The sequence below is a fragment of the Vibrio sp. TAP-3B genome (genome assembly GCF_057784735.1).
Genome location: NZ_CM173495.1, coordinates 749,731 through 1,211,103 on the forward strand (window position 1 = coordinate 749,731; position 461,373 = coordinate 1,211,103).

Consider the following 461,373-nt stretch of genomic DNA (forward strand, 5'->3'; position numbering starts at 1 on the left):
GTTTCGATATCATTCCAGATTACCGACAACAAGGCAAAGTCGAATACAAGTTAACTGATATCATTCTGTTAACAATTTTCGCTGTACTTTCTGGCCAAGATGACTGGAAAGCGATGAGTTTATATGGTGAAGCTAGGTTGGGTTTCTTGAAGTGATTTGGCGATTTTAGTCATGGTGTGCCTTCCACATCGACCATAGCCAGAGCGATGGGAATGATTAACGCGACTCGTCTACAAAAATGCTTTATTGAATGGATGAAGGATTGCTGTGAACTAACAAAAGGAGAAGTCATTACCATTGACGGTAAAACCGTTAGAGGCTTTTATGATGACTCTCGCGGTCTTGGCGCAATCCACATGGTGAACGCATTTGCGACTAAAAATGGCGTAAGTCTTGGGCAACATAAAGTTTACGAAAAGAGCAACGAAATCACTGCTATCCCAGAGTTGCTCGAGCTGCTTGATATTTCAGGCTGTTTGGTCACTATTGATGCGATGGGATGCCAAAAGAAAATTGCTCATAAAGTACTAAATAAAAACGCAGATTATTTGTTGGCGGTGAAAGGCAATCAAGGTCGTTTAGAGCAAGCATTCGATAATTATTTCGAGATGAGCATGCTACAAAACCATGATGGTGATTCTTACAGCACACAAGAAAAATCACGTGGCAGACAAGAAACCAGGTTGGCATTAACGAACACAGATTTGAGTGTTTTAGGTGACTTAGAGTTGGATTGGCCAGAGCTAAAAACAATGGGTATCGTCGTTTCGGTAAGACAAGAAAAAGCCGTGGCGAAAGAGTCAGAAATCAAGGGGAGATACTACATTAGTTCGAAGGATTTAAATGCTAAGAAATTGTTAGATTCAACGCGTTCACATTGGTTAGTTGAGTCGATGCACTGGAGTCTAGATACGACATTTGGCGAAGACGCTTGCCGAAAACGAGCGGAAGAGAGTGCTGAGAACTTCGCAAGGATCAGACAGATGTGTTTAAACATGCTGAAGAGTGAGACGACTTTGAAAGCGAGTATTGAACATAAAAGAGCGATGTGTGCGATGGATTCAGAGTACTTGTTGAAGGTTCTTGCGAGCCTTAATTTTTAGTGGTTGGTGCTCGTACAAATGCCTAAATCAACCTTACTCATATTATTTGTAAGACGGAGAAATATCATGTGTAACTTAAAAGAAAACAAAGATATGGATAAGTACTTTCACTTCGCGTGCGATGCCACTATTGAAGGTATGCGTGAAGGCACTGGGGGACCTTTCGGTGCGACTCTAACACGAAATGGAGAGGTTGTTTGTTCAGTTGCCAATACGGTGCTCAAAGACATGGATATTTCTGGTCATGCAGAGATGGTTGCGGTGCGTGAAGCGTGTAAGAAGCTGGATACCTTAGACCTGTCAGATTGTGTGATGTATGCGACATGCGAACCATGCCCAATGTGCGTGTCGGTGATGCTATGGGCAGGGATAAAAACATGTTACTACGCATCTACCCACTTAGACGCGGCCAAGCATGGTTTTTCAGATCAGCAGCTAAGAGATTATTTAGACGGCAGTGACACATCGACATTAAATATGGTCCATATTGAGGACAATCGTGACGATTGTGCAAAAATTTGGGCTGAGTTTCGTCAATTGAATGAAACAAAAAACGATGGTTAATTCTGTGGCATAACGAAGTATTAGGGAAGGTGGTCCTCATAGCTGAGAAGCTAATCATACAACCATTTTTTCAAACGCGATCTTTATTATAAAGGGCGTGTTTGTTTATTTTTTTGAGAAATTAAAGTGCTGTTAGCTCCATCGGTGACAACGTTGGTCCATAGAGGTGAAAATATTTATAGTATATGAAACAATGGTTTTCGACCTTCAGACAACATATAGGGAGAGCTAATGACAACGTTAAACAATAAAGTTGCTTTAATCCTCGCGGGTGCCGATGGTATTGGTAAAGCATGTTCATTAAACCTCGCCCAAAGCGGGGCGACAGTGTTTGTTGCCGATTGGGACAAAAAACTTGCTGAGCAAACCGTTGAAGAAATTAATCGGCGTGGCGGGACTGCCTACAGTCTATTTTTTAACGCTTTTGATAAGACTACCTATCCACCAATGATAGAGCAAGTCATTAATCAGGAAGGAAAAGTAGACATTCTTGTCAATAATTTCGGTGGTGTGGATCTGAAGAAAGATCGTGACCTCGCTCATACCGAAACGGAAGACTGGGAAAAAAACATGTTGGCAAATATTAACAGTGTTTTTATTCCGGTCAAATGCGTGGTGCCACATATGGTTAAGAGTGGAGCAGGAAGTATCGTGAACATCTCGTCTCTCTCTTCATTGAGTGCAGAAATGTCCAGTATTTCATATGGTACGGCTAAAAATGCGATTAACCATATGACTCGTCAAATCGCAATTCAATACGCTAAATATAATATACGCTGTAACGCCGTATTACCCGGGATGATTGCGACGAATGCAGTCAAAGAGAATCTAAACGACGAGTTCATCGATAACTTTTTATCTACTCAACCGATCAAACGGATGGGAGAACCAGAAGATATCGCTCATGCGGTGAATTTTTTAGCAAGTGATACTGCTAGCTTCATTACTGGGGTCTGTTTGCCTGTGACTGGCGGTATGGATATCGCGCCAGCACGTTATTACTTTGATGAAGATAAAGTCAGCTTCTAATTAGATAAAGGCCTGAGGCAACTTGTGATGTCACTCAATCAGTGAGGGATTAACCCTTTTATTGGTATATTCAATATAGGGGAATGCCACAAGTTGCCCTAACTCAAGTTTCCCCTCCTGCGTTACGGCGTCACTTATTCCGTATCCCTCCATTTATTAATGCTGCTTGAGTAACGACGGTTTGATCGTCAATAAATGTATATCGACCGTTACATCAAAGTCCAAGAAAAGATAAAGAGAATACTGCGGCAAATCGTCGAGATGTAACTATAGTTAATATTCAGCTGGCGCAGCCAATAGTCAACACATCTTTGCTTACTGAAAACATGGAATAAAACAAATTAAAAGGCTTAAACTTGGGGGAAAGTATGGCAATGAACAATCACCATTTTAGGGCTCTGATTGAGTCGCTCAAAGACTTAACACCAATGCAAAAAAGGTACTTACTTAATCATACCAAAATAGCACTCGATGACGAGCGCAGAATGCTAAGCGTCAGAGACATACTCACCCCAGAAGAGTTGGAAGCTCTGCTATCCCCTATACCCACAACAAATACAAAATAATATCTATCGTCAGGTCAACACTAAGAACCAAGTGAAGTGACACCACTTTATTTGGTTGTTAGATTTTCTCCTTCTCTCCAAGAAAAGCATTTCCGGCTCCTCTTTTAATAGAGAGTTATCAGGTTAATGGCGCGACTACCAATCATACCCTCGACCCGCACTGTGTAATTTATTATCACTATTGATAAACTTGAAAGCAATTTTTCTAGAATTTAGGTATATTAGAGACGATTATTATATTGTGATTGTTGCTATGCCATTATCGAAAGAGTCGTTAAAAACTATTCATATCATTGCCCATTCTGGCAGTTTTGCCGTCGCTGCTGAGCGGTTAAACCGAGTACCTTCCGCGGTAAGCTATACGGTGAAGAAGCTCGAGCAAGAGCTTGGCTTTACTTTGTTCGACCGTACGGGGCGACAAGTGAGGTTAACGCCAGCGGGGCATTACTTTATTGAACAAAGCCGCTGGATGTTAGATTCGTTTGAAGAGCTGGTACGTAACAGCACCATGATTAGCCGTGGTGTCGATGTCTCGTTTGATATTGCGATCAACAATATTATTAATCGCCGAGGCATTACCGAGCTGGTGAGTCAACTCAACCAACACTTCCCTGCGACACAAATAGGGATCAAAACCGAAGTGTATAATGGCTGTTGGGATGCTCTGTATGGACGTCGTGCTGATCTGGTTATCGGTGCGCCAAACTCCCCGCCTAAATTGGAAGGTATTGTTTATCATGCCATCGGCCTTGTCGAGTGGGATTTTATTGTTGGCCAAACCCACCCGTTAGCTTCTCATGTGGGCACTCTGACCACCGAAGAACTGCGCGGCTATCCGGTCGTGGTGGTTCGCGATACCTCGCAACATATATCACCACGAATCTCATGGTCACTTACTGGGCAAACCATGATCTACGCTCCTGAATTAACCACGGCAACTCAAATGATTGAGGACGGCATTGGGATTGGTTATATCCCTCACCATCGGATTAAAGAACAGCTCAACCAAGGTAAGGTACTGAAAAAAGCCATCATAGAGCATAAGCAACCGACGCAACTGTTTTATGCTTGGCATGCTCAGCGCGAAAGCCCCGTGCTGGAATGGTGTGTCGACTATCTGATTAAGAATGAACATAAGTTCAATTGGCATAGCTAGTATAGATGAGCGTACCAATTAACTAACTATCTCGCTCACTAGTAAAAGCCCATTTACGTTAAGTGTTGCTTTCTGCGGTGGTTGTCCAACCAAGCTCTCACTTTTGGCACTAAAATGACGCGAAATTTTGATGATTTGATGCAAAAACTTCGTTGAGTTATCAGTGGGCTTTACTATTTGTAGTGTTATCACCAGCAACCGTGTGGTTGATGTGATACAGGTCTTACCCCTCTATTGATTGGTCAATTATTTTGATGATTGAGCCCTTATTTTCTCACTTTTTTTGTTCTCACCGCCACTATACACTCCTTACGTACGCAAAAGAGCGTCAATAAACACTAATAACAAAAGGTATGATAGTTATGATTAAGTCATTTAATGCTGAACCCTTTGCCCTAGAATTTGATCCTAAAACAACAGCTCTTGTCATGATCGACATGCAGCGTGATTTCGTTGAACCCGGTGGCTTTGGTGAAGCACTTGGTAATGATGTCTCATTGGTACGTACTGCAATTGAGCCGTGCATGGCCGTTGTTGAAGCGGCCCGTGAAGCTGGCCTGACGGTCATTCACACTCGCGAAGGCCATCGTGCTGATCTAACGGACTGCCCAGCGGCGAAGCTAACGCGTGGTGGTAAGACATTCATCGGTGAAATGGGACCGAAAGGTCGAATTCTGATCCGTGGCGAACAAGGTCATGACATTATTCCTGAACTATACCCAATCGCTGGTGAGCCGATCATCGACAAACCTGGTAAGGGCGCATTCTATCAAACGGATCTTCACTTAATTCTACAAAATCGTAACATCAAAACGCTGATCGTTTGTGGTGTCACGACAGAAGTGTGTGTTACCACAACCGTTCGTGAAGCGAACGACCGCGGCTATGAATGCATCATTCCTGAAGATTGTGTCGGTTCTTACTTCCCAGATTTCCAAAAATACGCCCTAGATATGATCAAAGCACAAGGTGGTATTTTTGGTTGGGTATCAAACTCAAAATCGATCATGGAAGCGATTAAATAATCGTTAATTAGCGATGTTATTCGCTCACGATAAAGGGAACCTATACCCAGTACAGGCGTTTGATGGCTATATTCACAGTGTGTTTGATAAAGCCATCAACATTGTCACCAATGACCCAACTGCACCATGGGTTTCCTTACTTGATCTTTCTCTGCCAAATACGCCTTGTGGGTTAAAGGTAGCAATGGCAAGTCAGCCTATCTTTAAACAATGTCAAGCGAAGGATAGGGTCTATTATCGTGGCGGTATTTTGCGTTTTGAGGCTCAGCCTCTACTCACGATTGATAGCCGAAGCGCGAAATGGTGGTGCCATCCACCGAAGCCGAGAGAGTATCAAGAAAAACGGTTACTTAATAACATCCGTTATTTAGAAAGTTGTTTTACGCAACATATAAATAAAAATGAAAGTGATAACTTAAATATTAAAAGCCATCTTGAATACTTAAGAGAGAAAGCACTTTATTTCAATTTTGACTTATTTTCTGAGCCTGAGTTAATTACAGAGAATATTGGGAAAGGGCAGGGGTTAACACCATCTGGCGATGATTTTATATGCGGTGTGTTTGCTTTACTTACTTACGTAAGCAAAGAATTTGCAGAGTTAAGCCATACCTGTTCTGTGGTGTTATCTACGATGGTTAAGTCATGTCAGTCAAACTGGCAGAAGACAAACGAGGTGAGTCTTCATTATTTGCAGCAAGCGAGTAAAGGCGACCTTTCCCAACCCGTTTTATGGTTAGTTTATTCAATTTTTACTTCCACTTTAGAGAGTGAAGTGGAAAAAGCATTACATAATGTACTTGAAATAGGTTCTAGCTCCGGCTGTGACATTGTTTCGGGTATTTTATTTGGAGCTCATCAATTACAACTCAATCAATATTAGTCAATCGTATGCCTAATTAGTTATTGATCTATTATTGATGCCAATAAAAGTGGTTATTTATGACAGTTAAATATAAAGCATTTGAAAATATGTATCAGGACTCAGTCTCTTTGATGCAGTTATCAGCACAATTAAATAAACTCGACGGAATTGAAGATGCGTCGGTTGTCATGGGCACCGAAGCTAACTTGAGCCGCATGGCTGATGCAGGCTTTGGTTCTGACATTAGTGCGAAACCAAACGATTTAGTGATTGCGGTAAAAGGTGAAGAGGCAGCGTGCGATGAAGCGATCGCGTTAGCGGAAGAACAGCTGACATCACATAGCAACGAAGCGAGCAGCAAAAGCGATTTTGTTCAGCCTCTAACGAGCTTCGCTTTAGGTTTAGAGCAAAATCCAGACGCGAATTTAGCACTGATTTCAGTCCCTGGTGAATACGCGGCAGCGGAAGCCATCAAAGCGCTCAACCTTGGCCTTAACGTCATGATGTTCAGTGACAATGTGCCATTACAGGATGAGCTGAAAATTAAACAATTAGCACAAAAGAAAAACCTCATCGTCATGGGGCCGGATTGTGGTACCGCCATCATTAATGGTACGCCATTGGGTTTTGCAAACGTGGTTCGCCAAGGTGAGATCGGTATCGTTGCTGCGTCGGGGACCGGATTACAAGAAGCAACGTGTCGCGTACACCAACTAGGCGCTGGTATCTCTCAAGCATTAGGAACCGGTGGTCACGATTTGCACCAAGAGGTCGGTGGTATTTCAATGTTGACGGGCTTACAAGCATTAATTGAAGATGAGCAAACCCGCGTTATTGTGCTGATATCAAAACCGCCAGCACAAGAGATTGCCGAGCGTATTATAAAAGTGGCCCAGTCGACAGTGAAGCCTGTGGTGGTGCACTTCCTTGGTGCATCAGACGAGCATATTCAGCGCGATGGCGTTTACTCAGCGGAGACATTAGCACATTCCGCTGAAGTCGCGGTTGCACTACTGAATGATCAAACCGTTAATGCGCCTGAAAGCATCCCACCAACCACCAAAAGTACCGTGCTTGCCCATGCCGAAGCTTTGAACGCAGAGCAGCGTTATGTTCGTGGTGTTTTTGCTGGTGGTACCTTCTGTTTTGAAGCTCAGTTAATTTGCGATAAGGCAGACATTACGGGGTATTCCAATACGCCGGTGACCGCCTACCACTCATTAAATAACATTTGGGAAAGTCAGGGTCACACCATTGTTGATTTAGGAGACGATGAATTTACTCAAGGTCGTCCGCACCCAATGATTGACCCGACACTGCGCAACCAACGCATTATTCAAGAAGCTCGCGATCCACAAACCGCCGTCGTGCTATTTGACGTGGTGTTGGGTTACGGCGCATCGGAGCAGCCACTAGACGAGTTGATTGCAGTGATTGAAGGGCTGAAAAAAGAGCAAGGCCAGCTTCCGGTATTCATTGCGCATGTCTGTGGTACGGATTCTGATCCCCAATCACGTGAACTAATCAGCCAAATGTTAACTGAGCAAGGTGTCATCATTGCTGACTGCAACGCTCAAGCAGCAGAGTTCGCAACACTTATCATTAACCAGCAAAATCAATAAGGAAGAGCAGAATGAAAGCTTTATTCAATCAAAAACTGACGGTCCTTAACGCTGGTTTAACCAGCTTTGCAACCAATATAGACCGTGCAGGCGGCACCGCGATTGCCCTGAATTGGCAGCCGCCGGCAAATGGTGACATGGCAGGAGGCTTAGCGCTTGCTGAGCTGACCAATGCGGTTGATATTGAGCAAGCGAACCAGATCGCGATGGGGCGTTACTTAGCCGCCCAACCAACACTTGTTGATGTGATGTTAGCGGGTGAAGCGATTCCCACCTTAGCGGAGCGCAAACTGATCCTACATGCGGGGCCACCGATTGCGTGGGCTGATATGTGTGGACCAGTACAAGGCGCGATTCTTGGTGCGATTGTATTTGAAAAATGGGCCGAAGACATCGAACAAGCGCAAGCTATGATCGACTCTGGAGAGGTCGTTTTTGAACCTTGTCATCACTATGATGCCGTCGGTCCGATGGCGGGGATCATCAGTCGTTCAATGCCAGTTTGGGTGGTCGAAAACCAAACTGAAACGGGCACTGAGCGCGTCTTTTCCAACTTTAACGAAGGGCTAGGTAAAGTTCTGCGTTTTGGTGCCAATAACCGCGATGTGATTGAACGTCTTGAATGGATGGGAACTGAGCTTGCGCAAGCGATGAAAGCGGCAGTACGCCAAATGACTGGCCTAGAGCTTAAGCCAATTATGGCGCAAGCGCTGCACATGGGCGATGAAGTTCATAACCGTAACGCGGCTGCCACAGGGTTATTGTTGAAGCAACTGCTTCCAGCGTTGTTGTCGGCAAAGCTTGAGCCAAGTCAGCTTGAACGCGTGATCGGTTTTATCACTGGTAACGATCACTTTTTCCTCAACCTTTCAATGGCGGCGTGCAAAAGCATGTTGAAAGCCGCTGAAGGCGTAGCGAATAGCACCATGGTGACCGTAATGGCACGAAATGGCGTTAACTTCGGCATTCAACTTTCTGGGACGGGCAACCAGTGGTTCCAGGCGCCAGCCAATCCAGTTAATGGGTTGTTCTTTCCTGGCTTTAGCGTCGAAGATGCCGCGGCAGACTTAGGCGACAGTGCGATTACGGAAACCGCCGGTGTTGGTGGTTTTGCGATGGCTTCTTCTCCTGCAATCGTCAAGTTTGTTGGTGGTACGCCAGACGATGCCACTAATAACAGCCGCTCAATGCAGACGATTACGATTGGCAATAATCCTGCCTTTACCTTGCCTGCACTGAACTTTGCTCCCACTGCTGCTGGGGTCGATGCACGTAAAGTCGCAGATAGCGGCGTGCTCCCAATCATCAATACGGGTATCGCTCATAAACAGGCGGGTATTGGCCAAATTGGTGCCGGGATTACGAGCGCGCCAATGCAATGTTTTGTTGATGCACTGCGTGCATTAGACGCTCAACGTAATACAGAGGAATCACTATGAGTAAACGTCCTTTAGCTGTCATCGCTTTTGGTGGCAATGCGTTAATTGATGATAACGAGCACTGCTCGATTAACGATCAATACCATACCGTTGAGCAAAACGTCGGTTATTTGGTTGATATGATTGAGCGTGGCTGGGACTTAGTGATTACACACGGTAACGGCCCTCAAGTCGGTTTCATTCTTCGCCGCTCAGAGTTGGCGGAACATGAAGTGTCACCCGTACCGGTTGATTACGCGGTAGGCGATACCCAAGGTGCCATTGGTTATATGTTCCAAAAAGCCTTAGCCAACGAATTGAATCGCCGTAATCTTTCACGCCCAGTGGTGTCTTTAGTCACACAAACGTGTGTGGACCCAAACGATGCCGCCTTCGCTCAGCCTAATAAACCTATTGGTTCGTTTATGAGTCAAGAAGTGGCAGAAAAAAATGCTGAAACCTTAGGTTGGAGCATTATGGAAGATTCTGGACGCGGTTGGCGTCGTTGTGTCGCAAGTCCACAACCTCTTGAGATTGTCGAGCTTTCAAGCATTGAAAACTTAGTCGCAAGCGGTGCTTTAGTGGTTGCTTGTGGCGGCGGCGGTATTCCGGTAGAGCGCGATGCTCAAGGCAATCTCACGGGTCTTGAGGCTGTGATTGATAAAGACGTTGCTTCCGCATTATTGGCCGAAAAGCTCAAGGCAGACATGCTAATCATTCCGACAGGGGTCGAAAAAGTCGCGATTAACTTTGGGCAACCAGATGAGCAATGGCTTGATAACTTAACGCCTGCGCAAGCACAGACGTTGTGTGATGAAGGTCAGTTTGGAGAAGGCTCGATGAAGCCAAAGGTTGAAGCATTATTGAAATTTATCGCTTCAAACCCACAAGGCGCAGGTTTAATCACCCAAGCTAACACACTTTCACAAGCGCTTGACGGTACAACAGGCACTTGGATTCGTCAGTAATTTGATTTTATTTTGCCCAGTGCGCTGGGCTTTTTTGGAGAGCACCATGTCAACAACACAAACGACGCTACTAGCAGTAAACGGCACACTAATGCGTGGCTTAAAACTTAATCCTAACTTAATTAACGTTGGGGCAGAATTCGTGCGTGAAGATGTCACCGATAAGCATTATAGATTGTGGTCAATCAATGATGATCACCCAGCAATGATTCGTACCACCGAAGAGAACAACTCTGTCGATTTAGAAATCTGGTCACTACCAATGGACGCTTTTGCGACGGTACTGAGCAATGAACCTGCGGGTCTCTCGATTGGTAAAGTCATTTTAGCCGATGGCAGCGAGATACTCGGCGTACTTGGCGAACCTTGCTTAGTTGAGGGCCAACAAGAAATTACCCATACCGGTGGTTGGCGCAAATACACGCAAACATTGAGCTAACTTCCATCATCTGATTCCAGTCATCTCGTTAGCTTCATCGCTAGTCCCTACATTGAGATGACTGGAAACAATAATAAAAATCGAACAAAAGGTTTTGAATTATGAGTAATAATAGAAAAAGTGATGACGCTCCGACTACCGCTTCTGGTATTCAGATTGCCATGATTCTACTGGGTATCCTGATTACCCCTGTGCTGTTGGCTTCTTCGAGTTTGGGTAGCCAGCTTGAACTGGGCAACGCCGCGTTAATTATTGCTATCGGGAGTATTATCTTAACGGTTCTGGCGGTGATCAACATTTCTATCGGCCAAAAAGCACGGTTGCCGACTTACGGTATCGTAAAGTTTTCTTTTGGTAATCAAGGAGCCATCGCCATTAACGTGATCATGGCGATCAGCTTATTTGGTTGGATTGCCGTTACGGCCAATATGTTTGGTCACAGTGTTCATGATGTATTGGGTAGTTTTGGTGTGTCTGTGCCGATCCCGGTATTAGTCGCCATTGGTTGTGTTATTTTTGTTGCTTCCACGGCGTTTGGTTTTGAAATACTGGGCAAAGTGTCTAAAGTGGCCGTGCCTGTGATTGTTGTTCTTATGTTTGTGGTGTTGTTCCTGGCGACAGGCAGCGATGTAGTCGCAACAGAGAAACTGGGTCAACTCCCATTCGGTGCGGCAGTCTCTTCAGTTGTCGGGACGATTATCGTGTTAGTCGCGACTGCGCCAGATTTCGGTAGCTTTGTTCATAATCGCAAGCACGCAGCGATTGCCGGTGTATTAACCTTTGGCTTGGCCTATCCAGTGCTGTTCTTTGTCGGCGCAGTACCTAGCTCGCTTACTTCTGAGGGCTCATTGCTCGGCGCCATGGCGGTGATTGGAACGACGCTTCCTGCTGCTGTCTTACTGGTATTTGCTTGTATCACTGGTAACGCCGGTAATATGTTCCAAGGCACATTAGTGGTATCGACACTGTTAAGTAAAATTCCTAAGTGGAAGATCACCGTCGCATTAGGCCTATTAGCAACGGTACTCGGCAGCATGGAGATCATGGCGTGGTTTATTCCTTTCCTACTATTCCTAGGAATTGCGACGCCACCTATTGCGGGTATTTATATCGCAGATTTCTTTATGAATCGCCGCGAAGGCTACGACCAAGCTCTGCTTGAAACGGAAAAGGCAATCAAGCCAATGACATTCGTCGCGTGGGGAATCGGCTCTTTGGTTGGCTTTGCGACCGTTAATGACATGTTTACACTAACGGGCATCCCATCACTGGACTCAATTCTGATGGCATCACTGGGGTACTTTTTACTATGCCGTAATGGTGTGAAAAGCATGGCAACGCCTAAAAACGCGAGATAAAAGCTTTAATCCACCTTGTATGCGTCAATGACTTCAAGGTGTCTTATAGTAAGAGTGACTTGGTTTGCAGGTGCGACAATAATGTGAATAGCTAATATTCTTAATTAAAACTCGTGACAAACCCTGTGAGCCAAGGCAACTCATCCTTCGAAAGTGTGTTATTACACGATCTCATCATCAAATCCTTCGGAAATTCTCCGCCATTTCACTCACGAAACCACAGGCCTTGTTCACTTCAAAGTGGGGTTGAGTTTGCAAAAAACTCAAGCCAGAAACCCCATAGCCCACTGTGCAAACAAATGGCGCTGATTGAGCATCTATCTTTTATCCATTCTCAAAATACCGACTCTGGTTTACTTTAAACGAGGCGTCGATGTGGTTTGAGAATAACGGTTATTTTTCTAAATTTACTCCTTTCCCAAGCGTTGTTTGTTATCGTTTACATTGCCGTGTTGTGTTTTTCTACTTTGATAAATATATCAAGCTAAATAATTGTGATCATTCACGCATTGTGCGTCTTATTGCGAGATTGTGCTGATATCTGTGATTTATGTTGCATTTTGCTTTTGTGGTAACGTTTACACTAATCGACGTAAACAAACTATAGGATGAAACAAATGTCTAATGTAGAACATGGGCTAAGCTCCATCGACATAATGGTGTTTGCTATTTATGTCGCAATTATTATTGGTGTGGGACTTTGGGTGTCCCGTGACAAGAAAGGAGTGCAAAAAAGTACAGAGGATTACTTCCTTGCAGGTAAATCCCTTCCTTGGTGGGCGGTTGGTGCGTCACTGATCGCTGCAAACATTTCAGCAGAACAGTTTATCGGTATGTCCGGCTCTGGCTATTCGATTGGATTAGCGATTGCGTCATACGAATGGATGGCTGCCATCACGCTGGTTATCGTCGGTAAATACTTCTTACCTATCTTTATTGAAAAGGGGATTTACACCATCCCTGAGTTTGTCGAAAAGCGTTTCAATAAGCAGCTCAAAACCATTTTGGCGATTTTCTGGATCTCACTTTACATTTTCGTCAACCTGACTTCGGTACTTTACTTGGGTGGTTTGGCGCTAGAAACCATTTTAGGCATCCCGTTAATATACTCTATTGTGGGCTTGGCACTGTTTGCTTTGGTTTACTCGGTGTACGGTGGTTTATCTGCGGTGGTTTGGACCGATGTTATTCAGGTGTTTTTCCTGATCCTTGGTGGTTTCATGACGACCTTTATGGCGGTTAGCTATATTGGTGGTGATGACGGTTGGTTGGCCGGCATGTCAAAAATGGTCGACGCAGCACCTGGCCACTTTGAGATGATTCTTGATCAAAGTAACCCACAGTACATGAACCTGCCGGGTATCGCGGTACTGATTGGTGGCTTATGGGTTGCTAACCTATATTACTGGGGTTTCAACCAATACATTATTCAAAGAACCCTTGCTGCTAAGTCGATCGCTGAAGCACAAAAAGGTATTGTGTTTGCGGCATTTTTGAAATTGATCGTGCCATTCCTAGTGGTTATTCCAGGCATTGCTGCTTACGTCATTACTTCTGATGCCCAACTACTGGCCAACCTTGGTGAGGTGGGCGCAACCAACCTGCCAAGTGCAGCACATGCTGATAAAGCTTACCCTTGGTTGACTCAATTCCTACCCGTCGGTGTGAAAGGAGTCGTCTTTGCAGCACTAGCCGCTGCGATCGTTTCTTCGTTAGCGTCTATGCTTAACTCGACAGCGACTATCTTTACCATGGATATCTACAAAGAGTACATTGGCCCTGAATCAGGTGACCATAAACTGGTGAACGTGGGTCGTTCAGCTGCCGTTATTGCGCTGGTTATTGCTTGCTTTATTGCGCCAATGCTAGGTGGTATTGGTCAGGCATTCCAATATATTCAAGAGTACACTGGTCTGGTTAGCCCGGGCATTCTAGCCGTATTCTTGCTAGGTCTATTCTGGAAGAAAACAACCAGCAAAGGTGCCATTATTGGTGTTGTTGCATCTATTCCTTTTGCGTTGTTCTTGAAGTTTATGCCAATTGCGATGCCATTTATGAACCAGATGCTATACACGCTGCTGTTTACCATTGTGGTGATTGCTCTAACTAGTTTGAGTACTTCTGTTCACGATGATGATCCAAAAGGTATCAGTGTCACGGCATCTATGTTTGCCACTGATCGCAGCTTCAATATCGCGGCTTACGGAATTATGATCGTGCTGACCGTTCTCTATGCACTATTCTGGTAAGTAGACCGTTGATTAAGCTCCGCTATATACTGGCGGAGCTTTTTTATTTGTCTCGCACAATTTCTGAACATCTAGGGTATAAACGGAGTACCTATGGATTCTACCTTATTGCCTAATGTGGTTTCTTTTCTAAAAACGATCGCGCCATTCTCTAGCATTCCCGATGACATCCTAGACAGTATTGCCACTGATGCTGATATTCTTTATTGGGGAAAAGAGCAACATATTTCACTGAACGACTCGCAAGAGCGGAATCTTTATATTATCCGATCAGGGGTGATTGAGCAGCGCTTACCCAACGGGAACCTGAGGGCTCGATTAGGCAAAAATGATGTCTTCGGTTTTAACTTAGAACAAGACAATTATCAGATAGTGACCGTTGAAAGCTGTCTGATTTATAAATTTAACTATGCCAGATTACTGAGTAAAGTGGCTCACCTTGGGTCGGTTGCTGACCAGCTCGCGATTGACGCGAATCATCGGCTTAAATCCAGTGTGAATACTGAATTGCTTGAGGCTGAAAAGGGACTGTATTTTAAGACGGTAAAAGAAGTGGCACTCTCAGATATTGTTTTAGTCAGTCCGAATATGAGCATCCAAACCGTGGCAAAAAAAATGCGCGCTCATCAAGGCTGTTCGTGTGCGCTGATTGTAGAAGGTAGAGCATTAATTGGAATGGTCAGTGAGAGAAATATCACCAATCGTGTGGTGGCGGAGGCGATGGATGTCTCTCGGCCTATTGTTGATATCATGACCGCTGAGCCTAAAACGCTCACAGAGGATGAACTGGTTCTCTCTGCCGTTCACCTTATGATGAAACATAACATTCAACATGTCCCACTGATTAACCACGATAAACAGATAGTCGGCTTAATTACTCCGCAACAATTGATTCAAAAACACAGTGTTCAAGCCATCTTTCTGATAGAGAAAATTGGTTATTGTGACACATTAGATGCACTCACCGGCTTAACGAATGAACGTCAGTCTGTATTCGAGGCGATGGTCGAAGCGCATTTACCTGCTACTATTATCGGCCAGGTACTTAGCATGATTTATGATGCCTTCACATCACAATTACTCAAGTTGGCAGAACAAACGGTCGGGACCCCACCTTGTCGATACGCATGGTTAGCCGCCGGGTCGCATGCCAGAGGTGAAGTGCATTTAGGGTCGGATCAAGATAATGCGTTGGTGCTCGAAGATTCCGCCACAGAGGCTGATAGATTCTATTTTCAGCACTTGGCAATGTATGTCTGTAAAGGGTTAGCCGCCTGTGGATATTCACTGTGTAGTGGACGCTTTATGGCGGCCACTTCAAAATGGAATCAACCGCTATTTATTTGGAAACAATACTATCGTAAATGGGCGAATAACCCTGAATACGATTTGCTGCTTAACTTAAACGTCTTTTTAGAGATACGCTTTATCGCGGGGGATGAGAGCCTGTTTGATCAAATAGACCATTATCGTAACGAGTGTATTCAAAATAACCCACGTTTGATGTCGGCACTGGTGAGAAACTTGCTCACGGATCGCCCGCCTCTGGGAATATTTAACAACTTAGTCTTAGAAAGTGACCATAGTGATGGAAAAACGCTGAACATAAAAAAAGCGGCGATTGGCTTGCTGGTGGATATTGCGAGAATTTATGCGCTCAGCGGTGGGGCGGGAGGAACGCTCTCTACGGAGGATCGAATTCAGTTCGCGTTTGAGCATGGAGTTCTGAACGAAAACTCATATCAGGATTTAATTGGCACCTACCGTTATGTCACGCAAATGAGGTATTCTCATCACCTGAAGTGCCTGCGAGAGGGGCTCAGCGTGACAAACTTAATCTTTCCTGACCGGTTTGGCAGCTTTGAACGACAGCATTTAAAAGATGCATTCCGAATTATTGGCGGCTATCAAGATGCGTTAAAAATGAAGTTTGGTGCCTAATATGTTTCGTTCATACTCACGACATTTTGCGCAGTTAGAAACCGAGCGTAATAACCTTGAAACGGCGCATTTACCAGCATCTCTGAATGCGCTGTTGCGCACGCCGTTGCCCAGTGCCGTCGCTGATATCAAGTCCCTCAATACATTAGTCTTAGACTTCGAAACCACCGGCTTTGATGCTGAACAAGACAAAGTTTTGAGTATGGGGTGGGTTGAAGTTCGCCAAAATCAGATTCATTTGGGGAGTGCTCGACACGTTATTATCAATCAGCCAGTTGCCGCAACTGCCGACTCGGTAAAAATCCACCACTTAAGGCCTGAAACAATAGACACTTTCGGCATCGATGAACATGCGGCTTTTTTTCAACTGTTTGATGCGATGGCGGGAAAAATTCTCATTGCGCATGGCAGCGTAATGGAAAAACGTTTTTTAGAGAGCTATGTCAGAGCGCAGTTTGAACAACCGACATTGCCCTTAATATGGTTGGATACGTTAAAAATTGAGCAGTACCGTGAAAAATTACGGCCTGTCCGTTCTGATTGGCGCTTAAGCTCAATTAGGGAAGGGCATGAACTACCTGAGTATCAAGCCCATAACGCACTCAGTGATGCCGTTGCTACTGCGGAATTATACCTTGCGCAAGTTGATCGCTTGTTTGGCCTCGATTACGCCCCTCTGCACGTAATCGCCGATATTTCAAACTGAAATCAACGCTGTTTCCGCATGTGGTAAGACGCTTATACCGAGTTTCTGCGCACTAGCGTTGGACTAAATATAGCGGTTTCTTCTTCAATAATTTCACCACGTGATAAGGCTAAGGCGAGGTGTGCCGCACGTTCTGCCATCATCTCAATCGGGTAGCGAATCGTGGTTAAGCCAGGATGAACAAAACGCGCAATTAACCCGTCATCAAAACCGATCAACGCGACGTCTTCTGGCACTCTTATGTCATTTTCTTTCAACACCGCTAAAGCACCTGCCGCCATAAAGTCGTTGTAGGCGAACACGCCAGTAAATTCGAGTGATTTGGTTAACAGGTTAGTCATTGCAGCTTCGCCTCCGTCACTATTTGGCTCGCCGTATTCGATATAGCTTTTGGGTAATTCGATGCCATGTTCTTTGAGTGCGGCTTGATACCCTTGTTGACGCTCTTGGGTATCTTCAATGTGATGAGAGGACGCGATATGCGCTATTTTGTGATGCCCATGACGGATCAAATACTCTGTTGCTATGTACGCGCCTTTTTGGTTATCGAGGGAAATACAACGCTCAGCTAATTGTGGAATATGACGATTTATCAGTACCATGCCTTTTACTTCATTGGCGTAACTGACCAGCTCCTCATTCGATAAGGCTTTAGAATGAATGACAATGGCATCACAACGGCTATTAATGAGTAATTCGAGCGCTTGGCGTTCATCTTCTGCGTTGTGGTAGCCATTGCCTATCAAAAGATGTTTGCCGTTATTGTGTGCGATGCGATCGATGGATTTAATCATTGAGCCAAAAAATGGGTCGGACACATCGCCGACCAAAACGCCCATGGTCGTGGTACTTTGGCTGACTAATGCTCGAGCGGCAGCATTGGGACGATAACCTAACTGTTTCATTGCTTTGGTCACGGAGTCGATGGAGCGTTGACTCGCTTTGGGGGATTTGTTGATCACACGTGAAACCGTGGCGACAGAAACACCGGCTTCTTTCGCGACATCTTTGATCGTTGCCATAGAGAACCTTTACTGGCTAGAAAATTGAACTAAAGGTATTAAACACCGATTGTGTAACAAGTACAAATAGATAGAGAATTTGCTTTTGAAAATAAGACCTATACCACTGATATGTAAGTGAGATCTAAGTGATGTATACGTTAGTCACTCCATGTAATGCAATGAATGAAACCAACGTATAGTAATGAAGGCTAAATCTGAGTGTTAATAAACCCCAGCTTATTCAGTCAGCCGGGGTTTGTGGGGAGGGTGAATTGCGGTCGCGGAACTTATGACTTAAGCATATTGAGTTGTTTATCGAGTTCAGAAATTGAGCTTTCCATCTCTTGACTAATGGTTTCAACCTCCTCAGAGAGATGATTAAGTTGTCGTCCTGTATCCACTATCGCGGTGATATTGCGATTGATTTCTTCGGTCACGGAGCTTTGCTCTTCAGCAGCTGTCGCCACTTGCATTGAGTTACTTGTGATACTACCGATGATGCTCGTCATATCTTGTAAGCTTTGATTGCTGCTTTCGACATCTTTAACCGCACTCGATACTTTATCTCTATTTATTTCTATTTGATTTACCGTGCTATCAACTTCAGTTTGTAAGCTATGAATTAGCGCGTCAATCTCTTCGGTCGAATGTTGGGTACGGGAAGCAAGGTTGCGCACCTCATCTGCAACCACAGCAAAACCACGTCCAGTGTCACCAGCACGGGCAGCTTCGATCGCCGCATTCAGTGCTAATAAGTTGGTCTGCTCTGCAATATCTCTAATAACGTCCAATATTTTTGAGATATCTTCGCTTCTGCATGCCACTTGCGACATCCTTTCACACGCGGTATCCATATCTTTGGCAACCACATGAATATCTGAAAGCGTTTTAGTAAACATGGTTAAGCTTTTATTTAACAACCTGTCTGATTCATTGGCTTCCTGTGAGGTGTTTTGAGCGAGGACAGACACTTCCTGCGCAGTCGCAGCCATTTCGTTCATTGCTGTTGCTATACTGTCGGTTTCAGAAGATTGACTTTGTGCTGCTTGTTTTGAAGCATTGGAGGATTGCAACAGAGACTCGGAATTCGTGCCTATGTCTCTAGATTGACTTTTCATTATCGCAATCATGGCTCTGAATTTATCAATAAAGTTGTTAAAGCCGGTGGCCATTTCATCCAATTCTTTATGCTTCTGGCTAGGAATGTTTATCGTCAGATCCCCGTCACTGCTGGCAAGAGTTTGAAAGTGCTTACTCATATTGACCAATGGCTTAGTAAAGCTAGTGAGCATCACGCTAATCACAACAAGCGCAAGGATCAAACCAATGAGTGCTTGAATGGCTAATGTCGAATTAATCTCATTAAAGCTTGAAGTGAGTATCTTTTGATAGGTGATGGAATCGGCTAATGCGACAGACTTAGGCAGGAGATAAACTAAAGTCCATTTTGACGATTTTGTTAGTGTAATTTCACTCACCGATATCAATGAATCTTGAGTATTCCGCTCTCTTTGGTTATTGACGTCTTTTATTTGCGCCCATAATTTTGGATTCACCGCTTTGAGTGATTGCCCTGCAGCATTACTTAAGGCGCTATCAGCGATGATCGTCCCTTGCTCAGAAATGATGAGCATTTCGCCTTGGTTATTAAACAGGCCGTCAGAGAGTTGAGTGACTAACTTTTGTAATTCTGGCAAAAATATGTCAATGCCAACCATCCCCAAGAAAGTATTACCATCTAAAACAGGGTAGGTGATACTGGTCATCAGTTGGTAAATGCCATCGCTAACCTCTTCGCGGTAAGGTTCTAAGATACAGATATTTTTTGTCTCTAGGCTGCATAGGTACCATTCTGCATTGCGCTCACCAAACTCGTTAAGGCTACCGTCGTATTTTTCATCTGAATCGGTAATACGCTCTTGAATGACCTCTGAACCATCTCGATACCAATAGACTTCTAAAGAACCACTGTCCGTGCTGTGGCTTAAGCCACGAGAAGCAAACTGGTCGTCTAAACTGTCATAAGCATTAGGTTCAAAGTAGGTGTACAGAGCGCTGAATTCACGATGGTCAACGAGCAATTCTTTAGTGATGGCCTCGACTTGTTTCCTGTCGAGAGGGTAACCATCATTTTTTAACGATGTTGCTTCAAGAGTTGAAGATAAAGCCTCTGCGAGATTTAATGCGGAGTTGATGTACTGTTCTACTTCTTCTTCCGCGCTCTTTGTCGCGAACGCTATGGTTTCTACAGTGTTCTCTTCGAGCATTTTAGCCGAAAAATCGGTGGTTTTTGTCGTTACCTCTTTCAGTGATAACGTAATAGATAAAAAAATTCCCCCAATTATCACAAGCATTAAACAAGCGAGTGCGAGTAAAAGTTTGTTTCTGATACTCCAATTAGACATAAATAATTCCCATTGAGTCCTCTTAGTTTGGACTGTGTTTTTTATAAGAGATGCCCAATGCGCAGCATCAAGATAATCAGATGCTGATCAAAAAATGATAACTATCTATTTGCATTGCGCGATATTTATATTTAGATGCGAATGATAAAAGCAATAAAATATAAACTCATGAGCATGGTGGTTTGTTGCATACATGCAGGTGTTTATCTGGAAGTAAAACGATCTTACTAATTAATAATTAAAGATATTGAACTTTTTATATCACCGTAAATGTCTGAGTATGTGGTTAAGTTTGGACGGTTATTGGTTTTTGTCTTTGCTCATCATCAGTCGAATAAATGAGATTAAACGATATCTAAGTTACAAGTGCTATTGATATTTTTATTTTTAACGTTTTTGCCATTAATGTCTATAGTGATAGTGCCATTATGGGAATCTAATCCAAGAAAGTAAGGGCCCTCAGAGGTTCATTAGCATCAGGTTAACCATCAAAATCCAATTTATTATCATACTGGCAACAATAACCATGTCGGTTGTTTTTGTGATTTAGGTTGTGTTTTATGGGGCGGAAAAATAAACCAGTTATTTAAAGAGTAGGTTAATTCAGCGGTAAATATCCAAACAGGAATATTAATGAACGGGTGAGATATAAATCACATGTCTCAGTCGTTCAGTATGCGCTTCATTGATTCAATATATGGCATTTTTTTAATTATTAAACTTTAGTTGTAGTTATACCTCACTGACAAAACAGTTAGGCTGTAGACCAGTTGTTTTAAAAGCCGGAAATAAGGCATGACAAGGTCATTGGAGCCTGTATTGAACGAGTGGTATTTATAAATACACTTACTCGACTTATGCTGCTAATTTAAATAATTAATGCTCTTCATTTACTTATCAAATAACCTAACAAGCACCATCTCTTTTATTTTTGTGATTAAGTTCATGGATATAAAACGAATAACATCGACGGGATTATTTTTGAAATTTGTTCACTATCACATAAAAAACACAAATGCCGTCATTTTTGTTAATTAAATGTTAAGTGGAGTGGTGTTTGTTGGTGACTATTATTACTTCAGATAGCCATCATCCATTTTATTAATTTATAAAGCGTACCCAAACTTGCTAGCTTTAATGTTGCTTTAACGGTGTGAATAATAACGTTAATTAAATTTAGGGAAATGATTATGGATATGACTCAATTATGGCGAAAAGGCGACTGGGCCGCTTTTTTCGGCTTATTTACCAATAACTTAACTAACTTGTTAACCATGATGGGCTTGTTGCTTTTTGTGGTTGGTTTGCCCAAAGACTTTGTTATGGGGCAAGTTGCGCCTGCATTCGGCTTTGCCGTTATGTGTGCCAGTGTTTTTTATGCGTGGTTTGCTTACAAATTAAGAAAAGAAACCGGTCGTGATGACGTTACAGCGTTACCTTCAGGGCCAAGCGCTCCTTCCATTTTTACCGTCACATTTTTGGTTATCATGCCGGTATACCAAACCACACAAAATGCACAATTTGCTATCCAGATTGCTCTCGTGTGGTGTTTTGTTGAAGCGATGATTCTACTTATCGGCTCTTTCTTTGGTGACGCGATCCGTCGCATCGTCCCGCGTACGGTGCTGCTGTCGTGTTTAGCGGGGTTAGGTTTGACCTTGTTGGCTTTAAACCCAATGTTACAAGCCTTCTCAACGCCAGTCGTTTCGTTTGTGGTATTGGGGCTGATTTTTATTAACTGGTTTGGCTCTAGCCCACTGTTTCCTAAAATCCCGACTGGTTTGTTATTGATTATTGCTGGCACCGTGCTGGCTTGGGCATTTGGTTTGCAGTCGCCAGAAGCGATTGTTGCTGCACTGTCTGACGTAGGTTTTAACCCTCCAGGTTTGCACATCGATGATTTTGTCGAAGGTATTCCTCATGCTTTACCTTACTTAGCTTCAGCGGTGCCTTTGGGTCTTGCCAACTATGTGTTTGACTTAGAAAACATTGAAAGTGCTGATGCGGCTGGCGATGCTTACCCAACTCGTAAAGTGATGACGGTCAATGGTTTCTCTTCCATGATCGGGGCGTTCTTAGGTAATCCATTCCCTGTGACTGTATATGTTGGTCACGCGGCTTACAAACAGATGGGGGCCAGTATCGGTTATACCTTATTCAACGGTATCATCGTGTTCCTCGTGTCGTTGTTTGGTCTAGGCGCGCTGTTACTGAGTCTAATCCCGGGTGCTGCAATCGCGCCAATCCTTGTATACATCGGTATCGTTACTGCTAATCAGGTGGTACGTGAGTCTCCAAAACTGGAAGTTCCAGCTATCTTTGTTTGTTTATTCCCGTGGGTCGGATATTGGGCTCTGACCATGTTCAAAAACACTTTAGCGACCGCAGGTACTAACGCGCATGAAGTTGGCATCGATGCTCTGGCAGCTAAAGGTATCTATTACGAAGGCATGGTGGGTTTAGGCAACGGCGCGCCTCTGGCTAGCTTGTTATGGGGTTGTATGGTGGTGTTCTCCATCAATAATACGCCGCTGCGAGCTGTAGTTGCGGCACTGGTTGCGGCTTTCCTCTCCATTATTGGCTTTATTCACGCCAACGGTGTTGGCTTTGCACAACCTGAGTCAATGATGTTTGTGTACTCATATTTAATGCTGGCAGGGCTGTTTGGTGTTAAGCACTTCTACAACCTCAAAGAAAGTACTGCTGAAGAATTAGAAGCAAAAAAATTACAGTCTGAAACGGTGTAAAGGAAGCATTATGAATAGCAATATTTCACTATCACTGCACGATCTGGTTAAGGCGGGTTCACGAGATGATGTAACTCAACAGCTAGAGACAGGTGCATCAATTGAAAGTCGTGATGATAATGGCTGCACTCCGTTGATGATAGCGGTGCAAAATAACAATATTGAGATGGTCAAGGTATTACTGGAGCGGGGGGCCGACGTAAACGCGCGTGATGTCACCATGTTGACACCATATCTGTGTGCTGGCGCTAATGGCTTCCATGATCTGTTGTCACTGACATTGTTACACGGGGCGGATGTCACCAGTATTAACCGTTTTGGTGGTACTCCGTTATTACCATCCAGTGAAAAGGGCTTCTTGCGTACGGTTCAAGTGAGCCTCGCGGCGGGGATTCCGGTAAATCACGCGAATAAACTGGGTTGGTCTGCTCTTTTGGAGGCGGTCGTGCTTGGTGATGGCGGGTACTTGTACGGCGATGTGATCGACATGCTGTTATCCGCCGGTGCCGATCAACATCTTAAAGATCGCGATGGCATTAGCGCATTGCAACACGCTAAAGCACGACAACAAACTCGTGTGGTGGCGTTAATGACGGATGCCAAAGCAGTACGAGCAAGCGAAAGCGCGGCGCTGCGTGAGGTGAAAGCACATTTAGCGGCGTTTGAATATGAAGATGCTCTTGGCGTATTGACCGCTAAGCCATCAGAGTTTACCGACCGAACGGGCTACCATTATTACTGTGGTTACGTGTTGATGGAGTTGGGGCGTTACCAAGACGCGATTGACGCTTATCGCCAGGGGTTATCATTGAGCGATAATCCGGCAGAGTTTCATTTATATATTGCCAATAGTTATCGTTTAGCCAAACAAAGTGAGCAAGCGTTAGCAGAATTTGATTTGGGCATTGCAGCTAATCCTCGTTCGCCTTTTGTGCGTTATCACAAATCGAACTATTTACGAGAGTTGGGGATGCATCAAACGGCCGTCGAGACCATGTATCAGTTACTGGCCGCGGAGCCAAGTCGTTATGATTATTCGTTCCATTTGAGTAACAGTTTGCGTTCATTAGGACGACATAGCGAAGCCGTATGTGCGATAGAAAATGCAATTACTCATGATTATACCAATGCTCTTTATTATTTGCATAAAGGCAAATCATTAGAATTACTGGGTAAAAACAAGCAAGCATTAATGGTGATCAATTATGCAATTGATGTTTGTGATGACAGCAGTGAATTATTAGATGTTAAGCAACAATTGCTTAATTAAAAAATAATCATGTATTAACCGGAATAATTAAAACGAATTAATTAATTATTAAAACTTTGAGCTAATAGTGACAAAGTTAGCGTCACTATTATCTCAATAAAGTGGAAATAAAAAGAGGCGAACATGGTCGTTAAAGTAATAGTCAAAAAAAATAACTATTTTGATTCAGTGTCATTAATGGCATTGTCGACAAAAGTCAACGAATTACCTGATGTTGAACAGGCGTTTGTTGCCATGGCAACCGACATGAACAAGGGGGTATTGGATAATGTCGGTCTATTGGACGATGAGATTCGTACGGCCAATAGCGGTGACTTATTTATTGTCGTGAAAGCGGCGAGCGAAGAAGTGTGTGAACAAACACTGGAAGAAGTCGAAAAGTTATTAAAAGGCGGCGATAAGTCTTCAACTGGCCTCGGTGGCGCACAAGAACAGAAGTTTACAACGTTAAAAAGCGCGTTAAAACAACAACCTGATGCCAATTTGGCGATTGTTTCTGTACCTGGTGAGTTTGCCAAGCGCGAAGCGCTGATTGCCTTGAATAATGATCTGCATGTGTTGATGTTTAGTGACAACGTATCAGTAGAAGATGAAATTGAACTGAAAACGCTCGCTCATGACAAAGGGCTGCTGATGATGGGGCCTGACTGTGGTACTGCGATCATCAATAACGTGGGCCTCTGTTTTGCGAATAAAGTCCGTGCTGGCAATATCGGTATCGTGGGGGCATCAGGCACGGGTAGCCAAGAAGTCGCGGCGCGTATTCATGATTTTGGTGGCGGCATTACCCAACTGCTTGGCACGGGTGGTCGCGATCTGAGTGAAGCGGTAGGCGGTGTCATGATGTTAGACGGCCTGCGTGCTCTTGAAGCCGATCCTAATACTGAAATCGTACTGATTGTTTCTAAACCAGCAGCGAAAAGTGTTGAAGCCAAAGTGCTTGAACAAGTGAAATCCATGTCTAAACCTGTCGTGGTTTGTCTGCTAGGCGGGGATGAAGCGCCAGTGGTTGAAGCAGGCGCACACTTTGCTAAAACCACGAAAGAAGCGGCGTTGCAATCGGTGATTTTGGCTGGCGTGGATGAAGCTGGGATCAACAAACGTGCGCTTAACCTACCATTAATTGAAGAAATTAAAGCCAAATTAGCACCTGAACAAAAATACATCCGTGGTTTGTTCTGTGGCGGTACTTTGTGTGAAGAGTCCATGATGTTAGCTCGTGAACACTTCTCCGACGTTTACAGCAATATCGCGAAAAAACCAGAACAGCGTTTGGCAGATATTGACGTTAGTCAGGCGCATACCTTTATCGACTTTGGTGATGATGATTTCACTAACGGCCGTCCGCACCCAATGATTGACCCATCATCACGCATTGATCGCTTGTTGAAAGAAGCCGACGATCCCGAAGTTGGCGTGATATTGCTTGATTTTGTGATTGGTTACGGCTCCCACCAAGACCCAGTAGGCGTAACGCTTCCTGCCATTATTGAAGCAAAACAGAAAGCCGCAGAGCGTGGTCAACATCTGGAAATTCTCGGTTATGTCCTCGGAACCGATTTAGACACTCCGGACATGAATGAACAGATCGAGAAACTGGCGCAAGCGGGAGTCACTATCTCTAGCAGCAGCCAAAACACCGGACTACTGGCACGTGGATTTGTGAGCAAAGGAGAATAAGAGATGAGCAAAGTCGAACAATTGTTTTCAGGCCTGAATGTGATTAACGTGGGTTTGGAGTTTTTCAAGCAGGACATTCAGAAACAACAAGCGCCAGTAACTCAAGTGAGCTGGCAGCCAATTGCGGGTGGTAATCAAACGGTCATCGATGCTCTAGATAAATTGGCGCAACCTGAAATTGCCGCTAAAATCGAAGCCGCGAATGAACAAGCAGTCGATCGCATCATTAACTCACACCCTGTTCTAGTAGGGTACGAGCGCGCAATTGATGTGGTACCTGGCATGACCAAAACCACTATTTTACATGCGGGTCCACCGGTTGCATGGGAAGATATGAATGGTCCAATGCGTGGTGCGGTTACCGGTGCTCTGATTTTTGAAGGTTTAGCGAATAATCTAGATGAAGCCTTTAGACTGGCAGGCTCAGGTGAAATAACCTTCTCGCCTTGTCACGAGCATGACTGCGTGGGTTCTATGGCGGGTGTCACTTCAGCATCAATGTATATGCATGTTGTGAAAAACCAAGCGTACGGAAACGTAGTTTACACCAACCTCAGTGAGCAGATGGCGAAGATTCTGCGTATGGGCGCTAACGATGAAAGTGTCGTGGAGCGTCTACTATGGATGCGTGATTTGCTCGGTCCAATGCTCAAAGCGGCGATGGAAATCGGTGAGCCGATTGATCTGCGTCTGATGTTGGCACAAGCACTGCACATGGGTGATGAGTGTCACAACCGCAACAACGCTGGTACGGCTCTGCTGGCTCAAGCATTGACACCACGTATTCTACAGACTGACTTTACGACTGAACAGAAGCGTGAAGTGTTTGATTTTATTGCATCAAGTGACTATTTCTCAGGCCCGACTTGGATGGCGATGTGTAAATGTGCTTTGGATGCAGGGCACGGCATTGAAAACAGCACCCTCGTAACCACCATGGCACGTAACGGTGTGGAATTTGGTATTCGAATCAGCGGTATGCCAGGGTTTACTTGGTTTACTGGTCCGGCGCAGAAAGTGGTTGGCCCTCTATTTGCGGGCTACAAGCCTGAAGACTCCGGCCTAGATATCGGTGACAGTGCGATCACAGAAACCTATGGTATTGGTGGCTTCGCGATGGCAACGGCGCCCGCTATCGTTGCGCTGGTTGGCGGCACGGTGGCAGAAGCGATTGATTACTCGATTCAGATGGATGAAATTACAACCAAAACAAACCCTAATATCACGATTCCTTTGTTGAACTTCAAAGGTGCTTCATCGGGCATCGATATTCGTAAAGTGCTTGAAACAGGGATTCTTCCTATCATTAACACGGCGATTGCTCATAAAGAGCCGGGTGTCGGCATGATAGGCTGTGGTATTACCAATCCTCCTTTGGAGTGTTTTGAAAAAGCCTTATTGGCGTTCGCTAATAAGATCTAGTCAGACAAGTATTGACACTCAACCATTGCGCCAGTGATTCCACTGGCGCAATTCCTCCATGATTACTTTGGAGCACATTCAACGTGCTCTGGGTATCGATGGGGCTTATTAATCGAGGAATAACGATGAGAATTGTTTTAGCATTAGGCGGCAACGCATTATTAGAACGAGGTCAGCCATTGACGGCCGCCAATCAGCGTATCAATATTAAAAAAGCCGCCGCCGCAATTGCGGAAGTGGCCAAGCAGCATCAAGTGGTGATTGTTCACGGGAATGGCCCACAAGTGGGACTTCTGATGGAACAAAACAGCCAATATCAGCAGCAAAAGCCGGAAGTAACGGCCTATCCATTGGATGTGTTAGGTGCCCAAACCTGCGGAATGATTGGTTATATGCTTCAGCAAGAGCTGTTCAACGCAGACAATAACCTAAGTATTACAACGATGCTTTCTCAGACATGCGTGAATATTAATGACAACGCATTTGATGACCCAACTAAGTTTGTCGGTCCGGTCTACCGTGATGGTGAAATCGAAGCATTGCGCGCTGAAAATCCAGCGGCGATCTACAAGAAAGATGGTGACTATTACCGTCGCGTTGTGGCATCGCCTCAACCTCAAGATATCGTAGAATCGGCGCAAATTACTCGTTTGCTAGAAACTGGTAATACCGTCATTGCTTGTGGCGGCGGGGGGATCCCGGTATTCCAAGCAGAAGATGGGGCGCTGGTGGGTGTCGAATGTGTTATTGATAAAGATTTAACGGCAGAGCTACTGGCAGAGCAAACTGAAGCCGATTTGTTCATTATTCTTACAGATGGTGCGGTGTACCTTAATTATGGTAAACCTGATCAAAAAGCCATCAAATTGACGAGCCCACAAGAGTTAAGCAAATATTCATTTCCACCGGGGTCAATGGCGCCAAAAATTGATGCAGTTTGCCAATTTGTCTCTAAAGGCTTGGGGAATGCCGCCATTGGCGCATTAGATGAATTACCAGAAATCATTGCCGGCAGTTCGGGCACGACGATTACCAATTTAGTGAGTATGGAATACTATTAATATTCCTATCATGATTACCTGCAACACCACCTCTGAGAGGTGGTGTTTTTATATGCGACGCGTTCAGTTTGTCCATGTTTCTATACCAAATATTCCAAGATATCGGGCTTGATGAAAAACCTCGCCTCTCGCGTCGTTATATTAACATCGAGCTTGTTACCTTTCCTAAGCAGAGCGGACACTTGTCCGTTTTTTTTCATCTACAATTACGTAGAATTATGGGTCCGATATATACAAAAAAGGGATAGTCATGACTCCTCATATTAATGCACCACAAGGTGCTTTTGCTGAAACGGTTCTAATGCCAGGAGATCCGCTAAGAGCAAAGTTTATTGCCGAAAACTACTTGTCGGATGCTAAGCAAGTGAGCGACGTAAGAAATGTACTTGGATTTACGGGAACGTACCAAGGTAAACCAGTGTCAGTTTTAGCCTCTGGGATGGGGACACCATCAATGGCGATTTACGCCAACGAATTAATCAATGAGTATGGGGTCAAACAGTTGATTCGTGTGGGGAGCTGCGGTGCGATTGCTGAAGATATCGCGCTAAGAGACATCATTGTGCCTAATGCCGCCAGCACCGGAAACGCGATGAACCGAGCAAGATTTGCGGGATATGATTATGCGGCTGCACCTGACTTTTCTATGCTCAAAAATTGCTGGGATGTTTCTGAGTCGATGTCTATCGATGTGAGAGTCGGTAATATCTTTACCAATGATTTCTTTTATGAAGACCCTGATTACCTAATGCCAGCGCTAAAAACGATGAACATCCTCGCATTAGACATGGAGTCTGCTGCTCTGTTCTCTATTGCGGCGAAAAATCGTGTCAAAGCGTTAAGTATTCTGACCGTGTCCGATCACGTGGTAAAAGGTGGAGAGTTAACCCCAGAAGAGAGACAGACATCTTTTGATAATATGATGATACTCGCACTCGAAACGGCCACCAAGTAAAACTAACGCTTGCGCTACAAGCTACCCAAAGCCCCGTGGCGCAAGCATTACGCACTGCCTACAAAAGTCGTAGGCGGTGCGTAAAGTAAAGCTAGGCGATTTTAAACTGTACGACCATTTGGTTTAGTTGCTCAGCCAATCGCGCAATTTCTAAACTCGAACCACGGGTTTCATCCGAAGCCGCTGCATTTTCAGTTGCAATTTGTTTGACATTGACCAAATTTTTGTTGATGTCTTCAGCAACGGCGGTTTGTTGCTCAGCTGCACTGGCGATTTGCATATTCATGTCACTGATGACCCGGATGGCACCGTTAATCGTCTCTAGGGCATTATTAGCTTCACCAGCATGTTCGACACAGTAATCGGCTTGTGTTTTACCTTCACTCATTACCGCCACGGTTTCGCGAGTGCCTGTTTGTAGTTGAGAAATGATGTTCTGAATTTCTGCGGTGGACTCTTGAGTGCGCCCCGCCAATGAGCGAACTTCATCGGCAACCACTGCAAATCCGCGTCCTTGTTCTCCCGCACGTGCAGCTTCAATCGCGGCATTGAGTGCTAGCAGGTTAGTTTGCTCGGCAATACCTCGAATGACATCTAGAATCGTGCCGATATTCAGTACTTGTTTTTCTACCCCACCGAGTTTGAGAGCCGAGTCGTTTACATGCGCTGATAAGGTATGAATGGCATTGATCGTCTGATCGACCACCTTTGTCCCGGACTCCGCCTCTTTGTCGGCTTGCGTGGCCGCTTGTGATGCTTTTTGTGCATTATCAGCAACATCGTGAACGGTTGAGGCCATTTCATTCATGGCTGTGGCGACCATTTCGGTTTCAGATTCCTGTTGAATAATGCCTTTGGAAGTCTGCTCGGTAACGACCGCTAGCTCTTCAGCAGCCGACGACAGTTCACCGCTGGCGCCAGCCATGGTCATGATCATCGCTTTCAGCTGTTCGCTGCTGTTTCCGATCGCGGTGAGTAATTGACCCGCTTCATCGCTCCGAGTGCTCGTTACGCTGTGCGTCAGATCGCCCTCAGCCAAACGGTTTGCGGCTTGCACTGCCAAAGAAATAGGTTGGGTGATATTGCGGATAATGAAATACGCCACAACAATGCCACTGCCTAGCGCCACGAGAGTGATCATCAGCATCATTGCCAAACTATCATGATTGCTTTGTTCTAATTTAGCGACGTGCAGGTTCATTGCGTCGATGATGAGCAACTTAACCTGTTCAACTTCATCAGCGATGCGTGGACCAAGGATGTCTAATGTATTGGCTACGAGCTGGTTACGCTCAGTAATTAAGCGCTGCGCGTCTTGCATTTCGGTGATGTAGTTATCGTGCGCGGTAACAAACTCGTTAAAAAGTGAACGATGCGCACCGGAAGTTAATAGTGAAGAGAGCTGTTTGACTTTTTTATCCACCGAGGCATTCATCGCTTGCATCGCCATGGCAAAATCCTCGTTACGGTTGTTTTGCAAATATTTGACTAAGAACAAACGTCCGGTGAGAATGTGCTCCTGAATAGAGCGTGCCACATAGTAAGCTGGCATTTGGCCGCTAAGCCGAGTGGTTTCTAGCAGTTCTGCAATACGCTCCCGCATGACTTCACCGTCACGCATTAGCTCTGCGTCATTGACCACATAGATCTGACGGATTAAATCCGTCACTTGAACGAAGGCTTGGTCGTAATCTTTGAGCAAGCGAACCACATCTTGCAGTTCCTTTTCTTGTTCGGTGCCAGCCAATGCTTGTTGTGCTTGGGCTAACAATTGTTGTAGCGCCTTGAACTCTTTTTGATATTTGGTCAAGTCTTCTTGTTGATGACCTATCAGGTAGTCCTTAACACTCATACGTGCCAGCAGCAGGTGGGTTTGTACTCGCCCTTGCAAGTTACCTTGTATTGATAATGCACGGTAATCATCCAATCCATCATCGGCGCGTTTAAATGCGATCATGCTCATTGTCACTACAATAATTAAAAGCCCTAATACCAAGGCAAATCCAGCGGATATTTTATAGCCTAATCTTAAATTACTCAGCATATATGCTCTCCCCGCGCAAGCGGCTTAAATTGTTATATTAGTTTTTGTTATAATTAATTAATCCTGTGTATCTTACGACAGGATAACGGGTGGTATAACGGCATTTATTCTGAAGTGTGGAGCAGCGTCACTAAGGCGTGAGTGCAAACTGAGGTTTCATTAATGAGAAGCTTCTGTTTGGTATAAAAGCTCTACTAATCAATGATTTATTAGGGTTTATTGGGGGGGTAAGCTGGTTGTGTGCGAGTGGGGGACGGGGTGTTTATGTTTTAGTTTAGCGATAAAGGGAAGGTATTCACTGCCGCACTGTTACGGCGGCGTGTTTATATCCCTTATGAATTTATAGTTCAATTAATAATTTGTAGCGTTTTCCTGATTTTTCTAATATTCCCTCACTAATTAAATCATGAATAATTCGTCGATAAGTACGAGGAGTGATACCTAATTTTTTTGAATTCAAGGTTGAAGACAATTCAAAATAACCTTGACCTGCGAGGTTATGGGCTTGAAGAATTTGATTTTCTATACTGGTTCTTGTTGGTTGGGTGAGCCTTTCTATCAGTTTTTTGACATTGGTATTATATCTTTTAGTCATTAATTCCATTAGATCGGAAAAAACGTCTTGGTTTGATGATAAAACTTTTAATACTTGAGGTTTGGTGAGTTTATAGTAACTGCCAGGCTGATTAGATTTAACGTTAAATAAGGCGTGATTATCTTTCTGGAAAAACTCCATTTCCCCAATAAACCCGGTGTAATTCTCTTCAATCTTTAAAATAAATTCATTGCCGTTACTGTTTATATAAGAAATAGTTAGGTTAGCGTTAATACAAAAGATCAACGACGGAACCGCGACCGACTGTTTTAAAAGATACACATTTTTATCATAATTGTGTTTGTAAGCGCCAGATGATTCAAGCACCGAGACGACATGTTGCAATGTGACACTCCCTAATCTTAAAAATATGGGTAAAGGGGACATCATGCATATTCTCAAATAACCTCAAACCTGTGTATTGAGGTTATTTGGGCATTATTAACTCAATTGCTTAACAGCTCGGCCATTTACCCAGACTTTAATAATATGGTTTCTATCCGTATAGGCAATGATTTTTTCGAAAATATCTTGAGTACTATCAAGGCTAGGGAAGATGTTGAGCTCTTCATGGGTAGTATCGATGCATATCGCATCAAAAAGTTGACCGGCTTGGATTGTACCTGCATTGAGTTTTAGACTCTTAGCTCCACCAACGGTTGCCATCCAGTAAGCTTCTAGCAGTGTAATTCTGGCTTTTGGGGTGCCACGTTGGTCGCTCGATAAGGTGTAATCAACGCCATTTTCACGTGCTCTGGAATGCGTAACAGCATCGAAACATGAGCGAAACAGTGATGGATAAGGAGAGGCCGCGATATCTGATCCAAGGCCGACTTGGATATCGGTATCTAATAGTTCGCGACACGGTAGCGCTGCGTTGGCAAAAAACGTATTGGATAGAGGGCAGTGTGCAAGCGATGAGTGATGACGTTTTACAATATCCAAGTCATTTTTAGTTAAAAAGATTGAATGCGCTAATAACGTTCTTGGGCCTAGTAATCCGGCTTCCTCATAGAGTTCTACGTCTGTTTTGCCATATTTCTCTTCGCTAAAGTCTCTGGCCCAGTCACTTTCACTCGCGTGAGTTTGTACCGCACAATGGTACTTTTTCGCTAATTCACCTAGGCCACGCATCGCTTCTTTGGTACAAGTCGGTACAAAGCGTGGGGTAACGATAGGCTCGACGAGTCCATGATTTCCATCCAAGTTACGTACGTTTTGGATGAAGGTTTCTGTCAATTCGATTGAGGCTTGATAGCCATCGTCCATGTAGTAGTCGGGGCACATCGAGCTTTCATCCATCGCGACTTTACCCACAAAGGCTCTTTGACCTTGGCTTAAGCATTCTTGTGCTAAGTAAGTCGATGATTTCACATCAACCGTCGCGAAATAGACCGCGGTTGTTGTGCCGTGAGACAGATATGTATTGACCAGCCCTGGGTAAATACTTTTGCTGAACTCAATATCTTGATAGCGACTTTCGAGTGGGAAGGTATACGTTTGTAACCATTGATCAAGCGGTAAGTCTAATCCTTTGCCGGCTTGTGGCCATTGAGGGGCGTGAATATGCAGGTCGATCATCCCTGGCAAGATATATTGACCAGCCTTGAGTGTTTCAAGCCCTCCGAGGTTTTTAAAATGACGAATTTGAGCAGCGTAATCCGTGTGATCAGGGTTGGTTACGCTTTCAATCAATCCTGTTTCGCTATCAAAAACGATCAGAGCATTTTCTAATTGTTCGAACGAGCCGAGTGTAGGGGTGTGGTAAACGGAGCCGAGAATTGCACGTTTCATGGTGATTCCAAGTTATTGTTGTTGTCAAACTCAAACCAGAGACGCCGTAGCCTCTGGTTTGTGATAGAGAAACTTGTAGTGAGCTTACAGCGTAAGCGCAGTCTCTAATGCGATTTCAACCATATCGTTGAGGCCGGTTTGACGCTCATCAGAGCTAAGATGCTGCTGCTGGGTGATGTGGTCGGTAACGGTACAAAGGCCCAAAGCCCGGCATTTATGTTCTGCGGCAAGCGCATAGAGTGCGTTGATTTCCATCTCGACGCCCAATATTCCGTATTTTTCCATCAGGTGGTAGTAATCTTCATCTGGACGATAAAATAAATCGGACGAGAAGACGTTTCCGACTTTGTGCTTAACCGATTTAGACTGAATGACTTGGTAACAGGCTTGCAGCAATTCAAAGTTGGCTAATGCCGCCAAGTCATGATCACGGAAACGGATGCGGTTTATTTTTGAGTCCGTTGACGCGCCTTGCGCAATGATTAAATCTTTCAGTTCTACATCATCCGAGATGGCACCGCAGCTACCGACACGGATAAAGTTTTTGACGCCATAGTGAGTCATCAGTTCGTGAAAATAGATCGAGGCGGATGGGCCGCCCATACCATGTCCCATCACAGAGATGGGTTTCGACTGATAAGTGCCAGTAAAGCCGAGAATCCCACGCACATTGGTCACTTCACGAACGTCGTCTAGAAAATTCTCAGCAATGTATTTGGCTCTTAGCGGGTCGCCAGACATGATAATCGTTTCAGCAAAGTCGTTTGCGTTTGCATTGATATGAGGAGTAGACATAGTTGTTCCTTATTTAAAATCAGCCGAGAGAGATAAGTGTGCCCGCGATGGTGCCAGACATAAGATTTGCCAAGATGGAAGCGAGCAGTACACGTGGCCCAATAGACGAAATGAGATCGCGCTTATCAGGGCACATGGCGCTAATACCACCAACGACCATCGCAAGAGAGCCAATATTGGCGAAGCCACACAAACTAAACACGACGATGGCTTGTGTTTTTTCTGACAGTTGCTGCGCAATGTCTAAGTAATTGATGTAAGCAACAAATTCGTTGATCGCTATTTTTTGACCAATGATCGAGCCTGCCGTGATGGCCTCTGACCAAGGGACCCCCATCAAAAAGGTCAATGGAGCGAGGAGGTAACCAATGATGGTTTCTAGTGTGAGAGCGTCGATTCCTACCATTGAGCCGATACCGCCGATGATGCCGTTGAGCAGAGCGATTAACGCGACGAAGGAAATAAGCAGCGCGGTAACGACGATGACCTGATTCATCCCCATGCTCGAACCATCCGAAATGGCTTCTAACAAACCTTTTGGTTTATCGGCTGAGTTGATGTCAATTTGGTTGTTGACGAGGTCATGTTCGGTTTGAGGGCATAATAACTTGGCAAAAAGTAAACCTGCTGGTGCAGTCATAAAACAGGCAGTAAGAATGTACTTAGGATCAATACCTAAGTTGATGTAGCCAACCATCGTGCCACCAGCCACACTGGCAAGACCGCCGGTCATGACAGCGAATAGCTCTGAGCGAGTCATGTTTTTTACTAACGGTCGAACCATGGAAGGCGCTTCGATTGGTCCAACAAAAATATTGGCTGTGGCTGAAAGTGATTCCGCTTTGCTGGTTCCCAACACCTTCGATAACCCCCCACCAATGGTATTGATGACAAGTTGCATGATTTTTAAGTAATACAGGACGGAAATCAGTGCAGAAACGAAGATCACCACACACAGGACATTGATGACGAAGATAAAGCCGACTCTGAAGTCAGCCAAGTCACCAAAGACAAACTTAAGGCCTGCGTTTGAAAAAGCGATGATGTCGTTCACACCATGACTCAGAGACTCAATAATGCTCATCCCTATTGGGACGTACATGACAAAAGCGCCAAGCGCTATTTGCATAGAGAGTGCGAGAAGGATAGTACGGAAGTTGATACTGGTGCGGTTTTCTGAGCACAGATATCCTATCAGTATCAGCGAGGCAATGCCGATTAAACTCATTATTGTAGACATAGGGTTGTTCCATTTTCGTTATTGTTCCTCGCTATAATTTGATAAACGCAAACGAAAAGAGCGGACATTTTTCCCCTTAATTCAGCTTTATTACATTTTTTGAAAGGGATCACGTTTGGATGATGATAGGTTTGTAAGCAATTGAATGTATATGATCAATAACTTCAAGGGGCGGATTCAATGCGTTGTCTTTGGCTTGAGTTTTTCTTGAATTTTTCAGAAGTCAAAGATACGTAAGCACACATGATGGGTCATTTGCTTGGTGATGAAATATGCTGAAGGCATGTGTTTTTTTTTGGGGGGGAGGGGGCGAATTTATAACGGTAAGGTTTAGGTCTCAGACTTTATTAACGAGTGTTAATTTAAGCTCATCCGATGATTCGATCGTTGAATAAAGTAATTCTCGCGGAACCAAGCAGATTGAAATTAGTTGAGTATAAACCAAGTGCTCAGATATTTATCAATCGCAGTATTCGGTCGTATAACGCCACCTTCCTAGAAGGTGGCGATTGATTTAAACGATACCTTGTTCGATCATTGCATCGGCCACTTTTCTAAAGCCAGCAATGTTGGCACCAAACACTAAGTTACCCGGTTGACCAAACTCCTTACTCGTTTCATTTGCACTAGTAAAAATGTTTTCCATGATGGCTTGCAAATGGGCATCGACTTTCTCAAAAGTCCAGTTCTGCATACTCGCATTCTGAGCCATTTCAAGTTGACTGGTGGCTACGCCGCCTGCGTTTGCCGCTTTTGCTGGCCCATAAGCGATATTGGAATCGACAATGGCATTGGCCGCCTCTTGAGTACTTGGCATATTAGCGCCTTCACAAACCAATTGGCATCCGTTATCGATAAGGGCTTGTGCATCGGCCAACGTTAACTCGTTTTGCGTGGCACATGGGAACGCGGCATCCGCTCGATAGCGCCAAACAGCATGACCATCATTAGGGTAATCACCAGCGGGTGTATAAGCTGCTTCTGGGTAAGTGTGCAAATACTCTTCTAAGCTGGCACGTCTCACTTCTTTGATGTGTTTTAGCAGCTCAAGGTCGATGCCTTGTTCATGGTAAACGGTGCCTCTTGAATCACTGCAAGAAACCGGGGTCGCGCCCATATGGTAGAGTTTTTCAATCGCGTAGATGGCGACGTTACCTGCACCAGACACTAAGCATTTTTTACCTTTTAATGAATCTTGACGGTCTTTTAGTATACAGTTCGCAAAATAGACGGTGCCGTATCCTGTCGCTTCTTTTCTCGCGAGAGAGCCACCCCAAAGTAGGCTTTTTCCGGTTAATACGCCTTCGTAGCGACCGGTCAAACGTTTATATTGACCAAACATGTAACCAATTTCACGAGCGCCGACACCGATATCTCCAGCCGGAACATCCGTAACAGGACCGATGTGACGGTATAACTCATTCATGAAAGACTGGCAGAAACGCATAATTTCGCCATCAGATTTGCCTTTCGGGTCGAAGTTAGATCCACCTTTACCACCACCAATGGGTAAGCCTGTGAGCGCATTTTTAAAAATTTGTTCAAAGCCAAGGAATTTAATAATACTTGCATTCACTGATGGGTGAAATCTTAAACCGCCTTTATACGGACCGAGTGCTGAACTGAACTCGACACGGTACCCTTTGTTGACTTGAACATTACCAGCGTCGTCTACCCAAGGAACACGAAACATGATCTGTCTTTCAGGCTCTATTATTCTTTGGATTATGGATTGTTCTTGATATTGACGATTACTCTCAATCAATGGGGCGAGGGAAGTTAAGACCTCTTCTACGGCTTGATAAAATTCCTTCTGCGCAGGGCTACTGTGTTGCAACGCGACAATCGTGTCATGTATATGTGGCATTTGTCTTTCCTTGATATGTTTAAGAAATCTAACTGATCTAACTGATATAACTGGCATTATTTAATGACAATTTTCACTGAGACTCAATAAAAACAAGCCAGTGATTTGTTGAGAAGCGCTAAGCGTCGAATTATGGTGGATTGATAACAGATATTTGTTTTAGTCGTGAAATGATTGGTTTATTGGTTTATTGGTTTATTGGTTTATTGGTTTATTGGTTTATTGGTTTATTGGTTAACGGGTTCGTTTTGTTCATTCAGAATGAGCAATGTATTGTTAAAGTGAAGCTGAAGATACGGTGCTTGACGGCCTAATTGAAAATGAGTTCATCAACAATGGCAGGAAGAAACAGAAGTCAGACTACAAAACAGAGCGAGAGCCCTTTTTGTAGTCTACACCCGTTACGAGTTGGTCGGTCTCGCCCTTATTTTTAAGTAGAGCCAAGGCCAGACGCTGACGATCATCACACCGATTAAAATCAGTATTGCCCCCCAAACGAATCCCGCATGCGCCTTTTCGTTAAGAATGATAATACCGGCCAGTACGCCGATGACAGGAGTCATGAACGAGAGAACCCCCAGTTGTGATGCCTTGTATTTTCTAATTAAACTGAACCAAGCTAAGTAGCTAGCAAAGCTGACAAAAATAACCTGCAAAAACAAATTGATAGAAACAGTATAATTCAGAGAGAAGGTAAGTTGATCAGTCACGGCTGCATAGCTTAACAGCAATAATCCCGCTCCGCCCAGTTGAAAGAATAAGGTGTGCTCAGCGGAAGCAAGACCAAGACGAGTACAGCGAACAACAACCGTCGTCGCCCCCCATAGAGAGCCAGCGATAAGCCCCATGATATCTCCCCGCAAGATATCTTGCATCTCGTGACTATTCATCTCATCTCTTGATATAAACGCCACAGCAATACCGGAAAAGGCAAGCGCGATACCAAACCATTGCATTCCGGCAAGTGTTTCGTTTTTATTAAACAGCTGAAGACCCACCGCGGCGAAAATGGGAGCGGTGTATAAAAACACCGTCATATGCGATGCTGATGTGTATCTTAATCCTTCTGCAACAAATAAAAATTCGAGAGCAAAAAGAGTTCCAACCACGATTCCCGAGATAACATAGTCTTTGGATTGCTTAAGCGAGTTTCTTTTAACTGTCATCACTATCCAGACCAGCAGAGCGCCCAAAAAAGAACGAAATCCGATTTGCAGTACGGGGGCGACATCATCCGCGATAGATTTTATGGCGGTTTGTTGCATTCCCCAAATAAAGCAGACAACAACCATCGTAAGGCTTGCACTTACATCAACGTTAAGCCTTGAATCTGTCATATATACTCCTTTACATTATGATTTTTATAACATTTCTCTATGTTAGCTGCATTGGCTTGCAGACTTTATTCACTATTCCGGTTCAGAGAGATTACAACGTTGAACCGTTACACTGTTTGTCAATCATTCGTTTTGTTTCAACCAAGCACCTTGCGGTAATAGCCAGCGGTTTAATGGCATGATCGACATTAATAAAGCTTGTTGCTTCTGGATATCCACGTTAAAGAGAGCCGATTGGGCATATTTAGCCAACACCACCAGGATGCAGACCTTATTCATACTGGTTAACGAGGATGAATAAGAGTCAAACTGATCTTTTATATGTACGACAATTTAGTGATAGATGACGTTGCAATGATGTTCAACCAGCACCATGGTCTGCATGGTAGCAAGATAACTCATCAATTCAGCGTGTTAGGGCTAGCGCGTTCAAACTTTTCATCGTCTTTAAAATGACGATAGGCAGTGATTGGTTAGATCGGCAGCGCATGATAAATCATGGTGGTGCATAATCTTTAAGAAGCAAGCAGCACGGGCTTGATACGGTCACGAACGTTGTCATCACGAGTGGCGTTGTGCTGACGTTCAAACATTGTTTGGGTGCGTGATTCCGTATCATCTTCATGAGGTATAGCTTGACGCTCTTTCTCCAAAGAATCAAGCACCTCCAATGAACATCGGTATGCAGTGTAGATAGGAACATACTTAATATCCGGTTTAAACGGAGTATTAACAGTACTCGCAATTACAACCTGAAAAATAAAGCTATTTCATATAACCTATACACTCATTCATACGGGTAGTCATCAACGTTGGCAGTTAGCAGATGTCTTTTAGAAAAAAAATTAACCTTAGAAACCTGATTGTAATACTGTGCGTGTTTAGTGTGTTTGTTACTTTGCTCAACGCATTTTATTCAATTTATCTTGTACAGCGAGAGCTGATAGTCAATAACACGTTAGAGTCAAATCGTGTTTATGCACAAAAGATGTCAGAGATGACAGACTCTTTCATAGAAAGCTCAATGTCCCAGCTAAAATACAGCGCAAATCTGTTGAATGGGAAGATGCATGACACTGAGTTTATTGATGATGAAACCGAGCGATTGAGGACGCAAACAAAATCGTTTAATTCTGTGGTTATCGTTAATGCTAAGGGAGTGATTGTTTCGGTATCACCGGAGACGGTTCAGGTTAAAGGAGTTACATTGACTGGGGAAAGAAAACGTCAGTCTTTGAACGCCCAAGCGCCGATTATCACCGAGCCATTTATATCACCAGCAGGGAATTATCTGTTAACGTTATCGTACCCGATATTTTCGAAATCTAATCAGTATCTCGGCTATGTAGGCGGTACAATTTACTTAGAACAAAACAACATTCTAGGGACGTTGCTTAATCAGCATGCCTATAAAGATGGCTCCTATCTCTATGTTGTGGATGAGAATAAAACGCTGATCTATCACCCAGATAAATCTAGAATCGGCGAGGTGATTGACCATAATATGGCCATTAACGCTGTGGTTATGGGGAAGAGTGGCAACAAAACAATAACTAACGAAAATGATATAGAAATGCTTGCTGGCTATTCAACGGTTGAGGCATCAGGTTGGGGAGTCGTTGCTCAACGTTCGAAATCTATTACGTTATCAGTACTAGACGAGCAAATGTGGAACGTCTTTTTCAAATCGATTCCTATCGGTTTATTGACTCTTTTGCTGATTTGGCTTTTTTCTGTTCTCATCTCAAAACCATTATGGCAGTTAGCGGGGGCGGTAAGAGGAGTCGAAGAGCACTCTTCATCAATCGATGAACTTAAAAAGGTCAAAGCTTGGTATTTTGAAGCATCGAATTTGAAGAGCAGTTTTCTTAAAGCGTTTGGTATCGTCTCTAAAACCATAGATAAACTGCAGTTAGATACGCTTACTGATGCGATGACAGGGTTGTTAAACCGACGTGGATTAGAAAAACTACTTGAGTTATTTAGACAACAAAACAAAGCCTTCTCACTCTTAGCGCTAGATATTGACCACTTTAAGCGTGTTAATGATAACTATGGACACGATGTTGGTGATCATCTACTCAAAGAGTTTGCTCAGTTAATGAAAGAACAAGCCAGAGCGAATGACCACCTGTGCCGCTCAGGAGGGGAAGAGTTTATGATGTTCCTCGAGGATACAGACGTTCACCACGCGGTTGACGTCGCAGAGCGGATTCGAAAAACAGTAGAGCATTATGATTTTCAAGTGGTTGATAAATTGACGGTATCAATCGGAGTCTCCCATTGGAAGGGGAATGATATCCCCATCGCTGCTGTAATGAAAGACGCTGATAATGCGCTTTACAAAGCCAAACATAACGGAAGAAATAGAATCGAGTTAAGTCCTGACTTAAATTAAATGCGATTGATTAACGTGGCACTGTACACCCATGTTGTTGACGTATTGATGATCTCGCTTTTACTCGCTGGCGTAACCACTGCCAATCGCTCGAAACGGCAAGTCAAGTTCTAACTCTGGGATTTGCTTGCCAACCCAAGCAGGGAAGGTATTGCTATTGGGGCCAGGAAATAGTGTGTACTCTTCCGCCCAAGGGTATTGGCTTATTGCATTTTCTATTTGCGGGATAAGTTGCTGAGCTTTTTCGCCTTGTATCGAGAGGATTTTTTCTGGTTTAGCGCCATACCAGTAACGATCAGGTGTGCCTGTCTGGTATTGATATAACGCTGGTTGTCCTCGATTTACCCGCCAACCGATCACTTCATATACGGTATATTCAGTCGCATTTTGAGGTTTGATAGCGAACCATGTGTGTACGGCAAACCAACCACGCCACCCAAATGCATCTGCAGCATAAAACTCAATCACAGCCTGTTTTACATCTGATGGATTTGGCGCGATACCAGCAGGCTCTCGGCTTGCGGTACGCCAATCACCTTGAGTACAGCCACTCAATAAGGCGATGATCGATATCAAACCTATCTTGATAAAATGATTAGAAGAGAGAGTGTGTTTCATTTTAAGCTCCTAGATGAACGACCTTGCCAATGATACCAATAAGATATCAAACTCTCGATGACGAAGAGGTGAAAGGCTCGCACTACAATACGGTGTTGTACGTAATATCGGGATAAATGGAGTTATTAATAAAGTGTATCCCCCGTCGTCAGTTTTCTCACAACTGAATTCGTGCATTAAGAGCGTGCGCGCCTTCAGTTATTAGCGTTGTGGGATTTCCGCGATGATGAAACGAAAAAGTGGTTTAGCAGCATCACATCAAAATTAAACCATACGGTTGTTGGTAATGAAATGGTTGGTCAGGTAGAGCTGGCCGTCACTATAAAAAGGTGAGCCGAGGATTATCACGAAAACTATCTGAAAACCGCGGTAGAGTTTATATTTTCGCCAAACGATTCAAAGTTCGTGAATTTGTGCTTGCACCCTCGTTAGCTTATAGCTAATATCCCTCTCGTTCCAGAGAAATGCGTCCGTAGCTCAGTTGGTTAGAGTATCGCCTTGACATGGCGGGGGTCGGTGGTTCGAATCCACTCGGACGCACCATTCTGAATTGAATGGTTAGGAATTAAAATTTGGGTCCGTAGCTCAGTTGGTTAGAGTACTACCTTGACATGGTAGGGGTCGGCGATTCGAGTTCGCCCGGACCCACCAAATTTTATACAAAGCCCGCTTTTCAGCGGGCTTTGTTGTATCTTAAGCCAAACTTTCCTTTCTTGTTTACCGTCTTTACTGTTAGTAAGTTTCTGCTTTCTTGCCATCGCTCAATAGGCAGCAATACTTGCGTGTGTGCTATGGCTCACATGACATATCGAAAGCCTTGATAAGGTTCGAGCCTCACTTTTAGTGTGGCAAGTAGTGTGACAAGGCATGATGAGTGTCCACATCATTTTGTAAGTTGCCTACGATTGAGCATTAGGGGGAGACGTTGAAGACAAAGTTCTAGGGATATGTCATCGAAATAGCTTTAGACCAATAAATATCCCGCATAAAGTATCATGCCCAGAGGTGTGTCCAATCTTTAATAGATTGATTATCTTTCCCTCTATATCTCCACTATTACTGATAGCGGAGTACAGTTCGACGATCTCTTGGCTGTATTGTTGATCACAGGCTGAGAATAACATTGCACGACTAACGTCGGTCGTTTTATCAAGTGAATTGAGGCATGCGGAGCTTAATATTGAAAAATATGGGTGTCTGAGACTGTCTAATACAGACAGTAAGCCGACGAGTAGATCATCAGAGGAGGGGGTTAATCCAGAACCAAAGCCGAGAAAATTTGTTAAATCGATAGATGAGGATTGTATTTTTAGCGCTTCAATAAAGTCATCCATACGGGGTAGGAAGTAATTAAACAGCATGGGTGAATAATAGTTAACGCTTGAAGAAATAGGAAATTCTCTACTCTGACCTAATATAGAATATATCCCCATTTCTTTTTGATATTTATTTAAATATTCATAAACCATCTTATTTATTTGATTGGGGAAGGCTACTTCGCTACTTAGATAAGGTGAGAATAAAGTCACTGACTGAGGGGGGAGCAGTAGATGAAGACCATGTTGCAGGTGAGTATCTTGTTTAAAAACCACTTCAATGATCTGATTAGGTAGTAAGCTTTGAAACCATGCCTCGTCGTTGATCATCATCGCGCGAGGGTTCATTCGTTTATTCTTGCACACTACCGAAATCAAACCTAAGTCGCTGCTTAAATTACATGCAGAATTGAATATAGAGTGAACTTTGGTACAAAGTCTAGATTTGGCTTCTAGTTCTTTATACAGAGGGTCTGAAATTTTAATAACATCCATATGATTATTTACTGTATTTATATGTGAAATTTTCCAGAGTGTACATATTCCAGTTCAAATAATCGAACCAATGTAATTGCTATTTTATTCAAAACAGGACTGTGCATATCACTAATATACAGCCCTAGATATAGATCATCTGCTGGTGCCAAGGCTTGCAATTCATCGACTACGACATGTTCGTGAGTTTTGCACGTCTGTGGTAACAAAGTAACACCAAAGCCGACAGCGGACGCCGTCATTATAGCGGATAAATTACTACTGCAGTAATTGACTCGGTGGCTATAACCTAAATTGTCTAGTGATGACAGAATATGGTCGCGGTACAAAGCACCCGTTGGGAATAACACTAATGGGACAATAGGGTTATGAAAGGTAGGTGCAGAAGCACTATCAAGCCAAACTAAGGGCTCATGTCTATAAGCAAACGCGTTCCCAAGCATGGGTTGCTTTGCTAGAACAATATCATATTTTCCAGTTAAGAAGGATTGGTATAGATCGTTACTTAAGCCTGAAGTGAACTCAAATAAAACGTTATCTGTGCGCTGAAAAGACATAATTGCACGTGTAACGTCGACAGATAAGTCGTCAGGAACGCCAATTTTAATGATCGTTTGTTCGGATGTCGCATTTAAACTATCCAGCATGCTGTTATTGAGCTCAATAATGCGGTGCGCATAGCGTAAAACAAACTCTCCTTTCTCCGTTAATTTGACCTTTTGTGATGTTCTAATTAATAGATTGTCACCGATGATAGACTCTAATCTGTTAATTTGTTGACTGATGGTTGACTGAGAGTTATGGATTCTATCTGCTGCACGAGTAAAACTTCCAGTTTCACATACCGCGATGTAAGTCAGTAATAGCTGCGGGTGGATTAACTTCATCTCTAGGCTCCTTGCTAGTATCCACGATCAAATGGCTAAAAATAACACTATAACTAGCCTAGCTGCTTTATTCGTATGATACATGATGCTCATTATTTATAGTTTTTATCTTGTCATTGTCTGTAAAATTATCACTTTATGATAGAAAATAAAATATTATTCGATTTTTAAATGGCTGTTATTTAAAAAAATAATTTAATAAGATCAAGATCACAGCGTAAAATTTCGCGGTTAAAAAAAATCAGTAAGGTGTTTTTTTGAAAGTGCTCAGTAAATATACGTTTGATATGCGGTCTATAAAGGTTTTTGTTTTAGTCATATTGATTGGACTAAACTTACGACCATTTTTGGTGGCGATAGGCCCTGCAATTGAACAAATTGTTCAAGACACGGGGTTAAACTATTCCACAACATCATTTTTGACCTTAATCCCGATGGCTCTGATGGGGATGGGGGCGTTAATTATCACGCGATTTCCATTCTTAGCGGAAAAAATCAGTTATTTGTTGATTGCACTAATAACGTTAACACTAGGAAATATAATCCGAATTTTTGCCCAGGAAGGGTCGGTGTTAATACTCTCAACCTTCATTTGTGGTGGAGCAGTTGCAGTGATTCAGTCTTGTGTCCCACGCCTGATCAAGCAGCACTTTAAAAAAAATATGCCGATAGTGGTTGGTTGCTATTCAGCATCACTAATGGTTGGCGGGGCATTAGGGGCACTCGTCACGCAAGCGTTAATTACTGAGGGTATAACATGGCAACAAAGTATGGCTTGGTTAGCATTACCATGTTTGGTTGCATTCATATTAACTTGGCTGATACTGCCTCGCAGTAAACTCTCTCAAAGTGGAAGATCCAATTGGATATTACTTTTTTACCAACGAAGTACTTGGAAACTAGTATTTTTGTTTGGATTGGTCAACGGGGCGTATGCGTCGATTGTAACCTGGTTACCTCCTTATTATCAGAAGTTTGGCTTCACACCAGAGCAAAGTAGTCACATGATCCTTGTATTATCGATGGTACAAGCTGGTTGTGCATTAGCGCTTCCGATAATTATAAAAAAACAAGGTGATCGACGTGCGTGGTTGTTATTGATGCTGGCTTCTTTAATTGTAGGGATGCTGGGAGTTATGTTGTGGCCAACGCTCTATGCCTATACTTGGGCGGTACTATGTGGTGCTGGCTTGGGAGGAGCCTTTTCTATTTGCATGCTGCTTGCATTAGAAAGGTATGAGAGTATCGAGCATTCAAATGCACTTAGTGTGATCATGCAAGGTGGTGGTTTCTTATTAGCGTCATTGTTCCCTCTCATATTTATTCTGTCGGTCGAGTTGTCTAGGCAGTTCCAAACAGGATGGGGGGTACAAGTGTTCGCGTTGTTCTGCGCCGGAGCGATATGTCTTCAGCTTCCAAGTTCGCAAGAGAAGCAGCATTAACGCAAGGTGTGCGGATTCAAACACGCTTCTTATTTAGAGGCGTGTTTGATGAAGAAGGGGGCTCTGCGTCTGCTCAATAGGAAGAAATTTCAGAACGCCCGCCTTTATTCTCGGGCGTTAATATATTTTGTTAGGGAGACAGCACTTGTTTTTTGGTTCTTACAGAAGCAATCAGTTGCGGGAGCAATGACATAACAATCATGCCTAGCATCAAGCTGTATTGAAGAGGGGTGAAGGTCTCGCCTAGTAATAGTAGACCGGAAAAAATCCCAGCGATGGGGTTTGCTATACCACCAAATGTGAAGTCAACGACAGACATGCGCTGCAGTAACCACACATACATACCATAACCTAAAGCAGTGTTGAGAACGATAACCCATAGTAACCCTAGAATGTTTGTCATTGATGTATTTTGGACAGCATTCACATATGGGGCTGGGTTAGTTATCGCAAGCACACCCGTTGCGATGGACATGATCACTCCCCCCAAAATCAGCTGCCATGTCACCACCGTCCACCAATGCATTTTTGTCCCTAAGGACTTGGTAACGCTACTGCCTATTACGATACACATAATGGCTGATACCATCGCTAATAAGCCCATTGGATTTAACGTAATAGCACTCGGGTCAAATAAGAACCAAGCTAAGACAATCAACGTGGCTCCGCTTACGGCTTGAATAACAGTTGGCTGGCGTTTGTATACTGCCCAACCAAAAATCATAGCAAATACAGGTACCGAAACCATACCAACACCAGAGATAGCGGAAGGAAGCGTCAACGCCATCACAAAAATGAGGCCAAAGAAGCAAGCGATGTTGATGGTTCCCAGCACAAGCAGCACTTTCCACTCGCTTTTTTTCGGGAAAGACGGTTTTATTGCCAATAATAACAAACCTGCTGGTAATGCTCTTAGCGCGCCCAGCAAAACTGGGGGCCAGTCCGGTACCGTAAATTGTGTTACCGCGTAAGTGGTTCCCCAGAAAAAGGCAGGGATCATTGCAAGTAGAATATTCATGTCAAATATCTTTACATTGAGGTAATTAACTATAAAGGTATAGACAAGGTTGCTTTTTGTAAAGTATCTTTATGTTAAAATAAATATTAAGCAATACTTGGAGAGAAGTAATGGACGCTATTGATAAAGTGGTAGAGCAGTGGGCTAAAGAAAAGCCAGACCTCGACACAAAACCGATGGCAATAATGGGGCGGCTAATGAGGATCGCCAAGCATATGGAAGCTCGCGTTGCCGAGTTGCACAAGAAGTATGATCTTAAAATGGGTGAATTCGATGTTTTGACTACCTTACGTCGAGCTGGCTCGCCATATTGTCTTACTCCCTCTGAACTGATTGCGTCGATGATGCTTACCTCGGGAGCAATGACGAACCGCTTAGATAAGCTGGAACAGAAAGGGTTCATAACGAGAACACACAGCAAAGAAGATCGACGCAGTGTTACGGTTGAGTTGACCGATAAAGGCTTAATGCTAATCGATAAGTTAATCCTAGAACATGTTGAAGTTCAGCAGGCGCTGATTCAGGGCTTGGCAAGCGATGAGAAAGAGCAGATTAACCAAGCGTTAAAGCTGTTATTGCCCCAATTCGAGTGATACATGTTAGAGTCAAAGTGGAACCAGAAAAGAGAGAAGTGTAAACATTGCAGTGACTAAAAATTCGCACCTTTTTCAACCTCGGGCTATATAAAAAGAAGTAGGCCGAAAAAAGGAAGCAATATGCGAGCACTATCTGAATGGCTAAAGGACTATGGTGAGAGCCATCAAAACCCAATTAATCAAAAAATCCACACTGTTGCCGTTCCGGGTATTTATCTTTCTATCGTCGGACTCATCTGGTCAATCCCTCAAATCCCCATTCTTGGTTTCGAGCTTAATTGGGTCTGGTTAGCTGTCGTGCCCGTGTGGGCCTTCTATTATCGTCTTTCTCTCAGCGTTTTTATGATGATGCTAGGTTACACGCTAGCGTGCATTAGCCTGATCTGGTCATTGGAAATACTGGCGCTTCCGGTGTTACATATTTCCATGCTTTTATTTGGCGTGTTATGGATATTGCAGTTCATTGGTCACAAAATTGAGGGTAAAAAGCCTTCTTTTTTTGAAGACTTTCAGTTTCTGTTGATTGGTCCAATTTGGGTGTTTAGAAAGCATTAACACTGTTCCTTTACGCCATTAGGACGCTCTCAAAACTATCTGCCGCCTGAACAACCTGTCATTCTCGTAAACTCAGTATTTTGAGGTTATTTGGAGATATACTTACCTAACCGCGATTAGGTGATATCAACCTTTGTCCAAGCACTCACTTCTGATTCACACTATGATTAACGTGCGACGAAAGCATTTAACCGTAATGTTTATTCTGAGTGACATTGTCACTTTTCGAGGGGGGAGAAATGTACAACCGCGAACACAAGTACGTTTATTGGCGAGAAGAACGTAAGAAAGGTAAGTGGCATTACATCATGAAATCATTTTTTATGATTTTCTGTACATTATTGCTCGGTAAAGTTATAGGGTTGTTTATCTTTGGGGAGCTGCATTCATTTAATGACATATTCGAGCAGCTACCCGCGGATTTTTTTATCATGATGATCGTTGGTTTCCCTATCAGTGTTATCGGGTGGCATCACGAGGAATCAAAGTTTTTCCGAGCGTTACGACGTAGAGAGAAACAATTGAAAAATGAAGGTAACAATAAATCCAAGCCAAATTAACCACTTGATCCACAGGCTGCCAATATATACCCCAAACATCTTAGATTATTTGGGTATCGCTTTTCTCGTTGGCTAGAATTAAGACATCTGCTCTAACTGTTTCTGATATTTTTGCTCTAGTGATTCATTTCCTGCCGCACGCTCTAATAGAATCATTAGTTGTAAAGAGGGTTTCTTGATGCCATACGTTTGGTTAAATCTCAGCAATCTTATTCTTGCGTCAGTGTAGTTCCCTTCCTCAATCTCTAGCTTAGCAAGTTGTAGAATAGAACTGGGCCTGTGGGGATCGTGGTCAATCGCGCGAGCGAAGTAGTATTGTGCTTTATCTCTATTTTGCGATTTTAATGCGCAAAATGCGGCATTTTCGTAGCTGGCAGGAATGAGATAGTAGTAGGGTTGTTTAATCGCACGATTAAACATTTGATCTGCTTTTTGGAAGTCGCCTCGTTTGCAAAGGAAGGTACCATAATTATTTAGTACGTTGCCGTTTTTAGCGTGTTGGCGTAACGAGCGTTTATACATTTTTTCGGCTTTGGAATCTTCACCAACGGTTTCGTAGTAATGAGCCATGGATAATTGAGCTCGATAGTACTGTGGCGCGTGAGTTAAAGCTTGCTGTAGATTGTCATGAGCGCGAACCATATTACCACCCTCTAAGTAGCCAAGACCAAGAGCGATACGTGACTCTGCCATTTCCACCGGATCCGCTTTTGCTATGAGACCGCCATCTTTGTTTACAGTGACGCAGCCTACGAGTGCAACTTGAGATATCAATATAAGTGCACTTAACTTAACTGTTTTCATTCTTCGTCCCTACATCCCTGAATCTCACAGCATAATATGAATTACCCAGCAAAAGCCCATGGAGGAAAAATTACTATGCGATCAGGTTTGCAAACTAGTATAAAAAAGCCGTGATATGGCGGCTTAGTTCACATGCTTAGTAAAGCTCTAATCGTCTTTAGTGAAAGCCTCCTCACTAAAGTGGTCAAGGTCGTAAGGGGTTTGTTGGTAAACGCAGTAGTTAAGCCAATTTAAGAACAATAAATGTCCGTGACTTCTCCAACTCGCAATCGGAGGGTTATCTGGATTGTTATTCTGATAATAATTGACCGGAATAGCGGGTTCCATGCCTTCACTCAAATCGCGAACATATTCGTTGTGCAATGTGAGAGAGTCGTACTCGGGATGGCCGGTAACAAACACATTTCGCTTGTCTTTTGTTGTCGCTAAATAAACACCCGCGACATCTGACGTCGCGAGAATATCCAGATCGGTATGCTCTTCTAAAAAGTGCGGTGAAAAGTCAGCATAACGTGAGTGAGGCGCTAAGAAAGAGTCGTCAAAACCACGCAAAATAGGATGGAATTGATTGTGAATTTGGTGATGATAGACGCCAGACAATTTCTCTTTACGTGTTTTTTTTGGAAGATCGTAAAGTAATTTTAAGCCTGCTTGAGCTGCCCAGCACACATACAGAGTGGACGTGACATGATCCTTTGCCCACTCCATAATCGTTTTAAGGTGGTCCCAATAGATAACGTCTTCAAACTGAACTAATCCAAGCGGTGCTCCGGTGATGATCATACCGTCGAAGTTTTTACCCTTTACCATTTCAAATTGTCGATAAAAAGTATCCAAGTGTTCGGTTGGCGTGTTTTTACTTGGACGGTTGTCAATGCGAAGCAGTTCGACGTTTACTTGCAGTGGGCTGTTTGAGAGTAGGCGTAGAAACTGAGTTTCAGTTTCTATTTTTTTGGGCATCAAATTCAAGATCAGAACTCGCAAAGGTCGTATTTCCTGACTCGCGGCACGCGTCTCACTCATGACGAAGATGTTTTCTGTCCTTAGTACATCAGTAGCTGGTAATTGGTCTGGAATTCTAATTGGCACGACTTTCTCTCCCTAAGTCCCTAAGTGAAGCTATTGTAGACGTCTATACTTCTAAAGTTAACTTAATTAAGTTTAGATGTCGACACGAAATATGACTTTTAAATCGGGTCTTGATGCTATTAGGCTTCACCGTTCATGCGTGGTCATATGATTGTGATTAGAGCAGAGTTTCTGGTCAGATTTGTTTGAAAAGCCGTGAGTACTGTTTGATGGTGGTTATGAGATCAAGTTAGTATACAAAAGTAGCTTAAATAGCAACCTAGTCCCTCATTCATGAACCATAATAAGAAAATAGTCAGCGCATGAGTGTGCGCACATATAAATATCAGTCAACATCGTCAGTGGAGGACATTATGTTCGGTATTTTTAAGAGAAAAACAAAAATTCAGAGCATCGCTCAAGAGGTTCCTAACGTGCTACTGCGCTCGTTTGGCGATAAAGACACTTATGCGCCGAAAGAGATTGATCAAGCCCTTAAGGAGCTTGGTTATGATAAGAGTAAGGATCTGAGTCATTATCAGTATGCGTATGGAATGTTCGCCAATGAAGCATTGTACGTGCAGCTAGGGTTGACGGATGAGTTAGGTAACTATGGTCACTTTCAACGTGAAGTGGGTAAGATGTTGCTCAATACACCAGAGCCGATTGATATGCACATCTATTTTGCTATTTCTCAACAATACCAGAAAGTGCGTCACGCTCCATCTCGTCGAGGGCTAGGAGAAGGCGATGGCGCTTAATCACTGATATCGGTGTAGCATCATGAGATGAGTTGGGTATAATGCGCGGCTTAATATCCTGACATATTGTCAGTTACCATTTCCGTTGAGCGTTGATGCCTTATGTTCAAAATGCTTGTTTCTATGCCGCCGATGATGGCGTTATCGATAGCAATTGTGTGTGAAGTTATTGCTACTTCCTATATTCCCAAAACAGAGCAATTTACAAAATTGATGCCAAGTACGATTGTATTGGTCGGCTACAGCATTGCTTTCTTTTTATTATCTGTAACGATGAAATCGATGCCTGTCGGTGTCGTGTATGCGATATGGAGTGGGGCTGGGATTGTGCTTATCGCGACCGTTGGTTACTTTGTTTATGGGCAGCGGCTTGATTTACCAGCGTTGGTTGGAATTGGGTTTATTATCATGGGAGTAACGATAGTGAACCTGTTATCAAAAACAGTTGGACACGGATAGTGGTGTTTAAACAAATAGGGGACTTCTTTCCCACTGGATATATATCGTACGCAGTGTTCGCATTGTTCTGCCTGTAATTAGCGATTGCACTCCGAATCTTGACCTTATCCCAAGGTTAAGGCCTAGATTAACTTGAAATCGGTTGTAAAGTTGTCAGGAGATGAGCGTGGGGTGTTGTAATCAAGTGCCAAAAAGTGGCACTGGAAAACGGTCTTATTTACTTAAATTCATTGCGGTTTTTTTCTGATTATTTTTGTGATGGCGGCTCTTTGAGGATAAAAATTTAGCGAGGCTGATACTAAATTCAAGATCTGGAAAGCACTCGGTTATATCTATCCCAACTTTCACAAAGAGAGTAGATCAATTGCTCCAATCGATGTTACCGTGGCTGCTCATTTTTTGCCGCTTTTACATTTTCTACATGTTCCTGCAAGGTTCTTATTGTGTAGTGTGTCGAAGAACTATCAAACCCGCGCGCTTTAATTTATGCAGTAAGCGCTATCAATGATAGAAAGCTTAACAAATTATCATTACTTTTTAATTACTTATAATAGATGGGCACATCTGACGATACTCACATGAATAAATACAAAATGCCTAAATTTAAGGCTGAATTTCTATTGCCTCGTTATTGGGGAACCTTATCCATCATTGGAATGATGTACCTACTCAGTCTCCTTCCTTTCAAAATTCAATTAGCATTGGGTCGTGGTATCGGTCGTTTAGCCATGCGTATCATGAAAAAGCGTCAAGTTACGATCAGGCGTAACCTTGAGCTCTGTTTTCCAACCATGAAAGAAAGCCAACGCGAGGCGATTTTAAGAGACAACATCGACAACACCGGCATCGCGTTGTTTGAAACAGCAATGGCATGGTTTTGGCCCGATAAAAGAGTCAATAAACACGTTACGATTGAAGGGATGGAACACTTAGAAGCGTTAGAAAAGTCGGGTAGAGGCGTGTTAATGCTTGCTGTCCATTCTATGAACTTAGAGCTAGGTGCTCGTGCGTTTGGCATTAAAAAGTCAGGGACGGGGGTTTATCGCGCCAACAACAATCCGTGTTTCGATTACTTTCAATACAAAGGGCGTTCGCGTTCTAACCGTACTCTGATCGATCGTAAAAACGTTAAAGCGATGCTGAAGACATTGAAATCAGGCGGGCGTGTTTGGTACGCACCCGATCATGATTATGGCGCTAGACGTTCAACGTTTGCTCCTCTGTTTGCTGTTAAGAATGCTTGTACAACAACAGGCACCAGTATACTAGTAGATGCAACGGATTGCGCGATTGTACCTTTTACTATGGTAAGGGGTGAGAATGGGCATTATACATTGACCATTAGTGCGCCCGTTGACGGTTTTCCAAAAAATGACCTTAAGAGCGCTGCGATTTTTGTCAACAAAATAGTGGAATCGTCGATTATGGCTAGCCCGAGCCAATATATGTGGTTACATCGCCGTTTTAAAACGAGACCGGACGGTGAAAACTGCCTGTATAAACCCAAATTGATCCCCGTTCTGGCGCAATAAATACAGAAAAGCCCAAGGAGGAGATGCCTTGGGCTTTTTATTCCTATTTAATCAAATATTTACATCCAATTCTCTCTGTTTTCTATCACGATAAAAAAGGTGTTCGATTGCTGGAGAACCTGCTTTCAATTGTTTCCGAATTTATAGGTAACGACTTCTTAAGTGGGCTTGGAAGTGTTGCGCATTGAGCGTCTCCGCCGTCGCTTGCTTCACCAGTTCATCCGTTGTTAGCAAACTTCCTTTGCTCCAAATTTTCTCTGAAAGCCAAGTAAAGATCGGACTTAAATCTCCGCTTCTAATGGATTCATCGACATCCACCGTTTTATTCATCGCCGCCATAAACTGAGCTGCGTACATCGCACCGAGGGTGTAGCTCGGGAAGTAACCAAATGCTCCGTCCGTCCAGTGAATATCCTGCATACAACCGTCTCTGAAATTACTTTCTGTTGCTAGGCCTAAGTAGGCTTTCATCTTTTCGTTCCACAGCTCAGGCACGTCGGTATGTTTGATCACTCCATTCATTAGGTCGCGTTCTATTTCATAGCGAAGAATAACGTGTGCAGGGTAGGTCAACTCATCAGCGTCTACACGGATAAAGCCTCTTTCTACGTGTGTATAGATATTAGTTAGGTTTGCTTGTGAAAACTCGTTGCCTACAAAATGGCGCGATGTAAGCTTAGCAAGGTGTTCAATAAACGCGCGGTTTCGACCAATTTGCATTTCAAAGAATAAAGACTGTGATTCATGAATACCCATTGAGCGAGCCTGACCTGCAGGCGTTCCCGCGAAATCTTTTGGTAATCCTTGCTCATAGCGAGCATGACCCGTTTCGTGAACGATACCCATTAATGATTGTACAAATTCACTTTCATCATAACGAGTCGTGATGCGTACGTCTGTAGGTACTCCGCCACAAAATGGGTGGACACTCTCATCAAGTCGACCATGCTCAAAATCAAATTGGAGTAAGTTCATGACTTCTAAGCCAAGTTTTTTCTGTTTTTCAGCCGGATAATGACCATTAGGAAGCAAGGTATGATTTGATCTCTGTTTTTCAATCGCCTCATCAATCAGCGATGGAAGCCATGTTTTTACGTCAGAAAAAAGTTGATCTAATGAAGCCGAATCCGTTCCTGGTTCATAAATGTCTAGCATAGCGTCGTAGGGCGTTGTGCCATTGGCTTCTGACCGAATTTGAGCCTCTTCTTGCGAAAGTTTGACGACTTCGGCCCAGTTTTTTTCAAATCCTAGCCAGTCATTTTTTTTACGTTGTGTACGCCATGCATGCTCGCACTTTGATCCTGCGAGAGACTGAGCTTGCACTAACGATTCAGGTAATAGATTTGCTTGTTGCCATCCACGTTTCATTTCACGCAGAACGGCTGTTTCGTTGGCTGATAATGTTTCTTCTTCTGCTTGGTCGAAGAGATCACTAAGGTGTGGTTGAGTCATGAGAGAGTGGATATGTACGTCGAGTTCAGCCATCGCATTGGAGCGGGCTTGCGCACCTCCCGAAGGCATAACGGCAGCTTGATCCCAGCCAATAATGGCAGACAGATGGTCAAAATTGGCGACTTTTTTTGAATGTTCGACGAGTTTTGTAAATGCATTCATGTGACTACTCTTATTTCTTGTTTTCCTAACCCCTCTAACCGGCCACTAAATACTATTAAGGGGGCACTCAAGTTTCTTTTAGGTTGCGTTATCTAATTTACTAATTATTAACAAATAATGATGTCTCATTCTCCACAGATTCATCCAGTTGTATAGATCTCATAAAAAAGAAGCTTGCGAATAACCTAGATTGACGGTATTGGTATCCGATTACCAATCAATGATCACAATAATATGGATATTTTAAATTTTGAGGCATTTCTAATTGCCATCACAATTTTAACGCTGACCCCAGGCTTAGATACGGCTTTAGTTATTCGTAATACCAGTCGAGCTGGCTTAAAAGATGGCTGTACGACCAGTTTAGGTATTTGCTTTGGTTTGTTTGTGCATGCGTTCTTTTCAGCGGTAGGGATTTCAGCGATCCTCGCTCAATCGGCCGAATTGTTCCAAATCGTCAAAATGATTGGTGCAGCGTATCTTATCTGGTTAGGCTTAAGCAGCTTAAAGACACTGATGTCACCGAATAAAGGCATATCAGTGACAGATCAAATCCATGAGGTTTTTAATGGTAAACGTTCGTTCAGAGAGGGGTTTCTATCGAATGTATTGAACCCTAAAACCGCGGTATTTTACTTGGCTTTCCTACCGCAGTTTGTAAACCCAGAAGGGTCGCCTTTGCTGCAATCAATGATGATGGCGTCTGTTCATTTTATCATTGCGATGGTCTGGCAATGTAGCCTAGCGGGAGCATTAAACTCAGCGAAAAACTTACTAAAAAACGCCAGATTTATGAAATGGATGGAAGGGACGACCGGTGCTGTTTTAGTCGCGTTAGGCGTTAAGCTACTTATTGAAAAGCCCGCGGTTTAACTGCGGGCCTTGTTTTTTTACAGCTTCCAACTTGTTTGAATAGCAGCCAGTAACAACTGGTTATTGAATTACACTTTCACTACGTCAATGTCATCAGGTTGAGTCGATGGACTGAAGAACAGCTTTGTTTCTGCCAACACGACGTGACGTAGAGCGATCAAGCCAATGAGGTTAGGAATCGCCATTAGGCCATTTACGATATCAGCCAACAGCCAGATCATATCCAAGTGGAGGAATGCGCCTGAAGCAACCAAACCAACAAAGATTAGCTTATATGGAAGCACAGCTTTGGTACCAAAAAGGAAGACCACGCAACGTTCACCGTAGTAGTTCCAACCAAGAATGGTCGTAAACGCGAAGAACATGAGGCCGATAGACACCAGCATTGGTCCAAATGTGTCGGCGTTTAGGCCAACCGCAAACGCATGAGTCGTCATCGCTGCACCGGCGAAGTCACTTTGCCATGCATCTGTCAGGATTAAAGCAAGACCCGTCATCGTACAAATGATAATGGTATCGAAGAAAGTACCCGTCATTGAAATCAGACCTTGTTTTACGCAAGAATCTGTTTTCGCTGCCGCCGCCGCCATTGGTGCACTACCCAAACCGGATTCGTTTGAGAACACGCCACGTGCAATCCCCGATTGGATAGCCAACATGATGCTTGCGCCCAAGAAGCCACCTGTCGCTGCCGAGGATGTGAATGCAGATACCAATACCAACTCAACGGCGTTTAGCAATTGGTCGGCATTCATGATGATCACACTTAAGCACGCCAATACATAGAGCACCGCCATTGTTGGGACCACTTTACCTGCCACGTTTGCAATTGACTTAATACCACCTAAGGTAACGACTGCCACCAAAAAAGTGAGTACAAACGCAGACAGCTCACGGTCGACACCGAGAGATATCTCACTGGCGTCCAGAATCGCGTTCACCTGTGGAAACGTACCAATACCAAAGCAAGCGACACCCAAAGCAAATACCGCAAACATGATGGCAAGAGTTTTTGAACCAACGCCATATTGCAGGTAGTACATCGGACCGCCGATCATTTGGCCTTTATCGTCAATACGACGGTATTTTACCGCCAACAAGCATTCAGCGTATTTGGTTGCCATTCCAAACAGAGCAGCAAGCCACATCCAAAAAAGGGCACCTGGTCCACCAAGTTTGATTGCAGTTGCAACACCGACAATGTTACCTGTACCGATAGTTGCAGATAGTGCAGTACAAAGTGCTGCAAAGCTAGAAACATCACCTTGTTTATCAGATGATTTATCTTTACTGAATACCATCGCTAACGCAGTAGGGAGGTGTTTAAATTGGATCAAACCTAAGCTAAAAGTAAAGTAAACACTGGTGCCCACAAGCAAAATAAGCAGCGGTGGACCCCAGACAAGGTTATCTATGGTTTGTAGTAAAGATTGTAGGTCGTTCATGATTTCCCCTTAATAAAAACAACTAACTAAGGAGAAGAGGGAAAGGACGAAATCAATGATCTCTAATCGAACTGAGCTATTTATTGAAGGCGGGAGGGCCGAACAAAATAATCAGGTTGTAACTTTCCACTCCTCTGTCCTTTTGCCTGAGAGTTTCACCTTGCATGAGTGCAAGACTTGCTCCTTCGGCGACCGATTTAACGGTTCTCTCCAGAGGTTCCTCCAACAACAGTCCCCGCTACCTAAGTAGCACCTGAAATAGTTAATTCTTCGGCGAGTTATGCTAATCAAATGTTAACTTTTGATTGATAACTACTCTCCTGCAGTCTTCATCGGAACAATTACTCAATCAAATGAGTAAAGGCTAGTTAATGATGCTGGCCATCATTAACGTGTGAACTTTATCATGTTTTTGGGCTATTTCAACACTCTGTATTCATTTATTTCCAACGAATTCAACCAATGTGGTCGTTTGGGCTGAGTCAGCGCCGATATCAAGGTTATCGGCTGCATAAAGCACTCATTTGGGATAAAAATAACTAAAGAAAAACTTTCATTCCTATGAATGCATTACAGCAGGACAAAAATAAGTTATTCAGTTAAGACCACAAAATTGCTTAAAAGCGGAGCACTTACTTTAAAATCTACGCTAAGTTGACCTTATGAAGCGTACAAATAGGTTACAATGAATTTTTGCGGGATTGTCTATAGACTTAGGCAAATTTTCACAAATGGACAAGGAGGCTGTATGACCAGATTGTTAGTTATTGCGATGTTGATTGCAGTAGCGTTTGTGCTATTTCGTTATCGAACCAATGAAAAAGTTCAAAAAGCGACCGTCATAACATTAATTGGCGCATTCCTGATTTATACCGCATCGATTATGTTTGCGGAGTTGATTCGCTAGCAAAGCAAAAGCAAAGAACCCTTGGAGTAACAGACGGTGAGTTCTCAGAAAAATATGGAAGAACAAGACGACGTGGTTGTCATTGAAGAACGTGACAAACGCACTCACATCTATATCGCGATTGCTGCGATATTAGGCTTAGCATTTGGAGGTCTTGTCGGTTCCATAGTAACGGCGAATAAGTGGGAATCGACCTACCGCGTTTTAGAAGAAAAATACCAAATACTAACGCAAGATAAACAACAATTAGTTTCTCAAGTTACAGTACGTGAAGAAAGCCTAGATAAAGAACTTCAAGACAAACTAAATAAACTTCTTACAGCGAAAGAAGTAACGCACAAACAAGAGCTCAAGAAACTACAAAAGCAGTTAACTGAACTCGAGAAAGTCAATCTGTCACTGGAATCTCAAGTGAGACAACAGAAAGATAAAATCAATACCACAAAGATTGAAAACGAAAAGCTAAGTCGTCAGACTGATATGCAAGCGACTATTTTTGAGCGTTCACGTGAAGTGTTCCAAAAAGAGCTGAAAGTTTCACAACAGTTAGAGTCTCTCGAGAAAGAGCGTACAAAGTTACTGCCTAAAATAGAGAAGCTGAAAAAAGAGTGCGACGTATTCCTAGAAGGTAAGTCTTGGGATGTAAAATCAGATGCGTGTGATAAGCATGATGAAGCAAACTCGCGTTTAAGTCAGATTGATCAGATGATTGAAGTTTATAAACTTGACCTAAAGCAGATCAAAGCGCTCACAGAAGACATGGGTTTATAAGCAACTCTGGCTTAAGTGAGAACAAAAAGGGGCTCATTGAGCCCCTTTTTTACGTAAGATTAGATACGTGATGCATCATAACCCGATGCGAGGAGTAATTCTCGTTCACGCTTAATCAGCTGGGCGCGATCTTCAATTAGTTCATTTAATGCCTGAGATGGCCGGCGAGCGAGCGCTTTGAATGATTCAAAAGATTCAGCGTTGTCTATTTCTTCAATCATTGCGCTAATAACGTTGCGGGCTTCACAAGGATTGCTCGTGGTGGTGAAATACTCCACTTGTTTCGCCGCGACTTTCATCTCAGTGAGCAACTCAAGCGGGCTACTTTCTTTAGCCACCGCCATGTAGTTATCCAAGACGCGCTTGGCGTACAGAAGTTCTTGAAGAGGGATATCGCGTCCACTTTCGATGAGGGAGTCACTAAGGATCATACTTGAGCTCATGGGCATTCCTTTATTTTTCATACAGCCGCTGGTGTTTACTCGAGTCTAATTTATTGACGTCTGAATGGGAATGGTTGAGAAGCAATTCAAACGATATCGTAATGCAATGGGTCGGAGAACGGACTTACCCCCTGCAACTTAGGCCTCTAAACTCCAATGGTATTCATGTACTGGCATGAGCTTAGGTCATGTTATATCAGCGAATAAAAGGGGGTTAATTAGTATGTTTCGAAGAGTACCAGTTGTTTTGATACGCTTTAGAAGCAAATAGCGCGTGAGCTTTGGCTCTTTCAATTACAGATTCATCGACGTCCAATGGCTTCATTGTTTGGTTTTTAAAGTCGTACTCCAAGGTCGACACTTTTCCGCCCGGAGAAAGTACAACCAAGTTATCGCGCGTTAAATAACCAAAGTTTTTGTCGTATTGCATCATTGCTCGCTCATCCTCCCTAGCTATTGATTTGGTTAAATCGCGGCCAATCATTGGCGTTTTCGCATCGATACCAATTAAAGAAAGCAGCGTTGGCGGCATATCTATATTGCTTGCAAGACGGTCATCTTTGCGTGGCTGAATGTCTTTACCAATGATCAACGCAGGGATGTGGAAGTGCTTAACTGGAACAAGGCTAGCGCCAGAAGCACGAGCGTCATGGTCCGCAATCACAATAAAAATAGTGTCATCCCAGTAGGAGGATTGCTTTGCGTTGTCGAAGAAGGTGCCCAGAGCGTAATCTGAATACTTCACGGCGTTGTTACGGGTCATGTACTTTGCATCGTACTGATCGATTTTACCTTGGGGGTATTCGTATGGACTATGGTTGCTGGATGTAAATACTAAGCTGAAGAATGGTTTGTCGCTTTTTGAAAGGCGGTTAAACTCTTCATCCGCCTTGTTATAAAGATCTTCATCACTTACCCCCCAAGAGCCCACAAAGTTTGGTTTTGGGTAATCTTTTTCTTCCACAATTTGGTCAAAGCCATTGCCAAAGAAAAAGGTCTTCATATTGTCGAAGTTGGCCTCGCCACCGTAAATAAACCCGGTTTGATAACCTTGATCTTTCAGTAGCTGGGCAATGGTGAAGAAGCCGGTCTGACTTTTGCTCAGCTTTACAACTGCACGAGAAGGCGACGGTGGAAAGCCCGTTGTCACGGCTTCAATGCCCCGCACAGAACGCGTACCTGTGGCGTACATTTGGGTGAATTGCCAGCCTTCTGCCATTAACTCATCAAGATTGGGTGTAAGTGGTAAGCCTCCTAAAGAACCAATAAATTGTGCGCCTAAGCTCTCTTGCAGCAAAATCACCAAGTTTTTCGGCTTACCTTGATATATCGCGGGGTTACTGTTCATCGTTGGTAACCAAGTCAGGTCAAAGTCTGATTTAGTTGAAGAGGCTCGCACTAACTCCAACATCTTTTGGTTGTCCATCTTGCCGTAAAACTGTTCAGCGCTTTTTTCTGACTTCATGTTATTTATGGCAAACAATAATGAATATGAAGAGTTGAGTGCTAGGTCATTTAATAATGGATCGTTGGAAAATGCCACCATTGCAGGGTTGAGTGGACGATGACCTAGTGATGATCGCGCACCAGTAACGCCAAGAAGAACAACAAATATTGCTAATAGTGGCCGCCATTTCCAGTTGACCTGTTGTGCGCGGTCGGTCAGTTTTTTGCTCCATTTCCAACCAAGAAAAAGTGTTAAAACCGTACCTATACCACCAATAAAAAGCGTTAGTTTGTAACCAGCCCAAAGCATACTCATTACTTCTTTAGGGTAGATTAGATACTCAACGAATAGGCGATTTGGACGTAAGTCGTACTCCTGAATGAATGGTGCAGTCGCGAGCTCCATATACACAATCAGCCAAAGTCCAACAACCATCCAAAGGCGTAGAAGCCACTTCCAACATCCGCCAATCTTCTTATTTAATGGCAAAAGGGCTGAAAGGAGGGCAGGCAAAATAAATAACCAGCACAATGTAGCAACATCGACACGAATACCTTGAGCGAGTATATAAAAGAAGTCATTTAAAGTATCAATTCGTTCAAGTTGCCACGAAGCGAGAACAATGCGTGAAGCAGATAAAAAAACGAGTGAAAACAAGGAAAAAACAACAATAGGCTGTAATGGTCCCCAAATGGATCTTTTTGGCACGTTTCTCATAGTTATTCGAATAATTTTGTTATCTTGTGTTGTTTTTAACAAAGCAAGCGTGAAATAAATGTGAATTATAATGTGGGGCTACTCATCAACGAGGAAAGGTGGTTAGGTAATGCCTTGCATCATAAACTTCTTACGTGCTACCGGATTGATGGCGAATCAATACGCGTAATCTTGTGAGTAATTCTTCTAGTGCAAAAGATTTGCCCAGATAATCATCTGCACCACCGTCTAACCCTTGTACACAGTCACGTATGTTGTCTCATGCTCAATAACATTTTCCACAATGGGTGTGTGGAGTAGACAATTTCTAGTGTAAACCCCTTTGCTAAATTTGATGCATAGTGTTTCATTAGCGCTTCCTTTGTTTTGTCTGTTACCCGTAAGGTAAAGCGCAAAACTTAAGAAACTCTTAAGAAATGAAATTTAAATCGACAATTAAAGCGTTTGAATGTGGGTTGGTGGAGTGCCATTTCGCAAGTGGTGAGCGTAGAGAGTGGAAAGAGAAAATAAAAGAAGAGCCAACTGATGGTGTCAGTTGGCTCTAAAGTTTTTATAAGCAGAATCAGTTGATAGAGTTTACATCGCCGCTTTTTTCGCTTCTTCTACCCATGCATCAAATGTCTTCTGGTTTGCTTTGATCCAACCATTCACGTGAGATTCGATGTCTGCTGAGCTATTTTTACCTTGGCTCATCATCATGTTCTGTGCACTCACATCATTGATGTTAAGTTTGATGATTTCAAACAGCTTAGCTGCTGCTGGGTTGTTTTCGGTAAACTCTTTGTTCGCCACGATACTCATCGAGTTCATTTCGAAGCCGTAGTTTTTACCGTTCTTTAAGGTAGTGTCGATGTCTTTACGCTCGCCAGGCAATGAAGAAAATGGCACTTCTAACCAAACTACGTCTTTACCCGGAACCAATACACCACTTACCCAGTATGGTGTCCAAGTGTAGTAAAGAATCGGGTCACCTTTTTTATAGCGAGAAATGGTATCTGCGATGATTGCTGCGTAGTTACCTTGGTTATGAGTTACGGTGTCACGAAGGCCGAAAGTGTCAAGTTGATGCTCAACCACTAACTCACAACCCCAGCCTGGGTTACAACCGGTGAGATCTGCTTTACCATCATCATTCGCATCGAAGAGTTTTGCTAATTTTGGATCTTTCAACTGACCAATATTAGTGATGTCGTATTTTTCAGCGGTTTTTTTATCGATAAGGTAACCTTGGGCTGCACCACTGACATAGCGTCCTTTGCGGAAGAAACTATCATCACCACCAGACATGGTGTACTTGTCAGCGTGAAGAGGGAACCAGCCTACTGCTAGGAAAGTTGCATCCCCTTTGGCAATAGAGGTGTAACCGACGTTGTAATCCACTTCTTTGGTTGGTTTTACATCGTAACCAAGTTCTTCCAGCGCACGATTTACAATTAAAGTTTGAAACGTTTCTTCAGCAACAGTCGATTGAACAGGCTGAACAGTGACACCTTCTCCTGGCAATTCGCTTGCCACAGCATAAGTTGAAAATGCGACAGTGCTTAATGCTCCCATAGAGAGCGCTTTCTTCCATGAATTATTCATTGATGTTTCTCCTAAGTTTTAGATCGTCTTGGTTCGTCTTTGTTTTCAGTTTTAATAGGTATGAAACAGGACCTGTGTGATACCAACGGAGCTTGGTGTTACCCGCATTTACACCCAGAACTTGAGTAATGCGGTCCAATAAAATTGCGAGAATTACGATACCCAAGCCACCAACAGCGGCAAGCCCCATATCCAGTCGGCCGATACCACGTAATACCATTTGGCCCAAACCACCTACAGCAATCATGGACGCAATGACCACCATAGAGAGCGAAAGCATCAAGGTTTGGTTCACACCCGCCATGATAGTAGGTAGAGCTAATGGTAATTGAATTCGATATAGCATTTGTTTCTTGCTTGCACCGAAGGAGTGACCTGCTTCTATAAGCTCTTCAGGGACTTGTTGAATACCCAAAATCGTTAAACGCACGACCGGAGGCAGGGCGAAAATGATCGTTACAACAACACCCGGTACGTTACCAATACCAAATAGCATAACGATTGGAACAAGATAAACAAACGCTGGAGTCGTCTGCATGGCATCCAAAATTGGTCTCACAAACTTAGCTGCAGTGTTGCTTCTCGCCAACCATATTCCCATTGGTAACCCAATTAACAAACAGAAAAATACGGCGGTTAGCACCAGTGCCAGTGTTGTCATGGCTTGCGCCCAGGCGCCAATCAAGCCAATAAAGATAAGAGAGGCGAAGGTTGAGACACCAAGTTTTACGTTTGAAAATTGCCACGCTAACAAGAATAAAATTAGTACCATTATCGGCGCGGGTGTCGATACCAGCGCAGTTTCAAATGAGGTCAGAATAAAGTCGATTGGAATCCGAATCGCTTGGAAAACCGGACGACCATGTTCTACTAGCCAGTTTAGGCCTGACTCCACCCATGTATCGAGTGGCAATACTGCATCTTGGAACGGGTTCATAATATCGAATGGCGCTTGTTCCACGGTCTCTGAACTTAGCCAGTCATTGCTTGGCGTAGCTTCTGTACCTGTACCTTGCGACCAAGGATCATCTTGAGCAGGGGTAGTGTTCGACCAGGGATCATTATTAGTTTGTTCTGATGACATCGTGTTAATCCTTATCTAGTGTTTGCAGAAGACGTGATTTAGTCACGACACCAAAGTACTTACCTTGCTCATCTACTACAGGTACGGCATAAGGAACGCCAGCTACCAACCCCAAAATATCATTAACTGATTGGTCTGGCTGAAGAGTGACCTCGTCCGTTAATTGTGCACTGGTTAAAGAACGGTTTTCTTTATGAGCCAAGCGCAGTGAGTCGAGAGACACAATGCCGGAATATCGGTTAGATTTATCGACAACAATGCCGTAATCACGGTCATGATCCATCAGGAGCTGCATTGCAGAGCCTGGTCCATCATGCTCAGACTTTTTGAAGACTGCCGCTGGTTTTTTACGAGCGATGTCTTTTACTGTCAATACACTTGCTATGTTTACGCCACGGAAGAATGCTTCCACGTAATCATTTGCAGGCTTGTGTAATATCTCATCTGGCGTACCAACTTGGACAACTTCACCGTTTTGCATAATGGCAATACGATCACCGATGCGCATTGCTTCGTCTAGGTCATGAGAGATGAATACAATCGTACGTTTATCATCGTTTTGCAGTCGGATCAGTTCATCTTGCATTTCAGAACGAATCAGTGGGTCGAGGGCTGAAAATGCCTCGTCCATCAACAGAATATCAGGGTCGCAAGCCAAAGCTCTCGCTAAGCCAACTCGCTGTTTCATACCGCCAGAAAGCTCATCAGGGAAAGATTCTGCATAAGGGTCTAGGCCTACACGTTCTAATGCAGAAAGAGCATTTTGATTACGTTCATTAATATTGACGCCGGCAAGCTCTAAGCCGAATGCTGCATTTTCGATTACAGTCATGTGGGGCATGAGCGCAAAACTTTGGAATACCATCGAGATATTATTACGACGAACTTCTCGCAGATCATCTTCAGAGATGTGGGCAATGTCTTTACCTTTCAGGTAAACATTCCCTTTGGTAGGTTCAATAAGTCGGTTGAGAAGACGAACGAGGGTGGACTTTCCCGAGCCGGAGAGGCCCATGATAACAAAAATTTCACCTTCATTGATGGTGAGAGATACATCGTTTACGCCGACTGTTAAACCTGTCTGTTCAAATATATTGTCTTTATCGATACCTTGTTCGATAAGTGAGAAAGCTCTTTCAGGCGTTTCTCCAAACACTTTATACAGTCCCTTAACTTCCAGTATGGGATCCATGTTATTTGTCCTTTTTTGTGTGTTTATAACTGTCTAACGATTTGTACTCTAATTAATTTTAGTTCAAATTTCAACGAATGCGATGATGTTAATTGTATTGGAATACATGCGACGCATAAGTAAAGTCCCACATTTTTATTGATTTAATTTAATTTAAAAACAATGGCTTATAGTTTAAGTGTGGTGGTTTCAGCAGAAGCATAATAATAGGGTGAATTAATTTTGAATTTTATCAGAACATTTCAAGTCAGTATGGGTGCATATCTATAGAGAGGGCCTGGTCTGTGGTTTAGACTTAAAACTATTAGAGGTCTAATGGTTGGGTGGTGTTTTGTTCTACGAAATAAGTTAAGTATTGTTAATCTTAGATTTATTTATTGCTTGATTTAATTCTTGGTGATATTTATCGCTGTAGTTTAGGCAATGTATGGAATAAAGAATGGAAGCCGAACAGTTAGAAGTGCTCAACTTCATTAGCCAGTATCCACCTTTCGATGAACTACCAGAGGAGTATCTGAAGAACATCGCTCTCAATGCTGAAGTTGCGTACTTTCGGCAAGGGACTGAAATCCTTAACTCTGGAGACACGATTCACGACTTGTATATGGTCAGAAGCGGCGCGGTAGAGATCTATCGACGTAAAGGTGAGTTGTATAACAGAATTGATGCTGGTGGACTTTTTGGCCAGATGGGCTTGCTAATGAACAATCGTGTTCGTATGCCAGCCAAAGCAATAGAAGATACCTTGGTTTACTGTATTCCTGAAACTATCTTTAATGAGCTCTGTGATGAATTTGAAAACTTTGCAGACCACATGGAACTGGAAGACAGTGCGCGACTACGTACTGCTATTTCAAGCCGCTCTGAAGGTAATGATTTTACTACCGCAAAGGCACGTAAGATACTTGCCAGAGAACCGATAACGTTAGAAGTAACCGCGTCCATTCAGGAAGCCGCGATACTTATGGCAGAAGAAAACATCACGTCTTTGCTGATTGTTCGACCAGCTGAAGAGTTAACAGAAGAGGACGATGAACAACTGCTTGGCATTCTTACTGACCGCGATCTTTGCATTCGCGTATTAGCCCAAGGTATTGATACCAATGTGCCTGTTAGTGAGGTCATGAGTTATGACGTGGTTTCTTTAGATTATAACGCCTACGTTTTTGAAGCCATGTTGACCATGCTGCGCTACAACGTCCACCATCTTCCTATTTTAAAAGATAAAAAGCCGATTGGTATTATCGGCATGACAGATATCGTTCGTTATGAATCTCAAAGCAGTTTGCTGCTTGTCAGCTCCATATTTCAGCAAACCAGTGTTGAAGATTTGAAATTAGTCTCTGAACAAGTCAAAGATTGTTTTGTTCGTATGGTTAACGAAGATGCAAACGCCCATATGATTGGTCGAGCAATGTCCGTTATTGGGAGCAGCTTCAAGCAACGATTAGCAGAGTTGGCGGAGCAGGAGTTTGGTCCTGCTCCAATACCGTATTGTCTCGTGGCCATGGGGTCGATGGCCAGAGATGAGCAATTAATTGTGACTGACCAAGATAACGCGCTTATTCTCGACAATAGTTACGATGCAGAAAAACATGGTGAGTACTTCGAGAAATTTGCCAAATTTGTTTGTGATGGATTAGCGGCATGCGGCTATGCTTATTGTACCGGAGGTATCATGGCGACAAATCCGGAGTGGCGTAAAACTCGTGCAGAATGGGAAGAGTGTTTTGGCAACTGGATTGACAACCCAACGCCAGAAAGATTGTTGAATAGCAATATATTCTTTGATCTCTTGGGTGTGCACGGGCGTGTGAAGTGGGCCGAACAGTTGAGTAGTTTTATTGTGCGACGAGCAAAAAGAAATAATCGTTTCCTTGCTTGTATGGCTTATAACGCGATACGCAGGACACCGCCATTAGGCTTTTTCAAAGACTTTGTCATGGAAAAAGATGGTCGACACCGCAACTCTATCAACTTGAAACGAAGAGGTACGGCACCACTTGCAGATTTAATACGAGTACATTCGCTTGCTATTGGTTCCCGTGCACAAAACTCGTTTGATCGTTTGGATGATATTAACGATGCTGGGATACTGCCCAAAGGACGAGGAATGGACTTGAGAGATGCAATGGAGTTGATTTACATGGTTCGCATTCGTCACCAAGCGATAGACATCGAGAATGGCGATGAGCCTGATAATAATATAGAACCAGAAAACATGTCTGAGTTTGAGCGACGCAATCTAAAAGCGGCATTTCAGATCTTCAGTAATGCCCAGAACTTTATTAAGTTCCGTTACCAGAGAAGTGGTAAATGATGTGGTTCTCGACAAGTAGAACGAAAGAGCAACCGCTGCTGAATACAGCTCAAATACCGGAGTGGTCATGCTTGTTCAAACAACTCGCTGCACAGGCAAAAGACGAAAGGCTTAAACGTTACTACTCAACCCCTATGGTCAGTGGTAGCACTCCCTTAGAAGAAGTGCCGTTTGTCTCGGTCGATTTTGAAACGACGGGTCTGAATGCCGAAGAAGATGCGATTCTCACGATAGGTCTTGTGCCATTCAACATTGATCGTGTTCAATGTAATGGCTCAGCGCATTGGGTGATCAATCCTAATCGTGAGCTCAATCAAGAATCGGTTGTGATCCACGGGATTACAGATTCTGAAGTCAAAAACGCACCTCAATTGCCCCAAATTTTGGGAGAAATATTAGATGCACTCGCAGGCAAGGTTGTGTTGGTCCATTATAAAAACATCGAACGGCAGTTTTTTAATAACGCTTTAGTTAACTGTATTGGTGAAGGTATACAATTTCCAGTTGTTGATACACTAGATATTGAATATGCGATTCAGCGTCGAGAGTGCATGGGAGTTCTCAACAAATTAAAAGGTAAAAAGCCTGGCTCAGTGAGGCTAGGGCACGCTCGAGAGCGCTACGGCCTTCCAGCATATCAGCCTCATCATGCATTGACTGATGCTCTTGCAACCGCTGAGTTGTTTCAAGCGCAGTTGCAATATCACTTTGATCGAAGCATGCCCATTTCTTCGATTTGGCAATAAAAGTTGTTTATCATTAAAGAACAAAACGCAATGATTTATGGGGAGATGATTATGATTGTGACCTAGAGTAGCTAGGGTCTGTGACGAAGAAAAACAAACAAACCTTAATTTAGAATATGTTTTTTACTTGAATATGTGCTTTGTGCTTGGTAGTGATGCCAATGTTACATCACTCAGACTCCGACAAAAGTAATTTAAATTTGGTCACGTATTTTTAAGGAGATTATCCGTGAGCACCGATAATGATAATAACGGAGGCATTCAACGCCCCGATGGAAAGGTAAATGCGATAGACACTGACTACCAAATTGGTCAGGATAATGTCGCGTTAAAAGTAGGGCCTTTTGGTCTTGATATTCATAACCGTGTTTTTGCAATTTCTGGGATGGCCATCATCCTATTCGTTGTGGCGACACTGACATTTCGTCAACAAGTAGAACCGTTTTTTGCGGGCTTACGATCATGGCTGGTATCCAATTTAGATTGGTTCTTCTTGGCGTCTGGTAACGTTTTTGTGGTGGTTTGTTTACTGCTGATTGTTACGCCACTTGGTCGTGTGAGAATCGGTGGTACAGAAGCGACGCCGGATTATTCTTATGCTGGCTGGTTAGCCATGTTATTTGCGGCTGGTATGGGCATCGGTTTGGTGTTCTTCGGCGTGTCGGAACCAATGTCTCACTTTAGCTCAGCGATTGGTGGCGTGAGTGTCGAAAACGGCGTCCGTACTGACTGGGCTCCCCTCGGTGGTGCAGAAGGGGATGCAAGTGCTGCATCAACGTTAGGTATGGCCGCGACTGTTTACCACTGGGCGCTTCACCCTTGGTCAATTTATGCATTATTAGCTCTTGGTTTGGCTATCTTTTCGTTTAACAAAGGTTTGCCACTGACTATGCGCTCGATTTTCTACCCATTATTCGGTGAGCGCATATGGGGATGGACTGGCCACATCATCGATATATTGGCTGTTGTCGCGACCGTGTTTGGTTTGGCCACATCATTGGGGTATGGTGCTTCTCAAGCGGCGACAGGTTTGAACTTTTTGTTTGATATACCAATGACAAACACAACGCAAGTTGTACTGATCGTTGTCATCACTGCCCTTGCGTTAATCTCTGTTGTGGCAGGGCTAGATAGTGGTGTAAAGCGTCTATCAGAAATCAATATGGTCCTAGCTGCATTGTTGTTGCTATTTGTGATTGTTGTTGGCCCTACACTGGCCATCCTAACGGGGTTCTTCGAAAATATTGCATCCTATGTGACGAACATTCCAGCGCTTTCAATGCCGTTTGCACGTGAAGATGTAAACTACTCTCAAGGTTGGACTGCATTCTACTGGGCATGGTGGATCTCTTGGTCACCATTTGTGGGCATGTTTATCGCTCGTGTATCTCGTGGACGTTCTGTACGTGAGTTCATCATTTGTGTGATTTTGATCCCTTCTACCGTATGTGTATTTTGGATGACTGCATTCGGTGGAACGGCGATTAGTCAATACGTTAATGACGGATACCAAGCGGTATTTGAGGCCGAATTACCACTAAAATTATTCGCAATGTTGGATGTTATGCCTTTCGCAGAGATCACCTCTCTTGTCGGTATTGTTCTGGTTGTTGTGTTCTTTATCACTTCGTCAGACTCAGGTTCCCTAGTCATTGATACAATCGCCGCGGGCGGTAAGGTCGATGCACCAACGCCTCAGCGTGTATTCTGGTGTACATTTGAAGGCTTAGTGGCAATTGCGTTAATGCTTGGCGGTGGCTTAGCTGCGGCTCAAGCGATGGCCGTCACCACTGGCTTACCATTTACCATTGTATTGCTCGTTGCCACAGTTTCTCTGGTGAAAGGCTTAATGGATGAACCGCGGCCAAAAGTAAAAAGTAAAACTAGGAAAAAGTGAAGTAGAGTCTATCAATATTATTGATAAAAACGGCATGCGAAAGCATGCCGTTTTTATGTCATCAAGTTTTGATGACAATGAACGTGCTGAAAATTTATAGTTTATTGTGCGTTTTTTGTACGGTTTATTTAAATGACTTTTTAATAAGTTAGACATCGAACGATTTAAAGACTTGGCTGATTGGTTTGTTTTTGTGATCTAGATCACAAAAAAGCGGATAAAATGCCCGAATATTTGATTTTTAGTCGCGAGAAATGCCCATAATAAAAAGGAAATTTAATTAGACCTCAAAGGATATGTATTTGCACATGATCACATCAGCACCTTGGGTCCTTTATCCAGAGATTGGAGAGAGCCCAAGCAAAAAATGGATTTTTCGTGAACCTAAAATCTCTGATGGTGACGACATTTACAGCTTAATTGCAGACTGTCCCCCATTGGACATGAATTCTTCTTATTGCAATTTTCTACAGTCTACGCACTTTAGCAAAACCAGCGTTTTGGTTGAGCACAAAGGCGAAATCGCAGGTTTTATTTCGGGCTATCAGAAACCAAGCGAACAAGACGTTTTATTTATCTGGCAAGTTGCAGTCTCTCCTCGTTTTAGAGGTAATGGTTTAGCTATCCGCATGTTGAAAGAACTTCTCATTAGAGAGGAATTAAGCGGTGTTAAATCGGTAGAAACAACCATCACGGAAGAAAATAAAGCCTCTTGGGCATTGTTCAAAAAATTAGATGCGATGAACGGCAATCATGGCCAAGTAAGCACATTTTTGGATGAAGAAGCCCACTTTAAAGGCAAACACGATACAGAGTATTTGTATCGCATTCCTCTCAAATAAACTCAAACAATAGGAATTAAAAACGGTCTCATCATGGATATTTTCAAAAAGCAGGAATCCAACGTACGCTCATATTCAAACAACTTTCCAGTTATCTTTCGTAAAGCGAAAGGTTGCTGGCTGGAAACAGAACAAGGTGAACGCTACTTAGACTTCCTTGCTGGAGCGGGATCTCTAAATTACGGACATAACAATCCGGTGCTTAAGCAAGCGTTACTTGAGTACATTGAAATGGACGGTATTACTCACGGTTTGGATATGCACTCAGAAGCGAAGGCATCGTTTCTTGAAGCGTTAGATACTTACATCCTAAAACCACGTAAGTTGGACTATAAAGTTCAATTTACCGGGCCAACAGGTACTAACGCTGTTGAAGCAGCGCTTAAATTAGCGAAAAAAGTGAAAGGTCGAAGTAGTGTTGTTGCATTTACTAATGGTTTCCACGGCTGTACAGCAGGTGCATTAGCGGCAACAGGTAATCAACACCACAGACAAGGTAATGGTTCAAGCTTAAATGACGTTACTCGTATTCCTTTTGAAGGTTATGCAGGCGTTGATGGCTTGGCTTTATTCGAAACCATGCTTAACGACAACTCAGCGGGAATGGACAAACCAGCAGCTGTGCTACTTGAAACAGTACAAGGTGAGGGTGGTTTGAATGCAGCGTCGAATGAATGGCTGCAACGTTTAAGTAAAATTTGTAAAGCAAATGACATTCTTATGATTGTCGATGATATTCAGGCTGGTTGTGGACGTACTGGTACGTTCTTTAGCTTTGAACCATCAGGTATTCAGCCAGATATCGTGACCTTGTCTAAATCTATTGGCGGCTACGGTTTACCAATGGCGGTTGTGCTACTTAAGCCAGAGTTGGACCAGTGGAAACCAGGGGAGCATAACGGCACGTTCCGTGGCAATAATCACGCGTTCATTACGGCGGCTAAAGCATTAGAAATTTACTGGGCTAACGATGATTTTGAAACACACATCAAGCAATGTTCAGAAAAAGTAAGCGATGTTATTAATCGCTGTGTGCGCCGCTTCCCACAAATGTTCGTGCAGAAAAAAGGTCGCGGCATGATGATCGGTATTGAATGCATTAACGGCGATATGGCCTCAGAAATTGCGAAAGACTGTTTCGGCAACGGCATGGTTATTGAAACAGCCGGCCCAGACGACGAAGTCGTGAAATTCTTCTGTCCGTTAACGATTAGCGAGTCAGAGCTAGACCAAGGACTAAGCATTTTTGAAAGCGCAGTAGAAACCACCGCTGCGAAACATTTCAAACAAGCATCTTAATAGGGATTATTAACTATGATCGTTAGAACGCTCGATGAGTGTCGCAATAGTGAGCGACGTGTTGTGTCAGATAACTGGGAAAGTGTCCGTATGTTGTTAAAAGATGACAACATGGGTTTTTCTTTCCACATCACAACAATCTATGAAGATACTGAAACGCATATTCACTATCAGAATCACCTAGAATCCGTTTTCTGTATGAGTGGTGAGGGTGAGATTGAAGTCGTAGGCGGGGAAACTTACCCAATTAAACCGGGAACGCTATACATCCTTGATAAACACGATGAGCACTACTTGAGAGCATATAAGAATAAAGAAATGGTAATGGCGTGCGTGTTTAACCCGCCTATTACCGGCGCTGAAGTTCACGATGAAAATGGTGTTTACCCTCTCGTTGACTAACCGGCTGATGTGAGGCGCTTGTCGCCTCACATTCATATCTCTTTTCTTTTAAAATTATTAATCAAAAAAAAGGCTTATCATGACATTTACCGTAGAAAAAATCGGCGGTACATCAATGACAGCATTTGATGCTGTTCTCGACAATATTATTCTTCGTCCCAAATCGCCATACAATCGTATCTTCGTTGTATCTGCATACAGCGGTATGACCGACGCACTATTAGAATGTAAAAAAACCAGCAAACCAGGCGTATATCAACTTATCGCAAAGCGTGATGATAAATGGGAAGAAGCTTTAACATACGTAGAAAGCCGTATGTTATTAACGAATGAAAATATTTTTGCAGACCCAATGAGCCGTATGCGCGCAGATAAATTTATCCGCTCACGAATTGCTGAAGCAAAAAACTGTATTGCGAATATTCTAGAAACTTGTCAGTACGGTCAGTTTTCATTGCGCCAATATTTACCTCAAATTCGAGAGTTTCTCTCGTCTATTGGAGAGGCACACAGTGCTTATAACACCGCATTGAAGCTAAAAAATATGGGTATTAACGCTAAGTTCGTTGACCTGTCCGGTTGGGATAATCAAGCGCCAAGAAGCCTTGAAGAATCGATTAGCGACGCATTTGCTGATATTGATGTGTCAAAAGAACTGCCAATCGTTACTGGTTATGCTTACTGTAAAGAAGGGCTAATGCATACCTATGACCGAGGTTATAGTGAGATGACATTTAGCCGCATTGCCGCCATCACAAAAGCGGATTTAGCGGTAATTCACAAAGAATATCATTTGAGCTCTGCAGACCCTCGCGTCGTCGGCCCTGAAAAAGTATTGCCAATAGGTAGTACAAACTATGATGTGGCAGACCAACTTGCTAACCTTGGTATGGAAGCAATTCACCCGAATGCGGCAGCAGGTTTGCGTGAGAGTGGTATTGAGCTGCAAATAAAAAATACGTTTGAACCTGAGCATGAAGGTACATTAATTTCTTCAAGCTACCGCCCAGAAGAAGACAAAGTTGAAATTATTGCGGGTAAAGAAAAAGTATTCGCACTGCATTTATTCGACCAAGCAATGGTAGGGAAAGCGGATAATGTAAGTTATGAGTTAATGGAGATCATCTCAGATGCTTGCGTTAGTTTGGTCGGTAAAGAGATGAATGCGAACTCAATCACTTACTACTTAGTTGGCAGCACGGATAGCTTGAACAAAGTGCTTTATAAAGCAGAGAAACGTTATCCAAATGCTTCGATAAAAGGCCGCATGGTTGCGCTGATTTCAGCCATTGGTTCTCAAATCGACACCAACAAAACGTTGGCTAAAGGTGTACTTTCTCTAATGAATAACGGCGTGACTCCGGTTGCGCTGCACTCATCAATGAGAAACGTAAACGTTCAGTTCGTCGTAAGTGATAAAGAATATCAACATGCGATTTGTGCATTGCATGATGAGTTTTTCCCGCCAGTTCAAGGGAAAAAATCAATGGATGATGTTGCTTAAGTATTACATCTGTTTTCTAAAAGCACGGAACAAAAGGAGCCTCGAAAGTGGCTCCTTTGTTTTTTAGACCCAATATTTAGTCTGAAAGCTAGCTTATGCTTTCCGTCACAACTGGTTTAGAATTGCGTCTTGCAATCCAATATGCCGCACTTCCCCAAAGAACGGTCAGAGCCCAAAGCCCCGTCCAATGCTCAGCCACTTGTTGCCACGTAGCCCCCATTTGATTTAGTGCCAGAAAGCCTTTAATTGCCCATGTGCTTGGGCTTAAGTCGGCCAACCAAAGCAGTGGGGCAGGGATTGATTCCACAGGCCAGATAAAGCCAGCTAAGAAAATTAGTGGCATTGAACTCACTAATACTACGAAAGTCACTAATTCTCGTCTTGGTAATAAGTAGCCCAAACAAAAGCCTAGACCGCAGCATCCAAGCAAGAATGGCAACAGCATAGTGAGCAATTCACCTGCTTTAGCGATATGGTTAACGTTCAGACGTTCGAAACTGAACCCCAAGTAATAGGCACTCAGCAAGTAGTAGACCGCCACAAAGACAAGGGTTCGTACCAGTATCAATGAGCCCGTTGATACTTGAGACCAATATCCACGTCCGTGACGCTGTGAGCCGGTTTGTAATCCCACTGCCATTATCAGCGTTTGTTGTAAGATCAGCACAAACACTGCAGGAACCACATATTCGATGTATCCCATCGTTGGGTTGAACGTTGGTTTCATATTCAGCTTAACTGCGGAGTAGTTGTGGCTAGCCATACTCAGTGGTACGCCATTAATCACCATTTTACTGACTTTCACTTGTGCGCCTAACGTTCCGCCAGCTTGTGCTAAACCTTCAACTACGGTCCCGTAAACTAAAAAATAAGAAGCATCAGCAGCATAAGCGAGGGTAGGGCTTTTACCTAGCATCAGGTCTTTGTAAAAGTGCTCAGGGATGACTAAGAAGCCAGTAATATCACGATTAAAAAAAGCTTGCTTCGCATCTGCAATGGTATGAAACCGAGTCATCACTCGTACTTGTGGAGTCGCATCGACCATACGTTCAAGTGTCAAACTGGTTTGACTACCGTCCAAGTTTACAATTGCAATTGGCTGTTCACGTGGTGTTTGTTGCGCGTAAGGCAGAGGATATAAAAACGAATAGAACACCACCCCACCAAACACGGTTAATGTCACGACCGGATTCGTCAGAACGGATCGAATTTCCGCTTTAAGCAGTTGCCATAATGTCATACAGCCTCCTCGCTTCGACACTTAAGTGCAGCCGTTCTGTATTTACTCATTAAGGCGGCGGTTAGTATCAAAGGCACAACGTAGCCAATCATCGGGCATAAAGTACGTAAAGATTCTACTGTGGATTCGCCATAGCTGGCTTGGCCGATCTGCACTTCAATGTAATGGGTAATGGGTAATAATGACCGCCAAGCGTAAGCGAGCGTATTCATGTCAGAGACTGGGAAAGTAACCCCCATAAAGGCAAAACTAGGCGCAGTAAAGGCGCCTGCAAAACTCATAGCGCGGGCAGGATCCATTGATAAAAAGAAGAATAACGCTCCCATAATCATGCAGGCAATTATTGTACTTAACTGAGCCAGCAATATGACAATGAAGCTGCCCGCCATTGGCCAATCTAGTAAGAGATAAAACCAATAAAGAAAAAGTGCGCCTTGCAGCATAAATACAGGAATGTATCGACTCAAAATAAAAGCCAGCTTTGCGTATGGTTTGTCGCCTAGAAACTCAAACTGCGTTTTCCCAGCGTAAATACGAAAATGTGCCGCTAAGATCAAAATGGTGCTAACAACGATACCAATCTGCCAAATTGCTGGAACGATCGCGGTAACCAAAAACTGAGCGTAGTTGTTATTGCGGTTAAATAGGGCTGTGATCTGAGTTGTAACAGGTACGGCTTGGCCCGTGGCAGCAAGCGTTGTGGTATTCCCTTGCGCCAAATTATTCATCACCTCAAGCTGAGCATCGAAATATCCTTGTGCTTGTGCAACAGCAGAGTTGACCAACTTTGCGATCAAAATATATTGGCTGTTGTAAAATACAGAAAGCTGAGGCTGATGATGCTGAAAAATCTCCTGATCGAATTGCGGTGGAATCACCGCATAAGCGTAAATATCGCCTTCGATCATCGCGTTTTTTGCTTCAGTAGCACTGGTGTAGTGATAATTTACCGCTAAGCTAGATGAAGCATCTAAAAATTGGGTCAGTTTTCTGGACAGTTGGGAGTGTTGTAAATCTACGACACCTATTGGTAGATCCCGAGCAATACCTGCTGAGAATACGCCCCATATGGTAATAGCCAGTAAAAGCGGCACCCAAGTGATGCACGATAGTAACCACTTGTCTCGGCGCAAGATATGCCGTTGTGAAATCTTAATCGTCATAAAGTCCACCCGTTGTGATTAGAGTTCAACAACAACACTCATGCCCATGCGCAGCTTAGATTCCGCTTGAGTTGGACGAGCTTCTACTTCAAACGTGCGCAAATCAAAACCTTGAGACGCGTCGGTTGCTCTCCAAGTGGCAAAGTCACCCATTACGGCAATATGCATTACTTTAAACTCAACACTTTTGTCTAAAGCTGGGAGATATGCGTTAAAGGTTGAGCCTTTGTTGAAGTGCTTTAGATGATCTTCACGGACGTTAAGCGTTGCCCAAGCATCTTGCGTATCAATAACTGTAACGACAGGAAAACCTTGCGGTGCTAACTCGCCACTTTGAAGCAATATTTGAGAAACTTCGCCATCAAACCAGCTGTAGATTTGCGTATCTTTGGCATACGCTTCAACCTCTGCGACAGCACCAGAAGCCATACGAGCTTTTTCAGCCGCCGCGACTTTTGTTTCACTACGAGCGCCTTCTTTTGCCATCTCGTACATCTGGTACGCTGCGCTTTGTGTGTATTTCGCGGCTTGCCACTGGGTTAATGCTTCGTCGCGTTTTTGTTCTGCAACGACACCATCTTTATAAAGATTATTGATTCTGTTGTAAGTCTTCGCCATTAAATCCGCGGCAGATTTGGCTTTCAGCCATTGATCTTTGGCTGCTTGAATTTGTTGTTCACGGGCGCCTTTTTCTGCCTCTTGCGCTAAAGCATCTGCCGCCTTTTCACCAGCTTTTGCTTGCTCTAGCTTCGCTTCTATTTCAGGGCTATGAAGCGTAAAGATAAGTTGCCCTTTCTCAACTTTATCACCTTTGCGAACCATTACCTCATCAATACGGCCCGCCACTTTAGAAGAAATACTGTACTGCTGAGCCTCTATCAACCCTTGGAGACGAACGGGTGCTGGCTGATAGGCTTGATAAAATTGATAGCCAATCCAAGAGACGATACCCAAAGCACAAAGTGATAGGAAAACAGGTTTTAGTGATTTCGCTGCCATGGTTTATTTCACCTCTTTGGATATTGAAGCAGGGATATAAGCGGTATGTTGGTATTGTTCGAAGTTGTTCATTTCACTGCTAAGAGCCAACAGTTTTGTTAAAGAAATCAAATAGCGGAAACGCGCTGCTGAGCGTTGTGTCTCAATATTGGCGACATAAAGTTGTGCATCAACGACATCTAGAGATGAAGAAAGTCCTTGAGTAAACGCTTTTTCTCGTAGACGTAGGTTTTCGTTTGCCAGCGTAATACTTGATTCGAGCCCTTGAACTTCGTCGATGGCTTGTTGTGCTTGGAGATACGTTTTTTGCACTAATAACGACAAGTCTTGTCTTGCCTGAGATTTTAATGAATCAACTTGTGAGGCCACACTTTGCGCGGCTTTTACTTTTTCACTTCGACCTGTTGACTCAATCAACGGAATACTTACGCCGACACCAACTAACCAGTCTGGCTTCATTTGGCTTGCCAACGAGTCATCTTCATACAAGTTGTAATCGCCGTACAAATAAACCTCAGGATAATATTTTCCTTTTTCTGCTTTGATTAAGCTTGATGCTTGTTTGTGTTTGGCATCAAGAAGTTCAAGTCCAGGGTAGGTGAGCAAGGTTTGATCAATAAAAGCAGTGAGAGGTGGGAGATTCTCATTTATGAATAGCGACTCTATGGGTTCGATGGCATCGTCTTGAGCCAGAAGTTTACCCAACGCGGCTTGAGCAATGCTTAAGTCGTTTGCTGCTTTACGGGTTTCAACGGAGGCTTTATCTAGTGAGGCTTCTGCTTGTAGACGCTCTACATGCGCTATCTGTCCTTGCTCCTCGAGTTTAATTGCAAAATTTCGGTGTTTCTTTAATCCTGCCTCAACCGCTTTTCGTGTTGTTAACACTTCTTTTGCGAGTACAACCGAGAAGTAATATTTAGATAAATCTTCGAAACGCGCTTGTTGTTCCATCAAAAGCTGGCTTTGCGCTTCATCCGTCTTTCCTTCTGCTGCTGACTGTGCCGCAGAGATACGGCCACCAGTAAAAATCGGCCAAATTGCCCGAATAGAAGAAGAGAAAATATCGCGTTCAGTAATGGTCGAAGTCGTATTCGACAGTGTACCAAAAATAGGTTGAAAGGCTGGCGGAATAATAATATTTGCCCCGGTGCTATCAAGTATTTGCTTCCCTGACAGCGTGATGTCGGTATCTAAACGCGTGTAATTTGCACCAAGGGTCACTTGAGGCCAGTTAAGGTGGTTTGTCGCCCTCTGTTGGTATTGATAATTATCAACGTTTGAGCGTTGAGCCTTGAGAGAGTAGTTGTTTTCTAATAACAACTGCCATGCAGTATCAAAGGTGATAGGTGCCGCATGACAGGTAAAAGAAATGGAGCTGCTGAGTAAACCCAGAATCCAAAACTTTTCCGTTTTTTTCATAGTGGCTGCTTTGTTTGTAGAGTAATAACTCTAATATAAAGGATTCGACTCACACTGTTAAGTGGAGAGGGGAAGAATTAGGTGGAAAACCATGCGGCCAGCTCATGAGTATAGCGGGCCGCGTAGGAGTCAAAAATCATTTAATATATGGGTATGGACAGTGAAACTCTGCCCGCCATTCAAGTTGGCGAGAACCACGCATTGTATTCAATAAATCTTTACCACTCATTTGAGGGAACGATAACAATACTTTGAGTTCAGAAGTATTGCCTCCGTTATTTTCATAAGCTCTGACGTGTGTAAAAGTTGAATATATATTCTCTGACAGCATGGCCTTATTCAGGCAAATTCCAAATGTATCGCGTTCCATGTTCGGTATTCCTTTTAACTATAAATGTATCTATACCTATAGTTTTTTGTTCAGCTTTAGATGGTATCTAAGTCCTTGTCATATAGTCAGTATTTGTATTGTATTTTATTTTTATTCAAATAAATGACATCAAATATTGAGCGTTTAACAGACTTCCAGCTTAACTGCTTTCCATGTTGAAACTCTTACAGGCTTCTTTGACTAAAAAGTATACGTGGTAAAGTCTAAAAAAGCCTCAAAAACCCCTGAAATGACCGTGATTATGATCACGCTTTAAGGGGGCAATTATGTATGGGGTTTTAGGTTGGTAGCGAATGCTGAATTCAGTCAATAATGGTCGTTTTATGTTTCATCACGGCCATAAACTAACCGTTAAACTTGCTGTTGTTTGCATCACATCAACGGCTCAAGGAGCACTGAGTTATTCGCTTCGAGGAAGCAGAAATGTTCGATATGTAGGCCAGCATTAATGTGAGTTTTGAGCGGTGATGCAGTGAATAAAAGTGGTCATGAGTACACATAAAGAAGCTGTTTTCAGGATGGTTCCGCATTGATAGTATCGTCATTATGCTTAATTGAGTATGATTATCATATAGGCGAATTAAAAATAGGTTTTGAGTCGGTCTCGTTAACTTTGTAATGGGTTGCAAAGCTGGATAAATATTGCTCAAATTAGCGTTTTTGTTTAAATTTCAGCTAACTTTAATTAGGCTTTTTTATTGATTAAATACAATCGGTTATGATGTTATGTGTAACTTATTTAAACGTTTGCACTGGCAAGTGTTGATGTAAATCAAATAGTCGTAGACAATACTGCACCGTGTCGGACTCTCCTCCACTGAGTACAGTTTGTACTCTTGAGACATAAGTGACCCAAATGACCTCAATACGTCGTGACGTCGTGTTTTCGCAAAGACTCAAGAAGCGCCACTTTGAGGTTCTGTGGGCCTATAGACTTTACCTATCAACGTAATAGGTAAGGCCAATTTTCTATTTTGAGGTGCCATTGATAGGGTTGGCTTATCCTTTAGCCGTATCCAGGCGCACAATAAGTACCTAGTTTTAAAGGGAAAGATGATGGTAATACCAGAAAAAAGTAGCATCGTTATTTTTGGTGCTTCGGGTGACCTTACATACCGAAAGTTAATTCCTGCTTTATACCACCTCTACGCGAATAAGCAGCTACCAGAAAACTTTGCGATTCTGGGAGTAAGTCGCACAGAGTACAGTGACGAGTCTTATCGCGAGAAGTTGAAAAAATCACTTCAGGAAATGGAAAAAACTGAGCCAGAAACGCTTGATGCATTCATTAACCATCTGCATTACCAAGCTATTAACACTTCTGACACGCAAGATTACAGCAAGCTATCTTCTCGTTTAGACCAACTAGCCGACGAATACCAGTTTGAGCAACGTAATACACTTTTCTATTTAGCGACACCTCCTAGTCTATATAGTGTGGTTCCTGCAAGCCTTGCCGCTCATGGCCTAAATAACGAAGAGGACGGCTGGAAACGTCTGATCATTGAAAAGCCATTCGGTTATGATCTTGAATCTGCCCGTACTTTAGATAAAGAAATCCATGAACATTTCCAAGAACATCAGCTTTACCGCATTGACCACTACCTAGGCAAAGAAACCGTTCAAAACTTATTGGTTTTCCGTTTTTCAAACGCAATGTTTGAACCGTTATGGAACCGTAACTTCATTGATTACGTGGAAATCACAGGTGCGGAGTTCTTGGGCGTTGAAGAACGCGGTGGTTATTACGATAATTCTGGCGCGGTTCGAGATATGTTCCAAAACCACCTGCTACAAGTCTTGGCGATGGTTGGTATGGAGCCACCGGCACAAATCAATGCAGATTCAATGCGAGATGAAGTGGTGAAGGTACTTCAGTGTCTAAAACCATTGGACGAAGACGCCCTGCGTAACGACTTAGTGTTAGGTCAATACACGGCTTCAGAAGTCAGAGGACAAAGTTTACGTGGTTACCGAGAGGAGCCAGGCGTAGCGGACGATTCTCGTACTGAGACTTACATTGGTTTGAAAGCGTACATTAATAACTGGCGTTGGAATGGCGTACCTTTTTATGTTCGTACAGGTAAGCGTCTTCCGACTCGTGTGACTGAGGTGGTGATTCACTTTAAACAAACACCGCACCCAGTGTTTGGTCAAAATGCCCCAGAGAATAAGTTAATCATCCGGATTCAGCCAGATGAAGGTATCCAGATGAGCTTTGGTTTGAAAGAGCCAGGGGCGGGTTTTAAAGCGAAGGAAGTCAAAATGAACTTCCATTACGCTGACCTTCAAGAAACGCAAATGCTAACGGCATATGAGCGTCTTCTTCTTGATGCCCTAAAAGGGGATGCTACGCTATTTGCACGTAGTGATGCGGTGGAAGCATGTTGGCAGTACGTACAGCCAATTCTTGATTTCAAACAAGACCCGCAATCACTCTTCGGATACGCATGTGGAACATGGGGCCCTAAAGAGTCAGATAATTTGCTAGAGCGTGACGATCGCGCTTGGCGTTTCCCATGTAAAAACTTAACAGATACGGACTACTGTGAACTATGAACAACCACAAGATTTATCAAACTGCGGAGCGAGTAATAGAAAGCTTAGCGAACGACATGAAAGCGTTTAGCGAAATGGGCCGACCTGTTCACATTTCTCTTTCAGGCGGCAGCACTCCCAAAATGTTGTTTAAACTCCTAGCGTCAGACGCTTATGCGACAGCCATTCAATGGCAAAACCTACACTTCTGGTGGGGAGATGAGCGCTGCGTGGCTCCTGACGATGCGGAGAGCAACTACGGCGAAGCCAATGCGCTGCTTTTCAGCCAAGTAGACATTCCTGCGGAGAACATCCACCGTATCCGCGGTGAGAATGATCCACAAGTAGAAGCAGAACGCTTTGCCAAAGAGATGTTAGACGTAATCCCAACAGAAAATGGTACGCCAGTATTCGACTGGATCTTATTGGGTGTCGGAGCAGATGGCCATACTGCGTCTCTATTTCCTGGCTACACCAATTACGATGATGAAAATCTTGCCATTGTGGCATCTCATCCCGAATCAGGCCAATTGCGTGTCTCTAAGACCGTTCGCGTTATAGAAGCCGCGAAACGTGTGAGTTACTTGGTACTTGGTGCGGGTAAAGCCGACATCGTGGAAGAGATCAGCAATTCTATTACTGACACGCTCTCATATCCGGCAGCGAAGATCCACTCGAGAGAGGGATTAACAGAATGGTATTTAGATTTGGACGCAGCAGCGAAAATTGCGTAACTTGCTGCTCGTCAATGAAAGACAATTGGAGAGAAATAATGAAAGGTGATATCGGTGTAATTGGCCTAGCAGTTATGGGACAAAACCTTATCCTAAACATGAATGATCACGGCTTCAAAGTTGTGGCGCACAACCGTACTGCTGCAAAAGTAGACGAGTTCTTAGAAGGTCCAGCGAAAGGCACCAATATCGTCGGTGCTTACTCTCTAGAAGAACTAGTAGAGAAGCTAGAAACACCACGTAAAGTGATGCTAATGGTTCGTGCTGGTGACGTTGTAGACACGTTCATCGAAAACCTAATCCCGCTTCTAGACGAAGGCGACATCATCATTGATGGTGGTAACACGAACTACCCAGACACTAACCGTCGTGTCGCGCATTGTCGTGAGAAAGGCATCCACTTCATTGGTACTGGTGTATCTGGTGGTGAAGAAGGTGCGCGTTTCGGTCCTTCAATCATGCCAGGCGGCGCGGCTGAAGCGTGGGAAGCGGTGAAGCCTATCTTCCAAGGTATCTCTGCAAAAACAGACGCTGGCGAGCCTTGTTGTGACTGGGTTGGTAACGACGGTGCGGGTCACTTCGTTAAGATGGTACACAACGGCATCGAATACGGCGACATGCAGCTTATCACTGAAGCATACCAGTTCATGAAAGATGGCCTAGGTATGTCTGCTGACGAGATGCAAGCAGTATTCGCTGACTGGAACAAGACTGAGCTAGACAGCTACCTAGTTGAAATCACTGCTGACATCCTTGGCTACAAAGATGAAGACGGTGAGCCGCTAGTAGAGAAAATCCTAGATACAGCTGGTCAAAAAGGCACGGGCAAATGGACGGGTATCAACGCACTAGACCTAGGTATCCCACTAACTCTAATCTCTGAGTCTGTATTCTCTCGTTGCCTGTCTGCTCTTAAAGACCAACGTGTTGAAGCTGAAGCTTTGTTTGAGAAGACCATCACTCCAGTTGAAGGTGACAAGCAAGAATGGGTTGATGCACTACGTCAAGCTCTACTGGCTTCTAAGATCATCTCTTACGCTCAAGGTTTCATGCTAATGCGTGAAGCGTCGAACGAAAACGGCTGGGACCTAAACTACGGTAACGTAGCACTAATGTGGCGTGGTGGTTGTATCATCCGTTCTGCATTCCTAGGCAACATCCGTGATGCGTACGAAGCAAATCCAGACATCGCGTTCCTAGGTTCTGACGAGTACTTCAAAAACATCCTACAAGGCAGCCTAGTAGCATGGCGTAAAGTAGCAGCGAAATCTCTAGAGTCTGGTATCCCAATGCCATGTACGATTTCTGCGCTATCTTTCCTAGACGGTTACACAACCGCTCGTCTACCAGCTAACCTGCTTCAAGCTCAACGTGACTACTTCGGTGCTCACACTTACGAGCGTACTGACCGTCCACGTGGTGAGTTCTTCCACACGAACTGGACTGGTACAGGCGGTAACACAGCGTCTACCACTTACGACGTATAATACGTTTAAGTGACTTAAGACAATCTAAAAGGGTGCTCGCGGCATCCTTTTTTTTATCCATTATTTAGCGCCTAGGTGCTCTTTTTCACTGATATGGCTTTTATGTTGGTAAAGCTTATCTTTGAGATAGAAGGTGACACTAACAACAATCGCCAGTACGGAAACGGTAAAGAGCGCATACATGTTTAGAACCCATGCGAACGTTGCGGTCAAAAAAGCAATGAAGGAAAACATTCTGCTGAAAGTCATTACATGACCAAGTTTGTTGCTTTTCATATAGGCCTCCCAAATAGAGTGGGGATAGACAAGAGTGAGAACGCGTCAAATTGATTCATTTCACTTACATTTTATTGTCTACTTTTCTTCGCGATTACACCCAAAAAAGTGGCTAAAGATTTCTCAAAAAAGGTTAAATATTGAACCGGTAGACAGATTGATATGCTGTTTTATATGTATGTGCATTTAATTGTGTATTCGATAGAGCTTTTGACGACTCGTTAAGCGTTTTTTACCAAAAGAGAGAGTGAGCTAAGCGAGTTCTTTTTCATGTCTGTTGTAATGCTTGCACGTTATTAGGTTGAATCTCATCCCTGAGTATTAAAAATTATTATCCTTTATAAACAAAAATTTAGTGAACAATCGATATTGAGCCATTTCTAATAATGAAACTAAGGTGTATCAACGATGAAAAAGAGTGCTTGGTAAGCCGTTAAGCTACTCCTATAATTGGCCCGCGCATGTAGGATGTGTCATCAATAAACATCCTCTATTATTTGAAACCAGCGACAAGGAGCTAAGAAAACGTGTTTTCTGATGTTGCTTCCATTGACCAAGAAGGTGATTAATAGCAAATTGAGGTTCTAACGATGACTCTTAACAAGTACTTTGTTTTCATTCCAGAAGTATTGAATCAGGAAGTACATAAGGACAAACAAGTGATATCTGAGAAGGAAGCTCAACGACAGGTATTGGTAAAACAGGCGCAACAAGAAGGCGGCTTGTAAACTAGGTTTCAAATCAAAGAGCACCTGATATTGGTGCTCTTTTTGTGTCAAGTTCACGCCATTGAAGTCCGGTTAAGTACTAATATTTTTCATTTTTCTAGAAACGATACTGCAATAGCTAACATTAAGTATGCGAGGTATTTTGTTGATGTGATTTTGAGCCGCCTGATAGATTGCAGAGTTAACGAAAGCATACTGAGGTCAATGTTGCGAAATCAAACGTTATCAAATTGTTAACGCTTGCTATACTTAAACGGTCACAAACACAGGTAAAAGGATGTTCAATGTTTAAGTTCAAACAAATTGCACTTGCTGCATCGTTGGCAGCGTTAACTACAGGCTTTGCTGCGTCAGCTGAAGAGACTTTTGTCACGATTGGTACCGGAGGGGTAACGGGCGTTTACTATCCAACAGGTGGGGCTATCTGTCGCTTGGTAAACAAATCTCGTGAAGAGCATGGTATCCGTTGCTCGGTCGAAAGTACGGGCGGTTCAATATACAACATCAACACTATCCGTGCAGGCGAACTGGATCTGGGTATCGCACAGTCTGACTGGCAATACCACGCTTACAATGGAAGCAGTAAGTTTGAGAGCAGTGGACCATTTAAAGAGTTACGTGCTGTTTTCTCCGTACACCCAGAACCGTTCACAGTCGTTGCTCGTAAAGATGCCAACATCAAAACGTTTGATGACTTAAAGGGTAAGCGAGTCAATATCGGTAACCCGGGCTCAGGTCAACGCGGTACTATGGAAGTATTAATGAAGCAGTATGGATGGAGCAATGATGACTTTAAGCTTGTTTCAGAGCTTAAAGCCGCAGAGCAATCAAAAGCACTGTGTGATAACAAAATCGATGCCATGGTTTATACGGTGGGTCATCCAAGTGGTGCCATTAAAGAAGCAACCACATCGTGTGATAGCAATATCGTTACGGTATCGGGGCCTAATGTAGAAAAACTGGTCGCAGACAACAGCTTCTATCGCGTTGTCAGCGTACCGGGTGGCATGTACCGTGGTACGGATAACGATGTACAGACATTTGGTGTCGGTGCTACGTTTGTTTCTTCTACTGCCGTTTCTGAAGATGTGGTTTATAACGTTGTAAAAGCGGTATTTGAAAATTTTGATGATTTTCGTCGTCTTCATCCTGCTTTCTCTATCTTGAAGAAAGAAGAAATGGTCAGGGATGGTTTATCAGCACCACTTCATCCAGGTGCACTAAAATACTATAAAGAAATCGGTTTGATTGAGTAATCATTCCTCTTTGTTTACTTAATATAAAACGCCATCTACGAGATGGCGTTTTATGTGTTTATTTATCTAATTTAGGATGGAAGAGCGAGGTTAAGTGTACACATCAATGAAAAAGTAGATCGTGATGAGGATTGAAGAAACCGTGACAAACCCTTTCACATGAGTGGGGTTTAACTGACGAGAAACCCGCGCCGCGAGATACCCCCCCAGCAAAGTTCCTCCCATAACAATACTGCCTTTGCTCCAATCAATTGAACCGTTCGCAATAAAAATTAAGATGGCGATGAGCGATACACAAGTAGAAACAAGCAGCTTTAGCCCATTCATTAAGTTAATGTCTTGATGACCCGCCACCACTAAATAGCTCAGTACAACAACCCCTAAACTGGCATTGAAAAAACCGCCGTATGCGGATACTCCAACCAACAATAAGCCCAACGCTATCACGCCTAATACACCCGCGTGTTTGTGTTCTTTTGTGACGGCCTTGATCGTCATGGTTAACCGTGATCCGGTCAAAAAAAGCACAGTCGCAAACAAAAGCAGCCAAGGAATGGCCTCTAAAAATAGTGACTCAGGTGTATTGAGCAACAGGTAAGCACCAAACGCACCACCAATTAGGCTAAAAGATACCGTAAACAGTAACTCTTGCTTATTTTTAAGGATCTCTTCTCTAAACCCGATAGCACCGCTGATGTAACCAGCACATGCGGCATAGGTGTTCGTCGCATTTGCGATAATAGGCGGCACGCCAACGGCCATTAAGGCTGGAAAAGTAATAAAGCTTCCACCTCCGGCAATGGAATTGATGATCCCACCAACCACGCCCGCAGCGAACAAGAGGGCAAAGTCCATTTGCATACATGTTCCTTTGTGTGTTTTTTGTTCTAATGTTGTTAACGGTACTCAATTTGTTGGCGCAAAGATAGTAGCAAATGGTCAAATAAGCCTCATTGCTTGGTTCTGTAGACGGAGGCGAGCTCTGTTTCTATTTAAAGTTACACTTTGTCTTAATGACCACATTGTCGACAATTTTTTATTTGTCTCTATTTTTACGTAGTAGATAAGCAATTAATCGTCACTTAAAGCACTTTTATCTACGACCTTAGTCTAAATTGTCGACAGTTGGCTTGATTATCGACACTTCGATCGACTACTTTAAATGCAGGTTAAGAAATTGTAGACATTTTGATGTCGATTAAGTGAGTGTCTGATTATGAACGCTGAGTTGAAAGCTCGTTATAAAGTATTGGGTTCTGAGAAAGAGCACACCAAGTCAGAAACGCTGACAGAAACACTGATTGAAGTGATTGTGAATGGCGATGTGAAGCCTGGTCATAAAATATCGGAACCCGAACTGGCGAAGAAATATCAAGTCAGCCGTGGCCCTTTGCGCGAAGCATTGATGCGTTTGGAAGGGTTAGGACTTATCGAGCGTATTCCTCATGTGGGCGCAAGAGTGACGACACTTTCCCCAGAAAAGTTGATAGAGCTTTACTCGGTTCGCGAAGCACTGGAAGGTATGGCTGCAAGACTCGCTGCTCGTCATATCACACAAGAAGAGTTGTTGAGTTTAGAGATGCTGTTGTCGACACATTCAGAGCACATTGACCAAGTGGAAGGGGCGTCTTACTTCCATCAGCATGGGGATTTTGACTTTCACTATCGCATCATTCAAGCGAGTAGAAACCGTAAGTTAATTTCCCTGTTGTGCGATGAACTTTACCACTTGCTACGCATGTACCGTTATCAGTCGCCACGTGCGCAATCTCGCCCGAATGAGGCACTCACCGAACACAAATTCATTCTGGAAGCCATCCGTAATCGCGATGAAGAGCTTGCAGAAATGCTGATGAGAAGACACATCTCAGGAAGTCGAAAGCTCATCCAATCACAAATTATACATACAGAAAGTTTAGACAAAGACTAGAAGGAATTCGTCATGAGCCTAACACCGGGCGCGAAGTTCAGACTCGCCATTGAACAAAACAATCCGCTGCAAATTGTCGGCACTATTAACCCGTACTGCGCCATGATGGCGAAGAACTTGGGGCATCAAGCGATTTACTTGTCTGGCGGCGGTATCGCAAACGCGTCATACGGATTGCCGGATCTCGGAATCACTACGCTAAATGATGTTCTGGTTGACGTTGACCGCATTACTAATGCGTGTGATTTACCACTTTTGGTCGATATTGATACGGGTTTTGGTGGTGCCTTTAATATTGCTCGTACGGTCAAAGCAATGGAAAAGGCGGGCGCGGCAGCGGTTCATATGGAAGACCAAGTCGCACAGAAACGTTGTGGTCATCGTCCTAACAAAGCGATTGTGAGCCAACAAGAGATGGTTGACCGTGTAAAAGCCGCGGTTGACGCACGCAATGATGCAAGTTTCGTGATTATGGCACGTACTGATGCGCTTGCGGTTGAAGGTATGGACAGTGCAATTGCACGTGCGATTGCGTGTGTTGAAGCGGGGGCGGACATGATCTTCCCTGAAGCGATGACCAAGCTGGACCAATATCTTGAGTTCTCTAACGCGCTTGAACAAGCAACTGGTAAGCATGTTCCTATTTTGGCGAACATTACGGAATTTGGCGCGACGCCATTATATGGTTGTGATGAGTTAGCGGAAGCAAAAGTGGACATGGTGCTTTACCCACTTAGTGCGTTTCGTGCTATGAACAGAGCCGCAGAAACGGTTTATAAACACCTTTTAGAAGTGGGTAATCAGGAAGCATTGGTTGACTCAATGCAAACACGTAAAGAGTTGTATCAACATCTTAACTACCATGACTACGAAGACAAACTTGACCAGTTATTCTCTGACGGGAAATAACGGCGAAGCAAAGAATAAACGGAAACCCAAGAAATTATTTGAAGAGATAATCGGAATATATCTAATCCAATAACGTGAAATTCGTCTGGCTAAAAAACGCTCCAAAGAGAGCAAAGACAGACAGAAAAGGAGTTCAAACAATGTCTCAAGCTGCAGAAAAAGAAAGCAGAATTAGGCGGCGCAGGCCTTCGTGGTCAAAGCGCGGGAAGCACCGCTTTATGTACTGTCGGTCAAACGGGAACTGGTCTTACTTATCGTGGTTACGATATTACAGATCTTGCAAACAACGCTCAATTTGAAGAAGTGGCGCACCTCCTGTTACGCGGTCACTTGCCGAGTCAGCAAGAACTCGATGCTTATAAGACATACCTGCTAAGTCTACGTGGCCTTCCAGCCGAGCTTAAACAAGCGTTAGAACTGATTCCTGCAACTGCTCATCCAATGGATGTGATGCGTACAGGGTGCTCTGTGTTAGGGAACCTAGAGCAGGAGATGAGCTTCGATGAGCAACTGCATTCGACGGAACGTATGCTGGCGCTTTTTCCTGCCATCATTTGTTACTGGTATCGCTTCAGTCATGACGGCGTACGTATCGACACAGAAGATCAGACCGAAAATAGCATCGGTGGTTATTTCCTTAAACTGCTAACCGATAAAGCACCAACCGAGTTGCACAAACAGGTGATGCACTGTTCATTGATCCTTTACGCAGAGCATGAGTTTAACGCGTCAACATTTTCAGCCCGCGTTTGTGCATCGACATTGTCAGATATCCACTCTTGTATTACCGCAGCGATAGGCACGCTCCGTGGTCCTTTGCATGGCGGCGCAAACGAAGCCGCGATGGAAATGATTGAAGATTGGCACACGCCAGACGAAGCAGAGGCCAACATCATGAAAATGCTCGCCAACAAAGACAAGATCATGGGCTTTGGTCACGCCATTTATCGCGAAAGCGACCCTCGCAATGCACTGATCAAACGTTGGTCAGAAGAGCTGTCGAAGCAAGTGGGTGACACGCACCTATACGCAGTGTCCGAGCGCGTGGAATCGGTCATGAAGCGTGAAAAAGGTTTGTTCTGTAATGCCGACTTCTTCCATGCATCGGCTTATCACTTTATGGACATTCCGACCAAACTATTCACGCCCATTTTCGTCATGAGCCGTTTAACTGGTTGGGCGGCGCACGTGTATGAACAACGTGCCAATAACCGCATTATTCGTCCAAGTGCGGATTACACGGGCCCAGACCATCAGGATTGGGTGCCTATCGAGAATCGCTAGCGCGAAGGTCAATCAGAGTATGTATTTGCTTTGATTGACCGCCATCTCCTTCCTCTGTATTTCTCTCTTTGCAGAGGAAGGAGATCCTCTCATCACGACGTTTCTGGAGCAATGGAAAGCGATGGTGAAGGAAGATATACAGACTGGATGGAAGCAAACTATGAACATCAATATCAATACCCAATATCGAAAGTCGCTTCCGGGAACTCAACTGGATTACTTTGATGCCCGCGAAGCCGTAAACAGTATAACTCCGGGAGCTTATGAAACGCTCCCTTACACCTCACGAGTGTTAGCAGAGCAACTGGTACGCCGCTGCGCGCCAAACCGATTAACAGACAGCCTTAAACAGCTCATTGAACGCAAACGCGATCTGGATTTTCCTTGGTATCCTGCACGTGTTGTTTGTCATGACATTCTTGGGCAAACAGCATTGGTTGATTTAGCCGGCCTGCGCGATGCAATTGCAGAGCAGGGCGGCGATCCTGCAAAAGTAAACCCCGTGGTCGAAACTCAGTTAATTGTCGACCACTCACTTGCGGTAGAACATGCGGGCTTTGAAGCTGACGCATTTGAGAAAAACCGTGCGATTGAAGATCGCAGAAATGAAGATCGCTTCCACTTTATCGAGTGGTGTAAAACAGCATTCGAAAACGTGAGCGTGATCCCTGCGGGTAACGGCATCATGCATCAAATCAACTTAGAAAAAATGTCGCCAGTGGTGCAAGCGAAGCAGGGCATTGCTTATCCAGATACCTGTGTTGGTACTGACAGTCACACCCCGCACGTCGATGCGCTGGGTGTTATCGCGGTTGGTGTCGGTGGGCTGGAAGCCGAAACTGTGATGCTAGGTCGTCCGTCGATGATGCGTCTGCCAGACATCGTGGGTGTAAAGCTGACCGGTAAACGCCAGCCAGGCATTACCGCAACAGATATTGTTCTCGCAATTACTGAGTTTTTACGTAACGAGCGGGTTGTCTCTGCTTACCTCGAATTCTTCGGTGAAGGGGCACGAGATCTGACTATCGGTGACCGTGCCACTATCTCGAACATGACACCAGAATACGGTGCGACAGCGGGTATGTTCTATATTGATGAGCAGACCATCAATTACCTCAAACTGACGGGTCGTGAGGACCAGCAAGTTGAATTGGTAGAGAAATACGCGAAACAGACCGGACTCTGGGCCGATGATCTTGATACTGCGGTTTACGAGCGCTTTCTTGAGTTCGATTTATCATCCGTCAGTCGTAATATGGCTGGCCCTTCAAACCCGCACCGCCGTTTGCCAACGTCAGAGCTGGCACTGCGTGGTATTTCTGGGTCATGGGAACAAAAAGAAGGTGAGTTGCCAGATGGCGCGGTTATCATCGCTGCGATCACCTCGTGTACCAACACCAGTAATCCAAGAAATGTGGTCGCAGCCGGACTTGTGGCGAAGAAAGCCAATGAGCTTGGCCTTGTGCGCAAGCCTTGGGTTAAGTCCTCTTTTGCGCCGGGCTCAAAGGTGGCACGTTTGTATCTTGAAGAAGCGGGCTTATTAGCAGAATTAGAAAAGCTCGGTTTTGGTATTGTTGGCTATGCATGCACAACGTGTAATGGCATGAGCGGCGCGCTGGATCCCAAAATCCAACAAGAGATTATTGACCGCGACTTGTACGCGACAGCGGTGCTTTCTGGTAACCGTAACTTTGATGGCCGAATTCACCCTTACGCGAAACAAGCTTTTTTAGCATCGCCACCGCTGGTCGTGGCGTATGCATTGGCAGGAACCATTCGTTTTGATATCGAGCAAGATTCACTGGGCACGGATAAACATGGTCAGCCTATTCACCTTAATGATTTGTGGCCAACTGACGAAGAAATCGATGCCGTTGTCGGTGAGCACGTTAAACCGGAACAGTTTAATCAGGTGTACATTCAGATGTTCAAACTGAATGATCAAGAGCAAAATCCCAACCCGCTTTACGATTGGCGTCCAATGAGTACCTATATTCGTCGTCCGCCCTATTGGCAAAAAGAGGGGGAAGGCGCGCTAGCGGGTGAACGATCTTTATCTGGTATGCGTCCTTTGGCGATTTTAGGCGACAACATAACGACTGACCACTTATCGCCATCAAACGCGATCATGGCGAGCAGTGCCGCAGGTGAATACCTAACCAAAATGGGCGTTCCGGAAGAAGACTTTAACTCTTATGCGACTCACCGAGGCGATCACTTAACCGCGCAACGTGCGACCTTTGCGAACCCGAAACTGTTTAACGAAATGGTGAAGGAGAACGGCGAAGTCGTGCAGGGCTCTCTAGCGAGAATTGAACCAGAAGGCAAAGTGGTTCGCATGTGGGAAGCGATAGAAACTTACATGAATCGCAAACAACCACTCATTGTTGTGGCTGGCGCGGATTACGGTCAAGGTTCATCCCGTGACTGGGCGGCAAAAGGAGTTCGATTAGCCGGCGTAGAGGCGATTGTAGCGGAAGGTTTTGAGCGTATTCACCGTACTAATTTGGTTGGTATGGGCGTATTGCCACTGCAGTTTAAGCCGGGTATCAATCGTAATACGTTAGAGCTGGATGGTACTGAACTTTACGACGTGATTGGTGAGATTAAACCCGGCGCCGATTTGGCTTTGGTCATCACACGCAGCAACGGAGAAAAAGTTGACGTTCCTGTCACATGTCGCTTAGATACGGGTGATGAACTGTATGTTTATAGTGCGGGTGGTGTATTACAGCGTTTTGCTCAAGACTTCTTAGCGCAATAGGAGCGGGAGATGAATAACGTAAGCCAAAGCCAAATCAAGGTATCCGCTACTTATATGCGTGGCGGTACGAGTAAAGGTGTTTTTTTTAGTCTTGAAGATTTACCACAACAAGCGCAAGTGGCTGGTGAAGCACGTGACAAATTATTATTACGTGTTATCGGCAGCCCAGATCCGTATGCAAAGCAAATCGATGGCATGGGCGGCGCAACTTCTAGCACGAGTAAAGCGGTGATTGTTTCGCGCAGCAACCGAGAAGAACATGATGTTGACTACTTATTTGGACAAGTTTCGATTGATAAGCCATTCGTTGACTGGAGTGGTAATTGCGGCAATTTGTCTGCGGCAGTGGGCCCTTTCGCCATTCATGCTGGTTTGATTCCACAAGATCGTATTCCTGAAAACGGAATGGTCACTGTGCGGGTTTGGCAGGTGAATATCAGCAAAACCATATTGATTCACGTGCCGATTGTGAATGGTTTTGTGCAAGAAACCGGAGAGTTTGAACTCGATGGTGTTACGTTTCCTGCGGCAGAGATCCAAGTGGATTTTGTCGATCCTTCTGATGGTGAAGGCAGCATGTTCCCAACCGGAAACTTGGTCGATGATTTGGTGGTGCCGGACGTAGGTACGTTTAACGCCACTTTTATAAATGCGGGCATTCCGACCATTTTTATTGACGCTGAGTCGATTGGTTATCAAGGCACTGAACTGCAAGATGACATCAATAATGATCAGGCTGCATTGACGATGTTTGAATCCATCCGTGCACATGGTGCGTTAAAAATGGGGCTAATCTCTGACCTGAAAGAAGCGCAAACCCGCCAGCACACACCTAAGATTGCTTTTGTATCAACGCCGAAAAACTACGTTGCTTCGAGCGGAAAAGCAGTCAATGAATCCGATGTTGATGTACTGGTTCGTGCGTTGTCGATGGGCAAACTTCATCATGCCATGATGGGAACAGCGGCGGTTGCGATCGCGTCAGCGGCTTGTGTTCCGGGAACGTTGGTGAACCTTGCCTCTGGTGGCGGTGAAAAAGAGTCGGTCACTTTCGGTCACCCGTCAGGAACGCTGAAAGTCGGTGCAAAAGCCAAGCAAACTGAGCAAGGTTGGGTGGTAAAGAAAGCCATTATGAGCCGAAGTGCGAGAATACTGATGGAGGGCTTTGTGCGTGTTCCCTCCAATGTCTTTGAATAGAAAGAGTGTGATGTCAGGACATTCTGGAGGAAGCAATATGTCTCTATACGAAAAAGAATATCTATGGGCGCAAAACGAACCGGAGAGTTTTTGGCGTGCTCAAGCGGAGAGCATTGACTGGTTTGAATCGCCTAAGACCATTTTGAAAGCCGATGACAATGGGATTGAACGTTGGTTTCCTGATGGTGTGATGAATACCTGCTGGTTAGCACTGGATTACCATTGCGAGCAAGGTCGAGGTGGTAATATAGCCCTTATTTATGATTCGCCAGTCACGGGCAGCAAAAAGGCTTACACCTACCGAGAATTACGTGATCAAGTCGCCAAAATCGCAGGTATGCTAGCCAATCAAGGCGTAGAAAAAGGCGACAGAGTGGTCATCTACATGCCGATGATCCCAGAAGCCGCGATGGCGATGCTCGCTTGCGCTCGGTTAGGGGCGATTCACTCGGTCGTATTTGGTGGTTTTGCGCCAAATGAACTGGCTGTGCGCATTGAAGATGCAGAACCAAAAGTCATCATGACCGCTTCTTGCGGGATTGAGATCAATAAGGTTATCCCATACAAGCCAATGGTGGATAAAGCCATTATGGACAGCCGCTGGAAGCCTGAAAAAGTTTTTGTCCTGCAACGTCCAGAATGCGAAGCTAATCTGAGTCAAGAAAGAGACTTAGACTGGCAGCAAGAATACGGTCAAGCCCTGCCACATGCATGCGTACCAGTGTTAGCAACAGATCCACTTTATATTCTCTATACTTCGGGCACCACAGGCAAGCCGAAAGGGGTAGTGCGTGATAATGGTGGCCATGCAGTAGCCATGAAGTATTCAATGAGTGTTATCTATAATATTGCACAAGACGGCGTATTTTGGGCGGCATCCGATGTCGGTTGGGTAGTCGGGCATTCTTATATTGTTTATGCCCCACTTATTCACGGTTGTACAACGATTTTGTTTGAAGGCAAGCCGGTCCGAACTCCCGATCCGGGCGCATTCTGGCGCGTATGTGATGAATACAAAGTAGATGTCTTGTTTTCCGCACCGACGGCGTTCCGCGCGATTAAAAAAGAAGACCCTGAAGGTGAGTGTTTAAAACAGTATGACTTGTCGCATTTAAAAACTATCTTTATGGCCGGTGAGCGGTTGGATCCTCCGACGCTCGAATGGGTACAAAGTAAAACCGGCAAGCCGGTTATTGACCACTGGTGGCAAACAGAAACAGGTTGGGCTATCTCCGGTAACCCAACGGGTATTGAAATGATGCCTGTTAAAGCGGGTTCTTCAACCAAACCGATTCCGGGTTATCAGGTAGAGATACTGAATGAACTTGGCGAGCCTGTCGGACCAAACCGACAAGGTTTTGTTGCGCTAAAACGTCCGTTGCCACCAAGTTGTCTGCCAACGGTGTGGCGTAACCATGACCGATTTGAGACAGGGTATCTCAGCCAATTCCCTGGTTACTATGTCTCAGGTGATGGTGGTTATCTCGATGAAGATGGCTACCTGTTTATTATGGGACGTATTGACGATGTGATTAATGTCGCGGGGCATCGTTTGTCGACAGGCGAAATGGAAGAAATTGTGGGAGGGCATCCGGCGATTGCAGAATGCGCTGTTGTTGGTATTCACGATGAACTTAAAGGACAGCTCCCACTTGGCTTTGTTGTGTTGAAAGATGGAGTCAAAGTCGATGAACTAGACCTAGAAGGTGAATTAGTCGGTAAAGTACGTAACGAAATTGGAGCGGTAGCTTGTTTCAAACATGCGTTAGTGGTCGATCGTTTACCGAAAACGCGCTCCGGTAAAATTTTGCGTAGAACGATTCGTCAAATCGCTGATGGTGAAAAATACACCGTGCCATCGACGATTGATGACCCAAGCAGTTTAAACGAGATAGAAAGAGTATTGCGACGTTAAGTATGGCTGGGTAACTCGCCCCAAACTTCTAGCCAAAACTCTTATCCTCTAACTCTGTGATTTGGTTCTGCCTCTGTAAGCTCATTAAGTGCAGAGGCTTTTTTGGTTTTAACAGAACAAATTTTTGTGAGCGTGGTTTTGCAGCTTGCCAACCCGAGGTTTTGCTCACACACTATTGTCATTCAATCATTGGTAAACCTAAACCTGAGTATGTCTGCGTTCGTAATTAAATCTGCGTGCTTTAACGACCTTGAACCCCTTAACGATCTTATGTTCGATTTACATGATGAGCATCATATGCAATCACCTGAGCTTTTCAAAACCGCTGAGGACATTGAACAAGAGAAAAGCATTGCTCGCTATCTCGATAATCCGGAGTGTCTGGTTTATGTGGCGAAATGGAAAGACGAGGTCATTGGTTTTATCTCAGGCCACTTTTGTGAGTTAAGATCTACAGTCAGTAAACCAGTCATGATGGGAAGTGTGGATGAGCTCTATGTATCACCAGAGTTTCGTAATCAAGGGGCCGCGCAAGCACTTATTGAAAAAATCGAGTCGACTTTTATCGATTACGGTGCGAAACAGATGTATGTAGAGGTGTGGCATTTTAATCAAGGGGCGTTATCGCTTTATGCAAAGCATGGGTTTGGGCATCACATTCATTGCCTAAGAAAGCCATTAGCGGCGAATGAAAATCGGCATACAGAATTGCCTTATTGACCTTTTCCAATGATTAATCAAATTAGAACTTTTAGGTCTATCTCTTTTGCATCACTCGTTACTTGATTTTTGTCGAAAAAGATTGGTTTAGCTGTCATTATTCATTGGTCATGATTCTCTTTATTTAAGGCCATACCCTGTGTTGAGACAGTTATTTTCCTTCGCCCTTTTCTGTATTCTGTTACCTGTATCTTCAATTGCGGCAACGCAGTCACCCGCTGAAGGTGTAAAAGGCGCGCTATGTGTGGTGCGAACTGTTGATAAGCTTGTGTTGGTCCATGAGGTATTGACCAATAAAATCTCTTTGCCTGGTGGGACGGTTCTCGAAGGAGAGTCCCCGAAAGTTGCTGTTCAACGAGAAACGTGGGAAGAAACCGGACTGGTGGTTACCGTTGGTAAAACGTTAGGTCAAACAGAGACGGCTATATATTACGATTGTGTCTCGGATTCAGAGATCATTGCATTTTCAATGAATAACTCCTTGGGAGGGAATGAATTACCTATTTGGTTTGCACCTCACTACGGCGTTGAGGTTGCGTCCGCCATGCTGCTTAACCCAGCAGAGCTTTCTGCATCGTTATATCGTTATCCTGCCCAATGGCCTAAAGCAATTCAATTTTTTGAGCAAGCCACAACGCAACCTGTTTCTTACGTGACTCAGTTGATTGAGTCCGCACCGTCATTCCGTCAAATAGAGTTGGTATGGCTAGTTGGGTTACAAAGTTGGGTCAGGGCTCTCTCAGAAGAGAGTTATGAGACAGCGAGTCAAGTTGCTAACTTCGTTGTGGCGCTGACAAAACCGGTCATATTACTGGTTTTGTTTCCTTTCATCATGATGCGCTTTGACAGTCGATTTGTATACCGACTCTTTTTCGCTATTAGCGCAACATCCCTTATGGTACTCGTCGCGCAACAGGGCTTTTCACTTCCTCGGCCACATGTGTATATGCCAATGGCGAAGCTTGCACATAGTTTTGGATTTAGTTTTCCAAGTTTACCTATTGCGGTGTGGTTTTGTGTTTTTACCTTTTTGCTCCAAAGGACTCATAAGCTTGGTTTTAACAGTACAGCGGCGGTTGTGTCAGTTGCCACTCTTACGGTTATCTTATGCAAGTTTTTCCTTGGTTCGGCGTTCATTTTAGATATGTTGTTTGGCGCGCTATTAGGAAGCCTAGTGGCTTGGCACGTTTTACGTTTGGAAACAAACCAAGAGGTGAATGTTGATCAACTGCTGAGTTCTAAAGGGGTATGGTTCACAATGACGGCGATGACTGCGGTCATTGCTTTTATCTGGCCATTGCCTGTATTTAGTAGTTGGCTCGCTATTTTGATCACAGCCTCTGTGCTGGTAATGACGTTTAAAGAATCAAAAGTACAGTTAGATTCTCGTCAGATGATCTTTATCACACTATTGTTACTTTTAGCTGAGCAACTGTATGTGTATTTCACTGCGGCAATATCATATAGCGGCTTATGGTCGTTGGTATTATCGACGTTCCATTATCCATTGCTGATGCTGTTGTTTGTTCTGTTGGCGAGAAAGCTCACACATGAGAAACAGCAATCTATGTATTAGGAACATGATGATTTTCGTGTACTTCAAATAAAGAAAGCCTTGCTTACTTGCAAGGCTTTGTATCAATCGTAACAAGATTGTGAGGAGCGATTTCTAGATACTGAGCAAATCATACATTTAGAATGAACTTTTCAATCGCTTTGGCCACACCGTGGTCATCATTACTTGCTGTAATGTAGTCAGCGATTTTCTTAGTCTCATCCATTGCGTTTTCCATCGCGATTCCTAATCCAGCAAATTGTAGCATGTGGTGGTCGTTTTCTGCATCACCCATACAAATAACTTCTTCAGCTTTAATGCCCAAATGCTCTGCAATTGCTGAGACACCAATGCCTTTGTTGCTGAGCGGATTGAGAAACTCTAAAAAGAAGGCTGCACTTTGCACTATGGTAAATTCTTCACGGAGCTCTTGTGGTAACGCGGCAATCACTTCTTTTAACTTACTTGGCTCTGCGACCATCATTGCTTTGATGATAGGGTGATCATCTTCGAGAAATTCGAAGTTCATTTCAGTCACAGTCAGGCCGTTGATCTTCGCCTCAATGTCGGTGTATGGGTTGCTTTCATTAGTGATTAGTCCATGAACTTGGCTAAATGCATGCACATATGCACCTAGTTCTTTGGCTTTTCGCGCAATCAATTTTGCTGCTTTACCATCAATAATTTGCTGGTGGATGATGGCATTCGTACCTACGTTTTTCACCATGGAGCCATTGTAGTAAAGAACAAAATCTTTATCGGAGCGAATATCCAATTCATCCAATTTATCTTGCATTCCTTCTAATGGACGGCCTGAAGCCAGCACAACAGTAACTCCAGCTTGGCGAGCCTTAGCGATCGCTTGTTTGTTTTCTTCAGAAATTGCTTTGTCACTATTTAAGAGAGTGCCATCCATATCTAATGCGATCAATTTGTACATCATTTCTTACCTTAAACCTTTGGGAACTTTAGCAGAACTTAGCGTGGCCGAAATATGACCAACAAACTTAAGTCGACGGTGACTATGAAACTACAAAATGACCTATTTTAACAATTAATTTTTTGGTTTAAATTGACCTAGACACGCCTCTACATTATGGTCTTCGCCTCGAAGTATGATGAGTTGAGTGAGTTCACGTTGTATAAGCTAAATGAGATGTTTGAGACCATCCAAGGGGAAGGGATTTTCACTGGAATACCTGCCGTTTTTATTCGCCTTCAAGCGTGCCCGGTAGGTTGCTCATGGTGCGATACCAAACAGACTTGGTATGCTGATGAGAGTGACCGACGTCAGATTGGCGATATTTTGGTGAAGAAGGAAGACTCCCCAACTTGGTGTGTTGCATCTGCTCAGAGCATCGTAGAGCAATATAAAAAACAGGATTTTAACGCCAAGCACATAGTCATTACTGGTGGAGAACCTTGCCTTTACGATCTACGGCCTTTAACCAATGCGTTTGAAGATATGGGGTGCCAATGCCAAATCGAAACGAGTGGAACGTCAGAGGTGGTCACTTCAAAAAACACTTGGGTGACAGTGTCACCGAAAGTGGCCATGAAAGCTAAACTGCCTGTACTTAACAGTGCGTTGGAACGTGCTAATGAGATCAAACATCCCGTCGGGACTCATAAAGACATCGACCATCTGGATGCATTGTTAGCAGACGCGAATGTTGCCACGAATACGGTGATTGCATTACAGCCTATAAGTCAGAAGCCTCGCGCAACCCAATTGTGTATTGAGACATGTATTGCTCGTAATTGGCGCTTGTCTGTTCAAACTCATAAATACCTAAATATTGCTTAAGCCCGGAGAGAGAAATGAAAAAAGCCGTCGTTGTTTTCAGTGGTGGGCAGGATTCGACAACATGTCTGGTTCAAGCTCTTAAAGAATTTGATGAAGTTCATGCAGTCACCTTTGACTACGGCCAGCGCCACAAACTGGAAATTGAGGTCGCTCAACAAGTGGTGGAAGATCTGGGAGTGGTGGCACACAAAGTTATGGATGTCGGTTTGCTCAATGAACTTGCGATCAGCTCTTTGACGCGTGATGACATTCCTGTATCACATGAATTGCAAGAGAATGGTTTGCCAAACTCTTTTGTTCCTGGGCGTAATATCCTATTTCTTACCCTTGCGGGGATTTATGCTTACCAAATCGGTGCTGAGGCGGTGATAACGGGTGTATGCGAAACGGATTTTAGTGGCTACCCTGATTGTCGTGATGACTTCGTTAAAGCGATGAACGCGGCGCTAGTGAAAGGTATGGATCGTAACTTGATTATCAAAACGCCATTAATGTGGTTGAACAAAGCTGAAACTTGGGCATTGGCCGACCAATACGATGCATTGCAACTGATTCGTGAAACCACGTTAACTTGTTACAACGGTATTATCGGCGATGGTTGTGGGGATTGCCCAGCCTGCGACCTACGCAAAACAGGCCTCGATGATTATTTAAGTAACAAAGAAGCCGTGATGCAGTCGTTGGTTCAAAAGCAGGAAGTCGAAGGTCTGTAAAATTCAGACTAAAAACGAATGCCGCTACTTTCAAAGTTAGAACAAACTAGCTTACGTATAGCTTAGCGAGGTCTTGGGGTTCAATCTCTTTACCCTCTAGCTGTGCATTCCAATTTGTGCCAACAAGAACGCCATCTTCTGCAAGAGTTAGAAGCCAATCTTCAACAAAGATATCTAGCGGAATTTCTAGTACTGTAAAATCAGCCCATTCTTCAACATTATGTGTTTCTGCATCTTCTTTAGAAGACCAGAAAGGCATGACTTCACTGTTTTCGAATTCAGTTGAATCGCAAGATAGCCAACCTTCTTCATTACGTAGCCCCCAAACTAAGTGGCTTTCTTTCGTTTCTGCAACGAAAAGGTCAAGGTTTGCTTGGATATCTGATGTAAGTTTGCTCATTTCAAAACTCTCATTGTTATTACGCGGTTAGACTAACACTAAAGCGCCGATTCCTAAAGCATAATACGGTTAACAGAACCTAAAAAGAAAGGCCCAGTTGCTATGCAACGAGACCTTATAAAAAGGGAGAATTAACCTAAATTACATGCATTACGTTATGTGCTGACCTTTCTTTTTCACGGTATGATTCAATGTTTAGCTCTTAGGAAGAGTCGTAAAAACAGTCCACTCTTTTTTCACTTCCCCTTTATAGCCTATAACGGTTGCTGTTACTCGACGGTTTAATGCATGGCTAATTTCATCTGTGCCTTGTGTTGCTAGTACCGTATCTCCATAACCCACGATAGTCACTCTACTGCCACTGATGCCATTGCTCAACAGTTCTTTTCGCACATTCTCTGCGCGACGCTTGGACAAATCGAGGTTGTGTTCTGCACTACCTGTTTTGCTGGCATACCCTTGGATCTCAATTGAAGTATCTGGGTACTCTTTCAAGAAATTCGACAGTTCAAGAATTTGTTTTGAGAAAATAGGATTAATTTTGTCAGAATCGTTAGCAAACAAAACACGGATTTGCATCTCTTGTGATGAATCCACATAGGAACCACAGCCATCATTGTCAATCTCTGCTCCGAGCGGTGTGCCTGGGCATAAATCCCTTTCGTTGATCACGCCGTCACCGTCATCGTCTAAATGGTCAGCCCATTGTTCGGCGAGCGGAGTGGCCATGTACTCATATTCGTCCCCATTATTATTGGATGAACTACAAGCTGAAAGTACCAATGATAGTGCAATAATAGTTATATATTTCATCATTAATACTCCACTTCTTGTAGCCATTCTTTAGGCATTTCGACTCTCAAAGCGCTCAATAGCTGACCTGTTGCATTCATCACTCGATATTTTGCATACTGCTCAGCGTACTTTGAATCGACGTAACCCTTACGTGCTTCAAATAACTCATTTTCTGTATTCAACAAATCGAGTAATGTTCGTTTACCAATACGGTATTGCTTCTCGTAAGCAATGACCGTTTCTGATGCAGAATCAACATGATCGGATAAAAACTCTTTTTGTTGGAGCGTTAAATCCAGTGCACTCCAAGACAGCCTCAATCCTTCCTCAACATTTCGATATGCGCCTTCACGCAAGTCTTTTGCTTTGTTCAATTGGTATGCGAAGTTTTCAGAATTCGCCGCATCACTACCGCCGTTAAATAAGTTGTAACGCAAGCGTAGCATCGCAAGCGTTTCATCACTTCGGCCTTTGAGGCCATCAGCGTCGTCGCGCCATGTCTGAGACGCTTCAATCGAGATAGTTGGGTAGTTAACCCCTTTAGATTGTTTGTACTGAAATTTTGCGGAGTCTACATCAGCGAGCGAGACTTGAACGACAGGGTGCAGTTCAAAGGCTAGACTTACCGCTTCATCAACAGTGTATGGAATAAAGTTTTGATCGGCTCTAGGAAAGATCAGCCCTTGCGGAGTTTGACCCACCAAGCGAGTGAACATTGTATGTGAATCGTATAAATTATTTTGCGCTGCGGCTAAGTTACCATGCGCCTTGGCTAAACGTGCTTCAACCTGAGTTAAATCCGCTGTTGAACCAATACCTGAATTTACGCGTTTTTTAATGTCGTCATAAATATCTTTATGGACCGCAAGATTGTTTTCAGAAAGTTTCAAAATTTCATAGGCTTTGACCGCATCTAAGTACACTTGAGTAACTTCCAGTGCTTTGTCTGATGCGTCAGCCAATAGTTGGAACCTAACCGATTCTGCATCAGCTGCGGTTCGGTCAATATCATTTAAGGTTGCGCTGCCATCCCAAATGAGCTGGGTTAATGTCACAGAAGCTTCCTTCCGAGTGTAGTCGGTGTCCCCACGACCGACCTCATCGGATGGATCAAGTCCTTCATAGCCAATCCCTGCATCTAAATCGATGGAAGGCAAGTAAGCGCCAGAAGAAGCTTCATTAACATAGCGTCTACTAGTGAATTCGTTAAATGCGCTTTTAATATCTGGGTTATTTTTTAACGTCAATGCCACAGCTTGCTCTAAAGTTTGACCGAAAACGGGTAAAGACACTATTAAGCTACAGCAGCAAGCAATATTTAGTCGGTTCCATTTCACGGTAATTCTCCTAAAAATTTGTTTTGCTTTTGCCATTTCACCTCAGTTTTATCTCAAAAATGAGATGAAATATCGTAAAAAACAGTGTTTGGATAAGTAATATCTCAACCGACTGTTAAACCAAGACTTTTATTCAAAAAAAATCCAAAGGTTCTCCCTTTAAATCCTAGACCATGTGGAAAATATTGCTTAGCAACTCAGTGGGATTAAACAGAAGAAAAGCTTGAATTCTTAATATCATAGCGCTTCACGACCTGTGTAATTCATGGCTTTCAAATAACCTCACCCCTTGAGTTATTAATCGCTTTAACTATTTACAGTCACACATACAACGAAAATATAAATCACACATATAACGAAAATATAATGATTTTGACTAAACTATAGACGTAAATGTAGAAGTAACAAACTTTTAACTTGGTTTGAATTGGGGTGAGGTAGATATGGATCGACTAACTTTGAGCTCATTAATGGGCAACATAGTAGTTATCGGGCTGGATGGGGAAATTAGAATCTTAGAAGAAGGACAATTACCTCAACCCGGGGAATTAATTATTGAAGAGGTTTCAGACACTTCAGAGCTTGTCATCGAACAAGTGACACCGCAAGGCAGCGCGATAAATGTAACCGATGATATTACTGCACTGATTGAAGCGATAGCGAGTGGAGATGACCCAACTCAGCTTGGTGAAGAGTTTGAAACTGCAGCGGGTGAAAATATTGGGTCTAGCCCGCAGACAACGGGCGCGGTAGATCGAATTGGTGCCGAATCACTAGCAAGTACCAATTTTGAGACAAGCGGTATTGATGGTATTGGACTGTCAAGTACTCAAGCACTCTCTTTACTTGAATATATTCAAGCGAGAAACGCGCCATTACCCGAGACAAACTTTGTTCAGGATATCTCGAACCCGGTAGTTAATGAGGGTGATCGAGTTTTCTTTGATATTACGCTGAGCCAGCCAATTCAAGACAATACCAACATCAATTTTTCGTTATTAGATGATTCCGCTACTGGTGGTTTATCTGACCAAGTTGGTGTCGACTATATTGATGATACGGTACTTGTGACCTTTTCTGATGGCTCAACGGAGGAGGTTCAAGTCGATGAGAACGGTGCTTTTACTGTATCGATACCTTCTGGCGAGAGCACTTTTACCGTTTCTTTAGACTCTGTAGATGACTCCGTGCTCGAAGGTCCAGAAACCTTCACACTTTCAGGAAGTACTGATGAGCAAAATACCCCCGTTTTAGGCACGGCGACCATCGTCGATGACGGCAATGGCCCCGGTCAGGATCCAGATGATGACCGTCCGATGGTGTCCATCAGCGATGCAGGCACGATTAATGAAGGAGAGACGGCGAATTTTGTCGTGTCACTGACGAATGCCTCCGAAGCGGAGGTTCAAGTCGAATTAGGCTTAAACCTTGGCGATACCGAAGCGGGGGATCTCGGCACCTTGGAATACAACACTGGCTCAGGCTGGACCACGATGCCCGTCTCCGGCGTAGTCACGGTTCCAGCTGGCTTGACGGAATTCGATGTGCGCATTGCGTCGATTGACGACGAAGTGTATGAAGGCGCAGAAAACTTCAGTGTGGATGTCACGGGAGTGGGTGCGGTGCAAGGCAGCGACACCGGCACGGCGACCATCGTCGATGACGGCAATGGCCCGGGCGAGGATCCAGATGATGACCGTCCGATGGTGTCCATCAGCGATGCAGGCACGATTAACGAAGGGGAAACCGCCAACTTCAAAGTCACCTTATCGAACGCCTCCGAAGCGGAGGTTCAAGTCGAGTTAGGCTTAAACCTTGGCGATACCGAAGCAGGGGATCTCGGCTCCTTGGAATACAATACTGGCTCGGGCTGGACCACGGTGCCCGCCTCCGGCGTAGTCACGGTTCCGGCAGGCTTAACCGAGTTCGATGTGCGCATTGCGTCGATTGACGACGAAGTGTATGAAGGCGCAGAAAATTTCAGTGTGGATGTCACGGGGGTTGGTGCGGTGCAAGGCAGCGACACCGGCACGGCGACCATCGTCGATGACGGCAATGGCCCCGGTCAGGATCCAGATGATGACCGTCCGATGGTGTCCATCAGCGATGCAGGCACAATTAATGAAGGAGAGACGGCGAATTTTGTCGTGTCACTGACGAATGCCTCTGAAGCGGAGGTTCAAGTCGAGTTAGGCTTAAACCTTGGCGACACCGAAGCAGGCGACTTAGGCACCTTGGAATACAACACTGGCTCAGGCTGGACCACGGTGCCCGCCTCCGGCGTAGTCACGGTTCCGGCAGGCTTAACCGAGTTCGATGTGCGCATTGCGTCGATTGACGACGAAGTGTATGAAGGCGCAGAAAATTTCAGTGTGGATGTCACGGGAGTGGGTGCGGTGCAAGGCAGCGACACCGGCACAGCGACCATCGTCGATGACGGCAATGGCCCCGGTCAGGATCCAGATGATGACCGTCCGATGGTGTCCATCAGCGATGCGGGCACAATTAATGAAGGAGAGACGGCGAATTTTGTCGTGTCACTGACGAATGCCTCTGAAGCGGAGGTTCAAGTCGAGTTAGGCTTAAACCTTGGCGATACCGAAGCAGGGGATCTCGGCTCCTTGGAATACAATACTGGCTCGGGCTGGACCACGGTGCCCGCCTCCGGCGTAGTCACGGTTCCGGCAGGCTTAACCGAGTTCGATGTGCGCATTGCGTCGATTGACGACGAAGTGTATGAAGGCGCAGAAAATTTCAGTGTGGATGTCACGGGGGTTGGTGCGGTGCAAGGCAGCGACACCGGCACGGCGACCATCGTCGATGACGGCAATGGCCCCGGTCAGGATCCAGATGATGACCGTCCGATGGTGTCCATCAGCGATGCAGGCACAATTAATGAAGGAGAGACGGCGAATTTTGTCGTGTCACTGACGAATGCCTCTGAAGCGGAGGTTCAAGTCGAGTTAGGCTTAAACCTTGGCGACACCGAAGCAGGCGACTTAGGCACCTTGGAATACAACACTGGCTCAGGCTGGACCACGGTGCCCGCCTCCGGCGTAGTCACGGTTCCGGCAGGCTTAACCGAGTTCGATGTGCGCATTGCGTCGATTGACGACGAAGTGTATGAAGGCGCAGAAAACTTCAGTGTGGATGTCACGGGAGTGGGTGCGGTGCAAGGCAGCGACACCGGCACGGCGACCATCGTCGATGACGGCAATGGCCCGGGCGAGGATCCAGATGATGACCGTCCGATGGTGTCCATCAGCGATGCAGGCACGATTAACGAAGGGGAAACCGCCAACTTCAAAGTCACCTTATCGAACGCCTCCGAAGCGGAGGTTCAAGTCGAGTTAGGCTTAAACCTTGGCGATACCGAAGCAGGGGATCTCGGCACCTTGGAATACAATACTGGCTCGGGCTGGACCACGGTGCCCGCCTCCGGCTTAGTCACGGTTCCAGCTGGCTTGACGGAATTCGACGTGCGCATTGCGTCGATTGACGACGAAGTGTATGAAGGCGCAGAAAACTTCAGTGTGGATGTCACGGGAGTGGGTGCGGTGCAAGGCAGCGACACCGGCACAGCGACCATCGTCGATGACGGCAATGGCCCCGGTCAGGATCCAGATGATGACCGTCCGATGGTGTCCATCAGCGATGCGGGCACAATTAATGAAGGAGAGACGGCGAATTTTGTCGTGTCACTGACGAATGCCTCTGAAGCGGAGGTTCAAGTCGAGTTAGGCTTAAACCTTGGCGATACCGAAGCAGGGGATCTCGGCTCCTTGGAATACAATACTGGCTCGGGCTGGACCACGGTGCCCGCCTCCGGCGTAGTCACGGTTCCGGCAGGCTTAACCGAGTTCGATGTGCGCATTGCGTCGATTGACGACGAAGTGTATGAAGGCGCAGAAAATTTCAGTGTGGATGTCACGGGGGTTGGTGCGGTGCAAGGCAGCGACACCGGCACGGCGACCATCGTCGATGACGGCAATGGCCCCGGTCAGGATCCAGATGATGACCGTCCGATGGTGTCCATCAGCGATGCAGGCACAATTAATGAAGGAGAGACGGCGAATTTTGTCGTGTCACTGACGAATGCCTCTGAAGCGGAGGTTCAAGTCGAGTTAGGCTTAAACCTTGGCGACACCGAAGCAGGCGACTTAGGCACCTTGGAATACAACACTGGCTCAGGCTGGACCACGGTGCCCGCCTCCGGCGTAGTCACGGTTCCGGCAGGCTTAACCGAGTTCGATGTGCGCATTGCGTCGATTGACGACGAAGTGTATGAAGGCGCAGAAAACTTCAGTGTGGATGTCACGGGAGTGGGTGCGGTGCAAGGCAGCGACACCGGCACGGCGACCATCGTCGATGACGGCAATGGCCCGGGCGAGGATCCAGATGATGACCGTCCGATGGTGTCCATCAGCGATGCAGGCACGATTAACGAAGGGGAAACCGCCAACTTCAAAGTCACCTTATCGAACGCCTCCGAAGCGGAGGTTCAAGTCGAGTTAGGCTTAAACCTTGGCGATACCGAAGCAGGGGATCTCGGCACCTTGGAATACAATACTGGCTCGGGCTGGACCACGGTGCCCGCCTCCGGCTTAGTCACGGTTCCAGCTGGCTTGACGGAATTCGACGTGCGCATTGCGTCGATTGACGACGAAGTGTATGAAGGCGCAGAAAACTTCAGTGTGGATGTCACGGGAGTGGGTGCGGTGCAAGGCAGCGACACCGGCACAGCGACCATCGTCGATGACGGCAATGGCCCCGGTCAGGATCCAGATGATGACCGTCCGATGGTGTCCATCAGCGATGCGGGCACAATTAATGAAGGAGAGACGGCGAATTTTGTCGTGTCACTGACGAATGCCTCTGAAGCGGAGGTTCAAGTCGAGTTAGGCTTAAACCTTGGCGATACCGAAGCAGGGGATCTCGGCTCCTTGGAATACAATACTGGCTCGGGCTGGACCACGGTGCCCGCCTCCGGCGTAGTCACGGTTCCGGCAGGCTTAACCGAGTTCGATGTGCGCATTGCGTCGATTGACGACGAAGTGTATGAAGGCGCAGAAAATTTCAGTGTGGATGTCACGGGGGTTGGTGCGGTGCAAGGCAGCGACACCGGCACGGCGACCATCGTCGATGACGGCAATGGCCCCGGTCAGGATCCAGATGATGACCGTCCGATGGTGTCCATCAGCGATGCAGGCACGATTAACGAAGGAGAGACGGCGAATTTTGTCGTGTCACTGACGAATGCCTCTGAAGCGGAGGTTCAAGTCGAGTTAGGCTTAAACCTTGGCGACACCGAAGCAGGCGACTTAGGCACCTTGGAATACAACACTGGCTCAGGCTGGACCACGGTGCCCGCCTCCGGCGTAGTCACGGTTCCGGCAGGCTTAACCGAGTTCGATGTGCGCATTGCGTCGATTGACGACGAAGTGTATGAAGGCGCAGAAAATTTCAGTGTGGATGTCACGGGAGTGGGTGCGGTGCAAGGCAGCGACACCGGCACAGCGACCATCGTCGATGACGGCAATGGCCCCGGTCAGGATCCAGATGATGACCGTCCGATGGTGTCCATCAGCGATGCGGGCACAATTAATGAAGGAGAGACGGCGAATTTTGTCGTGTCACTGACGAATGCCTCTGAAGCGGAGGTTCAAGTCGAGTTAGGCTTAAACCTTGGCGATACCGAAGCAGGGGATCTCGGCTCCTTGGAATACAATACTGGCTCGGGCTGGACCACGGTGCCCGCCTCCGGCGTAGTCACGGTTCCGGCAGGCTTAACCGAGTTCGATGTGCGCATTGCGTCGATTGACGACGAAGTGTATGAAGGCGCAGAAAATTTCAGTGTGGATGTCACGGGGGTTGGTGCGGTGCAAGGCAGCGACACCGGCACGGCGACCATCGTCGATGACGGCAATGGCCCCGGTCAGGATCCAGATGATGACCGTCCGATGGTGTCCATCAGCGATGCAGGCACAATTAATGAAGGAGAGACGGCGAATTTTGTCGTGTCACTGACGAATGCCTCTGAAGCGGAGGTTCAAGTCGAGTTAGGCTTAAACCTTGGCGACACCGAAGCAGGCGACTTAGGCACCTTGGAATACAACACTGGCTCAGGCTGGACCACGGTGCCCGCCTCCGGCGTAGTCACGGTTCCGGCAGGCTTAACCGAGTTCGATGTGCGCATTGCGTCGATTGACGACGAAGTGTATGAAGGCGCAGAAAATTTCAGTGTGGATGTCACGGGGGTTGGTGCGGTGCAAGGCAGCGACACCGGCACGGCGACCATCGTCGATGACGGCAATGGCCCGGGCGAGGATCCAGATGATGACCGTCCGATGGTGTCCATCAGCGATGCAGGCACGATTAACGAAGGGGAAACCGCCAACTTCAAAGTCACCTTATCGAACGCCTCTGAAGCGGAGGTTCAAGTCGAGTTAGGCTTAAACCTTGGCGACACCGAAGCAGGCGACTTAGGCACCTTGGAATACAACACTGGCTCAGGCTGGACCACGGTGCCCGCCTCCGGCGTAGTCACGGTTCCGGCAGGCTTGACGGAATTCGATGTGCGCATTGCGTCGATTGACGACGAAGTGTATGAAGGCGCAGAAAACTTCAGTGTGGATGTCACGGGAGTGGGTGCGGTGCAAGGCAGCGACACCGGCACGGCGACCATCGTCGATGACGGCAATGGCCCCGGTCAGGATCCAGATGATGACCGTCCGATGGTGTCCATCAGCGATGCAGGCACGATTAACGAAGGGGAAACCGCCAACTTCAAAGTCACCTTATCGAACGCCTCTGAAGCGGAGGTTCAAGTCGAATTAGGCTTAAACCTCGGCAATACCGAAGCGGGGGATCTCGGCACCTTGGAATACAACACCGGCTCGGGCTGGACCATGGTTCCCGCCTCCGGCGTAGTCACGGTTCCGGCAGGCTTGACGGAATTCGATGTGCGCATTGCGTCGATTGACGACGAAGTGTATGAAGGCGCAGAAAACTTCAGTGTGGATGTCACGGGAGTGGGTGCGGTGCAAGGCAGCGACACTGGCACGGCGACCATCGTCGATGACGGCAATGGCCCCGGTCAGGATCCAGATGATGACCGTCCGATGGTGTCCATCAGCGATGCAGGCACGATTAACGAAGGAGAGACGGCGAATTTTGTCGTGTCACTGACTAATGCCTCCGAAGCGGAGGTTCAAGTCGAGTTAGGCTTAAACCTTGGCGATACCGAAGCAGGGGATCTCGGCACCTTGGAATACAATACTGGCTCGGGCTGGACCACGGTGCCCGCCTCCGGCTTAGTCACGGTTCCAGCTGGCTTGACGGAATTCGACGTGCGCATTGCGTCGATTGACGACGAAGTGTATGAAGGCGCAGAAAACTTCAGTGTGGATGTCACGGGAGTGGGTGCGGTGCAAGGCAGCGACACCGGCACGGCGACCATCGTCGATGACGGCAATGGCCCCGGTCAGGATCCAGATGATGACCGTCCGATGGTGTCCATCAGCGATGCGGGCACAATTAATGAAGGAGAGACGGCGAATTTTGTCGTGTCACTGACTAATGCCTCCGAAGCGGAGGTTCAAGTCGAGTTAGGCTTAAACCTTGGCGATACCGAAGCAGGGGATCTCGGCACCTTGGAATACAATACCGGCTCGGGCTGGACCACGGTGCCCGTCTCCGGCGTAGTCACGGTTCCAGCTGGCTTGACGGAATTCGATGTACGTATTGCGTCGATTGACGACGAAGTGTATGAAGGCGCAGAAAACTTCAGTGTGGATGTCACGGGAGTGGGTGCGGTGCAAGGCAGCGACACCGGCACAGCGACCATCGTCGATGACGGCAATGGCCCCGGTCAGGATCCAGATGATGACCGTCCGATGGTGTCCATCAGCGATGCAGGCACGATTAACGAAGGGGAAACCGCCAACTTCAAAGTCACCTTATCGAACGCCTCTGAAGCGGAGGTTCAAGTCGAGTTAGGCTTAAACCTCGGCGATACCGAAGCAGGGGATCTAGGCACCTTGGAATACAACACTGGATCAGGCTGGACCACGGTTCCCGCCTCCGGCGTAGTCACGGTTCCAGCTGGCTTAACCGAGTTCGATGTGCGCATTGATACTGTAAATGATGCAATATTTGAGCAAGATGAGGACTTTAGCGTTTCTGTTGTCGGCGTTGGCCCTGTATCAGGCTCAGATCTCGGTAACGCAACCATTATCGACAACGATGCACCTCCGACTATCTCTGATGTCATCGATGTTGTTGTTTCGGAAGAAGGTTTAACCGATGGTATTCCTGACAATACTGGTTCACCTACCGACACTGTAAATGCTGCCAGTTTCTCAGGAACATTTACGGTTGGAGACCCTGATACCGCAAATGTTTCCGTAGTTCTTTCTGGTCCAAATACGCTTACATCGGGCGGGGAACCGATCTCTTGGGTATGGAACAGTAATAATCAAACATTGACGGCTTCTACTGCGAGTTTGGCTGTTGTTGCAACAGTCGTCCTCACTGAACCTGCCGTCTCAGGACAAGGATCTTGGGGTTACACCGTCACATTATTTGAACCACTAGATCATCCGGTGAACGATGTTGAAGATATCATTGACTTTGATTTGCAGATTTCAGTCAGTGACGGTCAAAGCACAACGTCTGAAAGCCTAAACATTGTCGTTGAAGATGACCGCCCATCGGTTCCTAACAATGTACAAGCTGTAGATGTAACAAACCTGAATATCCCTGATGTTATTACTGGGCAAGTTAGTTTTATAGGTAATGGGTCAGACTCTTTCAGCCGATCTTTTGGTGATGTTGTAGTCACAGCTGAAGGTTTTCTTTCAGATGAATCGGTTACGCTTGGTGCTGCACAAATCAATCAGTCTTCAGATGGTATTGGTGTTAAAAGTTCAGGTGATAACGGCTTCCCATTGGATAACGAGATCGATTACCGCTTTGCTAACGAGCAAGGAGTATCTGAAAAACTCATTATAGATTTAGGCGATAAAGTTGCATTTGGTGCTGAAATTGAATTTGCCAAAATGTTTGGTGGTGAACTAGAAGAAGGGCTGGCGTCATTCTATCGAGATGGCGTACTGATTGCCCAGCAAACATTTAGTTCAGATGCTCAGAGTGGCGATTTCGCAGCAAACTTTAGTGTTCAACAAGGTGGTTTCGACCAGATCATTCTGGAAGCAACGGGTAATGGTAATGCTTCGAATATCGAAGATAATAGTGACTTTACTGTTAGAGCCATTACCTTTATTGGTTCTGATGGCGGCACTCCGATCGCGTCTGCAGAAGGAACGATTAGTTCTACCTACGGTGCTGATGGTCCAGGAACAACAGTATTAACAGGTGCAGAGTCTGGTTTAAAGACCGCAGATGGTGACGATATTACGGTCAGCGTCGATCCGCAAAACCTTAATCGCTTAGTTGGTTCAACGGATAATGTTGTTGCGTTCGAAGTGCAGTTTACGCCGAGTACAGGTAAGTGGGAGTTCGTTCAGTACGAGCCACTCAGCCAGCCAATAGGTGATGGTTATATCGACTTTGGGTATACAGTAACGGATGCCGATGGAGATAGTGTTTCTGGATCATTTGCGGTTAATCCAGCGATACCACCAACGATTTCTGGTGTAACGTTGAGCGTATCTGAAGAAGGTTTGTCCGACGCGAATGTCGACAGTGCCGCATTGGCAGGTTTCACTGATACAACAGATTCCATTAATGATACCGACACACTTAATTTAGATTCTACGGTTGAGAGTGTGACATTGGGTCTTCCAACGGCACTAATCTCAAGTGGTGGGGACACCTTAGTTTGGACATTATCGAACAGCGATAAAACACTAACAGGTTCCGCAAGCGGTCAGCCTATTATCGAGGTGTCGGTTGATGAACTAGGCAATTTATCGGCTGAGTTACTAGGAAAAGTCGATCACCCAGATGGTGGTGGTGAAGATGTGATAGATTTAGAAGTTCCTGTTATTGCATCAAATGCGTTCGGTGTTACTAGCTCAGCAACCGCTACAGTCGCCATTGAAGATGATTCACCATTTGCTGAAATGGTTGTCGAAGACGTTAATGCCATGCAAACAACTGGCTCCAATGTTCAGTTAATCTTAGACGTATCAGGTTCGATGGGATGGGACTCTGTCACGGGTTCGAGCTTTAATGTCGTTACTTCGCGTCTTGATGTGCTGAAAAGTGCATCGATAGCATTGTTATTAGAATATCAACTGCTTGGAGATACCAAAGTTCAAATCACGACTTTTAGTAGTAACGCGAATATTCTTGGTGAAAGTGGTAATGAATCGTCAGATAACAGTTTACCTAATGATTTAACGACAATTTGGATGGATGTTGATCAAGCTATCGATCTGATCAATGGTTTAACTGCAGGTGGTGGTACGGACTATGACGATGCCATTGCACTTGCTGTCGAAGATGACGTATGGGGTAATGTTGAGTTACTTGAAGACGCAAACAACCTCAGCTATTTCCTGTCGGATGGTAACCCTAACACTCCTGGGAATCAGATTAATGCGACAGAACAGGCGGATTGGGAAGCGCAGCTAGAGCAATACAATGTAACAGGACTTGCTTATGGTATTGGTAGTGGGGCGTCGACTCAGTTCTTAGAGCCAGTTGCCTATGATGCGAACAACCCTATAGATAAGCAAATTTCACCAATAATTGTTCCGGATATCAATAGCCTTCCAGCGATACTTATCCAATCGGTCGTTACACCAATTACAGGCGCTTTAGGTTCGTCTGGTATGGGTGGAAGTACGTCATTCTTTGGTGCTGATGGTGGTTATGTATCGTCGTTTAACTATGGTGGTGCAACAGGTATTACGGTGATGTTTGATGGCACAACCATTACGGTGGATGATGGTGCCAACAATACAGGAGCAACGGCGATTGTTGATATTGTTGAAGAAACAGTAACGCTTGTAGTAGATAGTCAAAATTCTGTGGTTATCGACTTGAATACTGGGGAGTACACCTTCTTTGCTTCATCGATTGCAGTTGCAACACAGTTTGATTTCGATTATGTACTAACAGACGGTGATGGAGATACTATTGTAGAAACCGTTTCGTTTGATTTAGAGCCAAATTCTGTCGAGGCCGTTGATGATGCTGCATCTACACCTGAAGGCACACCAATAGTGGTTGATGTGCTTTCAAACGACACCAATAACGACAACGCAGCCACATTGACATTAGCTGACGCAGTGGTTGATTCAAGTAAAGGTCAAGTGCTCATCGTAGACAATCAATTGGTCTTTATCCCGTCAAATAATTTGGATGATGGAGACAGTGCGAGAATCTCTTATCGAACTGAATCGTCAAACGGTGATTTTGATATAGGTGCACTTACTGTCTCTGTCACCGGCAGTGCTGGCAGTGTTCCAGGCGTGGGCGGAAATGATAACGATGCGCTTATCGGTACAGCAGGTGCCGATATCTTACTTGGTGGAGAAGGAGAGGATACTATTTCAGGTAATGCAGGTGAAGATATCATAATCGGAGGTTTAGACTACGATATCCTTACTGGTGGAGGCGATGAAGATACCTTTGTTTGGACTCAAATGGATGATGCTGTGGACTCAGTGACAGACTTTGATGCGTCAGAAGGTGATAAACTTGAACTAAGAGATCTATTTGATGATGTGTCTGGCACCGATATGTCGGCATTGCTTGATGACTTTGAGTCTGGTGATTTTTCTGGTCAAGTGAATAGCATATCCTTGTCTATAACTGAAGGCTCCGGGAACTCAACCTTAACCATCAACAAAGATGGACAACAGTTGGAGGTTAACTTTGATGGTGCTTCTGCAGCCGATATTGCCAATAGTCTGATTTCTAATCTTGAGCAATTAAGAGAATAATAGAAGAGAGAAAAAACGGAGCGAAAAGCTCCGTTTTTTCTTAACAACGCCATTGAAGCGGTGTCAAAGCACTTTACATGCAAAGCCTTTTAGGTAGAAACCTTCAGGATAAGCAGTATCAGTTGGATGATCCGCTGCTTGCTCAAAACGCTCTACAAACTTCACCTGGCGGTTCGCGTCTAAGGCAGCGTCTGCAATAATTTTCTGGAATAACACTTGATCCATTAGTCCCGAGCAAGAATAGGTTAGCAACGTGCCACCCGGTTTTAGAATTTGCATGGCTAACATATTGATATCTTTGTAACCACGGCAAGCGCCGTTGAGTTGCGCTTTACTCTCCGCAAATTTAGGCGGATCCATAATCACAACATCAAATTTTGTGCCTTGGTCACGATACTCGCGAAGCAGCTTAAATACGTCTGCGTTTAGAAACACGGCGCGCTTTTTCGAAATATCAAATTCGTTCAATTCTGCGTTGTGTTTTGCAGTGTCGAGTGCTGGCTGAGAAACGTCGGCATTAATTACGCGCTTTGCCTCACCTTTAAGAGCATAAAGGCCGAAGCCGCCAGTGTAAGAGAAGCAGTTGAGAACTTCTTTATTTTTCATGTATTTCATCGACTGTTGGCGACTATCACGTTGGTCTAGATAGAAACCAGTTTTGTGGCCACCAACGATATCAACACTGATTTTTACGCCATTCTCTTCGATAACGACAGACTTCGGAGGTTCTTCACCATGCAGAACACCAGTCGTTTCGTCTAAGCCTTCCTTTTTACGAACGGTCACATCAGAGCGTTCGTAAATATTGCTTTCCGGGAAGCATTCGATTAATGCTTCAATGATAGCGGGCTTATTGTATTCGGCTCCGGCACTCAACAACTGACATACAAAAAAGTTTTGGTAACGGTCGATAGTTACGCCCGGAAGGCCATCTGATTCTCCGGCAATTAAACGGTAACCAGTAAGGCCATCTCGCTCGATGATGTCTTCACGGAGAAGTTGTGCATGTTTCAAACGCTTAACGAAAAACGCTTTATCAATATTTTCTTTTTCAAAACTCCAAATACGAGCACGAATTTGAGAAACCGGAGAATACGCGGCTTTTGCTAGCCATTTTCCATCGTAAGTGAATACATCAACGGTTTCGCCAAGTTTTGGTTCACCCTCAACTTTATTGATACCTCTAGAGAAAATCCAAGGGTGCTTTCGCTTAACCGATTTCTCACGACCTTTAACCAAATAGATAGCAGCAGTCATTTCTTGTAGCTCTTGTTGAATTTTGAAAGGGGCGTATTGTCCGGGATGTTACTGGCAAAAGCAACATCAGCCAGCAGTCCAAGCCATTGCTTAAGCCTTAATTGTAGACTTATGGGAACATGTTAGAGGTAGACGATAAAATGCGAGCCATAAAAAAGGCCACCTAAGTGACCGTTTTTATAACTAGAGAGATAGGTTTTAAGCTTTGAGGCCTGTAAGGAGAGATTCCATCGTGTCACTTTGCGCACGAAGTTGCTCTACGTTTTGCGACGTCGTGCTGATCATATTACACACGTTGTTTGCTTGAATGCGGATATCTTCAACGCTAGACGCGATGTTGTCTGCCACGACACCTTGTTCTTCGGCCGCAGTCGCGATCTGGATACTACTGTCAGAGATGGTCTGATTCTTATCTGCTAGTGAGCCGATTTCATGGTTTACTTCTGCCATTAAAGTTTGGCCTTCATTGGCATTGTTTACCGTTACTTCCATCAGTTTTGTTAGAGATTGACTGTTACGCTGTAACGATTCGATCATTGCTTGAATTTCTACTGTTGCTTGTTGAGTTCGTCCAGCCAATGCTCGAACTTCGTCAGCGACAACGGCGAAACCCCGACCTTGCTCACCCGCACGTGCGGCTTCAATCGCTGCATTTAATGCGAGTAGGTTAGTTTGCTCTGAAATAGCGTTGATAGTGGTAACCACTTCATCAATTTGCGCAGCATTCGCGTCTAGCTCTTCTACCGCTTTAGAAGCAGATTGAATTTCAGTAGACAGCTCCGAAATGGAGTGAAGCGTGTTTTCAACTTTAACTTGCCCAGACTGTGCAACACTTCGTGCGTCATCTGTCTGTGTACTTGAGTCATGCGCTAATGTTGCAACCTCACGAATGGTTGATGCCATTTGTTCGGTGGCACTTGCCAGTGAGTTTAAGTGTTCCTGTTGGGTGTTCGATATATCAGAGCTGTGATGAATGGATTGGTTTAAGTCGGCACTTATCTGTTGCATCAACGCGACAGATTCTTGGATCGAGAGAACCATTTTTTGTTCACGCACTGCCACTTTGTCGATAGTAATAGCAATTTCACTAAACTCGTCACGAACAGGGAAAAAGTGCATTCGCGCGGTTAAATCCCCATCCGCTAACGTGTTTAAAGCCTTATTCATGGTAAACATAGCGCCACCGATGAACGTCATAATGTAGTAAACACCAAACGCTAAAATGAATAGGCCGACACAAATAAGGCTTATTTGAGTTACAGAAAGCGCTGACCACAACGAAAGTTCGTGATTGGCAACTAAGCTATATGCGCCGTTCAGGACTGACACTGAGTCTGAACCAGAGCCTAATCGAATGGTCTCAGAGCTAGCTAGTAAGTTGGATACTTGTGTTTGAGAAAGGTTACCTGCTTCGATTAGCCCTTTTATCAGCACGAGTTCTTCTTGGTACATTCCTGAAATAAGAGTATTTGCTGCACTATTGAGAACAAGAGTGAGCATAACGAGAGCGAGAACGGGAAGAAAAAAGAGTAAGTAGAACTTCTCTTGGATTTTTAAGTGAATGAGATACTTATCAATCCAACGAAATGGAATTTCTTTCATAATTATTATAACCGTACAAAAACCCACTATCCTTAGTGGGGTGAATAGATGAAATGAATATATCACTCAATAAAAAGAAGCGGTACAACGATGAATGTAAAGTGTGAGAGATTTATAGTAAAAGGTCATGTTCAAGGTGTTGGCTTTCGTTACCATACATCTCATCAAGGTTTAAAACTTGGTTTGACCGGTTACGCGAAGAATTTAAATAATGGTGATGTCGAAGTGCTGGCGTGTGGAACAGAGCAGCAAATTACTGACTTTTCAGAGTGGTTACAAGAAGGGCCGCGGACAGCGACCGTGGATAGCGTGACTCGAGAAGAGGCGTCGTATAAACCGTTCCGCGGCTTTAAAATTTTATAGTCTCATAAGCACTTAGCTGGTTTTGGCAAGCCTGCTAGTTTGGTTGCTTGTTTGGCAGGGCCTTTCTTGAATAGCTTGAATAGGTACTTACTATTGCCTTTTTCAGGTCCGTGCGCTTTCTCCATTGCTTTGACAAGCATGCGGACGGCAGGAGAGGTGTTAAACTCTTCATAAAAGTCTCGTACGAAATGTACGACCTCCAGATGAGCCTCGGTAAGATCAATGTCTTCTTCTTTCGCTAAAAGCTCAACCATACCTTCTTCCCATTGAGTATGGTCTAACAAGTAACCTTGAGCATCAGTTTCAATTTCTTTTCCGTTGTAAACGAACATAACGTTTATCCGCTAAGTGGTCATGGATGTTTATAGATTAGCTTACAGGTACGGATGTTCTCAACAAAAGAATTAGGACTTCTTGCCTGAGCGCAGAAAAAGCATACAAATTATGGTTTTAAATTATTCTTAGTCATAATTATGGGAAGTTATTCAGTCTGTTAGAAAATTATCGGGGTGAGTAATAATAAAAATGAATGCCTATGCAAAGGCGTTCACCTTTAACAGAGTTTTGATGGTAAAAATGAGGTAGCTGACGATATTTAAATAAAGTGGTAGATAACGGTTTATTTCTATTCTGCGACAAATAAAAAAAGCCCGAAGTATACCTCCAGGCTTTTTAGATTCACTCTGACAAGTTAATCATCATTCATGATGCCTAGAATGCTTAGCAGGCTGATGAAGATATTGTAGATTGATACATACAGCGTAATAGTCGCAGAAATGTAGTTATTTTCTCCACCACGAATAATACCTTGAGTTGTCATCAGAATCGCCATTGTCGAGAAAACGATAAACAAGCTGCTCATTGCTAGGTGTAGGATCGTTGATTGAATGAAGATGCTTGCAATCATACCTACAACAAGCACGACAAACAGAGACAGCATCAAACCACCCATCAGTGATAAGTCACGCTTTGTCGTTAGTGCGTACGCAGATGCGGCCATAAAGGACAGGGCAGTACCGCCAAGAGCGGTTAATACGACGTCGCCCATTCCTGCACCAATGTACATGTTTAGGATTGGCCCAATGGTATAGCCAAGGAAACCAGTGAATAGGAAAGTAAATACAAGGCCAAGGCTGTTGTTACGGTTTTTTTCTGTTAAGAAAAGTAGACCGTAGAAACCAACCAACATTAGGATGATGCCCGGATGTGGTAAGTTAAAAGCCATTGCAACGGCAGCAACGCCTGCGGACCATAAAAGCGTCATTGAAAGTAGAGCGTAAGTATTACGCAACACTTTGTTGGTTTGTAGAGCACTTTCTTGTGTTGAAGTGCGGGTAAACATTGGACTGTTCATAATCTTCCTCGATAAGAGACTTTCTTATAAGTACATTTATGGGATTGAAAGTTCAAAAAATCAAGCCCTAACCATGCATAACTAAGATAAAATAATAATAGAAATAAGGTGTTATGTATGTGGTAACTTGTAACACAATATTACTGTTAGGCAAAGTAAGCCGATTGTCACACAGTTTCTCGATTTTAGTAACAAAAAGCACTGATTCTATTGAAATCAGTGCTTCTATAGATGTAGATGTCATCATAAATTGCGACAAAATAAGGCATCAATGGTGCAGTATTTGTGCGAGGAAGTTTTGCGTTCTATCGGATTGGGGGTTTTCAAAGAAGTCGACAGGGTTGTTCTCTTCAATGATTTCTCCGGCGTCCATAAAAATGACTCTGTCGGCGACTTCTTTGGCAAAGCCCATCTCATGCGTTACGCAAAGCATGGTCATGCCTTCTTCGGCAAGCTCCACCATGACATCTAAAACTTCGCGGACCATTTCTGGGTCGAGAGCGGATGTGGGCTCGTCAAATAACATGACTTTCGGGTTCATGCATAAAGAACGAGCAATCGCTACACGTTGCTGTTGACCGCCAGATAATTGCCCTGGGTACTTATCTGCTTGCTCAGGAATTTTAACGCGTTGTAGGTATTTCATCGCAACAGCCTCTGCTTCGTCTTTTGGCATTTTCTTAACCCAAATAGGAGCAAGAGTACAATTCTCTAAAACGGTTAGGTGAGGGAAAAGGTTGAAGTGCTGAAAACACATTCCGACTTCGCGGCGGACCGCTTCAATGTTCTTTAAATCATCAGTCAGCTCGGTACCAGAAACATAAATGCTACCAGCTTGATGCTCCTCAAGACGATTAATACAGCGAATCATGGTGGATTTTCCAGATCCGGAAGGGCCACAGATAACAATTTTTTCGCCTTGTTTCACTTCGAGATTGATATTTTTTAGTACGTGAAACTCACCATACCATTTATTCATGTCCTTCAACTGGATCATATAGTCTTGTTGTTGAGTCATAATACGTCCTTGATCTTGATGAGTTATCGTTTGTGACCGGTATGAAGTTTGTTTTCAAGCCATATCGAATAACGCGACATGCCAAAACAAAATACCCAAAATACTAACGCGACAAATACATAACTTTCTGTGGCAAAGCCAAGCCAGTCAGGGTCGGTATTTGCAGCTTGCCCGATGCCTAGTACATCAAACATACCAATGATTAACACCAAACTAGTGTCTTTAAATAGGCCGATAAAAGTATTTACGATAGAAGGGATTGTGATCTTTAATGCTTGAGGCAAAATGATCAGCCCTGTTTTTTTCCAGTAGCTTAAACCAAGCGCATCTGCGGCTTCATATTGCCCTTTAGGGATTGCTTGTAAACCGCCACGAACGACTTCTGCCATATAAGCGGAGGCGAACATCACTACACCGATGAGTGCTCGGACCAACTTATCGGTTTCTGAACCTTCTGACATAAACAGCGGAAGCATCACCGACGCCATGAACAGAACAGTGATAAGCGGAACACCACGCCATATTTCGATGTAAATTGTACAAATACTTCGAATAATCGGCATGTCTGATCGTCTACCTAGCGCTAAGACAACACCAATCGGTAGAGACACAACGATACCAACAAGCGCAATAATTAATGTGACGAGTAATCCGCCCCATTTATGGGTATCGACGACTTCAAGGCCAAAGACACCGCCATATAAAAGGGCCGCGATAATGAAAGGGTAAACATTGACGAAGAACAGCCAAATCCAAGTTCGCTTTGGTGTTTTTTCATAGGCGAGCAATGCAGTAAAGATAGCCAGCGTGATGTAAAACAGGCGAGGGCGCCACAGCTCCGCTTCTGGGTAGAAACCATACATGAACTGTTCCCAACGGACACTGATGAATACCCAACATGCACCATCACGGCTACAGTCATCGCGCGTAGAGCCTAACCAATCGGCACTAATCAATGCCCAGTCGATAATGCTCCAAAGAGCTGTGACGACTACGTAAGCAAGAATCACTGTGACAAGAGAGTTTATGAGCCCATTAAAAAGATGTTGACGCATCCAACCTATCAAGCCGACAGTATTGGCGGGTGGTGGGAGATCAGGTTGAAACTTATGTGTACTCATATTATCTCTCCACCAGCGCGACTTTACGGTTGTACAAGTTCATTAACGCAGAAGTAATCAAACTGAGGGTTAAGTAAACGCCCATGGTCATTGCAATAATCTCAATCGCTTGACCGGTCTGATTCAGTGTTGTGCCAGCAAAAACAGAAACAAGATCAGGGTAACCAATCGCCATCGCTAACGAGGAGTTTTTGGTTAAGTTCAAATATTGGCTGGTTAATGGAGGGATAATGATTCTTAGTGCTTGTGGGATAACAACAAGCTTCAAGGTTTTTGAGCGCGGTAAGCCAAGAGACATTGCGGCTTCAGTTTGACCATGGCTCACGGCATTAATCCCTGAGCGTACTATTTCTGCGATAAAGGAAGCGGTATAGACACTTAATGCCAAAAGTAACGCCGCTAGTTCTGGAATAATGCTAATTCCACCTTGGAAGTTAAACCCTTTTAGGGCTGGGTATTCTAATGAAATTGGCATGCCGGCAAGGAAATAAACGACCAAAGGTAGCCCAATCACGAGCGCAAGAGCAATTTTTCCCGTCGGGGTTTGCTGCCCAGTTAAGCGTTGTTTGTTCTTTGCCCATTGAGCAATTAACAAGCTTGCAATCACACCACCGATAAATGAAGCGACAACGATACCACTGCCGTTTTCCATCACAGGGGCAGGGAAAAAGAGTCCCCGTACATTTAAGAATATCGCTTCGCCAAGGCTCATGCTTTGTCGGGGGGATGGCAGCGCTTGTAACACTGCGAAATACCAAAAGAAAATTTGTAATAAAAGAGGGATATTTCGGAACGTTTCAATATAGACAGTGGCGAGTCGGCTGACTAACCAGTTAGAAGATAGGCGCGCTATCCCCATTGTAAAACCAATAATAGTGGCTAAGATAATCCCTAAAAATGAAACGAGAGCGGTGTTTAACAGACCTATAATAAAAGTTCTGCCATAAGAAAAAGTTTCATCATATTCAATCAGAGTTAACCCAATACCGAACCCTGCTTCTTGGTTCATAAAGCCGAAACCAGTTGCGATACCTCGAGCATCTAAATTATTCAGGGCATTGCTTACAATGGTATAAAAGAAGAATGCCAGTGCAGTTATGGCAATGATCTGGAAAATAGCAGAACGAAAGGCGGGATTATAAATCAGGCTCTTGCTTCCGCTTGGTTTGGACATCGTACTTGGCGATGCATCTTTTGTCGGTTTCATACAGCGATAACCTCAAACCTTAATTATAGATATCACTCTGCACGAATAAGTGACTTCCGTGTCGGTTCAACCACTTTTTATTCACTTGCGATAGATGGTTCTAAATGATCAAGTTTCATCTATTTCAAATTCATTTGGTTAAAGCCAGCCAATGAGTGTTCCTTACTCATCCAGATTAATGTAATCAAGAAAAAGGGCGGCGTAACCCGCCCTGATTAACTCGTTTATCGGATTGGTGGCGCGTACATAAAGCCGCCTGCATTCCATAGCGCATTGACACCACGAGAAATTTCCAAAGGCGAGCCTTTACCGACCGTACGTTCGAAACTTTCACCGTAGTTACCTACTTGCTTGACAACTTGGTAACCCCAGTCATCACGAATACCCAAGCCTTTACCTTTAGGGCCGTCGACACCCAGAATCCGCTTAATGTTTGGATCTTTCGATTTCAACATCTCGTCCGCATTCTTAGAGGTAATACCGTATTCTTCCGCGTTCACCATTGCCGCCAGTGTCCATTTAGCAATGTTGAACCATTGATCATCACCTTGACGAACAACCGGGCCTAGAGGTTCTTTAGAGATAATTTCAGGAAGAACCGCTGCAGAAGATGGGTCTTCAAGGTTCAAGCGCAGCGCATAAAGACCCGACTGGTCGGTTGTTAGTGCATCACATCGACCAGCGTCAAAACCTTTGGAGGTTTGTGCAGCTGTATCAAATACGACAGGTTTATAAGACATACTGTTATTACGGAAGTAGTCGGCTAGGTTAAGCTCGGTAGTGGTACCCGACTGTACACATATAGAGGCGCCATCAAGTTCTTTCGCACTTGAAAGGCCAAGCTCTTTCTTCACCATAAAACCTTGACCATCGTAATAATTTACACCGACAAAGTTTAGGCCGAGCGCTGTATCTCGGTGAAGTGTCCAAGTTGTGTTACGAGAAAGTACATCGATTTCACCCGATTGAAGAGCGGTGAAACGTTCTTTCGCGGTTAGGGGAACATATTTAACTTTCGTTTTATCCCCAAGAACGGCTGCAGCCAGTGCTTGGCAATATTCTACGTCGATGCCTTCCCATTCACCTTTTGAATTAGGGTTGGAGAAACCAGGTAGACCGGTACTTACTCCACAAGTAATAAAACCTTGTGTTGTTACTTTGTCCAGAGTAGTGCTTGCTGCTTGAGCTGATGTTGCCATCATGGCAGTAGAAGCCGCTACGACGGAAGCAAGAACTGTTAGTTTATTTGCCATTTGTATCCTTCCTGTATGATCCATGTTTAATCAGGAGCGACCTGAAACAACGAGTCCAATTCGTTAGTATTATCGTCCTACGTGATTGATTTCGAAGAAACAGCAAATCGGTAAATCAACCAGTTATAAGCGTAGGAAAGGATCTGTAAATTCTCAAATATATAATTTAAATGGATTTTTGAGAAAATTCACAAAGTGCCTTGGGGATTAGAATGACGAAATGTTAATTGTTTGTAAATAGTGCAATTCAGGGCCAATTTGGTGCATCAGAACTATCAACAGAAAAGTGTCCAAAACAAGAGAATAAAAAGTTGTTATTAAAACTGTCATTAGTTGAGCTTGGCTGAGTTCAGTAAAAATTCGAACAAAAATTATTTGTAATATCGAAACAGGGTGATGAGCTTGCCCCATTTTTGGTAGCATAGTTTCTAATAGCTAATTAGAGTAATCATGGATTGAAATGCGATATTTTCCTCTGTTCTTAGATTTGATTAATAAACCCGTTCTTGTCGTTGGTGGTGGAGAGGTGGCTAGCCGTAAGGTGGAAGCTTTAATAAAGGCGGGGGCGGATGTCACTATCGTCTCTCCCACCTTGGTTGATTTTCTGTCTAAGTTAGCCTTTGAGCATAAAATTCGCTGGATTCAATGCTTCTACTCTAGTGACATTGTCACTCAAGGGTTCATTCAAGTATGGGCGACAACCGACAATCCGGAACTGAATCACCAAGTCTTTAAGGATGCAAAGGAGCTTGGAATTTTGGTTAATGTGGTTGACGATAAACCTTACTGTGACTTCATCACCCCCTCGATGCTCAATCGTGGCCGTATTCAAATCGCTATTTCGAGCGGTGGGGCATCTCCTGTCTTAATCCGCAATATTCGTGAAAAACTTGAATCCATCTTGCCGCAGAATATGGGCTTGATGGCGGACTTTGCTAACTCAAAACGCAATTCGATCAAAGAAGCATTACCAAGTGTTGATTTACGCCGTAAATTTTGGGAGCAGTTCTTTGCCAATCCTGACGTTGAAAATGCGCGCAACAATCGAGAGCTAGAAATGATTTACCAGCAAACGATGACAAGCCCACTGGATGAAAAAGGCAGTTGTACATGGGTGCAAGTTGGCAAAGATGTAGAAATGCTACCGATAAAAGCGGTTCGCTACATGCAGCAGACTGAGCTCGCGTTGTATTCGACGCGATGTGAAGCTGATGTTCTAGAATTGGTAAGAAGGGACGCCGAGCGACAAGGTTTTACTAGCGCGGCTGAACTTTCGGATATGTTGGCGAAAGCTAAAACCGAAAACCTCCGCGTTTGCGTGTTTATTCCTCAAGGGACAAGTGAATTTTTATTGTTGCAAGGGCAAGATTTAGTTATCTAATGATGTTTACATACGTACCTTCAAAAACGCCAGCGAATCTATCGCTGGCGTTTTTTATTACAATTCTTAGGCGGTGATTTCTAAATCTAAGAGTAGGAGATATTATTAATCACGGAAGTTATTGAACTGGAACGGCTGTCCGAGTTCGGCTTCTCGGATTGCTGCCATGGTTGCTTGCAGGTCGTCACGTTTTTTACCCGTTACACGAACTTTGTCACCCTGAATAGAGGCTTGTACTTTTAGCTTCGCGTCTTTGATCAACTTAACCAGTTTTTTTGCCGTTGGCGTATCAATACCTTGGCGGAACTGGAGGGTCTGGTGCCAGTTCTTACCTGTGACATCTGGCTCTTGTGCGTCCATCGAGTTTGCATCGACATTACGCTTGGCCAAGTGACTACGTAGAATGTCACGCATTTGCTTCAGCTGGAAGTCACCTTCCGCAGACATTTTTACGTTTTCTTCGACTAACTCAAAACTCGCATTTACGTTGCGGAAATCGAAACGAGTAGACAGTTCACGGTTAGCATTATCAACGGCGTTACGTAGTTCAACCGTATCGATTTCAGAAACAATATCAAACGATGGCATGAAGATTCCTTGATTATCGTGTTATAGGGACTTGCGGGATTTTACTGCGTCTGCAAGCATATCTAGCATTGTTGTGGTATCTTCCCAACCCAAGCATGGGTCAGTAATGGATTGACCGTAAGATAAATTATTAATATCAGTCATCGGCTGATTGCCTTCAATAATAAAACTCTCTGCCATAATACCCGCAATGCGAGTACTGCCTGACTGAATTTGATTACAGATGTCTTGAGCAACGTCAATTTGCTTTCTGTGCTGCTTTTGACAATTTGCATGGCTGAAATCCACAATCAAACGTTGTGGAATATCAAATTCCGCGAGCGCATCACACGCTTGCTTCACCGACGCTTCATCAAAATTAGGGCCTTTTTCTCCGCCACGCAGAATGATATGACCATAAGGGTTACCACTTGTGCGGTAAACCGTCATACGACCATTTTTATCTGGCGAGTAAAAGTAGTGCGGTGATTGAGCGGCACGTATTGCATCAATCGCAATTTTCACATTACCATTGGTGCCGTTTTTGAAGCCAACAGGACACGACAAAGCAGAAGCCATTTCACGGTGAATTTGAGATTCTGTTGTACGAGCGCCAATAGCCCCCCAAGTGATTAAATCTGCAATGTACTGACCCGTGATCATATCAAGAAACTCAGTGGCAGTTGCCAGACCAAGTTTGTTGATATCCAGTAGCAGTTTACGTGCTTTATGAAGGCCGGTTTCAAGTGCATAGGAGCTATCTAGGTTAGGATCAGTAATTAAACCTTTCCAACCAACGACGGTACGAGGCTTTTCAAAGTAAGCACGCATCACGATAAATAACTCATCTTTGTACTTATCTTGGATTGCACTCAGACGAGTGGCGTAATCAATGGCGGCTTCTGTGTCATGAATTGAGCACGGACCAACGATAGCAATCAGGCGATCGTCTTTACCCGATAAAATGTTCTCAATCTGACGACGAGATTGAGCGATACGGTCTGCAACGTCATCCGTAATAGGATGTACACTACCCAGTTCTGCAGGGGTAGGCATTGGACCCAAAGGTTGGGTTCTCAATTCATCTGTTTTTATTGGCATGTTATAGCTTTATTCTCTATTGCGAAGAGGTAAAGATAACGGAATTGAAGGCAGGAATAAACCGTTTCACGGGAATCTTCGCGATGAAATACCGAATTGTATACAAAGGTGTTGTATTCATTTAGAGCGCCTATGTGTAAAGAATCAAACCTGATCACTAAATCAATATATACAGTTGAATTTATAACCGTTAGTTCTAGGGTTACTTTAAAGCTCTGGCAAAGGATGGTGGCTCCATGTACGCCGGGCATGCTTTGTGACAACGTAGCGTGAGAAAGCATAATTAGCAGCGGAGATCGAGGTTTTATTAACATTTCTTTGACATTAGTAGGCTTGATTGATTAACTGGTCTGACTAGATTGGTAAGGAGACCAAAAATGTTATCAGTTGTACGCCGCGCAAACCTGTATCTGAATCTGTTTGGCTTTTCTAAAGTGCCTCTGATTTGGTTGTGCCATCCTAAGATCATTGCGATTGATAGTGAACATGTTGAAGTGCGCATTCCCCTGCGGAGAAGAACCAAAAACCATCTAAATAGCATGTACTTTGGTGCTTTAGCGGTTGGCGCTGATGTAGCTGGTGGTTTTCTTGCGATGAGCAAAGCGCAAGCAAAAGGCGAGGCGATCTCGTTGGCGTTTAAAGGGGTTAAAGCCGAGTTTTTAAAACGACCAGAAGCTGACGTGCATTTTGTTTGTCACGATGGTCATGTCATTGATGAAATGCTTGATCATACCTTGGCGACCGGAGAACGGGTAAATCGTGATGTTAAAATCATTGCGCTATGTCCAACCCTGCATGGTTCAGAGCCAATGGCTGAGTTTTCTTTGACGTTATCGATCAAAAAAGCAGCTCAACAAAAGAAGAAGGCTGCTTAATCGTTTTAATTCAGAGAACGATTTCTAATTGAGTTCGATTTTCTCGATAGATACGATTTTAGAACGGTTAAGTACGACTTTCCAGCGATAATAAACGGGCTCATCGGTGTGGTTGTCTTCTTTGACAATCACATTAAGCAGGTGACGCTTCTCTACCGATTCCTTCGTCACTTGACCTTCGTTTAGCCGGTAAACGCGGTTCGAACTTTTATCCATCAAACGGATGATAGGTCGTAAACTAATATTCAACGTTTCGCGAGTTTGCTCATAACCACTTAAAAATAGAGAAGTTGCCATCTCGGTTTTCTCGTGATAGTGCAGTATTTGCTCTTCTCGTTGAACGACACGTTTTTTACGTATAATTTGAATTTTATCCGGCAAGCTTGCAAGCGTTCGATAATCCAACCATTCTAATTTTTTCCCAACCACTTTTTTCGTCGTAGGATCCATGTACTTTTTACGCCACTTGGGTTTGCCTTTACGAATCCAGCGCCACATCGCATCGCGCAAATCATCTTTGAATATCTCGCGCAGAGCGTAAATAAAAGACAGTGCGATAATAAACGACGCAGAAATTTCCCCAAGGTAATCACGTGCTAAAATCACGGTCGATGTAACCACGACCATCACCAACCCTGTTGCAATTCCTTTGATTGCCCGTTTGATGTTGTTACCCATGGAAACGGTTTCTTCCCTAAGAATGATAGGGTGCTCTATTAAACGTCTTAACAAACGCATTTTGTTAGAGAGACGGGTAACGTCTTCGACAACTCTAGGTGAGTTGTACTTATTGAGTTTTCTGTGTGCCTGTTCTTTTTCACATAAGATAATTAAACGCTTTTTGATCGTGCTGTAATCGCCTTCGCGTGGAAGGTGAGCAACCAACGACAGAAATTTCTGTTCGGTATACCAAGACAGGTAATTATCGATATTAATGTAGTAACGCTTTAAGTTTTCTTCATAGGGGATAGAACGTCTTAAGCGTTTTAGTATTTCAAGCGTTAGCTCGATCACTTCATCTACTTCATCTTCTGTTACCGAGTTAACTTCTTGTTTATTCAAACTCGCGACGGCTTTATCTAACGCAATAACGTACTGATATGCGAATAAACTTAAACTCACGCGATATTGTTGATTTGATAATCGGCCACGTTTGGCCAGTCGGCTATGGACTAGCGGAAGAAGGATTTCGGTACTGTAATAAGATCGTTGCTGCGTAATAGAAGTGTAATAGAATTCGGACTCACTGATGATATCGGCGTTTAAACCAAGTTCACCAGGTAAAAAAAAGTAAATATCAAGGTCGACACTTTTGCTATTTGCGAGTGCGTGACTGATTTTTAACGTTATTGAGTCTTGTTTATCGACGGTGACCAAAGAAAGCTCCTGACTTTGCTAAAGCGTTCTTACCTCACTGTTTTATGGATAGGGTAAGAGAAATATTGCTAAGAGAGTGACTGGGGCAAATAGCTGAACGAGAACAGCATAACAGAGCGATTTGCTTTTCTCTCTGAATTTTTTGTTAGTTTAGGTATAATTCCACGTAAATTTTAAAAGAGACAAAATCAATGATTAAAATTGGTCAAATTAACAGCTTAGAAGTCATTAAAAAGGCTGATTTTGGCGTATTTCTGGATGGTGATGAATACGGCTCTGTCCTACTGCCCAACAAACATGTACCAGAAGGTACTGAAGTTGGTGACTACGTAGACGTATTTTTATACTTCGATTCAGAAAGTCAGCTTGCTGCGACCATTGACAAACCAATCGCCCAAGTTGGCGAATGGGGCCTGATGAAAATTGAGGGCGTGAACAGCACGGGTGCGTTTGTCAATTGGGGGATTAAAGAGAAAGATTTGTTGGTTCCTTTTAGTGAGCAACGAACTCGCTTTTCTGCAGGACAAACGATCTTAGTGTATGTCTATACCGATAAAGCATCTGGGCGCATTGTTGGTACAACAAAGTTCAATAAATGGTTGGACAAAACCCCAGCAAACTATGAGATAAACGAGCAAGTTGATTTGATTATCGCAGAGCGCAGTCAACTGGGTTATAAAGCCATTGTGAACGGAAAGCATTGGGGCATGATTTTCCCATCAGACGTTTTCGGTAAGCTTTACATTGGTAAAAAACTAAAAGGTTTCATTAAGCAAATTCGTGAAGATGGTAAAATTGACCTAGCACTACAAAAAGTAGGCGTAGCGAAAATGGACGATCTTTCAAGCAAGATTCTTGATTTACTTGAGAAGAAGGGCGGCTTTCTGCCATTAAACGATAAGTCGGCGCCTGAAGCGATATTTGAAGCATTTCGTACAAGTAAAGGAACTTACAAAAAGACGATTGGCACTTTGTACAAGCAAGGTAAAATCGTTATCGAAAAAGACGGTATTCGTCTCGCTCCATAGAAAATCAGAGTGCTGGAGCGCCTCTCGTTAGCTGGTGGTTTACCCAGTTACAACAGCAAAAAAAAAGCGGCCCAAACTCTTCCTTTTTTTGGGCCTAGGGGAAACGGCTCCGCAGAGCCTGCGCTAAACTTTCCAACCATGTGTTGGTTGGTGAATGTGTATATAGAGAGAAACGCCGTATCAAAGTACTCTTTTGATACACTCAGTTTAGTACAGCGTCTTCGGATAGCTAGTAAGCGCTGAGGTTTTCATGCCTCTGAACTAAAAAGCCATCGCAAATACGATGGCTTTTCATTTATTTATCGTTTTTCATTAAATTAAAATAAATTCTTATCTCGTACTAATTCGCGAGGAAGGCCATTTTTAATACGGGTACTGACCCATTTCCCAAGTCCAATAACAGCGCCTTGATAAGTGACGAGAACTTCACCTTTCCCTGTGTTTATTCCTTCAGGTATCGTTTGTGGGCGAACGTCACGGCCCATGTACCATTCGCGTGCTTCTTCAATGGTCAGTTCGATAGCGTTTTGCTCTGTACCAGTCGCTAAAGCGGTTGCGACCTGATGTTGCCAGCGATAGCCATTTTTATGGGTTTCAGCAATTTTAATTCCCATACGTGAGAAGCGCAGTTCGCCAATCATTGGCTCCAATGCATTAGGGAATAACCAGACATCTTTATCACGTAACCAAACTGAGCTGTCATTCGGTAGTTCAATACTCAATGCATTATAAAGCTGATGAGCAATGGCTTCGGATGTTTTCTTGGAGGCTTTGGCAAATGGGAATTTCCCCATGCGCTTTTTCACTTCTGGGGCTTCAACTGCGAAAAGTTTACGAATACGTGCGACAAAGAAGCCTTCACAATCGTAGACTTGAGGGAATACATGTAAAAAACCTTCCTCTGTTAGTGCTACGTTTGCGTTTTCAAACAAGTCTCTAAGGCTTTCAAACTCAACCGCGTCACCAAATGTCTCTTTGAGATGATGACACACTTGCTGGTTTTCTTCTGTACTCAGTGTACACGTTGAGTAGACCATTACGCCGCCCGGTTTTAAGGCGTGAAATGCGCTCTCGATAAGATCCTTTTGCGTATGTGCAATGTCAAAAACTGACTCTTGCGTCCAGTTTTTCATCGCATCTTCGTCTTTACGAATCGTGCCTTCACCAGAACATGGCGCATTGAGTAAAACGGCATCAAACTGTTCTGGAAGCCAACCGCCAAATACACGTCCATCAAAGTTACTTAAAGCCGAGTTACGCACACCACAGCGCTCAATATTGGCGTGCAGCACTTTGACACGACTCGCAGCATATTCGTTTGCAACTAATACACCTTCATTATTCATGAGCGCAGCAATTTGTGTTGTCTTTGATCCCGGTGCGGCGGCGGTGTCTAAAACCGCATTATACGATTCATCATTCATGAAGAGAGCGGATACAGGCATCATCGAGCTCGCTTCCTGAATGTAGAATAAGCCAGACATATGTTCAGCAGTATTACCTAAGGGAATAACCGACTCGTCAGCATCAATCCAAAAGCCGGCGTCACACCAAGGCACTGATGACAACTTCCATCCTTTATCTTCCGCTCGTTTGAGAAACGCTTCAACACTGATCTTAAGCGTGTTTACACGGATGCTTTTGCGCAGCGGTTTTTGACAGGAAACAACAAAGTCATCCATGTTGAGGTGAGTAGGAAGGATAGTTTGGATTTTTTCCAGAAATGCTTCTGGGATATAGACATTAGGATGCAAGGTGAAGCCTCGTATGCAAATTTGCCGCAAATGATATACGAAAGCAGGGCAGAAACGAATAAAAAAGAGCAGCGATGACTGCTCTTTGGAAGATGTTTAGCTGAAGTATTAAGGCTTTGGAATCGCCGTACGCCATTGTGTCCAACCTTCTTCTGCTCTTGGGTATAAAAAGAAAGATTGACCTGTTTCAGCGGCGGGTGGAATTTTGCTTTGTTCAGGTGTTGAGAACGCAATACCACCACGAACTAAGCTATCAATCGTTCCTGCTTTGATATTCGCGCCTGTAATACCGATAGACACATCAACGCCAGAAACATTCCAGAACACGCTGTTTTGGCGAACTAGGTAAGCATATTCAGGCTTGATCTTGATAGTGGTGACGATGCGGTCCGCAAATTCACCCAAATTTACCCCGGTGACTTGGCCAACGTCCATTTGACGATAAAGTATCGGAGTGCCGACTTGAACTGAGCCGCGCTGTTCACTTTGCAAAGTAAACATGGTGCCTTTTACATGGTCTGATCCTTTTTCCAGTGGGAAGGAAAATTTAGCTTGGCCTTTACCAGGTGCCACATTGATCGACTTCGAGACCAAAGCGCTAAGGTTTTTCACGCCACTAAGGCTAATCTCTGGTTCTGTCAGCCAAAAGCGAGAACCGCCTACCGCGATGTTGTCTACATATTCCGGAAGGATTCGCGCGGTGACTTCAACCATTTTGCGACGGAAGTTAGGCACAACCAGCGAGACTTCACCCACTTTCACGCCTTGGTATTTTATAGGTGTACCTTGCTCTACCTCTTGAGTTCCGTCGGTTTCGAGCGAGATTATTCGGCCAAATTTACGTGCTTCTTTCTGGTCTGGATAAACCTTCCACCGCGGGCCGATTTTATTTTCTACGCCCGGAACGGAATCAAAAGCAATGCCCCCTTCGACCAATGATTTCAAAGGATGAGCTTTAACACTTACGCCTGTGAGTGAAGCATCGATTTCAACGCCAGAACGATTCCAAAATACCGTTTGCGCGGTAAGAAGGTGGGTAAAGCGGTTGTCTATGGTTGCTTTGATCACTACGCCACCATCAACCAAATGGAAACTCGATACATTACCCACGGGCAGGTTACGGTAAAGCAGTGGACTGCCTTTAGAAATTGGCGGTAACTCAGAGGCAAATAGTGTTAACGATTTTGAGCCACTTTGATTGTATTGGGCAAGTGCTGCAAGGGATTCATTTTGGAATAATTGGTAGTTTTTTTGAATACTCTGTGAACCTTCACTCACAAAACTGATAGAGCCAGTAAGCAGTTGTTTGGCAGGAGGCACTGTTACGCTTAAGCCCGATTCGGTCAACTCGGCAGAAGCACTGCCTGTCACGTAGAAACGGTTATTCGATTTGATCAGGTGTTTGTATTCATGATCGACCAGTACATCCATAAATACATCACGTTGTGTTTTTTGGGGCTCATCGACCAAACCAACCTTGATAATTGAACCTACCACGATGCCCTTATAAAGCACATTGGCGCCGCTATCTAACCCAAACGAATTGTCGGATACGAGGCGAATCGCAATGGACTTTTCTTGTTGCTGATTGAACTCGTTTTTTCGAATAGCATTGAACTGGCGAGAGCGTTCGCCTTCCCCCGGAACGATCGTTAAAAAGTTTCCACGAACTAAATTCGCAATGTTTTCGACACCGGAGAGTGATACTTTCGCTTCTTCTAAAACAAAGCGAGTACCGGAGGTCAGCATGTCACTAAATGCCGGCTGAATCGCAGCAGATGCCAATATAGTTTGTCGGCCTTTAGTCAAGCTTAAGTCTGTAACTTGACCAATTTCGATACCTCGGTACATGATTGGCGCACCTTCACCGCTGATCTTACTATCGTCGGGCAGCGCTATTTTAACCGCGATACCTCGACCTGCCGTTTTTAAATCTTGGTATAGACGGAACTGAGTATTTTCTTCAACGGGTTCACCATCGTCAGGTGAGTCAACCGCGATCGCACCGCCGAGTAGGGCGCTCATACTCTCTAGTTGAACATCGACACCTTTAAATCCGATGCTTGCTCCAATCCCACTGACGTTCCAGAACCGACTGCGGTTATTAATGATGTGTCGATATTGCTCTTGAATGTTGGCCTGAATGCTGACTGATTTGGCATCTTCATCCAATTGGTAGCTATATACTTCGCCGATCGGAATTTTCTTGTAAACGATTTGAGACCCAACCGAAACGCCACCTAAATCCCGGCTTTTCAGCTTAATATTCAAACCTTGTGTGACACGTAAATCGGTAGGTGCAGAGTCAAGTGCATGAAAAGTCGTTTCGAAGTCTTGATCATCTCCAGGCTGGATCGAGATATAATTCCCCGACACGAGGGCATCTAGCCCAGAAACGCCCGTTAGACTTGCGGTTGGTTTTACTAACCAGAACCGAGTTTTATCGTTGAGTAGTTTTGTCGCTTCAGGGTAAATATCGGCATCAACATAAATACTGCCAAGATCTTCTGTGAGATTAATATCACGCACCATGCCCACTTCTAAGCCTTGATAGCGGATCGTTGTGCGTCCAACGACCAACCCCGCGGCATCAGAAAAGTATATTTGAACACGTTGCCCAGCATCGTGTATCGACTTAACCACAAGCCAACCGGCTAAAACCATCGTCAAAATTGGCAATAACCAAAGAGGAGATATACCTTTGCTCCGCTTTACATCCGGCACGTATGATGTTTGAGAATTGTTATGATCACTCATTCATTGACTCTTTTTCTGATTGTTTGTGGTCTTGGTCCCAGATAAGTCTAGGGTCAATACTTTCTGCTGCGAGCATAGTCAGCACAACCACCACTCCAAAAGCAACAGCGCCATACCCTGGTGTGAAATCGAGTATTTGACCGCGATCGACGAGGGTCATCATGATAGAAATAACAAACAAGTCCATCACCGACCATTTACCGATCCACTTTACCGCAAAATAAACCATCATTCGCTGTCTCTTAAACACCGAACGTTTGAATTGAATACACAGCATGATATAGGCAAGGCCAAGTATTTTGATAACTGGCACAATAATACTGGCGACAAAAATAATAATAGCAATGCCATACATGCCGCTTCTTGCTAAGGACGCTACGCCAGAAATAATGGTGTCTTCTAACTGCTGGCCATTAGTAATTAAAATTGAAATTGGGATTATGTTTGCTGGAAAAATCGCTATCGTGGCTGCGGCGAGGTACGCCCAAGTTTTCTGAATCGAGTTTGGCTTGCGATGGTATAACGCATGATGACAACGACGGCAGTTATCACCTTCAGGTTGGGATAAATGGCACTCGTGGCAATGCACATCCTTATGCTCAAACGTGTAAGTATTTTCCGGTTTCCATGCTTCCCAATAGCGACGCACACTGATTCGGGCAACTAACAGAACAGTAAAAACTTGCAGAAGAACCAAACCGATCAACCCAGGACCGACAAAAATATCCGAGTAATCTTGTAGCTTGAAACAAGAGATCGCGATGCTGACAAGAAAGACATCCAGCATCACCCATTGTTTAAGGTGTTGGATCAGCCACAGCGAAATTCTCAATCCTTTGAAACATCGAGTATGTAGTGATAAATGTGCGGTTACAACTGAGACACAAACGGTCAGTGGTGCTAACGAGCTACAAAACACGATCAATAATGAGAGAAGAACGAACCCTTCTTCCATCAGCGTGATCATGCCAGATGGCAGAGTCGCTGGGATCATCACGCCAAACAGCCTGATGCTAATAAAATTGAAAAAGTGAGAAGGAATAAACAGCAGAATACAGGTAACGGCAATGGCTAAATTACCCGAAAGACTAGGGCTGCCGCCGCGATATAACTGCGTCCCACAGCGTGGGCAGTAGGCATGTTTACTATTAGGTAAGTCGACAATATCGACAGGCAGTTCGCACCCTTGACACAAACGCACATGATTAGGTTGCATGGCGTGCTTAGACAGAGAGGTCATAACGACCTCTCTAGCTTGAACGATTTAAGCGTGGGACTGTATGCCCCCGTATAAGGTTTGATATAAGCCTTCTTGCTCAACTAACTCACCATGAGTTCCTGTTTGCGTTACTTTTCCATCTTCTAACACGTAGATCAAATCTGCTTGTTTTACAGCGGATAGACGGTGCGCAACGATTAATGTTGTTCTGCCACGTAAGAATTCCGTTAACGCTTTATGTAATGCAGCTTCAGTTGCAGTATCAAGCGCGGATGTTGCTTCATCTAAAATAACAAATTGAGGATTGCTCAGCACCATTCTTGCGATAGCAAGGCGTTGACGTTGGCCACCAGATAAACGAATCCCACTGCGACCAACTTGTGTATCCAAACCGTGGTTGAGTTGAGAAATAACATCATGAAGCTGAGCCACTTCGAGTGCTCGCCAAAGTGACATTTCATCAAAATCCGCTCCGAGCGTCAGATTATGCCTCAAGGTGTCGTTAAATAGTATAGGTTGCTGTAATACCACGGCAATTTTGTCGCGGATGACTTCAAAACCAATATCATCCGTTAACTCATCATTAAAGCGGATATTACCGGAGTTTTGACGGTAAACACCAATCAACAACTGAATCAAGGTTGACTTACCACTGCCACTTGCACCAACGAGAGCCACCTTCTTGCCGGCAGGGATATGCAAGGAGAGGTTATTCAGAATTTTATTTTCATTATTATAAGAAAAGTTCACGTTCTCTAATTTCACATCAACTTCTTGGTCTTCGCTGAAAGGATTCACTTTAGAGATGGGTCTGTGTTCTTCTTCAAGGACTAATAAATCGTTGATACGTTTTAATGCGGCTTTAGCGCTATACCAAGAAAATTGAATACCAAGCAATTCTTGAACAGGGGATAACATAAACCATAAGTAACCAAATACCGCAAAAATTTGCCCAATAGTGAGATCGCTGAACATAACCATCAGCATCGCGATTGCTCTAAATAGCTCAAACCCAATTAAAAAAAGTAGAAAAGACACTCTACCGGCCGCCTCGGATTGCCAAGCGTATTTGTCGGCATCGACACGAACTTGATCGGCGCTATTTTTAAGTTGCTGGAGAAATTCACGTTCTTTGTTTGCTGCACGTAGCTGATAGATACCATCTAGGGTTTCCACTAAGCGGTTTTGGAAAATCTCAAAAGAGTGGTTTTCTTTTCGCTTTAGATGCTTAACCATGCTACCGAGTTTACGTGAAAAATAAATCACCACAGGATTGACTAATAGAATAAACAGACCGAGTCGCCAATCGAGCCAAAGTAGCACAATTGCCGTGCCAATCACGGTCAGAAAACTGATAACGAATTTTGCTAACGTAGACCCAATAAATTTATCAATGGTTTCAATGTCAGTGATAAGGTGGGAGTTAATACCGCCACTGCCTTTAGTTTCGTATTGACGAATACTGATGCGACCCAGTTTGTCGATCATTTTACTGCGCATCTCGAACGTAATAGTCTTAGAAACGAGGGTAAATTGCCGACTTTGGAGGATATTTAATGCTTGACTGGCTGCACGCATCAATACGACCAAAAATAAGGTAAAGAAAATATAGCCTGTTGGGGTTTGCCATGCTTGAGGGAGAATGGCGTTCATCGCGGCTAAGCCTTTCGCTGGCTGATCCAATAAAACCTCATCGACCATTAAAGGCATGAGAAGGGGAATGGGAACACTAATCAAGGTTGCAAGAACGGCGACCAAGTTCGCTGCGATTAGCTTGGACTTGTGCTTTTTTACTTGTGTTATCAACCAAGAACGGTTAATAGTGTCATTTTTAAGAAGCATTGTAATTGAGAATAAGTCCTATTATAAAGTAGGCAGTATTTTAGCGCCATACCGTGAGAATGGAAGCTTTAATAGTAAGTAGGAAGTTAATATGAACATAGAACAATACCAAAGACTCACCAAACAAGCCGTTGCTCTTATTGAATCTGAGCCAGACTTTATTGCCAATTTAGCAAACCTAAGCTCATTGTTGTTCATGGAGCTAGAAGACATCAACTGGGCAGGTTTTTATCTGACGAAAGGTGATGAGCTTGTTCTTGGCCCATTCCAAGGTAATCCGGCGTGCGTACGCATTCCTATGGGGCAAGGTGTTTGTGGTACAGCAGCACAAACTAACTCTACACAAAGAGTATACGACGTTCATGAGTTTGAGGGTCATATTGCTTGTGATGCGGCCAGTAATTCGGAAATTGTGATCCCATTTTCTATCCATGGCGAAGTCGCTGGTGTACTTGATATAGATAGCCCAATTATCGGTCGATTTAATGAAACAGACGAGCAAGGTCTCACGCATTTTTTGGCTGAAGTAGAAAAGCTGCTTAATTCACACGCGAACGACATATAAATTAGCCCATGAGTGTGGTTTTTCCTTGGCATGTCACTATAATACGAGAATATTTTTCTTAATGCTTCGCGGAAATCCGCTCAAATCAGGACCCCTCATGACTGAAAAGTTAAAAAACAGCAAAGAAGTTATCGCATATATTGCTGAATGTTTCCCTAAGTGCTTTACTCTAGAAGGTGAAGCAAAACCTCTGAAAATTGGTATTTTTCAAGATCTTGCGGAACGTTTAAGTGAAGACGAAAAAGTAAGCAAAACACAGCTTCGTGCAGCGTTAAGACAGTACACTTCATCATGGCGTTACCTACACGGTGTAAAACCAGGTGCAGTACGTGTAGATCTAGATGGCAACCCTTGTGGTGAGCTAGAAGAAGAGCACGTAGAACACGCAAAGATAACGCTTGCAGAAAGCAAAGCGAAAGTTCAGGCTCGTCGTAAAGAGCAAGCACAGAAAGCTCGTGAAGAGGGTAAGGCGAAAGCAAAACCTGCGGCTAAGAAGCCTCAACAGCCTCGTCGTACGAACAAACCTAAAGAGACTAAGCCAGTCGAAACGCGTGCACTAAACGCTGATGAAATCACCGTTGGCAACACAGTAAACGTGAATATGGGCAAAGGAAACATGGCTGCGACCATTGTTGAGATCAATAAGGATGATGTACGTGTTCAACTTGCTAACGGCCTTCAAATGGTTGTAAAAGCGGAGCACTTGCGCGCATAAAGGAGATACTCCTACGCATGATACGCATGAATTGCCGTTCAAAAGTGACACTGATTGCTGCTAGCTTATTGTTAGCAGCATCAGCTCAGGCTCTTGAAGCCAAACTAAACAAAGATGACTTGCCGGTACTCGCGCCTGAAGTTCAGCACGAAACAGCCAGCAAACGAGTCACCTCGCGATTTACCCGATCTCATTATAAGCACTTCAGTCTAAATGACGATTTCTCCAAAGCGATTTTCGAACGTTATGTGGGACTGCTTGATTACAATAGAAATATTTTTATTCAAGCGGACATCGATTCATTTAAAGATAGGTCAATTGAACTCGATGACCAGCTAAAAGCTGGTGAGAACAAGATTGCATTTGATGTTTATAACCTTTCTATGCAAAAGCGTTTTGATCGCTTTGTCTATGCGCTCACTTTACTCGACGAAGAGATCAAGTTTGATACCGATGACGAGATTGAGTTAGATCGCTCAGAGGCTTCGTGGCCAAAAGACGAAGCAGAGCTCAACGAATTGTGGCGCAAACGCGTTAAATATGATGCGTTAAATCTAAAACTAACTGGTAAAGAATGGCCAGAAATTAAAGAAGTTTTAGAAAAGCGTTATAACAATGCGATGAAGCGAATCACTCAGACCAACAACGAAGATGCATTCCAGCTTTATATGAATGCCTTCGCACGACAAATCGATCCGCACACGAGTTATCTTTCTCCTCGTAATGCAGAACAATTTCAATCAGAGATGAATCTTTCCCTAGAGGGCATTGGTGCTGTTCTACAAATGACAGACGATTACACCGTTATTCGTTCGTTAGTCGTAGGAGGCCCTGCATCTAAAAGTAACCAGCTGGGTGAAGGGGATCGTATCATTGGCGTTGGACAAGATGGTGAAAAGATTGTCGACGTTATCGGATGGCGATTGGACGACGTCGTCCAGTTAATTAAAGGACCGAAAGGTACTAAAGTTAACTTACAAATCTTGCCTGAAGGGAATGAAGCTAAGAGTTACATTGTCACAATTGTTCGTGATAAAGTTCGTTTAGAAGATCGCGCGGTTAAATCTGAAATCATTGAAAAAGATGATAAAAAGATTGGCATTTTAGAAGTACCAAGTTTTTATGTTGGCCTATCGAAAGATACCGATAAACTGCTTGCGAAACTGAAGACCAAAAATGTGGATGGTGTGATTGTCGATTTACGTAATAATGGCGGCGGTGCACTAACCGAAGCTACGGCGCTAACGGGATTGTTCATCAAAGACGGGCCCGTTGTTCAAGTTCGTGATAGCTATGGTCGTATTAAGGTGAATGCCGATACTGATGGCCAAGTGAGTTACGACGGCCCACTGACCGTATTAATTAATCGTTACAGCGCATCTGCATCAGAAATTTTTGCGGCAGCACTGCAAGATTATAATCGCGCAATTATTCTTGGTGAAAACTCGTTCGGTAAAGGTACGGTTCAACAACACCGCTCACTGAATCACATTTACGATCTGTTCGATAAAGAGCTAGGTTATGTTCAGTACACGATTCAGAAGTTCTATCGTATTGATGGTGGAAGTACGCAAAATCGTGGTGTCGCACCAGATATTTCGTACCCAACGCCAATAGAGGCTTCAGAGACAGGTGAAAGCGTTGAAGACAATGCACTACCTTGGGATCAAATTGACAAAGCTAAGTATCAAACATTCTCAAGTCATGATGCATTAGTATCAAACCTGACGGAACTTCATAACAAGCGTATTACGGATGAAATGGAGTTTCGTTTCATCAATGAAGACATCGAAAAATATCGTAAAGACAAAGACAATAATATGTTGTCTCTAAACGAAAAAATTCGTAAAGATGAGTCGGATAAGGAAGAAGCACTTCGCTTAAAACGCATCAATGAACGTCAAGTCGCTTTAGGGAAGGAAGCATTCGAAACTTTGGATGATGTACCTAAAGACTATGCAGCGCCTGATGTTTATTTAGAGGAGTCTGTTGCTGTTATGGTTGATATGCTTAAAGCTCAAAATCAGTCATAACTACTGGCAATTCGTTATAAAAAAGAGCGGGTCATTAAGACTCGCTCTTTTTTTATGTCTTTTATTTTTGTTTTTATCCAATCTCAAGTGGGATATTTGCTTTTTTTGTACAAACAATTTAAGTGATCTATGTCAAAATTATCGCGAAAATAACGACTAATGCCTAAGCTAAAAGAAAACTAAGGATGCCGATATGAAATGGTTCTTTATTTTACTTAGCTTTTGTTGTTTTGCTGTGTTGAGTGGAGAAAACACAAAGGAAGATGAATTAAGTCACTTCGATACCCCGTTTCTCATCGGCGATTGGTATTTAATGAATCCAAACCCTAAAGAGTCGGCGGAAAACTTCCGTGCGATCAAGCTGACACTGGGTTCAGATTACACATTTTCCATCGATATACAGAAGAAAGACTACTCGGTTGATCACTGGCAAGGTCTTTACAATGTCAACGAAGATACGATTGTGCTTGGGTTGAATACGGATGAACCGCAGATTTATGCGTATCGGAACAATCACAATACACTCGATCTTAATGGGGTAACTTTTACTAAGGGATTGTCGAATACGCTTGCTGGTATTTGGTCAAGCTCTCATGTATCAGGCGACGGATTAATTGCGAATAATATTAATCATATGGATTTGATTCTCCAGCCTGACTTCGTATTTATGTTTAGAGTGTCTAACGAAGCAGGTGAAGAATCGGTAAAACAAGGTGTGTTTTATACGGAAGACGAATATCTAGTACTGTTGTATGAAAATGGAGAGCATGGAACGACATACCAACTCAACAAAAATAAATTAACGATTGAAGACTCGAACGGGGATATGTACGCGGTGCTGAACCGTGTGACACCTTAACAATAGTTAATCTATATAACATCAAGTCTAGTTGTTTAAATGTTGATCAGAAAACGGATCTAGAATACTAAAAGATCCGTTTTTTAAGCTAAAGACTTGTATTCTGGTACCACAATCCCTAAAAATGGCTTATATCGTAATACTAGCACTAAGTTTTTACCTAGTGGCTTGGTATTTTTGTTGTTCTAAATACAAGGATTTATGGACATGGCTCAAGCTCCTCAATCTAAATATCGTAAAGATTATCAAACGCCATCTCACTCAGTCACCGACATCGACCTCACGTTTGACCTCTATGATAACGACACAATCGTGACAGCAGTATCTAAGGTTGTTCAAAAAGGTGAATCAACAACATTAGAACTTGATGGTGAAGGGCTGGAGTTACGTTCGGTTAAAGTCAATGGCGAAGATTGGGCACATCATGAAGTGAAAGAAACCTCGCTCGTGCTTTTTGATCTTCCTGCAGAGTGTGAGGTTGAGATCATTACAAAGATTGATCCTGAAGCAAACACCGCACTAGAGGGGTTATACAAATCAGGTGGAGCATTCTGTACTCAGTGTGAAGCAGAAGGCTTCCGTCGTATTACTTACTACTTGGATCGCCCAGATGTTCTCGCTAAGTTCACTACCAAAGTGATCGCAAACAAAATGACTTATCCGTATTTGCTAAGTAACGGTAACCGTATTGCAGAAGGTGATGCTGAGAATGGTCGTCATTGGGTGCAGTGGCAAGATCCTCATCCGAAACCAGCATATCTTTTTGCACTTGTTGCGGGTGACTTTGATGTCTTACGTGATAAATACACGACGATATCGGGTCGCAATGTCGATCTGGAAATCTTTGTTGATAAAGGTAACTTAGATCGTGCGGGTCATGCGATGACTTCTTTGATCAATTCAATGAAATGGGATGAAGAGCGATTCGATCTTGAGTACGATCTTGATATCTATATGATCGTTGCCGTTGATTTCTTCAACATGGGCGCAATGGAGAACAAAGGGCTAAATATTTTCAACTCTAAGTATGTTCTTGCCAATGATCAAACCGCGACAGACCGTGATTATCTGGGTATTGAGGCCGTGATTGGACATGAATACTTCCACAACTGGACGGGTAACCGAGTAACATGTCGTGATTGGTTCCAACTAAGCCTAAAAGAAGGTTTAACGGTTTTTCGTGACCAAGAGTTTTCATCGGATTTAGGCTCTCGCGCCGTAAATCGTATTGATAACGTACGCATTATACGTGGACCTCAGTTTGCTGAAGATTCAAGCCCGATGTCGCACCCAATTCGCCCTGAAAAAGTAATTGAAATGAACAACTTTTACACTTTAACAGTGTATGAGAAAGGTAGTGAAGTGATCCGTATGTGCCACACGTTACTGGGTGAAGAAGGTTTCCAAAAAGGGATGAAGCTTTACTTTGAACGTCACGATGGAACGGCGGCCACCTGTGAAGACTTTGTATGTGCAATGGAAGACGCCACTGGTGTCGATCTACAACAGTTCCGTCTCTGGTATAGCCAATCAGGTACGCCAACCCTGCGTGTAAATAGCGAATACAATGCCGATGCAAAAACGTATGCGCTAAAGGTAGAGCAATTTACTGAACCGACATACGATCAAGCAGAAAAACAGGCGCTACATATTCCATTTGATATCGAGCTCTATGATTCGAAAGGCCAAGCTATTCCTCTGATGATCAACGGTGAAACCATTCACAATGTTCTAGATATTAAGCAAGACAAACAGACGTTTGTATTCGAAAACGTAGAAGAAAAACCAATCCCATCTTTGCTACGTGAATTTTCTGCTCCCGTTAAATTAGAATACGATTACAAAGATAGTGAGTTAATCTTTTTGATGAAGCATGCAACAAACGATTTTGCTCGTTGGGATGCAAGCCAAATGCTATTGGCGAAGTACATTCGCCAAAACGTACGCCGTATTCAAGCGGGTGGGGAGATTAAGCTTTCTGAAGAGTTGGTTGATGCGTTCCGTGGTGTGATTCTCGATGAAAAACTGGAGCCAGCTTTTATTGCTCAAGTCCTATCGCTTCCGTCGATCAATGAAATCACCGGTTGGTACCAACAGGTTGATATCGATGCTGTCGATAAAGTATTAAACAGCATTACCCTGTCACTTTCTTGTGAGTTGGAAGATGAGCTAAGTGCTACTTACCATACACTTAAGCAAGCGGATTATACCATTGACCATGCAGCTATTGGGAAGCGCGCGTTACGCAATCAATGCTTGCAGTACTTAGCGCATACTGAGAAAGGCAATCAGTTAGTGAAAGCACAATATCAATCTGCGAACAACATGACTGATACGATTGCAGCGATGAGTGCAGCGAACACGGCTCAGCTTGAATGCCGCGAAGCATTGATGGCGGATTACAGCGACAAATGGAAACACGATGGTTTGGTCATGGATAAATGGTTTGCACTGCAAGGTAGTAACCCAGCAAACAATGCGCTTGAGAAAGTGAAAGCGACCATGAGTCACGATGCATTCAGCTTAAAGAACCCAAACCGCATACGCAGTTTGATTGGATCTTTTCTAAATGCTAATCCAGTTCGCTTCCATGACAAGTCTGGTTCAGGTTATCAATTTGCCGGAGAAATTCTTTGTCATTTAAATGATTCCAACCCACAAGTAGCATCTCGTATGATTGATCCATTGCTTAAGTTCCGTAAGTACGATGAAAAGCGACAAGCTTTGATTCAAGAGGAACTTGAAAAACTCAAAAGTATGGATAACCTCGCTAAAGACTTATTTGAAAAATTGACTAAAGCACTAGACGAATAATCAACTAAACAATAGGGTGGTCATCACGAGCACCCTAATTTACTTTCTACTTAATTTTCTCATGACCCATTACTACTTTACCCTCAACATCTCCTATCAAGCTTTTTTATCTCATTACTCTGGTGTTGCAAGTGTTGTTCAAGTCATAACACATAATGGTTTACGCCTGCAGTTGCCCGCAGCTAAATTTAGACCATTTCTTAATCAACTCGGCATCAGAGGCCAGTTTAGACTAACAATTGACCAAAATAATAAGTTTCTAAAGTTAGAAACTCTGTGATGCCTCGTTTTTGTAGAGAGTTAATTAGGAATCTTAGTCACAGAATCAAAGATTGCACCTCTTATCAGTACGATTAGTTGTTAAACATTTGTAATTATGCTTTTACAATGGGTATATGCATTACCTATGCTTAGTTTTTAGGGTAACGACCCAGCGACTAAGTCCCTACAAAACAACAATTCTAATGTGGAGTGTGAATATGACCGCGCGTGAAAATGTAGTGCCGGTTTTGCTTGAAAAGGTTTACCAGCTGATTCATGACAAACTCGAACTACCTCACCAAACGCTTGTAACTAAACTTGCTCAACACTTATTCAGTAACATTGCTGATAATGACTTGATTCATCGAAATGAATCTGATCTTTATGGAGCCGTTGTCAGTCTTTGGCATCATATTAACGAAAAAAAACCTGAAGACATTTCGGTGCGAGTATTTAACCCGGCCGTTAGTCGACATGGCTGGCAATCCACCCACACAATTGTAGAAATCGTTGTTCCAGATAGTCCATTTTTAGTCGACTCAGTCAAAATGGCGCTCACACGCTTGGATCTTGTTTGCCACTTAATGCTAAACAATCCTACTCAGTTACAGCGTGATAAAAAAGGTCAAGTCACGGATATAAACGGTGAGGGGGGCGTACTTCAGTCACTATTCCACATTGAAGTAGACCGTCTTACCAGCAAAGAAAAAATGCAGGCGCTTAAAGAAGAGCTGCTAACAATCTTATCTGATACTCGTTTAGTGGTTGATGATTGGAAGCAAATGGTCGATAAACTCAAATTCGTTACCGACGATCTGGAAAAGAATAAAGATCGCGTTTCGATCCAAATGGATCGTATGGATGAAACCATCGCGTTTCTTCGTTGGCTTGAGAATCACAACTTCACCTTTATGGGTTATAAAGACTATGACTTAGCAGAGGTTAATGGCGAAACAGAATTGGTACCTGCAAAAGAAAAGGGGCTCGGTTTATTTGCTGATGACAAGCGTGTACGCAGCATTAAATTATCCGATCTATCCGATTCAGCAAGATTAGAAGCGAAAAAACCATACGCTTTAATTATCACAAAAGGTAACAAAGCATCTCGTATCCATCGTCCTGCTTATACCGATTACATCGGCATTAAGAAGTTTGATAAAAATGGTAAAGTCATCGGTGAGCACCGCTTTACCGGGCTTTACACTTCTGCAGTTTACAACCAAGCCGTGCAAAGCATTCCTCTGATCCGAGAGAAAGTGCATCGAATCTTAGAGGCAAGTGGATACCGCCACGGGTCATACTCATATAAAGCACTTCACAATATTCTAGAAAATTACCCTCGCGATGAATTGCTCCAAGCGAATGAAGAAGAGTTGCTGGAAGTTGGTATGGGTGTAGTGCAAATGCAAGATCGTGACTTGCTGCGTTTGTTCGTTCGTAAAGACCCGTTTGGTCGTTTCTTCAGCTGCATGGTTTATGTCACGAAAGATCGCTACAACACGGAATTACGTCGTCAAACTCAACGCATTCTTAAGCAGTACTTTGGCTGTGAACAAGAGGTTGAATTTACAACGTTCTTCTCTGAAAGCCCATTAGCGAGAACGCATTACATTGTTCGTGTAGACAATAACAATATTGACGTAGACGTAAAAAAAATCGAGCGAAATCTAATGGAAGTTTCTACCTCTTGGGATGACAGACTTGAAGAGTCCATCATCGCTAACTTTGGTGAAAGTAAAGGTCTGCCTCTTTCAAAAGAGTACATGAGGGCTTTCCCTCGTTCATACAAAGAAGACATGATGCCGGGTTCTGCGGTCGCTGATATTGAACGCTTAGAAGCACTCAGTGACGACAATAAATTAGGCATGTTGTTTTACCGTTCTCAAGAAGAGGGCGCTGATTCCAAAGCTGTTCGTTTAAAACTCTATCATCGTGACGAGCCAATCCACCTTTCTGACGTGATGCCAATGTTAGAAAACTTGGGATTGCGAGTGATCGGTGAATCACCTTACGAGATCGAGAAAAATAATGGACAGACGTCCTGGATCCTTGATTTCTCCATGCTACATAAGAGCGAAAGAACCGTTGATCTTCGTGAAGCTCGCGACCGTTTCCAACAAGCGTTCGCTGCTATTTGGGCTGGTAATCTTGAAAGCGATGGCTTCAACCGGTTGCTTCTAGGTGCTTCACTTTCTGGACGTGAGATTTCTATTCTTCGCGCTTATGCACGTTACATGCGCCAAGTAGGCTTCCCATTCAGTCAACAATATATCGAAGATACACTAACTCATTATCCAGATTTGGCTACTGGGCTAGTAAAGCTGTTCGCTAAACGATTCGATCCAAGACACAAAGGCAGCGAAAAAGGACAAAATGATCTTATCAAGAAATTAACGGGACAGTTGGATCGCGTGGAAAGCCTTGATGATGATCGTATCATTCGTCGCTATATCGATATGATCATGGCGACGCTGCGTACCAACTATTATCAAGTGGACGAAGATAAGCAGCCTAAGCCTTGGTTATCTTTGAAGATGAAGCCAAGCGAGATCCCAGAAATTCCGCAACCAGTACCAGCTTTCGAAATATTCGTTTACGCACCAGATATAGAAGGTGTTCACCTTCGTGGCGGTAAGGTTGCACGCGGAGGATTGCGTTGGTCGGATCGTCAAGAAGACTTCCGTACCGAAGTTCTTGGTCTCGTTAAGGCGCAACAAGTTAAAAATACAGTTATTGTTCCGGTTGGGGCGAAAGGTGGTTTTGTTTGTAAACGTCAGCCATCGCTAACAAGCCGCGATGAAATTTTTGCGGAAGGTCAACGCTGTTATAAGCGCTTTATTCGAGCGTTGCTTGATGTGTCAGATAACATCATTGAAGGCGAGGTGATTCCTCCACAGAACGTCATCCGTCACGATGAAGATGACCCGTACTTGGTTGTTGCTGCCGACAAAGGCACCGCAACATTCTCAGATTTAGCGAACTCAGTATCTGCTGAATATAACTTCTGGTTAGGTGATGCCTTTGCTTCTGGCGGCTCTAACGGTTATGACCATAAAGCGATGGGAATTACCGCGAAGGGAGCTTGGGAATCAGTAAAACGCCATTTCCGTGAAATGGGCATTAATTGTCAAACTACGGACTTCACTGCGATTGGAGTTGGTGACATGGCGGGTGATGTGTTTGGTAACGGTATGCTGCTATCGAAGCATATTCGTTTGCAAGTTGCGTTTAATCACATGCACATCTTTATTGATCCAAACCCAGACTCTGCCACCAGCTGGGAAGAACGTAATCGATTATTTAATCTACCAAGATCAAGTTGGGAGGATTACAACAAGGAGTTGATCTCCCAAGGTGGTGGAATTTTCTCACGCCGTGCAAAATCGATCCAATTGACACCGGAAATTCAGAAAATGTTAGGTACTAAGAAAGCCTCTTTAGCTCCTAATGATCTGATTCAAATGATCCTTAAAATGAAAGTGGATCTGTTGTGGAATGGTGGTATTGGTACGTATGTTAAAGCGTCGACTGAAACACATACCGATGTCGGTGACCGTGCTAATGATTTACTACGTATTAATGGCCGTGACTTAAGAGCAAAAGTGATTGGTGAAGGTGGTAATCTAGGTATGACCCAACGTGGCCGTATCGAATATGCATTGAATGGTGGCCGAGTCAACACGGATTTCGTTGATAACGTAGGTGGCGTTGATTGCTCGGATAACGAAGTTAACATCAAGATCTTTCTCAATGGATTGGTCGCAAATGGTGATCTCACCATGAAACAACGCAACCAAATCCTCGAATCGATGGAAGATGAAGTTGGTGAAATTGTATTAGATGATGCGTACCGTCAGTCAGAATCGATTTCTGTGACGGAACAGCAAGGCGTCGGCATTGTTAAGGAACAAATCCGATTCATCCATACTATGGAGAAAGCAGGATACTTAGACCGTGCATTGGAGTACATTCCTGACGACGAAACCCTGATCGAACGTGAAAAACAAGGCTTAGGACTTACGCGTCCTGAACTGTCAGTTTTGGTTGCTTATGGAAAAATGGTACTGAAACAACAATTAGCGACGGATGAAATCGCCAATGATGAATTCCATGCTAAACAGCTAGTTGAGTACTTCCCAAGTGCGTTACGTTGTAACTATAAAAGTCAGATGGTAAACCATCCACTGAAAGCAGAAATTATCGCGACAGCCTTAGCAAATCAAATGGTTAACGAAATGGGCTGTAACTTTGTCACTCGCTTGCAAGAAGAAACAGGGGCAAGCATAGTAGACATTGCAAATGCCTACAGTGCTGCGCGTGAAATCTTCGATTTATCAGACATTCTTAAGCAAACAAGAGAGCTTGATAATATCGCAACGGCACAAGCTCAATACGAAATTATGTATTATGTTCGTCGTGCGCTACGCCGTATTGCTCGTTGGCTACTTCGTAACCGCAGCAGTAAGTATACCGTGGGCGAGTTGATTGCTATTTATAAACAAGATGTCAATATTATCACCGAAGCACTAGATACCATGCTGGTTGAATCGGAAGTTGAAGAGCACAACGAACTCGCTCAGGTTTGGATAGAAGAGGGGTAGAAGAGAAACTTGCACACCAAGTTGCTCGTTTATCTAGCCTACAATCCGCATTGGATATTTCTTCTGTTGCGAGTGAAACAGGAAAAACCGTTGAGCAAGCATCAAGACTGTATTTCAATTTAGGAGACCGTCTATCGTTGCATTGGTTCTTGAAGCAAATTAATAGCCAAGCCGTTGATAACAATTGGCAAGCATTAGCAAGAGCGGCATTTCGTGAAGATTTGGATTGGCAACAACGTCAACTTACTGCACAAGTTATAACGTGTGGATGTGCCACCGATGACTTAGATGTCATCAAAGCACTGGATGATTGGATGATAACCAATAAGCAATCTTTACAACGTTGGGAAAGTATCCTAAATGAGTTTAAAGTAGGCTCAGTACATGAATTTGCCAAATTCTCGGTAGCACTTCGTGAGCTGGTGCTTCTAAACTTGAACTGTTCTTCGAAAGAATAGGTGAGTTAAACTTCCGATAAAAGCCCCGTAATAACGGGGCTTTTTATTCTCTATCGTTATTATAGATGACTTGCCACTATAAGGTTACACCGTAACTCAAGTTGAATTTTAAAGACATTGAAATCGATTACTTCCGAGTATTTACTATATACTTGGCGGTTGATATTTCATGGTAATTGATTGTTTTTAAATAAAAAGTATAAAAAATATATTGGATTTTTCTTAATACATTCATTTTCATTGAATTACGATGGAAAACAGTAAATAATATTGCCCCGTTTATACGGAGCTTTTTTTCTCTCGGAGGCACAATGCTTTACCGTTTAGCCAGAACTGGCTTTTTCCAACTTGATGCCGAAAAGGCACATGATCTTGCAATCAAGAACTTCCAACGCTTTAACGGCACACCACTCGATCTTCTCTATCGTCAGCAATTACCAATTCGTCCAGTTGAATGCATGGGATTAACATTCCGCAATCCTGTAGGCCTTGCCGCAGGTTTAGACAAAAACGGCGAATGTATCGAAGCATTTGATGCTATGGGTTTTGGTTTCGTTGAAGTCGGTACCGTAACGCCTCGTCCTCAACCTGGTAATGATAAACCACGCTTGTTCCGTTTAGTTGAAGCTGAGGGCATCATCAATCGTATGGGATTTAATAACCTCGGCGTTGATCACTTGATTGAAAATGTAAAAAAAGCCAAGTTCGATTGCGTTCTCGGAATTAATATCGGAAAGAATAAAGACACGCCGATAGAGAAAGGGACAGAAGACTACTTGATTTGTATGGAAAAAGTGTATGAGTACGCTGGCTATATCGCGGTAAATATCTCGTCGCCAAATACTCCAGGATTGCGTTCACTTCAATACGGTGAAGCACTTGATGCTCTTCTTTCTGAGTTAAAAGCTAAGCAAGCGGAACTTGCTGAAAAGCACGATAAATACGTTCCGCTTGCGCTAAAAATTGCGCCAGATTTGAGCGATGATGAAATCAACCAGATTTGCGACTCTTTACTAAAGAACAACATTGATGGTGTGATAGCGACCAACACAACACTTGATCGTACGATGGTAGAAGGCATGAAGCACGCTAACGAAGCTGGCGGTTTAAGTGGCAGACCTGTGCAATCTCGCTCGACTGAGGTAGTTCGTAAACTTCATCAAACACTAGAAGATAAACTGCCGATCATCGGTGTAGGCGGTGTGGACTCTTACATTGCCGCAAAAGAAAAAATGATGGCGGGCGCGCAGCTAGTCCAAGTTTACACAGGATTCATTTATCACGGCCCTGGCCTTGTACGCGATATTGTTAAGAATCTCTAGTATTACTTAAAAATTGCTGAAAAATCAGCACGTATTACATAAAAAAGAGGAACTTGTTTCCTCTTTTTTTTTGTCCGTTGGTTTGTAAAATCAAAAATAACGAGTAGGTAATTAAGCGTCTTACCTCTTAACCACTGATTTTACTAATCAAGAGAGAACGGAATAATGCTTAAACCCAGCGACAAATGGAATTGGTATTATGATGAGCAGAAAGCTTTCTTAATGCTGGATCTAGGGGAGGAAATGATTTTCCAAACCAATTTATCCCGAAAATTGTTGGTCAACTGCGCCTTCTCTAAAAATGAATTTACCGTTGATGACGCTAGTGCTTTCCAAACGTTCAATGAACGCATCCGTTGTCTCGATATCAATGAATACCGCCAAGCTGAATTAACACTGTATTGCGTCGCAGCTCAGCGTTTTCACAAGCCTGTACAACCTAAAAGTTGGTTTTTCGATGCCCAGTCAACTGGCTATGAGCCGGAAGAAGGGGGCATGGTATTTCTCACTAATCAATACTCTGAAGGTATATTTATCGTTTTAGAGCCCGGTGAAACATCAAGTTTGTGTGCTTATGCGGGTCAGAACGAGTTTGTTCTCGATGGCAGCAAAGTACTTCAGTTCGGCCAACCAATTAAAGTGATGCATGACCGTATGGCTTGCGCAAGCCATTTATTAGCGCTCACACCGATGGCAATGGTTGGCTAAATCAGTTTTATTTTTCTTTGTTTCGTTCCTATGTCTTCCTTAATCGACCGTATCGGTCGATTTTTTTTGTCTCTTTCTTTACTCCTCTAAGCCTAATTGCTCATACAATTGTGTTTTTTCTAAACATGTAAATATGAAGCTGGTCACTTTTATCTCACTTTTTTCATCTTAATAATTCCTAGGATTAGTCAACGCGACACTTATATTTTCGTCATTTATTCCTCTATATTGAGGAAATGTAAGTAAATTTCACCCACTCAATACTCTTGGTATAGTCCAAGAGTATTGAGAATAAGTATTCACTTCGCTTGCGCCCCTTGAACGTCGTTGATTGTGCAAAAGTGGTGAGAATCAAAAATGTTGAAACTTTCAGATTATAAAACTGGTGAGGGTTTGTTCTAACAGATAGGAAAATGCCTTTAAAAACGAGGCATTGATCCTAAAGTCAGGTATAATTGAAGCCATTTTTATCAGCGAAAGAACACTATGAATCAATATCTCGCGGTAACTTCAAATGGCATGGAAAACTTGCTTGTTGAAGAACTGACTAAACTAGGCATCGAAAATGCGAAACCAGTACAGGCAGGCGTAAAATTTAAAGCGACAAACGAACAAGTTTACCGCTGTTGTTTGTGGAGCCGTTTAGCGTCTCGATTTGTACGTGTTTTATCTGAGTTCACATGTAACAACGACATGGACTTGTATCTATCCACATCCGCGATTAATTGGGTTAATCAATTTCATAGCTCAAAACGCTTTGTTGTGGACTTTAATGGTACAAACCATGAAATTAGAAACAGTCAATACGGGGCGATGAAAGTCAAAGATGGCATCGTAGACTGTTTTGAAAACAAAGGACTACCGCGTCCTAATATCAGTAAAGAAAGCCCCGACGTTAGAGTTCATGTCCGTTTACATAAAGACAAAGCGCTACTTGGTGTAGACATGGTAGGAAGTGGGCTCCACCAACGTGGTTACCGCCCAGAATCCGGTCGAGCACCACTTCGTGAAACGCTTGCCTCTGCGATTATCATGCGCTGTGGTTGGGATGGTCACCAGCCATTACTCGACCCAATGTGCGGCTCGGGTACGCTGCTTATCGAAGCGGCCATGATGGCTGCGAATATGGCGCCTGGCGTTAAGCGTAAACAGTGGGGCTTTGAGGTGTTAGAGGATTTCGAGCCAGAAACGTGGGCTGAGATTAAATCGGAAGCGAGTGTGCAGGCTCGACGCGGCGTCAAAAAAGTTGACGCTAAATTTTATGGCTTTGATAACGATCCTAGAGTTCTTAAAGTCGCACAGGAAAACGCACGCAGAGCGGGTGTTGAAGAGCTGATAGAGTTTGCTCAAGGCGATGCTGCGACCATTACTCGACCAACAGGTTTCGAAAATGGGGTTATCGTTTCGAACCCACCTTATGGTGAACGTTTGGGTACCGAGCCGGGCCTCATAGCATTGTATACTGCATTTGGTGGACAGCTTAAATCTGAGTTCGGTGGCTGCAAAGCCTCGATTTTCTCTAGTTCCGATGAACTACTTAGCTGTTTACGTATGCGCGCTGAGAAACAATTTAAGTTAAATAATGGTGCGTTACCGTGTCACCAAAAAAACTACACAATTGCAGCTCGTAGTATTGAAGAAATCAAAGGAACTGATAATAAGCAAGTTCAAATCGCTCCCGATTTTTCAAACCGTCTTAAAAAGAACATCGGTAAGATTGGTAAATGGGCTCGTAAAGAGAAGCTAGACTGTTACCGAATCTACGATGCAGACTTACCAGAATACAACGTTGCAATTGACGTTTATGGTGATCACATCGTGATTCAAGAGTATGCAGCACCGAAAGATATTCCCGAAGAGAAAGCTAAGCGCCGTTTAACCGATATTATTCGCGCGACTATTCAAGTTACTGGTGTAGAAGCAAACAAAGTCGTACTCAAAGTTCGCGAAAAACAAAAAGGGCGTAGTCAGTACCAAAAATTGGGACAGGTTTCAGAGACATTAGAAGTTCATGAGTATGGTGTGAAGCTGATCGTAAACCTTCATGACTACCTTGATACAGGCCTTTTTCTCGATCATAAAATCACCCGTCGTCGACTTGGTGAAATGGCTCAAGGCAAAGACTTCTTAAACTTGTTTGCTTATACCGGCAGTGCGACAGTCCACGCCGCCGTGGGTGGAGCACGCTCAACAACGACGGTAGATATGTCTAATACCTACCTCAATTGGGCAAAAGACAACATGCAACTTAATGGCTGTGTGGGTCGACAACACCATTATGAACAAGCAGACTGTTTACAATGGTTAGAAGGTGCAAAAGGCGAGTATGACCTTATCTTTATCGACCCGCCTACATTTTCTAACTCAAAACGCATGGAAACATCTTTTGACGTTCAGCGTGACCATATTAAATTAATGACGAATCTAAAACGCCTTTTAAGACAAGGTGGCACGATTGTTTTCTCAAATAACAAACGTCACTTTAAGATGGATGAAGCAGCCCTAGCCGAACTTGGCTTAAAAGCTCAGAATATTTCATCTCAAACGTTGCCATTAGATTTTGCGCGAAATAAGCACATCCACAATTGTTGGTTGGTAACTCACGCAGATTAATAGGTAAAGATAAGGACATTAAAAGTGCTGATATTGTATAGCACAGAGGGATGCCATCTTTGTGAGATGGCATTTACTTTAGTGGAAAAGGCGGGGTTAGGAGAACAAACGGATATTATTGACATTGCGTTTGATGATGATCTATTTTCTCGTTACGGCGTCACGATTCCTGTATTAAAATATCAAGATTCTGAGTTGAACTGGCCGTTCGACTTAGAACAACTTACAAACTGGTTGGAAAATAATGGCATTACTTACCATTCATAATGCACAACTTGCGTTCGGAGATCATCCGTTACTCGACCACGCAGAGTTTGCCTTGCAAGAAAACGAACGAGTCTGTCTAGTCGGCCGAAACGGCGCTGGTAAGTCAACATTAATGAAAGTGCTGGCTGGTGAGATACTTTTAGACGACGGTAAAATTCAGGTCACTCAAGATGTTGTGGTTTCTCGACTGGAACAAGACCCGCCCCTTAATCAAGAAGGCACTGTTTACGAATATGTTTCTGGCGGCTTAACTGAGGTAGGCGAGCAACTTAAGATCTATCACGATCTTTTGGATCTTGTTGCTCAAGATCCAAGTGAGAAAAACATTAACCGTTTAGCGAAGACTCAAGAGCTGCTTGACCATTCTAATGCTTGGCGTTTTGAAGACCGAGTTAAAAATGTACTCGGAGCATTGCAGTTAAGTCCAGAGACCAAATTGAGTGACTTATCCGGTGGCTGGCAGCGTAAAGCCGCCTTGGCGCGTGCTCTTGTTTGTGACCCGGATGTATTGCTTCTGGATGAACCGACGAACCATCTAGACGTTACAACAATCGAATGGTTAGAAAATTTCCTAAAAGATTTTAAAGGTTCAATCATTTTCATCTCTCACGATCGCGCGTTCATCAAATCGATGGCGACACGCATTGTCGATTTAGATCGCGGTCAACTCGCCTCTTTTCCTGGTGATTACGACAATTACTTGATTGAAAAAGAAGAGATGCTTCGAGTCGAAGAAATGCAAAATGCAGAATTTGATAAGAAGTTGGCGCAAGAAGAGGTTTGGATCCGTCAAGGTATTAAAGCTCGTCGTACTCGAAATGAAGGGCGTGTTCGTGCATTGAAAAAACTTCGCGAAGAGCGTTCGAGTCGTCGTGATGTGCAGGGGAAAGTTAATCTAAATATTGATGATGGCTCACGGTCAGGGAAAATTGTTTTTGAAGCTGAAAATATTTCTTTTGCTTACGAAGGCAAAACCATCGTTGACAACTTTAGCTTTAATATCATGCGTGGCGATCGTATCGCACTTGTCGGCCCAAATGGTTGTGGTAAAAGTACAGTACTTAAATTGCTATTAGGTCAGCTAGAACCTCAATCTGGTCGTCTGCATTGCGGTACTAAACTCGACGTCGCGTATTTTGACCAATATCGAGAAATCTTGGATCCAGAAAAAACGGTGCTTGATAACTTGGCTGATGGTAAACAAGAAGTGATGGTTGGCGGGCGTCAACGTCATGCGCTAAGTTACCTTCAGGATTTCTTATTCGCCCCCAAACGCGCAAGAACACCGGTTAAAGCGCTGTCTGGCGGTGAAAAAAACCGTTTGTTGTTGGCTCGTATCTTATTGAAGCCAAACAACTTACTTATTCTAGACGAACCAACCAACGATTTGGATATCGAAACGTTGGAACTTTTAGAAGAAATGCTTGCCAACTATCATGGTACGTTATTGCTAGTAAGCCACGACCGAGAATTTGTTGATAATACGGTGACTACAAGCTGGATCTTCGAGGGCAACGGAATAATTGAAGAGTTTGTCGGCGGTTATCACGATGCAAGACAACAGCGCGAGCAAGCGAGAGCTGTTCGTCAATCGGTTGAAAAAACAACGAAAAATGAGAAAGTGGTTGAGGAAACTCCCAAAACAGCCCAACCTAAGAACAACACAAAGAAGTTATCATATAAGCTGCAAAGAGAATTAGAAGCTCTACCAGCTAAACTTGAACAATTAGAGTCGGATATTGAGAGCCTACAGGAGCAAGTGAACAACCCAGAGTTCTTCGCAAAACCTGTAGAACAGACTCAACCGGTATTGGAACAACTTGCTGCGCTAGAGCAGGAGTTGGAAATCGCATTCGAGAGATGGGAAGAACTCGAAGCAACGCAACAGGATAGTTAATATTTCAATGAATTGTAGTAATAAATTCAAATTGACCGCCATTGCGATAATGGTTGGCACCACAATGAATGCACATGCGGCATTGTATCAAGTTGTTGAGGTTTTACCTCAGGATCATGGCTCAAACGGTGACTACCAAACGGCTTACGGCGTTGCAATTCAGCAAGGTGATGCGGGTACAGATCCTTCAACAGGTTCACCTTTCACTTTAGGCTGCTTTGATGCTGCAGCGAACTGTACACCAGAGCAATTTAAACTAGCGCTTGAGACTCGTACAACGCCGATATCGGCAACGCAAGCAGTCGATGGTAACAGCTACCGTGAAGAAATCCCGTTTGCCATGGACGCGGGCTTTTATAACATAGAAGAGTTTGACGATTTTGAAAGTTATTGCTTCAACCAACTTGGTTACTCCACTTGTGAATCTTGGGCTGCAGTAAACTGGGCGCCTTGGAACAAAGAGCTAAATAAAGATTTCACTTCTAACGCATTAGCTTTTGTAGAAGGCAATGCTGACGCCTACACGAATGAATATAACAATGTTATTAATCATCTAACAGAAAGCGGCGCAGCGATTGGTAATCAAAGCGTTGTTAGCACATCAGACTCATCAACACTGGAAACACGAAATAGAGTTGTTTCGCCTATTAAGCCAAATATTCTCAGCCAAGCAAGTGTTGTACAAAGCCACGCGTGGAATACAGACGGTACCTTTACAGTAGGTAGTGTTTCCAGAACAGCAAGCAATACAAATGGCTCGCATCACACCTCAAAAGCTGCAATTTGGGATGCAAGTGGAAATGTCAGTGAAATAGCTTGGCCAAGTAAAAGTGCTAAAGACGGTGAAAAGCTTGCCCAAGGCAGTATGCGTGACCTTGTCACTGTACGTGATGATGTTACTGACAAGATTAAAGCCATCTATGGTGTGGGTTACAATACCTATGCTGATGAAAACTATTTAAACGCGACTGTCTTTGTTGCAACAGCGGACGATCAAGGTTCAGTTGCAAACTCAGTTTGGGAAAGCAAAGTTGTTGTAGGTGCAAGACAACGTGAGGGGGGGGATACTATTCACTCAAACTCACGCTTAACGAATGTCAACTCAAACTTTGTCGCGATCGGCGAGGCGAAACGAAGAATCGCTACTGCTGGTGCTTATCCAAATCGGTTGTTTATCGTAGATGATGTACGAGATACTTTAAACGCATTTTATCCAACCACTGGTATTTTCTTCAATGGCGCCGGCGGTAAGATGGGTGGGATTAACGCGTACAATGAAATCGTCGGTCAACTAGACGCTGAGACTACTCGTGAGGACGATGGAAAGCCGCGCCGTAAACGTGGTTTTATCTATCCATATGACTCAACAGGAACTGTAGCAGAGCGCAAAGCTATTTTTGATAATAGAGCATGGTTCTTAGATGATTTGACCAACGGTGGTGACCAATCCGAAGCAAATAACCAATTCCGTATCATTGACGCAACAGATATTAACGACGCTGGCGTTATTTCTGCTACCGCGATTAAGTGCGAAGGAGGGTATGACAGTACTGCGCATAACTCTTTGTGTAAAAGCGGTGAAGCGAATGCCGAGAAAGTAGTCGCGGTCAAACTGCTTCCGATACTTGGTGCAGATAAAGCAGATATTCGTTCTCGTTCTTTTGAACAAACAACGTCTGAACGTCAAGGCGCTGGACTTGATTGGTTGGCTTTGACCATGCTTGGATTGTTTGGGTTCCGTAGAAAATAGTCAAAGAATCGTCAGTAATTTTTAAATCAAGCAGAGGCTCACACATTTGAGCCTCTGCTTTTTTTGTGCCTTGAGAAAATACGTAATCTGATCGATTCTTATAGATGGAGTCATAAAAACTCCATCAAAGTTTCACTAAACAGCTTTACTTAGTAAATGGACCTGTATGAGGAATTAACTATGAAGAGACAAAAGCGTGATCGCCTAGAGCGAGCTCAATCTCAAGGCTATAAGGCAGGGTTGAATGGAAGGTCTCAAGAGGCTTGCCCGTATCAACAAGTTGATGCTCGGTCATATTGGTTAGGTGGTTGGCGTGATGCCAGAGATGAAAGACAATCTGGTCTCTACAAATAACTCTCCACATACAAATATAAGGATTCAAAAAGGCTCTCAGGAGCCTTTTTTACTCTTCTACAAAACTAAAAAAGACTCCCAGAGAGAGTCTTTCAAAAGATATTGAGTACTTATTGATAATTAAAAGTTTGAAGTATCTTGGAACAAGCCGACTTTCAAATCTTTGGCAACGTAAATCTCTTTACCATCAACATATACATGGCCATCAGCCAAACCCATCACTAATTTACGATTCACGACGCGCTTCATGTGGATTTCATAGGTCACTTTTTTCGCCGTTGGTAGTATCTGACCAGTAAACTTCACTTCGCCAACGCCTAATGCACGGCCTTTGCCTTTACCGCCAACCCAACCAAGGAAGAAACCAACAAGCTGCCACATTGCATCTAAACCAAGACAACCAGGCATTACTGGGTCACCAGGGAAATGGCAATCAAAAAACCAAAGATCTGGAGTAATATCCAATTCAGCTAAAATCAAGCCTTTACCAAAATCACCTTCAGTCTCGGACATTTTAGCAATACGGTCCATCATTAGCATATTCGGTGCAGGAAGCTGCGGGTATCCAGGGCCGAACAGCTCACCTTGGCTCGAAGCAAGAAGATCATCACGGTTGTAAGAATCACGTTTGTTTTGCATTATCAATTACTCCAAATTTTGACAGGTGCATCTTAGTGAACACGTGTACGCTAGACAACTCCGATCAGTACTAAACAAACCAGTTTTTGATGCGTTGCACAATTCCTTCTGTATGCTCATGTCTTTCAAAACTTTCAATACGTTCAGCAATTTTTCCAATAATGCTGTCGTCTTCACCTCTAAATGGTTTACCCATAATAATAGGAATGGCTTCGTCAACGGTAGAAACTGACCATATATGGAACTCGCCACTCTTGATACTTTCTATTACATCTTTATGTAAAGCAAGATGCTTGAGGTTGCTGGTTGGCATGACCACACCTTGGTTCCTAGTAAAACCTTGATGCTTACAGACCTGATAGAAGCCTTCAATTTTCTCGTTCAACCCTCCAACAGCTTGTACTCGTCCAAATTGATCGACAGCGCCGGTTACAGCAATTTGTTGATTAACAGGGGATGCTGATAAAGCACTGACCAAACAACATAACTCCGCAAGGGATGCACTATCACCATCGACTTCACTGTACGATTGCTCGAACACAATAGAGGCAGAGTAAGGTAACGGTTCGTCCAGCTTGAGCGCAGAGCTTAGGAATGCCTGCATAATCATCATGCCTTTGGCGTGCAAATTACCACCAAGCTCAGCTTTACGTTCAACGTCGGAAACATCACCGTCACCAAAGTGAATAACGCATGAAATACGTGCAGGTTCACCATAAGAAACTGGGTGACCTGACATATCAACCACCGTTAAGCCATTAATTTGTCCGACTTGTTCACCTGTTGTTTCTATAATCACTTGCCCGTCAAGAATGTCGTAAACAGCACGTTGTGGCAGGTATGATTCACGGTAATACTTGTCATCAATCGCTCTATCTATCGCGTCATAATCAAGCTCTTCATTTGAACTGTACTGACTCGCAAGACTCAATAATTGACAGTGCCACATTACCCCCAAAGGAAGATAATGTTGGTCTTCGGTATAACGCATTCCAGCCAAAAGCAATCTTTTAAATGCGCTGTCATCCAAACTTGGTAAGCAATACTCGGAACATATCCAGTTAACGAGACTAAGGTAATCAGCTAAGTTTTGTTGCGATAAGTGAATATCTTCCTCTACTTCTGTATACATAGTGAAACCTGAGCGGAAGTCTTCATCAATATACTCAAGCTCTGCCAACTGGCTTCTTTCTCCGGTTACGATAAGCTTGACATCATAGCGACATGACGAAATCGGAGAAGACGCAAGACGAGTAGGGCTCAAATTCAATGGATCGATGGGATGCTTTTGAACTGCTGATTTAATATTGGGCCAATATCCCGGATTAGCTAAAATTAAATTTGCAGGTACGATCAAATAACCATTGTCGGCTTTGGAAAGCAGCCCTGACTGGAAAACAGTCTCACCGTTTTCACCTACGCTATAGCGATCAAATAGAAGTTTGGCATCAAGAGATTCTGTGGTGACTACCGGCAATGAGGTTTCATTCTTTACAGAATCGCTTATAAAATCTCGGTATATAGAATTGTCCACACAATTGATAAGTAAAACACGTGTTAAACCGAAAATTTTTGAAAATCGCGATATTGTCGCCGCCATTCTCGGTTGAAGGTCTACAAATGTCTTTTTAGGTAGTGTACGAGTTGATTTTAAAAGCGTTTCGTATTGTTCGAGCGAAGGAGTAACGTCTTGCCAGTTAAGTTGGTTCATTAAAATTCATCATAATTCAATATTGCTACCATTATAACGAAATGAGCATTAACTCCCTAGCACCAATTTACGCTATCTAAAATGAAGAATACTCGGTGAATAAGGCTTAGACAAATAAGTGATCAGCATCGATACTTCTAATGTATTTGTTTGCCGAACTTCAACATCTGAGTTACGCTGTCACTAGGCTATCTTTGTAGGTGGAAACAGATGAAATATCAGCAGCTTGAAAATTTAGAGTGCGGGTGGAAATGGAAATACTTGATAAACAAATGGAAGGATGGGGAGGCTATTACTCGCCACATTGACACCAGTGCAGCCGAGTCTGCCGTTGCAGAGTTAAAGCGCCTAGAGCACGAACCTACACTTGTACTGGCCTGGATAGAAAACCATATGTCAGAAGAGATAGAGAACAAACTCAAACAGGCTATTCGTGCAAAAAGGAAGCGCCATTTCAACGCAGAACAAGTTCATACCAAGAAGAAATCCATAGATTTGGATTACAGGGTATGGGAAAAGCTTTCTAGTAGAGCAAATGAACTGGGATGTACGCTCTCTGATGCCATTGAATACTTACTTTCCGAGGCTTCAAGAAGCGAAAAAGCGAGCCAGAAAGTTACCTCTATCAAAGAAGATTTAAGTAAGTTGCTATCCAATTAGGTTAGGGAGCGTCATATGTTATACGTAATTTTAATTGCTGCTATTGTGATATTTTGGTTAATTGCGGTTGATCGACCGATACTCAAAGTATCTTTTGATAACGGGCACATTAGTAAAATAAAAGGGCACTTACCGCCATCATTTAAGCATAACCTAAAAGATATCGGTGAGCATAATCCGTTTACTGGCAAGATGAAAGTGTACAACCAGCGGACAGGGATGAGATTGGTGTTTTGTAAAAATGTACCTAAAAAAGTCCAGCAAAAAATTAGAAACGTTTTCCCTCATCAAGGATTTAAAGCAAGCAAAGGAAAGAAGCGCGCTTAATCTACATATCAATTACTGTACAGTGTTAAATGGGACGCAATGTTGCGTCCCATTTTCGTATTCATAGATAAGATAATTAAGATAGAAGACTCAATTGGATAATATAAATGGAATGAAAATGCGCTACGTTGTAACTTTAATAATTTTATTTTTTGTTAGCACGTCGCCAATAGCTTTAGCTGACGATGCGGAAACGAACCCTTTGGCGAAAAAAATCAAAACGAAACTCCAAAGAAAAGTGAGTAATAAATTCGACGATTATCAAGGCTACTGCGATGTTATGATAGAAATGGAGCACAAGAGTAAGAAAGCAGCCATAAAGCGAGTAACTAGCAATGGCGACAAAAAAGTATGTCGATATGTAAAATCTAACTTAAAGGTAGGAAAACGCTATCGCTATAATTTCCCAGAAAAGTATATTCGATTACACATATCTTCTAATTAATACATATCTAATCGTTCTCGATTTAAGAGCTTATAGAAACGGAATACACAAACACGGCTTTAAAGTTGATGATTGGTTCTAATCATCGTTATGATGAAAAGGTAGCAAAAGCCAAATATGGCCTAACTAATCTGGTCTTCTGACCCTTATGCCAAGTACGCATTATGTCACCTTATGTTGAATAATCATCAACTTACGTTATATACCAATTCGTTTAATAAACGAGGCGTATATGACAAACTTTCGAAAAATGAACAAGAATTACATTTTTCGTGAATTCGAATGCGGATTAAGCATAGAAGAGACGGCAAAACTTTGTTTTAAAAGTGTGACAACTGTCAAGAAATGGGACAAGGGGCAGAGCATACCGCCAGAGTGTAAACGATTGATGAGAATGACTAGTGGGAGGGAACTAGCCACCTCCGAGGACTGGGAGCTTTTCAAAATGCATAAAAACACATTAGAACTACCAACGGGGCAATTTGTTACAGCGCAACAAATACTAACGGGAATAGCACTACTTGAACTAGGGGCAGAACCTGATTTGATGATCGCAAAAGAGATCATGAAATACGTCAGAGCACTAATGAAAATAAAAAAAGGGCACTAAGCCCCTTTATTCAATTTCAGAGAGCGCGCTAAAAGCTGAAACGTACCTGTTAACTTTACTACGCAAATCATAAAGTTCACGCTGTAGACGCTCTCTTCTTTCCTTTTCATCTTTATACATCTGTTCATACCTTATAGCAGTATAACCACCTTCGATAAGAGCTTTTGATTTTGTTGATTGACGTGTCAATGAAGACAAGGTGGATAGCATTTCCTCATGCTTTTCTGTATCTCGAATTGTAATAGCCATCATTTTCCCTTTCTGCAGAATTTGCCTGGACAAGTAATGATAGCATTTTTAATCGATCGAGCCAGGTAAAAAATGGGTTAATGATAGCAAAAATAGTTTTGTTCCAGGAATACCGGTTCGCAATATGATAGCAAAACTCGCTAACGCTCAAACACTGGCGCGTTACACTTGCAGATACACGGAGAGAGTTGATAGTTCCGTGGAATTTACCCCCGTAATACACGCTTGAACTGCCAACAGGAAAAATGGTTACACCTCAAGAGATATTAACCGGAATAGCCTTACTTGAAATTCAATCACCGAGTGACAGAAATACAATGTCGAAATTAGTGAAATACGCTAGATGCATTGCGAAATTAAAAAAGAAATGAGCCAAAAAAAAGCCCTTAAAGGGCTTTTTTTTATTGGTTAAAGTATTGTTGTTCGTATCGTTACTTTAAGTTCTTTATCGACCGTATTGGTCTTTTCTGACCGAAATAGAGCACCAAGTAAAGGTACATCCATTAAGACTGGCACACCGCTTACCGAGTCGCGCTGCTCTTGGGAAATCAAACCACCTAAAGAGATCGTTTGGCGGTCTTTAACCTTGACCACTGTTTGCAGTGTTCGCGTATTGGTGATGATGTCGGATGCGATAGAGGAATCTGTTACCGAGTCGGACTTTTGCATTATCTGCAACACAACATGGTCACCAATCACATGCGGTACTACCTCAAGTGATACACCCACATCTTTACGTTCGATTTGCTGGACTCGATTACCGCCGTCAGTGACCTCAGACGAAGTGAGAAACGGCACGTTCTGACCAACCGTGATATAACCGCGCTCCCTATCCATAATGAACATGTTTGGTCGTGATAAGAGCTTAGTATTCTGATTTTTTGATACAGCTTTGATAAGCGCATTAAAATCACCGCCCTCATAGAAAAGAAGGTTATCAACGGCTTTCTTGATTGCTGTAGGCCGAGAAACAAAGCCAGCCTCACTCAGTGCTAAGTCCATATTTACGCCGACTTCCTGAGAGTCACCTAGCTCAGTTTCGGTAATTACTGCCTCGATAAAGACTTGCTTTTGTGGCCTATCAATACCTTTGATGAGCACATCAATGTGCTTCAATTGGTTCTTAGAGCCAGTCACGATAATGCTATTTGTGGTCGGTAGCACCTCAACCTTGTAATTCTTAATCGCTTTGTTGTTCAGCGTTTGATTCTGAGTTGCAGTAAGCATCGAAGAAATCAAATCAACAACCTTGGTATTTCGAACATTCTCAAAAAAGTACAGCTTTACTTGTGAGGGTTCAAACGTCTCCACCTTGTTAGCATCGGCAATGATGGTAAAAACGTCGTGGTCATGCGTAAGCTCGTAACCGTGCGCACGAAGCACGGAAAGGAAAAAGGCTGGATAGTCCTCATCTTTTAAATCCGGTGCGGTAAAGCTGACCTCACCAGTGACACCTTGACCAAGCACCACGGTGTTCCCAGTATGAACCGAGAACCAAGATGCAAAGTCTCCAATCGGTGTGTTTTTTGCCTCAAAGGGCGCAGAGCTTGCGGCAAAAGCAGGTGAACCGAATAGGGCGCACGTAAGCAGTAAAGCGGTAATGCTGGATGTGGAAAAGTTGGAACAAGCCGTTGTTTGTTTCTCAACTTTACCACAGCGCATGATTAGTAATGTGCGCGTAAGCAGTGAGCCTACGGCGCAATAAGATTCTTTTTGTTTTTTTGAAAGAAAAGATATGAGTTTTGCGATTATCCATGACATAAAACGCACCTTATTCCCTAGCACATGACTTTAAATGATTGACCGTTGCCACTAACCGTAATGGAGCAAGAGCCGTTAGATTGAGCCGTGTAGCCCTTTACGTAGAGTTGCGAAGACGAAAGGCGTACATCGTCCTTAACCAATACAAAAGACGGGGCGACATTTGGGGGATTCATTGACGATTCGATTCGATAGCCGTCGAGCAAGTCACTCAATGACTCGCGAGGTACCGCCGTTTGAGTCGTTTCGGGTTCCGTCGACATGTTCGGCGTGCCAACTAAGGTAAACACCGCAAACGAGACGGCGACACCTGCCGCAAACACACTGAATCGAGAGTATTTACGGAGATAGATTTTCGTAATGCGCATGATATTTCTCAACGTATACGGGACAGTGTAACGTCCGTGGGTATAATAAGGCGGTAATAATGAATAAACGCCGTCCTCATAGTTATTCCTAAACATCTGCTTAGTGTCGTAAGAGCTATACAAGTCCGTACCCCAAAGCATCCATTTATCAACGGTGAGTGAGTTCGCATTGTCACCATACTTGACGATTCCGACGTGTAACTTGGGCATTTTTAACTTGAGTTGACCGAGCGTCAAAACGGACACCGCAGTGGAGACGATAGGGACTTGAAGACGGTCTAAGCGGCGACAAAATACAGTGTGTTCAGCCAGTGCGAGACGTGCTTGTTTATCAACAATCGAAATATCTTGAACGATGAAAATGACATCCCAACCAAGCTTTCGAATATGTAAAAGGTGATCAATTAACTTTTGTCGATTTTTGTCGTTCCATGTGCGCGAGTTGAACCACGTTCCGCACTCGTCAAGTACAATCAAGCCGTCTTTTTTGGTGTCATAGCTTTTGTTTGCAGAGCCAATCACAAACAAATCTTCCACTTCAGGTTTGTCAGGAAGGCGATAAAGGCGAGTATTGCGCTTATCGCGTCCAAGCATTTCTTTCAAGTTAATATCGAGGTTTGTCGCCACAGGCACACCGCGAAGAAATGCTTCGCGAATTTTACCGACTGCCGTTAGCGTTTTACCTGAGCCGAGCTTTCCCGTAACAAAATAGACCGATGCCATTATGCCGCCCTCACAATCGCGTAAAACTTCCATTCCCACACCCAACGCAGAAGACGCGCCGAGTAAATAGCACTCACGCAAGGAATCGCATTGTTAGGGATAAACATACCCGCCGCTTGTGACCAAAACGGGGGTGTAATGTAAGAGAGCCCAGTCGCAAGCGTATAAATGGCAAGAGTTAGCGCGAGCGTTAGACCAATCAAGAGAGTAAGAATCACCAAGTTAATCGTGACATTGCGCGCTTTCGCAATGAAGAACCAACCAAACAATGTCGTCGCTATTTGTGCAATAAACGCGACTAAAGCAGGTAAACGCAATGCGGCAGAAATGCCTGAAACAATAGGTAACAGCTGAATCATTAATAATATCTCCCCGAACTTGGTTTATTACTTGGAACTGGCGTCACTTCAGTGAGCAATATTTCAACGAGCGTTTTAATCGTGTAGATGTAAATAAGAATGGAGAGAATCATTTTTAACTTATGAGAGAACTCACAAGAAATTGAAACGCTACCACCGTTGAGAGTTGGTAAAGAAAGCCGCATACATTCGCTAGGTTGTGGAAGCAAATTAATAAATGAATCGGAAACAGCGGTAATATGCGCCTCAGAATCAGCCGTAATATTCTTTTCTAACAAATCATTTGCCGCACCAACAACCGTCGACTCATAAGAGCCTAAAGCACCGGAAACAGTGGAATCAGCCTGAGTTAATACGTCACCTAAAAAGTTACTATTCAAGCCATGAGGGTTTTCACAGTATCTATTCTCAGGAGTGGGGACACATGGTTTTAAATCGTCTAATTTATCCGAAAGCTGACCAAAACCTTGCTCGTTGGTTTCCTGCAAATCGCCAAGGTCGCTAGACAGTTGACCAAACCCATTATTTAATAAGTTATTCGCAGACGTAAGCAATCCATTGGTTTTATTACCCACCGCCGTTAAAGTACTTGATTGGTCATCAATAGAATTTGCAACATGATTAGCACCTTCAACTATCGTTTGGGTATTTAAATCGGTTGATAATTTCAGCGCATCCAGAGCGGATTTTGTTTCCGCTTGGTTTTTATTTAAATCGTTATTAATACTCGTTAATTGTTTGTTCAAATCCTCATTGATGGACTTTATAGCAGCAAGAGAATCGGGAGTATCTTCGACATCAGGTTGCGGTTTATCAGGTTTTGGATTGCCAGAACCGCCGCCGTCCGGTTTGGTTGGGTCATTCAAATCACCACCAGATGGAGGTGAAATATCAGTATCACCGGAGCATTCAGGCCAGTTAGGTGAAAAAATCGTACAAGACTCAGGTGGAGGCACATCACACCAGTTATTTTCTGGTGAACAACACATCCCGTATTCTGGATTCCAATCAGGATGAGTTTCATCACATTTATTTTCATCATCCAGACAAGCAGGAAAAGAGGGAGAACCAGGTTCGCAAGTTTCAGGGGGAGGTGCATCACAAAACATTTCTAAATTTTCATCAACATTAGAACAGGAAACATCAGCAGTAAAACCATTTCCCATAACTAGACAAGATTGACGAAAATCATCCATTTGCTGGATGGTTTCGGGACGGTCGCAAAAAGGAAGGGGAGGCTCAACGTCGGCTAAATAAAAATGATTGCGTGAATTTCTTGTAGAGTTTAATTTAGTACAAGTCGAACCTGCATCAGAATAAGTATCATATTTAAGTTCAATATAACTCCCCCTATCAGTACCACCCGTAACTATAGCATTGCGCCATGAGCTAGAAATGCCTTTCAAGCAACTACCGGAAATAGTAGATATATAATGTGATGGACTATCAAAATAAGAGCCAGAATAAGGGCCGGATGTGATTTGTATACCAGAAAAAGCACTAAACGAAACACTCATAAGAACAACAAGTAACGCAATGCTTTGTTTAATACTCATTTGCAAACCTTTCTTGTAAAAAATAACGCCCCCATTCGGAGGCGTTGACCAATGGGTGTATAAAGCAACAATTAAAATTAAGTTGCTTTGTTTGCACCTTTCTTGAATAGCTTGATGCCAATAAAGCCAACCGTTAATGGAACAGCGATACCCCAAGTTGAAGCGAGCATGTCAGTAACGTAAGTACCTAAACTAGTAAACGCTGTGGCTGCCTCTTCCGGTAAAGCCGCATGTGCACCAGAAGCCGCCGTTAGAAGTGCACCACCAAATGCCGTACGTTTTGCTGTTACTACTGCGCCAGCCTTAACCATTGCTGCGCGTACTTTGCTTTGCTTTTCCATAGTTTATTTCCTATATGTTGTTTATGAAGTTGAAACCTCAGCCGCTTTCTTGAATCCGAGAATGTGGAAACCAATCGACAAGCCAAGGATAAACGCTGTCGCGAAACAGCCGAGCATGAACTCTGTTGACAGCATTTATCTTTGCCCTCCGACAATCCAACCGAGCGCAACTAACAAAAAGCAAATGCCTAAGAACACCATCAACTGAAAGTTATCGAGTCGAGCCATTAGCTCTGAAAATTGCGTCTCGGTCATGATTTAGCCCTTACTTTTCGTTGAGTTGAGGTAGGGCGTAAAGGTGGAAACCGTCGATAGAGACGTGTTTACCCTCATCGTTACCAAAGCTGAATTTCTTGTGTTCCACATCAAACATCATGCGATTACCCACACAGCGCTTGAGCAGCTCACCTGCTTTACCGTTTTGCCAAAGTTCAGGAGAAACACGCACTTCAATGGTGTCCGTTGGGTTGGTCGTGATAAGACGCAGCTTGCCGTTTTGCTTTTGTTCGCCGTTACGGTCTGTTTTGGTTTCTTGAACGATGTCCGAAGCATCTAGAATTAAACCTTCCATTCTCATAGTGTTTTGCCCTTATTTTTACGTTGTTTGTTAGTTAATTAAGAAAGCGGGAGTTATTGACACAAGTCCAAGGGAAATTAATGCATCATGTCGGGCGGGGCTGCGCCCACCAAACACGACGCATTAATTTCCTGAGGGTCAGTGAGCAACAGCGCTTCCATTTCGTCATAGAGCGCTAGGTGTTTTTCGTATTGCTCGTAAAGGTCGTCATACATACGCTCGTATTCTTTTTCACGTTCTAGCGCGTCGAAGTAATCGACCACGTTAGACATGATGCCTTGTTGAGCACGGATGAATTGCTCTTTGTTCTCGGTCTTCCAAGTACGGAAGCGAGTCGCGATAAAAATCTTATGGAACATCAAGCCATTCAAACGCGCTTGAGCCATATCGCCGTAGCGAGTCGATGAGTATTCACCGCCCGAAGCAATCAGTTTTTCGATAGAGGTTGAAACGGAGTATTCCGCTTTTACTGGTTGGTCTTTGCGCTTAACGAACACACCACCCATTGCGTAACAAAACGCCTTCCAGTCGCCCTCATCAGCAGAGCGGCGAACCTTTTCTAATAGAAAGTGTTCGTCTTGAGATAAATCTGTTAACAAAGCATCGTCCTCTTTGAATTCATCACGAAGACGACGAAACTCACGCCATACCGTGACAGATGGACCACCAATAAATTGAAATTGACGAATTTGATTCACTCGCGCCCAAGTTACGACACGTTCCGCCGCATCCGAGCCAGACAAAGACGAATCTTTGTCTGAATCAATATGTTGACCGTCGATGTTTTTGCTCAGGTATTTAGCGACATAACCAACGGCTGAACCTTGCGACCAGTCGATAACTTCCGCTTTGAAGCGGTATTTTGTTGCGCCTTTTTCGTCAGGAGAATCAGCCATAGCAAGACGACGAAACTCAGACGTCACAAATTTGCGTGCGGATTTCTCCATGAACAACAACAAGTGGTGATGCGGTGTGCCGTCTTGGTGAGGCTCGACAATGCGCATCCCGTAAACCTTGATTTTTTTCTTCGCAAGGACTCTTCCGAGAGATTGCCAAACACCCATCAAATGATGATGAGCCGTTTTAGCGTCAGGCTTGCCAGCCTCAAGCCATTTCGGGTTGATGTCGCCTTTAGAAACAGAGTGAAAACGAGACGGAGCCGTGACCGTGAAGAACACCGCATCGTGATTCGACTCTTGAGCGATTTCCTCAAAGCCACGCAGACGAACAAACATTTCAGCGCGACGAATCTCAGGGTTAGAAACCGACTTAGCGGATAGCTCACTGAGTGTGAAGTAGTTAGACGGGTCAGCTTCATCGTAAGCAATCGTGTTTTCTAGCGCGATACGGTTAGACGTATTGCGGTCACGTTGACGGCTTAGAGAAAAATCCGAGCAGTAAACTTGCTTACGGCGTTGAACAAGCGCTAAATCTCGCGCAGCACATTCAACCTCGTAAGCACATTTACGACGCAGTTGACGAACAAGCCAATGCTCATCAAGTGCACGGTTCACCAACGCGAAAAGCTCACAGTTGTTTTCTGCGTATTGAATTTGCTCAGGTGAGAATGCCAAGCCTAATGAATCAAGAAGCTGACACGCTTTATCAAAACGCGCTTGTGATTCTTCAAGCGGAATCGCACTTAACACACGAGAAAAATCACGTGATTTGCGCTTAGCTAGATTGGTAATTTGCTCATCAGACATAGCGTAGCTGTAGCCGTGCTCAGTCAAACGGGTGTGAGCATCATTAACGGCGCGAGCCGCTTCTAAAGCGTTGCGCGTTTTCAGAATGTCGGTGTAAGCGCGTGTCATGTGTCGAGTGAAATCACCGTGACGTTTGATAGAAAAGAATAAATCACACGGCGAACCGCTTTTCTCAAGACGATAAGAAACATCCCTAGATGGAATAAGCATTGAACGAGAAACATTAAAGTCCAACTCGATTTGTTCGTGATAAGTTGGCGGCGGCGTCCAGTGCTCAGGGTAGGGATTACGTGTGTGGTCGACGTACTCAAAACGATGGTCGAATAAGTTGTCAGGAATGTGCTCACAAGAAGCCCAAGAATGGACAGGAACAAAATCAATCCATTCCTGTTTACCTGATGCCAAATCAATAACAAGTTCACGCATGATTAAAACTCACCAACAAAAGCGGCAGTTTCATCAACAAGATTAAAACGAAACGTCCCATCAGAAAAAAACTCGCGAAGCAATCGAACATCATCACCAGATTCAAGTCGTAGAATGACGTGCTCAGCAAAACAAGAAATGTATTCAATAAAACTTTCTGCGGTGAAATCAGTTGGTGAAAGGCTAGGAACGAGAGTTAATTGAGGTTCACAATCAAATTCAAAATCAAAAACAATATCAAAATCACTACAATCGACAGCGACAAAAACTTGAGATAAATCCGAACCGGATTCTTTTAAAAGAGTTTTACAGTTTCCGACGGTTAACATAATTACACCTCCGCCTTTAAAGACTTAATGACCGAAAGTGATTTCTTTACATCACCAACAACGCCAGCATTTATAATTTTTGCTGCATCGGTATCACAAGAAGGACAGCCACAAAACTGACCACCACAAGAACAAAATTCTTCCTCAATATGACGAGCAACTGTAAATGGAAGAACATTAAGACAATCTTGACAGAGAACGTATTTAACTTGAGACATAACAACCACCTTGACCAGTTGAGAGCGACCGCCAAAGCCAAGCGCGAAAGCGTCAAGGGCAAACGCCCCAAGCTGAGGCGGTCTTAATTACGATTTGTCGTAAGTGTAATTACGGATTTTCGTAATTACTAGATGCGAATTTCCGTAACTAATAAGCTAAAATCAAAAAAACGGAGGTAGTCCCATGTATCAAAGTGAGCTGTTAGATGCCTACAAAAAGGCGAAAAACTACGTACAAGACAAGCAAATCGCACATGATTTGAATGTAAACGCGTCCAGAATCAGCGAAATGCGAAAAGGAAGACGCTATATATCTGATTCAGAAGCAGTTTTTCTAGCGGAGAATTCAGGAATTGACCCAGAGATAGCTTTGTTGGGATGTCACGCTGATCGCAACGAAAATCCACACATAAAAGGAATGTGGGAAAACATTGCAAAAAAGTTTAACGGGCTAGGATTGCCAAGTATTTCAATGCTTTATGGAGTGTTTTCACTGACCAATTTAGAGCAGCTCAAGTGCGCATTATGTATATTATGTTAAGTAATGAATAAATGAGTTTCACTTAACACACCTAGCTTAACCCCCTCCGCTCAGTGCTCCGAAGAGCAATTAAACATAATCGTTATTTACCATAAAATACTTAATATAGCTCTTAATAATCTATCGATTGTTAAGAGCTATATTAATGCTATTCACAAGACTGTATTGCGTTGAAGATATCTTGCCTTCGAACTGGCTTTGAAATGAAGTTGTTCATTCCGGCTTCTAAACATTTATCGCGGTCACTTTCTAAAGCATGTGCCGTTAACGCAATGATTGGAACCTGAATTCCTTTTTCACGAATTAACTTTGTTGCAGTAATACCATCCATTACCGGCATAGATACATCCATAAAAATAATATCAACCAAATTGCTGTTTTCTTCTAAGAACGTTAATGCTTCTTCGCCATGGTTTGCAATATGTACGTTATGACCAAGCTTACTTAAGATCAACTTTATGACCAACTGGTTGGACTCGGTATCTTCTACCACAAGAAGATCCATTGCTTTATTTGGTTGGTTAGGCTCTATTTTAACGGGACGACACTGATTATTCCTAGTTAGAACAGGAACTGTTATCGTGAATGTAGAGCCTACACTTTCTTCACTCTCAACTTGTATTGTTCCTCGCATCATCTCGACAAGGTGTTTTGTTATTGCTAGGCCTAATCCTGTCCCACCGAAACGTCTGGTTATTGATCTGTCACCCTGATAAAACGCCGTGAACAGATATTCCAATTTCGTTTTAGAAATACCAATACCAGTATCCGAAATGGTTACAATGAGCTCGTCATCTTGCTCAGAAACAGAAATGTTCACCGTGCCAAAATCGGTAAATTTAATCGCGTTACCAATCAAGTTAAAAAGGATTTGAGAGAGTCTTGTTGAATCAATCCAAAATTGTTTATCGTGTGAAACGGTGCAGCGAAATTCAAAATGAAGGTTCTTTTTCTTGGCCATTTGTTTTTGTTGAGACACAACAAAAGTGACAGTGTCTTTTAAGCTTATCCACTGTTCATTTAACTGGAAACTGCCTGACTCAATTTTGGATAAATCGAGTATGTCACTTATTATCGCCAGAAGTAATTCTGCTGAGCACTCCATTTGGCTAAGTGCGTCAATTTGCTCTTCTGATAACGTTGATTGCCTTAATATATCGAACATTCCAAGCACAGAGTTTAGAGGGGTACGTATTTCATGGCTCATCATTGCTAAAAACTCAGATTTGGAACGATTAGCGAACACGGCCTCTTCTCTTGCCTTAGCAAGCTGAGTTGTCCTCACCTCGACGATACGCTGTAACCTTTCTTTAGTTTCAATATCGATGACAGCGCGTTCGATTAAGGGTCTAAATCGCCTAAGCGTTTCTTTTTGTTCGATACTGAAGTGCCCTTTCTGAGCACCAACCAATAAGATAACAGTTTGTGTTACTTCAGAGCGAAGACCTGTTAAAACAACTGAATTGACGTGGCTTTTGACGAAGCTATTTAAATTAGCAAACTCATCTATTTTTGTTGGCTCAAATAGCAAGATACACTCACCATTCAGAGCCCTATCCATTACGTCACCTTGTAACCAATTAACCGAGTCAAACACGCTATTCGTCGTTATTAAGGTTTTGAATGGATAGTGTTCACCATCACGTGTAAGTACAATAAAGTCGTCGAAACTGATGTACTTCTTAAAAACGTTGGTTAATTCGGTAAATATCTCATTAATATTTTTGGCTTTGCTCATCGCAGATATTGCAGAGAGAATCGCTTTATTCTCTTCCACAAGTAACCGCTCTCTTTGCCTAGCTTGCTTGAGATCGACTAACGCCTCTTGCAACGCTTCCTGTTGAAATATATCGATGTATTTATCTTTCATAAGGTCTATGGAAGATTGCTGATGATATCATCAAGTTTCCGTGTCCATTTTCACCACCAATGAATCTCCCTTGCTCACCAAAGGTAAACGGGCAAATAAAAGGTAGGTGTTCTAGTTCCTGATTAATTTGTTCGCAGACGCTGTTTATGTCTTGCATTAAGTGCAACATAGGGCCTGCGCAGAAGATGCTTATCACACCTATTTTTCGAGATTCTTCTAACTTTTGATTGAAGGCTGCATTTACAACTTTGGCGGGACGCGCTACTAAGTGATCACGGCTCCCTTTCATTAGAGTCAGTTCTTCTCCCTCTTCTATTCTTGTAAAGAGTTCGATTCCACCATCATGGGTCTCGCGAATAGGATGGGATAATTTGTAGTATGGTCGTTCGTAAAGGTAACCTGCCACACGACCTAGCGGGTATGCGCTGGAGTTAGTAAATAAAAGGTCATCTTGATTTGTCTGATTATCTTGATGACTGGTCCACTTTCTATAAATATCTAACGCTGGGTGATGGTCAATCTCAAGTAAGCATCTATCATTAGTTTTGGTTGCTATCCCTTTGATATTTGTAGGTATGTGCCCTGCGCTGAAAGCGATATCGACAGGCTGGGAAGAGTAAAAAAGAGTGACGCTAATGCCCGATGTTTGATGACCTTGAGCAGTGATAACTGACCATTTACCTTCAATGTTATTATCTGCAGCAGAGCCGCCGATAATAGGAATAAGCGTGCCAAACCTCTCATCAATAGCTTCTATAATTGACTCTTCTTGACCTGGAGTTGCATGGAGAAGGATCAAGTTCGGTACTTCGCCGATTCGACCTGCACTCTTAAGCGCCATATCCAACGCAAAAGAGACGCTGTCACTTATGTTGTCTTTGGAAATCCCCGTACCATAAGCATGTGACTCTGAATCATAAATAGCAAACGCCGCAATAACGGGGCCAGAGTGAAATCCCTCCTCCGTCATAACGGCTTGGCAAGAGCTTGCGCCATGGAAAGGTACTCTAGGAAAATACTTGAGAAAAGCTTCACGAATGGACTTAAAATCATACTCTTCTGTGTAGTAAAGCAAGACATACGACAAGCTTGCCTGAGTCAATTCAGAACGAAGTTTGTCGATAGCTAAATGTTCATCGATGATATGAGTAAAAACTGTTTGGCAATGCATACGCTTTTATAATTGAATATCACGCTGTTGTTATACCATTCCGATCAATTTTCATTAAGTAAGACGGTATGTATTTCATCAAAAAGTTACAATTATCTCGTGGCAGTTCTGATTTAGAGCTGAACGACAATAATGTTTTTGTCTTTTTTAAAGCTAATTTTATTAGATTCCGAAATAGAACCCCATTTAATATGTTGGTCGGTTTCGCTAAGAACAACATATTCACCAGATTGATTTTGATCAACTTTCAGAGTGCTACTTTTTATCGTTTCGATCGAAATACCTGATGAGTCACGATTAATCGTGATTTTTTCTTCTCCAATTGTTACATCACATCGCTCTTTTTGTGAACAGTCGATGGTATTGATGGTCTCGTGTGTAAAGGTCCGCCAGAAAAAGGCTCCGATTAAAACACTGAGCATGATTAAGATTTGTGCAAGTCGCGCCTTTGTTAACTTTTGTGCCGGCATAATTACTAATATCCTTGTTACAAACTTCAAACTTTTTAAATAAAAAATGATTTCCAGAGGCCCTGTAAGGTTACTACCCTGTCATTGAATTGTTAATTCAAGTATAGTGCCATGCTGAAAATGCCACTTTTTATCAAAGTCAGCAATAGAAATAAGGTGATGATAACACTTAAATTCTTGAGTTTACTTGGGTGGTGTTACGACGCAAGTCGTGTTGAAAGTAAAGTGTAGTTAATTAGAAATTGGAAGCATGCAAATGAGCCAAGTAAAGCAGCTTGAACAAAACTACAACTATACAGTCGTTCGCCAATTTACCCTTGTGACCATTTTATGGGGCATAGTTGGTATGGCTGTTGGTGTTTTGATTGCCGCTCAATTAGTTTGGCCACAGCTAAACTTTGATACGCCGTGGTTGACGTACAGTCGTTTACGTCCGCTGCATACTAATGCGGTAATTTTTGCGTTTGGTACAAGTGCTCTGTTCGCAACGTCTTATTACGTTGTACAGCGTACATGCCAAACACGTCTTTTTGGTGGCCCACTCGTTGCCTTCACCTTTTGGGGTTGGCAAGCAATCATCCTGGCAGCCGCCATTACTTTGCCTCTCGGTTTAACATCGGGGAAAGAATATGCTGAGCTAGAATGGCCTATTGATATCGCAATTGCGTTAGTGTGGGTATCTTATGCGGTGGTGTTCTTCGGCACTCTGGTGAAACGAAATACGTCACATATTTATGTGGCAAACTGGTTCTTCGGCGCCTTTATTATCACGGTTGCAGTACTTCACATCGTGAACAGTATGGCTATCCCTGTTTCCCTTGGTAAGTCTTACTCGATTTACTCTGGCGCTGTGGATGCAATGGTTCAATGGTGGTATGGACACAACGCGGTCGGTTTCCTACTCACCGCTGGTTTCCTAGGTATGATGTACTACTTCGTTCCTAAGCAAGCTGAACGTCCTGTTTATTCTTACCGCTTATCTATCGTTCACTTTTGGGCATTGATCTCATTATACATTTGGGCTGGCCCTCACCACCTTCATTACACTGCACTACCAGACTGGACTCAGTCTCTAGGTATGGTGATGTCGTTAGTTTTATTTGCTCCATCTTGGGGTGGTATGATCAACGGTATAATGACGCTGTCTGGTGCGTGGCATAAGCTTCGGTATGACCCTATCTTACGTTTCCTAATTGTTTCATTGTCATTCTATGGAATGTCTACCTTTGAAGGTCCAATGATGTCGATTAAGACGGTTAACGCACTTTCTCACTACACAGACTGGACCATTGGTCATGTTCACTCTGGTGCGTTAGGTTGGGTTGCGATGGTTTCTATCGGCTCTGTATATCACTTAGTTCCTCGCCTATTTGGTCAAGGACGCATGTATTCAGTAGGCCTAGTTAACGTACATTTCTGGTTAGCGACAATTGGTACTGTGCTTTACATCGTTGCGATGTGGATCTCTGGTGTAATGCAAGGTCTGATGTGGCGCGCGGTTAACTCTGACGGCACGTTAACTTATAGCTTTGTTGAGTCTGTAGAAGCATCTTATCCGTTCTACTTTGTGCGTTTTTTGGGTGGTTTCATCTTCCTATCTGGTATGTTCCTAATGGCATACAACACGTACAAGACAGTAAGTGCACCTAAAGAAAGCCTAAAAGCTATTCCGCATCCGGCATAAGGAGATTTAAGAATGAGTAATAATTCTAATAATCGCCATGAAATTCTAGAACGTAATGTCGGTTTGTTGGCTATTTTTATTGTTTTTGCTATCAGTTGGGGTGCGCTAGTAGAAATCACTCCGCTGATTTTCCAAAAACAAACAACAGAGAGCGTAGAGAATTTACGTGTCTACACTCCTCTGGAAATGGAAGGTCGTGATATCTACATCCGTGAAGGTTGTAACGTATGTCACAGCCAAATGGTTCGCCCTTTCCGTTCAGAAACGGAGCGTTACGGTCATTACTCGGTAGCGGGTGAAAGTGTTTGGGAACATCCATTCCTGTGGGGTTCTAAGCGTACAGGTCCGGATTTAGCTCGTGTTGGTGGTCGTTATTCTGATGAATGGCACCGCGTTCACCTGCTTGATCCGCGAGAACTCGTACCAGAATCAAACATGCCAGGTTTCCCTTGGTTGGCTGAAAACGTACTAGATGGCAAGCTGACGCAGAAGAAACTTGAGGTGTTCCGCGACCAATTCGGCGTTCCATACAAAGATGAACAGATCGCGAATGCGGCTAAAGAAGTAGAAGGTAAAACAGAGATGGATGCAATCATCGCTTATCTTCAGTCTCTTGGTCATGCAATGAAGTAAGGGGGTAATATGGATTTCGGTACAATTCATAGCATTTATACCGTTGTGCTCTTTGCTAGTTTTATCGGCATTGTATGGTGGGCATTCGGTAAAAAACGTAAAGCACGTTTTGAGGAAGATGCCAACTTGGTATTTGCTGACGAAGAACAAACGACCCCAAATAACCAAGGAGTGAAGAAGTAATGACTACATTCTGGAGTCTCTGGATTATCGTGATTACTGTCGGTACGTTAGTGGGCTGTGCGATCCTCCTGACTTGGTGCGCTAAAGATAAAATGGGCGTCGAGGAAGGGGATGACATGGGCCACGAGTACGATGGTATTCGCGAGCTAAACAACCCTCTACCAAAATGGTGGACCTACCTTTTCGTGAGCACGTTTGTGTTTGCAGCGGTATATCTCGCTCTATTTCCAGGCTTAGGAAACTTCAAAGGTTTCTTGAACTGGCAAAGTTCGGCTCAAACAGTACGTTCACTGGAAGAGTCAAAAGAAGCGATCACTCAAGCACAAGAGAACAAGCAATTAAACCAATACGCAAAGGAACTGGATGACGCAGAGGCCTACTTTGGCGAAGCATTCCGTAAGCTTGCCCATAATGATGATGGATTGCGCTCAATACCTGAAATTGCGCAAGATCCAGAAGCTTTGAAGGTTGGTCAGCGTCTGTTCTTGCAAAACTGTTCTCAGTGTCACGGCTCTGATGCTCGTGGTCAGAAAGGGTTCCCTAATCTGACTGACGATGCTTGGCTATATGGCGGTGAGCCAACAGCCATCGTCACTACCATTATGGATGGCCGAGTTGGTCAAATGCCTGCGTGGAAAGATGCGCTTGGTGAGCAAGGTGTGCGCGAAGTTGTAAGTTACACACTGAGCCTTTCTGGCCGTAAAGTGAACGCACGTGAAGCAGCGGCAGGTAAATCGCGCTTTGTCGTGTGTGCAGCTTGTCACGGTACGGACGGTAAAGGTAACCCAGCAGTAGGTGCCCCTGACTTAACAGACCAGAATTGGCTATTTGGTGATTCACGTGCAGCCGTAACTGAAACGGTAATGAATGGTCGTTCTGGTGTTATGCCTGCGTGGCAAGACATTTTAGGTGAAGATAAAGTTCAGCTCGTTGCCTCTTATGTCTGGAGTTTAAGTAACTCCGAGAATCAGTAACATATCAATAAATACCAGCCCCTATGCAAGGGGCTGTCTTTCCTTTAGATTTAGAACCTTACATTTTTTCATTTAGCTGTTGAGAACATTTTTATGGTAAAGCCTTGGTATAAACAATTTTGGCCGTGGTTCCTAATCATTCTTCCTCTTACTGTTGTAGTATGGACGGTGGTTACTGTGATCGTATTTTCGAATAATTCCGTTTCTCTCGTTGCCGAGGATTACTATAAAAAAGGCAAAGGTATCAACATTGACATTAGCAAAATGAATGTTGCTCGTGACCTCGGTCTTAACGCTAATATCTTTTCAGAAAATAACGACGTGGTGATCGCTTTCTCCAAGGGCAAGCTGACTCACTACCCTGCTCTAAATGCAACATTTACCCATCGCACCCTTCCAAACCGAGACTTTACAAAGCTGGTGACGGCAGATGCTTCAGGTAACTACCGACTCACCGCAGAAGAGTCTATCCAAGGCCCGTGGTTTATAGAGCTTCAGCCCCATGACAAACAATGGATGATCCAAGGTAAAGTCGAATTCCCGGCCGTCTCAACACCATTAATGAAGTAAGTAAAGTCTATGTGTAAATCCTGTTATCACTGTGGTGACGATGTACCAGAAAACACGGATTTTAAAGTTGAGATACTCGGTGAAACACGGGACATGTGTTGCCCTGGCTGTGAGACCGTCGCGCAGACTATCGTAGACAGTGGTCTCACCTCTTATTACCAGTACCGCACGGCACCCGCAGAAAAAGCGGACTTAGTCCCAGAGCAACTTCAAGCGCTTATTCATTACGATAATGAAGACTTGCAATCAGAGTTTGTTCGTAATCGAGACAACACCTCGGAAGTGACCCTCTCTTTGGACGGAGTATCCTGTGCTGCCTGTGCTTGGTTGATTGAGAAGCAAGTTTCGAGTGTTGGAGGCCTTGTTTCGATTCGTGTGAATACAACAACAAACCGCGCATTGCTTGCTTGGGATAAAACTCAAGTTCGACTAAGTGAGTTACTCTCGGTGATCCATAAGCTTGGTTATAAAGCCGCACCATTTGAAGCCGATAAGCAAGAAGCGTCTTATCATCGTATGATGAAACAATACCTCTACCGATTAGGTATTGCGGGTCTGGCTACGATGCAAGTAATGATGCTTGCCGTCGCTTTATATCTCGAAGTATTTGGCGATTTAGAGCCTGAGTTTAAAAACTATTTTCGTTGGGTAAGCTTGATATTTGCCACGCCTGTTCTGCTCTATTCTGCTATGCCCTTTTACTTAAACGCTTGGCGCAGCATAAAAGGCAGAACTTTGGGTATGGATGTACCTGTCTCTATTGCCTTAATTTTTGCTTACGTTGCCAGTTTATTTGCTACCGTTACAGAGCAAGGCGAAGTATTCTTTGAATCAATTTCCATGTTCACCTTCTTCCTTTTAGTTGGCCGATTTTTAGAAATGCGCGCTCGACGCAAAGCAGCGGCGGCAAGTGGAAACCTATTAAAGCTAATTCCAGCTATCGCGACAACGTTAGACGGAGAGCAAATCCCAGTTAAAACATTAAAAGTTGGCGATCGAATTCGCGTTCTTCCGGGAGAGCATATTCCCGCGGATGGTCACGTCCTTTCCGGTCGAATTCATATTGATGAATCCATGTTAACTGGTGAATCAGTCCATGTGGTCAAAAGAGAGGGAGATGCGGTTTACGCAGGAACACTCAATGGTGATGAATCCTTTGAGCTTGAAGTCATGAGCTCTAAAGCTGATTCGATGATTTCCAACATTGTACGCTTACAGGATGAAGCCCAACATTCCAAACCAAAAATCGCTGAGATTGCAGACGTTGTGGCGCGCTACTTTGTAGGAGCTATTCTAATCATTTCTGCAGGGACTTGGCTTTATTGGCATCAGACAAAACCAGATGATGCATTCTGGATTATGTTATCTGTTCTCGTCGCGACCTGTCCTTGTGCTCTTTCCTTGGCAACACCTACGGCTTTAACATGCGCAGCATCCCGTATGGGGAACTTTGGCATTTTACTTCGAAAAGGTCATGTCTTTGAAACCTTATGTAAGATCAATCACTTAGTTGTAGATAAAACAGGTACTCTAACGAAAGGCGATATTGAGATCTGTGATACAAAAGTGCTGAGTGATCTTCCAAAAGAAGATTGTCTATCTCTAGCCGCAGCATTAGAAGCCCATGCTAACCATCCTATCGCTCGTTCTTTTGCAAGTTACGTCAATGATGACTTTGTCGTGTCTGAAGTACAAAACGTGATTGGTTCAGGGATTGAGGGAATATGGAATGGCAAAATCGTTAAGATAGGCAGTGCTGCTTTTGTTCAAGGCAAAGAAAGTGATGAAAGTCATGCGGTCTATCTTTCAGTTGATGGAGAGCATGTCGCTAGCTTTTACTACCGCGACCCAATCCGAAAAGAAAGTAAGGCCTTTATTCAACGTTTCGCTGACGCAGGAATTAAGACAACACTGCTAACAGGAGACTCTCTCTCAAACGCCCGACCTGTGGCGAATGAAATTGGTATCGATCACGTCGTTGCGTCAGCAAAACCAGAAGACAAACTCGCGTTTCTTAAGAGCCTAGATAAAGACAGCATCACGATGATGGTTGGAGACGGTATCAACGATGCACCTACTCTAGCCGGTGCTCACCTTTCTGTGGCAATGGGCGGTGGTACAGATGTCGCTAAAGCTTCTGCTGATATGACGTTACTTGGGGATAATCTCGAAAAGCTACTAGAGGCACGCTTGCTTGCACTACGTACAAGAAAGATTATTCGAGAAAACTTGGCTTGGTCTTTGGGTTACAACCTGTTAATTTTGCCTTTAGCGGTTACTGGTTTGGTCGCTCCCTATGTTGCAGTAGTCGGCATGTCTGCAAGCTCAATTATCGTCGTATCCAACTCTTTGCGCCTACTCAAAGAGAAATAAGTAGAGAAAGCAAACATGGAAAGCCTTTATATTTTAATTCCTATCGCTATTATTCTTGTCTGCGTTGCTGGAGCTGTCTTTATTTGGGCGGTACGAAGTGATCAGTTTGAAGATCTTGAGCGACAAGGACATAACATTTTGCTCGATGAAGAAGAAAAACCTGATAATACTAAAAGATAGCCAGATTATATGAATCCTGATTTCATCGGTGCTTTGATGGTTGGCCTCGTTGGTGCTGGTCATTGCATGGGAATGTGTGGCGGTATCGCGTCATTGCTCTCCATGGGTGCCCCAAAAAGTAAGTTCTCTTCTCTTATTCCTCTATTTTACAACATGGGTCGGCTGGCCAGTTACGTCTTAATCGGCGGGCTAGTAGGCGGCACCATCTCTAGTTTGTCTGAACTCAGCGGACTTACCCAGTCTCTGGCTTGGTTACGATTTGTTGCTGCCCTATTTATGATTATGGTTGCACTTTATATTGCTAAGTGGTGGCAAGGTTTACTGATTATCGAGAAAGCTGGCCAGTATATATGGAAGTTTATTTCTCCTGCAGGCAAAAATTTGTTGCCATTAAAACATCCTTTTCATGCATTACCGTTCGGCTTTATCTGGGGATGGCTACCATGTGGATTAGTATACTCTGCACTTACATGGTCGGCAGTCTCTGGAAGTGCTACTGACGGCGGCTTAATCATGCTGGCTTTTGGCCTCGGTACCCTTCCAGCTATGCTTGCGATTGGCTTCGGTGCGAGTTATTTCCAGAAATTACAAAAGTCGTTAATATTTCGAAATATTTCTGCATTAATCCTCATTGGCTACGGCTTTTACACCGCGGTAGGGGCCATGGAGTTACTCGGTTTCATATAACGTGAAACGCTTTAGAAGCGATATTTTTGCTATCCTTTGGGATTAAGCGATGCTAAAATATTGATGTATATCAAATAGTGAAAGGTTGTTATGATTTCTGAAAAACCTGCAACAAAGCGTGTCCAATCAGGCGGTTGCGCGATTCATTGCCAAGATTGTAGCATTAGTCAGCTGTGTATCCCATTCACTCTGAATGAGTCTGAACTTGACCAGTTGGACCAAATCATCGAGCGTAAAAAGCCTATCCAAAAAGGACAAGAGCTTTTTAAAGCTGGAGATGAGCTTAAATCTCTGTACGCTATTCGCTCAGGTACCATTAAGAGTTATACGATTACAGAGCAAGGCGATGAGCAAATCACAGCGTTTCACTTAGCTGGTGACCTAGTCGGCTTCGACGCTATTACTGGGGACTCCCACCCTAGCTTTGCTCAAGCACTTGAAACGTCGATGGTATGTGAAATTCCCTATGAGATCCTAGATGACTTATCAGGAAAAATGCCTAAGCTGCGTCAGCAAATTATGCGCTTGATGAGTAATGAGATTAAAGGTGACCAAGAAATGATTCTGCTTCTTTCTAAGAAGAATGCCGAAGAACGTCTCGCCGCTTTCCTCTATAACTTATCCACTCGTTTTTCTCAGCGTGGCTTTAGCCCTCGAGAATTTCGCTTAACCATGACTCGTGGTGATATCGGTAATTATCTAGGCTTAACGGTAGAAACCATTAGCCGACTGTTAGGCCGTTTCCAGAAGTCCGAGATTTTAAGTGTAAAAGGTAAATATATCACTATCTTAGACCATGACTCATTAATGGAATTAGCTGGTGTAACCAAAGAATAAGTAACGCTATTTATTGATGTGGCTCGAAAATGAGCCACATCATATTTCTTATAAATTCCCTGCAAAAGTCCTCTAAAATTTCCCCAAACTAAGCTACAGTAAGAATGTACAGTGAGTACCCCAAAATACTGATTTGATTTATATTCAGTAGTTGGTTTTGCAATATAAATGGGCTTAGCTATGAGCATATACAGTAAGATTCTTGTTGTTGCTGACATCAATAGTGATGAGCAACCAGCACTTGCAAGAGCCGTTCAATTGGCTCAAAAAAGTGTATCCAGAAGCCGAATCACTTTCTTTTTATCCATTTACGATTTCTCGTACGATATGACGTCAATGCTGTCTATCGATGAGAGAGATGCTATGCGTCGAGGGGTTATCCATCAACGTGCACAGTGGATGCGTAAGATTGCTCAACCATATCTAAATGATAGCTTCGACTTTGATGTGTGCGTTGTATGGCACAACCGCCCTTACGAAGCAATTATTGCTGAAGTTTATGCTGGCCATCACGACCTCGTCATCAAAGGGACGCGTAAGCACGACGTTCTTGAGTCCGTGATTTTCACGCCAACAGACTGGCACTTATTACGCAAATGCCCTATCCCTGTGCTTCTGATTAAAAATGCAGATTGGCCTGAACACGCGAATATTCTTGCTTCTGTTCATGTGGGATCGGAAAACTCAACTCATATTGATCTCAATGACGCGATGGTAGAACGATTAAAAGAGATGACTAGCCGACTTGATGCCGAGCCATATCTTGTTAATGCATATCCTGTAACTCCGGCAAACATCACAATAGAGTTACCCGAGTTTGATCCAACAACTTACACTGACGCAGTCCGTGGACATCACTTAACGGCAATGAAGGCTTTACGCCAAAAACACGGCTTAGATGAAGAGCAAACCATTGTCGAGCAAGGACTGCCAGAAGATATCATCCCTGCGGCGGCTGAGCGCTTAAATGCGGCAATGGTTATTTTAGGAACAACGGGGCGAACAGGTCTGTCTGCTGTCTTTATTGGTAACACCGCAGAACATGTCATTGATAAAATCAATTGTGACGTTTTAGCATTGAAACCAAAGGGCTACATTAGTCCGCTAGACCCTAATACTGCAACCTAACCAATTAGCACAAGCCTAATATTCATAAAAATCCCCCAATAATTAAAGAGCAACTAACTATTGAGGGGCTTTTTTAAGATTTAGTAGTTAAAGGAGGCCATTCGGCCTCCTTTTTTGTTGAAGCTTATCGTTAGATATTAGTCACGTCGATAAACATTGACTCATCAATGTTCGTTGAAGAAACAACAGCTTCATTGAACTGATACTCTTCACGCTCACCGTCACGATCCAATGGTAAGTTTACAAAATCGAACAAGTCACGATCTGCTAATTGGCTTGGACTTACATTTTGAATTGACTTGAAAATCGCCTCAACACGACCTGGTGTCTTCTTGTCCCATTCAATTAACATAGCCTTAATCGATTGACGCTGTAAGTTTTCTTGTGATCCACAGAGGTTACAAGGAATGATTGGGAAATCTTTATGTTCTGCGTATTTGATCAGATCTTTTTCACGACAATAAGTCAGAGGACGAATAACCACGTTGCGGCCATCATCAGAACGTAACTTTGGGGGCATTGCTTTTAAGCGAGAGCCGTGGAACATATTTAAAAACATGGTCTCTACAATGTCATCCATGTGGTGACCGAGTGCTAATTTAGTTGCACCAATCTTTTCTGCGAACGAATAAAGCGTACCACGACGTAGGCGTGAACACAGACCACAAGTGGTTTTACCTTCTGGCACCTTCTCTTTGACGACTGAATAGGTGTCCTTATCGACGATGTAGTAAGGAATGTTCAACGTTTCAAAGTAATCGGGCAGAATATGTTCTGGGAACCCTGGTTGTTTTTGGTCAAGGTTAACGGCAACAACTTCAAACTTAATTGGAGCGGCTTTTTGAAGATTCAATAGGATATCAAGCATCGCAAATGAATCTTTACCACCACTTATACATGCCATGACCACATCACCTTCTTCGATCATGTTGTAATCAGTAATGGCATTCCCAACATTTCTTCTCAGACGCTTTTGAAGTTTGTTGAATTCAAGGGTTTCTTTTCTTGGATCTTTTTGGTTCATTGCGGGCTCTCAAATCGCCGATAAATCGACGGTAGGACTTCCTAACGTGGTTTCTTTGGGGCGTGGATTATACGAGCTTTTACAACAGGATTAAATGCTTGCTTGATAGTTAGGTAATAAAAATATATTGAACAAACAGAAGTGTGTTGTTAAGTATCATTTAGTAGTTAGATACAAAAAGAGCTGCGAAAAAGCAGCTCTCACCGTACGAAAGAAAGTTTATTGCTTCGCATCTGGTAAGTAAGGCAGAACTCTCATTGTAGGTTCTGGTAATGTCATCATCCCACCTACACCAATTTCACTTAAAGCCACTTGTATTTTACCATTTACTATCGGTTTTTCAGTTCCATCAGAGAAAATCACTTTCGCGTTGAGTCTATTTGCAAATTCCATCGTTACGCCTTGGACTTCAGGAGTAAACCAATCAGCGAACATACCTCCGAGGTCTTCCAGCATTGTCTGCATTTGAGGCATGATAGAAGAAAGCTGCTCGTACGATACATTACCCAGTAACGGTTCTTTCGTCATCACAACAAGAGAGTAATCACAACGTGTACCTGTTGGGGTATCCACAAAAACCAACGGATTCGCTGATTTAAGGTTCTTATCAACGGGTAAAGGAAGTTCTTGTGAAGCCGGAATTACAAGTTCTTCATAGTGCTCTTCTTTTTCCATCCACGCTTTTTCGATCGTACAGATCTGTTGGGTTTGTGAGTCGACAAAAAATACACCCACTTTAACGTCCTCGTGGCCTTCTTTAGTATTATTTTTTAGCTGAGTGTATAGCTTTGAGTACGTGAACATGTACTCTTGAGCTTGGGTTATTGGCGATACAAGTATTAGCGCCGCACTTCCCAATAGACTTAGGCTTAACTTTTTCATTTTATCCGTTATTTTATTGTGTCCAGTAGGCGTTATTATGACGAATCATAGCGCGAAGATCGTGTACATAAGCAATGCCACGTTCAGAATACGCTAGCAATCCATGAGTTAACTCTGACGCCGTTGCGACCGATAACAGGTCTTTGTTCTTTTCGGCTAGAGAAGCTCTGATTTCACGCAGTTCAGCATACGCTGGGTTTCGATTGACATTCATAAAGTAGCCATGAACCGACTGCTGTACAGAATCGAATTTTTTAACTTCATGAATTTTGCCAGCACCACGTTGCGCAGGAACAATTCCACAGCCCTGTTTATAACACCATTGACCAAACAAGTTGTTCGCTTGAGTAGCAAAACGAGAAGTGCCCCACGCAGATTCATTTGCTGCTTGAGTTAGAACCAATGCTTCTGGTAAGACATTCACTCGCACAAGCATTTCATCCAGCCACGCTTGATCAACCTTGTTGTCGCTCAAAGGCAAAGAATACAGAGCCGCTAATCGCTGTGCGTACTCTTCTTGTTCTTGAGTGATTCTCCCTAGCTTTAAAGAGGTAAGAAACGCTCGTTCATGGCGAATTCGTTGATTCTCAATTGCTATTTTAGGTCTCAAGAAATCAAAAAACGCCGCTTTTTTCTCTTTGGTGTCTTTTATTGCGTTGAAGTCAGGGATATCACCAATGTATGGCAAATGAGACAAATCGACATGCTTAATTGTCTCGGACAGCACATCAGGATTCTCAACATATTTAAACTGTTGCTCGTAGTGTAAATACGGACCTATGGAAATGAAAGTGGCGGCTATACAGGTCGCCGCCAATCGTAAACTCATTAATTTTAAAGATTTAGGCATCAAACACCTTTGAATCACCGTCGTGATCATTGTCATTTTTCTGTGCTGCTACGATCTTGAGCTTAATACCAAACATTTCGCGATAAAGCACCCCTTTTAAATGGAAAAAGAACGGCAATACAAAAATCAAACCAATACCGTAGAACATAGCTGCCACAATAAACATCAACATCACACCCAAGAAAAGCCCTGCAACAACAAAAATCTTCTTGTTGATAGCACGAAGCGAAAGCAATAAGGCTTGCATTGGGGGAATTCTTTTCTCACAAATTAACAAGATAGAATGACTAAATGCTAAAGATAGGTATAAGGATAATGGCGGTAAAATCATACCCACGACCCCTTGAAGCATTAAACTCATCAATGTGGCTAAAATGACTGGAACCGTAAATTGTAACCCTTTACCAACGTGACGTAACTTGGTTTTTAACCCAGCCACATGGCTCATCGCCATCAAACTGATGCCCGCATAGATAGGGGCGCTGATAACCTCATAGCTAAAGTTCGCGACATAAATAGCTGACACGATATCGCTTGTGAAAGACTCAGGATTTTCTATCGCGTCCAAAATAATACTTGGGTCGCCGAGTTGTAGTTGTAATGCAATGTAGAAAATCCCTAACTGGACAAAAAGCAGTACAATAATGGCGGGAGAAAATGATAAAAAGTGTTGAATCGTTGCTCGCCAAGCCTCACTGAAAACAGCACCTGCTTTCAGTTCGTAGTCGCCAGACAAAGCTCGTTCGACACTCCCCCCAAGATTGAAATCTTTCTCAAAATCGTCGTTCATATATTATCCAAGATTAACTTGTGAAATTTTTACTGGAATACCAGTCAATTAATTTGACCATCATTATAAAGAAATCTTTCCTCGTCTAACATCCATAACTCACACCCTATCCTTGCAATCTCTACTATGTGCTTGATAATTGACCACTCAGTAGGTATGAAATTAAAAACAATTGTTGAATAAAGCGTAACACTATCAAACAGAGCTTAAATACCAATTAATCTTATAAAACAGTATGGTAAGGAATAATTACTTTTTCCTGCAAAATTTTTTCTGTTTCAAGATGAGAAAACTCTTTAATTTCACAACTTTGGTGATTATGATGCGCGCCTCAAAGTGAATGGCTAGTGTCACATCAGTGGGAATAAGCCCAACTTGAACGTGGGGGAAATACAGACGTTGAACGCAAAACCGCAAGCAGGAAAACCAGTTATTCGTTTATCTGGTATTAGTAAAAGTTTCGATGGAAAGGAAATCATCGGTAATTTAAATCTGGATGTTAATCATGGCGAATTTCTGACGATTCTTGGCCCTTCTGGTTGTGGTAAAACAACAGTTTTACGCATGATCGCAGGGTTTGAAACGGCAGATAACGGTCAAATCATTTTGGATGACCAAAATGTAACACAGGTTCCTGCTGAACAAAGGCACGTCAACACCGTATTTCAAAGTTACGCACTGTTTCCACACATGACCGTATTTGACAATGTCGCTTTTGGTCTTCGTATGCAGAAAACGCCTGCCGCAGAGATTGAACCAAGAGTAATGGAAGCATTACGCATGGTTCGTCTCGAGAAAATGGCCCAGCGTAAGCCGCATCAACTTTCTGGTGGGCAACAGCAGCGTATCGCAATTGCACGTGCGGTCGTTAACAAGCCAAAAGTGCTGCTGCTCGACGAATCGCTCTCTGCGCTGGATTACAAACTACGTAAACAAATGCAGATCGAATTAAAGCAACTTCAGCGTCAACTTGGTATTACCTTCATCTTTGTAACACACGATCAAGAGGAAGCCTTATCGATGTCAGACCGCATTATCGTGATGCGTGATGGCGTTATCGAACAAGATGGCTCTCCGCGTGAGATTTACGAAGAGCCTAAGAACCTGTTTGTTGCTCGCTTTATTGGTGAGATCAACGTGTTCAATGCAACCATGCTAGAGCGCCTCGATGACAAACGCATCCGCGCAGAAATTGAAGGTGTTGAATCCGTCGTTTACTACGATAAGGAAGCACAGAAAGACGACAAACTACAAGTACTACTTCGCCCCGAAGACTTACGTATCGAAGAAATCAAAGAGTCTGAAGAAAAAGGTATTGTAGGTCACGTAACTGAGCGTACTTATAAAGGTATGACGTTAGACTCTGTCATTCAATTAGATTCAGGTATGCGTGTAATGGTGAGTGAGTTCTTTAACGAAGATGATCCAGATGTGGACCACTCACTCGGCCAGAAAGTCGCTATTACTTGGGTTGAAAGCTGGGAGGTGGTACTCAATGATAAGCAAGAAGATTAATCTTCAGAACGCGATCATTGCCGTCGTAGTGGGTTGGCTAACACTATTCGTGTTGGTTCCAAATCTAATGATTATCGGTACCAGTTTCTTAACGCGTGATGAAGCAAACTTAATCGAAATGACATTCACTTTCGACAACTATCTGCGTCTGTTGGACCCATTGTATGCGAAAGTGCTGATGCACTCGTTCTACATGGCAATTGTGGCAACCTTGTTCTGCTTAGTGATTGGCTATCCATTTGCCTACATCGTAGCCAAAATGCCTGAAAGATGGCGTCCATTTATGTTGTTTTTGGTGATCGTACCATTTTGGACGAACTCTTTGATTCGAACTTACGGACTAAAGATTGTTCTAGGTACACAGGGCATTTTGAACAAGTCGCTGATGGCAATGGAAATCATCGATAAGCCGATGCGTATTATGTACAGCGAAACGGCGGTAATGATTGGCCTTGTGTATATTTTGCTTCCATTTATGATTCTGCCGCTTTACTCAGCGATTGAGAAGTTAGACAACACATACATCGAGGCGGCAAAAGATCTCGGAGCAAACAAGTTCCAAACGATAACCAGAGTGATTTTGCCTTTAACAATGCCTGGCATTATCGGTGGCTGCTTATTAGTTCTTCTGCCTGCTTTGGGGATGTTCTATATTTCTGACCTTCTAGGCGGCGCGAAGAACTTATTGATCGGTAACGTAATTAAGAGCCAAGTATTGAATGCACGTGACTGGCCATTTGGGGCAGCGACGAGTATCGCCCTCACCTTTGCAATGGCAGTTATGCTGTACGCTTACTATCGAGCGGGCAAGTTGTTGAATAAAAAAGTGGAGCTAAACTAATGGGACGCACAGTTAGATTTAGCTTTATGGCGTTGGTTTATGCATTTTTGTATCTACCGATCGTTGTACTAATCGTAAACTCATTTAACGCTAATAAATTTGGTATGAAATGGAGTGGTTTCACTACCAAATGGTATGAAACCTTAGTCAACAACGACAGCTTAATGCAAGCGGCATGGCACTCCTTGAACGTGGCGGTGTTTTCAGCGACAGCGGCAACCATCATTGGTAGCTTAACAGCCGTTGCCCTATTCCGTTACTCGTTCAAAGGTAAAGGGGCAGTAAACGGTATGCTGTTTGTCGTAATGATGTCTCCAGATATCGTCATGGCGATTTCATTACTTGCTCTGTTCCTAGTATTAGGCGCACAGCTAGGCTTCTTTACTCTGTTAATTGCTCACATCACCTTCTGCTTGCCATTCGTCGTGGTAACCGTATACAGCCGCTTAAATGGCTTCGATGTGAAGATGTTAGAAGCAGCAAAAGATCTTGGCGCAAGTGAATGGATTATCTTGAAACAGATTATCCTTCCTCTTGCAAAACCAGCAGTTGCGGCAGGTTGGCTGCTTAGCTTTACCCTGTCTCTGGACGACGTAATTATTAGTTCGTTCGTAACAGGTCCAACGTATGAAATCCTACCATTGAAAATTTACTCGATGGTTAAGGTGGGTATTTCACCGGAAGTGAATGCTCTTGCAACGGTCATGTTGGTGGTTTCTTTAATTCTTGTCGTAATTTCTCAGTTGCTCGCAAGAGAAAAAGTAAAGTAAAACCCATATCCGTTAACATCACGAAACAGAATGGTTACATGCCATTCTGTTTTTCTATCTACCGTCCAAAACGATTTGGACAACGTTTGGTTTGGAGCTAACGTCAATGAAAAAATGGGCTACTCTGTTCCACACGTTGTTGCGATTACAGGTCTAGCGATTAACGCAGATATGTACGATCCAAACGACTTCCAAAGCTGGGCAGATCTATGGAAGCTCGAGCTTGAAGGCCAAGTAATGCTGATGGACGACACTCGCGAAGTCTTCCACATCGCTCTGCGTAAACTTGGCTATTCAGGCAACTCAAAAGACGCTAAACAAATCGATGAAGCGTACGCTGAGCTACAAAAGTTGATGCCAAACGTTCTAGTTTTCAACTCTGACAACCCTGGCGCACCTTACATGTCTGGTGAAGTGGGTATTGGTATGCTTTGGAACGGCAGCGCTGCAGCTGCTCAAAATGAAGGCCTGAACCTTAAACTCGTATTCCCTAAAGAAGGCGGTATCGGTTGGGTTGATAACTTTGCTATCTCTTCCGGTGCGAAAAATGTAGAAGCGGCACATAAAATGACCGACTTTCTACTGCGGCCTGAAATTGCAGAGCAAATCTCTCGTGATACTGGCTATCTAACGGCCGTGGCGGAATCGAACGCTAAGTTTAAAGAGGTTGCACCACTATTCCCTGTTCAAGAAGACCTTGATCGAGGTGAATGGCAAGATGCGGTTGGTGACCTAACCGTCAAGTACGAAGATTACTTCCTGAAGCTGAAAGCGGGACAATAAGCTTACATAACAAGCCATCGACTGAAAGAAAATAGGTAGCAATACGCTGCCTATTTTTGTAATTGGCTGATATAATTGTACGTTGTTAGGTTTGTTTGGCTCTATTATCTCATAACGATTAGATAACCGTGTTCGAGCTAAATAAACAGATTTGTGCTTAATGCGATTTGGCTCAACTTGATAACTACCACTAGTATTGATTTATCCAATCGCGAAACAAAACGGAAAACAAATGAAAAGTAAATTCTACGCAAGCGCTCTATGTGCAGCGACGCTCATCGCTACCCCTGCAATAGCTGCTGATCAAGAACTGTATTTCTACAACTGGTCGGAATACATTCCAAACGAAGTTCTTGAAGACTTTACAAAAGAAACTGGAATTAAAGTTATTTACTCTACATACGAATCTAACGAGAGTATGTACGCAAAACTGAAAACCCAAGGTTCTGGCTACGACTTGGTAGTACCGTCTACCTATTTCGTCTCTAAAATGCGTAAAGAAGGCATGCTGCAAAAGCTCGATAAAGAGAAACTGTCTCACTTTTCCGAACTTGATACTAATTTCCTAAACAAACCGTTTGACCCAAATAATAACTATTCTATTCCTTATATTTGGGGGGCGACCGGTATTGGTATCAATGCAGATATGCTAGACAAGTCGACTGTGACTAAATGGGATGATTTCTGGGATAGTAAGTGGGAAGGTCAACTAATGCTAATGGATGACTCTCGTGAAGTCTTCCACATCGCATTGACTAAGCTTGGTTACTCTCCAAATACGACGAACCCAGACGAAATCAAAGCGGCGTACGACGAATTGAAGAAATTAATGCCAAACGTTTTGGTATTTAACTCAGACTTCCCAGCAAACCCATACTTAGCCGGTGAAGTTTCTCTTGGTATGTTGTGGAACGGCTCTGCATACATAGCTCGTCAAGAAGGCGCGAACATTGACATCATCTGGCCCGAAAAAGGCACTATCCTCTGGATGGATAGCCTTGCCATCCCTGCTGGCGCGAAGAACGCAGATGCCGCCCATAAGATGATCGACTTTCTACTACGTCCAGAGAACGCAGCGAAGATTGCTCTAGAGATTGGTTACCCTACTCCAGTTGGAACAGCGCATGACCTCCTCCCTAAGGAATTTGCTAACGATCAAAGCATCTTCCCACCACAAGAAGTGATGGACAACGGAACATGGCAAAACGAAGTTGGCGAAGCGAGCGTAATGTACGATGAGTACTTCCAAAAGCTAAAAGTGAACAACTAATTCGTTAGTTTTAAAGAGATGAAAAGCGGCTTATGAGCCGCTTTTTTGTTCTCATTTACAAGGCAAGCGCTCTCGCCTGTGGGACTTGTTACGTCCTTTCTTTTCCTTCTAGAGCCAATATCTCGTCAACTAATTTTGGCACCTCAATGCTCGCTTTTCCGTAGCGCTTTTCCTCAAACTCACTCTCTACTGCACTAGGCTCAAGGTTAATTTCAATCGTATGAGCACCATGCATTTTTGCGTCATGAACAAACCCCGCCGCCGGATATACCACACCAGAAGTTCCTATGGAAATAAACAAATCTGCCTCTTCCAGCGCAGCGTAAATATCCCCCATTCTTAAAGGCATTTCTCCAAACCAAACAATGTGGGGTCTCATTTGAGAAGGCATCTGACAACAATGGCAAAGTTCGCCAGTTGCAATATCACCATTATGCTCAATGACCTGATTCGATTCACTGCATCGGGCTTTTAGAAGCTCACCGTGCATGTGAATTACATTCTGGCTGCCGCCTCTTTCGTGAAGGTTGTCTATATTTTGAGTGATGACTGTCACTTTGCCTTTTAATTCAGCCTCAAGGTGACCCAAGGCCTTATGTGCCGCATTCGGTGATATGGTTTCGTCTTGGAGTTTTTTACGACGTAGATTATAAAAGTTTTGAACAAGGTCCGGATCGCGAGCAAATCCTTCAGGTGTTGCCACATCTTCAATTCGGTGATTCTCCCAGAGACCATCTTGAGCACGAAATGTTTGAATACCAGATTCGGCAGAGATACCAGCCCCAGTAAGTACTACAATATTTCTATACGGGAAATTCATAACTTATCCTTGTCGTTCTTTTTCATTAGCTTAACACTGAAATAATAGCAACAGTAGTAATATGGATTAGACTATGGTCGTAATGATCACGGTTAAAATTATATTTTTAGAGGAATCGCAATCCGAGAAGTATCTCTGGCACTTATATTACTTACGACTTTAGCGAGTTGTTAGCTAACCAACGCTGAAGGCGAAATAGATGATGTAAAAGTCAGCACGAATGACGATAAACACCGAGGCAATGGTGACTTTTGTCCTCCAGGGCAAGCGAAGAAAGGAAATTGCTAGAAGAGCGGAGCAATGCCGCTCACTTTAAGTGAACGGCATAACCATCTTTAATGGCTATTTTAAGTAGTATAGGTTAACTAAAGATTTGGCCCTGTCGACGGTCTATGTGGCTGATTATGACGTAGCTGCTGCATACCTTGGAACATACGAATCAACCAAACAAAGATGGCTAAAGTCGCAAACAACATTCCAACCCAAGGGATGAAGTACGCAATATTTTCAATCAACGTGTTTTGTACCCAATAGTCGCTAACTCCAATTAAAACACCATTAGAAGTTGCAACCGTTACAATTAGCACGACGAAAAACGTCAAATAAAGAAAGAAAGTTCGAATCAAACCATAATAGTGAGAAATCACTACCTCGCTGTCTTCTCCCTTATCTAAACGGTAACCAGCATAGATAATTGCAATAACGCCTGAGACCAAAAACGTAAACGGGGTCAAACAGCTCAGGATGTACGCAATCCAAATCCCGTTATGATGTTTGTTCATTCGTTTTCGCTCCTTTCTCTGCAGCTGGCTTTGACTCAGCTTCGCCCATCGCTTCTTTAGACTTCACTTCTTCGTACCAAAGGTCATGGTGTTCTTTTGCCCATGTCTCATCAACTTCACCGGTCACCATGCCTTCTAGCGCCCCTTCCATTCCAAACAAACCGATGTAGATATGGAAGACAAAGCCACAGATGAGAATTAGCGCTGAGATTGCATGAACTAGGTTCGACAGCTCCATATCACGGCGAGTTTGATCAAAAATGGGGAAGTCTAAAATCAAGCCGCTGACCGCAGCGATAATACCGAAGAAGATCAATAACCAATAGATTGCCTTCTCACCACCATTTGAGAACCCCGCAGAGGGGTGTGTGCCTTTGTGCTTACCAACCATACCGCCCATTTTCATGAACCAACGTACGTCAGTCATGTTTGGAATTGACTTACGCCACCATTTCAGTAGAACAAGTATCAGTAAGACGAAGAACAACGGCCCCATATAGTTGTGGTACTGTTTCGCCAACATGACAATAAAGCCCCAAAAATCAGTTGGAACATACGGTTTTAAGAAATGCTTACCGTAAACGAGCATCAAACCACTGAAGGCCAGCGTTAAAAAAGTAAACGCCATACTCCAGTGAAGAGCTCGATCCAAACGAGACCAACGCTTCACTTTTTTGCCAGTACGTGGCTTGCTTAGCATTAGCGGACCTACAAATACATAAGCCATAATTACCATTGCGATACTGCCGAAAATCGCGACAGCACCAGCAGGAGACATCCATTTTTCTTTAAGAATATACCAAGTTTCACCAGGTTTACTGATTAACACACCATGCTCTGGTGATTGTGATGTGGTATAGCCTTCTTGTCCCTCTCTGACTTGGCGCCAGTAATCTGCTCCTGCGAGCTGTGTCATCTCCTGCTGTACTATTTTAGAAGACTGCTCCTCTGCAGAAGCCGGTATTGCAAAAGTCAGAAGTAATGCCGTCATCATTGACAGCATTACTAGAGACGCACGTTTAAGCGTGTTTAACATGTGCCTCTCCCTACTTAGCTTTTCGTCGCATCGTAAGAAAGATCGTTACCGTCTGTCCAACCTGCGTTTTTCGCGCCGCGCTCAACAACACGTTGACGGAAAATGTCAGAGACCTTCTCTGCGTCACCGGCCAGTAATGCTTTCGTTGAGCATAGTGATGCACACATCGGTAATTTACCTTCTGCAATACGGTTCGCACCGTACTTTTGACGCTCTTCTTCAGAACCTGCTTCAGTTTCAGGACCGCCCGCGCAGAAGGTACACTTGTCCATTTTGCCGCGTTCACCAAATGCTTCTTGTTTAGGAAACTGAGGCGCACCAAACGGACAAGCAAACAAACAGTAGCCACAACCGATACATAAGTCTTTGTTATGAAGTACGATGCCATCTTCTGTATACTCAAAACAGTCAGCCGGACAAACCGCCATACAAGGTGCATCCGTACAATGCATACACGCTACAGAGATCGAGTTCTCACCCGCTTCACCATCATTTAGCGTAACAACGCGACGACGTTGAATGCCCCATTCAAGTGCATCGTCGTTTTCGTTCTTACATGCAGTAACACAGCCGTTACACTCGATACAGCGTTTGGTGTCACATAGAAATTTCATTCGTGCCATGGTTAGACTCCTTACGCTTTACGAATGTTACATAGGGTTACTTTGGTTTCTTGCATTAAAGTAACCGGATCGTAACCGTAAGTGGTTGCCGTGTTGGCAGACTCCCCACTTACATACGGTTGTGTACCTTCTGGGTATTTAGAGCGAAGATCTTCACCCTCAAATTCACCGCCGAAGTGGAACGGAATGAATGCTAAACCAGGTTTAACACGACGTGTCACCATCGCTTTCACTTTAATACGGCCCTTCTCTGCACCTTCAACCCAAACATCGTCACCATCTCTAAAGCCAAGATCGTTCGCATCTTTCGGATTCACCTCGACAAACATCTCTTGTTGAAGCTCAGCAAGCCAAGGGTTTGAACGGGTTTCATCTCCGCCACCTTCGTATTCAACCAAACGTCCAGAAGTGAGAACAATTGGGTACTCACCAGACTTGTCTTGCTCTTGAATAGATTTGTATAGCGTAGGTACTCGGAAAATCGCCTCTTTGTCATCCCATGTAGGGTAATCCGTGACAAGGTCACGCCTAGGCGTGTAGAGTGGCTCACGGTGCAGTGGCACACGGTCTGGAAATGTCCAAACAATCGCACGCGCTTTCGCGTTACCAAATGGGATACAACCGTGCTTAATCGCTACACGTTGGATACCGCCAGAAAGGTCAGTTTTCCAGTTTTTTCCTTCAGCTGCCGATTTCTCTTCAGCGGTTAAATCATCCCACCAACCGAGCTGCTTAAGTAACTTGTCAGTGAATTCTGGGTAACCATCTTTGATTTCAGAGCCTTTTGAGTAACTGTCTTCCGCTAGCAGATTTTTACCTTCAAATTCCACACCAAAGCGCGTACGGAAGTTGCCACCACCCTCTGCCACCGTTTTAGAGGTGTCATAAAGAATGTGAGTGCCTGGGTGTTTCATTTCAGGTGTCCCCCAACATGGCCAAGGTAAACCGTAGGTTTCACCGTTAACAGGACCACCCTCTGCTGCTAGCGTAGTGTTGTGGAATGTATGCCAGTTTTGTTGATGCGCTTTTAGACGCTCAGGGCTTTGACCAGTGTAACCAATCGTCCACATGCCGTTGTTGAACTCGCGAGTGAGATCTTCAATCAAAGGTTGGTTGTTTTCTACACGGATGTTTTTGAACAACAAATCTGAGTAACCCAGCTTTTTCGACAATAGATACATGATTTCATGATCTGGTTTTGACTCAAACAAAGGTTCGACAACCTGATCACGCCATTGCAGAGAACGGTTAGATGCCGTCACGCTCCCGTAAGTCTCAAACTGAGTCGTCGCAGGAAGCAAGTAAACATTATCGGTACGATCGCTCATTACCGCGGCCACTGTTGGGTAAGGATCGACAATCACCATCATGTCGAGCTTCTGCATCGCTTTTTTCATCTCAACACCACGTGTCTGAGAGTTCACAGCGTGACCCCAGTAAAACATGGCGCGAATGTTTTCACGCTGACGAATGTTATCTTTGTTTTCTAAAACACCATCCACCCAACGAGAGACTGGAATACCGGCGCTGTGCATTGGTTTTTGACCACTGTAAGCGGTATCATCAAAACGACCTTTCACCCACTCGTAATCGACTTCCCACACTTTTGACCAGTGGCGCCAAGCACCTTCAGAAAGGCCGTAGTAACCAGGAAGCGTATCAGACAATACGCCAAGATCCGTTGCACCTTGTACGTTATCATGACCACGGAAGATGTTCGCACCGCCACCGGATTTACCGATGTTACCCAGAGCAAGTTCAAGTACACAGTAAGCACGTGTGTTGTTGTTACCGGTGGTGTGCTGAGTCCCCCCCATACACCAAACAATACAGCCCGGACGGTTTTCAGAAAGCAGTTTTGCTGTTTGGTAAACGTCTTCTTCGCTTACGCCTGTTACGCGCTCAACTTCTGCTGGCGTCCATTTCACAACCTCAGCACGGATTTCATCCATACCGAATACACGTTGGCGGATGAACTCTTTATCTTCCCACTGGTTTTCGAAAATATGCCACAACACCCCCCAAATGAATGCCACGTCAGAACCAGGGCGAAGAGCAACATAGTGATCGGATTTTGCCGCCGTACGAGTACGACGAGGATCCGCGACTACGATCTTACAATTGTTCTTCTCTTTCGCGATCAGAATGTGCTGCATCGCTACTGGGTGCGCCTCTGCAGGGTTAGAACCAATGAACAGCATCGACTTACAGTTGTGCATGTCATTGAAAGAGTTGGTCATCGCACCGTAACCCCAAGTGTTCGCTACACCCGCCACTGTTGTTGAGTGACAAATACGCGCTTGGTGGTCAACGTTGTTAGTCCCCCAAAGTGATGCCATTTTGCGGAATAAATACGCTTGCTCATTGCTGTGCTTCGCACTACCCAAGAAGTAAACTGAATCAGGGCCAGACTCTTTACGAATGTCCATCACCTTGTTACCGATCTCTTCAATGGCTTGATCCCAAGAAAGCTTTTTCCACTTACCGTTTTCAAGCTTCATTGGGTATTTAAGACGACGCTCGCCGTGGCCATGCTCACGCAGTGCTGCGCCTTTTGCACAGTGACCACCAGCGTTAAATGGGTGGTCGAAGGCAGGTTCTTGACCCGTCCAAACCCCATTTTGAACTTCTGCGTAGATCCCACAACCCACCGAACAGTGAGAACAGATAGTACGTTTTACTTCTGTTTTCGCTTCTGGATCGATCGATTTCGCTTGCGCTTTTTTCATCATGCCCGGTGCGAATAGACTAGCACCAACCACGGCGCCACCAGCGGCAAGCGAAGTGTTTTTCATGAATGCACGACGAGAAACGCCAAGCTGATTCGTTTCTTTGCTCACACTGTCGGAGCGTTTGATAAGTTTCATCCGTTATCTCCTAAAGTGTGTCGTAGTAATCACGAATGTGCTGAGTTTCACGATACCCTGTCTTCTTCATGTCTTTTGTAGAAGGCTCAACCTTTTCTGAAGCGACGGCCACTTTCGTGGTACCTGCAACAACAGCACCAGCAACGGCAGCCGTTGTGAAGCCTTTGAGGATGTCTCTACGGCTTGTGTTTATTTCTTTATTATCTTTCATCATTGCTTCCTTACCTTACGGTAGATCTGTGGAGACTTATGCCTCTCTATCGATATGACCAAGTACTACCCGATTACTCGTAATCTGTGACGTTTTTCACATCAATTTTTAATTTGCTTTTACTACTTTTGGTATTCACGCTGAAGCGCACTTGTTCTAAGGTTAAAAATGCCTCGCAAAGTTGCGCGGCTGGCTTATAAAAATTCACACTTTCCGCGCTCTCTAGCTGACGCGTAAAAGATTGGAACCAAGGCGCGATGTGTTTGTTAAACACGGCTTGTTGTAATGTCTCTTCCTCGTCTGTCAGCATCGCCATTACTTCACAGAGAGCCGATATATGGTCTTCAGGCTCTTTCACGTTTTCTGCACGTTCAATGCCAAGCAGTTCTAGATCTCGACGAATTTCCGCTAACGGTTTTTCCATCATCGAGCCAGTACGATGCCAAGAACCAAATGGCACCACCTCTCCACGGCCGATACCAATGAAGAGTTCTTGATACTCGTCTTCAACCGCTCCACGATTTGCTTCATTCGCAGCTTGTTGTAGCGCGAGCCACGCTTTTTGCATGGCGCTTTCGGAGGGTTCAATTTTAAGTAACTTTAAGAATCCCAGCTCGTCCTCACTGGGCGCGCTCCGAAAAAGTGTAGAGAGCATGAGATAAATTTCAGTTCTCAGTGTTTGTTCTTGTTGTGTATCCACTGTGAGCTCCTAATATTTCAGTTGACTCATTGGGTCTTCAGCCATCGACTCAAACATGTCGACCACACGGCAGTCTTCACACATCGCGATGCGATTAATAGCTGCTTGATCGGAGAAGTGAGCATGCCCACGAAGCTTGTTTTGTAACATGTCGATCATGGACTGGGGCGCAAAAGGCTTGTGACAACGAATGCATTCCGCCGCCTTTTCTTCGTGAATCACCACCGCTTTCTGACGCTCTTCTTTTACCCAGTTCATTTGGGGAGTCAGCGTCAGCACATTTTCTGGACATGCTTTTTCACACAAACCACACTGGATGCAGTCTTGCTCGACGAATTTAAGCGAGGGAGATTGACCATCGGTATGCAGCGCGCGCGTTGGACAGACCGCGACACAGCTCATACACAACGTGCAGTCTTTGCTTTTGCAAGAAACCTTGCCGTAAGGCGCATTGGCAGGTAACTCCACCATGTTATCTACAGGAATACGAGATACTGATAATGCGTCTAATGCGGTGAACAAACGTTGACGCTTATTGCCTGGCAAATCACCTAAAGCCAAGTCAAAAGACTCAGTACAAAGGGTTGGTGCACCTTCGCGTAACGACTCTAGATACAGAATATCGATGGTTTCTTTTGCGATACCAAGTTGGTCAAGAAGTTCTTGAGCAATACCCACTTCAGTGTTGAGCACACGAATAATGGTTTGTGGCATATAACGCGAAGCCGCAAACAGAACCTGAGTGGCTCCGTTCACAAGTGCGGCAAACCAAGTATCGATTCCAATCGAAGGCAGTTCTTCTACCACAATTGGAATGACATTATCTGGTAGCGCTTTGAGTGCCATCACATTGTAGGTTTCATGACGAGAGCTACAAATCAGCACGATAGGGTCTAAACCGCCCGCCTGCTCATAATTCGCAAGCGTGCGTTCAATGAATTTTTGCGTATCTTGCGGGTTTGGTAATGCGTAATGAATCGCTTCTGTCGGGCACGCCGTTGCACACGTCCCTACGCCTTGACAAAGGTACGGGTTAATCTCAATGCGGTGGCCTGTTTTGTCACTGCCTTCACTCGATAGCGCGCCTGCCGGACAAGCATCGACACAACGCTCACAACCTTTCACGCCACGTGAACTGTGCGCACACAAATCAGTATCTAAACGGAAATATTTGGGTTTATCGAAGGTTCCCATCAGTGTTGGGATTTCTTCTAACGCTTCAGCCAGTTTTGGATAACCACGACCTACTGGATAATACCCCGGGACAGGCACTTCTTCCGACATACAACTGTTAAGGCAAAGATCAAGCACGATATCAAAACAGTCGTTGTTGATGGCTACTTTTGCTAGGTTGTTGATCGAGTCGTTATTTTCGATAATGACTTCGAACGTACCGAGGAACCCAGAAACCTGCACCGAGTTTGCATAGTAAAGACCTTGGGTCGTCCCTTTTTCACCATCGGTAGAAAGCAGCGTTAAGCTATTCATTTGTGATAATTGCGCCGCTGCACTCTCAATAATTGCAGTTGGGCCAACAATCAAGGTGTTACCGCCACTTTCATAACTAACGGTTGGTGGAATAAGGTTCATCAACTCTACGGTATTTTCGCAAGCGTAGTGCCTCGCTTTACCGTTATTGGAAGTCGCTTGTTCTAATAGTTTTTTCAACATTGCTCAATTCCATTTATAAATATGGATAGTCTTTTCCATCTATCATTGTAGTTAGCGCCAGAGATTCTGCTGATTAACTTATGGGTGAAAAGTCTCAGTGGCTCAGTGCTAATATCAATGAGATTGGTATTAAACAATGTTTAGCAAGTGCTGTGCCAATAAAATAAGCTTTTAATTTCAGCATTTTATACATTTGACGGACAATTTATAGGGACAAAAAAACCGGCTGAGACATTTTGTCTCAGCCGGTTCATTGAGTATTTAGTCAAAATGTACCTATTGTTTGTGTGGTATATTTTGTCCCACGTCTTCAGGCATCAATTTATCTTCTAAAGTATCACTTCTTGAAAGCGCTATATTTTTATCCGAATCTGTTTCACCTTGGTGAGTGGTGGCGCTTGGTTCGCCCTGTTTAATATCCTCTGATAAAACTTCCTTATCAGCATCAATAGCTTGAGTGAGCTCTTCCGGCGGTTCTTCTTCTGTTTGCTCTTTCACCCAATCACGCAAAGTCTCAGCGACCTCCTGAGACAGAGACTTCAAATTACTATAATCGTCATCGTAATCATCAAGCCCATCGCGGACATTAAACTCTTCAGACAAAAACAGCTTACGCAGTGCGGTTTTTTTTATGCTTTCAGACGCCTCAGAAACCAATAAACTTGCAATCGACACCTCTTCTGGTTGTTCATTTTCAATGTCAACGACTGTCGTTGTGTCTTGAGTGGCTTCATTGAATTCAGAGCTGTCTAGGGAAACAGTGGTACTCGGCGTTGGCGTTTCAGTCACGCTCGCTGGTGCTTTTTCTTCTTCAACCGGTGTGATTTCTTCATCACCTAAGTTTGAGGACTCTTCTAATTTACGTTTCGACCAACGGCTTAAAAAACTAGTTGCCATTTGCTCTCCCCGCTCCTTTACGTTTCTTGCGTCTTGTTTCTAACAACTCACCATGACGCCCTATAAAGGCTTCCATCCACGCTTGAACGGCTAATGGCATATCATTAGATAATACTAGGTTATCACCGTCCATGTATTGAGCCGCGACGGATTGCGAAGCCGTCAAGAGCTGTATTGTTGGCTTTTCACCAGACTCAACATTATCCATCACTAGGAAAAGCTTAGGTTGCTGAGAGCTTAAATTAAATCGGTAGTCGGTGCGTTCATCTTTGTGCAGTTGCAACCAACAAACGTGCGGTGTCTCTTCTGTCGGATTCAGCGCAAATCCCGTTAACTGCCATTGGGTGGTGACCCAAATCCCCGTACTGATTTCATGCTCAACAAGTTCAACACCAATCAACCACTCATCTTCAGTTTTCTTGTATTTTGTTTCAAAATTTTTCTTATCCGACATAGCTCACCCAGCTTTCTATTTTGGTCCAAAAACGGAGACGAAAAGGACACCTTGACCTTTGCTTTTAACCATTTCATGGTTTGATAGCAATATCCGAGCCAAAAATTATTCTCAGGACTCTCATATTCTCAGGACTCTCGTTAGTTAAGACCATAAATACCAAAGTAGTCGAAACTCTAATTCATTGATGTGTCATTACTGCGAACTCGCAGTTTTAATGCGCCGTGGATATAAAACTTCGCATTTTTTGTAGTAAACGCTATTTTGGAATGAGACTTGCTTTGTAAACCGTGAAATAAACGAAGATATTTGATGGGGTGAATCGCCCTCTCAACGACTAGGATAGGACTGTGCTAAAGCCAAATATTATTAAAACCAGTGAAAATCCCCTGCAAACCATTGAAGTCGACGTTTACGATGAATATGGAGAAAAACTTACCAAACAAATCGCCTGTGAGCGCCCTCTAACGGTAATGCTAAACTGGAGAGAAGTGGTGACATTAATGACGCTGGGGTCGCGTCCTGAAGCCTTGGTGCTGGGGTATTTAAAAAACCAGAGTTTCCTGTCTGATCCTGAAGCGATTGAATCGGTTATCATCGATTGGGAGACGCACTCTGCGGCGGTGATAACCAAAGAAAATACTGAGCACCTAGAAGGCGCACTTAAAAAGAAAACAGTCACATCTGGATGTGGTCAAGGCACCATGTACGGCAATGTCATGAAGCAGCTTGAGGATTATCAGGCTCCCCAAGTACCACTGAAACAATCGGAAGTTTATGCCGCTTTAGAAGCACTAACTCATTACAATGATACGTATAAAAAAGCCGGAGCCGTGCATGGATGTGCGGTTTGCAAGGGTAATGAAGTGTTATCTTTTGTCGAAGACGTTGGTCGTCATAATGCGGTTGATACCCTTGCGGGTGAGATGTGGCTCGAACAAGAAACCGGTGAAAATAAAATTTTCTACACAACTGGTCGCCTTACATCAGAGATGGTGATTAAAGTCGCTCAAATGGGTATTCCGGTGCTTCTTTCTCGCTCTGGGGTAACACAAATGGGACTCGACCTCGCGAAACAATTTGGTATTACGACCATCGCTCGCGCTAAAGGTCTACGCTTCCAAGTATTCACTGGTGTAGAGAAAGTTGAGTTTGATGTAAAAGGTGAGCAATAACGCCTTGCTAAATCATCAGATGATATAAACTAACGATACGGACTCACAAAGGATGTGGACGATGGACAATGACCAACTGTGGAATTTTTTGCTCACACCAAGTGGCATTATGCTTTCGATGATCATTACATTTGGTCTCGTTGGGATTTACGCTTACTTAACGGGCCAATTTAAGGATTAAAGCCACAAAAAAAGACCTCATAATGAGGTCTTTTTACTTTTACCTAATTCGCGATCACTCATCCACACTACGTGATTTCAGATACTCAGCATAAGTGCCTTTGAAATCGATGATCTTACCCTTACGGATTTCGAGAATACGTGTAGCTAGAGAATCAACAAAGACTCGATCATGCGATACGAAGAACAGCGTACCTTTGTATTCTTCAAGTGCATTGTTCAATGATTCGATGGATTCCATATCCATGTGGTTGGTTGGCTCATCCATCAGTAGCATATTTGGTTTGTGCATCATTATCTTACCAAGCAGCATACGGCCTTGTTCACCACCAGATAGGACTTTTACTGACTTTTTGATGTCGTCTTGACCAAACAACATACGGCCAAGGAAGCCACGAACCACTTGCTCGTCATCCCCTTCTTGACGCCATTGACCCATCCAATCAGTTAGGTTCATGTCTTCGGCAAAGTCGTGGGCGTGGTCTTGAGCATAGTAGCCAATATTTGAGTTTTCAGACCATTTATATTGACCAGTGCGAGGCTCTAGTACACCAGCAAGCGTGTTAAGTAGTGTCGTTTTACCCACACCGTTTTCGCCGATGATGGCAACACGTTCACCGACTTCAAAGATGGCATTGAAGTTAGTAAACAAATCGTTTTCAAAACCCTGACTTAGGTTTTCTATAACCAGAGCGTTACGGAACAGCTCTTTCGATTGCTCAAAACGAATGAATGGGTTTTGGCGACTAGATGCTTTAACTTCGTCAAGTTTGATCTTATCAATTTGCTTAGCACGTGATGTCGCTTGTTTTGCTTTCGATGCGTTGGCAGAGAAACGTGCAACGAAGGTTTGTAGCTCAGCAATTTGTGCTTTCTTTTTTGCGTTGTCGTTAAGTAGGCGATCACGGACTTGAGAAGCTGCAGTCATATATTCATCGTAGTTACCTGGGTAAATGCGCAGCTCACCGTAATCTAAGTCTGCCATATGGCTACATACTGAATTTAGGAAGTGACGGTCGTGCGAAATGATGATCATGGTGCAGTTACGTGCGTTCAGCGTATCTTCTAACCAGCGAATCGTGTCCATATCCAAGTTGTTGGTTGGCTCATCAAGCAGCATAACGTCTGGGTCTGCGAATAGGACCTGCGCTAAAAGCACGCGAAGTTTCCAGCCCGGCGCCACTTCACTCATTAGGCCGAAGTGTTGCTCCATCGGGATGCCAACCGCCAGCAAAAGCTCACCTGCTTTTGCTTCTGCCATGTAGCCATCCATCTCAGCAAACTGAACTTCGAGATCCGCGACTTTCATGCCGTCTTCTTCGCTCATTTCTGCTTGAGAGTAAATACGGTCACGCTCTTGCTTCACTTCCCATAGTTCTTTATGACCCATGATCACGGTATCAATAACTGTAAATTCTTCGTATGCGAACTGGTTCTGATTTAGTTTCGCCACACGTTCATTCGGGTCGTAACTTACATTACCACTGGTTTGCTCAAGCTCACCGCTGAGGATCTTCATAAAGGTTGATTTACCACAACCATTAGCTCCAATTAAGCCGTAACGATTACCTTCGCCGAACTTAACTGAAATGTTTTCGAATAACGGCTTTGCGCCGAATTGTTGTGTAATATTCGCTGTGGAGATCAAAACCTATACCTTAGTACTTTGGGTGTATTGAGAAAAACCGCGCAACGGTACTTGTTCGAGCTACAGACTGCAAGTGTTGTTTTTATTAATTCATTATTTGGCAACGTGACCTAAGCCTTCACGCAGAATGAAGCAGTCTGATCTTTAACTCATTTTTAAATTAAAAAAGGATCAGTATCGTCACTCATCCTTTTCTAGGGTTCATACTGTTGCTTATTCGATCTTCTAGCCGATATTCGTTACTTCCAACAACATTTCAGCTTTGTTCGGTAAGTAGATACTAAAAGTGCTGCCTTTCCCCCACTCCGATTCAACCTTAAGCTCACCGCCTGTTTGGCTAAGGGTACTTTGGGAGACAGACAACCCCAACCCAGTTCCATCACGCTTAGTCGTATAAAATGGTGAAAAAATCCGACTTAGATTTTCTGGCTTAATCCCACAACCCTCATCGGTCACGTGGATCGCTGCGCCTTTTATTTCTCCACCTTCGATCCAGTCTTCGCTCATGACGGTTAACTTACCTTTACCGTTCATCGCATGAATAGCGTTCATTTGTAAGTTGACCAAAATTTGCAGCAAGTGGTGACGATTGATCTCGACAGATGTATGCGCTCGCAGATCGGCCACAAACTCAATATCACGCTTCTTAGTCCCTGTTTTTACCAACGTAATACTTTCATCAATGATGGGGTTAATGTGCTGCCATGTGATCTCATCTTGCACTCCACCCTGACGACTGTATTGCAACAAACTGCGGGTAATATTTCGGATGCGATCAATTTGTGCGTGAATCGCATCAATCTCTTCCTGAACTCGGCTCGCATCCTCACCAAGTTCAAAATGAATCAACTCTATGTTTCCTAGGATTACCGCCGTTGGGTTATTAATTTCATGCGCGATGCCTGCCGTTAGCTCGCCTAATGCCGCGAGTTTTTCGTGCACAACTAATTTATGACGCGTTTGATTAAGTAATTGAATATGCAGCTCAAGCTCATTGGTCTTTTCACGTAGGCTTGCCGTTCGCTCTTGAACCTTGCCTTCAAGCTGTGTAGCAGAGCTTTTTAGCTCACTCTTACGTTGTTCTAACGCATCTAACATGTCATCGAATTGTCTCGCTAATTGAGCGAGCTCATGGTGTTCATCTAAACCCAGTGGGCCAATGCGCTTTTCTTTACCTTGTTGAACTTGCTTAACTACCTTGTGAATACGCTCGATTGGTCTAAACAGCTCTTGTGACCCCCGATAAACAATCACGCCCGATATCAATAGCAGCATCAGAGTGATCACGCTGATTTCAGCAATATTAGTCATGTACGCTTTGACAAAGGGCCACATCAAGTAGCCGGTGTAAAGCATTCCAATCACATTATCGTACTGATCTTTGATTGGCTGGTAAGCCGTGATGTACCACGCGTCATAAACATACGCCCGGTCGACCCACTGCTCACCTTTTGTAAGAACGTGGTTATAAACGTCGGTACTCACTCGCGTACCGACTGCACGCCCTAGACGGTGGTCACTATCCAACGGCACGTTGGTGCTGACTCGTAAATCGTCTAGGAATACCGTCAACGTTCCGACAGGGCGCAAACGATCATTATCGCTGAGATAAATTAAATCACGGATTTGATCAACCAATACGGTGCTGTTATTCAAGAGCAAGCCGCCATCAAGAAAACCGATTAAGTCGTTGGCTTGGCTATAAACAGGAATAACCGTCCGACTAACTAAACCGCGAGCTTCCACTCTTCCATCAGCGAGAATCGGCACCTCAGAACGTTTAGCCAAGTTGGGGTCAAGCCGTTCTAGTTCTGCTTTATTGAGCACATCAAAAAAGGACTCGCGCTTGGTGAGATCCATAAAACGAAACTTGTTTTCCATCGAGTTAACTCGTTGGAAAGAGAGAAAATCTAACCCGTAGCGTTTTTTTTGCTGGGTCACCCAAACTTGCAGTTGTTCTTGCGGCATCTCTTGATTAATACGAATGCGAAAATCGTAGGAATCGGCAAACGCGCGTACGTAATTTGCCTGCTTTTGCTGCAACAATGTCACACTGTTGTTCGCAACTCCCAATCGCTCTGATACATCAAGCAACGCATTTTGCCATGTGTAATGAATTGACCAGTAAATGGTGATGCCTATTAAGGCAATTAAAGTGAGGAAAATAGGCGCAGAGGTTAAGATCAATAAGCGATAGCGCACCATCGTTTTAAGGCGGTGCGTCCATTTCGACAGCCCTTTGCGCTGCTGGACGCTAGTTGTCATATTCCTCATCCTCAGAATCCCATTCTTTATATTTGCGCTCTAAGGTTTTGCGGGCCACTCCCAATTCACGTGCTGCGGCTGATTTATTGCCTTCATATAAGTTAACAACTTGTTGGATATGGGCCTTTTCGACTTCTTTTAATGTCCAATGGGTTGGGTAACCTTCACCCGTAAACTCTTTACCTTCCTTAAAAGTTGGTAGTTCAGCAGAGTGTGAGACGGTAATCGAAACATTAGGAAAAGACTGCCCACTGTTCAGTTCTCGCCAGTAATGTGCAGGTGGTTTACCGAGCAAAATACAACGTTCAATCAGGTTTTTGAGCTCACGAATGTTGCCCGGCCAATCGTATTCACTCATTGCTTCCATATCTTCATGCGCCCACTTTGGCGAGGACGTGCCAAGCTCGCGAGTGAGCATATTACTGAAGAAAGGTACTAACTCGAACAAATCCGTTTTACGTTCACGCAGTGGACATACTTCTATTTTCAACACATTTAAACGGTAATACAGATCGCTACGAAAGTTGCCCTGATTCACCTCGTCTTGTAAGTTTCGGTTGGTCGCAGCGACAATTCGTACGTCAATGCTGATTTCTTTTTCAGATCCAACGGGCCGGATCGTGCGTTGCTCTAACACACGTAGTAATGACGCTTGCATTGCTAACGGCATTTCACCGATTTCATCTAAGAATAAAGTGCCACCATTGGCGACACGGAATAAACCTTCACGAGCTTTCTTCGCTCCCGTAAAAGCCCCGGATGTATGACCAAACAGCTCGCTCTCTAATAACTCTGGCGCAATCGCCCCACAGTTTATTGGCACGAAGGGCCCCGTTCGTCCACTGACTTGATGGAGACCTCTCGCCACTAGCTCTTTACCTGTTCCCGATTCTCCCTCGATCAAAACAGAAGCTCGAGATGGCGCAAATTGAGTTATAAGCTGCTTGAGTTGACGTGTTTTCTCTGAACCTCCGATGATTTCTGACGTGTTATATCGTTGATAGTCACGTTTCATCGCATATTGCATGCGCTCATTCAAGCGACGATCCATACAGCGGCTCACCGCTTTTAACATCTGCTCAAGATTAAAAGGTTTAAGAATAAAATCTGAGGCCCCAAGCTGGAGTGCACGAATGGCGATTTCCAGATCGGCATAACCAGTCATGAAAATCACATCAGCGCGTTTATCGTCATCTTCAAAGGCTTCTTCCCACTCAATCCCTGAACGACCAGGCAAATTAATATCGAGTAAGATTAAATCATAGTGGCGAGAATTACGTAGCAACTCCGCTTCTTCGATACTGCCTGCGGTATCGACATGAGAAAAAAGCTTACCGAGTGCTTTTTTTAAAATGGCTTGCATGCCTAATTCATCATCAACAACCAGTACCGAAAAAGCGTTGTAGTGTTGGTTTGTACTAATATGGGATTGAGTAGACATATTTACCCTAGATGGATTCCGATGGGACAGAGTGTACCAAGTTAAAGCAGAGATACCCTACAAAAAGTGCGACATTTTGTACCAACTCAAATTTTTGTACAAATAAGTCCATGAATCCGCGCATAAATCGAACATTTTGGCCTTGTAATAGGTTGGCATCTTGTTTGCTATGTAAAAGTATCCAAGTCATCTCAGATATTCGAGTCCCCCTGAGGTAACTTGTGATTTAAGCCCGTAAGATGGCCTAGGACACTTCTTAATCATCATGATGTTAGAAGTCACAAAAATCATAAGAAAGGAACACTTAAAAATGAAAAAAATGGCGCTAACGCTGGCCGCAACGTCAATCACGCTTGTAAGCTACTCTGCATTTTCTGCTCTAGAAGCAGAACACGTTCGCTTAGCAACCACGACCAGCACTTACCACTCTGGACTACTGGATTACCTACTACCACAGTTTGAAAAAGACACAGGCTACAAAGTCGATATCATCGCGGCGGGCACAGGTAAAGCGCTCAAAATGGGCGAAAATGGCGACGTGGATTTAGTCATGACCCACGCACCAAAAGCGGAAGACACATTCGTCGAAAAAGGCTACGGCGTACTTCCACGCAAATTGATGTACAACGATTTCGTGATTGTTGGCCCTAAAGCCGACCCTGCCACCATCAAAGATGAGCAGTCTGTTCTTGATGTATTCAAAGAGTTCGCAAACCAAAATACGACCTTTATCTCTCGCGGTGATGACTCTGGCACACATAAAAAAGAAATGGGCTTTTGGGCACAAACCAAAATCGAACCAAACTTTGGCGGTTACCGTAGCGTAGGTCAAGGTATGGGGCCTACACTAAACATGGCGTCGGAGATGCAAGGCTATACGATGACGGACCGGGGCACTTGGTTGGCTTATCAAAACAAGTTGGATTTAGAGATACTATTCCAAGGTGATGCAATGCTGTTTAACCCTTACCAAGTGATTCTTGTGAACCCTGAACGTTACCCGACAATTAACTATCAAGGTGCAAAAGCATTCAGTGACTGGTTGGTTAACCCGCGCGGTCAGGAGCTAATCAATCACTTCCGTCTCAACGGTAAACAACTGTTTGTTGCTAATGCAGAAAGCAAATAACGCAATATGAACCTTGCTGATACAACAGTAGAAGCGCTTCGCTTACTGGTGAATTTTGATGCAAACTTATGGGAGATCGTGGCGGTCTCCTTTAGCGTTTCTATCACGGCGATATCCTTGGTGGTCTTGCCTGCTATTTTGATGTCTTTTGTTCTTGCTTACACAAACTTCCGAGGTAAGTGGTTCTTGCTTTCGATCGTCAATACCCTGCAAGCAATACCAACGGTGGTAATTGGTTTATTGCTGTATATGTTGCTATCAAGAGCAGGTCCTTGGGGTGGATGGCAAATGCTCTTTACGCAAAAAGCAATGATTTTCGGCCAAATGATCATTTGTTTCCCGGTGTTGGTGTCCATGATGCATGGAGCGTTGCAATCTAGTGACCGACGTGCAGTTGAAACCGCGATTACGTTGGGCGTTTCCATTCCTCGCGTTGCAGCGACAATGATTTGGGAAACTCGTTTTCCCCTACTTGCAGCCATTATTGCGGGTTTCTCACGCATCGTGACTGAGGTGGGCTGCTCAATGATGGTTGGGGGTAATATTATGGGTGTGACTCGCAATATTCCGACCGCAATCGCAATGGAAAGTAGCAAAGGCGCCTTTGCAGAAGGAGTAGCGTTAGGGATTGTATTACTATCTTTAGCATTGGCACTAAACTTTTTCTTATCCAGCATGAGAGGCAAAGGCTACCTAAGAACATGACCCCCACAATCGACTCGCTATCAAACCAACGTAAGGCCGTATTATGACGATAAAAATCACTGCCGAGCAATTGTCTATGCGCTTTAAAGAGCGTGTGCTTTTTCACATCCCAGAGCTCGCCATCGGACCAAACGATGCCATTTATCTCAAGGGTGACAATGGTGTGGGCAAAACGACCCTACTTAAAATCCTCGCGGGTCTGCTAAAACCTTCGACAGGTAACGTGGTCGCACCAAAGGATACGTGGCTGAAAAGGCAAACACGCCGCAATGGTCGTGTCGATGTGATTTACCTCCATCAATCTCCGTATTTGTTCGACGGTACCGTTTTTGAGAACGTAGTGTATGGTGTAAAATATCAACAAGACACACCAAAAGATAAGCGAGCTCAAGTTATTAACGCGCTACGCATGGTAGGTTTAGAGACTTTAGCAGATGAGCACATTTCTGTTCTGTCTGGCGGTGAAAAGCAACGCGTTGCAATGGCACGGGCATGGATTTTAAAACCCTCGATTCTATTGATGGATGAACCGAGCGCATCACTAGATAAAGAGTCGATTGAAAGATTAGTCGTCATGGCTAAAGATCTTTTAGATAGAGGATCGAGCATCGTAGTGACAAGCCATCAAGCCAACGCCCTCACCGACCTATGTAAAAAACAGTGGTGGATTAAAGACAAGACTTTGATAGAGTCTCCTCTGTTGTATGTCATACCAAAAGAAACATCCCAAGAGAACGCATATGCTTCAACCAACACAAACTAGTTGGGTCATTTTGGCTGGTGGCCAAGCCAGCCGCATGGGTGGAAAAGACAAAGGTCTGATCGAGTTAAATCAAAAACCACTCATCGAACACGTTATTGAACGATTATCGCCACAGACTCCACGTATTCTCATTAATGCAAACCGAAACCAAGAGGCTTACCAAAAGTTTGGTTTTGTGTTCAGCGATCAATTCAAAAATTTTCCTGGTCCTATGGGGGGCATCCACGCAGGCCTGGTCCATGCTGATACGGATTGGGTTGGCTTTGTGCCTTGTGATAGCCCTCAAATCAATACCGATTTAGTTGAACGCTTTTGCCAAGCGGCGAAAGAAGATAGCGATATTTTGGTCGCGCATGATGGCGATCATCAACAGCCAGTGTTCACGCTATACCACAAACGCGTACTACCAAAACTGACGGCATTCCTCGAGCGAGGTGATCGAAAAATCATCTTACTCTACAAAGAATGCAACACCAGTTACGTTGACTTCAGCGATTCACCAAACTGTTTCGTCAACCTAAACACTCCAGAAGAACTGGCACAATTTGGACAACTAGAATCATGAAATACACGTTAAATATTCCTATTCTTGGTTTTGCGGCTTATTCAGGCACTGGTAAAACTACGTTGCTAGAAGCACTACTGCCAACACTCACCGAAGCGGGGTTGCGTATTGGTATGCTGAAGCACGCACACCACAACTTCGATGTCGATCAGCCGGGTAAAGACAGCCACCGCCTTCGCAAAGCTGGCGCATCTCAAATGTTGATTGCATCTCGCAACCGATTTGCGTTAATGACAGAAACGCCAGAAGCCGAAGCCGAGTTTGAATACCTACTGACGCGCTTTGATGAAGACCAACTTGATGTGCTCTTGGTTGAGGGCTGCAAAAATATCGCTTTTCCTAAAATCGAACTACATCGCGAAGATGTCGGCAAACCTTGGCTCTACCCTCATGATGAAAACATCATCGCGATTGCTTCAGACAGCGGCCAACTCGATTCTGAACTGCCGCAAATGAGCATCAATGATTTGGATGCCATCGCTCAGTTCATTCTCCAATACGTTCAAGGTGCAAAAGCACCAGCATCAAATGAGAAAGAAAAAGAAGCCGCATGTTGTGACACTCTTTCTCCCGCATTCCTTTCCGTGCTTCAAGGCCAAGAAAAGATTCTCTCGTTGGTCAATCCCGTTGAAGAAGTCGAAGCATGCAAAATTGAAAATGCCTACGGCCGCGTTCTTGCGGAACATATCGTTTCACCAGTAAACGTACCGCAGTACACCAATTCAGCGATGGATGGTTATGCTATCCGCAGTGATGATGTTGACCGCGATAGCTACCAAATCGTCGCAGAAGTGATGGCTGGCCATGCCTATGATAAAGTTTTAGAAATCGGCCAAGCGGTGAAAATCATGACAGGTGCACCAACACCGATTAACGGTGACACCGTGGTTATGCGTGAACAAGCGACCCATAAGAGTGACAATGTCACCTTTGATGATGCGAGCATCAAAGTAGGTCAAAACGTGCGTCAAGCGGGTGAAGATCTCGCGATTGGCAGCGAGGTATTTACTGCTGGTACTCGCCTCAGCTCCCCAGAAATGGGCATGATCGCTTCGTTAGGTTTTGACAAAGCAAATGTCTTCCGCAAGTTGAAAGTGGCGGTGTTCTCTACCGGTGACGAAGTGCAAGCGCCGGGGACAGAGCAAAGAGCGAATTCTATTTACGATTCAAACCGTTTTACTATTATAGGTATGCTTGAAAAGCTCGGCTGTGAGATCTTGGATTTCGGTATTCTCGAAGATAATGAACAGCGAATGATTGAGGCGCTAGAAAGCGCTTCAGCGCAAGCGGATGTCGTGATGACTTCTGGTGGTGTCTCTGTGGGTGATGCTGACTACATCAAATTAGCGCTGGATAGGTTAGGCCAAATCGATTTCTGGCGTATCAACATGCGGCCAGGCCGTCCATTGGCATTTGGTCAAATCAATCATAAGCCATTCTTTGGTTTGCCAGGCAACCCGGTGGCAGTAATGGTCTCCTTTATTAACTTTGTTGAACCTGCGCTACGTAAGATGCAAAGTGAACAAAACTGGAAACCACTGAAAGTGAACGCAATTGCTACTGAGAACCTGCGTTCTCGTCAAGGTCGTACTGAATTCAGCCGGGGTATTTATGAATTAGATGAAACCGGCCGATTAACGGTTCGAACAACTGGCAAGCAAGGTTCTGGTATCTTGCGCTCAATGAGTGAGGCGAATTGTCTTATCGAGATATCGCCCGCTGTCGATAGCGTAAAAATGGGAGAAAGCGTGACAATTATCCCACTTCAAGGCAGAATCTAACTTTTAGTTTGACTAGAAAGTCGTTCGCAAAGGTCAGCATTGCTGACCTTTCGTTTTTAACAAAGCAATCTCGTTTATCACTGTGACTGGAAATCAACACCATTAACCATTGGCATTTTGATGGCCGATTGCTCACCCCATATTATGGTGAGTCACTTGCTTTGGCTAAAGACACTTATAAAATATATTCGAGAGATAACTATGGCTCGCACCATTCTTTACACATACAAAAACGAAGACAAAGAACTGACGTTTTCTTACCAACAGCACCGCAACATTCAGGAAGCCGTCGCTGAAGCTGAAGGGATCGACATTTCTGAATACCTAAAGATGGAACAGCAAATCGAAGCGGTTTCAGACACCAAAGCAGTCCGTAACTACCGCGACAACCACTTCAAAAAGCTTGGCTTTACTAAAATCACTCTCGCTCAAAAAGAAAACTTGGGTGTAGGTAAAAAGAACAAGTAAGTTCAGCTTAACAATCAAAACTAAAAAGCCCTGTCGTGATTCGACAGGGCTTTAAATTTTTGGCGCGATTGAATTTCAGCTCAACGAGTATTTATTTGATATTTAGGAAGGCAGCGCCACGTACACCGCCTGAATCACCGTGTTTTGCCTTGATGATTTTCGGACACTTCGCCACTGACAAAAGATGCTTTGGAATACGTTTTGGCATCTCTTCGTAAATCAACTCAAAGTTAGATAAACCACCACCAAGAACGACAACGTGCGGGTCCGTCGCAGTGAAAATATTCGCAAGACAGATAGCGAGCAGCTCCATAAAGCGCTCAACATGTTCGACGGCGTTTGCTTCACCCTCAGCATTTGCTTTGATGATATCGATCGCTTTTTTCTCTTCACCGTAGTAATGCTCGTACAGAAGCTCGAAGCCACGACCTGATAGGTAACTGTCTAAACAACCTTTTTTGTCACAACCACAGCCTAGTAACGGCGCATTGTCACCAAGATGGAACCAAGCATCGATAGGTAGGCGAGTATGACCCATCTCTCCCGCTACGTGGTTACGACCGGAAAATACTTTACCTTCGTAAATCATGCCGCCACCAAAGCCAGTCCCTAAGATCAACCCAAGCACAGAAGGCTCGTCTTGTAACTCTTCATCCCATGCTTCTGAAAGCGCAAAACAGTTCGCATCATTCTCAATTTTTACGCTGCGACCAATTTTAGCTTCAAGATCAGCCCGCAGTGGTTTGCCTTTTGCTGCAGGCACGTTAACCGTTAGAACGGTCGCGTCATCCGCATCTTCCATGCCTGGCAAGCCAAGACCAATAGTACCTTCGCAACCAAATTCGGCATCGTACTTGTTTACCAATTCTGCAATCGTTTCAACCAATAGAGCATAGTTCTCTGTTGGTGTCGGTACGCGCTCTGTTGCTACACGCTCAAGCTTATCGTTAAATGCACCAAACTCAATCTTAGTGCCACCGACATCAAAGCCGTAATACATGTACTTCTCTCCTAAAAATGCTTAAACGACTCCCAACATTAACTGGAGTCAAAAAGTATAAACTTTTGGCATTATCCATATCTGTACGCCTGCAAACCGTGACCAAATGCAGATTTATCTCCTCATCGAGGCAAGTTGAACAACAAGCCATCAACAAAAGTTCATTCCTTAGAGTCAGCTCTCGGTTTTGATCCATGCTTTGAAACGTTTCAGATGAGGCCGATTAGGGTCGGTTTTAACACGGGTTTTGGTCAACATGTACGTTTCACGAAAGGCTTCAAACCACAGCTGGAGGCATTCTGAAGCTTTATGCTCACCAGCTAACTTTAGAACTAAGGTTGCGACTTCTGCGGTGGAAAGGTGTTGCTCGTTATCAGAGCGACGCATGATGTATTCTGACAAAGATTCCGGCTCGATAGATAAGACAGGCAATGATTGCAAGAACTCTGAACGGCGAAAAATCTTTCTTGCTTCGCGCCAACTGCCATCAATGAAAATCAACAGCCATTTCTTATCCTGGTTTTGGTGTTTTTGTAAACGCTCGAAGTTTAAATCGTCAACTAAACGAGACGAGTCATCAACATAATCAGCCGGGAATACAACCACAGGTTGGAAACGATCATCGCCTAATAATGCGATCATTTCTTGTGAGGGGTCTGTACGGTTCCATTGATACACATGCGTTTCTTGAATCGTATCAGCTATCAAGCGGCCCGTGTTACTTGGCTTAAACACTTCATTTTCAGACACTATCAACATGCACGCTATATTTGATTCAATGTTGGGCTGTAATTCACACAGACAATGTTGCTCAGAAACCTGACAATATTGACATCGAACCACTTTACACCCTCGTGCATTAAAAGGTTTCGTTGAGATAGATTGTCGATACTGAAGTAAGCGATGGAAAGCGTGAATTCTCATGAGTAGTAATGCCACGTAAAAAATAGAACGCGATTCTACTGGGATAATGCGTTAGCCTCAAGGTAAGGTCTCAACGCCCCTCGTTTAATTCTGAAAGCATTTAACGAAATACTCGGTCTATGGCAAAGTAAAGAAAAAAGGAAACTCTCAATGACAGAAACGATGTTTGACGACCCATCATGGATAAGGCTAGGTTTTTTTATTGGGGTATTGCTGCTTTGTACCTTTTGGGAAAATGCGCTACCACGGAAAAATCTTAGCGTGTCACGGATTTTTCGTTGGGCTAACAACCTTTCTCTTGTGGCTCTCAATAGTATTATTATCGCCGTTGTGATGCCGATTGCTGCATTTCAATCAGCCATAATTACAAATGAGAACCAGTGGGGATTGTTTAACTTACTTTCCCTACCGAGTTGGCTGAATATCATCTTGTCGGTATTATTCCTCGATTGCATCATTTACCTTCAGCATATTGTTTTCCACAAAATAAAACCGCTTTGGAAGCTCCATCGCATGCATCACGCCGATTTAGATATTGATGTCACTACTGGTGCACGCTTTCATCCCATTGAAATACTTTTATCGATGGTAGTCAAAATAGGAGCTGTTTTTGCTTTAGGTGTCTCCCCGCTGGCAATCGTGGTGTTTGAAATAGTACTAAACGCCAGTGCCATGTTTAATCATAGCAATGCGAAGTTGCCACTTCCTGTTGATGCATGGTTGAGGAAGCTCGTTGTTACGCCAGATATGCACCGCGTACACCACTCTGTGATTGCCAAAGAAACTCATTCCAACTTTGGTTTCTTTCTTTCGGTATGGGACCGCTGGTTTGGCACCTATCGGGCACAACCAGAATTAGGTCATGATGGCGTAGTGATTGGAATTCCGGAAATACGAGATAAGCAAGAACAAAGGCTTGATAAACTGCTCACTCAACCCTTTCGCTATCGTGAACAGCGACAGAGTGAAAAGGAATCAAGCAGAGTGGAGAAATAAGGATAAGTAACCAGTACAGTTGGTGTTCAGCCTTGGGAAGCTCATCCGTATTATTCTAACCCTCGCTCAATTGGCGCTTTTTATTCAACTGAGTGACACCAATAAGTAATCCAATGCTTCCCAGTACAACACAAATTAATGCATTTATGTTTAATTCTTGTTCCGTTTCAAGCGAGGTATATACAAAAACAAGACTAAAAAAGAGAGTACCAAAACTTAACCCTGTTAATGCACTCAAGGCGGCGAAACTGGCCAAGTCTTTAAAGTTGTTCATAACGAATCCCTGTTAATAATCCTTAATTTATATAAATGAGCACTAAAAGTTAACGAAATATCTGGCGTGACTGTTGGTGCTTACGTGCGCTCCATAGCCAAATGGAGACACCGATCGAGAAGCCCAAAAACAGTGTTTTCATTTGCAAAGCGGTATTGTTATCTAAAACTTCCAATGTGTATTGCGCATGAGAACTGAAAATAACATTGGTCACTAGGAGTAATAGCATTAAGACCAGTCCTACTCTACGATGCCTGATAAGAAGGTAAGCTGCCAACAAATCCAAAATGCCCAATACACTCCAATAGATATTTAACCAACGCGGGGCAAAATCATACGGTAAAAAACCATCGACAACGTTGTCATAAATATGAGCCACACCACCGATTGTTAAAAAAAGGCATAAGAGAAACACTACGAATTTATCCATCTTCGTTTCCTTATTTTAATTAATGGCGAAGAGCATATAGAACTAATCAACCAATTTATAATCTTGTCGCCATTTTTGAGAGCAATCATGCCTTTATGTCGACAATCACAAGGTCTCTGTCGTTTTATTAACACAGAACACCCTCGCCGCTTAAATCATCAAAGAAGAAAAATGAAGACTATACGCCTCGCTTTATCAATAGTTAAGTACAGATTACATTTTATGTTTAATGCAGCTGGTTTTTTATATAACATCGCTTGTTAATGCCCTGCGAGCTGCTCAACTAGTGAATATATTGAACGGGCACGATAAACGTCGATTTAACATCATCGCTCGATTGCAAAGCAGGAAGCATCTCTTCTCTTGAGTTACTTAAGAAAGAATACTGTTTTGGCCCAGTGAGTTGTATTCGATAGTTCAGCATCTTAATCATTTCCAAATTTTGGGTTAGTTTGTGCTGGCAGCGCTTTTTGAAAGAGGCCTTCAAATTACTCTCCAATCTGATCCATTCCTTTGAAACTAGAAACAGAAAGAAATATAACAGTACTGATAGTTAAAATATTGCGCTGACAGCGTGAATCTGTGAGAGTGAAAAAACGTATTTTTTTGCGTTACTATTGGGAGTGCGTCAGCTTTGTGATGCTTCCATTACAGAAGTGGAACAAACCATAATTTTCAATGCATAGATTGCTTATGGCATGAATACTTCAGTTATGAACCATAAAGATGAAGGCGGATGATTTGCATCGTATATATTTTCCTTTGATACTAAGTGCTCTATTAACAGCCTGCTCGTCAGGACCTGACTTTAGTGAACGAGATCAAATGATAACGCCAACTCACCAACTATTGTCCGATAATCCAGATTTATTCCAATTTTATAATGAGTGGCATGGCACGCCCTATCGCCTTGGTGGCACTCAAAAATCTGGTATTGATTGTTCCGCATTTGTTCAAAAGGCCTTTGTCGAGGCTTATCAATACTCATTACCGAGGACAACAAGGCAGCAATCAAAACAAGGTGTTGAATTGAGTTGGATAGACGCTAAGCAAGGTGATTTGGTTTTTTTTAAGACAAGACGAACGATATATCATGTTGGAATCTACTTAGGTAATAAGCAGTTTATGCATGCCTCAACGTCAAAAGGTGTGATTATTTCGAGAATAGATAACCCTTATTGGGCCTCTAAGTTCTGGCAAATAAGAAGAGTGACATTGTAACTCTTCTTATTTAATCGACGAGAAAGAGTTTTGTTTTAAGCCGTTTTAATCCAATAAAGATCGGTCGTACGTTGCCACAGCGGTATCAAACAGATTTTTTACCAAAGAGATATACTCATCTAAGAATGCAATCTGCTCGTTAGTTGCTTTTTTATTCCAAACACCAGCAAGGACTTCGCCAAGGTCTTCAACTACCGCATCGGCTTCTTTCAGTAATTTAAAGCGTACGCTTGAGTGAAGCTCTGGGTTCTGTTCAAAAAGAGCCATGATGTTCGAAGCTACCATGTCGGTTACTACATCTTCGATGCTTTCAGTTCCAATATCGCCAATTTCAGTCGTAAAAATATCTAGATTTAGCGACAAGTGCTCGATAAGAGCGAGATATCCATCGGTTTCTACAACCACTGTTTTTCTCCGTTTATTGCAAGCCTTCGAAGCTGAAAGCGAAATAGTTTCAATAGTAAGACATGCCGAGAAAATTTCATTAACTTATTTCATATTAATAAACATTCACAAACTAACTGGATGATTTTCGACCTGGTATGCGTTAATTCAAAAAATTGAAAGCACGGAATGTGTAGTGAAACCGTCTGTTATTCAGTCGCTTTCATGCACGCAGGTTTGATTACGACCATTTTCTTTGGCACGATACAAAGCAGCATCGGCATTCTCAAGCCATTGAGTATGAGTTTCAAAATAAGGTTTATATTCGCAAACACCAATACTTATCGTGTAATTAATCAAAAAATCTTCCACTTTCACGATCTCTTGCTCAATTCTTCTACGTAAACGTTCGGCAAAGTAGCAAGCTTGCTCTTGGTTCGTATGAGGAAGCAGCACCGTAAACTCTTCACCGCCAAAACGGCCACATACGTCGCTGCTCCTTGCTGTTTTTCTCAACAAAGAAGATGTACGACGAATAACTTCGTCTCCGGTCGGGTGGCCATAAGTGTCATTGACCTTTTTAAAATGGTCGATATCGAAAATGACTAGTGAGCATCGCGAGTCGATTACTTTTAATTGAGCGAACTCTTCTTTTAAGGATTGCTCCCAGTAAGCACGATTGAATAAACCTGTTAAACCGTCTTTGCGACTGATTTCTGACAAATGTTGATTTGTTTCTTTTAAGTGAATACGGCTTCTCGCTGTTTCGGAAACATCATTTATTTGTATCGCGATATGACTCACCTCCCCAGAAAGCGCCCTTAAAGGGGTAATAACGATGTCTTGATACATGAACTCTATGCTGTTTGAAACCGGAGAAAAGTTGTTAAATTTAAAAAGGTAACGTCGGTTTTCCCAACTAGAAAATGAACGAGTTTCGAGATCGGCGGCGGTTTTAATTTTGGTTTCTAGCCAAGCTCTAGGTAACTCTTCAAAATGGTCAAATAGACTTTCACCGAGAATATCTCGAGACAACACCCCACTGTATGACTGCATAAAGCTGTTCCACACACAGACTTTATGCTCTTGGTCGAGTACGATCAGTCCTGAGTCCATTGTATCTAAAATTTGTGTAACCCAATGAAAGTCGGCTATGTCCAGCGCAATATCGGACATTATATTAACTCCATGATTTCATAGATAATTTCTACAGATGGCTTGTCAATTAAAAACAGAACCTCGCACTCAAAATCAAGTGCTTCTGCCATATAGGTATATTCGATAGTAAAGAGCTCGCCTGACTTACCTTGGTCTTCATTATATGGAGTTAATGTGTCAATGATGTTTGGCTGGCGAAGTGAGAATTGCTTATCAAGTTGACTGCCCAGTGAAGTGAGAAAAGAAGAAACCAAGAGATTAGAGACGTTCAGAATAATTTCATTATGTGGCGTAAACTCCAAACGATAACCTAACTTTTCGCCGATTTGGTTGATGTCTTTACCTCGAAGGCAAACTAACGCTTCTCCGTGAATCCCACCGCCGACAAAACGTTGAGCGACAGCAACCGAGCCATCTCGGCCAATCACATCCACCAACATCATATGAAGTTCCCCATAAGATAAAGGGCCTACATGGGGAACAGGCAACTGAATGAACTCTTGTAAATGATCAGCCATAATTGCTGCGCCTTTACCGAGCGATATATTAGCAACCTCTCGAAACTTTGCTAACGAAGAGATCTCTTCTCGTGATTGAGTCTCTGAGCTAAGAGTAACGATGGGTTTAAATGCGTAATGGAGCCCAAGCTGCTCATAAAGCGGTATCACCTGCTCTTCTGACAAGGGCTTAGCAATAAAATCGAGCGCACCTAGATCAATACAACGTTGTTTCGCTTCTTTTTGAACATCGCCGGAAATGATGACTATTTTAGTGGGGTAACTGCTGACAGGTAGCAACTCTAGAACCTCAAAACCATCCATCATAGGCATCGTCAAATCGAGGAACAAAATATCAACATTTTGCTCTGCGAGAATATTAAGCGCCTCATGCCCGTCTTGAGCTTCAAGAAGGTGCAATGATGTATCTTGTACAATGGAGCGAGCGATCAGCTTCCTTGCAACCGCCGAGTCATCACATATAAGTATTTTCATGTCACCATGGAACTAATGTCAAAAAAATAATAATACCTGTTGTATACGTACAGCTCCATATGCTAAGTCGATAAATCATAGGCTTATAAGCGATTTGATTCACATTTATATAAATTGACTAGCAAAATAAAAACTTTCTTGCTCAAGTATGCTCAACTTAGCGTCAACACTTCGCTATTTATCCTAAACTATTGGTGGTCAAATAGATTCGCGAGGTTTTGTATGTGGCAAGCAATATCGCAACAGCTTTCTGATACGTTGTTATTCGAATATCAAATCGCCGAAAAAGTAAGGCTGTCTGGTGGAGATATCAGTGAAAGCTATATGATCAATGACGGTGAACAACGGTATTTCGTAAAAATTAACGACCGTGAGTTCTTATCTAAATTTGAAGTTGAAGCAGAAAGTCTGCACTTGTTACGAGAAACGTCCACTCTTTTTGTCCCAGAAGTTGTTCTAGTTGGTAAAACCAAGAATAACTCTTTTCTTATCCTTAATTATCTCCCTACTAAACCACTAGAAGATGTCAAAAGTAGCTTCGCATTCGGGCAACAACTGGCGCAACTCCATCAATGGGGAGAGCAAAAAGAGTTTGGGTTTGATACCGATAACTATCTTGGCTCGACCCTACAACCAAACAAATGGCATAAAAAATGGTGCGTGTTCTTTGCTGAGCAGCGAATTGGTTGGCAGTTACAGCTACTCAAAGAGAAAGGCGTTACCCTAATTGATATCGAAGAGTTTATTGACGTCGTGAAACAGCTTTTGGCAAATCATAACCCTGCCCCCTCATTACTACATGGTGATTTATGGAATGGTAATGCGGCATTAACGGCTTTCGGTCCTATTTGTTATGACCCTGCTTGCTATTGGGGCGATAGAGAGTGTGACATCGCAATGACGGAGCTTTTTGGCGGATTCAATACTGCATTTTATCAAGGTTATGAGTCTGTTATGCCACTATTGCCAGGTTATCAAGACCGTAAAGACATCTACAATCTTTATCATATTCTTAATCATTGTAATTTATTTGGAGGCCATTACTTGGAACAAGCACAACAGACGATCAATAAAATTATTTCTTACTGATTTGGAAGGCATTAATCATTTCAAAATGTAAAATATCGAGGCATATCACTCCTGATATTGACCCCAAGTTCAAGGTTGAGTTTGGGGTCAAGTTTTGTACTTATTTCGACTCAATTAGCAACAACTCCACCTAATATCAAAGAAGACTTAACTTTAGATTGTGCCTCTTTCCTTGTAGGCAAAGTAAGTCTAGGGCTGTACTTCTATAACAAGTTTGCCAAGCCCTGCGAGACTAGGAGTTGTTGCATGAAAAATTATACTGAAAGACATGTGAAGTGTCCGCACTGTGGGCATTCGATCGGCATCACATTAGATGCGAGTAATGGTGATCAAGAGTTTTATGATGATTGCCCAGCATGTTGCCACGCAATCCACTTAAACTTGCGTGTAGATGAACTACAAGAGAAGGTTGAATTGTTTATTGATGATAATTACGAATAAAAACTCAAATACAACCAAAATAAAAATGACAGAAAATTAAATTCGAAAAAGGAGCGACATCGCTCCTTTTTCATATTCTAACGTTGTTTCGCAGCCAGAACTCGCTCAACCGTATCAACTATAGCTTGAGTCTGTGGATCAAATTCAATGTTAACGCGCTCTCCCACATTTCTCATGCCAAATAATGTTCTTTGTAGCGTTTCTGGAATCAGGTGTACCGAGAAGCGGCGCTCCTCGACTTCACCAATCGTGAGTGAACATCCATCCAGACCAATGTAGCCTTTGGCGAGTACATACTTCATTGCATCTTGCGGTAGTTTAAACCAAATCGTGCGGTTATTTGGCGTATCGACAATGTCAACAATATCCGCCATCAAACTAATATGGCCCGACATATTGTGGCCACCAATTTCATCACCAAATTTTGCTGCGCGCTCGATGTTGCCTAATTAAAGTCTAATCATGGTAGTATGATTAAAAATGATGAGGGCTTTATGAGAACACCGAAGATACACGTTTATGCGCGTGTAAGTACATTAGGACAGGTCGAGTCTGGTTTATCGCTTGGTTTGCAAACTGACGACGACATGATAAACGAATACTGCCAGCGATACGGGGCAGAACTTGGGAAAGTATACTCCGATCACGGTCGAAGTGCTTTTCATCAAAAAAATCTCGCTGGTAAGCTCGGTGACTTCCTGACCGATATGGCTGACAAGAATAATCTCGACGTTCAAGCTGGTGACTATCTACTGGTTCGTGCTCTAGACCGTATCTCACGCGCAAACCTAGACGATGCATTTTGGTTATATCTTCAGATCATGCGTAGCGGTGTCTCAATATTAACGACAATGGACAACCGTGAGTACAAGCCGAATGACTCTGTTAGCCAGATACTCGCTACTCTTAGCTTCGATCTAGCAGGCGAAGAATCGCGTAAAAAACAAGCCATAACGCTTGCTGCTATGCGTAAACGTATTAAGCAGTACCAAGCTGGTGAGCGTGCGCCGTGTGGCAACCCTTACAACGTCTCAACTGGACTCCCCTTCTACGCTTACGCAAAAGACAACGTTTGTTACATCGATGAGCAAAAATTTCAACTTGCTAAAGACATCTGCCAAATGGCATTAGATGGCAAAGGCAATGTAACGTGTAGAAACTACTTAAGAAAAAATGGTGTTGATCTAACCGTTGATTCTGTCGCGAGCATATTTAAAAGCGAATGTCTTTATGGCGACAGACAAATAACGTTACTCGACTTAGATGCAACCAATAGACACCCCGAAAAGAAGAAAATCTACTCTACCTTCATATTGAAAGACTATTTTCCCGCAGCTTGTACCAAAGATGAGTTTCACCGAATTCGAGCTATCAAAGACAGCTACAAAATTCATGACAACCGTCGTGTTAGCTACTCAATACTTGGTGGTATCAGTCGTTTGTATTGTAAAGGCACAGTTGCTATTGGTTCTCGTGAAAGTGGCGGTGTTTATAAGTGCGCTTCACCGGAGTGTGCTTGTGGCTTCTATACCAGACAACCACTTTTAGACCATTTAGTACTGTCGTGTTTGTCTGAACACCAGATAGTACCCGTAGAACCAGACAAGAAGAAAATTGAATCTATTCAACAACAAATCGGTGCTTACCAACATCAGCTTTCAACATTGAAGAAGATAATGTTTGATAACCCACTTGCATTCGATCTAGCTGATCAAGACCGTCTCAGTGAACTATCAACTAAAATTCAAGAACTTAATGATCAATTAACTATCGAACAAGAGAACCATGCTCATTCAAATTCATTCATTTCTTTAGACGACGTTAAGAACTGGCGTAAAAAGAAAGAAGCTTATATTAACGGTTCAGATGAAGACAAGTTGGAAGCACGAGAAGTTGTTCAACGGCTGGTCAAAGAGATAAGAATTGTAGAAGATACAGTAACCGTTAAAACCATTGATAATAAAGTACATTGGTATTACATCCCTACTCCGTTAAACCGTAGAAAGAAAGCGTATGTAAAGCTATTGGTCACTGACCAAGCTCTAGACATGCGTTCAATTAACGAAGCCTTGGACAAAGTCTGTTTTACCGAAGAAGATATTAAAAACGGCAAGCATCATTACCCACTTGAAGCGTATGCACCCGACTTGGTTACTGTAGCAATTAAAGCACCACCAAGAGAAAAAGATGAATTTGAGATACTGCTAGAGACCGTAACCGAACCGTTCGTCTTCAAACGTCGTGTCCTTCTCTCTATGGGCTTATCAGCAAATCAATACCAAAGACACGCTTCTGTTGAAAAAGCCATTAAGAGCGGCTTTCATGCTGTTTCTGTCGAGTACACAAGCAAAAACTACAAATACCCGACTGACATAATCGTGTCACCACGAGAAATCACCATAGGTGATATACAGCGGCTACTTAGCGTACGTAAAATATCACAAGTCAAAAATATCGCAGATCATTAACTTCTCGTTGTTGCAAAACATCGATATGCATAACATTATAACCACAGAGTGTATTTGACATTTAACTATATTGAACAGGGATTACATGAGCAGGAATAATAACCAAATAATACTGGATCAAATAGTGAGTGCTGAGTTCAATGAAATGAACTCACACGACTCTATAAACACATTCTTCGAATTCTATTCAGGAATGCAAATTCTCAAAGATTATGAGCTTAGTTATGATGAAATCTCATCGGGCATATCAGGTGACAGCTTAGATGGTGGTGCCGATAGTATCTACATTCTAGTCAATGGTGAACTTATAACAGACGCAGAGTCACTTGTTAATGTAAAGAAAAACCCTGACATTGAGTTAATTCTAATTCAATCAAAATACGAAAATTCATTCAAAGAAGATCCTTTACTAAAGCTTAGTCGACTTACAAAAAATCTACTCGACCTTGAGTTTGAACGAAGTAATTTTGAGGGTCGATATAATGACCAAGTACTTACTGCTTTCGAACTGTTTCGCGATGTATATCTATCACTAGTTGCCAAACGACCAAAACTCTATGTCCGAGTCTATTACGTTTCCAAAGGCACTGAAAAGCATCCAAATGTATTAAAACAAGGTGATGACTTAAAAACTGATATTGAGGCAAAGCTTACAAGTGCAATTGTTAGTGTAGATTTTCTAGGTGCCGATGAACTATTAAAACTAACGCAAGAAAGAGTTAATAATAGTTTTAAACTTGTTGCCTCTGAAAGTCCACTTTCAACGTCAGAACAAGTGTTTATAGCTCTTACTAACTTAGTCGAGTATTTCAATTTCATAACTGATGATGAAGGAAAGCTAATTAAGCATATATTCGAATCCAATGTTCGTGACTACCAAGGCAAAACAAACGTTAATAAAGAAATACAAGAAACACTACTTGAAGTAGGGAAAGAAGAGTTTTGGTGGTTAAACAACGGAGTAACTATATTAGCTAGTGAGATTACGGCTCCTGGGGGTAAAGAGCTCATCATTCACAACCCAGAAATTGTAAACGGACTACAAACTTCGTCCGAGATACATCGATTTTTCTCTACCAACCCAAATAGAAAAGAGAAAGAACAACGCGATATACTTGTGAGGGTAATTGTTCCTGAAAATGATGAAAGTCGCGACAAAATAATTCGTGCGACCAATAGTCAAACGCCAATTCCAAAGTCCTCTCTCCGAGCTACAGATGAGATCCATCGCCAAATTGAAGAATACCTAAAGCCCAGAGGTTTATTTTACGACAGAAGAAAAAATTTCTACAAAAATGAAGGAAAGAAACCAAGGGAGATTATCAGCGTTCCGTTTATGTCTCAGTGCTTAATGTCTACTCTAATGCAAAGGCCGGACGCAGCCAGAGCACGACCTTCAACTTTACTAGAAGATGATAGGTCTTATAACACTCTCTTCCACAAAAACAATGATTTAGATTGCTACTATAAAGTTGCTAAATTGGCTAGAGTGGTAGAAGAGCATCTCCGTAGCTTAAAATCATTAGAAACAAGTACAATTGCCGATGTTAAGTTTTACATTCTATATTTCGTTGTGTGTATTGAAGCTGCTTCCCTTAGACCTAACCAGAAAAACATTTCACAACTCGATTTGAACAATATAGAACAAGAAACATTGAAAGAGTCTACTGAGATTGTTCTAAATGAGTATTACACTTTAGGCGGGACAAACAAGGTTGCTAAGGGTAAAGAACTAAAACAAGTAATAGAAAAAGAAATTGAATCACAACTTGATAAGATCAGAACTGGATCATCAAGTAATTAATAATCATCAATTCAATTTGGACACAGTTATTAAAGTCGAAAATAATTGTGTCCATTACTTAACTAAATATCTTCAACACGGGAGATATTTAAATGAAACCAACACCAACCACCCTGACATTCGACGAATTCCTTGCTGAATCTCGTGCTATCGACGCGGCTCGCAAATGGTTACGAAAGAACACAGCTAAAACAGGTAAAGTACTCAACAAAAGACTGAACCTACTGCTTGAACGCGCTTTATCAAGCTTGTTTGAGCCAAGTGAAGCAACTAAGTTAAGTCGCCAGATCAACTCATACACAACAGCTCTCGTTGCTTCATTTGAAGAACTGCAACAACTTGCGAAAACAGTCGTTAGCGACACCAACGATCAAGCCAATCAATCTAAGCAGCTTAAAACTCTTGCGATAGAAACAAGACAACTGACCAGCCAGTTTTTAACGACTCTAGAAGACTACCGACGTTCAAGCACTAAAGGCGGTAAATTAACTCTTATTAAAGGCAAGATCGATAAGGAGCTATACGCCGAAGCCATTCGCAAGCTTGAAGCAATAGAAAAGCTCTGTGACCAGACATCAAAGGCAGCGGCATTTCTAGCAATAGACAACGTAGAAGCCGCTAGTAAACAACTACAGTTCATCATCAACGCTAAACTTTAATCCCTCTAGCCCTCGCACCACGTCGAGGGCTTTTTCATGCTCAAAAATCCCTGCTCAAAAACTCGATATAAATACTTGCATATGAGAAATGCATCTTCTCATGCACCGAATGATTCCAATTCCTGCTAGTTTGCTGTGCTAGTTGGTGCGAAAGACAGCAATTCTAAATTTACAACATAGAGGCAATAACATGAAGAAAGGCGGCAGACCAGAACGGTTTGATGAGATAGCCAGTGCCGAACTGGCTATCTTGTCCTGCCTAGGTATCAAATCGATTAGTTCACTTGCTCGTGACAATAAATGCTCACGCAACACCGTAACCAAGTACGTTAATCGATTTAAAGCACGTTTAGGAGTACTTGGGTATGCAGATTAACTTGAACCACGTTCAACGTGACACGTCAAACCGTTGGCTGTTAAGTGCTGTTCTTGATGCTATTCAATATCAAGCACCGGAAGCGGCGTTTCAAGCTTCTTGTCGTGTTGCTGGTGGACTTAATCAATGGTTAGATGAAGAAGAGCTTGAAATACTCTTATCTGCTCATTCAAATGAACTAGAGCAAGTTTGACGTTATGCTGAAAAGCCTTGAGATTACGACGCTGAGTGAATACGAACAAGACCAAAAGATCAACGTAGAACGCGCGGCAAAAGATGGTGCTGAAATTGGTGGACACCCACTATCAGGACATGTTGATTTCAAGACCTCAGTGCTCGACGTTCAGCAAATCGATGATAACTACCGCGTGCGTATCAATGCTCCACGCGAATGGTTAAAATATATTTTCCCTAAAGGCTACATTGCTTTGAATGGCGCAAGCCTTACTGTGTCAGACGTTGACAAAAAAGAAAGCTGGTTTGATGTTTGGCTGATCCCAGAAACTCGCAGAATGACTACTTTCGAAGAGAAGCAAAGCGGTTCAAACATCAACGTCGAGATTGAGCGTGGAACTCAGGTTATCGTTGATACTGTGCGAGATGCTATTGACGAAAAAATGGGAGCTTTAATGCCGCTGTTTGAGAAGTTTCTAGCGACAAATAACGCAGACATTGACTCTATCGGTCAAGCAGCACAAAAGGCTCTCTCAAACTCTGATAACCAATAATACTTTGCGTCATGAGCTAGGGTAACACGCCCTAGCTTCAGCGTTTACTGAAGTAGTAGCACTCAAATAACATGAAAAATCAAAAACTCACTTTTTTAATCACAATGCAATGATTTAAGCTTGATAAGTGTTAACGCTGTCACCTTCCACCAAAGCCCCTAAATTGGTTAATGCTAACGTCGCTTGCATCAAATCAAAGTGGATGAGGTTTCCCACTATTTGGGTTACGGTCAAGCAACAGCCATTGTGTGCAACTGATGCGCCAATCTCTAGTCCCTCACTCAGTTTGCCATTTAACTCGACTACGTGCGTTTGAAAGCGCTCTTTCCTATCAATCTGGACAACCTTAGCCGTACCTTGAACTATTCCTGTAAACATTATTTTTTACCTATTAATATAAACGTATCATGAACTAAGCAAACGTTTATTCAGTGTTCTTCACTATTCGCTGTCTAACTATAGAATATAGACATACAATTGTTTATCATTCGCGCGGAGTTTCTCCGAGGCATTTTTTCACCTTATAGTGATTAAAATCAACCATCAGATCAGTGCATCACGTCTTTTGTCTTCGAGCACTCCTTTCTTTTAACTTATTGTTCCGCTCTGGAGTATTTTCGTGCATCGCTATAAAGAAGAAGCATCAAGTCTTATAAAACTGGCGACTCCTGTATTGATCGCTTCTGTCGCTCAGACAGGCATGGGGTTTGTCGATACCATTATGGCTGGTGGCGTAGGTGCCACAGATATGGCTGCGGTTTCTATCGCTTCAAGCATTTGGCTACCCTCCATCTTATTTGGTGTGGGTTTATTAATGGCATTGATACCAGTCGTTGCGCAGCTAAATGGTTCCGGTCGTCGAGCAAAAATCCCATTTGAAATACAACAAGGAATTGTTTTAGCGCTGTTGATCAGTATTCCGATTATTGTTGTCCTGCTTCAAACCCAGTTTATTCTCGGGTTCATGGCCGTCGAAACGCTCATGGCAGAGAAAACGGTGGGTTACATATATGCCGTCATTTTAGCCGTTCCAGCATTTTTGCTCTTCCAAGCCTTAAGAAGCTTTACGGACGGTATGTCATTAACTAAACCAGCGATGGTCATTGGCTTTATCGGCTTGTTACTCAACATTCCTCTCAACTGGATTTTCGTCTACGGAAAGTTTGGTGCGCCAGAACTAGGTGGCGTTGGTTGCGGTGTTGCAACAACGATCGTTTATTGGGTAATGCTTGCGCTGCTTCTTATGTATGTCATCACGTCAGAACGTTTAAAGAGTATCAACCTTTTTGGTGAATGGCACCGCCCACAGTGGAAGGCGCAAGTTCGACTTTTTAAACTTGGTTTCCCTGTTGCTGCCGCACTGTTCTTTGAAGTGACGCTATTCGCTGTTGTTGCACTCTTAGTGTCACCATTAGGTCCGATTATCGTTGCCGCTCATCAGGTCGCGATAAACTTCTCCTCTTTGGTGTTTATGCTGCCGATGAGTATTGGTGCTGCGGTTAGTATTCGAGTTGGTCACCGACTTGGCGAAGAAAACGTAGACGGTGCACGTGTTGCATCTCGAGTGGGAATCATGGTCGGTTTAAGTTTATCTGTACTAACAGCTGTGTTAACCGTGTTATCTCGAGAACTGATCGCCGAACTCTACACCAACAACCCCGAAGTCATTACGCTTGCCATGCAGTTATTACTGTTTGCAGCGGTTTATCAATGTACCGATGCCTTTCAGGTGATCGCAGCAGGTGCGCTACGCGGTTATAAAGACATGCGTGCCATCTTTAACCGTACATTCATTGCCTACTGGGTCTTTGGTTTGCCTATGGGTTATATCCTTGGTCGAACGGACTGGATAGTTGACCCAATGGGCGCACAAGGTTTTTGGCTTGGTATTATTATCGGTCTGTCTTCCGCAGCGATAATGCTAGGAATAAGGATGCGTTGGATGCACCGTCAAGATCCAGAAATACAGTTAAATTTTTCCGTTCAATAAAAGATGATTTAAGGTACAAGGTTTAAGCTCCTTGAGATTATTTCAATATAAAAGCCAGCAAATGCTGGCTTTTTTAATCGAATAACAGTGATACGGGTATACTTTTTTACACAAATAAAGATAGAGAAGTAAAAAAGGATTTTTGTGCGACTCATTTTATTATTCTCAACATTCCTTATTGGCAGCTGTAGCAACTGGTTTAACCCAGAAAATGCCGTGTTTGATAAATATCACCATCGTTTAGCCAATGTGTTGGACTCTCCAACCATTCCAATGGTAGGACAGCCGGCAATTACCATCCCTTCAAAGCGCGCGTTATTCGAGCCACTTCCAAGGTTATCAATAGGTCTGTTAGAGAGTTATCAGCTACGCCAATGTGGCCTATTCAATCTACTAGCAGAAAAAAATTCACAACTTGGCAAAGTTCAGGACGCGTTTCACGACTTTGATTATCAGACTTCGCTATTAAGAACACTGAATACCTGCCTAACGGACTTTAATCTTAGTAATGACGAGCGCGTTATTCTGGAAGAGCTGTATTCAAAAAAATGGCAACACTTCTATACGCACCTCGATAACGTATTACTTAGTAGTGATGCAATGCGAAAGCAATTAACGGCTTCTGATTGGTTATCAGTCGAAGACGTAAGTGATGTGGCACACATCAGTGATGCGTTTAGCCTTTTCAGCGAAATGTACGATGTGCCTCTTCAAACGATTTCCCGCCTACCCGATGTCGCACTTATTCAGTATCAGGAAGAGATCGAAAAATCTCGCTTGCTGGGTCGCCTTTATTACTCAATGGTTAACGCCTCTCATTGGTTGAATGTCACGACACAATTGCTCGAACAAAACCAAAGTAATGTGCAGTGTGGGGAGAACCGTGACACTACTCAGTTTCGTTATTTAAACAATGTTTTTAACTCAATTTACGTTGAAGAAGTACAACCTTACTTGGCTTACTTAGACAGTACTTACCAGCAAATCAGCAGCGGTATTCAACTGGTCGAGTCGCGAATGCAACTTCATGGACATCCATATGGAATAACAGACGCACATAAAGCTTTTAGAACACAGATCCTAAAACATGTTCAGTTCTGGCAAGCTCTCTTCAAGCGGTGTGGTGTAACTGTTGGCGGTCGGTCTACTCTTTAACGCGCTCGCGCAAGAACCTTGCAAAACGAGGCTTGCCAGTGTGAGTAAAACCGTTATATCTAAAAGTCACCGTTGCCCCAATTTTTGGTGGCTTACGACGAACTTCGTCGGTGAGCCCACTACCTATATAAAACTCTGTTCCATCTGATAAACGCACTAATAATGCCCCTACCATACCTAACAACCGCCCTGTTCCCGGTTTATGGCCAATCACCAAGGCTTCATCATCAGCGTATCGCTTTAATTTTAGCAAATCACTACCACGGCCAGCTTGGTATCGACTGGAAACCTTACGTAACATTACTCCTTCGCCATCGGATATCAATATCTTATCTAACTGGTTAAACAAGTGAGCTTCATTTTTAATCGTTCTGTGTTCAACATATTTGATGTGGGGCTCATCAAGCTCAAACACTAAGTCCTTAATATTGTAATAGCGTTTACGGTAATCTCCTGCGGAATACGGCATATCAAAAATCATAAAGTCGATTGTTCGCCAAGCAGACTCGACCGGTGTTTTATCGAGTACGGTTTGTTGTACCAGATGAAAGTTACCTCGGCCAGCCCAAAGCTCACCATCTAACGGGTAGTCTGGCAAAGACTCAATAAACCACTTTGGTGCATATATCCTATTTCCGTTTCGAGTCACAAAGTGATGACCAGTCCAATAAGCGCGTATGCCGTCCAGTTTTTCGCTGTACCAGTACTCAGAGACATCAATTCCATCTTGATACGTCTGAGCCAATGAAACCTGTGGAATGAGAGATGTATCAGCCTGAGACTGAGCAGACGCCGTCAGGACAGCAAGCGCGATCAAAGTCATTTTCAATGGCATAAGGAAACCTTATTCAAAAAACTTTATTGAAACGCAACTGCCCTCGATGACCTATTTGTCATTATTTATTATTCGACTCAGCACAATAACATAAGTCATCAGTTACAAAGAAAATCATAAAATTTAGACAAGATGTACATTTGTTCTGAAAACCATCCTAAGCAACGTCGACATGAATCTGTAGCGCGTCCAGTTTTCTGGTTTTTATGAGATTAATGTCTTATAAAATCATCCATGGACGACCTTAACGTTGAGCTTTCTATCCAAAGTCAGATTTGCTCACAGCTACGTACTTAATAAGCTCGTTCTACTTTGGGATCGTCATGGTTCTTTCAGTCATGAAAGACATTGGTGGTGAATGGTGGCGGGGACAGTGACTTTTTAATTCTGCCATTGGCGACGCATTTTCTCTATGGTCGCTGGTGGTACATCATGAACGCTCTTATATTCTTCGCGACACACTCTGATTTCCACTTCAATCGCCTTTTTGCTGCAGTAATCTAGGTAACGTTGCATTTCCCAACGACATACAAATGTATTGCTTACGATGACCACTTTGTTCTTGTTGAGCCATTTTCGAGTTTGTTGAAAACACCACTCATGCGCTTGAGGCAATTGAACCGGATTGAAGTGGTACTCTCCGCTCTCATCCTCAAAAAACATATCAGCTTCAAAGTGCTTAGCGTCCAACTCTTTCATTAATTGTTTTGCTAAGGTTGTTTTACCAGAGCCGGGAAGGCCTCGAATTAGGATCAGTTTAGCGATAGACATATGTTCATCTGAAATTGGGGTAACTAAGGTAAATGGAATTTCTTAAAAAGAAAAGTAAAAAAAATGCCGAGCGCATTACGCTCGGCATTACACTTAAAGAATAAGTCTTGCCGTGTTATTTATAAGCTGAAAGCTCAGTTCTTAGACCTTTAACCAAGCTTACACACATCACCAACAGCACAAAAGTGAACGGTAGTCCTGTGGCGACAACACCCGACTGCAATGCTTGCAAGGCTTCTTTACCGCCAATCCAAAGCATTACTGCGGCAATAGCACCTTCGATACACGCCCAGAAAATACGTTGTGGTATTGGTGCATCAATCTTACCACCAGCGGTAATACTGTCGATAACGAGTGAACCAGAGTCCGAGGATGTGATAAAGAAAACCAAAATTAACACAATTGATAGAATCGAGATCACCGAGCTGTATGGAAGCACATCGTATACATGGAACAACGTCAATGAAATATCAGTAAGACCATTCGCACCCAACTCACCGACATTATTCACAACTTGGTCAAGCGCAATACCACCAAATACAGACATCCAGATAAGAGTGACTATCGTTGGAATTACAATCACTGCAAATAAGAACTGTCGAACGGTACGCCCTTTAGATACGCGGGCGATAAACATACCGACAAATGGTGACCAAGAAACCCACCAAGCCCAGTAGAACACTGTCCAACCGTGCATCCAGGTTTCATCTTCGCGGCCATGAGGGTTACTCAGCGGAATAATATTTTCGATGTAAGCCATAGTCGTATCACGCAGAGAAACCAATGCCGTATCGGAACTAATAAAGATAATGAAAACAAGTAACGCGAAAGCCACCACCATGTTGACATTACTTAATAGCTTGACACCGCCATCAATACCGCGAATCACAGATAGCACCGCGATAAAGGTAACAAAGGTAATCACAATCATTTGTGTACCAATACCACCTTCTAGGCCAAACACATGATTAATACCACTGGTTGCTTGTTGAGCACCTAAACCAAGCGAAGTAGCAAGACCAAAAAGAGTTGATAAAACGGCAAGGATATCGATCACATGTCCTAACCAACCCCATGCACGGTCACCAAAAATTGGGTAAAACGCCGATCGTAACGAAAGTGGTAAACCTTTGTTAAAGGCAAAAAATGCGAGTGCTAAGGCAACAAGTGCGTAAATACTCCAACCATGAACACCCCAGTGGAACATGGTGGCCCCCATCGCAAGAGATTTCGCTTCTTCCGAATATGGTACGGCATTTAATGGCATTCCCCACCAGTCGGTAAAGTATGCGGTTGGCTCAGCTACACTCCAGAAGAGAAGGCCGATCCCCATACCTGCGGCAAAAAGCATCGACAACCAAGAAACAGTTGAGTGATCCGGTGTTGCTTCTTTACCACCTAGGCGTATCTTACCTAGCGGAGAGAAAAGTAGAACAACAGCGAACAATAAGAAGAAGTTAGTCGACCACATAAAAAACGCATCAAACTGTTCGATAATTCCGTTTTTAAGGCCGTTTAATACGTCACGAGCAGTGCTTGGCTCGACAAGAAGAAGTGAAATGAGACAGAAAGCTATGAGACCTGCACTGATACCAAAGACGGGGTTATGTATATCGAATCCCCACTTTTGAACGTTATCTTGTCCAACCTGATAGTCTGTTGTGTCAATACTATATTTTTTAAATGCATTATCCATAAATACAAATTTAACGTTAATTTGAAACGCTCCTCAATTGAGAAGAACTCCAATACCGCCCTCCATTAATTTGAACTCTAAAGTTTTAAAGCGGACGAATACTAGCAACAATCACAGTATTTTGCAAAAGCATCATATTTATTGCATTTTCAAGACAAATGGAGACATAGATACACAAAGCAATCAAACACAGAAACTACGACGTCTAATGATTCTCTCATTACCTATAAAAGTAATAAAAACGAAGACGACTTGCACTCAAATCTAGCTCAAACGCCCATTTTTTATCGGTATTCAGTAAGCGAACGTTAATGTTTAGCGAAACGCTTCGTGGCAATGCATTGGTCGAGCCTATCAGGCATCATGATAATGGAAGTCGTAGGCATTTTAAGACTAATCAATCAATAGGTTAGATTCGACTGTTGTTTCTCTGAGTTACAGACAAAAAAACACCAGCGTGTTGCCAGTGTTTTTTCAAATAGACTTGCGAAAGAGGGTGCTTATAGGAAGTGCAGTGTCGCGTTTAGAGAGAATGTACCTATGTCCTCTTTGTCAGCGGTGTAGTTGGTATAACTTGCACCAACAGACATCGGGCCAAAGACGAAGTATTCTGCACCTACACCATACATTAGATCGAAATCGTCATCGTTTTGACCACCTTTCACTTCTTTATCCCACTGGTGGAGGCCACCTTTCGCATAAATATGTAGTGGACCGAAATCGATACTAGGTTTAAGTGCTGCATAGTAAGACGTCAACTTAGTGTCTTGACCATTTACGTTAAATTCACCATGTTGAGTGACACCAGCTTCAATACCGATGAGAGGCAGAATACCAGTACCAACATGTACAGAGTAAGACGTATCAGTCTCACCTTTGTAGTCAGACTGACCAACGGTTGCACCACCGTAAACCCAAGAATCTGCCATTGCCGCAGAAGATGCGCCAAGTAACGCCACTGCTAATAGAGTTTTTTTCATCATCTACCTTTATTTACTCTTTATTATTACCAACGCCTGCTTTATTCAGCCGTTGGTATTACAAATATAAGAGAGGCGAATTATTGCCTCCCAAGCACTAGAAATACGCTTAATATGTTACTAGCAATTACTGTACCAGCCGATCATCAACCGTTTAAAACACACTATGCGTCATTGTACATATTGATTAACAAGCATCAATCGCGTTTTTGATTCGTTTATCAGAAACCGGATAAGGCGTACCTAACTGTTGAGCGAAATAGCTCACTCTCAGCTCCTCGATCATCCAACGCACTTCTTTAACGTTCTCCGGTATAGCCATACCTTTCGGTATTTTGTTCAGCAACTCTTTATAGTCATTCATTACCGATTCAATCTTTAGCATGTGCAACCGGTCTTTGTTTGGATCGATTGGTAACTTCTCCATACGACGCTCAATCGCACGCATATAGCGAAGGATATCTGGAAGACGTTTCCAGCCACACTCTGTCGCAAAGCCCTTGAAAATCAAGCTTTCAATTTGTGCCTTAATATCAGAGAGTGCAAACGCCATGGTGAAATCAATTTTCCCTTTCAATTTCTTATTAATGTTAAAGGCAGTCGTAAGAATGGTTTCCACTTGCTTGGCAATGTCCACCACCGTATCACCCAATTCAGCACGAACGTGTTCTTTCAGCGTTTCAAACTTTTCTGGTTCCCAAACTAAACCGCCCTGCTCTTCGATCAATTTATCAACGCCACACGCGATACAATCATCAATGAGATCAAGTACCTTACCATAAGGGTTGAAGTACAGACCGAGCTTAGATTTATTTGGTAAGTTGGCATGCAAATATTTGATTGGCGACGGGACATTCAACAAGATTAAACGTCGCTGACCTGCCCGCATAGCAGACACTTGCTCATGTTCCGTTTCGTACAGTTTGATCGCTACGCTATCTTTCGCATCCACCAGAGCAGGATACGCTTTTACCTCGTAACCACCGCGCTTTTGCTGGTACACCTTTGGCAGTTCGCCAAAGCTCCATGTGTGCAAACCTTGTTGTTCAATATCATCATCCGCGACTTTAGAAAGTGTTTCCTGAACTTTCTCTTTCAAGCTTTCTTTCAATTCATGAAGATCTTTGTTTTCCTTCAATTTACGATTTCGATGATCCACCGCGCGGAAGGTGACTTTTAAGTGCTCTGGCACCTGCTCCATGTTCCAATCTTCACGCCGTATTTCGGCACCAGTCATACGTCGGAGTTCTTTCTCAAGGGAGTCAAGCAGCGGCGCTTCCATTGGTGTAACACGCGCTAAAAATGCGTCCGCATAATTTGGTGCTGGCACAAAGTTCTTACGGAGTGTCTTCGGCAGCGATTTAATCAAGCTCACTACAAGCTCATGACGCAAACCCGGGATCTGCCAGTCAAAGCCCGCTGGTTCCACTTGGTTTAAGATGGGGAGCGGCACATGCACTGTGACGCCGTCACTATCATCGCCGGGTTCAAATTGGTAACTCAACTTGAGCTTCAAACCATTTTGATGCCAGAAGTTCGGGTAATCCAAGTCGGTGACATGGCTGGCGTCGCCCTTGAACAACATCTCCTTTTCAAAGTTAAGCAGTTCAGGATTTTCTTTTGATGCCTTTTTCCACCACGTATCGAAGTGCTTACCAGACACCACTTCGGTACCAACACGTTGGTCATAGAAATCAAACAGCTCATCGTCATCCACCAAAATGTCACGACGACGGGATTTGTGCTCAAGCTCTTCGACTTCTTCAAGTAACTTACGGTTTTGCTTGAAGAATGCATGTTTAGTCTCCCACTCACCTTCAACCAGCGCACTGCGGATGAAAATTTCACGACTAACAGAAGCGTCGATACTTCCGTAATTTACCAAGCGCTTGGGTACAATTGGGACGCCGTATAACATGACTTTTTCATGAGCCATAACAGCAGCGCGCTTCTTCGACCAATGTGGTTCACTGTAACTGCGTTTAATTAAGTGTTTAGCCAGCGGCTCAATCCACTCTGGCTGGATTTTCGCAATAACACGACCCCAAAGCTTTGAAGTTTCTACCAGCTCAGCAGACATGATCCATTTTGGCTGCTTCTTAAATAAGCCTGATGCTGGGAAGATATGGAAGCGCGCATTACGCGCACCTTGATATTCATTCTTCTCCTGATCTTTCATGCCGATATGAGACAGCAAACCAACCAAAATAGCACTGTGCACACTATGGTAAGACGCAGGCTCATTATTGAGCTTAAACTCCATTTCACGCATGGATTGGTGAATCTGGAAGTACACATCTTGCCACTCACGTACGCGCAAATAATTTAAGTAATCTTGCTTACATTGTTTACGGAATTGGTTACTCGATAACTCTTTTTGCTGTTTTTGGATGTAATCCCATACCTTAACAAAGGTTAAGAAGTCCGACTCTTCATGGAAGAAGCGACGATGTTTGTCGTCTGACGCTTGCTGCTTATCTGACGGGCGCTCTCGCGGGTCCTGAATCGATAGGGCTGCGGCAATGACCATCACTTCTTTAAGTGCACCATACTTGGGCGCTTCCAAAACCATGCGCGCTAAACGCGGGTCAATAGGTAAACGCGCAAGTTGTCGACCAATTGCCGTCAAACGTTTCTTCGGATCTTTTATGTCTGCGTTAATCGCCCCCAACTCTTCTAGAAGACGCACACCATCTTGAATATGACGCTTATCCGGTGCTTCAACAAATGGAAACGCTTGGATATCACCTAGGCCCAATGCCGTCATTTGTAAAATAACCGACGCTAGGTTGGTGCGTAAAATCTCCGGATCCGTAAATTCTGGTCGTGATTCAAAATCTTCCTCTGAGTACAGACGAATACAAATCCCCTCTTCCACACGACCACAACGACCTTTACGTTGGTTGGCACTTGCTTGAGAGACGGGTTCAATTGGAAGACGCTGAACCTTAGTACGGTAACTGTATCGGCTGATACGTGCCGTACCCGGATCGATCACGTATTTGATGCCGGGAACGGTTAACGAGGTTTCTGCCACATTGGTTGCCAATACAATACGGCGACCTACGTGAGGTTGGAAAATCTTGTTCTGCTCTCCCGCTGACAAACGCGCATAAAGCGGGACTATTTCCGTGCTCTTTAGGTTGCGCTTAGACAATGCATCTGCGGTATCACGAATTTCACGTTCACCATTCATGAAGATCAGAATATCGCCTAAGCCTTCATCGCACAGTTCGTCAACGGCTTCAAAGATGCCTTCTAGTTGGTCGCGGTCGTTATCATCATCGCCACTTAGTGGACGGTATCGCGTTTCTACCGGATAGGTACGGCCAGAGACTTCAATAATTGGGGCGTTATTGAAGTGTTTTGAGAAACGTTCCGGGTCAATGGTTGCCGACGTGATGATCACTTTTAAATCAGGACGACGCGGCAGCAATTCTCTCAAGTAACCCAAAATAAAGTCGATGTTTAAGCTGCGCTCGTGCGCTTCATCAATGATGATTGTGTCGTATTGGTTCAAGAAGCGATCGTGCTGAATTTCTGCCAGCAAGATACCGTCGGTCATCAACTTGATTTGCGTGTTCTCTGAGATCTGATCGTTGAATCGAACCTTATAGCCGACGAACTCACCCAGCTTAGTTTCCATCTCTTCCGCAATCCGGTTTGCTACCGAACGAGCAGCAAGACGACGCGGCTGAGTGTGGCCAATCAAACCAAATTTTCCACGACCAAGTTCAGCACAGATTTTCGGCAATTGCGTGGTTTTACCCGACCCGGTTTCACCCGCGACAATAATGACTTGGTTTTCTTCTATCGCTTTGGCGATATCGTCCCGTTTCTGGCTGACTGGCAGAATTTCTGGATATTCAATTTTTGGCTGGAAGCTGCCACGTTGCTCCGCAACCATCATGGATTGCGCAATATCTAATGCGATCTCATCAAATACCGCATTACGCGCCGCGTCTTTCTTGATTTTACTCGCACCGGAGATCCGTTTACTTAAACGGAAGCGGTCACGCATCATGCATTGATTCAATGCTTTGCGTAGTGATCCCGCACTATTCACTTGAGCATGAGGAGCTTGAGCTTTTTTTCGCCATTTGTTGGCGCAGATTGCTCTTCAGCGGAAGTTTTTTTTGTGGGCTGTGACGAAGTCAAAGCGTTTCCTATTCTTTCCATTACATAAAACTGCGCGAATTGTATCACACTAGAGTCACAACAAGATAACCGAAAGCCAATTCGACTTTTTCGAACAACTTAAGCAGATAACTAGGCTTTTTAACAAAGCGGGGTTGCTTATAATAGTCGCCATAGTCAAAAGTACTTATTTAAGGAATACCCATTATGTCTCGTATACTCGCTTTAAAATCAAGCATCCTTGGCGATTACTCTCAGTCAAATAAACTGGTTGAAGAATTCATCAAAAATGTCGACAAAGATACACTCACTCTTCGTGACTTAGCGGCGGAACCTTTACCGGTTTTAGATTTCACGGTAGCAACAGCTCTTCGCGCAACAGAAAACCTTTCACTGGAACAGCAAACCGTGGTGAATTTGTCTAATACCTTGATTGAAGAGGTGAAAGCAGCAGACACGTTGGTTATCGCAGCGCCAATGTACAACTTCACGATTCCAACTCAGCTTAAAAACTGGATTGATTTGATTGCTCGCGCGGGTGTGACATTTAAATATACCGAGAGCGGCGTTCAGGGTTTGATTGAAGGTAAGAAAGCAATCGTTATAACCACACGCGGTGGCATCCACAAAGGTTCATCAACGGACAACATTACCCCTTACTTACGCACGGTACTTGGTTTCGTTGGCATCACCGATATAGAGTTTATTTATGCAGAAGCGCTAAACATGGGTGAAGAAGCCGCAGCGAAAGGCATGACTGAGGCACAAGGCCAACTTGCTACACTCGCATAGTCATAAGTTAAAATCGCATGAAAACGATGAGTGGTTGGTGAACGCCAATCGCTCTTTTTGTGTTGCTCTTTCTATTGAAAGTGCATGATATTAACGACGAGGCGTTATTTTCTTTCGACTTAAGCGATGCACTTTATCCAAGCGATGTAGGCCATCCAAGTAGAGTTTCTCTAACGCTTGGTTTCCCTCACTCACCAGCTTTTCTATCATCGCGTTAAAGGCCAAATCGCTCGGGATTTCTATGTCGTTCCCTACCTCGACCTTTAAAGAGTTACCGTAAAGCACTAACCAGCCGTCGCCCTCAAGGTGTCCTTCCCCGTGAATAAGGAAAAAACGCTTGGCAAATTCCTCGTTAGTACAGTTCATTGCCTCAATTTGAATATTATATGAGGAGTCGATGCTCATGTGGCTAACACTGTTTGCGCCATCAGATGCATCACAAACGGCTTTCACTTTTGCACGATAAACAAAATTGAGTGTGGATAGTAACGTTGTCGTATTCATCACTATTCATGATGGGTGAAAATCAAGCAAGCAACAAATCCGACCTTTCGCGTCTATTTTTTTCTATACCCCATGTTTTTTTTATTTCACACTATCACTGTTGATGTGACCATCACGAGAGATAGAGCGAGAGTAGTTAGAGTTAATCTCTTCATAAATGACGAATAAAACTGGTTAATAAAAATGCAAACATCAATGAATTGCGGTTTTAAGCTTATGTTCTTTTGATTCTGGCCGTTACAATGATAAATGTTGTCATACTCGTGACAGTTTGAGTCCCATCATTTTATAAAATGACTCAATAACTTGTTAGAGTTAATCGCACTTTTCAATACACCCTAACTTAGTTCAACATCAAACATAATGAAGTAAAAAGTGAAAGCATCAGAACTTATCTCTCATCTCAATAACCTGCCAACCGAAGCCGACCCAGATATTGTCATGGGAGAAGCATGGCTACCTGAAAGATTAGTAGAGACTCAACTTGATGGCGATATGTTATTTTTACACTTTGATAATGCGCCAGAAGAAGATCAGGGGGAGGAAGAAGGCCGTGGTTTTGTGGAGCATGAAATTGACCTAATTCGAGCTCGACTTCAACAACTCCTCGACGAGGACAGTGACAATGCTTCAAAAGCAGATGCGATGTTAGGATTATTTCTTATGGGACATGAACTTAGTAGTTCTCAAGTTATCGAAATATTAGAAGAAGCATCCAACGAATAAGGAATTACATTGCCAGCTTTGTTGACTACGACTGAAAACTCTCCACTTCCTCTTATTATTGCGGGTCCTATCCTACGCAAAGTAACGGCGACTGAAATCAACATTTGGCTTGTCACCACCGAACGATTAGAAGGCATGGTGCAAATCACCGATGAAAATGCCGATATCCTTTATCAATCTTCGCTAAATGAACAACCAGAACAGTTTCAAATCGGTCGAAACGCTTGGGTAAACTTACTCACGTTGAAGGGCAAGTTTCCTACTCATCAACCGCTTCGTTATCAGATTATCACCCAAAATGGTTCGCTGGCAGACTTGCTCCCGCACCTCATTTATGAACAAGATGACAACCCAAATCAAGGCGTGACATTTTTCATCAGTGAAAAGGCCGACTATGTTTTGCATGGTTCTTGTCGTAACCCACACCATTTTAGTAAAGATTCTTTAGTAACAGCAGATGACAAAATAGCCTCTCAAGCCATCGAAGATCGTGCAGACATGCTTATAATGAGTGGCGACCAAATCTATGCTGACCATGTTGCCGGTCCAACACTCGATGCAATTGAGCAGGTCATCGCATTATTAGGTTTACCCGGTGAAAAGTTTGAACAAGCGCCAATAGCAGATACCACCGCTCTTTATCAGCACCCCAACTGCTATTATGGACGCGATAAGTTGTTGCCCCGCTATACCAGTGATGGCCGTTTACTCAACAAGTTTTTCCCTCATCGTGGCACACCAATCTTCAGCGCAAAAGAATGTGAGAACCACCTGATAAGTTTTGCCGAATGTTTCGCCATGTACTTATTGGTTTGGTCTCCTACCTTGTGGCAGCTTATTCAGTCAGATCGTTTGCTAGAAAGTGGATTCACTGTCGGTGGGGAAACGCTCGCTCCAAAATGGCAACAACAGTGGCGCGACGAAAAAATTCAAATTGAAAAATTCATCGCGGGTTTACATAAAGTTCAGCGATTACTAGCGCATATTCCAACTTACATGATCTTTGATGATCATGATGTCACTGACGACTGGAACCTCACAATTGGTTGGGAGCAAGCGGCATATAGTAACGCTTTTGCAAAACGTATTATTGGTAATAGTCTTATCGCTTATTGGCTATGCCAAGGATGGGGAAACGCCCCTGAAAAATTCAATGATGAATTTATGAACATCGCGCAACGTTTTTTCAGCGAGAACTCGTCACAAGATCAGGATGCGTTTATCCAATATTTATACCGCTTTGAAAATTGGCATTACACCATCCCTACTACTCCAAAAGTGGTGGTTTTAGATACTCGTACTCGACGTTGGCGTTCTGAGTCGAAAATGAACAAGCCGTCAGGATTAATGGATTGGGAAGCCATGATTGACTTCCATCAAGAGCTTGTCCATCAAGATAAGGTCATTATTGTTTCTGCAGCGCCCATGTTTGGTGTGAAGTTTATAGAAGCCTTACAACGAGTGGTCACTGTGCTTGGAAAACCTTTGATGGTCGACGCCGAAAACTGGATGACACATCCTGGAAGCGCGAATACTCTGATCAGTATTTTCACTCACACGAAAACACCGACCAACTTTGTCATTCTGTCAGGCGATGTGCATTACTCGTTCGCGTATGACATCAAACTGCGCTATCGAAAAAATAGCCCAAACATCTATCAAATCACTTGCAGTGGGATTAAAAATCAATTTCCAACGCAACTGCTGAACATCTGCGATGGCCTAGACAGAATGCTATATAGCCCTCGCTCACCGCTAAACTGGTTCACAAAGCGTAAGCGTTTGAAGATTTACAAACGCGCCCCAAGCTCCCACAACTTTTATCGCTTGGTGAATCACAGTGCCATCGGTGAACTGCGCTTAGATGAGCAGGGAAAACCAAGTCAAATTAGTATCCTAACAAGTGACAACGAAGAAATTCATTTCCCGCCAACTCGTGCCGAAGGTCGAGATAACTGAGTTTTTATTGACCTTTTGATTGTTCCTAAGGAGTGAACGGTACGCTAAATTTGATACTACACCTTGAGATTTTCCGTATCTATTACCATGTTAACAAAATAGACAATAGCTCGGTGTTCAGTATGTTTAATTCTCTAACCTCATTATTCAAACAACTCATTGATGGCGCAGACCTAAGCCAAAACAACACATTTTCTCCTAACATGGCTATCGCCTGTTTGCTGTGTGAAGTGTCAGGGGCCGATTATAAAACCGATGAAAAAGAGTATGAAACCAAACGCTCTTTACTGATGAAGCTCCTCTCATTAAATGAGGAACAGTCGAATCAGCTCTTGGAACAGGCGCAGCAAAAAGTCCAAGATTCTGCTTCGTTGTACGACTTCACATCTCAGCTAAGAGAGTTGACTCAAGAAACTCGTTACAGTTTGATTCAGAGTATGTGGGAAGTCGCCTATGCCGATGGTGAAATTGATCCACTAGAAGAAGCCGTTATTCGTAAAACAGCAGAATTGCTCTATGTCGACCACAGTGAATTCATTCGTGCGAAACTTCAATCTCAGTAGTTACGCAGACACATCAAATAAGTACGAGATTGAATTTCAATCCAGCTGGGGTAACGAAGCGGTTATAAAAACGCGCTGACAGCGCGTTTTTTTAAGCCAACAGTCGTATTATAAAAATACGTGCATTCAACGACACTTGAACTCGCTACGCACTGTGACAAAAAAATAATATAAGTTAAATGGAAACTTTGTTACGAACGAAGAGTTATATCAGTGATTAAAGCATCGTCAAGGCAAGCTTAGCCAAGTTGTACGCATCCACATAACCTGAGTGCTGGCGACCTTCCCAATCAATACCTTTGGCTTCTTGTGCAGCTCGATGGCCAATACGCTTATCTTTAAGGCGATTTTGAATTCGGTATAACGTCGCTAAGTTAATGAACTCTGAAAACGGCGCTTCAATGCCTTTCTGCTTACACTCTTCCAATAAAATCATATCGTCACGACCCCACGACGCGTAAATCTTATTGCGACCACCGAAGTTCTTGATCATAGATTTAAGCACTTCTTCTAATGGGCGACCCTGCTTTTCGATTTTACGTGGCGATATACCAGTTAACTCCACACAAAACAATGAGACTTCATCGAACTCAGGCTTTACATAGTATTGAGCTCGCTTGACTATTTCGCCTTTAGACAAATCTATTTCGGCTAACCCAACTTCGATGATCTCACCCGTGCTGCCAACGCCATTCTCGTTCCAGCAACACATTTCTAAATCGAAGCATACAATACGGTTATGGTTCATAGTTTGTCTTGATCCCTAACATAAATTTCAAAGCGTTAAATTTTACCGTAATGCCATATAAAACTCGAATTTAATCACCTATCGACACGCTATGCCGACCGTTTTTCTTACTTAGGTAAAGTTGGTTATCCATTTTATGGTATAAGCTTTCAAGATCTTCATCTTTACTGAAATACAGCTTTAGTAACGAGCAAACATCAAGCAACAACTATAATGGTTAGTCCAATTGTTGATTTTTCACCCTGTCCATGCGGTATATCCACGAATTATTACAGCCTTAAGTCTTGAATATGCTACCATCCGTCATCATTTTAATGTCTAAACTTGGTGCAAGATCGCAAAGACGATCGTTTTAGTGAACACATATGAGCCAATGCTGAGCACCAATCATCAATAGAAAGAGAAAATGTCATGAACATTGATTTGAACCTAATTCCTCAAACGTTCGATATGCTCCACGCTGGCCTAACGGCATCGAGCGTTTTGCTTCTTTTGATCGCGGTATCTCGCAAGTCTAAAGTGATTGAGAAAGTGGTAGAAAAACCGGTCGAGAAAATCGTCGAAGTTGAAAAGCCAGTTGAGAAGATCGTTGAAGTTGAAAAGGTCGTTGAAGTAGAAAAAATCGTTGAAAAAGTCGTGGAGGTGGAATCGAAACTCGCAACCGCTTCAACAGCTTCTGCAATGCAGCTGCTTTCTATCATGCAACAAGAGGCGCGCCTTATCGATTTCTTAAAAGAAGACCTCACTTCATTCTCTGACGAAGAAGTCGGTGCCGCTGCTCGCGTTATTCACACTGGTGGTCAAAAAGTATTGAACGACTATGTGGCACTGACGCATGTGCGTAACGAAGACGAAGAAACTCGCATTACGATTGAAAAAGACTTTAATCCACAAGAAATCCGCTTAACTGGCAACGTAACTGGTAGCGCGCCGTTCCACGGTACGCTCGTTCACAAAGGCTGGAAGGCAACATCGATGACGTTACCTAAACTGGCAGAGAACTACGATCCATCAGTGATCGCACCAGCTGAGGTTGAGCTGTAATGGAACACATGAACCAAGAAAACGTTTCACGCCAACAACACCTTCAAGAAACGGTACAAGAACACCTGCCTCCTAAGTTCAGTGTGGGTATCGACTTAGGCACAACGCATTGTGTGATGTCTTTTATTGACACTCACGATGAAGATGCTCGTGTACAAGTGATGCCTATCCCACAATTAACAGCGCCTGGCACGGTAGAAACTCGCAGCCAACTCGGCTCGTTTCTATACCAACCGCACGAACACGAGATGAGCCCACAATCACGCGTGCTACCGTGGTCAAACGAGCCAAAAGCACTGGTTGGAGCTATCGCTCGTAACTTGGGTTCAAAAACACCGATTCGCCTTGTTGCTAGTGCAAAATCGTGGCTTTGCCACGGTGGTGTAAACCGTCGTGATGCATTTCTTCCTGCGGGTAGCCCAGAAGACGTAGAAAAAATATCACCGCTTCGCGCAACTGAGCTTTACCTCGAGCATTTAAAAGACGCTTGGAACCACGCGAACCCAAACCATAATCTTGCTGAGCAAGATGTGACGATCACCGTTCCTGCATCGTTTGACCCTGCGGCTCGCGACCTAACAGCAGAAGCTGCACGTAACGTTGGTTTTGTGCACCTAACGCTTTTAGAAGAGCCTCAAGCAGCACTTTACAACTGGATTGATAACAGCAACGACAAGTGGCGTGACGACGTTGAAGTCGGCGATATCGTCTTAGTCGTCGATATCGGTGGTGGTACAACAGACCTTTCTTTAGTGGAAGTCACTGAAGAAAACGGCAACCTAACACTCAACCGTATCGCTGTAGGTGAGCATATCCTGCTCGGCGGTGACAACATGGACCTTGCTCTTGCCTACCGCCTAAAAATGAAGCTAGCGCAAGAAGGCAAAGAACTGCAACCATGGCAAGTTCAAGCCATGACGCACGCCTGTCGTGATGCGAAAGAAGCGCTATTGAACGACAGCGAACTGCAAGCGGTGCCAATCGTCGTGCCTAGCCGTGGTTCTAAACTGCTTGGTGCAACGTTAAAAACAGAACTGACTCAAGAAGAAGTACAACAAACACTGGTTGATGGCTTCTTCCCTCAAGTGGCGATTACTGATCACCCTGTTCAGCGTAACCGTGGTGCACTAACGAAAATGGGTCTACCTTACGCACAAGATGCGGGCATCACTCGTCACATTGCCGCGTTCTTGTCTAAGCAAGCAAACGCGCAAAGCGGTAGTGAGTCAGCACCGGCTCAAGACTTTGATCCGTTTGCGAATATGCCGGGAATGCCGGGTTCAGAGGCAACTCAATCGGCTGACTTCATCAAACCAACTGCAATCTTATTCAACGGTGGTGTTCTTAAGTCGACGCTTCTTGCGACTCGCTTAGAAGATACGATCAATGAATGGCTACTTGAAGCCGACGCGGAAATGGCGAAACGTCTGACAGGCGTGGACCTAGACCTAGCGGTAGCGAGTGGTGCAGCTTACTACGGATCGGTTCGTCGCGGTCAAGGCGTCCGTATCCGTGGTGGTATCGCGTCGGCTTACTATGTAGGTATCGAAAGTGCCATGCCAGCGATCCCGGGCATGGCTCCACCAATGGAAGCACTGTGTATCGCCCCATTTGGTATGGAAGAAGGTTCAAGCGTTGATGTGCCAAGCCAAGAGTTTGGTCTGGTTATCGGTCAGCCGGTCAACTTCCAATTCTTCGGTTCAACTGTGCGCCGTGATGATCTCGCGGGTACGCACCTCGATTATTGGGCGCCAGACGAGCTTGAGGAACTACCTGAAATTCAAGTCACACTTCCAGTTTCTGAAGGTCGTCGTGAAGGTGACGTAGTTCCGGTCACCTTAGCGTCTCGCGTAACAGAGCTGGGTACACTTTACTTAGAAGCCATTGCTGCTGATAACGGTCAAAAATGGCATGTTGAGTTCGATGTGCGCGAAGACGCGATAAGCGACTCAAATGAAGAAGAGTAAGTAGAAATCAAACGGCATCCAACTGGGTGCCGTTTTTAAATATACGAAGGTTTGTATGACATCTCCTCGTTTTCTTGTTGGTATTGATTTAGGCACTACAAACACTGTGGTCGCGTATTGTGAAATCACCGACAACCTTGAACAATCTGAAGTCTCCCTATTTGAAATAGACCAATTAATAGGTCCTGGTGAAGTGGTTCGTAAGCCGCTGCTGCCCTCTTTTCGCTACCATCCAGCAGAGGGGCAAATCTCCCCTTCTGACTTAACACTCCCATGGGAAAACCAACCAGTTTCTGGCGATATCAAAAACGTGATCGTCGGTGAGTGGGCGCGTGAATTAGGCGCGAAAGTAGAAGGCCGTCAGGTCTCCAGCGCGAAAAGTTGGCTATCACACCAAGCGGTGGATCGCCGCTCAGACATCCTTCCTTGGGCTGGTGCACAAGACGTTGATAAAGTATCACCGGTTATCGCCAGTGCAAGCTACCTAAACCATATTCGTCAAGCGTGGAACTACCGCCATCCAAGCAACAAACTGGAAGATCAAGACGTCGTCGTCACCGTTCCGGCATCGTTTGATGAAACAGCGCGTAAGTTGACGCTAGAAGCTGCAGAACTGGCTGGCTTAAAGAAAATCATCTTGCTCGAAGAGCCACAAGCAGTGTGTTACGACTGGTATTCGCGTCACCTGAAAACGGTAGCTGATGAGCTCAAGGAACTACCGCTCATCCTAGTTTGTGATGTTGGCGGTGGTACCACTGACTTAAGCTTGATTGAAGCTCGCTTTACTTCAAATAATGACAATAGTGGCGATTTAACCCTTAATCGTATCGGCGTTGGTGAACACTTAATGCTGGGTGGTGACAACCTAGACTTAGCACTCGCACACCTGGCAGAAAGCCGCTTCAATCAAAATAAAAAACTTACCGCTGCGAGCTTAACTAAACTGATTCAACAAACGCGTAAAGCGAAGGAAAACCTGCTTTCAGCACGCGCACCAAACGAAGTGAAAATCACGATGCTGGGTAGCGGCTCTAAGTTACTTGGCGGCACGCAAAGTATTGCGCTAAGCAAACAAGAGGTGCATCAAATTGCTCTGGATGGTTTCTTCCCGCTTTCAGATTTCAGAGCCATCCCAGACAAACGCCGCAGCGCAGTGGTTGAATTCGGTCTTCCTTACGTTGCAGACCCTGCCGTGAGCAAACACGTTGCCGAATTCCTCACTCACCATCAACAAGTGTCTCGATCCGCACTGGGCATTGACGACGACAAACAAACCGCCATTCCTGTTGGTGTGCTACTAAACGGGGGGGTATTCAATAGTGACCTTGTCACAGAACGCATCACTGCCCTACTTTCCGCTTGGCGAGGCGCTCCTGTTACCGTATTAGACAACCCACATCCGGACTGGTCCGTCGCACTTGGTGCCGTTGCGTTTGGTAAAGCACGTCGGGGCGCACAGCTAAAAATCGGTGGTGGCGCCGCTCGTTCTTACTTCTTGCATCTGCAAGAGAAAAACAAGATGGGTAAAGCACTGTGTCTACTTGCAAAGGGAACAGAAGAAGGGCATGAGATTCGTTTAAGCGGTCGCCGCTTTTCTTTAACGCTTGGTGAGCCAGTTCGTTTTAACCTGCTGACTTCGACACACGATACATTAACCAACAACACCACGATTCAAAATGGCGTAATGGTCGATGTCGACCCGGATTTTTTTGCTCCTCTTCCTCCTTATATCACCACACTAGAAGGTGACGGTGCACTTCTACATGCCAACCAAAAGGAGCGTGTAGAAGTGCAACTCGCTTGTCAGTTGACAGAAGTCGGCACACTTAAGATGGAGTGTGTCAGCGCCGAAGACGACAGCAAACGTTGGGAACTGGAATTCGAAGTGCGTAACAAACAAACGGACGACGAAGAACAATTTCAACTTCACCCGAGATTGAACGAGTGTAAGGCATTAATTTCTCGCCTATACAGCGGCAACAAGAAAAGTGCAGAAGGCAAAGAGATCAAAACCTTAGCCAAAGATCTTGAGAAGAAACTCGGTAAACGCGATGAATGGGACTTTACGACCCTACGTCAACTATTCGATACTTTCGCACAAGGTCGTAAACGTCGTCGCCGCTCAGAACAACATGAAAAAAACTGGCTTCGTCTCGCTGGTTTTTCACTTCGCCCAGGCTTTGGTGATCCCACAGACTCTTGGCGTATTGAACAAGTTTGGGGACTGTATCAACAAAACATTCAATTTAAGAACCATCAAGGCTGGACAGATTGGTGGGTATTTTGGCGTCGCATCGCTGGCGGGTTGAACCAAGAGCAGCAAGAAACCATCTTGGCTGACATCGCCAAATACTTGCATCCCGGCGCAATGAAGAACCCTCAATCGGCAAAAACCGCGCAGGAGATGGGCTATGAATCAATGGTGCGTTTGTCAGCATCTCTTGAACACTTAGAAGTGGACGACAAAGTACTACTGGCGACTTGGTTTTTAAGTAAAGCCACTAACCACAATCAGTTCCAACCAGCGCATTGGTGGGCGGTGGGACGTTTGGCGTCTCGTACTCCGTTATATGGTAGTCAACACAACGTCATACCTCGCGAACAAGCGGAACAATGGTTGCCTAAGCTGTTGGGGCAGAATTGGCAAAAAGAACCCATGGTCGCATTCGCAGCCGTAATGATTTGTCGCAAAACGGGTGATCGTCTATTCGACATTTCAGACGAGTACCGTGAGCAAGTCCTAGCGAAACTAAAACAGAGTAAAGTGCCTGAATCGTGGGTTTCGTTGGTTGAAGAAGTAAAAGAGCTGTCTGAAAGTGAATCGAAACGTGTATTCGGAGATGCACTGCCAAATGGCTTAACTTTAGTTCACCATTAACTTTACAGACTGCCTAATGCCACAAAGCCCTTAACGAAGGGCTTTGTTTTATCCATTCAGTATAAAAGAGTTAGTTCATCTCTGTGGTAATCACAATATCTCTAGTTTCGTTATCCATATCACTGATGCCAACCACCGACACTTCTCGATCTGATAGGTTTTCAATCAATCCATCTTCCAACCCGCCATCAGCAAGCCAATTATAAAATTTTTCAGCGACACGATCCGAACCTTCACCAACAAACGTTAATGTAACCTTCTTCATTTGTGACACTCCATCAATTTACGATTCAGCCACTTAAGCGTAGTATGTATACCCCATATCGACATCAAATAAGGCTAACTTCTTTTTTATGAGTATCGAAAAATTTGACGCTATTTATCAACGGGCTGCCGAGCGTAAAGGCGGTGAAGATCAACTTGAATCGCTACTCTCTCATCCTTTGAGTAAAGAAGATTTAGCTGCAATTCCTGATGACCGATGGTTAGCAGCATTTTCGATGAAAGTATTTCAAAGTGGCATTTCATGGCGTGTTGTGCGAAATAAATGGCCAAACTTTGAAGCCGTGTTTTTCGGGTTCAAAATCGAACCATTGTTGATGCTTTCTGATGAGCAGTGGGAAGCCAAAGCGGCAGACAAACGAATTATCCGTCATCTGACTAAGGTCATGTCGATTCCTGCGAATGCCCACATGATCCACGCAGCAACATTCGAATACGGCTCATTTGGAAAAATGATCGCGGATTGGCCTCAAGAGCAAATCACTGACCTTTGGGCATACTTGAAAAAACACGGTAGCCGCTTGGGTGGCAATACAGGCCCTTATACTTTACGTCAAATGGGCGTCGATACCTTTATTCTCTCTCATGACGTAGAAGCCTATTTACGTAACTGCAAAATTATCGAAGGTGGTAAAGAAACGAAAAAGTCCCTCGCCAGCGCTAACAAAGCATTTATTCAATGGCAAAAAGAGTGTGGTCGAAGCCTAAGCGAAATCAGCCAGATCATTGCGTTTAGTACTGGCGACAATCGAATTTAACAGGGCCCGCTCATAGAAGATTAACCTGAACTTCGAACATCCATTTTCGTTGTCTAAAATATCGCTGACGAAAGTCATCCTAACCGAATAGAATTCAACATCAAAAGTGAAAAAACCCAGCTTTTTGAACCAGTTTCTTATTACTTTCACTCAATTCTTCAGTCATTTTGTTCTAAACACCGCTAATCACATACAACATCGTCCAAAATCATCATTTCGACAAATTATTTTTCTTAATCAATATATTTACTTATCAAAAGGTTAATGCGAACTAACTACTTTTGGGTACTAAATATTGATTAACCTCAATTGCATTGCTCTAACAAACTGACTAGGATACACGCCCTTTCTGAGTGAAGTGTCAACAGATATGATTGCGATTGAGAAGTTCATTCAAATTTCTCAACACTTCGTGATCACTCACAACTATTGCACTCATTTTTATATGTTTGAAGATCGCATGGTCTTCAGCACCAATATTAGAGTACTCCTGAGTGCTGATTAGAACAGCCATGACTCTATGCCGCAATGGTGGCTATTTTCGTGGTTTTTCCGCTGGGAGTTACCTATTCATCAAGGCTGGTCAAAGGATGAGCGCCTTGGATGCATTTACTGGAGGACAAAAAATGCCAAAAGGTCTAATGCTGACTGACTTAGCCATCGCTGGCTTACTGTTGATCACAGCAAAAGTTATCCGCGTACACATGCCTTTGCTGCAACGTATGTACATTCCGTCTGCTGTACTGGCAGGATTACTCGGCCTGATTTTTGGCCCTGCTCTACTTAATGTATTGCCATGGACAGAAACCTTTACCGCAAACGCAAGCCTGTTAACTGCTGCACTTTTTTCTGCGTTAGGTTTAGCTACAGACGTCCCATCACCAAAAGTAGTGGCTCAAAGAGCCGGTTCATTATGGGCTTTCAACCAAATCGCATCCGTGTCGCAATGGCTGTTTGCTGGCATGTTTGGCTTAGCGCTAACCACATTCTTCTGGCCTGATATCAACCCGGGCTTCGGAATTACCATGTCTGCTGGGTTTATGGGTGGTCACGGTTCAGCTTCTGTCGTAGGAGAAATCTTCACCGGGCTTGGCTGGGAAGATGGCTTTACCTTAGGTCTAACCTTTGCCACGGTTGGAATCTTCATTTCAATTTCCGTCGGCATGCTCATGCTTCAATTTGCGTTGAAAATGGGATGGATTCGTAGCTTTACGACTTTCGATAGTATGGATGAACATGAACGCAAAGGGTTGGTTAAGCCAGCAGAGCAAGAGCCAGTAATGAAAGATACCATGTCGTCGCTGTCTGTGGATTCATTTGCGATTCATGCCGCACTTGTGGTTGTCGTGACGGGATTCTCATACGTTGCGGCAAACTATCTTTCCGCCTTCCATGACAAAGTACAGATCCCAACGTTTGTAACTGGATTTTTGGGAGGCATGTTGGTTCGTATTATTGCAAAACAAACCAAAGCGTCTCGTTACCTTTGTGATGGCGCATTTAAACACGCCGCCGGCATTAGTACGGATTACTTGATTATTTTTGGTATCTCTGCCATCAAAATCACAGTGTTAGCACAGTACTTAATGCCAATGGTTGTACTTGCGACTGGTGGTATTGCGTTTACCTTGTGGCTCATTTTTTGGGTTGCACCTCGCATTATGGGAGATAATTGGTTCGAAAAAGGCATCTTCTCTTGGGGGTGGCTCACGGGCACGGTAGCAATGGGAATCGCCTTGTTACGTATCGTCGATCCTAAAATGCGCAGCAAAGTATTGGATGACTATGCCATTGCTTATGTTCCGGGATCAATTACTGACATTTTCATCATCTCCCTTATGCCAATCGCTATGTATAATGGCCTGCACTGGCAGGCTTTGGGCGTCGGTTTAGCCTACATTGCTGTTGTCCTATTTATCTGGCGATTCGTATTTAAACGTAGTGGTCAAGCCGCCACTGACGCTTCCTAAATCACTAAAATTCGGGAGGGCACAGCCTCCCGAACTTAATTTTCAACTCACTCTCCAAAGTGGGAAGATACTTACCGCGCTTCAACCTGTTCAGTCTTCATTGAATCTCCATTCCTTCACAATCTAAACTAATTTTTCATTTCTTACCGATTATTGACATAACTCCTCGCTATATCACGCAAGGTCGTTGTAAAATCTCCATTTACTTCAGTCTGATACTCAGGGCTACTTTCTCATAATACATATTAATCTCATGACCCAAGTCCATGGACAAAGATAAGTTTACTAACATCTATCGTTTACCTGGTTCGATTCAAATTCGTATCGGTAAATGGCAAAAGACGTTCCGAGGCACTTCTGATTTGGTTTTACATCAGGCATTAATGGAGCGTAATAAACAATTTAAGAAGCCAGACTTTTTTCCTAAAGGCTGGTGTGTCACTCCTATTGATGAAAATGACATCACCATTACGCACCATGGTAAGTATATCCAAACCGTCATGCGTACAATGCTGGATAGAAAAGTGTCTTATAAGCGGCTATTCCTCTCTCGAATGAGTGAGGATGAAGGTAAAAAAGTACTCCACCAATACAAATTAGAGTGGGTGAGAAAACACAACCAAGTCGCGAAAAAATACAACCACATTAAGAAAAAACAGTATATGAACTTTGCGAGAGAAGAAGAGGAAACTCTCTACCCTTCAATTCCAAAGGCTGAGTTTGATAAAATACTGTGGAACAAACTCGTCGTGTCATCGTTTGGCCCGCCCAAAAAGTACAAAAACCCTCACTTTGTTCGCAAAGCAGATTTCTAAATCAATACCCCGCAATACAACAGAGCTGTTTATTTATACGTTAATACCATCACTGATCGTTGGTTTAGATGGGCGAGAGCAATGTCGTCACATTGCCCTCACATGATAGACAACTTGTTTATGCTATGGCGTATGAGCATAAGAGCAAAGCCAAAACTGAGTCATTAATGCCGAGCATCAGCTCCAAACTCGACTTCTTTATAAATATCCGCCAGCGGTTTTTTACCCTGCTTGTCTTTAGTTGAACGCTTTTTCTTGGTTTGAGAATGGCATTCTTGCTCCTGAAGTGCTTGTTCATGCTCTTTGGCTGCTTGAACAAAATCAGGGTTAGCAAGAGCTTGTTGGCGTAAGCGGTTTACTCTTTCAAGGGTTTCCCACAACATACTTCACCTCCAAACTTTAGCTGTATATAAAAACAGTATTGTTTATGCATTCCTTTCCGTCAATATTTCAGCTCCTTTATTCTATTTCTTAACATTATTCTCGGCCTGTATAGTGCTCTGGATGCTTAAACGCATTAGGCTGAACAGAGTTCAAGAAAACAAAGCCAGTAAATGCTTTTTGGTCATAACAATAAGTCGCCACTGAAGACTGATAACCCTGTTTCAATAAGGTTTGAACCCGAGAGCAATAGTTCATATTGCGAAGATCATCAACGATACGAGGTAACGCATTTTTCGATGCAATGTTGAGATGAGGCAGTTTACGGAAAGACGACACGTGATGAGCTAAACACCCAGTGTCGAACTCACTTTCTGCAAAGGATTTGATCACATCTTGAGCAAGGTGGTATTTTGCAAACGACCCCCAGTCAATGCACGGTAGGTATACCTGCATTCTATCTTTCAGCGTTTGCAGTTGTTCATTGATCGGCTTAGCAAACAGATAAAAACGGCTGTATGCCATACTTCACCTCCATACTAAAGCAGAGAGACAAGAAGAAAGCGCTCATGAATGTCAGAAATTTTAATAAGTTTTGAGCGGTTTTCTCTACTTAAATTATTGATATATTACAATTTAAGTGTACGAAACAATGGTAGATTTTCACCAATTTTTCCTTGGAAACCTTACGGTAGTTTGATCCAGATTAAAAAAGCCAATGAGCAAAACTCATTGGCTTGATAAAAGACCATATTTTTTGAAAATAGCTCTAGCCAAGCGCAGGGAGAACACCAAGCGTGATCAATACCTGAGCCAATACAATGCCTGTACCTGCAATACCTGTCATTACCAACGCTCCCTGCCCGCCAGGCACACGGTACTCGCCATTAAATTCACCGGAACGACGCACCTTGATCACCATGGCCAAAGGTAAGAAAATCGCCAGAATCGCTAAAGCAATGGCTGCATAGCCAAGCGCCATAATAAACCCTTGCGGATAAAAAAGAGCAAATCCAAGTGGTGGTGTGAATGTAATTAAAGCGGCGACTAAACGATTGGGTTTATCGTGATTGCCTTTGATCGTATCGCCTAAAAACTCAAAGAGACCAAGACTTACCCCTAAGAAAGAAGTCAGTAACGCTAAATCTGCGAAAACACCAACAACGTTACCTAAATTGGATTGATGAACCGACTGAGATAATTGACCAATTAGCGCGCTCAAGCCGCCATTTTCGATTAAGACATTTTGACTTACGACACCCAAAGTGACGATCTGCCAGAAAATGTAAATCACTAATGGAATTGTAGAACCGATAATGATCGCTTTGCGCAAAGAAGACATATCTCCATCTAAGTAGTTTACGATGGCAGGAATACTTCCGTGAAAGCCGAACGAAGTAAAAATAACAGGAATAGCAGCGACTATCAGACCTTGCTCTATCGGCATACTCAATAAGTAAGACTCGGTTACATTCGGAGCTAAGAAAGACAATACCACGACCATCACCACCAGCTTCATCGCAAACAGCACACGGTTCACTTTATCTACTGTACTCGTACCAACGGTAACAACCAAAGTCACAATCAACGTAAAGATGATGGTCGAGGTCGAACCTGAAATATCAAGATCAAACCATTGCGTGAGTCGATCACCAAACTGAGCACCGCCACCAGCAATATACGCGGCACACAATGAGTAAAACAAAAACAACATGGCGAAACTCGCCACCCACTTACCTTTTTGTCCAAGGATCTGCTTAGCTAATGTATGCAGCGTGGCACTGCTTTCAGCATGCTGATGCAGTTCGAGCATGAGCAAGGCAGTAAATGCCATCAAAGCCCATAAACTCAACATAATGATGAGAGAGGTAGAAAAACCAATGCCCGCAGAGGCAATAGGGAGAGCCAGCATACCAGCTCCAATTGTAGTTCCCGCAATAATTAAGGTGCTACCAAATACTTTAGAACGACTCATTGTATAGTTATCTTTACATATTATAGAAATTATCAGCATTAGATCGGGCAAGAGCGTACCGAAACCAATACCATCTTCGTAATGATACCGATACTGTAAGATATTAAGCAGAAGATCAAGCAATGTGTAAGGATAAAAAACCACAAGTGTAAATAAATAATTACAGATCGCTTATATCTGATAATAACCGAGTGCATTCTTGACGGTTCATAAACTTAGGAACAGGATAATTCCAATGCGCTTCTTTCAGTATCAAGCGAACAAGAGATGTAACATCTTCATGCTTGATAACACTAGTGGCCTGTTCAATCTCGATAGCAAAAAACAAAGACTCTATCTTGTTTAAGAAGCGCTGGGCGCTCTCGCCTCCCGCTTCTTTATCTCCTGTCATTGCATCAAGTGTTTTTAGTTGAGGTTCAATTTCTGATAATGAAAAGCGTAACACGGGCAGTAATGCCAAGCCGTTCGCCATACCGTGAGGTAAACCATATTTAGCGCCTAGTGTATGAGAAAAAGCATGAACGTAACCTAAACTCGCCTTGGTAAACGCTAAACCAGCGTAATAAGAAGCCATTGCCATTTTGTGCCGAGCTCGTATATCGCTTCCCCGTTCAACAACCATAGGAAGGTATTTAAAAATCAACTTGATTGCGGCAATTGAGTAAGCTTTTGTTTCTTGAGTAGCATTACGGGAAACATACGCTTCGATCGCATGAGTCAACGCATCGACTCCTGTATCCGCAGTCATTTTAGCAGGTAAACCAACCAATAGATTTGCATCTAAAGCTGCCATTAAAGGAACCAGTTTTGGATCCATTAACGGGGTTTTAAGATGAGTATCAGGGTCTGAGACTACGGCAGCAATGGTTACTTCAGAGCCAGTTCCTGATGTCGTTGGAATTGCAAATAGCGGTGCTGGCGTTCGCCACACTTTGAATAACCCTGCGAGTGTCTTGACAGAACGTTTATTGGTCACTTTTGCAGCAATTACCTTTGCACAGTCTATTGCAGATCCGCCCCCTAATGCCAATATCCCTTCACACTGAAAATGTTGATACGCCTTGAGTCCGCTCTCCACTTGATCGTAAGTAGGGTCTGACTCTACTTGCGAGAAAACCTCTAGCCTCAAACCAAATTTAGCCGCCATCTCCACGACTGAATCTGACATTCCTATTTCCATTAGTCCTTTATCTGTGACTAATAATATTCGCTCAAACCCCAACTCAGTCATCGATTCCAATAACTCATTCGTCGAGCCAGGTCCAGAAAAGAGTGTTGGTCTCGGCATTGGTAATACATGCGCCGCTAATTTTAATCCATTAGTGTAAGTCCGATATAAAGCGTGCTTAAACATACGAAATCCTTTTTCATCTAGAGCTATTATTCTAGCTGCTTTTGGCGCCCGTGATTATTTTTAGAATCTCATGTTATCAATAAGGTAGAAACGAACAACGCGTCAACCAGTCTGGTTATCAAGCAAAACACTCGCTTTTTAAGCGATAAAGTGAGCCAAATAGCAAGCAAAAAACTTTGCTCTGACGTCTATGCGGTATTAGGAATAACATAACGGAGTGTTACGAGCTCGCCGCTATCTTTTAGTTCAGAAGGGGGAATATTTGCCCCTGATGGATTCACATAATCAGTAGATTGTATTGATCTCTAAGAGAAAGGCGCGCTATTTTTCAAGTCGAACATAGTGACATCGATATAACGTTTATATTTACGGGGTAAAAAACATTTTACTTCTGGTTTCAAAGGTTGAGAGGGGTTTGGTTGAGTGATTTTGTCCGCGACAGGTTTGAAGCCCCCTTTGTTCGGATAACGTTTGCTCCACCCCAACATATTTCACACCACTTGTGTCAAATTTTTTAATACCTTCAGCGGTCTTGATTAAATTTTAGGGTCGTAATCCATAACGTAACATTTGCTACACCTAAATAGTGACGAGAACATTATAAAAGCTCCCAGCTCTTAACCTGATAAGCATTATAAATTGGTTACAAATAATGGGAATTCTGTCGATTAATACGTCGATTTACATATTAAATCCTTTATATTAGTATGGATTAAGCTCTAATAAATATATAATTCTTCAAAATAATTTATACCTGAGGAGTGCATTAATAATCGGTGTTTATAAAATCATATTAACTATTGACTAATTTTTATAAATGTCGATGATTAGCCGCCTAATCTTAAAATGCTATTAACTCAATAACCCATAAAATGATAGTCACCCGATTTGAATACACCTTTTTGTGATAGTAATGTGATCCTACACATCAACTGTATGTTATCCGACCCCACACTCATCTATGGTGCCAAATGGTACGAGGAGGAAATGTCTTGACCACTCGTTTTGACCAGCATGCCTCAGAGAATGACCGAGAGTTCCTAAAAATCGTTGAAGAACGATTCATTCATATTTTTGATGTATTCAACGAAGGTCTCTTCTACATGGATGAATTTGGTACCATGGCCTTTTACAATAAAAGCTTTTATGAGCAGTTTGGTATCAGTGCAGGTCGGATCAAACTCGAACACTGGCTAGATTTAGTGCATCCATTAGATCGAGAAAGGCTGTCAAAAAGAGTGGATGCTCATATCAAAACGGATAACAATAGGGCCACCACCACCTATCGCCTTCGTAAACCCAATGGACAATATGTCTGGATAGAAGGCGTGGCAATGACAAAAGAAACAGAACATGGCCACTATATGGTGGGCAGCCATCGAGATATTTCTGAACGAAAACTGATGGAAAGCTACATCCACCAAGTCGCGTTTCATGACAATGCGTCTGGAATGGCAAACCGTGCTCGTCTCCTACTCGACATTGAAGATGGTGTACGAGCTGCCGACTCTTGCGCATCTATTTGCTACATTCAAATTGAAGAAATAAAATCGTACCTCAATCAATATGGGAGCGAGTTAGTTGATGGTCTGGTTGAAAAGTTATTGCAAACACTGAGTCATTTGCCCTCTCCGAATAGCTCCGTTTACCGAGTACACGATGATGATTTCGCCATCTTAATTCACGATGAATGCTCAACAAAAACCCTTCAGCGCTATGCCGAGAACATTAAGCAAACCTACCATGAAGCCGTGATTGAAGAAGGCCAGTACCTCGGTAGTAATCTAAGCATCGGGCTATACCCTTGTATCGACCGAACACACTCAGCTGACGAGATCTTACGTAAAGCAGCAAGAACCTGCCAGTACGCCCGTGAACAAAATAAAGATCGCGTTGCTATTTATAGTGAAAAAACGCGATATGCGGTTGATCGATACTTCTTCATCGAACAGGGCCTGAAAAGCGCTCTAGAAAACCAGACCTTAAGCGTTAAGTTTCAACCTATCGTTGATGCAAAAAATGCTGAAGTGGTCAGTTTTGAGTCTTTAGTTCGTTGGCGTAGTAAAGAGTTTGGCGAAATTTACCCAGACGAGTTTATTCCTGTCGCAGAGAACAAAGGTTTGATCGTCGAACTGGGCTACCAAGTGTTCGAAAAAGCTTGTCAGTTCATCAAAAACTACCGTGAACGATACCAAAACCAGGTTCGTGTTAACGTTAACGTCTCTGTCCTTCAGCTCATGAATAGTGAATTTCCGGCACAGATTAAAGCAATGGCAGACAAAGCTGGCGTAGCACCAGAATCCATTGTATTAGAACTAACAGAAACCTTCATTTTAGATAATAACCAAACGGCTATTGCACCTTTGAGCACACTTAGAGAGCTAGGGTTTGCGCTTTCACTCGATGATTTCGGCTCAGGTTATAGTTCATTAAACAGCTTTTTCGATCTCCCAATGACACAAATAAAGATTGATAAGTCGATGGCATGGAAAACACTGACCAACCGCTCTTCTCAAGAGTATTTGAAGTTTCTTATTACAATGTGTCAGGAGAACAATATTGAGGTGGTCATTGAGGGCATAGAAGACGCAAAAATGTATGACTTTTTCGCTAATATGGGGGTCGACTATTTACAAGGTTTTTGGTTCTCCAAGCCATTGTCTGTAGCGAGTGCTAGTCGCTATTCACTGAGTTAACTTCTCTTAATATTCCGCACAGCCACGTTCAATTGTCTGCCCTCTCTAAAAAGTAGGCTTCAGAACTGAGTGGCTGTGGCGAAAACAACCTGACAAACCTTGGCTAACGTAGACGTTCAAACACCACGCTTTGATCTAAGTGTTCATGGTATTGCGTGTAATCCAATCCCATATCGAAAATGAATAGTGTCACCAAGTTTCTAACGCATTCAACTAATTGGCTAGCTTGCCACGGTTTTTCAAAGTAGCGGTCAATCCCCGCCGAGTTAATTGCATTGATGGTATCACTATGAGTGGCTTGTCCAGTAAGAAGCACTTTTCGGGTGTGGACAAAACGGCTGTCTTTTGACACCTCCGTCAGTAACTCAACCCCTGTCTTACCCGGCATCACATGGTCAGAAATGATCAACGCTATCATGTCTCCTTCCGCATCTAACTCATCCATCAACTCAAGCACTTCATCGGCAGACTCACAGTCTTCAATATTTAACCACTGACTTAACGGCTCTAAATCTTGTAGAACCGCGCTTAACACCTCTCGTTGGTCATCAACGCAAATTAAATTAAGCTTCTCCATGTTCATCCTCTACTGGTAACTTGATTCTAAAAATAGTTTTGTCGCTATCGCTCTTTACCACAATTGAACCGTTATATCCGGCTATGATGCGTTTAACAATCGATAACCCCAGCCCTAACCCAAACGACAATCCGCCTTTTTTCGTGGTGAAGTTGGGTCGGAAGATTTTTCTGCGTGTGGCTTCATCGATTTCGGGACCGTTATTGGCAATAGTAACCAAAACCTTGCCTTTACTCTCTCTGGTATGAATTTCAATACCAGGCTCATCACTCTCTCCCAGTGCATCGCATGCATTCTTCAAGATATTGACCCAAACTTGCACCAATTCGGTTTGAGACCCAACAAATGTCGGTAGCTCCGCTGGACTAAAACGAACACTCACTCGCCTCAAATCACTTTGCAACAAAGCAAGCGCCCGATTGATGGAATCGTTAATGTTAAAAGCTTCATCTAGATCGATATCGGTTCTGCCAAGCTGCTTTACTGAACGAACAATGCCGACTGTATGTTTTGATGCGATACGCAGATCGTGAAGATCTCGGCCCATCTGCCAAAACCGAATCGCTTCCTCTGGCCTTTTTAGCCAATGTTCAGAAAGGCTATTATTTGGAACTGCACGCGCGAGATCTCGTGCTAAGTCTTTAGGTAAACCATAATATTTCTCGAAGTGACGGCCTCGCTTTCTCGCTTCACTCGAGGACACCTTCTGCCCTTGCATTAATCCGAAATCAAAGAACTGGCTGGCTTCTGGGTGGACCTCTTCCAGCAATTCCATAATCACTGACTCCAAGCGCTGGGATTTACTGCTCACCACACCAATTGCATTATTAAGCTCATGCGCAATACCAGCAGCGAGCTGACCTAATGTCGTCATTTGTTCAGCGGTATGTAGCTTTTGTAATGCTTCTTCTTTAGCCAGCGCCTCCTGCATTGCTCGGCGCTGACGACGTGATAGCTCATTCACCATCACCGTCATAAACTGCGTGGTCAAAGGGCCGTATTTATCTTCTTCTATCGCGGGCGTATCACGCTCTATCCATGCTAGCTCGACATCTGTTTGCGCAATGACCGTCGATGATGCAGTCCATGTTCCTGAAAAGAAACTATGCACACCGATAAACGCACCTTGAGACGCAGAGAACACTTGAATCGGCTTTTGTTCATCATCGGCATAATAACCGGCCAACTCGCCCGACAATACGTAATACAAACGCTCGTTGTAACCCGCTTGCTCAATCAATACCGTTCCAGCCGAAACCGTCAACTGACGTTCAAAGTGATTAAAATAGCGTTGCACTAACGCATCTAACTTCGTTTCGTACATGATTTATCCAATGCGCCCTACGGTGTGCAGAACCCAAACCATTACAAAACTGAGTAATACCCCAACAACACCTAACACCACACCAATACGAGCCATTTGGCTACTTTCTATATGGCCGGTGGCATGAGCCAAAGCATTTGGTGGAGTACTGATTGGTAACGACATACCGAGTGATGCTGCAAACGTGACCACTAAGATCAGCGTGACCTCCCCGCCTAAAGGTGTCAACGAAGTCATCGAAGTACCAAGCGCCGCCATAATCGGCATTAATAAGTTCGCCGTGGCCGTATGTGACATGAAGTTCGCCATCACTAAACACAATAAAGCCGCGCCAAACAAAACCACATATGGAGAAAATTCATCAAACGGAATGCTATGAACCATCAGCTTTGCTAACCCTGTTTTATCAAGGGCCAAACCCAGTGCAATACCGCCAGACACCAACCAAAGCACGTCCCAAGAAATTTTCTTTAAATCCTCTTTGTTGATGATGCCTGTCAAAGAAAAGACAGCGACAGGTATCAACGCCACTGTGTATGAGTTCATGCCATGCACAGAACCCATCAACCAAAGAGCTATCGTACCGGCGAATGTGACGTACACGATCATCGCTTTTGGCGTTTTCAAAAACTTGCTCTTAATGTTTAGGTCGATGGTCGTTTGCTCTGCTTTGTATAAGAAGCCAATAAGAAACCAAGCCAACGCCATCATCACAATCACGAATGGCACGCCAAATATCATCCATTCACCAAAGGTAATCAAGTTATCACCAACCAAGTACTTTAACGCGATGGCGTTTGGTGGTGTGCCAATAGGCGTACCTATGCCACCAATATTTGCAGCAACGGGAATGCATAACGCAAAAGCAATCTTGCCGGGATCTTTAGGGCCAAATACCGCAATCACGGGGGTAAGAATAGAGAGCATCATTGCGGTTGTCGCAGTATTAGACATAAACATTGAGAAGATAGCCGTAATCAACATTAACCCTAGCATGACAAATTTAGGTTGTTGCCCAAACGGCTTAAGCAGTACTCGCGCTAAGTTGACATCTAATCGATACTTGGTTGCCGCCATGGCCAAAAAGAACCCGCCAAGAAACAGCATAATAATTGGACTGGCGAACGTAGCCATGATCTCGTTATATTGCAAAAGCTGCCCAAAATGGGCCTGTCCTTCTTGTAAACGGAATAGCACGATACTTTTGTTTGAGACGAGTAACAGCTCGAGCACAATGATAACCACCGAAGTGGCGTAAATCGGAATGGGCTCAAACACCCAACATAAAGCAGCCAACAAGAATATCGCAATAACTCGCTGTTGGACGATCGTCATGCCGTCAAATGGGAAGGCAGATAAGGGCATTAACCAGATAAGCAATGGAATGAACGTTGGAATAATGTATTTGAGATAAGGGCGCATAATACTACTTCTCTTCCTGAGATGGTTGGCCATAAAACATTGGCGTTAGGAGTCTTATCCCCCAGCCGCAGTGATACGCCTTTTAACTGTTTCTATATGTTCAAAAAAGACGAACCATACCGTAGATAAGTACTTCAAGAAAAGATTATGCACATTGTTTCGAAACGAAATTTTGGAGTTAGATCAATGATTTTGTGTTCATATCAAAAAACATGTTATATCTGTGTTCAAGCTCACTAAATGCCCTAGTTAATAGTTTCCCTCACCACTTTTGTTAAATAATCCCCATAACTTCAACATGTTGCTGAACTTTAGTGACCCCACCCATTTCTTCTAAAAGGGCCGTTCACTTTGAGTGATTGCCAAATCCCCCTTTCCCTTTACTTAATTATCATAAGGCACTTCACTCAACATCCATATTTGTAAGGTTTGCGATACGTTAGGGCAAGAACCAAATAAAATCTGGTATTTTGGCTCAAACGGCTTGCCGATATAAGTAGTGCGAATGAGCTCTCCTGTTTTTACATCGACCTGAGTACTGACTCGTCCTTTAAAGTTTTGAAAGATGACAAACTGCTCGCTGTGGTAAACCATTTGCTCGCGATAAAATAAGAAGTGATCTTGCGGTGTTTCTATTAACTCACACTCCAACGGCTTTAGGTTAGGTATCGCGCTGGCATTGAACGCAATTAACAACGCTGAAAGAATCCATTCATATCGCATGGTGCTTGCCTACTCTGTTTGCTTTATCAAAGTATAGGACCGGATACTGGCCATCGTAAGCTACAATCGCATTCTCATGAATGTAAAAAGGCTTTGATTTTTGGAATCAAAGCCTTTTTTGTATGGTGATGCACCCTATTATTCATCGTCGGGCTCAAACACCACATTATAATTTTCAGTGTACGTACAATTAGGTTGGCGACTGCACGTGAAGAAACGTCGCCCTTTAAACTCGCCTTGAGTGGCCGTTTTGATTGTCATCGGGCTGCCACATTTCTTACAAAATCGAACTTCTTTATCTGGCTCAATCAAGTCAATGTGCGCGGCAAGCAAGCGTCGCAAGCGCCCTACTTGGTAGCTGTGTTTTATCGATACCCCCATTAAGGGCAAATTAGCGGTTTTGCACACATGAATCAGTAGCTTCTGACGCTCGACCTTGCCTTTACTTAACTCTTGTCCATTATCTAGTTCAAGAATCACACGCGGCTCTAACGTTCTAGGATCACAAATGACATAATCAAAGTAGCTTCTGGAGATGCGATTATTCGCAACAAAAAACTGCTTTTTGTCTTTAGTGCTTTTCGGGGCTACCAAACTCGACATATTGACTTTGGCAAACACCACCGCATGTTCACCCACTGCTGCTCTTAAAGCATTATAAAACGCGCCTTCTTGACCTCTTAACAAAGGCCCTTTTGAGCGATATGGATAGTCTCGCGTATCATCATTTTTAATGACGTACTTTTGAATAATAAAGAAGAAAACAACCAGAAGAACAACGATGATAAAAATGTTGGTCATAGATAAAGTGTGCCCAAAAACAACTAGTTGCTCAAAGCGTAAAGGGAAACCACTATTAGAGCAACTAAAGCTATCGATTTTAGACCGTAATAATGACGAGATTTTTAGAGCATAAATGTGTACAGAATAAAGCGAGCCTCGTCGCCTGAGCTAAATTAAATTCGTTTCATGTACTTTTACTTTTATTGGCTTGCGTCAGGCTGGTTCTCTGGCATCGCATCAATAAAAGCCGGTAGTTGATTACATGCTTGCACAACAGCGTTAATGGTTGAGTAAAGAGAGGTATCTATACCAAAGCGCTGTGCGTTATAAAATTGTGGTACCAGACAAACGTCGACAATAGATGGCGAGCTTGTCAGGCTAAACTTACAATCGCCATGCAATTTGCGATGCTTTTGAAGTTTCTCTTCTAATGCAGCAAAGCCTGTGTGAATCCAGTGATGAATCCACGCTGTTTTTCGTTTCTGCTCGCAGGCTAATTCTCTTTCTAGATACTGTAACACTCGTAAGTTGTTTAAGGGATGGATCTCCATCGCGATATCTTGAGCCATGGCTAACGCTTGGTAACGCAGTGGTGACTGTTGTGGGATAACCGCAATATCAGGGTAGTTTTCTTCAAGATACTGAATAATCGTCAGCGATTGATTCAGGTGTAAGTCTCCGTCCACCAGTACAGGCACCAACTCACACGCATTAAGGTGGTGATAACGCTCACTGTGCTGCTCACCGCCATTACGCACTAGATGTACCGCTTTGGACTCATAATTCAGTTGTTTTAAGTTCAACCCAATACGCACTCGATATGTCGCGGAAGATCGCCAATATCCGTATAAAATCATGCCGTCGCTCATTTGCTATTCCTAAGTCCTGTTGACCCGTCGAGGTGTCTTTTAGCGTTTTAAATATTGACTGACTTGCTGATCAATGGCACCAAAGAGAGTGTTACCTTCTGCGTCGAACATCTCTAACTTGATGGAGTCGCCAAACGACATAAAGTTGGTCAATGGTTTTCCATCGCGGATGGTTTCAATCATACGCACTTCAGCAATACAGGAATAACCGACGCCCCCCTCGACAATAGAAGTGCCGTATTCCGTACCTTGCTTGTTTGACACCGTGCCAGAACCAATAATGGTACCGGCTGATAACGGACGCGTTTTCGTCGCATGAACAATTAAATCGGCAAAATCAAACGTCATATCCACCCCTGCGTTCGGGCACCCAAAAGGCTCATGATTGTAAGTTGACACCAGTGGTAAGTGGACTTTGTTTTCGTACCATGCCCCGCCTAATTCATCTGGCGTTACCGCAACAGGAGAAAAGGCCGAGGAAGGTTTGGATTGGAAGAAACCAAACCCTTTGGCTAATTCCGCAGGAATCAAACCGCGCAATGACACATCATTCACCAACATAATGAGTCGGATCGATTCTTGCGCCTCAGCGATACTTGCGCCCATTGGTACATCCCCCGTGACAACAGCGACTTCCCCTTCGAAATCAATACCCCACTCATCACTGGCAAATTCGATATTGTCACAAGGACCAATAAACGCATCAGACCCTCCTTGGTACATTAATGGATCGGTCCAAAAGCTCTCAGGCATTTCTGCACCACGTGCTTTACGAACCAGCTCAACGTGATTGACGTACGCGCTACCATCCGCCCATTGATAAGCTCGTGGCAACGGAGATTCACAATAATGCGCCTCGAACTCTTCAAACCCAGCAACAGTACCGTTATTCAGTGCGGTATATAAGGCTTCTAGCTGCGGCGCTAAAGTTGTCCAATGATCTAGGGCAACTTGCATGGTTGGCGCTAAGTTCATCGGGTGAAAAACTTCCGTGACAGGGATACAGCGGGTTAAATCTTTGCTTACGACCATCAACAAACCGTCACGAGTCCCATTTTTTTTGGTTGCTAATTTCATTCTTGCCTCTTACTTCTTTTGCCAGCTATGGACGTATTCTTGGTTTTCTACTTTCTCCAACTCATCCGAAAACTGAAGTGCGTGGCGCGTATCTATCATTACCGCCACCTCGTCAGTAAACTTCTTCCTGTCTTCTCGTCCCGCTTTGAATGCCTTAGGGTGAGGGCCGTGGGTAAAGCCGGCTGGATGGAATGTCACCATGCCCGCCTCAATGTTGTCACGACTAAAGAAGTCACCTGCGTGGTAAAACAAGACTTCGTCATAATCGTCATTGTTGTGGTAAAACGGTACTTTGAGCGCTCCGGGATCACTCTCAATCGGACGAGGAACAAAGGTACACACCACAAATCCTGCTCCTACAAATGTAGTATGTGCGGAAGGCGGTAAGTGGTAACGATGTGACATAAGTGGACGAATATCACGCCAGTTCACTTTTACCACGGCCAAATCCCCATGCCAGCCAATGGCATCCAGCGGATTAAACGGGTAAGTGATCACACTGACTTTATCGTGACGTTTGACTTGCACCTGTGTTTGATTTTCCGAATATTGAGCGCGGAACGGGTCGTTGATGGACGGGATTTCCAAAACCGCCGGGTCAAACACCGCGTGATTTCCCACGATGCCCTTTTCAGGCAAGGTATAAGCCGCATCGGTGTTTTCTATCATCAAAATGAACATCGGTTCACTTGGCTCTAAGCGCCAGCTGGTTGAACGTGGGATCATCACATAATCCCCTTCACTCACCTGCAAGTGCCCGTAGTCACAGTAAAGGTCTGCCGTCCCTTGGTGGATAAATAACAACTCGTCACCATCGGCATTTCGCACCAAAAAATCCATCTTTTCATCCATGCGCCAAACACGAATCTTACAATCGTTGTTATGCAGTAAGCGTGGCACCGCCCAAGGCGTAATGTGATTGGCTTTTTCGACCAGATTGAAGTCGAAAGCGCGTGGACGCAGCTCACCTTCCCACTCCGACCATCCTGTCGGCGCATGTTGATGATGGAAATGTGCCGCCGGACCAAAGAACCCGCTTCGGCCTGCTTCGCGCTCAAAAATTGCCTCTTTCGGGAAATCTGCATGTGCTTGTTTAGAGCACACTCCCTCCCGATGAGGAAATGTGATCCATTTATGCATCGTTCAGTACTCCTCGGCGAATTTGGTCTTCTTCAATCGATTCAAATAGCGCTTTGAAGTTACCTTCACCAAAGCCCTCATTCCCTTTACGCTGGATAATTTCGAAGAACACAGGACCAATAACAGTTTGGGTAAAGATTTGCAGCAAAATGCCGTCTTTCATTGGCGCGCCATCAATAAGAATTTGCAAGTCACGCAACTTATTTACGTCTTCACCATGGCCTTCCACACGTTGGTCTACTTTCTCGTAATAGGTATCTGGCGTTGGCATAAAGTCCATACCACGCTGACGTAACGTTTTGACGGTTTCATAGATATCGTCTGTTGCTAACGCGATATGTTGAATACCTTCGCCATTGTATTCGCGAATAAACTCTTCGATTTGCGATTTGTCGTCAGACGACTCATTGATAGGAATACGGATCTTGCCACAAGGTGCAGTCATCGCACGGCTTACAAGGCCAGTGAGCTTCCCCTCGATATCGAAATAACGAATTTCGCGGAAGTTACCGATCCGCTCATAAAAGCCGGACCAAACATCCATATTGCCCTGTTTGACGTTGTGCGTCAGATGGTCAATCTCGTAAAGGCCAACATCCGCTTGCGATAAGCGCTCATCGGCATCAGCATAAAAACGGAAATCGACATCATAAATGCTCTGTTTTCCATAACGGTCAACAAAATAAAGCACGCTTTCGCCAATGCCGTAAATCGCCGGAATACTGAGTTCCATGGGACCAATTTCAGTCTTATATTCCTGACCGCCATTGTCCAGCGCATGCTGCATTGCCGCGGTTGCGTCTTTGACTCGAAACGCCATCCCACATACTGATGGCCCGTGCTCTTTCGCAAACTCTTCGGCTTGGCTATGCGGTTGTGCGTTGACGATAAAACTGATTTCACCTTGTCGATACAACCACGCTTTCTTTGAACGGTGCTGGGCAATTTCTGCAAAACCTAACGAGACAAACAAGGTTTTGAGTTGCTCAATACCTTTGCTGTCTGCCGCCGTATATTCAACAAACTCAAATCCGTCTGTGCCTAATGGATTATATGTGGCCATTATGACTTCTCCTTGTCTCACTCATTTTTTTGACCTTATTTCTCTAACTTGGCGCAGACAGTAAGAAATTGAAATACGCGAACGTAAATCTCTATTTTCGTGTTCATCACATCTAATTGTAAATTATTTGTTACGCTCACTGTGCGTATCTATACAACTGCAGCAAAAGCCAAATAAGTGAAATACTTTCAATTAATTAGGTCTCTATTTTTGCCTTTACGTCGAGATAAATATGTAAACAACTTGTTACCAACAGATTTTCTATGGCAACGTTGTTCTAAAAATAAAAGGACGCGGTGAGTCGATGGCGACTGATTTCCACTCCACCTACTTCCCCCAAAAAAAAGTGACGTTAAGTTTTCGTGATGACTTAAGCAGTTTGTGAGACTCACTGGTCAGAATCATGTCAGGGACACCCCTTTATTGATTCACCTCAGTTCCCTTAAAAATTAGCTGTGTCATAAGTAATGACCTGTTCCCTCTCGATCTCGTGCCACAGCGCAGCGATCTCGACCAGAAAAAGAGACATCCTAATGACACACATCAATCAAAAACGTCTAATTGAACACTTCTGCCAATTAGTACGCATTGACAGCGAATCAACAAACGAAAAACAAATTGCAACAACGCTGGCTGAACAACTGGGCGAATTAGGCTTTACGGTTCACAAACTTCCCGTACCTGAACACATTTCGAACGGCTTTAATGTGTATGCGCGTTTAGAAGGTAAAAAAGAAGGCTCTATCTTAATGAGCTGCCACATGGACACGGTGACGCCGGGCATCGGTATTGAACCTATTATCGAAGACGGCATCATTCGCTCCAAAGGTAATACTATCTTGGGTGGTGACGACAAATCGGGTATTGCAGCCATCATGGAAGCCGTTCGCTGCATCCAAGCCGAAAATCTAGAACACAAAACACTGGAGCTGGCCTTCACCGTCTATGAAGAAGGAGGCCTATTCGGCTCTCAATACTTCGATATGACACACGTAATGTCAAAAGAAGCGATCGTGCTCGATACTGGCGGCCCTATCGGCACCATCGTGACGGCAGCACCGGGCCAACAGAAAATCGTCGCGACGATTAAAGGCCGCCCAGCGCACGCTGGTCTTGCACCAGAAGAAGGCATCAGCGCCATCATGGTCGCAGCAGATGCCATCAGCCAGATGAAGCTGCTTCGCATCGACGAAGAAACCACAGCAAACATCGGGATGGTAAACGGCGGACAAGCGACCAATATCGTAATGGCAGAACTCAAAATAGTCGCTGAGGCGCGCTCTCTGAATGGCGATAAGTTGGATGCTCAGGTCAATCATATGATCTCAACGCTAGAGTCCGTATGTGAAAAACACGGTGCTGTGGTCGAAATCGAATCTAGCCGAGCCTACGACGCGTTTGTTATCGAAGAAGACAACGCACACGTCAGCGCCATCAAAGCCACTTTCGCCGAGTTGGGTATCGAAGCGTTTACCAAAGGCACTGGCGGTGGTAGCGATGCAAATAACTTCAATAAGAAGGGGCTTACAACCGTTAACCTCTCTACTGGCATGGCAAAAGTACACACAACCGAAGAGTTTATCGCCGTTGATGATATGGTGAAGATTTCAGAATTTGTGAAGTATTTCTTAGCGAAATAGTCACACTGGCTTAGCCGTTTTTACCTGCTCCCCTTCTTGAGTACGAGGGGAGCCATTGCCTTCAGTTGATCGTCTACATCAATTTTTATTTTATTGCTGAATTTTAAGCTACCGCAAGTGACTCCAGTCATATTCGATTTTATACTTTACTGGCAATTTTTGGTGTTTGTCTCAAATCGATATAAACTAGGCTCTTTTCTTCTTTTATGACTCACCACTATGTCCGACGCCGATATCGAACTACAACACATCTGGCTAGAAGTCCAAGCCCAACGATGGCAAAACCTTTCGCGATTTTTATTTAGCTACTTCTGCTACCAACACAACCTCGTCAGCAAAACCAACAAAGCCTGTTGGGAAACCGCACGTGCAAAACTGCCCACTTCAAAGTCCATCAAAACACGGAAAAATGCGGTTATTGAACCCTTGATTGCTGAAGAAACAATCGTTGGGTTGTTGAAGACCATGAGCAAAGATGGAGAGATGAGCTTTGGAGCAATGCAAGCAACAATTAATGAGTTTTTGCACTATGTTGTGATAAGCAAACAAGAAAAAAACCAGCTAAAATTGAACATGCCAGCAAGCTGGTATCAGCAGCAGCACAAACCTATCATGGCACGTTTTGCACAAGCCGGAATTGTAATTTAAGAGAGTCAACAAATGCCCCTACCTGTGGAGGGACACTTTCGAAGATCAATGGCGTTATTTCAACTCAATCCAAGTTTTGCGCTGTTGCTTGTCCATGTATGACCATGCCATAAAACGACTGACTTTCTGCCCTTGACTCATTTCAACCTCACGGATCGCTTTTACACCTAGTTTCTCTAACTGTTGGCGCATCGGACGGACGTTGTCTTTCTTGGATATAAGCGTGGTAAACCACAATACTTGAGCAGCAAATGCTTGGCTTTCGTTGGCCATTTTACGAATGAAAGCGGCTTCTCCACCTTCACACCATAGTTCGGCGTTTTGACCACCAAAGTTCAACGTTGGTTTGCTCCGCTTCACTTGGTCAGCTAGAGGTTTCACGCCTTTTTTACGCTGATTCGCTTTTAAATTGTCCAGCTTGCGTTGACTGCCCATCGCCGCCTCTTCTGCAGAACGGTGGAATGGCGGGTTACATGTCGTCACATCCAAGCGTTGAGCGGACCGAATAATACCGTGGAAAATGTTGGTTTCACTGGTTTGCTGTACCAGTTCGATCTTGCCGTTTAAACTGGCGTTACGCTCCACAATAGCTTGTGCCGACTCGATGGATTTCGGGTCGACATCACTTCCCATATAGTGCCAACTATATTGAGTAACCCCCACGATGGGATAAATGCAGTTAGCCCCGACACCAACATCAAGCGCACGTACTTTATGGTGTGGATATTTACCTTTGACTTCGCCATCAAGCAATTCAGCCACACGGTGAATGTAATCTGCACGGCCAGGGATTGGCGGGCACAAGTAGCCTTCTGGAATGTCCCAAAACTCAATATTATAATATGCAGCGAGCAGGGCTTTATTCAGCATTTTGACTGCGTTGGGATCAGAGAAGTTAATTGAATCTTCCCCTCTCGGATTCTTGATCACAAATGGCTTGAGCTTGGGTTCACTTACAATGAGTTTTTTGAAATCGTAACGACCACGGTGGGCATTGCGCTCATGCAATCCACTTTTGGCAATTTTAATAAAGTCCACTTCGCTTTTTTCTAGTGGCGATTTCACGTTGGCGGGTGCTTGACTTGCTTTTTTACCCTGCTTCGCCTTAGCCGCTTTTGGTGTGTGTTGTTTCACACCACGGTTATTATTCTTCATTCGAGTTCACTTTTAAATCGAGGAAAATCATAAACAGTCGAGCATCAAACTCCAATTGGTGATACTCCGGCTCCATATAACAACACAACTGGTAAAATGCTTTGTCGTGGTTCTTCTCCCGAGTATGCGCCAATTCATGTACCACCAGCATTCGTAACAATGGTTCTGGTGCATCCTTGAACACATTGGCAATACGGATCTCATTTTTAGACTTGAGATTACCACCATGATTTCGGCTAATTATGCTGTGCAATCCGAGCGCGTTGTTCACTGCGTGAATTTTTTTATCGTAGACCACTTTACTGATCGGCGCGGCTTTCTTCATATAGCGATTTTTAATTGCCATCGCGTACTCATAGAGTGCCTTGTCACTTTTGACCTGGTGCCTAGTGGGGTAGCGTTTTTCGAACCAAGAAATAAACTTCCCACTCTTTATCAGTGAGTTTACCTGTTCGGTGATGTTCTTCGGATAACCTTGAATATATCGAAGTGACGGATGCATAGATGTAACGTCTGCTATGACAAAAGAAAGGCGCTAAATATACCTGAGATAAGCCATAGTTTCACCTTGGGTTCATCTTTCATTTATCACGAAAGGTGGTTAAACTTCGCCTCCCAAAGATAATGGAGAGAAGGTGTATGCGTAGACTTGTTTTGTACGTGACAGACAAATGCCCTCATTGCAAAGATGCACAAAGGTACTTAGATTCAAAAGGTTACAAATACCGCTTAACCAACGCTAAGATGCAACGCGGTAGAAAAGAGTTAGACGCGATTGGCGCACGCTCACTTCCAGTACTAAAAATCGGCGACCAAGTGATGATCGGTTGGAATCCGAAGAATTTTGAAAAACTATACAATCGCTCATAGGAATACATGGACAACGCAATAAATGATTCGATTCGCTATAAAGAAGTGAGTGGAAACTCAACATGTTCCACAATCATGCTATATCAAAGTCTTGTAACAGATTATAATATAAAGAATATCAGCATAAGCAGAAACGACTTTCCCTCTTTCACCCTATGAAAGCCGTCCTTCCAATATGAGCCGAACGCGATGAGCGAGGAAACTTCCAACATGAACCAGCCATTACATTATAAAGAGATTTCTTGCGAACAATGTGGCAAATGTACAGAGCTTGATTTCGACTTTACAATGGCATTTCAACCCATTGTTCAATGCTCGTCTAAACAAATATTTGGTTATGAGGCGCTGGTTCGAGGCTTACAAAACGAATCTGCTTTTTCTATCATTTCTCGAGTCAACGACGAGAATAGATACCGCTTTGATCAACTCTGTCGAATAAAAGCAATTTCTTTAGCCTCGAAACTCAACATCACCACAATGGTGAGTATCAATTTCCTACCTAACGCTGTTTATCGTCCCGAACGTTGTATCCGAACAACACTACAAACTGCGAACGAGCACCACTTCCCTCTCTGTCAAATTATGTTTGAGTTTACTGAAGTTGAAAAGGTTGAAGACAACCAACATATAAAGCATATCGTTGACAGCTATAAAAAGTTTGGCTTTAAAACCGCTATAGATGATTTTGGTTCTGGTTATTCTGGGTTAAATCTGCTTGCTGACTTTCAAACGAATATTGCTAAGTTAGATATGGAATTAATTCGTAATATCGATACGGATACGGTACGTCAGGTGATCGTTAAAAATTGTGTCACTATGCTCCAGGAGCTGAATATTATACCTTTAGCTGAAGGCATTGAAACTCGAGGAGAGATGCTATTTTTACGCAGTATTGGGGTCGACCTGATGCAGGGTTATTACTTTGCAAAACCTGGCTTTGAATCATTGCCAGATGTGGACTTTAACCGCTTATAATTCAATTCTTTCAATGACACTGGGTTATCTCCCCTTTAAGTCAGGCCACCCTGTCAGAATTTTCTAACGCTCTTATTGATGGCAGAATCACGCTATACGTAGCGCTTAATAAACTCGATAAATGTTCGGTCAGCAATAGACAAATATCCCTGCTTTCTCCATGCCAACGCGAGATCAAGCGTTACTGGCGGATCGAATGGCACTCCGACCACTCCCTGTTCATTTTGCGTCACTAACTCAAGTAATGCGGTAATCGCAAATTCTTGCTTCACGATACTTAGGATCAAAGGCAATAAGTTCGTCTCAAATGATGATTTCATGGTAAAACCGTGCTCTTTACTCACTTGATCTAAAAACTCACGATGGAAATAACCGTGCTGAAACATAACCAAGTCGTGCTCAAAAAACACATCAAAAGACAGAGATTGCCTTTGAGCCAATTGATGCTCGGGTGACACCACGGCCACCATTTGATTGGTAAATAAATGGTCGATTTCCAAATCATCCGGCACATCCTCACAGCTGATCACACCGATATCCAGCTGTCCATTAAGCAGCATTCGACGGATAGACTGGGTTCCCGCTTCAACCAACGTCAGCTTTAAATTCGGAAATTGGCTTTTAAATGCCATCACGATACGAGGAAAAAAATAACTGCCCATCATCGAAGGTGTCCCTAGACGGACCTCTCCTTTTTCCAGACCTTTAAGCTCATCAATGGCAAGTTGTGCGTCGTATAGCTGTTGAATGACGCGTTTAGCATGCACCAACAAGGTTTCACCCTCGTTGGTTAGACTGATTTTTTTATCATCCCGACGAAATAACGTCACGCCCAAAGACTGCTCAAACTTTTTAATAGAAATACTTAGAGCAGGCTGAGCGATATGTAAAGCTTGAGCAGCATGAGTGATATTTCGATGCTCTGCGACCGCCAAAAAGTGTTTGAGTTGCTTCGATTCCATTAGATCAAAAATATATAGTGTTCATATTTTTAATATATTTTTTTTATTCAAGATGAACTGATAGATTGATCACAATCTCTCTTATTTGCTCCGATTAGGCAGAATTCATGGTCACTTTTGGTACGCCGGAATACAAACGTATTACGCTCTCTCTTGCGCTTGGCTCCTTTTTAGTTTTCTCCAATTTATACCTATTGCAGCCAATGCTGCCTGCCTTTGCGCGAATTTTCGCCATTTCAGAAACGCAAGTGAACTGGCTATTCGCAGCGTCAACACTGGCACTGTCATTCAGTCTCGTTCCCATGGCCGTATTGTCTGAATCGATAGGCCGTAAGCCCGTTATGATGGCTGGCTTGTTCTCTATTCCTGCTCTTTCTGGCCTAATGTTACTTGGCGATTCATTTTTATTTTTAGTAGTGTGCCGCGCACTCATCGGGATAGCACTTGCGGCCTTTGCGGCTGTTGCGGTTGCTTACATGGCCGAAGAGCTCGACAAACACGCATTCTCTATGGCAATCGGGACTTATATTGCAGCCAACTCGCTCGGTGGTATCGCGGGACGTATCAGTGGGGGGTTATTGACAGACAACTTCAGCGTCGATACTGCGATTAAGGTCATGATGGCTATCACCCTTATGGGAGTGATCAGTGTTTACTATTTACTTCCCGCACAACACAACTTCACGCCTTCATCAAGTAGCTTACGTCATCAAAATCGAGCCCTCATTGGTCACTTCCGAAACCGACGAGTGTGGTTCGCGATGCTTATCGGTGGCCTTAACTTCGCTTTGTTTGTAAACCTCTATTCTGTGATGGGGTTTCGACTGGTTAGCGCACCTCATAATGTGCCTGTCGGCTTAGCATCATTGATCTTTATCTGTTATTTGGGAGGGACATTCTCCTCTCGCTGCGCAGGCCACTGGAGTAAGCATTACTCGTCCATTTTCGGCATGTTTTTGGGCGCGATTGTGAGTATGTCAGGGATGTGGATTGCCGCCGTTGAAAACCTCACGGCAATGTTTATTGGTTTGTTATTAATCAGCTTTGGCGCCTTCTTTACTCACACGCTCAGCCTACGGCTGGGTAGGCAAAAGTGCGACACAAGCAAAGGCAACAGCAACCGCTCTCTACTTGGTTCACTACTATATCGGCGGAAGTTTTGGTGGGTTTTTACTGCTCTACTGTTGGCAGCATGGTGGCTGGTCCAGCGTTCTCATTGGCGGAAGCGTAGTCTATCTTGCAATGTTTGCCGCTATCGCATACTTAAAACACATTACTGAAAGCAAACGCATGGGTAAAACGACCGATCCGGCCAGTTTTAAGAGCAGTTAAACCGTCGCTCAGACTACAAAGTAGAATAAACATCTCGTGGTTACTTGGATCACCGACTCTGCTATGCTTACGCTACTTAAATAAAAACCAGAAAGTCGTATGTCAACGCGTTCAACACACAACACACCTATTACCGATATCGAGGCGATCACTCAGCAGGTCGAACAGTGGCTAAATGATGTGGTAATCGGGCTCAATCTCTGTCCTTTTGCCGCCAAACCACAGCGCAATAAGCAAATCAAAATCTTGGTAAGTGAAGCCGAACAAGAAGAAGCACTACTAGAAGATATTTTATTGCAGCTGATTGAACTCAGTAATACAGGACCAGAGAAGCTTGAAACGACGTTGGTTGTAGCCCCAAACATGTTGCAAGACTTTTGGGACTACAACATGTTCATTGATTGGATAGAAGGCTTGATAAAACAGCAAAACTGGGAAGGCACCTTCCAACTCGCGACCTTTCATCCTGATTACTGTTTTGGAGGGGCTGAACCCGAAGACGACGAGAACTTAACCAATCGCTCGCCATATCCAATTTTTCACTTGATCCGTGAAGAGAGTATGGAAAAAGTTCTCAAGCACTACCCTGACCCAGAGTCGATTCCCGATACCAATATCGCGCGCGTTTCAGCGCTGTCGGAAGAAGAACGTAAACACCTCTTCCCTTATCTGTTTCGCTAATTAGAGCATGCGCCTCCAAGAAGCAGATTTATCGTCAGTTAAAGCCTCATCTCTTGGGGTTCAAACTACGGTTTGGTATCATTGCCGCCTCAATCGATTCAATGGAAATTAGAATGCAACTGTCAAAGCTAACCCAAGAGATTTTTGATCACTTATACCGTGACATCACCGAATTCCGCAGCACGTTTGATCTACAAGTCGCAGACGCTGCTAGCCTAGATGCACAAGCAGACACGCTACACACATCTTTAGCGATCGAAGAGCTGACCGAGTTAGCTGAAGCAGACTGCAAAACTGAGCAAGCTGACGCAATTGTAGACAGCGTTTATGTCCTTATGGGCCGCCTAGTCCACCTTGGCCACTGCAAAGTAGAAGACAACCTAGCGATCAGCTACCTCATCGACCTGCTATTAAACGTGGCCGTAAACCGTGGTATCGAATTTATCCCGTGCTGGGACGAAGTACACTCAAGCAACATGAGTAAAGTGTGTCGTAACGAACAAGAATACGCTGAAACTGAGGCATTCTATGCTGAACAAGGCATCAAGCTGATGGCAGTACAAAAAGGTGAATACATCATCGCGAAATGCGCAGAAGACTTCGTATCTGAAGGTAAAACCGTTCGTAAAGGCAAAGTACTGAAATCCGTTTACTACCGTCCAGCCGACCTAAAACCGCTGACTCAATAAGCGTTCAATTAGGTATGCAAGATAAAAAAACGACCTCTCGTGGGTCGTTTTTTTATTGCCTACTTTGTATTAATGGGCGCTCGATTCACATCAACGCGAAATCTTAATCGAAGATCAAATATGGTCTGTCTTCGACCATGATTTTTTTGACTTGGGTTTTGAACACTTCCCCTAGCCCCTCCTCTGTTAATACCTCACTGGCATCACCAGAAGAATGAAGTACACCATTATTAAGTAATAGTACTTTATCGGCATGTTTTAATGTTCGATTGAGATCGTGATTGGCAACCAAAACACCAATACCCTGAGCCGCCATTGTATTTATCAAGTGATAAAGTAAACCTTCTTGTGCAATATCTAAGGGCGCGGCAGGTTCATCCAAGATCAAAAAGTGCGAATAAGGATTGATGCTTCGCCATACTTGCAAACACACCCCAGCCAACCGCACCCGTTGCCACTCACCGCCAGAGAGAGTTTGAATACTACGATGCAGTTTATTTTGTAATTGAACAAGCTCAACCACCATGTTCACCGCATCACGTACTTTACTGTCCGTTATGTTAGCACCACTTGGTAACGATAGCGCAAGGCATTGAAATACATCTACATTGAATACTGGTCGAGATTGCTGACACAAATAGCCGCGAATGTGCGCTTGTTCTGAAAGAGGTAAAGCAAGCAAGTCTTTATCACCAAGGATCACTTCCCCACTCATGCCATCCCTTTTGGTTAAGGTGCCAGAAATAGCGGACAGCAACGTACTTTTACCTGAACCATTTGGCCCGACAACGTGCACTATTTCGCCTAATTTGCATTCAAATGAAAGTGGCAATAGTCGGCGACCTACCGCAATGTGCTTAACGTGCATCATGACTCTTCACCAACATCCAGATGAAAATAGGCGCGCCGATAGACGTCGTCATTACACCCAACGGTAGTTCGGCGGAATCTAACAACAATCTCGCGCCGATATCTGCAAACACTAATAGAGCTGCACCAGACATCGCCGAGAGCGGCAGTAAATAACGATTTTCCGTGCCAAAAGCCAAACGTAACAAATGTGGAATGACCAACCCCACAAAGCTGATGATCCCACCTAAAGCCACAGCCCCACCGACCAAAACAGAAATAGCCAAAATCAATTTCCAGCGCATTTGATGCACATCAATACCAAGCTGAGTGGCATGGGTTTCTCCCAGCATGAGTTTATCGAGCGGTTTGCCTTTGCAACACAGCCAGATCAAAACTGGCAGCATCACTAAAGTAACGGTGTGTTGATACCAACTTGCACCGCCAATGCTTCCCATCAACCAGTACATCAATTGACGCAGACTGAGGTCGTCACTAAAGTAAAATGCCCAAGTAACAATTGCACTTGATAAAATACCTAATGCGACCCCGACCAAAAGCAATCGAGCGGTGGTGAGATGCATGGCCCGAGCAATGACCACCAAAAGAAACGTAAATACCATAGAGCCGGCAATCGCCGCCAACATAAAAATGATGGGTGTAGGCGAAACTGGTAATACAAACATGACCAGTACCATCGCCAAGCTCGCACCACCAGAGATACCAAGCACTCCAGGCTCAGCCAAGACATTGCCAAGCAATACCTGTAATGTAGCCCCAGAAACTGCCAATGCAGCACCGATGATCGCCGCTGAAACCAACCTTGGTAAGCGCAAATCGAATAATAGCTTCTGTTCGAATGCGGAGAGGGTGTGAAGAGGAGAAAGAAAAATCTCTCCAACCATTAAATGAATGGCAGAGAGCAATGCGAGCACCACTGACATAATCAAAAAATTGCGTTGCCAGCGTCGCTCCTTGTTTAGGATAAGTTGTTGAAAATCCATAATGACCGATAAATACGAACGAGGCCTAACCTTACAGTTAAGCCTCGGTAAATTGCAATTGTTTCGTGTCTTGGGGCTGAGTTAATCGTAAACCAACTCACCATCTTCAAAACGAGTTTTTACTTCACAAACCATTAAAGCCGCCCGTTCACCAATGCCAACATGGCGATTTGGAAATACAATCGCTTCGTTTTCATTCTTTGCCATCAGAGGTTTGTCACCATCGTGACCAAATACTTCACCGTGAACGAATGACGTAAAGTTTTCGACGTTATCATCAAACATGAAGTCGAAATCTTCATTCAAACGCACGATCGTACGACTCACGCGATATTTAATACACGGCTTCGGCAAATGTTCAGCTTGAGTTTCTGCAATCAAGTGACGCAAAGCCAAATCAAACGCGGTCAATTTATTTAGGGCATTGTTCCCAATGCGCGCCACACGACCAAGTTCCATTGTCAGCGCTTGTGCGCCAAAGTGCTCAGCACTGTACCAGCTAAATGTGCTCGACGGTGCGTTTGATAACAATACTGACTCAATATGTGCACTATCCAAGAAATCCATTAACGCTTTGCTACGTATTGGATGACGCGTCTTCGGACTTACCGCAAACGTATAATGCTTCGATTGACGAATGGCACAATGTAAGTCGAGATGCCAACGTGTTGTAGGATCGGTTCCCTGATAAAAGTCTCGGACTAACAGCTTAAGTATGTCGGCAATCACCAATTCTTTCGTCTGTTTGTGTTCTTTTTCATCGAATAGACGGTTGAGGTTTTCTTCAAGGCATCGAGTATGCGCCAGAGTCGACTCTGGGTGAGCGATAATGAATAAACAACGAGCATCAACCGTCTGGAAGCCAGATTCAATGTCTTTAATCATTGAATCTACCAGTTCCATCGGCGCTGTTTCATCCCCATGAACCCCACAAGAGATGATGATATTCTTCGTCTCCTGAGTATAATTCTCAGGGGTAACTTCTAGCACACCACGTTGATAGAGTTTAAGTTTTACTCCGTTAGATAACACCTGTTCCGCTGGCGCAACATCGAAATGAATATCTAACGTGTCAGTTAAAAACGATTGGCGAAAGAGAGACTTCGTCATGCGTTACTCCTTAATAGCACGGCGGGTATGTTAATAAATTGTACAAAGGATTTTTGTTGCTGCGATCCCACTTATGAGTAGAACTCACCATTTCCCTCGAAAATCCGATACCTTTTCGCGCCATGCACTCAAACCAAGCATTGAGGCGTTTACTTTTTAAACAATTACAAAGTGTTAGGGCTGTGAACTTTACCACAGCCCTGACTTAGATCATTATGATTTGATCAAATTTTATCGTTATCAGGCGTGTGAATTATGAATACACCAAAAACTAGTTACGTTGTGCGAGTAATAACTCAAATTCATCAACTTTTTCTCGCACTAATTCAACGCTTTGTTGCCAAAAGTCTGATTTAGTTAAATCCATCCCTAAATGCTTTGCAACCACCTCTTCTGCCACCATATTGCCAGTATCACGCAACAAATTAAGATAATCGGTGTAGAAATTGTCCCCCTTATTGTCTCGTTGCGCGTAGATCCCCTTACTGAATAAGAAACCAAATAGATATGGGTAGTTATAAAAACTCACCCCAGAGATTGAAAAGTGTAACTTGCTCGCCCAAAAGTATGGATCTGGTTCGCTCATAACCTCGCCATACCAGTCTCGCCACGTAGTAGACATAAGGTCGCAGAGTTCTTGCGCGGTCAACTCACCGCTTTGCCGACGCTGATAAAATGCTTTTTCAAATTCATAACGAACGGGAATATTAACCATCAAGGCGAACGCTGACGACAACTCCTCCCATAACATTTCCAACTTATCATCTACGCTTTCTGCCTTAGAAATAAGATGATCACGGACAATATTTTCTGCGAAAATTGACGCCGTTTCTGCCAACGTCATTGGATAATAAGTTTGGCAAAGCGGCAAATCACGAAGCACCCAGTTATGAAAAGCATGACCAAGTTCATGTGCAAGTGTCATCAAGTTAGAACGACTGCCACTCCAAGTCATGAATACTAACGGCGTACGCGTTGCTGGTAACTTAGTGCAATACGCTCCAAGACGTTTATTGGCATTCGGCGCAGCATCAATCCAACCGTTTTGAACCATTAACCGGACAAAATCAGACATCTCCGGATTCACGCTTTCAAACGCTTCGCAAATAACATCAATCGCTTCATCAAAATCGTAGAGCTTCGCTTTCCCTTGTAAAGCAGGCATAGCCGCAAGGTGGTTCCATGGTTTCATCTCATCCAAACCGTGCACTTGAGCCATCAAAAAACCCGCTTTCTGGCCGATATCACGGTTGTCTTTTGCGACCGTCATCATGGCATCTAGCGTTTCGGCTTGGATTCGACTGGCATGTAAGCTCGGCTCTAAAAAATGTATTTCACGCTTGGTAGAGCGTTTTTTATTTTCGGTTAGACGCCAACCGGCAAGGGCATTCAAAATCGCTGCAAATGACTCTTGGTGCGTTTGCATCGCACTTTGCACCCCTCGCCAAGCGGCTTCTTGGCGATCAAACTCACTCCCATAAAGAATGCTCGCTGCCTGAGAAAAACCAAGTTCTTCGCTCTTACCATCGGCATAATTTAACTGTACTTTTAATGAGCCAGTCAGGTTGTCGTACAACTTCCCCCACGCAGACTTACCATCTACGCTCATCGCTGCTAACAGTTTTTCTTCTGCGTTACTAAGGCGAGTATCCGCCAACTTTCTCAAATTCAAAATCGAGAAGGCTTGTCCGCTAATATCTGGATTTTTGTGGTCTAACACACGCAAAACAAATGCTTCATCTGCGTGAGTCAGCGTTAGCTCAAACGGACTGAATGCTTGAGAAAGCTCAGAGAAAATACGCGTCATGCGTCCGAGCAACGCTTTTGCTTCGGTATTCGTGGCATCAACAGATGCATAACAATTAGCAAAATTAGCAATTGTGCCGGCTAAACGACTGGCTGCTTCACTGGTTAAAATCGCGTTTTGCATGACTTCAACATTGTCACAATCGGTCGATTGCTTGTTAAGTAGGTCGATGCATTGTTCAACCAGAGCAATATCATGTTGAATACGTGGGTCGGCAAGGTCGTTATAGACAATAGATAAGTCCCAACTCGGTATGGTCATTTGTTATGTTCCTTTGATTTAATTGAGCCAGCTTCCCTTTTTCCTGTTGGTAGAAGGTTGAGAACCGACGACTTCCGTGACTGGAGGCGTTTTTCTTCCTTGATTGTTTTTACTTTTAAAGGCAACCGCTCCTAATATTAACTTTCTAAAAGAGGTACGCCAATCGAACGAACAGAGGCGTAAATCTGGTCATCGATGGTTATGGTTATGTGAGTAACGGACGCATTCTCTATCGCTAACGTCGAATACCATTTCGGATTGCGCCAATCCACGCCTAAAACTTGAGCCAAAATCATTCGAATTACGCCACCATGTGTGACAACTAATAAGTCATCATTGATATCGTTGATGATTTGAGACCAAGCACAGTTAACACGCTGAGAAAATGTACTCAGGCTCTCGGCATTCGGTAGCGTGTGCTGAGATGGTGATTGCCAGAAGGCCTCAAGCTTTTTCCAATGATCAGTAAGCATATCAAAAGGCACACCGTCAAAATCTCCAAATGCCATTTCCTGTAATTCGTCTTTCGCGATCATCGGTAATAGCTGCGGCTCTGCGATAAGGTCAGCCAGTTCCTTGCAGCGCGAAAGTGAGGAAGACACCACCCCGCCAACCACACGGCCACTGTCTTGCCATGCCTTAGTAATGCGATGTTGCTCGGCTAATTTCACTTTAAAATCAGTTTGCCCGTGTAATCCCGGTGCGGCATCGACTTTGCCATGACGCATAAGGTAAATATTGAACGATTTCATTTTCCATCTCTAAGGCTGTTGCCGTTTCAAGTTAAAAGCACTTTCAGCAAGATAAGTCGATTCACGTCTCGGCTTTTAAAACTAGTGGCAAGCCTGCCGCAACAAACGTCACTCGCTGACAAGCTCTTGCTAATCGTTGATTCATTCGTCCGGCGTTATCTACAAAGTGGCGGCTGACAGTCCCCATTGGCACGATACCCATGCCGACCTCATTGGAGACGAAGATCAAGTTAGCACTTGACCCCATCACGACTTGTTCCAGTTTTTTAATTTCGGCTTCTAGCTTTTCATTGCAACAAGCATCGCCTAGCTCAAAAATCCAGTTGTTGAGCCATAATGTAAGGCAATCTATTAGCACAACATCATCACTATTAAAACCTGCAAGCAACGCAGCAAGGTTATGCGGACACTCATGTTCTTGCCACCCAGCTCCTCGCTGATTTTGATGGTGTGCAATTCGCTCTCGCATTTCTTCATCAAAGGGCAACGCCGTTGCGACGTAATGTAAAGAGATTTGGGTCGTTCTAGACAACTGTCTTGCGGTTTGTTCTGCAAACGTCGATTTTCCGGAGCGAGCTCCGCCTAAGATAAGTTGCTTCATGGCAGGTAATAAAACGCAATAAGAGTAAGATAAATAAGCAGCTCTGCTAATTGCTGCGCCGCACCAAGGCAATCCCCGGTGAAGCCGCCAATTCGCTTGGTTAACCAACGTTTGAAAATGCAACGAAAGACAACGAGAACCAACGTCATAACAATGGCCTGCGAGGTGCCAAGTAAAAGCATTACAACGCCACCAGTCAACAACAAGATCGCCACTTCTAAAGGTGATTGCCTACTCGCCAGAGGTTTACTTTTAGAGGTATCGCTATCACTGACGTAAGGCATATCATAAATAAGCGTAGCGGCTAAAGCTCTGCTAGCAGTATAAGCCACCACAATGATCAATCCAAAGGATGACAAATGAGCAAGCTCATTCCAAAAGATAAACTTGGCCAATAGTGCCATGACTAATGTCGCCGCGCCATACGTACCAATCCGGCTGTCTTTCATAATAGAAAGACGACGTTCCACTGTCATACCACCACCAATACCATCAGCCATATCAGTCAGCCCATCTTCATGGAATGCACCGGTAAGCAACAAGCTAAACATCATCGTTAATACTACAGCGACCGATGGTGGGAAAATCAGTGTCCCGAATGAGAATATTAGGGCACAAAGCACGCCAAGTATCAGGCCAACCAAGGCAAAATAGCGCCCAGCTTGATTCATGCGCTCTTCACTGTACGGCAGATCTTGAGGTACGGGTAAGCGGCTAAAAAAACTGACGGCCAGTAGAAGCAACTCACCTTGGTAACGTAATGAGGATTGATTGTTTTTTTCAGTTGCTGACACTACACCATTACTCCTGCACTCTCAAAACTGGCCATTTTGTTGTAGAACTGGGCTGCTGCTTTTAATAACGGCAATGCGAGTGCCGCTCCGGTTCCCTCGCCTAGACGCAGTCCAAGATCGAGTAAGGGCTCCGCTTTTAGATACTCCAACACAAACTTGTGGCCATTCTCTTCAGAACAGTGAGCAAAAAGCAGGTAATGACGCACATCTTCATCTAACAAGGTGGCAATATAAGCCGCGACAGAAACGATAAACCCATCTACTAAAACTGGCGTTTTCAGTCGTTTAGCTTCAAGAAAAGCCCCAACCATTTGTACGATTTCAAACCCACCAACTTGCGCTAAAATCGCTTTTGTACTGAGCCCTCGACATCGATTAACACCTTGAGCCACCAATTTATACTTACGATTCAACTGCTGTTGGTTAATGCCCGTTCCTAGACCAATACAATGATTAACCTCTAACGGACTCAACGCTGATAACAACGCCGAAGCCGAACTGGTATTTCCAATTCCCATTTCTCCGAACATCAGTAGGTTTGAACCAGATAGGATCGTTTTCTCTGCGATTTTCGTCCCATACTCCAACCCCAATGCCACTTGCTCTTGCGACATTGCGGTCTGTTTGGCTAAGTTGCCCGTGCCATTGCCTAAGCGTCGCTCAATGAAGTTGGGGTGAGACTTAAATTCTGGGACAAGGACATTCATCGGCGTCAGCATGCCGCAATCTATCACTTTGAATTGAATGTCGTTGATGTCGCAGAAACAATTGATGGCCGCGCCACCGGTGAGAAAGTTGGCCACCATTTGCTGAGTCACTTCGCTTGACGCAATACTGATCCCTTCTTCGGCCACACCGTGGTCACCAGCGAACACCAACATACTAGGTTGATAAATTTCAATCTTTTCCACGGCTTTGTGTTTATCTTGGCTTTGAATAAGCGCGAGTTGTAACGCTACCTTTTCGAGTTGCCCCAGAGAACCAACGGGCTTGGTTTTATTGTCTATGCGTGCTTGTATTTCTGCAGCAAAAGCGTAATCCATTTTTAGTTCCTTTGATTTATTCAGGGTGTGCGCCTGTTTAATCTAGTTAACGAGTACGAGTCACGTTTTTATATCGTAATCTATACATAGATAGTCTTTTGAATAAGCAGATTATTGTATACTTTAGCGCGCACGAGAGGCAGTGCTAATCAACCTTCTCTTTGAGAAGCGCCGTTATTCTTGCAGAAGCACTCAACTTGAGAGCATTTGAGTATATGTAACCCTATGAAATCAGATACAATAGCTGGGTACGTGTTCCAGATAGGAGAATGGCATGGATAACCACAACACCTGCGTGATTGTTGCTGGCGCAACTGGCTTAGTAGGTTCAAAAGTAGTCGCTAATCTTATTACTCAATCAGGTGTTGGTCCTTTATATTGCCTTTCTCGGCGCCCTATCAACAATGTCCCCGATCCTGCAAACAAAATCGTCCCTATCATTGACGCCGATCTATCTATCCATCAATGGGATGAACAGCAATCCCCCCCTCAAATCGGATTTATTTGCTTAGGAACAACACTGAAGCAAGCGGGCAATAAAGAAAATCTACGTAATGTGGATGTAGATTTAGTGTGTAAAGTGGCGCAGCAAATGAAAACAATCGGCGTAAAACGCTTAGCTGTGGTATCAAGCCTTGGCGCAAACAGCCAATCCCCTTCCCATTATCTCGCTTGTAAAGGACAAACGGAGCAAAGAATCAAAGCGATGGGCTTTGAGGAAGTGGTCTTTGCTCGACCGGGACCGCTTGTTGGGCAACGTGAAATCCCTCGTACCGATGAGAAGCTAGTGCAAGGTATTTTTAAAGTCATTCGCCCACTCATGCTCGGTAAGTTGTCCAACTTTTTACCGATTGATGCAGAAGATGTCGCCAAAGCGATGATTTATCAAATTTTCAGTTATCAAGAAGATTCGGTGGTTTATTTGCAAAGGCAGGAGATACTCAACTTACTGCACACCTACGAATAGCCATGAGTATAATCTGTATGCTAAGTCCTATTTACTCATAATTCATCACTGCTGTTTATATGCATTTTTGATCTAACTAATACCTGTTTGTCATTTTCAAAGTTATATCCAGAGCGTTATCTTACGCGCCAATCAATAACTCCAAAGAACAAACAGTCGGTCTTTTCGGCGGACTAATAAGGTCAGATTATGAATTTTGCAGTGATAGCCTCTCTCGCAGTTTTTGTTGGCGTATTATTCTTTCTTTTTAACCAACAACAAAAACAACACTCTCTTTCTCGCCTCGTGTTAATTGGCCTTGTTACGGGGTCACTTTTTGGTCTCGCCTTACAATTGCTTCACGGTGAAGGTAGCGACGCCATTTCTCAAACGCTTGAGTGGGTTGGCATCGTTGGCAGTGGCTACGTGGGTCTGTTGAAGATGGTTATCATGCCACTGGTGTTGGTGTCGATGATCTCTGCCGTGGTTAAACTAGAAAAAGGCGGCTCGCTGGGTAAGATTTCTGGCCTGACAATCTCGGTTCTATTGATCACGACGGCGATTGCTGCGCTCATTGGTATTTTAGTTACCACAACATTTGGCTTGTCAGCCGAAGGCCTAACCGAAGGGGCTCGTGAAACAGCTCGAATCGCTGTGCTGGAAAGCCGTGCAGGTACCGTTAGCGACCTGACCATTCCTCAAATGTTAATCAGCTTTATTCCAACAAACCCATTTGCGGATTTAACTGGCGCTCGTTCTACGTCGATTATTGCCGTGGTTATTTTCGGTGTGCTAATGGGTATTGCCGCTCGCAAAGTCATGATGGAGAAAACAGAGTTGGAATCACCGATTCGTACTTTCGTTGAAGCAGCTCAGTCTATCGTGATGCGTTTGGTGAAGATGATCATGGCCTTAACGCCATATGGTATTGCCGCACTAATGGCTAAGGTTGTAGCAACTTCAAGCGCGGGTGATATCCTTAACTTGCTTGGCTTTATTGTTGCGTCTTATGTTGCGATTGCATTGATGTTTGTCGTCCATGGTTTGCTTGTCTCTTTTGTTGGTGTCAGCCCTACGGAATTCTTTAAGAAGATTTGGCCAGTATTGACCTTCGCTTTTACATCACGTAGCTCGGCGGCAACTATCCCACTCAATGTGGAAGCACAGATCACCAAGCTCAACGTACCACCAGCGATTGCTAATCTATCGGCATCATTTGGCGCCACTATCGGTCAAAATGGCTGTGCGGGTATCTACCCGGCTATGCTTGCGGTAATGGTCGCGCCGAGTATGGGCATAAACCCATTAGACTTACACTTTATCCTTTCCTTGATTGGCATGATTACTATCAGCTCATTCGGTATTGCTGGTGTTGGTGGTGGTGCAACCTTTGCTGCATTGATTGTTCTTCCTGCGATGGGTTTGCCGGTGACTATTGCAGCGCTGCTTATCTCTATCGAACCATTGATTGATATGGCTCGTACCGCACTTAACGTATCAGGCTCAATGACGGCTGGCACGATTGCTAGCCGAGTGTTGAAGTCACCTGAAAGCGAAACAGCATTGGAAGAAACACGAGCGTAAAGCTCAAACTACTTCCCAAGCAATAAAACGTAAAATATTAAGCCGATGGTTCGCCATCGGCTTAATATTTTCAAAAATTCACCTTGCATCTTTCGTTGCTAGTCAAAGCGTTGAATGGTCTAATACTGTTATCGGTTCCGTAAACGGTAAGCAGAATGCACCAAGATAATCAGCCAACTTTTTTCTTCTTTGACTACGAGACTTGGGGAACTAATCCCGCAAAAGACCGCCCAAGCCAGTTTGCTGGCGTTCGCACAGATGAAAACTTTAACATCATCGGTGAGCCGTTAGTCATGTACTGCCAGCCACCCGCTGATTATCTCCCATCCCCAGAAGCTGCGCTTATTACCGGTATTACTCCGCAAAAAACAATTCAGGAAGGCCTTCCTGAACCTGAGTTTATCGCTAAAATTCACGCTGAACTTGCTAAACCCAAAACAACCAGTTTAGGTTATAACAGCATTCGCTTTGATGACGAGGTTACTCGTTATACTTGTTATCGCAACTTCATTGACCCCTACGCTTGGAGTTGGCAAAACGGCAACTCACGCTGGGATTTACTCGATGTGTTACGAGCGTGCCATGCCCTTCGTCCAGAAGGCGTTGAATGGCCAGAAAATGAAGACGGTTTTACCAGCTTTAAATTAGAGCACTTGTCTTTCGCCAACGGTATCGAACACAGTAATGCGCACGATGCGATGGCAGACGTTATCGCGACTATCGAAATGGCGAAAAAAGTAAAAGCGGCTCAACCAAAGCTATTTGATTACTTCTTTTCTATGCGTCAGAAACGTAGGTTAAACGAGTTAGTCGATATCGTTAATATGACGCCACTGATGCACGTATCAGGCATGCTGGGTCGCGAATGCCAATACACCAGTTGGATTGTACCTGTCGCGTGGCACCCGACGAATAATAACGCCGTTATTACGATTGACTTAGCCAAAAATCCGCAACCAATTCTTGAGCTATCTGCCGAAGAGTTACACGAAAGGCTCTACACTAAACGTGAGGATCTGGGAGAGTTATTGCCTGTTCCAGTCAAATTGGTTCACCTGAACAAATGCCCTATTCTTGCGCCGGCAAAAACACTGACGTCTGAAAACGCAGAAAAGATTGGTATCGATCGTCAGCAATGCTTAGCCAACCTGGCACTACTTCGTCAGCATCCTGAAATTCGAGAAAAGCTGATTAATCTGTTTTCTATCGAACGTAAGTTTGAAAAGAGTGATGACGTTGATACTCAACTTTATAATGGGTTCTTTTCTCCTGCAGATCGCGCCGCAATGGATATCATTCGTGAAACAGACCCGAATAACCTAGCCGCGCTGGATATTGAATTCGACGATAAGCGCATAAAACCATTATTGTTCCGCTACCGTGCTCGTAACTTCCCTGGAAAGCTAGATGATCAAGAACAAAGGCGTTGGGCTTTGCACTGCCGAGAAGTATTTGAAAATCAAATCGAAGAATACATGCTGAATTTAGAGAACTTAGTTCACGAACATGAAAGTGACGAAAAGAAGCTTACGATATTAAAATCCGTATACCGTTATGTTGAGAACCTCGCTTCCTAACTTATCCTGATACAAGCGCACCTTCTGGTGTGCTTGTCGTTTATATGCTGCCGAAATGATTAAAGACCGATTCTTACAACTGATCCAACTGCTCATCTCCTTCTTCCTCATTATGGGAGCTCTTGGCATCGGTATTGCCATTCAAAAGTTCACTGGCGTTTCCGTACCAGGAAGTGTCATCGGTATGCTTATATTGTTTTTCTCCATGACGCTGGGGGTTGTCAAAGTCGATTGGGTAAAACCTGGGGCTACGCTGTTCATCCGCTATATGATCCTGTTGTTCGTCCCGATTAGCGTCGGCCTGATGCAGCACTTCGATATACTACTTGCCAACGCACTGCCGATTATTGCTAGCGCTGTTGGAGGCTCACTCATTGTCTTAGTAAGCCTAGCTTGGCTGCTCGATTACCTGCTAAAAGAGGAACACTAATATGTGGTTAATTGTCACTGTGGTAGTTTTTCTGGCGGCTCGTCAGATCGCTATCAAGCTTAATACCCCAATAGCAAACCCTTTGCTGATCAGTATCGCGGTATTAATTCCATTATTAACCTACCTAAATGTACCCTATGAAACCTATTATACAGATAACAAAGGGCTCAGCTTTTTACTTCAACCCGCGGTTGTTGCTCTGGCTTACCCATTGTATGAACAGCTTCCACAAATTAAAGCGAACTGGCGCATCATCACATTTGCTTGCATGGTAGGCAGCGTGATGTCGATGATGACGACAACGTTAATAGCCGTTGCTTTTAAAGCAGATATCAGTTTAATCGCAAGCTTGCTGGGGAAATCTGTGACCACACCGATTGCGATGGAAATCTCTAGCCACCTAGGAGGCGAAGCCGCAGTGGCTGCAATCTTAGTGCTTATTGTTGGCCTCCTAGGCGCGATTTTAGCATACCCAATTTATAACCTGATTGGCATTAAACACCCAATTGCACGAGGTTTAACGATGGGTACCGTATCTCATGCGTTGGGCACAGCCACTTGCGCAGAGAAACAACCAGTTGATGCTGCGTTTTCATCGTTAGCATTAGTTTTATGTGGCATCATCACTTCTCTTTTAGCTCCAAGTTTTTTTGCCTTAGCAGTCTGGTTTTATCAGTAGTTGGCCTGTCCTCCTCTATCAGGCCTCCGTCCTTAGCTCTTTAACGTTAATCAACACCACCTTCCTGCGCACGACCAAATAGCGATTCTCTAAGCACTTTAGAAATAGACCTAAATCAAGCATAACCGTGGTCATAGCACATTGATGCTACTTGGAATATGAATATACGCTAATATACTTGATAGTGAGACTGAGTTAACGCTTCACGAGAATGCAATCGAATACATGTGTGAGCTCACTCAAACTGTGTAACAGAAAACTCAATTACACTCACCAGTGTGACGTGTAGCACAGAACATTTCTCTCTTTTACATAGAATAACTATCCATGCAATAACAAGGATTCAACATGAAAAGTCGCATTGAACAGGCGCTAGCGAGCGCTCCAGAAGCACTTTCCAAACAACTGGCTCCTATCATTCAAGCGGATGATTTTGATGCTACGCTTTCAGAGCAACAGTTTGAACAGTTGCTTTCAGCTACTGACTTATCAGATAAAGAGCTTCGTGTTGCTCTGCTTCCTTTTGCCGCTGCGTTTTCCTACGCTACAATTTCCGAATTCTATGTAGGCGCAATCGTTCGTGGTTTATCGGGTCGTCTTTACTTTGGCGCAAATATGGAGTTTCTCGGCGTTCAACTCGGACAAACGGTTCATGCTGAGCAATGTGCTATTAGCCATGCTTGGATGAAAGGTGAACGTGGTATTAAAGACATCACGATTAACTACAGCCCATGTGGCCACTGTCGTCAGTTCATGAACGAACTGACGACTTCAGCAGAGCTCAAAATTCAACTTCCTGAGCGTGAAGAAAAATCTCTGCATAACTATCTTCCAGAAGCATTCGGTCCTGGTGATCTCGGCATAAACTTGCGTCTTATGGATGGTAATAAACACAACTTTACCTACGATGAAGAGGATGCTCTTGTTCAAAAAGCAGTAGATGCAATGAATATGAGTCACTCACCATACACTAACAATATGAGTGGTATTGCTCTTGAAATGGTAAGTGGTCGTGTTTTCCAGGGAGCTTATGCGGAGAATGCTGCGTTCAACCCTAGCCTGCCACCACTGCAGGTAGCTCTAATCCAAATTCTGATGGCGAGCGATACCTTCGATAATATTAAGTCGGCCGCTTTAGCAGAAAGCGCTAAGGGGAAAATCAGTCACTTAGCGGACACACAATCAACACTAGAAGCAATCAATCCTGATATTCCTTTAAGCTTTGCAAACGTGTAACCCCTGTCTCTCCTAGCTGCGCCCAATAACCCTGCATATTTTGCAGGGTTATTATTATCAAAACCACAACGCAAACGTTTGCTTCGTTAAAAAAAATCAGTATGATCCCCTGCAATTTCTATCTCATCACTTTATTTTGTAAGGGAACACTATGTTTGGTACTGCAACCAGCGCAAATGCTACTCGTGTATTGCTTCTGGGTTCTGGCGAACTTGGTAAAGAAGTCGCGATTGAATGCCAGAGACTTGGATTGGAGGTCATTGCTTGCGACCGTTATGCCGATGCTCCAGCAATGCAAGTCGCTCACCGAAGTTATGTGATTGATATGTTAGACGGTCAAGCCTTAGAAAAAATTATTGATCAAGAACAACCCACTTATGTTGTACCAGAGATCGAAGCTATCGCTACTGATAAATTGGTTGAACTTGAAAAAAAAGGTTTGAACGTGGTGCCAACGGCAAAAGCAACTCAGCTCACGATGAACCGCGAAGGTATCCGTCGTTTAGCCGCAGAAACGCTTAACTTGGCGACCTCCCCTTACCAATTTGCTGATAACTACGATGACTTCAAAAGTGCAGTCGAACACGTCGGTATCCCATGTGTGGTTAAGCCTGTCATGAGCTCATCAGGTAAGGGGCAGAGTGTTATTAAGACCGAAGACGGCATTCAAAAAGCGTGGGAACACGCACAAGAAGGCGGACGCACAGGTTATGGGCGTGTCATTATTGAAGGCTTTATCGATTTTGATTACGAAATCACTTTATTGACAGCCAGAGCTGTTGATGGTGTTCATTTCTGTGCTCCAATTGGCCATCGTCAGGAAGATGGTGACTACCGCGAATCATGGCAACCGCAAGCCATGTCAGAAAACGCAATAAAAGCAGCAGAATACACGGCAGAGAAAGTGGTAAACGCGCTCGGTGGCTACGGCCTCTTTGGTGTAGAGTTGTTTGTTAAAGGCGATAAGGTCATTTTCAATGAGATCTCTCCTCGCCCACACGATACAGGCATGGTCACGATGATTTCTCAGGAAATGTCAGAGTTTGCTCTCCACGTACGTGCATTTACCGGAATGCCGATTAATAAAATTGTGCAATATGGTCCATCAGCGTCCGCCGTAATACTTGGTCAAGGGACTTCAACAAGCATTCGCTTTAACAATCTAACCAAAGCCTTAGCTCAACCTCAAACGCAAGTTCGTCTATTCGGTAAGCCTGAGATTGATGGTCGCCGCCGCTTAGGTGTTGTTCTTACTCAACGTAAAACGACCGAAGAAGCCGTTCAAGATGCTATTGAGAGTGCGTCAAAAGTGAATGTCACTTATTAAACGCGCTCCACTCCTACAAAAAATAACGCAGCTTTAATTGCTGCGCTGTTTCGCTTTACAAACCGAGGAAATCCTATTCGCTCTCGATTAAGTACACCTCTTCAGAGAAGCGACTTAAGCCTTTTTTGGCGATTTTAGGATGGTTTTCATCAGCTTCATCTACGTTCAAACAGGTAACTTTGTAACCTGAAAATAACTGCTCAATCTCTTCGACTGGCACACTAAATGGAGGCCCCGCCATCTCTTCTTGAGGATAGTTGAGTGTAACAAGCAAAATACGACCGCCTGGATTCAAAAGTTGCTTGAGACGCTCTACATACTCCTCTCGCATATCTTGCGGTAAAGCCACCAACGCGGCTCTGTCATAAATGATATCGGCTTGAGATACTGGCGCTGTAAAAAAGTCCCCAGTATAAATAGAGAGCTCATCAAACTGATACAGCTCGTGCATACCATTAAGCGGAGTCACCATTGGCGTATAAAGGTGCTCAGCAAAAAAGGATCGAACAGCAATATGGCTTAGCTCGACACCCTCTACCGAATCGTGCTTCATTGCTAACCAAATCAAATCTTCTGATTTACCGCATAATGGAACCAATACTTTATCTTCACGCTTTGGATGAGTGTGCGGCCAATAGGCAGGTAGTAGTGGGTTTACATCTTCCAAGTGAAATCCGATTTGATTACTGGCCCATTTGTTGTGCCAAAACTCTTGGTCTCTCATTTTATTTTCTACTTATCGGCTAATTTTCATTTTGTGGCGTAAGACTAACGATTTTCTCAAATTTGTCTATGTCGTTCATCTTTAGTTAATAGAGCGATGATAAGATGTCATCGTTCCTTAGTAGAGGGTGTCTTTACCCTAAACAACAGAATAAAGAAAAGAGAAATGGTGATCTAATGCACGATTCCACTTTAAGGTTAAAGTTAAACCTTGGGATCTTTCACAAAGGCCCCACTAATGAGTTAGAACCTAATTTGCCAATCTTAGCGACCTTTATGTTCCCTATTTTCTAAGTGAATGCAAGTTAAGGAGAGTGAATGAGCTTATTTCTACGTACTACTGCATTGATGCTTTTGGTACTCAGCCGTGCGCCGGCGTTCGCCGCACTTCCTATTACCCCCCCACCGAGTGACGAACAAAATCGTTCAGCTAATCAAGACGAAGTTTGCGCGAAACTCTTTAAACACAGCCTCAGCGGTTTATATGGCATTCAAAATATCGACTCAACACCAACACAGCCATACTCTGATTTCGACATCCTCTACAGTAAAGCACACCAAGCACAATTCGAACTTGAAACTATTTGTAAAAGTACGGCACTTCTTAATGATGCTCAGCCGTACTTTGCGGGTGTGAAATCCAAACAACGTGCAGAAGCAAAAATAGCCCTAGAACTGGATGGAAAAGTGGAGCGTATTACCGATCTTGCTCGTGCAACCATTGTTGCGGAAGATGTGGCTAGTTTGGTCTCAATTTATGAAACCTTAGAGCGAGAAACAACCATAGTAAAAGTTAAAAATCGCTTTAAAAAACCGAGTCCTTCTGGTTATCGCGATTTAAATTTGTTGGTTCGCCTGCCTAAAACTAATTTGGTTGCAGAAGTTCAATTGCACTTAAAAGCAATAGCTAATGTGAAAAATGGTCCTGAGCATGACCTTTACGAGAAAGTTCAGAAACTTGAACGTCAAGCCATGATAGAGAAACGTGAACTCAGCGAATTAGAACTCGCTTCAATTAGAAACATGCGTACCCAATCTAAGAACTTATATCAACAAGCGTGGCAACCTTACTTAACCACTCACTTAGAGGCGGCATAATCGCTATTTAGCAATATTGCTTGATAGGCTAAGGCGTGGAAAATAACTGACCCTCCTAGCTTGTAAAGCATTTAGACGCATCCCAAAAAATAACGTCAAGAAACAGAAAAACCACCGCGTTGCGATGGTTTTTCTTTGTATAAGACACGTGTTTTACGCCAAAAAGACCATGCTTTCGCGTGATCTATTTGTTCGGCTTACTGTACTTTCTTCAGGTTCTCTACACGCGCTTTTAACTTCTGCCCTGGGCGAAACGTAACTACACGTCGAGCAGTAATTGGAATATCTTCACCGGTTTTCGGGTTACGACCAGGTCGTTCATTCTTGTCACGAAGGTCAAAGTTACCAAAACCTGACAGTTTTACCTGTTCGCCACTTTCCAGTGCCTTACGAATCTCTTCAAAAAACACTTCCACCGTTTCCTTGGCGTCCCGTTTACTAAATCCTAATTTATCAAACAGGTTTTCTGCCAGTTCGGCTTTTGTGAGCGCCATAAAACTTTCCTCAAAGCTATTTTAAACAATGCTACTTAGTGTAGCGCCAGAGCAGTTTTACCCTACCAATTCAACAACATATCGGGGTTACATCGGTAAGTGTATGACAAGCTTATGATTTTCGCCAACTTTTTTATTGGTAAACAATGGAATAGCATTATGAAAATTATTGTTAAACACCAAGGTTTTAATATTTTTGTTTCTACTTCATCTTACAAAAGAAACCAACCTAGTCAAAACGGCTAATAAATTAGTTTATATCAACATTAATCACTATTTAACAAAAATGTCAGTGATGGGTTGTTTTACCAGCACTTGATACAAAACTTACCGTAATTTCAGTAATTTGTATGTAACTCGACACGTAATGCATGGACTTAAAGGTATGACTATCTAACGGTAAAAATGTACTTATAAAGCTTGATTTAACCCACGCTTCTCACTGGCCAGCGGTGACGCAATATACAAAGGTTGCTAATGTGGTCATTAGGGCTTCTTGAACTCATATCCTTACCTCTAATTAAGACGACCATGATTAATCAAATCATAAATATTCTTTTCCCTGTTTTTGCTCTCGTCGGAGTCGGCTATCTGGTAGGTCGTTACATCAAGCCTGACTTTCGTCCAATTAACCGCATTAATATTGAAGTTTTCACACCTGCGCTGGTGTTTTCTTCGCTCGCTAGCATGCCGTTAAACTCGAATCAGGGACCACTCCTTTTGGCAGCAATTGTCGCGGTTTTAGTTCCTGCTCTGATCATGATCCCTGTATGTCGGTTTACGTCACTCTCGTTTAAAACCTGGGCGCCGCCACATATGTTTCGCAATAGCGGAAACCTAGCCATTCCCTTGTTTACCTATACGTTTGGAGAAGTTGCGCTCTCATCAGCAGTGTTGTTATTTGTCGTCTCGGCGTGTCTGCATATCAGCTTAGGCGTGATGCTGCTTAGTCATGGGAACCCTTTTAAGCAGATAATCAAAATGCCGATCTTTTTAGCAGCTTCGTTGGCTCTGTGTCTGAACGTGTCGGCGGTGGGAGCGTGGATGCCCTTATACGAAGCGACTTTTCTACTTGGACAAGCGGCGGTACCCGTGATGCTTTTATCTCTAGGGGCGCAAATGTGTCATTTAAGATTGGACGGTTTAAAGATTGGCGTATTGTGTACCATACAGTCGCTTGCAACCGGGGCTGTTGCGTTTGCACTTATTTATTGGTTAATACCCCTTCCAACGATGCAATTGCAGATGATGGTGCTCTTCACAATGCTTCCACCAGCCGTCATGAATTACCTATTTGCTGAAAGACTGAATATAGAACCGATGAAAGTGGCATCAATGGTACTATTTGGCAACTTTTTCAGTATTCTTACGCTACCGCTTTTACTGAGCTACACCCTCTCACTCAGCTAATTATTAATAAACTGGCGTTAGCGTGTATTGGCAGAAAAAACGACAGGCCCGACTCTCGATTGAGGCGCTACCCTTAATTTGGTACAGATTTTTGAGGTTATCAGAGGTAACGTAAGCGGCATAGCACGTGAGCAACGATAAGGTAATCCTCAACATAAAAAACCCTACCAATTTGGCAGGGTTTTTAGTTTCTTAAAAGAGGTAGTTCGCCTAACGCTTAGTCACGCAGAGCTGCACCAAACTTCTCAGAAACGTGAGCAACGATAGCATCTACCGCGCCAGCGATATCTGCATCTTCAAGCGTACGCTCAACTGACTGTAGAGTCAGAGCGATTGCTAGGCTCTTTTTGCCGTCTTCAACGCCTTTACCTACGTATACGTCGAATAACTTCGCATCTTTCAGGAACTCACCGCCTTGTTCTAGACAAGCATTAACGATGTCGCCAGATGCTACCGCTTCATCCACAACTACCGCGATATCACGACGGTTTGATGGGAATTTAGAAAGCTGAACCGCTTCTGGAATCACTTTACTGTTGATTGCAGACCATTCAATTTCGAATACGATGGTACGACCGTTTAAACCGAACTTACGCTCAAGCTCAGGGTGAACAGTACCGATCACACCGACTTCTTTACCATCTACGATGATTGCCGCAGATTGACCTGGATGAAGTGCTGGGTTAGCTTTTTTGCTTTCAGGTGACAGTGCTGCGAAAGAGTACGCTTTTTCGTTCGCAGATAGCTCTAGAATCGCTTCTAGATCGCCCTTAAGGTCGAAGAAATTAACGGTGTTAGTTTCGATATCCCAGTGTTCTTCACCGCGAGTACCTGCGATAACACCTGCTAGCATAGGCTCTTGGCGCATGCCGTTTTCTGCAGATTCACATGGGATGAAACGTAGGCCGTATTCGAATAGACGAACGCGTGGCTGTTGACGTTTCTGGTTGTGAACAACCGTGTTCAGCAGACCTTGGATAAGACCAAGACGCATTGCTGACATGTCTGCAGAAATTGGGTTTGGAAGCACTAATGGTTCAACACCAGGTACAACTAGCTTTTGTTGCTCTGGCTCAACGAAGCTGTATGTGATTGCTTCGTGGTAACCACGGTCAACAAGAAGATCACGAACGCGTTTCAGTGGAAGATCCGCTTCAACGTGGTTGTGCATCTTAAGTGCTGCTGCTGGGTGTTGGTTAGGGATGTTGTCGTAACCGTAGATACGGCCAACTTCTTCAATCAAGTCTTGCTCGATAGCGATATCGAAACGCCATGTTGGCGCTACTGCGACCCAACCTTCTTCAGAAGCTTCAACCGTTAAACCTAGGCGCTCTAGGATTTCTACTACGTCAACATCAGCGATGTGATGACCGAGTAGGTTGTCTAGTTTGCTGCGACGTAGAGCAACTTTGTTTGGCTTAGGTAGGTCTGCTTCAGACTCAACAGCAACAACAGGTGCTACTTCACCACCACAAATTTCAACGAGAAGTTGAGTGGCACGCTCCATTGCGCTTACTTGTAGTGCGTAATCCACACCACGCTCGAAACGCATTGAAGAATCAGTGTGAAGACCGTAGCTACGCGCGCGACCACGGATGTGGTCAGGTGCAAAGAATGCACACTCTAGTAGAACGTCTTTAGTCTCAGTTGTTACACCAGACTCTTCACCACCAAAGATACCTGCGATTGCCAGTGCTTTGTTGTGGTCAGCTACAACTAGTGTCTCTGCGTTTAGTTCTGCTTCGCTGCCGTCAAGAAGTGTTAGCTTCTCACCTTGCTCAGCCATACGAACTACGATGCCACCTTCGATCTTCGCTAGATCGAATGCGTGCATTGGTTGACCTTGCTCTAGAAGCACATAGTTAGTGATGTCTACAACAGGGTCGATAGAGCGAATACCACAACGACGCAGTTTCTCTTGCATCCATAGTGGCGTTTCAGCTTGAACGTTTACGTTCTTAACAACACGACCCAGGTAACGTGGACACGCAGCTGGCGCTTTCACTTCAATAGACACTTTATCGTCGATTGAAGGGGCAACTGCTTCTACTGATGGCTCAGTCACGTCAGCACGGTTTAGTACGCCAACTTCACGAGCTAAACCACGGATGCTGAAACAGTCAGCGCGGTTTGCTGTTAGATCTACGTCTACCGTTACGTCATCTAGACCTAGGAATTCACGGAAATCAGTACCGATTACTGCGTCTTCTGCTAGTTCCATGATGCCGTCTGACTCAACATCAATGCCTAGTTCAGTGAATGAACAAAGCATGCCGTGAGATGGCTGGCCACGTAGTTTCGCTTTTTTGATTTTGAAGTCGCCTGGAAGAACAGCACCAACTGTTGCTACTGCTACTTTCAGACCTTGGCGACAGTTAGGTGCGCCACAAACGATGTCTAGAAGCTCTTCTTCGCCTACATCTACTTTAGTAACGCGAAGTTTGTCTGCGTCTGGGTGTTGACCACATTCAACAACGTGACCCACTTTAACGCCAGTGAAAGAACCCGCTACAGGAAGAACGTCGTCTACCTCTAGGCCGGCCATTGTAATTTGATGAGTGAGTTCGTCAGTAGTAACCGCTGGGTTTACCCACTCACGAAGCCATGATTCGCTGAATTTCATGTTGATGAACCCTCTGGATTACTTGAACTGTTTTAGGAAACGAAGATCGTTTTCGAAGAACGCACGTAGATCGTTTACGCCGTAACGAAGCATCGTTAGACGCTCAACACCCATACCGAATGCGAAACCAGAGTATTTTTCAGGATCGATGCCTACGCTACGTAGTACGTTCGGGTGAACCATACCGCAGCCTAGTACTTCTAACCATTTACCGTTTTTGCCTTTCACGTCTACTTCAGCTGAAGGTTCAGTGAATGGGAAGTAAGATGGACGGAAACGTACTTCTACTTCTTCTTCGAAGAAGTTACATAGGAAATCGTGCAGGATGCCTTTCAACTGTGCAAAGTTTACGTTCTCATCAACCAGCATGCCTTCCACCTGGTGGAACATTGGCGTGTGTGTTTGGTCGTAGTCGTTACGGTATACACGGCCTGGTGCGATGAAACGGAATGGTGGTTTGCCATTTTCCATCGTACGGATCTGTACGCCTGACGTGTGAGTACGAAGCATCAAATCTGGGTTGAAGAAGAAAGTATCGTGATCAGTACGAGCAGGGTGATCAGCTGCAATATTTAGCGCATCAAAGTTGTGGAATGCATCTTCGATCTCTGGGCCAGCTTCGGTGTTAAAACCAAGTTCGCCAAAGAACTTCTCAATACGCTCTACAGTACGAGTTACTGGGTGTAAACCACCGTTTTCAATACGACGACCTGGTAGTGTTACGTCGATTGTTTCTGCTGCTAGTTTCGCTTCAAGCTCTGCACGTTGTAGTGCGTCTTTACGAGCTGCGATAGCTTGTTGAACGACGCCTTTCGCTTTGTTGATCTCTTGACCCGCTTCACGGCGTTCTTCTGGTGGTAGTTTGCCTAGGCTTTGAAGTTGAGCAGTTAGCTCACCTTTTTTACCCAGATACTGAACACGCACTTCATCAAGTGCGACTAGCGATTCGGCAGCTTCAATTGCAGTGCTCGCGCTAGCAATGATCTCTTCTAGATGTTGCATCGTTTCCTCATCTACCTGCTGGTAGTGTCCATAAAGGAGTGATTGGTTTTTTGATAGCTGTACATAGTAGCCAAACCAGACACCAATGCCAAATTGAATTATGAAAAGAAGAGGTTATTGAGTAAAAAGAACACAAAAAGTATAAAGGCGGCGTCTCTTGGAATGGCGCTCATTTATCGAGACTATTTTACGAATCGACCAAATATAGTGGCGCCAGATTTTAAGAATAAGACAAAAAGTACGTTTCTTTGGTGATTAGCATTTGGAGGGATTATCTCCGTTGGATTAAGTTAATTTTGGACGGAACGAACACAGTTCTTACCATTCTGCTTGGCAAGATACACCCCTTTGTCCGCCACACGAATTAAATCTGTGTAGGTATCCATATCACCTCGGCGCTCCGCTACCCCCACACTGATGCTGCCTCGCCAAGATTCAACTGATGTTGATACTTGCATACCAGATACTTTTTTTCTTACTACTTCGGCAACATGCAATCCCCCCTCTAAACCAGTATCCGGACAAATCACGAGAAACTCGTCGCCCCCTAAACGGCAAACGATATCATCGCTGCGGAAATAGTGTGTCAGTGCTTGCGCGAGCGCTTGAAGGACCACGTCTCCAGCTTCATGCCCACAGGTATCATTAACCTGCTTGAAGTAATCTGCATCTATCATTACGCAAACAAGAGACCATTCTTTGCTGTCCTCATCATCCCACAACGTTTTTAGTATCTTGATCGCGTTTCGACGATTAGGTAGCTGTGTTAAAGAATCTGTTAATGATAACGATTCAAGCTGTTTATTGGCGTCGGAGAGTTGTCGCGTCCTTTCATCAACCTTTTCTTCCAGAACCAAATTAAGCTTGAGCAATTCTCGATTACGCTCAGACACTTGTGAAAATAGTTCGGTTAACGCCCTTAGCAAAGGTTCTGTTGAAGCATTTACTTGTTTTTCTTGATTATCATATGCTGCTTTCGGTGACATACCAGACTGTATAGCGGCTACTTGCTTCGCCATATTCTGATCAATTCCTAGAATGTGGTACGCCAGCCAATGGATAAGAAAATCCAGCAACTGCTTCGCTGCTTTTTTGTTTTCTTCATTGATGAAGCTTTGCATGCTGATAATATCACTCATAAACGCGCGATGAACTTGAATATGCCTATGTAGGTGCTCGGAATATATACCAGCCTCTCGCATCAAACTCTCTTCTTCCTTGAAGTGAAACTCGGCATATCGAGATAGATCAAAAAGCGCCAGTTGGATATCCGTTAAAGCAATACTGTTTTGCGTCAAAAGTTCGCCGTATTTATTGATAAAACCAACTAAGTATTGATGTTGCTCATCAACTTTTTCAATTCCAGTTTCGAAATATGTGTCCCAGTCAAATGACTTCAACGTAACGACTCCTGAGTAGAAACAGTAAGCAGTGATAGTTGCTCATATATATCTATCAATGCCACAATAAACATATCGGATAGTAACGATAAACTTTCCTTAACGCTCTAACTGTCAATCAAAACAATGAAGTCGATCTATCTCACTCGATCTTTTTGATTAATTTATCAACCAACCAGTTTGATAGCTTTATGGGATGGCGTTATGATGTCCGTTCGTGGCGTTTATTTATTACAAGTCATATCAGTTAGCAAGTTTTACAGCGGTACCAAAGGCTAAAATTTCAGAAGAACCATCCACAATTGAACTGGTTGTCAACCGGATACCGACAATCGCATCTGCGCCTTTATATTCTGCGTCTTGTACCATGCGTTGAATTGCGACGTTACGCGCTTCGCTCATCATTTCGGTATAACCACAAATCTCTCCACCGAAGATGCTCTTAATGCCTGCCATCAGGTCACGGCCAATATGTTTAGATTGAACAACATTACCTGTTACCACTCCTTGTATTTCTACGATATCTTTTCCTGGAATAGTCTCTGTCGTTGTGCAGATCATTTATAGTTCCTCAAACCGTTAATATTCAATTTACGTTATCATTTAAGTTGAGGAGATAAAACCAAGAAAGCGGAACTAGATATTAGGCGGGGGGAATGATGATGAGAGTGTGCCAATTATACGAAGGGAAAACCCTTGGGATGAGTTATGCGAAGATATAAAAAAGGAGAGCCTAAGCTCCCCCTTTTCTTAAACCTAAACTGCTAATTAAAGAGCAGCTTTTGCTTTTTCAACTAGAACTGCAAATGCAGATTTGTCGAATACCGCAATATCAGCAAGAATCTTACGATCGATCTCGATAGATGCTTTCTTAAGACCGTTGATGAAACGGCTGTAAGATAGACCATTTTGACGAGACGCAGCGTTAATACGTGCAATCCAAAGTTGACGGAATTGACGTTTCTTGTTACGACGGTCACGGTAAGCGTATTGACCAGCTTTAGTAACTGCTTGGAAAGCTACGCGGTAAACACGTGAACGTGCTCCGTAGTAACCTTTGGCTTGTTTTAGAACTTTCTTATGACGTGCACGAGCTTGTACACCACGTTTTACGCGAGGCATTATGCTTCTCCTAAACTAAACGATTGATAACTAAAAAGAATTAAGCGTATGGCAACATACGAATTACTGCAGCCACTTCACAACGTGGAAGGATTGCATTTGGACGTAGTTGACGCTTGTTCTTAGTAGTACGCTTAGTCAGGATGTGACGTTTAGTAGCGTGCTTGAACTTAATACCGCCAGCAGTTTTCTTAAAACGCTTAGCAGCACCTTTGTTGGTTTTCATCTTAGGCATGATGAATAACTCCGCATTGTAGTAGTTTAATTAACAATGTAATTAAGGCGAACAAAACCTAGTCATCGTGTTAAACGACTAGGTTTAAGTTACTTTATGAGCCGTTAATTACTTCTTTTTAGGGGCTAGCACCATGATCATCTGGCGACCTTCGATCTTCTTAGGGAAAGATTCCACTACAGCAAGTTCTGCAGTGTCTTCCTTAAGACGATTTAGAACGTCAACACCGATGCTTTGGTGTGCCATCTCTCGGCCACGGAAGCGAATTGTTACCTTCACTTTGTTGCCTTCTTCAAGGAAACGCGTCAGGTTGCGTAGTTTTACCTGATAGTCTCCAATATCAGTTCCAGGACGGAATTTTACTTCCTTGATCTGGACCTGCTTTTGCTTCTTCTTCTGCTCTTTAGCAGTTTTGCTCTTCTCGAAGAGGAACTTACCATAGTCCATCACACGACAAACAGGTGGCTCGGCGTTAGGGCTGATCTCAACGAGATCCATACCAGCTTCTTCAGCAGCTGCAATGGCTTCTTGAATCGATACAACACCAACTGAGTCACCGTCAGCGCCTGTTAGTCGAACTTCACGAACACCACGAATTTCACCGTTTATACGGTGCGGGTTTTGTTTTACCGGCTGTTGGCCACGTCTTCCGCCTTTAATAGCTTATTCCTCCAGATTGAGCTTACGGCTTGAGATCTCGTCTTGGATGTATGCAATGAAGTCATCCACTTTAAATTTGCCGAGATCTTTACCTTTACGGGTACGTACTGCAATTTCGCCAGCTTCCATTTCTTGGTCACCAACTACAAGCATATACGGTACTCGCTTCAAAGTATGTTCGCGGATTTTAAAGCCAATCTTCTCATTTCTCAAGTCCGCTTTGGCTCTAATTCCACTTTTTTGTAGTTTTTGTACTATTTCTTGAACATAACCTGACTGTTTATCAGTAATGTTCATAAGAATTGCTTGTTCTGGCGCCAACCAAGTTGGGAAGAAGCCAGCATATTCTTCGATTAGGATACCGATGAAGCGTTCTAGTGAACCTAGAATCGCACGGTGAATCATTACCGGTACAAGACGTTCGTTATTTTCACCTACATAAGTAGCGCCTAGGCGACCTGGTAGGTTGAAATCAAGCTGAACAGTACCACACTGCCAAGCACGGTCTAGACAGTCATATAGCGTGAATTCGATCTTAGGACCGTAGAATGCACCCTCACCTTCTTGAATCTCATATGGGATGTCCATTGATTCAAGAGAAAGTTTCAATGCTTCTTCAGATTGATCCCAGATTTCGTCTGAACCTACACGTTTCTCTGGACGAGTAGACAATTTCACTACGATATTATCGAAACCAAATGTTTGGTATGTATCGTATACCATTTTGATGCAGTTTGTTACTTCTTCTTGGATTTGGCTCTCAGTACAGAAGATGTGAGCGTCATCCTGAGTGAAGCCACGTACACGCATAATACCGTGCAGTGCACCAGATGGTTCGTTACGGTGACATGAACCAAACTCCGCCATACGTAGCGGTAAGTCGCGGTACGATTTTAGACCTTGGTTGAAGATCTGTACGTGACCTGGACAGTTCATTGGTTTAATTGCGTATTCACGGTTCTCAGAAGACGTCGTAAACATCGCATCAGCGTATTTGTCCCAGTGACCAGAGCGTTCCCAAAGAACACGATCCATCATTAGTGGACCTTTTACTTCTTGGTAATCGTATTCTGTTAGCTTGTCACGAACGAATGCTTCTAGATCACGGAAGATAGACCAACCATTGTGGTGCCAGAAGACCATACCCGGAGCTTCTTGCTGCATGTGGAATAGGTCTAGTTGTTTACCGATCTTACGGTGGTCACGCTTCGCCGCTTCTTCTAGGCGAGTTAGGTGCGCTTTCAGTGCTTTCTTATCGTGGAAAGCCGTACCGTAGATACGTTGAAGCATTTTGTTGTCGCTGTTACCACGCCAGTAAGCACCTGCCACGTTCAATAGTGTGAAGTGTTGGCAGAAGCCCATGTGTGGAACATGAGGACCACGACACATGTCGATATATTCTTCATGGTGGTAAAGACCCGGGCGATCATCACGAGATACGTTTTCGTCTAGAATTTCCACTTTGTATGGTTCACCACGTGATTCAAACGCATCACGCGCTTCCTGCCAGCTCACCTTTTTCTTAACAACTTCGTACTTGGTTTTCGCAAGCTCTTTCATGCGCTTTTCAATCTTTTCTAGATCTTCTTGCGTTAGAGACTCGTCTAGGTCGATGTCATAATAGAAACCACTATCTATCGTAGGACCGATCGCCATTTTAGCTTGAGGGTAAAGCTGCTTAATAGCGTGACCAAGGAGGTGAGCGCAAGAGTGACGAACGATTTCTAGACCGTCAACCTCATCTTTAACTGTGATGATTTCTAGGCTTGCATCTTCTTCAATCAGATCACTCGCATCTACGCGGTTACCATTTACACGACCAGCGATCGTTGCTTTGGCAAGACCTGGGCCGATCGATTGCGCAACTTCCATTGTCGATACTGGGTTGTCAAATTGACGCTGACTGCCGTCAGGAAGAGTAATTATAGGCATGCTATGTCCTTTACAGTGGTGTTGCACACCAAGCAACACATGTTATTCAAATTAGAAGCTATTTGTTGGAAAATAGTTGAGAGTCAATAACGGCCTCTCGGTAACACGAATACCGGACCATTATCAAAAGTGAGATTGTACCTAGCTCACATTTAGATTGCAAAGCGCGATTTTGTTTTATCATAAGAACTTAACCTTAGGCCTCGTCGCGACAATCTGATGATTCTTCTTAAGGACTCACATCACTTGTAAACGGAGTTACCCCCTCCCAATAGAACTTGAATACACAACTGGTATAATACTTCCTAATGCATATTGACTAACACAAGACCCTGCACACCTAGTTCCACCTCAAAGTGCAATTTAGGTATATAGTTGTTTTATTGAGTAGTTTGCATGTAGGTGTTCATCATGATCTATTTCAAATCGCGCTTTATGGTGCTTCTATGCACTTCGATATGCTGTGTACCAGCTATGGCATCAAATGACCTGTATGGGCCGCTACGTTCTTACGCACAATCACCAATGCAAGTGGTGAGTCACACCAATATACTCCGTTCTGGGCATAGCCTTCCTTCTGGTTTAGTAGAAGCCTACGGCTCAGGAACCGTGGCTAGTGTATGGGCTCATACTGATGAATACGCTCTTGATTACTACCATAATCAAATCGAAATTGGCAGCAAGTGGCAAATCAATAGCCGTTGGCAATGGGAACTCAATTATCGGTGGGTTTTCGCAGCCGATAACCATTTAGATGGACTGACTAAAAGCTTCCATAACCTTTTCGGTATCGGACAGAATGGGCGGGATAAAGTAGCCAGAGATCGTTTCTACATCTCAATGCCGCAATATGATGTACTGGAAGATGACTTTAAAGGGCAAACACTTGCCAATAACATCTCTACTTACGTGCAATATCAAGTATTACAGAATGAGCATCACGGCCTCTCGGTTGGTGGTAGTCTATATTTTAATGATGTTGCTCACGCAGCCTTTAAAGGCAGTAATTTTGAACAAGGCTTCCAACTGAATTACAGCTACTTGAATGATGCTCATGCTTTTTATTCGATGGTAGGCATGACTTTTCGTTCAAATGATCGAGCCTTGCTTGAACTGCCTTATCGACATAATACTGTTGCCACTGCGGTGGGATACCGTTATGCGTTAGAAGAAAACCATCACTTAGTGGTTGAGTATCATTGGTATCAAGGATCGACAGAAGGACCTGCAGAATTTGCTGATGCATCCAACGAGCTTGTACTTGGCTATCGATATGTAATGGAGAGCTCTGCTATTGAATTTTTAGCGGTAGAGAATGCAAGAAACATGGACAACAGTACCGATATCGCATTTACCTTGGGATATCGATACTTATTCTCACCAAACTCAGAAAGCTGAGAGAGTTAAAGGTTTAGCGCAGGTGCAACCGCTGCTGCAGCTTGTGCATCGGTTGCATTAATCGGCAAGGTAAATGAACGATATTGATCACCAGCCAGGCTCAACGAACGGTCGATCTCTGCCAAACAATGCATAACCTGCCCTTCTAAGATAAAGGACAGTTCAATTTCTTTGGTGGAGAGAAAACCATTATTGCGGAATTCAAGCTCTTGATAAATTCCTGAACGAGAGGCAAATGTGCTCCCACGCAAGAAGCCTTTTTCCACGTCCGCTTTCACCATGGTAAAGCCCGCCTGCTCGATCGCCTGAATAACACGTGATGCGCAAGGAAGTGGTTTCACTTCAATGTAATCACGATCACGAGGGTCAATTGCAAAATCAATATCTAGCGTTGTTTCTACCCATACATGACATTGATTCTTAAGCGCACTGACAGCCGTAATTGGTGTTTCATCATGCAATTTAAGCTCAAACGAAACTTGCTTTTCTTCATTTGCCTGAATGACAAACGGTTCAACCGCTTTTAATTGATCGATAGTGAATGTTTGATAACTCACATTATCATCCACTTCTACTTTCATTTCCGTATTTAGCTTAATAGTGATGGCATCAATTTGCTGTTCAACGTCCCCACCTTTGATATGAACATGCCCTTTCAGCGTCGAACCTTGATATACGCTCATTTCATCTAAAATTGTATCAACTTTGGCTGAGCCAATCCCCAGTGATGCTTTTAGTTTCTTAAACATGCCTTCCCTTTACGACCGTTTTATTGTAAATAGTTGCTCCTTTGTTTACACAATTGCGTTATGCACTGCAAGCAATAAACCATAAGGATATAGGCGAATTTCGTTATCACAACCCAACACACGTAATAAAACGAAGGATCAAGATTCTAGCCTTCAAATCAAACCTATCGATGCCGTTTGGAGAGAATGATTTGCAATCCGTACCTAAATTAAGCAATATTTGTATAGTCAAATAAAGGAATCATTATGTCTGTACCACTCTACATTCAAATCAAACAATTTATCCTCGATAAAATTGATGCTGGAGAGTGGATAGTCGGTCATCGTATCGCTACTGAGATTGAGCTTACCGAGCAATTTGGCGTCAGCCGAATGACAGTAAACAAAGCAATCAGGGACCTCGTGAACGAAGGAAAACTGCAACGCCGACCTCGGCTCGGCACGTTTGTTTGCGCTCCTGTAGAAAAATCACAATCTCCACTGTTAGATATTCGAAATATTGCTGAAGAAGTGAGTGACCGAGGACGACAATACCGCAGCAAAGTGCTCAAACAAGTGGCTATAAAAGCCGATGATAACATCGCGACCAAGTTGGGCGTCATGCTCGGTACTACAGTGTTTTATAGTGAGATCATTCACTATGAAAACAACACTCCCATCCAATTAGAGTTACGTTGGGTAAACCGCCAATATGCGCCACTGTATTTAACCCAAGACTTCACTCACATCACCCCTAACCAATATCTTTCAGATAACTGTCCACTTAACGCTATAGAGCATACTGTTGAAGCAATTATGCCAGATGGTCGTATTATGCAAGATCTAAAAATGCAGGCTCATGAGCCGTGCTTACTGCTCAACCGACGGACTTGGAGCCAAGACAAACTGGTCAGTACTGCATTGCTTTATCACCCTGGCAACAAATACAAGCTGAGCTCAAAAGTTCTCCTTTAAATAACATACCCACTTAACACCCTCTACGTTTTGATCACACTTCTGCAACACAACTCTTGTCATCATTTCTGTTTTGCCCTATTTATTTGTATATACATTTAAAAGTACAAATAAATAGGGGCACTCACATGGATTTGCTGATTCAAAACGCACGTCTGGTTACAATGCAATCAGGAGAACAAGGTTACCGCCCTACGCCTCTAGCTCGTATTGGTATTCAAACTGGAAAAATTGTTGCGATCAGTACTTGTGCCAATGGCGAAGACAATCCGCAAACCGAGTCTCTATTATCACCTCAACATTATCCTCAAACTATCGACCTCCAAGGCAAACTTGTACTCCCTGGCTTAATCGATTGTCATACCCACCTAATTTACGCAGGTAATCGTGCAAACGAATTCGAAATGCGCTTAAACGGTGTGCCGTATCAAGAAATCGCTAAGCAAGGCGGAGGGATTCTTTCAACGGTACATGCCACGCGATCGGCAACAAAAGAACAATTAGTTGAGCTTGCTCTCCCTCGCTTAGATGGTTTACTTGCTAGTGGGGTGACATCGGTGGAAGTAAAATCAGGCTACGGATTGACACTGAATGATGAAGTAAAAATGCTCCGTGCAGCCAAAATGCTTGAACAAGAGCGCAAAGTTAAAATCACCACTACACTTCTTGCCGCTCACGCCATTCCGCCGGAGTTCCAAGGCCGTGCAGATGACTATATTGAGCACATTTGTCAGGACATAATCCCTGTTGTCGCAAAGGAAGAATTAGCCACGAGTGTCGATGTTTTTTGTGAATCGATTGGTTTCAATCTTGAACAAACAGAAAAAGTGTTTGTAGCTGCAAAACGCCACGGCTTAAAGGTTAAAGGGCATACAGAGCAACTTTCGAATCTCGGTGGTACAGCCCTCACTGCGCAATACAACGGTCTGTCAGCGGATCACATCGAGTTTTTAGATGAGCAAGGTGTTAAAGCACTTGCTCGCTCAAACACTGTCGCCACTCTACTGCCTGGCGCTTTTTATTTTCTAAGAGAAACTCAGTTACCACCGATTGAGTTGTTGAGAGAGCATAACGTGCCGATGGCAATTGCTACGGACGTCAACCCAGGTACATCACCGTTTTCTGATCTCACACTCATGCTGAATATGGCGTGCACACTATTTCGCCTTACACCGCAAGAAGCACTGCGTGGTGTAACGCAAAATGCAGCCAAAGCTCTGGGTTATCAAAACTCACGTGGCACCATCAAAGTAGGGTTTGATGCGGACTTCTCTATCTGGGATATCGAAAGCCCTGCTGATTTAAGCTATCAAGTAGGAGCAAAACGTCTAGTAGGTCGTATAGTAAATGGTGAATACATTTCACACGGAGGCCAATAATATGTCTCAATTCGACCTACACTCTCCCCTATTTCATTGGCAAGGCCGTCATGATGCCGAGGACGGCAAGCTTGGTCAGCGAATTCATCACGTGGTTCAACGCCAGAAAGCAGATGAGTTGGGGGCCGTTGCGCATGGCGTCTCATTACTGGGTTTTGCTACGGATGCTGGCGTAGCGAGAAACAAAGGACGCATTGGTGCGAAAAAAGCGCCAGACTTAATCCGACGAGCACTCGCTAATGTAGCATGGCACCAAGAAGTCCCACTATATGACTTAGGTACCGTGGTGTGCGAAGACGACTTACTGGAAGAGAGCCAATCTCTATGTGCGGCAACCATTTCAAGCGCACTGCCTCATACGCCAGTCATCGTGTTAGGTGGTGGGCATGAGATTGCGTGGGCCTCTTTTTCCGGCTTAGCGGAGTATTTTAAAGCGCACCATCCAGAAAAGAAGCCTAAAATCGGTATCATCAATTTCGATGCGCATTTCGACTTACGCGCATTCGAGAGCAGCATCGCCGACATCAGACCAAGCTCTGGCACCCCCTTCAACCAAATTCATCATTTTTGCCAGCGTAACGACTGGGATTTTCACTATGCGTGCTTGGGGGTAAGCCGCTGCAGCAATACCAAAGCGCTATTCGAAAAAGCGGACGCTCTTAATGTGTGGTACGTCGAAGATAATCAACTCAGCTACTTAAACCATAGCTACCACCTAACCCAGCTTCAGCACTTTATCGACGACTGTGACTATCTCTACCTGACCATTGATCTGGATGTATTTCCAGCGGCAACCGCGCCAGGAGTCAGTGCTCCCGCGGCTCGAGGAGTAAGTTACGACACAATCGCACCATTTTTAGACCGAATTCTCCATTACAAAAATAAGCTCATGCTGGCTGATATCGCCGAATACAACCCGAATTATGACGTTGATAGTCAAACCGCACGCCTAGCTGCCCGCTTGTGCTGGGACATCGCTAATGCCATGGCGGAGAAGCAGCACAAACCATAACATATCCTCGATGCCACTTATTATTACGACTGAGCAAGGACTTGGTCATCACGAGAAACTAAAGGAGTCTGAAATGACACAGCGCCAGGGACAAGATCCACGACTTGATACAAGCAGAACAATTCGTGCACCTCACGGAGATAAACTGCGCGCGAAATCTTGGCTAACCGAAGCCCCTCTTCGTATGCTGATGAACAACCTCGATCCTGATGTGGCAGAACACCCACATTCATTGGTGGTATACGGCGGCATTGGCCGCGCAGCACGAAACTGGGAGTGCTACGACAAGATTGTTGAAGTACTTGAAAGACTCGAAGATAACCAAACACTTTTGGTGCAATCTGGGAAGCCAGTTGGCGTATTTCCAACTCATAGAAATGCGCCTCGCGTTCTCATTGCTAACTCAAATATTGTTCCACACTGGGCTAACTGGGAGCATTTCAACGAACTGGATAAACAAGGCTTGATGATGTACGGCCAAATGACCGCTGGCAGCTGGATATACATTGGCTCACAAGGCATCGTTCAAGGTACCTACGAAACTTTCGTTTCGGTTGCGAAGAAACACTTTAACGGCGAAGCAAAAGGCCGTTGGATTCTGACTGGTGGCCTTGGCGGTATGGGGGGCGCACAGACCGCTTGCTGGTACGATGGCGGGTTTCTCTATGATTGCGGTTGAATGCGATGAATCGCGTATTGATTACCGTCTACGTACAGGCTATGTCGACAAGAAAGCGACATCTTTGGATGAAGCGCTGGCCATCGTCAAAGAATCAAATACACCAGTGTCGGTTGGGCTATTAGGTAACGCAGCAGACGTTTTCTCTGAATTGGTAGAACGTAATATCACGCCTGATGTTGTAACAGACCAAACGTCTGCACACGACCCGCTCAATGGCTACTTGCCACAAGGCTGGAGCATGTCTCACGCGGCAGAAATACGTTTGCAAGATGAAGCAATGGTCGTTAAAGCTGCGAAAAAATCCATGGCCGTACAAGTTCAAGCCATGCTCGATCTACAAAACCGCGGCGCCGCCACGCTCGATTACGGTAACAACATCCGTCAGATGGCATTGGAAGAAGGCGTAGAAAACGCATTTGACTTCCCTGGCTTCGTTCCAGCCTACATTCGCCCTCTATTCTGTGAAGGTATTGGTCCCTTCCGCTGGGCTGCGCTATCTGGCGATCCAGAAGATATCTACAAAACCGACCAAAAAGTAAAAGAGCTGATCCCAGATAATCCACATCTACATAACTGGCTAGATATGGCACGCGAACGTATTCAGTTCCAAGGCTTACCAGCACGAATCTGTTGGGTTGGGTTAAGAGATCGTGAACGTCTCGGTCAAGCGTTCAACGAAATGGTAAAAAATGGTGAGCTTAAAGCCCCCGTTGTCATTGGTCGCGACCACTTAGATTCAGGCTCTGTAGCGAGTCCGAACCGAGAAACAGAAGGCATGATGGACGGTTCTGACGCCGTATCAGACTGGCCACTATTAAACGCACTACTCAATACAGCTGGCGGCGCTACTTGGGTTTCACTGCACCACGGTGGTGGCGTAGGTATGGGCTTCTCACAACACTCAGGTATGGTTATCTGCTGTGACGGCAGTGAAGATGCCTCACAACGTATTGCCCGCGTGCTACATAACGACCCAGCAACCGGCGTGATGCGCCATGCTGATGCGGGATACGATATCGCTAAACAATGTGCAGCAGAGCAAGGGCTAGATTTGCCAATGCTCAACGAAGAACTGAAGAAGCTCAAGTAAGGATGAAAGAGATGCTAAATTTAACGCTAAAGCCAGGTCATATTAGCTTAAACGAACTACGCCAAGTGAGCCGTTCACCAGTCAACCTTACTTTGGACCCTGAAGCCATTCCGGCCATTGAAGAAAGCACGCAAGTCGTGGATCGCGTCATCGCGGAAGATAGAACGGTTTATGGAATTAACACGGGCTTTGGTCTACTGGCAAATACTCGAATTGTGCCTGAAGATTTAGAAACCCTACAACGCAGTATCGTGCTATCTCATGCCGCTGGCATCGGTGAGTTTATGTCAGATGAAACGGTTCGTCTGATGATGGTATTGAAAATCAATAGTCTGTCTCGTGGCTTTTCCGGTATTCGTTTAACAGTCATTAATATGCTTATCGACCTAGTCAACGCGCAAGTTTACCCTTGCGTACCTAAAAAGGGCTCTGTTGGGGCATCCGGTGATTTAGCTCCCCTCGCTCACATGAGTACTGTGCTACTAGGTGAAGGACAAGCTCGCCACAATGGCAACATCATTTCTGGCCTAGAAGCCCTAAAAATTGCAGGGTTAGAACCAATCACACTTGCACCTAAAGAAGGCCTCGCACTACTTAACGGGACGCAAGCCTCTACCGCATTTGCATTAGAAGGCTTATTTATTGCAGAGGATTTATTTGCTTCAGCAACCGTATGTGGCGCAATGTCAGTAGAAGCAGCATTAGGCAGTCGTCGTCCATTTGACCCTCGTATTCATCGCGTTCGTGGTCATCGAACCCAAATGGATGCGGCTTTCGCATACCGTTATCTACTCGATACCACCAGCGAAATTGGAGAATCCCACACCAACTGTGAGAAAGTACAAGATCCATATTCACTGCGTTGCCAACCACAGGTAATGGGAGCATGTTTACAACAAATTCGCAGTGCTGCAGAGGTGCTTCAAGTAGAAGCAAACTCAGTGTCTGATAACCCACTCGTATTTTCCGAAGATGATGACATTATCTCAGGTGGTAACTTCCATGCTGAACCCGTTGCGATGGTAGCCGACAACCTCGCTCTTGCTATCGCTGAAATCGGCAGCTTATCTGAACGTCGTATGGCACTCCTTATCGATAGCGCTATATCGAAATTACCGCCGTTCTTAGTCGATAATGGTGGGGTAAACTCTGGTTTTATGATTGCTCAAGTCACCGCTGCCGCACTTGCAAGTGAGAACAAAACCTTAGCTCATCCCGCATCAGTCGACAGCTTGCCAACCTCTGCAAACCAAGAAGACCACGTTTCAATGGCGACGTTTGCGGCCCGAAGATTGAAAGAAATGGGCGAAAACACTCGCGGCATTTTGGCAGTGGAATACCTTTCTGCCGCACAAGGCTTAGATTTCCGTTCTCCAAAAAAATCTTCTGAGCGCATTGAAATTGCAAAGCAGATACTGCGTGAGAAGGTCTCTTTCTACGATAAAGACCGTTACTTCGCACCAGACATTGAACAAGCGAACACACTACTTAAACTGGCGGTTCACAACTCTTTAATGCCAGAGAACCTATTGCCAAGTGTCTCTTAATCCGACCCGGTGAATGTCTCATTCTAAAATAATTTGATAGGTTAAAGGCTCCACCTAAAACGTGGAGCCTTTTTGTGTCTATACTGCTATTCAGCAGTGACTGCTTTATACGTTATGTAGAATCGTTCAAGCCGAGTAGTACATTTATTCCTTCTACAAATAAAAGAGTCGCTTAAGCATGCGTTTTTTAAACATTTATCTGCCGAAATAGTGTCTCATTGTTAAGATACGGTGAAGTTTTCACTGGATGGACCATTGCTACTCAGATATTCGCATATAATCCCCTACAGTTTTGGTTACTACGTAAAAATTATGTTTCTAACACCTTATTTTTCAAGCACTAATCACCAGTTTCAATTCACTCGTGAGCAAGCAAGTCACTTTGCTAAACGCGTAGCGGGCGACTACAACCCCATTCATGATGAAGACAACAAACGTTTTTGCGTCCCTGGCGATCTGCTTTTCGCTGTTCTCCTCAGCAAAGAAGGCGTTAGCCAAAAGATGCGCTTCAGTTTTTCAGGCATGGTCAACGATGGTGTTGCACTTCATATTGAGAATAAGTGTGAAAAAGAAAGCGCCGTCGTTGACGAAGCAGGCAAAGAGTACTTGCGGATGTCTCGTGAAGGTGACATTAATCACGACCCCGAATTTATCGAGCATGTTGTCACAAACTACGTTCAGTTTTCAGGTATGAACTTCCCGCACATCATGGTGCCACTAATGGAAGAAAAGCAGATGATGATCAACTGCCAACGTCCACTGGTTATCTACGAAAGCATGGAAGTGGAGTTTTCTCACTTAAACCTAACGCATCCTGAAGTTGATTTCACTGGCGCAACATTCGATGTCGAAGGAAAACGCGGTGTTGTCACTCTAAACTTTGCGTTTAAAGAAGATGGCGAATTGGTAGGAAAAGGCATCAAACGCATGGTTGCAAGTGGGCTGAAACCCTACGACCAAGATGCGGTCGATGATCTGGTACAACGCTTTAATGAGCGTAAGGATGCGTTTTTAGCAAAGTGCGTTAAGGCCGCTTAATCTGTGGCAATCAAACAATAAAAAAGCGCCCAATAAGGTATTGTTGGGCGCTTTTTTATACTCAACATAACCTGGTTAGCGTCACCACAGATTACCTCGTTATATCTAAAAACTTTCGGATTCCAAACCAACTCTAAACCCAGCGTCGCACTTGATTCTTATAGTCGATATATTGTTCACCAAAGTGCCTCTCCAGCGCCCGCTCTTCCGGCTTTATCTGATATTTATTCATATAACACACAAACAAGGCGCCACACACAATCACACTTAAATGTTGCCACCACAGCCCTAAAGCAATGATGAGTAGCAGTAAACCGGCGTACATTGGGTTACGGGTATAGGCGAACACCCCTGTCCTCACAATAGAAGAAGCCGACTCCGGCTTTACTGGGTTAACGGTCGTTTTGACTTTTCGGAATTCATAGATTGCGGCAATACCGATCAGCCCTGACAATAAAATCAAACCCGCGACAACAAACTCAACAAAAGGGACATGGATCATGAAGCTAGGTGTTAGACCTTTCAGCCAGTACATCCCCAAAACCACGACCAAGAACACAGCAACAGGCGGAACTCTAAGCTCTAGTTTTCTCAAAACTGATATCCTTAACAATCGTACACACTTTACTATTACAACGTTCATAAAGCCCAGTTTAATGGGCTTTCGACACTCATGACAAAAGCGTTAGCAATGCTTGTATTGGGTGTTTGGGCGTTATACCTTCAAAACGTTTCACTTGGCTTCGGCATGAGTAACCAGTCATCAAACATCGCTCACTATCTAACGCCTCTAAGTTTGGTTTCCAGCTTAGATTATAAATGTCTTTTGACATTGATACTTTATCAACTTCATGACCAAAGGTGCCAGCCATGCCACAACAGCCGACGGGAACGGTATTGAGCACAGCGCCAAAATGAGAAAAAATCGCACCCCATTCCTTTTCAGCGTTAGGCATTTTGGTTTTTTCCGTACAATGCGCAAACAGATACCACGGTTCCTGTTCTGTTGATTGCTTACCTATTTCGAACTCTTCTAGTCTCGGGTATAACCATTCGTGAGCCGTTAGCACCTCGAAATCGCCTCGCTTACTGCCCAGTACTTCAGCGTATTCATCTCGATAACACAGCACTAAAGCAGGATCGACGCCAACTAATGGGATATCCAGATCCGCGACCATCGCCAAGAACTTCGCCGTATCGGAGGCAGTGTCTTTAAATTGACGTAGGAAGCCTTTAATGTGTTGCGCTTTACCATTCGGTTTAAATGGCAGAAGCACCGGCTGCATGCCCATATTTTTCAATAGCTTCACGAAATCTTCTACAACATCGGCATCGTAGTAGCTAGTGAATGGATCTTGAACAATTAAAACATGCTTGCTCTTTTCAGACGAAGACAAACCGCTGATTGCTTGCAGATCATAAGGCGTTGTCAGCGACTCTACTCGTTGTTTCAGGGTAGGTACTGATAACAACGGCGCATCGACATACCCAATCGTGGATGCCGTTAAGCTTTTCACCCACGACTGCTTCAAAACACCGTTTACGACACCTGGCGCTTTCGCCATCATCGGCAGCATAGTCTCTATGTTCGCAACCAGATAATCTTTCGCTGGACGTTGGTAACGAGAGTGATAAATGTTTAAAAAGCGTGAGCGGAAGCTCGGAACGTCGACTTTAATCGGGCACTGGCTCGCACACGCTTTACATGCCAAACAACCATTCATTGCTTCATAAACTTCATGTGAAAAGTCATAATCGTGACGACGGTTAATAGAGTGACGCACACGCTCAATCATGGTTTTTATCGGGGTTTTGTTTTCTAGCGTTTGCTTCTCTAAGTCAAGAATATCGATCCCTTGTTCAGTGAGCTGGCGCAACCATTCACGAACTAACCCCGCCCGCCCTTTTGGTGAGTGACGGCGATCTGCCGTGACTTTCATAGAAGGGCACATCGGAGAACTGGTGTCATAGTTAAAACACAGGCCATTACCATTACATTCCATTGCTTGCTTGAAGCTGTCACGGACCTGAACATCAATCTGACGATCGAAGTAGCCGCGTTTAGTGCCTGTCACTTTTACTAATTCTGCACCACTGTCTAGCGGTGTGCAGATTTTTCCTGGGTTCATTTTATTGTGTGGATCGAATGCCGACTTTACGCGTCGCAGCTCGGTGAACAACTCCTGGCCAAAGAACTCCGGGCCATACTCAGAGCGAAAGCCTTTACCGTGCTCTCCCCACATCAAACCGCCGTATTTCGCCACCAGTTTGACCACTTCATCAGAGATTTCATGCATCAGTGCTTCCTGGTATGGATCACATAAATCCAACGCAGGGCGCACGTGTAAAACACCCGCATCCACATGACCAAACATGCCGTAATTGAGTGACTTACCGTCAAGAAGCTCACGGAATTCAACAATGAAATCCGCCAAGTTTTCAGGCGGAACACAAGTGTCTTCAGCAAATGCGACTGGCTTAGCACGTCCTTTTGTCGCGCCCAGTAAGCCCACCGCTTTTTTGCGCATATTATAAATACGTCCGATACTCGCAAGGTCGCTACAGACTTGGTAGCCGATAATGCCCGCTTCTTCTGTTTCCAACATGGTATCGAGCTTGGCGGTCAGCGCCGCAACCTGCGCAGCAACTTCTTCTTCGTCCTGACCTGCGTATTCCACCATATTGATACCCAACATTTCTTTATTTGGAACATCGGTAAGTAAATCACTCACGGTGTGCCAGACGATATCTTGCTTCGCGAGATTAAGCACTTTAGAGTCAACGGTTTCGACAGAGAGCGCTTTCGCTTCGACCATGAATGGCGCGTTGCGCAGTGCTGAGTCAAAGCTACTGTATTTTACGTTAACCAACGTCCGCGCTTTCGGAATTGGCGTCAGGTTTAACTTCGCTTCAGTAATAAACGCTAGCGAACCTTCGGCCCCACACAGAATACGAGTGATATCGAAACTATCATCGTCTTCATTTAACGCATTTTTTAAATCGTAACCTGTTAAGAAACGGTTTAGGGCTGGGAACTTATCATTAATTTGTTGACGCTTTTCACGACATACCGATTCCGTAACGCGCAATGCAGTAGCGGCAAATTCACCGTCTTTCGGGTAACCATGAGAGAGATCCGATTCTAAAACAGAACCATCGGCAAAAACGGCTTGAAGCGATAAGACATGATCTGAGGTTTTGCCGTATTTTAATGAGCCTTGACCGGATGCATCCGTATTGACCATTCCGCCGATGGTTGCACGATTACTGGTCGATAAGTCGGGAGAAAAGAAATAACCGTAAGGACGAACAGCATCATTTAACTGATCTTTCACTACACCCGTTTGAACACGAACCCAACCCTCTTCTGCATTAACCTCAAGTACTTGGTTCATGTGGCGGGACAAATCAACCACAATTCCTTTTGTTAAAGACTGACCATTGGTACCAGTACCGCCGCCTCTTGGAGAAAAGGTAATTCTTTCGTACTTTTCTTTATTACTTAGTCTCCCTATCAGGGAAACATCATGAGTGGTTTTGGGATGGACAACCGCCTGAGGAAGTTGTTGGTAGACACTATTATCAGTGGCAACCGCTAATCGACTTGAATATTGGTTTTCTATATCACCAGTAAATCCGGCTTGTTCAAGCTCTTTCAGAAAACTAAGAACAAGAGGATCAACATCAGTTTGCGAGTGTAATCTTGGTAACATTTGCTTCCTGCCCCTACGGCGCTGATCCGATCAGCTTCGGGTTATCTATTGGTTTGCTCACTTCTATACAAGGTGACTATCACAAAGCAAGCCACCATAAAGAGTAAGTAGAGTAATATTTTTTGAATTTGGTCACTTTACAACATTTAAAAAGACGAGCAAATTAGAATCTCCATACAATAATTAAACTTATGCTTTATTTTTTAACGCTTAATGCCTTACATTGGGAGAAAATAGCGTTTCTAGATGAGCTTTCAGAATGAAAAAAAATAAAGTGGTTACAACCGAAGATATCCTTCTCAAACTTTGCCAGTCAGTTTCTGGCGTTCTTACTTCGGCCACCTCTTCTCAAGTCAATTATTCAGCAATGGTGCAAAAAATTAACAAAACTAGCCTCAAGCCAGATTTTGGCTGTTTTGTACTGTTTGATGGCGGGTTTACCGGTTTAGTCGTAATTAACTTTACTGCAAAAGCGGCTTTGGAGATTTATACCAACTACATGCGTGCTATGGGTATGCCAGAAGAAGAATTGGCTATTTCTCATACCTCTGATGAAGTTGGCGATATTCTCGGTGAATTGATGAATCAATTAGTGGGAGATTTCACCAATAAGATTCGCAAAGAACTCCAAACAAATATCACACAAAACCAACCTAAAATGCTCGCACTCAACAAGCAAGTCATTCTGCAGGTTGACACGAACCTTGACCGACCTCAAGCGCGTCGTGTGACGTTCTCTACGGAGAATAACAACATTTTCTACCTGGAGCTGGCGATGGATAAAACGGAGTTTATACAACTAGAAGAATTTGAAATCGCAGAGGACGAAAACCCTGACGACATTTTGGAAGCCACGCGTAAAAACATGGCAGAAAAGCAATCTAAACCTCAAAGTTCAACCGATAACACCGATGATTTACTCAGTCAGCTCGGTTTCTAAAACGTTTGGATGAACACTCAATTTTAACTAGCCTGTTCAAGATCACCTAAAAGCGCTCAGCCTCGCACATGCGAGGCTTGTTTTTATTTATGCCTCTGTATCCTTAATGACACCTTGTATTTCGTTTTTATATCAAAAAAGGTAATATGTCTGACTTCATGAATTTTCTGCTTTCGTTACTGGTTGTCGATGGATAAACAAAAAGCTCTGAAAAAAATTGCCAAGTGTTTAGAACTGGGCAACTCCGCCAACGTTAATGAGGCTGCCAACGCTATCAAGATGGCGCACCGCCTCATGCTCAAATATGGTTTGGATAAAGATGATATTGAGTTTATCAGAATGGGGAAAACACAATCTTCCCACCTGTTACCAACAAATATCAGTGCAACTATATTGCGTGTGATCCGTGGCATTAATACCAAATTCGGAGTTGAAGCCGTACTACTGAATCATAAAGGACTCAAACGTGTTGAGTTTATTGGTGAAGCTGACCGTGCGATTTTTGCTGCGTTTGCTTTCGATATTATTTATCGCGAAATGAACGAGAGTACCGGACAATTCCGGAACAGTTTTGCAGGCACTGGAACTTCCTCCCAAGAAGTGACACGCCGCGTAAACTCTTTTGTCTCAGGCTGGATAGAAGGCGCGATAGAGAAACTCCCTATCATCTCACCAGATGAAGAGTCAGCAAACAAAATCAACGATTATATTGATAAAGAATTCCAAAACATTGACCGAGAAACTTTTAAACAGCAGCTTAGAGAAGCGATGAAAAACCTAACTGAAGACTACGAAGTTGGTTTGAAGAAAGGTCGAAAAGTTTCGGTTAACCGTGGTGTTAGCGGCGAACAAGCAAGGAAAATGTTAGATAATCAATCTGAATAATCAGAATTTACTTTTAACTCGCTGCGCCTTAAAGAAATCGACATCGTTGGGGCATCTTGTTGATAGTGAAAATAAGTTTCTTACAAACTTCTTTTTATTAGCCTTGCTTTTACATAACACATATCAATAACAATTCATTTATAATTATTATCTAATCATGAGGCATGCTTTCGCCTCAGTTTTATACGGAGATTTCCCTTGAAAAAGATGTCTATTGCTCTGGCTCTAGTACTAGCTCTCGCTGGCTGCCAAGCCACTCAACGCCAAAACGCAACAACGGGTGAATACGAAACTAACTCAACCACACAAGGTGCGCTTATTGGTGCCATCACTGGTGCTGCTATCGGCCTAGCTACGGGCGATGACGCAAAAGAACGCCGCCAACATGCTCTCATTGGTGCTGCAGCCGGTGGGGCGACTGGCGCTAGCGTAGGTTATTATTTTGATCAACAAGAAGCAGAGCTACGTCGTGCTTTGCTGAACTCTGGTGTACAAGTTCAACGAGTTGGTGAAAAACAATTGTTACTGCGTATGGAAAACGGCATTGGCTTCTCTTCAAGCTCATACCAACTGAATGCCAGCATTCATAACACCCTTCGCGGAGTGGCTCGCATTCTGGTTGAGTACCCAGATACCAGCTTAGTGATTGATGGCTACACAGATAGTACTGGTAGCGAGTCTTACAACCAAACGTTGTCTGAGCGCCGCGCAGAAGCAGTTCGTCAATTTCTAGTCTCACAAAACGTTGCACCTGGGCGTGCAATTGCACGCGGCTATGGCGAACGTAACCCAATTTGCTCAAACCAAACTTCTGAAGGTCGTGCGTGCAACCGTCGTGTTGAAATCCAGATCTTGCCACTGAAGTAATTTGATAGCACCATAACGGTAATAATAACAATTATCGGAGCAGGCCTAACCATAACCGTTAGGCCTGACATATCAATGCCTTTCAGAATCACTGCCCTTATCTGCTTATTGAGCCTCTGTTTTTCTGGCTATATCTTCGCATCCCAAAGCCCTACAGACCCTGCTGAGCAATTCGAATACGCACAACAATTAGCAGCATCGACAAACTCAGTTCCCTCAGATATTCGTTATTGGTTAGAGCAATCCGCTAGCCAGAATTATATCCCTGCACAAAAACAACTCGCCCGAGACTTTTCTCAAGCCCAAAATGGCCCTATCGACGACACCCGAGCACTTTATTGGCTAGCATCCATCGCACTAAATGATCCCACTGATCGTGGTTTTCTCCTTGCCGAGTTTGTGCGGCATAATAAAGACAGGGTCACAACATCTCAATTAGTGGAAGCTTGGTATCAACTCGCTGCGGTTCAAAACCCCAAAGCCGAAGAAGCCTATAATCAATACTTGGAGCAGCGTTTCAATCAACTGCGGGCCAAGCAAGTGTCAGAAATAGAAGCGCTAGATAGACAGGCGGAATTCTTACCACAAGGAAAGCGCACGGTAACGACACGTTCTGACCAAAACTCATCAGTGTCACAATGGTTAATATGGTTTGGAGCGATAGTATTCATTGCAACCGTCAGCTTAGTTGGATTCAAAACACATCAACAACACAGAAAGACGCGCGAAACCCAAGAAGCAAACCTTATTCAACAACTTAATTCAAAGGTCAACGAGTTGGAGTTCACCAATAAACAACTTAAGCGACAACTAGAGAAAGTTTTCAAAGAGTTTAGGAAAATCCAGACTCATACCGACAATCATAAACTGGCGATTGCATGCGCTATGTTTGGCTACACACCTCAAACCATTCCTGGCATATCAGCAATTAAGCTACGTTACCGACAGCTCTCTAAGCTGTACCATCCTGACGCTAGAGGAAGTGAAGAAGAAATGAAACGATTAAATCAAGCCTTTAAGCTTATCTCACAAAATGTTACACAATCGTAAAAACCAGCATCAACCTAATGACAGCTTTATTCTTACCTCAGTAAAACAAAGGTCCGCAATCGATCTCCCTCTCAAATAAATTAACAGACATTTAACTTGAGTCTCTTTTTTATGCCATAATACTCGGCGAAAAATAACACCTAACAACGCTAAATAATCTAGGTGGGGAGAAAATCAATGTTCACTGAAGAAGGCACCTGTGATTGGTGTAAAAAACCGAGTCTTGTCATTCGTCACGATTATCTAGATGGTAAACACCATCATTCATGTAAAACTTGTTACGACATGGCAAAAATCGACGTATGCCTATTTAATCAAGGCGAATTGCAAATGCGCAAACGCATGCAACGTGCAAGTTAAGCAAGACTGAATCAACGGAACTGATTTTCAAAAGCGCCTTTTTTAAAGGCGCTTTTTGATCTTCTTTGCGAACTCTACTACTCCACCCATTATTCTTACCCCCACTAAAAAACACACTGTATACAACTTAGTAAGCACCTGTATAAAACACATTAAGATCCTAATCACTTCACATTTCTAATCTTTGTCATACATATTAAAAAAATAATTAAACCCAATAAATTCATAAACTTAAATAAAATTTAATTTATTTTTATAGATAAAACCGACAAATAATTTGAGAAAAACTGTTGATCAGCCATCAAAAACAAACTACTGTACAAGCATACAGCATGTATAAAGGAACAGTAAGATGCAGTTACATAGTCAATCTCATACATACTCTCGTCACAACGTATTGGCGCAAACAACTCAACCGATGGCGGTTTCGGATCAGTTTCTTTCTAAGCTGGCCGATCTATCACAACAGAAACAATGGATTATGTTTACTGCGGAGTGTCCTCGCCCTGACTTTGATCAACTTGCAGCCTCTAGCATTTGCTGTAGAAATATTATTCAAATTAAGCCTTCACAACATTTTTCTGAAGTCGAAATCGTTATTAAAGCCATTCAATCTGGTAATGCGAGCGCCGTTGTCGCATCAACCAAAATTGCACTGATGAATCAGTCAATGCTTCGCGATATTGCTCAGCGTTATCAATGCGAAGTCTTTTTCGTCGAAGGCAGAGTTAATAAGTACCATTAATAAGATCGACGTTATCCCCCCTCCATCGCCTCCTTCTCTAAGCTTTAAGGAGGCGTTTTTATCTTGCCAAACAAAGGCAAACGTTTGCTTTTTCTCTGGCGAGTAAAAATAGTTCTGGTATGATGCCCTCATTCGCTTTATTCAGTGCATACTTTCACTGAGTATCTTCTCTTTATGACGTTTGATTAAGATAATAGGAATGTCTCAATGAGCCTTGCTAATCAAGTACTTGCCGTCAATGATGACCTGCCAATTCGTACACAAAAACCCGTTCATAGCGGAAAAGTTCGCTCAGTTTATTGGTTAACTGAAAAAGACAGTGCCCGACTAATCAAAGAAAAAGGATACGATGTTGCTCCAGATGCGCCTCTAGCAATCATGGTAATCAGTGACCGCATATCTGCTTTCGATTGTATTTGGCATGCAGAAGGCGGTCTTAAAGGCGTCCCGGGCAAAGGGGCTGCTCTGAATGCGATTTCTAATCACTGGTTCAAACTATTTAAAGATAACGGACTAGCCGATAGCCACATTCTGGATATCCCTCACCCATTCGTCTGGATCGTACAAAAAGCCAAACCGGTCAAAATTGAAGCGATTTGTCGTCAATACATCACAGGCTCAATGTGGCGAGCTTACGCCAACGGTGCACGCGATTTCTGCGGCATTCAACTTCCAGAGGGTTTGGAAAAAGACAAAGCACTTCCAGAGCTGTTGATGACGCCATCCACCAAAGGGATTCTAAAAGGTATTCCTGATGTGCCAGAAGCGGATGACGTGAATATTACTCGTCAAAACATCGTCGACAACTTCGAAGCCTTTAACTTCTCAAGTGCAAAAGACATAGCGCAATACGAAAAGCTATTAAAAGAAGGCTTTAACGTTATCAGTAACGCACTAAAAGCAATTGACCAAATTTTCGTCGACACTAAATTCGAGTTCGGATATGTTCATGATGCGGCGGGCAATGAAAAGCTGATATACATGGATGAAGTGGGCACACCAGACTCTTCTCGTATTTGGGATGCGAAAGAGTATCAAGCTGGAAATATTGTTGAGAACTCGAAAGAAGGTTTCCGTCAGTTTCTCCTTAACCACTTCCCTGACCCAGATATTCTGCTGAATAAAGAGCGTATGCCGGAACGTGAAACGCTTGCTCGTGACAACGCTTTACCTATTGAGTCTTTGATGGATATTTCGAAGACCTACATCGGTATCGCTGAGAAAATTACGGGCAAACCCATACATTTAAGTGAAAACCCAAAAGCTGAAATTATTGAAATTCTGAGCAAAGAGTATGGGTTGATAGACTAACGACCTCTGATATTTGAACAGTAGTAGCCTAACCAGAACAGTCCGCATTCAAGCGGACTTTTTATTGGTCTCATTCTGGCACGTGTTTTCTCCTTAAGAACAGGACATCCGAACACAAAAAAACGCCCTTCATGTAGGGCGTTTTATTTGTTGCAAGAGTTTAATTTTTGTAAGTGCTAAGAAGACCGCGTTCAGAATTTAATATTAAGTACATCTTGCTCCGTCGCTTCTACTTTTGATTGACTTCGAGACTCTATGTACTCTATCTGTTTTATGTCTAACGCATATGGCATCACAATACGTAACTCATGTATTCCTTCATGTTTTGCTAACTGCATCAAGCGAACTAAATTAGACTCATCGCTCTGACGAGAAGACATCGATTTTAATGCGGCATCCCAAAGGCGATCTTCAGGTAGGCTTACCTCTGCGAGGTTGTGTTTCCACATCAAACCAAAAATGGGAGCGATAGTGGCAAACGCTTCTAAGAAGGTCCACTTCTTACTGCCAGTTGCCCCTAAAAAACTAGTGTAATCGAACTCAATACAAGCCTTACCTTGCTGAACCATTCTATGCCCCCCGACACTCGAAAATGAGATATATCAAATATCGTTCAACTATTTTGATATAGCAATGGGATATAAAACATTCGTCTTTTATTCCTTAATTTATATGCAAAAGGAAATATCAAAACCAGACTTGTAACAAGTAATGTACAGCTTTGCTATATAAGCATTCAATTGATTAATATTTCAGTCGGCAAACTAAAAAAAGCATCTAAGCGACATGAACAATATGAAATTCTTATAGATTCACCAACTTAATACCAAGACCAACTCGAGTCTGTGAATGATCATAGTCAATCAGTGTTTCACCGTAACCATGATAACCCTGAAGATATACGCCAAGAATATCATTGAAGTAAAAAGTATAACCCAGTTCTACTCCACCCTTATCGTCCGCAAAGTTATAGAATCCTCGAGTATTAAAAACGCCAGCGCCGGTATACACTTTTGCCCATAACTCGTACGGCGCGTAGTAGTTTTCCATATCATCATTTTCTGTCGAGATCACCCACCACGCGTGAGCACCATATTCAACGGGCCCAGAAAATCGTTCTGCGGCAATATATAATCGATCCCAACTGCGAGATAGCAAACTCGATTGGCCATTAGATTCGTGCTTATAACCAGTCTCCAAGTGATTGAACAAAAGCATGTTCGATTGATGTGCTAAGAAAACTTGTGGCTTGTAGTTGGTCTCTCTAAATGGAGAGGAAATATCAGAGTTTCCAAGTTGCCAAATCGATTTTTGAGTATAGGACCCGACCAACGCAGTAGCCGAGTTAAATCGATAAAATGGGATAGACGCAGATATTTGAAATTTGACTTCGAAGTCTTGTAAAGAAGAGTCCATTTCAGATACCACTTCCTCATAAGCACCTTGATTAATATTTGAGGTGTATGTGCCTAAGACGTAGTTATCTTCATAAGTAGAAATGTGAGTGATATTTTTCCCATACGCAAATACGGGGCACAACAATAATGGAATTACTTTATACTTCATCATGATCCTTTTGCCACTAAACCATCTGCGGCAATATCATTCCTTATCGTCTTCTTGTTCGACGATAAACAGCAAGAGAAAGCCTCCCCTAGCAATTCTTATTCCACTTTAAAAACATCTACTTTATATCGATAATACGACTGGCTTTTTTATATTGTACCTTCCAGCCAGCCCAACGTGGTAACTCCCAACGTTTTGGGTCTCCTTTGCGGTTACCACCTCGATAGACCACATGCACAAGCTTTCGGGATACAAAATATTTAACATCCAGCTTGAGTTCAGCAAGAAACAGCTCGAGCGGATACTGCTCAGCGAAGTCATCGTATTCCCATGCTGGAACACCATCAAACAACAAGTCATCTGGCTCAAATAAGGCCATATCATCGACACTTTCTATACCCAACGTTTCCAGTTGCTCGCTCAACCAGCTAGAAAAGGTCAGTGACGTAAGAGCTTGAGCACCTGAGGTTTGGTCATTAAGGCCCAGTGCGTTGTATAATTTCCAATGTTGAATTTGTTGTTGTCGTAGAGGTGCAAACCCCGGTAATAAGGTTTCCTTTTCAATCATTTCGATGATGGACTGAATGGCGATTTTGCCTTGTAATTCCTGGTATTCAGTACATATTGTTCTTCCTGCATAAACCAAGTGCATAGTTGCTCTAGGCCTTTCTTCGTCGTAGTTTGTTTCGCCTTGTTGCCATTCGCCAAGCTCTAGTTCGCGCAACAAACGCAGCGGTATCGGCACCATTACCGACGCAAGATTAAGCGTTTGCTTAACGCCTTTACCCGGCACGCTATGACTATCGAGCACTAACGCAGCTTCTTCTTTATCAGGGAAACGACTGCTGCGCCCTACCAACATTTCCAATGTGCCATTTCCTAACGCCTCTCTTCGGCGTGTTCGACGCACGAAAACAAGCTCGGAATGCAAAGCGGCAATGGCTTTAATGAACGCATCACGTTTGTATTGAGAGGCAACATCAAGATCGGGCAGTTCAAACACGTCTCGCATCTGTTTCGCCAAACCTTGCGATTCTTCTAATACGTTGGCATCAACAATAACCCCAGGGAATTGCTCTCCTCGAACCAGACGAATTATCAAAGAGGCATCGCAACCATACCGCTCCTCTTGAGCCAAGATCTCCGCAGATTCGCCACCTTGTAGCTGATAAAATTGCGCGGGAACAGACAATGCAGCGGCTAAATCTATCATTGCTTCTTTCTCTGATTTAGTTTGAATCCTAGAGACAAGATCGGCAAACAATGCATCAATCGGTAATGGATATACTTTTTGGCCGTGCTGTGTGACATTACCATCCTCATCAATGGCTTCCATAGAGAGTAAAGCGAGGTGTGAGGCATTGAGAGATTTTTCTGGGATTAGGTTAAGAAAAGCGAGCTCTGAAAGGCGGTACCCACAGCAAGCCGCTGCCAACATAGGTTCGACGAGCTCTTCTCTGTGCAATTCTGGAGGCGTCACTAATTCTAAAGGCGCATGTTCACCATATAGACGAATACAAGCCCCTTCGGTAACACGGCCTGCCCGACCCATTCGCTGCGCGGCACTGGCCTTAGAAACATGAGTGAGCGTTAGCGCGGTACGTCCATTACGCTGCATCGTTCGACGTTCCAATCCACTGTCAATCACGACTCGGATATTAGGAATCGTGAGCGAGGTTTCAGCGACGTTTGTTGCTAATACTACTTTCCTCTGTTTTTGTTTGGTTAAGGCCCGATGCCTCTCTTGATCACTGACTGAAGCATGGAGCTTCACTACCATTACATCGTCGAGACTCTGTAGCATCTGGGCACATTGAGTAATTTCTTTTCGGCCTGGTAAAAACACCAGAATATCGCCTTCTTCATCTACTAGTGCTTCTTTTACTGCTTTAACAATATCACTTTCACAGCCTTTCTTGTTCGGTAGGTAACGGCTGTCTAGAGAACGATGTGTCACCGTCACAGGAAAGCAACGCCCCTCAGAACGCAAACGCTTAGCATCAAGGTAATAAGCGAGCTTTTCTCCTTCTAACGTCGCGGAGGTGACAATCAAACGATGCTGATTTTCTTGCTTCAACATTGCCGTTAGTAGATCAATGTCCCAACGGCGCTCGTGAAACTCGTCCACTATCACAATATCGAAGCTTGCCAGCTTGTCTTCCGTAAACCATCGCAGTGCCACGCCCGGAGTGACAAATACGACCTCAGTATTGAGATCAAAGTAGGCATGAAGTTTAATCGCGTAACCCACTTTACAACCTATTGGCTCACCAGATTGCTCTGCAAGAAACTCAGCTAATGAGGTACAAGCGATTCGACGTGGTTCAATAACCAGCACGCGTCCGTATTTTGCCGCCCACATAGGCAAACGGGTGGATTTACCCGAGCCTGTTTCTGCTTCCACCACGAGGTGGCTGTGGTTCACATGTTGGTCAAACTCGGCTTGTAAGCTATCGATTGGTAGTTGGAACATAGAAATTGGATTTTATTTGGTGATGCAGAACATTATACCCAAGTAAAAAAATCCTGCTTTAGGTATCCCTAAACAACAAATATTGCCGATATTTTCGTCGGTATTTGAGTTTTTTTGCGACATTACCTTGATGTGCATCAACGTATGTTTACAACCAAATGGTGAACCCGTTAAAATTTAGTGCGCATCTTTCAACCCTACATAAGGCACCCAATGAACAACGATAAACGCCCACTATATATTCCATATGCGGGTCCAGCTCTTTTGGCTACCCCTCTTTTGAACAAAGGCAGTGCATTCTCTGCTGAAGAACGTAGTTCATTCAACTTAGAAGGTCTACTTCCAGAGTCCACCGAAACTATCCAAGAGCAGGTAGAGCGTGCCTACCAGCAATACAAGAGTTTCGAAAGCGATATGGATAAGCACATTTACCTGCGCAACATCCAAGATACCAACGAAACGCTTTACTACCGCCTCGTTCAAAATCACATTTCCGAGATGATGCCTATCATCTATACGCCAACCGTTGGCGCAGCATGTGAAAACTTCTCGAATATTTATCGGCGTGGTCGTGGTCTTTTTATCTCATACCCGAACCGTGACCGTATTGATGATCTGTTGAATAACGCAGCCAACCACAACGTTAAAGTTATCGTTGTGACGGATGGTGAGCGAATTCTTGGTTTGGGTGACCAAGGTATCGGTGGTATGGGCATTCCTATCGGTAAGCTCTCGCTTTACACCGCTTGTGGTGGTATCAGCCCTGCTTACACGCTGCCAATCGTCCTTGATGTGGGTACCAATAACCCACAACGTTTGGCTGATCCGATGTACATGGGGTGGCGTCATCCTCGTATTACTGGCGCTGAATACGATGCATTTGTGGAAGAGTTTATCCGAGCAGTGCAACGCCGTTGGCCTGACGCACTGATCCAATTTGAAGATTTCGCCCAGAAAAACGCAATGCCTTTACTAGAACGTTACAAAGATCGCGTGTGCTGCTTTAATGATGATATTCAAGGCACTGCCGCTGTGACGGTAGGATCTCTTTTAGCAGCATGTAAAGCGGCAGGTACTCAGCTGTCTAAACAACGTATTACGTTCCTCGGTGCAGGCTCTGCTGGCTGTGGTATCGCAGAAGCGATCATTGCTCAGATGGTATCAGAAGGTATTTCTGATGCTGAGGCTCGCTCGCAAGTTTACATGGTCGACCGTTGGGGTCTGTTGCAAGAAGGCATGCCTAACCTTCTTGATTTCCAACAACGTTTAGTGCAAAAGCACAGCAATACAAAAGAGTGGGAAAATGAAGGAAATGGCTTCTCACTATTAGACGTTATGCGTAACGCCAAACCAACGGTACTGATTGGTGTGTCTGGTGCTCCAGGTCTCTTTAGCCAAGAAGTGATCGAAGAGATGCACAAGCACTGTAAGCGTCCGATTGTCTTCCCACTATCGAACCCAACAAGCCGTGTAGAAGCAACACCAAACGACATCATTCGTTGGACAAACGGTGAAGCATTGGTAGCAACAGGCAGTCCATTCGAACCCGTGGTACATGAAGGCCGTTCTTACCCTATTGCGCAATGTAACAATAGCTACATTTTCCCTGGTATTGGCCTTGGTGTACTAGCAGTAAACGCTAAACGTGTGACTGATGAAATGCTAATGGAATCTAGCCGAGCGCTAGCAACTTGCTCTCCTTTAGCCATTAACGGCCACGGTGCTTTACTTCCACCTTTGGAAGAAATCCACTCTGTATCGAAAAAAATCGCGTTTGCCGTGGGTAAAAAAGCCATTGAGCAGGGGGTCGCTCTAGAAATCACGGATGAAGCATTGAACGTTGCGATTGAACAGTCATTCTGGCAACCGGTATACCGCCGCTATAAACGCACCGCGTTCTAAGATTTAGACATTTAGTTTAATAATTAGCCCCTATACTCTAGGGGCTTTTATTTTTTATCATCCTAACCAAATTTTGGCATAAATTGACTTCTCTCTTTTCGTTTCTATCAGATATGATGAGGGCTACATTTTTAGTTAAGGATATAAAACGTTTTGTTGTTTTCTCGCATAAGATCAAAGTGGAAGCTGAAATTTTCTTGGCCTCGGCTCGCTTTGATTTTGTCGCTCTCTGTACTTAGTCTGCTTGTTTCTGTTATTGCCATCGACCGATGGGTGGTCTTACAAGCCCAAGAGAGCATTTTCACAGATTACGACCAGATACCTCAACACGAGGTCGCTGTGGTTCTTGGTACCAGTAAATATATCGGTAAGATCCTTAACACGTATTATACTCATCGCATCAATGCAGCGATTGAGCTTTACAATCAAGGTAAGGTAAAGCAGTTTTTATTGAGTGGCGATAACGCTCATCGCTCTTACAACGAGCCTTGGACAATGAAACGTGATTTGCTCAAAGCAGAAGTGCCAGAAGGTGTGATTCACCTTGATTATGCTGGCTTTCGCACGCTGGACTCGATTGTCAGAGCAAAAAAAATTTTTGCTTCTGACCGTTTTCTGATTGTGACTCAACGTTTCCACTGTGAACGTGCACTGTTTATTGCTGGTGCTTATAACATTGACGCCCAGTGTCTTGCCGTAGCAGGTCCAGCAACAGGTAAACAAAAAACATCGATGCGCATTCGTGAACTTCTCGCACGCGTAAAGGCTTTCTTAGATCTTTACATCATTAACACGCAGCCAAAGTTTCTTGGACCTCAAGAGCCCATTATTGCAGTAAAAGAAATAACAAAAGAGCCAAACGAACCTTTGCAAGTTCCTGTCGAATAAAGGCCCAAACCTTTCGCATAATTAATAACATTTCTATAAAACAAATGGGTGGTATCCTACCCATTTCCAATTCTTAATATCACATTTTCTTATTTGCTCTACAATTCAGACAAAACTCCGACACACATTCCAAGTAACATTTAATCAATAAATAACTACAAGTCAGTTACTTTGCCATAAAAAAACCGACAAAAGGCAATGCAAAAGGAGCACAACCCATGACCGCACTCGCTGTAACATTGAAGAACTGGTTCTTCACTCGCAACAGCATGATTTTGAACGCAAATATAATACTGTTCATTATTTTGTTTAATACCCTACCCTTTGAGCCTCAAGTCGTAACCGGCCTAAGCATCTTAGTTTTTGTTGCTATTCTTTGGTTAACTGAAGCGATTCACGTCAGCATTACTGCGCTTCTCATACCATTACTCGCGGTATTCTTAGGCGTGTTTAACACGCAAGCAGCGCTGAACAACTTTTCAAACTCCATCATCTTTTTGTTCTTAGGTGGTTTTGCACTCGCAGCGGCTTTACATAAACAAAAACTAGACCAAGCGATTGCCGATAAAGTATTGACATTAGCGCAAGGGAAAATGTCGGTTGCCGTCTTCATGTTATTTGGAGTCAGTGCTGGTCTATCAATGTGGATTTCTAACACCGCGACTACCGCAATGATGCTGCCCCTCGTACTGGGTGTGATGACGAAACTGGATGCAAAGAAAAATCACAGTACGTTTTTATTCGTGCTACTTGGCGTCGCTTATAGTGCTTCAATTGGTGGTATTGCAACGCTTGTTGGTAGCCCACCAAACGCAATTGCGGCAGCTGAAGTCGGCTTAAACTTTACAGAATGGATGAAATTAGGCGTACCAATTTCATTGGTGCTAATGCCAATCGCAATCCTCATCCTCTACACTATGACGAAACCAGATCTAAGCCACACCTTCGAGCTTGAGCATAAACCTGTCGAGTGGACTAACGGAAAAATGATTACGTTGGCGATTTTTCTACTCACTGTAACGTTATGGATTTTTAGTAAACCAATCAACGCCATGCTGGGTGGCTTCGCCAAATTCGATACGCTTGTGGCGATTGGTGCAATTTTATTACTGGGTGCGTCTCGTGCCGTTGAGTGGAAAGATATTGAGAAAACGACCGATTGGGGCGTATTAATCCTATTCGGTGGTGGTATCTGTTTGAGTAACGTGCTGAAAGTAACAGGAACAAGCGTATTCTTAGCGCACAGCTTGTCAGGTTTTCTAGAACAAGCAGGTATCCTTCTGACTATTCTGGCCGTGGTTGCGTTCGTTGTGTTTTTGACCGAGTTTGCAAGTAATACCGCCAGCGCCGCTTTATTAGTGCCTGTATTTGCAACCATTGCCGAAGCGCTTGGTATGTCTCCGGTCATCCTATCGGCATTGATTGCCGTCGCCGCATCTTGCGCGTTCATGTTGCCAGTGGCCACACCTCCAAACGCAATTGTGTTTGGTACAGGGCACATCAAACAAAAAGAAATGATGAGAATAGGATTAGTCTTAAACATTGCCTGTATCGGTGCCTTAACCCTATTTGCTTGGATGTTCTGGTAAAAATCGTTAACTCGATGAGTACTACACTGTTGTTCACGGTAATCGAATTGACTACCTAAACGTTCATAAAGTGATGTTCAGCAGTTTCCTCTTGGTGGCCAGTCGGCCACCTTCTTATTCATGTAAAACTGCCTAAAATTGCTAGATTCAGATTTTCTCATCTTCGGAATATATGCCTCTATACGACATAAAAACAACAACGCCCTTTCAACCTAGCTAACCAAACGCCTAACGGCGACAGTCAGATACAAAAAAGCCGTCGTATTTTCTTTCACAAGCTCAATACAACGGCCCTTTTCAACAGAAACACTGAATATTTAAACTATTAGCGCATTATTTACGCTTACTTGGGGTAGTTAAGTAATCCGTAGTTCACTTCAACACGATTTCGACCATTACGTTTGGCTAGATACAATACTTCGTCAGCCCTTGCCATGGTTTCTGTTACGCGTTCATTCTGCATTTGCGCGACACCAATACTGCACGTTAATACTTCACCATGAACCCACAAGTGATTTGCTACATTTTTACGAATCATCTCAGCCCTTTTCACTGCTTGTTCGATATTAGTATCAGGGCAAAAAACCACGAACTCTTCTCCACCCCAACGAACAAGTCGGTCATCAGGGTAGATGGAACCCGCGACTACCATGACAAACTCTCTTAGAATATCATCTCCCATTTGATGTCCGAACTCATCGTTCAGCTTCTTAAATTTATCCAAATCTAAGTAAAGGATACTCAGTGTGTTATAACTCCAACGTACTTGCCTCGTTTGTTGTTCGAGCCAATGCTGCACGGCATGACGGTTCATCGCCCCTGTGAGTGCATCTCGATGAGCTAACTCTGCAAACTCGAAATTTTGGGCTCTGAGCGTTCCATTCACTTTCTCTAAGTGTCGATGGCGTTTTTCCGCTTTTTCATAAGCAGCTCTATTATTACGCAGTTCATGTAAAGAATAAGCCCCCCCCAGCGCCATCCAAGAAAGCAATAGCGCATATAACAACGTTTCTTTCTTAAGGTAAGCACCTTCAAACTCGATCTTATCAATAATGATTTTGTGCTCACCAAGAGCCGCCTCAGATCCAGTAGCTATATCAATACGAGTAACATTAGAGAATTCGGGGGCGGAGTGTTCAATGCCCACTTTATTGTCCGCCAACCACCAGGTCATCACCTGTAGATTTTTGATTGGAATTTCGATGACGTCATTTGAACCTGAGGAAGAAAACTGCATGCCATTGTATTTTATCGTGTACTCCTCATCAGGCTTCGAGTACTCAGGGTTATAATTTCTCAGATATAAACGAAGTTCATGACCCGGATTGACACCAATTCCGGCCTCCTCATATCGGATTTTTAGACGAATCGTATGGTAACTTGAAAGATTAATGCCCTGCGTTGGCGTTGCAGTATCGGTATACACAGAAATCCCACAGTAAGGCCAAGCGTAGGAGCTTTGTTTTAAGTCACAGTTGAGTATTAAACGTTGCTGATCATAAGTAATTTCTGCTTCACTCATCCCCCCTTCGCTCGAATCCTTGGTTGCATAAATTTCAAACTGGTCTGGTGTAATAACGAGCTGGCGCGTATCCCCAAGAACACTGTAAAGCGCAACCAAACTAATAGTACAAATCGAAAGGGCATAGATTAATTTGTGTATCCACTTCATGGACAAGTGACCTGCTAAGCCTATATACGGAACAATGTACTTAATAATATTTCTAACTTCAAATAAACCATTTATCAATAAACATGGCTTACTTTTTATTTGTGAAGCATTTCACAGCCGATCCGACTTTGTTTCGCGCATGCATATCACCACACCTCTCTCATTTTTTGAGTTGAAACATTTTGTTTTAATACCGCTGTCAACCCTGCATCTCAGTGTCAGTTCGGTATATACTGTGCAAAAACACAATAATGAGTAATGTCATGTCATTAAATACAACAGGTACGCTCAACAAAATGCGTGCGTCTTTGGATGGTGATGTAAGCTACCGTCTTCCCGTTGGTGATGAAGAGATCGATCTGTCACCATTTCTTGGTAAAACACTGACACTTACCCATACTGGCAATATTTTTTGTTGTTCATGTGGTAAGAAAACAAAGAAAAGTTATTCCCAAGGGCACTGCTTTTTATGTATGAAGAAGCTAGCGAGCTGCGACATGTGCATCATGAAGCCAGAGACCTGCCATTATGACCAAGGTACCTGTCGCGAACCGCAATGGGGCGAAGAAAACTGCATGGTGGATCACTTTGTCTACCTATCCAATACATCAAGCTTGAAAGTCGGTATCACCCGTCACACACAGATCCCAACTCGTTGGATTGATCAAGGCGCAACTCAAGGTCTGCCAATATTCAAAGTAAAAACTCGCTATATCTCAGGTTTAATTGAAGTCGAATTAGCAAAACATATCGCAGACAAAACAAACTGGCGCACATTGCTTAAAGGCGATGGTGAACCAATGGCTCTGCAAGATCGGTTTGCTGAACTATTGCCTTTGGTCGAAGATAAGATTGCTGAGATAAAACAGCAATTCGGTGCCGATGCAATAGAAACATTGAATGAGAGCACTACCGACCTTAGCTATCCGGTGCAACAGCATCCAACCAAGATCACTTCTCATAACTTCGATAAAAACCATGTTGTTACTGGTACTTTGCAAGGCATCAAAGGCCAATACTTGATTTTTGACACTGGCGTGATCAACGTACGAAAGTTCACTTCCTATGAAGTGGAAGTCAGCGCCTAATCGCTGATATAACTGATTGGTTCAAATAAAAACGAAAAAGCTCGAGTTTTACTCGAGCTTTTTTTTCTATCAGACAAAAATGGTCAGTTATGCATCAAGGATATTTTCCAGTACATCGAACAACATATCGACTTCTTCTATTGTGTTGTAATGCATGCAACCAATTCGTACCACACCACCCGACTCTTCTAGACTAAGTTGACGAACTAAGCCCAGCGCATAAAAATGACCGTTCCAAACACAGATGTTGTGTTCGCCTAGCGTTTTCGCGATAAACTCCGGTGAATAAAGGTCGAATGTTAGCGCAAACGTTGGTGTGCGGAGTTGGCTATCTTCCTTCGCAATACCAAATAGATTGACGCCATCTAGTGCACCTAAACGCTGTAAGAAGCGCGTACTCAAGCGTTGCTCATGTTGTTCATACAATTGGTAGCTTTGCTCCAATCGTTGACGAAGAGGTAAACCGGCTTCACCAAATTGAGCCAGATACTCAACCGCCGTAACCACACCAGCCAGACCTTCAAAACTTTGCGTCCCCGTTTCAAATCGGCCTGGGCCAATATTGGTTGCAGGCTCCACTTTATATGGACGAATACTGTGCAGCCACTGGTCGGCAATGTAAGCAATACCAACGTGCGGGCCGAAAAACTTGTAAGCAGAGCACGCTAAAAAGTCACAACCCAACGCTTGAACATCAACCAAGTGATGCGGCGCGTAATGAACGGCATCCACATAAACTTGTGCCCCAACGTTGTGCGCCATGCTGACTACTCGCTGCACATCCACGATAGAACCCGTCGTATTCGATGCATAGGTCACCGCGACAAGGCGTGTTTTATCAGAAAGAAGACTGCTTAAATGCTCCAAGTCCAACGTACAATCATCTTCGTTGATACGAACCTGATGAACGATAACGCCTTTATCTTCTGCCGCTTGCTGCCAGCTAGACACATTCGAATAGTGGTCCAAAGCAGAAACAATAACCTCATCTCCCTCTTGCCAATCTCGGCTAATCGCACGACTAAGCTGAAAGGTTAACGATGTCATGTTCGCGCCGAAGACAATATTGCCAGATGACGGCGCATTGAGCAGAGCTTGCGCTGACTCGCGTGCATTTTGCATCACCTCAACCGTCTTTTGGCTAGAAAAATAATGCCCGCCTAAGTTGGCGTTGAAACGACCTAAATACCCTACCATGCTATCTAGAACCGATTGAGGTACTTGTGATCCTCCTGGACCATCAAAAAACGTCACAGGTTTGTCGTTATGGTATTGAGCGAGTGCCGGAAACTGCTCTCTGATCAGATTAAGATTGAAGTTCATTACGCTTATCCGTAGCCGTGAGTACAAACACATCCATATGACCCGCCTCATCATCAATGACAGAACGGATTGGGCACGCGTTGTGCCACAGTTTACTGTCGGCCAATATTGCGACCTCACCTGTCTCTAACACCTTACGGAAAAATGGGGCTTGGTTATGACTGCTGTACAGCATGATGTCGCCACCAATGATGTTATGGCGTCCTACGCCGACCATTGCAATGTGATCAAAACCGTCTTGGTGCACACCTTCAGGTGCCACTTGGGTTTCTTCTTCTAGCGCAGTGATGCGGATTTGGTGAATTTCTATTTCCTGACCATTAGGCAGATGATTCGCATTGACAAACAATTCGCACATTTCTCGGAAACCATCGCTGGTGAGAATATCCTTCTCAATCGGCTCAAATTGTCTTACAACGTTACCTTGAAACCGGTTGATGTCAGACGATTGAACAAAGTTGTTTTTGTTTAAATCAATGACTTTACCGTTATCAAAACCAACCACAGAATAACGTCTTAGTCGATACTGACCATCTGCATGCTCGGTATGAGGCAGTTCTTCAAACGATGGGGAAAGTTGCTCAATGGCTGCCATGCTGAGCTGTGTTAAATGCAGAGTATTCTCACGTGAATGTAACATCATTGGCTCCTTTAATGAGGCACATTAATTAACATTTAGTTTACACACTAGGTTACGCAAATATCCTGCAATTGCCAGCTTTTAACGTTGATAGCTTCAACAGAACAACAAAAACAACATAACAGACCAAGCACTAGTTAAAACACAGAGCCATGTTTCAGTTTTGCGCTTTGGCGATATTTGAAACTAGACTTCTCTACTACGAATAGAATTTTATGCTAGAAGTCAACGTTCTTTATCAATCTTTAGTGGGTTCTAATCTATAACCAATTATTCGTTCACAATCGTTGTTTATACTTTTAAAGCACTAAGAATTTCCATACAATCGAAAAATATGTTCAGCCCTTTTTTGGAGCCATAATGAGCGACGTAAAACATTGTAAACTATTAATTCTTGGTTCTGGTCCAGCAGGATACACAGCAGCCGTCTACGCTGCTCGTGCTAACCTAAACCCTGTGCTTGTGACGGGAATGCAACAAGGTGGTCAACTAACCACCACCACTGAAGTTGAAAACTGGCCAGGCGACGCTGAAGGCCTGACAGGCCCTGCCCTCATGGATCGCATGAAAGAACACGCCGAGCGTTTCGAAACTGAGATCGTGTTTGATCACATCAACGAAGTGGAACTATCACAACGCCCATTCCGTTTAAAAGGTGACTCAGGCGAGTACACATGTGACGCATTGATTATTTCTACAGGCGCATCTGCAAAATACCTAGGTCTTGAATCTGAAGAAGCGTTTAAAGGACGTGGTGTATCTGCATGTGCAACCTGTGACGGTTTCTTCTACCGTAACCAGAAAGTGGCCGTTGTGGGCGGTGGTAACACTGCTGTTGAAGAAGCGCTATACCTATCTAACATTGCATCTGAAGTCCACTTGATCCACCGCCGCGACTCATTCCGCGCAGAAAAGATCTTAGTGGATCGTCTTATGGATAAGGTGGAAAATGGCAATATCATTCTTCATACCGATCGTACATTAGATGAAGTACTTGGCGACGACATGGGCGTAACTGGCGTTCGTATTAAAGACGTCAACACAGGTACGACTGAAGATCTTGAAGTGATGGGGGCGTTTATTGCGATCGGCCACCAGCCAAACACGCAAATCTTTGCAGGCCAACTCGACATGAAAGATGATTACATCATCGTTAAGTCAGGCCTAGAAGGCAACGCAACGCAAACCAGTATCGAAGGTGTATTCGCCGCGGGCGATGTTATGGACCATAACTACCGTCAAGCGATCACATCAGCAGGTACGGGTTGTATGGCTGCATTAGACGCTGAGCGTTTCTTAGACTCACTTGGTGACAAATAACTTTTCACATTTGTGTCATGTCCTTAAAACCCAGCGGTATTCCCGCTGGGTTTTCTTTTGTATACTACCGCCTCATTAAAACAATTATCATTAAGCCTTCACGATGGATAAGAAAAAGCAAAGCAGCTTGAATAAGTGGCTTAAGCAACAAAGTAAGTTAGCCAAGCGCTGGCTCATTATTGCGATAGGCCTAGGCGTACTTTCAAGCGTGTTTTTATTGGCTCAAGCAGCCCTGCTCGCCTCCATTCTTCACCAGTTAATCATCGATCAAGTCGACAAAAGTGAACTCCTTTGGCACTTTGTTGGGCTAGGTGGAACGGTTATCGGCCGTGCCGCTTGTACATGGGGCCGAGAGCTTGCCGGTTATCGCTGTGGTGAACAGATTCGAGTTTATATTCGCCAGCTCATTTTAGATAAAGTCCATAAACTTGGCCCTGCTTACATCAAAGGCAAACCTGCGGGTAGCTGGGCAACACTCATCTTGGAACAAGTGGAAGATATGCAGGATTTCTTCTCCCGCTACTTGCCTCAGATGTCATTGTCCGTGTTAGTGCCTTTCATTATTTTGGTTGTCGTATTTCCAGTCAACTGGGCCGCAGGCCTGATCTTCCTTATTACTGCCCCACTCGTGCCTATATTTATGGCACTGGTTGGGATGAAAGCCGCAGAAGCAAACCGTAAAAACTTTAAAGCAATGCAACGCTTGTCCGGTCACTTTTACGACCGCTTACAAGCGATGACGACGATTCGCCTGTTTGACAGAACACAATCTGAAACGGAGACTCTTAAAGGTGCTTCGGAAGTCTTTCGTACTCGCACCATGGACGTACTAAAAATCGCCTTCCTGTCTTCTGCCGTTTTGGAATTTTTCACGTCTATTTCTATCGCCATTACCGCCGTCTACTTTGGCTTTAGTTATATCGGAGAGCTGGATTTCGGCTACTACGGCACAGGTGTTACGCTGTTTGCTGGTTTGTTCATTCTGATTCTTGCGCCTGAGTTTTATCAGCCATTACGTGATTTGGGCACGTTCTATCATGCTAAACAGCAAGCGGTTGGCGCAGCAGAAAGCATCGTCGAGTTTCTGGATTTGGAAGTCGATCAAGTCAAAGATGGCACCCAAGCGTTAAATAAGAGCAGCCCTATCCATATTGAAGCGGACGAGTTAACCATTTTTAGTCCGGAAGGTAAGCAGCTCGCAGGTCCCCTATCCTTCTCTCTTGAAGCCAACAAAAGCACCGCGTTGGTTGGACCAAGTGGCGCAGGTAAAACCAGCTTGGTAAATACCATCCTCGGTTTCATGCCTTATCAAGGCAGTTTAAAGATCAACGGTTGTGAGTTATCTCAACTGGATCTTGCAACATGGCGTGAAGCCGTAAGCTGGATCGGGCAAAATCCGATGCTACTGCATGGCAGTATCCGTGAGAACATCACGTTAGGTAAGCACGACATTCAAGACGCAGATGTACATTCTGTATTGAAAGATTCTCATGCTGCTGAGTTTGTCGAAATGCATGGTCTGGATTATCCAATCTCTGACCGCTCTGGTGGTTTATCGGTCGGCCAAGCCCAGCGCCTAGCACTGGCCCGAGCGATGCTACAAGACGGCCGCTTTTGGCTATTAGATGAACCGACTGCAAGTTTGGATGCTCGCAGTGAAAAGTTGGTGATGGAAGGCATCAACAAATACACCCAAGCGACAACTAATCTGATGATTACTCACCAACTCACACCTTTACAAAATGTCTCACAAATTCTTGTTATGCAAGGTGGTCAGATCGTACAGCGTGGTGACTACGCAACTCTATCAACTGAGCGTGGTTTATTTAAAGCCATGTTAGACGCAAACCTCACTCAACGTGAAACAGACAAGGGGAACTTAGATGCGTGATTTACTCCCTTATCTAAAGCTCTATAAAAAACACTGGTTTGGTCTTTCTTTGGGCATGTTACTGGCCTTCCTGACCCTAGCCGCCTCGATCGGCCTATTAACATTGTCCGGCTGGTTTATTTCTGCGGCGGCCGTAGCTGGTTTAACGGTGGCTCGTGAAACATTCAACTACATGCTGCCAGGTGCCGGGGTACGCGGCGCTGCAATGGCACGTACTGCGGGTCGGTGGGGAGAGCGTGTTGTCAGCCATAATGCGACGTTTAAGTTACTGACTGACTTACGCCTCTTTTTCTTCAAAAAGCTCGCACCGCTTATTCCTGGCCGCGTTTCAACAATGCGTGATGCCGACCTGTTAAACCGTTTAGTGGCTGACGTAGACGCCATGGATCACGTGTACCTTCGACTTATCAGCCCTGTGGTGATTGGTGTGTTTGGTATTTTGAGTCTAACGGCTGTCTTGGCTTTCTTTGATTGGCAGTTGGCATTGCTATTAGGCTCTATTCTTACTGTCATGTTGTTTGTATGGCCAGTGCTGTTCTATAAACTAGGTAAAAGCAATGGTGAGAACCTCACCCATCATAAAGCGCAATTGCGAGTGGCGACTCTGGACTGGCTTCAAGGCTACAGCGAACTGAGTATCTTTGGAGCTGAAGAGCGTTATCGCAATCTCATTTTAGAAAAGCAAAAACAGCTCCTTTCTAACCAGTTTGTTAACGCTAACCTTACAGGTATGGCGTCTGGCTTGCTGATGCTCGTCAATGGCTTAACATTAATTGTAATGCTTTGGTTTGCCGCCGATGGCGTGGGAGGACGAGCTCCAGATCCATGGATTGCGTTGTTTGCGTTTGCAACCATGGCAAGCTTTGAGATCCTGATGCCGATCGCGGGAGCATTCCAATACCTCGGTCAAACATTAACTTCTGCTCGTCGTTTAAATGAAGTTATTCTGACTGAACCTGACGTTGTTTTCCCTGAACAATCGAAACGTGAAAACACAACGTTGGATATTGAATTCGACAATATTGACTTCACTTACCCTGACGGCCAACAAAAAGTGTTGAAAGAGTTGTCACTCTCGTTGCCTTTGGGCACTAAAACGGCCATTGTCGGCCAAACGGGGTCTGGTAAATCAACGCTGATTCAACTCCTATGTCGATACTGGGATGTTAACCAAGGTGAAGTTCGGCTTGGCGGCGCTAAACTCCAAAATTGGAGCGAATCTGACCTACGGGCTGCAATGACGGTGGTCAGCCAACGGGTTGATGTCTTAAACGGGACATTACGCGACAACTTACTGATGGCAGCTCCTGAAGCAACCGACGTGCAACTAACTAAGGTTTTGACAGACGTTGAACTTGGTAGCCTGCTTGAAGCACCAGCCTTGGATGCTTGGCTCGGTGACGGCGGCCGTCAATTATCTGGCGGTGAGAAGCGCCGTATCGGCATCGCTCGTGCGCTGTTGCGTGATGCCCCTATCCTACTCTTGGATGAACCAACTGAGGGCCTTGATAAGCAAACAGAACAAAAAGTGATGGCGCTGTTCAATAAGCACTTTGCCAATAAGACCGTGATATTCATTACTCACCGACTCATTGGATTGGAAAGTATGGATAATATTTGTTTAATGGAGCAAGGTGAGATCATCGAGCAAGGCCACCACCAAACTCTGGTGGCGCAGCAAGGTCGTTACCACCAGCTATTGCAATCTCTATAACCCAGAGGTTCAGATACGCAAAGGGCTCATCGTTCGATGGGCCCTTTTTGTGTATTTCGTAATAACGTTAAAATGCTTGGTTGAACAAGTACGGCTGACTTAACGGCCAGACTTCGCTAAATAAGCCGCCATTTCAGCGTCTGGCACCATGCCTCCGCCAGTCGCCCAAACTAAGTGTATCGCATTCTTCAATGTATCTTCCGTGATCGCCATGCGAGCTTGATACTCTCGGTCATTCGATACATGCACCGCACCAATCATGCCTGCTAATGCTGAAGGCTCTAAGCGGATCTCTTCTAACTCGCTCAATTCTCCCAAATGACAATACATACGCTCATCGGTGATGGTGTAATAACCATCAATTAACCTTTCCATCGCTCGCCCGACAAAGCCAGAAGCACGCCCTACTGCCAATCCATCAGCAGCGGTCATGTTATCGATGTCCAAATCTTGCACCGCAATCTCGTCATGCAAGCCGGTATGCACGCCCAGCAGCATGCACGGAGAGTGCGTTGGCTCGGCAAATATACAATGAACATGGTCGCCAAAAGCCATCTTAAGCCCAAATGCGACGCCGCCTGGTCCTCCGCCTACTCCACAAGGTAAGTAGACAAACAACGGGTGATTTTCATCAATCACAACGCCGAGAGCATCAAACTGCTGCTTCAGACGCTCACCTGCAACAGAATAACCCAGAAACAGCGTCTGCGAGTTTTCATCATCAATAAAAAAACAGTTAGGATCTTGCTCAGCTTCTTTACGGCCTTGCTCAACGGCAACACCATAGTCTTGTTGGTACTCCACCACGTTGACGCCATGCGATCGGAGCTTATTTTTCTTCCACTCCCGCGCATCAGCAGACATGTGAACCGAGACTGAAAAACCAATCCTTGCACTCATGATGCCAATCGACATGCCTAGATTCCCTGTCGAACCGACGGCAATATTGTATTGTCGGAAAAACTGACGAAACTCCTCACCAAGCAGTTTGCTGTAATCATCGCTTTCGCAGAGCAATCCAGCGTCAAATGCCAGTTTTTCTGCATGGGCTAACACTTCGTAAATGCCACCACGAGCTTTAATTGAACCAGAAATTGGCAAGTGGCTATCTTTCTTGAGCATCAAGCGCCCCAGAATTCGTGTGCCGTACTGCTTTTCCAAATGGGCTTTCATAGCTTCAATATCAACCATCGGTGATTCAATAATGCCATTCGATCTAGCCGTTTCAGGAAAAGCTTTCTCTAAATAAGGAGCGAAACGCGTGAGTCGCTCACTCGCAGCTCGAATGTCTTTCTCACCTAAGCCCACGTAAGGCAGCGCCTCAACCAAGGATGTGATATTAGGATTAAACCAGCAAACTTCTTTCAGTTCGATAAGTTGTTCTAGGAGTGGGAATTGCTTTGTCAGCGTTTCCATATTCTGCTTGATCACTTTACCTTCCCGATCTTACGCTAATTTGGATAAACAAAAGCGCCGCAAGTGCGACGCTTTAATAAATAACAGTGAATTTGATTTTACGCGTAGTTTTTCTCAAACTCTTGCATAAAATCCACTAACGCTTGGACGCCTTCTAGCGGCATTGCGTTGTAAATGGAAGCCCGCATACCACCGACGGCTCGGTGACCTTTTAACGATTTCAGTCCTTTGGCATCGGCTAGTTCAAGGAAGGTTGCATCCAGTTCTGGCTTCGCCAGTTGGAATGGCACGTTCATCAAAGAACGGTTCGCCGGATGAATACCATTACGGTAGAAGTCAGACTGATCGATGTAATCATAAAGCCGTTTTGCTTTTTCTCGGTTTACCTTCTCAATACTTTTAACGCCACCTTGTGCTTTTAGCCATTTGAACACTAGGCCAGATAAGTACCATGCGAAAGTCGGTGGCGTATTGAACATCGACTCTTTCTCTGCAAGCACGGTATAATCTAAAATGCTTGGTAAAACTTGCTTCGCCATCCCTAATAAATCCTCACGAACAATCGCGATTGCGATGCCGGAAGGACCAATATTTTTCTGCGCACCTGCGTAAATCACACCGTATTTCGATACGTCGATCTCGCGAGAAAGAATCGTCGAAGACATGTCAGCAACGATTGGTTTGTCAGTGATGGGTAGATCATTGATTTCGATACCATCGATGGTTTCATTTGGACAAAAATGCACGTACGCCGCATCAGGCGCAATCTTCCATTCACTGGAAGAAAGAACGGCCACTTTACCGTCGATTTTTGTTTTAGCATCAAATACGTCTGGTTTGCAGTATTTCTTCGCTTCAGCTACCGCACTTTCAGCCCAATAACCGCCGTCGATGTATGTTGCTGTCTCAGCATCACCAAGTAGATTTAGAGGAACAGCAGCAAACTGAGCGCGAGCACCACCTTGGCAGAACAGCACTTTATAGTTAGCTGGAATATTGAGAAGATCACGCAAATCTTGCTCCGCTTCCTCAGCTACTTTAAGAAACTCTTTACTTCGGTGACTGATTTCCATGACCGAAGTTCCTAGACCTTGCCAGTCAATTAGTTCCCTTTGTGCTTGCTGCATAACTGCTTTAGGCAGACCTGCTGGCCCTGCACTGAAGTTAAATACGTTGTCCGTATTTTGTTCCATGATGCTCATTGCTCCTGCTATGTAAATATTAAGAAATTAATATCATGTTTTTACATAGATAAAAACAAGAAAAGAGGTCTTACGACCTCTTTTTAAATGCTAAACGCCAAATAGGATAGAATCCGTAGCAATGCTTAAGCTATTGTTGTGACATCAGGGCAGGCATTAGCAATGCCACCAAAGGAAATTCATGTCCATTTTCGAACTTTAACTTTCCTTCACTGATCTTGGCTTTTAGTTCATAGCCGCCCTCTATTTTTTCAATCAGCTCCATAATAAGTAACTCATCAATGCCTTCTTGAATAAACGGATATTGATCGACCAGTTCATCTGAGAAGTAAGTATTTAGCTCGCCCGTTGTTACTGTCATCAGTTTCATAGGATCTTGAGTAATGTTATCGGTTCCTTGAGGGATTGATAATTTCCATTCGTTGCGGAACGTCCCCTCACCAAACGCGAGCGAAAGCTCATTCACGGATAAATTAAACCCTTTGCTGAATAAGGTATCAACGTGCGGTAGTAGGCTCGCAATATCTTGCTCATCTAGGATTGGAGAGCCTTGGTAGATCGACATGATTTGATCGAAGGACTGGCTATCAACATCGGCAATAGAGAAGTCTAATTGAAACTTATCAATATCCGTACCATCGGTTAAACGTATTTTCTTGGCGTTGAGGTTCAATTGGCTATTCAACTTGTCGCCAGATTCATTCATCATCGTGTTACCACGATAACTCGCATTCTCTATCAAAAAAACAGGTGTCAAGTTTGCGTCCACCACATCCAGCTTCTCTAAAGAAAAGGTTTGTTCACCTAACCAGTAACCCTTGGCCTGTTTACCCTTACCTTGTCCTGTCAATGTATTTAGGTGCAGCTCTTCACCGTTTTCAAAAGCCATTTGAACAGAAGGAACCGACACTTGGTAATTGATATCACCAAGTACGGTCACATCACCGGTCACTTTTGCAGGGCTGGTTGAAACAGAAACACCTTGAGCTTCATTACGATAATGCCAGCTATCTAAGTTAAGCGTGAATGCAGTATTACCGTTAAGCTGAGTTTGACTGTGCATCGTCAACGGCAAAAAGTCGTTATCCACTAACGTTGAGTCAGCGGTTAGACTGGTTACGCCATGGCTGACATCACTGGTCACATCAAACGTCGTCGGCATACCATCACGTTCTAACTGTAGTTTGAGTTCTGGATCAACAACTGAATACCGGGTAAGAACAACAGAAGACAGATATCCTCGTTGATACTCAACCACTTCTCCTTTGACCATTTCATCATTTATATCGGCGATACGATCTTCGATGATGGACTGACCCATTTGACCGACAGCAAGCGGCCAACACAGCGCTAACGCGATTGCACCACCAATGGCGCCGATTTTTTTAAGATTTTGCATAACGTCACTTATTAGGTATTTTCAGTCAGTCTACCCCAAACTTTCAATGTATAAAACATTGAAACAAATCAGACTATTGATGCTTATTCTAGTCCATTAATCAGGAATCATACCCAGCTCCCACTCATCGTGTGCTTTTATTGTTAAAGTTTGCGTGGCAAAGTTTTAACCGGAGCTAAATATCTGTGAACCGTTATGCTGTGTTGTGCCTCGACAACAATCCAATCAGTGCTGAACAGTTTCGGCTGGAGCTGTCTGCTTTCTCAAGTATGTTTGATATTCTTTCTGTCGAATCAATAGAAGAAGCGCAGAGCGCATTAGAGTATTTAGAACAACGAGAACAGACTGTCGCTTTAGTTATAGCCAGTCACCACACCCATTTTAACGGGGTTGATTTTCTTATCGGTTTAGACCGAACGCCTCACACCGAACAAGCAAGAAAAATTCTCATTAGTTGTTCCTCCGATATCGATGCCATTCTGACAGCCGTCAATGAAGGGCGACTTGATCATTGCCTTACGAAACCTTTGCCAGATAAAGTCCTGTTCAATACTGCGAAAAAAGAACTGACTCAGTTTATTTTGCGCAATGGCAGAGAAGACCTGCTCAGTTATAGTCAAGTGTTGGATCATCATAAACTGCTACGTGCTCACATCGATAACCAGATGAGCAGCTACCACGCTGGTTTTTTACACGACTATCATTCGATGTCTGATAGCGAACTTGCAGAACAAGTGATCTCTGCTTTACAGCAGTTTTTCACAGACAATGACGAAACAAGGGCTTGTCGCACTTACTCTCCGGAACACTTCTTAACCATAGAGGGTAAACCCAATAGCTTTTTGTGGTTTATTACCAGTGGTGAAGTTGCTCTCTATAAAAGAGATGAACAAGGTATGCAACGAGAAGTCGTACGCCACAACAAAGGAAACATCGTCGGCGGCATGTCGTTTGTGACTGGTGAGTGTTCTTTCTCAACAGCCCTGACACTAACAAGAACGGAGGTCATCAAACTCGACCGCAATGTGTTTCAAAAAGTAATGCAGAGTGACTCAAATCTATTACCTCTCTTTACCAACTTGCTGCTACGCCACTTCAATCGCCGCTTACAACGAAGCATCAATACCAAGCTCCAACTTCAAAAAACGCTAGAATCGTTAGAGTCCGCCCACCAACAATTAATTGAGCGGGAGAAGATGGCGATGTTAGGTCAGTTGGTCGCAGGAGTTGCTCATGAACTCAATAATCCTATCTCAGCCATATTAAGAGGGGTTGATAACCTTACCCATACACTTGAACAATTACTGAGCGAAACGCCTTCCCCTTCTGTTCAAATGAAAGGCTTGGAATTACTGACCAGCGCTCAAACCGCGAAACCTGCATCTACCGCGGAGCTAAGATCTCGAGTTAAGGCACTTTGTCATACTCTGCCTGACAGAGCCTTAGCTAAAAAAGTGGTGACTCTAGGGTTAGAATCCGACAACGAATTAGTCTGCCAGCTGGCTAAAAAACAAACCACGCCTTCTCACACGCTTGCATCACTTGAGCAATATCACAAAGTCGGTGCTTCTCTTCGCTCGATTAATGTTTGCGCGGCACGTATTGCTGATATGGTCAAAAGTCTTAAAGGTTATGCTCGTTCAGACGATGAGCGTCGCCACTATGCCGATATTCATGAAGGGATTGAAGATACGTTAGTGATCTTCGAAAACAAATTGAAACTGCATAAAGTTTCAACCAATTATGCAAATTTACCACCTATACTTTGCCAACCCATCGCGCTCCAACAGGTATGGACGAATTTAGTTTCCAATGCCATTGACGCTTTTCCGGACAAAGGGATCTTGAAAATACAAACAAGCTTAGTTGAAAAAGCAAACAAGAATTATGCGGTTATCTCATTTGAGGACAATGGGTGTGGTATCCCGGAATCGCAAAGAGATGCGATTTTTGAACTCAACTTTACGACAAAACGAGAAGGTAACTTTGGCTTGGGTATCGGACTTTCTATCTGCCAACAAATCGTCACGGCTCATAAAGGATGGATTGACGTCGAGTCGGTACTCAACACATTTACACGTATGACAGTCTGGCTACCCGTCATCGAAGAAGGAGATTAAATATGACGAAATACCTAATTTTATGTGTTGATGACGAAAGGGAAGTCTTGGATAGTGTTCTTCAAGACCTCGCGCCATTCGAAGAGCACTTTATTGTCGAGGGAGCGGAATCTGTGACTGAAGCAAGGCAAGTTATCGAAGACATGGCGGAAGAAGAGGTTCAGCTTGCGCTTATTTTGTGTGACCACATAATGCCGGAACAAACTGGGATAAGCTTCTTAATTGAACTCAGTCAAAATGGTGACACAAAAGCAGCACGAAAACTGTTACTAACCGGGCAAGCTGGATTGGAAGATACTGTTGAAGCGGTAAATCATGATAGCTTAGACTATTACATCGCGAAGCCTTGGAACGGTGAAGCGTTGAGAAAAGCAATTATATCTCAGCTTACTGCCTTCATAATAGACAATGACGATAACTTACTATCATGGACTCAATCTCTTGATTCAGAAGCGATACTTAACGCCATGGCTGAGCGAAGAGCAAGTTTTGGTGAGTGATACTCCCCACCAACAGATAGTCTTCTCATCAAGGTTCACGGTATAAACTAGTTATCAAGTTAGTTAAGTATATATGGCATATTTTTTGCTTAGCCAAAGCAACAATTAAGTTAATTGACAAAACATCGACACATTTTTGTTGGTCGTCGACCTTCCTTTTTATTATGATGTCGGACAAATCAGATTATGGTTCAAGTATTTGCTTGAATCCGTGGAAATAATGAATAAGGTTTATCGTTAGTTATGCGTAAAACACTATTAGCCGCTGCCGTACTCGTGGCATCAAGCCCTGCCCTAGCGGCAAACGACCCCAATTCGCCTGCAACTATGAGCAACTTTAGCTACGACTATTTCGAAGCACGTATTGGTGCAAGTCCTGTAACATTTGGCGCTGGATTCAGCAAATCAATTCACCCAAATGCCCACGTGATTGCTCGCATCGACTCTGAATTTGAAAGTGATTTTGACTCAGCTGCAGGTTTTGGCTTTCATTCTCCACTGAACAATTGGGCAGATCTCACTGGCGAAATGCTGATGCGCGTTGTACAACCCTCAAGCCACAGCAGCGCAGATGTAGGTATGGAACTGAACTTAGGCGTTCGTCAATGGCTAGGTCCTCAATTAGAGGTCGGCGGCAAAGCTGGCTACGTTTCTATTGATAACGATGATGACTGGACAGGTGCTGCGTACGCACGTTTCCACTCCACAGAGCTTTTCTCTTTGGGCGCAGAAGCACGTATCAACGATTTCTACGGCGATCAAGTGATGTTCACTACGCGCTTTAAGTTTTAAACAAGTACTTATAAAAAAAACCGAGGTTCTAACCTCGGTTTTTTTTATTGTAATGATTAACTCAATGAAGTGGTTAAAAACATCAACATCCTTTTCCGCTTTCAACGCTTGCTTTTACGACCCGCTGACCTCATAAAAACGAGTCCATCATAATGCGCCTAGCCTGCTCATTCACAGAGCGCAAGCAACTGTTTTTTACGTGGTTCTTGAATGAGCTTCCAGTGCACACCGTCAGTGGCACCAGCAAACTTCCAAAGCAACTTCACGTCAACATTGTTACCGTAAGCCACTTTCACTTTGTTGAAGACTTTAACAGGTCCAAGTTCCAAAAATGTTTCTACGTCATCAACGCCTGCTTTCTTGACCATACGCTCAAGTGTGAGCTGCATATTTGGCAGATCTCTTAACCGTTTACTGGCAGAGGACTTTTGATATTTTCGCTCCTTGATTGAGTAGTCAATTGATTTTTGTACCAATTCATCCAGCCCTGCATATCCGGACTCAAATAAATATGTTACATCGTAATAATTTACGGTTGCCGTCGTCTGTTTTTTAACGTGTTTGTATTTTTCACAGTTCAGTTGAGTAAACGTTTCGTCCAGTCCATTACCACCACGCAAGTAACAACAAGCATTGCTGACAAGCGCAAACATAGCATCATCGGTAAATAACCCGATACCACCAAACATAGAGCGTTTTTGATACTCATTAAAATTGCGTACATATTTAAAAAAAGCTTGGTCTGTCATGTCCATTGACCTCTTTAATCTGAATAAATTACCCCGATTAGCGATGTCACCAGATAAACAGCAGCTCATAGCGAATTGTAAATGTCGATTTGTTGGCGATATTTTTGTGAGTTGTGTTCACCAACCTTGTTTAATCATACTTAACGCTGAAAAATAAGTTAGGACATGAGTCACATATAAAAAAGCATAAACCGATCATACGTGATTAGTTTCACAATTATGTTGAATAGATGATAATTTTTTGACGTACTGTCTGCCGAAAACCATGCATCATTATGATCGCTATGGCATTTACGCGTACAAGCTGCGCATTTTATTGATAAAGAATACAGTGTAAGGGTACACTGTTCGAAAGATCTCAAGTACAGCGTTATAATGGAACATTTATCATTTTTTTGGCTGCCTGATAATAAAGATAAGCTTATAAAAGCATTAGAATCCGAGTTTGCTATATTAGTTGAGCAGTCCATTGCTACGGGTAAAATCGCTCTTCCCCCTATCCCTGATGTCGTGCTCAAAATTCAACAACTATGTTTAAAAGAGAATACGACGGTTTCAGACGTTGCCAACTGTTTGTTAGAAGATCCCGGCTTAGCGGCAGTTGTTCTGCGAGTCGCAAACTCTGTGGTTTTCAATCGCAGAAATATTACCTGCAACGACTTAACCACCGCGGTGTCTCGTCTTGGTATTCTTCGCGTGCGTGATATTGTTACCGCCCAAGCGATTGAACAACTCAAGCACTCTGTGAACTTAACTCAAGAATGCAACGCAATCTTAGTCAAAAGCGCGGCGGTATCACGAGAACTCGGTGCTGTAATGGTATTGCTGGTGCAAGCGTTCCGCAAACATGAACTTAAGACTTACAGTCATTTAGAACAAGAGAAAGCATTGCTCGTTGGGCTATTGGCCGATATTGGTCTGTTTTGTCTAATTAATGAGTATCACCTGTACTTAGATAGAGGCAACTACTTGGCTCCTGAGATTGCATTACAAATTTTCCAAACTCGTTGCGCTACGACGAGTAAATTGGTACTTGAACGTTGGGGGTTTGATAACGACTTTAGAGAAGTTTCTTCTAACGAAAAGTATGATCAAACACGCCCAGAAGTCAGCTATCTAGACATAGCAAGAATTGCCAATCACTTATTGATGTTCCGTAATCATGACGATCATATTGATGAACACGAAGTTGAGTTCAATTTAACTGGTGCTGAAGTCTTGTATGAATTTAGTAATATGAGTGATACTGATTTCAATAATCAAATTAGTACTGTGCTCAGTGCTAGTGGCTTATAACTCATATTCATCAAACGTCACTTACGGAAACGGTTCGCTCAAGGCTGAGCAGCGTTTTATCTGTAGTTAAGTGCCTCACTCTACCAATCAGATCGATAACCAGTCAGTTCCTTATTGGTTGGAGCTATCTAAAAAGGAATCATTGCGTTTTATGTTCTCAGGGATGCTATTCATTTTTTCCCCACTTGTAGTTGGGTATCTAATTCCTATTTCTCGCGCTTCACTATTGGAAAAGATTAATCAGTCCACGTCCTACCTTATTTACGTCATTTTGTCGTTAATGGGGCTGAGTCTGGCTGCGCTCGACAACTTAAGTAGCAACTTACAGAGTATTTTACTTTATGCTTTCACCTTCTTTTTATGCTTGAGTGTTTGTAATCTTTTGGCGTTGCCTATTATTGATAAAGTTATTCCTCTTCAAACTAACCAGAACCAAAAGAAACTGCCTTTATCATCCATGGCAATGGAGTCTGTAAAGCTGATTGTCGTCGTTAGTGCTGGCTTAGTGGCGGGGTTACTTTTACCTATTGATTTAAGCTGGGTGGATACCGCAAGTGAGTGGATACTGTTTCTGTTGCTCTTTTTTATTGGAATTCAACTACGCAACAGCGGCCTTACCCTGCGCCAGATATTACTAAACAAACAAGGAATGGCCATTGCCGCTATCGTCATAATGACGTGTATGCTCGGTGGCTTGATTGCCTCTATAATATTAGATCTCCCTCTTTACCAAGCGTTAGCGATGGCTTCGGGGTTTGGTTGGTATTCGTTAGCTGGTATTTTGATGGGCGACGCGTTTGGCCCAGTGTTTGGCGGCGCCTCTTTCTTAATCGAGTTAATGCGAGAGCTTGTGGCGCTCGTTGCTATCCCTCTGTTTATCCGCAGCCATCCGTGTACCTCAATAGGTTATGCTGGCGCAACCGCCATGGACTTCACTCTGCCAGTGATTCAGACTACTGGTGGCGTACGCTGTGTGCCGGTCGCAATAGTTAGTGGTTTTATTTTGAGTTTACTGGTGCCAGTTATGATGCTTTTCTTTGTATCACTTGCTAGCTAGATCTCAGGTTTTCACCTTAACATCCATTACAATACCGCAAAAATTCAAATACCCAGTTAATTTTAAAGTGGTCAATATATTAGTAAACTCTACATCCTGTTTTGTCATTGAGCCCAATGAATTATTACGACTAAACAGAGTCGAATATCACTTGATGCACTTTACGTTAATGAAGGAATAACAAACCAGAAGGAAGAAGAATGAAACGCTTTGTCGTTGCAGCGCTCCTCGCTACCAGCTCAACTTTTACCTTTGCCGCAGATCAACAGTGTCTCGCGAGCAAATACGATAGCTATGTCGATGCTTCATTACAATGGTATCAAGATCTTGTTGACTTAACCGTCACTCAATACCCAGAGCTAGACGAAGTTAGCCAATGGTTCCTAGATGGCCGTAAACACCACTTTGAACTCAATCGCGAAGCCGTTCACTATTTTCTAAAGAACGATCCTAGCCGTGTCGCGACAGAAAAGCCTATCGAAGCTTGGTTAAATCTGGAGCAACATGATGTTAAGCAACTGGCAAGCCGCAATGATGAGCTGGGTGAAGTAGCAAAACAAACTTTCAATGACCGTCAGTCAACGAATCACCCAAAAAACTACGAACTTCGTTCTGCTTTTGCTGATTTGCTTAGTCATCCACAGCAAATTGATTCTGCACTCAGCAAATATAATCAGTCCATTGAAAATATTGAAAAGCAAATGTGCAACTGATACCAATAAAAGCACCTATTTTGCAATCGTGTGGGAAAGTACTTGAACGCAAAACGAAGCTTTTCGATAAGTAGTGATTCTAAATCAGAATTAGAGCGCAGTTGCCGAGTGCTTTAACACACTAGAAGAAACCATTATTTACTGCAATTGGTATAACCTTCACTTTGATTTTTTCATTTCAGTAACATGGGGTTTCAACAATTAAAACGGGACTTTGCGCCCGTTTTAGTTTAGATTGTGCCGCTCGCATTACCACAATAACTACAAAGATTCTTTGCTATGGTTAAGGAACAAAAAACCGCTGACGTTAGCTTTGAGAGCTTGTTAAAGATCTTCACTGTGCCAGAAGGTCCAGAGTCAACGTTAACCAAAATTGACGAGAGCCTCTCGCGAAACCTAAATCAGTTTCTTCGTGAACACATCGTGGCAGAAGAAAAGCCTTTACGTGAAATAGAAAAAGATTTTTCTTCTGCTCAGATTCCTGAGCAACCTGAATTTGTATCAGACCATACTGAGCATTTGCTAGACACTTTGGTATCACACTCGGTTCATACCTCCGCACCAAGCTTTATTGGTCATATGACGTCGGCACTGCCTTACTTCTTGATGCCGCTGTCTAAGATCATGATCGCCTTAAACCAAAACTTGGTTAAGATTGAGACGTCTAAAGCTTTTACACCACTTGAGCGCCAAGTGCTAGGCATGCTACATCGCTTGATTTATGGCCAAAAAGATACGTTTTATCGCGAATGGATGCACAGTGCGAACCACTCTCTCGGTGCTTTTTGCTCTGGTGGAACAATTGCCAATATTACGGCACTTTGGGTCGCACGTAACAAAGCGTTAAAAGCCGATGGCGAGTTTAAAGGCGTAGAAAAAGAAGGCCTGTTTAAAGCCATGAAACACTATGGCTATGACGGTTTAGCCGTTCTAGTTTCTGAGCGCGGTCACTACTCGCTCAAGAAAGCAGTTGATGTTCTTGGTTTAGGCCAAGACGACTTAGTCGCGGTAAAAACAGACGCCAACAACCGTATTATTGTTGATGATCTTAAACAAAAGATCGTCGAACTAAAAAAGCATAACATCAAACCCATCGCTGTGATTGGCGTTGCAGGCACAACAGAAACGGGCAACGTCGACCCTCTGCAACAGATTGCTGAAATATGCCAAGAACATCACTGTCATTTCCACGTTGATGCCGCTTGGGGTGGTGCTACATTAATGTCTAATCACCACCGCCATCTTCTTAACGGTGTTGAAATGGCAGACTCGGTGACAATTGATGCACACAAGCAGCTCTATATTCCTATGGGTGCTGGGATGGTGCTGTTTAAAGAGCCAGACGCAATGAAGTCCATCGAACACCACGCTCAATACATTTTGCGCAAGGGTTCAAAAGACTTAGGTAGCCACACGCTAGAAGGCTCGCGATCCGGCATGGCAATGTTAGTTTATGCCGCGATGCACATCATCAGTCGACCAGGCTACGAATTACTGATAGACCAGAGCATTGAAAAGGCGCATTACTTCGCTCAGTTAATCAAGCAACAAGATGATTTTGAACTGGTATCTGAGCCTGAACTGTGTCTACTCACCTATCGTTACTTGCCAGCCAACATCCGTGAGGCTTTACTAAAAGCGCAAGGTACACAAAAAGAAAAACTGAACGAGCTCATTAACCAGTTAACGCAGTTTATTCAGAAACGCCAACGTGAGACGGGTAAATCATTTGTGTCGCGCACAAGACTAAACCCAGTGCAATGGCAACGCATGAACACGATCGTTTTCCGCGTCGTACTTGCCAATCCATTAACCACCAAAGACATATTAAGTGTCATCCTTGAGGAGCAGCGCGAAATCGCTCAACAAGCACCAAATTTGATAGCTAAAATCCAAGAAATAGCCATCGATATTTTGTCATCGTCACGATGACAAACATGAGTTACATCAATTTGAAATTTTTTTTCTTTTTGATGTAACTCAGACATCATTATCGTGCGACTAACCCAACAAGTCTTAGATTCCACATCCAATTCTGTAGTTTTTACAACATTTTGTTTGAGGCCTGTCAAATTATCACTAAATAGTACCCGTTATTGGTTTAGACTGATTGAAGATCAGGTTTATACTGATTCTATGGCGCTGGTTGTTTTCGTTAACGCCCTCTCTACTCTGGAATCTACGTGTTTCCTACCGTTAACAGAACCAGCGAGTTGTTCTCTATACCCTCGTGAACACTATGAATACATTAGAAAAAATTCAAAAAAACTTGGAGAATTTCAGTAAGTCAGAGCGCAAAGTTGCGGAAGTAATTATGACGTCTCCACAAACTGCAATTCATTCAAGCATTGCAACGTTAGCTAAAATGGCTGACGTAAGTGAGCCCACTGTAAATCGCTTCTGTCGTCGTCTGGATACCAAAGGCTTTCCAGATTTTAAGCTTCACTTGGCACAGAGCTTAGCCAACGGTACACCTTACGTTAATCGTAACGTGGAAGAAGATGATGGCCCAGATGCATACACCCATAAGATCTTCGAATCAACAATGGCTTGTCTTGATGTCGCGAAGAATAGCTTGGATCCAATGCAAGTTAATCGTGCTGTTGACTTGTTAACGCAAGCGAAGCGCATTTCTTTCTTCGGTCTCGGCGCTTCTTCTTCGGTTGCTAGAGATGCACAAAACAAGTTTATTCGTTTTAATATTCCAATTACTTGTTTTGAAGATATTGTCATGCAGCGTATGAGTTGTATTAACTGTAGTGAGAATGACGTCGTGGTTCTCATTTCTCATACTGGTCGCACAAAGAGCCAAGTTGAGATTGCGCACCTTGCGCGTGAAAACGGTGCTACCGTCATTGCGATTACGGCAAAAGACTCACCTCTAGAGAAGGCAAGCTCATTGGCGATTACGCTTGATGTCCCTGAAGATACCGACGTTTATATGCCGATGGCGAGTCGTGTGGTTCAAATGACGGTGATTGATGTATTGGCGACTGGCTTCACACTTCGCCGTGGCACTGGGTTTCGTGAAAACCTTAAGCGCGTCAAAGATGCATTAAAAGACAGTCGTTATGACAAATTGAGTCAATACTAAACACCCACGTTTATATTGACCATTGAGTAAAGGGGAGCTTTGGACTCCCCCTTTTTTCCATAAGCCTTAAATAACTGTTAATCATTCACACTCGATAAATCCGACCTTGACTCCAATACCTCGACTGAACTTACGTGCTGAGTGCTTTCTGCTGAACAATCTCCACTGCCATTACACACTTGTCGCAATATATATATCAAACGGTCTTGGTTAAGAGGTAAAGGGTTACCTTTAATTGCAACTGATTTGAGGGCATCGCTGGCAACCTGTTCAAATGACGTTTGACACACACCAAACTTTCCGAGTAAGGGCAGTTCTAACTTGTCTAGAACCATCGTGACCCAAAGCACACCATCATGTTCATTCGCATTCGCACGGTCTGTTACCAGTTGAGCAAGTTTACGGTAACGATTAATCACATCATTTCTACCCGCCAGCTTTGCTGCGTTGATATTTTCTTGCATAACATGTGGAGCAAGGCGTGCAGTTATGACGCTGTGAGGAGCATCTAACTTACCTCCCAAGGCAGAAGCTAATCCGTGTGCCGCCCCCAACTTGGCATTGGTGATAGCCATACCGCCAAGCAAGGCAGCGAACGACAGATCCGATCTTGCTTTGTGGTTATCTTGTTTACAACCTGCAATTACAGAATGACTTAAGCGTCGTAAACCTTCTTCACATACCATATCGGTTAAGGGATTTGGTTCGCCACAAACATACGCTTCCATCAAATGCGTGAACGCATCCATCGCACCACGTCCGGAGGTATATTGATCAGTGCCGTAGGTTAATGTTGGGTCAATAATAGCAACATCTGCCAGCATATCTGGGCTTCGGAGACTCACCTTCACTTTATCTTGACCAGATTTTAATACCGCGTTTCTAGTCACTTCCGAACCTGTACTTGCCGTGGTAGGAATAGCCATAAAGTATAGTGGTTTCGCTTTTAGTGGCACATTTCTACCCACGACTTCAACATAATCATAAACGTTACCTTGATTAGGGATAATCGCTGCTAACGCTTTCCCCATATCGATGACGCTGCCTCCCCCAATCGCGATCACCATGTCAGGTTGAAATTTTCTTCCGAGCACAGCGGTCTCTTCCACCATTGTGATGTAAGGCTCACCACTAATAGCGACGTGCTGATAGCGCATACTTTGAGCTTTAAGGTAATTGATGATGGGCATGGCTCTTTGGGTATCTTTCCCTGTAACCAGTAAAACACTGTAGCCAAACTGATTGATAACGGACAATGATGACTGTAGCGCACCTTCACCGAAAATAATCCTTGTTGCCGTCATAAACTGAAACATACATTTCCTCCCCAAACGATATACCCAAATAACCTCGAGGCGTGTGCTTTAACCAGAATGAGTTGGAAATTGCGGGGACGCTACGCAGGTCCTTTAAACTCGGCTCAGTGACAGCGCTCTTCATCCTACATTTGAAGTGATTTGGGTATAGCGATTATTAGATTGCTACGGATTGCAGTAAAAAAAATTGACCGAATCTACTTTGCAGTTATTAACCCTATAAAAGATATGCTTTTATGCGGTGCCTCACATTGTTTTGTGACTCTAAATCACAATGCACGTTTAGTTTTTATTCGATAGATTTTACCGATAGAACCAAGAGGCAATTGCCACTTTATTTCCGTACTTGGATCGGGCATAGTTACTGCAACAAAAGAGAGCGCACTCAAACGCTGTGTTTTTTATACGCTTTCAAAAAGAATAGATTTAGGAGAAATAAGATTATGTTCGTTGTTATCTTTGGTCGCCCTGCATGTCCTTTCTGTGTTCGTGCGAAAGAGCACGCAGAAACGCTAAAAGCAAAACGTGACGATTTTAACTACCGTTACGTTGATATTCATGCTGAAGGCATCTCTAAAGCAGATCTCGAGAAAACCGTTGGCAAGCCAGTTGAAACTGTTCCTCAAATCTTTATTGATCAAGAGCATATCGGTGGCTGCGATGAGTTTGAAGCTTACGCGAAAGAACACTTAGGTCTATTCGACGAGTAATAAACACTAGTCTTTGATAGAAAGCCGCTTTATGCGGCTTTTTTATTATTTATCAGAACGTTACTTCCCTACGTTAACTAATGGTAAAACCTAAAAAAATTCACTTATCTTTTTGCTATATTTAGTTACAATTCGTAGTTCTTAATCTTTTTGGCACACACTTTACCGAGCCACACAGTGAACATAGACGTCGTATACCTTCTTGAGCAAAACCCAATCCTTCTAATCTTCGTCGTATTAGCCATTGGCCTTGCCATCGGCAAAATCCGTTTTGGAAAGTTGCAACTAGGCAACTCCATTGGGGTTCTAATTACCTCGCTCGTTATGGGGCACCTTGGCTTTTCCTTTAACGCAGAAGCGCTGACCATTGGCTTTATGCTGTTTATATACTGCGTTGGCATTGAAGCTGGCCCTAACTTTTTTGGCATCTTTTTTAGAGATGGTAAGCACTATTTTATCTTAAGTATGACCGTACTGGTTTCAGCGGTGAGTTTAACTTATGGTCTTAGCCACTACTTTGGCCTGGATTTTGGGTTATCTGCAGGTATGATGGCCGGAGCCTTAACAGCAACCCCGGTACTTGTTGGTGCACAAGATGCACTTAACTCAGGCCTTGCCACTATACCGCGCAACATGGATTTTTCGTTGGTATTAGAAAATCTATCCGTTGGTTACGCAATGGCTTATCTGGTGGGATTGATCAGCATGATCATGTTCGCCAAGTTGCTCCCAAAGCTACAAAAACAGAACCTTTCTGATTCTGCGCAACAAATTGCACAAGAACGTGGCCTCGGTAACTCTAGCCAGAGAAAAGTATACTTACCTATTATTCGTGCTTATCGCGTTGGCCCAGAGCTCATTGATTGGACCGATGGCAAAAATTTACGTGAGTTGGGTATTTACCGTCAAACGGGATGTTACATAGAACGAATCCGCCGAAATGGCATCCTCGCCCACCCTGATGGTGACGCCATTTTGCAAGAAGGCGACGAGATTGCGCTTGTAGGTTTCCCTGATAGTCATGCCCGTTTGGATCCAAGTTTCCGTTACGGCAAAGAAGTGTTTGACCGAAACTTGCTTGATCTGCGCATTGTCGAAGAGGAAATCGTGGTAAAAAGCGACGCTATCGCAGGTAAGCGTCTATCCGATTTAAACTTATCGGAATTTGGCTGTTTCTTAAACCGCGTTGTGCGTGCCCAAATTGAAATGCCAATGGACTTAGATATCGTTCTCGCTAAAGGTGATGTCCTTCAGGTGAGCGGTGAGAAAAGCCGTGTGCATGGGCTTGCGGAAAAAATCGGTTTCATCTCAATTCATAGCCAAATGGCAGACTTACTCGCTTTCTGTAGTTTCTTTATTTTAGGCATTTTGTTTGGTCTCATTACTATGACGTTTGGGCAAGTGTCATTTAGTCTCGGCAATGCCGTTGGTCTTTTGTTATCTGGCATTACACTCGGCTTCTTACGAGCCAACCACCCGACCTTCGGTTATGTTCCGCAAGGGGCACTGAATATGGTCAAAGACCTAGGTTTGATGTTCTTTATGGTGGGAATTGGTTTAAGCGCTGGTGGTAAGATGTTTGAACACTTGGCTCAAGTTGGCCTACAGGTCATTGGCTTAGCCTTTATTGTCAGTGTTGTGCCAGTAGTACTCGCGTATTTAGTCGGCGCACACGTACTTAAAATGAACCGCGCATTACTTTTCGGTGCCATCATTGGTGCCCGTACCTGCGCCCCGGCAATGGATGTTGTCAACGATTATGCGAAATCGACAATTCCTGCGCTTGGTTATGCAGGGACATACGCTATTGCGAATATCTTGATGACCCTCGCGGGTACTATTCTGATTATTTTGAGCTAAGCTCAAGCACATCGAAGACAAAAAAGGCGCTCAACAGAGCGCCTTTTTGATATTGTTTATCTATCGAATAGATTGATTAGATTTGGATGAAGTCGGCTTCAACCGCTGGATTCACATCCGCTTCGTAGTCAACCCCTTCAACACCAAAACCAAATAGCTTCAAGAACTCTTCTTTGTACTCTACGTAATCAGTCAGTTCTTTTAAGTTCTCAGTCGTAATCTGAGGCCACAGTTCGCGGCAGTGTTGTTGGATATCTTCGCGAAGTTCCCAGTCATCTAGGCGCAGACGATTCATCTCATCTACTTCTGTTACACTGCCATCATCTTTATATAGACGCTGGCTGAACATGCGGTAGATCTGCTCCATACAACCTTCGTGCACGCCTTCTTCACGCATCTTCTTGAACACCATCGCAATGTACAATGGCATTACAGGAATCGCAGAACTTGCCTGAGTCACAACAGACTTAAGTACCGCTACGTTAGCACTACCACCTGTTGCAGCTAGTTTCTCATTTAACGCTGTTGCGGCACGATCTAGGTCCATTTTTGCTTTACCTAGTGCGCCATCCCAGTAAATAGGCCATGTTAGCTCAGTACCAATATAACTGTATGCCACTGTCTTACAACCTTCAGCCAGAACACCAGCTTCAGAAAGCGCATTAATCCAAAGTTCCCAGTCTTCACCACCCATAACGGTTATTGTGTCTCGGATTTCTTCTTCCGTTGCAGGCTCAACACTTGCTTCGATGATCACATCTTTATTGGTATCAACGGCTGTTGATGTGTAAGTTGCACCGATTGGTTTGAGTGCTGAACGTACAAGTTCACCAGTTTCTGGCATTTTGCGTACTGGCGATGCCAATGAGTAAACCACCATATCAATCTGACCCAAGTCTTCTTTAATCAGATCAATGGTTTTCTGTTTTGCTTCATTTGAAAAAGCGTCGCCATTAAGGCTTCTTGCGTAGAGGCCTTCTTCGCGAGCTAGCTTTTCAAAAGCAGCCGCGTTGTAGAAGCCCGCTGTACCTGTTTTCTTCTCTGTGCCTTCTTTTTCGAAGAAAACACCGATTGTTGATGCACCACCACCAAAAGCCGCAGCGATACGAGAAGATAGACCGTAGCCACTTGATGCACCGACAACAAGCACACGTTTAGGCGCATTTTTGATTGGGCCTTGTGCTTTCGTGTAAGCAATTTGTTCTTTTACGTTAGCTTCACAACCAACAGGGTGCGTTGTAGTACAAATGAATCCACGAATTCTAGGTTTGATGATCATATTCAACTTCCTTTAAAAAACCTTGCTAGGATAAAAGTTTCGTTCGGGTTTAGCATCTAATTTCTGTCAAAATGCTTAGAAAAGGCAAGTGGTTGGATCACTATCGCGCCAATTCTTGAATAAAAGATACAAAAAAGCACCTCAAAGAAGTGCTTTCGTTCTTAGCTTGATTTTTTTCCTATGCTGCCGGGTTCAAATGCGACTTTTTTGGGCAGTCAGTCCGCACTTCAGAAAAGTCGTGACTAAAGTGATCGACTTGAATCGCTTTGTAACGCAACTTGTCTGCAGCGATAATTTTATCAATTTCTCGCTCGGTTAAAACACCAGCCTCCAATGCTTGTTGTAAGCGGTCGTTTAACAGCCCTTTACGAGCCACTTTTCCATCCTTCGCTGCCTTCATAAGCTTACGCTCTAACGGTTTGATTTCATACATAGCAAGGAATGCATTTTCCATTAAGCCGACGCTATCGTCATCAGATTTGCCGATGTAACATAAATGCGTAAGTCGATCACGTTGCGTCCCCGGTGTCATCATGCTTTCCGCCAAACTCACACATAATTCATCACTTGGCTTGTTAAAGTGGTTACCTAGGGGGAATAACAACCCTTTCAGTACACCACCCACATATTTTACTGGGAAGTTAGTATAAGCTTCATTCAGCGACTTTGACGCATTGTATAGACAGTGTTGGATTGAGTAGTGAACAAAGTTCAAGTCACCTTGTTGACGACCTTCATCTTCGTACTTTTTCAGTACCGCAGAGGCCATATATAAGTAGCTCAAACCATCCCCTAAACGGGCCGATATCATCTCTTTACGCTTCAAGTCACCACCCAGTGTCAGCATGGCAAAGTCAGCGCTCACAGCAAGTGCTCGACTTAATCGAGAGATATCTCTGTAGTATGGTTGTGTCGGCCCGCTCATGTGTGCTTTAACAAAGCGAGAGCCAGTCAGTGCTGCGCCAAAGGCTCCAAAAGTATTCCCCATCGCATGCTTAATGTGTTTGAAAAGCAGTTCATCGAACTCTTTCGCACCTTGTTCTGAGTCCGGGTTAGCCGCGGCTTCCATTTCTTGAAGAACATATGGGTGACAGCGAGTCGCACCTTGCCCAAAGATCATCAAGTTACGTGTCAGAATATTTGCACCTTCAACGGTGATTGCAACTGGAATACCAACATAGTGCTTTGCAAGGTAGTTCATCGGTCCATCTTGAATCGCTCGGCCCGCATGAATGTCAAACGAATCGTTGAGAATCGTGCGCGCAATTTCGGTCATATGGTATTTGGCGATCGCCGTGACTATGCCTGGTTTCTCTTTCATATCGAGTGACGTTGTCGTCAGCGTACGAGTCGCTTCAAGAAGGTAAGTCAACCCACCAATGCGTCCCATGGCTTCTGCGACGCCTTCAAACTTACCGATAGACATGCCAAATTGTTTACGCACATAAGCGTAAGCGCCTGTTGTTCTCGTCGTTAAATGACCAATCGCAGTGCCTAGTGCAGGCAGAGAAATACCCCGACCTGCAGATAGACACTCTACCAACATACGCCAACCTTTACCGGCATACTCAGAACCACCAATTAACCAATCCATTGGAATGAAGACGTCTTCACCACGAGTCGGGCCATTCATGAACGCAGAACCCAATGGGTCATGGCGCTCACCAATCTCTACGCCCTCATAATCAGCAGGAATAAGTGCACACGTTATACCAACATCCTTTTTATCACTAAGAAGGCCTTCTGGATCTTGCAGTTTAAATGCTAAGCCCAGCACGGTCGCGACTGGCGCGAGGGTAATGTAGCGTTTATTCCAACTCACGCGAACCCCCAACACTTCTTGACCTTCGTGCATGCCGTAACAAACAACACCTTGATCAGGAATGCCCCCCGCATCAGATCCCGCTTCAGGTCCAGTCAGCGCAAAACATGGAATATCCGTACCATCAGCAAGACGAGGTAACCAATAATCTTTTTGCTCTTGCGTGCCATAATGTGAAAGAAGCTCACCGGGGCCAAGTGAGTTCGGCACCATAACCGATACCGCAGCACTAATGCTTCGCGTCGCAATACGCGAAACAATGGTCGAATTCGCTAAAGCAGAGAACTCCCGACCGCCATAATTTTTGGAAATAATCAGCGAGAAAAAGCGCGCTTTACGTAGGTGCTCCCACACCTCCGGTGGTAGGTCTCGATCTTCTTTTACAATTTTCTGATCATCAAGCATTTCCAACAGTGTTTCGAGCTCATTGTCCATAAATGCCTGCTCTTCTGCCGTCAACTTTGGCGTTGGGTAATGGTGCAATGTCGTGAAATTTGGCTGACCGGAAAATATTTCGGCGTCCCACCAAACACTACCTGCTTCCATCGCTTCTTTTTCAGTACTCGACAGCGGAGGTAACACTTTTTTGAAGACTTTAAAAGCTGGGTCACTAATCCATTTTCTTCGTAGAGAGCTCATAGTTCAGATCCTTTTGTTCACGTAACCGCTCAGGGCATAACTTTATTATTGGTTTAACTTGCTTATTTGTCTTGTGCTTGTTTTACGCCAACTATTACGCTGACATTCCAGCAGACAAATAAGGAATCAATAAATCGACAACAGACTTAGCGTCGACTTCCTGTTCAAATTTGCTATCCGCAAGCTCTAACAAAGCTTGACTTGAGGCCATCGTAAATACGCAAGTTCCTAGAGTGAAATGCAATCGCCAAAACAACTGCTCTTCAGATAACTCTGGGTTGGCCTTGATTATTGAGAAGGTAAACAGGTTCAATACTTCTTCATATCGAGTGGTAATAAACCAACGTAAGTGACCTTGTACATCTGTATACCCTCTACCAATCAGTAACATAAATAGCGCAGTGCCGTTTGGGCGTACCTCATTCAAAGTTCGTAACGGCAAACGAAGTGACTCAAACACTTCGTCCATGTTGTAGTTATCGCGTGTATTTAGCTCAACCAAAGAGCTTTTAATGCTTGGCATCAGAGCCTCTAAGTACCTATCCAACACCGCTCTGACTAGCGTTTTTTTATCACCAAAATGGTAGTTTACTGATGCCAAGTTAACGTTCGCTTTTCCTGTGATCGTTCTCAGTGACGTATCATTGAAACCATGTTCAGCAAAGAGTCCTTCTGCGACATCGAGTATTTTTGCTTTTGTTGATGTTCTCGGGGCCATTTTAATCACTCGTATTAAACAACTGTTTGAAATATACTCCCGAAATCCAAAATTAACAAATGATTAACATCACACTTTTACCAATTGGTCCGACCAGACCTAAGCAACTACCACTTAATGCTTTGAGTTTAGGGCGAATGTTTTTACGTTCTTTAGTCGATGGCATAGCAAGACGATGAATTAGAGTTAAATTATATTGGTAAGAAGTAAAGCTACTTTAGCTCTAACAGAAATCGAACTTAACCAGACGATCCGTTTCTGATAGAACTAAAAACAAACTTTTTTAAAATAAATGGAACTGTTTGGAAAAGGCTCGGTCTGAATATATGTAACAATCATGGCATTTTAAGTTTCACAGGCCGTCAAACTTTTTCTATCTGATTATTACACTGCTGCTTTTTTCTTATTAACTCCTATGTATGTATGTTTGTATCCGCCCAGTCAATTTTTCGGCTGGGCTTTTTTTCGCCTGTACCCCCTACTCTCAATAAATTCAATACATAAGGACAAGGTAGGAATCAGAACCTGTACGTTCTAATTCGTTGTTGTCGACTTCCGCCGTAGTAACACGAATTATTCACTTACTGATCACTGAACCAATCACCCTGAGAGGTTTTTAAAGGGCATAAAAAAAGCCTCCCAAATTAGGAGGCTTTTTTAATTAATCTCTTTCCTTATGCTTGTGCTTTCTTCGGTAAAGAGAAATGCAGTAAAACATAACCAAGAATGGCTGCAGTCGTTGACCCCATTAAAATACCCAATCGAGCGTAAGTATCAAATTCAGGACTCGCATTTCCAAATGCTAAAGAAGAAATGAAGATAGACATCGTGAAGCCGATACCACACAGCACAGACACCGCGAAGATATGTTTGAAATTTATCCCCTCTGGCAACTTGGCAACACCCAGTTTTACCGCCGCCCAGCTAAAGCTAAAGATACCTAGCGGCTTACCAATCAGTAAGCCCATTGCAATACCTAGAGGCAGCATTGAAGTCAAACTTGATAGAGAAACACCTTCTAACGAGATACCAGCATTTGCAAATGCAAACAGTGGCAAAATACCAAATGCTACGTAAGGGTGAAGCGCGTGCTCCATGTGTTTAAGCGGTGAATGTTCGCCCTTTTTACTTTTAAGCGGGATAGCAAAGCCAATGACGACACCTGCTAAGGTTGCGTGAACACCAGACTTTAATACGGCAAACCATAAAATTGCCCCAACTATCATGTATGGTGTCAGTTTCGTCACTTTCTTCGCATTCAACATGAACAGGATGCCCGTCATGATGAAACCAACAAGCAACGCCATTGACGACAAATCACCTGTATAGAAAAGCGCGATGATCACAACAACACCCAAGTCATTGATGATCGCCAAGGCCAACAAGAACACTTTAAGGCTAACGGGAACACGTTTACCAAGTAGAGCCATGATACCTAATGCGAATGCGATATCTGTTGCGGCTGGGATAGCCCAACCAGAAATCGCCTCGGCATCACTCGCGTTAAACGCAACATAAATAAGAGCCGGAGCCAACATACCGCCAACCGCTGCAATTGCAGGGAAAATAGCAGTTTCTTTTGATTTCAAAGCACCTTCTAGTAGCTCTCTTTTTACTTCAAGACCAACGATTAAGAAAAACACAGCCATGAGGCCGTCATTGATCCAATGAGAAACTGACATACCAAATAAATAAGTATGCAGTGTAGATTGATAAATTTCGCCCATAGGTGAGTTAGCAATAGTCATCGCAATTGCAGCAGCAATCACGAGAAGAATACCACCTGCGGATTCCATTTTGAAAAAGTCACGAATGACATCGTTCATGGTTTCGTCCTTATATTTATTATCTTAATAAACGATTAACAAGAGTAATAGGAGTGTATAGATGTCGCAAACTTTAGAATAATCGCTTCTTCAGAGCATAAGCTTCGGTTTTTCCGATGTTATTATTACTATACATCGCATTTTCCAACATAACACTCAGCTTTGATGTATCCAATCTCCTGTTATTATCGCACTAATAGTTAACCAAGATGATAAGTATTTCAGCATAGCACGGCATGTCCCGTCATGATAACCCCGTGTTTTTTAGAGAGAAGTAATGAAGGTCGCACACGAAAAAGCCACCCATTTGGGCGGCTTTTTCATGATCATCTAATAACCAGTGAGTTGCATAAAACCCCAAGCTTCATGAGAGCCTGAAGCTGAAGTTGGTCCTTCCCAATATGGAATGACAAATGGAAGCCACATCTCTGATTTGATAATATGGGTGGTTAGATCAATTTTGTGCTTAGGAACAATGATTTCCCATTGCAGCGGAAGTCTTTTCTCATTTGACAGGCTGGTCACCTGTATAGGCGTAATATGGACATCACTCTCAGTGAGCTTAATTACTTTTCCCGAACGCGTGGATAGCGTGCCAAAAATATACGGTGTTTGGTCATGATGACGATAACGACTAACCGTTAACGCTCGGCCATCATCTAAGTTGAAAACAAACCAATCCCAACCTTGTCGTCCTTCACCAATTAAACCACTTCCCCACTCTTTTTGAACCCATGCAGAGCCCGTAACAGAAAGTCGCTTACCATTTAGGTTTAAGCTACCTTTCACATTAAGAAAAGGAGCACTGAAGCTAAAAGACGCAACAGATTGCAAAGCGTGCTTAACTTGAAACCCTTTGTCACCATTCATCACAAAAGGACCATTTGTCATGGTATTAAGCGCCACGCTAAACGTATCAGTGGTGACATTCAAATTCCCTGGGAAAGGCGTTGCACCAAGTGATCGCCAAGTCCAGTTATCAATCCACAACCGGAATGGGCGATCAGTCATACCTGCCTGACCGATCCCACCACGGGCAACCCGTTGCTCTTTCCATACCTGCGAACCATGGCTAACGACAATATGTGATATATACAGTTGTGGACTTTGCCATCCACGAGTTTCACGCTCATCTGTCGCAACACGGAAGTAACTCCATTGGGCATTGTAAACCTGCCCTTGCTCATCTTGCAGTTTCGCAAAGTAGTGCCAAAACTCATGCTGATATTCAGGATGAGAACGAAAATCTGACGGTAATGAGACATGTTCATTTGGTAAAACAGGATCAAAGATCGTTGTGTCTTCACGCATCAAAATGGAGTTAAGATCACTTTCTTGGGTCGCTGTTGACTCTAACCAAAACGTCGAGTAAAAAACGAATCCCGTCAAAAAGACCAAAACAACAATCAATATTGAAACTAAGAAGCGTTTTTTAAAGCCCATCTTTTTCATTACAACGCATCCCTTAATGACTTCATCGGTGTGCTTTTGATCATTCGAATCACGGGTAGCGCACCTGCCGCCATGATGGCTAACATCGTCCACGCAATAGTCTGAGCATACTCCCAAGGAATCATCTGTAGTTCCAAAGACCAACCAAATGACTGGCGAATGACAATATCAACAATAAAGTGCGCTAATGCCAAGCCAAGCGGCACCGCAATAATCGTGGAGATAGCGCCAAATACGAATAGTTGAAGACCGCCAAGTGCTACTAACTCTTTGCCAGAAACCCCCATGCACCGCAATAATGCGAAATGTCGCTGACGCGAAAGCTCACCTGCTAATGTCGAGAAGAACAAGCCAAAGACGGCAATGATCAACGTTATGTTGCCTAATGTCCCTGCTATTGCGAAGGTATGGTCAAACACTCTCATGGCTTGGTTATAAATATTACCGTTATCGAATATGCGATCTTGTGGAAGTCGGAACACATTTTCTAGGCGGTTTTTTAAGCCATCTCCGTTAACATTGTCTCCTAGCACCACCCCCAAACCGACGTTACCCGTCCCAGCAAATCCGTAAAGCCAATTGCGATGCGACATCATCACTTGGTTGTATGGGTTACCGTAATCATAATAGACCCCGACAACCTGCCAACCTCCTCCAAGCGGAGTCTGAAAATCAATAACATCTCCTGGCCGAATATCCAACTTCAAGGCCATTGACTCACTGACCATTAAGCTCTTGGTTGAATGTAATTGATACCAATAATTCGGAACTCCCAGCTTAACCGTCAAGGAGTCAAGCTCGCCTTCAGAAGAGCCAGTACTAACGACTTGAAGCGCACCATACTCTGTTGGAACGTCTTTTTCCCAGCGCCACCATACTGATTCGACTTCAGGCTGGTCTTGTAACCATCCACTCATGCGAGCTGCTGAGTTATTAGTTGGATAGATATAGATATCCGCGGCTAACCGTTGGCTAAGCCATTTATCTGTTGTATCCCTAAAACTACCAACCATGGTTTCTACACCTATGTTGGCGGCTAACGCAAGCATAAAGGCCATAGTCGCAACGCCACGATAACTCATGCTTGCTGCCGCATCGGCGAAAAACCAGCGTACACGAACCCAGCGCAGCGAATAAGAAAGGCTCTGAAACATATGCCACATAATAAAGGGCATAAACAAGGCAACACTAATCAACATCAAGGCAATAATTGCAAAGCCTGTTTCTTGTGTTTTTGGCGCTTGGTACACCGCCACCGCCGCGACAAAAAATGCACACGCGGCCAGTGCTTGCCAAGAGAATTCGCGACCAGCAAAACGCATCAAAGACAACCGAGAAGACAGTCGGATTGGCTGCGACTTCAGCAGACGGATTAACGGCCACAGGCAAGAAATTAAAGCCCCCATCGCCGCCATGATCAAACTATATAGACTTGACTGCCAAGACCAGCCAATCGTTAAGCCAACATTCGCATCGTACAAATCACTCAAGCTAGACGACACCGCTGGGATCAGTTCATTGGCTAACATTAATCCGAAAAAGTTACCGCATGCCCATGCGACGAAGACTAGAATAGACAACTCAAGTAATAACGCCTGAGCCAATTGCGAACCATTGACACCGGTTTGACGCAAAATGCCAACCAACCTTTGACGCTGGATAAATGATAACGACATTGCTTGGTAAAAAATAAACAGCCCAACTAAAAACGATAACATCCCCATCGCAGTGAGGTTCATATGAAACGCTTTGGTAAGTGACTCTAGCTCTGTGCGCGTGCTTCGTACTAACGTCATGCCATTGGGCAGCATGTTTTTCAAAGCCAATAACTTTTCTTTTGGCATTTCGCCACACGAAATAGCCGATAAACCTGAGCTACGTTTCAACATTCGCAACAAAGAAATATCGGTAACCAACCTCGTGCCAGAAAGTAGCTTGTTTTTATCAACTTGAATCGGCCCGAGACGACTGCCGTCATTCATCTCGATAAAATCTCCATCAGTCCAATTCATATAAGAAGCTAAATCTTGACTAATTAAGACCGGATAAGGCGGCTTTATTAATGACAGAATAGACATTTCGCCCAAAGATTTACCTTGTTGCAACGGAATCATCGCCACAGGGTCAATGCCCACCAGCATTAGGCTCATATCTGTTTTGGCATCAAGATGCAGCACATCAAACGGCGCACATTGATTAAAGCCTGCGCGACGTAGCTGAATATAAAAGCCTTGAGGAATTTTATTGGCAGAATGCTTGGTGCGGATGCGATATGGAAGAGGATTAGAGAAAAGCTTCTCTCCAGCCGCGTAACTTTGCTTAGCATGTTGGTTAATAGAAGTCACGCCAACAAGGAGCGAAACGCCTAACGTTAATCCTAGCCAGACGAGAATGATTTGCAGAGGGTAACGACGGTAATGACCGAGTAGTGCTTTAACTACGGGCCATAACATGAAGCTGCCCTCCTTGAAGTCGAATTTTCCCTTCCATATGAGCCGCCACTTTTTCACTGTGGGTTACCAACAACAAAGTACATTCGAGCTGCCGAGCTAGGCTAGTCAACAAGCGCATTACCGCTTCTGCATTTCGTTCATCAAGACTCCCTGTTGGCTCATCCGCTAGGAGAATCTTGGGCTCCATATATAATGCGCGAGCGATAGCAGCACGCTGCTGCTGTCCACCAGAGGCTTCTTCTGGATAACGGCCGAGGAGCGGCATTAAATCGAGAGCAGAAAGAATTTGACGCAATAGTTCTTTGTCTTCTGGTAAAGCTTTTAACTGACGGCAAAAACGGATGTTGTCGGCAATATTCAACGTAGGAAGGAGGTTGAACTGCTGAAAAATATTACCAATGTTGTTACGGCGATAAAGCGTTCGCAAATGCTCTGGTGCATTATGCATTGCAAAGTTTGGAAACAGAACTTCTCCCGAGTCAACAGTATCAAGCCCTGCGATAAGGTTCAGTAAAGTACTTTTACCTGAGCCACTTTCCCCCATCAGAGCGACTTGATCGCCTTGCTGTAATGTCAATTCTGCCCCTTGTAATACCGGGTGAAATTCTCCCCCGTCAACATAGCCTTTACATAGGTCTGACAGTTTTAACATTGATTTCCGCTCAGATAATGTCTAAAAATTGGGATCAGAATCTACACTAAAAACCTGTTCGTAGAAAGCATTTTGAATGCTTGGTCACACTATGAGGGTACAAATGCAACTCGATTCACTTTTCACACGTATTTTTGTTGACGTTTCAAGCAATTTTTTGAAGACGTTTTGAAACGCTATTGACTATTACCCTCCGATAAGGTTTTTCATCCACTTTCGGCTTATTACCCGTGGTAAACAGATGGTCCACTTCACCACTTCCTCGGTTAAAAAGAGCAAATATACCCACTGAGGCTCCCAACCAAGCTGAATTGAGGCAAACGCCGCAAGCGGAATACCAATCACCCACTGGGCAACAATGTCCTGATACAGGCAAAACTTTACATCGCCACCTGCTCGTAAGACCCCCACAATGACCATCATAGGAACAGAACGCAAAATCACACCGAGCGCTAAAATCATCATGAACTGTTCTGCCAATTGACGCGTGTCAGTTGTTAGCGCGCTGAAGGCATTAAGGATCCACTGATTCGACACTAATAAAACCAATGCGACGATAAATGCAATAAGCAAATTCAAGATAACTGTTGCCCAAGCTTGGTAGTAAACAGACTCAAAGTTGTTTGCTCCGAGCTGGTTACCGACCAAGACTGCCGCAGCATTAGACAAACCAATCATCATAGCTAAAGCAATCGATTCTACCGGTGTCATGACAGATAACGCCGCCAAACCTTGCACACCTGCTTGTCCCATGATCGCGTGATAGGCGAATAACCCACCAGCCCACGCTAAAAAATTGAACGTGGTTGGTAAAGAAAGACTCAGGAAGCGCGTGATCTTGTCGATAACTAAACCTGCACGTATGTCATCCCAGCCGAAGGCAATAATGTGTTTTTTAAACCATAGATAACTAAATAAACAGCCGACTTCAATCGCCCCACTGATGACCGTCGCAATCGCGGCGCCTGTAATACCCAAAGCAGGAAAACCCAAGTGACCAAAAATTAACATCCAGTTTAGAAAAACGTTAGAAAGGATCCCTATTCCACTAAAAAACGTACTCAAACCCGGCTGGTGCATGGCTCTCAAGCCAACCGACATACTGGCCACGCATGCTACGGCAAACATACTAACAGATGAAATAACAAGATAACTGGCGCCTAAATCCATGACTTCTTGCGAGTCAGTCGTCAGTCGCATTATTGGTTGAGGGAAGAAAACAAACAAAGAAACCGCGATGGCAGCAAATACCATAGCGATCATCCATGTCAAGGCGGTACTTTGACGTACCCCTACTTTATCACCGGCTCCCCAATATTGCGCGGTGAGCAGTGCTCCCCCTGTCGTCACGCCCACTAACATGATGGTGGTCACAAAGGTCGCGCGTGCAGCAACACCTACCGCAGCGATCTCAGCTTCACCCAGTTGTCCCAGCATGAGCACATCAACCAGACTTCGGCTGGAGAACATCATACTTTGCAATGTAATTGGCAGTGCTATCGTAAATAGACGACGTAAGAACGCTTTATCTGCATGAATTGAGAGTTGGGAGAAAAAAGTCACAAATGCTCCGACGACAACTTATTGATAGAATAGAAAAAGTGTCTCATGATTATACTCTGTGGTGTTTATTCCACCAACGATAAAAAGGACAGATAATGAAAAAGGTGTTGGTGCTAGGCGCATCTGGTTACATTGGTTCTCAACTTCTTCCGTTACTCCTGAACGAAGGTTACGCCGTCACGGCAGCAGCGCGACACATCGATTACTTAGAATCAAGAACTCGCCCTCACCCTAATCTAACGCTGACATATCTGGACTTGGCTGATGCTGAAGCGACCACATCCATAGTGAACGACTTTGATCTGGTGTTTTTTCTGGTTCACGGAATGGCGCAAGGACATGACTTTGTCGAATATGAGTTAAATCTCGCGGAAAACTTCAAGAACGCATTGGCGAAAAGCCGTATCCAGCATGTGATATACCTTAGTGCGATACAACCACAAACAGGCAATTCCGAGCATTTAGCCGCGCGAAAAGCGACAGGAAAAATCATCCGCCAAGCTGGAGTCCCCGTGACGGAGTTGCGCGCCGGCGTGATTATTGGCCCCGGCTCCGCGGCTTTCGAGATCATGCGCGACTTTGTGTACAATCTACCAATATTAATTGCGCCAAAATGGGTCGACTCCAAGGCGAACCCGATAGCTTTGCCAAACCTCAACCATTACTTGCTTGAATTAGCCAAAGCCACGCCGCCTCAAGAACATGAAACCTATGAGGTGGGTGGGCCTGATACGCTAAGCTACCGAGAGCAATTTCAAGTCATTTGCAAAATGACCAATAAGCCTTATCGTTTATGGTCCACACCATTGCTCACCCCGAAAATGGCATCTTACTGGCTCGTACTGGTGACATCGGTGCCCACCAACATTGGTAAAGCGTTACTTGCCGGTTTAGAGCACGATTACATTGCTGACTCTGAAGCGATTAAAACTCGGTTTCCTCAAGTTTTGATCAGCTACGAACAAGCAGTGTCAGACACCATTCAAGCAGAAGGAACCTTCGTTCGCAGCAACGTCTGGGGCTTTGAGCCAGCCGCTCTGCATCGTTGGCAGCCTGGATATGGTTATTATCCTAAACAAGCAGGGGCGAGCATCAAAACCCAAGCTTCTGCTGAGGCGTTATGGCAGGTCGCACAAAAGATAGGAAGTCGAGAAAAAGGCTATTACTTTGCCAACATTTTGTGGCGCACTCGTGAGTGGCTAGATATTTTCTTTGGTGGAGAAAAACCGATTCGTGTCGCCCCTTCCGGACCTGATCTCAAAGTTGGCGACTATATTGATTCATGGAAAGTAATTCGCTGTGAAGAAAACCAGTTTCTTTCTCTCTTCTTTGGAATGAAAGGCCCCGGGCTTGGTCGATTAGAAATTACGATTAAAGACCATGGGGATGAACGTGAATTCGACATCACAGCATGGTGGCATCCGCAGGGTTTTCTTGGCCTTCTCTACTGGTTTGCGATGATGCCTGCGCACTTGTTTATATTTAAAGGCATGGTTAAAACCATCGCCAAAGAGGCCGAACGTTTAGAACAAAAAAAGCCCCAATCATGAGTAGTGGGGCTTCATCCAAATAACGTTAAAGTGGGTGAAGTGACTAGTCAACCTTGAAAGACAAAGGAATCTCAGCTAATTGGTTGCCTTCATTTGCAGGGAAGATCAGATATTCACCGTGGTATTTCACCTTAGATTTGTAATCCGTCACTTTATGCACCATAAAGCCCGCTTGCGATGCTTTTTCTACGAATTCTGCATGGTTGCCACGCACAAACCAACTCATTGGTTTCACGAGCAACTCGCCATCAAAACAGTTATCACACTGGTCAGCACATAGCGCTAAAGAGTTTTGACCAGCAGTAAAAAGCTGTACTTTGCCACAACCAACAAGCTGTTCTGACGTCGATACTTCCCAACCTGCTTGTTCCATCAAATCCAGAAATGTTTCGACATCTTGGTCTTTAATTGCTTTTGGAGCTTCACCTTCAGGAAAGAACTGCGCGTAATAAGCTGAGATGCGTTTAAAAAGAAACAGCAAACCTGCCTCATTCCCTTTCGATCGCCCCGCCTTTTGCCAACGCGTGAGGTCATCCCCCACCGCTCGACCAAAACTTTGATTCTTGAGGGCCTTAGTAACCCAGCGTACCAAATAGTGATTATTTGCTACAGGCGCATTGGCTAATTTACCTGAGCGATGTTCTTGGTCTAACTCACCTAATGCAGTGTTAACCAAGTTTTGAATTTCTTGGGGGTAATTCGACATTACGCCTTTCTTCCTAAAGTCCAATAAAACAGTGCCGATAGCACTGAACAAACAAACATAACGACAATCATCGGCCATGCCACGCCGCTAGGTAGCGAAGCGACTAATACACCAATCAATGAACCAGTACCAAATCTAAGCGTCCCCGCCAGTGATGATGCAGTGCCTGCCATCGCAGGGTAACCACTAAGTAACAAGGCCATAGAATTACTACCAATGGTAGACAAAGTACCGATGAACAGTACGACAAATGGTACGGTTCCCCATAGGCCAAGGTCCATTAACCAGCCCACAAACAGTCCGACCCCAGCTAAAAGCTGTATAAACAGTCCAAAACGAAGCATGGCATGGGAGCCAACTTTTCTCACCAAACGACCGTTAATGCTGGTCATGATGATCATCGCAACAATATTCAATCCAAATAAGTAACCAAAATGATCTGGTCGAACACCATATAAATCAATGTAAACAAACGAACCCGCCGTTAAAAAAGCAAACATGCCAGAGAAAGAGAACGCACCAGACAAGATCAGCCCCATCGCTTCCGAGCTAGAACATAAACGTGCATAGTTTCTTAATGTCGTACGAAAACGAAGTGGTTGTCGGTTCTCTGGCTTCAACGTTTCTGGAATTTTCCAAAACACCAGCAGAATGACAACCACCGCAAAAATAGCAAGAACCCAGAAGATCGAACGCCACCCAAACCAAATCGCTAAATGGCCACCTATCATGGGTGCAACCAAAGGCGCCATCGTAATCACCAGTGTCACAAAAGACATCGCGCGCGCAAAGTCCTCGCGATCAAACATGTCACGAACCACAGCTTGGATAATGACCGCCGCTGCCGCACCTGCAAAGCCTTGGGCGGTGCGCACATACGTAAGTGCGTCGATACCGTTTGTTGTCGCGCTGACAACCGCCGCTAAACCAAAGAAAAACACACCTAGAATGAGTACAGGCCGACGACCAAAGCTATCGGCTAGCGGTCCATGTATAAGCTGGCCAATAGCAAAGCCTGCTGTATAGGCCGTCAACGTAATCTGTACGGCACCAGGTGTCACTCCTAAATCTTTCGCAATCGTTGGCATCGCAGGTAGATACATGTCAATGGCAAGCGGAGTTAAAGCACCAATCGCTCCCAATACAAGAAACAATAAAAAACCGATTTGAGATTGGGGAGCAGTTTGAGCTTTTTCTGTCATTCTTTTACCTCTTGTTATAGTCCTGACACCGCACCTTTCAGTACAGTGAAAATGACTGATGTTTCTCACACCGTTAAATATGGAACCAAAGGCTTTAGTTTTATCAACGCTCGAGAGTCACAAGGACGAGTGTGTACCAAGTTGGCCTTGACGGATTCGACATAGAAAAGCGTATGGTAGCAATGCATGTTCATCCGGAAACAAACGTATTGAAACTAAAAATGATGGATTCTCTGACCCACCATTTCATTCTTTACGGACGGATACTTTTGCAAGACAAGTGCGTGCTCCAGCCAAAACACACTGGAATATCACCGAGATTAAGCAAGCAAAGCGACATTGTCTAGACAATAAACATTTAGTAGGAAACCTTATTTTGAGTCCTTTCCCACCAAAAGACGAGTTCCTACTGAGAACTCAGGAATTTCCATGGCGATGATTAATTCCAGATAGAATCAATTTCTTCTTGAGTAAGATAGCGATAATCACCGGGTTCTAAAGCCTCGTCCAGATCAATCTTACCGATACGCTCACGATGCAAGTACTCTACTTTATTGCCTAAAGCCGCGAACATACGCTTAACTTGATGGTACTTCCCTTCTACGATGGTCAGTAACACTTCATTCTCCGCCTCGTTTACGATGTCTAAACGAGCTGGCAGGGTCAATTCCGATTCATTACGAAGCATGATGCCTTGAGTAAACTTTTCAACGTAATCAGGTTGAATGGCATCAGCCAGCCAAACACGATACGTTTTCTCACATTTACGTTTTGGCGAAGTAATACGGTGGGACCACTTACCATCATCAGTGATCAACACTAAGCCTGTCGTATCAGCATCTAAACGACCTGCAAAGTGCAAATTTTCGACCTTAGGCTCGTCAAGCAAGACAAATGCCGTTTGGTTGTAGCTATCTTCATGTGAACAAACGAAATCAGCTGGCTTATACAACATGATGTAACGCGGACCTGGGGCACCAACAACACGGTCTTCCCATATGACTTCAGCCCCTTCAGGTACTTTGAACGCACCACTTTTTTGAACATTCCCATCGACGGTGATATCGCCACTTTTGATGATCTTTGTTGCCTGTTTGCGAGTCGCACCCAGAGCATCACACAAATATTTATCTAAACGCATGAATACCTCATTGAATTATACCCAAGTGACCTCTCATTCTCGCCGTAAAAACTCAGTCATCAGTGTGAATCTTACCAACAAAGGTCACTTGGGTATAAAAGTCAGGTATTATAACGTTCCTCGTTCGAATAGTTGAGCAATTTCACATATTTTCATGTACACACTTCGCCCTTATCAAGCCGACTCTGTCAAAGCAGTCATTCATTACTTTCGTAAACACTCCTCTCCTGCAGTCATCGTACTGCCAACAGGCGCAGGTAAAAGTTTGGTTATTGCAGAACTTGCTCGCCTCGCCAAAGGACGGGTTTTAGTCTTAGCTCACGTTAAAGAGTTGGTCGAACAAAACCACGCAAAGTACGAAGGTTATGGATTGAAAGGCGCGATTTTCTCGGCAGGCTTGGGAAGAAAAGAAATCGATCAACAAGTGGTATTCGCCTCTGTCCAGTCAGTCGTGCGTAACTTAGATTCATTTAAAAACCAGTTTTCCCTATTAGTGATTGATGAGTGCCACCGCGTACCAGATGATAAGACCAGCAGCTATCAAAAAGTCATTACCCATTTACGGGAAGTAAACCCAGGCATTAAAGTCCTCGGCCTCACCGCAACGCCATATCGCTTAGGGATAGGCTGGATTTACCAGTACCACACTCGGGGGCAAGTTCGTACAGAAGAAGCTCGCTTTTTCCGAGACTGTATTTTCGAGCTGCCGATTCGTTACCTGTTAGATGAAAAGTTTTTAACCCCCGCGCGAATGATGGATGCCCCAGTCTTATCTTATGACTTCTCACAATTAAAACCTGCCAATACTGGGCGATATAAAGAAGCAGAGATGGACATGATAATCGACAAAGCCAAGCGAGCCACTCCGCAAATTGTTGAGCAAATCATGCAATACGCGAAAGAGCGTCAAGGCGTCATGATCTTCGCCGCTACGGTTCGACACGCACAAGAGATCCATAGTTTATTGCCAGAAAGCGACACTGAAATCGTAATTGGAGATACACCGACACCAGAACGTGATGCGATCATCCAGTCGTTCAAGCATCGAAAAATTAAATATCTGGTCAATGTTTCTGTCTTAACCACCGGCTTTGATGCTCCACATGTCGATTTAATCGCCATTTTGCGCCCAACGGAATCGGTAAGCTTGTATCAGCAAATCGTTGGGCGAGGGTTACGTCTATCTGATGGTAAAACTGAATGTTTAGTGCTGGACTACGCGGGCAATAGTTATGACTTGTATCAGCCTGAAGTGGGTGATCCGAAACCAGACTCAGACAGTGAAATCATCACCATCCCCTGTCCCGCTTGCGGATTCAATAACAATTTCTGGGGAAAACTGGACAGTAATGGTTTTCTGGTTGAGCATTTCGGTCGCCGTTGCCAAGGTTACTTTGAAGATAAAGAAACGGGCGAAAGAGAGCATTGTGGGTATCGTTTCAGAGCAAAATATTGCGGCGAATGTGGTGCAGATAATGATATTGCGGCGCGTATTTGCCATGAATGCGATACCACTCTTGTTGACCCCGACAAAAAGTTGAAAGAAGCTCTCAATTTAAAAGATGCGTTAATCTTCGAGTGCACGGAGATGGACTTGTCAGTATTTAAATCCAATGAGGGTAAATCTCAGCTAAAAGTCACCTATTCTGGTGAGCCTTACCAAGGTGAAGGAAATGCCTTAGTGCATGAGTTTTGGTCTTTAAATACAAAAAAACAGAAGCAAACCTTCAAAGATCAGTTCGTCCGCCCTCACTTGGCCGATAAACATCGCCCATTTGAAGAAGCATCACCAACCCGTGTTGTTGCAAACCAGCATCGCTTCCGTTTACCGCAATTTGTCATCGCTCGAAAATCTGGGCGTTTTTGGAAGCTACGTGACAAAATTTTCGCAGATGAGCTCAAGTAGTATCCACTCGTTTTAGCTGGGCACGCGCAACCCGGCGTAAATGAACTAACCGACAGTTAAACAATGGTTCAGTTTCGGTTCATATACCGCTCGATATAATTTTGCCAACACTTCAAAAGAGGTTTGACCATGTATAAACCAACGACTTCACATTATTTCGCCTTACTTTTCGGCTTGGTTACGATGCTACTTTGCGCAGCAAGCCTAGCCAAACATGTAGACACTTATGCGCAGAAAAATGGTCATGCAATCGTGCGAGATGTTGAAAAACCAGGCACTCGAATCGAATTTGATGAAGACCAAGACGAGGTCTATCGTGCGGTACAAAAAGGTTATATTCGCCCATTTTCAGAGCTCTATGCTGCCGTCGAAAACGATCTATATGGTCGAATTATAAAAGTAGAGCTCGAAGAGGAACACGATGAGTGGGTCTACGAGTTGAAAATTCTCTATAACAATAGCGTGCTGAAAGTGGAGTACGACGCTGCAACACTGGAGATGCTCGAAATCAAAGGTCGCAGCTTTAACAAAGCGTTAAAACCACAAAACAACTAAAATAACCTCAGGCTCAATCTTTCCATACTTTGGCCCAACGCTCACACATAATAAGAGTCGCTACTATGAAAATACTTGTTGTTGAAGATGACCCTCGTTTAGGCGAGCAGATCATAGAAACCTTAGAAAATACCGGCTGGGTGCCAGAATTATCTCTAGATGGCATTGATGCATTGTATCGAGCCACATCAGAAGAATGGGACGTCATTGTGCTCGACCTAGGCCTACCAAAATTGGATGGCTTAACGGTGCTAAAAGGCATCCGAGATGAAAACATCAATACGCCAGTGGTGATCCTTAGTGCCCGCGACACCTTAACTCAAAGAGTTGAAGGTCTAAATGCGGGAGCGGATGATTACTTAACAAAGCCCTTTGAAATGGTGGAACTTATTGCTCGCATTCGCGCGCAGTTACGCAGAGCATCTGGTAACGCATCACCAGTAATGCAAATTGGCGACTTAAGTTTGGATACGCGTACGTCAAAAGTAATGTGGCAAGGGCAAGCAGTGAGTTTAACCGCTTTGGAATATAAAGTGGTTGCCTACTTCATGCACAACCCTGAGAAAGTGATTTCACGAACCGAGTTAGTCGAACATATTTATAAGCAAGACTTCGATCGTGACTCCAACACCATCGAAGTGTTCATAGGCCGTATCCGCAAAAAAATAGCACCACAGATCATCAAAACCGTCCGAGGGTTGGGATACCAATTAAATGCCGAATAAAAGCAGGCTACCACTTAACGTATTAAAACGACTCAGTATTAAGAGTCGCTTAGTCTTAGCGGCGGTCGTCTGGTTAACAGCCATGATCCTCGCTGCTGGCGTCACTATACCGACTCAGGTGTATAACTACATGGTCGACGATACTCGTTCGCAACTGAGCATCTTTATGGATGAAATTGCCGCTCAGCTAGAGGTCAATAGTACTGGTCGTCTCGATCTTGCTGCACAACTTTCAGACCCTCGCTTTAGTCGCCCATACAGTGGCTTATATTGGAGCGCGTCTACCGAAACCAGCCTCGAACGCTCTCGCTCTTTGTGGGATAAAAGAATCGAATACAAAGGCATGGATAAAAGTGCACACGGCGCAAGAGGTGAAAGGCTCATCACCATCGAAAAAACCTTGTATCTTACTGATTATGAAGGCCCTATTCATATCATCATTGGCATCGATGAAGAACCTATTAAAAACACATTGCAAACTCTGGTCGGACAACTGTGGCTTATTCTGGGTCTATTGTTCGCTGGTGTGCTTACCGTCATTCTGCTGCAAATCGCTTGGTCGTTAAGCCCATTAACCAAGTTACAAAAAGAATTGGCAGAACTAAAGTCTGGAAATAAAAAGAGCTTAGAAGAGACATATCCAAAAGAGATCTCGCCTCTTATCGTTGACCTCAATGCCCTACTTTTTCATTATCAAGAACTGTTAGAGCGCGCTCGAAACCACGCTGGCAACCTATCCCATGCACTGAAAACGCCACTTTCAGTACTGAAAAATGAAGTACAAGCATTAGAAACCGAAGATCAATCTCGCCTTCATGACCCAATCAATCAAATACAAGATCATATCGACTATCACTTGGGCCGAGCCAGAATGGCAGGTTCAATGAATATACTGTCCGTCAAAGCCAACCCAGCAGAGCGGGTTGATGCTATTTCAAAGGCATTCGACAAAGTGTATGCCCAACGTGGTATCACGTTAATCAACGAGCTAGATTCTGAGCTGAACGTAGCAGTAGAAAAAACCGACCTCGATGAAATGATCGGTAATCTGCTAGAAAACGGTTATAAATGGGCAACCAGTATGATTCGAGTTCACTCGACGCAAGACAATAATAATATTTACATTATTATTGAAGACGACGGCTTTGGCATCCCTAAAGAAAAGCTGACCCAAGTAACTCAAAGAGGGGTTCGGTTGGATGAAACAACGCCCGGCTCTGGACTTGGATTAAATATTGTCAGCGAAATGGCGCACAGCTATCGAGGCCAATTGATGCTCGAAGAAAGTCAGTTGGGCGGTTTGAAAGCCTCTTTAGTCTTACAAAGAAGTCGAACTTAACCTGTTAAGTCGACAATACCCATTCGTGTTAAGCACAGAGCAAACTGATGAAAATAGACGCAAAGTGCGCAGCTTTCATCCTAAGCAAACAAACCATAGCCTTTTGAGTAACAAATTCCTGTCTTTCTGTTGATTTAGGCGTTGTTTGAGTTGCCCAAATCAAACCAGAATGATAGTATCCGCGCTCGCTTGAACAGTTCCTGTTTAAAGCCTTACCACAAACGACAAGGTCGCATTGTTGATTGTGAAAATTCTATTTTACTAATTTGAGAGTAAATACTATGAAATTCGAAGCAGTAGTACGTACTGAACTAGGTAAAGGTGCGAGCCGCCGCCTACGCCACGCTGGCAAATTCCCTGCAGTTGTATACGGCGGTGAAGAAGCAGCAGTAGCTATCGTTCTTAACCACGACGACGTTGTTAACCAAATGGACAAACCTGAATTCTACGAAGGTCTTGTTCTCGTTATCGATGGCAAAGAAGTTAAAGTTAAGCCACAAGACGTTCAACGTCACGCGTTCAAGCCAAAAGTTGAACACATGGACTTTATCCGTATCTAATTCCCTACCAAGGAATTACTCAGATTAAATCCAAACCTTTTGCATAACAGATTATCGGCTTTACCAACCGAAATATCTAAAAAAATTCAAAACCCCGGAGATTTACCACCTCCGGGGTTTTACTATTTATAGCGTTCGAGAAACACTCATAGAATTTCCTTTTCAATCGAACAGCTCAAATTGTTGAATATTTTCCACTAACATTATGTGTTCGATACAAAAAGAATACATAACGCAAATATAAAAGCGCCATACCTTATTCAGGAACCTTTCCTAGTAATCGTAACCATACAAATTCATCGTACAATTTGTCGCTTACCTTGCGTTGACTTTTCTATTAATAATCGATTTTCATGAAAAGTCTGCCTGCTTATCCCGTCCCCTCACCTTCCACTTTAGAGATAATCTAAATTTTAACTATTTGTTTCATTGAGAATACAAATGCATGAAATTGGCAAAGTAGTACCCAAATAATGCTGAATTCCTTATTAAAATGCGCATTGATGCACACAAATCAAGCTCATTCAATTAACCGCTTCACAAAAAACACCCTAAATATTATGGAATTGATCCTAAAAACCATTTCTGTTTGTTTGTCGATATAGTTTGCAGGCTTATTAATTCGTTTCTCCGATAGAAGTATAAACAAGAGATGGATCACTAAAGTTTCACATTAATTGCGTATATTTCACGCCGTAACAATAACAAAATCACATAGAAAGGATCCCTTATGAAGTTTTACAAATCTCTCTTGGTACTTTCAGTCGGCGCTGCGCTAGCAGGATGCGGCTCAGATAGCGACAACTCATCAGTAACTTGTGAGACCGCAGATTCATGTACAAAATTTACAGTTCTTCATACTAATGATAACCATGGTCGTTTTTGGCATAACGATGATGGTGAATATGGCATGGCTGCGCGTCACACTTTAATCGAATCTATCCGCGCAGAAGTCGAAGCAAACGGTGGGGAAACGATCCTCCTATCTGGTGGTGACATTAATACCGGCGTACCTGAGTCAGATATGCAAAATGCAGTGCCGGACTTCGTAGGGATGAACCTTCTTGGCTATGACGCAATGGCAGTGGGTAATCACGAGTTTGACAACGCTTTAGACACCTTAGATATGCAAGCAGAACTCGCCGATTTCCCTATGCTTGCAGCGAATATCTACAAAAAAGATACTGCAGGCAACATTACTGAAGAACGGTACTTTGACCCATACAAAGTGATAGTCCTCAACGGCCTTAAGGTTGCAGTCGTTGGCTTAACAACCGAAGCGACAGAAAAACTGGTGAACCCAGACAACGTCGCAAGCATTCACTTTGCTGATCCTAGAACCGAAATCAAAAAAGTTCTGAAAGAAATTGAAGTGAACGAAAACGTTGACCTTGTGTTTGCCACGACTCACATGGGTCATTACCAAGACGGCAACAACGGTAGCGAAGCACCAGGAGACGTTAAGCTAGCCCGCTCTCTTGAAGAAGGCCAGTTAGATGCAATTATCGGTGGCCACTCTCAAAACCCTGTTTGTATGGAGCCTAATACAAATGAGTATGCCGATTTTAAACCTGGAGACGACTGCGCGCCAGATCAACAAAAAGGCACTTACATCATGCAAGCGCATGAATGGGGTAAATATGTGGGCCGTGCTGACTTCGAATACTACGGCGGTGAACTTCACTTGGCGAACTACGCACTGATTCCTGTAAACCTTCTCGACGACAACGATGAAGTTATCGGTGAGCACATTCGACAAGATGCAACAGTCAAAGCTTTGCTATTGCCTTACCAACAACAAGGTCAAGAGTTGTTAGATGAGAAGATATCTAAAACAACCGGAAAATTAGAAGGTGACCGTAACGTAGTTCGTTCTCAACAAACTAACCTAGGTCACTTATTAGGTGAAGCATACCGTACTTATGAGACGGTGAAGGCTGACTTTGGTGTAATGAACTCTGGCGGTGTGCGTGATTCAATTAAAGATGGCGACATCACTTACCGTGACGTACTGACAGTGCAACCATTCGGTAACTTCGTGACGAAAGCAACCATGACTGGTCAAGAAGTAAAAGACTACCTTGATGTCGTAGCAACGAAATCTGCAGGCTCTGGTGCTTACGCTCAACTAGATAACATCACTCTGGATGTAGATTGTGATGCTGGCTCAGTGTCCATCACCGACATCAACGGTAAAGGCTTTGCTCTGGACGCAACTTACACGTTTTCTGTTATCAGCTTCAGCGCTGCTGGTGGCGATGATTACCCTATCATTGATGTTCAATCTACACAGCTAACGGATGCATACGTTTTGCGTGAGTTCTTCGTAAATAACCCGCAAATTTCTGCGGCACACTACGACAAAAACTTAGACAACATCAAGTACTTCAGTAATAGCCAAGCAGTGAAAGGTTGCCCTGCAACTAAAAGCTAAAAGCTAAAAGCTAAAAGCTAAAAGCTAAAAGCACCTTATACTCTGACGGAATAACTCTGAGGAATGGTTCCGTCAGAGCTCCCTCTAAAAACCGAAGCTTGGTGCTTCGGTTTTTTATTTCTAGTAAATTGCTGAAATTATTAAGCTTCAAAAAGTGTTCAAAAATTATCCTTTTGTGTTGTTGACGCTCACCTGTTGAGCTTCTATGTTTGAAAGTGTCTTTCGAAAACACAGATTCATTAACTGACTTTAAACCATGAGATTTCATGGTACAGAGGATGATTCTAAGAAAGATATTAATGGCGTTACAAACACTGCTCTCAAACAATTTATCTTTTACCCAGAACGAAGGTGATTCGCCTCTACGCGTACACCAATGAGCAGCGATATAGACGCCAATATATTCAAACTGCTGCCATCGAGTTCTGGAGGTCAAAAATGAAACGAGCCAGCAATAGCTACAGACTGCAAATGATCAAAGAAGTGGTTACCCGTAGAGAACGTGAAGCCTGTACCGATCCCATGGCGAAATACATTCACCAACTGATGGATGAGCGTCCGACAAGTAAACTGAATGTTGAATTCAATCACCGGTTTTCAGGAAGCCACTTCGATGAACATGCTGGGGGATGGGTGAGTGATGATTGGTCAATGAAGTAAATCCCATAAACTATGGTTAAGCGCACAAAATCAAGTAATAATAAATAGACATCACCTTCCCGGCCATAAGAAACCAAGGGCTGGGGTGAAGAATGGCGAATCTGTTATTAAAAGAGAGTTTGCTGTGGTGATACGTCTTCCTGAGGCTCTCCTGACTTCGCCTTCCCTACCAAAACCTTTCTCTTGTAGCGCTGACGACATAACTTAATGACGTGCAATTGCTGCGCAGGCGTATAGTTGAGCCAATTAAATCGCTCTTCTCTTTTACGCATACACCCTTTGCAATACCCCTTTTCATCTACACTGCATATGCCGACACAAGGGTTAGGGACAGTAAAAAACTCCAATTGCTCCATACTAATACCGTGCTTTCATCGCGACTCGCAGAAAATCAATATTGGCTAAATCGATGGCAGAGTCTAATATACACTCTACCCTGATGCATACGAAACTATAACCGTATTCTGACAAAAACAGTGTTTTATTACCTATACTTATTACGTTTTTTAAAACGGAGTCTATAAAATGAAGCTTAGCCTAAAAACGTTCGTTACAGCAATCTCTCTCCCTATTCTCATAACTGCATGTACTAGCAACGGTGATGGTAATGATGTGAAAGAAATTACAGCTCAAGACTTAAAGCACCACAACTGGGAACTGGTTCAAATTGATGGCAAAAACATCGATCTTAAAGAGCGTCAAAAAACACCACGTTTAGAGATCGGTGAAAATCTAACCGCAAATGGCCATGCCGGTTGTAACGACTTCTTCGGTCAGGCAGAACTAAAAAACAATCAACTGCGTATCGAAAAAATGGGCATGACCATGATGATGTGCATGGATAACCAGATGGAAATTGAAAAAGCGATGTCAGAAACATTATCTAAGTGGAGTGACATCACGCTAACAAATGACGCTCTAGTGCTAAAAAACGCAGACCACGAGCTCACCTTCACATTGCGTGATTGGGTAAACTAGACCTGTACTCCGAGCACTCACTCTAAAAAGCAGCCATCACGATAGGCTGCTTTTCTATTTTAACAAGCAACAAACGCCTCCCCCCTCCTATCTAAAACTATCGGGCTTGAAAGAAATGGTTTAGCCTTCCGGTCCAATTCTACTTAAAATAAAGATCTAAACGACTTCAAACTCACGTTTGCTCCACTTCGCTTCACATTGATAATAATTGTTTGAATTAGTGAGTGATTAGGTTTGTAATTAACGTTGATAATAGAGTGAGATGAATTACTATCTTTTGAAGGAACGGAGTTTAGCTCCCTTTGGACATCAAAAACTCCTCGAACAAAAACAAAGAATCACAACACGGATTTGATATGAAAAAGCTATTTAGCACCATTGGTATGGTAGCCGCGACTTTCGCCACTTCTTCCTTTGCCGACAACTGGCAGAAAATCGAACAACAAGCGGAAGGCCAAAGTGTTTATTTTCATGCTTGGGGCGGTAGCCAAGAAATCAACCGCTATATCCAATGGGCAGGTAAAGAGCTTAAATCCCGCTACAACGTGACTCTGAATCACGTTAAAGTTACCGATATTTCTGAAACCACAACGCGTTTAATTGCGGAAAAAGCCGCAGGTAAAAATAGTGGTGGTAGCGTGGACATGGTTTGGGTTAATGGTGAAAACTTCAAATCTATGAAAGACAACCAACTGCTGTTTGGCCCCTTCGTTGGCGATTTGCCAAACTGGCAATACGTTGATAAAACCTTGCCCGTGGATGTGGATTTTTCAGAACCAACAGAAGGTTTAGAAGCACCATGGGGTGTCGGCCAATTAGTGTTTATTCATGATGAAGAAACACTGAAAAACCCACCGAGTTCTTTTTCAGAAATGTTGAACTATGCGAAAACATTTCCCAACCGTCTCACTTACCCTCGCCCGCCAGAATTTCACGGCACCAGCTTTATTAAAGCGCTATTAATTGAGTTGACCAGCAATGACCCTAAGCTGCAACAACCAGTGACGGACGAAGCATTTAAGCGAGTAACTCAACCGCTTTGGTCATACTTAAATGAATTTCATCGTGTTGCGTGGCGTGGTGGTCAACAGTTCCCGGGCGGCACAGCAGAAACTATCCAATTACTAGATGATGGACAAATAGATCTCGCCATTACCTTCAACCCAAATGCAGTATTTTCAGCGCAAACCAGTGGTACTTTAGCCAAAAGCACAAAAGCTTATGCGATGGATGCAGGCGCGCTTTCCAATATCCATTTTCTCGCCATTCCTTGGAATACAAATGCCAGTGCAGGCGCCCAAGTTGCAATAAACTTTTTATTAAGCCCTGAGGCGCAGTCTCGTAAAGGCGATATCAACATCTGGGGTGATCCTTCGGTACTAAGCCAACAGTACTTAAAAGGAACGGCAAAGAGCACACAACAATTCAAATCGATCGCTGAGCCGCACCCAAGCTGGCAAGTCGCGTTAGAAAAAGAATGGCTGAAACGTTACGGAAACTAATATTTACCCATGTTAAGAGCGCTATATCTCGTTATTATTGCAGTTTGTATTTTACCGACCATCCCTGGGCTACTCGGGGTGGTGGTTTCTGCGCTCGGCTATATTCCCCCTATCGGTCTGAATCAAGTTTCTCTCGGTGGTTTTACTGCGGTGTTTGATTGGGAAGGAGTGTGGACTTCTATTGGCCTCACGTTCTATTCCGCCATTGTTAGTAGCTACCTTGCTTGTTTAATGACGTTTGCGATCCTTCAAGCTTCTTGGGGCTGTAAATTTTGGCGCAAAGTTGAAGTGAGCCTCTCCCCCTACTCGCGATGCCACATGTTGCCTTCGCGATCGGTTTTGCTTTTTTATTTGCACCAACGGGAATGGGTGTTCGCATTCTTCACCAGCTGTTTGGCTACGACCCAAATGCGCAAACTGTGAATGACTTGGCGTTATTGATTAAAGACCCACACGCACTGGGCTTGATCCTCATGCTAGCCATCAAAGAAGTACCATTTTTGTTACTGATGAGCATTCCAATTCTTCAACAATTGAAAGTCGATAAAATTGAGAAAGTCAGTCATTCTATGGGGTATAGCTCTGCTCAAACGTGGTGGAAATGCATCTTCCCGCAATGGTTGGTGAAATTACGTTTTCCTATGCTAGCCGTGTTGGCTTATAGCCTATCGGTCGTTGATGTTGCTCTGATCATTGGCCCAACGAATCCACCAACCTTCGCTGTACTTGTGTGGCAATGGTTCAACGACCCTGATCTCTCGCTCCTGCCAAGAGCGGCTGCGGGCGCTGTCGTATTGTTTTTTATGGCCAGCACCTTAATGATCTTTGCTCGCCTTGTTGAATGGGGCATCACCCAAGGCTTTAGACATTGGCAATATTCTGGCCGCAGTGGCTTGTGTTTGCCGGGCAAAACGGTGTTTTCTCTGATCGCTCTATTGACATTGTTAATGTTGCCTTTGATGGTAATTTGGAGCTTTGCTCAACGGTGGCGCTTCCCTGATTTACTGCCAAGTCGTTATAGCCTGCGCTTTTGGGAATATGAGTGGCAAAGTATTCTCGGAACGTTAGAACAAAGCATGTTGATTGGTATTATTAGTGCGTCGATTGCGCTGGTTTTGGCGCTGATCGCTCATGAGTACCGTTTACGTTATCGCTGGCAGATCCCAGGGTACGTCATCGCAATTCCGATGTTGATTCCACCACTATCTGTGCTATTCGGCATGCAGATTGCGACACTTTATTTCAATAACAGTGCGTACTTCTTTTGGGTATGTTGGGCTCACGTATTCTTCGCTTTCCCATTTGTCTACTTGTCACTAGATGGTCCATGGCGCAGCTTTGATAATGGGTTAACTCGTGTTGCATTAAGCTTAGGCAAATCGCCATTTCAAGCGTGGTGGAAAGTAAAGTTACCGATTCTATTACCTGCCATTGCCTTCGCTTGGGCAGTGGGGATCAGCGTCAGCTTAACGCAATACCTACCAACACTCGTGCTCGGTGCGGGGCGTATTAGCACAATAACAACGGAAGCGGTTGCTCTATCCAGTGGCTTCGATCGTCGCGTCACTGCTATTTATGCCATTTGGCAAGCGCTCTTACCGTTCATGTTTTTCTCTTTTGCGATCCTACTTAGTCGTTTACACGTTAAGTATCGCCGATTGTCTATTAAAGGTTTATTACCGAATGAGTCTTTGCCTCAAAAACCTCGCCATCCGTAAAAACGATGGCGATACACTTTTCTCCGCATTCAATATGACGGTAGATAAAGGTGAAATTGTTACCTTAATGGGTCCCAGTGGCTGTGGAAAATCCATTTTGTTGGATGCTATCGCTGGACATCTACCGACTGAATTCAATTACTCTGGGTCTATCACGCTCAACGACCAACAATTAGATGCACTACCCGCACATAAACGTCAGATCGGCATTTTGTTCCAGGATGATCTGCTTTTCCCACACCTTACTATTTGGGAAAATCTCGCTTTTGCACTCCCCAATTCAATCAAAGGTGCAGAGCGTCAAAAAGTCGCGATGGAAGCATTAAAAAACATCTCGTTGCTCAAACTTGCTGATGCCTTTCCTGACCAAGTATCAGGCGGACAACGTGCACGTATCGCCCTCATCCGCATGTTACTCGCACAACCTAAAGTCGCGCTGCTTGATGAACCATACAGCAAGCTTGATAAAGATCTGCGCGCACAATTTCGCAGCTGGGTCGTCGAACAACTACACCACGCAAACATCCCAACGCTGATGGTAACGCACGATGAAGAAGACATTCCAGAAGGCAGCCGCTGTATAAACTGGCCTTGGGAGACGAACAATGCTTGATAGTTTTAGTCTTAAAGTCATTAAGAAGCCATTAACCCAAAGCGCCAGAGTCATCGACCAGTTCGGTATAACCGCGAATCAAACGACTTTTTTTGGGTTCATCATCGGATGTTTTGCGCTACCGTCTTTGATTGCAGAACAATACACACTTGCATTAGTGTTTATTTTGCTTAATCGGTTTTGTGATGGCTTAGACGGCGCGCTAGCGAGGATTCAGGGTATAACTGACGCGGGAGGCTTTCTCGATATCAGTTTAGATTTTCTGTTTTATTCCTTGATCCCATTTGGTTTTGTATTAGCAAACCCAGAACAAAATGCCATTGCAGGTGCGTTTTTGATTTTTTCATTTGTGGGGACTGGTAGCAGCTTTTTAGCGTTTGCCATCATGGCCAGCAAACGCGGTATCGATAACCCCGTTTATAAAAATAAATCTCTCTATTACATGAGCGGCTTAACCGAGGGCACTGAAACCATTGGCTGTTTGGTACTGTTTTGTTTGCTTCCACAACACTTCGCTGTCATTGCTTATAGCTTTGGTGCCGCATGTTGGTTTACCACCGTCACACGAATATATTCCGGTTTTCATACACTGAAGTCACAACCTTAATATTGGTTCGCGCTCAACACTTGCTAAGACGGACTGTAAGCAATCGGATTTACTACGTTGATTAACCTGAGACCAGCATTCGCGAATTTCAATGCAGATACTCAGACGTGGTTCTATACTCTGGAAGTATCGGAATCATTTGGAGGTTACATGGCAAAATACATCCACTTAGGCATCATGCTCGTTTTGTCCGTAATAACATTGGGTGGCTGTAGCTCTCCCAACCCATACGGTGATTCATACGGCTCAGCAGACACAAGAAAAGTGCAACAGGTCTATTATGGAACCATAGAGAAAGTGGAACCTGTCACTATTGATGCCTCCACCCAATCCAATGCCATTGGTACTATCGCTGGCGCAGCCGTTGGGGGGATATTAGGATCTAAAGTTGGTGGCGGTTCAGGTTCGGATATTGCGGCAATTGGGGGCGGTCTATTAGGTGGGTATGCTGGTAGTAAAACCGCGGAGACAACCGCTAAGCGAAATGGGGTCAACCTGACGATTCGCCTCGAAGATGGAAAAATCATTGCCGTCGTTCAAGAAGCCAACCCTAATATGATTTTCCAACCAGGCCAAGCCGTTCAGATAAACATGTATGGCAATGATGCGCGTGTCGTTCCTCGATAACCGGCTTCCACTGCTTTATTAATCCGCTGCGCAAACAAGCACTGTTTGCGCGGCCCTTTCACGATGTAATTTGATCGTGGTCAATAGAACATCAATCTCCACCTGCTTTCGATGTTCAAATGACATCAAGTTGCTAGCATGCACCCACTTTAGATAAATTTGGGCTTGTTATGACTCTTACTGTTGACCACGTACTCCTGAATATTGCGTTAAATCTTAGCTCCAATCGCTCCCATGAGCAGCAATACCAGAGCCTGATTGATGGAGTGGCTCAAGTCTTCCCTTGCGATGCGAGTTGTCTGTTTATCTTTGATGAAGATGGTTTCCTCACCCCAGTCGCAGTAAAAGGGCTATCTAGCTCAGTGCTAGGTCGTCGTTATTTTCCTAACGCCCATCCAAGACTAAACGCGATAATTCAGAGCCGAGATCCGATCCGTTTTGATGCGAATTGTCCACTGCCCGATCCGTTTGACGGTACATTGCTCACGGAAGACCAATGCATTGATGTCCACGACTGCATGGGCTTTAGCTTATATGTCGAAGGGCAACTTGTCGGTGCATTGACGATGGACGCACTGACCGTTGGTGCATTCAATCATATCGACCCATTAACAATAGAAACCTTTGCCGCTTTAGCCGCAGCGACATTGCGTAACATCTCACAATTAAACGCACTGAAAACCCAGAACCAAAAGCAGAAAAACGTCACGCAGACGCTCATCCAACAAGCTCGTTCTCAGCATGGTGAGATGGTTGGGTTAAGTCCGCAGATCAATCAACTGCGTAATAATATTGTGACGGTGGCTCAATCAGATTATGCAGTATTGATTACCGGTGAAACGGGAACAGGTAAAGAATTGGTCGCTCATTCTGTTCACGCGCAATCCCATCGCAGTGACAAACCGATGATTTACGTAAACTGCGCCGCTCTACCTGAAGGTCTGGCAGAGAGTGAACTGTTTGGCCATGTTAAAGGCGCGTATACCGGTGCAAACGGAAACCGAGCTGGTAAATTTGAGCTGGCCAATGGTGGGACAATTTTCCTAGATGAAGTGGGCGAACTGTCTTTGATTTTACAGGCAAAATTATTACGTGTGATCCAGCAAGGTGAGTTGCAGCGCGTGGGTAGTGACCAGAATTTGATGGTTAACGTACGCATCATTGCCGCAACGAATCGACAATTAGAAAAAGAGGTCGAAGCGGGCACCTTCCGCGCCGATTTGTTTCACCGTTTAAACGTATTTCCAATCCAAGTACCAGCGCTTCGTGCTCGTGAAGGCGATATTCCCGTCCTTGCGGGTTATTTATTAGAAAAAGTGCGCCTGCAATTCAATGCACCGAATCTGCACGTTCATCCAAAGGTGTTAGCTCGGCTCGAATCTTTACCTTGGTATGGTAACGTACGAGAATTAGAACACACCTTAACTCGCGCAGCCTTGCACGCCATTCAACAAGGTGCGAGTACCATTATATTAAGTCACTTTGATGCTTCACTCGCGCTGGACGATGTTAAAAGCACATCGCATTATTTACCCAAAGAAAGTCAACCAATGCGCGAGCTCGTCGAAAGCTACCAACGTGATTTGATTGAACATGCCTTGAGCCAAACAGGTGGAGTTTGGGCAAAAGCAGCCGAGTTTTTACAAATGGACCGCGGTAATTTATATCGTATGGGGAAAAAACTCGAGATCAATAAATAGGCACTTTTAAAAACACGATGTAATTAAGACATCACCGGCGTTGTCTTAGTTACATCATCCCTCTTAATCAAAACCTACAAAATCCTTAACTTTCAAAAAGATAAGCATTGGCACGCATTCTGCTCTCTAGTGATCAACATTACGACTATTAAAACAATCACTGGAGAACCCAATATGTTCTGTATTCAATGTGAACAGACAATTCAAACCCCTACTGTTAAAGGCTGTTCTTTTTCTCAAGGCATGTGTGGCAAAACTTCTGACGTATCCGACTTACAAGACGTGTTGGTTTATACACTGCAAGGGGTTTCTTTTTGGGCATTAAAAGCACTCGAATATCACATCGTAAACGATGAAATTAACCAATGGGCACCAAAAGCTTTCTTCTCAACGTTAACCAACGTTAACTTCGACCCTGAACGTATCCTAGAGCTGGCGAATCAAGCAGCAATATACAAAGCTCTGCTTAAAGACCAAGTTATCACTGCAGCAACAATGGCAGATAAACCACTGGCCCACATCCCTGACGTGGCGAACTTTGAACTTCCCAACAGCGCAGAAACGATCCTTACCTTTGCACCTCAAGTCGCGGTGAACCGTGGCAAAGATCAAGTCCATGAAGACGTAATTGGCTTGCGTCTGCTATGTCTATACGGCCTGAAAGGTGCAGCGGCTTACATGGAGCATGCTCGCGTTCTTGACCAAACCAACAACGATATCTACGCTGAATACCACGAAATCATGGCTTGGTTGGGGACCGACCCAGAAGATCTGAGTGAGCTGCTTGATTGCTCAATGCGTATTGGCCTAATGAACTACAAAGTGATGGAAATGCTCGACCATGGTGAGACCGAAACTTTTGGTCACCCAGAGCCAACCACGGTTAACGTAAAACCAGTAAAAGGTAAATGTATTCTGGTATCTGGCCACGATTTACACGACCTAGAAAAAATCCTGCAACAAACCGAAGGCAAAGGTGTCAACGTTTACACCAACGGTGAAATGCTACCTGCGCACGGCTACCCAGAACTGAAGAAGTATTCTCATCTAGCCGGTAATTACGGCAGTGCTTGGCAAAACCAACAGAAAGAGTTCGCCAACTTCCCAGGGGCGATTGTGATGACATCAAACTGCCTATTGAACCCAAATGTGGGTCAATACGCAGATCGCCTGTTTACCCGAAGCATCGTCGGTTGGCCGGGAGTAGAACACATTGAAGGCGATAACTTCAGTCAAGTGATTGAATGTGCACTTGCGCAAGAAGGATTCAAACACGATGAAATCGAACACAACATCACCGTTGGTTTCGGCCGTAATGCATTAATGAACGCTGCACCTGCGGTTATCGACCAAGTAAAACAAGGCAACATCAAACACTTTTTCCTCGTTGGTGGTTGTGACGGTGATAAATCTGAGCGCAGTTACTACACCGACTTTACCGCAGAAGCACCAGAAGACACACTCATCCTAACGCTAGCCTGTGGTAAGTTTCGCTTCAATAAGAACACGTTTGGCGATATCAATGGCATCCCTCGCCTATTGGATGTAGGTCAGTGTAACGATGCTTACTCTGCAATCCAGCTGGCACTAGCGCTGGCAAAAGAATTTGACTGTGACATTAATGACTTACCACTCACGCTGGTACTTTCTTGGTTCGAGCAAAAAGCAATTGTTATTCTACTCACGCTATTTGCACTGGGTGTGAAAGGTATTTACACGGGCCCTACGGCGCCAGCATTCCTAACGCCAAACTTAATCGCAATCATCCAAGAAAAATTCGATATGCGCAGCATTGGCAACGTTCAGGATGACCTAAAAACCATCCTAGCGTCTTAATCCTAACCCCTCTTATTCCGCCCCCTTCGTTGTGGGGCGGCTTTGCAACAAACCAAAGAGAAGATTATGTTTTTTGAATGGCAAGGCAACCAACCTGTTACGCTCCGCTGTATCGACAAATACTTCGAAACTCATGATACCGTCAGCATTCAATTAGCCGAACTAACAGAGTTACTCCTGTTTCAGTTTAAGCCTGGTCAGTTTATTAACTTAGGTGTTGAAATCGATGGGAAAATGGAATTTCGTGCCTATTCAATCAGCTCTATCAACGAAGACGATCATCTTCAGCTAACCATAAAGCGAGTTGCAGGTGGCAAGGTGTCCAACTTCATCATTGACTCTCTATTGCTTGGCGATACGGTACAAGCACTACCGCCTACGGGGGATTTTAACTGCATTGATCACCCTCCTGTTCAATATAATGGAACAAACAAAGCACTGCTCATTAGTGCCGGCTGCGGTGTAACTCCGGTGTATTCCATGGCGAAGCACTGGCTGAGTCATCCGGATGAGAACGATAACGACGTTGATATCGCGTTTCTGCATATTGCACGCAGCCCAGAAGAGACGATTTACTACGACCAATTGGAAACATTCGACGCCGTGTATCCCCATTTTCAGTTAACGCTATTGCTGAAAAATAACGGTGGGACATCACATCCGCAAGGTCGTTTGAACGCCGACTGGCTGCAAGATCTCGTCCCAGATTTCAAACAACGTACCGTTTACCTGTGTGGTCCAAGTCAATTCATGCAAGATGTGCGCGGCTATTTGAGTGAACTCGGTTTTGACATGGCGAACTTTTACCAAGAAAGTTTTACACCTGCTACCAGTGAGCAACCAGAAGCATTAGACGAAACGGTCAGTGTCTTCGTTCCCGATTTTGCTCAAACGATTGATGCACCAAAAGGTCAAGTGTTGGCTGATGCACTTGAAGGCGCGGGCTTGCCACTTATCGTGGCTTGTCGCAGCGGCATTTGTGGCTCGTGCAAATGCAAGGTTCGTAAAGGCAGCGTCTCTTCCACCAGCCTTGAAACATTGACGCCTGAGGAAATTGAACAAGGTTATGTCCTCGCCTGCTCATCAACCATCGAAGCGGATCTTGAAGTGCAGATTGGTTAGTTCTCCAAATACAAAAAGCGCCGCGATACGTCTGTCTAGATGTTTCGCGGCGCTTTTTTTTTGATTTTGCTTCTGTTGCGACAGAAGTCTTTTAGCTAAACAACAACACTTTTAATGCCGCTTCGCTGTCCACGTCCATAAATTCTGGCGGATTATCCAGACGCTCACGGAACGTCAGCTCTGGCGCCTCTTCTTGCATGCTTTCAATCAAGAAGTCACTCGTCACAGATGGCGAGTTCACACATGCCATCACTTGACCGCCCTCTGCCAACAAATCCGGCAATCGACGTAAAATCTTTTTGTAGTCTTTAGTAAGCGCAAAGCTGCCTTTCTGGAATGAAGGCGGGTCAATGATGATCAAGTCGTACTGACCAGACTTCTTGATCTTGCCCCAAGATTTAAAGATATCGTGCCCCATAAAACTGACTTGGTTGATGTTGTGACCATTGAGTTTATGGTTTTCACGCCCTTTAGCCAGAGAGGCTTTAGCCATGTCTACGTTGACAACTTTATCCGCGCCACCCGCAATGGCAGCGACAGAAAAACCACAGGTGTAAGCAAACAAGTTAAGCACGTTTTTATGTTTGGCATGTTCGCGAACCCAATCACGACCGTAGCGCATATCCAAAAACAATCCAAGGTTCTGATTACGGCCTATATCCAACTGATATTTCAAGCCGTTTTCTTCTACAACCGGACGCACGTCTAGTTCACCAAACAGAACTTCTGACGGCGCCCCATCAGCATAACGGTGCTGGAGTACCATGGTGCGACCTTGCTTATCTGCCCACAGTTGTGATTGTGCCAATGCATTTAGGCCGCTTTTGAGTTCAGCGAGAAACGCGTCGTCCACTTCTTTAAACAAGTTAATGATTAGCTGACCTTGTAACCAGTCACACGTGATTTGCTCTAGCCCCTCAAAACGACGGCCACGACCATGAAACAGTCGACGAATTTCATTCGGAGCTTGCGCGAGCTCGGTTTCTAAATGCTGAAAAAACAGCGGAAGTTGTGATGCTTGCATCGAGTTCTCTTAATCTATTTTTTTCAAATGTTTATTTGATGGTTGGCCAGTTCAATTCCCAAGGACTTAACCACGAGTCAATGCCCTGAGACACAACCTTGGAATGCCATTTACTCCCGAGTGCTTGGTAATCTCGTGGATCGCAGATAAAACGGAACAGTTTCTCTTGATAAGTGAAACACAGGGAGAACGCATGCAGATAGCCACGGTCGGCTTCGTTACCCGCATTATAAATAGGATCGCCAACAATACCCGACCCTAGCGACTTTAATGCCACACGAATTTGGTGCGTTTTACCAGTATGTGGTTTACACAAGAATAGGCGCTCACCCGGCTCAGCAACAAGAGAGAAAAACTGAGTCACTGCCGGGTTTTGTTTGCTGTTTAGCAGTTTCCATGAAGAACGACGTGAGCGCTCCATATCACCAACGACCAAACCTTGTTTCTTTTTAGGCTTTTTCGCACCAATCGCTAGGTAGAACTTTTCCACCTGGCGATCAGCAAAAGCTTGAGACAACAAACTCGCGGCTCTGGCATTGCGTCCGAGGAGCAAAATACCCGATGTCATTTTATCTAATCGGTGAACAAGATAAAGCTGATCGTCACCACTCTGCTTTGCCACTTCTTGCACCAGCATCGTGTCACCATCATCTTTGTGTACAGAGACATTAGGATGCTTATTGACGATCAGAAAATCTGGATGGGTATGTAGGATATCGAACATAAAAAACTGGCTCCATGTTTGGAGCCAGAAGTATACATAAGATATCGGACAAAGCCATCGAGGCTTACGCTATAGCTTCTTAGAAAGCACCCCTGCAAGGCCAATAATTGCGATACCAAGTACCATAATTTCGCCTTTACCGCTGTCAAAGCCAGACTTAATGCCCATGAAAGCGACAATAGCAATCGCGACAGGAATAACGAATTTCACGAGGTTGTACCATAAGCCAAATAATGGGAATGACACTTCACCATCATTCGTAATCTCTTTTTCTAACTCAGCGCGATTTAAGCGCCAGCCAGCAAAAATACACACCAACATACCGCCAACCGCTAGGAAGATTTTATCTGTTAATAAATCGAAGATATCAAACGCACCAGTTCCAAACAGTGTTGGCCCCATGCCTCCCAACGATAGTGATGCAAAGATACATAATGTTGCCATTACAGCACTTGCCGACAGAACCGCCTTCGAACGCTTCATGCCTTTCTCATCAATGAGGTAAGAAACAACGACCTCAAGCAGAGAAACTGAAGACGTCAACGCAGCCACAGTCAAACCAATGAAAAACAACAATGCCAATAATAACCCGATAACACCACCCATTTCTGCAAATAGCTGAGGTACCACGACGAACACTAAACCCGGACCTGCCGCTGGCTCCATGCCGAATGCAAACATCGCAGGGAACATAGCAACCCCCGCCAGAATCGCCACGCCAGTATCCATTGCGGTGACCATACCCGTGGTTTGTATCAGGTTCTCTTTCTTCTTCAAATAAGAGCCGTAAGTCATCATACAGCCCATTCCTAAGCTGAGAGAGAAGAAAGCTTGACCCAAAGCGGCAAGAACGACGTTACTGTCTACTTTAGAAAAATCCGGCATGAACAAGAATTCTAGGCCCGCCATTGCGCCTGGCAACATCAAGCCCTTCACAGATACAATGATCAGGATTAAGAATAAAAGCGGCATTAGAATCTTACCCGCTTTTTCGATACCACCAGAGATCCCCTTCATGACAATCAGCACATTGAAGACTAGATATATGCCCATCCACATCAGTGGTTGTATTGGATCAGAAATGAAGCCACCAAAACTATCTCCGATAGCTTCTGGGGTACTGAGTAGGCCACCACCCACTTTAAAAATGTAAGCTAATGCCCAACCGCCAACGACAGGGTAAAAGCCCATGATCAAAAGACCACTGCAAACACCAATCACGCCAGTAAATGTCCAGCGACGATCGGTTGTTTTAAATGCTCCTACGGCAGACAGGCCAGTTCTACGACCAATAGCGAATTCTGTCAGCATTACGCTAAAGCCGATAAAAAGAACAAAGAAAAGGTAGATCGCAACGAACGCACCACCGCCGCTCTCACCTGCTGTGTAAGGGAATTTCCATATATTGCCTAAACCAACAGCGGAGCCCGCTGCTGCCATTACGAAGCCTAGTTTAGACCCCCACGTATCACGTGGTGCTGCTGTATTAGTTGTAGCCACGCTTTTTCTCCAAAATTAGGTTGTTGTGTATGCATAGAGATAGGCGTCTAAAAGTTAATGTAAAAGTTATTGTACACTTTAAAAACAAGTGTTTGACGCACTATGTATAGCAAGTAAAGCAGTTAGCCATTAAAATTGGAACCCCAAAAAAGTATATTTATCGTGCTAATGTAACCTTACGCAGGTCAAATGCTGCTTTTTTGTTCGAAAGTTAAAAACTGGCCTTGAATTTCACATTAAAACAACAGAACCCCCTGTTACGAAACTCATCCCTCATGTAAGGTCAAACTCACTTAGTAATGGGAAATCTGTTTCCCCCAACCCACTTTTATGCTTAATATCCTAGAAGGGCATATTACTCTGAGCGTATATGGACAAGTTTTATCATTTCCTTACTCTAGCTAGCATCGGCCTATATTGGTTGTTGGTCGCTGGTATTACTATCCGAGTCGTTTTAAAGCGACGCGCTGTCAGCGTGTCTTTAGCTTGGCTCATGATCATTTATATTCTTCCGGTCCTTGGCGTCGCATGTTATTTCCTCTTTGGCGAACTAAATTTAGGTAGAAAGCGAGCTGAACGTGCAAAAAAAATGTTTGCCCCCTTCCAAAAGTGGTTCAGCCAACTGGATGATTGTAATGCCCACAAGCCAGAAACGATGGGCCGACATATCTATCGAATTGATGAGCTTTGTAACAACCGCCTTGGTCTTCCTGCACTTAGTGGTAATACCCTGTCATTACAGCATTCGCCCAATGAGATCTTGCATTCCATCATTGAAGATATCGAAAACGCCCAAACAAGCATTCGCATGGTGTTCTACATTTGGCACCCAGGTGGTTTGGCCGACTCTGTGGCTTCAGCACTAATACAAGCCGCAAAACGAGGTGTCGATGTTAAGCTCCTGCTTGACTCTGCTGGCAGCCCACGCTTCTTTAGAAGTCACTGGTGTAAAATGATGCAGGATGCAGGGATTGAGGTTGTCCAAGCGCTAGAAGTAAAAATGTGGCGTATTTTCCTGCATCGTCTCGATCTTCGTCAGCACCGTAAAATCATCGTGATTGATGATAAGATTGCTTACACTGGCTCAATGAACCTTGTCGACCCCGCTTACTTTAAACAAAATAGCGGCGTAGGCCATTGGGTTGATATTATGGTTCGTATCACTGGGCCAACTGTCAACGTTTTAAGCGCAATCCACTGTTGGGATTGGGAAGTCGAAACTGGCGAACGTCATCTACCTAAGCTGCCAGAGTGCAAAATAGATGAGCGAGAATTCCAGCACCCAATTCAGGTCGTCCCCTCTGGCCCAGGGATGCCAGAATACCTTATCTACCAAGTCCTCACGCTTGCTATTAACCAAGCCAATCGCTCCGTCAGAATCACCACACCGTATTTCGTCCCAAGTACTGATTTGCTGGAGACTTTAAAGATGACAGCGCAACGCGGGATCGATGTGGAGTTAATTATTCCGCACAAAAATGACTCCATGATGGTGCAATGGGCTTCACGCGCCTTTTACAGTGAATTACTGAGCGCGGGGGTGAAAATTTATGAATTCTACGGCGGCCTGCTTCACTCTAAATCAGTCGTGATTGATGAACAATTCTGTTTGGTTGGTACCGTTAACATGGATATGCGTAGTTTATGGTTGAACTTTGAAGTGACATTGGCAGTGGATGATGAAGAGTTCACTAAGCAGATGTCATGGCTACAGGATAACTACATCAAACAATCTCATTCCATTGTGCAAAAAGATTGGGAAAAGAGAAGTCTACTTTCTCGATTCTTAGAGCGGGTTTTCTACCTTTTCAACCCGCTGTTATAAAGTCTCTGTATCCAACCTTTTGAGCTTAAGACAAATCCCACACCGATCTCGTTTGTGTGGGATTTTTCTATCTTCTCTGGTGTGCCTACACCTAAATATCATCAAGGTGCTTAATTCAGTTTGCCGAGTTGTGTAAACCATAATCTTCGAGGCTCTATGGCTATATACGACTTTTCCCTTGCAAACGAACGATGGTCCATGTTTTAAATAAAGAAATCGTTTCATTTAGATAGGAAATCTTTATGTCAGAAGGAAAAAAAACCAAACTCATTACCGCTGGCCGCAATAAAAAGTGGACTAACGGTGTTGTAAACCCCCCAGTTCAGCGCGCTTCAACGGTTGTATTCAATACCGTCGCAGAGAAAAACCAGGCAACGATCAACCGTACAAATAAAACCTTATTCTACGGACGCCGAGGCACGAACACGCACTTTGCTTTTCAGGATGCGATGGTCGAGATCGAAGGGGGAGCAGGATGTGCTCTCTACCCATGTGGAACCGCGGCGATTTCCAACACCATTCTGTCTTTTGTCGAAACAGGCGATCACATTCTAATGGTGGATACGTGTTACGAACCGACGCGTGAATTTTGCAATACCATTATGAAGAAAATGGGCATTGAAACCACATACTACGACCCGATGATTGGTGAAGGTATCCGCGATTTAATTCAGCCAAACACCAAAGTGCTTTTCCTTGAGTCTCCGGGCTCAGTCACAATGGAAGTGCAGGATGTGCCAACGCTGGCTCGTATTGCTCATGATCACAATATTATCGTGATGTTAGATAATACATGGGGAGCGGGTGTGAACTTCTCACCATTTGCACACGGTGTCGACATCTCTATTCAAGCAGCAACGAAATACATTGTTGGTCACTCTGATGTCATGTTGGGTACTGCCGTCGCATCAGAGAAGTATTGGGACCAATTGCGTGAACAAAGTTACTTGATGGGTCAGTGCGTCTCTCCTGACGACGCTTACTTAGGCCTACGTGGTATCCGAACGTTGGATGTCCGCCTCCGCCAACATGCCGAAAGTAGCTTGAAAGTGGCGAAATGGTTAGCCGCTCGCCCAGAAGTCGATCATGTTCGTCATCCGGCTTTAGAAACCTGTCCTGGCCACGAGTTTTTCACACGTGACTTTACTGGCGGTAACGGTTTGTTTTCATTCATTCTCAAAACGTCCTGCCCAAAAGCCACCACGGCCCTGCTTGATGGCATGAAACACTTTAGTATGGGTTACTCTTGGGGAGGCTTTGAGAGTCTAATTCTTGCTAATGAGCCTAAGAGCTTTAATAGCTTGCGTACCGTCGCACACCCGCACTTTGAAGGGACACTTATACGGATTCATATCGGCCTAGAAGATGTGGATGATTTGATTTCTGACCTAGAGGCTGGATTTGCACGATACAATGCGCTAGTTCTTGAAAAAGAAGCCTCAATGTAATCATTCATTGAATCGCCCTGCCGTGCAGGGCTTTTTTATCATTAACGTACATTCTCTGTAATAACGTGCTCGTTACCAAATGCTATTGGTTTTGTTTCTTCGGGCACCCAACTAGATGGTCATCAACCATACCAACCGCCTGCATAAAAGCGTAGCAAATGGTCTCACCGACAAACTTAAAGCCTTTCTTTTTCAAGAATTTGCTCATGGCTCTAGATTGTTCAGTTGAGGCTGGCACCTCATTCATATCTTGCCAATGGTTTACGACTGTTTGGCCATCAACAAACTGCCATAAAGCTTCGGATAAACTGCCATATTCTGCTATTAACTCTTTTGCGGCCTTCGCGTTAGCGAATACGGAGTTAATTTTCCCACGATGTTTAACTACATCAAAGTTTTCAACGATGAATTCAGTTCGTTCCTCATCACGGTGAACTAACACATCCAAATCATAATGCTCAAATGCTTCGCGATAGCCTGTCCGTTTCTTCAAAATGGTAAGCCAACTAAGGCCAGCTTGTGCCCCCTCAAGCGTAATGAATTCAAATAATACTTTATCGTCATACACAGGCACTCCCCATTCAGCATCATGGTATTCTCGCTCTAAAGGGTGATTCATCGCCCAAGCGCAGGTTTTGTGCTCTGTCATTACTTGTCCTTATAAAAACGCCTCTAGCCCACCAGCTAGAGGCGCTCAAAATTTGCATTATGGTTACTGTGGCACTGCCACTTTGTGGAATAGACGATACAACACTGGCACGACAATAAGTGTCAGAACAGTCGCAAAACCCAAACCAAACATAATTGTTACTGCCATTGGCTTGAAGAAGATATCCGGTAGCAACGGAATCATCCCTAGAATGGTGGTGATTGCCGCCATACATACTGGCCGCACACGACTCACAGCCGCATCAACTACCGCATCATAGGCTTCTTTACCTGATTTCATCTCAATCTCAATTTGATCGAGCAACACGATACCATTTTTCAGTACCATGCCCGATAAGCTCAAGAAGCCCAGAAGCGCCATAAAACCAAATGGCGTATCTAAAACCAACAAGCCCGTCGTTACCCCTATCAGTGCCAAAGGCACCGTTAACCAAACGATTAGCGGCTCTTTGATAGAATTAAACAAGAACACCGTGACCAAGAACATGAACAAATAGCCCATCGGCATGGTGGTAAACAGCGACTCTTGGGCGTCTCCAGAAGACTCGTATTCACCGCCCCACTCCAATGAATAGCCTGGTGGCATTTCGATGGCTTCTATTTGTGGTTGTAAGCGTTTTTGCAGTGTTGACGCGGTTTCTTCACTGAGAATATCTGGATCAGCCATGACCGTTAGCATACGCTTACGGTTTTTACGCACGATGATTGGATCTTCCCAGCGCATATCGTATCCCATTGTCACCTGTTGCAATGGGATAAACTCGCTCTGTGCTGGACTCCATATTTTCATTCCCTCGATATTACGAATATCAATACGCTCATCTTCTGGTAATCGAGCCACGATTGGCATCAAGGTTGTACCATCGCGATAAATACCAATCGTCTTGCCAGAAAAAGACATGGATAAGAAATCATCCACATCCGACTTCGTAATGCCATAACGACGCGCTTGGCTTTCATTAAACTGAGGCTCAAGGACTTGAGTACGTTCACGCCAGTCATGCCTGATGTTCGTTGCCTCCGGATCGGCGTACATGATATCCATAATCTTAGCCGCGATAGTACGAAGAACCGTTGGATCAGAACCAATCACTCTCGCTTCAATTTTTGCGCCGCCACCAGGGCCTAATTCAATCTGCTTCAATTTGTAGTTAATTTCTGGGTAATTGGCTGTTAAGTGTTGTCGGAAATTCACCATTAACGGAGCCAACGCCTCGTAATTGTCCATGCGAGCAGTTATTTCACCGTATGAAGCATAACTTTTTTCAGGCGCATACGTTAACATAAAACGCTGTAAGCCTTTGCCTGCCGTTGTGGTGATGTGGTCAACATGTTCTTGCTTTGCCAACCAGCTATCCAATTCTTTCAACGTCGCGTTGGTAGCTCGAATATCAGAACCTTCTGGCAACCATACGTCTAATTGGAAGATCGGGGTCGTTGATGATGGAAAGAATGCTTGTTTCACAAAAGTGAACCCATAAACACTCACAGCAAGCCCGGCAACTAACACGACAACGGTGAACCAAGCTCGGCGCATGCAAAATTCGAGGAACTTTTTGTATAAGACAAAAACAACCCCATTGTAAGGGTCATTCTCCTCCCCTTCTCCTTGTTTAATTTTCTGACCTTTAAAGAAAATATCAGCGAAAAATGGTGTCAATGAGATCGCTGTAAACCAACTGAGCATCAAGGAAATAAGCAATACTGTAAACAGGGTGCCACAATATTCACCCGTCGAATCTTCAGATAGGCCTATTGGGGCAAATGCGGTTACCGCAATGACAGTTGCCCCAAGCAAAGGCCATTTAGTCTGGGTAACAATATCGGTGGCGGCTTGTAATCGAGTTCGCCCTTTTTGCGTGCCAATTAATATGCCTTCAACGACTACGATAGCGTTATCCACCAGCATCCCCAGCGCGATGACTAACGCACCTAAAGAGATACGTTGTAGATCAATCGCCAAGTATTTCATGAAGATAAACGTTCCCAGCACCGTCAGTAGCAAGATAAGGCCAATCAAGAGCCCAGAACGTAACCCCATGAAAAACAACAGAACGATAATAACGATCCCAACCGCTTGAGCGAGGCTAATGACAAAGCCACTGACCGATTTATCTACTTCTTTGGGTTGACTATAAATTTCCGATATTTCGATCCCTATCGGTTGCTGATATTTCAGCTCTGCTAGTCGATGATCAAACGCTTTTCCAACTTCAACAACGTTAACGCCTTCCGCAAAAGAAATACCAACATTGAGAGCTAAACTGCCATTAAAGTTGATGATATTACTCGGAACTTCGACATAACCGCGTTTTATTTCCGCCACATCCTTTAAGAAGATCAATCCCTGCGCGCCGGACTCGGTGATCAACAAATCACCCAGTTCATCAACGCTTTGAAACTCGCCCGTTGGCTGGATCCTGATATATTCATCACCGATTCTGATCGCCCCCGCATCAGAGACCACGTTTTGCGTCGAAAGAAGATTGAACACTGTATTTGGTGACAAGCCAATACTGCTCAGTTTCTTCATCGAAACTTCAATGAATACTTGCTCTTGTTGCTGACCAGAAACCGAAACTTTACTCACACCATTAACAAGTTCGAGCTCTCGACGTAAGTAGTCGACATAATCAAGCAACTCCTTATAGCTATAACCGTCACCAGTCACGGCCAGTAAAATGCCGTAAACATCACCAAAATCATCAATGACTTGGGGCTCATTTACGCCTGGCGGTAAGGTCCCTTTGAGATCATTCACTTTTCGGCGCAACTCATCCCAAATTTGCGGAAGATCATCTGGGCCATAATTGTTCTTCATTGTTACGGTGATTTGCGACAAGCCTCGGCTGGAGATCGAGTTCACTTCATCGACGTACGTCAGTTGCTGAACCGCTTTTTCTATTGGATAGGTAACCTCTTCCTCTACTTGCTGAGGCGTTGCCCCTGGGTATGACGTCACAACCATTGCATCTTTGATAGTAAATGCTGGGTCTTCAAGACGCCCCAAACCAAAGAATGCGGCAACACCGCCAATTAAAAAGATCAGCGCCACCATCCAACTGATCACTCGGTTTCGGATAAAGTACGCTGCAACGCCCGTTACGTCATCATCACTTTGAGGCGCAGTCTTATTTAGATCACTCATAGACCGGCCTCCTGTTTAGTCGATTCTTTTATCACTTCCACTTTCATGCCATCTCTTAGTCTAGAAATACCCGCAACAACTACTTCGTCATTAAGTTCTAGCCCCTCAAGGACCTGAATCGATGTTTTGGAGGCCTTGCCCGTACGAACCTGTTTGCGAGATATCGTCCTATCCTCATTCAGCACCCACACAAATTTATTATCGCGACCAAGCCCATCGCCGTCTGCATTAAAAATCGCTTCGATCGGGACGTTAATTCCAACGTCTAATTCGAGGCCGATGTTCTTGTCTTTTGATGTCACTTCCACGGCCATCCCATCTAGAATGTATTCTTGCTCCGGCATAGGCAGCGAAAGTGTGACGGTGAACGTTCCTGTGGCTGGCTCTGGTTCGGTAGTGAACTCTTTAACGGTAGCATTGTATTCATTACCACTTGGCACACGCACAACCGCGTTAATCGATGTAAGTCGATCTTCCGTCGGCGGCTGCTTCACATACAGTCGGTCAGCAAGTTGGATGAGGACTTCAACTCGCTCTAAGCTGTGGATATTCACAATGTATTGGCCGACCTGTACGTTCTCAAATTGATCGATATTCACTCGGGAAATGACTCCATCGACAGGGGCTTTTAATGTGGTAAACGATAAACGAAGCTTGGCCAAATCCAGCTCAGCCAAGGCGATTTGTCGCTGCGCTGCAATCTCATCAAACTGTGACTTGGCTAATAGACCTTTATCGACAAGAGGACGAGAACGACGATATTGGCTGTCCACAACCGAAAACCGTGCGGTAGCATTATCAACCACCAACTTATAGTCCGTTGGATCTAAAGTCGCGATAACGTCACCTTTGCTCACCTTGTCTCCTTCTCTAACCATGACGCGGCTGACTTCTCCGGCGACTCTAAAACTTAAGTGAGAGCGATCAGCGGCATTCGCTACCGCAGGAAAATACAGGTTATCGTCGACTTTACTTCCTTCTAATGAAGCAATTTTGACTCGTGGTGTTTCTACCTCTTTATCTGGCGCTTTTTCTCCACAGCCAACAAGCAACAATGCAAAGCAGAGACACAGGGAACTTCTGATTCCTTTCATACTATAATCCTCGCTCCTTGACCCACGCTCTTACTTTAATGCCAGGTTCAATGACATCCACTCCAGAAATGATGATCTGGTCACCATCATTCAGCCCTTGTTGTATCTGACGTTTGTCATTCACCTCAATCGCCGCTTTTGCAACAATGCCCTGTTCATCCACTCGCCAAACATAGGTTTTGCCATTCTCTCGCAGTAGTGCGGAATCCGGAATTTTCGTCACGTCAGCGTTTTGGGAAAGAAGGTAAGCATTACCAGACATGCCCGGGAGGATGCCTAAGTCCGATGGTCGTGCCATGACCATGGTTACTTTATAACTGCCCGTTTTAGGATCGGCTTCTGTATCTATTTCTTGGAAAGTCAAATCAAAAGATTGTTCAGGAAAGGCATCAAACACCATTCTGGCTGACACATCGCTACCTTTTGTGTAACGGTTTAATAAGTAATCGGGGATGTAAAATATCACCTTCATCACTTGATTGGACTGAATATTCATCACCCCTTCTTTCGCGGTAACATATTCATGATTTTCTGCTGGTACATAAGAAATGGTTCCGTCATACGGAGCGATGAGCTTGGTGTATCTCAAATTTGCTTTTGCTTGGTCCCACTGAGCTTTGGCTGAATTATGATTGGCTTTTGCTTCATCAAAATCTTGTTCTGAGACTACCTGATCTTTGCGCAGTTTTTTATAGCGTTTGTATTGCACATCGGCAAGGGCAAAGTTAGCTCTGGCTTGTTGTTCAAGAAGAGAATATTCATCTGGGTTTAGTGAGGCTAAGACATGGCCCTTGTTCACAACTTGGCCTTCATGCACCTCAATGGTTTGAAGCAAACCGGGCACACGAAATGTTAATACAGCTTTGTCACCAGCATCTGTTGTGGCAGGAAAATAACGTTCAAAATGGGCATTACCAACAGAAACAGTAAAAAGTTTAGCGGGACGAGATTCTGGCTCAGGGACGGGAGGAAGCTCTTTACCACAACCCGACAAAACAGCCGTAACAGCTATCGGAATAAGCATTTTTCTCATTATATTCATCCACAAGATTAGGGAGGTTACTTTTAAAGTAGATGAACAGTGGGTTAACTGCCAGATTATAACTAGTTAATAATGCTCTAAATTAGTGATTTGTGACAAGAAAGCAGGCGTGATGCCTGCTTTGTATTTGTTGTTCTTCGCGTGGTGTATTTAAAGCTTACTGAACTCTCGGTTTACCCTAAAGGTATCGGAAGTCACGTACGCTTCCATATTACGAATTTTGCTATCCAGGCGCTCAAAATCACGCTCTAGAACATTGAGTAATTGGTCAGGGCTTTGGCCTTTTTGCCACGGTTTGCTTTTAAGCGTGTGCTCTTGCTGCGCCTTTATATTCGCGGAGTAAGTTATTGGCTGCTTTTCTAACATAAACGCCATCGCAACGTACGCAAGTAAGATTAAAAACGTACCACCGAGAAGCGCTGCGGAAATAACAACAATACGAATCAACCAAACTTCCGTACCAAAGTAGTTTGCAATCCCGGCACAAACACCTGAGATTTTCCCATTTACAGGGTCACGGTACAGTTCTCGTTTATTCATATTTACGTCTCCACGTCGGCGATTCTGCGTCTAAGATGCGCTCCAGTGTATCAACTCGAGACTGCATCGCTTCCGCTTTTTCAGACAGTACCTGAAGACGCTCTAAATCTTGGCTCGACAGAGCACTATCTGTTTTTCGCTTGCTGCGATAGTGTAAAAAGAGCCATAGTGGAGCGACAAAGATTAAAAAGACAATCAATGGTCCAGCTATAAAAAATGTCGACATAAATGGCTCCTTTCTTATTTATCTTGTGATGACATCTGTTCTTTCAGTTTTGCCAATTCTTTTTCAATTTCATCTTGCGCTTGCAACTCTACAAACTCCTGATCTAGCGACTTAGCATTACCCGTTTGAGCGTATAGATCGGCTTCCGCTTCCATTTCATCCACTTTACGAGAGTATTGTTCAAACTTTGCCATCGCTTCGTGAGTTCGGCTAGTGTGTAGATGCTTCTGTACATCACGACGGTTAGATGCCGTTTGGTTGCGAATCGCCAGAGATTGCTGTTTGGCACGCGTTTCAGCAATTTTACTTTCTAGCTTACCAATTTCGCCAGTGAGCTTGTCAATCGTTTCTTCCACCAGAGTCTGCTCAGTGTGAAGACCTTTAATCACTTGCTCGAGCTTTTGCTTTTCGATAAGCGCCGCACGTGCGAGATCTTCACGTTGCTTCACTAACGCAAGGCTTGCTTTTTGGTTCCACTCACCAATTTGTTCTTCTAACGTGTCAACTTTACGAGCTAACTCTTTTTTGTCTGCAATCGCTTTCGCCGAGTTAGTACGCACTTCAACAAGTGTGTCTTCCATCTCTTGAATGATAAGACGGATCATTTTTTCAGGATCTTCCGCCTTGTCCAGCAATGCACTGATGTTTGAGTTAACGATATCTGCAAAACGAGAAAAAATACCCATAACGGAACTCCTATTTTCCAATTAAAACTCGACAAGGTGGTGCTTTACCTTGTGCCGCACTAAATATATTACAAGTAGCATGCCAAAACTTATTTCCATTAAAAATCATGACATTATGCGCATCATTGTCGTTATACAGCATTGTGCTATGATATTTTTAACCAACTGTTGGTGAAATTAACCAATACCATACGAATTAATGCCCACGCAGAAAAATAAGAAGGACTTTATGAAGCAAAACCTGATTGGTGAGTCACCCGTTTTTCTCGCTGTACTCGATAAAGTATCACAACTTGCGCCTATTGAACGCCCCGTCCTCATTATGGGTGAGCGAGGCACAGGTAAAGAGCTCATCGCCCAGCGTTTGCACTACTTATCAAAACGCTGGGATAAACCACTCCTATCGTTAAACTGTGCGACATTAAGTGAGGGACTGATTGATTCTGAGTTATTCGGTCATGAGTCTGGCTCCTTCACTGGCTCAAAAGGCAAGCATAAAGGCCGCTTTGAACGTGCAGAAGGAGGCACTTTATTTCTCGATGAACTGGCCACAGCACCACTTTTAGTTCAAGAAAAACTGCTACGCGTCATTGAATACGGTGAATATGAACGTGTCGGGGGTCATACCGCTTTAAATGCGGATGTGCGCCTAGTCTGTGCAACAAACACAGACTTACCTCTACTGGCTGAACAAGGCGAGTTTCGGGCTGACTTGCTCGACAGGTTAGCGTTTGATGTGATCATATTACCGCCGCTTCGTGAACGTAAAGAGGATATCCTGTCACTAGCTGAACATTATGCGATGAAGATGTGTCGCGAGCTTCAACTTGCGTATTTTGTCGGTTTTACCGCAAATGCACAGCAATCGCTTCTGGAGTATTCATGGCCGGGAAACATCCGTGAACTAAAAAACGTGATTGAACGTGCCGTCTATCGGCATGGTCTTAATGCAGCCCCAATTGATAAGCTCATTTTCAACCCGTTTGAAACAGCATGGAGCAATGCGCTGGGGCACGCACCTAACCAAGATACTCCTCAAAAAGATGCAGTAACCAATAACGCTCTTCATTTCCCATTGGATTATAAACAATGGCAACAAGAACAAGACATTAATCTGCTCAATCAAGCATTAGAAGAGGCCAAATTCAATCAGCGTCAAGCGGCGGAATTATTGGGGTTGAGCTATCACCAACTGCGAGGGATGGTGAGAAAGTACGGGCTCGTCGGACAAAGTTGATGAAATAAAGTGAACTAAGCAATAGTACTCGTCTATCCTCACGTGACAGTACACGAACGCGAACCTAGAGCTACAGTGGTAATTATGCGGTACTTTGATCTAACACCCTGCAAGCAAAAGATTTTGTGTTTGGAGCGAGTTCACAAAGGTGTTAAATTAACGAGATCATTTTCGCTTGTGAGTTCTAGGTGAGTAAAATCAGATGAAACAAGCAAGATCCAATGAACAGCTCATATTATGAATGCTTTTATAAGATTATCGCTGAGCCTTATCGGGGTTAGCTTACTAACGGCTTGTGGTGATAAAATCGACCACAATGAGATTCGCAAGGCTGGCTTTGTGTTTTGTGGGCAAGGTAAACCAACCACGTTCAACCCCCAGCTTATTGACAGCGGTATTACCGCAGAAGCGCTGAGTCCGCAGCTGTATGATACCCTGCTTACCCTCGATCCAAAATCACATCAACCTGTGGCGAATATTGTAGAAAACTGGTCTGTGAACCAAGCTGGAACTGAGTATACGTTTATCCTTAAACAGGGTGTTCAATTCCAAACGACACCGTGGTTTACGCCTTCTCGAGCACTGAACTCAAAAGATGTGGTATTTAGCTTTAAACGAATCATTGATGTAAACCATCCTTTTCATCAAGTAGGCGGTGGTTTTTATCCATGGTTTGCCGGTTTAGACTTTCAAAGCCTGCTAAAAGACGTTATCGCCATCGATGAGCACACCGTAGCATTCAAATTATCTCAGCCTAACTTTTCTTTCTTAGCCAATATTGCCACTAGCCATGCGGTGATCCTATCCGCGGAGTACGGGCAGCAACTGGCAGCCAAAGACCATAAAGAACGGATCGATCAATTCCCTATCGGTACAGGGCCATTTCAATTAAAAGAATATCAGTTGAATGACTTAATTCGCTTGGAGCGACACCCGAAATACTGGAACTCTCCCGCGAACATGGAGCAAGTGGTATTCGATATCTCGCACCGAGGAACAGGTACGCTAGCCAAGCTACTGAGAAATGAATGTGATGTGCTCTCTTCTCCTATTTCTAGCCAAATTCCGGTGATTAAGGAAAAGGAGAATCTGAAACTCACGGCTACACCAGCTAATAATGTGTCGTTCATTGCGATTAATACCGAAACATCTGCCCTCAACGATGCTCGCGTCCGACAAGCTCTCAATTTAGCGATTAATCGTCAGAATATTTTGGATTCCGTTTACTATGGAACAGGCTCTCAAGCTTATACCCTGCTTCCACCTAATTCCTGGGCATATCAAAAGGACAGCGTCAAAATTCGCTACGATCGCAACTACGCATTAGCGCTACTTCGCGATGCTGGCTATGAAGATGGGCTCGAAATCACAATGTGGGTGCCATTAGAGCCTCGAGCTTTCAACCCTAGTCCACGTAAGACCGCTGAGCTTATCCAGGCGAACTTTGCTGATATCGGGGTTGAGCTAACACTCTTAAATGACGACCGGTTTGAACGTGTCGACTTAGAGAACATCAACGATATTGATTTACTGTTGACGGGTTGGATTGGCGATACTGGCGATCCTGACAACTTTTTCCGTCCGTTATTGTCGTGTGAGTCAAACAAAGTCGGTCTGAACGTCTCCATGTGGTGTAACGATGACTTTGATTTCTTGCTCGATTTGGCGCTAGAAACGCAGGAACCACGCTATCGTTTGAATCTGTATCGCCAAGCACAAAATATTTTGAATCAGGAGTTTCCGGTGATCCCATTGGCACATGGTGTGCAATTCCGTGTTCATGACAAGTCACTGACAGGCTTCAAATCAAGCCCTTTCAATGCCCAACCTTTTGATAGAGTTGAGAGAATCCACTGATGTTTTGGTATACCGTTCGACGTTTTAACCTCTTTATCATCACTTTGATGATCCTCACCTTAGTGGGTTTTTCTCTGCTGCGTCTTGACCCATTGTCGCATTGGGCAAAGGTGGACTTTTGGTCAGGTTGGCAAAGTTATTTGATCAACCTTTCGCAACTTGATTTTGGCTTAAGTAAAAATGGCAACGCGATCTACGACGAGTTAGCCATGGTTTTCCCTGCGACATTAGAGCTGTGCTTTTTCGCCTTTTTGGTGGCACTTTTGATTGGTATTCCACTAGGAACCATTGCAGGGATGAAGCAAGGTAAATGGCTCGATACCAGCATCTCGTTTATATCCATGTTTGGGTATTCCGCGCCAATCTTTTGGGTCGCCCTCTTGCTGATCATGGTCTTTTCACTGGAGTATCAAGTGTTTCCAGTCTCTGGACGATATGACTTACTGTACCAAATTGATCACGTGACAGGTTTTGCAATTATCGATGCCTTTATGGCAAAAGGTGAATATCGTGCGCATGCATTACAAAGTGTGATTGAACATATGGTGTTACCATGTTTAGTGTTGGCACTTGCGCCTACCACACAAGTGGTGAGTCTAATGCGTTCCTCCGTTGCGGATGTAATGAGCCAAAACTACATTCGCGCAGCAAAAATTAAAGGCCTCTCTCAACGAGAGATTGTGTCTCAACACGTGTTACGCAATGCGATTCCGCCAATCATTCCAAAAGTCGGAATACAGCTATCCAGCATGATCACCTTAGCGACCATTACTGAATCAATCTTTAACTGGCCAGGCATTGGTCGTTGGTTGTTGGATGCATTAGCAAACCAAGATTATGCCTCCATACAGGCCGGAGTGATGGTACTCGCAACGCTGGTGCTAACCGCGAATATTCTATCGGATCTCATTGGCGCTATGATAAACCCTCTAGTGAGAAAGGAATGGTATGCTAACAAATAACGTTTATCAGGAAGAAAGCATTCCTACTCAATTTGAGCGATTCTGGCGAAGCTACCGTGCAAACGGATTAGCCATGTTCGGCCTGTGGTGCCTTGCTTTCATCGTATTGCTCACCATTCTTGGCCCACTGCTTGCCCCCTTTGACGCACAAGCACAATCAGGCGAATTGCTTGTTCCTCCATCTTGGGCTCCTACTGGTACGGTCGAATACTTTCTAGGGACTGATGACCTAGGTCGTGATATTCTTTCACGCTTAATTATAGGGTCTCAGCTAACGTTCGGCGCTGCGGTAGCCATCACCGCAATCGCTGCCGTGATCGGTTGCTTCATTGGGGTTCTGGCAGGTATGACGAAAGGCCTACTTTCGAGTACTTTGAACCACCTCCTTGATACCGTTATGTCAATTCCATCGCTTTTGTTAGCCATCATATTCGTGGCGTTTCTTGGATTTGGTGAATTTAATATTTTGCTCGCGATCTGTCTGGCATTGATTCCGCGTTTTATTCGCTCGGTCTACATTGCTGTACACACCGAAGTTGAAAAAGACTACATCATGGCCGCTCGTCTTGATGGTGCCGATAATTTCTACCTGCTCAGAAGCTCGATTCTACCGAATATTTTGACCGTCATTGCCGCTGAAGTCACGCTGGCACTTTCGGCAGCTATTTTAGATATTACGGCCCTTGGTTTTCTGGGTTTAGGCGCGCAAGCTCCAAGTACCGAGTGGGGGGCGATATTAGGTGACTCTGTAGAGCTCATTTATATTGCACCTTGGACGGTTACTCTACCCGGCCTAACCATTATGTTTACGGTTATTACCCTAAACTTAGTCGGTGAAGGTGTACGCCAAGCACTGAATGCGGGGATCGAATAATGCCGTTATTAGATATTCGACATTTGACCATTGAGATTGAAACCCCTCAAGGAATGGTAAAAGCCGTTGACCGAATGAGCCTGACCTTAAATGAAGGCGAAATTCGTGGCCTTGTCGGTGAGTCTGGCTCAGGGAAAAGCTTGGTTGCGAAAGCCATTGTCGGGGTGAGTAAAGACAACTGGCGAATCACCGCAGACAGAATGCGTTTGGGTAACATCGACTTATTGCAGCTCACCCCCAAGGAACGACGACGTGTCATTGCCCGTGATATCGCCATGATTTTCCAGGAACCGTCGACCTGCTTAGACCCTTCTGAAGAGGTTGGACGACAATTGATCGAGTCCATTCCATCTCGCTCCTTTAACGGGAAATGGTGGGAACGAATTAAGTGGCGTAAAAAACAGGCCATAGCGCTCCTTCATAAAGTTGGCATCAAAGATCACAAACGCTTGATGCGCAGCTACCCGTACGAATTGACAGATGGAGAGTGTCAAAAAGTCATGATTGCGATGGCCATTGCGACCAAGCCTAAATTGCTGATCGCCGATGAACCGACCAATGACCTCGACCCTATTACCCAATCACAAATTCTGCGTTTGTTGAGCCGCATGAACCAGCTCAACAACACCACAATTTTGCTTATCGGCCACGACTTAGCCACCATTACACAGTGGGCAGGCCGGATTACAGTGATGTACTGTGGTCAGTCGGTGGAATCTGCTGATACCAGTAAAATTATAGCCGCACCGAAGCACCCTTATACCGATGCTTTACTTAAAGCAATGCCAGATTTTAATGATTGGGTGCCACATAAGCAGAAGTTGCAATCCCTGCCGGGATCAATTCCTCCGTTGCAGCATTTACCGATTGGCTGTCGATTAGGTCCGCGTTGCCCCTATGCTCAAAAACAATGTGTAGAAATTCCACACACCAGACGTATAAAAAATCATAAGTTTAACTGCCACTTTCCATTGAACACGGAGAAGAAGTCATGAGCGCGTTACTTGAAGTCGATAACTTATCGAAACAGTTTGTCACGCGTTCTCGGCTATTTAGACGTCAAGTTTATGAGGCTGTAAAACCCGTAAGCTTCACCCTAGAGCCAGGGCAAACCATTGGCTTTATTGGGCAGAACGGGTCGGGAAAGTCAACGCTTGCTCGTATGCTTGCCGGAGTCGTTGAACCAACTTCCGGCGAAATCAGAGTTAACGGCGAGCGGTTAGAGCACAAAGACTACGCCACGCGCTGTAAGCTGATTCGCATGATTTTCCAAGATCCGAACACCTCTCTGAACCCACGACTCCAAATTGGTCGCATTTTGGAAGGACCGTTAAAACGGAATACGAATATGCCGTCTGATGCGCGTATGCAGCGGGTAAAAAACACGTTACTCCGCGTCGGATTGCTACCAGAGCACGCATACTTCTATCCGCAGATGCTCGCTGCAGGTCAAAAACAGCGAGTCTGTTTGGCTCGCGCATTGATCCTTCAACCATCCATTATTGTTGCAGATGAAGCGTTAAACGGTTTGGACATGGCGATGCGCTCACAGATCATTAACCTGTTCCTAGAGCTGCAAGAAGAGATGGGATTGTCGTTTGTGTACGTATCACAACATATTGGTATCGTAAAACACATCACCGACAAAGTCATCGTGATGCATGAAGGTAAAGTAGTAGAGTTCGGTGAAACCAACCAAGTGCTCACCACCCCTGAACATCCGATTACGCAACGATTGGTAGAGAGTCACTTCCATAAAGCGCCCAACCGTTAAATTCAACGACTTAGAAAACAAAAGCCTGCTTGATGAAAGCAGGCTTTTTTAGTTCTTGAACCCCTCAACTGACCAAGTATAAGGCAATGGGCTTAATAAGCGTCGATTTGATATTAGCGGCGGTTTGCCTGTTGACGCAGTTCAAAGTCAAACTCGTCCGGAAACAGCACCACACCTTCTTCATTCTGGTTTGGAAATACCACTACGGATAGCTCGTCGTCTTCCAATCCTGATGTCCAACGACTGTGCCATTTGTTGAGCGAGATCGCTTCTGGTTCACAATTTTCCCACTCACCATTCGCCCATTGCTGAGCAAACTCTTCATTTGGCCACACAGGTACACAATCGTCGTCTTCTGTATTCAACATCACACAACCATGTTCATCTTTCAGAATCCACACCTTGCGATTGACTACGATCTCTTTTACACAGTATTTCAATCGCTGCTCTTCATTGTAGCGATTGATGGTATCCATCTGCTCTTGGGTTAGTTGTTCAGACATGTTCGTCTCCACTTTCCTAGAAAAATGCCCACCTCTTGGGTGGGCATTTAAAGTATATGCTCGTAATTATGTGTTTACACTAGCTCCGTTTGAAGCCAAGGCCAGCCTTGTTTCTTACGGCTTAGTGTATTTTCCATCATCAGCACGCCATCTTTTTCGTGCTTAACAAGCTTCTCTGCCCACTCACCTTTGTATAGAAGACGAGTTTGAGCAGTCGTGATGTCAGTTAGCATAACAGCGGCAAACGCTAGGTTGTCTTTTGCACAACGCGCTGCTAAATCTGCTTCTAGTGCTTCAATCATGCCGTCAACCTGCTCTAGCGTTGCAAGTTCAACCTGACCAACCACCACGTCACGACCATTAAATGGGTAACCTTTTAAGTCTTTTTCTACTAGCTCTGCAGCAGATAAGCCTTCAATATTCGTCTTCGCAATTAGAAGATCTTTTGTAAAAGCGTCGACGTCAGCAACGCCTGCGATTTCCGCTAGCTCTGCTACTGCATCTTTATCTTTTTGAGTACAAGTTGGAGAGGCGAAGCCCACCGTATCAGAAAGGATAGCTGACATCATTAGCTTAGCGATTTGAGGAGTGATCACGTGACCTTCAATCTTGAACATGTTGAATAGAACCGTGTTAGTACAACCAACAGGCCAAATCCATGCTTCCATTGGGTTAACTGTCATCACGTCACCTAGGCGGTGATGGTCAACGATACCCGCGATTTCCGCTTCTGCGATGTCATCTGGTGCTTGTGCTAGATCTGAGTAATCGACCAGCCAAACGGTCTCACCTGCAACTGATGTACGAAGCTCAGGAACGTCTGCGTCAGCAACTTCTAGAATGTGCTGTGTTTCACGGTTAATTTCGCCTTGGCGAATTGGCATGGCCTCTTCGCCACGCGATTTTAGAAGTTCAGTGGCAACGAGTGCACTACAAATACTGTCGCTGTCTGGGTTCTTATGACCTACAACTAGAATCATGTTTCTTCCTATTCAAGTCAATTTGATACGCTGCCTAATACAGGAAATTAGGGCGTGTTTACTCACAAAGGCCGATACTTTACCTGATTTGAAAGAATTTGACACGAAGAAAAGTTCGGCGCACGGCGTTAAATATCTCACTTGAAACACAATAACAACCATGACCATTTTGGGTTGAGAGGCATTGGACGCTACCCGCTAGATTCCTTATAAGGGTGGCAACCAAAGCGGCCTAAATGGCGACCATCTATTCTGCTATTCCAACATTATCGTCCGAGTATTAATGCCTCTTTGCATTCTACTAGGCCGCCCCACAACAACAAAAGAGCCTACAGGGGCTTTCTCTTCGTCTTGTACTAATTTTACGCCCTTAGTTACACCGTCACTATCGCTTTGGCACTTAACCCTTCATCAACACTCACCATCAACAATTGGCAAGGCTCTTGATTTAGCTTCTCTCCGGTCCAATAATCATACCAATCCGTCGGCTGTTCGGATGTCAACGTGAATTCTATCGCCCCATCACTGGTGTAATTAAACAAACAGTGCAGATCATTATTCGTTGTCAATTTTAAAAATGCGTGATTCACACTCAACGCGGTAAACTTGGCAGACTCTTGGTTACGCTGTTGACGGAGGATGAGTTTTACCAAGGTTTTTCTCGCAAACGGAGTCATTTCGGGGAGTGGGTCTCCGGACAATAGTAATCCACCGCTTGCCAAAAGCACCGTACGGTGAAACTCGTACTCTTGTCTAGATGCAGCTTGATTCGCTAGTGAGGTGAAGGTGGCGCAATCAGGATCGATTTGCCAGAGTTTTCGGTGCTGCCAGCTTCGATAAAAGGTTTCTTTCGCAATTTGTTCAAAACGACGACTGTGTCGTTCAACATCATCTGAAACCCGCATTGCATCCACCAGCCCTAAAGAGGGCCACATTGGCGCATTACAACCTAAAAGCCATGCGTCCCCCGCCCCTTTTGCAATAGCTTCCATGCCCAAACGATACGCTTCTACGCCAGTAATCCCAGACTGATGGCGCACACCTTTTAATGTTCCCCAATAGTTAGCATCCAGTTTGAACAACTCAATACCCCACTCTTGGCGCATGACAGAAACAATATGCGTCAGATGATCTTGCACCTCAGGGTTCGAGGTATCAAGAATATACCAAGGAGTACAACGCCAACCGCCATAAGTTACGTCTTCGGCTTTCAACAAACGACCATCTTTATGACGAACAAACCATTCAGGGTGTCGCTTGAAGACGTCAGACTCCGGTTGAGCAATAAAGGGGGCCATCCAAATTGCCGGCTTTTTGCCTTTTGCACGGATACTTTGAATGAGCTCTTTCACGCCACCAGAAAATTTATCCGATGGGGTTAACCAATCGCCCATAAACGCTTGATAGCCGTCATCCAATAATACCCACTCCAGATCTTCTAACTGATCTTTCATGCAATCAACGTTTTGCAAAATATTCTGCTCAGTAACATCCGCGTAATAAGCGTACCAAGAGCACCACCCCACAGGCGCAACTTGCGTGACGCCTTTTCGTATTGGGTGATGCTGAGTAATCATATCGCTGTATTCTTGGAACAGCTCAGAAAGAGATGGACCACTGAGCACCGCAATAGACTCTAATTGATTGTTATCCCAATCCGCTACCTGAGTAAACTCACCATCAATCGCGGCAGACAAGATCCGATGTCCATCACGGAGCACAAGGTCAAAGTAGCCAGCAAATCGGTAACAAGAAGTAAAGCCAAACAAGGTGTAACCTGCCGAACTCTCTACCACCAAATAATTGTAGTAACGCTTAAGGGCATCTTTTGGATAAATACGATAAGACGGATTGTTATCTGGACAACGGCCTATATCAACCGGGTGGCTTATCGTCCCCGCCGTTTGCGCCAACATTTGAAAGCCATCGCCAATCACGTTGGCTTCCGGCTCGTATAAAAGTGGCACTTCGAACAGGGTTTCGCGGTCAGTAAAGGTTTTATTGTGCAGCCCAGCGAAGGAAAAGTGTATTTGGTTATCAACAACTTCGACTTGAAGATCGTTATCATTCACTGTGACTTCAGTGCGATTTGCCAATTGAATGGTCTGAACCATATAAAATCTACTCTCTTGATTTATTATTGTTTAGCTTCGTTCATTATCCTCTGCTTGTCTTACTCAATTCGTTATCAGCGTCACGAATCAGCTTCACGCAACCGGTTCAGCGCTGTTATTGAGATGGCTACCACTGAATTTTGATAAAAAATACCAGCTCGAAAGCTGGTATTTCATTTCTGGCTTATTGGGCGAATTAAGCCACTTCTATCGGTCCGCCGAATGCAGTCACTGGCGGAACTTTACCGGTGAACTTCTCGAAGTCGACGATACACGTGTTCGCCGAGGTCGCCTGAGCAAGCTCAGAGGTGCCGATATCTAGAGTCAGTGTGTTCGGGTCACCGTAAGTACAGATAGCTCCATCTTTCTCGTTTAGAGGGCCGTACCACGCACCTTCTTCGATACGGATGACGCCACGTGGGTAGCTGTCCGTCAATACAGCGCCCGCGAGGAGTTGACCACGACCATTAAAGACACGCACCAAATCGCCATCTTTAATGCCTTTCTCTTTCGCATCAAGCGGGTTGATGTAAACCGGTTCACGACCTTGTACCGCATAAGTTGCACGGAACTCTTCAGATTCACACATCTGAGAGTGTAAGCGCTTATCTGGGTGACAAGATTGCAACCAAAATGGATGTTTCTCTGAACCAGGGCCGCCGTGTGAACGTTCTGATTTTTCGAACCACATTGGGTGTTCTTGGCAATGTTCGTAACCGTAACGACCGATCTTACGCGACGTGATCTCGATGAAACCCGACGGAGTACCTAATGGGTTAATCTCAGGTTCGTTACGGAAGTCTGCGTGGCGAACCCAAGGCTTACCTTCACCGAAGTCTAGTACGCTCTTCTCCCAGAACTCTGCAAATTCTGGCATGTCGAACTTACCTTCATTCGACTGCTTACAATCGCTGTATAGGCTTTCGATCCACTCCATCTCACTCATACCACGAGTGTATTCTTCGCGACGACCAAAGCGCTGAGCCAGTTCACTCATGATTTCGAAATCTGGCTTAGATTGGAACAAAGGATCGACCAGACGATGCATCGCGATCAGCCCTTTGTTCGAGTACGAGCCGTATACGTCGATGTCGTTACGTTCCCACTGAGTACACGCAGGAAGAACGATGTCTGAGAAACGACATGTTGCCGTCCAAGCAAACTCAATAGTCACAACCGTTTGCAGCTTGCGGAACGCCTTCTTCATCCGGTTACGATCTTGATGGTGGTGCCATGGGTTACAACCGGAGATCACCATCATTTTGAAGTCAGGTAAATTAACTTTGCTACCGTTGTAGTTGATCTCTTTGCCAGGCTCTAGCAGGCAGTCAATCCAGCGTGCCACCGGAATGGTACGACTGTAACCGTTAAAGTCATTGTTGTCCCATTTTGGCTTCATACCTTGGTCAAGGTTACGCGGGAAACCACCAGGGCCGGCGAAACCGGTTGAAGGTACGCCGATACTTGAGTAATGGTGACCGTAAGAGATACCGCCACCAGGAAGACCGATTTGACCAATCATTGCTGCAACAACGGCTGCTGCCCAGTAAGGTTGTTCACCATGCTCTTGACGCTGGATACACCAACCCATCAGAATCTGAGTACGACCATTTACGAGCATGCGAGCAAATTCACGAATTTTGTCCGCTTCCACTCCGCAAATGGCTTCTGCCCATTCTGGGGTTTTCTCAACTTTATCTTTTGTCTTACCTTGAACGTATTCAATGAACTCTTTAAAGCCAAGGCAATAAGTCTTGATGAACTGCTTATCGTACAGGTCTTCGTTGTACAGAACGTGCGCGACAGCAATCATGAATGCCACGTCTGTCAGCGGGTTGATGTACAGGTGATCGTTTTCTAGGTAACGCTGAGTTTTGTTCTTAACAGGGTCAACTGACAGAACGTTGATCTCGCCTTTCGCTATTTTTTCTTTTAGCTGCGCTAGATACTTGAATGATTCGTGCGTTTCACAGTTCCAGCCCACCTGTAGGTTTTTTACTGGGTCGTTCGCCCACAAAATAATATTGTCTGAGTTTTCTAAAATTTCAGACCAAGAGGTACCTTGTGCATACACTTCTGTCGACCCAAGCACGTAAGGCATGATGGTTTGGCCCGCACCTGTCGAATAGTCACCAACTTTGGTGATGAAGTTACCATGCATACCGACGGCACGTTGCATGTGCGCGGTACAGTTGTTGAACGAGCCTGTTTGGTTCCAACCGGTTTGACCTGCGTGTAGCGCCCATGGACCGTAGTCTTTCTGAACACGCTCTAATTCGCGGTAGAACAAGTCTAACGCCTCATCCCAAGTGACACGAATAAAGCGGTTGTTACCACGCGTTTCTGCGCTGTATTTGTGTTTTTTCAGCCAATCTAGACGAACCATTGGGTAGCGAACACGTGAAGGGCTGTAAATAATCCCCTTGATGCCGTTCAGCATCTCTGTTGGGTTTTTATCTAGCTCTAGTGGTTTGATCTCTTGAACTTTACCCGCGTAGATATGGGCGCGAAATGCGCCCCAATGTGAACCTGAAACTTTCCAAGTGCCTGTCGTCTCCACTGCGTTTGCAGAAGCTGATGCCAATAAACTTGGACCAATCACCGACGCAGCACTTGTGGTTGCTACACCTTTAAGAAAACTTCTTCGTGTAATAGCCATTTAACTTACTCCAATCCGACGCTTATTAATGGTGACCTTCAGCATAATCTGAAGAGTGTTTCTGTAGATACTTCAAGATCAGTGCTTCACTGTCTGTATCTAAGTTAACGAACGCCAACATACCGTCGAACATACCTGGCCAGGTGTTCGCATCGAAGTGCGCTTCCGCAGGTTGCGTGTGACATACTGAACAGTTGGTCTTGTAAGCTTCACGAGATTTTTCCCAAACTGGATTAATGTCGTTCAGCATAGACTCTTTCTTGATCCATACTTTCGCTGCCACTTTTTCCCATGGAAGGCCTGTTAGCTCATCCACTTTTTTCTCACCAGTCGTCACAATGCTGCTGTCTGTCGCCGCTTCTTTCATTAAAGAAGCCGTCGCAATGTTCATACCAAAGTCTTCTTGGATCACTCGACCAAAGCCTTTGGCTTTACGCCAGCCATCAATTTCGATTTCAATGTACTCGTCTTTATCTTCAAGTACTTTAACGGTTGATGCAGGGTTTAGCAGACCGGCTTCTTTCGTACCTTGCGCGTCAAAGTAGATCGGTAGGTGTCGAATACTGACCAGCTGTTGGCCCACTGCGTAATCCGTATTTGATGCCATTTGTTCTAGTTCACCAACAATACCACCAATGCTGTCCATACCTGCTGGTAAGTTGTGTGCGATACCTTTATGGCAGTCCACACAGCTTTGATCTTTTTCCGCAGCCTGTTTCATTTGAATACGAGCCGTTGGAGACATCTGTTCGAAGTCCATCGATTCATAGTTGTGACAGTTTTTACACTCTAGGGATTTATTCGCAGAGAAACGATCCCATTCGTGTTTTGCGAGTTCGATACGGCGCTCTTCAAACACACCAGGTTCATCGTAATTGCCAAACACCTGTGCAAACACTTCTTTAGAAGCCTGCATTTTACGAGCGATCTTATCGGTCCAGTTGTGAGGAACGTGACAGTCAGGACAAGTAGCACGAACACCAGAGTGATTTTTCCAGTGCACTGTGTCTTGCAGTTCAACGTATACGTTGTCACGCATCGTATGACAACTGATACAGAATTTTTCTGTGTTGGTTACTTCTAGTGCGGTGTTAAATCCACCCCAAAAGATAACACCAGCAATAAAGCCGCCCATCGTCAGCACACCTAGGCTGATATGTACAGCAGGGCGCGACATAGTACGCCACAGTTTAATGATCAATGATTTCATTATTTGCTCTCTTAAAATCTTTTCAAAAGTGTGGTTGTGAGCTCACGGGCTTACATGCCATGTGCACCTGGAGGGCCGAGGAAGAAGACTTGCAACATCCAGACGATAAATCCGTAGCCTCCGACGAAAGCCACACTCAGAACTGGGAAGAGAACAACCGCAATGAAGAGGAACGACTTCCACTCCAGGGAGCGCTTTTCACCACTCTCAATTTTATTAACATCACTCATACATTTGCCTATTTTGTATCTCGTGTTATTGAAAAAGCCTGTCTAACCAAGCTTAAGTTTTTACAATCTCTAATAGAAAATTTTAGACCATACTAATAGTAAGGTTCAATTAAATCGACTCTTCAGACCTTGTAATTCAACACTTTTTTGAGCTCATACAGAGATATGAGGGATTGATTCTATTTGTTTAAAAACATGAATAGATATGAAAAAATAAGAAGTTTAAACCATTGTTAAATAAGCAACATTAATGAAACATTCATTACATTAATGCCGTAAAGCTTGGGCCTAAAAATCGCTCATATTTCAGAAAAAGATTGTCACTTGTAAAAAAAGTGATAATAAAACTTTTATTAAAGTACTCTCCGTTTTTCCTCTAGAATAGGCAAAAGTACACATTGATATTCATATAAAGGATATGCACAGTTACACTCCTTTATTTCATTCCAAGGAGCAATTATGAATGGTGTAGTAGATATCAGCTGGGCAAAACTGACGATGTTTAGTGTTATTCTATTAGTCCCGTTCATTATCAACGTACGCTACAAGTTGGGCATCGCGAAAGATACTGCAATCAGCGTTATTCGTATGACGCTTCAGCTGATATTGATTGGTATTTATTTAGAGTATCTCTTTCAATTAAATAACTTACTCGTGAATATGCTTTGGCTGACGCTTATGTTACTGGTCGGCGCAAGTTCTATTGCAGGAAAAGCTCGTCTACCACAAAAGCCTCTTATGCTGCCGCTGTTAACGGGACTGATTTGCAGCCTGACGCCAATTTTGATAGCGATAATCGTAGGCTTAGTGCAACCCGCGCCTCTCTATAGTGCGCAGTACATGATTCCGCTTGCGGGCATGCTGTTAGGCAACAGTCTGAGCAGCAACATCATCGCGCTTCAAAATTTATTTACGGCTTTTGAACAACGCAAGTCTGAGTACGAAGCGGCTATATCGCTTGGTGCCTCTCCTCGATATGCGTCATTTCCTTTTATTCAAGAGGCACTCAGAAAGTCGCTTGCCCCAATCTTGGCTTCTATGACCACAACAGGGCTTGTAACCCTGCCAGGCATGATGACAGGTCAAATTTTAGGCGGGGTAAGCCCAATGGTAGCAATAAAATACCAGCTGGTGATTATGCTCGCGATTTTCGTCATGTTGAGCGCGTCGGTCGCCATCACATTAGAGATGACGTTGAGCTGCGTACAAACCAGAGCCGGCCGAATTAAAATAAAAATTCAACAACCAGAACAAGTCAAAACCGAGAGATAATGAGAATATGTATTAGTGGCAACAATAAGTAGGTTACTGGGTATGTAAGCTCTTAATTTTCTGAAATTTTATTTTCATTATTACGTAAACACGAACTTTAGACAGTTATCCACAGAAAGTGTGGATAAACAGCCAAAACACATACGCAACTAAAAACATAACAACATAAGAAATCTGTTTAAACATCATGTCTTGGTCACTTGAATGGCATCTTGTCGTTTTAGAGTCTAACGCGCGAGTTTGATTCGAATTTACTGACCTGATACCGCATAAAAAAGCGGCGAGCTATTTAAGCTCGCCGCTCTTTTATTTATCTCAAATGTTTGTCTTCATCACGTAAGAAGATCATCCAGTACCACATACCGACAAACACGCCACCACCAATAATATTGCCTATTGTGACAGGAATAAGATTATTGACGATAAATCCAGTCATGTTTAAATCTGCGTAATTCCTAATATCTGCGCCCGTCATCTGCCAAAATGCTTCGGGAGCAAAATACTTAATACCAATCGCCATAGGCACTTGAAACATGTTCGCAATGCAATGCTCAGCCACTTGAGGCGGTAATAGTGAGTCACATTGATTGAAGTTCATTGCAGTGTAATTTTTAAAAACATTTAAAGAGGCGCGGATAATCGCTCCATTCCCATACTTTTTTAAGCGCTACTTGGCATGCTTACTAAAAATGTTGTTATCGGGAGGTTGATGCATAAACTTCCATAATAAATCGCTATCTTGTCTATCATTGATATTTAACAAAGATGATGGCGTTTGAACAAAAATCCTACGCTATATCAGCCTGGTAGCGCCACACTTAACACTTCTTATCGTTTAGTGTTGCCCAACCCGCCTTTTCCGACTAGTTTGGATAAAAAAGCGCAAAGGAATTATTTATGAAATATTCAGCTGAACATATCGCCGAATTGAACCTACTTCTTCAATTCGACCTTAGTAGTGCTGCAACCGGTATTAAAGTCCGTACAGATGCGTCACAAGAAATGCAAGCCGCAGTTGCTGGTCTATACGAAAAGAAATTGTGCACACAGCCTGATGGTGGTTATTTAACCAATGAGGGTATTGAAGTTGCAGAGCATGCAGATAAAATTTTACGTGTTCTTTCTGTGTAAGAATTACTAATACCCTAACAAAATGCCACCGACTCCGGTGGCATTTTTACTTCTCTCTATTTTTTGCTTGTCCATACCGGCTGCATCAATCGTTTTTTCATTTTCCCAAATGGCTGAACTTTATCGTATAACCAGTTAAAGCCCGTGGTATAAAATAAAAAGAACACTAAGAAGCCAGCTTCTAGCACCATAGCTTGGAAGAAAGTCATTTCTAAGAACCAAGCGATCACGGGTATAGTGATAATGATCAACCCTCCCTCGAAACCAATACTATGCCCAAGTCGCATCGCCAAGCTTCGCTCAGATCGATCACCGCCAAACCACTTGTCAAAATACCAGTTATAGGTGTAGTTCCATATTACGGTGTACACGCTCAATCCAACCCCAACTAACGCGAGATCACTAGAGCCCTTCCCTGTGATCAAGGAAGCCGCTGGCACAACAATCGCTAACGCTATCAATTCAAAAAGTACGGCATGAAAAATTCGTTCGTTACGAGTCATGATTACCCACCAAATAGTCCTACTCAATGTTTAGAATTTTATCTATTATTCAGATAACAAAAAGTTAGATACCATCGGTAAAAACGATATGTTTACCATCGAACAACTGCAAGCTTTCATTGCAACATCAGAAGCCGGTTCATTTTCAGGCGCGGCGAGAAAACTGGGGCGAGCTCAATCCGTAATCAGCCAACACATCATTAATATGGAGGTCGACTGCGGCGTTGAGCTATTTGACCGCTCTGGTCGATATCCAAAATTGACCGAGAGTGGCCATGCGTTACTGCCTTACGCACAAGCTGCCGTTAGCCAGCTCGACCGCTTAAACAATAGAGCCGCACAACTCTTTTCTATGCCGACCAATAAATTGGTTTTAGCCATCGATGAAGGGATCCCTCTCACGCGCTTAGCAGATGTTTTAACAAATTTAGAGCTGCGGTTTCCACACTTACAAGTTGAGTGCTTAACCGCTTCCAGTCCCGATATCATCGAATTGATCAAGTCAGAGCGCGCCACAACCGGGGTTATTTTGAGTGACTTACAAATGCCTCGACATATCGATTTCACTAATCTGGGTAACATTGCGTTCGATGTGTATATCTCTTCCAAGCACCCACTGGCCCAGCAGCATGTCACTCACATGGACCAGCTCAAACAATATCGCCAACTGGTAATACGCTCCAAAAGCGCTGAACCATCTAGCCTTAATCAAGCATTTAGCCCAGATATCTGGTACGCTGATAATTACTATATTTTGTTGGAATTAGCGAATAAAGGGTTTGGTTGGTGCTTCCTACCGACACATTTAGTAGCGTACTCACCAAACACATTAATAAGAGTTGGGGATGATTTCACAAAACTGGCTTGGCAAGTCAATGTTGACCTCATTCAACATCAAAGATGGCATTCCGATCCCCTTCATCAACAAACTAAAGCAGAGCTGCTCACCTTGTTCGGGCAGACATAAATAAGTAGGAAGACCCAAATGGCAAATACATTGATCGTAGGTGCAGGCTGGCTCGGAACTCCGCTAGCAGAAGCCCTGATGAAAGACGGACACCAAGTGGTCGTTACACGTCGAAGCCAATCTCGATTAGACGAATTACCGGCCTCATTAACTCACTCAGCGTTGTTCGACTTCAATCAACTTAACGCTGCTAACAAACTCGATGCGCTGCTCAAAGAGCATCAAATCACCCACATTATTGGCGCTTTTCCACCCGGCTTTCGTAAGGGGCACGGACAAGAGTACGCCCAACAATGGCAAGTACTGGCGAACGCGGCCAAACACAATGGCGTTGAGAAACTGGTGATGGTTAGCTCAACAACTGTCTATCCAAATCTCGCTTCAGATATGAAAGAAGAAGCTGCCTCTCTGTCTCTCGCTACAGGCAGCCCTTACTTTTCAGATAATGCGCGTATCATGCTTCAAGCAGAACAACATGTGATTGATTCTGGTGTTAACTTTGTAATTATGCGCTGTAGCGGCTTAATTGGACCAGACAGGCACCCATCTCGCTTTGCGATGAGGTTAAAACAAGTCAGTCGAAAAGCACCTGCTAATATGGTTCATCAAAATGATGCAGTATCAGCCGCGCTATTTGCTTTAAGTAACCTGAACAACCAAGTCATCAACGTCACGACACCGCATACCGTGAGTAAGGCGGAGTTTTATCAGGCAGCGATTAACAACAGTGATGCCAATATTGCTCTTCCGCCAGTTACCGATAAGGCAGATAAACGTATTTTGGCCGAGAAGCTAACTTCGCTGGGCTATCAGTTTCAATTCAACTCGACGCTGGACGCATTATGAAACTTTACCAACACATCGAAACTCTCTGGGATTACATGCAACTCAAACATGACCTAATACCTGCAGATTGTTTGTTTGTCATGTGCAGCAACGATGTACGGGTCGCTGAACATGCGGCGAAGCTTTATCACCAAAAGCTTGCACCATTGATTGTTTTCTCCGGCGGTAAAGGTCGATTCACAGACGGTCTATTTGAAAAAAGTGAAGCAGAGACATTCGCAGAGATCGCACGAATAGCGGGGGTTCCGAATAATGCGATCATTTTGGAAAAGAACTCGAGCAACAGCGGGGAAAATGTTCGTTTTACTGAGCAACGACTAAAAGATGAAGGTAAAGTGTGCTCGTCGTTCATTCTGGTGCAAAAACCGTTTATGGAACGTAGAGCGCTCGCAACCTTTGAGCAACAATGGCCGTCTCCCTACTCTCAACTTCAGGTAAGCTCAACGGCGCACCCGATTTTTGAGTACATTAATGAAGATATGCCATTGATGATGGTGTTAGACGCACTAATGGAAGACTTTTCTCGCATCAAAAGCTACCCAGAAAAAGGCTTTCAAACCGAGCAAGCGATACCTGAAAATGTCGAGTTGTCTTATCAAGCTTTACTTAAACAATTGGGTTATCACTTAGCCTAATTTAAACAACTCAAATAGAAATTAAAAAGCCACCGAATGCGGTGGCTTTATATTGACTGTCGGAATTATTTACCCAAGGCTTCTTTATAATGCTGACGACAAACCGATACGTATTTGTCATTGCCCCCGATGGCAACTTGGTCACCTTCTTTAATTGCCACTCCGTGCTCATCCGTACGAATAACCATATTCGCCTTACGGCCACAGTGACAAATTGTCTTCAGTTCAACAAGCTTATCTGCCCAAGATAGTAGGTACTTACTGCCTTCAAAAAGTTCGCCTAAAAAATCGGTACGAAGGCCATAGCACAATACAGGAATATGCAGCTTATCGACGACCTCAGTCAGTTGATAAACTTGCTCTTTCGACAAGAACTGGCATTCATCAACAAGAATGCAGTGACGCTTTTCAACGTCGTTGAGTGTTACAACCTCTTGATATAAATTGGTTTCCTGACGGAATAAATGCGCATCAGATTTAAGACCAATACGAGAGCTTACTTTCCCCACACCAAAACGATCATCCAGTGCGGCCGTAAAAATAACTGGCGTCATGCCTCGCTCTTGATAGTTAAAAGAAGATTGTAGAAGAGTTGTTGATTTACCCGCATTCATCGCTGAGTAATAGAAATACATCTGAGCCACAGAGCATTACCTAAAGTTAAAGTTTTAATCAATGAAAATGACAAATAAAAGGGCTGAATTATCAGCCCTTTTACATTGAAAATTCAATTATTTACGGCGCCACGCTGTGCCTTCTGGACCATCCTCAAGAAGGATGCCCATTTCTGTCAGCTTGTCACGAGCCATATCGGCATTTGCCCAGTCTTTCGCTGCACGAGAGTCATTACGCAGCTTGATCAGTGCTTCAATTTCAGCCACTTCATCATCATTACCTGCATCACCTTTAAGGAAGGCTTCAGGGTCTTGGTGAAGAATACCGATAACATCAGCCAGCTCACGCATCAGGACACCAAGTTCACTGGCTTTCTCTACGTTTTCTGTTTTCAGACGGTTTACTTCGCGCGCCATGTCAAACAGCACAGAGTAAGCTTCTGGTGTGTTGAAATCGTCATTCATCGCATTAGTAAAGAGAGAAACATACTCTTCACCACCAGCAGGGGCGACGGTTAGGTCAAGACCACGTAGAGATGTGTAAAGACGTTCAAGTGAAGCTCGCGCTTGGTTTAGGTTTTCTTCGCTGTAGTTAAGCTGGCTGCGGTAGTGACCAGACATCAAGAAGTAACGCACAGTCTCTGCGTCATAGTGACTTAGAACGTCACGGATCGTGAAGAAGTTACCTAATGACTTAGACATTTTTTCTCTGTCTACCATCACCATGCCACTGTGCATCCAAGTGTTTACGTAGTTGGTATCATGCGCACAGCAAGATTGAGCAATTTCATTTTCGTGATGCGGGAACTGAAGATCCGAACCACCGCCATGAATATCGAAGTGCTCACCCAAGATAGATGAGTTCATCGCAGAACATTCAATGTGCCAACCAGGACGACCAGAACCCCATGGTGACTCCCAAGTAGGTTCACCTGGCTTTGACATTTTCCAAAGCACAAAATCCAACGGGCTACGTTTTGCTGTTTCAATATCAACACGCGCACCAGCTTGAAGCTGTTCCAAGTCTTGCTTAGACAGTTTACCGTACTCGTCAAATTTACTTACTTCAAACATTACGTCGCCGTTATCCGCTACGTAAGCGAAACCACGCTTGATTAACGTTTGAACCAGCTCAACAATTTCCGCAATAAACTCTGTTGCACGAGGCTCAATATCTGGACGCTTCATGTTTAACGCGTCGAAGTCAGCGTGCATTTCACCGATCAGACGTTCGGTGAGTGAATCACAAGACTCTCCATTTTCCGCCGCACGTTTGATGATCTTATCATCGATATCGGTGATGTTACGCACAAACGTCAGGTCATATCCGAGGTAACGAAGGTAGCGTGATACGACGTCAAAAGACACAAATGTGCGGCCATGACCGATGTGACAGAGATCGTAAATGGTAACTCCACAGACATACATGCCAACTTTGCCAGCTGTAATTGGTTTGAATTCCTCTTTCTGTCGTGTGAGTGTGTTATATATTTTTAACATGATCTCTATCTATGATTGTGAATGAAAACAAGAGCGCCGAGTATATCAACTCAGACCTTGTTAGGTAATAGCAATTAACCGATAAAACGATAATCGGCTAAACTTCAAGCACAAAATAAAGAATTTATTCTTTCTGAGTTTTTAAAGCGTGAGAACTTAGGCTAGAATCTCGGGCTCAACACAACACAGTAAAGGAAAGTAGCATGATCACCCTTCACACTAATTTTGGTGACATCAAGATTCAACTAAACGACGAGAAAGCGCCAGAGACAAGCGCAAACTTTCTTCAGTACTGCCGCGACGGCTTTTACGACAACACTCTTTTCCACCGTGTTATTGATGGTTTCATGGTCCAAGGTGGTGGTATGGAGCCAGGTCTCCGTGAAAAAGCAACACGTGCCCCTATCCAGAACGAAGCAAACAACGGCCTAAGCAACAAAGTCGGTACACTGGCAATGGCACGTACGATGGAACCGCATTCAGCAAGCTCTCAGTTTTTCATCAACGTGAACAACAACACCTTCTTAGACTTCCGTAGCGAAAGCCTAGATGGTTGGGGCTACTGTGTATTTGCTGAAGTAGTTGAAGGTATGGACATCGTTAATAAGATTAAAGATGTGAGCACTGGTTCTTACGGCATGCACCAAGACGTACCACTAGAAGACGTGGTAATCACTGGTACAACAATTGAAGAATAATTCGTAAGAATTGTTCCCAAGAGATAAATTAGTGGGGAGGCAACGCCTCCCCTTATTTCTATGATGACATTATTTATTTCCGATCTTCACCTTACGCCATCTCGTCCAGACATTACCCAATGCTTTGCGACGTTCATGCGGACAGAAGCTATCGACGCCGATGCACTTTACGTGCTAGGTGATCTGTTCGAGTTTTGGGTTGGAGACGAAGACAACACCCCCTTCGCAAACCAAGTTCGAACTGAATTCAAAACGCTCACCGACCATGGCGTGCCCGTCTTTTTTATTCAGGGCAACCGTGACTTCTTGTTAGGAGAACGTTTTTGCAAAGACACAGGGATCACGTTACTTGATGAGGTTTGCACCATTGACCTGTATGGCACTAAAGCAGTCATACTTCACGGCGATACCCTATGCACGGATGACATCGACTACCAAAAATTCCGTAAGACCGTCCACCAGCCCTGGTTACAGTGGCTTTTCAAGCATATTCCTTGGTTTATAAAGAAAAAAATCGTTTCAAAAGTTCAATCCGATATTCGGGGGGATAAAAAGAGCAAGCCTCTCGATATCATGGATGTGAATCAAAACGAAGTGGAAAAGGTGATGTCCCAGAATGGCGTCAACCTCATGATTCATGGCCACACTCACCGTCCCGACACACACTTTTTTGACATCAACGGTACTAAAAAGACCCGTATCGTTTTGGGTGATTGGTACACTCAAGGTTCCGTTTTACAAGTCAATTCTGATACCTTTGAACTACAAACACGACCATTCGATACATAACCTCCACTTAGATGTTGAGTAGGTAGAAGATTCACTCACAAGTCGTAGATATTTTATAAAAAATCGCTATCATCATGAAAATAGTTGAACGGAACGAAGTGCCTCATTGAAGTATTCTTACGTAGCTCGCCAGCCAATATTGGACAGAGAAAAACGAACCATAGGTTACGAACTTCTCTTTCGCGACGGTCCCAAAAACACCTTCCCTGAAGTAGAGCCAGAGCTGGCTACGAGTCGACTGCTATCCGATCATTTTCTGTCGACTCATTACAACACATTAGGTGATAAACTGGGCTTTGTTAATTTCCCACACCAAAGCTTAGTGAACTTGGTGCCAACACTGTTTCCGAAAGATTCATTAGTTATTGAGGTTCTTGAAGATTGTGAGCCGACCAAAGAACTCCTAGACGCGATCAAACACCTACATCAATGTGGATACAAAATTGCCTTGGATGATTTTGTTCCAACCCCAGCTTGGAAACAATTTCTTCCTTATATTTCCATGATCAAGTTTGACATTCGATTGGTTCCGATTCAAAAAGCCGCCATTTTTATCCAAGCTCTAAGTCAATTCAATATCGACTTTTTGGCAGAAAAAGTCGAAACCTATGAAGAGTTTGAACAAGCACTCGAAGCTGGATTTGACTATTTTCAAGGCTATTTTTTCAGCAAACCAGAGATGATTCAGAAAAAGCGTATAAACCCTGCCTTCCTGACTGTCATCCAACTGTGTAAAGAGATAGCGGACAAGCCCATCAATTTTAATGAAGTCGAGCGACTGTTTTCTATTGATGTGACACTTTCATACAAACTGCTCACGTACGTTAATTCAGGCTACACGTTAGCGACAAAGATTAAGTCATTTAGACAAGCGCTTATTTACTTAGGTGAAGAGCGCTTGAGGCGCTTTATTTCACTCGTCGCAATTGCTTCTGTTCAAGAGGATAAGCCAGACTCGCTCTACTCGCTTGCTATTCAGCGCGCTAGGATGTGCGAGATTTTACTCGGTCAAATGGACACTAAGTACGATCCTGGGCAAGCTTTTTTGACGGGAATGTTTTCTCTACTGGACTCTTTGCTCGATCAGCCTCTTTCGGATGTCATTGAGGATATTCCCATTGATGAGGACATCAAACTCGCGCTAACTAGTCACAAAGGAGTGCTCGGTTACTTGCTTTGCATGATTATCGCGTATGAACAAGCGGATTGGGAACTGGCAGAACAATATTGCTCATCTCTCAAACTTACCGAGCCACAGTTGGCTGATGCTTTTAATCAATCGACCGCTTGGGCTCAAGCACTCCTTTCTCAAACGCCTTGAACCGCTATAATATCCCCCATAATACCGCCAACCTCACGATTATTGTGAGGTTGTTTGTTTTTACCGCTTAATTAAACGAGTTTTCATTTTATGGTTTTTTCTTGTCCTTGCGGCTCTAGCCGTACCTACAAACAGTGTTGTGAAATTGCCCACAATAATCATGCCGATGTCAGCACGCCAGAGCAACTTATGCGCTCTCGTTACAGCGCTCATGCTGTGGGTCTGGTTGATTACATCGTAAATACCTACCACTCTAGCTGCAATGCAGAAGCACAACGCGAAGAAATTGCGCAATCCATAGAGAGTGACTGGTGCAAGCTTGAAGTCGTAAAAGCAGAAGCGGGCAGCAATGAAGACGAAGGTTTTGTAGAATTCCGCGCCTACTTTAACGAAGACGGCAAGCGCTACTGTATGTCCGAGCGCTCTCGCTTTGTAAAAGAGAACGGACTTTGGTTCTACATTGACGGTACATTCCCAAAAGAAGAGCCAGAAGAAAAACGGTCCGAACTGGCTCCACGACTAAACCAATCAATCGATGGCTTAAAAGTTGGCAGGAATGATCCGTGCATCTGCGGCAGTGGCAAGAAGTTTAAGAAGTGCTGTGGATAAAGGCTTTGATCTCTGATCTCGTCTAGGCTTGTAGGAGTGACGTACTCCACCTTGCTATATAAAAAAGCCCACTTATGAAGTGACCCCGTAAAGTTGGACATTTCTGTTAAGCGGCTTTCAAGACCTGAGTTCGATATTCTATCGGAGTCAGGCCTTTTAGTTTCACTTTTATACGCTTGGTATTGTAGTACTCGATGTATTCTTTAATTTGTTCTATCAGAGCATCTGCATCTTCAAAGCTTTGGTTGTGATACATCTCTGTTTTGAGTAAAGCAAAAAAGTTTTCAGCAACAGCATTATCCAAGCAGTTACCTTTTCTCGACATGCTTTGCGTTAACCCATTCTCCGCTACCTTTTTCTGATACTGTCGATGGCGATATTGCCAACCTTGATCGCTATGTATAATTGGTTTTGAGTTGGGTTTAAGCGTTGATATAGCTTCCGTCAGCATATCCGTGACAAGCGGCAAGCAGGCATTTTTGGCCACTCTATAAGCAACCACTTCCTGAGTAAACAAGTCGACAACGGGAGACAAGTATACTTTCTGCTCTTTGATTTTGAACTCCGTGACATCTGTTACCCATTTTTCATCGGGTTGAGTCGCACTAAAATCTCTTTCAAGCACGTTAGGAGCTGCTGTTCCAGATTCTCCTCGGTATGAACGATACTTTTTAACCCTGACCGTCGATTTAAGGTTGAGCTGAGCCATAAGTCTTTGAACCGTTTTGTGATTAAGCATAACCCCCTGATTTTTTAGTTCCAAGTGAATACGGCGGTAGCCGTATCGACCCTTATGTTCATGATAAATTGACTTTATCAAACGCAGCTCACGTTCGTAGCTATTTGGGCGCTTACTCGTTTGAGCCTGATAATAGAAGACACTTTTTGCCAACTGTAGAGTGTGCAGTAAGTGCTTCAACGGGTACTTGCCTTTAAGAGTTAGAGCTATGACCGCTTTTTCTTTGTTCGACGGTTTTTTTCCTGCTCCAACTCTTCCAACTTTTTTAGAACGGCATTCTCAGTTCGTAAGTAGACCAACTCCTCTTTTAGCTCCTCAAGTGTCATTTCATTATCAGGTTTAGTGGTACGTTGAGGTTGCTGTTTCATTGAGGGTCTTCCTTTCTGGCGCATTTTGAGCCCTTTGATACCGAGCTCATTAAATCTTTTGAGCCAGACAGAGAGTATCCCCGGGGATGAGAGGTTTAATACTGCGCTAGTGTGCGTGAGAGACCAATCATTCGTCCACATTAAATTCAATGCTTTTCGTTTTTCCTGAGCAGTAGCATGCTTAGTTGGTAAAAATGAATCAGCACCATGGATGACAAAGACTTGAACCCAATACCGTATCTGTCTTGAAGACATTGAATATTGTTTTGCTAAATAGCGAGATGACGCACCATCTAAGCATTGTTTAGCAATGATACATTTTAGCTCGCGGCTATATTTGGACATAAAAAGACCCCCAATAATTGGTGTCCAACTATTGGGGGTCAGTTCAAAACTCTTAAGCTTAGGGGCTTTATCTTATCTTGAGTAACCTTATTTGTGGCGCTCTTTTAGCTTGTTCACCACATCATTCATCGATAAACCTTGGTCTTGCAATAACACCATCAAGTGATAAATCAAATCCGCAGATTCACACACTAATTCCGCCTTATCGCCCGACGTCGCCGCAAGCGCGACTTCAACGCCTTCTTCGCCCACTTTCTGCGAAATACGCTTGGTGCCACGAGCATAAAGACTGGCAGTATAAGAGGAGCCTGGATCGGCACTCTTGCGGGCAGCCAATAACTGCTCAAGTTGATGAAGCCACACCATCTGCGACTCTTCTTGTGAATCGCCGTCCCAACAGGTCGTGGTCCCGGTATGGCACGTTGGGCCTATAGGGTTTACTTTGACTAGTAGCGTGTCAGCGTCACAATCGAGCGAAATATTCACTAACTGCAGCACATTACCTGAGGTTTCACCTTTGGTCCACAAACGCGCTTTAGTACGAGAGAAAAACGTCACTTGACCAGTTTCACCCGTTTTTGCTAGTGCGTCTTGGTTCATGTAGCCCATCATCAACACTTGGCTTGATTGAAAATCTTGTACGACGGCAGGCACCAAGCCATCGACTTTGTCCCAGTTGATTCGCTCTGATAGCAAACTTACTTCGGCGGCTTTAAAACTCATAGTCGTACCTCAATGCCTTGTTGTTTTAAATACTGTTTTAGTTCACCAATATTGATGACTTGCTTGTGGAATACTGACGCGGCAAGGGCACCATCCACATTCGCTTTTTGGTATGCTTCGGCAAAGTGCTCTACGGCCCCCGCACCGCCCGACGCGATGAGCGGCACTTTACACACTTCACGAACCATATTGAGCTGTTCAATGTCGTAGCCGCTGCGCACACCATCTTGGTTCATCATGTTTAATACGATTTCACCCGCGCCACGTTTTTGCACTTCTTGCACCCAATCACGCGTTTCCCATTGAGTCGCCTTTGTACGCTCTTCATCGCCAGTGAACTGGTAAACTTGGTATTTCCCAGTTACTTTGTTGTAGTAAGAATCAATGCCCACCACGATACACTGCACACCAAACTTATCAGCGAGATCCGTAATCAATTGTGGATTCGCTAACGCTGGCGAGTTAATAGAAACTTTATCCGCACCAAACTCTAGAATCCGCGCCGCATCTTCTGCCGACTTAATACCACCAGCCACACAGAAAGGAATGTCGATCACTTCCGCTACTCGCTTCACCCAACTTTTGTCCACCACACGACCATCACTTGACGCGGTAATATCGTAAAAGACCAGTTCATCTGCGCCCTCTTCAGCGTAGCGTTGAGCCAGCGGAACAATGTCGCCAATGATCTCGTGGTTTCGGAACTGAACGCCTTTCACCACTTGTCCATCACGAACATCAAGACATGGTATTATTCGCTTTGCCAGCATGCCAATGCCTCCTCTGCTGTGAACTTTCCATCCAGTAAAGCACGACCGACAATCACGCCGGATACGCCTGTCCCTTTGAGCCTCTCAATATCAGCCAGTGAGCCAATACCGCCCGACGATTGGAATTGCACTTGTGGGTATTGTTTGCAGAGATCGACGTAAAGCTCTACGTTTGAGCCTTCTAGCGTACCGTCACGAGAAATATCCGTACAAAGCACGTGCTGTAGACCTACTGTTAGGTAATCATTAATAAGTGCTTCAATCGTTACACCCGAGTCTTCTTGCCAGCCCGAGATGGCCACTTTACGCGTGCCTTCTTGGTCGATGTTAATATCTAGTGCTAAGACAATTTTCTCTGCACCGTATTTTTCCATCCACCCTTTCACAAGCTCTGGTTGCTTGACTGCTGTCGAGCCAACCACAACACGCTGGGCGCCTGCCTCTAACAAATCAATCACGTCTTGCTCTGTGCGCACACCGCCACCGATTTGGATGTTCGCTGGCGTGCTTGCTAGTAGCTTTGCAATCAAATCAAGTTGGCGCGCAGAGGTATCTTTTGCACCTGTTAAATCCACCAAATGCAGCCAGTTAGCGCCCGCTTGGTGGTACAAGTTGAACTGCTCTGCAGGATCAACTTTGTACTCGGTTACTTGGCCGTAATCACCTTGATAAAGGCGAACTACCTGTCCTTCGATTAAATCAAGAGCTGGAATAATCACACTAAATTCCTTTTATAGTTCTAAGAAGTTTTGCATAAGCTTCGCGCCCGCTTTTGAAGAACGCTCAGGGTGGAATTGCACACCGTAGTAATTGCCGCTTTGTAATGCTGCTGTGAACGGGTTGCCATATTCACATTCAGCAATCGTATAATCGCCAACGGGCATGGCAAAGCTGTGTACAAAGTAGAAGTACTCCCCTTCTTCAATATCTTTGAACAGTGGGTTTCCAGCTTTTGCAGAAACGGTATTCCACCCCATGTGCGGCAGTGGCAAGTCGCCGGTTTGCATCAGTTTCACTTCACCTTCGCAAAGGCCAAGACACTCCACTGAGGCATCCGCTTTCTGACCCTTCTCCTGAGAAAACTTACCCAATAGCTGCATACCCAAACAGATGCCGAGCAATGGCTTTTCAACTTGTTTGACGAGATTGATAAGATCACGCTCTTCAAGGTTCTTCATCGCTTCGCTGGCGGTGCCCACGCCCGGAAGGAATAACTTGTCAGCCGACAATACAACTTGCGGATCTTTTGAAATAGTTACGTCATAGCCTAGGCGTTCAATGGCAAACCTTACCGAAGAAACATTGGCACACCCTGTATCAATGATGACAACTTTTTGTTCTGTCACTATTTTTTCTCCTATCCTAACGGAAGCCTTAAAGCACACCTTTACTGCTTGGCAATTCTGTTCCTTCCACTTTAATGGCTTGACGCAAAGTTCGACCAAACGCTTTAAACAAGCTTTCAACAATGTGGTGATCATTATTGCCCGCAGAAGAAAGGTGCAGCGTACACGCTAAGGTGTCAGTCAGAGAACGGAAGAAGTGCACCACCATCTCCGTTGAGAGGTCACCCACTTGTTCACGGCTAAACTGCGCGTCGAACTTAAGGTATGGGCGGCCAGACAGATCCAGCGCACATTGAGCCAAACACTCGTCCATTGGAAGGCTAAAACCAAAGCGACCAATACCACGCTTGTCACCTAGCGCTTCTTTCAACGCTTGCCCCAACGCAAGAGCGGTATCTTCTACCGTGTGGTGATCATCTATGTGCAGGTCGCCTTCCACTTTGCACACCATTTGGAATCCACCGTGCGTCGCGATTTGATCCAGCATGTGGTCAAAGAAACCAAGGCCCGTTGAAATATCGTTACCACCTTGCTCATCAAGGTTAACCGCAACTTTGATGTCCGTCTCTTTGGTGGTACGAATCACTTCAGCAACGCGAGCTTTAACCGTTAGAGTTTTCAGGATCTGTTTCCAACCCATGGTTTCTGGGTTGTATTGAATCCCGCGAATCGCCATGTTTTCCGCCAATTGCAGATCCGTTTGGCGGTCACCAATCACGACGGAGTGTTGGAAATCCACTTTGCCGCCTTGAAGGTACGCTTTCACCATGCCTAGCTTAGGCTTACGGCAAGAACAGTTGTCTTCTTCAAAGTGCGGGCAAATCAGCACATCATCGAACTTCACGCCTTGAGACTCGAAGATCTCCATCATCATATTGTGCGGCGCATCGAAGTCTTCTTGAGGGTAGCTGTCGGTACCAAGACCATCTTGGTTCGTGACCATCACTAGGCGGTATCCTGCATCCTGCAACGACAACAGGCTTGGGATAACAAACGGCTCTAGTTTTAATTTATCCAAGCGGTCAACTTGGAAATCAATCGGTGGCTCGACAATCAGCGTGCCATCACGGTCGATAAATAGGATTTTTTGTTGCTTGCTCACTCGAACTTCCTTATTGCTATTCTTTTTGACGCTCTCGCTATTTAGCAAGAGCGATTAACTCGATCTCTACTTATGAGTAGTAGTTTCTGATGAAACCCAGTGTTTTTTCGCACTCGTCGCGGTTTCCGACACTAATACGTACGCAATTCTCGATTGGTGAGTTACGAAGAATGATTCCCGTGTCCCAAGCCGCTTTGAATACTTCGTCGCCATCTGGGAATTTCACCAATAGGTAGTTACCCCACCCTTCAAAGACTTCCAGCCCTGGAATCATCGACAAGCCGACCTGCAGATAAGCGCGGTTTGCATTCAAGTCGAGGACTTGGAACTTCGCTCGCGCTAGTCCCGCTTCAGAAAGCGCCTGAGTAGCAATTTCTGCAACTGGAACGGGAACTGGGTACGGGGCGATCACTTTAAGAAGGATATTAATCAGTTCTTCGTTTGCTAGCGTAAATCCACAACGCAAACCAGCAAGCGCGAAAGCTTTCGACAGAGTACGCAGAATTGCGAGATTCGGGTATTGCGCCAGTAAATCTACTGTTGACGCTTCTGGACAAAAATCAATGTACGCTTCGTCCATCACTACGATTGCACGGTCTTTTGTCATCTCAAGCAGAGAGACAATATCTTCACGCTTAACCAAATTACCCGTTGGGTTGTTTGGCGAACATACAAACACCAGTTTTACGTTATCTAGGTTTGCTTCAATACCCTCAAGATCCAGTTGCCAATCTGTGGTTAACGGCACCGTTTTGCGCGCTACACCGATGGTTTCTGCACTGATGGCGTACATACCGTAAGTCGGTGGGCAATATAAAATCGCGTCTTCACCCGGTTCACAGAAAGCACGAATCAATAACTCAATACCTTCGTCTGCGCCACGAGAAGTCAGCGTTTGTTCTGGTTTCACTCCAGCATACGCGGCGTAAGCAGAAATCAATTCTTTAGGCTGACATTCGCTGTAACGATTAAGACGAGCAAAATCGGTTTTGTATTCATTATTGAAAGGTGATTCATTCGCGTTTAACCACACATCACCAGTACCACCAATTCGGCGAGCCGAAAGATAAGGTGTTAGTTGTTGGACTTGTTTACGCGCTAGCTTTTCCATCTCTTTACTCTCTTATTCTTACTTACTTGCTAATTTTTCTACACGGATAGTAACAGCACGTTTGTGGGCGTCCAGACCTTCCGCTTCGGCCATGGTCACAACCGTTGGCGCAAGATTTTTCAGACCGTCAGCTGAAAGCTCTTGAACCGTCATTCGTTTATAAAAATCAGCTAAACCTAAGCTTGAGTATGTCCGTGTGTAACCGTAAGTAGGAAGCACGTGGTTAGTGCCCGATGCATAGTCGCCAGCCGACTCCGGAGACCAATCACCAAGGAAGATAGAGCCTGCGTTATCTAATAAAGGCAAAAGCTCTCTCGGATTCTTAGTCTGTACAATCAAGTGCTCTGGGCCATAGTAATTAGAGATAGAAATAGCCTGCGTGATCGACTCTGCAATAATGATTAAGCTTGATGCCAGTGCCTGTTCAGCGATGTCGGCACGCGACAGTAGTTTCAATTGATGTTGCACTGCATCTGTCACTTGGTCGGCAATAATAGCGGACGGAGTGACAAGGACAACTTGAGAGTCAGGTCCATGCTCTGCCTGACTTAGAAGGTCCGCCGCAATAAAATCTGGGGCCGCTGTTTCGTCTGCGATCACAAGAACTTCCGAAGGGCCCGCTGGCATATCAATCGCGGCGCCACGGAAATCATTACTAACTTGACGTTTTGCTTCCGTAACGTAAGCGTTGCCCGGACCAAAAATTTTATCGACCTTCGACACCGTTTCTGTGCCGTAAGCCATTGCCGCAATAGCTTGACCACCACCGATATTGTAAACATCGTCAATACCACACAACTTAGCGACATAAAGGATCTCATCCGCGATAGGGGGTGGAGAACACAGTACGACTTTGCGACACCCTGCAATTTTCGCTGGTACACCAAGCATCAAAACCGTCGATGGTAATGGCGCACTACCGCCAGGAATATACAACCCCACTTTTTGAATTGGACGTGTTACCTGTTCACAAAGCACACCCGGTTGAGTTTCGACTTTAATTGGCTGTGGCTTTTGCGCTTTGTGGAATTTGGAAATATTGGCATAAGCTTGCTCTAGTGCGTTTTTCATTGATTCAGACAAGCGTTCTGAAGCGGCTTTAATTTCCTGAGAGGAAACACGGATGGATTCAGGTTTAACGCGATCAAACTTTTCCGTTAACTCCAGTATTGCTGCATCGCCCTCGCTACGAACTTGGCTAATTACTTTAGACACAGCGGCGGTAATATTTGCACCTTGAGCAATAGCGGGACGCTCTAGGATAGAATCTTGTTGTTGTTCACTTAATGATTGCCAAACGACTGTTCTCATGATGCTTACTCCATCATTTTTTCAATTGGTAATACTAAAATTGAGCTTGCGCCAAGTTCTTTAAGCTGTTCCATTGTTTCCCAGAATAAATTTTCTGTACTGACTAAGTGAACGGCAATTTTTTGTTTATCAGCTGATAGCGGTAATACGGTCGGGTCTTCAGCACCAGGAAGTAACGCCTTGATTTGGTCTAGTTTTTCAGCAGGAGCGTGAAGCATGATGTATTTGGATTCTTTGGCTTGTTGAACGCCCTGCATGCGTGTCAGCAACTTTTCAATAAGAGCGACTTTGTCAGCATCGAACTCCCCTGTACGCTGAATTAGCGTCGCTTTCGATTTGAAGATCATCTCCGCTTCTTTTAAGCCGTTCGCTTCTAGCGTTGCGCCAGTTGATACTAAGTCAGCAATCGCATCAGCTAGCCCAGCGCGAGGCGCGACTTCTACAGAGCCCGTTAACATACATGTGGAGAATGGAACACCTGCTTCATCCATGTAAGCTTTTAGGAGTTGAGGGTAAGTTGTGGCAATACGCTTACCAGCCAAGTCTTGCGGGCCGTTGTACTCTTCATCCTTGTCGATAGCGATAGACAAGCGGCAACCGCCAAAATCAAGTCGACGAAGTGGAACAAATTCACATGGCTCACCCAAAGCTTTACGATCTAAACGTACTTCCTCTAACTCGTTTTCTCCGATAAAACCAAGGTCAACAACGCCATCCATGATCAAACCAGGAATGTCATCGTCACGCACTAGCAGCAAATCGATCGGCATATTCTCCGAGTGAACAACTAATCGTTCCCCCATAATGTTAAATTTTACGCCGCATTGTTTTAGTAGAGCTTGGCTTTCTTTACTAAGACGGCCTTTTTTCTGAATAGCGATTCTTAAGCGTTGTGTTTGCATAACTTTGTCCCTGTGCAAGATTTGATATCTAAATATTTTTAAAGCTAAAACGAAAAAACCCTCGGGAGATTGTTCTCTCCCGAGGGTTTTAATCTGAAATTGCTCTGATTTAACCTCCGGGAGTTTCCTGCCTCCCGGGTATGCGCGCATCTCCCGAAAGACTAGATTGGGTGATGATGGTGATGAATGTTCATTACAAAATTGCGCATACTTATTTAAGGCTCTGTCGTATTTCTGGATTAGCTCCACACTAACTAAGGATTCTATTTTTTTCAATAGCGAATTTTAAATTTTCCAGCACTTTTTTTTAAACCATTAATTTTTAATAACTTATTTTTAATTTAATTGCGATAAGGTGCAAAAAATAGTGATTACCCATGAAACTGCGTAAAGGTAGCACTCAGCAAACAGCAGATTTCAGTGATGCTGCACTATACTCATTAATCGGTAATAGCGTATGTATTCAAGAGCGACGAAACGTGATTCAACGAGCCATTATTATGTGTGACGACAATACCCTACTCGTCGCCGACTTGAGCCTAGATAATAATGAGAGACAGCTGCTCCCTTCAGTAGACCAAATCGACCTCGATTACCTATTGTAGGCAATTGAGGAAAACAAACACAATATGAGTGCTGCTGCGCGTCATCTTGGGATATCGAGAACAACGCTCTACCGTCTCATTAAAAAGTACAACTTAAACGTCTAGTCACTATCACTATACAGGTGTAACGTAACACTGTGTAACAGACAACTCGCTATGTATCATTCACTTAAATTTTCAGCCTGAATACCCTAACTTTAGAACACTATAAATCAAAAGCTTATATCAGGCATATTCCTTGCTCGTTCCTTGCTAATAACTAACAGTAAGTCCGAGATGATTAGGTTATCCCCAAAAACGCGATTACCCCCTCACCTAAATCGCGTTAAAAAAAAGCTCCGCTAATTTAGCGGAGCTTCCTCTTTCTGTCAGTAAACTGAAACGCGTTATACGTTTTGACACGATGCCATCTTAGACTTCGACAACCAAGACAGGGCGAGGCATACCATAATGAAAATCACTGACGCAGCAATAAGCGAGAGTGCGATAGATGCCGTTATGCCCAAAGTAATAAAGCCAACACACGAGACTAGTGCCACCGATAATGCATAAGGTAACTGTGTTGATACGTGATCAATGTGATTACAGCGAGCACCAGTAGACGATAGAATCGTAGTATCTGAAATTGGTGAGCAATGGTCACCAAATACCGCGCCGGCTAATACGGCACTCAACATTGGCAGCATCAACGCGAGATCAGTCGCCCCCGCCATATCACCGGCAATTGGTAACATGATGCCAAACGTCCCCCATGAAGTGCCCGTTGAGAAAGCCATTAAACCTGACAATAAGAATAAAATCACAGGTAACCACTGCGGGTTAATATTACCTTGCGCCAAGGTCGATAAGTAAGACCCTGTCTTCATGTCGCCGATAACAGAACCAATGGTCCAAGCAAATACGAGTATGAGAATTGCCCCGAACATTGACTTAGCACCAATCCAAAGCGTGCGAGTAATCTCAGTCATTGGTAGGCCTTGTTTAATCACAGTAAACAAGGCGACGGCTAAACCTAGCAAACTACCGTAGATTAAAGACATACCTACATCGGTGTTTTCAAATGCGCCCAACAAAGCAAATTCTTTACCATCAGCGGCCAAAGCCTGACCACCGGTGTATAGCATCGAAGCGATCGTGGCAATAATTAGCGTGACAATAGGAAGTACAAGGTCAGAAACTGTGCCTTTTTCACTTTCGCGGATATCAAGCTCTTCATTGAGTTCATGCGCTTCTTGCGAATCATTCTCTTTGTCTTTATCAAAGCCACGACCTTGAGACGCCGAAATTTCGTGATCACGCATCTTACCGACATCTAGGCCAAACCAAGCAACCGCAAACACCATCAGTAGCGCAAAGACTGCGTAGAAGTTCATTGGGATCAAACGAACATAGGCACCTAACGCTGAATACTCGGTAATCCCATGAGAGACCAAAATGCCGCCAATGATAGTGATGATATATGCGCCCCAGCTAGACGCTGGCATGATCACACACATTGGTGCTGCTGTTGAGTCAAGAATATACGCAAGTTTGGCGCGAGACACATAGAAACGATCGGTCACCGGGCGAGAAATCGCACCAACAGCAAGACTGTTAAAGTAGTCGTCGACAAAAATGAATACGCCTAAGCAGGCTGCGAGAAGTTTAGAGCCGCGCTTACTTTTCACTCGAGACTGTGCCCACTCGGCAAACGCACGAGTACCACCAGACAGCGTCAACAAGGCCGTGGTCATACCAAGCAAAACGAGGAAACCAACAATACTCATATTCCAAGTATTAATACCACCATCTTCAACAAAGACAGAGGACACTTGAGAACTGACATAGCTAGCGGTGTCACCGATAGACCAGCTGTTTAGTAGAACCGACCCCAGTACGATACCAACGCCGAGAGAAATTAATACACGTCGAGTCAAAATCGCCAGAGTCAAAGCGACAATAGGTGGCAATAATGAAACAGGAGAATTGGAAAAATCTATTAAATTCATGATCTTCAAAAACCAAAGTTTGGCTAGAGATCTACTGCAGACAAGTCACGCAGCATACGATACGTGCTCATGTTGAACTTAGCGACAGGGAAGCGAACACTTCACCCAACCCTACAGTAGCGCTCCATAGTTTAATGTGAATATATACTATGGCAGTGTTGTTCCTTTCAGATACAACCCCAATAAGTAACGTTGATAGGCTACTTACTTCGGCAATCTTCGCCTTCCACTATTATTCATTGGCATCACCCCAATAATAGCTACTCTTCGAGACTGCACCTCTACGGCAACAGCAAACAATTAACCGTTCATTTTACAAATCAACAACAAATTATCTGCAATATTGCATCAGGTGGCAGCCATTGTACTTATGATATGAGGCAATGCAACACATCAAACTAAATTAAACCAATAAATAGTCACACCTCTAATTTATAAATCATGCCTACTTTAATTTTCCTTTGTGCAACTGAAATCACAGCAACTACGATATTTATGAAACATCATCATTACCTTAGGAATATCATGGTTTATCCGGATTCAATAAATTCAGAATATATGCTCGCTAGAGATAGTGAGACACAGTCTATTTCTAAGTACTAATTCTCACCTTTTTATACAAATTTATACAAAGCGATGCATTAATCATTATCAGCAATAATGGATAATAACTTTAATTCCCACCTCTTAAGATTTCTTTCGAGTTAAGTATTATTAATAAAGGTAAAAAACAGCTAAATTTAAACAAAATCATGATTTAGTATTTGCACATAAGGAGAAGATAAAGTTAAATATAAGGACTCTTTGTTTATTTGTAGACTGGCATTATTTAATCGTAACAATAAAAGTGCCCAACACATTAACCTATTAACAGGAATCGTTATGTCAGAGCTGACTAAAACACTTCTAAATATCCGTAGCCTTCGTGCATTTTCTCGTGAGCTGACTCTAGAACAATTGGAAGAAGCTCTAGATAAACTAACTACTGTTGTAGAAGAGCGCAGAGAAACAGAAGAAGCAGAACGTGCAGAAAAAGCAGAGCAAGAAGCGAAACTAGCAGAGATAGCAGAAAAAATCGCTCAAGATGGCATCGACGTTGAAGCACTAATCAGTGCTTTATCGGGCGAAGCTAAAACGAAGACAAAATCTAAGAAGCGCGCGCCTCGCCCAGCAAAATACAAATACATAAACGCAAACGGCCAAGAAAAAACTTGGACTGGCCAAGGTCGTACACCTTCCGCAATCCAAGAGCAACTGGATGCGGGTAAATCATTAGATGATTTCCTAATCTAATTCAGATTATTAAAAGGCTCTCGTTGGAGCCTTTTTTATTTGTATTGAACAAACTAAAATGGCGCACTCTCAAGTGCGCCATTTTAACATTAGTTATCGAACAGTTAATTAATCGATTATGTATTAACGTTCCCAGTATGCTTCTTCTAAGCTGTCTTCTCGCTCTGGAAGACCGCGTGACAGACGTGGAGAGTGCTGAACGAGAACTTCATAACTAGCACGGTTTGCATATTTGCAAACTTGTGAAAAAGAAGAGTAGGTTAAATACTCGTTACTGTGCTTGCTTGAATTAGGCACATTTTCTTTATGATATTTGTTTGCGGCCATATCATGAAGGACAGCTGATAATGCCGCGTCACCCGCACCATTAGTATTCTTTATCTTTTCAGGTCCCCCCATATATGGAGAAATATGTGAGTAAACCTTAATCGGATTCTCACATGCGTGTCGCTTAGCTGGGCGGCTAAATTCATAACGGTTAAACTCCGCGATTGAACCTGGAAGCAATGGTAAAGATGTTTCTCGCTTCGCACTGTCTTCTGTATAACCAGCCATAAACAAACCAACAGGACCTGCTGTACACAGCACCAAATCAGTCCATTCTAACGCCTTATCCGATGCAGCAAGAGGATCAGACTCACCTGTCAGGGCTTCTGCTTCATCTTCATTCATGGCGACAACAGAAACGTTGTCTCGAATAAACTCTTGCCAATATTTGGGATCATCTTGAATAACAAACTTTGTTCCTAGCGTAAGAACCACTGGTACATCATTCTTTTTCGCGTATTCAATTGCCTTCATCGTTGCTTCAGGCATTGGGTCACCCTCTTTACAACGTACTAAGTACGAAGTTAGTACCAACGCAGAAGCATTTTTGAAGATTTTTTCTGGAATACTATCGGGATGAAGTTGGTTCATCTGACCTTCACTAATTGCAAAAGTACGTTCACCATCTTCGGTAATAAGCGCGAAACAACGGCCAATCGCACCATCTACGCCTTGTAGGTAATTCAAATCCATCCGGCTCGATGTGTTACATAGGTAACGATAACCATAACTGCCGATTTTGATATCCTGACTCATAACACCAAGCAGCGTTGAGCGGTCATCGGCTAAAACAGAGTAGTTGTGTAACGTATTACCAATAGTACCGCCTGCATACTCATTGGTAATTAAGCTCTCTTCTTTTAACTGCTGATATAATTCTTCCGCTTTGGCGTCATCAATAACCAGTGAATGGCCTTTACTCAAACCGTACTTTTCAATCACATCCGTTGTAACTTTTGCTTCAATATCTACCAAAGTTTGGTCAATACCAATGATGTGAGTGCGCGTCATCATCTTGCTTTCTTGTGCTTGGCTCACTAGTGGGTCACGAGCATGAACAGGAAAATAGTGCTTCGATTTGCGTTGTCCAGGAAATTTCATATTGTCAGTCTGAGTAAGGGGATAATAAAGAGAACGGATTCTATACCGCGAATAATAAAGCGGCAATAAAAGCCATTATAGCAAACGATTGCTAGCCATTTTTTCTTCCCGAAGACTTATTCCCCCTCCATAAAGCTCAGATCTGGTAGCTGATCTAGGTGTTCACTGTAGCGCTTCAGATTGAACTCTCCTTCATTTTTCATGACATCAAATACTTCAATCGACATTGCGCACGCCAGCATAGCCACGGCATCTTCTCGTGGCGTTCCGGTCATCATTAAGCGCATTAACGTTTCTTTGGCTTGGATTGGATGTCCATCCTCTAACTGGTTTTCCACAATTTCAATGAGTTCTGCTTCTTGCATGAATTGATTTTCGGCTGTCATTTGTTCACTACCTCTTGGATTTTTGCCAACTATGCCATATATACCTTCTCTATATCTATGAAATAGCCCATTCGATGTTTTTGTTGTAGCAAATACAACAAAAAACGAAGTGTGATTTCAATCTCGGAACTGTCACCGGTCTGTGGATTCTGATAGAATCTGCGTCCCGTTTATTTAAGTGGTGTTTAGTAATGTCTGATAACAGCCAAAAGAAAGTCATCGTCGGTATGTCCGGCGGCGTTGATTCATCTGTTTCTGCGTACCTTCTAAAACAACAAGGCTACCAAGTTGAAGGCCTGTTCATGAAGAACTGGGAAGAAGATGACAACGAAGAATATTGCACAGCAGCAGAAGACTTAGCCGATGCTCAGGCAGTATGTGACAAGCTAGGCATCCATCTACACACCATCAACTTTGCCGCAGAGTACTGGGATAACGTATTTGAGTACTTCCTAGCGGAATACAAAGCAGGTCGTACGCCCAATCCAGACATTCTTTGTAATAAAGAAATTAAGTTTAAAGCGTTCCTTGAGTTTGCCGATGAAGTGCTGGAAGCAGACTACATCGCAATGGGTCACTACGTGCGTCGTTCTTTCCCAGAAAATTCATTACCTGGTGAAGAACAGAAGAAACCACAAATGTTACGCGGTCTAGATAGCAACAAAGACCAGAGCTACTTCTTATATACACTCAGCCACGAGCAAGTAGGCCGTAGCCTATTCCCGGTTGGTGATTTAGAGAAGCCAGAAGTGCGCCGCATTGCGGAAGAGCAAGGCTTAGTAACAGCGAAGAAAAAAGACTCTACTGGTATCTGTTTCATCGGTGAGCGTAAATTTACCGACTTCCTGAGCCGTTACCTACCAGCTCAACCTGGTAACATCGAAACGCCAGAAGGCGAAGTGATCGGCCAACACCAAGGTCTGATGTACCACACTCTGGGCCAGCGTAAAGGCTTACACATTGGTGGTCGTAAAGGCGGTGGTGGCAATGAAGAACCATGGTTCGTTGGTGAAAAAGACCTCAAGCGCAACGTTTTGATTGCCGTGCAAGGCAAAGACCATCCAATCCTGAAATCAGAAGGGCTACTTGCATCACAACTTCATTGGGTAGAACGTGAACCAATTCGTGATGTTATGAAGTGCACAGTAAAAACTCGTTACCGCCAACACGATATTCCTTGTACAATCATTCCTGTCGATGATGAAAACATTAAAGTGATCTTTGATGAACCACAAATTGCAGTGACTCCTGGTCAATCTGCCGTATTCTATAAAGATGACGTGTGCCTAGGTGGCGGCATTATCGAACAACGCATTAAATATTCTCAAGCTTAGGAGTTGTTACGTGGCGAATACACTTTATGACCGTACTATCGCTTTCGCTGGTATTTGCCAAGCCGTTGCTTTGGTTCAACAAGTGGCGCGAAACGGACATTGTGATCAAGATGCTTTTGAAACATCCATTAACGCCATTTTGAACACAAATCCAGCTAACACCGTTGGCGTATTCGGTTGCGAAGCCGATCTAAAACTTGGTCTAGAGTGCCTAGTTAAAGGCATTGATAGCACCCCATCTGGCAGTGAAATTACTCGCTATCTCATTAGCTTAATGGCTCTAGAACGTAAGTTAACTGCTCGTAACGATGCGATGTCACAACTTGCTGATCGTATTCAGATGGCCAAACGTCAAACGGAACATTTTGAATTGCTAGACGATCAAATGCTTAGCAATCTCGCAAGTATTTATTTGGATGTCGTTAGCCCTATTGGTCCACGAATTCAAGTCACCGGCACACCATCGGTATTGCAACAAACCTCTAGCCAGCATAAAGTTCGGGCGCTACTACTATCGGGAATTCGTAGCGCGGTGCTTTGGCGTCAAGTCGGTGGCAAACGTCGTCACCTGATCTTTGGCCGCAAGAAAATGATCGAACAGGCTCAGATCCTGTTAGCCCGAATATAAAATGCACCTGCTAGCTCGCGTTTATCGCGAGCTACTTTTTTTCGACTAAAACAAACTCCGCGCAAACGTTTGCGCGATATTCGTGACAATTGCCACCGTTATTGGTATAACGCTCACGAAATTTAGAAACTCAATTCAGGAGAACATCATGGAACTGTCAGCATTGACTGCTGTTTCACCAGTAGACGGTCGCTACGGAAGCAAAACCATTGCGTTACGCGAAATTTTCAGTGAATACGGTCTACTAAAATACCGTACCATCGTTGAGATTCGCTGGTTACAGAAGCTAGCAGCGACGGCTGAAATTGCCGAGGTGCCAGCATTCAGCGCAGAAGCGAATCAATTCCTAGACGACCTTGCTGCAAGCTTCTCTGAAGAAGATGCACGCCGTATCAAAGAAATCGAGCGTACAACTAACCACGACGTTAAAGCGGTTGAATACTTCTTAAAAGAGAAAGTGGCAGACGTTCCTGAACTGCACGCTGTCAATGAGTTCTTCCACTTTGCATGTACTTCTGAAGACATCAACAACACATCGCACGCTTTAATGCTTAAAGAAGCACGTGAGATGGTTATTCTTCCAGAACTTCGCAACCTCATTGACGCAATCAAAGCACTTGCTGTTGAGCACCGCGATATCCCTCTTCTCTCTCGTACCCACGGCCAACCAGCTTCTCCATCAACGATGGGTAAAGAAATGGCGAACGTTGCATATCGTATGGAGCGTCAATACAAACAAATCGAAAACGTTGAGATCCTCGCGAAAATCAACGGCGCAGTAGGTAACTACAACGCACACTTATCTGCTTACCCTGAGCTAGATTGGCACAAATTCAGCGAAGAGTTCATTACCGAGTCTCTGGGCGTCACATGGAACCCATACACCACTCAGATCGAGCCACACGATTACATTGCTGAACTCTTCGATGCAATCGCACGCTTTAACACTATCCTGATCGATTTCGACCGCGATATTTGGGGTTACATTGCACTGGGTCACTTCAAGCAAAAAACGATTGCAGGTGAGATCGGCTCTTCAACAATGCCACATAAAGTTAACCCGATCGATTTTGAAAACTCTGAGGGTAACCTCGGTCTGGCAAACGCCGTATTGGGCCATTTAGCACAAAAACTGCCTATCTCTCGTTGGCAGCGTGACCTAACTGACTCTACAGTTCTACGTAACCTCGGTGTTGGTGTTGGCTACGCAGTGATCGCCTACACGTCTACGCTAAAAGGCATCAGTAAACTAGAAGTAAACCGTGAAGCACTGCTTGCTGAACTAGACAGAAACTGGGAAGTACTTGCAGAGCCAGTGCAAACAGTCATGCGTCGTTACGGCATCGAGAAACCGTATGAGAAGCTAAAAGAGCTAACTCGTGGTAAGCGTGTAGATGGTGAAGCAATGCGTAACTTCATCGACGGTCTTGAGCTTCCTGAACACGAGAAAGCACGTTTGAAAGAAATGACGCCAGCTAACTACATCGGTCAAGCTATCGAGCTAACTGACAAGCTGTAACTTTTCCGTGATGGACTAGACA

At 44.0% G+C, this 461,373-nt stretch carries 392 protein-coding genes, 2 tRNA genes, 12 pseudogenes, 2 riboswitches and 1 other annotated feature (1 of these 409 only partly in view); of the genes and pseudogenes, 212 read left to right on the top strand and 194 right to left on the bottom strand.

Going from position 1 to position 461,373, the window contains the following annotated elements; genetic code table 11:
- The 15 genes and pseudogenes from AC3D28_RS03625 to AC3D28_RS03695 form a co-directional block, all read left to right on the top strand.
- A pseudogene (locus AC3D28_RS03625) lies at positions 1-1,103 on the top strand (ISAs1 family transposase) (it extends 34 nt beyond the left edge of the window).
- Between the two features lie 66 nt (positions 1,104-1,169).
- Positions 1,170-1,667, top strand: coding sequence for a nucleoside deaminase (locus AC3D28_RS03630; protein WP_488535568.1), 498 nt, complete (start codon positions 1,170-1,172; stop codon positions 1,665-1,667).
- A 231-nt stretch (positions 1,668-1,898) separates the two neighbouring features.
- Positions 1,899-2,696 carry an SDR family NAD(P)-dependent oxidoreductase gene (locus AC3D28_RS03635; RefSeq protein WP_488535569.1) on the top strand — a complete coding sequence of 266 codons (798 nt, stop codon included), beginning with the start codon at positions 1,899-1,901 and terminating at the stop codon, positions 2,694-2,696.
- A 374-nt stretch (positions 2,697-3,070) separates the two neighbouring features.
- On the top strand, positions 3,071-3,262 hold the full coding sequence (locus tag AC3D28_RS03640; RefSeq protein WP_098415918.1) for a hypothetical protein: 192 nt from the start codon (positions 3,071-3,073) through the stop codon (positions 3,260-3,262).
- Positions 3,263-3,515: 253 nt separating this feature from the next.
- Complete coding sequence (locus AC3D28_RS03645) at positions 3,516-4,418, top strand: LysR substrate-binding domain-containing protein (protein WP_098415697.1); 903 nt, start codon at positions 3,516-3,518, stop codon at positions 4,416-4,418.
- A 362-nt stretch (positions 4,419-4,780) separates the two neighbouring features.
- The gene (locus AC3D28_RS03650) at positions 4,781-5,443 is read left to right on the top strand and encodes a cysteine hydrolase family protein (RefSeq protein WP_098415696.1); all 663 of its coding nucleotides are present in this window, start codon (positions 4,781-4,783) and stop codon (positions 5,441-5,443) included.
- A 13-nt stretch (positions 5,444-5,456) separates the two neighbouring features.
- Complete coding sequence (locus AC3D28_RS03655) at positions 5,457-6,326, top strand: oxamate carbamoyltransferase subunit AllH family protein (RefSeq protein ID WP_488535570.1); 870 nt, start codon at positions 5,457-5,459, stop codon at positions 6,324-6,326.
- Positions 6,327-6,385: 59 nt separating this feature from the next.
- Positions 6,386-7,930 carry an acyl-CoA synthetase FdrA gene (fdrA, locus tag AC3D28_RS03660; protein WP_488535571.1) on the top strand — a complete coding sequence of 515 codons (1,545 nt, stop codon included), beginning with the start codon at positions 6,386-6,388 and terminating at the stop codon, positions 7,928-7,930.
- 11 nt (positions 7,931-7,941) lie between these two features.
- Positions 7,942-9,369: a YlbE family protein gene (locus AC3D28_RS03665; protein WP_488535572.1), complete on the top strand. Its 1,428-nt coding sequence runs from the start codon at positions 7,942-7,944 to the stop codon at positions 9,367-9,369.
- On the top strand, positions 9,366-10,316 hold the full coding sequence (locus tag AC3D28_RS03670) for a carbamate kinase (protein ID WP_488535573.1): 951 nt from the start codon (positions 9,366-9,368) through the stop codon (positions 10,314-10,316). The genes AC3D28_RS03665 and AC3D28_RS03670 overlap by 4 nt, the downstream gene beginning before the upstream one ends.
- 46 nt (positions 10,317-10,362) lie before the next feature.
- Entirely contained in the window at positions 10,363-10,755 is a 393-nt protein-coding gene (locus tag AC3D28_RS03675; protein WP_098415691.1) for an allophanate hydrolase-related protein, read from the top strand.
- Positions 10,756-10,856: 101 nt separating this feature from the next.
- Positions 10,857-12,113, top strand: coding sequence for a cytosine permease (locus AC3D28_RS03680; protein ID WP_488535574.1), 1,257 nt, complete (start codon positions 10,857-10,859; stop codon positions 12,111-12,113).
- A 617-nt stretch (positions 12,114-12,730) separates the two neighbouring features.
- The gene (locus AC3D28_RS03685) at positions 12,731-14,362 is read left to right on the top strand and encodes a sodium/sugar symporter (protein WP_098415689.1); all 1,632 of its coding nucleotides are present in this window, start codon (positions 12,731-12,733) and stop codon (positions 14,360-14,362) included.
- A 93-nt stretch (positions 14,363-14,455) separates the two neighbouring features.
- The gene (locus AC3D28_RS03690) at positions 14,456-16,303 is read left to right on the top strand and encodes a DUF294 nucleotidyltransferase-like domain-containing protein (RefSeq protein WP_488535575.1); all 1,848 of its coding nucleotides are present in this window, start codon (positions 14,456-14,458) and stop codon (positions 16,301-16,303) included.
- A 1-nt stretch (position 16,304) separates the two neighbouring features.
- Positions 16,305-17,009 carry a 3'-5' exonuclease gene (locus AC3D28_RS03695; RefSeq protein ID WP_488535576.1) on the top strand — a complete coding sequence of 235 codons (705 nt, stop codon included), beginning with the start codon at positions 16,305-16,307 and terminating at the stop codon, positions 17,007-17,009.
- 32 nt (positions 17,010-17,041) lie between these two features.
- On the opposite strand, the gene AC3D28_RS03700 is transcribed toward AC3D28_RS03695, so the two are convergent.
- Both AC3D28_RS03700 and AC3D28_RS03705 read right to left on the bottom strand, forming a co-directional pair.
- On the bottom strand, positions 17,042-18,031 hold the full coding sequence (locus AC3D28_RS03700; protein WP_098415686.1) for a substrate-binding domain-containing protein: 990 nt from the start codon (positions 18,029-18,031) through the stop codon (positions 17,042-17,044).
- A gap of 269 nt (positions 18,032-18,300) precedes the next feature.
- Positions 18,301-20,418, bottom strand: a complete 2,118-nt coding sequence (locus AC3D28_RS03705) for a methyl-accepting chemotaxis protein (protein WP_488535577.1) — start codon at positions 20,416-20,418, stop codon at positions 18,301-18,303.
- Positions 20,419-21,608: 1,190 nt separating this feature from the next.
- Here AC3D28_RS03705 and AC3D28_RS03710 point away from each other — a divergent pair.
- The 6 genes from AC3D28_RS03710 to deoD (AC3D28_RS03735) all read left to right on the top strand — a co-directional run bounded on the left by AC3D28_RS03710 (position 21,609) and on the right by deoD (AC3D28_RS03735) (position 29,553).
- Positions 21,609-23,165 (top strand): SulP family inorganic anion transporter, encoded by a 1,557-nt coding sequence (locus AC3D28_RS03710; RefSeq protein WP_098415684.1) that lies wholly within the window; start codon positions 21,609-21,611, stop codon positions 23,163-23,165.
- A gap of 10 nt (positions 23,166-23,175) precedes the next feature.
- Complete coding sequence (locus tag AC3D28_RS03715) at positions 23,176-24,435, top strand: ankyrin repeat domain-containing protein (RefSeq protein ID WP_488535578.1); 1,260 nt, start codon at positions 23,176-23,178, stop codon at positions 24,433-24,435.
- A 123-nt stretch (positions 24,436-24,558) separates the two neighbouring features.
- Positions 24,559-26,115 carry an acyl-CoA synthetase FdrA gene (fdrA, locus tag AC3D28_RS03720; protein ID WP_488535579.1) on the top strand — a complete coding sequence of 519 codons (1,557 nt, stop codon included), beginning with the start codon at positions 24,559-24,561 and terminating at the stop codon, positions 26,113-26,115.
- 3 nt (positions 26,116-26,118) lie between these two features.
- A complete protein-coding gene (locus AC3D28_RS03725; RefSeq protein WP_488535580.1) occupies positions 26,119-27,537 on the top strand; it encodes a YlbE family protein in 1,419 nt (472 codons plus the stop codon).
- 125 nt (positions 27,538-27,662) lie between these two features.
- Positions 27,663-28,598 carry a carbamate kinase gene (locus tag AC3D28_RS03730; RefSeq protein ID WP_488535581.1) on the top strand — a complete coding sequence of 312 codons (936 nt, stop codon included), beginning with the start codon at positions 27,663-27,665 and terminating at the stop codon, positions 28,596-28,598.
- Between the two features lie 250 nt (positions 28,599-28,848).
- Complete coding sequence (gene deoD, locus AC3D28_RS03735; protein ID WP_098415679.1) at positions 28,849-29,553, top strand: purine-nucleoside phosphorylase; 705 nt, start codon at positions 28,849-28,851, stop codon at positions 29,551-29,553.
- A 91-nt stretch (positions 29,554-29,644) separates the two neighbouring features.
- Here deoD (AC3D28_RS03735) and AC3D28_RS03740 read toward each other — a convergent pair whose 3' ends face one another.
- The 9 genes from AC3D28_RS03740 to AC3D28_RS03780 form a co-directional block, all read right to left on the bottom strand.
- Positions 29,645-31,597: a methyl-accepting chemotaxis protein gene (locus AC3D28_RS03740; RefSeq protein ID WP_488535582.1), complete on the bottom strand. Its 1,953-nt coding sequence runs from the start codon at positions 31,595-31,597 to the stop codon at positions 29,645-29,647.
- 340 nt (positions 31,598-31,937) lie between these two features.
- On the bottom strand, positions 31,938-32,537 hold the full coding sequence (locus AC3D28_RS03745) for a Crp/Fnr family transcriptional regulator (RefSeq protein ID WP_488535583.1): 600 nt from the start codon (positions 32,535-32,537) through the stop codon (positions 31,938-31,940).
- A 96-nt stretch (positions 32,538-32,633) separates the two neighbouring features.
- Positions 32,634-33,986 carry an amidohydrolase family protein gene (locus AC3D28_RS03750; RefSeq protein ID WP_488535584.1) on the bottom strand — a complete coding sequence of 451 codons (1,353 nt, stop codon included), beginning with the start codon at positions 33,984-33,986 and terminating at the stop codon, positions 32,634-32,636.
- Positions 33,987-34,070: 84 nt separating this feature from the next.
- Positions 34,071-34,781: a purine-nucleoside phosphorylase gene (gene deoD, locus AC3D28_RS03755; RefSeq protein ID WP_488535585.1), complete on the bottom strand. Its 711-nt coding sequence runs from the start codon at positions 34,779-34,781 to the stop codon at positions 34,071-34,073.
- 19 nt (positions 34,782-34,800) lie between these two features.
- Entirely contained in the window at positions 34,801-36,021 is a 1,221-nt protein-coding gene (locus AC3D28_RS03760; protein WP_488535586.1) for a NupC/NupG family nucleoside CNT transporter, read from the bottom strand.
- A 514-nt stretch (positions 36,022-36,535) separates the two neighbouring features.
- A complete protein-coding gene (gene gdhA, locus AC3D28_RS03765) occupies positions 36,536-37,888 on the bottom strand; it encodes an NADP-specific glutamate dehydrogenase (RefSeq protein WP_488535587.1) in 1,353 nt (450 codons plus the stop codon).
- Between the two features lie 401 nt (positions 37,889-38,289).
- Positions 38,290-39,225 carry a DMT family transporter gene (locus AC3D28_RS03770; protein ID WP_488535588.1) on the bottom strand — a complete coding sequence of 312 codons (936 nt, stop codon included), beginning with the start codon at positions 39,223-39,225 and terminating at the stop codon, positions 38,290-38,292.
- Between the two features lie 123 nt (positions 39,226-39,348).
- A complete protein-coding gene (locus AC3D28_RS03775) occupies positions 39,349-39,504 on the bottom strand; it encodes a hypothetical protein (protein ID WP_488535589.1) in 156 nt (51 codons plus the stop codon).
- A gap of 236 nt (positions 39,505-39,740) precedes the next feature.
- A complete protein-coding gene (locus AC3D28_RS03780; RefSeq protein ID WP_488535590.1) occupies positions 39,741-39,890 on the bottom strand; it encodes a hypothetical protein in 150 nt (49 codons plus the stop codon).
- Between the two features lie 161 nt (positions 39,891-40,051).
- On the opposite strand from AC3D28_RS03780, the gene AC3D28_RS03785 reads away from it, so the two are divergent.
- The gene (locus tag AC3D28_RS03785; RefSeq protein WP_488535591.1) at positions 40,052-41,623 is read left to right on the top strand and encodes a sensor domain-containing diguanylate cyclase; all 1,572 of its coding nucleotides are present in this window, start codon (positions 40,052-40,054) and stop codon (positions 41,621-41,623) included.
- A gap of 60 nt (positions 41,624-41,683) precedes the next feature.
- Here the strand turns inward: AC3D28_RS03785 and AC3D28_RS03790 are convergent, their stop codons facing one another.
- On the bottom strand, positions 41,684-42,241 hold the full coding sequence (locus tag AC3D28_RS03790; RefSeq protein ID WP_488535592.1) for a DUF3750 domain-containing protein: 558 nt from the start codon (positions 42,239-42,241) through the stop codon (positions 41,684-41,686).
- Positions 42,242-42,707: 466 nt separating this feature from the next.
- On the opposite strand from AC3D28_RS03790, the gene AC3D28_RS03795 reads away from it, so the two are divergent.
- Both AC3D28_RS03795 and AC3D28_RS03800 read left to right on the top strand, forming a co-directional pair.
- A tRNA-Val gene (locus AC3D28_RS03795) sits at positions 42,708-42,784 on the top strand.
- A gap of 31 nt (positions 42,785-42,815) precedes the next feature.
- Positions 42,816-42,892: transfer RNA gene (locus AC3D28_RS03800), tRNA-Val, on the top strand.
- A 299-nt stretch (positions 42,893-43,191) separates the two neighbouring features.
- Here AC3D28_RS03800 and AC3D28_RS03805 read toward each other — a convergent pair.
- Both AC3D28_RS03805 and AC3D28_RS03810 read right to left on the bottom strand, forming a co-directional pair.
- The gene (locus AC3D28_RS03805) at positions 43,192-44,052 is read right to left on the bottom strand and encodes an oxamate carbamoyltransferase subunit AllH family protein (protein ID WP_488535593.1); all 861 of its coding nucleotides are present in this window, start codon (positions 44,050-44,052) and stop codon (positions 43,192-43,194) included.
- A 17-nt stretch (positions 44,053-44,069) separates the two neighbouring features.
- On the bottom strand, positions 44,070-44,939 hold the full coding sequence (locus AC3D28_RS03810) for a LysR family transcriptional regulator (RefSeq protein WP_488535594.1): 870 nt from the start codon (positions 44,937-44,939) through the stop codon (positions 44,070-44,072).
- Between the two features lie 263 nt (positions 44,940-45,202).
- Between AC3D28_RS03810 and AC3D28_RS03815 the strand changes: the two genes are divergently transcribed.
- Positions 45,203-46,381 (top strand): MFS transporter, encoded by a 1,179-nt coding sequence (locus AC3D28_RS03815; protein WP_488536042.1) that lies wholly within the window; start codon positions 45,203-45,205, stop codon positions 46,379-46,381.
- Positions 46,382-46,511: 130 nt separating this feature from the next.
- Here the strand turns inward: AC3D28_RS03815 and AC3D28_RS03820 are convergent, their stop codons facing one another.
- Entirely contained in the window at positions 46,512-47,399 is an 888-nt protein-coding gene (locus tag AC3D28_RS03820; protein WP_488535595.1) for a DMT family transporter, read from the bottom strand.
- 110 nt (positions 47,400-47,509) lie between these two features.
- On the opposite strand from AC3D28_RS03820, the gene AC3D28_RS03825 reads away from it, so the two are divergent.
- The 3 genes from AC3D28_RS03825 to AC3D28_RS03835 all read left to right on the top strand — a co-directional run bounded on the left by AC3D28_RS03825 (position 47,510) and on the right by AC3D28_RS03835 (position 49,110).
- Positions 47,510-47,992 carry a MarR family winged helix-turn-helix transcriptional regulator gene (locus AC3D28_RS03825; protein ID WP_488535596.1) on the top strand — a complete coding sequence of 161 codons (483 nt, stop codon included), beginning with the start codon at positions 47,510-47,512 and terminating at the stop codon, positions 47,990-47,992.
- A gap of 123 nt (positions 47,993-48,115) precedes the next feature.
- Positions 48,116-48,550, top strand: coding sequence for an Mpo1 family 2-hydroxy fatty acid dioxygenase (locus AC3D28_RS03830; protein WP_098415663.1), 435 nt, complete (start codon positions 48,116-48,118; stop codon positions 48,548-48,550).
- A gap of 239 nt (positions 48,551-48,789) precedes the next feature.
- Entirely contained in the window at positions 48,790-49,110 is a 321-nt protein-coding gene (locus AC3D28_RS03835) for a hypothetical protein (protein WP_098415662.1), read from the top strand.
- Positions 49,111-49,188: 78 nt separating this feature from the next.
- On the opposite strand, the gene pilW is transcribed toward AC3D28_RS03835, so the two are convergent.
- Complete coding sequence (gene pilW, locus AC3D28_RS03840) at positions 49,189-49,914, bottom strand: type IV pilus biogenesis/stability protein PilW (protein ID WP_488535597.1); 726 nt, start codon at positions 49,912-49,914, stop codon at positions 49,189-49,191.
- 147 nt (positions 49,915-50,061) lie between these two features.
- Positions 50,062-51,003 carry a homoserine O-acetyltransferase MetA gene (metA, locus tag AC3D28_RS03845; RefSeq protein ID WP_098415660.1) on the bottom strand — a complete coding sequence of 314 codons (942 nt, stop codon included), beginning with the start codon at positions 51,001-51,003 and terminating at the stop codon, positions 50,062-50,064.
- Positions 51,004-51,356: 353 nt separating this feature from the next.
- Between metA and AC3D28_RS03850 the strand changes: the two genes are divergently transcribed.
- The 3 genes from AC3D28_RS03850 to AC3D28_RS03860 all read left to right on the top strand — a co-directional run bounded on the left by AC3D28_RS03850 (position 51,357) and on the right by AC3D28_RS03860 (position 53,734).
- Positions 51,357-51,743 (top strand): DUF6559 family protein, encoded by a 387-nt coding sequence (locus AC3D28_RS03850; RefSeq protein ID WP_488535598.1) that lies wholly within the window; start codon positions 51,357-51,359, stop codon positions 51,741-51,743.
- Positions 51,744-51,866: 123 nt separating this feature from the next.
- Positions 51,867-52,202, top strand: a complete 336-nt coding sequence (locus tag AC3D28_RS03855) for a DMT family transporter (RefSeq protein WP_488536043.1) — start codon at positions 51,867-51,869, stop codon at positions 52,200-52,202.
- 578 nt (positions 52,203-52,780) lie between these two features.
- The gene (locus tag AC3D28_RS03860; RefSeq protein ID WP_488535599.1) at positions 52,781-53,734 is read left to right on the top strand and encodes an LpxL/LpxP family Kdo(2)-lipid IV(A) lauroyl/palmitoleoyl acyltransferase; all 954 of its coding nucleotides are present in this window, start codon (positions 52,781-52,783) and stop codon (positions 53,732-53,734) included.
- A gap of 141 nt (positions 53,735-53,875) precedes the next feature.
- Here AC3D28_RS03860 and AC3D28_RS03865 read toward each other — a convergent pair whose 3' ends face one another.
- Positions 53,876-55,348: a carboxypeptidase M32 gene (locus AC3D28_RS03865; protein WP_488535600.1), complete on the bottom strand. Its 1,473-nt coding sequence runs from the start codon at positions 55,346-55,348 to the stop codon at positions 53,876-53,878.
- A gap of 234 nt (positions 55,349-55,582) precedes the next feature.
- Here AC3D28_RS03865 and AC3D28_RS03870 point away from each other — a divergent pair, with 234 nt between their 5' ends.
- Positions 55,583-56,221: a LysE family translocator gene (locus AC3D28_RS03870; RefSeq protein ID WP_488535601.1), complete on the top strand. Its 639-nt coding sequence runs from the start codon at positions 55,583-55,585 to the stop codon at positions 56,219-56,221.
- A 68-nt stretch (positions 56,222-56,289) separates the two neighbouring features.
- Here the strand turns inward: AC3D28_RS03870 and AC3D28_RS03875 are convergent, their stop codons facing one another.
- Complete coding sequence (locus tag AC3D28_RS03875; RefSeq protein ID WP_488535602.1) at positions 56,290-57,666, bottom strand: alanine/glycine:cation symporter family protein; 1,377 nt, start codon at positions 57,664-57,666, stop codon at positions 56,290-56,292.
- Between the two features lie 131 nt (positions 57,667-57,797).
- Positions 57,798-57,883: riboswitch (glycine riboswitch) on the bottom strand.
- A 531-nt stretch (positions 57,884-58,414) separates the two neighbouring features.
- Between AC3D28_RS03875 and AC3D28_RS03880 the strand changes: the two genes are divergently transcribed.
- The gene (locus AC3D28_RS03880) at positions 58,415-58,573 is read left to right on the top strand and encodes a hypothetical protein (protein WP_098415653.1); all 159 of its coding nucleotides are present in this window, start codon (positions 58,415-58,417) and stop codon (positions 58,571-58,573) included.
- A 36-nt stretch (positions 58,574-58,609) separates the two neighbouring features.
- Positions 58,610-59,344, top strand: a complete 735-nt coding sequence (locus AC3D28_RS03885; protein WP_488535603.1) for a chromosome partitioning protein ParA — start codon at positions 58,610-58,612, stop codon at positions 59,342-59,344.
- 59 nt (positions 59,345-59,403) lie between these two features.
- On the opposite strand, the gene AC3D28_RS03890 is transcribed toward AC3D28_RS03885, so the two are convergent.
- The 3 genes and pseudogenes from AC3D28_RS03890 to AC3D28_RS03900 all read right to left on the bottom strand — a co-directional run.
- Complete coding sequence (locus AC3D28_RS03890; RefSeq protein WP_179885658.1) at positions 59,404-59,787, bottom strand: hypothetical protein; 384 nt, start codon at positions 59,785-59,787, stop codon at positions 59,404-59,406.
- A 214-nt stretch (positions 59,788-60,001) separates the two neighbouring features.
- Positions 60,002-61,951, bottom strand: coding sequence for an LTA synthase family protein (locus AC3D28_RS03895; RefSeq protein ID WP_488535604.1), 1,950 nt, complete (start codon positions 61,949-61,951; stop codon positions 60,002-60,004).
- 139 nt (positions 61,952-62,090) lie between these two features.
- Positions 62,091-62,210: pseudogene (locus AC3D28_RS03900) on the bottom strand (DNA-binding response regulator); the annotation flags it as partial.
- Between the two features lie 157 nt (positions 62,211-62,367).
- Between AC3D28_RS03900 and AC3D28_RS03905 the strand changes: the two are divergent.
- The gene (locus AC3D28_RS03905) at positions 62,368-62,496 is read left to right on the top strand and encodes a hypothetical protein (protein WP_488535605.1); all 129 of its coding nucleotides are present in this window, start codon (positions 62,368-62,370) and stop codon (positions 62,494-62,496) included.
- Positions 62,497-62,527: 31 nt separating this feature from the next.
- Here AC3D28_RS03905 and proX read toward each other — a convergent pair whose 3' ends face one another.
- Genes proX through proV form a run of 3 tightly spaced genes read right to left on the bottom strand, consistent with a single transcriptional unit; the run spans position 62,528 to position 65,811 of the window.
- Complete coding sequence (gene proX, locus AC3D28_RS03910; RefSeq protein WP_488535606.1) at positions 62,528-63,535, bottom strand: glycine betaine/L-proline ABC transporter substrate-binding protein ProX; 1,008 nt, start codon at positions 63,533-63,535, stop codon at positions 62,528-62,530.
- On the bottom strand, positions 63,528-64,619 hold the full coding sequence (gene proW, locus AC3D28_RS03915; RefSeq protein WP_488535607.1) for a glycine betaine/L-proline ABC transporter permease ProW: 1,092 nt from the start codon (positions 64,617-64,619) through the stop codon (positions 63,528-63,530). The genes proX and proW overlap by 8 nt, the downstream gene beginning before the upstream one ends.
- A gap of 4 nt (positions 64,620-64,623) precedes the next feature.
- Complete coding sequence (gene proV / locus AC3D28_RS03920) at positions 64,624-65,811, bottom strand: glycine betaine/L-proline ABC transporter ATP-binding protein ProV (RefSeq protein WP_098415640.1); 1,188 nt, start codon at positions 65,809-65,811, stop codon at positions 64,624-64,626.
- A gap of 439 nt (positions 65,812-66,250) precedes the next feature.
- On the opposite strand from proV, the gene AC3D28_RS03925 reads away from it, so the two are divergent.
- The 7 genes from AC3D28_RS03925 to AC3D28_RS03955 all read left to right on the top strand — a co-directional run bounded on the left by AC3D28_RS03925 (position 66,251) and on the right by AC3D28_RS03955 (position 74,821).
- A complete protein-coding gene (locus tag AC3D28_RS03925) occupies positions 66,251-68,131 on the top strand; it encodes a DUF294 nucleotidyltransferase-like domain-containing protein (RefSeq protein ID WP_488535608.1) in 1,881 nt (626 codons plus the stop codon).
- A complete protein-coding gene (locus AC3D28_RS03930) occupies positions 68,128-68,877 on the top strand; it encodes a 3'-5' exonuclease (RefSeq protein WP_488535609.1) in 750 nt (249 codons plus the stop codon). The genes AC3D28_RS03925 and AC3D28_RS03930 overlap by 4 nt, the downstream gene beginning before the upstream one ends.
- Positions 68,878-69,106: 229 nt before the next feature.
- Positions 69,107-70,774, top strand: a complete 1,668-nt coding sequence (locus AC3D28_RS03935) for a BCCT family transporter (protein WP_098415638.1) — start codon at positions 69,107-69,109, stop codon at positions 70,772-70,774.
- Between the two features lie 308 nt (positions 70,775-71,082).
- Positions 71,083-71,616 carry a diaminobutyrate acetyltransferase gene (gene ectA, locus AC3D28_RS03940; protein ID WP_488535610.1) on the top strand — a complete coding sequence of 178 codons (534 nt, stop codon included), beginning with the start codon at positions 71,083-71,085 and terminating at the stop codon, positions 71,614-71,616.
- 33 nt (positions 71,617-71,649) lie between these two features.
- On the top strand, positions 71,650-72,915 hold the full coding sequence (ectB, locus tag AC3D28_RS03945) for a diaminobutyrate--2-oxoglutarate transaminase (RefSeq protein WP_488535611.1): 1,266 nt from the start codon (positions 71,650-71,652) through the stop codon (positions 72,913-72,915).
- 15 nt (positions 72,916-72,930) lie between these two features.
- Entirely contained in the window at positions 72,931-73,317 is a 387-nt protein-coding gene (locus AC3D28_RS03950) for an ectoine synthase (RefSeq protein WP_005377769.1), read from the top strand.
- A gap of 79 nt (positions 73,318-73,396) precedes the next feature.
- A complete protein-coding gene (locus AC3D28_RS03955) occupies positions 73,397-74,821 on the top strand; it encodes an aspartate kinase (protein ID WP_098415635.1) in 1,425 nt (474 codons plus the stop codon).
- Positions 74,822-74,909: 88 nt separating this feature from the next.
- Here AC3D28_RS03955 and AC3D28_RS03960 read toward each other — a convergent pair whose 3' ends face one another.
- From AC3D28_RS03960 to AC3D28_RS03980, 5 genes are all read right to left on the bottom strand, one after another.
- Positions 74,910-76,061: an ABC transporter permease gene (locus AC3D28_RS03960; RefSeq protein ID WP_488535612.1), complete on the bottom strand. Its 1,152-nt coding sequence runs from the start codon at positions 76,059-76,061 to the stop codon at positions 74,910-74,912.
- Complete coding sequence (locus tag AC3D28_RS03965; protein ID WP_488535613.1) at positions 76,058-77,224, bottom strand: ABC transporter permease; 1,167 nt, start codon at positions 77,222-77,224, stop codon at positions 76,058-76,060. Before AC3D28_RS03965 ends, AC3D28_RS03960 begins: the two co-directional genes overlap by 4 nt.
- A gap of 18 nt (positions 77,225-77,242) precedes the next feature.
- Entirely contained in the window at positions 77,243-78,223 is a 981-nt protein-coding gene (locus tag AC3D28_RS03970) for an HlyD family secretion protein (RefSeq protein ID WP_488535614.1), read from the bottom strand.
- 3 nt (positions 78,224-78,226) lie between these two features.
- A complete protein-coding gene (locus tag AC3D28_RS03975) occupies positions 78,227-79,642 on the bottom strand; it encodes a TolC family protein (RefSeq protein ID WP_488535615.1) in 1,416 nt (471 codons plus the stop codon).
- A gap of 136 nt (positions 79,643-79,778) precedes the next feature.
- Complete coding sequence (locus AC3D28_RS03980; protein ID WP_098415630.1) at positions 79,779-80,012, bottom strand: hypothetical protein; 234 nt, start codon at positions 80,010-80,012, stop codon at positions 79,779-79,781.
- A gap of 1,077 nt (positions 80,013-81,089) precedes the next feature.
- On the opposite strand from AC3D28_RS03980, the gene zwf reads away from it, so the two are divergent.
- From zwf to gnd, 3 genes are read left to right on the top strand one after another with little or no spacing between them, the layout of a single operon-like run.
- Positions 81,090-82,592, top strand: a complete 1,503-nt coding sequence (zwf, locus tag AC3D28_RS03985; protein ID WP_488536044.1) for a glucose-6-phosphate dehydrogenase — start codon at positions 81,090-81,092, stop codon at positions 82,590-82,592.
- Complete coding sequence (pgl, locus tag AC3D28_RS03990) at positions 82,589-83,305, top strand: 6-phosphogluconolactonase (protein ID WP_488535616.1); 717 nt, start codon at positions 82,589-82,591, stop codon at positions 83,303-83,305. The genes zwf and pgl overlap by 4 nt, the downstream gene beginning before the upstream one ends.
- A 38-nt stretch (positions 83,306-83,343) precedes the next feature.
- Positions 83,344-84,792, top strand: a complete 1,449-nt coding sequence (gnd, locus tag AC3D28_RS03995) for a decarboxylating NADP(+)-dependent phosphogluconate dehydrogenase (protein WP_488535617.1) — start codon at positions 83,344-83,346, stop codon at positions 84,790-84,792.
- A gap of 60 nt (positions 84,793-84,852) precedes the next feature.
- On the opposite strand, the gene AC3D28_RS04000 is transcribed toward gnd, so the two are convergent.
- Positions 84,853-85,068 carry a hypothetical protein gene (locus AC3D28_RS04000; protein ID WP_488535618.1) on the bottom strand — a complete coding sequence of 72 codons (216 nt, stop codon included), beginning with the start codon at positions 85,066-85,068 and terminating at the stop codon, positions 84,853-84,855.
- A 590-nt stretch (positions 85,069-85,658) separates the two neighbouring features.
- On the opposite strand from AC3D28_RS04000, the gene AC3D28_RS04005 reads away from it, so the two are divergent.
- Positions 85,659-85,796, top strand: coding sequence for a hypothetical protein (locus AC3D28_RS04005; RefSeq protein WP_488535619.1), 138 nt, complete (start codon positions 85,659-85,661; stop codon positions 85,794-85,796).
- Positions 85,797-86,080: 284 nt separating this feature from the next.
- On the top strand, positions 86,081-87,052 hold the full coding sequence (locus tag AC3D28_RS04010) for a TAXI family TRAP transporter solute-binding subunit (RefSeq protein WP_488535620.1): 972 nt from the start codon (positions 86,081-86,083) through the stop codon (positions 87,050-87,052).
- A 90-nt stretch (positions 87,053-87,142) separates the two neighbouring features.
- Here AC3D28_RS04010 and AC3D28_RS04015 read toward each other — a convergent pair whose 3' ends face one another.
- Positions 87,143-87,913 (bottom strand): sulfite exporter TauE/SafE family protein, encoded by a 771-nt coding sequence (locus tag AC3D28_RS04015; protein ID WP_098415625.1) that lies wholly within the window; start codon positions 87,911-87,913, stop codon positions 87,143-87,145.
- A 355-nt stretch (positions 87,914-88,268) separates the two neighbouring features.
- On the opposite strand from AC3D28_RS04015, the gene AC3D28_RS04020 reads away from it, so the two are divergent.
- The 8 genes from AC3D28_RS04020 (at position 88,269) to AC3D28_RS04055 (ending at position 99,347) form a co-directional block, all read left to right on the top strand.
- A complete protein-coding gene (locus tag AC3D28_RS04020; RefSeq protein ID WP_098415624.1) occupies positions 88,269-88,982 on the top strand; it encodes a GntR family transcriptional regulator in 714 nt (237 codons plus the stop codon).
- Between the two features lie 12 nt (positions 88,983-88,994).
- On the top strand, positions 88,995-89,891 hold the full coding sequence (prpB, locus tag AC3D28_RS04025) for a methylisocitrate lyase (RefSeq protein ID WP_488535621.1): 897 nt from the start codon (positions 88,995-88,997) through the stop codon (positions 89,889-89,891).
- Positions 89,892-90,041: 150 nt separating this feature from the next.
- Positions 90,042-91,175 (top strand): bifunctional 2-methylcitrate synthase/citrate synthase, encoded by a 1,134-nt coding sequence (prpC, locus tag AC3D28_RS04030; RefSeq protein ID WP_488536045.1) that lies wholly within the window; start codon positions 90,042-90,044, stop codon positions 91,173-91,175.
- A 160-nt stretch (positions 91,176-91,335) separates the two neighbouring features.
- Positions 91,336-93,939, top strand: a complete 2,604-nt coding sequence (acnD, locus tag AC3D28_RS04035) for a Fe/S-dependent 2-methylisocitrate dehydratase AcnD (protein ID WP_488535622.1) — start codon at positions 91,336-91,338, stop codon at positions 93,937-93,939.
- A gap of 9 nt (positions 93,940-93,948) precedes the next feature.
- Entirely contained in the window at positions 93,949-95,136 is a 1,188-nt protein-coding gene (prpF, locus tag AC3D28_RS04040) for a 2-methylaconitate cis-trans isomerase PrpF (RefSeq protein ID WP_488535623.1), read from the top strand.
- A gap of 37 nt (positions 95,137-95,173) precedes the next feature.
- Complete coding sequence (locus AC3D28_RS04045; protein ID WP_179885654.1) at positions 95,174-97,051, top strand: propionyl-CoA synthetase; 1,878 nt, start codon at positions 95,174-95,176, stop codon at positions 97,049-97,051.
- A gap of 210 nt (positions 97,052-97,261) precedes the next feature.
- Positions 97,262-97,771, top strand: coding sequence for a GNAT family N-acetyltransferase (locus tag AC3D28_RS04050; RefSeq protein ID WP_488535624.1), 510 nt, complete (start codon positions 97,262-97,264; stop codon positions 97,769-97,771).
- Between the two features lie 139 nt (positions 97,772-97,910).
- On the top strand, positions 97,911-99,347 hold the full coding sequence (locus AC3D28_RS04055) for a bifunctional NUDIX hydrolase/phosphatase PAP2 family protein (RefSeq protein WP_488535625.1): 1,437 nt from the start codon (positions 97,911-97,913) through the stop codon (positions 99,345-99,347).
- Positions 99,348-99,456: 109 nt separating this feature from the next.
- Here the strand turns inward: AC3D28_RS04055 and AC3D28_RS04060 are convergent, their stop codons facing one another.
- Complete coding sequence (locus tag AC3D28_RS04060; RefSeq protein ID WP_488536046.1) at positions 99,457-100,266, bottom strand: Cof-type HAD-IIB family hydrolase; 810 nt, start codon at positions 100,264-100,266, stop codon at positions 99,457-99,459.
- A 216-nt stretch (positions 100,267-100,482) separates the two neighbouring features.
- On the opposite strand from AC3D28_RS04060, the gene queE reads away from it, so the two are divergent.
- On the top strand, positions 100,483-101,133 hold the full coding sequence (queE, locus tag AC3D28_RS04065; RefSeq protein WP_488535626.1) for a 7-carboxy-7-deazaguanine synthase QueE: 651 nt from the start codon (positions 100,483-100,485) through the stop codon (positions 101,131-101,133).
- Positions 101,134-101,147: 14 nt separating this feature from the next.
- A complete protein-coding gene (gene queC / locus AC3D28_RS04070; protein WP_098415616.1) occupies positions 101,148-101,846 on the top strand; it encodes a 7-cyano-7-deazaguanine synthase QueC in 699 nt (232 codons plus the stop codon).
- Positions 101,847-101,892: 46 nt separating this feature from the next.
- Here the strand turns inward: queC and AC3D28_RS04075 are convergent, their stop codons facing one another.
- The 3 genes from AC3D28_RS04075 to AC3D28_RS04085 all read right to left on the bottom strand — a co-directional run bounded on the left by AC3D28_RS04075 (position 101,893) and on the right by AC3D28_RS04085 (position 104,378).
- Complete coding sequence (locus tag AC3D28_RS04075) at positions 101,893-102,246, bottom strand: DUF2750 domain-containing protein (RefSeq protein ID WP_098415615.1); 354 nt, start codon at positions 102,244-102,246, stop codon at positions 101,893-101,895.
- Positions 102,247-102,441: 195 nt separating this feature from the next.
- On the bottom strand, positions 102,442-103,059 hold the full coding sequence (locus tag AC3D28_RS04080; protein ID WP_488536047.1) for an OmpA family protein: 618 nt from the start codon (positions 103,057-103,059) through the stop codon (positions 102,442-102,444).
- Between the two features lie 2 nt (positions 103,060-103,061).
- Complete coding sequence (locus AC3D28_RS04085) at positions 103,062-104,378, bottom strand: TolC family outer membrane protein (RefSeq protein WP_488535627.1); 1,317 nt, start codon at positions 104,376-104,378, stop codon at positions 103,062-103,064.
- Between the two features lie 443 nt (positions 104,379-104,821).
- On the opposite strand from AC3D28_RS04085, the gene AC3D28_RS04090 reads away from it, so the two are divergent.
- Positions 104,822-116,293, top strand: coding sequence for a Calx-beta domain-containing protein (locus tag AC3D28_RS04090; protein ID WP_488535628.1), 11,472 nt, complete (start codon positions 104,822-104,824; stop codon positions 116,291-116,293).
- A 63-nt stretch (positions 116,294-116,356) separates the two neighbouring features.
- Here the strand turns inward: AC3D28_RS04090 and AC3D28_RS04095 are convergent, their stop codons facing one another.
- Positions 116,357-117,550, bottom strand: coding sequence for a class I SAM-dependent methyltransferase (locus tag AC3D28_RS04095; RefSeq protein ID WP_488535629.1), 1,194 nt, complete (start codon positions 117,548-117,550; stop codon positions 116,357-116,359).
- 198 nt (positions 117,551-117,748) lie between these two features.
- On the bottom strand, positions 117,749-119,152 hold the full coding sequence (locus AC3D28_RS04100) for a methyl-accepting chemotaxis protein (protein WP_098415611.1): 1,404 nt from the start codon (positions 119,150-119,152) through the stop codon (positions 117,749-117,751).
- Between the two features lie 90 nt (positions 119,153-119,242).
- Between AC3D28_RS04100 and yccX the strand changes: the two genes are divergently transcribed.
- Complete coding sequence (gene yccX / locus AC3D28_RS04105; RefSeq protein ID WP_098415610.1) at positions 119,243-119,515, top strand: acylphosphatase; 273 nt, start codon at positions 119,243-119,245, stop codon at positions 119,513-119,515.
- A gap of 2 nt (positions 119,516-119,517) precedes the next feature.
- On the opposite strand, the gene AC3D28_RS04110 is transcribed toward yccX, so the two are convergent.
- From AC3D28_RS04110 to AC3D28_RS04135, 6 genes are all read right to left on the bottom strand, one after another.
- A complete protein-coding gene (locus tag AC3D28_RS04110; protein ID WP_098415609.1) occupies positions 119,518-119,847 on the bottom strand; it encodes a TusE/DsrC/DsvC family sulfur relay protein in 330 nt (109 codons plus the stop codon).
- Positions 119,848-120,206: 359 nt separating this feature from the next.
- Entirely contained in the window at positions 120,207-120,869 is a 663-nt protein-coding gene (locus AC3D28_RS04115) for a Bax inhibitor-1/YccA family protein (protein WP_488535630.1), read from the bottom strand.
- 268 nt (positions 120,870-121,137) lie between these two features.
- Positions 121,138-121,887: an amino acid ABC transporter ATP-binding protein gene (locus tag AC3D28_RS04120; protein ID WP_098415607.1), complete on the bottom strand. Its 750-nt coding sequence runs from the start codon at positions 121,885-121,887 to the stop codon at positions 121,138-121,140.
- 23 nt (positions 121,888-121,910) lie between these two features.
- A complete protein-coding gene (locus AC3D28_RS04125; protein ID WP_488535631.1) occupies positions 121,911-123,008 on the bottom strand; it encodes an amino acid ABC transporter permease in 1,098 nt (365 codons plus the stop codon).
- A gap of 1 nt (position 123,009) precedes the next feature.
- Entirely contained in the window at positions 123,010-124,215 is a 1,206-nt protein-coding gene (locus tag AC3D28_RS04130) for an amino acid ABC transporter permease (RefSeq protein WP_488535632.1), read from the bottom strand.
- 224 nt (positions 124,216-124,439) lie between these two features.
- Positions 124,440-125,468: an amino acid ABC transporter substrate-binding protein gene (locus AC3D28_RS04135; RefSeq protein WP_488535633.1), complete on the bottom strand. Its 1,029-nt coding sequence runs from the start codon at positions 125,466-125,468 to the stop codon at positions 124,440-124,442.
- A gap of 460 nt (positions 125,469-125,928) precedes the next feature.
- Here AC3D28_RS04135 and AC3D28_RS04140 point away from each other — a divergent pair, with 460 nt between their 5' ends.
- Complete coding sequence (locus AC3D28_RS04140; RefSeq protein ID WP_488535634.1) at positions 125,929-126,849, top strand: precorrin-2 dehydrogenase/sirohydrochlorin ferrochelatase family protein; 921 nt, start codon at positions 125,929-125,931, stop codon at positions 126,847-126,849.
- A 105-nt stretch (positions 126,850-126,954) separates the two neighbouring features.
- Here AC3D28_RS04140 and AC3D28_RS04145 read toward each other — a convergent pair whose 3' ends face one another.
- Together AC3D28_RS04145 and AC3D28_RS04150 are read right to left on the bottom strand one after the other, a co-directional pair.
- A complete protein-coding gene (locus tag AC3D28_RS04145) occupies positions 126,955-127,437 on the bottom strand; it encodes a YajQ family cyclic di-GMP-binding protein (RefSeq protein ID WP_098415602.1) in 483 nt (160 codons plus the stop codon).
- Positions 127,438-127,458: 21 nt separating this feature from the next.
- Positions 127,459-128,517 (bottom strand): 3-deoxy-7-phosphoheptulonate synthase, encoded by a 1,059-nt coding sequence (locus AC3D28_RS04150; protein ID WP_488535635.1) that lies wholly within the window; start codon positions 128,515-128,517, stop codon positions 127,459-127,461.
- A 377-nt stretch (positions 128,518-128,894) separates the two neighbouring features.
- On the opposite strand from AC3D28_RS04150, the gene AC3D28_RS04155 reads away from it, so the two are divergent.
- Positions 128,895-129,392, top strand: a complete 498-nt coding sequence (locus AC3D28_RS04155) for a DUF4442 domain-containing protein (RefSeq protein WP_098415600.1) — start codon at positions 128,895-128,897, stop codon at positions 129,390-129,392.
- A gap of 24 nt (positions 129,393-129,416) precedes the next feature.
- On the opposite strand, the gene AC3D28_RS04160 is transcribed toward AC3D28_RS04155, so the two are convergent.
- On the bottom strand, positions 129,417-130,769 hold the full coding sequence (locus AC3D28_RS04160) for a hypothetical protein (RefSeq protein WP_488535636.1): 1,353 nt from the start codon (positions 130,767-130,769) through the stop codon (positions 129,417-129,419).
- 191 nt (positions 130,770-130,960) lie between these two features.
- Here AC3D28_RS04160 and AC3D28_RS04165 point away from each other — a divergent pair, with 191 nt between their 5' ends.
- Entirely contained in the window at positions 130,961-131,797 is an 837-nt protein-coding gene (locus tag AC3D28_RS04165; RefSeq protein WP_488535637.1) for a CvfB family protein, read from the top strand.
- A gap of 317 nt (positions 131,798-132,114) precedes the next feature.
- Here AC3D28_RS04165 and rsmF read toward each other — a convergent pair whose 3' ends face one another.
- The 4 genes from rsmF to AC3D28_RS04185 form a co-directional block, all read right to left on the bottom strand.
- Positions 132,115-133,551 (bottom strand): 16S rRNA (cytosine(1407)-C(5))-methyltransferase RsmF, encoded by a 1,437-nt coding sequence (rsmF, locus tag AC3D28_RS04170; RefSeq protein WP_488535638.1) that lies wholly within the window; start codon positions 133,549-133,551, stop codon positions 132,115-132,117.
- 108 nt (positions 133,552-133,659) lie between these two features.
- Positions 133,660-136,308, bottom strand: a complete 2,649-nt coding sequence (locus AC3D28_RS04175; protein ID WP_488535639.1) for a PqiB family protein — start codon at positions 136,306-136,308, stop codon at positions 133,660-133,662.
- Positions 136,301-137,548, bottom strand: coding sequence for a PqiA/YebS family transporter subunit (locus AC3D28_RS04180; RefSeq protein ID WP_488535640.1), 1,248 nt, complete (start codon positions 137,546-137,548; stop codon positions 136,301-136,303). The genes AC3D28_RS04175 and AC3D28_RS04180 overlap by 8 nt, the downstream gene beginning before the upstream one ends.
- Before the next feature lie 24 nt (positions 137,549-137,572).
- Positions 137,573-139,369: an ABC transporter ATP-binding protein gene (locus AC3D28_RS04185; RefSeq protein ID WP_488535641.1), complete on the bottom strand. Its 1,797-nt coding sequence runs from the start codon at positions 139,367-139,369 to the stop codon at positions 137,573-137,575.
- A 91-nt stretch (positions 139,370-139,460) separates the two neighbouring features.
- Here AC3D28_RS04185 and AC3D28_RS04190 point away from each other — a divergent pair, with 91 nt between their 5' ends.
- From AC3D28_RS04190 to rmf, 14 genes and pseudogenes are all read left to right on the top strand, one after another.
- Entirely contained in the window at positions 139,461-139,934 is a 474-nt protein-coding gene (locus tag AC3D28_RS04190) for a GAF domain-containing protein (RefSeq protein ID WP_098415593.1), read from the top strand.
- A 97-nt stretch (positions 139,935-140,031) separates the two neighbouring features.
- Complete coding sequence (gene proQ, locus AC3D28_RS04195; RefSeq protein WP_488535642.1) at positions 140,032-140,649, top strand: RNA chaperone ProQ; 618 nt, start codon at positions 140,032-140,034, stop codon at positions 140,647-140,649.
- 26 nt (positions 140,650-140,675) lie between these two features.
- A complete protein-coding gene (gene prc, locus AC3D28_RS04200) occupies positions 140,676-142,682 on the top strand; it encodes a carboxy terminal-processing peptidase (protein WP_488536048.1) in 2,007 nt (668 codons plus the stop codon).
- A gap of 193 nt (positions 142,683-142,875) precedes the next feature.
- Entirely contained in the window at positions 142,876-143,541 is a 666-nt protein-coding gene (locus AC3D28_RS04205) for a hypothetical protein (protein WP_098415590.1), read from the top strand.
- Between the two features lie 207 nt (positions 143,542-143,748).
- Positions 143,749-146,355, top strand: coding sequence for an aminopeptidase N (pepN, locus tag AC3D28_RS04210; RefSeq protein ID WP_488535643.1), 2,607 nt, complete (start codon positions 143,749-143,751; stop codon positions 146,353-146,355).
- Positions 146,356-146,416: 61 nt separating this feature from the next.
- Entirely contained in the window at positions 146,417-146,635 is a 219-nt protein-coding gene (locus AC3D28_RS04215; RefSeq protein WP_098415588.1) for a DUF2835 domain-containing protein, read from the top strand.
- Between the two features lie 199 nt (positions 146,636-146,834).
- Positions 146,835-151,675: pseudogene (locus tag AC3D28_RS04220) on the top strand (NAD-glutamate dehydrogenase).
- Positions 151,676-151,986: 311 nt separating this feature from the next.
- Positions 151,987-152,997, top strand: a complete 1,011-nt coding sequence (pyrD, locus tag AC3D28_RS04225; protein WP_488535644.1) for a quinone-dependent dihydroorotate dehydrogenase — start codon at positions 151,987-151,989, stop codon at positions 152,995-152,997.
- A gap of 165 nt (positions 152,998-153,162) precedes the next feature.
- Complete coding sequence (locus tag AC3D28_RS04230; protein ID WP_488535645.1) at positions 153,163-153,705, top strand: cell division protein ZapC; 543 nt, start codon at positions 153,163-153,165, stop codon at positions 153,703-153,705.
- Between the two features lie 486 nt (positions 153,706-154,191).
- Positions 154,192-156,318: a bifunctional 23S rRNA (guanine(2069)-N(7))-methyltransferase RlmK/23S rRNA (guanine(2445)-N(2))-methyltransferase RlmL gene (rlmKL, locus tag AC3D28_RS04235; RefSeq protein WP_488535646.1), complete on the top strand. Its 2,127-nt coding sequence runs from the start codon at positions 154,192-154,194 to the stop codon at positions 156,316-156,318.
- Between the two features lie 66 nt (positions 156,319-156,384).
- A complete protein-coding gene (locus AC3D28_RS04240) occupies positions 156,385-156,585 on the top strand; it encodes a glutaredoxin family protein (RefSeq protein WP_488536049.1) in 201 nt (66 codons plus the stop codon).
- Entirely contained in the window at positions 156,563-158,482 is a 1,920-nt protein-coding gene (locus AC3D28_RS04245) for an ABC transporter ATP-binding protein (protein WP_488535647.1), read from the top strand. The genes AC3D28_RS04240 and AC3D28_RS04245 overlap by 23 nt, the downstream gene beginning before the upstream one ends.
- A 7-nt stretch (positions 158,483-158,489) precedes the next feature.
- Positions 158,490-160,232: a DUF3466 family protein gene (locus AC3D28_RS04250; protein WP_488535648.1), complete on the top strand. Its 1,743-nt coding sequence runs from the start codon at positions 158,490-158,492 to the stop codon at positions 160,230-160,232.
- A 180-nt stretch (positions 160,233-160,412) separates the two neighbouring features.
- Complete coding sequence (gene rmf / locus AC3D28_RS04255; RefSeq protein WP_005377453.1) at positions 160,413-160,586, top strand: ribosome modulation factor; 174 nt, start codon at positions 160,413-160,415, stop codon at positions 160,584-160,586.
- 120 nt (positions 160,587-160,706) lie between these two features.
- Here the strand turns inward: rmf and fabA are convergent, their stop codons facing one another.
- Both fabA and AC3D28_RS04265 read right to left on the bottom strand, forming a co-directional pair.
- Positions 160,707-161,225 carry a bifunctional 3-hydroxydecanoyl-ACP dehydratase/trans-2-decenoyl-ACP isomerase gene (gene fabA, locus AC3D28_RS04260; RefSeq protein ID WP_098415580.1) on the bottom strand — a complete coding sequence of 173 codons (519 nt, stop codon included), beginning with the start codon at positions 161,223-161,225 and terminating at the stop codon, positions 160,707-160,709.
- Between the two features lie 70 nt (positions 161,226-161,295).
- Complete coding sequence (locus tag AC3D28_RS04265) at positions 161,296-162,936, bottom strand: AAA family ATPase (RefSeq protein WP_488535649.1); 1,641 nt, start codon at positions 162,934-162,936, stop codon at positions 161,296-161,298.
- Positions 162,937-163,146: 210 nt separating this feature from the next.
- On the opposite strand from AC3D28_RS04265, the gene matP reads away from it, so the two are divergent.
- The 4 genes from matP to AC3D28_RS04285 all read left to right on the top strand — a co-directional run bounded on the left by matP (position 163,147) and on the right by AC3D28_RS04285 (position 164,978).
- Positions 163,147-163,596 (top strand): macrodomain Ter protein MatP, encoded by a 450-nt coding sequence (gene matP / locus AC3D28_RS04270; RefSeq protein ID WP_098415578.1) that lies wholly within the window; start codon positions 163,147-163,149, stop codon positions 163,594-163,596.
- A gap of 15 nt (positions 163,597-163,611) precedes the next feature.
- Positions 163,612-163,923 carry a DUF3634 family protein gene (locus AC3D28_RS04275; RefSeq protein ID WP_098415577.1) on the top strand — a complete coding sequence of 104 codons (312 nt, stop codon included), beginning with the start codon at positions 163,612-163,614 and terminating at the stop codon, positions 163,921-163,923.
- Positions 163,924-164,041: 118 nt separating this feature from the next.
- Positions 164,042-164,368, top strand: coding sequence for a hypothetical protein (locus AC3D28_RS04280; protein ID WP_488535650.1), 327 nt, complete (start codon positions 164,042-164,044; stop codon positions 164,366-164,368).
- A gap of 232 nt (positions 164,369-164,600) precedes the next feature.
- Positions 164,601-164,978, top strand: a complete 378-nt coding sequence (locus AC3D28_RS04285) for a phage protein (RefSeq protein ID WP_098415575.1) — start codon at positions 164,601-164,603, stop codon at positions 164,976-164,978.
- Positions 164,979-164,984: 6 nt separating this feature from the next.
- Here AC3D28_RS04285 and AC3D28_RS04290 read toward each other — a convergent pair whose 3' ends face one another.
- The 10 genes from AC3D28_RS04290 to AC3D28_RS04335 all read right to left on the bottom strand — a co-directional run bounded on the left by AC3D28_RS04290 (position 164,985) and on the right by AC3D28_RS04335 (position 173,591).
- Positions 164,985-165,230: a hypothetical protein gene (locus AC3D28_RS04290; protein WP_488535651.1), complete on the bottom strand. Its 246-nt coding sequence runs from the start codon at positions 165,228-165,230 to the stop codon at positions 164,985-164,987.
- Positions 165,231-165,635: 405 nt separating this feature from the next.
- A complete protein-coding gene (locus AC3D28_RS04295; RefSeq protein ID WP_488535652.1) occupies positions 165,636-166,988 on the bottom strand; it encodes a secretin N-terminal domain-containing protein in 1,353 nt (450 codons plus the stop codon).
- Between the two features lie 17 nt (positions 166,989-167,005).
- The gene (locus AC3D28_RS04300; protein WP_488535653.1) at positions 167,006-168,079 is read right to left on the bottom strand and encodes a zonular occludens toxin domain-containing protein; all 1,074 of its coding nucleotides are present in this window, start codon (positions 168,077-168,079) and stop codon (positions 167,006-167,008) included.
- Complete coding sequence (locus AC3D28_RS04305; protein WP_488535654.1) at positions 168,079-168,438, bottom strand: DUF5455 family protein; 360 nt, start codon at positions 168,436-168,438, stop codon at positions 168,079-168,081. The genes AC3D28_RS04300 and AC3D28_RS04305 overlap by 1 nt, the downstream gene beginning before the upstream one ends.
- The gene (locus AC3D28_RS04310) at positions 168,438-169,994 is read right to left on the bottom strand and encodes a chemotaxis protein (RefSeq protein WP_488535655.1); all 1,557 of its coding nucleotides are present in this window, start codon (positions 169,992-169,994) and stop codon (positions 168,438-168,440) included. The genes AC3D28_RS04305 and AC3D28_RS04310 overlap by 1 nt, the downstream gene beginning before the upstream one ends.
- A 77-nt stretch (positions 169,995-170,071) precedes the next feature.
- Positions 170,072-170,335 carry a major coat protein gene (locus AC3D28_RS04315; protein ID WP_488535656.1) on the bottom strand — a complete coding sequence of 88 codons (264 nt, stop codon included), beginning with the start codon at positions 170,333-170,335 and terminating at the stop codon, positions 170,072-170,074.
- Between the two features lie 265 nt (positions 170,336-170,600).
- The gene (locus tag AC3D28_RS04320; RefSeq protein ID WP_488536050.1) at positions 170,601-170,906 is read right to left on the bottom strand and encodes a chemotaxis protein; all 306 of its coding nucleotides are present in this window, start codon (positions 170,904-170,906) and stop codon (positions 170,601-170,603) included.
- A gap of 83 nt (positions 170,907-170,989) precedes the next feature.
- Positions 170,990-173,044 (bottom strand): replication endonuclease, encoded by a 2,055-nt coding sequence (locus AC3D28_RS04325; RefSeq protein ID WP_488535657.1) that lies wholly within the window; start codon positions 173,042-173,044, stop codon positions 170,990-170,992.
- A gap of 2 nt (positions 173,045-173,046) precedes the next feature.
- The gene (locus AC3D28_RS04330) at positions 173,047-173,373 is read right to left on the bottom strand and encodes a hypothetical protein (protein ID WP_488535658.1); all 327 of its coding nucleotides are present in this window, start codon (positions 173,371-173,373) and stop codon (positions 173,047-173,049) included.
- A gap of 2 nt (positions 173,374-173,375) precedes the next feature.
- The gene (locus tag AC3D28_RS04335; protein WP_488535659.1) at positions 173,376-173,591 is read right to left on the bottom strand and encodes a hypothetical protein; all 216 of its coding nucleotides are present in this window, start codon (positions 173,589-173,591) and stop codon (positions 173,376-173,378) included.
- 184 nt (positions 173,592-173,775) lie between these two features.
- Between AC3D28_RS04335 and AC3D28_RS04340 the strand changes: the two genes are divergently transcribed.
- Positions 173,776-174,132, top strand: a complete 357-nt coding sequence (locus AC3D28_RS04340) for a DUF3693 domain-containing protein (RefSeq protein ID WP_488535660.1) — start codon at positions 173,776-173,778, stop codon at positions 174,130-174,132.
- Between the two features lie 148 nt (positions 174,133-174,280).
- Here AC3D28_RS04340 and AC3D28_RS04345 read toward each other — a convergent pair whose 3' ends face one another.
- The 3 genes from AC3D28_RS04345 to AC3D28_RS04355 form a co-directional block, all read right to left on the bottom strand.
- A complete protein-coding gene (locus AC3D28_RS04345) occupies positions 174,281-176,002 on the bottom strand; it encodes an ATP-binding protein (protein ID WP_488535661.1) in 1,722 nt (573 codons plus the stop codon).
- Entirely contained in the window at positions 175,992-177,173 is a 1,182-nt protein-coding gene (locus AC3D28_RS04350) for an FIST signal transduction protein (RefSeq protein WP_488535662.1), read from the bottom strand. Before AC3D28_RS04350 ends, AC3D28_RS04345 begins: the two co-directional genes overlap by 11 nt.
- Before the next feature lie 113 nt (positions 177,174-177,286).
- Positions 177,287-177,643 (bottom strand): hypothetical protein, encoded by a 357-nt coding sequence (locus tag AC3D28_RS04355; RefSeq protein ID WP_488535663.1) that lies wholly within the window; start codon positions 177,641-177,643, stop codon positions 177,287-177,289.
- A 256-nt stretch (positions 177,644-177,899) separates the two neighbouring features.
- Between AC3D28_RS04355 and ccoN the strand changes: the two genes are divergently transcribed.
- The 10 genes from ccoN (at position 177,900) to uspE (ending at position 186,892) form a co-directional block, all read left to right on the top strand.
- Positions 177,900-179,327 carry a cytochrome-c oxidase, cbb3-type subunit I gene (ccoN, locus tag AC3D28_RS04360; RefSeq protein ID WP_179885651.1) on the top strand — a complete coding sequence of 476 codons (1,428 nt, stop codon included), beginning with the start codon at positions 177,900-177,902 and terminating at the stop codon, positions 179,325-179,327.
- A gap of 12 nt (positions 179,328-179,339) precedes the next feature.
- Positions 179,340-179,960, top strand: a complete 621-nt coding sequence (ccoO, locus tag AC3D28_RS04365; protein WP_098415561.1) for a cytochrome-c oxidase, cbb3-type subunit II — start codon at positions 179,340-179,342, stop codon at positions 179,958-179,960.
- A gap of 9 nt (positions 179,961-179,969) precedes the next feature.
- Positions 179,970-180,143 carry a cbb3-type cytochrome oxidase subunit 3 gene (locus tag AC3D28_RS04370; RefSeq protein ID WP_005429887.1) on the top strand — a complete coding sequence of 58 codons (174 nt, stop codon included), beginning with the start codon at positions 179,970-179,972 and terminating at the stop codon, positions 180,141-180,143.
- A complete protein-coding gene (gene ccoP / locus AC3D28_RS04375) occupies positions 180,143-181,117 on the top strand; it encodes a cytochrome-c oxidase, cbb3-type subunit III (protein WP_488535664.1) in 975 nt (324 codons plus the stop codon). Before AC3D28_RS04370 ends, ccoP begins: the two co-directional genes overlap by 1 nt.
- Before the next feature lie 93 nt (positions 181,118-181,210).
- Entirely contained in the window at positions 181,211-181,687 is a 477-nt protein-coding gene (locus AC3D28_RS04380) for a FixH family protein (RefSeq protein ID WP_488535665.1), read from the top strand.
- Between the two features lie 9 nt (positions 181,688-181,696).
- The gene (locus AC3D28_RS04385; protein ID WP_488535666.1) at positions 181,697-184,060 is read left to right on the top strand and encodes a heavy metal translocating P-type ATPase; all 2,364 of its coding nucleotides are present in this window, start codon (positions 181,697-181,699) and stop codon (positions 184,058-184,060) included.
- Positions 184,061-184,075: 15 nt separating this feature from the next.
- On the top strand, positions 184,076-184,240 hold the full coding sequence (gene ccoS / locus AC3D28_RS04390; RefSeq protein ID WP_098415557.1) for a cbb3-type cytochrome oxidase assembly protein CcoS: 165 nt from the start codon (positions 184,076-184,078) through the stop codon (positions 184,238-184,240).
- A 9-nt stretch (positions 184,241-184,249) separates the two neighbouring features.
- Positions 184,250-184,927, top strand: a complete 678-nt coding sequence (locus AC3D28_RS04395) for a sulfite exporter TauE/SafE family protein (protein ID WP_488535667.1) — start codon at positions 184,250-184,252, stop codon at positions 184,925-184,927.
- A 90-nt stretch (positions 184,928-185,017) separates the two neighbouring features.
- Positions 185,018-185,764 (top strand): fumarate/nitrate reduction transcriptional regulator Fnr, encoded by a 747-nt coding sequence (fnr, locus tag AC3D28_RS04400; protein ID WP_098415555.1) that lies wholly within the window; start codon positions 185,018-185,020, stop codon positions 185,762-185,764.
- 180 nt (positions 185,765-185,944) lie between these two features.
- On the top strand, positions 185,945-186,892 hold the full coding sequence (gene uspE / locus AC3D28_RS04405) for a universal stress protein UspE (protein ID WP_488535668.1): 948 nt from the start codon (positions 185,945-185,947) through the stop codon (positions 186,890-186,892).
- A gap of 130 nt (positions 186,893-187,022) precedes the next feature.
- Here uspE and ttcA read toward each other — a convergent pair whose 3' ends face one another.
- The 4 genes from ttcA to AC3D28_RS04425 all read right to left on the bottom strand — a co-directional run bounded on the left by ttcA (position 187,023) and on the right by AC3D28_RS04425 (position 190,438).
- Positions 187,023-187,916 carry a tRNA 2-thiocytidine(32) synthetase TtcA gene (gene ttcA, locus AC3D28_RS04410; protein ID WP_098415554.1) on the bottom strand — a complete coding sequence of 298 codons (894 nt, stop codon included), beginning with the start codon at positions 187,914-187,916 and terminating at the stop codon, positions 187,023-187,025.
- Between the two features lie 219 nt (positions 187,917-188,135).
- The gene (locus AC3D28_RS04415) at positions 188,136-188,798 is read right to left on the bottom strand and encodes a DUF2987 domain-containing protein (RefSeq protein ID WP_098415553.1); all 663 of its coding nucleotides are present in this window, start codon (positions 188,796-188,798) and stop codon (positions 188,136-188,138) included.
- Between the two features lie 13 nt (positions 188,799-188,811).
- Positions 188,812-189,648: a glucosaminidase domain-containing protein gene (locus AC3D28_RS04420; RefSeq protein ID WP_488535669.1), complete on the bottom strand. Its 837-nt coding sequence runs from the start codon at positions 189,646-189,648 to the stop codon at positions 188,812-188,814.
- Positions 189,641-190,438 (bottom strand): hypothetical protein, encoded by a 798-nt coding sequence (locus AC3D28_RS04425; RefSeq protein WP_488535670.1) that lies wholly within the window; start codon positions 190,436-190,438, stop codon positions 189,641-189,643. Before AC3D28_RS04425 ends, AC3D28_RS04420 begins: the two co-directional genes overlap by 8 nt.
- Positions 190,439-190,837: 399 nt before the next feature.
- Between AC3D28_RS04425 and potA the strand changes: the two genes are divergently transcribed.
- The 5 genes and pseudogenes from potA (at position 190,838) to AC3D28_RS04450 (ending at position 195,617) form a co-directional block, all read left to right on the top strand.
- A complete protein-coding gene (potA, locus tag AC3D28_RS04430; protein ID WP_488535671.1) occupies positions 190,838-191,953 on the top strand; it encodes a spermidine/putrescine ABC transporter ATP-binding protein PotA in 1,116 nt (371 codons plus the stop codon).
- Positions 191,934-192,794 (top strand): spermidine/putrescine ABC transporter permease PotB, encoded by an 861-nt coding sequence (gene potB / locus AC3D28_RS04435; protein ID WP_098415550.1) that lies wholly within the window; start codon positions 191,934-191,936, stop codon positions 192,792-192,794. The genes potA and potB overlap by 20 nt, the downstream gene beginning before the upstream one ends.
- Positions 192,794-193,564: a spermidine/putrescine ABC transporter permease PotC gene (gene potC, locus AC3D28_RS04440; protein ID WP_488535672.1), complete on the top strand. Its 771-nt coding sequence runs from the start codon at positions 192,794-192,796 to the stop codon at positions 193,562-193,564. Before potB ends, potC begins: the two co-directional genes overlap by 1 nt.
- A gap of 120 nt (positions 193,565-193,684) precedes the next feature.
- Positions 193,685-194,347, top strand: a pseudogene (locus AC3D28_RS04445) (extracellular solute-binding protein); the annotation flags it as partial.
- 232 nt (positions 194,348-194,579) lie between these two features.
- Positions 194,580-195,617, top strand: coding sequence for an extracellular solute-binding protein (locus AC3D28_RS04450; protein WP_488535673.1), 1,038 nt, complete (start codon positions 194,580-194,582; stop codon positions 195,615-195,617).
- An 88-nt stretch (positions 195,618-195,705) separates the two neighbouring features.
- Here AC3D28_RS04450 and cobB read toward each other — a convergent pair whose 3' ends face one another.
- The 10 genes from cobB to AC3D28_RS04500 all read right to left on the bottom strand — a co-directional run bounded on the left by cobB (position 195,706) and on the right by AC3D28_RS04500 (position 205,678).
- Positions 195,706-196,437: a Sir2 family NAD+-dependent deacetylase gene (cobB, locus tag AC3D28_RS04455; RefSeq protein ID WP_488535674.1), complete on the bottom strand. Its 732-nt coding sequence runs from the start codon at positions 196,435-196,437 to the stop codon at positions 195,706-195,708.
- Positions 196,438-196,802: 365 nt separating this feature from the next.
- Positions 196,803-197,219, bottom strand: a complete 417-nt coding sequence (locus AC3D28_RS04460) for a hypothetical protein (protein ID WP_488535675.1) — start codon at positions 197,217-197,219, stop codon at positions 196,803-196,805.
- Complete coding sequence (locus AC3D28_RS04465) at positions 197,203-198,255, bottom strand: formate dehydrogenase subunit gamma (RefSeq protein WP_488535676.1); 1,053 nt, start codon at positions 198,253-198,255, stop codon at positions 197,203-197,205. The genes AC3D28_RS04460 and AC3D28_RS04465 overlap by 17 nt, the downstream gene beginning before the upstream one ends.
- Before the next feature lie 14 nt (positions 198,256-198,269).
- Positions 198,270-198,878, bottom strand: coding sequence for a formate dehydrogenase FDH3 subunit beta (fdh3B, locus tag AC3D28_RS04470; protein ID WP_098415544.1), 609 nt, complete (start codon positions 198,876-198,878; stop codon positions 198,270-198,272).
- An 11-nt stretch (positions 198,879-198,889) separates the two neighbouring features.
- Complete coding sequence (locus tag AC3D28_RS04475; RefSeq protein WP_488535677.1) at positions 198,890-201,745, bottom strand: formate dehydrogenase subunit alpha; 2,856 nt, start codon at positions 201,743-201,745, stop codon at positions 198,890-198,892.
- A 10-nt stretch (positions 201,746-201,755) separates the two neighbouring features.
- Positions 201,756-201,956, bottom strand: a complete 201-nt coding sequence (locus tag AC3D28_RS04480) for a transcriptional initiation protein Tat (protein ID WP_488536051.1) — start codon at positions 201,954-201,956, stop codon at positions 201,756-201,758.
- 73 nt (positions 201,957-202,029) lie between these two features.
- The gene (locus tag AC3D28_RS04485; RefSeq protein ID WP_488536052.1) at positions 202,030-202,611 is read right to left on the bottom strand and encodes a TorD/DmsD family molecular chaperone; all 582 of its coding nucleotides are present in this window, start codon (positions 202,609-202,611) and stop codon (positions 202,030-202,032) included.
- Between the two features lie 54 nt (positions 202,612-202,665).
- Positions 202,666-204,327 (bottom strand): 4Fe-4S dicluster domain-containing protein, encoded by a 1,662-nt coding sequence (locus AC3D28_RS04490; protein WP_488535678.1) that lies wholly within the window; start codon positions 204,325-204,327, stop codon positions 202,666-202,668.
- Positions 204,328-204,603: 276 nt separating this feature from the next.
- Complete coding sequence (locus tag AC3D28_RS04495; RefSeq protein WP_488535679.1) at positions 204,604-205,224, bottom strand: DUF3306 domain-containing protein; 621 nt, start codon at positions 205,222-205,224, stop codon at positions 204,604-204,606.
- Positions 205,214-205,678 carry a DUF3305 domain-containing protein gene (locus AC3D28_RS04500; protein ID WP_488535680.1) on the bottom strand — a complete coding sequence of 155 codons (465 nt, stop codon included), beginning with the start codon at positions 205,676-205,678 and terminating at the stop codon, positions 205,214-205,216. The genes AC3D28_RS04495 and AC3D28_RS04500 overlap by 11 nt, the downstream gene beginning before the upstream one ends.
- Before the next feature lie 350 nt (positions 205,679-206,028).
- Between AC3D28_RS04500 and AC3D28_RS04505 the strand changes: the two genes are divergently transcribed.
- Positions 206,029-206,853 (top strand): formate dehydrogenase accessory sulfurtransferase FdhD, encoded by an 825-nt coding sequence (locus AC3D28_RS04505; protein WP_488535681.1) that lies wholly within the window; start codon positions 206,029-206,031, stop codon positions 206,851-206,853.
- 235 nt (positions 206,854-207,088) lie between these two features.
- Here AC3D28_RS04505 and AC3D28_RS04510 read toward each other — a convergent pair whose 3' ends face one another.
- From AC3D28_RS04510 to AC3D28_RS04520, 3 genes are all read right to left on the bottom strand, one after another.
- The gene (locus AC3D28_RS04510) at positions 207,089-208,681 is read right to left on the bottom strand and encodes an ABC-F family ATPase (RefSeq protein ID WP_488535682.1); all 1,593 of its coding nucleotides are present in this window, start codon (positions 208,679-208,681) and stop codon (positions 207,089-207,091) included.
- A 225-nt stretch (positions 208,682-208,906) separates the two neighbouring features.
- Positions 208,907-210,946, bottom strand: a complete 2,040-nt coding sequence (locus tag AC3D28_RS04515; RefSeq protein WP_488535683.1) for a sensor histidine kinase — start codon at positions 210,944-210,946, stop codon at positions 208,907-208,909.
- Entirely contained in the window at positions 210,936-212,387 is a 1,452-nt protein-coding gene (locus tag AC3D28_RS04520; RefSeq protein ID WP_488535684.1) for a sigma-54-dependent transcriptional regulator, read from the bottom strand. Before AC3D28_RS04520 ends, AC3D28_RS04515 begins: the two co-directional genes overlap by 11 nt.
- A gap of 310 nt (positions 212,388-212,697) precedes the next feature.
- On the opposite strand from AC3D28_RS04520, the gene AC3D28_RS04525 reads away from it, so the two are divergent.
- The 6 genes from AC3D28_RS04525 (at position 212,698) to AC3D28_RS04550 (ending at position 217,798) form a co-directional block, all read left to right on the top strand.
- The gene (locus AC3D28_RS04525; RefSeq protein WP_488535685.1) at positions 212,698-213,516 is read left to right on the top strand and encodes an ABC transporter substrate-binding protein; all 819 of its coding nucleotides are present in this window, start codon (positions 212,698-212,700) and stop codon (positions 213,514-213,516) included.
- Positions 213,517-213,522: 6 nt separating this feature from the next.
- On the top strand, positions 213,523-214,221 hold the full coding sequence (locus AC3D28_RS04530; protein WP_098415532.1) for an ABC transporter permease: 699 nt from the start codon (positions 213,523-213,525) through the stop codon (positions 214,219-214,221).
- Between the two features lie 43 nt (positions 214,222-214,264).
- Entirely contained in the window at positions 214,265-214,984 is a 720-nt protein-coding gene (locus tag AC3D28_RS04535; RefSeq protein ID WP_098415531.1) for an energy-coupling factor ABC transporter ATP-binding protein, read from the top strand.
- Complete coding sequence (mobA, locus tag AC3D28_RS04540) at positions 214,962-215,549, top strand: molybdenum cofactor guanylyltransferase MobA (RefSeq protein ID WP_179885649.1); 588 nt, start codon at positions 214,962-214,964, stop codon at positions 215,547-215,549. The genes AC3D28_RS04535 and mobA overlap by 23 nt, the downstream gene beginning before the upstream one ends.
- Positions 215,546-217,330 carry a bifunctional molybdopterin-guanine dinucleotide biosynthesis adaptor protein MobB/molybdopterin molybdotransferase MoeA gene (locus tag AC3D28_RS04545; protein ID WP_488535686.1) on the top strand — a complete coding sequence of 595 codons (1,785 nt, stop codon included), beginning with the start codon at positions 215,546-215,548 and terminating at the stop codon, positions 217,328-217,330. The genes mobA and AC3D28_RS04545 overlap by 4 nt, the downstream gene beginning before the upstream one ends.
- A gap of 201 nt (positions 217,331-217,531) precedes the next feature.
- On the top strand, positions 217,532-217,798 hold the full coding sequence (locus AC3D28_RS04550; RefSeq protein ID WP_098415911.1) for a DUF2960 domain-containing protein: 267 nt from the start codon (positions 217,532-217,534) through the stop codon (positions 217,796-217,798).
- Between the two features lie 91 nt (positions 217,799-217,889).
- On the opposite strand, the gene nagK is transcribed toward AC3D28_RS04550, so the two are convergent.
- Complete coding sequence (nagK, locus tag AC3D28_RS04555; RefSeq protein WP_488535687.1) at positions 217,890-218,798, bottom strand: N-acetylglucosamine kinase; 909 nt, start codon at positions 218,796-218,798, stop codon at positions 217,890-217,892.
- A 174-nt stretch (positions 218,799-218,972) separates the two neighbouring features.
- Positions 218,973-219,722 (bottom strand): tRNA-uridine aminocarboxypropyltransferase, encoded by a 750-nt coding sequence (locus tag AC3D28_RS04560; protein ID WP_488535688.1) that lies wholly within the window; start codon positions 219,720-219,722, stop codon positions 218,973-218,975.
- A gap of 150 nt (positions 219,723-219,872) precedes the next feature.
- Here AC3D28_RS04560 and AC3D28_RS04565 point away from each other — a divergent pair, with 150 nt between their 5' ends.
- On the top strand, positions 219,873-220,718 hold the full coding sequence (locus AC3D28_RS04565; protein ID WP_488535689.1) for a sterol desaturase family protein: 846 nt from the start codon (positions 219,873-219,875) through the stop codon (positions 220,716-220,718).
- 55 nt (positions 220,719-220,773) lie between these two features.
- Here AC3D28_RS04565 and AC3D28_RS04570 read toward each other — a convergent pair whose 3' ends face one another.
- Together AC3D28_RS04570 and AC3D28_RS04575 are read right to left on the bottom strand one after the other, a co-directional pair.
- Entirely contained in the window at positions 220,774-220,992 is a 219-nt protein-coding gene (locus tag AC3D28_RS04570; protein WP_098415525.1) for a hypothetical protein, read from the bottom strand.
- A gap of 49 nt (positions 220,993-221,041) precedes the next feature.
- Positions 221,042-221,422 carry a hypothetical protein gene (locus tag AC3D28_RS04575; RefSeq protein ID WP_098415524.1) on the bottom strand — a complete coding sequence of 127 codons (381 nt, stop codon included), beginning with the start codon at positions 221,420-221,422 and terminating at the stop codon, positions 221,042-221,044.
- 726 nt (positions 221,423-222,148) lie between these two features.
- On the opposite strand from AC3D28_RS04575, the gene AC3D28_RS04580 reads away from it, so the two are divergent.
- Entirely contained in the window at positions 222,149-222,643 is a 495-nt protein-coding gene (locus AC3D28_RS04580; RefSeq protein ID WP_488535690.1) for a C40 family peptidase, read from the top strand.
- Between the two features lie 45 nt (positions 222,644-222,688).
- On the opposite strand, the gene AC3D28_RS04585 is transcribed toward AC3D28_RS04580, so the two are convergent.
- The 3 genes from AC3D28_RS04585 to AC3D28_RS04595 form a co-directional block, all read right to left on the bottom strand.
- Entirely contained in the window at positions 222,689-223,048 is a 360-nt protein-coding gene (locus AC3D28_RS04585; RefSeq protein ID WP_098415523.1) for a DUF3802 family protein, read from the bottom strand.
- Positions 223,049-223,240: 192 nt separating this feature from the next.
- The gene (locus AC3D28_RS04590; protein WP_488535691.1) at positions 223,241-224,203 is read right to left on the bottom strand and encodes a GGDEF domain-containing protein; all 963 of its coding nucleotides are present in this window, start codon (positions 224,201-224,203) and stop codon (positions 223,241-223,243) included.
- The gene (locus AC3D28_RS04595; protein WP_488535692.1) at positions 224,203-225,177 is read right to left on the bottom strand and encodes a response regulator; all 975 of its coding nucleotides are present in this window, start codon (positions 225,175-225,177) and stop codon (positions 224,203-224,205) included. Before AC3D28_RS04595 ends, AC3D28_RS04590 begins: the two co-directional genes overlap by 1 nt.
- Before the next feature lie 222 nt (positions 225,178-225,399).
- Here AC3D28_RS04595 and AC3D28_RS04600 point away from each other — a divergent pair, with 222 nt between their 5' ends.
- Entirely contained in the window at positions 225,400-226,266 is an 867-nt protein-coding gene (locus tag AC3D28_RS04600) for a fructosamine kinase family protein (RefSeq protein ID WP_098415520.1), read from the top strand.
- 246 nt (positions 226,267-226,512) lie between these two features.
- Positions 226,513-226,707 (top strand): CPXCG motif-containing cysteine-rich protein, encoded by a 195-nt coding sequence (locus AC3D28_RS04605; RefSeq protein WP_488535693.1) that lies wholly within the window; start codon positions 226,513-226,515, stop codon positions 226,705-226,707.
- Between the two features lie 77 nt (positions 226,708-226,784).
- On the opposite strand, the pseudogene AC3D28_RS04610 reads toward AC3D28_RS04605, so the two are convergent.
- Positions 226,785-227,150: pseudogene (locus tag AC3D28_RS04610) on the bottom strand (riboflavin synthase subunit alpha); the annotation flags it as partial.
- 51 nt (positions 227,151-227,201) lie between these two features.
- Here AC3D28_RS04610 and AC3D28_RS04615 point away from each other — a divergent pair.
- From AC3D28_RS04615 to AC3D28_RS04640, 6 genes are all read left to right on the top strand, one after another.
- Positions 227,202-229,175 carry a recombinase family protein gene (locus AC3D28_RS04615; protein WP_488535694.1) on the top strand — a complete coding sequence of 658 codons (1,974 nt, stop codon included), beginning with the start codon at positions 227,202-227,204 and terminating at the stop codon, positions 229,173-229,175.
- A gap of 124 nt (positions 229,176-229,299) precedes the next feature.
- The gene (locus tag AC3D28_RS04620) at positions 229,300-230,979 is read left to right on the top strand and encodes an AIPR family protein (protein WP_488535695.1); all 1,680 of its coding nucleotides are present in this window, start codon (positions 229,300-229,302) and stop codon (positions 230,977-230,979) included.
- Positions 230,980-231,071: 92 nt separating this feature from the next.
- On the top strand, positions 231,072-231,638 hold the full coding sequence (locus tag AC3D28_RS04625; RefSeq protein ID WP_488535696.1) for a hypothetical protein: 567 nt from the start codon (positions 231,072-231,074) through the stop codon (positions 231,636-231,638).
- A 190-nt stretch (positions 231,639-231,828) separates the two neighbouring features.
- Complete coding sequence (locus AC3D28_RS04630) at positions 231,829-232,014, top strand: hypothetical protein (protein ID WP_488535697.1); 186 nt, start codon at positions 231,829-231,831, stop codon at positions 232,012-232,014.
- Positions 232,004-232,207: a hypothetical protein gene (locus tag AC3D28_RS04635; protein WP_488535698.1), complete on the top strand. Its 204-nt coding sequence runs from the start codon at positions 232,004-232,006 to the stop codon at positions 232,205-232,207. The genes AC3D28_RS04630 and AC3D28_RS04635 overlap by 11 nt, the downstream gene beginning before the upstream one ends.
- Before the next feature lie 4 nt (positions 232,208-232,211).
- On the top strand, positions 232,212-232,742 hold the full coding sequence (locus AC3D28_RS04640) for a riboflavin synthase subunit alpha (protein WP_488535699.1): 531 nt from the start codon (positions 232,212-232,214) through the stop codon (positions 232,740-232,742).
- Positions 232,743-232,859: 117 nt separating this feature from the next.
- Here AC3D28_RS04640 and AC3D28_RS04645 read toward each other — a convergent pair.
- Positions 232,860-233,120: pseudogene (locus tag AC3D28_RS04645) on the bottom strand (riboflavin synthase); the annotation flags it as partial.
- Positions 233,121-233,361: 241 nt separating this feature from the next.
- Here AC3D28_RS04645 and AC3D28_RS04650 point away from each other — a divergent pair.
- Positions 233,362-234,732: an MATE family efflux transporter gene (locus AC3D28_RS04650; protein WP_098415517.1), complete on the top strand. Its 1,371-nt coding sequence runs from the start codon at positions 233,362-233,364 to the stop codon at positions 234,730-234,732.
- 144 nt (positions 234,733-234,876) lie between these two features.
- On the top strand, positions 234,877-235,887 hold the full coding sequence (locus AC3D28_RS04655) for a DUF3080 domain-containing protein (RefSeq protein WP_488535700.1): 1,011 nt from the start codon (positions 234,877-234,879) through the stop codon (positions 235,885-235,887).
- Here the strand turns inward: AC3D28_RS04655 and AC3D28_RS04660 are convergent.
- The 5 genes from AC3D28_RS04660 to hrpA all read right to left on the bottom strand — a co-directional run bounded on the left by AC3D28_RS04660 (position 235,877) and on the right by hrpA (position 244,193).
- The gene (locus AC3D28_RS04660; RefSeq protein ID WP_488535701.1) at positions 235,877-236,722 is read right to left on the bottom strand and encodes a DNA ligase; all 846 of its coding nucleotides are present in this window, start codon (positions 236,720-236,722) and stop codon (positions 235,877-235,879) included. The genes AC3D28_RS04655 and AC3D28_RS04660 overlap by 11 nt on opposite strands.
- 381 nt (positions 236,723-237,103) lie before the next feature.
- A complete protein-coding gene (locus tag AC3D28_RS04665) occupies positions 237,104-237,493 on the bottom strand; it encodes an AAA family ATPase (RefSeq protein WP_098415514.1) in 390 nt (129 codons plus the stop codon).
- A gap of 115 nt (positions 237,494-237,608) precedes the next feature.
- The gene (locus AC3D28_RS04670; protein WP_488535702.1) at positions 237,609-239,189 is read right to left on the bottom strand and encodes a BCCT family transporter; all 1,581 of its coding nucleotides are present in this window, start codon (positions 239,187-239,189) and stop codon (positions 237,609-237,611) included.
- A 500-nt stretch (positions 239,190-239,689) separates the two neighbouring features.
- Complete coding sequence (locus tag AC3D28_RS04675) at positions 239,690-240,169, bottom strand: outer membrane beta-barrel protein (protein ID WP_098415512.1); 480 nt, start codon at positions 240,167-240,169, stop codon at positions 239,690-239,692.
- 187 nt (positions 240,170-240,356) lie between these two features.
- Complete coding sequence (gene hrpA / locus AC3D28_RS04680) at positions 240,357-244,193, bottom strand: ATP-dependent RNA helicase HrpA (RefSeq protein WP_488535703.1); 3,837 nt, start codon at positions 244,191-244,193, stop codon at positions 240,357-240,359.
- Between the two features lie 320 nt (positions 244,194-244,513).
- Here hrpA and AC3D28_RS04685 point away from each other — a divergent pair, with 320 nt between their 5' ends.
- On the top strand, positions 244,514-245,098 hold the full coding sequence (locus tag AC3D28_RS04685) for an FMN-dependent NADH-azoreductase (RefSeq protein ID WP_488535704.1): 585 nt from the start codon (positions 244,514-244,516) through the stop codon (positions 245,096-245,098).
- A 90-nt stretch (positions 245,099-245,188) separates the two neighbouring features.
- Here the strand turns inward: AC3D28_RS04685 and AC3D28_RS04690 are convergent, their stop codons facing one another.
- The gene (locus AC3D28_RS04690; RefSeq protein ID WP_488535705.1) at positions 245,189-245,602 is read right to left on the bottom strand and encodes a hypothetical protein; all 414 of its coding nucleotides are present in this window, start codon (positions 245,600-245,602) and stop codon (positions 245,189-245,191) included.
- A gap of 375 nt (positions 245,603-245,977) precedes the next feature.
- Between AC3D28_RS04690 and AC3D28_RS04695 the strand changes: the two genes are divergently transcribed.
- The 3 genes from AC3D28_RS04695 to AC3D28_RS04705 all read left to right on the top strand — a co-directional run bounded on the left by AC3D28_RS04695 (position 245,978) and on the right by AC3D28_RS04705 (position 248,850).
- Complete coding sequence (locus tag AC3D28_RS04695; protein WP_098415509.1) at positions 245,978-246,328, top strand: VC1380 family protein; 351 nt, start codon at positions 245,978-245,980, stop codon at positions 246,326-246,328.
- A gap of 9 nt (positions 246,329-246,337) precedes the next feature.
- Positions 246,338-248,287, top strand: coding sequence for an alkaline phosphatase D family protein (locus tag AC3D28_RS04700; RefSeq protein ID WP_488535706.1), 1,950 nt, complete (start codon positions 246,338-246,340; stop codon positions 248,285-248,287).
- A gap of 122 nt (positions 248,288-248,409) precedes the next feature.
- On the top strand, positions 248,410-248,850 hold the full coding sequence (locus AC3D28_RS04705) for a tellurite resistance TerB family protein (protein ID WP_098415507.1): 441 nt from the start codon (positions 248,410-248,412) through the stop codon (positions 248,848-248,850).
- 217 nt (positions 248,851-249,067) lie between these two features.
- Here AC3D28_RS04705 and AC3D28_RS04710 read toward each other — a convergent pair whose 3' ends face one another.
- Positions 249,068-249,598 (bottom strand): 3'-5' exonuclease, encoded by a 531-nt coding sequence (locus AC3D28_RS04710; protein WP_098415506.1) that lies wholly within the window; start codon positions 249,596-249,598, stop codon positions 249,068-249,070.
- Positions 249,599-250,009: 411 nt separating this feature from the next.
- Here AC3D28_RS04710 and AC3D28_RS04715 point away from each other — a divergent pair, with 411 nt between their 5' ends.
- From AC3D28_RS04715 to AC3D28_RS04725, 3 genes are read left to right on the top strand one after another with little or no spacing between them, the layout of a single operon-like run.
- A complete protein-coding gene (locus AC3D28_RS04715) occupies positions 250,010-250,642 on the top strand; it encodes a DUF2760 domain-containing protein (protein WP_098415505.1) in 633 nt (210 codons plus the stop codon).
- Positions 250,642-252,609 carry an Hsp70 family protein gene (locus tag AC3D28_RS04720; protein ID WP_488535707.1) on the top strand — a complete coding sequence of 656 codons (1,968 nt, stop codon included), beginning with the start codon at positions 250,642-250,644 and terminating at the stop codon, positions 252,607-252,609. Before AC3D28_RS04715 ends, AC3D28_RS04720 begins: the two co-directional genes overlap by 1 nt.
- A 55-nt stretch (positions 252,610-252,664) precedes the next feature.
- On the top strand, positions 252,665-255,487 hold the full coding sequence (locus AC3D28_RS04725; RefSeq protein ID WP_488535708.1) for an Hsp70 family protein: 2,823 nt from the start codon (positions 252,665-252,667) through the stop codon (positions 255,485-255,487).
- 70 nt (positions 255,488-255,557) lie between these two features.
- Here the strand turns inward: AC3D28_RS04725 and AC3D28_RS04730 are convergent, their stop codons facing one another.
- Positions 255,558-255,752: a hypothetical protein gene (locus AC3D28_RS04730; protein WP_488535709.1), complete on the bottom strand. Its 195-nt coding sequence runs from the start codon at positions 255,750-255,752 to the stop codon at positions 255,558-255,560.
- Between the two features lie 88 nt (positions 255,753-255,840).
- Between AC3D28_RS04730 and AC3D28_RS04735 the strand changes: the two genes are divergently transcribed.
- The 3 genes from AC3D28_RS04735 (at position 255,841) to AC3D28_RS04745 (ending at position 259,312) form a co-directional block, all read left to right on the top strand.
- The gene (locus AC3D28_RS04735) at positions 255,841-256,527 is read left to right on the top strand and encodes a DNA-3-methyladenine glycosylase I (protein WP_488535710.1); all 687 of its coding nucleotides are present in this window, start codon (positions 255,841-255,843) and stop codon (positions 256,525-256,527) included.
- A gap of 626 nt (positions 256,528-257,153) precedes the next feature.
- Complete coding sequence (locus AC3D28_RS04740) at positions 257,154-258,497, top strand: sodium/glutamate symporter (RefSeq protein WP_488536053.1); 1,344 nt, start codon at positions 257,154-257,156, stop codon at positions 258,495-258,497.
- 266 nt (positions 258,498-258,763) lie between these two features.
- A complete protein-coding gene (locus AC3D28_RS04745) occupies positions 258,764-259,312 on the top strand; it encodes an MSHA operon transcriptional regulator (RefSeq protein WP_098415501.1) in 549 nt (182 codons plus the stop codon).
- Between the two features lie 164 nt (positions 259,313-259,476).
- Here the strand turns inward: AC3D28_RS04745 and AC3D28_RS04750 are convergent, their stop codons facing one another.
- From AC3D28_RS04750 to AC3D28_RS04770, 5 genes and pseudogenes are all read right to left on the bottom strand, one after another.
- Complete coding sequence (locus tag AC3D28_RS04750; RefSeq protein ID WP_098415500.1) at positions 259,477-259,695, bottom strand: hypothetical protein; 219 nt, start codon at positions 259,693-259,695, stop codon at positions 259,477-259,479.
- 94 nt (positions 259,696-259,789) lie between these two features.
- Positions 259,790-260,218: a hypothetical protein gene (locus AC3D28_RS04755; protein ID WP_488535711.1), complete on the bottom strand. Its 429-nt coding sequence runs from the start codon at positions 260,216-260,218 to the stop codon at positions 259,790-259,792.
- 244 nt (positions 260,219-260,462) lie between these two features.
- Positions 260,463-261,707, bottom strand: coding sequence for an aromatic amino acid transport family protein (locus tag AC3D28_RS04760; protein WP_488536054.1), 1,245 nt, complete (start codon positions 261,705-261,707; stop codon positions 260,463-260,465).
- Positions 261,708-261,828: 121 nt separating this feature from the next.
- Complete coding sequence (locus tag AC3D28_RS04765) at positions 261,829-263,022, bottom strand: iron-containing alcohol dehydrogenase (RefSeq protein ID WP_488535712.1); 1,194 nt, start codon at positions 263,020-263,022, stop codon at positions 261,829-261,831.
- Between the two features lie 317 nt (positions 263,023-263,339).
- Positions 263,340-263,438 (bottom strand): annotated as a pseudogene (locus AC3D28_RS04770) (HD-GYP domain-containing protein); the annotation flags it as partial.
- Positions 263,439-263,993: 555 nt separating this feature from the next.
- On the opposite strand from AC3D28_RS04770, the gene AC3D28_RS04775 reads away from it, so the two are divergent.
- Positions 263,994-265,718 carry a putative bifunctional diguanylate cyclase/phosphodiesterase gene (locus AC3D28_RS04775; protein ID WP_488535713.1) on the top strand — a complete coding sequence of 575 codons (1,725 nt, stop codon included), beginning with the start codon at positions 263,994-263,996 and terminating at the stop codon, positions 265,716-265,718.
- Between the two features lie 103 nt (positions 265,719-265,821).
- On the opposite strand, the gene AC3D28_RS04780 is transcribed toward AC3D28_RS04775, so the two are convergent.
- From AC3D28_RS04780 to hppD, 9 genes are all read right to left on the bottom strand, one after another.
- A complete protein-coding gene (locus AC3D28_RS04780; protein ID WP_488535714.1) occupies positions 265,822-266,295 on the bottom strand; it encodes a response regulator in 474 nt (157 codons plus the stop codon).
- On the bottom strand, positions 266,282-267,619 hold the full coding sequence (locus tag AC3D28_RS04785; protein ID WP_488535715.1) for a sensor histidine kinase: 1,338 nt from the start codon (positions 267,617-267,619) through the stop codon (positions 266,282-266,284). The genes AC3D28_RS04780 and AC3D28_RS04785 overlap by 14 nt, the downstream gene beginning before the upstream one ends.
- Positions 267,620-267,622: 3 nt before the next feature.
- The gene (locus tag AC3D28_RS04790) at positions 267,623-269,041 is read right to left on the bottom strand and encodes an SLC13 family permease (protein WP_488535716.1); all 1,419 of its coding nucleotides are present in this window, start codon (positions 269,039-269,041) and stop codon (positions 267,623-267,625) included.
- A gap of 384 nt (positions 269,042-269,425) precedes the next feature.
- Positions 269,426-269,764, bottom strand: coding sequence for a hypothetical protein (locus AC3D28_RS04795; RefSeq protein WP_488535717.1), 339 nt, complete (start codon positions 269,762-269,764; stop codon positions 269,426-269,428).
- Positions 269,765-269,902: 138 nt separating this feature from the next.
- Entirely contained in the window at positions 269,903-270,565 is a 663-nt protein-coding gene (locus tag AC3D28_RS04800; protein ID WP_098415493.1) for a DUF2726 domain-containing protein, read from the bottom strand.
- Between the two features lie 182 nt (positions 270,566-270,747).
- Positions 270,748-271,416 carry a maleylacetoacetate isomerase gene (gene maiA / locus AC3D28_RS04805; protein ID WP_488535718.1) on the bottom strand — a complete coding sequence of 223 codons (669 nt, stop codon included), beginning with the start codon at positions 271,414-271,416 and terminating at the stop codon, positions 270,748-270,750.
- A 39-nt stretch (positions 271,417-271,455) separates the two neighbouring features.
- On the bottom strand, positions 271,456-272,493 hold the full coding sequence (locus AC3D28_RS04810; protein WP_488535719.1) for a fumarylacetoacetate hydrolase family protein: 1,038 nt from the start codon (positions 272,491-272,493) through the stop codon (positions 271,456-271,458).
- Positions 272,494-272,502: 9 nt separating this feature from the next.
- Positions 272,503-273,633, bottom strand: coding sequence for a homogentisate 1,2-dioxygenase (locus AC3D28_RS04815; protein ID WP_488535720.1), 1,131 nt, complete (start codon positions 273,631-273,633; stop codon positions 272,503-272,505).
- Positions 273,626-274,699 (bottom strand): 4-hydroxyphenylpyruvate dioxygenase, encoded by a 1,074-nt coding sequence (gene hppD / locus AC3D28_RS04820; RefSeq protein WP_488536055.1) that lies wholly within the window; start codon positions 274,697-274,699, stop codon positions 273,626-273,628. The genes AC3D28_RS04815 and hppD overlap by 8 nt, the downstream gene beginning before the upstream one ends.
- Before the next feature lie 530 nt (positions 274,700-275,229).
- Between hppD and AC3D28_RS04825 the strand changes: the two genes are divergently transcribed.
- Together AC3D28_RS04825 and AC3D28_RS04830 are read left to right on the top strand one after the other, a co-directional pair.
- Positions 275,230-276,336 (top strand): M20/M25/M40 family metallo-hydrolase, encoded by a 1,107-nt coding sequence (locus AC3D28_RS04825; RefSeq protein WP_488535721.1) that lies wholly within the window; start codon positions 275,230-275,232, stop codon positions 276,334-276,336.
- A 219-nt stretch (positions 276,337-276,555) separates the two neighbouring features.
- The gene (locus AC3D28_RS04830) at positions 276,556-276,984 is read left to right on the top strand and encodes a hypothetical protein (RefSeq protein ID WP_488535722.1); all 429 of its coding nucleotides are present in this window, start codon (positions 276,556-276,558) and stop codon (positions 276,982-276,984) included.
- 54 nt (positions 276,985-277,038) lie between these two features.
- On the opposite strand, the gene rlmF is transcribed toward AC3D28_RS04830, so the two are convergent.
- Both rlmF and AC3D28_RS04840 read right to left on the bottom strand, forming a co-directional pair.
- Complete coding sequence (rlmF, locus tag AC3D28_RS04835) at positions 277,039-278,139, bottom strand: 23S rRNA (adenine(1618)-N(6))-methyltransferase RlmF (protein ID WP_488535723.1); 1,101 nt, start codon at positions 278,137-278,139, stop codon at positions 277,039-277,041.
- Complete coding sequence (locus AC3D28_RS04840) at positions 278,129-278,641, bottom strand: M48 metallopeptidase family protein (protein WP_488535724.1); 513 nt, start codon at positions 278,639-278,641, stop codon at positions 278,129-278,131. The genes rlmF and AC3D28_RS04840 overlap by 11 nt, the downstream gene beginning before the upstream one ends.
- Before the next feature lie 137 nt (positions 278,642-278,778).
- On the opposite strand from AC3D28_RS04840, the gene AC3D28_RS04845 reads away from it, so the two are divergent.
- A complete protein-coding gene (locus tag AC3D28_RS04845; protein WP_098415485.1) occupies positions 278,779-279,009 on the top strand; it encodes a glutaredoxin family protein in 231 nt (76 codons plus the stop codon).
- A 210-nt stretch (positions 279,010-279,219) separates the two neighbouring features.
- Positions 279,220-279,984 (top strand): EAL domain-containing protein, encoded by a 765-nt coding sequence (locus AC3D28_RS04850; RefSeq protein ID WP_488535725.1) that lies wholly within the window; start codon positions 279,220-279,222, stop codon positions 279,982-279,984.
- 92 nt (positions 279,985-280,076) lie between these two features.
- On the opposite strand, the gene AC3D28_RS04855 is transcribed toward AC3D28_RS04850, so the two are convergent.
- On the bottom strand, positions 280,077-280,946 hold the full coding sequence (locus tag AC3D28_RS04855) for a LysR family transcriptional regulator (RefSeq protein WP_488535726.1): 870 nt from the start codon (positions 280,944-280,946) through the stop codon (positions 280,077-280,079).
- Between the two features lie 107 nt (positions 280,947-281,053).
- Between AC3D28_RS04855 and AC3D28_RS04860 the strand changes: the two are divergent.
- The 3 genes and pseudogenes from AC3D28_RS04860 to AC3D28_RS04870 all read left to right on the top strand — a co-directional run bounded on the left by AC3D28_RS04860 (position 281,054) and on the right by AC3D28_RS04870 (position 283,648).
- A pseudogene (locus AC3D28_RS04860) lies at positions 281,054-282,278 on the top strand (MFS transporter).
- A gap of 99 nt (positions 282,279-282,377) precedes the next feature.
- Positions 282,378-282,959 carry a DUF1415 domain-containing protein gene (locus AC3D28_RS04865; protein ID WP_488535727.1) on the top strand — a complete coding sequence of 194 codons (582 nt, stop codon included), beginning with the start codon at positions 282,378-282,380 and terminating at the stop codon, positions 282,957-282,959.
- A gap of 113 nt (positions 282,960-283,072) precedes the next feature.
- A complete protein-coding gene (locus AC3D28_RS04870) occupies positions 283,073-283,648 on the top strand; it encodes a nucleoside triphosphate pyrophosphohydrolase family protein (RefSeq protein WP_098415480.1) in 576 nt (191 codons plus the stop codon).
- Between the two features lie 103 nt (positions 283,649-283,751).
- On the opposite strand, the gene btuD is transcribed toward AC3D28_RS04870, so the two are convergent.
- The 8 genes from btuD to cobT form a co-directional block, all read right to left on the bottom strand.
- Positions 283,752-284,519 carry a vitamin B12 ABC transporter ATP-binding protein BtuD gene (btuD, locus tag AC3D28_RS04875; protein ID WP_488535728.1) on the bottom strand — a complete coding sequence of 256 codons (768 nt, stop codon included), beginning with the start codon at positions 284,517-284,519 and terminating at the stop codon, positions 283,752-283,754.
- Positions 284,506-285,501, bottom strand: a complete 996-nt coding sequence (btuC, locus tag AC3D28_RS04880) for a vitamin B12 ABC transporter permease BtuC (protein ID WP_488535729.1) — start codon at positions 285,499-285,501, stop codon at positions 284,506-284,508. Before btuC ends, btuD begins: the two co-directional genes overlap by 14 nt.
- 81 nt (positions 285,502-285,582) lie before the next feature.
- On the bottom strand, positions 285,583-286,611 hold the full coding sequence (locus AC3D28_RS04885; RefSeq protein WP_488535730.1) for a succinylglutamate desuccinylase: 1,029 nt from the start codon (positions 286,609-286,611) through the stop codon (positions 285,583-285,585).
- Positions 286,612-286,882: 271 nt separating this feature from the next.
- The gene (locus tag AC3D28_RS04890; protein WP_488535731.1) at positions 286,883-288,679 is read right to left on the bottom strand and encodes a M3 family oligoendopeptidase; all 1,797 of its coding nucleotides are present in this window, start codon (positions 288,677-288,679) and stop codon (positions 286,883-286,885) included.
- A 137-nt stretch (positions 288,680-288,816) separates the two neighbouring features.
- A complete protein-coding gene (gene cobC / locus AC3D28_RS04895) occupies positions 288,817-289,431 on the bottom strand; it encodes an alpha-ribazole phosphatase family protein (RefSeq protein WP_488535732.1) in 615 nt (204 codons plus the stop codon).
- Positions 289,432-289,492: 61 nt separating this feature from the next.
- Positions 289,493-290,032, bottom strand: coding sequence for a bifunctional adenosylcobinamide kinase/adenosylcobinamide-phosphate guanylyltransferase (gene cobU, locus AC3D28_RS04900; protein ID WP_488535733.1), 540 nt, complete (start codon positions 290,030-290,032; stop codon positions 289,493-289,495).
- The gene (locus AC3D28_RS04905; protein WP_098415473.1) at positions 290,029-290,826 is read right to left on the bottom strand and encodes an adenosylcobinamide-GDP ribazoletransferase; all 798 of its coding nucleotides are present in this window, start codon (positions 290,824-290,826) and stop codon (positions 290,029-290,031) included. Before AC3D28_RS04905 ends, cobU begins: the two co-directional genes overlap by 4 nt.
- On the bottom strand, positions 290,826-291,869 hold the full coding sequence (gene cobT, locus AC3D28_RS04910) for a nicotinate-nucleotide--dimethylbenzimidazole phosphoribosyltransferase (protein WP_488535734.1): 1,044 nt from the start codon (positions 291,867-291,869) through the stop codon (positions 290,826-290,828). The genes AC3D28_RS04905 and cobT overlap by 1 nt, the downstream gene beginning before the upstream one ends.
- A gap of 274 nt (positions 291,870-292,143) precedes the next feature.
- Between cobT and AC3D28_RS04915 the strand changes: the two genes are divergently transcribed.
- From AC3D28_RS04915 to purT, 7 genes are all read left to right on the top strand, one after another.
- Positions 292,144-292,836, top strand: coding sequence for an NAD(P)H-binding protein (locus AC3D28_RS04915; protein ID WP_488535735.1), 693 nt, complete (start codon positions 292,144-292,146; stop codon positions 292,834-292,836).
- A 189-nt stretch (positions 292,837-293,025) separates the two neighbouring features.
- On the top strand, positions 293,026-294,399 hold the full coding sequence (locus AC3D28_RS04920; RefSeq protein WP_488535736.1) for an L-cystine transporter: 1,374 nt from the start codon (positions 293,026-293,028) through the stop codon (positions 294,397-294,399).
- 155 nt (positions 294,400-294,554) lie between these two features.
- On the top strand, positions 294,555-295,976 hold the full coding sequence (gene sbcB / locus AC3D28_RS04925) for an exodeoxyribonuclease I (protein ID WP_488535737.1): 1,422 nt from the start codon (positions 294,555-294,557) through the stop codon (positions 295,974-295,976).
- Between the two features lie 55 nt (positions 295,977-296,031).
- Positions 296,032-296,406 carry a CidA/LrgA family protein gene (locus AC3D28_RS04930; protein ID WP_488535738.1) on the top strand — a complete coding sequence of 125 codons (375 nt, stop codon included), beginning with the start codon at positions 296,032-296,034 and terminating at the stop codon, positions 296,404-296,406.
- A 1-nt stretch (position 296,407) separates the two neighbouring features.
- Positions 296,408-297,085: a CidB/LrgB family autolysis modulator gene (locus AC3D28_RS04935; RefSeq protein ID WP_488535739.1), complete on the top strand. Its 678-nt coding sequence runs from the start codon at positions 296,408-296,410 to the stop codon at positions 297,083-297,085.
- A 348-nt stretch (positions 297,086-297,433) separates the two neighbouring features.
- Positions 297,434-298,321 carry a cytidine deaminase gene (cdd, locus tag AC3D28_RS04940; protein ID WP_488535740.1) on the top strand — a complete coding sequence of 296 codons (888 nt, stop codon included), beginning with the start codon at positions 297,434-297,436 and terminating at the stop codon, positions 298,319-298,321.
- 151 nt (positions 298,322-298,472) lie between these two features.
- A complete protein-coding gene (purT, locus tag AC3D28_RS04945) occupies positions 298,473-299,648 on the top strand; it encodes a formate-dependent phosphoribosylglycinamide formyltransferase (RefSeq protein WP_488535741.1) in 1,176 nt (391 codons plus the stop codon).
- 73 nt (positions 299,649-299,721) lie between these two features.
- On the opposite strand, the gene AC3D28_RS04950 is transcribed toward purT, so the two are convergent.
- Positions 299,722-300,372 carry a thiopurine S-methyltransferase gene (locus AC3D28_RS04950; protein ID WP_488535742.1) on the bottom strand — a complete coding sequence of 217 codons (651 nt, stop codon included), beginning with the start codon at positions 300,370-300,372 and terminating at the stop codon, positions 299,722-299,724.
- Positions 300,373-300,689: 317 nt separating this feature from the next.
- Here AC3D28_RS04950 and AC3D28_RS04955 point away from each other — a divergent pair, with 317 nt between their 5' ends.
- Entirely contained in the window at positions 300,690-301,469 is a 780-nt protein-coding gene (locus tag AC3D28_RS04955) for a nucleotidyltransferase family protein (RefSeq protein ID WP_098415463.1), read from the top strand.
- A gap of 197 nt (positions 301,470-301,666) precedes the next feature.
- On the opposite strand, the gene ihfA is transcribed toward AC3D28_RS04955, so the two are convergent.
- The gene (gene ihfA, locus AC3D28_RS04960; protein WP_005377899.1) at positions 301,667-301,963 is read right to left on the bottom strand and encodes an integration host factor subunit alpha; all 297 of its coding nucleotides are present in this window, start codon (positions 301,961-301,963) and stop codon (positions 301,667-301,669) included.
- 531 nt (positions 301,964-302,494) lie between these two features.
- On the opposite strand from ihfA, the gene AC3D28_RS04965 reads away from it, so the two are divergent.
- Positions 302,495-303,373 carry an AEC family transporter gene (locus AC3D28_RS04965; RefSeq protein WP_488535743.1) on the top strand — a complete coding sequence of 293 codons (879 nt, stop codon included), beginning with the start codon at positions 302,495-302,497 and terminating at the stop codon, positions 303,371-303,373.
- 217 nt (positions 303,374-303,590) lie between these two features.
- Here the strand turns inward: AC3D28_RS04965 and pheT are convergent, their stop codons facing one another.
- From pheT to thrS, 8 genes are all read right to left on the bottom strand, one after another.
- The gene (pheT, locus tag AC3D28_RS04970; protein WP_488535744.1) at positions 303,591-305,996 is read right to left on the bottom strand and encodes a phenylalanine--tRNA ligase subunit beta; all 2,406 of its coding nucleotides are present in this window, start codon (positions 305,994-305,996) and stop codon (positions 303,591-303,593) included.
- An 18-nt stretch (positions 305,997-306,014) separates the two neighbouring features.
- Positions 306,015-306,998, bottom strand: coding sequence for a phenylalanine--tRNA ligase subunit alpha (gene pheS / locus AC3D28_RS04975; RefSeq protein ID WP_005385470.1), 984 nt, complete (start codon positions 306,996-306,998; stop codon positions 306,015-306,017).
- Between the two features lie 290 nt (positions 306,999-307,288).
- A complete protein-coding gene (locus tag AC3D28_RS04980) occupies positions 307,289-308,398 on the bottom strand; it encodes a diguanylate cyclase (protein WP_488535745.1) in 1,110 nt (369 codons plus the stop codon).
- A gap of 243 nt (positions 308,399-308,641) precedes the next feature.
- The gene (locus AC3D28_RS04985; protein WP_488535746.1) at positions 308,642-308,959 is read right to left on the bottom strand and encodes a heavy metal-binding domain-containing protein; all 318 of its coding nucleotides are present in this window, start codon (positions 308,957-308,959) and stop codon (positions 308,642-308,644) included.
- Positions 308,960-309,166: 207 nt separating this feature from the next.
- Positions 309,167-309,520: a 50S ribosomal protein L20 gene (gene rplT / locus AC3D28_RS04990; protein ID WP_021019837.1), complete on the bottom strand. Its 354-nt coding sequence runs from the start codon at positions 309,518-309,520 to the stop codon at positions 309,167-309,169.
- A gap of 40 nt (positions 309,521-309,560) precedes the next feature.
- Complete coding sequence (gene rpmI / locus AC3D28_RS04995; RefSeq protein WP_098415458.1) at positions 309,561-309,755, bottom strand: 50S ribosomal protein L35; 195 nt, start codon at positions 309,753-309,755, stop codon at positions 309,561-309,563.
- Between the two features lie 108 nt (positions 309,756-309,863).
- Positions 309,864-310,415, bottom strand: a complete 552-nt coding sequence (gene infC / locus AC3D28_RS05000; protein ID WP_098415457.1) for a translation initiation factor IF-3 — start codon at positions 310,413-310,415, stop codon at positions 309,864-309,866.
- 3 nt (positions 310,416-310,418) lie between these two features.
- Positions 310,419-312,347, bottom strand: coding sequence for a threonine--tRNA ligase (gene thrS, locus AC3D28_RS05005; RefSeq protein ID WP_488535747.1), 1,929 nt, complete (start codon positions 312,345-312,347; stop codon positions 310,419-310,421).
- Positions 312,348-312,782: 435 nt separating this feature from the next.
- Here thrS and AC3D28_RS05010 point away from each other — a divergent pair, with 435 nt between their 5' ends.
- On the top strand, positions 312,783-313,745 hold the full coding sequence (locus AC3D28_RS05010; RefSeq protein WP_488536056.1) for a DUF3187 family protein: 963 nt from the start codon (positions 312,783-312,785) through the stop codon (positions 313,743-313,745).
- 5 nt (positions 313,746-313,750) lie between these two features.
- Here the strand turns inward: AC3D28_RS05010 and AC3D28_RS05015 are convergent, their stop codons facing one another.
- Positions 313,751-314,494 carry a sporulation protein gene (locus AC3D28_RS05015; protein WP_488535748.1) on the bottom strand — a complete coding sequence of 248 codons (744 nt, stop codon included), beginning with the start codon at positions 314,492-314,494 and terminating at the stop codon, positions 313,751-313,753.
- Between the two features lie 246 nt (positions 314,495-314,740).
- On the opposite strand from AC3D28_RS05015, the gene hutC reads away from it, so the two are divergent.
- The 6 genes and pseudogenes from hutC (at position 314,741) to AC3D28_RS05045 (ending at position 322,196) form a co-directional block, all read left to right on the top strand.
- Positions 314,741-315,448 (top strand): histidine utilization transcriptional repressor HutC, encoded by a 708-nt coding sequence (gene hutC, locus AC3D28_RS05020; protein ID WP_488535749.1) that lies wholly within the window; start codon positions 314,741-314,743, stop codon positions 315,446-315,448.
- Between the two features lie 128 nt (positions 315,449-315,576).
- A complete protein-coding gene (hutI, locus tag AC3D28_RS05025; protein WP_488535750.1) occupies positions 315,577-316,827 on the top strand; it encodes an imidazolonepropionase in 1,251 nt (416 codons plus the stop codon).
- 1 nt (position 316,828) lies between these two features.
- Complete coding sequence (gene hutG, locus AC3D28_RS05030) at positions 316,829-317,839, top strand: formimidoylglutamase (protein WP_488535751.1); 1,011 nt, start codon at positions 316,829-316,831, stop codon at positions 317,837-317,839.
- A gap of 73 nt (positions 317,840-317,912) precedes the next feature.
- Positions 317,913-319,611: pseudogene (gene hutU, locus AC3D28_RS05035) on the top strand (urocanate hydratase).
- Positions 319,612-319,622: 11 nt separating this feature from the next.
- On the top strand, positions 319,623-321,158 hold the full coding sequence (gene hutH, locus AC3D28_RS05040) for a histidine ammonia-lyase (protein WP_488535752.1): 1,536 nt from the start codon (positions 319,623-319,625) through the stop codon (positions 321,156-321,158).
- Positions 321,159-321,470: 312 nt separating this feature from the next.
- A complete protein-coding gene (locus AC3D28_RS05045) occupies positions 321,471-322,196 on the top strand; it encodes a DUF3581 domain-containing protein (RefSeq protein ID WP_488535753.1) in 726 nt (241 codons plus the stop codon).
- A gap of 133 nt (positions 322,197-322,329) precedes the next feature.
- On the opposite strand, the gene AC3D28_RS05050 is transcribed toward AC3D28_RS05045, so the two are convergent.
- Together AC3D28_RS05050 and ydiJ are read right to left on the bottom strand one after the other, a co-directional pair.
- Positions 322,330-322,791, bottom strand: a complete 462-nt coding sequence (locus AC3D28_RS05050) for a methyltransferase family protein (protein ID WP_488535754.1) — start codon at positions 322,789-322,791, stop codon at positions 322,330-322,332.
- Between the two features lie 76 nt (positions 322,792-322,867).
- Positions 322,868-325,909 carry a D-2-hydroxyglutarate dehydrogenase YdiJ gene (gene ydiJ, locus AC3D28_RS05055; RefSeq protein ID WP_488535755.1) on the bottom strand — a complete coding sequence of 1,014 codons (3,042 nt, stop codon included), beginning with the start codon at positions 325,907-325,909 and terminating at the stop codon, positions 322,868-322,870.
- A 259-nt stretch (positions 325,910-326,168) separates the two neighbouring features.
- On the opposite strand from ydiJ, the gene AC3D28_RS05060 reads away from it, so the two are divergent.
- From AC3D28_RS05060 to AC3D28_RS05090, 7 genes are all read left to right on the top strand, one after another.
- Positions 326,169-326,849 carry a DUF3334 family protein gene (locus AC3D28_RS05060; protein ID WP_098415446.1) on the top strand — a complete coding sequence of 227 codons (681 nt, stop codon included), beginning with the start codon at positions 326,169-326,171 and terminating at the stop codon, positions 326,847-326,849.
- 189 nt (positions 326,850-327,038) lie between these two features.
- Positions 327,039-327,734 carry a DUF2786 domain-containing protein gene (locus tag AC3D28_RS05065; RefSeq protein WP_098415445.1) on the top strand — a complete coding sequence of 232 codons (696 nt, stop codon included), beginning with the start codon at positions 327,039-327,041 and terminating at the stop codon, positions 327,732-327,734.
- A gap of 198 nt (positions 327,735-327,932) precedes the next feature.
- Positions 327,933-328,601, top strand: coding sequence for a YiaD family glycine zipper/OmpA-like lipoprotein (locus tag AC3D28_RS05070; RefSeq protein WP_488535756.1), 669 nt, complete (start codon positions 327,933-327,935; stop codon positions 328,599-328,601).
- Between the two features lie 75 nt (positions 328,602-328,676).
- Positions 328,677-329,651: a J domain-containing protein gene (locus AC3D28_RS05075; protein WP_488535757.1), complete on the top strand. Its 975-nt coding sequence runs from the start codon at positions 328,677-328,679 to the stop codon at positions 329,649-329,651.
- A gap of 177 nt (positions 329,652-329,828) precedes the next feature.
- Entirely contained in the window at positions 329,829-330,011 is a 183-nt protein-coding gene (locus AC3D28_RS05080) for a hypothetical protein (RefSeq protein WP_179885644.1), read from the top strand.
- A gap of 352 nt (positions 330,012-330,363) precedes the next feature.
- Entirely contained in the window at positions 330,364-330,756 is a 393-nt protein-coding gene (locus AC3D28_RS05085; protein WP_098415441.1) for a SulA-like leucine-rich domain-containing protein, read from the top strand.
- Between the two features lie 207 nt (positions 330,757-330,963).
- Positions 330,964-332,067 (top strand): phosphoribosylaminoimidazolesuccinocarboxamide synthase, encoded by a 1,104-nt coding sequence (locus tag AC3D28_RS05090; protein ID WP_488535758.1) that lies wholly within the window; start codon positions 330,964-330,966, stop codon positions 332,065-332,067.
- Between the two features lie 191 nt (positions 332,068-332,258).
- Here the strand turns inward: AC3D28_RS05090 and AC3D28_RS05095 are convergent, their stop codons facing one another.
- The 3 genes from AC3D28_RS05095 to AC3D28_RS05105 all read right to left on the bottom strand — a co-directional run bounded on the left by AC3D28_RS05095 (position 332,259) and on the right by AC3D28_RS05105 (position 336,106).
- Complete coding sequence (locus AC3D28_RS05095) at positions 332,259-332,636, bottom strand: transporter (protein ID WP_488535759.1); 378 nt, start codon at positions 332,634-332,636, stop codon at positions 332,259-332,261.
- Positions 332,637-332,871: 235 nt separating this feature from the next.
- Positions 332,872-333,633: a phospholipase A gene (locus AC3D28_RS05100; RefSeq protein WP_098415438.1), complete on the bottom strand. Its 762-nt coding sequence runs from the start codon at positions 333,631-333,633 to the stop codon at positions 332,872-332,874.
- A 118-nt stretch (positions 333,634-333,751) separates the two neighbouring features.
- On the bottom strand, positions 333,752-336,106 hold the full coding sequence (locus AC3D28_RS05105) for a helicase-related protein (RefSeq protein WP_488535760.1): 2,355 nt from the start codon (positions 336,104-336,106) through the stop codon (positions 333,752-333,754).
- Positions 336,107-336,319: 213 nt separating this feature from the next.
- Here AC3D28_RS05105 and AC3D28_RS05110 point away from each other — a divergent pair, with 213 nt between their 5' ends.
- The 3 genes from AC3D28_RS05110 (at position 336,320) to AC3D28_RS05120 (ending at position 340,485) form a co-directional block, all read left to right on the top strand.
- Positions 336,320-338,008: an NAD-dependent malic enzyme gene (locus AC3D28_RS05110; protein ID WP_488535761.1), complete on the top strand. Its 1,689-nt coding sequence runs from the start codon at positions 336,320-336,322 to the stop codon at positions 338,006-338,008.
- A gap of 153 nt (positions 338,009-338,161) precedes the next feature.
- Entirely contained in the window at positions 338,162-338,896 is a 735-nt protein-coding gene (locus tag AC3D28_RS05115) for a SanA/YdcF family protein (RefSeq protein WP_488535762.1), read from the top strand.
- A 218-nt stretch (positions 338,897-339,114) separates the two neighbouring features.
- Positions 339,115-340,485 (top strand): SLC13 family permease, encoded by a 1,371-nt coding sequence (locus AC3D28_RS05120; protein ID WP_488535763.1) that lies wholly within the window; start codon positions 339,115-339,117, stop codon positions 340,483-340,485.
- A 343-nt stretch (positions 340,486-340,828) separates the two neighbouring features.
- Here AC3D28_RS05120 and AC3D28_RS05125 read toward each other — a convergent pair whose 3' ends face one another.
- Positions 340,829-342,157, bottom strand: coding sequence for a GGDEF domain-containing protein (locus AC3D28_RS05125; protein WP_488535764.1), 1,329 nt, complete (start codon positions 342,155-342,157; stop codon positions 340,829-340,831).
- Positions 342,158-342,420: 263 nt separating this feature from the next.
- On the opposite strand from AC3D28_RS05125, the gene AC3D28_RS05130 reads away from it, so the two are divergent.
- Positions 342,421-343,245 carry a DUF2797 domain-containing protein gene (locus tag AC3D28_RS05130; protein WP_488535765.1) on the top strand — a complete coding sequence of 275 codons (825 nt, stop codon included), beginning with the start codon at positions 342,421-342,423 and terminating at the stop codon, positions 343,243-343,245.
- Positions 343,246-343,332: 87 nt separating this feature from the next.
- Here the strand turns inward: AC3D28_RS05130 and AC3D28_RS05135 are convergent, their stop codons facing one another.
- Together AC3D28_RS05135 and AC3D28_RS05140 are read right to left on the bottom strand one after the other, a co-directional pair.
- Positions 343,333-344,568 (bottom strand): cysteine desulfurase-like protein, encoded by a 1,236-nt coding sequence (locus AC3D28_RS05135; protein ID WP_488535766.1) that lies wholly within the window; start codon positions 344,566-344,568, stop codon positions 343,333-343,335.
- On the bottom strand, positions 344,552-345,208 hold the full coding sequence (locus AC3D28_RS05140; RefSeq protein WP_488536057.1) for a 2OG-Fe dioxygenase family protein: 657 nt from the start codon (positions 345,206-345,208) through the stop codon (positions 344,552-344,554). The genes AC3D28_RS05135 and AC3D28_RS05140 overlap by 17 nt, the downstream gene beginning before the upstream one ends.
- Positions 345,209-345,568: 360 nt before the next feature.
- Here AC3D28_RS05140 and trxB point away from each other — a divergent pair, with 360 nt between their 5' ends.
- From trxB to cydC, 3 genes are all read left to right on the top strand, one after another.
- Complete coding sequence (gene trxB / locus AC3D28_RS05145) at positions 345,569-346,528, top strand: thioredoxin-disulfide reductase (RefSeq protein ID WP_488535767.1); 960 nt, start codon at positions 345,569-345,571, stop codon at positions 346,526-346,528.
- Between the two features lie 103 nt (positions 346,529-346,631).
- Positions 346,632-348,419, top strand: coding sequence for a heme ABC transporter permease/ATP-binding protein CydD (gene cydD / locus AC3D28_RS05150; protein ID WP_488535768.1), 1,788 nt, complete (start codon positions 346,632-346,634; stop codon positions 348,417-348,419).
- Positions 348,412-350,133: a heme ABC transporter ATP-binding protein/permease CydC gene (gene cydC, locus AC3D28_RS05155; protein ID WP_488535769.1), complete on the top strand. Its 1,722-nt coding sequence runs from the start codon at positions 348,412-348,414 to the stop codon at positions 350,131-350,133. The genes cydD and cydC overlap by 8 nt, the downstream gene beginning before the upstream one ends.
- 99 nt (positions 350,134-350,232) lie before the next feature.
- On the opposite strand, the gene dsdA is transcribed toward cydC, so the two are convergent.
- The 3 genes from dsdA to AC3D28_RS05170 all read right to left on the bottom strand — a co-directional run bounded on the left by dsdA (position 350,233) and on the right by AC3D28_RS05170 (position 354,150).
- On the bottom strand, positions 350,233-351,549 hold the full coding sequence (dsdA, locus tag AC3D28_RS05160; RefSeq protein ID WP_488536058.1) for a D-serine ammonia-lyase: 1,317 nt from the start codon (positions 351,547-351,549) through the stop codon (positions 350,233-350,235).
- Positions 351,550-351,647: 98 nt separating this feature from the next.
- Positions 351,648-352,742, bottom strand: a complete 1,095-nt coding sequence (gene serC, locus AC3D28_RS05165) for a 3-phosphoserine/phosphohydroxythreonine transaminase (protein ID WP_488535770.1) — start codon at positions 352,740-352,742, stop codon at positions 351,648-351,650.
- 139 nt (positions 352,743-352,881) lie between these two features.
- Complete coding sequence (locus AC3D28_RS05170) at positions 352,882-354,150, bottom strand: DUF945 family protein (RefSeq protein ID WP_488535771.1); 1,269 nt, start codon at positions 354,148-354,150, stop codon at positions 352,882-352,884.
- 185 nt (positions 354,151-354,335) lie between these two features.
- Here AC3D28_RS05170 and AC3D28_RS05175 point away from each other — a divergent pair, with 185 nt between their 5' ends.
- The 3 genes from AC3D28_RS05175 to AC3D28_RS05185 all read left to right on the top strand — a co-directional run bounded on the left by AC3D28_RS05175 (position 354,336) and on the right by AC3D28_RS05185 (position 357,562).
- Positions 354,336-356,270: an ATP-binding protein gene (locus AC3D28_RS05175; protein WP_488535772.1), complete on the top strand. Its 1,935-nt coding sequence runs from the start codon at positions 354,336-354,338 to the stop codon at positions 356,268-356,270.
- A gap of 2 nt (positions 356,271-356,272) precedes the next feature.
- Positions 356,273-356,770 (top strand): response regulator, encoded by a 498-nt coding sequence (locus AC3D28_RS05180; RefSeq protein WP_098415423.1) that lies wholly within the window; start codon positions 356,273-356,275, stop codon positions 356,768-356,770.
- A 243-nt stretch (positions 356,771-357,013) separates the two neighbouring features.
- On the top strand, positions 357,014-357,562 hold the full coding sequence (locus AC3D28_RS05185) for a hypothetical protein (protein ID WP_098415422.1): 549 nt from the start codon (positions 357,014-357,016) through the stop codon (positions 357,560-357,562).
- Between the two features lie 167 nt (positions 357,563-357,729).
- Here AC3D28_RS05185 and AC3D28_RS05190 read toward each other — a convergent pair whose 3' ends face one another.
- The gene (locus AC3D28_RS05190; RefSeq protein WP_098415421.1) at positions 357,730-358,317 is read right to left on the bottom strand and encodes a TfoX/Sxy family DNA transformation protein; all 588 of its coding nucleotides are present in this window, start codon (positions 358,315-358,317) and stop codon (positions 357,730-357,732) included.
- A gap of 369 nt (positions 358,318-358,686) precedes the next feature.
- On the opposite strand from AC3D28_RS05190, the gene AC3D28_RS05195 reads away from it, so the two are divergent.
- The 5 genes from AC3D28_RS05195 (at position 358,687) to AC3D28_RS05215 (ending at position 364,471) form a co-directional block, all read left to right on the top strand.
- Positions 358,687-359,607 carry an HDOD domain-containing protein gene (locus tag AC3D28_RS05195; RefSeq protein WP_098415419.1) on the top strand — a complete coding sequence of 307 codons (921 nt, stop codon included), beginning with the start codon at positions 358,687-358,689 and terminating at the stop codon, positions 359,605-359,607.
- A 151-nt stretch (positions 359,608-359,758) separates the two neighbouring features.
- Positions 359,759-360,664: a LysO family transporter gene (locus AC3D28_RS05200; RefSeq protein WP_098415418.1), complete on the top strand. Its 906-nt coding sequence runs from the start codon at positions 359,759-359,761 to the stop codon at positions 360,662-360,664.
- Positions 360,665-360,864: 200 nt separating this feature from the next.
- Positions 360,865-361,377, top strand: coding sequence for a hypothetical protein (locus AC3D28_RS05205; RefSeq protein WP_488535773.1), 513 nt, complete (start codon positions 360,865-360,867; stop codon positions 361,375-361,377).
- 279 nt (positions 361,378-361,656) lie between these two features.
- On the top strand, positions 361,657-363,309 hold the full coding sequence (gene panP / locus AC3D28_RS05210; RefSeq protein WP_488535774.1) for a pyridoxal-dependent aspartate 1-decarboxylase PanP: 1,653 nt from the start codon (positions 361,657-361,659) through the stop codon (positions 363,307-363,309).
- Between the two features lie 307 nt (positions 363,310-363,616).
- Positions 363,617-364,471, top strand: a complete 855-nt coding sequence (locus AC3D28_RS05215) for a MurR/RpiR family transcriptional regulator (protein WP_098415415.1) — start codon at positions 363,617-363,619, stop codon at positions 364,469-364,471.
- 77 nt (positions 364,472-364,548) lie between these two features.
- Here the strand turns inward: AC3D28_RS05215 and AC3D28_RS05220 are convergent, their stop codons facing one another.
- Positions 364,549-365,787: an iron-containing alcohol dehydrogenase gene (locus AC3D28_RS05220; RefSeq protein ID WP_488535775.1), complete on the bottom strand. Its 1,239-nt coding sequence runs from the start codon at positions 365,785-365,787 to the stop codon at positions 364,549-364,551.
- 443 nt (positions 365,788-366,230) lie between these two features.
- Between AC3D28_RS05220 and AC3D28_RS05225 the strand changes: the two genes are divergently transcribed.
- Together AC3D28_RS05225 and AC3D28_RS05230 are read left to right on the top strand one after the other, a co-directional pair.
- Positions 366,231-366,497 (top strand): GrxA family glutaredoxin, encoded by a 267-nt coding sequence (locus tag AC3D28_RS05225; protein ID WP_005378026.1) that lies wholly within the window; start codon positions 366,231-366,233, stop codon positions 366,495-366,497.
- A 177-nt stretch (positions 366,498-366,674) separates the two neighbouring features.
- Positions 366,675-368,357: an aspartate:alanine antiporter gene (locus AC3D28_RS05230; RefSeq protein WP_098415413.1), complete on the top strand. Its 1,683-nt coding sequence runs from the start codon at positions 366,675-366,677 to the stop codon at positions 368,355-368,357.
- 76 nt (positions 368,358-368,433) lie between these two features.
- On the opposite strand, the gene fabV is transcribed toward AC3D28_RS05230, so the two are convergent.
- From fabV to AC3D28_RS05270, 8 genes are all read right to left on the bottom strand, one after another.
- Entirely contained in the window at positions 368,434-369,636 is a 1,203-nt protein-coding gene (gene fabV, locus AC3D28_RS05235; RefSeq protein ID WP_488535776.1) for an enoyl-ACP reductase FabV, read from the bottom strand.
- Between the two features lie 178 nt (positions 369,637-369,814).
- Positions 369,815-372,097, bottom strand: coding sequence for an acyl-CoA dehydrogenase (locus tag AC3D28_RS05240; RefSeq protein WP_488535777.1), 2,283 nt, complete (start codon positions 372,095-372,097; stop codon positions 369,815-369,817).
- 94 nt (positions 372,098-372,191) lie between these two features.
- Positions 372,192-372,815: a TetR family transcriptional repressor PsrA gene (gene psrA, locus AC3D28_RS05245; RefSeq protein WP_098415410.1), complete on the bottom strand. Its 624-nt coding sequence runs from the start codon at positions 372,813-372,815 to the stop codon at positions 372,192-372,194.
- Positions 372,816-373,489: 674 nt separating this feature from the next.
- Complete coding sequence (gene nhaA / locus AC3D28_RS05250) at positions 373,490-374,641, bottom strand: Na+/H+ antiporter NhaA (protein ID WP_488535778.1); 1,152 nt, start codon at positions 374,639-374,641, stop codon at positions 373,490-373,492.
- A 330-nt stretch (positions 374,642-374,971) separates the two neighbouring features.
- Positions 374,972-376,093, bottom strand: a complete 1,122-nt coding sequence (locus AC3D28_RS05255) for a lipocalin-like domain-containing protein (RefSeq protein WP_488535779.1) — start codon at positions 376,091-376,093, stop codon at positions 374,972-374,974.
- Positions 376,093-378,546: an ABC transporter permease gene (locus AC3D28_RS05260; protein ID WP_488535780.1), complete on the bottom strand. Its 2,454-nt coding sequence runs from the start codon at positions 378,544-378,546 to the stop codon at positions 376,093-376,095. Before AC3D28_RS05260 ends, AC3D28_RS05255 begins: the two co-directional genes overlap by 1 nt.
- Positions 378,527-379,198 (bottom strand): ABC transporter ATP-binding protein, encoded by a 672-nt coding sequence (locus tag AC3D28_RS05265; RefSeq protein WP_098415406.1) that lies wholly within the window; start codon positions 379,196-379,198, stop codon positions 378,527-378,529. Before AC3D28_RS05265 ends, AC3D28_RS05260 begins: the two co-directional genes overlap by 20 nt.
- Before the next feature lie 186 nt (positions 379,199-379,384).
- Positions 379,385-380,761, bottom strand: coding sequence for an MATE family efflux transporter (locus tag AC3D28_RS05270; RefSeq protein ID WP_098415405.1), 1,377 nt, complete (start codon positions 380,759-380,761; stop codon positions 379,385-379,387).
- Positions 380,762-380,856: 95 nt separating this feature from the next.
- On the opposite strand from AC3D28_RS05270, the gene AC3D28_RS05275 reads away from it, so the two are divergent.
- Entirely contained in the window at positions 380,857-382,311 is a 1,455-nt protein-coding gene (locus tag AC3D28_RS05275; RefSeq protein ID WP_488535781.1) for a DUF2867 domain-containing protein, read from the top strand.
- Positions 382,312-382,354: 43 nt separating this feature from the next.
- Here AC3D28_RS05275 and AC3D28_RS05280 read toward each other — a convergent pair whose 3' ends face one another.
- From AC3D28_RS05280 to rsuA, 3 genes are all read right to left on the bottom strand, one after another.
- Complete coding sequence (locus AC3D28_RS05280; RefSeq protein ID WP_488535782.1) at positions 382,355-383,017, bottom strand: DUF2913 family protein; 663 nt, start codon at positions 383,015-383,017, stop codon at positions 382,355-382,357.
- Positions 383,017-384,219, bottom strand: coding sequence for a Bcr/CflA family multidrug efflux MFS transporter (locus AC3D28_RS05285; RefSeq protein ID WP_488535783.1), 1,203 nt, complete (start codon positions 384,217-384,219; stop codon positions 383,017-383,019). Before AC3D28_RS05285 ends, AC3D28_RS05280 begins: the two co-directional genes overlap by 1 nt.
- 439 nt (positions 384,220-384,658) lie before the next feature.
- Positions 384,659-385,360 (bottom strand): 16S rRNA pseudouridine(516) synthase RsuA, encoded by a 702-nt coding sequence (gene rsuA, locus AC3D28_RS05290; protein ID WP_488535784.1) that lies wholly within the window; start codon positions 385,358-385,360, stop codon positions 384,659-384,661.
- 154 nt (positions 385,361-385,514) lie between these two features.
- Between rsuA and radD the strand changes: the two genes are divergently transcribed.
- The 7 genes from radD to AC3D28_RS05325 all read left to right on the top strand — a co-directional run bounded on the left by radD (position 385,515) and on the right by AC3D28_RS05325 (position 393,539).
- On the top strand, positions 385,515-387,266 hold the full coding sequence (radD, locus tag AC3D28_RS05295) for a DNA repair helicase RadD (RefSeq protein ID WP_488535785.1): 1,752 nt from the start codon (positions 385,515-385,517) through the stop codon (positions 387,264-387,266).
- A gap of 129 nt (positions 387,267-387,395) precedes the next feature.
- Positions 387,396-387,821 (top strand): PepSY domain-containing protein, encoded by a 426-nt coding sequence (locus AC3D28_RS05300; RefSeq protein WP_098415398.1) that lies wholly within the window; start codon positions 387,396-387,398, stop codon positions 387,819-387,821.
- A 65-nt stretch (positions 387,822-387,886) separates the two neighbouring features.
- Entirely contained in the window at positions 387,887-388,546 is a 660-nt protein-coding gene (locus AC3D28_RS05305; protein ID WP_098415397.1) for a response regulator transcription factor, read from the top strand.
- Positions 388,536-389,885, top strand: a complete 1,350-nt coding sequence (locus AC3D28_RS05310) for an ATP-binding protein (protein ID WP_488535786.1) — start codon at positions 388,536-388,538, stop codon at positions 389,883-389,885. Before AC3D28_RS05305 ends, AC3D28_RS05310 begins: the two co-directional genes overlap by 11 nt.
- 281 nt (positions 389,886-390,166) lie before the next feature.
- Entirely contained in the window at positions 390,167-390,445 is a 279-nt protein-coding gene (gene rplY, locus AC3D28_RS05315) for a 50S ribosomal protein L25 (protein WP_098415395.1), read from the top strand.
- Positions 390,446-391,175: 730 nt separating this feature from the next.
- Complete coding sequence (ushA, locus tag AC3D28_RS05320) at positions 391,176-392,879, top strand: bifunctional UDP-sugar hydrolase/5'-nucleotidase UshA (protein ID WP_488535787.1); 1,704 nt, start codon at positions 391,176-391,178, stop codon at positions 392,877-392,879.
- 438 nt (positions 392,880-393,317) lie between these two features.
- Complete coding sequence (locus AC3D28_RS05325; protein WP_098415393.1) at positions 393,318-393,539, top strand: hypothetical protein; 222 nt, start codon at positions 393,318-393,320, stop codon at positions 393,537-393,539.
- A 107-nt stretch (positions 393,540-393,646) separates the two neighbouring features.
- Here the strand turns inward: AC3D28_RS05325 and AC3D28_RS05330 are convergent, their stop codons facing one another.
- A complete protein-coding gene (locus AC3D28_RS05330; protein ID WP_098415392.1) occupies positions 393,647-393,895 on the bottom strand; it encodes a DUF1289 domain-containing protein in 249 nt (82 codons plus the stop codon).
- Positions 393,896-394,064: 169 nt separating this feature from the next.
- Between AC3D28_RS05330 and AC3D28_RS05335 the strand changes: the two genes are divergently transcribed.
- The 9 genes and pseudogenes from AC3D28_RS05335 (at position 394,065) to AC3D28_RS05375 (ending at position 404,242) form a co-directional block, all read left to right on the top strand.
- Positions 394,065-394,517: an META domain-containing protein gene (locus tag AC3D28_RS05335; protein ID WP_488535788.1), complete on the top strand. Its 453-nt coding sequence runs from the start codon at positions 394,065-394,067 to the stop codon at positions 394,515-394,517.
- A 356-nt stretch (positions 394,518-394,873) separates the two neighbouring features.
- Positions 394,874-396,019: an ABC transporter substrate-binding protein gene (locus AC3D28_RS05340; protein WP_488535789.1), complete on the top strand. Its 1,146-nt coding sequence runs from the start codon at positions 394,874-394,876 to the stop codon at positions 396,017-396,019.
- Positions 396,020-396,028: 9 nt separating this feature from the next.
- Positions 396,029-397,737 (top strand): annotated as a pseudogene (locus tag AC3D28_RS05345) (ABC transporter permease).
- Positions 397,703-398,350 carry an ATP-binding cassette domain-containing protein gene (locus AC3D28_RS05350; protein ID WP_488535790.1) on the top strand — a complete coding sequence of 216 codons (648 nt, stop codon included), beginning with the start codon at positions 397,703-397,705 and terminating at the stop codon, positions 398,348-398,350. Before AC3D28_RS05345 ends, AC3D28_RS05350 begins: the two are co-directional and overlap by 35 nt.
- Entirely contained in the window at positions 398,343-398,957 is a 615-nt protein-coding gene (locus AC3D28_RS05355) for a CDP-alcohol phosphatidyltransferase family protein (protein WP_098415388.1), read from the top strand. The genes AC3D28_RS05350 and AC3D28_RS05355 overlap by 8 nt, the downstream gene beginning before the upstream one ends.
- A 150-nt stretch (positions 398,958-399,107) precedes the next feature.
- Positions 399,108-399,584, top strand: a complete 477-nt coding sequence (locus AC3D28_RS05360) for an outer membrane lipoprotein (RefSeq protein ID WP_488535791.1) — start codon at positions 399,108-399,110, stop codon at positions 399,582-399,584.
- 170 nt (positions 399,585-399,754) lie between these two features.
- A complete protein-coding gene (gene norR / locus AC3D28_RS05365; protein WP_488535792.1) occupies positions 399,755-401,284 on the top strand; it encodes a nitric oxide reductase transcriptional regulator NorR in 1,530 nt (509 codons plus the stop codon).
- Positions 401,285-401,458: 174 nt separating this feature from the next.
- Positions 401,459-403,120 carry a hydroxylamine reductase gene (hcp, locus tag AC3D28_RS05370; RefSeq protein WP_488535793.1) on the top strand — a complete coding sequence of 554 codons (1,662 nt, stop codon included), beginning with the start codon at positions 401,459-401,461 and terminating at the stop codon, positions 403,118-403,120.
- Between the two features lie 66 nt (positions 403,121-403,186).
- The gene (locus AC3D28_RS05375) at positions 403,187-404,242 is read left to right on the top strand and encodes an FAD-binding oxidoreductase (RefSeq protein ID WP_488535794.1); all 1,056 of its coding nucleotides are present in this window, start codon (positions 403,187-403,189) and stop codon (positions 404,240-404,242) included.
- Between the two features lie 91 nt (positions 404,243-404,333).
- On the opposite strand, the gene AC3D28_RS05380 is transcribed toward AC3D28_RS05375, so the two are convergent.
- The 3 genes from AC3D28_RS05380 to AC3D28_RS05390 all read right to left on the bottom strand — a co-directional run bounded on the left by AC3D28_RS05380 (position 404,334) and on the right by AC3D28_RS05390 (position 407,430).
- Positions 404,334-405,266, bottom strand: a complete 933-nt coding sequence (locus AC3D28_RS05380; RefSeq protein WP_488535795.1) for a class I SAM-dependent methyltransferase — start codon at positions 405,264-405,266, stop codon at positions 404,334-404,336.
- Positions 405,267-405,297: 31 nt separating this feature from the next.
- Complete coding sequence (locus tag AC3D28_RS05385) at positions 405,298-405,990, bottom strand: TIGR01621 family pseudouridine synthase (RefSeq protein ID WP_488535796.1); 693 nt, start codon at positions 405,988-405,990, stop codon at positions 405,298-405,300.
- Between the two features lie 69 nt (positions 405,991-406,059).
- Positions 406,060-407,430: a sodium-dependent transporter gene (locus AC3D28_RS05390; protein ID WP_488536059.1), complete on the bottom strand. Its 1,371-nt coding sequence runs from the start codon at positions 407,428-407,430 to the stop codon at positions 406,060-406,062.
- Between the two features lie 430 nt (positions 407,431-407,860).
- Here AC3D28_RS05390 and cls point away from each other — a divergent pair, with 430 nt between their 5' ends.
- Together cls and AC3D28_RS05400 are read left to right on the top strand one after the other, a co-directional pair.
- Complete coding sequence (gene cls / locus AC3D28_RS05395; RefSeq protein WP_098415380.1) at positions 407,861-409,315, top strand: cardiolipin synthase; 1,455 nt, start codon at positions 407,861-407,863, stop codon at positions 409,313-409,315.
- Between the two features lie 242 nt (positions 409,316-409,557).
- Positions 409,558-410,763: a cystathionine beta-lyase gene (locus tag AC3D28_RS05400; RefSeq protein WP_488535797.1), complete on the top strand. Its 1,206-nt coding sequence runs from the start codon at positions 409,558-409,560 to the stop codon at positions 410,761-410,763.
- An 82-nt stretch (positions 410,764-410,845) separates the two neighbouring features.
- Here AC3D28_RS05400 and AC3D28_RS05405 read toward each other — a convergent pair whose 3' ends face one another.
- The 7 genes from AC3D28_RS05405 to pspA all read right to left on the bottom strand — a co-directional run bounded on the left by AC3D28_RS05405 (position 410,846) and on the right by pspA (position 418,168).
- On the bottom strand, positions 410,846-411,412 hold the full coding sequence (locus tag AC3D28_RS05405) for a DNA-3-methyladenine glycosylase I (protein ID WP_488535798.1): 567 nt from the start codon (positions 411,410-411,412) through the stop codon (positions 410,846-410,848).
- A 63-nt stretch (positions 411,413-411,475) separates the two neighbouring features.
- On the bottom strand, positions 411,476-414,580 hold the full coding sequence (vmeI, locus tag AC3D28_RS05410) for an efflux RND transporter permease subunit VmeI (RefSeq protein WP_488535799.1): 3,105 nt from the start codon (positions 414,578-414,580) through the stop codon (positions 411,476-411,478).
- Complete coding sequence (locus tag AC3D28_RS05415; RefSeq protein WP_488535800.1) at positions 414,577-415,674, bottom strand: efflux RND transporter periplasmic adaptor subunit; 1,098 nt, start codon at positions 415,672-415,674, stop codon at positions 414,577-414,579. The genes vmeI and AC3D28_RS05415 overlap by 4 nt, the downstream gene beginning before the upstream one ends.
- Position 415,675: 1 nt before the next feature.
- Positions 415,676-416,707, bottom strand: a complete 1,032-nt coding sequence (locus AC3D28_RS05420; protein WP_488535801.1) for an efflux RND transporter periplasmic adaptor subunit — start codon at positions 416,705-416,707, stop codon at positions 415,676-415,678.
- A 159-nt stretch (positions 416,708-416,866) separates the two neighbouring features.
- Positions 416,867-417,256, bottom strand: a complete 390-nt coding sequence (gene pspC / locus AC3D28_RS05425; RefSeq protein WP_098415375.1) for an envelope stress response membrane protein PspC — start codon at positions 417,254-417,256, stop codon at positions 416,867-416,869.
- Complete coding sequence (gene pspB, locus AC3D28_RS05430) at positions 417,249-417,482, bottom strand: envelope stress response membrane protein PspB (RefSeq protein WP_098415374.1); 234 nt, start codon at positions 417,480-417,482, stop codon at positions 417,249-417,251. Before pspB ends, pspC begins: the two co-directional genes overlap by 8 nt.
- A gap of 14 nt (positions 417,483-417,496) precedes the next feature.
- Entirely contained in the window at positions 417,497-418,168 is a 672-nt protein-coding gene (gene pspA / locus AC3D28_RS05435; RefSeq protein WP_098415373.1) for a phage shock protein PspA, read from the bottom strand.
- A gap of 229 nt (positions 418,169-418,397) precedes the next feature.
- On the opposite strand from pspA, the gene pspF reads away from it, so the two are divergent.
- The 6 genes from pspF (at position 418,398) to AC3D28_RS05465 (ending at position 424,872) form a co-directional block, all read left to right on the top strand.
- Complete coding sequence (gene pspF, locus AC3D28_RS05440) at positions 418,398-419,405, top strand: phage shock protein operon transcriptional activator (protein ID WP_488535802.1); 1,008 nt, start codon at positions 418,398-418,400, stop codon at positions 419,403-419,405.
- 237 nt (positions 419,406-419,642) lie between these two features.
- Positions 419,643-421,262 (top strand): ABC transporter substrate-binding protein, encoded by a 1,620-nt coding sequence (locus AC3D28_RS05445; RefSeq protein WP_488535803.1) that lies wholly within the window; start codon positions 419,643-419,645, stop codon positions 421,260-421,262.
- Positions 421,262-422,224 (top strand): ABC transporter permease, encoded by a 963-nt coding sequence (locus tag AC3D28_RS05450; protein ID WP_098415370.1) that lies wholly within the window; start codon positions 421,262-421,264, stop codon positions 422,222-422,224. Before AC3D28_RS05445 ends, AC3D28_RS05450 begins: the two co-directional genes overlap by 1 nt.
- The gene (locus tag AC3D28_RS05455) at positions 422,211-423,098 is read left to right on the top strand and encodes an ABC transporter permease subunit (RefSeq protein ID WP_488535804.1); all 888 of its coding nucleotides are present in this window, start codon (positions 422,211-422,213) and stop codon (positions 423,096-423,098) included. Before AC3D28_RS05450 ends, AC3D28_RS05455 begins: the two co-directional genes overlap by 14 nt.
- Complete coding sequence (locus AC3D28_RS05460) at positions 423,098-424,093, top strand: peptide ABC transporter ATP-binding protein (protein WP_098415368.1); 996 nt, start codon at positions 423,098-423,100, stop codon at positions 424,091-424,093. Before AC3D28_RS05455 ends, AC3D28_RS05460 begins: the two co-directional genes overlap by 1 nt.
- Positions 424,090-424,872 carry a peptide ABC transporter ATP-binding protein gene (locus AC3D28_RS05465; protein ID WP_488535805.1) on the top strand — a complete coding sequence of 261 codons (783 nt, stop codon included), beginning with the start codon at positions 424,090-424,092 and terminating at the stop codon, positions 424,870-424,872. The genes AC3D28_RS05460 and AC3D28_RS05465 overlap by 4 nt, the downstream gene beginning before the upstream one ends.
- Positions 424,873-424,985: 113 nt before the next feature.
- Here AC3D28_RS05465 and AC3D28_RS05470 read toward each other — a convergent pair whose 3' ends face one another.
- From AC3D28_RS05470 to torE, 6 genes are all read right to left on the bottom strand, one after another.
- Complete coding sequence (locus AC3D28_RS05470) at positions 424,986-425,375, bottom strand: DUF2750 domain-containing protein (RefSeq protein WP_488535806.1); 390 nt, start codon at positions 425,373-425,375, stop codon at positions 424,986-424,988.
- Between the two features lie 74 nt (positions 425,376-425,449).
- On the bottom strand, positions 425,450-426,355 hold the full coding sequence (locus tag AC3D28_RS05475) for a manganese-dependent inorganic pyrophosphatase (RefSeq protein WP_488535807.1): 906 nt from the start codon (positions 426,353-426,355) through the stop codon (positions 425,450-425,452).
- A 374-nt stretch (positions 426,356-426,729) separates the two neighbouring features.
- Entirely contained in the window at positions 426,730-428,469 is a 1,740-nt protein-coding gene (locus AC3D28_RS05480) for a glycoside hydrolase family 36 protein (RefSeq protein ID WP_488535808.1), read from the bottom strand.
- Between the two features lie 196 nt (positions 428,470-428,665).
- On the bottom strand, positions 428,666-431,128 hold the full coding sequence (gene torA / locus AC3D28_RS05485; RefSeq protein ID WP_488535809.1) for a trimethylamine-N-oxide reductase TorA: 2,463 nt from the start codon (positions 431,126-431,128) through the stop codon (positions 428,666-428,668).
- A 25-nt stretch (positions 431,129-431,153) separates the two neighbouring features.
- Positions 431,154-432,338 carry a pentaheme c-type cytochrome TorC gene (gene torC, locus AC3D28_RS05490; protein WP_098415362.1) on the bottom strand — a complete coding sequence of 395 codons (1,185 nt, stop codon included), beginning with the start codon at positions 432,336-432,338 and terminating at the stop codon, positions 431,154-431,156.
- A 50-nt stretch (positions 432,339-432,388) separates the two neighbouring features.
- Positions 432,389-432,568 (bottom strand): trimethylamine N-oxide reductase system protein TorE, encoded by a 180-nt coding sequence (gene torE, locus AC3D28_RS05495; protein ID WP_098415361.1) that lies wholly within the window; start codon positions 432,566-432,568, stop codon positions 432,389-432,391.
- A 459-nt stretch (positions 432,569-433,027) separates the two neighbouring features.
- Between torE and AC3D28_RS05500 the strand changes: the two genes are divergently transcribed.
- A complete protein-coding gene (locus tag AC3D28_RS05500; protein ID WP_098415360.1) occupies positions 433,028-433,840 on the top strand; it encodes an ABC transporter permease in 813 nt (270 codons plus the stop codon).
- A 310-nt stretch (positions 433,841-434,150) separates the two neighbouring features.
- On the opposite strand, the pseudogene AC3D28_RS05505 reads toward AC3D28_RS05500, so the two are convergent.
- Positions 434,151-434,393: pseudogene (locus AC3D28_RS05505) on the bottom strand (formate/nitrite transporter family protein); the annotation flags it as partial.
- A 344-nt stretch (positions 434,394-434,737) separates the two neighbouring features.
- Here AC3D28_RS05505 and AC3D28_RS05510 point away from each other — a divergent pair.
- Positions 434,738-434,971 (top strand): TIGR02647 family protein, encoded by a 234-nt coding sequence (locus tag AC3D28_RS05510; RefSeq protein ID WP_098415358.1) that lies wholly within the window; start codon positions 434,738-434,740, stop codon positions 434,969-434,971.
- A 56-nt stretch (positions 434,972-435,027) separates the two neighbouring features.
- On the opposite strand, the gene AC3D28_RS05515 is transcribed toward AC3D28_RS05510, so the two are convergent.
- Positions 435,028-435,474: a PACE efflux transporter gene (locus AC3D28_RS05515; RefSeq protein WP_488535810.1), complete on the bottom strand. Its 447-nt coding sequence runs from the start codon at positions 435,472-435,474 to the stop codon at positions 435,028-435,030.
- 88 nt (positions 435,475-435,562) lie between these two features.
- On the opposite strand from AC3D28_RS05515, the gene AC3D28_RS05520 reads away from it, so the two are divergent.
- Genes AC3D28_RS05520 through AC3D28_RS05530 form a run of 3 tightly spaced genes read left to right on the top strand, consistent with a single transcriptional unit; the run spans position 435,563 to position 437,922 of the window.
- Positions 435,563-436,441, top strand: a complete 879-nt coding sequence (locus AC3D28_RS05520; protein ID WP_488535811.1) for a LysR family transcriptional regulator — start codon at positions 435,563-435,565, stop codon at positions 436,439-436,441.
- Positions 436,442-436,459: 18 nt separating this feature from the next.
- Positions 436,460-437,287 carry an NAD-dependent epimerase/dehydratase family protein gene (locus tag AC3D28_RS05525; protein ID WP_488535812.1) on the top strand — a complete coding sequence of 276 codons (828 nt, stop codon included), beginning with the start codon at positions 436,460-436,462 and terminating at the stop codon, positions 437,285-437,287.
- Positions 437,284-437,922: a YdcF family protein gene (locus AC3D28_RS05530; protein WP_488535813.1), complete on the top strand. Its 639-nt coding sequence runs from the start codon at positions 437,284-437,286 to the stop codon at positions 437,920-437,922. Before AC3D28_RS05525 ends, AC3D28_RS05530 begins: the two co-directional genes overlap by 4 nt.
- A 65-nt stretch (positions 437,923-437,987) precedes the next feature.
- Here AC3D28_RS05530 and AC3D28_RS05535 read toward each other — a convergent pair whose 3' ends face one another.
- Both AC3D28_RS05535 and cysS read right to left on the bottom strand, forming a co-directional pair.
- Positions 437,988-438,566, bottom strand: coding sequence for a thymidine kinase (locus tag AC3D28_RS05535; protein ID WP_488535814.1), 579 nt, complete (start codon positions 438,564-438,566; stop codon positions 437,988-437,990).
- An 87-nt stretch (positions 438,567-438,653) separates the two neighbouring features.
- On the bottom strand, positions 438,654-440,036 hold the full coding sequence (gene cysS / locus AC3D28_RS05540) for a cysteine--tRNA ligase (RefSeq protein ID WP_488535815.1): 1,383 nt from the start codon (positions 440,034-440,036) through the stop codon (positions 438,654-438,656).
- 203 nt (positions 440,037-440,239) lie between these two features.
- Between cysS and AC3D28_RS05545 the strand changes: the two genes are divergently transcribed.
- The 4 genes from AC3D28_RS05545 (at position 440,240) to AC3D28_RS05560 (ending at position 443,453) form a co-directional block, all read left to right on the top strand.
- Positions 440,240-440,734, top strand: a complete 495-nt coding sequence (locus tag AC3D28_RS05545) for a peptidylprolyl isomerase (protein ID WP_098415351.1) — start codon at positions 440,240-440,242, stop codon at positions 440,732-440,734.
- 60 nt (positions 440,735-440,794) lie between these two features.
- Positions 440,795-441,523, top strand: coding sequence for a UDP-2,3-diacylglucosamine diphosphatase (gene lpxH, locus AC3D28_RS05550; RefSeq protein WP_488535816.1), 729 nt, complete (start codon positions 440,795-440,797; stop codon positions 441,521-441,523).
- A 106-nt stretch (positions 441,524-441,629) separates the two neighbouring features.
- Entirely contained in the window at positions 441,630-442,844 is a 1,215-nt protein-coding gene (locus AC3D28_RS05555) for an EAL and HDOD domain-containing protein (RefSeq protein WP_488535817.1), read from the top strand.
- Positions 442,845-442,934: 90 nt separating this feature from the next.
- On the top strand, positions 442,935-443,453 hold the full coding sequence (locus AC3D28_RS05560) for a YchJ family protein (protein ID WP_488535818.1): 519 nt from the start codon (positions 442,935-442,937) through the stop codon (positions 443,451-443,453).
- A gap of 106 nt (positions 443,454-443,559) precedes the next feature.
- Here the strand turns inward: AC3D28_RS05560 and AC3D28_RS05565 are convergent, their stop codons facing one another.
- The 10 genes from AC3D28_RS05565 to hisG form a co-directional block, all read right to left on the bottom strand.
- On the bottom strand, positions 443,560-444,402 hold the full coding sequence (locus AC3D28_RS05565; protein WP_488536032.1) for an IS3 family transposase: 843 nt from the start codon (positions 444,400-444,402) through the stop codon (positions 443,560-443,562).
- A complete protein-coding gene (locus AC3D28_RS05570) occupies positions 444,399-444,905 on the bottom strand; it encodes a helix-turn-helix domain-containing protein (protein ID WP_098414183.1) in 507 nt (168 codons plus the stop codon). Before AC3D28_RS05570 ends, AC3D28_RS05565 begins: the two co-directional genes overlap by 4 nt.
- Positions 444,906-444,992: 87 nt before the next feature.
- Complete coding sequence (hisIE, locus tag AC3D28_RS05575; RefSeq protein ID WP_098415347.1) at positions 444,993-445,628, bottom strand: bifunctional phosphoribosyl-AMP cyclohydrolase/phosphoribosyl-ATP diphosphatase HisIE; 636 nt, start codon at positions 445,626-445,628, stop codon at positions 444,993-444,995.
- Positions 445,625-446,398, bottom strand: coding sequence for an imidazole glycerol phosphate synthase subunit HisF (gene hisF, locus AC3D28_RS05580; protein WP_488535819.1), 774 nt, complete (start codon positions 446,396-446,398; stop codon positions 445,625-445,627). Before hisF ends, hisIE begins: the two co-directional genes overlap by 4 nt.
- Positions 446,380-447,117, bottom strand: coding sequence for a 1-(5-phosphoribosyl)-5-[(5-phosphoribosylamino)methylideneamino]imidazole-4-carboxamide isomerase (hisA, locus tag AC3D28_RS05585; RefSeq protein ID WP_488535820.1), 738 nt, complete (start codon positions 447,115-447,117; stop codon positions 446,380-446,382). The genes hisF and hisA overlap by 19 nt, the downstream gene beginning before the upstream one ends.
- Before the next feature lie 12 nt (positions 447,118-447,129).
- Positions 447,130-447,744: an imidazole glycerol phosphate synthase subunit HisH gene (hisH, locus tag AC3D28_RS05590; RefSeq protein WP_488535821.1), complete on the bottom strand. Its 615-nt coding sequence runs from the start codon at positions 447,742-447,744 to the stop codon at positions 447,130-447,132.
- Between the two features lie 28 nt (positions 447,745-447,772).
- Entirely contained in the window at positions 447,773-448,846 is a 1,074-nt protein-coding gene (gene hisB, locus AC3D28_RS05595; RefSeq protein WP_488535822.1) for a bifunctional histidinol-phosphatase/imidazoleglycerol-phosphate dehydratase HisB, read from the bottom strand.
- Positions 448,847-448,916: 70 nt separating this feature from the next.
- Positions 448,917-449,957, bottom strand: coding sequence for a histidinol-phosphate transaminase (gene hisC / locus AC3D28_RS05600; RefSeq protein WP_488535823.1), 1,041 nt, complete (start codon positions 449,955-449,957; stop codon positions 448,917-448,919).
- Positions 449,958-449,975: 18 nt separating this feature from the next.
- Entirely contained in the window at positions 449,976-451,268 is a 1,293-nt protein-coding gene (hisD, locus tag AC3D28_RS05605; protein ID WP_488535824.1) for a histidinol dehydrogenase, read from the bottom strand.
- 5 nt (positions 451,269-451,273) lie between these two features.
- On the bottom strand, positions 451,274-452,170 hold the full coding sequence (gene hisG, locus AC3D28_RS05610; RefSeq protein ID WP_488535825.1) for an ATP phosphoribosyltransferase: 897 nt from the start codon (positions 452,168-452,170) through the stop codon (positions 451,274-451,276).
- A gap of 49 nt (positions 452,171-452,219) precedes the next feature.
- Positions 452,220-452,356: a sequence feature (His leader region), on the bottom strand.
- A gap of 275 nt (positions 452,357-452,631) precedes the next feature.
- Between hisG and AC3D28_RS05615 the strand changes: the two are divergent.
- A pseudogene (locus AC3D28_RS05615) lies at positions 452,632-452,880 on the top strand (helix-turn-helix domain-containing protein); the annotation flags it as partial.
- Between the two features lie 281 nt (positions 452,881-453,161).
- On the opposite strand, the gene tet(35) reads toward AC3D28_RS05615, so the two are convergent.
- Positions 453,162-454,763 carry a tetracycline efflux Na+/H+ antiporter family transporter Tet(35) gene (gene tet(35), locus AC3D28_RS05620; RefSeq protein WP_098415339.1) on the bottom strand — a complete coding sequence of 534 codons (1,602 nt, stop codon included), beginning with the start codon at positions 454,761-454,763 and terminating at the stop codon, positions 453,162-453,164.
- Positions 454,764-454,872: 109 nt separating this feature from the next.
- Positions 454,873-455,055: riboswitch (Lysine riboswitch) on the bottom strand.
- 590 nt (positions 455,056-455,645) lie between these two features.
- Here tet(35) and AC3D28_RS05625 point away from each other — a divergent pair.
- Entirely contained in the window at positions 455,646-456,056 is a 411-nt protein-coding gene (locus AC3D28_RS05625) for an H-NS family histone-like protein (RefSeq protein WP_098415338.1), read from the top strand.
- 123 nt (positions 456,057-456,179) lie between these two features.
- Here AC3D28_RS05625 and AC3D28_RS05630 read toward each other — a convergent pair whose 3' ends face one another.
- Together AC3D28_RS05630 and AC3D28_RS05635 are read right to left on the bottom strand one after the other, a co-directional pair.
- Positions 456,180-457,484, bottom strand: a complete 1,305-nt coding sequence (locus AC3D28_RS05630; RefSeq protein ID WP_098415337.1) for an inosine/guanosine kinase — start codon at positions 457,482-457,484, stop codon at positions 456,180-456,182.
- A gap of 116 nt (positions 457,485-457,600) precedes the next feature.
- A complete protein-coding gene (locus tag AC3D28_RS05635; protein WP_488535826.1) occupies positions 457,601-457,870 on the bottom strand; it encodes a hypothetical protein in 270 nt (89 codons plus the stop codon).
- Between the two features lie 191 nt (positions 457,871-458,061).
- Between AC3D28_RS05635 and mnmA the strand changes: the two genes are divergently transcribed.
- From mnmA to purB, 3 genes are all read left to right on the top strand, one after another.
- Positions 458,062-459,204 carry a tRNA 2-thiouridine(34) synthase MnmA gene (gene mnmA / locus AC3D28_RS05640; RefSeq protein WP_098415335.1) on the top strand — a complete coding sequence of 381 codons (1,143 nt, stop codon included), beginning with the start codon at positions 458,062-458,064 and terminating at the stop codon, positions 459,202-459,204.
- Positions 459,205-459,214: 10 nt separating this feature from the next.
- Positions 459,215-459,832 carry a high frequency lysogenization protein HflD gene (gene hflD, locus AC3D28_RS05645; RefSeq protein ID WP_098415334.1) on the top strand — a complete coding sequence of 206 codons (618 nt, stop codon included), beginning with the start codon at positions 459,215-459,217 and terminating at the stop codon, positions 459,830-459,832.
- A 148-nt stretch (positions 459,833-459,980) separates the two neighbouring features.
- Positions 459,981-461,351, top strand: a complete 1,371-nt coding sequence (gene purB / locus AC3D28_RS05650; protein ID WP_488535827.1) for an adenylosuccinate lyase — start codon at positions 459,981-459,983, stop codon at positions 461,349-461,351.
- Positions 461,352-461,373: the final 22 nt, after the last annotated feature.

Coding starts and splice junctions, on each gene's coding strand:
- AC3D28_RS03685 (WP_098415689.1), top strand. CDS start 12,731: ATGTCTAATGTAGAACATGGGCTAAGCTCCATCGACATAATGGTGTTT.
- AC3D28_RS03775 (WP_488535589.1), bottom strand. CDS start 39,504: ATGAATAAGGTCTGCATCCTGGTGGTGTTGGCTAAATATGCCCAATCG.
- AC3D28_RS03880 (WP_098415653.1), top strand. CDS start 58,415: ATGACCAGATTGTTAGTTATTGCGATGTTGATTGCAGTAGCGTTTGTG.
- AC3D28_RS05280 (WP_488535782.1), bottom strand. CDS start 383,017: ATGTCGAATTACCCCCAAGAAATTCAAAACTTGGTTAACACTGCATTA.
- AC3D28_RS05285 (WP_488535783.1), bottom strand. CDS start 384,219: ATGACAGAAAAAGCTCAAACTGCTCCCCAATCTCAAATCGGTTTTTTA.
- AC3D28_RS04380 (WP_488535665.1), top strand. CDS start 181,211: ATGGTAAAGCCTTGGTATAAACAATTTTGGCCGTGGTTCCTAATCATT.
- sbcB (WP_488535737.1), top strand. CDS start 294,555: ATGCACCAAGATAATCAGCCAACTTTTTTCTTCTTTGACTACGAGACT.
- AC3D28_RS04205 (WP_098415590.1), top strand. CDS start 142,876: ATGAAATGGTTCTTTATTTTACTTAGCTTTTGTTGTTTTGCTGTGTTG.
- AC3D28_RS04050 (WP_488535624.1), top strand. CDS start 97,262: ATGTCTGCGTTCGTAATTAAATCTGCGTGCTTTAACGACCTTGAACCC.
- trxB (WP_488535767.1), top strand. CDS start 345,569: ATGAGCGACGTAAAACATTGTAAACTATTAATTCTTGGTTCTGGTCCA.
- AC3D28_RS04920 (WP_488535736.1), top strand. CDS start 293,026: ATGAATTTTGCAGTGATAGCCTCTCTCGCAGTTTTTGTTGGCGTATTA.
- pgl (WP_488535616.1), top strand. CDS start 82,589: ATGAACAACCACAAGATTTATCAAACTGCGGAGCGAGTAATAGAAAGC.
- rpmI (WP_098415458.1), bottom strand. CDS start 309,755: ATGCCTAAGATGAAAACCAACAAAGGTGCTGCTAAGCGTTTTAAGAAA.
- AC3D28_RS03760 (WP_488535586.1), bottom strand. CDS start 36,021: ATGTCTACAATAATGAGTTTAATCGGCATTGCCTCGCTGATACTGATA.
- pspA (WP_098415373.1), bottom strand. CDS start 418,168: ATGGGTATTTTTTCTCGTTTTGCAGATATCGTTAACTCAAACATCAGT.
- AC3D28_RS04545 (WP_488535686.1), top strand. CDS start 215,546: ATGAAATACACGTTAAATATTCCTATTCTTGGTTTTGCGGCTTATTCA.
- AC3D28_RS03740 (WP_488535582.1), bottom strand. CDS start 31,597: ATGCTGAGTAATTTAAGATTAGGCTATAAAATATCCGCTGGATTTGCC.
- fdrA (WP_488535579.1), top strand. CDS start 24,559: ATGGTCGTTAAAGTAATAGTCAAAAAAAATAACTATTTTGATTCAGTG.
- AC3D28_RS04425 (WP_488535670.1), bottom strand. CDS start 190,438: ATGAACGACGATTTTGAGAAAGATTTCAATCTTGGGGGGAGTGTCGAA.
- AC3D28_RS05135 (WP_488535766.1), bottom strand. CDS start 344,568: ATGAACTTCAATCTTAATCTGATCAGAGAGCAGTTTCCGGCACTCGCT.
- AC3D28_RS03665 (WP_488535572.1), top strand. CDS start 7,942: ATGAAAGCTTTATTCAATCAAAAACTGACGGTCCTTAACGCTGGTTTA.
- hutC (WP_488535749.1), top strand. CDS start 314,741: ATGTCTGTACCACTCTACATTCAAATCAAACAATTTATCCTCGATAAA.
- AC3D28_RS04550 (WP_098415911.1), top strand. CDS start 217,532: ATGGCTCGCACCATTCTTTACACATACAAAAACGAAGACAAAGAACTG.
- AC3D28_RS04515 (WP_488535683.1), bottom strand. CDS start 210,946: ATGACAACTAGCGTCCAGCAGCGCAAAGGGCTGTCGAAATGGACGCAC.
- AC3D28_RS03715 (WP_488535578.1), top strand. CDS start 23,176: ATGAATAGCAATATTTCACTATCACTGCACGATCTGGTTAAGGCGGGT.
- AC3D28_RS04575 (WP_098415524.1), bottom strand. CDS start 221,422: ATGGATAAATTCGTAGTGTTTCTCTTATGCCTTTTTTTAACAATCGGT.
- AC3D28_RS04325 (WP_488535657.1), bottom strand. CDS start 173,044: ATGCGTGAACTTGTTATTGATTTGGCATCAGGTAAACAGGAATGGATT.
- AC3D28_RS05215 (WP_098415415.1), top strand. CDS start 363,617: ATGAATACATTAGAAAAAATTCAAAAAAACTTGGAGAATTTCAGTAAG.
- AC3D28_RS04415 (WP_098415553.1), bottom strand. CDS start 188,798: ATGAAAAAGTTAAGCCTAAGTCTATTGGGAAGTGCGGCGCTAATACTT.
- AC3D28_RS04965 (WP_488535743.1), top strand. CDS start 302,495: ATGATTAATCAAATCATAAATATTCTTTTCCCTGTTTTTGCTCTCGTC.
- ydiJ (WP_488535755.1), bottom strand. CDS start 325,909: ATGTTACCAAGATTACACTCGCAAACTGATGTTGATCCTCTTGTTCTT.
- AC3D28_RS05380 (WP_488535795.1), bottom strand. CDS start 405,266: ATGCAAGCATCACAACTTCCGCTGTTTTTTCAGCATTTAGAAACCGAG.
- AC3D28_RS05450 (WP_098415370.1), top strand. CDS start 421,262: ATGTTTTGGTATACCGTTCGACGTTTTAACCTCTTTATCATCACTTTG.
- AC3D28_RS03890 (WP_179885658.1), bottom strand. CDS start 59,787: ATGAGCTCAAGTATGATCCTTAGTGACTCCCTCATCGAAAGTGGACGC.
- torA (WP_488535809.1), bottom strand. CDS start 431,128: ATGGCTATTACACGAAGAAGTTTTCTTAAAGGTGTAGCAACCACAAGT.
- AC3D28_RS04345 (WP_488535661.1), bottom strand. CDS start 176,002: ATGAAAGATAAATACATCGATATATTTCAACAGGAAGCGTTGCAAGAG.
- prc (WP_488536048.1), top strand. CDS start 140,676: ATGAATTGCCGTTCAAAAGTGACACTGATTGCTGCTAGCTTATTGTTA.
- hisG (WP_488535825.1), bottom strand. CDS start 452,170: ATGCAAACACAACGCTTAAGAATCGCTATTCAGAAAAAAGGCCGTCTT.
- AC3D28_RS05445 (WP_488535803.1), top strand. CDS start 419,643: ATGAATGCTTTTATAAGATTATCGCTGAGCCTTATCGGGGTTAGCTTA.
- cls (WP_098415380.1), top strand. CDS start 407,861: ATGGACAAGTTTTATCATTTCCTTACTCTAGCTAGCATCGGCCTATAT.
- yccX (WP_098415610.1), top strand. CDS start 119,243: ATGAATGTAAAGTGTGAGAGATTTATAGTAAAAGGTCATGTTCAAGGT.
- maiA (WP_488535718.1), bottom strand. CDS start 271,416: ATGAGCGACGGCATGATTTTATACGGATATTGGCGATCTTCCGCGACA.
- AC3D28_RS04280 (WP_488535650.1), top strand. CDS start 164,042: ATGCGCTACGTTGTAACTTTAATAATTTTATTTTTTGTTAGCACGTCG.
- fdrA (WP_488535571.1), top strand. CDS start 6,386: ATGACAGTTAAATATAAAGCATTTGAAAATATGTATCAGGACTCAGTC.
- AC3D28_RS03750 (WP_488535584.1), bottom strand. CDS start 33,986: ATGAAACGTGCAATTCTCGGCTCCGTTTACCACACCCCTACACTCGGC.
- AC3D28_RS04090 (WP_488535628.1), top strand. CDS start 104,822: ATGGATCGACTAACTTTGAGCTCATTAATGGGCAACATAGTAGTTATC.
- AC3D28_RS03835 (WP_098415662.1), top strand. CDS start 48,790: ATGTACAACCGCGAACACAAGTACGTTTATTGGCGAGAAGAACGTAAG.
- AC3D28_RS05125 (WP_488535764.1), bottom strand. CDS start 342,157: ATGAAGTGGATACACAAATTAATCTATGCCCTTTCGATTTGTACTATT.
- AC3D28_RS03645 (WP_098415697.1), top strand. CDS start 3,516: ATGCCATTATCGAAAGAGTCGTTAAAAACTATTCATATCATTGCCCAT.
- AC3D28_RS03950 (WP_005377769.1), top strand. CDS start 72,931: ATGATCGTTAGAACGCTCGATGAGTGTCGCAATAGTGAGCGACGTGTT.
- AC3D28_RS04480 (WP_488536051.1), bottom strand. CDS start 201,956: ATGAAAGATAATAAAGAAATAAACACAAGCCGTAGAGACATCCTCAAA.
- AC3D28_RS05510 (WP_098415358.1), top strand. CDS start 434,738: ATGAAATATTCAGCTGAACATATCGCCGAATTGAACCTACTTCTTCAA.
- AC3D28_RS04075 (WP_098415615.1), bottom strand. CDS start 102,246: ATGAGCAAACTTACATCAGATATCCAAGCAAACCTTGACCTTTTCGTT.
- AC3D28_RS05010 (WP_488536056.1), top strand. CDS start 312,783: ATGGTGCTTCTATGCACTTCGATATGCTGTGTACCAGCTATGGCATCA.
- deoD (WP_488535585.1), bottom strand. CDS start 34,781: ATGTCTACTCCTCATATCAATGCAAACGCAAACGACTTTGCTGAAACG.
- AC3D28_RS03700 (WP_098415686.1), bottom strand. CDS start 18,031: ATGGCAACGATCAAAGATGTCGCGAAAGAAGCCGGTGTTTCTGTCGCC.
- AC3D28_RS04525 (WP_488535685.1), top strand. CDS start 212,698: ATGAAAAAAATGGCGCTAACGCTGGCCGCAACGTCAATCACGCTTGTA.
- AC3D28_RS04060 (WP_488536046.1), bottom strand. CDS start 100,266: ATGTACAAATTGATCGCATTAGATATGGATGGCACTCTCTTAAATAGT.
- AC3D28_RS03695 (WP_488535576.1), top strand. CDS start 16,305: ATGTTTCGTTCATACTCACGACATTTTGCGCAGTTAGAAACCGAGCGT.
- psrA (WP_098415410.1), bottom strand. CDS start 372,815: ATGGCCCCGAGAACATCAACAAAAGCAAAAATACTCGATGTCGCAGAA.
- AC3D28_RS04565 (WP_488535689.1), top strand. CDS start 219,873: ATGACAGAAACGATGTTTGACGACCCATCATGGATAAGGCTAGGTTTT.
- AC3D28_RS05525 (WP_488535812.1), top strand. CDS start 436,460: ATGGCAAATACATTGATCGTAGGTGCAGGCTGGCTCGGAACTCCGCTA.
- mobA (WP_179885649.1), top strand. CDS start 214,962: ATGCTTCAACCAACACAAACTAGTTGGGTCATTTTGGCTGGTGGCCAA.
- AC3D28_RS05105 (WP_488535760.1), bottom strand. CDS start 336,106: ATGTTCCAACTACCAATCGATAGCTTACAAGCCGAGTTTGACCAACAT.
- AC3D28_RS04725 (WP_488535708.1), top strand. CDS start 252,665: ATGACATCTCCTCGTTTTCTTGTTGGTATTGATTTAGGCACTACAAAC.
- pspC (WP_098415375.1), bottom strand. CDS start 417,256: ATGAATAAACGAGAACTGTACCGTGACCCTGTAAATGGGAAAATCTCA.
- AC3D28_RS05275 (WP_488535781.1), top strand. CDS start 380,857: ATGAAAAAGGTGTTGGTGCTAGGCGCATCTGGTTACATTGGTTCTCAA.
- fdh3B (WP_098415544.1), bottom strand. CDS start 198,878: ATGGCACGAATGAAATTTCTATGTGACACCAAACGCTGTATCGAGTGT.
- AC3D28_RS03655 (WP_488535570.1), top strand. CDS start 5,457: ATGTTATTCGCTCACGATAAAGGGAACCTATACCCAGTACAGGCGTTT.
- cydD (WP_488535768.1), top strand. CDS start 346,632: ATGGATAAGAAAAAGCAAAGCAGCTTGAATAAGTGGCTTAAGCAACAA.
- serC (WP_488535770.1), bottom strand. CDS start 352,742: ATGGAACAAAATACGGACAACGTATTTAACTTCAGTGCAGGGCCAGCA.
- AC3D28_RS05455 (WP_488535804.1), top strand. CDS start 422,211: ATGCTAACAAATAACGTTTATCAGGAAGAAAGCATTCCTACTCAATTT.
- AC3D28_RS05060 (WP_098415446.1), top strand. CDS start 326,169: ATGAAAAAAAATAAAGTGGTTACAACCGAAGATATCCTTCTCAAACTT.
- AC3D28_RS04730 (WP_488535709.1), bottom strand. CDS start 255,752: ATGAAGAAGGTTACATTAACGTTTGTTGGTGAAGGTTCGGATCGTGTC.
- queE (WP_488535626.1), top strand. CDS start 100,483: ATGTTTGAGACCATCCAAGGGGAAGGGATTTTCACTGGAATACCTGCC.
- AC3D28_RS05180 (WP_098415423.1), top strand. CDS start 356,273: ATGACGAAATACCTAATTTTATGTGTTGATGACGAAAGGGAAGTCTTG.
- AC3D28_RS05515 (WP_488535810.1), bottom strand. CDS start 435,474: ATGACTCGTAACGAACGAATTTTTCATGCCGTACTTTTTGAATTGATA.
- AC3D28_RS04855 (WP_488535726.1), bottom strand. CDS start 280,946: ATGGAATCGAAGCAACTCAAACACTTTTTGGCGGTCGCAGAGCATCGA.
- AC3D28_RS03960 (WP_488535612.1), bottom strand. CDS start 76,061: ATGACATTATGGCAACTGCTTAAAGCGGAAATTCGATCCGTTCTGACG.
- vmeI (WP_488535799.1), bottom strand. CDS start 414,580: ATGAGTGATCTAAATAAGACTGCGCCTCAAAGTGATGATGACGTAACG.
- fabA (WP_098415580.1), bottom strand. CDS start 161,225: ATGCAAAACAAACGTGATTCTTACAACCGTGATGATCTTCTTGCTTCG.
- AC3D28_RS05470 (WP_488535806.1), bottom strand. CDS start 425,375: ATGTCTGAACAACTAACCCAAGAGCAGATGGATACCATCAATCGCTAC.
- AC3D28_RS04815 (WP_488535720.1), bottom strand. CDS start 273,633: ATGCATAAATGGATCACATTTCCTCATCGGGAGGGAGTGTGCTCTAAA.
- AC3D28_RS04275 (WP_098415577.1), top strand. CDS start 163,612: ATGTTATACGTAATTTTAATTGCTGCTATTGTGATATTTTGGTTAATT.
- AC3D28_RS05200 (WP_098415418.1), top strand. CDS start 359,759: ATGTTCTCAGGGATGCTATTCATTTTTTCCCCACTTGTAGTTGGGTAT.
- hisC (WP_488535823.1), bottom strand. CDS start 449,957: ATGGAAAAGCTAGCGCGTAAACAAGTCCAACAACTAACACCTTATCTT.
- hisF (WP_488535819.1), bottom strand. CDS start 446,398: ATGCTGGCAAAGCGAATAATACCATGTCTTGATGTTCGTGATGGACAA.
- AC3D28_RS04100 (WP_098415611.1), bottom strand. CDS start 119,152: ATGAAAGAAATTCCATTTCGTTGGATTGATAAGTATCTCATTCACTTA.
- purB (WP_488535827.1), top strand. CDS start 459,981: ATGGAACTGTCAGCATTGACTGCTGTTTCACCAGTAGACGGTCGCTAC.
- AC3D28_RS04215 (WP_098415588.1), top strand. CDS start 146,417: ATGACCCATTACTACTTTACCCTCAACATCTCCTATCAAGCTTTTTTA.
- gdhA (WP_488535587.1), bottom strand. CDS start 37,888: ATGCCACATATACATGACACGATTGTCGCGTTGCAACACAGTAGCCCT.
- AC3D28_RS04595 (WP_488535692.1), bottom strand. CDS start 225,177: ATGAAAATACTTATATGTGATGACTCGGCGGTTGCAAGGAAGCTGATC.
- cobU (WP_488535733.1), bottom strand. CDS start 290,032: ATGAAGCAACTTATCTTAGGCGGAGCTCGCTCCGGAAAATCGACGTTT.
- AC3D28_RS04005 (WP_488535619.1), top strand. CDS start 85,659: ATGACTCTTAACAAGTACTTTGTTTTCATTCCAGAAGTATTGAATCAG.
- AC3D28_RS05075 (WP_488535757.1), top strand. CDS start 328,677: ATGCCTTTCAGAATCACTGCCCTTATCTGCTTATTGAGCCTCTGTTTT.
- AC3D28_RS04710 (WP_098415506.1), bottom strand. CDS start 249,598: ATGAACCATAACCGTATTGTATGCTTCGATTTAGAAATGTGTTGCTGG.
- AC3D28_RS05265 (WP_098415406.1), bottom strand. CDS start 379,198: ATGTTAAAACTGTCAGACCTATGTAAAGGCTATGTTGACGGGGGAGAA.
- AC3D28_RS05545 (WP_098415351.1), top strand. CDS start 440,240: ATGATCACCCTTCACACTAATTTTGGTGACATCAAGATTCAACTAAAC.
- pheT (WP_488535744.1), bottom strand. CDS start 305,996: ATGAAATTCAGCGAATCATGGCTTCGTGAGTGGGTAAACCCAGCGGTT.
- AC3D28_RS05330 (WP_098415392.1), bottom strand. CDS start 393,895: ATGGAGCAATTGGAGTTTTTTACTGTCCCTAACCCTTGTGTCGGCATA.
- AC3D28_RS04800 (WP_098415493.1), bottom strand. CDS start 270,565: ATGACCAACATTTTTATCATCGTTGTTCTTCTGGTTGTTTTCTTCTTT.
- AC3D28_RS03810 (WP_488535594.1), bottom strand. CDS start 44,939: ATGAAGTTAATCCACCCGCAGCTATTACTGACTTACATCGCGGTATGT.
- rplY (WP_098415395.1), top strand. CDS start 390,167: ATGAAATTCGAAGCAGTAGTACGTACTGAACTAGGTAAAGGTGCGAGC.
- AC3D28_RS04825 (WP_488535721.1), top strand. CDS start 275,230: ATGACACACATCAATCAAAAACGTCTAATTGAACACTTCTGCCAATTA.
- AC3D28_RS05140 (WP_488536057.1), bottom strand. CDS start 345,208: ATGTTACATTCACGTGAGAATACTCTGCATTTAACACAGCTCAGCATG.
- cdd (WP_488535740.1), top strand. CDS start 297,434: ATGAAAAGTCGCATTGAACAGGCGCTAGCGAGCGCTCCAGAAGCACTT.
- AC3D28_RS05045 (WP_488535753.1), top strand. CDS start 321,471: ATGTTTCTAACACCTTATTTTTCAAGCACTAATCACCAGTTTCAATTC.
- AC3D28_RS04630 (WP_488535697.1), top strand. CDS start 231,829: ATGAAGAAAGGCGGCAGACCAGAACGGTTTGATGAGATAGCCAGTGCC.
- AC3D28_RS04535 (WP_098415531.1), top strand. CDS start 214,265: ATGACGATAAAAATCACTGCCGAGCAATTGTCTATGCGCTTTAAAGAG.
- AC3D28_RS05520 (WP_488535811.1), top strand. CDS start 435,563: ATGTTTACCATCGAACAACTGCAAGCTTTCATTGCAACATCAGAAGCC.
- AC3D28_RS03925 (WP_488535608.1), top strand. CDS start 66,251: ATGGAAGCCGAACAGTTAGAAGTGCTCAACTTCATTAGCCAGTATCCA.
- AC3D28_RS04950 (WP_488535742.1), bottom strand. CDS start 300,372: ATGAGAGACCAAGAGTTTTGGCACAACAAATGGGCCAGTAATCAAATC.
- hisIE (WP_098415347.1), bottom strand. CDS start 445,628: ATGAGTTTTAAAGCCGCCGAAGTAAGTTTGCTATCAGAGCGAATCAAC.
- AC3D28_RS04230 (WP_488535645.1), top strand. CDS start 153,163: ATGCTTAAACCCAGCGACAAATGGAATTGGTATTATGATGAGCAGAAA.
- potB (WP_098415550.1), top strand. CDS start 191,934: ATGATAAGCAAGAAGATTAATCTTCAGAACGCGATCATTGCCGTCGTA.
- mnmA (WP_098415335.1), top strand. CDS start 458,062: ATGTCTGATAACAGCCAAAAGAAAGTCATCGTCGGTATGTCCGGCGGC.
- AC3D28_RS03770 (WP_488535588.1), bottom strand. CDS start 39,225: ATGACAGATTCAAGGCTTAACGTTGATGTAAGTGCAAGCCTTACGATG.
- AC3D28_RS04095 (WP_488535629.1), bottom strand. CDS start 117,550: ATGACTGCTGCTATCTATTTGGTTAAAGGTCGTGAGAAATCGGTTAAG.
- AC3D28_RS03965 (WP_488535613.1), bottom strand. CDS start 77,224: ATGACGATTAAGATTTCACAACGGCATATCTTGCGCCGAGACAAGTGG.
- AC3D28_RS04120 (WP_098415607.1), bottom strand. CDS start 121,887: ATGACTCAACAACAAGACTATATGATCCAGTTGAAGGACATGAATAAA.
- AC3D28_RS04295 (WP_488535652.1), bottom strand. CDS start 166,988: ATGTCATGGATAATCGCAAAACTCATATCTTTTCTTTCAAAAAAACAA.
- panP (WP_488535774.1), top strand. CDS start 361,657: ATGGTTAAGGAACAAAAAACCGCTGACGTTAGCTTTGAGAGCTTGTTA.
- AC3D28_RS04660 (WP_488535701.1), bottom strand. CDS start 236,722: ATGCCATTGAAAATGACTTTGATCGCGCTTGCTGTCCTGACGGCGTCT.
- AC3D28_RS05350 (WP_488535790.1), top strand. CDS start 397,703: ATGAGTCTTTGCCTCAAAAACCTCGCCATCCGTAAAAACGATGGCGAT.
- rlmKL (WP_488535646.1), top strand. CDS start 154,192: ATGAATCAATATCTCGCGGTAACTTCAAATGGCATGGAAAACTTGCTT.
- AC3D28_RS04735 (WP_488535710.1), top strand. CDS start 255,841: ATGAGTATCGAAAAATTTGACGCTATTTATCAACGGGCTGCCGAGCGT.
- AC3D28_RS04500 (WP_488535680.1), bottom strand. CDS start 205,678: ATGTCGGATAAGAAAAATTTTGAAACAAAATACAAGAAAACTGAAGAT.
- AC3D28_RS03680 (WP_488535574.1), top strand. CDS start 10,857: ATGAGTAATAATAGAAAAAGTGATGACGCTCCGACTACCGCTTCTGGT.
- AC3D28_RS04580 (WP_488535690.1), top strand. CDS start 222,149: ATGAAGGCGGATGATTTGCATCGTATATATTTTCCTTTGATACTAAGT.
- AC3D28_RS05340 (WP_488535789.1), top strand. CDS start 394,874: ATGAAAAAGCTATTTAGCACCATTGGTATGGTAGCCGCGACTTTCGCC.
- AC3D28_RS04640 (WP_488535699.1), top strand. CDS start 232,212: ATGCTGAAAAGCCTTGAGATTACGACGCTGAGTGAATACGAACAAGAC.
- ectB (WP_488535611.1), top strand. CDS start 71,650: ATGGATATTTTCAAAAAGCAGGAATCCAACGTACGCTCATATTCAAAC.
- AC3D28_RS04080 (WP_488536047.1), bottom strand. CDS start 103,059: ATGAAATATATAACTATTATTGCACTATCATTGGTACTTTCAGCTTGT.
- AC3D28_RS05225 (WP_005378026.1), top strand. CDS start 366,231: ATGTTCGTTGTTATCTTTGGTCGCCCTGCATGTCCTTTCTGTGTTCGT.
- AC3D28_RS04175 (WP_488535639.1), bottom strand. CDS start 136,308: ATGAGTGATCATAACAATTCTCAAACATCATACGTGCCGGATGTAAAG.
- AC3D28_RS05560 (WP_488535818.1), top strand. CDS start 442,935: ATGGTTTTTTCTTGTCCTTGCGGCTCTAGCCGTACCTACAAACAGTGT.
- AC3D28_RS05085 (WP_098415441.1), top strand. CDS start 330,364: ATGCAGTTACATAGTCAATCTCATACATACTCTCGTCACAACGTATTG.
- AC3D28_RS03635 (WP_488535569.1), top strand. CDS start 1,899: ATGACAACGTTAAACAATAAAGTTGCTTTAATCCTCGCGGGTGCCGAT.
- gnd (WP_488535617.1), top strand. CDS start 83,344: ATGAAAGGTGATATCGGTGTAATTGGCCTAGCAGTTATGGGACAAAAC.
- AC3D28_RS03905 (WP_488535605.1), top strand. CDS start 62,368: ATGAAATTTAAATCGACAATTAAAGCGTTTGAATGTGGGTTGGTGGAG.
- AC3D28_RS04155 (WP_098415600.1), top strand. CDS start 128,895: ATGTTATCAGTTGTACGCCGCGCAAACCTGTATCTGAATCTGTTTGGC.
- AC3D28_RS04755 (WP_488535711.1), bottom strand. CDS start 260,218: ATGGCATACAGCCGTTTTTATCTGTTTGCTAAGCCGATCAATGAACAA.
- AC3D28_RS04720 (WP_488535707.1), top strand. CDS start 250,642: ATGGAACACATGAACCAAGAAAACGTTTCACGCCAACAACACCTTCAA.
- AC3D28_RS04750 (WP_098415500.1), bottom strand. CDS start 259,695: ATGTTGTGGGAAACCCTTGAAAGAGTAAACCGCTTACGCCAACAAGCT.
- rmf (WP_005377453.1), top strand. CDS start 160,413: ATGAAGAGACAAAAGCGTGATCGCCTAGAGCGAGCTCAATCTCAAGGC.
- dsdA (WP_488536058.1), bottom strand. CDS start 351,549: ATGGAAACGCTGACAAAGCAATTCCCACTCCTAGAACAACTTATCGAA.
- AC3D28_RS05255 (WP_488535779.1), bottom strand. CDS start 376,093: ATGAAAAAGATGGGCTTTAAAAAACGCTTCTTAGTTTCAATATTGATT.
- prpF (WP_488535623.1), top strand. CDS start 93,949: ATGAATAACGTAAGCCAAAGCCAAATCAAGGTATCCGCTACTTATATG.
- zwf (WP_488536044.1), top strand. CDS start 81,090: ATGGTAATACCAGAAAAAAGTAGCATCGTTATTTTTGGTGCTTCGGGT.
- ectA (WP_488535610.1), top strand. CDS start 71,083: ATGATCACATCAGCACCTTGGGTCCTTTATCCAGAGATTGGAGAGAGC.
- AC3D28_RS05530 (WP_488535813.1), top strand. CDS start 437,284: ATGAAACTTTACCAACACATCGAAACTCTCTGGGATTACATGCAACTC.
- AC3D28_RS05630 (WP_098415337.1), bottom strand. CDS start 457,484: ATGAAATTTCCTGGACAACGCAAATCGAAGCACTATTTTCCTGTTCAT.
- AC3D28_RS04915 (WP_488535735.1), top strand. CDS start 292,144: ATGGATAACCACAACACCTGCGTGATTGTTGCTGGCGCAACTGGCTTA.
- AC3D28_RS03875 (WP_488535602.1), bottom strand. CDS start 57,666: ATGAACGACCTACAATCTTTACTACAAACCATAGATAACCTTGTCTGG.
- hisD (WP_488535824.1), bottom strand. CDS start 451,268: ATGAGAACAGTCGTTTGGCAATCATTAAGTGAACAACAACAAGATTCT.
- AC3D28_RS03705 (WP_488535577.1), bottom strand. CDS start 20,418: ATGTCTAATTGGAGTATCAGAAACAAACTTTTACTCGCACTCGCTTGT.
- AC3D28_RS04685 (WP_488535704.1), top strand. CDS start 244,514: ATGTCTCGTATACTCGCTTTAAAATCAAGCATCCTTGGCGATTACTCT.
- queC (WP_098415616.1), top strand. CDS start 101,148: ATGAAAAAAGCCGTCGTTGTTTTCAGTGGTGGGCAGGATTCGACAACA.
- AC3D28_RS04290 (WP_488535651.1), bottom strand. CDS start 165,230: ATGATGGCTATTACAATTCGAGATACAGAAAAGCATGAGGAAATGCTA.
- AC3D28_RS05305 (WP_098415397.1), top strand. CDS start 387,887: ATGAAAATACTTGTTGTTGAAGATGACCCTCGTTTAGGCGAGCAGATC.
- btuD (WP_488535728.1), bottom strand. CDS start 284,519: ATGATGCACGTTAAGCACATTGCGGTAGGTCGCCGACTATTGCCACTT.
- AC3D28_RS04490 (WP_488535678.1), bottom strand. CDS start 204,327: ATGTTGAAAAAACTATTAGAACAAGCGACTTCCAATAACGGTAAAGCG.
- AC3D28_RS03895 (WP_488535604.1), bottom strand. CDS start 61,951: ATGAGAAACGTGCCAAAAAGATCCATTTGGGGACCATTACAGCCTATT.
- AC3D28_RS05220 (WP_488535775.1), bottom strand. CDS start 365,787: ATGTTTCAGTTTATGACGGCAACAAGGATTATTTTCGGTGAAGGTGCG.
- pspB (WP_098415374.1), bottom strand. CDS start 417,482: ATGTCGACATTTTTTATAGCTGGACCATTGATTGTCTTTTTAATCTTT.
- AC3D28_RS04010 (WP_488535620.1), top strand. CDS start 86,081: ATGTTTAAGTTCAAACAAATTGCACTTGCTGCATCGTTGGCAGCGTTA.
- cysS (WP_488535815.1), bottom strand. CDS start 440,036: ATGTTAAAAATATATAACACACTCACACGACAGAAAGAGGAATTCAAA.
- AC3D28_RS04130 (WP_488535632.1), bottom strand. CDS start 124,215: ATGAAACCGACAAAAGATGCATCGCCAAGTACGATGTCCAAACCAAGC.
- AC3D28_RS05390 (WP_488536059.1), bottom strand. CDS start 407,430: ATGGCAGCAGCGGGCTCCGCTGTTGGTTTAGGCAATATATGGAAATTC.
- AC3D28_RS04850 (WP_488535725.1), top strand. CDS start 279,220: ATGAACCAGCCATTACATTATAAAGAGATTTCTTGCGAACAATGTGGC.
- prpB (WP_488535621.1), top strand. CDS start 88,995: ATGAGCCTAACACCGGGCGCGAAGTTCAGACTCGCCATTGAACAAAAC.
- cobB (WP_488535674.1), bottom strand. CDS start 196,437: ATGAATTTCCCGTATAGAAATATTGTAGTACTTACTGGGGCTGGTATC.
- AC3D28_RS05260 (WP_488535780.1), bottom strand. CDS start 378,546: ATGTTATGGCCCGTAGTTAAAGCACTACTCGGTCATTACCGTCGTTAC.
- AC3D28_RS05480 (WP_488535808.1), bottom strand. CDS start 428,469: ATGGTTCAGACCATTCAATTGGCAAATCGCACTGAAGTCACAGTGAAT.
- AC3D28_RS05385 (WP_488535796.1), bottom strand. CDS start 405,990: ATGTTCGATATCCTACATACCCATCCAGATTTTCTGATCGTCAATAAG.
- hrpA (WP_488535703.1), bottom strand. CDS start 244,193: ATGATGCGTGACCGCTTCCGTTTAAGTAAACGGATCTCCGGTGCGAGT.
- AC3D28_RS04265 (WP_488535649.1), bottom strand. CDS start 162,936: ATGAACCAACTTAACTGGCAAGACGTTACTCCTTCGCTCGAACAATAC.
- fabV (WP_488535776.1), bottom strand. CDS start 369,636: ATGATCATCAAACCTAGAATTCGTGGATTCATTTGTACTACAACGCAC.
- AC3D28_RS04775 (WP_488535713.1), top strand. CDS start 263,994: ATGGTACGAGGAGGAAATGTCTTGACCACTCGTTTTGACCAGCATGCC.
- AC3D28_RS04320 (WP_488536050.1), bottom strand. CDS start 170,906: ATGGAAGGTTTAATTCTAGATGCTTCGGACATCGTTCAAGAAACCAAA.
- AC3D28_RS04635 (WP_488535698.1), top strand. CDS start 232,004: ATGCAGATTAACTTGAACCACGTTCAACGTGACACGTCAAACCGTTGG.
- AC3D28_RS04335 (WP_488535659.1), bottom strand. CDS start 173,591: ATGTCTCAAGTTAAATACGTTCTCTGTCAAGATTGTCTTAATGTTCTT.
- AC3D28_RS04930 (WP_488535738.1), top strand. CDS start 296,032: ATGATTAAAGACCGATTCTTACAACTGATCCAACTGCTCATCTCCTTC.
- AC3D28_RS04600 (WP_098415520.1), top strand. CDS start 225,400: ATGTGGCAAGCAATATCGCAACAGCTTTCTGATACGTTGTTATTCGAA.
- AC3D28_RS04140 (WP_488535634.1), top strand. CDS start 125,929: ATGCGATATTTTCCTCTGTTCTTAGATTTGATTAATAAACCCGTTCTT.
- AC3D28_RS04350 (WP_488535662.1), bottom strand. CDS start 177,173: ATGCATTGCCAAACAGTTTTTACTCATATCATCGATGAACATTTAGCT.
- ccoS (WP_098415557.1), top strand. CDS start 184,076: ATGGAAAGCCTTTATATTTTAATTCCTATCGCTATTATTCTTGTCTGC.
- AC3D28_RS03820 (WP_488535595.1), bottom strand. CDS start 47,399: ATGAATATTCTACTTGCAATGATCCCTGCCTTTTTCTGGGGAACCACT.
- AC3D28_RS04765 (WP_488535712.1), bottom strand. CDS start 263,022: ATGTTTAAGCACGCTTTATATCGGACTTACACTAATGGATTAAAATTA.
- AC3D28_RS03975 (WP_488535615.1), bottom strand. CDS start 79,642: ATGAAAAAAACGGAAAAGTTTTGGATTCTGGGTTTACTCAGCAGCTCC.
- AC3D28_RS04310 (WP_488535655.1), bottom strand. CDS start 169,994: ATGAGTATTAAACAAAGCATTGCGTTACTTGTTGTTCTTATGAGTGTT.
- AC3D28_RS04385 (WP_488535666.1), top strand. CDS start 181,697: ATGTGTAAATCCTGTTATCACTGTGGTGACGATGTACCAGAAAACACG.
- AC3D28_RS04520 (WP_488535684.1), bottom strand. CDS start 212,387: ATGTCTACTCAATCCCATATTAGTACAAACCAACACTACAACGCTTTT.
- radD (WP_488535785.1), top strand. CDS start 385,515: ATGTACACACTTCGCCCTTATCAAGCCGACTCTGTCAAAGCAGTCATT.
- ccoN (WP_179885651.1), top strand. CDS start 177,900: ATGAGCCAAGTAAAGCAGCTTGAACAAAACTACAACTATACAGTCGTT.
- AC3D28_RS05420 (WP_488535801.1), bottom strand. CDS start 416,707: ATGAGAAAAATGCTTATTCCGATAGCTGTTACGGCTGTTTTGTCGGGT.
- proW (WP_488535607.1), bottom strand. CDS start 64,619: ATGTCATCAGAACAAACTAATAATGATCCCTGGTCGAACACTACCCCT.
- AC3D28_RS04785 (WP_488535715.1), bottom strand. CDS start 267,619: ATGTACGAAACGAAGTTAGATGCGTTAGTGCAACGCTATTTTAATCAC.
- AC3D28_RS03640 (WP_098415918.1), top strand. CDS start 3,071: ATGAACAATCACCATTTTAGGGCTCTGATTGAGTCGCTCAAAGACTTA.
- AC3D28_RS04250 (WP_488535648.1), top strand. CDS start 158,490: ATGAATTGTAGTAATAAATTCAAATTGACCGCCATTGCGATAATGGTT.
- ihfA (WP_005377899.1), bottom strand. CDS start 301,963: ATGGCGCTCACAAAAGCCGAACTGGCAGAAAACCTGTTTGATAAATTA.
- AC3D28_RS04665 (WP_098415514.1), bottom strand. CDS start 237,493: ATGTCTATCGCTAAACTGATCCTAATTCGAGGCCTTCCCGGCTCTGGT.
- proV (WP_098415640.1), bottom strand. CDS start 65,811: ATGGATCCCATACTGGAAGTTAAGGGACTGTATAAAGTGTTTGGAGAA.
- fnr (WP_098415555.1), top strand. CDS start 185,018: ATGATTTCTGAAAAACCTGCAACAAAGCGTGTCCAATCAGGCGGTTGC.
- AC3D28_RS05335 (WP_488535788.1), top strand. CDS start 394,065: ATGAAGCTTAGCCTAAAAACGTTCGTTACAGCAATCTCTCTCCCTATT.
- ccoP (WP_488535664.1), top strand. CDS start 180,143: ATGACTACATTCTGGAGTCTCTGGATTATCGTGATTACTGTCGGTACG.
- AC3D28_RS05170 (WP_488535771.1), bottom strand. CDS start 354,150: ATGCAAAATCTTAAAAAAATCGGCGCCATTGGTGGTGCAATCGCGTTA.
- AC3D28_RS04045 (WP_179885654.1), top strand. CDS start 95,174: ATGTCTCTATACGAAAAAGAATATCTATGGGCGCAAAACGAACCGGAG.
- norR (WP_488535792.1), top strand. CDS start 399,755: ATGACTCTTACTGTTGACCACGTACTCCTGAATATTGCGTTAAATCTT.
- AC3D28_RS05065 (WP_098415445.1), top strand. CDS start 327,039: ATGGATAAACAAAAAGCTCTGAAAAAAATTGCCAAGTGTTTAGAACTG.
- AC3D28_RS04590 (WP_488535691.1), bottom strand. CDS start 224,203: ATGTCCGATATTGCGCTGGACATAGCCGACTTTCATTGGGTTACACAA.
- hcp (WP_488535793.1), top strand. CDS start 401,459: ATGTTCTGTATTCAATGTGAACAGACAATTCAAACCCCTACTGTTAAA.
- AC3D28_RS04670 (WP_488535702.1), bottom strand. CDS start 239,189: ATGGATAATGCATTTAAAAAATATAGTATTGACACAACAGACTATCAG.
- AC3D28_RS05465 (WP_488535805.1), top strand. CDS start 424,090: ATGAGCGCGTTACTTGAAGTCGATAACTTATCGAAACAGTTTGTCACG.
- AC3D28_RS04790 (WP_488535716.1), bottom strand. CDS start 269,041: ATGCGCCCTTATCTCAAATACATTATTCCAACGTTCATTCCATTGCTT.
- AC3D28_RS04605 (WP_488535693.1), top strand. CDS start 226,513: ATGAAAAATTATACTGAAAGACATGTGAAGTGTCCGCACTGTGGGCAT.
- AC3D28_RS04315 (WP_488535656.1), bottom strand. CDS start 170,335: ATGGAAAAGCAAAGCAAAGTACGCGCAGCAATGGTTAAGGCTGGCGCA.
- AC3D28_RS04795 (WP_488535717.1), bottom strand. CDS start 269,764: ATGCGATATGAATGGATTCTTTCAGCGTTGTTAATTGCGTTCAATGCC.
- AC3D28_RS04355 (WP_488535663.1), bottom strand. CDS start 177,643: ATGCCGGCACAAAAGTTAACAAAGGCGCGACTTGCACAAATCTTAATC.
- AC3D28_RS03710 (WP_098415684.1), top strand. CDS start 21,609: ATGGATATGACTCAATTATGGCGAAAAGGCGACTGGGCCGCTTTTTTC.
- AC3D28_RS03630 (WP_488535568.1), top strand. CDS start 1,170: ATGTGTAACTTAAAAGAAAACAAAGATATGGATAAGTACTTTCACTTC.
- AC3D28_RS05240 (WP_488535777.1), bottom strand. CDS start 372,097: ATGAGCTCTCTACGAAGAAAATGGATTAGTGACCCAGCTTTTAAAGTC.
- pepN (WP_488535643.1), top strand. CDS start 143,749: ATGGCTCAAGCTCCTCAATCTAAATATCGTAAAGATTATCAAACGCCA.
- ccoO (WP_098415561.1), top strand. CDS start 179,340: ATGAGTAATAATTCTAATAATCGCCATGAAATTCTAGAACGTAATGTC.
- AC3D28_RS04485 (WP_488536052.1), bottom strand. CDS start 202,611: ATGCTCTCTACACTTTTTCGGAGCGCGCCCAGTGAGGACGAGCTGGGA.
- nhaA (WP_488535778.1), bottom strand. CDS start 374,641: ATGAACGATGTCATTCGTGACTTTTTCAAAATGGAATCCGCAGGTGGT.
- AC3D28_RS05375 (WP_488535794.1), top strand. CDS start 403,187: ATGTTTTTTGAATGGCAAGGCAACCAACCTGTTACGCTCCGCTGTATC.
- AC3D28_RS04015 (WP_098415625.1), bottom strand. CDS start 87,913: ATGCAAATGGACTTTGCCCTCTTGTTCGCTGCGGGCGTGGTTGGTGGG.
- AC3D28_RS04150 (WP_488535635.1), bottom strand. CDS start 128,517: ATGCCAATAAAAACAGATGAATTGAGAACCCAACCTTTGGGTCCAATG.
- AC3D28_RS04330 (WP_488535658.1), bottom strand. CDS start 173,373: ATGTTAACCGTCGGAAACTGTAAAACTCTTTTAAAAGAATCCGGTTCG.
- rlmF (WP_488535723.1), bottom strand. CDS start 278,139: ATGAAGAATAATAACCGTGGTGTGAAACAACACACACCAAAAGCGGCT.
- AC3D28_RS03650 (WP_098415696.1), top strand. CDS start 4,781: ATGATTAAGTCATTTAATGCTGAACCCTTTGCCCTAGAATTTGATCCT.
- lpxH (WP_488535816.1), top strand. CDS start 440,795: ATGATGACATTATTTATTTCCGATCTTCACCTTACGCCATCTCGTCCA.
- AC3D28_RS04465 (WP_488535676.1), bottom strand. CDS start 198,255: ATGTTAAACACGCTTAAACGTGCGTCTCTAGTAATGCTGTCAATGATG.
- AC3D28_RS04300 (WP_488535653.1), bottom strand. CDS start 168,079: ATGGCATCGGTCTATTTTGTTACGGGAAAGCTCGGCTCAGGTAAAACG.
- AC3D28_RS04890 (WP_488535731.1), bottom strand. CDS start 288,679: ATGACCATACCGAGTTGGGACTTATCTATTGTCTATAACGACCTTGCC.
- AC3D28_RS05120 (WP_488535763.1), top strand. CDS start 339,115: ATGACCGCACTCGCTGTAACATTGAAGAACTGGTTCTTCACTCGCAAC.
- torE (WP_098415361.1), bottom strand. CDS start 432,568: ATGAGTGATGTTAATAAAATTGAGAGTGGTGAAAAGCGCTCCCTGGAG.
- AC3D28_RS05080 (WP_179885644.1), top strand. CDS start 329,829: ATGTTCACTGAAGAAGGCACCTGTGATTGGTGTAAAAAACCGAGTCTT.
- deoD (WP_098415679.1), top strand. CDS start 28,849: ATGACTCCTCATATTAATGCACCACAAGGTGCTTTTGCTGAAACGGTT.
- AC3D28_RS05300 (WP_098415398.1), top strand. CDS start 387,396: ATGTATAAACCAACGACTTCACATTATTTCGCCTTACTTTTCGGCTTG.
- AC3D28_RS04705 (WP_098415507.1), top strand. CDS start 248,410: ATGTTTAATTCTCTAACCTCATTATTCAAACAACTCATTGATGGCGCA.
- AC3D28_RS05460 (WP_098415368.1), top strand. CDS start 423,098: ATGCCGTTATTAGATATTCGACATTTGACCATTGAGATTGAAACCCCT.
- AC3D28_RS04985 (WP_488535746.1), bottom strand. CDS start 308,959: ATGATCTGCACAACGACAGAGACTATTCCAGGAAAAGATATCGTAGAA.
- AC3D28_RS04870 (WP_098415480.1), top strand. CDS start 283,073: ATGCAACTGTCAAAGCTAACCCAAGAGATTTTTGATCACTTATACCGT.
- AC3D28_RS04165 (WP_488535637.1), top strand. CDS start 130,961: ATGATTAAAATTGGTCAAATTAACAGCTTAGAAGTCATTAAAAAGGCT.
- acnD (WP_488535622.1), top strand. CDS start 91,336: ATGAACATCAATATCAATACCCAATATCGAAAGTCGCTTCCGGGAACT.
- pilW (WP_488535597.1), bottom strand. CDS start 49,914: ATGAAAACAGTTAAGTTAAGTGCACTTATATTGATATCTCAAGTTGCA.
- AC3D28_RS04370 (WP_005429887.1), top strand. CDS start 179,970: ATGGATTTCGGTACAATTCATAGCATTTATACCGTTGTGCTCTTTGCT.
- AC3D28_RS04285 (WP_098415575.1), top strand. CDS start 164,601: ATGACAAACTTTCGAAAAATGAACAAGAATTACATTTTTCGTGAATTC.
- AC3D28_RS03870 (WP_488535601.1), top strand. CDS start 55,583: ATGGATATTTTAAATTTTGAGGCATTTCTAATTGCCATCACAATTTTA.
- purT (WP_488535741.1), top strand. CDS start 298,473: ATGTTTGGTACTGCAACCAGCGCAAATGCTACTCGTGTATTGCTTCTG.
- AC3D28_RS04450 (WP_488535673.1), top strand. CDS start 194,580: ATGAAAAGTAAATTCTACGCAAGCGCTCTATGTGCAGCGACGCTCATC.
- AC3D28_RS03970 (WP_488535614.1), bottom strand. CDS start 78,223: ATGGCAGCGAAATCACTAAAACCTGTTTTCCTATCACTTTGTGCTTTG.
- AC3D28_RS04420 (WP_488535669.1), bottom strand. CDS start 189,648: ATGCCTAAATCTTTAAAATTAATGAGTTTACGATTGGCGGCGACCTGT.
- AC3D28_RS04475 (WP_488535677.1), bottom strand. CDS start 201,745: ATGAAACTTATCAAACGCTCCGACAGTGTGAGCAAAGAAACGAATCAG.
- AC3D28_RS03825 (WP_488535596.1), top strand. CDS start 47,510: ATGGACGCTATTGATAAAGTGGTAGAGCAGTGGGCTAAAGAAAAGCCA.
- pspF (WP_488535802.1), top strand. CDS start 418,398: ATGAAGCAAAACCTGATTGGTGAGTCACCCGTTTTTCTCGCTGTACTC.
- AC3D28_RS04715 (WP_098415505.1), top strand. CDS start 250,010: ATGAACATTGATTTGAACCTAATTCCTCAAACGTTCGATATGCTCCAC.
- hutG (WP_488535751.1), top strand. CDS start 316,829: ATGTCTCAATTCGACCTACACTCTCCCCTATTTCATTGGCAAGGCCGT.
- AC3D28_RS04135 (WP_488535633.1), bottom strand. CDS start 125,468: ATGGCAAATAAACTAACAGTTCTTGCTTCCGTCGTAGCGGCTTCTACT.
- AC3D28_RS04780 (WP_488535714.1), bottom strand. CDS start 266,295: ATGGAGAAGCTTAATTTAATTTGCGTTGATGACCAACGAGAGGTGTTA.
- AC3D28_RS05095 (WP_488535759.1), bottom strand. CDS start 332,636: ATGGTTCAGCAAGGTAAGGCTTGTATTGAGTTCGATTACACTAGTTTT.
- AC3D28_RS04935 (WP_488535739.1), top strand. CDS start 296,408: ATGTGGTTAATTGTCACTGTGGTAGTTTTTCTGGCGGCTCGTCAGATC.
- cobC (WP_488535732.1), bottom strand. CDS start 289,431: ATGAAATCGTTCAATATTTACCTTATGCGTCATGGCAAAGTCGATGCC.
- hutI (WP_488535750.1), top strand. CDS start 315,577: ATGGATTTGCTGATTCAAAACGCACGTCTGGTTACAATGCAATCAGGA.
- AC3D28_RS04495 (WP_488535679.1), bottom strand. CDS start 205,224: ATGGCAACTAGTTTTTTAAGCCGTTGGTCGAAACGTAAATTAGAAGAG.
- AC3D28_RS04000 (WP_488535618.1), bottom strand. CDS start 85,068: ATGAAAAGCAACAAACTTGGTCATGTAATGACTTTCAGCAGAATGTTT.
- AC3D28_RS05400 (WP_488535797.1), top strand. CDS start 409,558: ATGTCAGAAGGAAAAAAAACCAAACTCATTACCGCTGGCCGCAATAAA.
- torC (WP_098415362.1), bottom strand. CDS start 432,338: ATGAAATCATTGATCATTAAACTGTGGCGTACTATGTCGCGCCCTGCT.
- thrS (WP_488535747.1), bottom strand. CDS start 312,347: ATGCCTATAATTACTCTTCCTGACGGCAGTCAGCGTCAATTTGACAAC.
- AC3D28_RS05195 (WP_098415419.1), top strand. CDS start 358,687: ATGGAACATTTATCATTTTTTTGGCTGCCTGATAATAAAGATAAGCTT.
- AC3D28_RS05635 (WP_488535826.1), bottom strand. CDS start 457,870: ATGACAGCCGAAAATCAATTCATGCAAGAAGCAGAACTCATTGAAATT.
- AC3D28_RS04955 (WP_098415463.1), top strand. CDS start 300,690: ATGAGCTTATTTCTACGTACTACTGCATTGATGCTTTTGGTACTCAGC.
- proQ (WP_488535642.1), top strand. CDS start 140,032: ATGACTGAAAAGTTAAAAAACAGCAAAGAAGTTATCGCATATATTGCT.
- cydC (WP_488535769.1), top strand. CDS start 348,412: ATGCGTGATTTACTCCCTTATCTAAAGCTCTATAAAAAACACTGGTTT.
- AC3D28_RS05360 (WP_488535791.1), top strand. CDS start 399,108: ATGGCAAAATACATCCACTTAGGCATCATGCTCGTTTTGTCCGTAATA.
- AC3D28_RS03860 (WP_488535599.1), top strand. CDS start 52,781: ATGAATAAATACAAAATGCCTAAATTTAAGGCTGAATTTCTATTGCCT.
- AC3D28_RS04180 (WP_488535640.1), bottom strand. CDS start 137,548: ATGACCTCTCTGTCTAAGCACGCCATGCAACCTAATCATGTGCGTTTG.
- AC3D28_RS04690 (WP_488535705.1), bottom strand. CDS start 245,602: ATGAATACGACAACGTTACTATCCACACTCAATTTTGTTTATCGTGCA.
- cobT (WP_488535734.1), bottom strand. CDS start 291,869: ATGGATTACGCTTTTGCTGCAGAAATACAAGCACGCATAGACAATAAA.
- AC3D28_RS05570 (WP_098414183.1), bottom strand. CDS start 444,905: ATGTCCAAATATAGCCGCGAGCTAAAATGTATCATTGCTAAACAATGC.
- AC3D28_RS04305 (WP_488535654.1), bottom strand. CDS start 168,438: ATGATTCAGCTGTTACCTATTGTTTCAGGCATTTCTGCCGCATTGCGT.
- AC3D28_RS04240 (WP_488536049.1), top strand. CDS start 156,385: ATGGCATTTACTTTAGTGGAAAAGGCGGGGTTAGGAGAACAAACGGAT.
- AC3D28_RS04745 (WP_098415501.1), top strand. CDS start 258,764: ATGGACAAAGATAAGTTTACTAACATCTATCGTTTACCTGGTTCGATT.
- rplT (WP_021019837.1), bottom strand. CDS start 309,520: ATGCCTCGCGTAAAACGTGGTGTACAAGCTCGTGCACGTCATAAGAAA.
- rsuA (WP_488535784.1), bottom strand. CDS start 385,360: ATGCGTTTAGATAAATATTTGTGTGATGCTCTGGGTGCGACTCGCAAA.
- AC3D28_RS05090 (WP_488535758.1), top strand. CDS start 330,964: ATGAGCCTTGCTAATCAAGTACTTGCCGTCAATGATGACCTGCCAATT.
- AC3D28_RS04865 (WP_488535727.1), top strand. CDS start 282,378: ATGTCAACGCGTTCAACACACAACACACCTATTACCGATATCGAGGCG.
- AC3D28_RS04145 (WP_098415602.1), bottom strand. CDS start 127,437: ATGCCATCGTTTGATATTGTTTCTGAAATCGATACGGTTGAACTACGT.
- AC3D28_RS04845 (WP_098415485.1), top strand. CDS start 278,779: ATGCGTAGACTTGTTTTGTACGTGACAGACAAATGCCCTCATTGCAAA.
- AC3D28_RS05100 (WP_098415438.1), bottom strand. CDS start 333,633: ATGAAGTATAAAGTAATTCCATTATTGTTGTGCCCCGTATTTGCGTAT.
- AC3D28_RS03670 (WP_488535573.1), top strand. CDS start 9,366: ATGAGTAAACGTCCTTTAGCTGTCATCGCTTTTGGTGGCAATGCGTTA.
- ttcA (WP_098415554.1), bottom strand. CDS start 187,916: ATGAACCAAAAAGATCCAAGAAAAGAAACCCTTGAATTCAACAAACTT.
- AC3D28_RS04185 (WP_488535641.1), bottom strand. CDS start 139,369: ATGCTTCTTAAAAATGACACTATTAACCGTTCTTGGTTGATAACACAA.
- AC3D28_RS03850 (WP_488535598.1), top strand. CDS start 51,357: ATGTTCGGTATTTTTAAGAGAAAAACAAAAATTCAGAGCATCGCTCAA.
- AC3D28_RS04395 (WP_488535667.1), top strand. CDS start 184,250: ATGAATCCTGATTTCATCGGTGCTTTGATGGTTGGCCTCGTTGGTGCT.
- AC3D28_RS04340 (WP_488535660.1), top strand. CDS start 173,776: ATGTATCAAAGTGAGCTGTTAGATGCCTACAAAAAGGCGAAAAACTAC.
- AC3D28_RS04190 (WP_098415593.1), top strand. CDS start 139,461: ATGAACATAGAACAATACCAAAGACTCACCAAACAAGCCGTTGCTCTT.
- AC3D28_RS04840 (WP_488535724.1), bottom strand. CDS start 278,641: ATGCATCCGTCACTTCGATATATTCAAGGTTATCCGAAGAACATCACC.
- AC3D28_RS04460 (WP_488535675.1), bottom strand. CDS start 197,219: ATGAACAAACATCATAACGGGATTTGGATTGCGTACATCCTGAGCTGT.
- AC3D28_RS05205 (WP_488535773.1), top strand. CDS start 360,865: ATGAAACGCTTTGTCGTTGCAGCGCTCCTCGCTACCAGCTCAACTTTT.
- ushA (WP_488535787.1), top strand. CDS start 391,176: ATGAAGTTTTACAAATCTCTCTTGGTACTTTCAGTCGGCGCTGCGCTA.
- AC3D28_RS03980 (WP_098415630.1), bottom strand. CDS start 80,012: ATGGAACGCGATACATTTGGAATTTGCCTGAATAAGGCCATGCTGTCA.
- proX (WP_488535606.1), bottom strand. CDS start 63,535: ATGAATAATTCATGGAAGAAAGCGCTCTCTATGGGAGCATTAAGCACT.
- AC3D28_RS04740 (WP_488536053.1), top strand. CDS start 257,154: ATGCCAAAAGGTCTAATGCTGACTGACTTAGCCATCGCTGGCTTACTG.
- pyrD (WP_488535644.1), top strand. CDS start 151,987: ATGCTTTACCGTTTAGCCAGAACTGGCTTTTTCCAACTTGATGCCGAA.
- AC3D28_RS04570 (WP_098415525.1), bottom strand. CDS start 220,992: ATGAACAACTTTAAAGACTTGGCCAGTTTCGCCGCCTTGAGTGCATTA.
- pheS (WP_005385470.1), bottom strand. CDS start 306,998: ATGCAACATCTAGAAGAGATCATTGCTAGCGCGAGCACTGCAATTGAA.
- AC3D28_RS05500 (WP_098415360.1), top strand. CDS start 433,028: ATGAATGGTGTAGTAGATATCAGCTGGGCAAAACTGACGATGTTTAGT.
- AC3D28_RS05185 (WP_098415422.1), top strand. CDS start 357,014: ATGCGTAAAACACTATTAGCCGCTGCCGTACTCGTGGCATCAAGCCCT.
- AC3D28_RS04760 (WP_488536054.1), bottom strand. CDS start 261,707: ATGCTGATAATTTCTATAATATGTAAAGATAACTATACAATGAGTCGT.
- AC3D28_RS05625 (WP_098415338.1), top strand. CDS start 455,646: ATGTCAGAGCTGACTAAAACACTTCTAAATATCCGTAGCCTTCGTGCA.
- AC3D28_RS04125 (WP_488535631.1), bottom strand. CDS start 123,008: ATGAGTACACATAAGTTTCAACCTGATCTCCCACCACCCGCCAATACT.
- AC3D28_RS05310 (WP_488535786.1), top strand. CDS start 388,536: ATGCCGAATAAAAGCAGGCTACCACTTAACGTATTAAAACGACTCAGT.
- AC3D28_RS04560 (WP_488535688.1), bottom strand. CDS start 219,722: ATGAGAATTCACGCTTTCCATCGCTTACTTCAGTATCGACAATCTATC.
- AC3D28_RS03930 (WP_488535609.1), top strand. CDS start 68,128: ATGATGTGGTTCTCGACAAGTAGAACGAAAGAGCAACCGCTGCTGAAT.
- AC3D28_RS04675 (WP_098415512.1), bottom strand. CDS start 240,169: ATGAAAAAAACTCTATTAGCAGTGGCGTTACTTGGCGCATCTTCTGCG.
- AC3D28_RS04830 (WP_488535722.1), top strand. CDS start 276,556: ATGTCCGACGCCGATATCGAACTACAACACATCTGGCTAGAAGTCCAA.
- AC3D28_RS03805 (WP_488535593.1), bottom strand. CDS start 44,052: ATGGATGTTATTAAAATTTCAGACCCTCTGTATAAAGAACTAGAAGCC.
- AC3D28_RS04615 (WP_488535694.1), top strand. CDS start 227,202: ATGAGAACACCGAAGATACACGTTTATGCGCGTGTAAGTACATTAGGA.
- AC3D28_RS05355 (WP_098415388.1), top strand. CDS start 398,343: ATGCTTGATAGTTTTAGTCTTAAAGTCATTAAGAAGCCATTAACCCAA.
- AC3D28_RS03955 (WP_098415635.1), top strand. CDS start 73,397: ATGACATTTACCGTAGAAAAAATCGGCGGTACATCAATGACAGCATTT.
- AC3D28_RS03730 (WP_488535581.1), top strand. CDS start 27,663: ATGAGAATTGTTTTAGCATTAGGCGGCAACGCATTATTAGAACGAGGT.
- btuC (WP_488535729.1), bottom strand. CDS start 285,501: ATGGATTTTCAACAACTTATCCTAAACAAGGAGCGACGCTGGCAACGC.
- AC3D28_RS05415 (WP_488535800.1), bottom strand. CDS start 415,674: ATGAAAGGAATCAGAAGTTCCCTGTGTCTCTGCTTTGCATTGTTGCTT.
- AC3D28_RS05325 (WP_098415393.1), top strand. CDS start 393,318: ATGAAACGAGCCAGCAATAGCTACAGACTGCAAATGATCAAAGAAGTG.
- AC3D28_RS04110 (WP_098415609.1), bottom strand. CDS start 119,847: ATGTTCGTTTACAACGGAAAAGAAATTGAAACTGATGCTCAAGGTTAC.
- AC3D28_RS03690 (WP_488535575.1), top strand. CDS start 14,456: ATGGATTCTACCTTATTGCCTAATGTGGTTTCTTTTCTAAAAACGATC.
- AC3D28_RS04530 (WP_098415532.1), top strand. CDS start 213,523: ATGAACCTTGCTGATACAACAGTAGAAGCGCTTCGCTTACTGGTGAAT.
- AC3D28_RS03675 (WP_098415691.1), top strand. CDS start 10,363: ATGTCAACAACACAAACGACGCTACTAGCAGTAAACGGCACACTAATG.
- AC3D28_RS03855 (WP_488536043.1), top strand. CDS start 51,867: ATGCCGCCGATGATGGCGTTATCGATAGCAATTGTGTGTGAAGTTATT.
- nagK (WP_488535687.1), bottom strand. CDS start 218,798: ATGTATTACGGCTTTGATGTCGGTGGCACTAAGATTGAGTTTGGTGCA.
- AC3D28_RS05015 (WP_488535748.1), bottom strand. CDS start 314,494: ATGTTTAAGAAACTAAAAGCATCACTGGGGATTGGCTCAGCCAAAGTT.
- AC3D28_RS03865 (WP_488535600.1), bottom strand. CDS start 55,348: ATGAATGCATTTACAAAACTCGTCGAACATTCAAAAAAAGTCGCCAAT.
- AC3D28_RS04020 (WP_098415624.1), top strand. CDS start 88,269: ATGAACGCTGAGTTGAAAGCTCGTTATAAAGTATTGGGTTCTGAGAAA.
- uspE (WP_488535668.1), top strand. CDS start 185,945: ATGAGCATATACAGTAAGATTCTTGTTGTTGCTGACATCAATAGTGAT.
- AC3D28_RS05110 (WP_488535761.1), top strand. CDS start 336,320: ATGAACAACGATAAACGCCCACTATATATTCCATATGCGGGTCCAGCT.
- hutH (WP_488535752.1), top strand. CDS start 319,623: ATGCTAAATTTAACGCTAAAGCCAGGTCATATTAGCTTAAACGAACTA.
- AC3D28_RS04245 (WP_488535647.1), top strand. CDS start 156,563: ATGGCATTACTTACCATTCATAATGCACAACTTGCGTTCGGAGATCAT.
- AC3D28_RS04810 (WP_488535719.1), bottom strand. CDS start 272,493: ATGAAATTAGCAACCAAAAAAAATGGGACTCGTGACGGTTTGTTGATG.
- AC3D28_RS04625 (WP_488535696.1), top strand. CDS start 231,072: ATGAAACCAACACCAACCACCCTGACATTCGACGAATTCCTTGCTGAA.
- AC3D28_RS05130 (WP_488535765.1), top strand. CDS start 342,421: ATGTCATTAAATACAACAGGTACGCTCAACAAAATGCGTGCGTCTTTG.
- AC3D28_RS05190 (WP_098415421.1), bottom strand. CDS start 358,317: ATGGACATGACAGACCAAGCTTTTTTTAAATATGTACGCAATTTTAAT.
- AC3D28_RS05475 (WP_488535807.1), bottom strand. CDS start 426,355: ATGATTCTAGTTGTAGGTCATAAGAACCCAGACAGCGACAGTATTTGT.
- AC3D28_RS04885 (WP_488535730.1), bottom strand. CDS start 286,611: ATGACGAAGTCTCTCTTTCGCCAATCGTTTTTAACTGACACGTTAGAT.
- AC3D28_RS03830 (WP_098415663.1), top strand. CDS start 48,116: ATGCGAGCACTATCTGAATGGCTAAAGGACTATGGTGAGAGCCATCAA.
- matP (WP_098415578.1), top strand. CDS start 163,147: ATGAAATATCAGCAGCTTGAAAATTTAGAGTGCGGGTGGAAATGGAAA.
- AC3D28_RS03785 (WP_488535591.1), top strand. CDS start 40,052: ATGTCTTTTAGAAAAAAAATTAACCTTAGAAACCTGATTGTAATACTG.
- potC (WP_488535672.1), top strand. CDS start 192,794: ATGGGACGCACAGTTAGATTTAGCTTTATGGCGTTGGTTTATGCATTT.
- AC3D28_RS03790 (WP_488535592.1), bottom strand. CDS start 42,241: ATGAAACACACTCTCTCTTCTAATCATTTTATCAAGATAGGTTTGATA.
- AC3D28_RS04115 (WP_488535630.1), bottom strand. CDS start 120,869: ATGAACAGTCCAATGTTTACCCGCACTTCAACACAAGAAAGTGCTCTA.
- AC3D28_RS03725 (WP_488535580.1), top strand. CDS start 26,119: ATGAGCAAAGTCGAACAATTGTTTTCAGGCCTGAATGTGATTAACGTG.
- AC3D28_RS05405 (WP_488535798.1), bottom strand. CDS start 411,412: ATGACAGAGCACAAAACCTGCGCTTGGGCGATGAATCACCCTTTAGAG.